A 347,346-nucleotide genomic window follows, 5' to 3' on the forward strand; every position below is an offset into this window, starting at 1 on the left:
CTAAGGAACAGAGAGTGAATCGAGAAGTCCAAAAAATAGTCCAAAAACTTAGTTTTGTTTTTTCTCTATTTGTACTGTTGGCCCTTGCTGTAGGCTTCTTCTTTGGTGAATATATTGGCGCGCTTGAACCTACCGCACAGTTTTGGGTAGTGTTTGGTTATATCATATTTTTTAGCATAGCCTTCGCCATTATTGGTGCTCCAATCAGAAAGTACGATACTTCCCAATATGATTTATACCCTTTACTGATAAGACAACCGATGACGATTATTACTGTTCTAATAAGTATAATTGTTATGTTAATTAACAATAGTTAACAAGACATTGGAAAAACGACGCGAGAAATATGCGCGTTTCAATTTTGCGTTATGTTTAAAAAATCGCTTTCGTGTTTTGATACTCAGAGTCGTGTTATGTTGAACTTACTTGCATAGAATTGATTTTAATTAATAGAAGGTAGATTATTCTGTCTCACAAATTAAGCATGGGATTTTCGAATGATTCAACTTGGTACTATTTTTATTCTTTTATATGCTGGTATAGCTACTATAGCTTGGTTTAAGGCAAAGAAAAGAAATGCGTTATTTTGGACTGATATAAGCGCGCCAATACTTGTTGTAGTTTTTTGGGTGATTATTACATCCTTTGGATATGGTCACCAAAGTTTAAGTCATTTTGTTGAGGTGCCGATTGCGTTGTTGTTTTCTTTGATAGCGCTATTTGTAAGAGTCTTTATCTTGGACAACTATAGCAAGAAATATAGGCGTAACTCGGTTTTGGTACTAGCATTGTCGCTGATGTTTGTATTTGTACTGCGTACATTTATGCCTTATTTGCCCGAATAGCTAAAACTAAAAACATAACCAGAATTAGAAATAGATTCGGCGAAAAAAAAGCCTCACAATTTAAATAAACGTTATGTAATATGGAATAAAACATGATGAGCTTTAAAGAGACTTTAGTTGAATACGTAATTGTTCAGTTACCTACTGAATTAATTTCTGAGGAAGGTTTATTAAATGAAGGTAGATGGGTTCCATCTGGCCACAAAAATTTCATGATGCGAATAGACCCCGAAGATCCATCTATACCATTACAAAGACATGTTCATATCGCGCAAGCAAAACATGTACGCTCTAAAAATATGCAAGCCTCATGGAATGCAGATGGCAGTATTCACGATCGAAAATCATTTAATCGGCAAGTGGCGACTCAAAATACAGTCCAAGATATAGCTCGCCAAGCATTAAACTTAGCTGCTGATTTTCCACTAGAAGAGAGTGCTCCACCACAAGATGGCATGCTAATAGAGTCAGTCGAAAATAATGATGGTATTAGCTATGAGCCTATTTTTTTAAAGGCAGCATAGAAATGGCAACAATCTTCGCTTTTGTAAAGATATTTGAAAATAGAGAATTCGCTGAAGACTTTATTAATGGAAAGTTATTCATGAATACTATTCGTTCATTCAAAGAGTATCGTGATGAATCCGGAGAGTTACGTGGTGATACATTCGAAGGTATTGCGGCACATTATCAACCGGATAAACTTGGAGAAATCAAGATAGGTGATATTACAATTCCTCCGTCTGATTTAGCATCGCCTGTTGTTGTTCACGGCAATGATTTTTTAGATCATAACGTTTTTTGTATATATTCATTAAACAGTAGAGGTCATGATTCAGTATCATCAAAAACGATTGATGATTTCAAAAAAACCTTAGCACTGCACGAGTCATGTTTTGGTCTAGGTAAGTATTGCGTAATAATCATAAATTCTTCCGAATTCATTTCAAGGTGCTCTGATGCAATAAAAGCTCTAAACCTAGATGGAAGAATGGGACTGGTTGATTATTTTGATGAACATACATTTCATGGAAATATGCCTCAAGAGGAATTAGGGTTCCATAAGCGAAGCATTTTTAAAGAACAAAGAGAATATCGAATTAAGATTGATACTCGAAGAGATACCCCTGGGCCATATTTTCTAGAAGTTGGAGACCTGTCAGATATAGCGATATTGACAACACCTCAAGAGTTTAATGAAAAATTGGAGATTAAGTTACCTGATGGTAGTCATGCATAACAAGCAGCAGCAACGGACAATCAAACCTGTCACTCAAAATGCTGCGCAATTACGTTCCAGCTTTGCCAGCCGCTGTGCTGGGCGTAATGTCTCCTTTTGGCCGTTTTGATGCCAGATACAGTTTATAAGTAAACTTCCGCCTTATTGCGGTTGCTGTCAGTTTATACTGCGCATCACTTTGAAGAGAAGTTACAACTATCAGTGTCAGATTTAATCGAGACTTGATTTGAAGTTTGTAAGTTCAAGCCTTAATATTCTCAATTTAGTTGTTAGGCAAACGTAAATTTTTCAGGTTGCCTACTATTGAATAGCTAGTTTTGAGTTAGGTAGTGCATACTCACCAGACGCTCCTTGTCCATCCAGTGCTTTTCACTTTTTAATCCCGCTTTGTCTGCCAGTTCAATAAAAGCCTGGTTTGAATATTTATACGAGTTTTCAGTATGGATCGTTTCTTCTTTATCAAATTCAAATCTTTGTTTTTCAATTTCAATTGTCTGAGCCTTTCTGCTCTTTAAGTGCATTTCTATTCGGCTTTCCTCATGATTGAAAAGAGCCTCATGTTGAAAGCTATCCAGATCTATGTCAGCTTCAAGCTCTCGATTAATTCTTGATAATATATTTTTATTAAATTTTGCAGTTACTCCTTTTTTATCGTTATATGCAGCTTCAATACGATCAACCGATTTTTTTAAATCAAAGCCGACAATAACCGCTCCGTCTACGTCAGCTAATTGTGCAAGATTGCTTAACAGCTTTGAAGCTTGTGTCGGAGAAAAATTGCCTATGGTAGAGCCGGGGAAAAACACTGTCCGGTTACTTTCGGTTGTTCTTTTGTCCCAGTGAACTTTGTCGGTAAAATCAGCTTTTATTGGCTGAACTTCCAGGAGTGGAAATTTTTGATTGATTTTTTCTTTTGAGTAATTGAGAAAGTCCTCGGAGATATCTATCGGTACATATGACTTGGGAGAGTCAAGCGCAGAGAGTAATTTTTGAATTTTTGTACCAGCACCAGCACCAGGCTCAATGATGGTCGCCTGGGAGCCAATCATATTCGCGAGTTCCTGCTTAATTGAATCTAACAAAGAGAGTTCCGTTCGCGTAATGTAGTATTCATCAAGTTCACAAATATCTTCGAAAAGTTGAGAACCTTTAGAATCATAGAAGTATTTGCAAGGTAGTGTTTTTTGTTTCTGAGAAAGCCCTTCTATGACATCTTGAGCGAATTCTTCGGTTTCTTTTTTTATAACTTTTGCTTTGGCTTCCATCACAGTGTCTCCGCAAGTCTAATGCCGGTAAATTGCCAGCTGGCGCCAGGGTAGAAAAAATTTCGATAAGTTGTGCGTATGTGGTCAGCAGGCGTAGCGACGGAACCTCCGCGAAGTACATATTGATTGACCATAAATTTTCCGTTGTACTCACCAATTGCACCCGAAGCTGTTTTGAAGCCGGGATAGGCATTGTAACTACTGCTTGTCCACTGCCATAACTGTTCCATCATGTTAAAGCTATTATTCTGACTTTGAGCTGCAACTTCCCACTCGTATTCACTTGGTAAGCGTTTTCCTTTCCAGCTAGCAAATGCGTTGGCTTCAAAATAGTTGATATGTTTAACCGGAAGCTCTGGAACAATTTCTTTTTCTCCTGAAAATGTATGCTCCAACCATTTATTTTCTTTATTTTGCCAATATAAAGGATGTGTAATACTTTTTTCTTTTATTTTGTACCAGGCTTCAGAAAGCCAATAGGAAGGTTCCTGATATCCGCCATCGTCAATAAATTCGAGGTACTCCCTATTACTGACTAATTGACTATCGATGGCAAAGGCTTCTAAAAACACACGATGTCTGGGACCTTCATTGTCAAAATAGAAGCTATCATCATTTGAACCAATGTTGTAGAGACCTGAAGAAAAACCTATCGAAGCGTTTGATTTTACCGGAAGCAAGTTTGACTCGATTTTTACCCCTTGAGAAAAATATTGATAATCAAAGGGAGTGAAGGAGGTTAGATGTTTAAAATCGGTAAACATTAATTCCTGATGTTGTTGCTCATGATGGATAAGTAATTCTATAAGATTATATAGTTCTCTATCTAAGCCTTCATCGAACAAAGCTTTCATCAATTTGTCGATAGACCGGCGGTAAGTTTCTACTTCGCTACGTGTTGGCCTTATCAATAGTCCTCTATTGGCTCTAGGATATTGAGCGCCAATGGCGTTGTAATAGGAATTAAACAGGAATTCAAAATGTGGGTTAAAGGGCTGATAATTTGGTATTGAAGGCTTAAGGATAAAAGTTTCAAATGCCCACGTCGTGTGAGCCAAATGCCACTTTAATGGGGAAGCATCTGACATCGACTGAGATTGAATGTCTTCGTCGGATAATGTAGAGCAAATTTGCAGCGAGTAATCTCGAGTACGCTGATAATTCTGCCAAAGGGCTTTGATCTTTTCCGTTGCAATTACGTCATAGTGAGATTTCTGGCATTGCTCAGAAACTGCTGTCATTGGATTTGGTCCTTTTGGTAGACTCGATTATTGTATTTATCGGCTTACTCTTTATTTAGAAAAGCCTCTGTTGCAAGAAACCTGACTAATGTCTTACCAATGAGTTCACTATAGTCGAAGGCTAAGGGCATAACAATTGAATTAGACTATCGTTGCTCTACAGACATGAAGTTTGCCAGTATAGAGGATGTCATCATATTGCTTTGCAACAGTGGAACTTATCGGCTTTAGTGTAAGACTGAATCAATGCAGAAATATTACAAGCTTTTTCAAAAAAAATTATTTTGAATAAAAGAGAAGCCTTGAAGCTTAATGGGGAATCAAGGCTTGAATACGCTTAATGCGGTCAGGAGGATTTATAAACAGGTTTTAAACTGATACTAATTTATTAGCGATTTACGGATGCAAATCTGGATTGTAGTGATTGAATATGCTTCGCTTCACTCTCTTCCATATCACGTTTTTGGTTTAAAACGCTTAAAAATTCTTCCATCGATACTTCTTCGACAGAGTAATGAAGTCTATTAGTAAATGGGGTTGCGTCTACTTCTCTAATCACTGGAGCTCTCCAAAATAATAACCTCAGCAGTAATAACTGCTCTGAAGCTATCAAACTTGCCTATTCTCTATTTGCGATATTTTATGGGGTTGCTTGTAATTTTTATAGTCGTGTTATCTTAAATATTTGTGAGATATTGACCATTTGTTGCTACAGCTTTGTGCTTGTTGTTTGGCACGCTCAATAGACCCTGTGCCTGGCTTCAGTGATGGATATTTAAAGAATAAGGTCTAAAATTAATACTATAGAGCTCGTTTAGGGCGAACTTTTCTTCCTTTTTACTCAATGAGTTAAAGTGTTTCGGCAAAATAGGAGGGAAGCTTAGATATTTCGCGGTTTGGGTGTAAATAATGGTCAATAAAGTAGTATTTAGTGCGCTCATCCCTGTTTTCCTGTCTATTTTGTCTTTCGGCTTGAAAGCTACAGGAAAGATTCCTCAATATCAGAATTTACAGCAAATGCGAGAACTGGTTTTTATAGAGCCGATGAACGCAATTCAAAAGCTGGAATCACTTAGAGAGAATCTGGAGCTTTCAAATCGAAAAACGCAGGCTTTGTGGCATTTGCTTTATGTACAGGCACTAAACAATTCCTATCACTTTGATGAATATGAAAAAACATTAAAAAATGCTCTCACCTTGATCAGCGGAGATGTTGATCTGGAAGTCAAGTCGTTGCTGATGACATATCAGGGAATATCTCTCCACAGGAAAGGAGAGTTCCAGGAGTCGATTAATGTACTCAGAGATGCCGCCGCTGTTGGCCAGGAGGCTGGCTCAGATTTTGCGTATGTTCTTGCTCAGGTTGAATTGACCTACGCTTTGTCGTTAGCAGAGCAGCTGGAATTCGCCATGCTCGAAGTGCAAAAAGCCTATATTGTCGCATCAAAATTGAATAATGACTTTCTTTCGGGGTTACTTGAAGAGGTCAATGCAACTTTGATGGGGTATAGAGATGAGTACGATGGAAGTATTGAAAGCTATCTATCCGCCGCTAATTATTATGCAAAAGTCGATTATCCCTACTACCTGGGGGAAAGTGCTTACGGCATAGCATCGACATATCGCTATGCTGGAGAGTTAGAAAAAGCGCACTTTTGGTACGATCGATATCTCAAATATGTCGACTCTTTTAATTCAACTTATACTTACTTCTTTTACAACTATGGCAAAGCGATGACATATGCTGCGCAGGGAAACTGTACTTATGCACTGAATTCAATAACCGCTGCGATATCAGTTGTACAATTTAAAGATTACAAAGCGGAGCTATACAAACAATTGAGTCGTTGTCTTGGAAAGTACAAAGATTTTGTCGGCGCCGAGGCTGCGCTTGATCAGGCTAAGATTATTTATCAGGAAATCCCGGAATTGAATGGAACAAGCTGGTCCGTAGAAGTAGAGATGGTAGAAGCAGAGCTACTGGCCTATAGAGGAGAGTTTGACAAGGCTTATGAGAGAATCCGCTCTTATTATGAGCAACTCAATGAAATTAAAAGAAAAAGCATGACCAAGCGCCTGGATAAGCTAAAGATTGCAATTCAAGCTGAGCGCCAAAATATGGAAATGAATCTGTTTGATAGCAAGGCCAGATTGTATCAAGCAGAAATGGAAAGTCAGCTTAGAAAAAATCAGGTACAGAAAATGTGGTTAATGGCTGCTGTTTTATGCATTCTACTGATGATTGCTTTCGGCCTTTATCAATTGACCATTTCAAAGAAGCTCAAAAGGCTTTCGATTACCGATGAGCTAACCGGTCTAAAAAACAGAAGGTTTATTTTTGATACTATTAAACAAGTACTCGAAGGCCGTCCAGCTCATATTGAAACTCATTCGGTATTACTAATGGATCTGGACTGTTTGAAGCAAATCAATGACAGCTATGGACATCATATTGGAGATACCGCTATTAAGGAAGTCGCCCGGCTGGGGTTGAGTATATTAAGAGAAGGTGATGTTTTTGCCCGAATAGGCGGGGATGAATTTATGATATTACTTTCACGCGTTACCTCCAATAATCAGGCGCCAATGATCGCAGGTAGACTACTTGAGCAAATATCTGATGCTAAGATTAGTACTGACACAGGTAATCAGATAAATCTTTCTGTTAGTATTGGCGTGGCTCATATGACCAGGGATCTGGATTCACCAACCTCAATTTACAGTAGAGCTGACCAAGCACTTTATCAGGCTAAGAGAGACGGAAAAGGTAGAGTTTCCGTTTGGTAATTAATTGAATTTGAAAGAATAAAGTCTGAAGTAGCCCGTTTTTTCTTTAGTTTCTTGCCGCTCTAAACTCTGATCCACATCAAAAACAAACAGTACATACTCCTTATAATTACATCATGGCCAACAATAACAGGATCTGGTTATGATTTTTCATAAGAACAGTTCTCTAAAAACACTCCCTGTTTTAGCCGCCCTGATCTATCTGGTGCTAACTGGGGCTATCGGTCTATTTTGGCAAACTGTGAATGCGGAAGGTCTTGCTGACAGCGAGTCTTCTTCAAACAAGGAATCTATTGAAAATCCTTCTCTCAAGGAAGTTCCTCATCTCTCATCGTTAAGCAAAAAAGATAGAGAGGAGTTAATCTACTTGCTAAAACAAGATTGTGGATCTTGTCATGGATTAACGTTACAGGGCGGACTAGGCCCGCCATTATTGAAAGCCAACTTGAAAGGCAAACCGGAATCCTATATTGCTATTGTAATTGCCGAAGGACGACCTGGCACGCCCATGCCGCCGTGGAAGTCTATCTTGGATGAACAGCAAATCAATTTTCTCGCTCACTATCTTAAATCCGATTTCAATGTGTTGTCTCGCTATCAGGTAGCTACCAACAACAGTGAAAAAAATAATTAAGGAAAAATAAAATGAAAACCTGGTTTAAGCTAGGAGTCTCTCTGTTTCTCTATCTACTTTTAGGTTTCGAAGTTTCCGCGTGCGTAACGGGACGAAGTACGGGGGATATGGGAATTATTATCGAAAGAGCCTCGGGGAGTCTTTTGGTGGTTGAGCATAGCCACAATAAAATATTGTGCCGTGTCGAAGGATTAGGCGACTTGTCGCATGCTTCCGCGGTTTACTCCAGAGATCAGGCTTTCGCCTACATTTTTGCGCGCGATGGCGGTTTAAGCAAAGTTGATCTTCGCGAAGGAAAAGTCGTTAAGAGAATTATTCAGGGTGGTAACTCCATCGGCGGCGCTATTTCCCAAAGCGGCAAATATATTGCTGTGTCAAACTATGAGCCTGGCGGTGTAAAGATCTTTAATAGCGATGATTTAACTTTGGTTGCCGATATTCCTGCTCCTATCGAGGGAAGCGACAAGCGTTCAAAAACTGTGGGGCTGGTTGATATTCCTGGAGAACAATTTGTTTATAGTTCGTTTGAAGGCAACGATATTTTCAAAGTCGATTTGACATCACCTGAAAAACCGCAGGTCACAAGAATTCAAAACGTCGGCCGTCAACCTTATGACGCACTGGTTTCTGATGATGGCCGCTTTTATATTGCCGGACTGTTTGGCGAAGACGGACTGGCTCTCGTCGATCTATGGGAAAAAGAGCTAAAAGCCAAAAGAATATTGAATCATTACGGTAAAGGTGAGAAAAAATTTCCGGTTTACAAAATGCCGCACCTGGAAGGATGGGCGATGAATCGAGACAATGCCTTCTTGCCGGCAATAGGTCAAAGACAGTTGCTGGTTCTAGACTTGCAAAACTGGAAAGAAGAAACAAGAATCGATGTTAAAGCGAACCCAGTATTTGCGATGGCTCAACCGGATGGTAGACAAATATGGGTGAACTTTGCTTTTCCGGATAATCAATGGCTTCAGGTGATCGATGCCGTATCTAAGAAAGTGGTCAAAACAATAGAAGCTGGAAAAGGTGTGCTTCATATGGAGTTTACACCTCGAGGGGAGAGAGTCTGGGTATCTGTAAGAAATAAAAACGAAGTTCAAATTTACGATACCCGAACCTTGGAAAAAGTTTCGACTTTACCTGCTCAAAGTCCTAGTGGGATTTTCTTTACTAATCGTGCTCATAAAATAGGTTTATAGAGAGCGTAATATAGCGGGGACTATAGAGTGGATATTTCAGCGCAAGATATTGAGCTTCTCAACCGGGTACAAAAGAACTTTCCGATTGTTAGTGACCCATTTGCTGAAATCGCCAGTGAATTAGGTCGTGATAAAAGCGAAATGATTAATCGGCTTGCGCTGTTAGAGCAGGCTGGCTTTATTGCCCGTTTTGGAGGTGTCAATAACCATAAAAAAATGGGCGCTAGTACCTTGGCTGCGCTCAATGTGCCGACGGAAAAAATCGATGAGATTTCTACCCTGGTAAATTCATTTCGGGAAGTTAACCACAATTATTTGAGAGAAAATGCATTTAATTTGTGGTTTGTAGTAACGGCCGCGACTGAAGGTAAATTGCAAGAGATCTTGTCCGAAATTCAGCGCCGAAGCGAGTGCGAGTTATTAGACTTGCCAATGGTAAAAAGCTATCACATTGATCTGGCTTTCCAAATATGATCCCGGCCGAAAAACAACAGCTACTGCTTGATAAACTTTCTTCGGGACTTCCGATTTGTGAATTTCCGTTTAGACGGATTGCGGAAGAATTGAGCCTGGATGAGCAGGATGTACTTGAATTTTATCGAACTTCTTTAGCAAACGGAACAACCAAAAGAGTTGGCATGGTATTAAACCATCAGCGTCTTGGTTACCGCTCTAACGCGATGGTGGTTTGGAACGTTCCAGGTGAACTGGTCGATCATGTTGGCGAACTCCTGGGACGCGAAGACAAGGTTACATTGTGCTATCAACGACCACGCAGAGCGCCGCATTGGCCCTATAATTTATTTGCCATGATTCATGGCAAATGTCGGCAGGCCGTTCTAGCGGAGATAGCGCGTATTCGTAAAGAAAACGGACTGGAAAATATCGAGCATGATGTGCTTTTTAGTACGCGCAAGTTTAAGCAAACAGGGGCAAGATATGCATCCTGACTCAGTTGAAAAAAAAATATCGAAACAAAAGTCGCGTTCACACTTGTTACAAGAGCCGGTAAATCTTAACGAGCTGGAAAAGCAGTTGATCAATAGGCTCCAGGGTGATCTGCCGTTAACCGAAAGACCTTTTTTGCAAATTGCCGATGAATTAGGGACAACCGAATCAGAGGTTATTCTGGTATTGAACCGACTGCTGGAAGAAGGCGTCATTACCCGCTTTGGACCTCTATTTGATATTAGCAAAGGAAGCGGTTGTTTCTCTCTGTGCGCGCTTAAAGTTCCGCAAACAGATATTGATAGAATTGCATCGATAGTCAATGAATTTCCGCAAGTCGCGCATAACTATTTACGAGACAATGAGTGGAATATGTGGTTTGTTCTTGCCGCAAAATGTCAGGATGAGTTAACCGCTATTTTCGAACAGATAGTTGAACTGACAGGTTGCCCGGGAATTAACTGTCCCAAAGAAAAAGAGTTTTTTGTCGGTCTTAATCTGCCTGTTTAATAAGAGTGACTGATTCTGCTATGAATACAATAGAAAAAAAGATAATAGAAAAGATGCAGGCCGGCATGCCTATTAGCGAAAAGCCCTATGAAGAAATCGCTGAAGCATTAAATATTAGTCAGACGCAACTGCTTCGAACTCTTGACGGCATGAAAAAAAGTGGTCTGATTCGAAGGATAGGTTTGGTTCCCAATCATTATGCAATCGGTTACACCGTAAATTTAATGACGGTTTGGGATATCAAGGATAGTGATATTGATCAGGTTGGAGTATCTGTTGGTGCGTTAGACTTTGTTAGTCATTGCTATCAGCGGCCAAGACACTTACCAGATTGGCCATATAACTTTTTTGCCATGGTGCACGGGAAAAGTGAAGCGGAAGCCAATGATAAAATGCAGCAGATAAATCTGCTGATTAAAGACAGCTGTCGCCAGTTTACATCTTTAAAGAGTACCAAAATTTTGAAGAAAACAGGGCTTAGAATTTAACCTGTAAGACTGAGCCTCGCAGGGTTGGCGACAAATACTTAAGCGACAAAGAGAATAGTGCCCAGGCCAGCACAAAAGAGGTAGAAAATGTTTAGAGTAACTCAATTTATGCAGGCGGTTGCCGACCCTGAAGCAACCCGTCCTTTAAGACAGCCTCCGGGTCCGGTTGTTATCTGGAATCTAATTCGTCGATGTAATCTTTGCTGTAAACATTGCTACTCGATTAGCGCCGATACTGATTTTCCGGGAGAACTTTCTACCGAGCAGGTTTTTGACACTTTAGACGATCTAAAACAGTTTCGTGTACCCGCTCTCATTCTTTCAGGAGGCGAGCCGCTACTACGTCCCGATATTTACGATATTTCAAAACGTGCAAAAGACCTGGGTTTTTATATCGGACTCTCAACCAATGGTACCCTTATTGATGAAAATAATATTGAGCGACTAGCCGAAACTGGCTTTGATTATCTGGGAATCAGTATCGACGGTATCGGTAAAACCCATGATGAATTTCGCCAGATGGAAGGGGCGTTTGATAAGTCGATGCATGCAATAAAACTTTGTCAGGAACGAGGGATTAAAGTCGGTCTTAGATTTACCTTGACTCAGGATAATGAGAAAGAACTGCCGAGAATTCTTGAACTCGTCGATAAACACAATATCGATAAGTTTTACCTTTCTCACTTGAACTATGCAGGACGAGGTAACAAGAATCGAGGCGACGATGTTGTCCACCAAATGACCAGGCGCGCAATGGATTTTATTTTCAACGAAGCCTGGAGTCGACTGGGTACCGAAAGAGAAATAGAGTTTGTAACAGGCAATAACGATGCTGACGGTGTTTATTTCTTGCAGTGGGTTGAAAAAAACAAACCGGAGCTTAAAGATTTTATTCACGAACGTCTTACCCAATGGGGTGGCAATTCAACCGGTAAGAATGTTGCTAACATTGACAACCTTGGTGAAGTTCATCCGGATACTTTCTGGTGGAACTATAAACTCGGTAATGTCAAAGACAGGAAGTTCTCAGAGATATGGTCTGACTTAAGCGATCCTTTAATGGCCGGGCTAAAACTGGGTGAAAGACCGTTAAAAGGTCGTTGTGGCTTGTGTCCGTTCAAAAATGTTTGCGGCGGTAATACTCGAGTCCGCGCTTATCAATTAACCGGAGACCCCTGGCAAGAAGATCCTGCTTGTTATTTAACTGATGAAGACCTGGGTATTAACAATGCCGCTGAACGAATTCAGGTTGTCCCTTACGCCAAAGGGAAAGGAAGTAAACAGGCCAATCAGAAAATTCAGGAAGAAAATCGGTCAAGTCTCGAAGTTTAACAGGCATCTGTGAATGAACTTAACCAGCACTTGAGGCAGTGGAAATTTTAGAACGAAACATTGAATCGAGCATAAACAAATTGAGAAGAGTAGGGCTATGAATTTAAAGCAAGTTCTTTGGGGAATTAGTGGCTTATTAGCGTTTGCTGGCGGAAGCATTGCTTTGGCTGCAACTGTAGATTCGGATTCCGATAGTAGCGCGAAAAAAGACTATCTGCAGCACTGTGCCAGTTGTCATGGCGAAGCTCGTCTTGGCGGAATTGGACCCGCTTTGCTTCCGGATAATTTGAGTCGAACTCGAAAGAAAGCGGCGATTGATGTTATTAGTAACGGGCGTGCGCTAACACAGATGCCCGGGTTTGGGGCGCTGTTATCTGAAAAGCAAATCAAGGCGGTTGCAGATTATGTTTATCAGCCGCCAAAGTTACTACCTAAGTGGGAAGCCAAAGAAATAGGCGCCAGCAGAGTCGAGCACTTTGATCAGGATAAACTAGGCAATAAGCCCGTTTTTAAAGCAGACCTGCAAAATCTTTTTATTGTGGTCGAAACCGGTGATCATCACGCGACTTTACTTAACGGTGATACTTTCGAACCGATACATCGTTTTAAAACGCGGTTTGCGGTTCATGGTGGTCCCAAGTATTCTCCCGATGGTCGCTATGTCTATTTTGCCAGTCGTGACGGATGGATTTCCAAATTTGATATATACAATTTAAAAACCGTCGCTGAAGTAAGAGCCGGGATTAATACTCGAAATGCGGCTATGTCTTTCGATGGAAAAACAATCGCTGTCGGTAACTACCTGCCGAATAATATGGTTTTGCTCGACGCTCGAGATTTATCTCTGATAAAAATTATCGATGCAAAAAATGATGAGGGAAAAAGTTCCAGAGTGAGTGCTGTTTATACCGCGCCTACTCGAGGCAGTTTTGTCGCAGCGATGAAAGATTTTACTGAGATTTGGGAGATCCCTTATAGCGGAGAAAATAAATTTAAGGCTCGACGAGTTGTGCTGGAAGATTATCTCGATGACTTTTTCTTTAATCAGGACTACTCGCTGGTGATAGGTGCATCTCGACCTGCCAATAGTAAAGGGCATCAGAAAAATTTAACTGGTAAGGTAATCAATCTGGACACAGGTAAACTGGTATCCAATATCGATATTAAAGGAATGCCTCATTTAGGTTCAGGAATCACCTGGGACTATCAGGGAACGGAAGTTCTGGCATCTCCAAATTTGAGCAAAGGCGAAGTCAGTGTTATCGATATGAAAAGCTGGAAGACAGTTAAAACCTTAAAAACTGAAGGTCCCGGATTTTTTATGCGTAGTCATGAAGGAAGTAAATATGCCTGGGCGGATGTTTTCTTCGGACCGAACAAAGACAAGATCCATGTAATAGACAAGTCGACTTTGGAAATAGTAAAAACCCTGCAGCCGGAGCCGGGAAAGACTGCAGCACACATTGAATATACCAAAGACGGAAAGTATGCACTCTTGTCTATCTGGGATATGGATGGGGCGGTAATTGTTTATGATGCCGAAACCCTGAAAGAGGTAAAGCGGCTACCTATGAAAAAACCATCCGGCAAATACAATGTTTACAACAAAACTCACTATGAAAGAGGAACCAGTCACTAAACTGGCTCTTTGCTTCAGCCCAGAATAAGAATGAAACCGGATCGGGTAACGGCAATGATTCAATTGATCGCACAGGTTCGAGATGCGATCCCCTTTGATACGCCTGAATCCAGTTTATGCAGGGGACCCTGCCTCGGCTGTTCAAAAAAGCTTATCGAGTTTCTTGACGATAAATTATGTGACTGGGAATCGCGTCTCGATACTGGTGAAGTGCCAAATCTTGGGGAAATCTCTAAGCTTGCCAGAATGTCGAAAAAAATTTATGACGTTCTGGCAATTAATGGATTTGTTACAAAGTAGCATCTCGGTTGCCTCGGATTTTAAGCGCATACTGGCGGCTTAAAAGGCAGGTAAAACCATAAATAGAGACATTATGTCAATTACGACTCTAAATAGATCCTGTTATATCAAAAAGAAATAAATCTAATAGTTTTCAGTTTTGAAATGGGTTATAGACAAGGATAAGATTAATTTATTGGACTATTATTTTAAAAGTAATTTCCATTTTTACTCGACGACCAGTACTCTGATTCTTGATAATTTATGGCCCTCAAAAATAAATCGAAATCGGCTGAAACGAGACCTGTAATCTATATTATTGATGATGAGCCGACTCAACGAGAATTTTGCTCCTTAGTTCTGGATACTTTGGGGGTGGAAATTATCAAGTCTGAAAGTGTAGAACAATTTCTCAAGGTATTTCAGAATGAAAGCATTGGATGTATTTTATCTGATGTTGTTATGCCTGGTCTAAGCGGTTCTGATTTCCTGGAAATCGCGATAAAACATAATTTCAGACTACCGATTATTTTTTTTACAGCTTATGCCAATGTAGACATGGCAAAGTCAATGCTGAAGAAAGGGGCTTTTGATTTTCTGGAAAAACCAATTAATGCTGAAGAGCTGATATCTTCTGTCAGAAAAGCAATTGCTAAGTCTGTTACTGAGAAAATTCAGTTTGATAGAGAATTGGAAGTAAAGAACAAAGTCGAGCGCCTGACAAAGAGAGAAAAGCAGGTACTTTATTTAATGCTGGATGGTTTGTCATCTTCACAAATTTCAAATGAATTAAGTATTGGCGAAAGAACTGTTGAGACTCATAGGGCGAGCATTCTTAAAAAGTTTGAGAGCAAATCTTTTTCGGAGTTGACATGTAACCTGATTCAGATCTCTGGACTCAATATCTGACCAGTGCTACGACTTCTATATTGCTGATTTGAGATATATGTTTGCTTAAAGGAGGCTGTTGCCGAAGTGCTCCGTATTTATACGGAGTTTGTCCTTTGGTCTTCAGTATTCCTGCGAATATACAACCTTGTTGATAACCGCTATCTTGATCTAGAGTCGCCCGATCAGGTCTACATCATCATGTCAGAGGATATGACTATGGATAGTTTTCGTAAAGCAGAAAAAGATACAATTCGGCTTGGTTTGATGCCGCCGCTTAGCGGTTTGGTATCTCTCTACGGAAAAGAAATCATGTGGGCCGGACAAATAGCTTGCGACGAAGTGAATGAGGCTGGAGGCGTCCTCGGGCAGAAGCTGGAGTTGATTATACGTGATGATGGAAGTATGCCGGAAACGGCGGTTCCTGCAGCGAAAGCTTTAATAGAAAGAGATAAATGTGTCGCAATAATAGGGAATCTTTTATCTAATTCGAGGATTTCGGTCGCCTATCAAGTAGCCAATGTATATAAAGTTCCTTATCTTAATTTTTCTTTTTATGAAGGAAGTATCTATTCAGATTATTTCTTTCATTTTGCGGCTCTACCGAATCAACAAATTGATAAGATGATCCCTTATGTTGTCGAAAATTTTGGTCCTAAAATTTACTTTGCGGGAAGTAACTATGAATGGCCAAGAGGGTCAATTGATGCAGCCAAGCGAGTTCTCAGGAAACACAATGGAACTGTTGTTGGAGAGAGATATATTCCAATGGGAGAGCTTAGAAGACATGTTGACGGATTACTAAGCGAACTTTCCTGCTCCGGGGCGAATGTTTTTGTTCCATATTTTGCTGGCGCCGACCAGCAAGCATTGCTGAATGAATTTTCAGCGAGAGGCCTAAAAGATAGATTCACTGTAGTTATGGGACATTATGACGAAGCTATGGCCGCAACGCTGCTTCCTGAAGTGAGGGAAGGATTTTATTCCAGCAATACTTATTTTATGTCTTTAGATACGCCTGAAAATAAAAACTATCTTGAACGCTTGACAAAAGTAAGAGACGTTACCAGCTTGGCTCCTTCGGGAAATGGAATCCTAACTAATTTTGGAGAAGGAACCTATATCTGTGTTAAGGCTTTTGCCCAGGCGCTAAATGAGGCCGGCTCTACCAATGCTGACAAATTAATCGAAAAGCTGGAAAATATCTGCCTGGTAGGTCCACAAGGTTCGATAACGATGGACTCCAGAACTCATCATGCAACAGTGAATTCCTATATTTCAAAATGTAACCGGGATGGGGTTTTCGAAATTGTTGAAAGTTTTGGGGCTCTCAAGCCTGAAATACCTGAGATATACAAGCCTAAGTTTGCGCTAGAATCTGACAGAACACCACACAGAAGAGCTTTAAGTAGTTCAGGTTCAGGAATTATAGATTTCTTGAGCTCCGAAGTAACCAAAAAAGCTCGACAGTTTTCGACAGCCATTTGCATTCTTGATTTAAATGACAACATTTTGCAGGTTAATGTAACCTTTGAAAAAATATGGGGCGATAAAGAAAGACTATCTAGTTGTAAGGGCCAGGACTTATGGCTGGATAAGAAGCTTTATCAAAATATTATATTACATCTGGATGAATATGGAGAGTGGATAGGCAGTATTGATGCGAATGGCATGGCTGGTTTTATTCCTGATGTACAAACCAGTTTTGAAGCGCTTCATGATAATAGCGGACGGCGAGTCGGTTATAAGTTCACTTGCTTAATACCCGATGAGTTACAACAAAATAGTGATAAAGATTCCTCTACCGCCAAGCAGATTTTTTCTATTGCCGATGTTGCGATTATTGCAACCGACAAAGAGGGAAATATTGTTCAACTTAATAGAAGGGCCTGTGAAACATTTGGCTATAAAGAATCTGAACTTCTGGGGGAGTCTATTCACATGCTTTTGCCTCCTCGCTATAGAGTGACCCATAAAGAATATTTTGAAGGGTTTATTTCGGGAAGCGAAAGTGAAGTAACCATGGGAAAACGCGGAGAGATCTCTGGTTACAAAAAAGACGGCTCGATCTTTCCAGCTGAAGCTTCCATTTCGAAATTCTGTTATGGAGAAGAGCGTTATGGTGTGATTACTTTAAGGGATATTACTCGAAGAAAACAGGAAAAGGAACGTCTTGTTTGGAAAGCAACTCACGACCCTTTGACTAAGCTCCCTAACAGAGCATTAATTTCAGAAAGAATTAATCAGGCTTTAAGTCGTGCAGAATTATCCGAAGGCGTTGTTGCGATTCTATTTATTGATATTGATGAATTTAAATTGATCAATGATTCTCATGGGCATGATATAGGCGACCAGCTATTAAAAGTTATTGGGGAGCGAATTCTAAACTGCGTTGGTCAGGGGGATGTGGTTGCACGCTTTGGTGGAGATGAGTTTGTAATACTGTGTGAATCCGTCGCTGATCCGGAAAAAGTATCATATCTAGCGGAAAATCTGAGCAAGAAAATCAGTATTCCGGTCGTAGTCGATGAGCTGGAGTTGATCGTCTCAAGCAGTATAGGAATTGCTTATAGTGACAACAATAAGCATACGCAGAATGACCTGCTCAGAATGGCTGATGCAGCGATGTATGTTGCCAAGGGCGAAGGGCGAGGTAAATACAAGATTTTTGATGAAAGTATTCATGACAATGCAAAGCTTAATTTGCAAATTAGTAGTGGACTCCACAGCGCAATTGCCAGAAAAGAGTTCGAACTTAGATATCAGCCCATCGTCAATGCAAGTACCCAGTGTATTATTGGTGCGGAAGCTTTATTGCGCTGGTATCCCGCGGGCTGTGAAATCTCTCCCGCTATTTTTATCCCTATTGCCGAGATTACCGGTACCATCAAACCTATTGGACACTGGGTTTTTCAGAAGGCTTGCGAAGATTTGGTAGAACTTGAAAAACAGGTTTCATTGCACGACGACTTTTATTGCTCCATCAATCTTTCTGCTAAACAGTTAAATGAGCCCGATATTGCTCAGCAGTTTAATCAGGTTGCCAGACTTCACCACCTGTCTCCACACAATTTACTGCTGGAAATTACCGAAACTTCGTTGATGTCCGATGTTGAGTCTAATGTTCGAGTCCTACAGCAACTGAATGAACTAGGATTTGGAATGGCTGTTGATGATTTTGGTACCGGTTACTCTTCTCTTGCTCAACTGCTTCGTATGCCTGTCAGCAAGTTGAAAGTCGATAGAGTTTTTGTGAATGGAATGGAAAATAGTAAAGAGTTAAGAACTATTGTTTCGGCAGTTATCAATATGGCTCACACTCTGGGCTATGAAACAGTCGCTGAAGGCGTTGAAAATGAGGCACAGGTTCAAATTTTAAAAGAGTTAAACTGTGAATATATTCAGGGGTTTTATTATTATAAACCTCTGACATTGAAAGAATTTCAATTGGCTCTTAAACAGCAGGAGAAGGCTAATATTGGAGTCGATGGTCGATTACAAAAAAAAAGACCGTTAGAAGTTAAATAACATTTTTGAGCGTCGGACTGGAAAAGGTGAAATTTCACTTTTCGACTACTTAAAATACCGCCAAAGTGCTTAATGCATTTTGGCGGCTACTTTGTTAAAGCTATCCAATAGAATTAGATTTTGAGCTTCCAGCTCACTTTTTCTCCAGCAAAAAAAGGAACAATAGAACTTCCGTTTGGCAATGTAATTTCATCAGGAATCTTCCAGGCTTCTTTTATCAGAGTAACTGTGTCGTTATTTCTCGGAAGACCATAAAAGTCAGGACCGTGAGTACTTGCAAATCCTTCCAGTTTATCAATGATTCCCAGCTCTTCGAAACAATGAGCGTATAACTCAATCGCACTCCAGGCGCTGTAACAACCTGCACACCCACATGCAGACTCTTTACGATGCTTTTCATGAGGAGCAGAGTCTGTGCCGAGGAAAAATTTGCTTGAGCCGGTCACTACCGCATCTTGCAGTGCCTGCTGGTGAATATTTCTTTTAAGTACCGGAAGGCAGAAATTGTGAGGACGAATGCCGCCAACCAGCAAATCATTACGATTTAACAGGAGATGTTGTGGGGTAATTGTTGCTGCAATTTTATCGGATGACTGGGCAACAAACTCAACCGCATCTTTGGTTGTAATATGCTCCAGTACCACGCGAAGCGATGGAAAATCCTGGACTATTTTTTGTAGCTTTTGTTCGATAAATACTTTTTCACGATCAAAAATATCAATATGACTTTCAGTTACTTCGCCATGAACCAGTAAAAGCATATCCTGTTCGGCCATGGCTTCAAAAACCGGATTGAGAGCATCCAGTTGACTGACTGCTGCATCCGAATTAGTCGTCGCTCCAGCTGGATAAAGCTTGGCGGCGATTACGCCTGCTTTTTTGGCGTCAATAATATCCTGTTTGGTCGTTTCGTTGGTCAGGTAAATGGTCATCAACGGGGTAAAGTTTTGTTCGGCCGGAATTGCCGCTTCAATTCGGCTCTTATATTCCATTGCCATTTGTGCGTTAACCACAGGCGGCACCAGGTTGGGCATCACTATCGCTCGTCGAAAGCAGCGAGCAGTCGCCGGAACCGTTTCTTTGAGCATATCGCCATCGCGAAAATGCAGGTGCCAATCGTCGGGTGCAATGATGGTTAGTTCATTCATAGGTAAATTTTTGCTCTTTCAATTTAATGGTTTAATTGTATTGCAGGCTTCCAACTTTAGCGACGTTTTCCGCCAGCCGTGTTAGCGGAGCGACGACTCGCCGAGCCTGTGCGACGATTTCTATTTTTTGAAAAACTTCTCGTTTTTTCGCCGGCTTTGTTGGCAGATGGTTTACCTTTGTGATGGCCTTTAATTATCGGATCATTCACCGGGATAAGCTGGTTAGGACCATCACCAATCAGCTCCTCTCGATTTAACTTTTTTAACGCCTGTCTCAGTAAAGGCCAGCTTCGATGATCATGATAGCGCAAAAATGCTTTTTGAACCCTACGCTGCTCAAGATCTTTGATAGAGTCGACTGATTCGCTTTTGTAAGTCACTTTCTTCAGTGGATTTTTCCCTGAGTGGTACATGGCAGTGGCCAGTGACATCGGAGAGGGATAGAAGGTTTGTACCTGATCCACTCGGAATTTATTTTTCTTCAACCAGAGCGCGAGATTCAACATATCTTCGTCATCGCACCCGGGGTGCGCGGCAATAAAGTAAGGGATCAAATATTGCTCTTTGCCGGCTTCTTTGGAAAATTGGTCAAACATACGCTTGAAATCATCGTAGGTTTTCATTTCCGGTTTCATCATTTTGTCGAGCGTATTTTTCTCGCTGTGTTCCGGCGCTATTTTTAAGTATCCACCTACATGATGAGTCACCAGTTCTCTGACATACTCAGGATCTTCTACCGCCAGATCATATCTGAGCCCTGAAGCAATTGCGACGCGTTTAACTCCCGGGATCGCTCGCGCTTTCCGATAGAGCTCGGTGGTTTGTTTATGATCAGTTATCAGGTTTTTGCAAATCGTTGGAAATACACAGGATAGCTTACGACAGTTTCGTTGTATTTCATCGTCCTTACAGTTCAGGTGATACATGTTGGCAGTGGGGCCGCCCAGATCGGATACGGTGCCGGTAAAGCCGGGGACCTTGTCGCGCATATCTTCAATTTCGTTCAGCACCGACTGTTGCGAGCGACTTTGAATTACCCGGCCTTCGTGTTCGGTAATAGAGCAAAAAGTACAACCTCCAAAACAGCCGCGCATGATATTGACTGAAAACCGAATCATTTCATAGGCAGGAATACGAGCATCGCCGTAAGTTGGATGAGGAACTCTTTCATATTCCAGGTCAAACACACCATCTATCTCGTCAGTATTGAGCGGGATAGGAGGGGTATTGATCCAGACTTCCTTGGTTCCGTGTTTTTGCACCAGAGTATGGGCGTTGTGCGGGTTGGACTCCAGATGCAATATTCTTGATGCATGGGCGTAAAGCGCAGAGTCGCTGCGAATTTTTTCAAAGGAAGGCAGGCGAATCACTGTCCGGGTTCGCTCCAGCCCTTTTTTACCCATTAGCGGCATAGGGACAACTTTTATCGGAATATTTGCCGGGTCGTCAATTTCTGAGCGGACCTGGTCCTGTTTACTCTGGCAGCTAGCAGATTGCGGATCTTCATATTCGTAGGGATTTGCCTCGAATGGGTTGGGAATATCCTTCAGATTGCCGGGCCAATCGATACGGGTGGAGTCAACTACCGTCCATCCTTGTGGTACTTCATCTCTGACGACTGCAGTGCCCGGGACATCCGTAATTTCCGAAATATCGCGACCCATCGATATTTGATGGGCGATCTCCGCCATAGCGCGCTCGGCATTACCGTAAAGCAGAATATCGGCAGCAGAATCGATGAGAATGGAACGGCGAACTTCATCACTCCAGTAATCATACTGAGCTATTCGACGCAGGCTGGCTTCGATACCGCCTATTACCGTAGGAATCCCGGGATAGACCGCCTTAATTTTCTGGGTATAGACGATAACCGAACGGTCTGGACGCTTACCTGCCTCTCCATGAGGTGTGTAGGCATCGTCATTCCTGACTTTCTTATCTGCGGTATACCGATTGATCATTGAGTCCATGTTGCCTGCTGTAATACCGAAAAACAGGTTCGGCTCTCCCAATACTTTGAAAGATTCAGGATTATTCCAGTCTGGCTGAGAAATGATGCCGACTCGAAACCCCTGGGACTCGAGAAAACGACCGATGACGGCCATGCCAAAGCTAGGGTGATCAACGTAAGCATCACCGGTTACAATGATAATATCGCAACTATCCCAGCCCAACTCATCCATTTCCGCTTTACTCATGGGCAGGAATTTGGCGCGGCCATAGCATTCAGCCCAGTATTTTGGGTAGGAAAAGAGGTGTTTATCGGCTTTGATCATCGAAATTTCGGCAAAATACGGCAGTGTTATTACTTCGGGCGCGTATTCTCTCAGAATCTGGCTCAATTTGCACTAGCTGTTCAAAAAATAACCTGTTTCTGAGCTTGCCTTAGCCTGACGAGTAACTTCTACATAATATGCTATCTCTTAACCACAAAGCTTGTATTGGACTCAACCGTCAATTATTTCACTCAAGCATCAATAATAGGTATTGGTGCTATTGTCATCGTTTGTTCGGCAGATACTGAGATGTAGGTATTTCTCTCCATCTTTTTCCAGCAGTCAGGACATGAGGATAGAGGCTCTGATGCGATGATGGTCGGCAGGTTTGACTGATTGGAAGTGGAGTTCTTCGATATGTCTGGTGGTGAAAACCAGGTTCTCTTACTACTGCCAAGTATCTTTCCCTGAAAATAAAAAAGTGAAGCAGGCTTCTCTTTAACCAGACTTGAAAAGCGAGTAACCGTTGTTGTTTTGCCGTTACTAACAGCAAAATTCATCTGTGCGTTACTTTCTATTCCAAGCTTTATTCGGTACCAGCAAATTTTGCTGATGACCTCAAACAGTGCTTGATTCATTTGCTCCTGGCTAGCATCTTGCCTGAACTGGATTTCATCAAGGAAAAGAGCAAATGCATATTCAGAATCGGTATTACCCTGAATGGTCAAATAGGCTTTCTGTGACAGTGCCCCGGCAATTGTTTGCTTCATAAGATAAAAATCTTCGAGCCATCCGTTATGCATCCACATAAAATTTCCCCAACGAAATGGATGACAATTAGTTCGTGTTACCGGTAAGTCCGGTGAAGCATCGCGTACATGAGCAAAAAATAGAGAGGTTTGAATCTTCGAACTGATAGACAACAGGTTTTCATTGTTCCAGGCTGGCTCGATGCTTTTAAACATTCCAGGTTCAGGATCTGAGTGTACGGGATACCAGCCTAATCCAAATCCATCCCCATTAACTGGTTCGGACCTCTGCTGAGCGTGTCTGCTTTGATGAACCAAAGAATACTCGGTTTCAAAAACGAGTCGCTGAGGTAGAATAGGTTGTCCCTGATAACAAACGAAACGGCACACAAAATAACTCCAAAAGGTCCGGTAAATAGTCCCGCCAACTCTAATAGATTTTAGTCCATAAAGTTAGAAGAAAATTAGATTTTCCTTATTTGTTTGCTAAAGACTCATTTTGAATAACTAGAAGCTCAGTCTAAAGCCAATATTTTGATTAAATTCATATTAATATTGGAAAATAGCCTGATGGTGATAAAACGGGAAAAAAAAGACCCCAGGAATGGGGTCTGAAAAATGTAAATGAAAACTAAATTAAATTCAGGCTGTTCTTTCTAGTGCCAAATTTCCATGCGCTTCAGCTAATGGTTGAGACCGGTTCTCCTGAGATAAGGTCTCATGAAGGTTTATTACTTCTCCAACGACAATCAATGCCGGTGAAATGATATTTTTTTGTCGCGAAACTCGCTCAATTGTTTCAAGGTTACCAATCGCAATTTTCTGATTTGTACGAGTAGCATTCTGAATTAAAGCTACCGGGGTCTCCCCTGGAAGCCCGTGTGAGGTAAGTTCTCTCGCTATAGTTTTTAGTCCTGATAAGCCCATGTAAATGACTAGTGTTTGACCTGGTTGAGCAAGTGCTTTCCAGTTTAGATCGCAAGTGTCATTTTTTAAATGTCCAGTAACAAAGGTCACACTGTGGGCGTAATCTCTATGAGTTAGTGGTATGCCGCAGTAAGTTGATGCGCCTGCAGCTGAAGTGATCCCTGGTACAACTTGAAAGGGAATATTTCGCTTTACGAGCTCTTCTGCTTCTTCACCTCCTCGACCAAAGATAAAAGGATCCCCGCCTTTTAATCTAAGTACTCTGTGACCTTTTTCAGCATATTCAAGAAGTAGTTTATTGATATCGCTTTGCGGTACACAATGAAACTTTGACTTTTTACCAACGTAAATTTTTTGAGCATCTCGGCGAGTAAGGTCAAGAATTTCTGGAGTTACCAGACGATCATAGATAACAACATCAGCCTGTTGCATCAAACGAAGTGCTTTAAATGTGAGTAGTTCCGGATCGCCTGGACCGGCACCGACCAAATATACTTCTCCTCTAGTCTCCTGAGCAAAACTCCTGGCTGCCAGTTTTTGCTGGAGTAAAGCTTCAGCTCTCTCAAATTTTCCTTCAAAAATTGTATGAGCAATTTTACCTTCGAATACAGATTCCCAAAAATCTCGGCGCTGATTAGTATTACTGAAAACGGATTTTACTTTTGCACGATACTTTTGTGCCAATTCAGCCAGCTTGCCATATTGAAACGGAATAATAGATTCAATCTTGGCCCTGAGAAGACGACCTAAAACTGGTGCGTTACCATTGCTACAAACAGCTATTGTCATCGGCCCTCTTTCAACAATGGCGGGAAATATAAAAGTACAAAGGTCTGGATTGTCAACAACGTTTACGGGTATCGAGGCGTCTTTTGCACTTTGATATACTTGTTTATTGACGCTTCTATCATTTGTTGCTGCGATTACGAGAACTTTGTTTAGTAGATGAGAAGGATTAAAACATTCTCGAATTAACTCACACTTTTCCTGGTGCTTAAGTTCAAGGACTTCGTCACTGAACTCTGGAGCTGCGATACTGACACACGCTCCCGCTCTTAACAGCGCATTGGCTTTTCGAAAAGCGATTTCTCCACCGCCCACAACCAGGCAGGATTTATTTTTGATATCCATGAACAATGGAAAATAGTCCATCCTGTTATTCTCTCTGTTGCAATTTTTGTGTTAACCAGCTTACTACGCTTACTTAAAGATACATTGATTTGAGTCAACAGATAGGGGGCAACAGGTGTTTTTGCTATACAGAAAATAATTTGCTTGTGAGTTTGATTATAAATCCCCTAAAAAAATTGTGGAAAATCAGCGGTGTATATATTGATTTTGATCAAAGTGATGGTAAGTGGCAGGCGTATGATGAGTCTCGAGTTAATCAAATTAATTTGTTGAACCACTCAATTTTATATTCCAAACAAACGAGGGGATTAGTCATGAAAAAGACAAAGGTAGGTCTCTCTGCACTGGGGATGGCTGCCGGGCTGTTTGCATCAGGTATTAGTATGAATGCATTTGCAGCAGCGCCAACTTTATCTGAGGCAGAATTTGAAAAGGCAAAAACGCTTTATTTCCAGCGCTGTGCTGGTTGTCATGGTGTTTTGCGTAAAGGTGCTACAGGTAAAAATCTTGAACCAAAATCTACACTGAAACTTGGCCAGAAACGCTTAGAAAAAATTATTGCCTACGGCACAGAAGGCGGCATGAACAACTTTGATGACATTTTTACCAAAGATGAAATCAAACTTGTTTCGACTTATATCCAGATGGAACCTCCAGTGCCACCAGAAATGTCTTTAGATATGATGAAAAAGCGCACTAAACAATTTGTTGCTTTGAAGGACTATCCCACAAAGCCATTACACACTCGTAATTGGCAAAATTTCTTCGTTGTTATCGAACGAGATGCGGGTAAAGCTGCGATCATTGATGGTGATACGAAAGAAGTAGTCGCTCATCTTGATACAGGTTATGCGGTCCATGTTATTAAAGGAACAGAGCATCATAAAACTCAGCACGCAAAAGATGTTGGTCGTTTCTGGTATACCATTGGTCGTGATGGACGAGTAAATAAAATAGACCTTTGGCAAACGCCAGACAAAATGTTAGTTGCTGAAACTCAAATGGCATATGATGCACGAGATATTGCGGTATCAGGAGACGGTAAATATGTTATCGCGGGTGGTTACTGGCCTGCGCATTTTGTCATTATGGATGCGGATACGTTAGAGCCTCTTAAAGTTGTTTCAACTCGTGGTTATAACACTAAAGGTGAGTTTATTAACGAAGCGCGTGTTGCAGCAATCTACACAACGCCTAATGAACCAACGTTCCTTGTTGCGGTTAAAGAACTAGGACAAATGTGGCAAGTTGATTATCGTGATTTAGATAATCTGCGTATCGAACAAATTAACTCAGCTGAGTTCTTGCACGATGGGTTCTTCGATCCGACTGGTCGTTATTTCCAAATTGCGGCTAATGCTTCCAATAAAATGGTGATTGTTGATACCAAGGATCGCAAGCTCGAGAAAATGATCGATGTTGACAAGCTTCCACATCCAGGTCCTGGCGCTAACTGGGTTGATGACAAATGCGGTCCTGTTGGTGGTACTACTCACCTGGGCGTAGGTCTGGTTTCTGTTTGGGGCAATGATCCAATGAACCATCCTGACCAAGCTTGGAAACTTTGTTATGAAGTCGAAACTGACGGCGCAGGCGTATTCATCCGCACTCATGAAAATTCTCAATACGTATGGGCTGATCAGTTGAAACATCCTGAGCCTGAAGTTCAACAGTCTGTACAAGTTTTCGATAAGAAAACTCGTAAAATTGTTAAAACCATCCGTGTGACTGAAGAGAAAGGTAAAGCGGCACTTCACATTGAATTCAATAAAGGTGGTAGTGAGGTTTGGGTATCAGTCTGGAACAGAAGTGACAACAAGAATCCAACCGGTGAAATCGTAGTCTACGATTCTAAAACTCTTAAAGAGAAGCATCGTATTAAAGGCTTAACGACTCCAACAGGTAAGTTCAACGTGTTCAATCGCTCTAACCATAAAACTTAATTAATACAACTAGACAAATAAGCGGGTGTGGCATTAGTCACACCTCGCTTTTTAGAATTGAAAGTTAATCGAAAGAAAGACCAATAAAAATAATGTTGCGGTATTAAAGTTAAATAGGCTGCCTCTTGTAAGGAGCATAAAAGATGTCACAAAAAGAATCCAAACTGAAAAAATTAATGAGAAAGAAAATTTTGATGGGAGCTACGGTCGCTGCCGGATTGGTTTTCTTTGTCGGTGGTATCATCTTTTGGGGTGGTTTCAACACCGCAATGGAAGCAACCAATACACTAGAGTTTTGTATCAGTTGCCACGAAATGGAAAACAATGTCTATCAGGAATATAAGCCGACGATTCATTATTCAAATCGTACCGGAGTTAGAGCGGGTTGCCCCGATTGTCACGTTCCGGACCCATGGGTTCACAAAGTTGTTCGAAAAATACAGGCTTCGAATGAACTCTATCATAAAATGGTTGGAACCGTTGATACGCCAGAAAAGTTTGAAGAACATCGACTAACTATGGCAAAACGAGTATGGAAAACAATGAAGGAGACTGACTCAAGAGAGTGTCGTAACTGCCATAATTTTGAGTCTATGGCTCCTCAGTTTCAAAAACCAAGAGCCCGCAAGCAACACCTTAATGCTTTTGAAAATGGGCAAACCTGTATTGATTGCCATAAAGGAATCGCACATAACAATGTTCGACACATGTTGTCTGACGAGGAGCTAGAAGAACTCGAAGCGCCAAATCCTGAATTTGTTCGTGAAGTTCCTCAGATGTATCTGGATGGACTTGAATTGGTCGCCAAACAGGAAGCGGAAGAAAAGGAAAAGGCTGCCGCTGAGAAAGATGCTGCTGAAGCGGCAGAAAAAGCCAGAATCGAAGCTGCAGTCAAAGAGGCTTTGGCGCAATATCAAGGTGATGGAGGAGCTGCCAAGCCCGTGGCGGAACAAGCTACTTCTAACGAAGCTTCCAGTAGTATTGATGTGGACTGGTCAAAGGCTGCAAGTAGAGACATTACGATTTTCTACCCTGGACAGGCTTCTATTGAGTGGGTACTTAATGGTCGAGATCATGGCGGTGCAAGACCCTTCGAGAAAGGTGGCGATCGGTGTGTTACCTGTCATGACAATGAGACCGCTGATATGGGAGTTAAGATTGTTACCGGAGAAAAAGCTGAAGATACGCCTATTTCTGGTAAGCGAGGCAGCATTCCAGTGAAAGTAGAGTCAACTCATGATGGCGAGTACCTGTATTTGAAATTTAGTTGGGAAGATACTGAGCATGTGCCAGTACCGTTTGTTGATGGTGGCAAAATGGACCCTGAAAACAAAGTCAAACTGGCAATTATGCTGGCTACTGACGAGGTTGAGTTTGCTGATAGAGCAGGTTGCTGGGGCACCTGTCACCACGATGCGCGTAACATGCCTCATGCTCCGGATCAGGCAACTCTTGAAGGTAGCGAGTTTAAGGAGCGTATCGATCTTGAGTCCGGTGTTACCAAGTATCTAAAGGAAAGTCGTAGCAATATCGAAGTGAAAGGTCGAAGAGGAAAAATGCGCGGTGGCTGGGATAAACTTGTGGACCAGGCGGCAATAGATGAAGCCAACAGTGCCAACCAATATATGGACCTTATTCGCTATCAAGCCGGAACCAATGTTGTTGAAGATGGCCACATATTGGAACAACGCGTGATGAGCGGTGGAACAGGTGCAGAATTTGTTGCACAACTAAAAGGCGGCAAGTGGGTTGTAGAAATGAAACGAAAGCTGACTGCGAATAAGTCGGGAGACGTCAATATTGAATCGGGTCAACTTTATAACTTTGGATTTGCTATTCATGATGATTACAGCAGTTCTCGTTTCCATCATGTTTCTCTGGGCTATAAATTGGGACTGGACAACGCTGAAGCCGAAGTAAATGTAAAGAAGCAGTAACAGACAGTTTAAAAGTATATTGAAAAGAAAATTAAACAGGGGGGAAGTATATTCCTCCCGGTAACGCTCTCTGTTGCAAGAGAAAGGGCCCGTGGAAGTTGGGCCCGTTGGCCTAACTAAGTCGTAAGGCTTAGTTTTTTTGAGGGAAGTCGTCTTGACTTCCCTTTTTTTATGACTTCATAATGGAGCTGATTTTAGGAGACTAGCGATGAAGTTTACGACTTTATTAATCATTTTAGGGACTTTTTTCTTGGCAAGCTGTATCCAGGCCTATGAGAGTGAGTCTCCCAGCACACAGCAAATTACCACTGTGAATGATGTCGTTGAAGTGTCAATTCTAAAATATCAATTTATTCCGCAAGTCATCGTTATCAAGCCGGGACAGACTGTTCGCTGGACAAATCAGGAAAAGCGACAATACCATAGCGTCTGGTTTGAAAAGTCTGGCGAGCCTGAACCAGACTATTTCTTTCCTGATGAGACCTATGAAAAGGTTTTTAAAGAATCTGGAGAGTTTGACTATCGTTGTGGACCGCATCCGGAAATGATCGGCAAAGTGATAGTCAAACAATAGAAAACAATAAATAGAAGAGCGAGCAGAATATAATAGCGAATAGATCAAGGTGAATAGATATAGATGAATAGTACGGAACCTGAAAAAGAGTCGAGTCCTTATGCTTCCCCACAATCTATTGAGCACGATTATATTAATGATGTTGCGGAAATCGTCCCCGCCGGTAAATGGCTAAGACTCGCAAACTTCATACTGGACTATTTTGGTTTTTTTCTACTAGCCGTTGTTATCGGTATTCTAGCTGGTCTTTTGGGGGGGGATGAGTTGCTAAGTAAAATAGATCAGATGGGACCACTTGAAGAACGATTTTTCGGGTTAGCTTTAATGTTGATCTATTATCTGTTCTTTGAAGGTTTTTTTGGATTCACTCCGGGAAAGTTAGTGACAGGTACCAGAGTCGTCGATCTAAATGGAAGGAAACCGAAAGTTGCTACAATTTTGGGGAGGACATTATGTCGATTTATTCCTTTCGAACCCCTTTCGTTTTTTGGGAGTACCAGACGAGGGTGGCATGATTCTATTTCCAATACTTATGTAATCAAAGTTCACCGCAAGTAAAAGTAGATTTACATCGTAGCCAGTTTCTTTATCAATATAGCGATTCTATTAGCTTTCTTTCATTCAGACCGGTAGAGTTGACGTCATTAAATACACAAGTTAATTAGCCATGACGAAAAGCGTTTATAGTTTTGCCTATGGTTCCAACATGTCACCCAAACGACTAAGCGCGAGGGTGACAGTTATTGAATCCTTAGGAGTTTATCATCTATCGGGTTATCAGCTGAGGTTTCACAAAGCGGGAGACGATGGTTCAGCCAAGTGTGATGCTTACTATACCGGAGACACGCAGGACGTTATCTGGGGAAGTCTGTATAAACTCAGTGCTGACGATAAAGCAACTCTGGATAAAATCGAAGGTGTCGGTAACGGATACGAGGAAAAATTGGTTGAGGTTAGCAATTCTGCAGGAGAAACGGTTAATGCCTGTATTTATGTCGCGACCAGAATCGATGAGAATATGGTTCCTTATGACTGGTATAAGACCCATGTTGTGAGCGGTGCTGAGCACTTTCAGTTGCCCAGGCACTATATTGAAACTATTCACGCGATAGAAGCTCAACCAGACCCTCACAGAGGACGTTATTTACAGGAAACAGCAATCTATTCCAGACATCCTGTTTTGCCACAAGAAGATGACAACTATGGGACTTTGGACGCTTCTTTTAAAGCGGCTGGCGGAGAAGAGGGGGTAAAAAAACTGGTCAATGATTTTTACGACAATATGGAAGCGCTAGCAGAGGCTCGTAATATTTTGAACATGCACCCGAAGGATTTGTCTGCATCAAGAGACAAGCTATTTCGCTTTCTCTGTGGCTGGCTTGGAGGCCCTAGACTATACAGGGAAAAATACGGTCCTATCAGCATTCCAATGGCACATAAACAGTTTAAAGTTACCGAGTCTGATCGAGATGCCTGGATGCTGTGTATGGAGAAGGCTATTGCCGACCAGCCCTATACGCCGAAATTCAAGCGCTATCTTTACGAGCAATTGATGGTTCCGGCTAATCGTGTGCATCAGGTTAATGTGGCGGCTAAATAGGTAGCTAGTTAGTTAGCCGATTTAAGACAAGCTTGTTTAATTCGTTACTTTCACGCTAGGATTGCCTACCAGATGTCTTAATCCGTTAGAAAAGTCTCCTTTTGTCGTGGCTTTTCGAAACCAGAATAAAAATTTAACAATGATACCTTCACACAGCGAATCGAATAATCGATATCATGCTCGAATTAATCGAGTCGTCGATTATATAAAAAATAATATTGAACATGAGCTTTCTCTCGACACTCTGGCGGAAGTCAGCCAGTTTTCCAAATTTTATTTTCACCGTATATTTAAGTCGATTATCGGCGAAAATCTGAATGGATTCATTAACCGAAGCAGAGTTGAAAAAGCGGCTTTTAAACTTTTGAATTCGCCGCAAGAGCCGGTGAGTAATATCGCTTATGACGTTGGCTTTTCAAGTCCTTCGACTTTTTCCCGGGCATTTAAGTCTCACTTTACACTCTCACCGAGTGAATGGCGTGAGAAAAACTTTCAAAATAGCAAGATTTGCAAAGTGCATAGCAATCATGGTCAAACGGTTTGCAAATCCGGACAACTGAGTTGCTCTATTGAGTTGTATATTGATTCTCGCAACAACAAACCAATATGGAGAATCAATATGAAAAAAAATTTGCAACACGACGCTGAAAAAAATTTGTCATTTGAAGTGAAAGTAGAACCCATAGAAGACATTTCGATCGCCTACATTCGGCATCAAGGCGCATATAAGGCCAACGATAAAGTACTGTTTCAACAACTTTTTGGGCGATTAATGAGCTGGGCCATACCGCGAAACCTGTTCGAGCCGCCTAAGAGCAGAGCTTTTACTGTTTATTCCAGCGGCCATCCAGATATTACCGAGCCCGATAAACTTACTGTCGACGTTTGCATTAGTGTTGATCCGGCGACCAAGGTCAGTGGCGAAGTCGGGATGCGAAATCTTCCGGGGGGTAACTATGCCGTGGTTGAACTTGATGAGGCTACGCAGGAAGAATGTGCTCAAGCTTGGGATAGTGTTTTCAACCACTGGTTACCCGAAAGTGGGTATCAGCCTGGAGAAGGGGCCTATTTTTGTGAGCACTTAAACAACCCTGAGCAGCACCCTGAAGGGTTATATAAAGTTGCCATGTATTTGCCGGTCAAGCCTTTATAAAGTTCTGTCAGATAATCCGGGCCAGGTCAGATAATCGGGTCCGGATTTCTCGGAACTCGATTGAAAAATTTCAATTTTACTTAAAATTTGCCCATAACATTTTACTACTTCTCAAGCTAATTGCTCTTCCGAGATTTCCAGGCTCGTGACACAGAAAAACTGATAATTTGTCCCTGAGCCTGCTAACTCCCTAATATTCCTTAAAAAATGCTGAATATTCATGCATATTCATCTAGTATTCTCAGTATGACTTGGTAAGAATAACGCTCATCAACCCTCACACTGGAGAGCAAAATGAAATTTGGTGACTATCTACGCAATTGCCGGGACAAACTGGAGTGGACCCAGCCTGAAGCGGCCTCAAAAATTGAAATTGAGCAGTCTTACCTGTCAAAGTTGGAGACTGGTAAATCCTATCCATCGGAAGAAATCTTCGATAAACTGGTTGAGGTTTATCAGATAAAAATTGAAGAACTTTATGAAAAAATATCCTCTGAAGAGCTGGTCAGGCTGAAAGAACTTAAACAGGTTCGTAGCGCTATCATCAAGAAAGACCATGCAAAGGTAACCACAACCAGAGGCTGGTTGGTTGCCGGGTTTATCATGATGATGCTGGGCGGGACCTTTCTTGGTATTGCTATTATTCCCAATCACGCGTCGATGGAATACCTGTATCGTTCTCAAGGCGTACTTCATCCGGATGAACCGCTTGACCAGTTTTCTTTGATTGAACTTCAATTGGATGACGTGCCGGAAAACAAGAATCAAATCACCAAACAAAAAGAGCTGTTGACCCGCCTCGATCAAATGGATGAAGTTACCGGCCAGGATAAAGGGAGTGCCTTTGTAAAGACTACCCTTAAGGGACGGCGGTTATTTGAGAAAATGAGTCATCGGGAAATCTCAAGCAGACATACCAACCGCTGGCTTTTAGCGCCTGCCTTAATGCTTATTTTTGGCGCTTTCAGTTGCTTCTATATTAGTCGTCGCTGGAACTAAGCCGGGCTCCGGTTACCAATCTATCGAAAAATACTCGGTTGTACTCAATCGTATCAACCGATGAACATTTAATTTCCCATTAAAGGAATTTCATTATGAACAAACTGCTTAATCTGGCGGTTGGGGCTTTCTGTTGTCTGCTGTTTTCTAAAATTGCTGCACAAGACCTTGACTCTGGAATCTTAAAAATTGACAACTTTCTAACTCAGGGAGTCAAAAAAGGATTTTCCGGTTCGGCAATCGTCTTTGATAAGGGACAAACACTTTTAGCCAAAGGTTATGGGTACGCCGATAAAAAATCAAAGCTGCTCAACGGGCTTGATACCGTTTTTGATATTGGCTCGAATACAAAACAATTTACCAGCGCCGCTATCTTAAAATTAGTAGAGCTCGGAAAACTAAAAACCAGCCAGCCCGTCAGTGACTTTTTTGATGGAGTACCGCAAGATAAACGTTCGATCACTATCCATCATTTGCTCTCCCACTCTGCTGGGTTCGTAGAGTCCATCGATCAAGATTTTAATCACATTGCTGAAGCTGAGTTTTTTGATCGTCTCTTTACCACTAAACTCTTGTTTAAACCGGGAGAAAAATACAGTTACTCCAATGTAGGCTACAGTGTGCTTGCCAAAATTATCGAAAAAACTAGCGGTCGAAGCTACGAAGAGTTTTTACAACAGCACTTCTTTAAACCGTTGAAAATTAAGCAAACGGGCTATCTGCTACCGGATTGGAATAAAGCTAATCTCGCCCATGGTTACCCGAGAAATATAATTGACACCGGCGCAATGGTTGAACGCTACCTCGAAGACAATAAAGTGAGCTGGAATATTCTTGGGAATGGCGGCATCAACTCTACTCCGCACGATATGCTGATTTGGATGAGAGCACTTGCCAATAATAAAGTACTTAGCCGCAAGTCCACGGAGCTCCTGTTAGGATTGCATCAAAAAATCAAAGACTATGAAGACGGAAGAAAACTTTTCTATGCATACGGCTGGGGGGTCACTTTAAAAAGTGATGGTCTTCGTCGAGTCAGCCATAATGGGTCGAATGGTCGATTCTGGCACTCGATTATCTGGTACCCCGAGCTAGAACGGATAGTGCTCTTTTCAACCAATGCTGATAGCCCACAACTTGAGCGAGTAGCATCGGAAATTGACAAGATGTTGAATGATGGCAACTATCACCCAAAGCCCATTATTAAAAATTCCTATCTGTTTGCGTTCGAATTTATCGAGGAAAATTCTCCGTCAAATTCAAAGATGCTTTTCAAGCAAATAGAAAATAAATATCCTGACACGCTTAAACAAAGTGCATTTCTCAATCGTGTTGGGTTGATGTTGATGGAACGAGGAAAATTTGAATGGTCAATTGAATTGCTGCGAGAAAATACAGCACGGTTTTCTGACGATGGTAATTTGTATGATAGTTTAGGTGAAGCCTATTTTAATGCTGGAAAAATTGAAGATGCTGCAGCAAGCTTTAAAACGGCACTAAAACTTGGTAAGAACCGCGAATGTCACTGGTGTGAAAACTCTCAATTAAAGCTTGAACAGATTGATGGACTGGATAGTAATAAAGAATAACAAGCGAGTGGCCATTTTAAAAGCGGGGCGTATCCAAAGATATGCCTCCAATATTATAAATAATAGAAAGTCTAATGGTTGTTTTAGTTAATGGTGTGGCAGCTCATTATCTAAAGGAGACCTTTTAACTTTTCATAAAAGTTTCTAAAACCTATTTCGCACCGCGGCGCTTGCGTGCGAGTAACTTTTTGTCAAGAGCAACAAAAAGTCACCAAAAAATGCCCGACACTCAGGCCGCTAGGCCAGCGCCATTGACACCGGATAAGGTCTTGGCAAAAACTAATCGCCCACCTGCAATTTGTACTCACGCCCCACCCTCTAGTAGGACCTCTCTAGGAACCATGAATAATACATTTTGAGTCGGGACTATAGTCGTTGGCAAGAACTACTTTTGGGATTCGGAAAACCAGTACCGATCAAAGCAAGTTAAAGGTATGGATAGGTTTACAGCTTGAGTTTAACTCAATTAGTAACCTCGGCACTAAAGTAACAATGCCTAGCTTTTGGCTGCAATTACACCGTGAGAGCGATAGCAATGATCAGTTTTATCCTGGTTGAAGTTTTAGATGTCATCAACGCGCTCATGTAAGAGTGCCAGCGCAGCGAAAAAGGGCGTTTTTGGGTACTTTTTTCGCTCTTGAAAAAAGTATCTCGCACGCAAGCGCAGCGGTGCGAAATCGCTTTAAAAAAGTTTTGCCAAGCTTTTAAGAAAAGCGAAAGTCCCCTTTAGTAAGAAAGCTACCGTCAGCGTCGACCCGGTTAACCAAAGGCTCCTGATTTCTTCGAAATAGACTGGGAAATTATCCTGGCTCTACGCGTGTTTAAGCTAGTATTCTTTAACCCAGCCTGAATTTTCTGCGTAAGCGAATTCAGTGAGGGCTCCGAAGAATAAAATTAAAAAACCTTGAAAAGGCTTTTCATCGTGCCTCTTACGGTATTTTATCGGCATACAAAAAAGCCACTGAGTAAAACTTTAATCGCTACTCAGCGGCTTAAACATAGTTGCTCAAATCAACTATTTAGTTTTAAGTTTCTCATGAAACAACCCGTCAATCGTTCCCTGAGCCAGCGGGTGATATCCCGGTCTGGCTTTTGCGTAAACTTTTTCGGCAAAGCTATGATACTTGGGCTTTTCCAACAAGGCTTTGTAAAGATTGACAATCAGTCGACGTCGGCCGATCGATATCAGGTGTTGTTCCAGTCGTTGCTCAACTTTATCATAACCTTTGTTAACACTTAGCAGTAACCAGGCGAAAGCCACTTCGTTATTGGTTGTCTGGGTAAAGTGGAAAGTGCTATCAAGTTCCGCCAGTTGCTCTTTACTGATATTTTCCGGCAAGTTATTAATAAAGTAGAGCCACTCATGAATAGTCCAGTTTTTGGTGGGGATATCGGAAAGCGAACCTTTTCCTTTATGCCAGTTGGCAATATGTTTTTTAACATTGTCAAAAGCATTGGAAACAGGCGATGGTGTAGTCACCGGTAAGCCTGCTTGATAAACCCATTCATTGACTTCTTTTTCTGTAACAATACCAGGATATTTCTTGATCAAGTTTTCCATCAAGTATTTAACGAAAGTATTGGTATCAAGACTCTGAAAGGCGTGATCGTCGAAATGTTTACGAACGAAAGGATCAAATTTTTCCCTGCCAAATCGCTGTTCCAGAAACATCAGGAAAAGCTGGCCTTTGACATAAGGGATATCAGAGAAAGCATCATCCGGATCACGACCAGCCAACTCTACATGCAGAATAGTATCATTTTTTGAAAGCTCTTTCATTTCTTCCAGTAGTTCCTGCTTGCCCAGAGCCTGCTCCATGATCGCTCGATCCTGACCGAAAATTTCTTCCATTATTCGGTTTTCTACATAGCTGGTAAAACCTTCGTTTAACCAAAGGTCACGCCAGGTTGCGTTGGTCACCAAGTTACCTGACCAGGAGTGTGCTAATTCATGAGCTATTAAACTGACCAGGCTCTTGTCTCCAGCGATTACTGTAGGAGTGATAAATGAAAGTCTCGGATTTTCCATACCTCCAAAAGGAAAAGATGGAGGAAGAATGAGCAAGTCGTATTGATTCCAGCGATAAGGGCCATAAATTTTTTCTGCGGCTTCAATCATGGCCTGAGTATCTTCGAACTCTTTAGCTGCGGTGTCGAGGTAGGCTTCCTCTGAATAGATTGCGGTTTGTTTTGACATTTTCTTATAGCGAATGTCACCGGCGGCAATAGCAATCAGATAGGGTGGAATTGCCTGCGGCATTGTAAATTGATAAACGCCATCTTTACTTCGTTCTGGAGAGTTATCTGCGCTCATAACGGGGCGAAGATTAGGCGTGGTTGTAATTCTGGCGGAATAGGTAACACGCATTGCCGGAGTATCCTGAATAGGCATCCAGCTTCTCGCATGAATTGCTTGTGACTGACTGAACATGAATGGGTGTTTTTTACCAGCAGTTTGTTCGTTACTTAACCACTGCAAACCTGAAGCTTGCGGATTTGAATTGTAGTAGACCTTTACTTTGCTGGTGTTGGGTTTGATGGCAATGGAGAGTGGAGTTCCTCGTACAGGGTCATATTCGCCTAGCGTAAACTCGGTCTTTTCCCACACCCCGTTTGACTGGATTTCTGCTTTGTGAATCGCTAAATCTCGAGTGTCTAGCACAAGAAAAGAGGGCATTTTTGCTTGAGGTGCAATTTGATGCTCAATGCTACCTTTGAGCTGTTTTTGTTTGAAGTCGACCTCGAGGTCGAGATGAACGTGAGTGCTAATTACCTCCTGATAATTAGACAGGGTATGCCAATCAAGGTTTTCTTGTTGTGCTTGCGCAAAAGCATTGATACTTAAGCAGGTTAAAAGCAAAAGTAGCTTTTTCATTGATACCGTCCCATTTTGCTAAGATTTTACAGTAAATTCAGATAGTTAGGTTTGAATTTTTTTATGTTGATAATCAACTTTGAAAAGAGGGGAGTCTAGCATAGCTTACAAGAGAGGCATAATCCGATGGGTTTTAAGGCATAACCTGATTTTGCTTGTCGTGGCAAACAGCCAAAATTGCATGCAATTGCTGCCAGACTAGTAGATTTTTCACGATATTTAGGTACTTTTGCGCATTTTCTTTAATCTTACATAGAAAATTTATTTTTTCGGTAGATTTTTGCTGAATAACCTTTTAATCTCAGTTTTAAATGGGCAGTACAAAAAACAATCAGAAAATTACCAACAAAGGCGAACAGAAAGACTTTTAGGGAAGAGTATGGAACGCATTAAATATCTCGATGGAATGAGAGGGATCGCTATTCTTTTAGTCTTCTTTTACCACGCATATACAAGATGGATTGAGTTGATGCCCTTTGGAGATCAGTGGGCGGCATTTCCTCTTTTCAAATTTGGTTATCTCGGAGTAGAGCTCTTCTTTCTAATTTCAGGATTTGTAATTCTAATGACACTAGAAAGGTGTAAAGGATTCTCTCACTTTTTATATAAACGCTGGCTTAGACTTTTTCCGGGAATGCTTGTCTGTTCTCTTTTTATTTATTTCTCTGCTAGTTTTTTCTTTGAACGTCCGAGGGGTATACCACCTTCCAAAGATCTAATTCCTGGTCTTTTATTTATTGAACCTTATTTAATTGAAAAGATAACAGGATTTCAATTAAGAAGTATGGAAGGGGCTTTCTGGTCGCTCTATATCGAGTTTAAGTTTTATATCATTGCCGCCTTGCTATATTTTGTATTGGGGTCGAAAAAACTGGTTATTGCTCTTTTTGCATGTTTCCTGTCGTGGGTTCTACTGGGTATATTGTCTGCAAATATATCTTTTAGAGGTATTTCTCTATGTTACTCTGTGGTGGATCTGCTTGGGTTTAAATATTTCGGATGGTTTGCTGCTGGTGCAGCTTATTATAGTTTCGTTAAAACAAAGCAGCGTTGGTGGTTGTTTGCAGGGATCGTTATATCGATGTTAAGTGGGTTGGTTGAAAGCAAAATGAATTATTCTGCAGCAATTGCCTGTAGCCTAATTTCGGTGTTTTTCTTTTTAGCAATTACAAATATTAAAGTACAAGATTTTTTGAGTAGCCGTTTGTTACTACTGCTAGGATTTGTGAGCTACCCATTATATTTGATTCACGAAAACATGATGCTCTCTTTGGTTATTAAATTTAGTCAATATCTCAGCTTTATTCCCGGAGTGCTATTTCCATTTATTGCAATTCTTATCCTGATATCAATCGCGTACGCAATATCCAAATATTGTGAACCATTTTTTAGAACTTGTATTTGTTTTATTTCGAACAAGATTTCAGGTTACTACTCTCCGTACAAAAGGTTTCTAAGAGCTTCTTAGGATTAGCATTCTAAGGACAATAAGTTTAACTCCATCTTTAAAATTGTTTCCAATTAATACTCTTGTTTTAGGACTCTGAGCAAACTGTTTGGGAATCTCCATCAAATAAATCTGGCTTTACCTTGTTAATCTTTGGTGTAGCGATAAATCAAAAATATTCTAACTTGCTATATCGCTAAGTACTTTTTACGTGAAAGGCTATCTCAGACCAATGCAAAAAGTACTGGGACCTTACTTTACACAATGAAAAATAATAATGGAGAAAAACGTTGGACATTAACAATAAACAATCAATTTTTAAAAAAGCGATTATTACATCTCTGGTTTTGGGTGCTTGTAATGCTGGTGCTGCAGACAATCGTTATATCATTAAACTGAAATCGGGGCTCGATGGAATCAATGTTCCGTTCAAATCGATGAGTCTGGCCGACCGAGAATTAAGAGCGCACAATAATATTCAGCAAATTCAGAGAGTGGGAGGCGATGTTAAGCGTTCCTTGATTCATTCGAACTCAGTGGCGGCAGTACTCAACGCAGAACAATTGAAAAAGCTCAAGAAAAGTGGTGTAGCAATTTCTATCGAAGAAGATCCTCGAAGATACCTGATTGAGCCAGTAGAGAAGTCAAGCATTAATCCTATGGCTGAAAGTACTCCTTATGGGATAACTATGGTTCAGGCTCTGGATGTGAGTGATGCCAATAGCGGAAGTCGAAAGGTTTGTATTACCGATACCGGCTACGACGGTAATCATGAAGATTTGAGACCCTATACAGGAAATAATATCAGTGGTGACGACAATAATGGTAGTGGCAGTGATACCGGTGACTGGTGGGAAGATGGCCATGGTCATGGTACTCATGTTGCAGGCACAATTTCTGCGCATGGTAATAATGGTGTTGGCGTGATTGGCGTTAATCGCAGTAATCAAATTGGTCTACATATTGTAAAAGTATTCAACAACTCTGGGCGTTGGGGTTATGGTTCGGATCTTGTTGCGGCAATAAATCAATGTGTTGATGCTGGCGCCAATGTTATCAGTATGAGTCTCGGCGGAAGTGCTTCCAGCAATGCTGAAAGAAATGCTTTTGAAGCTGCATATAATCAAGGCGTATTGAGTATTGCTGCTTCTGGGAATGACGGTAGTTCAAGTGGCAACGACGCCTATTCCTATCCGGCATCTTATGATGTGGTAATGTCTGTTGCTGCTGTAGACAGTAACAAAAATGTTTCTTCGTGGTCGCAAAAAAACTCGCAAGTTGAGATTGCTGCGCCCGGTGTTGGTGTTAATTCGACCTTACCTAACAACTCATACGATGCATGGTCAGGAACCTCAATGGCCACTCCTCATGTTTCTGGAGTAGCTGCTTTGGTATGGAGTAACTATACAGATTGTTCCGCGGCAGAAATAAGAAATGCTCTCAATACTTCGGCTGAAGATCTGGGTGCAAGCGGTAGAGATCAGTCATATGGTCACGGTCTGGTTCAGGCAAAGGCTGCTGCTGACTATCTGTCATCTACCGGATGTGGTGGTGGAATGCCTCCTGTCGCCAGCTTTAGCGAGAGTTGTACTGAACTTAGCTGTAGTTTTGATGCCAGTGCAAGTAGTGATGGAGATGGCTCGATTACTGCTTATAGCTGGGACTTTGGGGATGGTAGTTCGGCAACCGGCGTCGCGCCAACGCATACTTATGGTGCTGACGGCAGTTATACGGTGACCTTAACGGTTACTGACAACGATGGCGCTACCGACACCGAGACTCGCACTGTTAATGTATCGACTGGTGGTGGCAGCGGCGATAGCTTTGAGGATGCAGGGATTTCAGCTGTATTCTGGGGATGGCATCGTAAAACGATAGATATACCTGCGGGTATGTCGAGTTTGACTATTACGACTTCCGGCGGCAGCGGAGATGCTGACTTATACCTTAAGCATGGTTCTGCACCGAGTACTTCAAGCTATGAGTGTCGCTCTAATGGCAGTGGAAATAGTGAAACCTGCACAATCTCCAACCCTCAGGCGGGTACCTGGCATATAGGAGTAAAGTCTAAAGGTTTCTACTTCTTCGGTGTAACCTTAAGCGGTGAGTGGAACTAGTTTTTACTAACAGACCACACAAAAAACGCCAAGGTTAAATAAAACCTTGGCGTTTTTGAGCAACTGACGTCTCAACCTGGTACGCAGTCCTGCTTGCTACCCGATATTTCTATATCTGGAAATGGGCAGTAAAGTGGCGCAACATGGGCGGCTCCCAACTGATTGTTACACCTTTCAAACGGTGCTTGTTTGCGTTGACTTCTTGTAAACATTCAATACAGTAGTCGATGTGACTTTGCGTATAGACTCTTCTTGGAATAGCCATTCGAACGAGGTCCATCTGAGCTGCTTTTTCACTTCCATCCGCTTGTCGGCCAAACATTACGGTGCCGATTTCACAGGTTCTAATTCCACCTAGACGATACATTTCAATCGCTAGCGACTGACCAGGATATTGTAGAGGATCGATATGCGGTAGCATGGCGCGTGCATCAATATAAACAGCATGCCCGCCAATAGGTTTCATTACGGGAATACCCAGCCTGTCCAGCGCGTTGCCCAGGTAAGCAGTTGAAGTAATTCGATAGTTTAAATAGTCTTCTTCCACGACTTCTTCCAGACCAATCGCCATTGCGTCCAGATCGCGACCTGAAAGGCCTCCGTAAGTGGGAAATCCCTCTGTCAGTATCAACATATTTCTGGCGTGCATCGCAAGCTCGTCATCGTTTAGAGCGAGCCATCCGCCCATGTTAACTAGCGCATCTTTTTTGGCGCTCATAGTCATACCGTCTGCGTAACTGAACATTTCCTGAACTATCTCTTTAGGAGACTTTTGGGCGTAACCTTCCTCACGCAGCTTTATAAAGTAGGCATTTTCAGCAAAGCGACAAGCGTCCAGAATCAGAGGTTTTCCGAATTCTTTACATAGTGCTTTGGTTTCACGGATATTCTGCATAGAAACCGGCTGGCCTCCACCAGAGTTGTTGGTGATTGTCAGCATAACTAGCGGGATATCTTCGCTGCGAGTAGATAAGAGCTCACGTAGCCGAACTAAATCAATGTCTCCCTTAAATGGATGTTCCAGCTTTGGATCGAGTCCTTCTTTTTTTACCAGATCAAGAGCTTCCGCGGTAGTTGCTTCAACATTCGCTCTGGTTGTGTCGAAGTGGGTATTGTTTGGAATCACTTTTCCCTTCCCACCTACTATTGAAAAAAGAATCTTTTCAGCTGCGCGTCCCTGGTGAGTCGGAATAATATGTTTGAAAGGAGCTAATTTTTTCAGGGCGCTTTCAAAACGATAAAAAGAAGGCGAACCGGCGTAGCTTTCGTCTCCCATTTGTATTCCAGCCCATTGCTTGGTGCTCATGGCTGATGTGCCCGAGTCCGTTAGCAGGTCGATTAAGACGTCGTCCGACTTCAATGAGAACAAGTTATAATTGGCTTCTTTCAAGTATTGTTCGCGTTCGGTGATTGTCGTCATCCTCAATGGTTCAACCGATTTTATGCGAAAGGGTTCAATGATTGTTTTCATCATTTTTCCTCAGGGTTTAGCGTTGCGTCTCTGAAGCAAGACACAACTTATGTTGTTGCGCAAAATTTTCTCAGAAATGCAAGTTTGAGGCGCTGATAATGGTCAATAAAAGGTCAGTTTCTGACCGCAGGATGAATAATTGGAGCTTTGAATCGTTAATTTCATCGCAGTAAGCTAATATAGCCTCATTATGCACTGAATTCTTAAGGAGAAAGTTATCATGAAAGAAGAAAGAGATATTGAAAAAAGCTATTCAACCAGCGAGTTTGTCGCGAAGTTGCGTAGACTGGCTGATGCGCTGGAATCAGGCGACAAGTTTGAAATACAGATTGCTGGAGAGCGAATCTATGTGCCTGTAAGGGCCGTATACAATATCGAGCATGAAAGAGAAGGAAATGAAGAGGAAATAGAGTTCCAGATCAAATGGAAGAACTAGTCTTTTGGAATAGGGGCTATATGATACAAAGCTAGAGTATTTTGCGGTTTAAGCCGAATGGAAAAGTAGATGGAAATTGCAAGTAACGAAAAAAATCAGGCCAGAGGCTTCTACATACTATCAGCAATATTTGGCTTGATAACCTGTGCGATTTTCTATATCGCTATTCAGCCGGCTTCGAAGAGTGGTGTGTGGTTCGCGGCTTTTCTATTTTTGATATTTGCATTACTGTTTTTATTTTTTGCCAAATTTTATCAAAAGAAATATGAAAAACTGGGAGCAACCCCGCTATTTATTGATGAGCTCCCACCTAATATAGGTGAACTGATGACCGGAAAAATTTCTGTTGCTCGCCCTAATTTTAAAAAAGCCAAAGAGGTAAGTTTGGCTAACATACGCTATCACGGAGGCAATAAGAATAGTCAATATGATGTTCTTTGCAGCACAAAGTCAGAATGTAAACTTCGCTTTGAGAAGTCGGCTACCTGGTTAGACTTCGAGATAGAAATACCTTCACAAGGCCGAGCTTCTGGTAGAGAACGGAACATTAATATCTATTGGGAGCTTTCTATTGCATATACCGAAGATCTGTCACTAGTAAAAAGGTCATGGCGAATAACGGTTAATCCAGCAAAGGAAAAGTTTAATTTTCAAGCCTGATGTTATTCGCCCTTTAGAATTTGATAAACCGGATTTACCAAGTATTATCCTGCGTGTTTTAATTCGCCCAACTTGTGCAAGGACAGCTGGATTCTACCGTCGCAAATTGTTTCAGTAATGTGATACTGGTTAAGTTCCGATTTCAATTCGTTAACCTCAGACTGTAAGAGTTTTATCGCATTTTTTAACGAAGCCACTTCATCAAAAGAAATTGTATTTGAGTCTGTAACTGAGTCCTTCCTGGTATTTCCTTTTTGGGTTAACCAGCGATATAGCGTTCGTTTGGATAAGCTATATTGTTGAGCGACATCACCGATTAATCGACCATCTTCAACTACTGCTTTTAATGCGGCAGCTTTAATTTTTGCTTTCGATTGCATAGCAATGTCCTCTTAAGTTCGAATGTAAAGTATCGTAATGAGAACTGTGTCTATCACTATTGAGATAGATCAAGTTATCTCAAAAGTGGGCTCCGACCAGTTTAAAAGACTTAAGAAAATATCATGCCAAAACTTTGGTTAATTAGTAAAAAAAGAAAAAAATATAGTAAAAACAAATGGATAGCGAACGTTAGGGCAGGTTTGGTGAGTGTTGGAGTTTTTACTTTTAGCGCTGACGCACCAACTTAGTCAGTGGGACAAACTTGAAGCACCAATTCGAGCGGGCAAGCATTGAAAAAAAACTTGCCCGTCAATGAGACTAAGTTCAGGCGACAGTTCCAACCGCTGAAGTTTCCCTTGGCTCGGAAAATTCCTGTCTTGCTCTAAGTCTTTCAGGAGTTTTACCACATGAGTACTTATGGACAAAATTGGAGCGTCTTTTATGATAACTGCTGTCAGGATTGTTAAATATTGCTTTCATCTCTCTAAGCTCTTCAGTACGGTAGCTCAATAGCGGCTTCGCTTTTTCATCTTCCTTGCGTAGCGTAGTTTTAGCTTTCAAAAGCTGTTTGTACTGACTACTAGAAGTTAGTTTTGCGCAGTAATCGAACAAGTGCTGATGATAAGATTCCCAGTCTTCGCAAAAAACTTCGTCAACCAGGTTAATTTCAAGCGCCTGAGTTGCCAAAAGAGGTAAGCACTCTTCGGTCAAAGCATAAGCTTTCTTTTTCCCGACTCTTTTGGGAAGCAGGTAAGTCCAAAACTCTGAGCCTGTAAGTCCCATCGTTTTATAATGTGGATTCAATACTACACCTTCTCGGGCAATAACATAGTCACAGGCTAATGGTAAAATTGCTCCTCCTGCGCCTGCATTACTTCTTAATGCTGCGACGGTAAGCTTGCTTTGGCAGGTAATTATCGCTTCAACCAGATCGTCTATCGCTTCAATATTTCGCATTGATTCTAAAGCTGGATTATCTGCTGCTTCGATACAGTTCAAGTGGATTCCATTACTGAAGAAGTCTTGGCCCCCCATCAAGGTAATCACTTTGATATCTTGTCTACTTTCGAGAAGCTTGAATTCACATAGGAGTTGTTGACATTGTTCAGTACTAAAAGCGCCATTATAGAAATCAAAATACAGATAGGCAGTTTCATTTTTAATTTCCACTCTGATATCGCCTTGAATATCAGAGTCTAAGGGAGATAATTGAGACCCTTTTGCAATTTGCGTATTCAATGCTCTTAAAGCGGGTAATTTAAAATAAGGGTTATCAGGATCTGTTAGTTTATGATCCGGCGAACTTTTGCGTAGCTGTCTAATCCAGACGACACCGCCCTTGCAAGCTCGCGCAATGGCTTCATCTTTATGACCAACAATCATTCCCGGCTCTGCTTCGATATCACTTCTTGCTTCATATCTCGCACCATATAAATAAACAGGTGTGGTGTATATCCGATCCAGTACGCCAGGAAAACTGTCGGCCGCATTGATTTTCTTTGCGATTAATTCGCCAGAGTCACGCTGCCAGTCAATCGCTCTATCAGGTTGTTTCATCAATGGACGCCACTCATGCTCAATACGATTGAGTTCACTTCTAGAGAGGCCATTATATCCATTATCCATATCGAATTTTCTGATTGCGTTTCGGATCATTTGAGCCCCGACCCGAGTAACCTCTCTACGATATGTACTCGATTTACTTGTTTTACGTGTTTCGAAATTTACCGTGTCCCAAATCGCACCAGCATCATATTCATCATTGGCCTGAAGTAATGTTGCTCCCCAATAAGGCTTTTCATTAGTGATCGCCCAGTCGAGAGAGGAAGGTCCCTGATCGCCAGCGACTCCAGGATGCATAACCAGGCAGGGAACTGCGCGCCAGATTGCATCAGGTATTCGATGTTTCAAAAACGGGCAAACAATAATGGAAGGTCTAAATCGACAATAAGATTTAAACATTTGATCATGATCTGCGGACAATTCTATGTCTACAATGTGACCATCCTGCACCAATTCCTTGTGTACTCTTTGACAGATTCCATTATAGGCCGTAGCAAATATCAAAACTTTCATAACATCTCACTTCTTGATAAAAACAAGCTATTGCTTAACAACGCACTTTGGCAAGGTCTTTCTAATATGCAACGCAATCTAGATAGTACTCAAGTTAAAAAGCAAAGAAATTCAATTTTTATTCTACTGAGAGATGCACAAAAATTTTTCTTAACATTGAATTAATTTCCTGGTGAGATTTTATCTCAAAAAGATTAAACATTTTCTTGTGTTTTATTGGCTTTAAAGATAATTTGCTCCAGATTTTTGAGCGCTGCTTCAAATTTACTGTAAATAAAAATAAATAATAGCAACATCTCTCTTATAAATTTTTTATGTGAGATAAATCACGTAAATAAAATGTTTTATTCCAATTTTATAATTACACTTTATTAGTAGGTAATCTTGAAATTGGTTACCTATAATCATTGTTAAAAACTGTGACTGTATAAAAAATAGACGCCGCTATGCTTTACGTTGTTGTTGAAGAACATTCTGGAATTCTACTAAATATCTATCGTTGTTTAACTGGCGATGGATATAAGATTGTCTCAAATCAATTCGGCAAACGTGCCGGAGATAATAAGACATTTGTTAAGTTGGAAATTGAGAATGGAACATTACCATTACCGCCAGAATTAGAAGGAAAGTTACTTAATATTTCTGGATGTGAGGATATCCTTTATCAAGAGCCAACAGCAGAGACAGGCGAAACGGCTAATGCTTCAGGAAGTTCTCATTCAAATGAGCAACTGAAAGAAAAAGTTGCTCAGGTTGCTAAAGAAATAGTCGCTAATTTTTCCAATGTCGGACCTGTGGTTAATAACTTTACACAGAGCTTTCAGGGGACAAATAATTCATCAATCGTTTTCATGCTCGGACATCAGGTTGGGGCAATGATCTATAAGAAGGATTACGCGCTAGGTAAGCCTCTTAAACTTGAAAAAGCTCTGAAACGTATGCTTTCTCAGGCCATTTCAAGTTTTGGAAAAGTATCCTGTAATGATCGCATGATTTCGATCGACAATAGTATATTTTGTAATACGGCTAATCCTAACAGCCGCTGTGATTTTACAAAGGGATTTATGACAGGATTTTTACATCAATCGCCAACAACCAAGGAAGCTAAGGTTGAAAATATTTCGTGCCGATGTCAGGGACAGATGTCTTGCTCTTTTGAATTTCGTTAATTTATAGCTAAGAGGATTTTACCGTGGAAGATTTACAATCTAGCTACAACCTGGGCCTGGTTGCTCTTTCTTTTTTAATGGCAGTTATGGGCTCGTTCACTGCGCTGCAGCTTGCTATCCGTATACCCGTGGCAGAAAAGCATAGATTAGGTTTCTGGGTATTAACTTCAGGCTTGGCATTAGGAGGTGGAGCAATCTGGTCGATGCACTTTATCGCGATGCTAGCGATGAATATGGCTTTCCCAATGCAGTTTGATATGGGCTTAACTATTCTTTCATTGGTTATTGCGGTAGTGTTTGTAAGCATCGGATTGATTGTTGCCGGTCGCGATTTGTTAGGTGACGCGAGCCTAATTCTCGGTGGAGCTATTGCTGGACTAGGTGTAGCAAGTATGCATTACCTCGGGATGTATGCAATGCAGGTCCCTGCGAAGATTAGCTATGACTCAACAATTGTTGCCGTTTCGGTGGTTATCGGAATTGTTGCGTCAGTTGTCGCACTATGGCTAGCATTTAACTTAAGAGGAATGTTCCAGCGTTTTGGTAGTGCCATCATTATGGGAATAGCGGTTTGTGGTATGCACTACACAGGAATGTATGCTGCTACATTTACTCCAGATGCTAGTATTCAAGTAGCAAGTAATGCTGGTTTATCATCTGGCGGATTAGCGGGTACTGTATCTGTAATTACCGTTGCTTTGTTGGCTACTGTTTTGTACCTCTCATATCTTAGAAATAAAAGTGCCAATACAGTTGCTTAGTTCTCCAAGATTCCGATAGACTCAAACGCCGACTTATGTCGGCGTTTTTGTTGTTAGGGGGCAGGAAAATAGAAAGGAGACTTGCGAAGTATTTAATTTTTGTTGTCAGTCTAAAAATTTTTTATAGGTGTTTCTTGCGAAGAATCCATTTATGAAACTCATCTACCAGTATCAAAGAGAGTGCGATTGAAAGTAATTCTGTCCACTGAATGAAGCTGACAGGGGTGATTTCTAGCAGAGAGCCAAGTGTATCAGTATACATAGCTCCGATATGAATGGTTTGTGCAACAAGGATACCGATTAGCAATAGCCGATTACTAAAGAAATTCATTTTAAACAATGACTGAATCTCTGAACGACTATTGAGTGCATGTACATTTTCAAATAAAACCATTAGAAGCAAAGTAATATTTCTTGCTTCTGTTTCAGCCATTCCCGCTTTTAGTGATAGGGCGAACAGGGCGAAAGCCAAAGAGCCCATTACAATGGCATTAATTAGTACTCTCTCAATCATAGTCTTGTTAAATATTGACTCTGATGGTTTTCTTGGAGGCTTTTTCAGCTCGTTACCTTCTGCGGGCTCAAAGGCCAGGGCAACGTCCTGAACTCCATTGGTAACTAGATTTAGCCATAGAAGTTGAATCGGATATAAAGGTAGTGGAAGGCCCGCGATCAAACTCAAAATAAAGAGAAGAATTTCTGCTGCACCAGTCGAAATAAGAAGAAAAACCACTTTTCGAATGTTCGCGTAAACAATACGTCCTTCTTTAATACCATTTACCAGTGAGGAAAAGTTATCATCGGTTAATATTAGGTCTGCACTTTCTCGGGCGACATCTGTTCCTCTTTTGCCCATCGCTATACCTACATGAGCTGATTTTAATGCAGGAGCGTCGTTGACCCCGTCCCCAGTGACTGCAACAAAATGCCCCTGGCTCTCAAGTGACTCTACTATGATCTGCTTTTCTAAGGGTCTCACTCTAGCAAAGGTATGATGATTGATGGTAAGTGAATTCAGTCTTTCTGTCGAAGTTGACTTAGCTTCTGAAATTTCGCATCCAGAAATAACTCTTTCATCGGGGTCGTTGATTCTTAGTTTTTTTGCAATCGCTCTTGCTGTTTCTGGATGGTCTCCTGTAATCATGCCGACTTCAATAGAGGCCTGTCGGCATAAGGCAACTGATTCGGCAGCAGTTTTTCTCAATGGATCGATAATTCCAACCAGGCCAATAAAATTCAGCTGATTAAGACTATCTTCTATTCTTACCGGGACCGATTCGATGACTTTATCGGCCAGGGCCAATACTCGATACCCCTGTTCAGCCAAAGACAGAACTTGCTGGCTGATTAACCGCCTTTGCTCTTCGTTTAAGTTACTCATCTGTACTAGTTTTTCTGCACTACCTTTTACAGATAATCGATATTGTCCATTAATACGATTGAGAGACGCATTGTAGGCATTTTCCGATTCGTACGGAATACGATTAATTTGTCGATATCTGAATTGTAGTTGTTGATGATCTTTACCCAGTTTGTTGTATAACACTAGAAAGGCAATATCGACCTGGTCGCCTTGACCTCGCCATTCACCTTCTTGTAAATACAGCTCTGCTTCATTGGAAAGAACACCGACTTCACATAGCTTTTCGGCTTTAGAATTGTGATTGTTTTTAGCTTCGATTTGTCCATGAATATCGATGCCTTCGCCGGTAACGTCAAATTCACTTCCGTCAATTAAAAGTATTTTTTGAATAGTCATATTATTGACCGTCAGCGTGCCGGTCTTATCCGAGGCTATATAAGTACATGAGCCCAGACTTTCAACTGCAAGCAAAGAGCGGACGATTACATTTTGCTTTGCCATTCGACGCATACCTATCGCAAGAGCTACGGTAATGGCTGCTGGGAGACCTTCGGGTATAGCAGAAACCGCTAGTGCAACACCGAGGAAAAAAACCTGGGATATAGCTTCTCCCCGGATGAGAGAAATAATAAATATTAGCGCTATAATGACAAGCGTTGCTATGGTAACACGCAATGTAAAACGTTCAATCCGTTGCAATAATGGAGGCTTGGTTTTGTCTTCTTTGGTTACTGCCTTTGCTATTTTTCCAATTTCAGTATTAAGACCTGTTGCCCCGACCTTTATTAAGCCTCGCCCTTTGACCACGGTAGTTCCCGCGAAGCAAAGGTTAGTGTCTCGTACAGGGGCGTCCGTTTCAGGTATTACTTTTAACACAGCAATAGATTCACCAGTAAGTAACGATTCGTCCACTGTGAGCTGATTGGTTTCCATGCATTGACCGTCGGCAGGAACTTTGTCTCCCGATGCGAGAAGCACATAGTCTCCGGTAACTATACTGCGAGTATCAATTTGTTGAACATGTCCGTCGCGAACTACATTGGCAAGGTGAGGCACCATTGCGTTTAGTGCTTTGGCAGCTTTCTCAGCAGAGTATTCCTGAAAACTGCCAATAGACGCGTTGAGCAACAATACCGCAAAGATAAATAAACCATTGATATTTTGCCCAAGGAAAAAAGAGACAACTGCGGCAATCAGTAGTACATAGATAAATGGACTCTTGAATTGTTTGGCAAAGACTATTACAAAGCTTTCCGTTTCAGCTTCAGGCAAACGATTTTCGCCTTGTTGCAAAAGGCGGGTTTTTGCTTCGGCTGAAGTTAGTCCTGGATGACTGTTCTTTTTGTTCGCAGAAGATTGATTCAATTGACTCCCTCAAAATGTAGGCAAGTTAGTGTTCCTCAATTGGAGGTCATATTGATTATGGTCGGCATTCGAACGATAGGCAAATTGGTATTTTTAAGCCCATAGTCGACTTCTGCTAAATGACCTCCAAAATGTTTTTACCAAATACTCTGCGAGCTTGTCAGACACACCAGCTGAAGTGATAATAGTCTGAAAATAATTTATGCAACTATTAACCTATGATAGTTACTGAAACTAAAAGACTAATATTAAAACAATTTAGCGAAGAGGATGCCGAAGGGTTCTATTTAATGAACCTGGATAAAGAGGTGCTTCGTTTCACTGGAGACAAACCATTTTCATCAGTAGAGGAGACCAGAGCATTTATCAATGCTTATCAGGAGTATGAGAAAAATGGCTTTGGTCGCTGGTCATTATATCTGAAGGAGAATAATCGTTATATTGGATTCAGCGGACTTCGTCGCTCTAGTGATACGGATTTGGTTGATATCGGATTTCGGATAGTTCGTGACTACTGGAATCAGGGGGTTGCCACTGAGTCGGCCAACGCGTGTTTGGAGCTCGCATTTGACCGATATAAAGTGGATAAGGTTGTCGCTAGAGCCATGATTAACAATAAAGCTTCTTTGGCCGTAATAAAAAAGCTCGGAATGAGGTTTCAAAATGACTTTATTGAAGGTACACAAGTTTGGAAACAGTTTGAATTAACAAGGCAGCTTTGGTCGAAAAGACTGGCTCAGTGAGTATCCACAAATATAATTCGTATGCGGCTGAACAAAAATATAGATGTTATATTTGGTTTATTATTTTTGGCCTGACAGTGTTGGCACTTACGAGCGCTGAATGATGGATACAAGATGTCTATTTCGGGCATTTTTTCAGGTAGTTAATGGTAATAGAGCGCCATTATTTTCAGGCGCTCGGTTTGACGCTATTTAAGAATATATCAATTGTTTTTCTTATCCTCAGAACAGTACTTCTGGCCTTTGTCCAGTACAATAAGCCATTTACCATTTCTGTCTTTTTTCCAGGTAGAAGTATAGTAAGCAAAGATTTCTCCATCTGAATTCCTTACCGGGCCTGTACTCAATGCAAGCTCTCCAGAGGCTATCACCAAAACAGATTCCGGTTCCCAGGAAAACGGAGGAGAGCTCTCTTTATAGTAGCCTTTCCATGCCTCTGACACTGCTGGCTTTCCTCTTAGCGGACCTTTGCTACTCATAAATACAGCATCTGGGTGAATAAAGGATTTGAATGCTTCAAAATCTCGATCAGACATTGTTTTTGCGAATGCTTTTTCTACCGCCGCTACTTCCTTTTCTACGCTAGACATGATTGTAGATTCATTAGCTTCTGTAGGTTCATTCGCTTCAATGAAATTTGAAGCTACGCCGAAAAAAAGCATTAGTATAAAAAGGTTGGTTGTCAATATTCGCATTGGGTTACCTATAGCTTAACAGATATAAATTGGATAAGATGACTGACTATTATCAAATAGAAGTGACATCATTATGCTGGAAATTCGACCTAACTGCGAATGTTGTGATAAAGATCTACAGGCACACTCTACTGAGGCAATGATATGCAGCTATGAATGTACCTTCTGTAAATCCTGTGTTGATAACATTCTAGAAAATGTCTGCCCCAATTGTGGAGGGGGCTTTGTTGCAAGGCCAATAAGACCCGAAAATGACTATCGTGAAGGCGTAAGTCTGAAGTATCAGAAAGCTTCGACTAAACGAGTTCATACGCCATATTCTGAAAAAGAGCTTCGTGACTTTTCCCGACCGCTAAAACATATAAAGCCGGAAGCGAGATGAATTGCTTCCGGTAGCTTTAGCTTGAAATTTATTAGGTTATTAGATAATTACATCTGACAGGATTTCACCTGCTTTATCAGAATCAGAGCAACTGAGAGCTACGATTCGATAGCCATCATGTTGCTCAACCATATTGACTCCTCTAATATCTACGCAATTTTCAGCTAGCTTGCGTGACACTTGCGCGAGTGCACCGGCTTTATCTTTAAGTTTGATTAATAAGCCTGCTTGAGACACAACGTGAAAGCCCGCATCAACCAGTATTTGATAGGCTTTGTCTGCATCGTCAGAAGTAATTTTAATGAGTGCTGTAGTGTCAATTTTTTCAGCATCGATGCTTTCAATGTTAATATTTTCTTTTCCAAGAACTTCGGTAATATCTGCGATTAAGCCGGTATAGTCTTTCGTAACAATAGTGATTCGTCTCATTCTTAAACATCCTTTTCTTTTTGTTCTTTTTCTAGATCGGCAACAAAGGCATCAATGTGATGCTTTTGAATGTTCGGCATGCAAATCAGGTGGGTGATGCCATTCGCTGTTGCCAGTTGATATTTTTCCTTCAGGTCATCTGAAATTTCAGGAAACACCACGGTGATTGAGTTGTGGTTTCTCCAGGCTTCAATGCCTATAGACTTTAACTGTTGCTCGGTATATTCCGCTGTTTCTACACTATGTTTCGCGCGTAGAGCTAACCCTTCCTTCCCCCACTTATTGATAGCGTACCACATGACGAGTGGGGTAAATCCATTGCGAGAGCCGGTAATGGTTGTATCAAGGCATCCAATATAAGCAATAGAGCGGGCAATACGATCAACCTTTTCCTTCCTTGCTAATACTATACCGCAGGGGATAGGGGAGCCAATAAATTTGTGGCCGCTAATCGAGATGCTATCCGCGCCATCTGCAAAGTCATAGTGAGGGCGGGGTTCCAGAAACGGATTGATTGCTCCACAAAGCGCTGCATCAGAGTGAATGTATCGGTTGGCAATTGAAAACTCATCAAGAATTAGACGGATTTTACTAATATCGTCCTTAGCTTCAGTCATAGTTGTTCCGCTGTTGGCAAAAATAATGGCTGGTAAATCTCTATGCAGGCGAATAGTTTCCCGTAAATCTTCATAGTCGATTTCGCCATTATCTTGCGAACGGATCATGATATGTCGCATATTCAGCAAATGCAGGTTTTTAGATACTGAATAATGGGTATCTTGTGAAAAGTAGCAGATACCTTTGGGGTATAGTTCCCGTGCCAGATAAAGACCATAGAGATTGCCTTCGGTGCCGCCATTAGTTACATATCCCCACCAGTTGTTTTTGGGAGCTCGAAGTAATTCAGCAAAAAACTCAATAACTTCTCGCTCAAATTCTCGACTATCAACTTTCCAGGTAGAGTCAATAAAGGGATCTCCCAGATTATTGAGCGGGTACTGTAATAACGGAAGCAATGCTTCATACTCGAAGTCTTTGGAAACCGGGTATCCCATATAGGATTCAGTCTTTTGTCTGATTTCTTGAGTGAACTTCTTCAACCGTTTGGCAAGTTTTGGACTCAGTGCCATATTCGTTACCTTTAAAGGGATATCTTCTATTTTGCTAGGTATAAGCCCTTATTTAATGTTTGATATTCTGCCTACCCCAAAACCTGCATGGTGCTAGTACATATGGCCGAGTTGAAAATGCTGTATTGCTGGACTTTTTAGCCTTAACACAATCATTTTAGCCATAAAAATCAAAACTTACTTTTGGTCCTGTTCACGATTTGTGCCTGCTAGAAATGAAAAGCAGTCACTTATTTATTCGTTAAATCTATCTATTATTCTGTGCTCGTGATGACCGAATAATTTTAACATTATTTCAATATATCTCAATGCGGTATGTTTTTTTGAAGTGGAATAATGGGATGGCGTGGGAATCTGCAGGTTTAGTGACAACCTATGAGGTGAATACAGGCATTGCTTGATGGTCAAACAATGCCGATACCAGAGGTGGTGAAGCTCGCTAGAGCTTAAATTCCAGAGGGGGCAATTCTTTGGGCTTGCTTTCTTCTTCCTGTGCCGCAGGTTTCTCAGACAAAAAGTCTGCCTGGTCGCTCGCAACCCTTTGTACTGTAGCGTCTATTTTACTTTTCTTTGCGGCAAAATCAGCTTTTTCAGATGGCTTTTGAGTTGGTCTCTGTTTCGCTAGTCTTTTTGCCATTTGGCGATATTTTTCGGCCTGATCTGCCAGCTTGGGAATAAAGCCCAGACTTTCTGCCATCATTTCAAACACTTCGGGAAGTAGTTCAAAATCAGGGTAAAGCTTTTTCATACCATTAAATAATTTAACGGCCAGTTGATGCTCGCCGATATCGTGACAAGCCTTGCCTGCTAGAAAGCGACCAAAAGCGGTTTGCGGTACGAAGTCAGGAATGAGTTTTACAATCTGCTTGTATCTCGTTCTTATCTTGTCCGGCTGGTTGGTCCGATCCAAAAATTCAATATATTGAGTTGCAAACTTTTTCAGGGAATCTGCACTTTTAGTCGCTATCAGAAAGTCAAAATACTGATTGTTAAGCGCTTTATCATTGGCAAACTTATCGAGCGTTTTGATAAATAACCTATCTGCTGACGAATAGTTTCCTTCTTTTACTAAAATACCAATTTGGGCGATAGATTTTTCCAGATCATTACGAGGTTGAGTTAGCGCTTCTTCCTCCGCTCGAGCAACAAAACCCAGCTTTCCTTGGTATTGAAATATCATGTACCCCATCATATGAAACATGACAACCATATAATAGTAAGTAATCACTGATTCAATCAAAGCTGAGGCAAAAGAAAAACCATAAGTTAGTTCGCTCAGGACTGTTATCGAACCACTCATAATCATTAAAAATGCAATGATTAGTCCATAGGGAAGTCCTATCGCAGAAATGAGCTTAACCATTTTGATTGGGTCTACCGAGGCCAGTACCTGACGAGTTAAGCCAAAATTAATTAACACTGCCGGTAGTCCCAGCATTACAACGAAGCTCACCAGTCCTGCAACGGCCTCTCCCAGAAAGTTATATGCGCCGATAATCATTGCAACCAGAGAAACCATCATTGCAATCACTTTGACTGCAATCCCCAGTCCGCCGGAATATGCATGAGTGACATCTGGAGGAGTGAGTAAACCCTCCGAAGTTTTTTCCAGGCAGTCAAAGCAATATTTGATCATGCTACCGAAAAGAGCTAGTTGCACGATCAAGGTAATAATCATTGGTATACTTGAAAGAATGGCCTGCATCAGCGAAATCGCAACAATTAGCCCCATAACCGACGCATTAAGCGGATAGCGAAAGCTGTCTTCCAGTCGACGCCAGAATGGTGTTGCCGTATAAGTTGCGCCCAGGCTCTCGACATGAGCGCCACATTTAAAACAACGTTCAGAAGAAGCGAGGCTTCCTTCATCAGTACAATTATCGCAGCTGAAAACCTGGCAGTTTTCACACCAAAAGGTAGCAGGTGAATTCGGGTGGTATTTACAATACTCCATCAAACTATTCCGTTTTTTCTATTTCTTTAAAAATGCCTGGCATACAAGATGTCAGGCCAATGTTTTAGACAGCTGTTGATATCTTTTGGCTTTCTGCATGTCTCCCTGTTTGCTAAAACTGCCTGCCAAGTGTTTGGCAAAGTCGCCGAGAGAGGGCAAGGTTTGATGATGGCGGTAAAGGTCATCGAAGATTGACTCCGCAGCTCCTCCCCCGCGAATGTCGCTAAGACGCCATCCTAATTTTAATTTTTGCTCTGGTTTAATATATCGATGTGCTTTTTCATTTTCCTGCCATATTGTTTCGAGTTTCTCGACACCTCCCGCAGGGAGCTGAGAAACACTTACCAAGGAGCTGATCGTTTGATAAAGCGATTTGCCAGGCGCGAGCTTGAGCAGGTTGTAGCGGAGCATGAGTAAATCAAAATCAGGTCCTTTCTGTTTGATAACTTCATCCAGTAACTTTAATGCAGAACCAAACTGGTATTTTTCTACAAGATCATAGTATTTCGCCAGCTTTTCTCTTTGTGGATCGTCGTCAGGTTCGGCATCCAGATAGTCTTCATTAATGCCGTCGGGATTAATTATCTGGTAAGTGAAAATAATAATTGCTCCGGCAATAAAGCCGCCAGCATGAGCCATAAAGTTAACATTGCTGTCAGGGTTAGCCAAAGAATCTGCGATTTCCTTGGCAATGTAAAAAGGTAGTATAACGAGTGCAGGTAATCTTATATAGCCGATGAAAATGAAGAACCAGTAGAAAAACTCAATTTTTCTTAGCTTAAAAATTGCCAGGTACATGGCCATGACGCCCGAAATTGCGCCAGAGGCACCTATCGAAGGTGTGGAGCTATTGGGTGTCAATAGCAAGTCTGGAAGGCAAGCGGCAAAACCCGATAAAAGATAGAAGCCCAGAAATTGGCGATGCCCGATACTGGCTTCCACGGCAAAACCGCAAAGAACCAGGAAAAACATATTTCCGAGCAGGTGCATGACATCACCATGTAAAAACATGTGAGTTAGTACCTGAATCAATCTGAAATTACTAGGGACTATACCGTACTTGATAAAGCTGACTTCCCCGATAATTTTGTCTATTTCGTTTCTTTTCCGCTTCCAGTCAAAATATTCTCTACTATTGATATATTTGCGCGCGTTGACTTTTAAATATTGATAGAAATTCTGATCGATTAATAAGTTGACCATTAATTCCTGTTGATAGCCGTGACTATGAGCTTCTTCGGCATCGAGTAGTTCGGAGTCTTTACCTTCTTTTTTTAAATAATCAAGGTAGGCAGGCCATTCCTGCTCGAAGTAATTTTCCTCACTATAGCTTTCTACAGCCTGTAAGAATAGTTCGTTGTCGCCTGATTGATAGAAAAAGTATACGAGAACATTTAATAAAACGATAGAAAACAAGGAGATAGGAGTGTGTTTCCAGTCAAATCGTTTTTCGGTTGGGACTATAATCAAAGTTTTGTGCTCCGTCACTGCATACTTACAAGGAATTTTATATCGACACGCGTAAGAAATATACCCGAGGTAAATATTTACCTTTCTTGGCGAAAAGCTCTGACGTCATTAAATGGCTCGTTATGCTGTAAGTAAAGATGGTCTCAGAGATATCTGGAAAGAGGCATAGCTACTGCCAGTTTATATGCTTATTAGTCGATTCACTTGAATTAGTCAGAACTCATGTGCGCTTGCAGAGCAACAGGGTATTTCCGCTTACCACTTGGTAATCTGCCCATCTTTCGCTTTCTTTTGCCAGCGTTTTAACGCTTCTTTTTGCATATCGATTGCTTTGTCTTTTTCATCTACAATTTCGAATCCAAGCATGGTTTCCATAACATCTTCCATAGTAATGATACCTTCAACGCCACCATATTCATTGACAATTAATATCATGTGGACTCTTTGCTCGAGCATTTGATTAAGCGCCAGACTCAAGGGGCTTTCTGGTAAGAGAGCGGGCAGTTTGTGGCAATAATTCTCCAGTGTTTGTGAGCCGTTTCCTCTGGCTTGAGCTAGTAATAAATCGCTTCTAAAGACGTAGCCTGTGATATTTTCGTTGTCCTGGTGGTAAATAGGAATCCTGGTGAAGGTGATTTGGTCATACCGATGAAAGAATTCTTCCACTGTGACTGTGTCGCTGAGAGTGAATACAACGGTTCGTGGGGTCATGGCATCTTTTACTTTTGAGTGATGAAGACGCATCAAGTTTTTGAGGAATACTGACTCTTGTTCAAGCAGCTGGCCATCCTGATTGCTGATTTCAGCCATTACCGCAAATTCTTCACGGCTAAATCCATTGAGAGTTGGCTCGTTATTCAATTTACCGGTAATCAAATCGGATAACTTTACAAAAGGATAGAGCATTATGATCAAGTACTTGAGTGAATACGCTGTTAGCGGGGCCAACTGTCTCCAGAAAGTGGCTCCGAGTGTTTTCGGAATGATTTCTGAAAATATGAGAATCAGCAAGGTCAGTACTGCTGAAATAATGCCTACATAGGCGTTTCCAAAAACGGCAGCTGCTTGCGCTCCGGCACCGGCGGCGCCAATCGTATGGGCAATGGTGTTGAGTGTCAAAATAGCTGCTAACGGTTTAGATATATCTTCCTTCAAAGATTTTAAAATTGTTCCAGAAGGATGACCTTCGTTTTCTTTCATCGCGATAAAGGCGTTGTTGGTAGATAGAATGACCGCTTCAAATATTGAGCAAGCGAAAGAAAAGAGAATGGCAACGAGAATGTAGATTGTCAGTAATATCATTGGATTAGTATAGAGTCGGCTATTTATTCTGTAAATGTGACACGCGGAATCGAACGCTATAAATTTTACCCGTTGCTGGTTTTTTTTCCTAGCTAAATTATCCGCCAGCAGACCTGATTCTACCTTGAATTTTTATCTTGTTGATTGACATGAATATATCTGCAAACATAGTATGATTCAAACTTAATCATTCTCTATTTTAATATGCATGTACCTTCAAAATGGGCAATGCCTTCCTTAACCTATATTCATCAGTTCATCAGGCGTTACGGATTTGCGACTGTAGTTACCGGTAACCTGGATGCTTCTAAGGTTCCGCTTCATCTTGTTGCTGAAGAAGGAGAGTTTGGCACACTTTATGGTCATCTGGCGCGAGCCAATGAGCACTCCAAAGAAATTGAAAATCAGCTAGCTTTAGCCATCTTTGACGGGCCCCATAGCTATATATCTCCGAGTTGGTACCCTTCTGCTCCGGCAGTTCCCACCTGGAATTATGCTTCAGTACATGTGCACGGTGCTGTTTCTCTTACCGATGACGAAGACACACTTAAGATATTAAAGAAGACGATCGAACAATATGAGCCGGAGTTATTGGAAAAGAAAGAAATCATAAATGATGATTATGTTCAGCGGTTATTAAAAGGAATTCTTGGGTTTAAAATCATCATTAGTTCGGTGTCCGGAAAAGAGAAGTTGGGACAGCACAGGTCTTCTTCGGAGCAGCTAGCCGTTTTGAAACACTTGGAGAAAACTGAAAGTATGGAAGAGCTGGCGCTGGCTGAGTACATGAAAAAAAATGCCGTTGGCATTGGTTAATTAATCAGAATTTTGTGGATAAAATACTGTGGATCACTGTAAATCGTCTGTATCTATTTTTGATAAGCGAGCTAAGGATTATGAAGCTAAATTTATGGACTTTCCCCACTATCAGCAAACCTACCGGCCTTTGCTTGATATGTTGCAAGGTAGAAGTATTAGTCTGCTGGATATCGGATGTGGTCCGGGAAATGTGAGTCAATATTTGTTGGCGCATCACTCAGAACTTTCCGTTTATGGTATTGACCTTTCTCCGCAGATGGTTGAACTCGCGCAAACAAACAATCCCGATGCAAGTTTTGAAGTTATGGATAGTCGAAACATTAGCTCTATCAGCAGCAAGTTTGATTGTATCGTATGCGGCTTTTGCATCCCTTATCTTTCCCCAAATGAAACGCTAAAACTTTTTAGAGACATCGAGTCGCTACTTAACGCTGATGGCGTTTTGTATCTAAGTTGCATGGAAGCTAATGCGGAGCAAGAAATGGGGATTCCCAGAGTACAGGCTTCCTCCTCAGGAGAGCAAATGTATACCTACCATTACTCTTTTAACTGGTTGAAAAAAAATCTGTTGATTGCAGGATTGGATTTGTTGAGTTACAAAAAGCTTTTGTATCCATCGGAAGAAGCCGAATCTGTATATGATCTTTTTCTTTACGTCACCAAAAAATAGCAGGCAAATTAACCAGAATTGTTCTGCGAGTATGCTTTGCCTAATAAGTTACTCGTTTTTTGATGGACATGCCGTGGCAACTGTGGTTTCAAGCTAAAATCCTTCCCGTTAACAGCTTCAGGGTTTTACATATCTCTCATGATGATATTTTGCGCGCGCAAGGATTCCGATTGTCCTATCGGTGCTCAATAATTGTACTTTTGGCATGTATATTGAATGTTGTTGCTGGACGACAGTTTTTTGACCATTGATTTACCCAAAAGATTGCTCGGCGTTTGAAGCTATATGCAGAATATAGGTAAGGATAACAGTCTTGGTATGGAGTATCGGCAGATAAATAGACCGGATGAACCATGTAGCATCTGTTATTAATTGAGGAAAAGGAGGCTATTGTGAGCTATTTAAAAGTTTATAAAGATGATCTCAGACGTTTAATGATCTTCAGTGCAGTTTTACCGGTCTTTTGTTTTACTGGTGGATTTTGGTTTGGTACAACTCAATCGACCGGGCTTACGTCGTCGATGAACAGTCAAAAAACTGTCAAGCCCGAGTTCAAATTCTCGACAGCAGTTGTAGAAAAAAACAACAGTGGTCAGATAGTTAAGGAAGAACAAAAATTAGCGCCTTCTGCAGCACCCAAGACTCGAACTGAGCTAGTCGTTACCTCTAATGAAGTCGAGTATTCCCTCTCAGACTCCGTGGAATTAACTGAATCCGAGGCCAGAGCCGTTGCGGAAACAACATCTGACAAAATAGAAGAATCAGACATTGTTTCGGTTGCAGAAAATAATATAGAGGACAGTAAAATCGAAGTTGCCGCTTCTTCTCTGGTTTCTGCCGACAAAACTGAATACTCTTCTATGAAATATTCAACAGCCGCAGAAAAGCTAGCTCCAAAGAATGCTTCGTTGATTACTAATTGGAAAAAAGTGAATGATTTCTATGTGCAGGCAGGCCGATTTTCCAGCCTTCATAATGCAGTTAATTATCAGCGCTTATTGGAAGGAAAGGATATTTCTACTCAAATAGCTATTGATTCTACCGGCAACAATGAAGTTTTTGTCATTATATTGGCTTCTTTCGATTCTCAACTGGAAGCAAAGGAATATAGCTTGTTTGCCGAAGAGCTCTACCAAATTGATCTTTTTGTAAAGAAGCAGGAAGCCATTGATAAGCAGTTTAAGAAACGCTCAGTGGCTTCTCTTTAAACGTTTGCTTGAATTATGTTTTCCTCAATAAGTAAAAAGCGGACCTAGGTCCGCTTATTACTTTAGAAAAAGGTCAATAAATATTTTATTGCTATTGACCCGCTCCAGGAACGAAGCCAACACCATTGCCGGATTTACCTGCAACTTTGTAAATACTCAAATTATAGTCTCCAACCCTGAGCGCTCCGTAACCATTCTCTTCGAGAGGAAAAAGCATTGGAGTGCCATCTGGTTGATAGCCAAAGCTGACAAAGTTAGGTGCTGATACGGCTAATACATAGTCACCTGATTTTTCGACTGGAGCATCAATCAGGAAAGCGTCGAGTCCCTCAAAATTCTGAAAATTTTGCGCTACCAATGTCATTGTACCGTCATCTTCAATATAGAACATTTGGATAGCACCAATAACTGGATCACCGATCGCTATATCATATCCGTTAAATTCAGCACTGATAAACTCGCCTGATTTTGCAGTAAAACGATAAGTGTCAACTTCATTAGCAACGCTAATTTGACCGCGAATAAGTGCTTCACGAATATCTAGCTTGCCATCAGCATTATCTCCTTCGAGCAAAGTGTTAGGAGCAACAACTTTTCTTAAATGAACTTTCTTGTTACCACCGGAAACTGAACTTTCATTCACCAGTCGACCACGTTCTGCTGCTGCTAACTTGATCACTGAACGTTCTGATAGGAATCTGTCTCTTGCTGTACTATCGCTCAGGCCAGAGCCGACACTTGCGCCAGAAGCCATAGTGTGCAGAATTGCTTCATCGCCTTCCTGCAAGCCGTCAAATACCGGGAAGAAACGATCTGCACTTGGTACTCCTGTCGATGGCAATCCGCTACCAGGAGAGCCAAAAGAGTCATGATGACGTAAGCCCAGATTATGACCTAGTTCGTGGGCTCCCGTGTTTGCTGCTTGATTGACAACGGCCTTTGAAAGTGCTGCTTGCACGTCACCATTTTCTATGGCGATTCCTGAATAGCGAGATAACAAATTTCCCGACGGGTCCAGTTGAGCCATTACTTCCCATAATCCTGCATCAACAAAAGCAGAATCGTTTCTGTTGGTATTTTGAATATCAATACCTTGTGCAAGCCCGAATAAAATACCTCCAGAGAAGTTAACGCAAACCCTGCTATTTGTCTGGCACTCAAAATTAAGTGTAGAGAAGTCTCCAGAAGCCGGCTTTTCCTGAGTGAAACTAATGTTAAAGCCTTCGTAGTCCGCAGCAATTCTTGCCTGAATTTCGTCTTTTTCAGATTGTGTGTATTGATGACTGTTAAAGTACCAGGGTGTACTTCCCGATACTATTGCAGGAAAAGTCGCTTCACTTTGTTCAAAATTCAGGTAGACGATCTGAGTATCATTGTTGCCTTGTCCAAGACCTAGGCCTTGACCCTTTTTACTTTTTTCGCCTGAGGAATTGTTAGCTTTGGCCACTGATGATGAGCTTGATTTAGATGAAGCGTCCGCTAATTTTGCTTTAAATGCTTCCAGTGTCAGGGCTCTTCGATCTGCACAGCTTGAAGTTCCGCAATCGTCGGTAATAACGGGTAAAGCTCCGAGATCGGAAAAATCCGAGGCCAGTGCTGTACCAATCGAGGCGCTTAGCGAACCTAGTGCAAAAGTAGAAATTCCCAGTAGTTTGATAGCCTTTCTATGACTCATCGATTTTTTCTCCGTTGTAATCGTTCCGTTTTATGTTTCATTGTGAGATATGAAAGTCGAAGCCATATTAGCTCAATGAGATTGAATTTAGGTGTTTTAGCTTTGGTAATATTTCACAAAAATGACTGAGGAGTGCAACAAAATATTACGAGCTCCAGTGATATGTATATGATAACGCGATCAATAAAAGTGGTGCTTTAATTTGTTTTAATATTTGAAGGCCGGGAAGAGTCGGTGCGACTCATCAAACTATCTAATTTCTAGATGGTGGCTATTTACTCGTTCGAAATTCTTTACAAAGATTCAGATCCAGTTACAAAATTATCTTAAATTCTAACTCCAGAGCAAAAAATTTACTTTCAATTTGCGGAATCACCCGTTAAGTTATTCCCAGTTTTAAATACTAAGTTTTAAATACTATAAATACAACAAAGGGAATATCTATGTTTGATAAAAAGTGGACTGCAGGATTAGTGATCTTTGCAGCACAGGCTGTATCTGCAGCTAAACTCGACGATCCTTATCTCTGGCTTGAAGAGGTTCATGGCGAAAAAGCTATGGAGTGGGTGAAGTCTCAAAATGCGGTGTCTGAGCGTGATCTAAGCGCATCTAAATACTATCAAGCAATCAAATCTGATGCGCTGGATATTCTAAACTCAAAAGACAAAATCAAATATGTATCCATTCGTGGCGATAAGGTTTACAACTTTTGGCGAGATGCGAAGAATGTGCGGGGTTTATATCGAGAAGCTAACCTGAAAGATTATCTGGCGAACAAACCCAAGTGGGAAACCGTACTTGATATTGACCTGTTGGGAAAAAATGAGAAGGAAAATTGGGTCTATAAAGGAATTAATTGCCTCTTTCCAAGATATGAGAGTTGCCTGGTATCTCTTTCTCGAGGTGGGGCTGATGCAACAGTGACTCGGGAATTTAATATCAAATCACGCTCGTTTGTAAAAGATGGTTTCTTTCTGCCAGAAGCCAAATCTGAAGTGTCCTGGAAAGATGAAAATACTATCTATGTGGGAACTAATTTTGGTGAAGGTAGCTTGACTAGCTCTGGGTATCCTCGTATTAGCAAGTTATGGAAAAGAGGAACTCCGCTGTCTGAGGCGAAAACAGTTTACGAAGGAAAAGTGGAATCAGTATCTGCAGGGGCTTACCGCTCTTTTAGCATCCATGGAAATTATGACATAGTGTATGAGGCAACTTCATTTTATACCGGTGAGAGCTTTTTGCTTGAAGGAGACAAAAAAATTAAACTGGTTAAACCTGACAGTGCAGAGCTAGCAGGTTTGTACAACAATAATCTTTTTGTCTCTCTTAAATCTGACTGGACTTATGAAGGAAACAAATTCAAACAGGGGGCTGTTATATATGCTTCCATGGATTCTGTAAAAAAAGGTAAACCTGACTATCGAGTATTTATCGAACCAACGAAGGAAAAAATTATTGATGGTATTCGCTTTTCCGAAAATTACATTTGGGTTTCATGGTTAGACAACGTGAAGTCAGTTGTTGAGCGTATGTCTCTGGACTCGAAAGGACAATGGCAATCCGCCAGGTTACCAATGGATTCGAAAGGCGACATTTCGCTATTCGGTATGCAGGAAGATAGCGATGCTTTTTTCGTTAGCTACTCCAGCTTTTTGCAATCGGACACGCTTTACTACATGGACGGAAAAACTTTTGAACTAACTGAATTGCAGAAACTTCCTTCCTGGTTTGATGCCGATAAATACAAAGTGGAACAAAACTTCGCGACGTCAAAAGACGGCACCAGGATTCCTTATTTTCTTGTAATGAACAAAGGGGCCAAGCTTGATGGTAAGAATCCAACTCTTCTTTATGGTTATGGCGGCTTTGAAGTATCAATGAGACCCTACTATTCGGCGTTAAGAGGGAAGGCCTGGCTGGAGAATGGTGGTGTCTATGTTTTAGCAAATATTCGCGGTGGCGGAGAGTTTGGGCCTGCCTGGCACCATGCAGCCCTAAAGGAAAATCGTCAAAGAGCTTATGAAGATTTTGAAGCCATAGCCAAAGACCTGATTAAAAGAAAAATTACTTCACCAGCTCATCTCGGGGCTATGGGGGGGAGTAATGGCGGTCTCTTAATGGGGAATATGATTACCAGAAGCCCTGAGTTATTTAACGCAATTGTTTGTCAGGTTCCTCTTTTGGATATGAAGCGTTATAACAAGCTTTTGGCCGGTGCTAGCTGGATGGCAGAGTATGGCAACCCGGATGTTGCTGAGGAGTGGGATTACATCAAAGAGTTTTCTCCTTATCACAATTTAAGTAAAGATAAATCTTATCCGAAAGTCTTCTTTACAACTTCGACTCGTGATGATCGGGTACATCCTGCACATGCCAGAAAAATGGTCGCAAAAATGAAAGGATTAGGGCATGACGTTTTCTATTATGAAAACATCGAAGGTGGACATGGAGGTGCGGCCGATAATAATCAGGTTGCTCACCTATATGCCATGGTTTATTCCTATCTATTTGAACAGTTAAATTAGTAAACGGTTGGATATTGGTGCAGACTTGATGATATTAATCAGGTCTGTACCTATGATTTAATACAACGATTTTTTATCAGCTAGCAATTTAGCCTTTTCTTTTTTTCTTCAACCTTTCATCCAAAGAGCGAGCTTTTCAAGCGTTAAAATACAGCAGATATATTTATCCTGTTAATCACCTTTTCTTCTTCTGAGTTATACTCTAAAAATAGAATATTTCTTTACTGCAATTAATTAGTTATGGCAGTATCGATTGAATTCGAGTGATTTGACTTAACCCAAACAGCCGAACTGACCTTGAGGCAATATTTATTATGAATAGTAATCAGGAGCTTGATCGAATTGATATCGCTATTTTGATGCGTTTGCAAAAGGACGGCCGGCTTAAGAATATTGAACTTGCCGAGTTAGTGGGATTATCTCCAAGTCCTTGTTTGCAGCGTGTTAAGCGATTAGAGAAGCTAGGCTTTATATCACGCTATCAAGCCGTAATTGAGATAAATAAAATTGTAGAAACAGTACAAATATTTACCCAAATTACAATTGCTGAACATCGTTTGGAAGATCATCGTTATTTTGAGCGTGAGATAGTTAAGACTCCGGAAGTAATAGAATGCTATCTGGCTAGTGGCGGGTTTGATTATCTTGTTAAGTTTGTTTGTCGTAGCATCATTCACTATCAGGAGACCATTCAGAAACTACTAGATTCTGATTTGGGTATTTGTAAATATCATAGTTATGTAGTCATGAAGGAAGTTGTATCCAAAAGAGAATATCCAATTGAAGAACTGACTAAAAAGTGAATGGTCAAAGCGACTTTTTAATTATTATGCCTGAATAAACACCATCGTATTTGTTGGCCTAATCGAAGCGCAGCACATATTATTCCTTCCAGCATTTTGTGCTGAGCCTCTGTTGAGTTAAAGCAGATTATTGCGTCAAACCTATTAACTTCAAACACTTATTTTTCAATTTCGGCCTATCATAACTGGTACTAACAAGGTTTATTTTGGTACTAAAAATGGCACTACATCTCAACGATTCTGGACTTATTAAAACCCGCGCCTATATTAATGGCGAGTGGATTTCGAGTAGAAACTCAATTAGTGTTCGCAATCCATGTGATAGCTCTTTAATTGCCAGAGTTGCTAAAGCTGGCTGCTTTGAGGCTCAGCATGCAATAGATTCTGCATATCAGGCTTTGCAACCATGGCAAGCGAAAGCAGCTAAAGAAAGAGCTTCTATTTTGCGAAAGTGGTTTAACCTGATAATGGAAAGTCAGGAAGACCTGGCGAAAATTCTTACTGCGGAACAGGGAAAAGTGCTTGCTGAAGCTCGAGCAGAAATTGCTTATGGAGCAAGCTATGTAGAGTGGTTTGCTGAAGAAGCTAAAAGGATCTATGGAGATACTATCCCAGCCCCCTCATCTGATAAAAGAGTTGTTTGTATAAAACAACCGGTTGGTGTCGTCGCTTGTATAACCCCATGGAATTTTCCTAATGCGATGTTAACGAGAAAAATTGCACCGGCGCTGGCAGCAGGGTGTACCGTTGTATGCAAGCCTGCGTCTGAAACTCCGCTTTCAGCTTTGGCAATTGCTGAGCTGGCACATCGCGCAGGGATCCCGAAAGGAGTCATAAATATTGTAGTTGGCAACGCTCATGAAATTGGCAGGGTGTTAACTAAAAGTCCTCTTGTTCGAAAGTTAACCTTTACTGGATCGACAGAAGTCGGCAAGTCTCTGGTTGCTGATTGCAGCACAACTTTGAAGAAGACCAGTATGGAATTGGGAGGAAATGCACCTTTTATTGTTTTTCCCGACGCAGATCTGAAAGCCGCGATTAGTGGATTAATGGCTTCAAAATTTCGAAACAGCGGACAAACTTGTGTCTGTACTAATCGAGTTCTGGTGCATGAAAAAATTTATGAAGAATTTAAACAAAAACTAACTTCAACTATTAAGGAAAATTTGGTCTTAGGGCATGGCGATAGAGAAGGAGTAACTAATGGTCCGTTAATTAGCCAGACTGCTTGCGAAACTGTCGACCGAATTGTTCAAGTTTCATTGGCAAAAGGAGCGAAGCTTGAGTTAGGGGGTAAACCAAGCCGTCTGGGAGTGTGTTTTTATCCGCCAACGGTATTGAGTGACGTGACCAATGATATGCCCGCAGCGAGAGAGGAAGTATTTGGACCTCTTGTTTCTTTAATTCGATTTACTAGTGAAGAGCAGGCAATTGCAATAGCCAATGACACAGATGTCGGATTGGCTGCTTATTTTTATACACGAGATATTGGTCGAGTATGGAGAATGGGAGAAGCTTTGGAGTACGGAATTGTCGGCATTAATGAAGGGATAATTTCGAATGAAATGGCACCCTTTGGAGGAATAAAAGAGTCGGGGCATGGAAGAGAGGGATCAAAATATGGTCTCGATGACTATCTTGAAATCAAATACATGTGTATGGGTGGAATAGACGATTAAGCGGAGAATAAAAATGCGATCAAATAGTCAAATTCAGAACAGAAAAGATAAGTCTATTGCCAGAGGACAGGGAAACCTCGCAGCTGTCTATGTAGAGAAGGCGTGCAATGCAGAAGTGTGGGATGTCGAGGGAAAACGGTATATTGATTTTGGCAGCGGAATTGCCGTATCAAACACCGGTCATAGTCATCCTAAAATAGTAGCCGCGGTTGCAAAACAGCTGGATAAATTTAGCCATACTTGTGTCATGGTAACTCCTTACGAATGCGCGGTTGAATTAGCCGAAAAACTCAACGCGGTAGCTCCAGGCGATAGTGAAAAAAAATGTATCTTTGTTACGACAGGTGCGGAAGCTGTAGAGAATTGCATCAAAATTGCTCGAGCTCACACTGGTCGAAGAGGAGTAATCGCCTTCAATGGAGGTTTCCATGGACGTACCAATTTAACAATGGGACTAACTGGTAAAATCACTCCTTATAAGAATTTGTTTGGACCTTTTCCGGGCGAGATCTATCATGTTCCTTTTCCTGTTAACTATCATGGCGTCAGCGAAGAAGCTAGTCTTAAAGCACTGGAAAACTTATTTAAAGTAGATATTTCTCCACAGGATGTCGCCGCAATAATTATTGAACCAGTGCAAGGAGAGGGAGGATTTTACCCAGCGTCTACAGCATTCCTAAAACGATTGCGACAGTTGTGTGACCAATATGGAATCCTCCTGATCGCAGATGAAATTCAAACAGGATTTGCCCGAACTGGTCAAATGTTCTGCATGCAGCATCACAATGTCGAACCTGACTTGATAACTATGGCCAAAGGTATTGCTGGTGGATACCCTCTCGCTGCGGTGGTTGGCAAAAGTGAAATTATGGATGCGCCATTGCCAGGGGGATTGGGAGGAACCTATGCCGGCTCTCCGATAGCGTGCTCTGCAGCGCTTGCTGTGTTAGATATTATCAAGGATGAAAACCTGATTGAAAGAGCAAACGAAATTGGCGACAGGTTCCAGCAGAGACTAGTCGATTTGAAAAGTGACTTCTCTAACGAAATCGGCGATATAAGAGTCACCGGTGCAATGATAGCGATTGAATTAGTATGTGATGCTACCGCCGACAAGCCTAATGTGGAGTTGACCAGAGCCCTGGTCGAGAAGGCCTGTCACAAAGGTTTGATTCTTTTGAGTTGTGGATTTTATAGTAATGTGATTCGTTTCTTACCACCACTTACTATTTCAGATGAAATCATAGATGAAGGGCTGGATATTTTAACCGAATGTTTTCGTGCTATAGTTTCTTGATATGGACTTACTAATAAACCTTGATCCTGATAGCGAACTGGGTCTTCAGCACCAGATTCGGCAAAAGATTGTAGAAGCAATTCTTTCCGGAATTATTCCTGCTGGACAGAGAATTATGTCTTCACGAAAACTGGCAAAGCAGTTGAACGTAGCGCGCAATACGGTAGTACTTGCCTATAACCAGCTCGTTGATGAAGGATATCTGGAAAGTCGAGAGCGTAGTGGTCTCTATGTAAACCAACAGATTCTTAACGGTAGAGTAAGTTATGCCGCAGAGAAATCTAAGGCTGGTAATATCCAGGAGCGCTGGTCAAGTAAAATAAAAATAATTGGCGTTGGTCATCAAAGACATATATGGCCGGGCGACTGGCAAAATCATCCTTATCCTTTTATTGATGGATATTTTGACGCCTCACTCTATCCGGTGGCTCAATGGCAAGAAGCGAGTCGATTAGCATTCGGTGGGTTGCAAGCAAGACAGCTCCATGCAGAAAGTGATGCTGATGATGCAATGCTGGTCGAAGAAATTCGGACAAAAATTTTGCCACGTCGAGGAATCAATGCCGGTCATCAGGAAATATTAATCACATCCGGAAGCCATCATGCTCTCTACCTGTTGGCCAATTTGCTGACTGATTCTACAACAGTGGTTTCAATGGAAGATCCTGGCGATCCAGCGTTAAGAAGCTGTCTGGCATTAACTCACTGCAAAATTCGCCCACAGCCAATCGATGAGAATGGAATGATAGTTGATGAGCGGCTAGATAAAAGTCAGATTGTCTATGTCACTCCCAGTCATCAAAAGCCTACCGGGGTTACTATGCCTCTTGAAAGGCGAAAACTACTACTGGAAAAAGTTAGTCATCGTGATCAAATTTTGATTGAAGATGACTCGGAAAGCGAGCGCAACTATTTTGGAAACCCCAAACCGGCGATTCAGAGTCTGGATCAGGATGATAGAGTGATTTACATTTCTGCTCTTCCTAAAGCAATTGCACCAGGTTTAGGATTAGGATTCATAGTCGCATCACCGACTTTGATTGCTGAAGCAAGAAGGTTAAGGCGGCTGATGGTAGGAAACCCGCCAAGAAGTAATCAAAGAACAGCAGCCTTTTTTATTTCGCTAGGTCACTATGATGCCTTTATGGTTCGAATCCACAAAGTTTTCAGTCAACGTTGGAACGCTCTAAGAGACGCTCTTAATCACTATTTACCGCAGTCTATATTGACGCTTCCAAATCAGGGAGGGACTGCGTTTTGGGTTAAATGTCCATCTGGAGTTTCAGTAGAAAAACTTGTTCAGAATGCCGGAAAGCATGGAATTTTAATTGAGCCTGTTGGTGATTACTACAGCAGACCTGAAGAGCAAGATCACTGTGATGAACAAGCATGCTTTCGAATGGGGGTGACCAGTATTGATCAGACTGCCATCAGAGACGGAGTAGAAAAGCTTGCTCAACTTATTCGTGAGCTTTCAGGTAATCAGCAGAAGACTCTAGAGCAAATCTCTCAAACTCCACTGAGTGGAGAGCAGATTTTTAATCAACTAGCAGGTGCAACTTTAATTTGTAAAACAGTTTATGGAGCGCCTTGCACGATAGAACTTAGAGCTGATGGTAAGATGCTTGGTCGAGCCGGTCATGCTGATGAAGAGTATGATCAGGGAAGGTGGTGGATCGAAAATGATATCTGGTATCGGCAATGGGAGAGTTGGGCATATGGCGAGCAAGCAGGATATTACATTACCATTGAAAACGAGCAAATCAGCTGGTTTAATCAAAATGGTCGTTTAGTCGATACAGCCATTATTAAGCTGGCACCAAATCATAATTCCAAGCTGGTGTAGATTACCGGTATTCAGAAGAGCTTACCGGTAGGTTCTGCTGTCGACATCTCAAGCAAGTCAGAGTATAAAACTCAGGTATACAGAAAGCTTGGTTTTAGCAAGGCACTCCATTCTTTATCTTCTTTATTTTGTGCTTGATTATCAGACATCCTATCTATCGTTAGTTGAATACTCGAAACTGGCCTAGTCCAACCATCGATTCTGGTTCTATAAGTTCTTTTCCAAGATCTCTAAAGTTGACTTAACAATTAATTAAGCCAAACCAATGAGGTTTCAATGTCGAAGTTTTGTATAGCGGCTCTTCAACTAGCGCTTCCCAACCAAAACAACTTGCTCCTGTTACAGACGGAGATAGAGAGTGCGAAAAAGCGTTTTCCATGGATAGATATGTTCGTCCTGGGTGAATTAAACGCCTACGGTACTGATGTTACCCAGGCGCAAGGAAGTGGTGGTGAATTTGAGCGGACCTTTTCTAATCTGGCCCGCAAGCTAAATTGCTGGATTATTCCTGGTTCATATTTTGAAAAGAGTGATAGTCAAGTATTTAACACTTCTCCAGTGATTAATCCACAAGGAGAAATTATTGCAAGACATCGTAAGATCTTTCCATTTCTTCCCTATGAGCAAGGTGTTGACAGCGGCGAATCCTTTGTCGTTTTCGAGGCTCCGGGTAAGGGCAAGATTGGTTTGTTGATTTGCTACGATCAGTGGTTTCCTGAAGTAAGTCGAACCTTGGCCTGGCTTGGTGCCGAAGTTATTGTATGTCCAACACTGACCAATACAATCGATAGAGAAAATGAGCTGGTTTTAGCTCGAGCAAACGCTACCGTTAATCAGTGTTATTTCTTCAACGTCAACGCGTGTGATCAGCTCGGCTTTGGTCAGTCAATTGTCGTTGGTCCACAAGGCGAAACCATTTACCAGGCCAGTGTTGGACGAGAAATCATTCCTATTGAAGTTGATTTTGAGCAGGTTAGATCGGTAAGGGAAAGAGGACTACACGGGCTTTGCCAGACCCTTAAGAGTTTTCGCGATAATCGGCTTAAGTTTCCCGTTTATCTTGACTCTAAAGACCTTGGAGAGCTTGGGAAGCTAGGCGAATTGAAGCTGCCTGACTCCAATTAAGCATCTTGCAGAAAATAACGGATAAATCTGGTCGCTTGTAGAGCCGTAGTGCTTGTGGGGATCTTAACAGTCAACATGGAATGGGATATTGGTCATAAAACTTTACGCCGGCAAACAGACACTATCGAGGCTGAAGTACTTGGATATTAACATTTTATTATCTGGACTCATGGTGGTATCAAAATTGGTTCTACTGATAGTTTTCAGCCTGGGGTAACTTAAAATCTCAAGTATGAGATAAAAATAACTGGAATTTATAGTCAACATAGGACAACCTTTCGGGTAGGAGTTTAAAATGAAGCAGTGTACAAACCAACGCTCCCAGGCATTTAAAAAATCGGCAGTAGCCAGTGCGATTTCAACTGCCTTGTTGTTGAATACGCATCTGTGGGCGGCAGAGCAAAGCGAAAGCGAAGAACAGTCAGATAGCAAGGTAATAACGGTAACCGCAAATCGTCGAGCCCAGTCAATTCAGTCGGTGCCTTACAATATCTCTGCCGTATCAGGTGAATCCCTAAGTGAAGCACAGATTACCGATGCAGCCGAGTTAATGCGAAATATTCCTGGAATTGCAGTGGTTGACCGCGGGCATCGAAATTCGGGAGTCATTAATGGAATTATGATTCGAGGTATGAATGTTGATGGTGCGGCTCTTGGAGACTACGCTCTTTCAGCTGTACCGACGGTATCAACCTATGTTAATGAAACGCCAATCTACGCCAATTTTATCCTTAAAGATATTGAACGTGTGGAGGTATTGCGAGGGCCACAAGGGACTCTTTACGGTTCAGGCTCGCTGGGAGGGACCGTACGCTACATACTCAACCGTCCAGAAGTCGGTGACTTCTCAGCAAAAGTAACAACTGCTTTGAGCTCAACGGAAGGGGCTGGCGACTTAAGCTGGGATACAGACTTTATTCTGAACTTACCGGTGTCGGAAAATATTGCGATGCGTTTTGTCGGAGGTAAAGTTGATTATTCCGGAATTACCGATTACGTAAATGTTTACCAGTTGGATGAAAACAGAATCCCGGTTGCACCCGACGGTATACTGTCAGATTCACTCGTTTTTGAATCAGTAGAAGATGCAGACTTTGTTGAGATCGAGCATGCTCGTGTGTCAGTATTTTTTGAGCCAACGGATAGTTTTTCAGCCCTTTTAACCTATCAAACTCAGACTGATAGTATAGGCGGAAGGCGTCAACAAACTAAAGGAAGTAATGGTTACGGAGAAGTTTATGGTGAATATGAAAATGGTTCTATCATGCTGGAACCGTCAAATCGAGAAGTCGATTTAACCAGCCTTGAAATGGAAGTAGATCTTGGGTTTGCCACTTTGACCAGCAGCACTTCCCAATACGATCACAAAGGCGACAGCATTAGCGAAAATACAGGATTTTATGCGCAGAATAACTGGCTGGCTGCCTTTTACTATAATTATCCCAGACCAATGGCTGAAGCTACTAGAACATACTCCGATGAAGCTTTGGTTCAGGAACTCAGGCTTGTTTCAAATGGTGACAACAAACTAGATTATGTGGTTGGGGTTTACTATCAGGATCAAGATCTGGGAGCTACTCAGTATAGCTACTTGAGAGGATTTCAAAACTGGACAGATACTGCCTGGGGTGCAGGCTATGTCGTCAGCGACAACGACTTTGCATATGTCAGAAATCAGAACTTCACCGAGTTATCGTTTTTTGGTGAACTGACCTATCACTTTTCCGATGAGCTTCGTTTTACATTCGGTGGCCGTAACTTTCATAACGAGTTCATCAATGAAACAGATATGTCGGTGGGTTTATATACTTCTTTCTCAATTCAGGATTCGGCATATTTTGAAGATGAGGAAAGTGGCTCTCTATTCAAAGCAAATTTCTCTCTCGATTTAGATGAAAACAAAATGCTCTACGGAACCATTTCTGAAGGATACAGAAGAGGTGGAGCCAATGCAGTTCCTTTATCGGGAACTTTCGCAGAAGATGCTGCGTGGCAACTATATGACTCAGATAGCAATATCAACTATGAGTTAGGGCTCAAAGGCAGTCTTAATTCAACTCGCTATAATGTTTCACTCTTTCTGGTTGATTGGGAAGATATTCAATTGAATACTGCAACCAGTAACTGGGGATTCTTTGCTGCACAAAATGGCGGCTCGGCGCAGACGAGTGGAATTGAAGTGGAAATTGATGGCTATTTTGGCGAAAACAACGCCTGGCATTATGGTGTTGGCTACGCTAATGTTAGCGCAGAGCTAACTGAAAACTTTTACGCGCCTACCGATACGACTCAATCTTCGCCAATCAGTCTGGATGGAGCGAAACTTCCGGGGACTCCAGAAAATACCCTGAATGTTTCCCTGAGCCACACAAACACGTTATCTAACGGATGGTATTGGACCAATCGTATGGGGCTCTACTATCAATCTGAAACAGAGAACGCTTTAAGTGACTCAGAAAGATTTAATCAGACCATGGATAGCTTTTCGATCGTTGATTTTTCATCAAGTGTAGCCTCGGATAACTGGGTGGCGACTCTGTGGATAAAGAATCTGACCAACGAAGAGGGTTCCACTGGCGTTTTTAAAGAGGAATATATGGGAACTTCTCCTGCACAAAACTATTATGGCAATGGTTCTAAGGAGTTTTTAGCATTGCCGAGAACCATCGGCTTCAGTCTGTCTTACGAGTTTTAGTCCTTCTAATGTTGATAACAGGGATGTTTTTTAACGACTTAAGTGACTAAAGAACACTGATGGAGAGTAGTTTTTTTAAGTTTACAGATGCCGCGAGATAGGATCGAAAATATTTTGTGGTAAGGTAGAGATGTTGCCATGTTGTCACAAGAAAGCATTTTCAGTAGAAGTTCAGAAATTAGCAGAAGTAAAAGGTTTTTATTGTCCCAGATAGATTTATCGACTCAACTAGAGCAGGCAAAACTACTATTGCAGCGTGGCAAAATCATCGATGCAATCGAATTTTGTCGCAATTGCCTTGCGTTGAAGTCTGAGTTTTTGCCAATGTCTTTGTTGCTCAATCAGGCATATCAGTTAAACTCTCAGTTTGACCTAATGCTGTCACATGCGAAAGAACTAGCTGAAAGCTATTCTGATAACCCGGTGATTCAAATTCGGCTTGTCGAGTGTTTGATATACTCCGGAGAAATTGCTGAAGCTATCAAAAATATTGATCGACTTTTCCAGAGAGCAGGTTCCAACTCTTCTTTCTTATCTAAGTTGGGAGAGTTATACCTACACTGTTGCCAGCATCAAAAAGTATTTGAATGTCATCAGAAGGCTTATAAAATTAATCCTGATGATTGCACTAATATCTATAATCTAGCGGCTGCCCAAATCAATCTGGGACAATTTGACTCTGCCCGCAAGTTGCTTGACAAAGTGATAGAGAAAAATAAAAGCGACTTCGACCCATTCTATAATAGAAGCGCTATTTTAAAAGCAGACAAAGAAAATAATAATATTGAGCAGTTGCTCAGTCAACTTAAATGGAATCGTAACAATCCGTTAGCAACTTGCCCAATCGCCTATGCATTAGGTAAAGAGTACGAGGATATAGGTGAGTTTGAAAAAGCATTTTACTATCTAGATATAGCAGCAAAATCTCGTCGTCGAAGAATGCAGTATCAAGTTGATACTGATGTTGAAGTAATGAACCAGATAAGGAAGACCTATTCTAAAGAAAAGCTGAGTCGTGTTTCAGTTTCAAACTCAAACGATTCTCCGATTTTTATATTTGGGCTACCAAGAAGCGGAACAACATTAGTGGAAAGAATTTTATCTAGCCACTCATCTGTTGAAAGTTTGGGCGAGATAAATAGTCTGGCTTTTTCTATAATGCATAGTGTTGGCCCTAATCTGGGAAAAATAGATTTAGTCAGAAAATCAATCAATATTAATTTCGACTGGCTTGCAAGCCGTTACAAGTCTGCTACAGCTGGATACGGTTTCAACGCCAGATATCTTATCGATAAGACCCCTCTTAACTTCCTTTATCTTGGGATTATTAAACTTGCTTTTCCTAAAGCTAAAGTCATCCATATCTCCAGAGACCCTATGGATAGCTGCTATGCCATGTATAAAACGCTTTTTAGAATGGGATATCCATTCAGTTATGAATTATCGGATCTTGGACACTACTATATTGCCTATTCGGAATTAATGAAGCATTGGGATGATCTCTTTGGAAAACAAATATTTCATATTCAGTATGAAAGGCTGGTAGAAAATCCTGCTGCAGAAATTGAAGCGCTACTGGAGTATTGTCAGTTATCCTGGGAAGACTCGGTACTTTCATTTTATAACAAGAAATCACCAGTAGCTACAGCAAGTGCTATCCAGGTTCGTCAGCCAATATATCGTTCTTCGGTTGGGCGTTGGAAGAAATATGAAGAGCAATTGAAATCATTAAAATGTCAGCTGGAAAATAGTGGGATTTGTTGTGACTAGCATGCTGAAAAGCAATAACCACACAACTAATTTTAATATTAGCTCTAAGGTTTTGCTCGTCCTGGCAGGTTGCTGCTTCTCGTTTTTCTATCGAGGCTCGTTTGTCATTGCGCATAGCTTTGATGGTTTGATACCAATGTCATATTTTTACCCGCCAGACGATAATGTTTTACAAAATACTACGGACAACAAGCTGCTTTTAGACGGTCGACTTCATCTTAAGGCTAATATTGAGAACTTATATTTCAATGTAATCAAAGATCACTACTCAGTTAGTAGAAGAGAAGAGCTCAAAGTATCAATACTACCGTCTATTGAATTTAGCTTTACCGTTCGAGATTTGAAATTTATACCCATTGAGAGAAGCGTACAGCGTAGTTCACATCCTTATTGGGAATGGGTTGTTCAGCCTGGGGATATTCGCCCTGTAGCATCAGGAAGCGGAGTTGTACAGGTAGTATTTCCATTTGCGCTTCAGGAGATTAATGCAAATTGCACTCATAATGGAGTAATTGAAGTCAGGCTTACTCAGAGTGGAGAATTTATTGATGGTGTCTATCAGGTGGCTAGTGAAACTTGCGCTTATTTTCAGTTTGACCTGGTTGGTGGTGTACAAGGTGAGTACTTTCCAAAAAAAATAGCAAATGGACGAACTGAATCAGGTATCCAAAAGGTAAGTGATGATAGGGAAATAACCAACTATACTGCTTCCAATTTTTCGGATGATTATCCTGAGATTGATATAAAAAAGCTAATTGATTTAAATTCTCAAGCTGTAACTCTTAGCGGGATTTTTATTGGAAAAAAGAATTATATTTTGAGTTGTCAAACTCGTGCAGGAGATTTTCCTGATTGTAATGATGTTTCATTACCTTCCTATTCTACTGCAAAAACAATTTATGCTGGAATTGGCTTGATGATTCTGGAAAAGCAATTCCCAAATATCAGACTGACTAAAGTGACAGATGTTCTCCCTGAGTGTAGCGTAAAAAATTGGCAGAATGTAACCCTGAATGACTTGATTAATATGCGAACTGGCAATTATTCAAGTAAACAGCCGAATGCTGATGAGTCTTCGAAAGAAATGGTGGATTTTTTTCTCGCAGAGACTCACGCAGTTAAAGTAAAGCTGGCTTGCGAAATGTTCACAAATAAATCAGCGCCTGGATTAAATTTTGTTTATCACACATCGGATACTTATCTGGCGGGAGTGATGATGCAAAGGCTCTTTAATAAGTTTGTTGAGGAGGGAGACTTTTATCAAAAGGTGTTTGTTCAAGGATTGTGGAAGAAACTATCGCTATCGCCTTTATTGAATGAGAGCAAACGAACTTACGATCAAGTCAATCAAACTTTTACCGGCTGGGGCCTGACTTATAAAGCCAGAGATGTTGTTGAAATTAGTCGCTTTCTTTTCAGGCAGTTAAATTTAGAAAAAGAAAAACAACTTCTTTCTTTCTCTCTTTTACAAAGTTCGTTGCAACCGGGCATTGCCCCGGCTAGCCGAAAAACAGAACAAGATAAATTGGCGTATAACAATGGAGTATGGGCTATTGAAGCCAGTGATTTTCTAGACTGTAAGAAAGAAAGGTGGATTCCTTTCATGTCTGGCTACGGTGGGATAAGCGTTGTGATGATTTCGCCTGAGTTAATTTATTATAACTTTTCCGATAACGGAGAATATCGATGGTTGACTGCCTTGAAGGAATTAAGTCAGTACTTTTCCGTATGTGAGGTTTTGTGAAAAATTTTTCTATAAGAGCTGAAATGGGTATACCAAAAGTCGATGCTGAAGGTATGTTAGTCAGAGTGCTTGTTTCTTTCCTGGCAACGGCAGGCTTATTTTACGTTAATATTATGCCTGCGCTGGTTGATGGTCTGAAGCTGACTTTAAATTTCACCAATCAGCAGGCGGGTTTAATTGGTTCAGCCAATGTTTACGGTGCGGCCTTTGGTGCATTTTGTATTGTTTTCTTTGTACAGAAAATTAACTGGAGAGCATCTTCCTATCTGCTGTTGCTCTCTCTCATTGCAATCGACTTTCTGTCTTTCCTGGTCTCCGAAGCAAACATATTAGCGGCAGTAAGGTTTATTCATGGTTTTGTTGGAGGAAGTTTGGTTGGTATAGGATTTGCTCTGATTTCTAAAACACCGCAAGCCGATCGAACGTTCGGGATGTTACTATTGGTTCAATTTGGATTCGGAGGGTTGGGGATGATGTATATTCCACAGCTCGTAGAGAGCTTTGGCATAATGATTCTATACGGCAGCTTGGTTGCTTTTAGTCTGATAACCCTAGTGATGCTGCCGTTTATTCCAGACTTTTCCAATCTGAAAAGCCGTTCTTTTGAATCCTCTTGTTGGAAGCTACTTACAGAAAGAACTCTTATACTAGTTTTATTATCAATCTTTTTGTTCCAGGCGGCTAACATGGGACTCTATGCTTTTATTGTGGGTTTAGGTAAGAACTCTGGACTCTCCATTGCTTTTATTAGTACTTCTTTAGGCTGGGCTGCATGGATAGGTATAGTCGGTTCCTTGTTAGTTATCTGGCTATCTACCCGTTTTGGTGTTTCTGTTCCCTTGTTGATAGGGATCGGACTAACCGCGCTGGGTACATGGGCTCTGATTTTCAGCGCTAATCCGACTATTTGGATAATGGCTAATTTGGGAGTGGGAATCACTTGGGCATTTGTTATTCCCTATTTATTTGCAATGTGTGCACAGCTTGATAGCAATGGGCAGGTAGCGGCTATGGGGGGCCTTGCTTCTAAGTTGGGACTAGCTTCGGGGCCGGTAATCACCGGAATACTACTTGGAGAAGGACAATATAACAGGGTTATTTTAATTGCTGTTGTCGTGCTACTGATAAGCCTCATTACATCTTTATTTGCTGCGAATTTTTTGAGTCATTACGAGAAGAAGTCTGTTTCACAATCTTAGTTCATTATCTTTATTATCTGGTTCCATTTGCGCTGGTAATTTGGTACTACCAATATTTTTTCCCTTGTTTAGGCTTTAGGCTCAGTAATCTAAAAGGTCAACTGGGGGCTATATGAATAACAACAAAAACTTACCTGTTTTAATCTTATTTTTGGTTGGGAGCTGTCTGTACTTTCCTTTAAATGCAGAAACTATTTTGAGTGATAATTTTGAAGATCAGAATTATAACGGCTGGGAAGTAAACGGAAATGTTGCGACCAGTGGCACAGTAGCCATTGACTCTTACGCTCTGAGACTAAAACGAACCGCTACTGCAACTACACACATTGATACTTCAACTTATCAGAATGTTACTGTAATCATGAATCTTGCTGCTAGCGGGCTGGAAAGCGGTGATGAGTGTTATGCGGAAATCTCTGTAGATTCAGGAAGTTCCTGGCAAACACTGGTTAAGAAAATTGATGGTCAAGACAATAAGCAATTTACTCAAGGAGCGTATAACGAAGCTGGCGCCAGTGGAAACAAAGATCTACAGTTGCGCTTCAGGAGTACGGGCAATTTGCTTGGAGATTATTGCTGGGGAGACAATGTCACTGTTACTGGTAATCGTGCCTCAGGTCCTGAGATTGAAATTAGCGGCAGCGGGGTATTCGGCTCAGTTTTGTTAGGACAAACATCTGTCCACACGGTTGAAATAAATAATCTGGGAAATGAGCCTCTTTCTCTACAAATTAGCAATAGCAACGATTCAGTTTTTAGTTGGACTCATGCTTGCCCACTGAGTCTTATTGCTGGCACAAGTTGTCAAATTGATGTCAGCTTTACTCCGTCAGCTGTAGAAAGCTATACCGCTGCCATCACTGTCAATAGTAACGATAGCGATGAGTCTTCGCTTGATATTGATTTATCTGGTAGCGGCTATGAAACAGGGGGAGGTAGTGGAACGCCTGATGGTTTTTTTGAGCCGCTAACTGGCAATGGTGTAACCAATAGAGTTGAACTAACAGCTGCAACACTAAATGGAAGTTCTTTGGACCGTCTGGATTATTCAGCATATGCTTTGCCTGAAAACGCAGCGGAGCCTGCCAACCGGTTTGAAGGCAGGCTGGTGCTAAATAATGGCCAGAAAAAAGTACTAAACTTTGAAGAACAGGGGACTAGACTCGCAAGAAGTTATGTCGATGAAGAAGAGTTACCAATTTTCGATTTTGAGTTTATACAATCTGGCTCACATATTGTTCCGGTGAATAGGGGATTAATCGTGGCTTCAGAATCTGTTTCATGGGAGTGGATTATTGAACCTGGAAGAGTTTGGGATGAAGTTGGAGATAATGGCTATAGTCGAGCTGCAATTCCTTTTGCTTTGCAAGAAAGTGGTGCGAACTGTACTCATAATGGTGTCATTAGTTTTCTATTTAAAGATGATGGCAGCATAACAAACGCCGCAGTTCAGGTAGGTGGCGAAACTTGTTACTATTTTAAATATGATCTTTGGGGGATGGTAGATGCAACCTACATACCTTCTTCGATTACAAGCGGGACTGCTATTTTTGCCAAGTATGAAAATGAAGTTGCTCGCAGAATGCCGATTAAGTCAATCGAGCAGCTGGATATTGATTTTGCGCAATATGATATTGATCACTCTCAATTTGCAAGTGAACAGGGTGATGATATTGTAACCTTTGGTGTAGCGATCGACGGTGTGCATTATACGGCAAACTGTAAAACTCGTTATGGTAATTATCCGTTTTGCGATGTGATGGATTTACCATCATATTCAACAGCAAAAACAGTTTTTGCTTCATTTGCCCTGGGGCTGCTATCAGAGCAATATGGTTCTAATATGCGAAATTCAATTGTTTCTGAGTATGTTCCTGAGTGTAGTGGCGGTCAGTGGACAGATGTTACTTTTGAAAATCTAATTGATATGGCTACAGGCAACTATAATTTATCAGGCTATGAGTCGGATGAAGGAGGAACTGCAGCTAAAAATGATTTTTTTCTAGTCTATACGCATGATGAAAAAATAAACCATAGTTGTAATGAATACTCCCGTAAAGCAGTGCCAGGAAGTAAAATGGTTTACCACTCTTCAGATAGCTATATTTTAGGAAATGCACTAGATGCATTCGTCGGTGAACAAGATATTTACGACAAGGTAGTTGATGAAATATATAAACCGCTCGGATTAAGTCCCGTTACCTACAAAGCCGTTAGAACATCCGATAGCCAGGCTGATATGTACTACAGTCACGGCATGACCTTTCATAAGGATGACCTGGTTAAGGTGGCAGAGTTTCTGACCAAGTCGCACGGGCAAATTAATGGACAACAGGTGATAGATTCTGAAATAGTCGATGACATGTTATTACAAGGAGACGATTTAGGATTGGCAACTTTTAATGATGAAAATCGCTACCTTAATGGGGTCTGGACCTGGGACATGGGAAGTTCATCTCTCTACTCCTGTCCATCAGGAACCTGGGTAAGCTACATGTCTGGTTATGGTGGTATAGGAATTGTAATGCTTCCAAATGATATGGTGTATTATTTTGTAAGTGATAGCGGAACTTATACATTTAATGCTGCGGCAGTTGAACTGCAGAAGATCAGGAGCTTCTGTCCATAACTTTAAGTTTTGATTTGACAGATAAAAGACCCGAGGAAAAAGCCGAGCGATAGTCTCGGCTTTTTATTAATAATACTTTATGGCGTAGTTTGATAAGCATTTTCTAATAAGGGTTTTAATGGCTCAAACGGCGTTGTTTGCTGATAACCACCCATATCTTCATAAGTAATTGAAATCATATGATCAATTTGCCCATCTGGTAGAGGATAGCTTTCAATATTAATTGCTACAGTCTTAAAGTTGATATCGTTTATGTTATAAGGAGCGGGAATTATAAGCGTTCTGTCTCCGTGTCCTAGCCATCGAGCATCAATAATAAAGCCTTCACCAGATACTGTGGGTAAAGAAACACTATCTGCTCGTTGATGAAGTCTCAAATTCAGATTTTTATCTTCAACTTGTACATTGGCCGAGTCAATTACAGGGTTAGGTGTAACGTTGAATAGTACACCTTCAGTTACTACCAGATCAGGACCAAAACTTTGCTCGGGATTGTTTATGTTGCTTTGTTGCTCAACCACAAATAATCGGATCGATACGTTTTCATTTGTTAAAATTTGAGGGCTGGCATTAATTTCTATGCCGACTTGTCGATAAATCCAGGCGCCATTGATAGTTCCGACATATTTGTTAGCCGATTGGCTATAAGCTAGATTGGAAGTTATTATGTCGGTAGCGTTGGCAAAGTCCAATTTTACACTCTTAATGGTATCTTCTGGAGAAAAGATATTTCTTTCTACAGTCAGATTTACCTTGTTAAGCTGATTCAAATCCAGAGTTGGATAAAATGAGTTTGCAGTAGTGCTAGGGAATGGCATTTCGAAGTTGATAGTTTCAGCGAAAGAAAGGCTGGAACTAGCTGCAAGTAATGCCAAAGTACAGGACTTGATTAAGAATTTCATTTGTTTTTCCTTAGGTAAAATATGTTAAAGCGAGAACCTCATGCTCTCGGTTTTGATTATACTATTTCATATTTTTGATATCTGTTTAATATCGTTAAGGAAAATAAAATTCAATAAATATATATTAAATTGAGATGGGGACTACTTGATTTATTAAATCGGTATGAGTGTCTTGATTGTCAATATATTCTTATTTAATTATTGTTTTAGAAGAACTTCAGAATCAATGTGCGGCTCATGCTACTCAATATCTATTCACTTTTTTCTGCTCTATATGTTATGACATTATCCAGAGATAATCTTCGACTTTATTTGATGGGAAGTCTTTGTCTGCCATATTCTATCTTGTCAATATGGTCTTTGGTTTCAAATCGTTCGAGGGAATTTGCCACTAAATTATTAACCATCATGTCGAATCTATCTCCAACATCCATTCGTCTAATATTTTTAAAATCGTCATAACCAAACGGCCATGGATATTGTTGTCGTTTTAATTCTTTATAGACTGTAGTTGCTTCTTGAGTATTGGTATTCTGACTTTTTTGATTTCTCTGAAACTCGCTCCAAGTATTTTCCACACACTTCAATCCAAAGGGATCAACCCACCCTGTCGGATTAGGCGCATATTGATAATTATTTATTCCACCCAGTAACCCAATGGGATCTTGTGTTATAAACTGACCAACATTCGGGTTATAATATCTATGCCGATTGTAATGCAGTCCACTTTCTTCATCAAAATATTGTCCCTGAAAGCGGAGATTGTTTTCGACATCTTCCACTTCTTTGTAGGCGACATTTCCATAAGTTTTGTAGCGCGCTTTCCAGACAATATTACCTTGCTCATCTGATAGCTCTTGCGGCGTGCCTAAATGGTCGAGGTGGTAATGATAGAGTTTGTCATGTTGAACCATGGCCGCCGGTTTAAAACTTTCAGGTTCAAAAACGTAAGTTTTCTGGATATTATTGTGTTCTTCCTGCACCATCTGATCGCCTGACCACAGGTAAGTGGTGGTACCTAATTCATCGATTTTTTCGCGGCGACGGCCAAGAGAGTCATAGTTATACTCAGTGACTTGTCCTTGCTTTTCCAGCTTGACCAACTGGTTTTGCAAGTTGTACTGATAGCAGGTTTCCAGTTTGCCTTCTTTTCCGCGCTTTTCCAGAATCAGATTGCCACGTTTATCATAGAAAAATTTACGATCACCCTGCATCTTCAGGCGATTACCAGCCGCTTGTCTGGCCTGGTTGCTTTGTTTTTCGCCGAGCAGGTTTCCGGCCGGATCAAAATAGAATTCTTCGAGATGAACCTCGCCATTATGAATCTGTTCGACTTTGTTTAGTCGGGAAAGCAAATCGTAAGCATAGCGAATTTGTACCTGTCCATCGATGATTTTATTTAAGTTGCCAAACTGGTCATAACCAAACTCGCGAGTAATTCGAGATTCTCTAGTTTGACGGTGAAGTGCATGTTGTTTTTGAAGTCGGCCCATCGGGTCGTACTCTGAAAGGGTGGTTAACTCTCCTTGTTTTCTGGCAACTTCTCTTCCAATAGCATCCCTCTCAATTTGGAAAATTGGTGTATCATTGTGCAGAATCACAGCTACTTGAAGAGATTCATCGTAGCCATAATTAATGACCTGACCATCGGGCAAGGTCATTTTCGTTCTAATACCTGGCCAGGTATTCTTATATTTGATGTCCTTGTAACTTGATTGAAGTCGTTCCTTGTTGGCGTTGATGCGGCTATGGTGCTCGTTGATAAGGTTGCCCATCAGGTTGTATTCAAACGCCAGATAGTGACTGTTATTGTAGCTTTCGATCAGCTGCCCCAGGCAGTCGTAGGCGAATCGACTTTTTTCAACGGGACTTTCTGAATTAACTAGCGAGCGACTCAGTTTGGTTACCATTTGACCTAGAGGATCGCGTGTAAACTCTGTTTCAACTTCGTCGCTGTCAATATATTTGATCAGATATCCGGCTGAGTTATAGCAATATTCCTGAACACGCCCGTCGAATCCGATCTCCTTTATCAGACGCTCATTACCGTCATAGAAAAACTGATAACGCTCGCCGTTTTCATTGACTAATGCCGTAAGATTTCTTTCCTTGTCATATTCATAGCTTAAGATATGTCCTTCAGGATTGATTCGTCTGACAACCTGACTGAGCCCGTCGTATTCAAACTGAGTTATTCGGCCGTCGGGATCAATATGCTTAATAAGCTGATCATTCTCGTTGTAAAAATATTCTGTGGACTTTCCGTCGGGACTTTTGACTAGCGTTAACTTGCCGGTTTCGTTATATTCAAAATATGTGGTTCTCACGGGGATATCGCCTTCGAGTTTTAGCTCGCTGCTAACCAGCAGGCCCCATTCGTTATAAACAAACTTTTTAACATGACCTAGAGGGTCTGTGATGCTGTCCAGTTCACCAGACTTTTTCCATTTAAAAAGTTGACGTCTATTACCCGGAGCTGTTATTGATGAGACAAGTCCGCTCGCGGTATAAGTATATTTAGTTGCTTCACCAAAGGGATTGAACGCATTAACCAGTTGGTTTTTGTCGTTGTATTCGTATCTCCATCGGGCTTTGGCTTTATTTTTGTATCCGGTCAGATTATCTTTGAAATAACTATAAACTTCCGAGTGCCCAAGCGCATCTCTCACACCAATCGGATTGCATTCGCTGTCGTAAAGAAACTGGGTTTTATTGCCTTCCGGATCGACGGATTCTACTCTACGACCGTTTTGATAATGAAACCGGTGACTATATCCTTCATTATCGATTTCTTCGATAACCTGACCATATTCGTTATAGCGGTAGGTCGAGGTAAAGCCGCGACCGTCGGTTGCTCGGCTGATTTTATTTTGTGGCTCCCACTCAAATTTATAATCGTAGATCCCATCATCTCCCCAGTTATGAAGACAGCGAGCCGTGTGGTCTTCTCCATCCCATTCATAGTAATAACTGAAGCCGGTAACGAGAGTTCGCTGGGTTAACAAATGGTTTTTAAATTGATACTGCTCACCGACACCCCTGGCATTTCGATGGGCGATAAGATCACCTTCATCATTGTAATCGTACTCGGCAACGGTTTTTCGGCTTTTGGTCAGCTGATTTGATAGTTCGATTTTAGCAATTCGACCCTGTTCATTGCGAGTGAGCAATAATGATTTTCCCCAGGTGCCTTCTAGCCAGCTGAGTTGATCCTGGCTGTTGTAATGCAAGTTAATGGCATATCCTTTAGCTGGGTCTTTATGGCTTTTACTCGGCTGATAATGGCGATGGCGAATTTGGGTCAATCGATAGTAGGGCGAGTTGCCACTGACAGCAGTAAAAACCTTGTCGTTTTGGCCTTTTTTCTTCAGAATAAAGCTAAACTCGTTGTGTCTAATGAGTGATAATGCTTCAGGCAAATAAAGACTTTTTTGACCAACTTGAGGTGTTTTAAACAGAATGCAGCGACCTTCATCATCGTAGTACTCTAATGCCGACTCACTAAAAAATAGGCGCTCACTACCAGCAAAAGTCCATCCGAATCCGAGGCCGATATCCTTGTTGAATCTGCTTCGGTAGGTTCGCTTCCATTGAAAAGGTACAGGACCAGGGAGCTGTGTATCCTCAACAACGAGTAGCTCCTCACCCGAAATCATGCTGATTGGGCAGCCGTTGGTAACGGTGCATTCGGAAGTTTGTGCGCCCTCACTACTACCTGAAACCTGAGCAGGGGACTCATTAATTATCACGCCCTGGAGTTGAGTATAGGTCGAGAGAGGTGATTGAGTCATTTGTTCGTGACCAACCGAAGTGAGTGCCTGTGGGGCAGGAATTGACTGACTATTGCTTTCGCTACCGGTACTACTGGAAGTCAGCTTGGAGTTTGCTGTTGATTTGGGAATTATTCTTAAGCGATCTTCTTTTAACTGCTTGAGAATTTCAGCTTTAACTTTAAATTCATCGATATTGACGTCTTTGTCTTGAGGTGCAAGTTTTTGCCAGAGCGCATCCCAGCTATTAGGACTTTCCAGTGAAATATGCTCAATCAAATTTTCATATTGAAAAGGTTTTAATGCCGTACTTTGAACATTTGCAAAGTTATCTGCCTTGTCGTCGATCAGTTGATAATTATTGCGGTTCTTCGCTTTGACAATAATGCTCATTTAGATACTAATCCTTTAGTTTAAAAGGTGTTACTAAAAGCTGATGGCGATCGTTAAAATCAGTAGCATAAAGCGTAAAATAACTACACTTCACGTAACTACATCTCACGTAACTAGATGTCACAACGCTTGAGTTTTCATTTCTTCTTGAAATGGGCGGTAGAAGAAATACTTTCCAACTGGAAAGAGTATATCATTGCGGTTTTAACCATCATGTTTTTAAAAAAGAGCATGTCTGAAAATATGAAATAGCTCTCAGTTTTTGCCAATTTTATATGAAAATTTCTAACTTGATTTGAGATATGAGAAGAATATCTTGATGTGAGATTTGAGCCGCTTAAATAATTAAACGGCTCAGAAGCAGATGTCTTGAAATACTGTTAAGATTGAGTCTATTACATGTTTCGTCGGTATTGGCCACCAACACGATAGAGTGTTTCTGAAATTTCCCCAAGTGAACAGACTTTTGTTGCATCCATAAGAACTTCAAAAATGTTTTCGTTTTGAAGTGCTGCATTCTGGATGGCTTTTTTCTGTTCAGCTATTTCACTGGCGTAAGCTTTATGCAGTCTTTCCAGCATATCAATCTGATAAACTCTCTCTTCTTTTGTTGAGCGAATAACCTCTCCAGGAATAACTGTCGGAGAGCCTTCTGAAGAAAGGAAAGTATTCACACCTATGATAGGGTATTCGCCGGTGTGTTTAAGCATTTCGTAATGCATTGATTCTTCCTGAATCTTTGAGCGTTGGTACATGGTTTCCATTGCGCCCAATACACCTCCGCGTTCCGAAATTCTTTCAAACTCCATCAATACGGCTTCTTCGACCAGATCGGTCAGCTCTTCAATAATAAATGAACCTTGAAGAGGGTTTTGATTTTTATTCAGCCCAAGTTCGCGATTAATGATGAGCTGGATTGCCATGGCACGACGCACAGAAGCTTCAGTTGGAGTGGTAATTGCTTCATCGTAGGCATTAGTGTGCAGCGAATTACAGTTATCATAAATCGCGTAAAGCGCCTGCAAGGTTGTACGGATATCATTAAAGTCGATTTCTTGTGCATGTAATGAGCGACCAGATGTCTGAATATGATATTTCAGCATTTGCGAACGCGCGTTCGCTTTGTATTTATGTTTCATCGCTTTCGCCCAGATTCGGCGAGCGACGCGGCCGATAACAGCGTACTCAGGATCGACGCCGTTGGAGAAGAAGAAACTGAAATTGGGCGCAAACTTATCGATGTCCATTCCACGAGCGAGATAGTATTCAACGAAAGTGAAACCGTTGGCAAGGGTGAACGCCAGTTGAGAAATAGGGTTAGCACCGGCTTCGGCTATATGGTATCCGGAAATTGAAACCGAGTAGAAGTTGCGTACATTATTATTGATGAAATATTCCTGAACATCTCCCATCAAGCGAAGCGCAAATTCGGTGGAGAATATACAGGTGTTTTGCGCCTGATCTTCTTTTAGAATATCGGCCTGTACAGTACCGCGTACCTTGCTGATGGTATCGATTTTGATGTTTTGATAAACATCAGCAGGCAACACCTGATCACCGGTAACGCCCAACAACATCAACCCTAGTCCATCATTGCCTTCAGGAATTTCTCCCTGATAGGTAGGAACCGGTTGACCTTTTTCCTGATAAATTGCTGCAATTTTTGCCTTAACTTTTTCTTCCAGACCATTTTCTTTAATGTAGATCTCACATTCCTGGTCGATCGCTGCGTTCATAAAGAAGCCGACCAAAATAGGAGCAGGACCATTAATCGTCATAGAAACCGAAGTGGTAGGTGCGGTTAGTCGGAATCCTGAATAGAGTTTTTTCGCATCATCAAGACAGCAGATAGAAACTCCTGAGTTTCCGATCTTGCCGTAAATGTCTGGACGATAGTCGGGATCGTTCCCGTAAAGGGTTACCGAGTCGAATGCTGTTGATAAACGAGCCGCCGGCATGCCTTTAGAAACATAGTGGAACCGACGGTTGGTTCGCTCAGGACCGCCTTCACCAGCGAACATACGCGTAGGATCTTCTCCTTCTCGCTTAAACGGAAAAACCCCCGCTGTGTAAGGGAATTGACCGGGATAATTTTCCTGTAGCTTCCACTTTAAGCGATCACCCCATCCTGTGTACTTAGGAACCGATATTTTCGGTATCATCTGGTGAGAAAGCGATTCAGAGTGTGTTTCGACTTTGATCTCTTTATCGCGAACTTTATAGGTAAAGATTTCGTCCTGATATTGTTTGGCTTCAGCGTCGAAGTTTTCGAGAAGCTTGCTGTTCTCTCTGTCCAGCTTGATCTCGGTAGACTCAAGCAGTGAATTGAGCGAAGATTTTAACGAATCGTCCTCTGCCATTTCGATGGTCGCATTCACGCTTTGAACTTTTTGCGCCACTTCCGCCTGCTCATTGACCCAATCGTCATAGCCTCGATTGTTTTCAGCAATTTCTGCAAGATAACGTGTACGTTTAGGTGGAATAATGTAGTTTTTCTCTGACATCTCCTTGGTAATTTCAAACGAAGTCTCTAGAGCGGCTTCGGTTTTCTCATTAACCAGATTCATCAGGTTGCGATAGAGTTCGTTGGTACCAGGATCATTAAACTGGCTGGCAATGGTACCGTAGACAGGCATTAGTTCAGTGGCTTCATCAAAGCGCTGATGATTGCGTTGAAACTGCTTCTGGACATCGCGTAGGGCATCCAGAGCACCACGCTTGTCAAATTTGTTGATGGCGATGATATTGGCAAAGTCGAGCATGTCGATTTTTTCCAATTGGGTTGCGGCACCATATTCTGGTGTCATAACATACATGGATACATCTGAATGTTCTTCGATCTCGGTGTCGGACTGGCCAATTCCTGAAGTCTCCAGAATAACCAGATCAAAACCTGCTGCTTTCACTATATTGACTGCCTCCTGAACATGTGGAGAAAGTGCCAGATTGGACTGACGCGTAGCCAATGAACGCATATAAACTCGCTCATTGTTAATCGCATTCATTCGAATTCTGTCACCTAATAGAGCTCCACCTGTTTTACGCTTTGAAGGGTCAACAGAGATAATGGCAATTGTTTTATCGTCAAAATCCAGCAAAAATCGACGAACCAGCTCGTCAACCAGTGAAGATTTTCCTGCGCCACCGGTACCGGTAATACCTAGTACTGGAGTTGTAGATTTTTCTGCGGCATCTTTGGCTTTCTTAAGTAATTCCTTATTCTCTTCAGGAAAATTTTCTGCTGCAGATATGAGGCGACCCAGCTCTCGGTGTTCCTGCTTTCCTGGGAGTTTGCCGGAAACTTCATTGCCTGTTGGGAAGTCTGACTTCTGGACCAGATCGTTGATCATGCCTTGTAAACCCATTTCCCGGCCGTCATCTGGTGAATAAACTCGGGCCACTCCATGGGCATGCAGTTCTTCAATTTCATCGGGGAGAATTACACCGCCACCGCCAGCGAATACACGAATATGACCGCAATTTCTTTCATTTAACAAGTCCACCATGTACTTAAGGTATTCTACATGACCTCCTTGGTATGAGGTCATTGCAATCGCTTGAACATCCTCCTGAATTGCACACTCGACAACTTCCTGTACGCTCCGGTTATGTCCCAAATGGATAACTTCACATCCGCTGGACTGGATAATGCGGCGCATAATATTGATAGCTGCATCGTGACCGTCAAAAAGCGACGCGGCAGTAACCACGCGAATCTTGTTTTTCGCCTGATAAACGGCTTGAGTCATTTGAGACTGATTCTTTTGAGACATTGAGTAGGTACCTTTCAAATCAATTGGCATTCATTTGCCGGTTGTTAGCGGCGATCCCTTTTATGGCAACATTCCAGGATATCTGTGCTAGCAAGGGAAACAATCGACTACCTGTGAATTTTTGAGGCGCGGATTATAGCAAAATAAGGCGATCAAGGTGAAATTCGGTGCGAGGATTGACCAGTTTTTAGTGCTGTTTAAGAGTTGTAAAGATGTAATCCTGGCTCTGAAAAGTTTGATGCTGGAATACGCTCTCCTTAATGAGCCTGTGTTCCGTAGCGTAAGCTTAAACCATCAAGTAACGAACAACAAATTCAGTGAGTTGTCGCGAAGGTCTGGTTAGTGGCATAAAAATTTTATAATTTTTTGGTATTTTGCCACCAGGCGGTCTAATGCAGGGATAACAAAACCTGTTTTAAATCAAGTTGTTGGCTGCTATTATGGATAGACTGAATTATTCACAGTTGGCTATTGGAGAGGGTATCATGTCGCCGTTAGAGCAGCAGAATCCTGACAAGACAGGGATAAATGGGGATGAAAATCCAAAAAATATTCCGGCAAAGTCGAGAAATGTTGCCGTTTTAGCCCAGGCTCTTTATCTGGCTAATATCACAGTGTTACCGATATTAGCTTTCATTATACTCATTTTTGTTTATATCCAGCGCGAAAGGTCATTGCATCCAGTTGCCGAGACTCATCTTAAGCAGTCTTTTATTGCCAACATTGTATCCGGGGTTTTGCTTATTCTGGTAAGTTTAATAATACTTGGGTTTGGTTCATTTGACTCTCCTTACACCTGGATGATTTTGCTGGTTTATTTTATCAGTATTCATTCTATGTTGATTCTTTTTGGTGTTTTTGCATTGATAAAAGCGATGGCAGGGGTCGAATACCGCTACCCGCTGATTGGAAAACTATGGCTTTAATTAGCTTAGGGCGTAGAGACTAAATCACTGGTTAACCCCTTGCGCCTCTAGTTATCGCTATGCAAGTGCGGTCAGTTTTCATCTATACTGATCTATTGTGTAAACCTAATATTCAGTACTTAAAATCAAATGTTATTCAAAGGGTAAACAAATAAATGAAAAGAGTCCCTTCACTAAAATGGCTTTTAATACTATTACTAACCGTTCCGCTCTTCACTATAGAGTCGATATTCGCACAGGAAAATATTGAATTTTCAACTGAAGAAAAGATTTTCGTTGTCGGTGATATCCATGGTGCCTATGATGCAATTACCAAGAGCCTTCAGACAATGAAATTAGTCGATGACGGGCTCTCGTGGAGTGGAGGAAAAAATCACTTGGTAAGTCTGGGCGATATGCTCGACAGAGGGCCAGAAAGTAAAAAAGTTATGGACCTTTTTATTCGCCTGCAAAAAGAAGCTGATGCTGTGGGAGGCAAAGTCCACGTAGTATTAGGTAACCATGAAGTGATGAATATGCAGGGAGACCTTCGCTATGTTTCTAAAGAAGAATTTGCTGCTTTTAATTCGGAAAAAGTGAAAGTCGTCAGAGAAGAAAAATATAGTGAGTTCTTAAGTGTCTATCGAGCGCAAGATTCAGAGACGATAAGGGCACAATTTGATAAGGCTTTTCCTCCAGGTTTTTTTGGGTTAATTGAAGGATTTTCTTTAAAGGGAAAATATGGCTCCTGGTTAATGTCTCTTCCTTTTGTTATTAAAATTAATGATCAGGTATTTGCCCATGGTGGACTCTCCAGTGCAGTTAAAGGTCAGTCGTTAGCTGAAATAAATAGAGACTTAAAAGAGCAAGTAGAAAGATATCTATTAGATTGGGAGAAAATTAGAAAAAAATATGAGAATTCAATGTTCTATCCTAGCTATAAACAACGTCCTCAAATTGTTGAGAAACTAAAGGACAATAGACAGAGTCGACGATATCTTCAGCAGCATAGTAACCTGGTTTTTTCTCGATTTTCACCAACATGGTATCGAGGAAATGCACTTTGTCATCCGTTTTATGAAAGTGATGCGTTAAGAGAAATTCTCAGTAATTTAGGCGCCAAGCGCTTATGGGTAGGTCATACAACCAGTGAAATCAGAAAGCCTTTAATAAGGCTTGAAGAACAGCTGATTATTATGGATACAGGAATGTTAAAGTTTTATTATGGCGGAGAACCCTGGATCGCATCCTTTTCTGTAAAAGAGCCCGTGAGCTTAACTCAGGGCTTAACTGGTCAATCCGGAGAAATCCATCTCGCTCCAAACCGTGAGCAAGCTAACCCTTTTAATCTTTCAGACGAAAATACAGAAATTTTTCTTAAAAAAGGTAGAGTTCTAGACAGCAAGATCAAAATAAGTGAGAGTAATGAGCCCATATCGGTTGTTCTAGAAATGGACGGGCATAAGGCCAATGCACGGTTTATCTACTACGATGAACTGCCTGATACTTTAAATTCTGATGAAAATTCATTAAAAAATAATAAATCTCGCTATATTCATGAATTAGCGGCATACAAAATTGACCGTTGGCTGGGTATTGGACTGGTTCCGGTAACAGTTGAAAGGGAAATCAACGGTATTCAAGGGGTGTTGCAGGTTGCTATTCAGGAACCGATTTCAAAAGCGAATCTCGTAGAGTCTTATGGAGATAGTCTCGGATTCTGTAATCTGGATGCACAACAGAATTTAAAAACTGTTTTTGACTATTTAATACAAAATACCAGTTTAAGGCCGAGTGACTATGTTTATTCTCTTTATGATAAACAGATTTGGTTTTCAGACAATCAGAATGCGTTTTCCACATCAACTTCATTTGGTACGTCTTCCAGACCAGAAGAGGCCTATGTTTCACCAAGATTTAAAAAAGCGCTAATGAAATTGGAAAGGGAGCAGTTAGAAAAACTGAAGAATTGGTTACACCCGAAACAGATTGAAGCAATTTGGTTAAGAAGGGAAAGACTCTTATCAGAAGAATAAAGCGAGATAATTCAACTTGAAGCAGAAAGAAAATTCTATTAACGGTAAACATAATTGGTATGAACGTTTACTAAATATCATCGGAATGGTTAAGCCTGGAGAGGGTGAAAGCTGCATTCTTTTTACACTTAATGCTTGTTTGTTGATGACAGCCTATTACTTGTTGAAGGTGATTAGAGAGCCGCTAATTCTTTCATATGGTGGAGCGGAATATAAGAGTTATGCAACTGCATTTCAGGCTATTACTTTGTTGGTCGTGTTACCTTTCTTTTCCTCTTTTTATCATAAGCATGCTGCCAGCAAGGTACGAAGTGTAATTGTTAATAAGGTATTTTTGTTTTTTATATCTCACTTGCTGATCTTTTCGTTCCTGAAATTCTTAAATGTTAATATTGGAATGGCTTTCTATATCTGGCTTGGTATTTTTAGTGTCATGGTTGTTGCGCAATTTTGGGCGTTTGCCGCAGATACTTATAATGTCAAGAGTGGCCAGCGTCTCTTTGTTATTATCGCTATTGGAGCTACTTTAGGTGCATGGATAGGTTCCAGATTAGCGGGAATTGTTTTTCCCTATCTCGGAATTAATGGAATTATGTTGTTATCGGCAGGCGTGCTTTTTTTATCCGTGTTGATTACAGCAAAAATTGAAAAGACAGTTCCAGAATTTTCAATGAACGAAGAGTCTACTCATAAGGAAAATACTTCTAATAGATGGTTAGATGGCTTCTCCACAGTTTTTAAAAATAATTACCTCTTGTTGATTGCATGCTTTGTTACGCTTTTAATATTTATTAATTCAACGGGAGAATATATTTTAGCCAGATTTGTTTCTGAAGAAAGTCAGATTCTTTTAGATTCTGGAAAAATTGCCAATGTTGTTCATTGGCAAAGTTCGTTCTATTCCAGCTACTATTCATGGATTACTATGGGAAGCTTTTTACTGCAAGCATTTCTTGTATCAAGAATATTCAAGTGGGTAGGTATTCGTGGGGCAGTTATGGTACTTCCGGTCATAATGATTATTGGGTATAGTTTTATGCTTTATTTTCCAATATTTGCCTTTGTCAGGTATGCAATGACTTTTGAGAATAGTGCTAACTATTCCGTTCAAAATACGACTCGTCACGCACTTTTCTTGCCTGTGCCAAGGAAACTAAAATATTTAGGGAAAACGACTATTGAAACCTTCTTTTATCGTTTTGGCGATCTTCTTTATGGTGTTTTTGTATATCTTATGACAACACATGCTAATTTTATGATTCATCACTACATAATGATCAACCTTTTCCTGTCGGTTGTTTTGTTCTTTGTGGCCTGGAAAGTCGGTCACAAAAATTTAAAAGAAATGAGAAAATCCAAGCCGGACTCAGTACTTTCGCTAAAGGCTGTAATCCCGCATTTACATATGCCTTCCGGACAAATGTCAAAGTTTAGTGTTAGTGAGTGTACTTTTGTAGATCCTAGTGTTGGTGACGCTTTACATTATCATGCTGAAAGAGAGTCAGGAGACCCTTTGCCTGGCTGGATTGAGTTTGACCCAATGACTAGAACTTTTACTTTTGATTCTCCGAATGATTTTATTGGTAGATTTAATCTAAGAATAATTGCGACCGATTTTGATGGGAATAAAGCGAGCTGCGGAATTAAGCTGACCTTTTATAAAGAGGAACCTGAGGTGCTCCCTGCATAATAGGTTCGAGTTTTTATCAAGAAATAAGATGTGTATGGAACGTTTTAACTGTGGATATGAATATTTATGAAATCGATTAGACTAATATTTTTATTATCTAGCTTCTTTCTGGTTTGTGGTTTAGCTCATTCCTGCGAACAGGAAAATAAAAAAAATATCGAGAATACTAAGTCGGTGGTAGTAGTCAGTAATGTTTTCGGAAAGGTCGAAAAGCTACGCGAGGTGTTAAAGTTTCATTCTTTGATAGATGAAGATGAAAATTGGGTTGGTAATAAAAGGGAGCTGGTTGTTTTAGGTGAGAAGGTTAATTCTGACGCTAGTGCTAAGTCATTATTACTTCTCCAACAGTTAAAAGTATGGCAGCAGCAAGCTGAGAGTTTAGAAAGTTCAGTTTATATTGTTCTGAGTGAAAAAGAGTTGAGATGGTTATTAGGAGATTCTGCTTTTGAGTCTGGAGGAGATGACCACTGGGTTAATATATTGGCTCCGGGAACCGAGCTGGGTGATTGGCTATCTTCACAGAATCTTATTATAAATTTAAATGGACATCTATTTGCTGATGCAGGTGTTGAGCCGCAAATGTCCAGTTATACTGTTACCGATCTAGAGCAACGTTTAAAAAGAAACTTGGATGATTTTCGAAATTTGTGGAGGGAGCTGGTCGAGCAATACCATTCGAACACAGAAGCTGAACCGCTAGATGACGCGTCAATACTAAATCTCCGAAATAACAGGTTAAGCGAAGAATTGAATAAATACTTTAAGGAATTAGTTGATTCGAAAATATCGCCTTCCTATTATCTTGGAAATTCATTTTGTCACCCGTTGTTTGAACAGGATCGCTTCGAACAAGTTCTAAAAAAATGGAATGCAAATTACTTATGGACTGGTCGTTCGATGTATAAAGCAGAATCGATAGAGCAACGATTCGATAGTCAGCTTTATATCCTGGATTCACTACAGTCAGAAAATGTTAACTCCGAGTTGTGGAATGTGGTTCTTGAACAAGATTCAATAAAAATATTCCATGGGACAGAAGAGTATATCCAGCCAATATTGCCGTCACCTGATAGGCATATTTACAGGCCGTATGGCTTGACAGAAAGGCAGATTGTTGAGTTTCTTGAAACAGGAAAAGTAATATCAAGAAACGAAACAAAAGAAGGAAAAACTAAACCGCTCAAGGTTAGGTTGAAGAAAGGAGACAAAGAACTAAAAGCAATTTTTAAGATGGTCAATGAATCTAAAAGAGAACGGAGTAATAATATTCCTCGCAGTGGCGATCGATATGCAAACGAGTTGGCTGCATATCACTTCGCAAAACTTTTAGGTATCGACCTGATCCCTGTGACAACGCAAAGAGTTATTCGTGGAAAACGTGGAGCGATTCAATTGTGGATAGATGGCCTGGTTTCTGCCATTCCTCTAAACCGAAAAACTGAAGTGTATAGTGGAATGTGCGACCCTCTGGCTCAAGAATCAATGATGGATGTTTTTGATTATTTAATTATGAATCATGATCGTAATCAATCGAATATAGTGTTTACAAGGTCTGATTGGCAAATTTGGTTTATCGATCATACAAGGGCTTTTGGAACTGGGACCAGACTTCCTCCTTACTTGAAAGGGGCTAACTTGAAGTTAACCAAAAAATACCGGGAACGTATTAACTCTCTAAGTAAAAGAGATCTGAAATTTCTCACAGAATGGATTTCTGAAAGGCAAGTAGAAGCAATATGGAAGCGTCGTGAAAAACTTTTGAAAGAAGATATATAAAAAACTGCTCTGTAATATGCCCAGCAGTATCACTGATGGGCATATTGTACTTAACCTTAATTACTTAGAATATCTTGCGCAGCGTTGCTTTTCGGGAAAGCTTTTGGTTTCATGGCCTTAATTGGTTGTTGCCGTATTTTTTTCTGGATATATTCAATTGCAGCCTCTAACTGTGCATCTTTGCCGTAGAAAGTTTCATGAGGCAAATTGTCAACTTCTATTGTTGGCTCAACACCGTGACCCTCAACGATCCAGCGACCATCCATTGCATATTGCGGAAATTCAGCTACTCTCGCCATACCTCCGTCAACTAGACTGTTTAGTCCTCGTAACCAGACGCCTGCACCGGCAGTTTGTTTACCTATTACAGGTGCGATATTTAGCGCTTTGATTCCTGCAGTAAAGGTTTCTCCGTCAGAGTAAGTATATTGATCAGCGAGTACAACGAGATGTCCTCTGAAGGTTTGCTGCATGTTAGCGGTTGGTCCGCCTATAGGTGCTTGCCAAAACATCCAGGCTTTACGCAACAGTTTCTCGATTATCCAGCTATCAATATTTCCTCCTCTATTTCGTCTAACATCGATAATAAGGCCATCACTTTTGTAGGCTGCATAGAATTCTCTAGCGAAATCTGCAATATCATTGCTACCCATTGCATATAAGTGAAGGTATCCAATATTCTCTTTGGATTGTTCAACTTTTTTACGATTTTCCGATACCCAGTCGTTGTACCTTAAACGGTTGTCAGTGCGAGTATCTGTTGGAACAATGACTGTTTTATGGTGTTTATTATTTCGCTTTAACTCGATCAGGATTTGTTTCCCTGCTTGATTAAGTAATGCATTATTAACGGCCGCTATTGTTTTAGTTGGCAAGCCATTGATGGACACAATCAGATCGCCTTCCTGAACGTTGACTCCGGGCATCAGAAGGGGAGATGCTTGGGAAGGGATTTCGTTGTCATATTTATAAATATGTTCGATAGTAACGCCTTCTGAGTTCTGATTTAAAGTTGCGCCTAAAAGTGCAGCTTGGGGGGCGTTTGAATCGGCAACAAAATCACCGCCTCTTACCTGTGAGTGAAGCGCATTGAGCTCTCCCATCATTTGTTCAAAAATATCATTCAGTTCATAGCGATCAGTTAATCGCTCCAGAAGTGGAGAATATTTTGTATAGGCTGCCTTCCAGTCGACTCCTCGCATTTGAGGATCAAACAGTGAGTCTCTGTGCATCAACCAGGCATCATGAAACATTTGTTTCCATTCTTGTTTGGGAGATAATCTGAGTTTCCAGTCAGAGGTAACGACTTTGGAATCTTCCGTTTCTTTCGGGAATTTTGCGCCGGCATCAACAATAAACATATTGGCGTTATTATTGCCTTCCTTACGAACAAAAATAAGTTTACCGTCATCTGATAGTTTGAATTCGGCGATATCTTTTGTGAAGGTTTCCAGTTTTGGTGATGGCTTAATTTTGATCGATTTTAGTTCAGGCTTACTATTAGGCTCACTGATTTGGTCACTAACAAAAAGATACTCGCTGTTAACTTGTAAAACTTTGTAGTTGCCCGAATCGACAGGCACTTGCCACAATCGATCGGTCACCCCATTCCAGTCTACTGGCGTTGCTTTTCGTTTGGAATTTTTGTTTTTCTTCTTATCGTCATTCTTATCCTGGCTTTTTTCTTCTGGCATCAACTCATTGGGGCGCTGGAAAGGGAATCTGGCATCAGTTTTTAGTGCGTAAGCGAAGATCTGACTACGCCGATCGAAAGTTACTCCCATATTTCTGTCACCCCATGGAGCCCGTGGTGTTGCATCAAAATGCCTTTCCGAAAGAAAATAAAGCCAATTACCATCTACACTAAATGCAGGAGAATAAGAGTTATATTTATCGGAAGTGAGTACCTGACTCTTTGCCTCATTTATTGAGTACAAAACAATACGGTTGCGTTCATCACTCTGAGCGAGCTGAGTGGCAGCTAATAGATTACTGTCATTAGACCAGGTTAGATTGTTAAATGGATCGAGTCCTGAACCGCCAGAAATAATCTTCCTGTTCTTGCCACTTTTCAGATCGAGCAGCCAGAGATCTCCATTTTGATCGTCATGGGCAATATACCTTCCATCCGGAGAAAGCGATAGTTGCCAGCGAAAAATATAGCCATCTTTGGTTAATTGTTTGTTTTGGTTGGAGCCATCGGCGGCGAACTGCCAGATTTCCATTTCGCCAGAAGCGTCGTTAATCGCATAAACCCACTTACCATCATCGCTTAGAATCGCTGCTCTGGTGCGTGAATCAGCAGGTGTTTTTACTTCAACTAATCGTGATTTGTCGGTGGAAGCAATGGCTACTTTACCACGTGCAGTGATAACGACCTTTTTATGGTCTCCGGCAAGGTTGCTAGAGTTAAGGTATTTAAGTGGTTCGTTGATCCACTTGTCGCGTAACTGGGCAAAGTCGGAGGTTAGCTCGATCGACTGTTTTTGCGATTTTCCGCTGGAGATATCAAAAATGTAGATGTCAGCACCGAGCTGGTAAGCTATTTTGCCTTGATGAAGTCTGGCGGCACGAATCGGCCAGTCTTTATAGAACGTGAGCTGTTTATAATCCGAGCCGTCGGCTTTCATCGACCAGATATTCTCGCTACCACTGGCATCACTGACGAAATATAGTCTGCCGTCGTAAGCCATTGGTTGGCGGGTAGACCCCTGGTGAGTTCCGGTCAGTTTTTGTGCTTCCTGACTGGAGCCCAGTTTATATCGCCATAGCTCGCCTTTGGCGCCACCGCGATAAACTCGAGCATTATCAGTCGATACCTGTAACCCGAACTGGGCGAAATAAACATATTCGCCTTTTGCATCAACGCTGCCCTCGACTGCATCTGCAAGCGGGATAGAAGCAGTTACCAATGTATCAGGATTTACCGTGCGCAGGGTCCAGTTTCCTGTGGGACCTACACGGTTGTTAGTGCTATAGAGGACTTCCCCTTTGGGAGTCCAGCCATGAACCCTGACGCTACTATTTTCAAAGCTCACTCGTTTGGCTACGCCGCCCTCAAGGGGAATAACGTAGGCTTCTGTGGTTCCTTCATAGTTGGCCGCATAAGCAACCCACTTGCCATCGGCAGATATCGCTGCCTGCTTTTCTTCTGCTGGATGGGTCGTTAGCCGGCGGGACTCTGTGCTGCCTATCTGGTTTATCCAGAGGTCACCTTCTGCGGTAAATACCAGCGTATTATTGTGTAGTGAAGGTGAGCGATAGTAACCGACTGAAGCGTCGGCGACACCAGAGAGCCCGGTTAGCAGGGCAACGGCATAGAGTTTGAGCTTCATTATTTCTGTCCCCAATTTGACTGCGAAGCAGCGCAGTATGTTTGACTTTTTATTCGAATAGCCACGCATACTACTATAGTCTGGGGATTCTGTGGAATATCGCCTGGTTCTTTGGGGAATGGAATTGTTTCGAATTGTTTAGATTGACTGTTTTGCTTTGCTTTGCTGAATTGATTAAGTATGCTCCATATAATTCATTGTTTAGTAGTCAACAATTCCGTATGAAAAGGGCTTTAAAAGTTATTTTCACTGTTGTTTATCTTTTCTCCAACGCTGTTTTAGCTTGTAGTGAAGTTAACAAACCTGAACTCCACCTTTTAACTTTCGATCGAGAATTTGAAGGAACTTATATCAGGTTGATAATTCCCGGCGAATTTAATAATGAATTATTTGATTCCGTAATCATGAATCTCGGAGCTGAAGAAGAGTTTATTGCTGCAATTCCAGTCGCAGCAAAAAAGCTATCAGAGGATTCTCATAGAAGTTTAAAGCCTTTTTATGGATCCTATTATTCCACGTTTAACCTGGGCAGAAAAATGGAAAGCGTATTTCAATTGACGCTGAGATATCGAGAAAAACCTCGTAGTGATGGCGGAAGGAGGCTCTGTCTAACGACTTATGATTACTCTTTTAAAGACATCCGCTCTTACTTTAAGACAAACGAGAGCTAAGGTTAATCGCCAATCAACCCTTTAATATGTGCAACCACGCTTCGTCCCAGGGCCCCCAGCGCATATCCACCTTCAAGCATTGAAACCATTTTGCCTGAACAATACTTGTCTGCTGCCAGCTTTATCTGATCAGTTACCCATCGATAATCGTGCTCATAAAGACGCACTTGCGACATATCATCTTCGGCGTGGGCGTCAAAGCCTGCTGAAATTAAAATGAGTTGTGGCTTATATTCTTTAAGCGCGGGTAACCAGTTTTCAGTCACCGCGTTTCTAAATTCTGTACTGCCGGCATTGGCGGGTAGCGGTGTGTTGACAATATGCGTCGGATGATTTCCTGTTCCGCTAAAAGGATAAAAAGGATGCTGGAACGTGGAACAAAAAAGAACGCCTTCTTTGTCGCGCATGATTTCTTCGGTTCCGTTTCCGTGGTGAACATCAAAGTCGAGTATTGCGACGCGATCCAGCTGATATTTTTGTTTGGCGTAGAGTGCTGCAATAGCGATATTATTGAAAATACAAAAACCCATCGCTTTATTTCTTTCAGCGTGATGCCCTGGCGGCCTGGTGGCGCAAAATGCCGCGCCGAAATCACCTTCCATCACTTTATCGACCGCCATAATACCGGCACCGGCTGACAGTAAGGCTGCAGCTAAAGAATAGGGATTCATGGAGGTATCGGGATCTAATGCAAAACAACCGTCATCGGGTGCATTGTCGAATACAAAGTCAATATAGCTTTGCTCATGTGCCAGGGATAGCAGGGATTTCTCAATGGGGGTTGCGTCAAACTGACGCAAGACATAATCGAGTCCACTGGCAATCAGCTGGTCACTAATCGCGCCGAGTCTTGCCGGACACTCTGGGTGAAACTCGCCCATAACGTGTTTGTTACAATCCGGGTGGCTAATGATACATACTGGCATATTGGTCTCGTCTTAGTCGGTTAATCAATTTCTGTTCAACTTCTGCTGTCGCAAAACTCCTGGGCAACATTTCGAAAACTTTTTCAGTTTACTACTAACCTGTTTATCTCGATAGTGCGGCAAAAGATATAATAGCAAAGGCAGCCCAAATGACTGCCTTTAACAACCTAAATCTAATTTTTCGAAAATACCTATAGACTCTTCTAATTTTATAGGGACTCTTTCAATCTTAAAGAGGCTCTTATTAACCGCTAGTGCGACTTAACCTGGCGTCTCGGTTCAATCGTTGGTTTCGGTTAAATCGAGCGCCAGATTGATTTCGCCAAGTTCGTCACTTGGCACGCGCTTAAAACCGTTATGCTCAAAAACGGCGAGCATGGGCACATTGTCCCGTCTGACAGTAGCTACCATCTTATCCAGCTTTCTTAAGCGCGCAATTTTTACCATTTCTTTAAGCAAACGAGTCGCCATTCCTTTTCCGCGCTTACTTTCTTTAATCACAAATGCCGCTTCGCAGGCATTGCTTTGCTCAATATGGTAGTAACGCCCCACAGCCTGAATCATCTCGCCATTGATATTGGTTTCGGTAAAACACAACGCTAAATCTTTACTCTGATCAACACTTACCAGATTACAGGATTTCTCACGAGACATTTGGGTAACGTGATGGTTATAGCGCATTAGTAAAGTTTCTTTGTTATGTGAATAGAAAAATTCCTGAAGCTTTCTTTCATCCGCTGGGCGAAGAGGGCGAAGTACATATTCCAGTTCGTCGAAAGTAAATTTTTTCAACTCGACACTACCTAGTTCCGGTACAGACGTTGGCGTTTTATCCTGATGTTCGGGAACCCAATAATGTTTTCTCACTTCTTTCAGCAACTGATCACGGAATTTAGGATGAGCGACTCTGATTAGTTCCAATGCTCTTTCGCGAATGCTTTTTCCGCGTAAATAGGCAATGCCATATTCGGTGACCACATAGTGAACATCGCCGCGAGAAGTCACCACACCAGAGCCTTCAGTCAGGTGAGGAACTATTTTCGAAGTCTTGCCGTCTTTGGTGGTTGAAGGTAGGGCGATGATGGGTCTGCCACCTTTACTCATTGCCGCACCACGAATGAAATCGACCTGGCCGCCGATACCACTGTAGAAACGATAGCCAATGGAGTCGGAAACAACCTGACCGGTCAGATCAACTTCGATGGCGCTGTTGATGGAAACCATATTGTTGTTACGCGCGATATTTACTGGAGAGTTCACATGTTCGGAAGGGTAAAACTCAACGTGCGGATTTTGATTCACAAAATCGTAAAGCCTTTGTGTGCCCATGCAGAAAGTGGTGATGGTTTTTCCTTTATGAAAGGTTTTCTTGCGGTTATTAATTACTCCGCTTTTCATCAGGTCGATAATTCCATCTGAAATCATTTCACTATGAATGCCGAGGTCTTTGTGATTATTCAGGTAGCGTAAAACAGCATCCGGGATCTTGCCAATACCGAGCTGTAAAGTGGCGCCATTATCGATAAGCAGGGAAACATACTGACCAATTTGTTCGGTGATCTGATCAAGCTCGGGAGGCGGCAATATTGGCAGATCTTCTTCCGCTTCCATCCAGGCACTGATCTGATTGGTATGAATAAAACTATGTCCGTTAGTTCGTGGCAGTTTCGGGTTTATTTGCGCGATTACGTATTTAGCCGATTTTACCGCGGCAGATACAATATCTACCGTTACGCCCAAAGAGCAATAACCATATTCATCCGGCGGCGTTACCATGACCAAAGCAACATCCAACGTCAGAATGTTCTCGCTAAAAAGACGGGGGATTTCGGAGAGAAAGCAGGGGGTGTAATCTGCACGTCCTTCGGCGATAGCTCCGCGTACATTATCGCCGCCAATGAAGAGCGTATTGACTTTAAACAGATCCTTATGCTCCGCCTTGGCCCACTCACTTTCGGAGTGGGTCAAGATATGAATCGCTTCCAGGTCGTGAAGCTCCTGACTGTTTTCGATTAGATTTCGGATCAGCTTATTAGGGACCGCTGCATTAGAGCCGATGAATACACGATTGCCTGATTTAAGGAAATCTTGCCAGCGGACCGGATGATTGGAAGTTGAAGTAAGCATTGACATTCTCTGCTGTTATTTGACTACAGGGGTATTATCCACCTTGCTGGTTAGACCTCTTTGATCGACGTCAATTCTCGATACGGGATATTTTTTATTTCGATGGGCGTAATGAGGTGAATTTTTAGTTAAAGCTAGCGCCCAAATTTGATTTTATTCCAAAAAGTTAGTTGGTTTGTTTGCCTCTATAAGGTATCAATGGAGAGTCCTGAATGATTATTTGAATCTGTACTGATGATTCAAATTGCCGACTCATTCAATACGAGAGACTCTATAAGAGAGGCTCTAGACAAGGACACACAACAGACTAGACGGAGAACACCATGTTAACCAAACTTCGCTCGACGCAAGATACTTTGCGTAATGAGCTGATATCGACTCAGGAGCCGCTGTCATTGCGCTCTCGAGTATTCGCGCAGCAAAGTCAGAAATCACCTTCAGTGCTTAATACATTAAGCTTCAACCTGTCTTTGCAACTATTTGTTTCTTATCTAAAAGCGCCGCTTTTCTCCTATTATTTTTATCATTCTTATCGTCGCCAATTCGCTTATTTCTTCTAGTTTTAGCGAAGTCTAAGTTAATTCAAACTAATTTATTTGATTTGCTCGAGTCATTGTACTTTGAGTGAAATAACGATGAGATTAAAATTATGACTAATTCTGTTCACGCCAATGTAGAGGCGTCAAAATCTATTAAATCAAATTCAAATACCAGCACTACTTCAGCGATTGACCCGCAGGTGCAGGTCAACAATCTTAATATTGTTAACGAAAAAATCTTATTGACACCTGAAAACTTAAAAGACCGATTTCCGTTATCAATCGAGTCAGCCAGATTTGTCGCAGAATCGAGACTGTCTATTAGTAATATTCTTGCGAAAAAGGATCATAGACAGTTGGCGATTGTCGGTCCTTGTTCGATTCATGATATTGGGGCGGCTAAAGAATACGCACTAAAACTCAAGGCCCTGAGTGAAAAAGTATCCGATGAATTGTTTGTGGTGATGCGTGTCTATTTCGAAAAGCCTCGTACAACAGTCGGTTGGAAAGGACTAATCAATGATCCTCATATCAACAACAGCTTTGAAGTCGAAGAGGGTCTTTCAATCGCCAGAGAACTCTTGATCTGGTTGGCCGACCAGCAAATTCCGGTAGCGACTGAAGTGCTCGATCCTATTTCTCCACAATACTTGTCCGAGCTGATTTCCTGGGCCGCTATCGGCGCGCGTACAAGTGAGTCTCAAACTCACCGAGAAATGGCAAGCGGACTTTCTATGCCCATCGGCTATAAAAACGGTACCGATGGAAGCGCTTCTGCCGCGATTAACGCCATGAAAGCGGCTGCTTCCGGTCATAGTTTTATGGGGATCAACCAGCAAGGACAGGTCACTTTGCTGGAAACCCGAGGTAATAAAGATGGTCATGTCATTTTACGAGGTGGCAAAAATCCTAACTATAAGGCCGAAGATGTTGCCCTTTACGAGCAACGACTGAGTAATGCTGGATTACCGAGTAATATTATGATTGATTGTAGTCATGGCAATTCCAATAAAGACCACCGGCTGCAGCCTAAGGTGCTAGAAAATGTAATTCAGCAGGTAGTTGAAGGCAATGATTCAATAATTGGTTTTATGCTCGAAAGCCACCTGAATGAAGGTAACCAGAAAGCTTTAAATGGGAAAGAAGGTTTGAAATACGGGGTCTCCATAACCGATGCCTGTATTGACTGGCAGACCACAGAAAACTGTTTACTCGATGCAGCGGATAGATTGCGCGACGGTGATGCAACCCTGAGCCAGCTAAGGGACGGCATTACTTTTTGAAATTATCTTTCTTACAAATCTTAAACCCCGTATTGAGAGGTTTAGCCAGCGTACAAGTTACGCTGGCCGGTAATTTGTTGCTGGCTAATCGGTTTCAGAGAAAAAGTTTTCTTATAACGGCTTTCAGCCAGATAGGTTACTGGTATCACTGACACAGAATATTCGTGCGTTATTGAATTAATTGGTTTATAACTAGTTGTATATCAACAAAGTGTGCGATTTCGATGAAGGTAATAGCCCATCGTGGCGCTAGTGGTCACGAACCGGAAAATACGCTGCTTGCTATTGAAACAGCGATGAAAATGCATGTAGATGCTATTGAGATTGATGTGCATCTGGCCGGTGGCGAGTTAGTTGTCATTCATGATCGCTGGTTGGAAAAAACCACCAATGGTCAAGGCCGTGTCGGCGATATGACCCTGGAAGAACTTAAAAAACTCGATGCCGGAAAAGGTCAAAAAATACCGACGCTATGGGAAGTATTGGAATTAATTGGTGGGCGTTGCGATTTGAATATAGAACTCAAATCCACGCGAACGGTTGAGCCAACTTTAGAGTTACTTTACTGCGCAATTGATGAACTGGGATTTAACCAACTACAGTTTATAATTTCTTCGTTTAATCACCACTTACTGAAACAGATAAAGAAGATCGATAAGACCTGGCGAACCGGAGCATTGTGTGCATCATTGCCTCTCGACTATGCGCGTTTTGCCAAACGACTACACGCTTATAGCGTGCATATTGATGTCGATTTTGTCGACAAAGCATTTGTCGATGACGCCCACAAGCGAGGGTTGAAAGTCTTTGTTTATACGGTCGATCAAGAAGCGGATATAGACGAGCTGATGGCAATGAGTATCGACGGGATTTTTACCAACTATCCAACTCGTTCCATGGTCAGAATTGCTCATTTACAGACGCGTTTGACTACGATTTAACGTGAACAATTAGCCCTTTTACAGCGCTGAACTTTATGTCTCTTATCGGTTAAGCTGTTTCCTCAATCGCATCATTTAATTTAGCCAGCACCAGCTCAGTGTCTTCCCAGCCGATACAACCATCGGTAATGCTTTGTCCAAATACTGGCGCCTTACCATCAACCAGAGATTGATTACCTTCTTCGAGAAAACTTTCAATCATGACGCCAAAAATATTTTGACTGCCATTTTTGATTTGCTTGCTGACAGACTCACATACGTCAAGTTGTCGCTTAAACTCTTTAAGACTGTTGGCATGGCTGAAATCCACCATGACTTTGGAGTTGAGTTTTGCTTCCCCTAACTGTTCTGAAACAGAATTGATACTCTCTAAGTCGTAATTGGGCTCTTTACCGCCGCGTAAGATGATATGGCAATCTTCATTACCCGCCGTTTCGACAATCGCTGAGTGCCCGTATTTGGTTACCGACAGGAAGTGATGGGGACTGCTTGCCGCCCTGATGGCATCAACGGCAATTTTGATATTGCCATCGGTACCGTTTTTAAACCCGACCGGACAAGACAGGCCGGAAGCTAGTTCGCGGTGAACCTGAGATTCGGTTGTTCTCGCTCCTATCGCTCCCCAGCTCATTAAATCGGCAATATATTGCGGCGTGATCATATCGAGAAACTCTCCGGCCGTCGGCAGTCCGAGTTCGTTGATATCGACCAGCAGTTTACGAGCGAGCCTTAAACCTTCATTGATTTTAAAGCTGTTATTAAGATGAGGATCGTTGATTAAGCCTTTCCAGCCTACCGTCGTTCGCGGTTTCTCAAAATAAACCCGCATTACAATTTCCAGGTTGTTCTGATATTTCTTGCGCACCTCGCTGAGTTTTCTCGCATAGACCAGAGCAGCTTCAGGATCGTGTATTGAGCAAGGGCCGACAATAACCAGCAACTTTTGACTTTCACCGCGCAGAATTTGACTGACAGCATTTCGACCCTCAACGACGGTCTTTTCCGCAGCTGAATTTAAAGGATATTTTTCCATCAAAGCTATTGGCGGTAATAGCTCTTTAATTTTCTCAATTCGTAGGTCGTCTGTAGGATAAATCATAGTATTTGGGCTTTGTTATTTATTGTGAAAACATCAAGTCGTTAAATTATTCGAGTTATAGCATTCTGATGCAAATACTTATTGGGCTAACTAACTGAAAGTTATGGAAAAACTGATTTATTCAAATAGTTAGTTGAGACTTCAAATAATTTCTACCGAAAAGTGCATACTAGGAGAAGTGTTTGGTGAATCTGTCAGTCCGGTTTGAAAAGCTTAATATATAAGCGTGAGATATCTATTGAGTAATTGCAGGCAATATGTACTTTTCAGTGAGAGAAAAAGGAGAGTCGTATAATCCGTTATCATAATTGTGTGCAGTAAAGGCTAACACTAGATCATAGCCAGGTACGACAATAATAAATTGTCCCCCAAATCCGCGAGTTGAATAAAACGGGATGACCTGCTCGTTGACTAAAAACTCGCCTAGCCACCATTGATAACCGTATCCGGAGGTATAACTCCAATCCAGAGTAACGCTTTTCTCTAGCGATCTATCGATCCAGTCTCGTTCTATAATCTGTAGACCATTCCAGACTCCGCCATCTAGAAAGAGTTGTCCAAATTTAGCCATATCACGAGTTTTAAGAAATAGTCCACTTCCGGTATTAGCGAAGCCGTCCGGGGTTTCCAGCCAATGGGCTTCTGAGATTTGTAGCGGCTCAAATAAAAACTGCTCTGCAAAGTCTTCCAATTGATAGCCGGTGGCTCTTTCAATGACAGCTCCCAGTGCGATAGAGGCTATTGTATTATATGCGTAAACCTCACCAGGCTTTGACGTCATAGGGAGATCGAGCATGGCTTTAATATAATCGGAGTGATTGTAGACTATAGCGTGTAGACTGTTTCTGGTATCTTCATAAGGGAAATTCCATTCATCCCACTCAAGGCCCAACTGCATGGTAAGTGTATTTTCAAGAGTAATATCATTTTTTCCAGGATCCCAGTTTTCATATTCTGGATAGTCAAAAAACTGCAGCAAAGGCGTTTGGATATTACCGATAAAACCTTGTTGCTTGGCAATTCCTACCAATGCTGAAACAATGCTTTTACTGGTTGAGTGCATGACATGCAAATTTAAGTCAGTATTGTTAACCCAGGAATCATATTCGCTGAATTCCGTTCTGAAGTTTTCGTGAAGCAACAGAGTATTATTTTTTACAATGGTGAGTGAATCTATACCGGGATGAGTTCCTCTCGAAATACGAGAAACTAAGTCCAATATAGCTTGCTGGTTGATATTAAAGTCTGCCAGATGGCCTACCTGCCAGCCATCTCCGGTGTATTTTGGTGCAGTATATGCGTAGGGTTTAGCTTCAATCTGGGGCGGCGGCGTTCCATCGGTACAAGCAGCAACCAGCATCACCAAACCGATGATAGACGTTACTTTCTTTAACCAGCTAATAGGCATAAACCGATAATCCTGCGCTTTGTTCGATACCTGACAACCTTATCGGTCTTGAGTATTGCTATGCTGAAACAATCCGAGTTTACAGTGAGTATATTTTAAAACTAATACAGCTTGAATCAAATTGTTACTGCTATTAAACAAAAGGGGTAATATTTACCCCAATCCTGAGATGCAATCAACTTTAACCGACCATTTATTCTTTGTAGTTCCTGGTAAGCAAATCTGACAATAGTTCAAGTTTTTTCTGATATAGCTCTTTTTTAGTGCGTCTATGCGCCTTTTCGAGCGCCTTTTCCAGTGCTTTTTCTGCAGATTTCATATTTCCCATCTGAATATCACTTTGCGCAATTCCGGCATAAGCTTCATGCAGATAAGGGGCAAGATCTCTCGCTTTTCGATAATAGCTTTTAGCTAAAGGATAGTTTTTTTCATTGAATGCGTTGTTGGCCAGGCTAATCCAGCGAAACGGATTTTGATTATCATATTGAATAATTTGTGCGTGAATTGTTTTGGCTGTTTCATTTTTGCCCAGCTTTTTCAGTAAGTAATAATAGTTACTGAGCAAATCCAGTTTATCATCATTTTTAGCGATTCCTTCCTGATAAATGGCTTCAGCTTTTTCGAAAAGTCCCTTGTGATAATAGGTCAGGGCAATCAAGTTTAAGCCGTGCGGGTCGGTTGGATAGAGGGAGAGTGTTTTTCGAGCCAGCCAATAGGCTTTGTTGTAGTCTTTCTTAAGAATTGCTTCGGCTCCTTTGTTTCGGTAGTACATACCAAAGAATTCATTTTCGCTAACACTTCTTAATAGATGACTACCTCTTTGTGGAAAGTAGTCGACAATGGTACCGCCGCGAAAAATGATATAACTGTTCGCATCATTTGCCTGCCTGGGAAGTAAGAGCTTTGTTCTTACATGCTGCGAACTGACAATAACATTTCCTTCTTTCTGATAAATGGGATCGGTTTCGACAAGTTGGTACTGAATATCAACTTTATTAAGGTTTGCAAGGGCCTTTGTTATTATTGCCAGGGAAAGACAGTTTCCCTGTTGTTGAATTAAAGAATCTTTTGCCCGAAGTGTATCCGAATAATAGTTGAAATTTACTAAATGCCCTTTCAGATAATTAGCAATGACTTCATTGGGAGGCTCATTGAGTTGCTCAGGCCTTTGTGAAAATTGTTTGAAGTCTTCAAGTTGCTCGGCTGATAGTTTAAAAAGGTCTTGTACTTCAATAATCTCGGGCTCAGGACCAAAAGGGGCTGCATCCAGCCAGACTGGAGGTACATAGGTTTGCCTGGTTACAATATCCTGATGTAAGTCGGGCGCTGAGTTGCAAGCCAATAGCATGCTGCCTATCAAGCATAGAGTGACTAACTTTGTTAATTTACTTAATGAGCGAACTTGCAATCCTAATCCTTTATTTAACGGGTATGTAAACTAGAGACACAAGAATAGCAGAGAAAGTTCGCTCCAGGTGCTTTAAAGTTAGAAGTTTACGCTAAATTGAAGTCCGGTGAAGTGTTCTTTTTCGGCTTCCCAATAGCGGCTGTCAATTTCCCTCAAGCGAGAAAATGCGGTTAATTGAAATTTTCCTAGTCTTATACCTGCGCCTACACCGGCAAATGCGTCAATATCATCATTATGATGGTGATGATCATAATAGTCATCATCATCATATCTAAAGTCATGAAACAATGCTTCAGTTAGGTCGATCCCAACTTCACCGTACACGGAAATATTGGAGAAAAATCCTAATCGAACGATTCCTTCCCACGCAAAATAATCTTCGATATAACCGTCGGTAGCGGTAACTTCGGCTTGATTGAATGTTGTTAGCAGTTGTCCTGCGAATCCGCTTGAGCTGTCAGAAAATAGCGTCAGGCCAGTGCCAATGCCATAGATGTAATCCTCACCATTAGACTCGTAAGAATAAAACAGACCGACCTCTCCCTTAGCAAGATCATCATGTCTATCATGAGACAGGGCCTTTTGAGGTAACAAGAACAGCATAGATAGAGCGATTGGTACGACAAATTTATGTAACATTGAAGGTTTTCCTGTTTAACTGGTCGATAATGGAGCTAGTGTAGTCAGATATTGATGAACATAATCTGAATCGATTTGTGAAGACCTGGTTCTTTCTTCAAACGATGTAAAAGGCTAGAATGAGCGGCTATATTATCAATAGCTGGATAAAATTTATGCAAGGTCCTCTGTCAAAAATGCGTGCGGAGCTCGCAGAACAAGTGAATTACTTCTTGCCGCTAGGGCAGACTGAAGTCCCTCTTAATGAAAAAATAGGCAAAGCTGTTCGCCTGACTTACACTGGAAATATCAATTGTAAACATTGTGGCCGAGCAACCAGGAAAAGCTTCTCTCAAGGTTATTGTTATCCTTGTATGAAGTCTCTTGCACAGTGTGATATGTGTATTATGAAGCCTGAAACCTGCCACTTTCATGAAGGAACCTGCCGGGAGCCTGAGTGGGGAGAGGCAAACTGTTTTGTTCCTCATTATGTCTATTTATCGAATACTTCAGGTCTGAAGGTTGGTATTACACGACACACTCAAATTCCTACTCGATGGATAGATCAGGGAGCAACTCAGGCGACGATAATATTTAAAGTTAGTACTCGGCAACAGTCAGGTTTTGTTGAAACTGTATTTAAAGATTTGATAGCTGACAAAACTAATTGGCGGGCTTTATTAAAGGGCAATGCAGAGCCGCGTGATCTGCTCGCAGATGCAGAGTCACTTCGAGAGCAACTCCGTTTAAAACTTGAGAATATCATTTCCGAGTTTGGAGCCGATTCAATTGAAGCTGTTGAGCAGGATGTAACCGAAATCAACTATCCAGTACTGGAGTTTCCGGAGAAAATAAAATCACATAACTTTGATAAAAATCCTGTTGTAGAAGGCATTCTTAAAGGGATAAAAGGCCAGTATCTTATATTTGATAGCGGAGTAATAAATATTCGCAAATTTACCTCGTATGATGTGATTTTCGAGCAAGTCTGATTTCTCATCAAAGCCTATATAGCTATTTCTACAATTGGAATCAATGTTTGGACAGAGGAATAGAGTTTTTATATTATTGAGTCTAATATTACTTATTCAAACGGGTAGCAGGTTATGAAATTATCTAAATTATTCAAATTATCGCTGATTTTTTTTATTCCGGGTCTAATGGCTTCGTGTGCCGAACTTAAAGAAGCCGGAAGGACAATTGGGCATACCACGCGTGATGTTACCCGGGAGATCGGTCATGGTACTCGTGATGCGGTTAAGACTATTGGTGAAGGTACCAAGAGAGTTGTTAATTCTGCGACCCAAGATAGCAAAGACAATGAGGATAAAGATGAAGATAAGGATGACTAAATTTAGCTATAATTTTGAAACATTAGATAGTTAATATATTAAAAAAGCTCGATGCTGTTATGGCATCGAGCTTTTTTATAGCCATAAGTAAAGTTTTTAACCCATTCTAGCCGGCTTCAGAATTAAAATACTTCGAATCACAAACCAGAGTATGGCCACAGAAGCGCAGAGAAGCATTCCAGCATACAGGGTTGGTTCTGATAGGGCTACTACCGACAAGGGCATGTGATAAATTCCGGGTAGAAAAACAAGTACCAGATAAGCCAGGCCGAGCAGAACGGTACCGGGAATGACAAGTCGAGTTAATACTGCAATTTTTTTCGAACTTGAGTTCGCAAGCGGATGAAATCCCTGACGGTATTTGCGAATAAAGTTACCAGCAAAAAACAAAATGAAGAGCGGCAGCAAAAACATGCTATAAAATAGTATTTTCTCAACCATCGGCGAGTCAATTTCAGCTGGAGGTTTATTCAGAACAATATCACCAATCCCTCTCAATAGTGCTCCAACATTTTTATTACCAAAGCCAGAATGGGCATTCGCCAAAGCCACCATAGCGAATCTTTTTTCGGGCGAAAACAACATAACCGTCTCATAGCCAAATGAGCGTCCCATGTGAAAGATGAGTCGGTGGTCCGACTTTTGGCTAACGTATAACCCCATACCGTAGCCCCATTGCTGGTTATTCGCAGGTAGCGCAAACATTGCTTCTTTGGTGGCGGCAGAGATGAAACTATCGTTGCCTGACATATATTGTTCAAGATAGGTCAGCATGTCTCTGGCAGAAACTTTAAGACGGCCTTGGGCAAGAGTCACACGGCCTTGTTTCACAATGGAAGGTTCTATGTGACCAAAATTAAATTGAAAGCCTTGAGCTACTTTAGTAGTAGAATTTTTTGGTGCCAATACGAAACTGTCAGTCATTGATAAAGGTTTGAAAATGATATCTTCGATCGCATCTTCATAGCGTTTTCCAGTAGCTAGTTCCAGTAAATAACCGAGAATTTCGTAGTTAATATTTGAGTACTGAAATTCGGTTCCGGGTTCAAAGATTAAAGCGATGTTGGTTAGCTGTTGAACGGTATTCCTGTAGGCATCATATGAGTTATCCTGATTTAACAAGGTCAGGTTGCCTTCACGACTGGAAAAGCCGCTGCGATGAGTAAGCAAGTGACGTAATACAATTTTATCGGACATCGATTTGTTTTGAGTTTGAAACCAGGGAATATAATCTATAACCGGTTTGTCGATATCAAATTTTCCTTGCTCCGCAAGTAACATTACGGCTAATGCAGTGAAAGATTTTGAAACCGAACCCAACTCTATACTAGTGTCCTCGGTCATTGGTGCACCCTCGCTATTCCTGATGCCATAACCTTTAAGAAGTTTAGTAGAACCATCCTCGATAATACCAACCGCGAGTCCGGGAAGTTCCAGTTTACTCATAGACTGATTGATGTATTTTTCTATCCGAGTAATTTTTTTCTCTGAGATTTGTTCGTTAGCTAAAGTATTCAGGCTGATAAAGCTCAATAGTAGTGTCAAAATAGTCAAACAAAATAGATGTAGCTTCGCACGGTTGAGATAATTCATCGAAAGAACCTCTTGGTGTTACTAATGTAACAGTCAGGTTACATTTTGTTCTCTGGATTTGTCAAGCTGTGTTGAAGAAATAAATTCAAATCAGTTTTTAGGGCCGGTTGCCATCTAGGTAAGCAGATGGGGATCCAGACTGTTTGAATTTACCGAACAAAAAAACAGAGTTTGTGGTTGTATGCTTGAATGGTTAAATATTAAAGGGAAGTTGATTTGAAAAGAGACTTAACAGCAGGATAGCTAAAGTAGATTGGGCGAGGTTAAAAGCTTAGCAAACCTGGTGCTAGGTTCGGTATCCTATAAAGGCTCCATCATGGTTCGATGTTTTAGTGCCTGTTATGCCCAGACCCCTCTCCCAGTTGAAAGAAGTATTAAAATAACAGCAATAATAAATATTATCAGACCAATAAAATAACCGATAAACTTCTTTTGAATATCCTTTTTAATATCATCATTCTCGTTCATAGAAAGGGCTCGTCAATTAGGGGAGTCAATTTCGCCAGTAAAACAGTAACGACTTGTTAGATAAGACAATAAAGCATACGAGTTTTTTTATATTGCGCTAAGTCAAAAAATTAGTTGTTGGATATAATTCAATCTTCCTCTATTGCTTCTTTAAAAGCCTGCATGGATTGAAAGTTAACCGATAATTCCAATTACATATTATGTTTGCATTTTGCATAACATAAAAAATGCAATGTAACTTATTGATTTCATTAGAGCTTGTTTATGAATACGTATGCATAAGATTGAGTCGTTGGGTAAAACGTGATTATTATTTGCTCGCACAAAAATATTTCTAGTCACAGTGAGCCGGTGTTTCTTTGTTAGAGCGGATTAACGAGTTGACTTAAATTCAAAAACAAAGTGCTGAACTATAAAAAATACAACTAACAACTGACGATTTAACTCCAAGGGGAGGAAGCCCTCAATGAACAAATTTAAGCCCAGCAAGCTGACACTCGCTATATTGTCCAGTGGAATGATTGCGCTCGCTACTCCGGCTCTCGCTTATCAGGAAGCAGAGGAGGAAGAGGTCAAAGCCGAAGAAGTTACACAAGAGAGTCAGGAAGAGCAAGTCCTGACAATTACTGGTATTCGTGGAAGTTTGATTCGGTCTCAAGCCGTTAAGAGAAACTCTTCATCAATCGTTGAAGCGATTTCTGCGGAAGATATTGGCAAACTACCTGACTCTTCAATAGCAGAGTCAATTGCCAGAATGCCGGGTATCGCTGCTCAGCGACTTGACGGCCGAGCAAGTCGTGTTGCTATTCGAGGGTTTGGTGAAAATCACAGTGGTACAACATTAAATGGTCGCGAGCAGGTTTCTATTAGCGATAATCGTGGCGTCGAATTTGATTTATATCCATCTGAAATTATGTCAGGTGTAACTGTTTATAAAACGCCGAATGCGACTCTGGATGCCGAAGGAATTGCTGGCTCAATTGATTTGCAAACCATTCGTCCTCTTTCTGCTTATGGGAAAAATAAATTTCAGATAAATGGTCTTTATGAGCAAACCAGTCTCGATAAATTAAATCCGGACGGTGATGACAGGGGCATGAGCGGTTCATTATTTTATATGGACAAATTTGCGAATGATACTTTAGGGCTTGCTGTAGCCTATGCAAATAAAAATTCTCCTAATCAGGAAAAACGTTGGGCGACCTGGGGTTATCCGACTTTTAATGTTGACGGCACTGACTATTCCGTATTGGGTGGCGCAAAGCCATTTGTTCGTTCATCCATGCTAGAGCGCGAGTCGTTGATGGCAGTAGTTGAGTACGCACCTAATGACGATCTCCACCTGACTGTAGATTTACTTAATGTCGATTTTAAAGATGAAAAAATTCTTCGTGGGATTGAAATTCCATTTGCCTGGGGACAAGGAAGTGTTAGTGGGCTTGCTGTAGATTCTGCGACTGGCTTTGTTACTGAAGCTTTGACTCAAGGGCAAAGGGTTGTCGTCCGTAATGATTACGAAACTCGTGAAGCAGATTTAAACTCTTTCGGTGTAAATCTGGAGTGGGCGGCAAGTAACTCTTTGATGTTAGAGTTTGATGCGAGCTATTCTAAAGTAGAACGTGATGTGTTCAGCTTTGAAAGTTATGCAGGAACAGGCCGCGGCGACTCTAATGGTGTCGCTGACAATATTGGCTATGTTTTCAACGGCGGTAATACGGGTGCGACTTTTTCTCATGGACTGGACTATAGCGATTTCAATTTGATTCAGCTTGGTGGTCCTTTAACCTGGGGTTGGAGTTCTGCGCTCAATGAGCAATATGGCCTTGGCGGAACCGAATGGGAGAATACTGCTCAAGATGGTTTCTTGAATGCGCCTAGCATTGATGACGAACTGACCGCTTTAAAGTTTGCTGCAACCCAGGAATTGAACAACGAACTTTTCTCAAAAGTAACTTATGGCGTGTCTTACCGTGACCGTGAAAAGAACAAATATTCTAGAGGGTATTATCTAACGCTTGCTGATTTCTCATTGGATAATCCAGGTACAGTGGTTGTTCCTGAGCAGTATCGTCTAGGAAGCGCTAATCTAGATTTTATTGGAATGGGCAATATGATTGCCTATAACTCACTCGCATTTCTTAATGATGGTGGATATAACCTTTTAGACGAAGCATTAACCGGAATTCAGCACCTGACTAAGTCTTATCAGGTAGCGGAGGAAGTTACTTCTGCGTTTATTTCTGCACAAATTGATACTGAAGTCGCTGATATGATGTTAACTGGTGATGTTGGTGTGCGGTACGTAAGAACAAAACAAACTTCAAACGGTTATTCTGGTGCAGTTGTTGACGGTATAGTTGAAACAGTTCCTAACTCGGAAGAGCATGACTATACCAATATTCTGCCGAGTTTGAATCTTGCATTGCATTTGGATGAGAGGCAAAAAGTTCGTTTCGGTGCAGCGAAAACAATTTCCCGCCCGCGTATGGATCAGATGAATGCTTCTGTTCAAACGACTTACAACAATACTCCTGATGCTAATGGCAACTACTGGTCTGTTAGTGGTGGCAATACTTCGCTCGAGCCAATAGAGGCAACCGGGTTTGATTTAACCTACGACAACTATTTTACTGATGATAGTTACTTCTCTGCCGCGTACTTTCATAAAAGTCTGGATAGCTGGATCTTCCCTGGAAGTTACGCAATTGATATGACAGGTGTCGCCGACCCTGCAACCGGAGAAGTGCCGCCTTCTTCCAATTCCGCGGGAACTCGTTATGGTGAAGTTAACGGTGGTGATGGAACCTTGAAAGGTCTCGAACTTTCGCTTGCTTTATCGCTTGGGGTTATCGATGACAGTCTTGATGGATTCGGAATTTTAGCTAGTCACACAATCATTGACCTTGACATGGTGGATCAAAATGGCAATGAATTTATGATCCCTGGCTTGTCAGAAAAGATCCAGTCATTCACTGGCTACTATGAAAAAAATGGCTTTTCTTTCCGTGCCAGTATGCGAAAACGTGATGATTTTAGTGGCGACGTTTATGGTCTTGGATTCAACACTGATCAGGTAGCTATTGTTGGTGAAACTATTTGGGATGCTCAAATCGGTTTTGATTTCGGCGAAGCAGGCATTCGATCTTTAGATGGCTTGTCTATATATCTGCAAGGTTTGAATATCAACGATGAACCATTCAAATCTCTCAGCGGTGACAATTCACTGCAAGTTAGAGACTATCAGGAATACGGGAGCACTTACCTGTTAGGCTTTAGCTACAAAATACAATAGAATATTTTCTATCCCATTTAGCCCTTGCAATCACGTATTACAAGGGCTTTTTTTTACCTGAAATTTTAAGTTTTCTTTTGGGGAAAGAATTATTCGAAAACTTTAGATCTTTGGAAATTGAGAGGAACGGTCAATGCGCAGTCAAGCGATTAAAAAAGTGGTCATTGTTGGCGGCGGAACGGCCGGCTGGATAACGGCATCGTTACTCGCCAAAGTTCTGGGTAAAGTCATTGATATCACTCTGATAGAGTCCAGTAAAATAGGAACTATCGGGGTTGGTGAAGCAACTATTCCGCCGATCATTGCCTTTAATAATGCGTTAGGTATCAATGAAAAAGAATTTATCCGTGCGACTCAGGCGACAATTAAACTCGGGATTCAGTTTGAGAATTGGGGACGCATGGGCGATAGCTATATGCACGCTTTTGGCGATATCGGGAAAAATTTTCCTTTTTGTGAGTTTCATCATTTTTGGGTCAAGACTCGACGGATGGGGATGCAATCGGATTTCTGGGATTTTTCTCTGAATTTCCAGGCCGCGAAGCAGAATAAATTTCAGGCGATCGCTGGAATTAAGGGAACCAACCTTCCGGGAATACAGTACGCCTATCATTTTGATGCCTCTCTGTATGCAAAATTTTTAAGCGAATATTCCAGGTCGTCGGGAGTAGAGCTAATCGATGGCATTGTCGAAAAAGTTAATCTTAATTCTGAAGATGGCTTCGTCGATTCGATCCAGGTCGATAGCGGCGAAACGATTGCAGGTGATCTTTTTATCGATTGTACCGGATTAAAATCGCTACTAATTGAACAAACATTGAATACCGGGTTTGATGATTGGTCACACTGGTTGCCATGTAATCGCGCAGTCGCCGTTCAAAGCGAAAATGGTAAATTTCTTAGTCCCTATACTCGTTCTATTGCTCACGAAGCGGGTTGGCAATGGCAAATCCCCTTGCAACACCGTACTGGCAACGGATTGGTTTTTTCGGATATGCATTTAAGTGACGAGCAGGCGATTGAAAAATTGCTCGCTAATATTGAGGGACAAACGCTTACTGATCCCAAAGTGATCCCTTATCGAACCGGAAAGCGACGTAAACAATGGAATCGCAATGTAATCGCTATCGGACTATCGGCCGGATTTTTTGAACCGTTGGAATCGACCAATATTCACTTGATCCAGACCGCTGCGATTCGCTTGTTAAAGCTATTTCCTCATAACGGGATTACAGAGAGTGAAGTAACTGAATATAACCAACAAACGCAGTCTGAATATGAGCGTATTCGTGATTTTGTGATACTCCATTATAAACAAACCGAAAGAAACGATTCCGATTTTTGGCGGCAGTGTCACCGAATGGATGTACCGGAAAGCTTGTCGCAACGGATGGCTTTGTTTAAATCAACCGGCAAGGTATTTCGAACCCAGGACGAACTCTTTACCGAAGTCGCATGGAAGCAGGTGTTAATCGGTCAGGGGGCAATACCGGAAGACTATCATCCCATGGCGGATACATTGAGCGAACAACAACTAAAAGATTTGTTATCAAGCTTGAAAACCCTTATCGGACGTACGGTTGAAGCAATGCCTACGCATGAGAGTTTTCTGGATAGTCTTCAATAATTCTGTTAGCTGCTAATATTAACTTTTGAATACGTATGCATTGCATACCCAAATTTTCAAAAGATGCTTATGATTTAATTCGAGAACGAAAAATAATCAAAATAACAAGCAAAGCTGGATCTAAATGAATCGAAATCAACATTATTTAAAACGCCTGTTCGTAGAAGGCCTTGTTATACCAAATATCTGGCTTTGGGTATTGCTTTTTAGCCTGAGCGCCGCAGCCGAATCGCAATCAAATAATGTCATCAAAGTTGAGCCGCCTTTCTGGTGGTCGGCAATGAAAGCCTCCAACGTGCAATTAATGCTGAGCGGGAAAAATGTCTCCCGATTTAATCCTGAAATACTTTCCAACAGGATTAAGCTGGTTTCGACCGAAAAAACGGACAATCCTGACTATTTTTTTCTCAACCTCGAACTGAAAGATACGCCTCCGGGTCTCTACAAAATAGAGTTGACAGATGGAAGTCAGAAGCAATGGATCGAATACGAACTAAAGGCGCGAAAAGATGAGAGTGAGCGACGTCAGGGATTTAGCGCGCGAGATGTCATTTATCTGGTTACACCGGATCGTTTTGCCAATGGTGATGTAACCAACGATACCATTGATACTATTGATGAAAAGATTGAAAGGAGTAATCCCGGAGCGCGGCACGGCGGTGATATTCTGGGAATCATTCAACATCTTGACTATATCAAAGACATGGGGTTTACCAAGCTTTGGGTAAATCCTGTATTGGAAAACAACCGTGCCGACTATTCATATCACGGATACGGTATTACCGATCTCTATAAAGTCGATCCCCGTTTTGGTTCTATAGACGACTATCTCGCTTTGGCTAAAAAAGCGAAACAAAAAGGAATTGGTTTAATCAAAGATCTGGTACCCAATCATATTGGCTTAAATCATTCCTGGATGAAAAATCTGCCTGCTAATGACTGGGTTAACTACGGCAAGGAATTTAAGCCGACTAATCACAGGCGTGAAGCCTTGCACGATCCCCATGCCGCAATTGAAGATAAAGAAAAGTTTGTCAGAGGCTGGTTTGTTCCGACCATGCCTGATTTGAATCAGGTTAACCCGCTGGTAAGCCGATATCTGATACAAAATGCTATCTGGTGGGTGGAATACGCTGACTTATCAGGATTGAGAATCGATACCTTTCCTTATTCCGATAAGAATTTCCTCAGCGACTTCACTGGTGCGATTTTAAGTGAGTATCCTCATCTTTCAATTGTTGGTGAGGAGTGGAGTTTGAATCCATCACTAATCGCCTACTGGCAAAAGGGTACGCGGCGTCATGACGATTATCAATCGAGTCTTACTTCGGTGATGGACTTTCCACTGCAGGACGCCCTAGTAAAAGCGCTGACTGAAAATGAATCATGGAAAGATGGACTACGTCGCCTCTATGGAAGTCTGGCTTCTGATTTTGTTTATCCTGCACCGATGGACATTATGGTATTTGCCGACAATCACGATATGAGTCGAATACACACTCAATTGGGACACGACGTCGAGCTGACTAAAATGGCGATGACTTTTATTCTGACGACGCGTGGAATACCACAGTTTTTTTACGGTAGCGAAATATTGATGTCGAATCCGGGTACCGATGCCCACGGTGTAATCCGTAGCGATTTTCCCGGTGGATGGGATGGTGACAGTGTTAATGCCTTTAGCGGTGAAAATCTGACCAAAGAGCAGTCAGAGTTTCAGGCATTTATCAAAAATCTTTTGAACTGGCGCAAACAGTCAAAAGCGATCACATTGGGTAAGCTTACCCATTTTGCCCCTGAAAATGGTGTCTATACCTATTTTCGATATTATCAAAACGAGATCGTGATGGTAGTCCTCAATAAAAATGAGCAGCCGATAGAAGTTTATAGTGAAGACTATGCTTCGGTTTTATCAAAAGCACTGTCCAAAATAAATAGCGGTACTAATGTTTTGAGCAAAGTGAAAGTTAAGCTCAATCAACCGATTAAGGTTAAAGCTAAAAGTTCTCTGGTAGTGGAGATTAAATTTTAATGGATAAGGTTTTTCGGTTAGTCGGCCTTTTAGCGACTTTATTGATATTAAGCGCGTGCAGCGGACTCGTCGTTGAAACGCCTGGCGTTAGCTTTGATCAGCAGAGGAATCAGCTCACCTTAAAGCACGCGGGGCAAACGGTTGTTTTTAGCGCACCGGATAGCTACACCATCGAAGTTAATTATCCTGAGCTGGACTTTAAAGGATTCCCTTCTTTTGCTAAAAAAGAGTCGAGTCAAAACGTTCGTGCAAATTATCGGATAGAGCAGGAATCACTGACTTTTAAAACTGAAGAAATCACAGTGAAATACCGATTTGCCGATGGAGTGATTAGTTTTTACCGGGGCGGTGAGCTATTAAGTCAGCAAATGTCTGTGATAAAAGAGCAGGAAAAAATCGGGTTTGAATTTAGTTTGGTTGCAGATGAAAAGTTGATTGGCGGTGGACAGCGTGTACTCGGGCAGAGTGAGCAGGGCATGAACCGTCGAGGATATCGTATACCTCTTTATAATCGCGCCCACTACGGTTATGAAACTCATTCAGAGCAAATGTATTTCAGTCTTCCTGCGATTATTTCCGACAAAAAGTACATGATTACTTTCGACAACGCTGCGTCCGGTTTTCTGGATATGGGGAAAACTAAAAGAGACAGTCTCGTATTTGAAGCCAAAGGTGGACGAGCGGCTTATCTGTTTACATTGGCAAACAGCTATCCAGAGCTAATCAGAAATTATACTCACGTTTCGGGAAGACAACCTATGCCGCCCCGTTGGGCGCTGGGAAATTATGCGTCTCGATTTGGTTATCGGAACCAGAAAGAAGTGCTTGAAACTATCGAACGCTTTATCGCTATGGATATCCCTCTTGATGTATTAATTCTCGATCTTTATTGGTTTGGACCGGATATCAAAGGTCACATGGGAAATCTTGACTGGGATAAAGAAGCGTTCCCTGAGCCGGAAAAAATGATTGCGGAATTAAAGGAAAAAGGCGTCAAAACAATTCCAATTACGGAACCCTTTGTTTTATCCAGCTCAAAACGCTGGCAGGAAGCGGTTGAAAACCAGGTGTTGGCGAAAAACGAAGAAGGTGAACCTTATCGTTTCGATTTTTATTTTGGCAATACCGGGCTAGTTGATGTTTTCGATGGACAATCCCAGCAATGGTTTTGGCAAAAGTATGAAAGTTTATTCAAGCAAGGGATTGCAGGAACATGGGGGGACCTGGGGGAGCCGGAAGTACACCCCGACGATATTCTTCACCATCTTTCCAGGTTAAACATAATTGCAAGAGGCGATGAGCTACACAATGCTTATGGACACCAGTGGGCCAAAATGGTTTTTGAGAATCAGCGCAAACTAGATCCTGAAGTCCGTCCATTTATTATGATGCGTTCGGGATTTGCCGGTTCGCAGCGTTACGGGATGATACCCTGGACAGGTGATGTGAATCGAAGCTGGGGAGGTTTGAAGCCTCAGGTTGAATTGAGTCTACAGATGGGAATGCTTGGAATGGCTTACAATCATTCCGATCTGGGCGGTTTTGCCGGAGGAGAGGCTTTTGATAAAGAGCTTTATATTCGCTGGCTTGAGTATGGCGTTTTTCAACCCGTTTTTCGTCCCCATGCTCAGGAGCATATAGCGCCGGAACCCATTTTTCACGATAAAGAAACTCGGGATATTGTGCGAGATTATATCAAGTTACGTTATCAACTGTTGCCCTATCTCTACACAATGGTTTATGACAATGCGACCTCGGGTTTACCATTGATGCGTCCGCTATCTTTTCTGGATGAAACAAGCGATAACTATTTTAATAACATTTCAAGCTATTTATGGGGTGATGCATTTTTAATCGCCCCGATAGTCAATCCCGGACTGGATAAAAAATCGGTCAATCTGCCGGAAGGTGTCTGGTTTAATTTTTGGAGTGAACAGAAGATCGAAGGTGGACGCAAAGTTGATATTCCTGTTTCCATCGAACAAATTCCGGTTTTGGTTAAGGCCGGGGCTTTTGTTCCTATGGTCGATGCGGTTCAAAGTACCAAAGATTACTCAAGCAAAAGACTTTACCTGCATTATTTTGCCGACAAGTCGGTAAACACAAGTCAGGGAAAAATGTTTGAAGACGATGGCGAAAGCTTTAACTCATTAAAAAACGGCGAATTCGAACTTCTTCATTTTACAGCGTATCATCAGGAGGGAAAGCTGGATTTTTCATTCGAGCGTGAAACCCAGGGCTATCGCGGAATGCCCGAAACTCGAAAGGTAAATCTGGTTGTTCATGGTGTCGAGAAAATGCCTGCCAAAATCATGGTCGATGGCAAAGTTGTCGAACCGGGAATAATCGAGTTCAACAAGAAAAAACGTCAAGTCAGTATCCCTGTAGATTGGAATCATTCGCTAACTTCAATTGTGATCGAAAAATAGGCCGTTTTAATAAAATGAAAATAAATAATAAACATCCGGGCAGTTCGGCTCTGTTAATTCTTTTCTCATTGGGATTATCGTCTTGCGTCGATTTTTCAGAAAGAGCAAACCACACAGAACAAAGAGCGATTCAAAGCTCGGCGGCCAGTTCGCATCAGCAAAACACGGCACACAAGAAAGTTATTTATCAGGTATTTACTCGTTTATTCGGTAATCGAAATACAACCAATAAACCCTGGGGAACGATCGAAGAAAACGGCGTCGGTAAATTCAACGACTTTACCGATGAAGCTCTCAAAGCGATTAAGGGGTATGGGACTACTCATATCTGGTATACCGGCGTACCCCATCATGCCTTGGTTGGAGATTACACTCAGTATGGTATTAGCAACGACGATCCCGATGTGGTGAAAGGGCGTGCAGGCTCTCCTTATGCGGTTAAAGATTATTACAACGTGAATCCCGACCTGGCCGTTGATCCCCGTAATCGTCTTCAGGAGTTTCAATATTTAATCGAAAGAACTCATAATCATGGAATGAAAGTAATTATTGATATTGTACCTAATCATGTAGCTAGAAATTACCACTCGAATAGCAGACCTGAAGGTGTTAATGATTTTGGGGCTAGCGATGATACCAGTGTAGCTTACAAGCGAGATAACAATTTTTACTATATTGTTGGTGAAGATTTTAAAGTACCTGAAGCGATTAATGGCTATCGTCCCCTGAATGGAGAAGCGCACCCTTTGGTCGACGGGATATTTAAGGAGAGTCCGGCTAAATGGACCGGCAATGGTTCAAGAAAATCACAGCCTTCAGCCGATGACTGGTATGAAACTGTTAAAATCAACTATGGTGTTAAGCCGGACGGTAGCTATGATTTTGAACGGTTACCCGACTCACTCAAAAATGCAGGTTTCCAAGCGCATTATCGTTTTTGGTTGAATAAAAATGTACCGGATTCCTGGAAAAAGTTCAGGGATATTGTTCTCTATTGGACTGAAAAGGGTGTAGACGGGTTTCGCTATGACATGGCAGAAATGGTGCCAGTTGAGTTTTGGAGCTACCTGAATTCCTCAATCAAGATGAAAAATTCTCAGGCTTTTCTCCTCGCGGAAGTCTATAACCCTGAAATCTATAGAGACTTTTTACAACTAGGACTAATGGACTCTCTGTATGACAAGGTGGATTTCTATGACACAATGAAATTGGTAATGCAGGGGAGAGCGCCTACTTCCCGACTAACATCGATAGTTGAAAAGTTTCAGGATATTGATTCCGGACTTCTTCATTTTCTAGAGAATCACGATGAACAACGAATCGCCAGTTCTGGTTTTGTTGGTGATGCAAGAATGGGGAAACCTGCTATGGTGGTATCCAGTCTTATTGGGAAGGGAGCAACCTTAATTTATTTTGCTCAAGCACTGGGAGAAGAGGCAAAAAAAGATGCAGGCTTTGGAAAGTCTACCCGAACTACTATTTTTGACTATTGGGGATTGGAAAAATTAAAGCGCTGGGAAAGTGGGGGGAGCTATAGCGGTGAACAACTGAAAGCAAATGAGCGAGAACTGAGTGAATTTTATAAAAAACTGTTGGCTTTCTCCTCGTCGTCTGATGCGATCATGGGGCACTACCAGGATCTGCATAGGTCCAACTTATCGCAAAAAGGCTACAACGAGAAGCTCTTCTCTTTTGCTCGTTGGAGTGAAGGAAGAGCGGTAATTGTGGTAAGCAATTTTTCTTCAGGAACTAGTCAGAACTTTGAGTTAAAAATTCCGGCCTCCTTAATAACTGAGTGGAAATTGCATGAAAAGGAATATTTTTTAACTAACTTATTTGACGGGAACAAGCAAAGGCTAATGATTAAACAGAACGAAGGGGGGATCAGCCTTTCCTTGAAACCATTGGAATCTATGGTCCTGCAACTTTCCCTGTCAGATTCGCTGTGATCCTAATTCAGATTATTCTTTTATAAGGAAAAGTGAAATAGTAGCCTCTTGCTGCTTTTCGTATTAATAGAAATTGAAAGAAATAGCTTTGCAGTATAATCACAGTTTTATTGTTTCGGTTGTAGCGACTGATACAGGGAGATTAACTCTTCACTGCTAAGTGGCGCATAGAATAAGTAACCCTGAACAAAGTCACAGCCCAGGTTTCTAAGATATTCTAGCTGCTCTTTTGTTTCTATGCCTTCTGCAACGACTTCTATCGAGAGTTGATGGGACATAGCTATGATCGATTCAACTATCGTACAGCCATGCCTGTTAAAGGGAAGCTCACTGATAAAACTTCGATCAATTTTGAGAATATCAATAGGCAGCTGTTTAATGTAATTTAAGGAAGAATAACCTGTACCAAAGTCATCCAAAGCAAGAGTGACGCCTAAACCTTTAAGAAGTTCAAGTTGCTTGATTACCTGTTCAAGGTCATCGAGGAAAACACTTTCCGTAACTTCCAGTTCAAGTTGCGACGGATCAACCTTGTAATATTCAAGAGCTGCCTTCACTTCATCAATGATACTTGAGTATTTAAATTGTTTAGGTGAAACGTTAATAGAAATTTTGGCAGAATAACCCTTTTTATTTAATGACTTGATTTCTTTGCAGGCAGTTTCGAGCACCCAGCGTCCAATATCGATAATTATTCCAGACTCTTCGGCAATGGAAATAAAGTCGGCAGGAGTAATTGTTCCATGGTTGGGATGATGCCAACGAATTAAAGCTTCTATTCTGTGCTGCCCCTGTTTTTCCAGACTTATCTGTGGTTGATACAAGAGCTTAAATTCATTGTTCGATAAGGCACTTTTTAAACCTTGTTCTATATGAATCTTTCGTTTTATATGTCGCTTGCTATAAGGGCTTGAAAATTGAAACTGATTTCGACCCATTTCCTTTGCATGATACATAGCATAGTCCGCGTTTTTTACCAATAAGTTAGGCTTTAAGCCATGTTGCGGATAGATAGCAATGCCGATACTGGTACTGACATTTAATGTAAAATCACCAAATGAAATATCTCTATAGATATTCTCTCTGATTCTTTGGGCTATTTTGGACAGACTTTGCTGATCAACAATATTTTTAATTACAACCGCAAACTCATCTCCACCAAGGTGTGCTATAAAATCCTGTTTTTTTAAACATTGCTTAAGACGATTTGCGACCGCATTGAGTAAAAAATCTGCCTGTTCTGGCCCCAAATCATCATTGACCTGTTTGAAATGGTCTAAATCAAGATAAAGCAGGGCCAGGCTCGTACCTGTTTCCTGACTTTTGTCAATTTGTTCTGTCAGGTAGTTCCAGAAACTCCGACGGTTGGGGAGGTGAGTATTTGGATCAATTTGCGTTAACAGTTCAATCTCTTTTGCTGACAATTTTATATTACTAATATCATTGGCCACACAAATATAGTGTTCAAGCTCATTATTTTGGTCGAATACCGGTGCTATCATAAGCCGAACCCACTTCTTCCGATGATTATTGTCAAATGTCTCGAACTCTCCCTCCCAATGCTGACCACTTTGCAGCACACGATGGATTTCTGGATATTGACGTTCGGCTTCTTCACTCCATTTCTTGAGTAGTGACTTTTCGGAAAGTCTGGTTTCTTCTGACATTGCATAGATATCAATCAACGCCTTGTTAAATACTTCAACGCTACCATCATGTCGGCAAATTAGAACCGCCGTCGATTCATTTTCAATGTCATCGTCGACGCCGTCAAATGAGTTGTCTTTTTTATATAGTTTTTCCAGTTGTTGCTGCAGTTGTCTTTGATGAAGCTGTATCGAAGACTCCAGTCTTTCGTTTTTTAACGCTAGATTTCTGGCATTCTGATATACCTTACGTCTGAGTTCAAAATGTGAAGTTTCATTGGCTATTAACAATAGAGAGTGATTACCTATTTTCATTGCAATAGCTTCCAAATTTAGTTCGTAAAGGTCGTCGAGACACTCTGACCATAAGCCCGAACGGAGAGGCTGCTGATTGGAACATTGCCAAATGTTTTTTGCGTCATAGATAAAATTCTCAATGAAGGGAAACGCCTCCGAAAGTAGATACTCTGACGATTTATGTTGATGATCTATGTTCAAAAGGTAGAGTTCATCGAACCAGTTTGGGGGAGTGCTGATTGGTATCAATTTGCCTTCAATATATTCGAATGCTGCAATATCTAGCTGGAGTAGTATCCCTGCCAACAGTTCTTTCTCAGTATTGTCTCCTGGATTGATAGTCATTATTTATCAACTACCTCTGGAGGACATATTAACTCGGTCAAGTGCTGGAATGCCTCTTCCACATTTTCACCGGTTTTTGCACTGGTAAAGAAAATACTGTCTTTATCAATATTTAGAGAGTCAGTCAAAGCCGCGGGCATTGCCCACTCTTGTTCTAAGTCGTGTTTGTTAAAAAGTACGACAATCCGGTAATCTGATATTGTATTCTCGATAAGGGAAATCAGTTCTTTGGCGGTATCCAGAGTTGCAGGGCGAGTCCCATCTATGACAAGGATAATGCCGCTTGCTCCGCGAAGATAGGAAGCATTTAAATCGGTAAATATATCAACCCCTTCAATATCCCAGAGAATAAGCTGTACCGAGTTTTCGTGAAGCTCAACCTGACGTTTATCTATCTTTACTCCGATTGTTGTATGGTACTTCTCGCTAAAGATACTATCAACAAAACGTCTAACCAGACTTGTTTTGCCAACCGCAAATGCGCCAACCATGCATATTTTTTTTGATAGCCTCACAACAACTCCGGTTTGTCGTGGAATAGTACCTGGATATTTACTCTTCGTTGATGTTCTAAAGAAACAGAGGGTAAATCTCTATCGCCCAGAGCCCAGATAACGATAATTTCAGAACGAATGCCATTGGCTTCGAGCATTTCTGCAACCAATGACGCGCGATCTCTGCTAAGCTTTAGGTTTGCTTCATCTGTTCCATTTTTGTCTGCTAGTCCCATAACCGTGATTTGACTAATTGAATATGGTGACAGCTGTTCGAGCTTTTGAAGTTCTTTTAAGTTGCTTGCCAATTCCGAAATCGTTTCGCTGCTTTCTTGGGCAATCTGTTGTGTACCTACATCAAAGTATATTTGAGACTGGTGAACCTTGTTGACTAAGTTTAAAAAATTCTGGCCATAGTCTACTGTGAGAACTTTCTCCTGAGCGACTGTTAGCTGACTTTCATTGATATTGGTGAATATACTCTTAACAATGGGGTCTTCTTCCAGCTGTTGTATTTTTCTTTTTGATAACTCACCTTTGGCGATAAGTTCATAGCCCGACTGTTCTTTACTTGTATCAAAATCAATTCCATACTTCTCGCTAAGAAATGATAGAAAAATATTGGGTTCCAAACGTGGTAAATTTGTTTCTTTAATTGTTAGATTGATTCCTCTAATGTTTTTTATCGACTCAAAGTCTTTCGATGGTTTTGCTTCTGGTGTTTTTAATACATTGATGAATAAGTCGTTGCTTTCTAACTTGTAATTAAGCACCTGATAACCAGGAGCCTTACTAAATTCTTCTATGATTCTTTCGGCTTTTTGATTTGTAACACTTGATTGATAGTAGGACATAACACCGTAAATACTAATAGTCGCTAACAGAGCTATTGCAAACCAGGGGGACGATGAAGTAGATTCTTTCTGTTTCTCTATTAGTGCATCTTCCAGAAAAGGCCTTGCTTCTTCAAGTTCATTTTCGTTACCTGAGAAACTTCTTAATTCTTGATAGAACTGGGAATGAATTTGCTCACATAGTTCCTGAATTCTTTCATTGATATCCTGATGAACACTTCCTCTAATTGCAAAAGCGACTGCAGCATATGGACCAGACTCAATCAATAGATTGAATTCTCCTACCTGGATGGCGTTGAGAGTTTCTGATTGTGACTCTTGTTCAAATGAGTCGCCAATAAAATCTGTAATAGCTGTCAACATGGCTGAGATCAGCTCTGGGTCTTTGACCGGAATATTTTCTGCTGAACAAGACGTAAGGAGTAGTCCGGTTTCTCGATGAATTAGAAAGACCTGCTCGACTCGATATTGAATGTTTTGAATAAATGCATATTGCCCGTAAGGCATTCCAAGACGCCACGCCTTGTAGCGCCAAACTATTGCTTGAGCGGAAAAACCCTGCTTTAACAGGTGGTTCAAAGAATGAACCATCTCGGTCAATGCATTGGCGACTGACTTCCTTACTGCAGGTCCGATGATAGGGTAAATAATGTCAGCAAATTTTGAACGACTGTTTCTAATCGAGAGGTCGATAGATGACTCGATCATAGGTGATAACTTCTCGATCAGAGAGTTATCATTTTGATTTCTTTTCTCGAATGCTTCAGTCAGATTTTCAGCGATTCTGTCAATATCATCCTGTTTTAGTCGCTCTTTTAATATGTTCTCATATTCACTGCCGAGTAATAAGGAACGCAGCTCTTGGTAGCTTCCTGCATTATCTGGTTCAGGAGGCGTATCAGTTTTTACTGCATTGCTTCCAATCATTGTCTATTCCTTACTATCATTCAAATTATTGGCCATACTTTCGAGTAAACATGCCAGGGTCTTACGGTCTGCCTTATTGGAGCTGAGCTCTTTGGATGTCTGGTCGATTTTTTTGGTCAGCTTTTTTACTTCCTTTTCTAAAGAGTTATATATTTGCTTGGCAACTTCATCAAGTTCATGATGGGTCTCTTTTAAATCTTTTTGAGTGTGATTTTTGAATTCTTTAAAGCGACTGTTAAAGTCAATGATTTTTTGCTCCAGCTTATCTTCTTGAGCAAGATGTTCGCTATTGTGAACATTTAAAGACTGGTTGATTTCTTTTGTCGCTGAACGGATCTCTTTTTCTATTTTTTGTGATGTTGACTTTATTAGTTTTTCTAAAGAATTCAAACGGTCATTGAAAAAGTCATAATGTTCTTTTATTTTCGCATCTAGTCTTTCAACTTCTTCGCCAAATAAGAGGTTTCGAATCGATGAAAGCTTTTCTTTTTCGTCTGCGACTCCTTTTACTACATTTACGCTTGTGATTTTTGCCTGTGTTTTAGTGCCCATTTTTCTTCCTTTCCACTCTATCTTGATATGATGCTACTCCAAAAACCTGAGTCATATTTATCGGCGAAAAATTGTCGGCGATTATTTTGGAAGTACTAATGACTCAAGGGATAAATATCTCATTAGATATAGTATAAGAAGGGTTTTGGGGCGGGTTAAATAAAAAACCAATAGGATACTAAAGATATTTAAAAATAGACTTTTTATAATTGTTTGGTTATTAACAGCCTGTATTATCACTATAAACGTGCTAAAGTTTTTATTCCTTTTTTCATGCAGATTAATTTGCAAGCTGCAAAATCTCCATAAGAGATTTTCGGGTCGAATTTTGAATCCGATGTATAAACACCAGGCTACCAACCGTTATCGAAAAAAAGAGGCGCTGCCTAAAAGCCGACGATTGTAGATTACAAACATCGAGCAAATAGGCAACCGTAAGCGGGAAGAGAGATGTCGTTTCCGCTTACTACGCCTGAGGATAAACCATGACCTTCCAGTACCGATAACTGAGGTAATTCTGTTACCTTAACTGACTGGCTTTCCGGAGAAAGGTTTAGCACGACAACCAGCTTACTGTCGTTAAATTGACGATAGTAAGCCAGAACTGGTTCGGGGGTATCAATGAAATTGATGCTCCCCTGAATAAGCTCAGGAAAATCTTTTCTCCATTTAAGAAAGTTCCTGAAGCTATTTAATACAGACTCGGAATTTTGTTCCTGGATATCAACTGCTTTTTCTCTGTGTGACTCTGGAATTGGTAACCAGGGAGTAGCGGCGCTAAATCCAGCGTTAGGTGATTCTTTATGCCATGGCATAGGAGTTCGGCAACCATCCCTTCCTTTAAAGGTCGGCCAGAAAGTAATGCCGTAAGGATCCTGCAACTGATCATATTCTAACTCAACTTCTTCCAAACCTAGTTCTTCACCCTGATAGGTGCAAACGCTACCGCGTAAGGTAAACAATAATGCACTGAATAACTTTGCTTTTTCTGCGATTGCATAATCATTTCCCCAGCGGGAAACAACTCGCTTAACATCATGATTGCTAATTGCCCAGCAAGGCCAGCCTTCGGTCACTTTTGTTTCGAGAGACTCTACGGTTTTTCGAATATAACTAGCGGAGTTATCGTCGGTTAACAATTCGAAACTATAACCCATGTGTAATCGGTTATCGCCTTCAGTGTATTCAGCCATCGTAGCCAGTGAATCTTCAGATGATATCTCTCCGAGTGCAGCCGAGTCCGGATAACGATCAAGCAGCGCTCTTAGCTCTTCAATAAATGCCAGATTTTCCGGGCGAGTATTATTGTAGTAGTGATATTGATAAGCGTAAGGGTTGTCTTCACTAAAGCCTCGCCCTTGTCTTTTCTCTGGTGGTTTAGCCGGGTTGTCGCGTAAGGCCAGGTCGTGAAAGCAGAAATTGATAGCATCCAGTCTAAAACCGTCAACTCCGCGTTTTAACCAGAACTCGATATTGTCTAACGCAGCTTGTTTTACATCTGAATTATGAAAGTTTAAATCAGGTTGACTGGTCAAAAAGTTGTGTAAATAGTATTGTTGACGACGAGGTTCCCATTGCCAGGCACAACCACCAAAAATGGATTGCCAGTTGTTTGGTGCGGATCCATCTTCTTTTGGATCTGCCCAAACATACCAGTCTGCCTTAGGGTTGTGTTTATTTTCGCGACTTTCCAGAAACCATGCGTGCTGGTCTGATGTATGACTGAGAACTTGATCGATAATGACTTTGATACCTAGTTTATGCGCTTTTTCAACCAGTGAGTCAAAGTCGTCAAGGTTTCCAAAAAGCGGATCAATATCGCGATAGTCACTAATATCATAACCAAAATCTTTCATTGGTGATTTGAAGAATGGAGAAATCCAGATAGCATCGACACCAAGACTGGCAATGTAGTCCAGGCGCTGGATAATACCGGGCAAATCTCCGATGCCATCTCCGTTACTATCCATTAAGCTACGAGGATAGATTTGGTAAATAACAGCACCTTGCCACCAATTCTTTTGATCCATTGAAAACCTATTATCGAATGTTGTGTTAATTCATTTATTCTGTATTTTTTCAGCATACTTGAAATTCAAACCCGGGTTCAAACACCTGCATACGTATGCATAGAAAAAAGGTGACAATTCACTCGATTTTGACCAGCTTTTTAGGATAAAAAGGGAGGGTGAGAGAGCGCATCGATATATAAATAATGCTTGTTACTCTATTTGAGTTAATCTAGAGAGATGAAATCAACGCGAAAGAATTTATTGATCATAAAGGTGCCATGCTAATCATTGAGAAGTGATATCAATTATAATGAATACACGTAGGAAATAACGCGATGAAGCAAACTAGTCAACCTCGATTATCTTTTTGGCAAGTATGGAACGTCAGTTTTGGATTTTTAGGAGTCCAATTTGGATTTGCACTACAAAATGCCAATGCCAGCCGTATTCTTTCCGACTTGGGCGCTGATTTGCACTCTTTATCCTACTTCTGGATCGTTGCACCACTTATGGGGCTTATCGTTCAGCCAATTGTGGGCGCTGCTTCAGATCGAACCTGGAATCGTTTTGGGCGCAGAAATCCCTATATTCTGTTTGGCGCAATTGCCGCAGCAGTGGGAATGGGTTTTATGCCTAATGCATCTATTGCTGTGGCAATTATGGCCCCTATGCTATTCGGTGGTCTCATGCTGGCCATTATGGATGGTGCTTTTAACGTTACCATGCAGCCTTTCCGCGCGCTGGTTTCTGATATGGTGCCTGCTGAACAGCGAAATCTTGGCTATTCTATTCAGTCTCTTCTTATTAATATTGGCGCCGTCATGGGATCAATCCTTCCATTTTTATTGACTAACGTAATCGGCCTCGAAAATACCGCTAGAGCTGGAGAAGTTGCTCCATCCGTGATATGGGCTTTCTATCTTGGCGCTTCGGTTTTATTTATTTCGGTTTTGTGGACAGTTTTTCGAACCAAAGAATATTCGCCGAAAGACTACAATGCCTACAAAGGAATTGATGAAAGTTCGCTGCAACAGGAGCAGGCTGAAAACAAGTCGCTGTCACAGAGAATCCATGGCTTTTTCGAGCTACTCAAATCGATGCCTAAAACTATGAAACAATTAGCCGTAGTACAGTTTTTTAGTTGGTTCGCATTATTTATTATGTGGGTTTATACCACGCCTGCGATTACCCAGCACATGTGGGGCGTCGATCCCAAATGGTTTGACCCTCATTATCTGGCTTCAGTCGGAGACATTCCGGAGCATATTGCACTGGCTAAAGGCGCCGCGGGCGATTGGGTTGGAATCATCTTCGCCGCCTACTCTTTGTTTGCCGCAATTTTTTCAATCTTCTTGTCAAAAATCGCAGACCGTATCGGCAGAAAATTAACCTACTCTATTTCGCTGTTGTTAGGCGGTTTAAGTTATATGAGTTTCCTGTTATTTCAGGACTCACAGCTTGTCACTGTCAATCTGCTCATAACCCAGGTCGAAGTGCCAACAGGCGCGCTGGAATTATTGCTGCCTATGGCGGGGATCGGTATTGCCTGGGCGGCGATTCTGGCGATGCCCTATGCGATTTTATCCGAGTCTTTGCCGGCGCAAAAAACGGGCGTTTACATGGGGATTTTCAACTTCACCATTGCAGCACCGCAAATTGTTTCGGCGCTTTTAGCTGGGCCAATGCTCGCCAATTTGTTTGATAACTATGCGATTTATATTATTGTCCTGGCAGGCGTATTTATGGTGCTCGGTTCTATCAGTGTTTACTTTGTTACCGACCATGAAGAAGAAGCGCTAAGCGCGGCTGATCTTGCTAATGCCGGTTAGTCAAATGTTGCGTCCATCTCCAGAAAAAGTCAGCAGATTTGTTTGGGTCAGAGCGGCTAGCATTGCTTGCACGCTAGTATCTATGACCTTGGGTATGACAGCTTGTGTTCATCAAAAAACGTCCAAAGCTGAGCTACCTTCCTATTATGGTACCCTCGAACCCATGGCGAGTGACGCGGTTTATTTTTTGATGACCGATCGCTTTGTCAATGGAGACAAAAGCAATGACTTTGTAGAGCAGGGAGGAAAGTATCCGACCTATCGCCGCGAGTTAAAAGGCCCCAAAGGGCAATCAGCGTTTGTCGGCTACATGGGCGGTGATTTTAAGGGAATTTTGCAGAGCGCTGCATATATTGCTGATATGGGGTTTGGCGCTATCTGGCTGACACCTATTGTTGACCAGCCTGATGAAGCATTTTCCGGCGGTGAACCCATTGATTTTGGCGGCGCTTTTAAAGATGGCGGAAAAACTGGTTATCATGGCTACTGGGGCGTTAACTTTTTTAAGGTTGATGAACATCTGCCTTCGCCTGATTTATCTTTTGCGCAGCTAACCCGGAAACTCAAAAATGAGCATGGTATTAAAACCGTTCTCGATATCGTGCTCAATCATGGCTCTCCTGCGTTTAGCATGCCGGAGCAAAGAGATCGTTTCGGTAAAGTGCTTGATAAAGACGGCAAGCTGGTCGCCGACCACCAAAATATCAAGCCTGAAATGCTTGATGCTAACAATCCGCTGCATCAGTTTTTTAATCAGAAGCCGGACATATTACAGCTTGCCGATTTCAATCCAGAAAGCGAGAGAGTTCTCGACTATTTTGTGGAGGCTTATCTACATTGGATTGAACAGGGAGCCGATGCTTTTCGTATCGATACCATAAAACATATGCCGCATGAATTTTGGAAAAAGTTTACAGATCGAATTAGGGCCGTTCATCCGAAGTTTTTTATGTTCGCTGAAAGTTATTCTTTTGAACCGGAATTTATCGCGCAGCATACATTAGTGGAAAATGGGGCTGTTAGTGTACTGGATTTCCCTGGGCGAAAAGCGCTGTTAAAAGTTTTTGGCAATCTAGAGTCAGATTTCGATATCGCTGCCGCAGGATTTGAGTATTTGCAAGACTATCTGTTTCTCGAAGGTGCGCCTTATCAGAATCCCTATAACTTGATGACTTTTTATGACAACCACGATATGTCGAGAATGGCAGCGAATGAAGATGGGTTTATTGATGCGCATAACTGGTTGTTTACTTCTCGTGGTATTCCTGTGATTTATTATGGTTCAGAAATTGGCTTTATGGCTGGAGCAAAAGAACATGCTGGAAATCGTAATTATTTTGGCAACAAAGGTATTGCGAAGGCTCGATCGAATAGAATTTTCATGAATCTGAAGCGTATTGCCACACTTCGAAAATCATTAGTTGCTTTGCAACGAGGACTACAGGTTAACCTGTTTTTAGAAGGTGAACGAGCCGCGTTTTTAAGAGTTTATCAACATAGTGGTGAAGCACAAACAGCCTTGGTTTTGTTGAATAAATCCGATAGAGCCCAATCGTTTGAAGTTGATTCATTATTAAGTCATGGACTCTGGAAAAGCCTGGTTGACCATTCATTGATTAGTGTGGATTCCGGCGGCTCCATTCAAAGAGATGTCGAAGCACATAGTTTCGATATTCTTGTTTTTGAGCAAGCCGTCAATAATGACTCGCTGAAAAAAATATTGACTCGTCGTATGCTCGAAGGGCAAAACACTGATTAGTTAATGAAATCGTCTGTCAGTGCCGCTTATTGGATCTCTGCCCTCAGCCCTCAATACTCAACCATGGGCAGTAATTTTAGCGATGACATCCTATAACTAATTGTTGTACCTGTTTTTTTGAACTAGTATGCAATTATGGATCGAAGAATTTTACGCCCCTTACAAGCTGGTCTGCTGGCATTCGGAGCTCCTTTGGGTTGGTTGTTTATCCGTCTGGCTCAAGGCGTTAACTTACAAACCGAGATCATGGAAAATCTCGGATTGTACCTCTATATGTTAATAGGAACGCTTGTTGTTTTTATAATGTATGGATTTTATGTTGGTCAGAAAGAGCAGATCATCTCTGACCTTGCTGTCCGTGATGGGCTGACCAAGACCTACAATCACCGCTACTTTGTAGAGCGGCTTGAGCAGAGTGTATCTCAGTCGATCCGCAAGTCCTCTCCTTTATCGTTGGTATATTTTGATCTGGACTACTTTAAGAGAGTGAATGATCTCTACGGTCACCCTAAAGGGGATGAAGTTCTTATTGGTGTAGTTTCCTGTGTTTCCAGCTGTATACGCCAATATGACACCTTTGCTCGCCTGGGCGGAGAAGAGTTCGCGATATTAATGCCTGATGTAGACCTTGAAAAAGCAGCTTCAGTTAGTCAAAGAATATGTCAGCAGGTTGAAAAATTGGTATTTTTAAAGCCAGAGGGAGGGCAATTTAAGATATCAATTTCTGTTGGAGTCGTTCAGCGACAAGAAGGAGAGGGGGCTGCCGGTTTGTATGCCAGGGCCGACCAAATGCTTTATCTGGCAAAAGATAGAGGAAGAAACTGTGTAGTAAGTCAAAATGACTCAAATGAATGATTGAGTTTCAGGTAGACCGAACAATATTACTTCTCGATTAAATCAATTTCTTTTGTTGGAGACCGAACAAATCTCGACTTATAGTGACGTTGATGTAATTTTGTAAAATCTAGCGGAGCGTACCATGGAGTCGTCAGATAGAGTTACCCGAAACAAGCAGAAAGCACATCACTGGAGTGAGTATGATTCCGCTTATCCTGAGGGTAAAAGCAAAGCCGTTCGGCATAGAAAGTCGATGCGTAAGAACAAAAATTATGCAATATAATTAAGTTTACCTTTCGCCTCACCTATTTTAGATGAGGCAGTATTCTTTTGCGGACCGCTCGTTTTTGTCGCGTCTTATATTCTTGATGCGAAGCTCGGCCGCTGCGCGATTCTTCGTAACTGTTACAATCAGTGAGCTGTATTTCAAAAGGAAAGAAAAACGAGTATCTTTCCAACTCATTGGTTTTAATTTTTATTCGCTGACGGCAAGTAAATTGAATGGCGTGATAACTCTCTTCTGAGTAAGGGTTGAGTTCATGTCCATTCTTTTCGATTGGATAAGGCATATCATTTATTTGTTTTTCCAGTGAATCGAACGAAGTACTAAGTTCTGAAAAACTTCTAAGTTTTTCAATGTCTATCAGGCTGTTTTTACTGCGAGACGGTTTGATATTGGCAAACATAATGATGTTTTTTTCGCGAAGAGCTTGTAGTACTCTTAAGATATCAAATCGGTTTTTAGTGACAAAGCGTAAGCCTATCCAGTCGAAAATGTCCGCGGCAACATTTTCACGCTTTTGCAGTAATTTCATGGTGACCGAACGACGTGACTTTGAGCGCCTGAACTCAAGTCTTTCCAAAGGAATTTCTGCAAAAAATACTTGCTCGTTATCATCTGAAATATATGGGGAAAATCGCGCAAAAATCTGTTCCCTGATTTCTTCGCCATATCTTTCATTTAAGTAAGAAAAGCTATGAGAAAGAGTGTGCATTACTCTAAGTAACGCACAAATCCAGCCTCTGTATTCTTCATCTTCACTGAACGAAAGTAAGCACATCAAAGCTGGTAAATTGGTCTCATTTGCTAGAGTTTGAGGAAGTTGTTCATCAGGATTTAGCAGTTCTTCAAGGATAAATGTGATCGCTTCCTTGCGAATAGATTCTATTTCTGCTCTATCTTCAGGTAGGTTCCAGTCAAAACCATAGCATTGCAGAAATTCAATGGCTGCGTTTTCTGTTGGAAAGCTGAGCTGGTCCAGGTCAATAATGGAACGGCCTTCCAAAGCATACTGGATGGAAGTGCGGTTGAGGAGTTCCAATGGATTCATCGCGGGTATTTTTGACCTGTATGCTGTGAGAGGTATAACCTGATATTTATCGAAAAAAGCATTTTCAAGCAACAATATTTTTTAAGGATAGTCGTTTGAAACAACTTAGTCTAATCATGAACAAAATTAGACGGGGTTAATATTTGGATAAAATCGATTCAATTTTTAATACTTCGAAGAGGTCGTTAACTAACCCCCACAAGACTCGCGGACAATCAACTTGGCGGGTAGCATGCGGTTATCCACCGGCTCATCCTTGATACTGGAGATCAATGTTTCAACCAGAACCTCTCCTGCGAGTTTAGTATCCTGCTGCACAGTGGTAAGTGTAGGGCGAATAAACTCGGAAAGAGGAATGTTATCGTAACCGACTACCGCAATTTCTTCAGGAATTTTTTTGCCTCTTTCCCGTAGTGCTTTTACAACGCCTATAGCGATCAAGTCACTGGCACAAAAAATTGCATCAAATGGTTGTTTTAAAGCGAGTAATTGAAGTGCGGCTGCATAACCGGATTGCTCGGTGGTAATGGCGTCGATCTGAAGTTTTGGGTTGACTTTGACACCTCCTTTTTCAAGTGCAGCACATGAACCCTTATAACGATCAAAAAATTCAGGAGAGCGCCTGGAGGCTCCACCGATAAATGCTACGTGGGACTTTCCACTTTTAATCAGGTGTTCAGTGACATCAAAGCCTCCCTGAAAGTTATCACAGCCAATGGAAACGCCCGGTTGACCTTTTTTAACAGCACCCCAGCGCACAAAATGCGTTCCTTGCTGCTCCAGTTGGATCAGTTTCTCTTCGTAGTCGGTATAGTCTCCATAGCCAAGAAGAATAATGCCATCAGCTTTATGACAGTCTTCATAATCAGCATGCCAGTCATCTTCCAGCTGTTGAAAAGATACTAGAAGATCGTATCCTTTTTGGGTACAGGCGCGAGTAATACTGCCCAGCATCGACAGGAAGAAAGGGTTAATTTGCGAGTCGTCACTGGTCGGGTCCTGAAAGAGCAGCAGAGCTATGGTGCCGCTCTGCTGTGAGCGCAGGTTACTGGCGTTTTTATCCACCTTGTAATTCAGCTCTTTGGCGATGGCTTTAATTCGCTCACGAGTTTCCTCGTTGACCAGAGGACTATCTCTGAGCGCACGGGAAACTGTTGACTGGGATACGCCAGCTTGATGCGCTATGTCGAAAGAAGTCGCTTTGCCTTTCAATTCAATACCTTAGTCTTTGTCATTCGAATTAGTTTATCGACTATTTAGCCTACAGGCAGATTAGCCTACGGGCAGAAGTTGCCCCAGCCCGTTAGTCTTGGATAGGAATGCATTGGGGAAAACTGCATTCTCTTACATTTTTTCATTATAAAGCCAATTTACCACTAAATCATCCTTTGACAAAGGATTTATGACACCGGTATCATGTCTCGCAATGATTTAACTTAAGGATTGAACAACTTCATCATGAGCTCAAACCAAACCTGTCAATCAAAGAGCAGTTTATCCCCGGCTGTCCAGTCAGTTGATTGCCTTTCATCTTCGCAGATGAAAGTGGCGAGTGATAATAATGGAGAGCGAGCTTTCATTGTTGCTGACATTGGCGGCACCAATGCTCGTTTTGGTCTGGTTACCGGCTTTGATAAATCCAGCGGCGCTTTTACCGTTGGCAATCAGCAAACATTTCCCAGTGCTGACTTCAAAGGCCTGGAAGAGGCTGTGGCCTGCTATCAGGATACACTGGGCGGGGCCAAGGTTGCCGGAGCCTGTCTAGCTGTTGCAGGGCCTGTTGCCGGGGATGATGTCAAGCTGACCAACCTTAACTGGCAGTTTGCTATCTCCAGCGCTCAGAAGCAGCTGGGGCTGGAGCGTCTGGAAATTATCAATGATTTTGCCGCTTATGCCTATGCCATCCAATATATTGAGCCTACCAATATTCGCACCATCAACCCGGGGCGAGGTCTGGAAAATACACCAATTATCGTAGTAGGGCCGGGAACCGGCTTTGGCGTTGCCGCACTGGTTAAAGGCAACCAACGGACTCATGTAGTAGCCTCGGAAGGGGGTCATATGTCGCTTGCTGCCAATACAGCGCTTCAAGCGGCAATAAAAGAGCAGTTGTCACGTAAGTACTCACTAGTCTCTATAGAGCGTGTATTTAGCGGACCCGGTTTGCGCCACCTGTATCATGCCTACGCGGCGGTGGAGGGATCGCAAGCGCAAGATTACCGTACTTCTGAAATTAGTCAGCATGCTTTGCAGGGGACAGATGAAATGTGTGTAAGAACACTTTCGCTGTTTTGTTCCTGGTTGGGCAGTGTTATCGGCGACCTGACTTTGGCGTTGGGTGCCCGCGGTGGGGTTTACCTAGGCGGAGGTATTTTACCGCGCATCGCTGATTTTCTGGTAGAGAGCGAATTTAGTCAGTCATTTAAAGCGAAAGACCAGATGAGTCATTATCTGGAAAACATTCCGGTGAGTCTGGTTACTGAAGGTAGCTCGGCATTACTGGGAGCCGCTGCCTGGTTTAAGGATTCAGAAAGCTAGTGCATGGTTGCAGTCGATGGTCGTTATGGCTAGATTATTATTATCAAATCATTACAGATTACTGAGTGTTGGAAAAGAAGTTGAGCAAAGTCACTATCAATGTTGTTGCTAAACACGCCGGGGTTTCCAAGAAAACCGTTTCCCGGGTGCTTAACGATGAGCCGAATGTAAGCGCGGCAACCAAGGAAAAGGTAAAGGCGGTATTTAAGGAGTTGGGTTATCGACCCAGTCCCGTTGCCAGGGGGCTGGCAACCAATCGCTCTTTTTTAATAGGTCTGGTTTATGACAATCCGAACAAAGCCTATGTGTCTGATATTCAAAACGGCGCGCTTAGCGTTTGCAATGATAAAGGTTATCACCTCTTGATTAATCCAATCGATCATGAAAGTGATGACTTACTATTGTCAATTGAAAAATTATGGACAGAGTCCAGGCTAGACGGCTTGGTTTTAACCCCGCCGTTTTCCGATATGCAGCCATTGATTGCGATGCTCGATCAATTGAACGCTGATTATGTCCGTGTCGGTGCCACCCTGTTTGGAGAGGATATTCACGCTAAGATTGATGAAGAGCCCGTAAGGGCTAGTCACCTTTCTCCCTGTGTTATCAGCAATGATGAACAGGCTGCTTTTGAGATGACCCGGTATCTGATCTCACTGGGTCACGACAAAATCGGGTTTGTTAAAGGGCATCCGGATCACCCGGTTACCGAGCAGCGTTACGAGGGATATTTGAAAGCCCTCAGAGCCGCGGGTCTGATTGAAAATCCAGATTATATTGTACAGGGTATGTTTGATTTTCGGAGCGGTGAAGATTGCGGCAGGCAGTTATTATCTCTGGATGATCGGCCGACGGCTATTTTTGCCAGTAATGACTACATGGCTGCAGGTATATTGAAAGTTGCCAGTCAGAAAGGAATCGCGGTACCTCATGAGCTTGCGGTAACCGGATTTGATAATGCGCCTATTGCGCGACATTTGTGGCCGTCGTTGACGACTGTAAAACAACCAATAGAAGAAATGGCTGCCGCGGCTATAGAACAGTTACTGGCCAGATCCAGCGATAGACTGCAGATGGATAGTGTGCTGGTCGTTCGCGAATCAACGGCACCATTTCAGTCGGCAAGCTAGGTCAGGGGAGAGCGAATTCATTCTGCATACGAATGTAGTTCGCTTTTTTATGGGATACTGTTGACACCGGTGTCAAGTTGACGCTAGTGTGGCTGGAAAGAATAGGTATAACCAAGCAACCGGGTTTGAAAAAATCCGGCTTTGCTGGCAAACATGCTTTGAAAGATATTTTGATTTAAAAAAGACTATTTAAAAGAAAAGACGATTTGAAAGAATAGAGTAATGACTGTAATTGAGCCCATTGAAAAAGTTACCAGGCGCATAATTGAACGTAGTCGCGTTACCCGCGAAGCCTATGTTTGCAGAATGCAGGCTGCGGCACAGCAAAAACCGGCAAGAAATCTGCTTAGCTGTGGCAATCTGGCACATGGCATGGCGACTTGTTCGCAATCCGATAAGGCCCTGATGGCCGGAGAGTCAGTCCCTAATTTGGGGATAGTCACCTCGTACAACGATATGCTGTCGGCCCACCATCCTTATGAACACTATCCTCAATTGATTAAAGCTGTTGCCAGACGCCATGGTATCACTGCACAGGTGGCGGGCGGCGTTCCGGCTATGTGTGATGGTGTAACCCAGGGACAGGCTGGTATGGAGCTTTCGCTTTTTAGTCGCGACTTGATCGCCATGGCAACCGCAGTTTCGCTTTCTCATGCGATGTTTGACGGCGTTATTTGTCTGGGGGTTTGCGACAAAATCGTACCAGGTCTCTTAATCGGAGCACTCAGTTTTGGCCATTTGCCGACCATTTTCTTACCGGCGGGTCCTATGTCTACCGGACAAAGTAATAGTGAAAAAGCCAAGGTCAGACAACTGTATGCCGAAGGCAAGGTTGGGCGAAAAGAACTGTTAGAGTCGGAGAGTGCTTCTTATCATGGTGCCGGTACCTGTACGTTTTACGGAACAGCCAATAGCAATCAAATGCTGATGGAAATAATGGGGCTGCATCTTCCCGGGAGTTCTTTTGTGCCGCCACAGGGAAAACTTAGAGAGCAACTGACCGTTGCTGGCGTGGAGCGCCTGATACAGCTTTGCGATTCGCGAAATAAAGAAAGTTATAAGCAAATTCCTCTATATCAAATAGTAACTGAGAAAAGTCTGGTCAATGGCATTATCGGTTTACTCGCGACAGGCGGTTCGACCAACCATGCAATTCATCTGGTCGCCATTGCTAAAGCTGCCGGTATTCAAATTGACTGGCAGGACATGGCGGAGCTTTCTGCCTGTGTACCTCTTCTGTGTAGAATTTATCCTAACGGCAGCGCCGATGTTAATCAGTTTCATGCCGCCGGTGGAATGGGCTTTTTAATGCAATCCTTATTGCAAGGCGGTTACTTGCACGAGGATGTGACAACAATCATGGGGGAGGGGCTTGAGTCATATACTTTTGAGCCCAAACTCTCTTGCAATAACCGCCGGGAAATATTCCGGGAAAGTGGTGAAACTCAGCTTTCAGAAAGTCAGATCGACTGGCAAAAAGTGCCGCAGAAAAGTCTTGATGAGTCAATCATCAGAAATGCAACGAATCCTTTTTCCGAGCAGGGTGGATTAAAGCTGCTAACCGGAAATATTGGCAGAGCGGTAATCAAGGTTTCAGCCGTTGCCGAAGAACATCAGGTGATCGAAGCGCCGGCAAAAGTATTTGAGTCTCAGGAAGACTTTCAAACGGCTTTCGAACAGGGCTTACTGAACCAACACTTTATTGCGGTGATCCGCTTTCAAGGGCCAAAAACTAATGGCATGCCTGAACTGCACAAGCTTACGCCCTTGTTGGGTGTCTTGCAGGATAAAGGTTTCAAAGTTGCACTGGTAACCGATGGTCGCATGTCTGGCGCTTCAGGCAAAGTGCCGGCGGCAATCCATTTGACGCCCGAAGCCAGTGACTGTGGTGTTATTGCCAAAATACAGGATGGCGACATGCTATTGCTGGATGCTCAGAACGGCTGTCTATCGGTAGCCGTGAGTGAACAAGAATTACTCGCTCGTCACGCTGTGGTAAAAACAAGTGATAATAATCAGTTTGGCATGGGCCGTGAATTATTCAGTGCTTTTAGAGGCGTAGTTAGCGGCGCGGAATCTGGCGCCACCATATTTTCAAATTAATGCGGTTACAGAAAGAAGCTGTAAAAAACTTCAATTGATTATTGTTTTGCCGGTTCGACCCAAAATGCCGGTAAGCAGGAGTAGAAATGACACACCAATTTGACCTAGTGATTTTTGGCGGGACCGGTGATTTATCGCTGCGCAAATTAATTCCCGCCATGTTTCGCGCCAACTATCAGGGAAGCCTCGGTGATGATGCGCGTATTATTGTTTGTACCCGTAAGGCTGATGAAGCGGAAAATATGCAGTCAATTATTAGCGATGCATTGCAGCGTTTTGTCGAACCTGAAGAGCTGACACAAAGCAGAATCGACAACTTTCTTAGTCTGATTTTTCCACAATTGCTTGATCTGGTTAATCTGGAAAATGGATGGGGTGAATTTTCAGCGCAGTTTTCCGGTCGAGAAGACATTTCCAGAATATTTTATTTAGCTGTGGCGCCCTCAATTTATGGACAGGTTTGCGAAAACCTTTCACAGCAAAACCTGGTTACGCCAAATGCCAGGATCGTGGTTGAGAAGCCGATTGGCTACGACTTGATGTCCGCTGAAAAAATTAACGAAACTATGGCGAAATATTTTCAGGAAGAGCAGATTTACCGAATCGATCATTATCTTGGAAAAGAGACGGTGCAAAATCTTTTGGCACTCCGGTTCAGTAATTTTCTGTTCGAAAATATCTGGGACTCAAAATCAATAGATCATATTCAAATAAGTATTTGTGAGCAGGTCGGCCTAGAGGGTAGAGCCGGATTTTATGACGGCGCGGGTGCGATGCGCGATATGGTACAAAATCATTTGTTGCAACTGCTCTGTCTGATCGCGATGGAAAGTCCGAATAAGTTAGAACCGGAAGATGTTCGTGTCGAAAAAATTAAAGTACTAAAGGCGCTTAAACCGATACTGCCAGATCAAATGAATAAATGCGTCGTTAGAGGACAGTATGTCAGTGGTCAGGTCAATGATGAAAAAGTGGCGGGTTATCTGGATGAGCTTGGTGATTTTGAAAGCAAAACCGAAACCTTTGTCGCCATAAAAACGTTTATCGAAAACTGGCGTTGGGCAGGAGTTCCTTTTTATTTGAGAACAGGTAAACGTCTCAAAAGAAGAAGCGCGGAAATAATTGTTGAATTCAAGAGTGTTACTCACGATATCTATGCGCCATTAGGGCAAAAGTTGAAGCCCAACCGACTGGTCATTCAGTTGCAGCCAGAAGAAAAAATCCAAATGATTTTGATGGCAAAGGCCATCGGAAGCGACGAGACAAATCTAAAACCAATTAAGCTAAACCTGGATTTTATCAGTCAAGAAAATGCTCACAAATCGAGCGCTTACCAACGATTATTACTTGATGCAATTGCAGGTAATCCGACGCTATTTATCCATCGTGATGAAGTAAAAGCCGCTTGGCGTTGGGTTGACCCTATTATCGAAAACTGGAAAGAAAGTAATCGTTCGCCTGAATTGTACAACGCCGGCAGTTGGGGACCATCCCGAGCGGATGATCTATTTGAAGATCGCTCGCAGTACTGGATCGATATTTACGCTGAATAGGTAAAACTGAATAGGTAGAAACTTAACAGGGAATATTTTCTATGAAAGAATTTCATTATAAATCAAGAGATGAGCTTTATAAAAAAGTTGCCGAACGTTGTGCGCAGGGATTGACTCGCGGCGTAGAAAAGCGAGGTAGAGCAAGCTTTGTTGTGCCGGGCGGTTCGACACCTGCGCCGGTGTTTGGTCTGTTATCAGAGATGTCTCTTGACTGGCATAATGTTTTTGTCGCGCCTTCCGATGAAAGATGGGTCGATACCTCTCATGCCCAGAGCAACGAAGGCTTGATCAACAGAACTTTGCTCGTTAATAAAGCTTCTAAAGCGCGTTTAATGCCTCTCAAGAACGAAGCTGCGACTCCCGAGCTGGGAGAGATTGATTCCGAAAAATCAATCAGTTTATTGGAAAGACCATTTGATATTACTTTATTGGGAATGGGGCCTGATGGTCATTTTGCTTCACTTTTCCCTGGTAGCGCACAGTTGAGTGATGCATTGAATCCATCACTTGAAAAACCGTGTATTGGTATTGACGCAACCGGTTGTCCTGTTGCCGGTGAATATACAGAAAGAATGAGTCTTACGCTTTCAGCCATTTTAAATAGCCGCCTGATTATTTTGCTGATAACCGGCGATGAAAAACTATCGGTGATGCGGGAAGCGAAAGAAAATTACGCGCCCGAGTTAACGCCGATATCTGCGTTACTCAATCAATCGGACACACGGCTAGAAATCCATTGGGCCGGTTAACATAAAACAAAAAGTTTGAAACAGATAGTCAAATTTTCGCTGAAGATAATTGAGTGGAGAGAAAAATGAATGATATAGCAATGGTGCTAAATAGAGCGAGCGTGATCCCGGTTATCGTAATCGATAACTTGGAAGATGCTGTTCCTCTGGCTTCTGCATTAGTTGAAGGTGGTCTTGATGTACTTGAAGTTACTCTGCGAACTCCAGTCGCCATAGAAGCGGTTAGTTTGATGAAACAAGCTCTGCCGGATGCCATCATTGGAACTGGAACCGTTACCAATATGACAAATTTGCATGCGTCAATGGAAGCGGGTGCCGATTTTATGGTTAGCCCCGGAGTTACTTCTAGCTTGTTGCGAGATGCCAGAGCCGAAGGCGCTAACTTATTGCCTGGCGCGGCAACTCCAAGTGAAGTAATGCAGCTACTTGAAGAAGGCTTTTGTTTTCAGAAATTTTTTCCTGCCGAAGCTGCAGGCGGAATTCCAATGCTAAAAGCCCTTGCCGGACCACTACCCCAGGCAACTTTTTGCCCGACTGGCGGTATTTCTTTATCAAATGCCAGGGACTATCTCGCGCTTGAAAATGTGGCTTGTGTTGGAGGAACCTGGATGTTGGATAAAAATTTAATTGAGAAAAAAGACTGGCAAGCGATTGCTGAGTTGGCGAAAAGCTGTCATTCACTCGTCTAGTCATTCATTCATCTGGTCATTCGTTCGTCGGTTCATTGTCGAGCGTCAGAGCAAAGGCTAATAATTCGTTGATGAATAATATTGTTGGGAGCATATCATGATTAAAGTTGCAATAAACGGTTACGGTAGAATCGGTCGGAATATTTTGCGAGCCCTGTATGAATCCGGGAAAAACGAGCAAATTCAAATCGTCGCCATCAATGATTTGGGGAGCATTGAAACCAATGCTCACTTAACTCAGTACGATTCAGTACATGGAATTTTTAAAGAAACAGTTGAATTACACAACGATCAGTTAATGATCAATGGCGATGCGATTCAAATGCTTTGTGAGAGAAATCCCGAAAATTTGCCCTGGCAAAAACTGGGTGTAGATATTGTTTATGAGTGCACGGGCGTTTTCAGAACGAAAGAAGATGCGATGAAACACATTAATGCCGGCGCGGGCAAAGTGATAATTTCTGCGCCTGGTGTCGATGTTGACGCGACTATCGTTTATGGGGTCAATGAGCATACTCTTTCTGGTGATGAGACTGTTATATCTAACGCCTCTTGTACAACTAATTGTCTCGCACCTGTTGCTAAAATATTAAATGACGCAATAGGCATCGAACAGGGGAGTATGACAACGGTTCATGCTTTTACCAACGATCAAAATCTGCTTGATGTTGCACATAAAGATATTTATCGAGCACGCGCAGCAACTTCTTCGATGATCCCGACCAAGACTGGTGCCGCCAAAGCGGTTGGTCTGGTATTGCCTGAACTACAAGGCAAACTGGACGGTATGGCTGTGCGAGTACCAACAGCGAATGTATCACTAATCGACCTTAATTTTATTGCTTCAAATGACACCGGTGTCGAAGAGATCAATGAACTGATAAGGCAAGCGGCGGAAGGGCCATTAAAAGGAGTTCTTCATTACAACGATAAGCCACTGGTTTCAGTTGATTTTAACCATAATCCGGCATCTTCGTGCTTTGATGCAAACCAAACTAGCGTTAATGGTCGTCTGGTAAAAATCATGGCCTGGTATGACAACGAGTGGGGCTTCTCCAATCGAATGCTAGATACTACTATGGCCCTAGTGCATGCAACGAAAAAGAATATCCAAGAAAAAGAAAGCGAGCGAGTCGAGGCTGTTGCTTAGAAACGCAAAAAATTAAACATAGGGTCTAAAGAATTTTCTGGAGTAGTTTATGACTTTGCATCCGTCAACAGACGACTGGAATAAATTGCAGCAGCATTACGAGGCGATTAAAAATGTTCATATGCGACAAGAGTTTGCTCAAGACCCGAAACGATTTGAGCGTTTTTCGATCCGTTTTAATGACATATTATTCGACTACTCTAAAAACCGCATCAATCAGGAAACCATCGACTTATTAATCGAGCTGGCAAAAAGCTGTGAATTGCCGGAAATGATTGAAAAAATGTTTTCCGGCGAGAAAATCAATCAGACCGAGAACCGAGCTGTCTTACATACCGCGCTCAGAAGTCGCTCGCGAAAACCCGTCTACGTTGATGGGGTTAATATCATTCCGGATATTGAATTTGAATTGTCACGGGTAAAACGTCTGGCGAAAATGGTTCGGAGCCGGGAATGGCTCGGCGCTACTGGCCAGCCAATTACTGATGTCGTTAATATTGGTATTGGCGGTTCGCATCTGGGACCGCTAATGGTAACTGAAGCATTACGCCCCTATGGATTGCATGATTTGAATGTTCACTTTGTCGCCAATATTGACGAAAACCATATCATCGATACTCTGGAAAACCTGAAGCCTGAGACCACACTTTTTATCATTTCTTCAAAAAGCTTTACCACCCAGGATACCATGGTCAATGCGGAGTCGGCCCGGCAGTGGTTTTTAGGTCGCCAGCCCGATGAACGCCATCTGGCCAGGCACTTTGTTGCGGTAACTAGCAATGCCGAAGCGGCTCAGGAATTTGGTATCGAGCGACAAAATATTTTCAAGATGTGGGATTGGGTCGGAGGTCGCTATTCGTTATGGTCGGCGATAGGACTTTCTATTGTTATTTCAATAGGTCCTGAAAATTTCGACCAACTTCTGGCGGGGGCAAATGAAGTAGATCAACATTTCAAGGAGGCACCGTTCGAACATAATATCCCCGTAATTATGGCTCTGATAGGTATTTGGTATAACAACTTTTTTGGCGCTCAAACGACAGCCGTACTGCCCTATGCGCAACACATGCATCGCTTTCCGGCATATTTGCAACAAGCTGACATGGAAAGTAATGGTAAATTTGTCGATAATCAGGGAAAACAAATTCACTATTCAACCGGTCCGATTTTGTTTGGTGAGATTGGGATCCCAAGTCAGCATGCTTTCTATCAGCTACTTCATCAGGGTACAAAAATGGTGCCCGTCGATATTCTCGCGCCAATTTTTAACTTTAATGGAGTATCGAAACATCATAATGCATTGATGGCCAATGTATTTGCACAAACCGAAGCTTTGATGAAAGGAAGGACCGAGCAGGAAGTTAGCGAAGAAATGGCAGGGCAAAATTATTCTGAATCAGAAGTTGAAAATATACGTCCACACAAAGTATTTCCGGGCAACCGACCAAGCAACACCTTTCTATTTGAGACTTTGGACCCAAAAACTCTGGGAGCCTTAATTGCATTATATGAACACAAGATTTTTGTTCAGGGGGTAATCTGGAATATAAACTCTTTTGACCAATGGGGCGTCGAGTTGGGAAAACATCTAGCTGCGACAATATTGAATGAGATCAATAGTGCAAAGGTGATATTGGGGCATGATAGCTCTACAGATGGCTTGATCAACTATTACAAATCCCGCAAAGGTTAGTCGTTTAATCGGCTTTTAGCGTTTTCAGTCAAAGACATTCGAACTGATATGCTTTTGTGCACGTTAGCGACGTTGTGCGTTATAATTGCAGTTAACCCAAAATCGCAATCCTAGCGCTAAGTTTTTTATGCTCAATTCCCCTGTAACCAATTTGGAAGAAAAAATATCGCAGGTTATATCTGATATTGACTGGCTTTTTAATTCTCCGCAATTAATCAAAGAGGAAGAACTTAGTTTTACCCCTGTGACTACTTCAGGCTGGCTTAGTGAAGTGCAGAAAAACCCTGAAAAACTGATACAGTTTTTATCGACTAAGAACCTGAAAATGTTGGGAACTTATTTTGAATCATTGTGGGAGTTTTGTCTGATGCATTCTCCTGATATGACTCTTGTCGCCCAAAATCTCCAGGTCAGAGATGAAAAATTAACCCTTGGAGAATTTGATTTCATCTATCGGGATAGTCATTTTGCCCGAGACGTTCATCTTGAGGTTGCAGTAAAATATTATCTTGCTGTCGGAGATTTTTTAGTGGACTATGGGGGAAAGAGCAATCTGAATTATCAGACGAAAATGAGCGACTGGGTTGGCCCAAATGTGAATGACCGTCTGGATATCAAGTTTGAAAAACTTGTAAAGAAACAAACCCAACTCAGTGAATTACCTGCCGGTAGGCGCAGGTTGCGTGAATTGGGTATTGAGCAGGTTAAAAAAGAAGCCTGTTTGTTGGGGTATCTTTTTTATCCCGAAGATTATTTTTCTGGAAACTTGAAACTAGATGCTCCCAAAGAAGTTAATCCTCTTCATTTTAAAGGATGTTGGCTCCCTGTTGACAGGCTGGTTAAATATTTAGAACAAGCGCAAGAATGGAGTATTTTGGAAAAACCGTTTTGGTTATCTCCCTTAAGAAAAGCAACAGGTACTTTGTGTAACAGCACAATAAAAAGCCGTGATAGCATTTACTCCGAGGTAGAGAGAATAATTTTTTCGCAAAACAGACCAGTGCTTATCGCTCCTCTAGAAAAATTCAATGATAGTAACGGGGAGACGGCATATCAATCAGGCAGACCAACATTTATCGTTCCGAATGATTGGAGGCAAAAGGCGTGTGACGCACTTGGCTAATAAGCCATTACGTATTCTCATAATAGCCAACCATCGAACCGTTTTTAACCGGGAATAGTCTAGCTATTTTGATGGTTTGACAGAGAAGCCTTTTCTTTGTGATTTTCTATTTGGGATAGTTGTTAAAAATGCCACTTGGCAAGAAAACTCCAGGTATTCTGATCTGTGTCGAAACCAGCAGTATCTTCAATAGCAAATTTATTTGACCAGAAATCATATTCAATTCCCAGATACCACTTGGTGTTACCTCCAAACCACTTTTTCATATCCAGCTTAATCTGCGGATTAAAGTGAAGGTTATCAGCCCCTTCGTCGTTGGCAAAGGTCCAGTCGAAAAAACCATCAATTGTTAAGGGAACTTCACCTATTTGTGTATCAAAGGACCATACCCCTGTAAGTTGATATCCATAATCAGGTACATCTGGGTCATTTCTTTGATATAGCGTTAAATTTGCAAAGTTGAAAAATTCTGAGTTTAAATCGACTCCGAATCCAAACAGATTAGAAGAAACATCAGAGGAGCCTCTTTCTAAAGTTGCTGCAAGGTAAAGCTTGTTAACTAATCCTTGTTTTCCATAGTCGCTAAGGTTATATCGAGGAGAGAATTCGCCATACCGACTATCTCCGCCATCCTTATAGTCTTTAGCGTCGATGAACATAAAAAAGCTGAAGTTATCCCATGCCGCAACATACTCAAAAGTCAGAGTTTGTTGTTCTTCGGGTTCGACGGCGAAATTATCACCGTACAGGTAGGTAATACTGCCATCTCTATAATTCACGGCTTCAGCATTTGAAAGCATAAATAGCAAAATAAAACTAACTAGTCGTAAATTCATTTTTATTACTCCTTCTTAGGACTTTATCCAGGTCTGAGCAACTAACTGGCTTAAATAAGAAATATCCCTGACCAAAGTCACATTCAGCTTTCTTTAGAAATTCAAGTTGCTCTGAGGTTTCTATGCCTTCTGCAACGACTTGGATTTTTAGTTTCTTAGCCATAGCGAGAATTGTTTTAATCAAGGTATTACTCGAGTCGTCTATATTAATCTTGTCTACAAATTCCCGATCAATCTTAATAATATTAACTGGAAACCGGATAAGGTAGCTTAAAGAAGAGTAGCCGGTTCCAAAGTCGTCGATTGCAATCTTGACTCCTTGTTTTTGCAGTTTATTGAGTACCCTGGTAGCTTTATCCGTATCTTCGGTCAGAAGACGCTCGGTTATTTCAACGGTCACCTTTATTTGCTTGGTAACGGTTTTCAGAGCGTCAAGCCATCGGTTTAACGCTTTATCTTTTGTGTGAAAAAGGCGAGGAGATACATTGATTGACAGCTCTACAGGCGTTCTGTCATTACAATATCCAGATAATATCTCTGCTGAAGTTGTCAGCATCTCCAGGTCTATTCTATTAATTAATCCTGACTCTTCAGCTAGAGAAATAAACTCAATCGGAGGCACGAAACTTCCGTCGGTCTTGCGCCAACGAGCAAGGACTTCAAGCTTGGCAACTTTTCCCGAGTTTAGACAAACAATTGGTTGAAAGAATGGTTTTAACTGTTTCTCATCCAATGCTTTGTGAAGCTCATTAAGCAGGTTATGTCTGTATTCTGACTTTATCTGCATTTCTTTGGTATAGAACTGCCAGCTATTTCGACCGCTAGATTTGACTTCATACATCGCTTGATCTGCTTTGCTGATCAACGACTGCGCATCGCGGGCATCATCTGGGAAAAGTGAAATTCCGATGCTTGCACTACAGTGAAGTGATTTGCTATTTAGTACTATTGGTTGTTGAATTTTCTCAAGAATATTTTCCACAAGCTTGACAATATTTTTATAGGTTTTAATGTCGGGTAAAATCACTGCAAACTCATCGCCACTGATTCTCGAGACGGTATCTGAATCACGAACACAATTCTTAATCACTTTAGCAATGTGGACCAGGAGTCGATCACCTGTAGCATGTCCATAGTTGTCATTTATAGGCTTAAACCTATCCAGATCGATAAAGAGAACACCAATTTGGGACTGATGTCGAATAGCATCTTCTATCGCTTTATTTAGGCGATCATTGAAAAGTACTCGATTAGGTAAGTCGGTCAACGCGTCATAAGTTGCTTGTCTTTCGATAATTTTTGCACTCATCACTTTATTGGTGACGTCCTGAAAAGTACCTGTTATCAAAGTTTTTTGATTGTCCTCATGTGATGCTCCAATAATTCTGACCCATACTTGAGATTGTTCTTCGAGTATTAGCTTGAACTCGAACTCGAATTTCTTCGGTTCTTTGAGTGAGCTAATGATTGCTCCTTTCAATAATTCGAAATCATTACTATTGAAGAAATTTCTAATTTCATCGAGTGTACCAGGACTAAAATCTGCGCTTGCCTCTAGAATCAACGATGACTGTTCGCTCCACTGGACAAAATTTAAGTTTTTATCCAGCTTCCAACCGCCAATTTTTGCTACGCGTCCAACTTTTTCCAAAAGAGTTTGACCCTCTTGAATTCGAGATTCCATTTCTTTTTTATCGCGATCAATTTTGAATCGGAAAATTGCAAATACGCATAGTAGCAAACCAGTTAATATAGTAATTGCTCTTGTGATTAATAGTTCTGTATGCAGTGAGTTGTTTGTGGAAAGTGTGTTCGGTCGGCCAGCCAGAATCCAACTGCCATCACCAACTTTTATGGTGAGTTGGATCTTTTCTGGATCGTTAAAAATTTCTGCATTGCCATAAAAGACTTTTTTATGTTGTCCTTTACTGTCGACACTTTTGAGAGCGATATTTATATCGCGGCTATTAATATCTATATTAGCCCTACGATAAAGGGCCAGAGCATCAATTGGAGCGGAAATAATACCCCACGGCTTTATCTTGCCTGCTTCCTCATAGTAGATTGGAGCTCGACCAATAAAGCCAATACCGCCTTGTACAAGGTTTACTGGTCCGGCTACCAGCGTCTTATTCTCCTGGATAACTCTCAATGCCATTTCTCGTTGCGCCGGATGGGTTTTGTAATTTAGGCCCAATACCTCTTCGTTACCTCTAATCGGATAAACCAGATTGACTTGCATATCTTTGGCTGCGGCAATATTTATCAGGAGTGGTTCTTGACGATAGAGCGTTTTCGCATAGCGCTCAAATTCATTTTGAGTAATATCCGGATTTGCAGATATATAATTGGCGAAGCTGGTAATCATCGACAAGTTTATTTGCATCGTAGCTTCCAGTTTTGCACTAATAGATCCTAATAGACGTAGCAGCTTTAGCTTGGAATCCTGAGTTTCTTTTTGCCACAGTATTTTTTCAACTTGAAAGTCAACCAGGCATACAGTCAATGTTAAAACAAGACAGGTCAATACGAGGTTTCTTCGATACCACAAAATAAAGGTGATCGGTATTAATGCAAATAAAGATATTACAATTAGCAAATGTGTCTTGTCGACGTCATACGATGTTTGAGTATCAAAATAAAATTTTGAGTATTGGAGCGGCGAATTAACAAGTCCCAGGGAAATTAACTGCTTATTCATTTCTTGCCATCTTGTTGGGTTGGAAGTACCGAGAGGTACTTCTGGATAGCGTAGCATTGAGTCTATTTCTTTAGCAAAAGAATGGTTGTATTCGAAAATATTCTGATAATGAATTGATTGTCTGGTTAGCTCTTTTGTAATTCTTTCTGCTATTGCTTTTCTGTTTTCAAGTGCATATCTCCATCCCTTTTTACTAGCCGCAACAAATTTTGAAACCAATTCAGGGTTGGTGGTAATCAGTCGTTCAGAAGTAAACAATGTATCGCCGTAAAAGTTTACACCGTAGTTGGCTGGGTAAAAAGGTTTTAGAATTACACTGTTTTCTCTAGCCTGGACTTTTGCAGAAATTTCATAGGTTGCTATCGCATCAGCCTTTCCACTGAGCAATACTTCCACTGTTGGGGATATATCTACAAACTCAATTTTTTCAGGATTAAGTCCATTTTTATTGAATACTGCTCTCACCTCTATTTCACTCGGTGAGCCCATGGCGACAGCAATTCTTTGTTTCGCAAGAGATTTAAGGTTGTTAGCAGGATTATCTGTCAGAGTGAAAATACCGACGGGACTTCGCTGAAAAACTGGCATTAGTGCTTTGAGTGAGTGTCCTTTGTCCTGAGCGATTAATATATCAACAGAACCTATTCCAAATTCTGCATGGTTGCTGCGCACCTGCTCAACTGAAGATAGCAATGAACCATCCGCCTTGACAGCAGAGCGAATATCGACATTCAAGCCTGCTTCGCGATAGTAGCCTTGCCATTTGGCGGCATAATACCCTGCAAATTGAAATTCATGCTCCCACTTTAGTTGAAGCGTTACTGATTCTTCAGCTTGTGCGACAAGAGGCTGAAACAACAGTAGACAGAAAAGCACGCTCAATCTGGACATGAAGCTTTATCAGAGTCCTTATTTATTTTTGATTTTTAAGAAATAGTATCAGACATTCCCACAAGTCTTAATATATAAGACTAGTCAATTCTCTTCACAGGCGCAGAGTTATTTTACAGGGAAAAGCCGTAGATGCTGACATCCAGAATTTCATTGGCACAAGAGATTTATATATACTGCGCTGTTTATATTTGTTTGGTTTATATCATCGAATCGGTTGGGTTTTGAATAGTTATTTGGCTAATATAGCATATACTTAAAGTAGTGAAGTTGGGTTTGAGGTAGCTGGTACTTTATTGATATTAAAAGGGTTTCAGGAGCTTTCGATGCTTTCTAAAGGTTGGCCGCTAAAAAAGCAATCATTATCGAAATCTCGAAGTGAACGCAAAGTCGCTTCGAAAGTCGGGTTGTTGCTATTGGAAAAGGAATTGATTTCAGAGCAGCAACTAGCGACGGCTTTGAAGATTCAGCAAGAAACAGGGAAACGGTTAGGGCAGACGCTGGTAGAAATGGGGGCTATCACAAGCTTTCAGCTCAATAAGGCTCTTTGTCGACAAAAATGGTTGCGTTCTGCTTTTGCTGGTATTGTTATCGCGGCGACGCCGATATGCCCTGTATTAGCTGATGAAAAGGTATCTATCAATGAACCGGGGTTCAATCAAAGCCAATTTGATGATACGCAATCAGGCAATATTGACCGGGAGCTAAAGTTTGCTGGAACGCAAAATAGTTCGGGTTACCTTCTGGGGTTTCGTTATCAGCAAACAGCGTCGACATTTTCTAGCTCTGTTAATACTAATGCCCAGCTTGCGAAGGGAGCGGGGAGTTTCATGGAGCCTGTGGATTTGTTGCCTGGAGAGGCATATCGGATAGGGCTCAGCAAGGCATTTTCCAACAAGCTAGGTATTGAGGTTAGTGTGGGCGCTAAGGCACTGATTGCAAGCGGTGAGCAATATGTTGTCTCACCTCAAATTTCATTTTACACCAGCTCTGATTCAGGCTTTAACAGTGAAGGCCTACAACTTAAAAACAGACAAATCCAGAGGTTTGACCGATATAAAAACACAATCCCGGCCGTGTATAGAATTACTCTGAAAGGTTATGCGCTCTATGAAAGCCGAGACAATCGGGTTGAAACATTGGGATTTAACAAGGTCGATTTTTCGGAAATGCCAAGCTATACATTAATGTTTTCATTTGTTAAAAAGTTCTAACAGGTTATAGCATCAAGTCACTGATGTCTTTCTTGCACAGCCAATTTGTCTTGCGCAGCTAATTTGGCTTTGATGAATGAGGAATGTGGAACAAATAATAAGTCTGCAATTTTACGAATGAAATGTTCTTCATGACTATCAATTTTTCCATCCACGGCAGCTATTTGCCACAGATTCTCGATAATGTTGTAGCGCTCCTCCATATCATAATGCTGATTTATCAAACTGGTAAACTGATAGTAATCTGTTGCGCTTTCAAGCTCTTCCAGAGTCATAGATTTTAGCTGGAGTATTTCAGCTTCCTCAAGTTGCAGTCGATCTTTTAGAAGTTTATCAATAAGCTCAGATTCACTTTTGGTGGTATGGTTATCAATAGCTGCAACTTCCAGCAATATAGCTGCGGTAGCTAGATGCAGTTTGTGTTTGAGTGCTTGCGGCGACTCTTCCTCTTTCGCCAAAGCAGTTTCGAAAAAGTTAAGTATCTTATGTAACATAGCGCTAAAACGTTCGTTGATTTAGTTTACTTAGTGTTGGGCTCTGACCTTTCTTTTCAATTCATCCAGGCTATTTTCTGCGAACTGCAAAATTCTAGGGCTTGGCGACTTAGTGAAAGCGAGTGTTTCCAGATAGAACTCCAGACTGCCAATAATGTCTGCAAGCAGATTTAACTCGCTTTCTCCTACGGACTCCGGACTAGTCATAAGGTAGTTCTGAATAAAGAGTGAACACCCATCTAGAATGGACTCTGCCGGGGTAACCTTTAGCTTGATAAAGTTTTGCGAAACATCATCAATTAGTTCCGGTACCTGCTTGATTTTTGAAGCTTTTCTATCGTGTTTAACAAAATCATTAAGCGCCTTTATCAGCTTTTTAAGGCCTTTGTCAGCTTGTTTCCAGAACTGCTTCTCTGTCTTACTCAAGGTTTCTCGTCTGACACCGCCCTTGCCTGAATGCTTCAAGAGTTCAGACTCGTCAGTAGATTTTCGAATAGTTTCCAAAACGATAAACAGAATATTGAGGTCCTTTTCATCTAAACTTTTTCCTTCGTTTAGCGCCTTATTAACCAGATCTATGGCTACCGTCAGGCGGATCGCTTGTTCGTCAACCTGTAATATTTTGAGTAAATTATTCAGGTTGGTCATTTGCCGCTTTGCTAGCTCCATATCTTCAGCAACTAGTCGTTCATCTCCACCATTGCGGAGGGTTCCTTCGATATTATCAACTTCGGTTAGTATCGCCTCTGCAATAGATTTATAATCCTGATCACTTGGGCCGCGTAACGCCTCAAATTCTTCTCTAAGTAGCTTGTCGGTGACTTCGCTTTCTTCAATATTGAAGTGCTCTTTGATATTTTGAATAAGAGGGTTTGAGGAGTCGCTGATTGAAACCAGATAGAGCATATCCTTGGTTAGAAGACGAACTTCCAGTTTATTGTCTTCGAGCAAGTTTTCCTGTTTGTTTTCAACTTTGCGAATTTGCCGATCTAGCCTTGAGAAAAGTTTAATTCTGGGCTTGGTTAGTGTCAGTGTTTCATCAATATAGGCTTGTAATAGGCCGCTGGCAATCCACCAGAGATTAGGACTATTAGGACGCGGGCACTCATTATCCAGTTTATCAATTGCCTTTTGCATCATCTTCAGTCCACCCGACAGGTTCGTCTGACGGATGACTTCAATAAGACCTATTTGGTACATCTGTCGGAAGTGGCGTGATTTGGCTGCACTTTCTTCACTTGTTACCAGGACCAGTGACTGGTTTTCTCTCGGCTTGGTTCCATCAACCGAGAAAAACACCGACTCGCTAAGCAAAGGCACATTGGCGCTAGCTCTGAGCTCGTTAATACTAACAAGCAAAAGCTGTGGCATATCAAAAGGTTTGTGATTCATATGCTCGCTATACCGCATCAAACGTGCCAAGGCTGTAGTTGCGACACCGAGAAGACGAGCGCGAGTTTCATCCTTTCTTTTAGGCAATGTTTTAAGCAGATTCATACAGTCTAAAACGAGCCGTTGGGCTCCCCGCATGTCGAGCAGGGTAAAAACTCCCTTCAGCTTCTGCAAGTGTGCTAGAGATTTCTTTAATAGTTTGATTTCTTTGCTTTTTTTCGAATATTGCTCAAGTGAGTTTATTGCCAGATTAGTTTCAGCTGATACGTCTTCCAAAATGAGGTCGAGAGATTGAAGCGTGTTAACTTGAGACATTGTTTATTCCATTGATTAAATGCTGCGCCCATATAACAGCATAGTCTACACCAAGCGGGCCTGTGCTTTTAATCCAAATTGACAAAAGTGTGAAACTGTATAATTTTTTGTTTTAACTACGACTCTTGCAGCAATCCTCGAATATTACTCTAGCGCTACTCAGGAAGCTTGGCATGGGAGGCCAACAGGAGCAAATCTGAGAGTTTGTGGGCTGGTTAACAGCGAGTTTTTATCAAAAAGAAGATAATAATGGCGGTTAAGTAAGTCAAAATAGTAGTGAATTTTTTTAATGATTCTCGAGCCAGAAAAAGATTGGGGACGATTCGAGTCAAGTGATGACGTTGTTGAGTTTATCGCCACAGAGCTTAAGCTTTCGGAGAACGATGGTATTTGGCAGTACTATAATTTTGACGAGTGCTCCTCGGTTTGGTGTTCAGCGGAGATAGGTGCAACCAATCAACTCAACTTAAAGTTTGACTCAAATAAACCGGATGCGAAAATTCGAAGAATTGGAATTGAGCTGACAAACAATGCCGGCATCCATTTCAAACAGCTTTTCAGACTAAAGCGAGAATTAAAAAGTCGTTTCGGTATCAGAGAGGCATAGAGTACCTCTACTCAGCGGTTATCCTGCATGAATTTCGCCTTACTTCAATTTAGTCCGCTAGCGTTTACTACTGGCTTGTGTGGTAGATATGCCTGTTTACTCTGATTACTGCCTTGCATCTATAGTCTCTCCAAAATGTGAACCAAACAATGCTATATTTTTGTATATCTTTTGGCTTCCTTTGGAATCAAAAATCTTGTCCTGGCGGGCAAACTCTAATTTTACCTGTTAGTGCATTACTATTGATGACGGTAGATTAAGCAGATATTGCAGTTGTGATTCTGCCTGCTTTTTGAGATATTGAATGGACTAACTGGAATGCTAACAGCGGGATTGGCAAGGACTTCTATGAGAGAATTCGAGGCTTCTCTGGAAAGACGGATCGATATGGACATTCTTTATCGTTCGTTACCCGGTGTCTATATCTATGCGTTTATCTGGCCTGCCATATTTATTCCCACGGGGTTCTATCAGGTTTCTCCATTGATATGTTGGGGAGTTGCGGCTGCGCAACTATTTCTGAGTGTCGCTCGACTGGTTCAAGCTCGATTCACCAAGGTTTGGTACCACGGCAGCGAAAGTCGCTGGTTTTATATTCTTGCTACTCTGTCACTATTTCAAGCCGCTCTCTGGGGGATGCTTTTCTGGTTTGCTTTGGTATTGCCTGAGTTCGAAACCATTCAGAACATGGTAACAATGGCTATTATTGGTATGTCATCAGGTGCAATGATTTCGCTCAGCCCTAAGATTAAATTTGCCAGTTTGAATGTGCTATTTTTGATATTGCCCGGCTTCATGGCGTCGATATTTGTCAACTCGGATATTGCCATGACGATAATTATTGCTGTCTACGGATTTTATCTATTACGTCTGGGATTACGCTCGCATGAAGAGTACATCCGCGCTTTTAGAATTGAATTCCAGCTAGAGTCACAAAAAAGAGAAGCGGAGCACTTAAATAAAATTGATCCTTTGACCATGATTTACAATCGTGGTCATTTCAACGCTTCTTTCGAACTTATCTGGAATAATTGCATTCGAGCCAGAACCCCTGTTTCTTTACTTCTTATTGATGTTGACCATTTTAAACAGGTGAATGATAAACATGGACATCTATTTGGTGATGAGTGTCTGGTATATATCGCCAATACCATTAGTAACAGCGCCAAGAGAGCTACAGACCTGATTGCGCGCTATGGAGGGGAAGAGTTTGCGGTTTTGTTAAACGATACTGAACTAGATGAAGCCTCAATTTTAGCAGAACAGATTAGGTTGGAGGTAGAAAGGGGAGAGTTTGTTTACGACGGGAGACAATTGAAAGTCACTGTAAGTGTGGGGGTTGCCTGCTGTCATCCAAAAAATGGGAGTCACCCCAATGATTTAATAGAAGCAGCAGACGAGTCACTGTATCGTGCTAAGAGTAGCGGCAGGAATTGTATTGTTACAAATAATTCGGATTAGAATTTAAGACAGCCATTGAATAACTCAAATTTACCTCCACTTATTCTAAAAATTTATCTTTATTAAATAATTTATATTAAATAGTTCTAAGGAGATATGCTTGAACGCTCTTAAGGTATTTATCAGGAAGTCGCTATTTGGAGGGATCGTCGTTTTGGCACCCATTATTATCGTAGCTTTTTTGTTGCGTTGGGGCTTTTATTTCATTACTGACATTATTCAGCCAATTACTGATACGCTGATAGTTAATTATGGTCTACCAGAATTATCTGCAGACTTACTGGTAATTTTGATCTTACTGGCGACCTGCTTTTTTGTTGGAACATTCGTAACAACAGGTATTGGCAAATGGTTGCATGGTCACTTTGATACTCACCTGGCTCGGTTTGCACCTGGTTATAGAATTGTTAAGGAAATTATTTCCCAGTTTTTTGGTGATGATAAAGATTCACCTTTCACCAGAGGAGAAGTTGTAAGAGTGCAACTTTTTGGCGCTCATAGTCCGGTTACTGTTACAGGGATCGTTACAGATAAGCATATGGATGGTAGTGTCACATTCTTCATGCCTACTGGACCCAATCCCACTTCAGGAAATATCTATCATGTGCCGGAAGATCTGGTAACTTATCTTCCTGATGCCAAAGTGGAACAAATGATGAAATCAATCATTGCTTGTGGAGCTGGTAGTGCGGATTTATTTGCAACTAATAAAAGCCAAAGTTAGTGAAAGATATAGAACACGGAATATCAATATCCGGTAAGTTGACCTGAGAGCGTATCGACTGTTAAGAAGTAAAAAAATAATTTTAGTCTACACTTGAACTATACATTAAAAAGATGATTTCCCACGCTAAGGTTAGATTTTCAGGACCTGGTGTGGTCTCTTATCATTTTATCTAATGATGGTTAAGGGTGCTAAAACCATTGAACGTCACAGGCAAAACCAGAGATTTTCAGCGTCACTATCAGGGCTCAGCGGCATCTATCAGCAAGATGGTTGTTTCAGTTGTGATTATTTTCATTACTGTGACGATCCTGGTGCTTACCCTGGCCTATTTTCAAGCAGAAATTACCAATGCGGTAAGAGCCTATATTCGCAGTGAAGGTCTTTGGGCTAAATCGCAAAAAGATGCGATAATTGCATTGCAAAGATACGCCAGAACTGGCAACGAAAACCACTTTGCCGTTTTTCAGGATTCAACTCATACAGCTCAGGGAGTACAGGCTGCGCTCGTTGCACTACAAAGTAGTCCGCGGGATGTACAGAAAGCTTATCAGGGATTTATTCAGGGACGAAATTCCAAAGAAGATGCTGAAGCTCTGATATGGCTATTTGTCTGGTTTCATGATTATCAATATATGAGGGAAGCGATATCTGTTTGGCAACAAACGGATAATTTGCTAATTGCGTTAGAAGAGTTGGGAGAAAGTCTTCACAAAGCACAACTCGCCAATGACAAGCAAAAAATTGTTCGTCTGCTAAGTCAACTGAATAAACTCAATGCTGAGTTCGCGAAGCTTGAAGATCAATTTTCTTCGATATTAAGCAAAGGCGGAGTGCAGGTTAAAAAGTCTATTATGTTAGTCAGTTTTATATTGCTGATGGTAATGCTTGGACTTGTGCTTAAGTACAGCCATAAAGTTATTCGACTTATTGAGCAAAAAGAAAAAAAACTTCTGATTAGTGAAAACCGCTTTAAGAGCTTGTTTTACAGCGATATTGTTGCAGTATTCGAATGGCACCTTGATGGCAGAATTTTTGACGCTAATAATGCATTTTTAGATATGATTGGCTATGAACGAGAAGAGTTGGTAAATAGTCGAATAAGCTGGAGAGAGCTAACACCCGATGCTGGAGAAGAAAGAGATAGACAGGCAATAAAAGAAATTCAAGAAAAAGGCTTTTGTATGCCTTTTGAAAAGCAGTACATTCATAAATCCGGGAGAACAGTTTCAATTTTACTTGGGGCGGCACTGCTTGGCGGTGAAACTCAAAAAGGAATTGCTTTTGCCATCGATCTTACCGATAAGAAGAAGGCTGAAGAAAATGTCAGACTTTTGGCATCAGTTTTTAACTCGACAAGTAACGCTGTCATCATTACTGATAAAGATTTTAAGGTAGTATCAGTAAACCAAACCTATCAGCAACAGACTGGCTATTCAGAAGAACAGATAGTCGATCAGCTAGTTCCTTTTCTATCCTCTTCAGTAATAAGCGATAGAAAAAGGGAAGTAATACTCAATCAGCTAAACCTCAATAGCCATTATCAGCACGACATTAGTTACCTTGGTGTAGCTGGAAAAGAAATGGCGAGTATGCTGACAATTAATGAGATAAATGATGACAATGGGGTTGTAACTCATTACGCATTTATACTTACCGATATCAGTGAGCTAAAAGAAATGGAAGAAAAACTCAAGAAGCTTGCTCACTATGATTTACTAACCGGGTTGGCTAACAGAAAACTGTTCAATGACAGAGTAAAGAAGGCTTTACAGCGCGCGAAAAGGAATAAGTCAACCTTGGCGTTGCTATTTCTTGATCTTGATGGTTTTAAACCTGTGAATGATCAGTATGGTCATGACATGGGAGATAAACTCCTGACCCAGGTTGCCAGACGATTGAAGGAAAGTGTCAGAGAGAACGATTCAGTTGCCCGCTTTGGTGGCGATGAGTTCGTCATTTTACTTGAGGGGCTAGACTATGCACAGGCTGCAGGAAATGTTGCTCGTAAACTAATTGAAAATTTAAACAGACCATTCTTTGTTGACAATATTTGTCTGAAACTAGGTTGTAGCATTGGAATCAGTTTGTACCCTGATGATAGTGATGAGCTAGAGGCTTTGATCCGCTTTGGAGATATTGCAATGTACGCAGCCAAGTCTTCAGGAAGAAATCGTTACTACTATTTTAATCCCAAGCTCGATAGTTTCGGAGATAATGGATCAAGTTCTGAGATAAGCGATCCACCTTCTTCTTCGTAGCGACTTCAGATAGGATGACTAAAATTGCTGGAAGAGCTTGGTGCTATCAAGGTGGTTACCTGAGCTCGCATCCTTTATGGTAAGCTGTCCAGAAATCAGGAATCAAAATTGAGAAATGAAAATAGAGAAGTCAAAATAGAGGTATCAAATGATACCTCTATTCACTTGTACGAATCGTTATGGTTAAATAATTTTTTTCATTGCCGTCATGTAAGAGCGTAGCTTTTGTCCAACTTGTTCTACAGGATGAGATCTAATCGCTTCATTGACTGCTACCAGTTCCTGATTATCAACTGACAAAGACTTTAACTCCAGGCCAGCACCAATTTCCTCCAGAGTTAAACTCGGAACCAGTTTTTCTCTAAGAAGCGGTACTGCAGCATTTGCAAAAAGATAGTTCCCATACTCCGCGGTGTCGGAAATAACGACGTTCATTTCGTATAATCGTTTACGAGCAATCGTATTAGCAATAAGCGGTGTTTCATGTAGCGATTCATAGTATGCTGACTCTGGTAACATTCCGGCTTCAACCATGAGTTCGAATGCTTGTTCTACTCCTGCTTTGATCATTGCAACTAGAAAAATTCCCTGATCAAAGTAGGTTTGTTCATCTATCTGGTTTTCACTTTGTGGTGCATTTTCAAAACCCGTTTGCCCTGTTTCTTCTCTCCACTTTAGCAGGTTAGCATCATTATTTGCCCAGTCCTGCATCATTGTCGCGGAGAAATTGCCGGAAATTATGTCATCCATGTGTTTCGCGAAAAGTGGTCGAGTTAATGTTTTGATTTCTTCTGCTAATTTGTGGGCTCTTAGTTTAGCCGGATTGGATAAGCGGTCCATCATGTGAGTTATGCCACCGATCTTTAGTGCTTCGGTTATCGTTTCCAGGCCTTGCTGGATCAGTTTGCCTGCGTAAGCTGCATCAATACCTTCGGCGAGCATTTTGTCGTAACCCAGAATAGCTGCAGTTTGAAGCATACCGCATAAAATGGTTTGCTCACCCATTAAATCGGATTTAACTTCAGCAACAAAAGAAGAGGCAAGAACTCCTGCTCTGTCTCCTCCAGTAGCGCTAGCCAGAGCTTTAGCTATGTCAAATCCTTCACCTTTAGGATCATTTTCTGGATGAACAGCTATAAGAGTCGGGACTCCAAATCCTCGCTTGTATTCTTCCCGAACTTCTGTTCCTGGACATTTGGGAGCACACATAACAACAGTAAGGTCCTTACGAATCTGTTGTCCTTCTTCGACAATGTTAAAGCCGTGAGAGTAGCTCAATGCTGCTCCTTCTTTCATCAGAGGCATAACAGTTTCCACTGCATTTTTGTGCTGCTTATCTGGAGTCAGGTTGTATACCAGGTCGGCCGTAGGAACTAATTCTTCGATTGTACCTACTCTAAAATTTTCACCTGTAGCCTTTTGCCACGAGGCTCTTTTTTCTTCGATTGCTTCTTTGCGCAGGGCATAGGAAACATCCAGGCCAGAGTCCCTCATGTTTAGACCCTGATTAAATCCTTGAGCCCCACAACCTAAAATTACAATCTTCTTTCCTTTTAGAAATTCACATCCACCAGTAAATTCGTCCTTAGACATAAATCGACAAACTGCGAGTTGTGCCAACTGTTCTCTTAAGTTTAGAGAGTTAAAGTAGTTAGCCATTGTTGTTCTCCATATTTTGAGGAAATTTATCGATAGTCTAAAATCATTAGTATATTGCGTAAATTGATATATTTGCGATAATGTGTTGCGATATATGCAATTATGGCCAGGCGGAGAGGTTACGATGAATATTAAAGACTTGCAGGCATTTATACACCTGACCCAAAATCTGAATTTTAATCAGACTGCCAACGAAATTCATACCAGCCCTTCGACATTAAGTCGCATGATTCAGCGCCTTGAATCAGAGTTTGAGCAGGTTTTTTTTGAAAGGGATAATCGGAGGGTCGCGTTGACAAAAGCTGGTGCACGCTTCAGGTTGTTTGCCGAGAAGGTTCTGCTAGAGTGGCGCCAGCTAAAGAGTGAGTTTGACCTGGAACAAAAAGAGCTGCACGGAGAAATTTCAATCTACTGCACAGTGACTGCGGCACATCTATACCTCCCTGGTTTGCTAGAAAAGTTTAGAAAATTTCATCCGAAAGTCGAAATAAAGCTTGAAACGGGAGATGTATCTGCTGCCTATCATAAAGTGGAAGCGGGAGAGGCTGACTTTGCTTTTGCGGTAGCAAACGAAAGTTTAGCAAGTAAATTTGAGTTTCATCATTTACGCCATATCCCTTTTAAAGTCATAGCTCCGAAACAGTCCAATCAAGCTGGCTTTTTGTCAAATATTGGAGATGGAAAAATTAACTGGACCCAACTACCATTTGTAATGCCGGAAGCAGGGCCAGCACAAAAAAGGGTTAAAGAGTGGTTAAAGAAAATGGCACTAAAGCCGGAAATTTATGCCCAGGTTTCGGGACATGAAGCCATTGTCAGCATGGTTTCTCTGGGATGTGGAATCAGTGTTGTCCCCGAGCCGGTACTGGAATTAAGCCCGGCCAGAGAGCGAGTACAGGTTCTACCGGCGCCATTTCTGCCCCGTCCATTTGATCTCGGCATACTTAGCTTAAAGAAAAAAGCCGCACAGCCATTAATAACTGCATTCTGGTCTCTGGTCAGAGAAGAATATTAGGCAGAATAATGTAATCAGGCTAAATTCGCTGGCTGGTCATATAGCCCAGCCTTTCCTGAATACCGAGATATTCGTAAACCCGTTTAGGGTATTCGGTTTGTTTCAAAACTTTTTCAATCTTTAGATCCGGATGTTCTTTCAAGTCGATTATTAGAGCTTGCAAGGGCGGTATTTCAGGATTGTACAGAATGACTTCTGGATTGAGCATATCGTGCGGATCGACGCTGATAACCAAGCCAATACTTTCGTCATTCAAGCATACAACGCTGCCTGGCGGATAGACTCCCAGGGTTGATATAAAAGTTTGCACTAGCTCGTTATCCAGTTTGTCCTTAAACTTTGAGTACATGGTTGCCAGTGCGACTTTAGGAGTCAAGGCCTTCTTGATATCGGGTGGATTACATAGATTGTCGTACATGTTCGCGACTGAAACAATTTTGGCCATCTCCGTTATTTGGTCGCTTTTCAGCCCTTGCGGATAGCCGGTACCGTCATTAAATTCATGGTGTTGCTCGATAATTCTAAGTACGTCCATAGGCATTCCCTGAACGAGTTCGGTAAGTCTTCTACCCAGAACCGGATGTTGCTCAAAAACCTTTTTCTCCGCGTTGTTGAGTGGCGACGCTTTATTGAGTATTGGTCCAGGAATTTCCACTTTGCCGACATCGTGTAACAGTGCTCCCCTTGCCAGTAGCCTCAGTTGTTCATCTCGAATGCCGCGAACATGACCTATATTCATACTCAAAATGGTAACGTTAATGCAATGGTTATACATTGTATGTTGGCCTGAGCCCAGGTTTACAAGATTGGTTAGTATGTCATCCTGATTATCAAAATCTTTTGCCATCACATCGACCAGGGCTGTGGCATTGTGAATTGCGTTTGCGGGTTCCGTTTTAAGCTCATGGGTAAGTTTTCTCACCATGGTTGCCTGTTCTTTGTATTTTTTGGCGACACTATTGCGCTTTTTACGATACTTATCGGCGTTTTCAAGCTTGGCATTTTTTTCAGCCCATTTTTCTTTTGCAATAGTGGCAGCAGGTTTGGGGGTTGCAGCGCTTTTCGATTGCGACTTGTGGGCGACTTCAATATCACTCTGATCTGGATATACCGTTACTTCTTTTAGGCCTAGCTGTTTGATGATCAAGATGTCTGCTTTCGAAGTAATCTTGAATTTGGAGAAAAGAAAAGGATGTTTGGTCCAGGGGAGCTCAAGATCCACCATAAAACCAACAAGTAACTTTTCGACAGGAAGTTTTATTTTTTTAGCGGGCATTTCACTCGAAAAATTGATTGAATAATATTCATTTTAGACCATGGTTGTCTCTGAAAGCGGATATTATTACGCTAAACTGCTTGATTTTATCTAATTGTACAAGTAGTATTTTTGTTGGCCGGCCAATTGGCTGGAATAATTTGAAGCGAATTAATAATTCAAAAGTTCAACGGAGTAAATCCTTATGGCAGTGGTGACCCTTTATATGTCTGATAGAGATCAAAATAAGACCTTTAGCAATAAGAAAGAAGCTGATGAATATGACAAAATGCTCGAGCTTGCTGAAAATGTGAGCATCTGGATGGAAAAAGAAATTGATGGGTTGAGTGAATCTCAAAGTGAAGCCATCGGTATGTTGCTTGCAGAAAATAAGGAGACCTTGCTCAAGGCTTTAAAAGGTAAACCCGAAGTTTTGATTAAGGAAACTGCTGAGGATGAGGATAAGGTCACAAAACTAAGTGCTTAACAAGTAATCCGGATACCATTAATCAAGCTTTGTTAGGCAAGATTATTTCTTCTAGCTAAGCTTGATTCTTACGACTCTCATTACTTCAAATTCGAGTCCGGCCACCTTCTCGATCTCCGGGTAATAGGTCAAATTTATTCTTTGTCCTTTATTTAGTGTTCTGTAAGCTGTCTTGCGCTTAAACTTAAATGGCGCTTCACAGCCCTCTATCATAATGCTATTAATAAACCACTCACCTTTTTCTCTCTGTGTGTGAGAAATAACCTTTCGAAAATCTGACTGGATCAATTTTTGATGTTTCTTTAATAACTTGTCTGGGTCAGAGTGCATTTTTTATTCCTCTGGATTTATGTCTTCAATCTAGTCTACTTGCTTATTGGAGGCAGCTTCATTATCGATATTTATGCAGGAACTAGAAAAGGCGAGAGTACGAAATAAAGTAGTGCTAGAACAAATAATATTACAAGCAGGTTCAGGAGCGGAGATTGGATAAAAGCCTGTAAGTAATTTTGTGAAGTACCATTTTGGCGAGCTACTTCCTGATCTTTTTTCGCTCGCAGATATCTTTCGTGTTGAAAGTTGTTCAGAAGTTCATTAGCCAGTTCAATCGCATCATCCTGTTTTATCCAGATTGCAGCAAACGACAATCCTAATAATCCAGAAGATGTTTCATAGTATTCTATATTATTGTCTTCAAGAAGTTGACGTACGCCTTCCGCCTCGTCTTCAGGGACTCCTGCAAGTTTGAACAATAGCTTTGCCATGAATATGTTATCCGATTCTTTTAGTTGTATTAAATGCTATTAGGAATACATAGTAATGAGGAATATATTCACTAAGTGGTGAAGGGGAGATTGTATCAATGCCAATTGATTACTTAAAGTAGATAATAATTTTTGACTTGGAACCCAGAAAAATCTAATATTTTTCAAACGCTTGCAAAATATTGGCTATAATTTGAACTGAAAGGAAAGGAAAGGAAAGGAAAGGAAAGGAAAGGAAAGGAAAGGAAAGGAAACTCGCTCCGGTTCTAAATGTTGCCAGCAAATTTTGGTGATAAGTTTAATTTCTGGTTTAACGGCCCCTGATGATGTGATGAGTTAATGCCGGTTCAACTAAATATAGAGTCAGTCTTTCAGTGTACCCTGTTCGCTTTAACGCGAGCGATGTTGGTGCTTATATTTTGGTTAGTATCCAGCACAGCACAAGCGTTTGAAACCAGTTTTAAAACCAGTGAAGCGATGTTGCAAGGTTTAGGTGCTTCGGCTAATGTGACGCTGACCAATTCCGGGCAGCGAATAAATCCCTACTACAATCTTTATTATTTTCTGGACGATACGAACCAACTCTCACTAAAAGAAGTTATAAACAAACCCTTCTTGCGAGCAGAGAAAGGTAAAGATACTAACCTGGCATTTGGTTATACGACAGACACTATCTGGATTCGGATTGAACTGTACAACCGTTCTGAGGTAGAGGACTGGTTATTTGAAGTTGGTTATCCTGTATTAGACTTAGTCGAGTTTAATTTGATACAAAATGGCGTTTTAGTTGAAAAACATAACGTTGGTGACTTAATTCCTTACTCACATCGACCTATTGAGCATAGAAACTTTGTGTTTCCTCTGGTTTTGTCCAGGGATCAATCTGTGACTGTTTATTTAAAAGTTCAAAGTTCAAGCTCGGTACGTATTCCGATTAACCTTTGGCAATTAAAGCATTTTATGGAATCTGATCAGCAGAGAATTCTGAGCCAGGGGATTTACTTCGGAATTCTACTAATCATGATGCTATATAATCTTTTTATATACTTTTCAATCAAAGAAAAGGCGTATTTGCATTACGTTTTCTATGTTGCAAGTTACATTGTAGTACAGGCATCAGTTAATGGGTTTATAGGGCAGGTATTAGGTGAAGAGCCATCTTCTCTACTCAACAAGTCGACGACAATGGCCTTGTCTTTAGTAGTGCTTTTCGGTTGTAGTTTCTCTTTAAGCTTTCTCAATCTTAAGCATAATCATTTTTGGGGATACCGGATAATCACTTCGATCGCCTTGCTTGGAGGATTAAACTTTGTTGCCAGTTTTTTTGTGATTTATAGCGTGAGTATTAAGTTTTCACTGTTATTTGCAATTATTGGAACAATATGTATAACCGCATTTGGACTTCTGCTTTGGATAAAATATCGTCTTAGAGAGGCTCGTTTTTTTACTATTGCGTGGATAGGGTTCCTGGTAGGCTCACTAATAATGATGTTAGCCAGACTACATTTAATTCCTGACAATGTTCTGACGGAAAATGCTGCTCAAATGGGGTCGGTATTTGAAGTGACTTTGCTCTCTTTTGCTTTGGCAGACAAGTTTAGTCAGATAAAAGGAGAAAAAATAAAAGTAGAGTCTCAAGCCAAACAATCTCTCTCTCAGGTGAATGCTCTTCTCACCGAAACTCTTGAAAGACTACAGAAAAGTAATCAGATTAAAAATGACTTCCTGGCAACCGTTAGTCATGAATTACGAACTCCGATGAATGGTATTGTTGCTTCAAATCAGTTATTAAGGGAGCTTAACCTTAAAGGTGAGGCTGAGGAATATCTGGAAATAGCTTATTCAAGTTCAGATAAAATGCTTGCCTTGATTGATTCCATGTTGCAATTTGTTGAACTACAGGCAAACCAGTCGAAAGTTAGAAAGCGTGATATCGATATTAATGTTTTATTTAAATCTCTGGAACAAAAAGCCCAATCAAAAATAACGGATTCTGCATTGTTATTTCATAGTCACATTCCACAGGACCTTAATGTGGAGTTTTATAGTGACTTTGATAAGGTTCATACCATTCTGTTGGAGTTTATAGATAATGCGATTAAATTCAGCTTTAGCGGTGAAATTCACCTGGGAGCCAGAATAAGTGATGATGGACGAAAAATTTTATTTTTCGTTTCAGATAATGGAATTGGAATCGAAAGAAAAAATCAACAAAAGATCTTTGATGCTTTTTATATTGTAGATTCAAGTTCAAGACGACGAACTGGCGGGATTGGCATGGGGCTAACTAACGCGAAACTGCTATCTGAGATTTTAGGCGGAGAAATTCGCGTTAGTTCAATTTTTGGTGAAGGCAGTGAGTTTGTTTTTGAAGTTCCTCTTTTCGACAGGGCAATTTGATTATCAATGTTTAAATTGGCTGACCAGTTGTTTTAGTTCTTCCGCGAGTTCCGCCTGCTTACTGGCAGCTAGAGAAGACTGCTTTGAGTTCTCAGTGTTCATGACAGCGCGGTCGCTAATATGAACAATTTTGGCATTGATATCGTCAGCAACTGAATTCTGCTCTTCTGCCGCGCTGGCTATTTGTGTGCTCATATTGTTGATTTGTTCAACTTTCTGAGTGACGACGTCCAATGCCGAGCCTGCAGTTTTCGCTTGCACCACCGTCTCATCCATTTGTGTTTTGCTTTGATCCATTACACTGACTGCTAATTTAGAGTTTGATTGAAGCCGCTCAATAATGTGGTTTATTTCTTCTGTGGACTCCTGTGTTCTCCCAGCCAGGGTTCTGACTTCATCTGCGACTACTGCAAATCCTCGACCCTGCTCTCCTGCTCTAGCGGCTTCAATGGCTGCATTTAGTGCTAAAAGGTTGGTTTGTTCCGCTACTCCTCGAATGACTTCCAGAACTTTGCTGACATCATCTGTATCTCTGTCAAGTTCATCCAAAACGCTCTTAGCCTTTTGCATTTTCTCAACCATTGCATCTACCGACTTTACTGCATCGTTGACTTTTTGCTTGCCCACACTGGTTTCTTGATAGGCATCGTCGGCGCTTTCGGAGGTTTCCAGAATATTCTGTGATACGTTTTGTACAGAAACTGTCATCTGGTTCATTGCTGTCGCTACCTGTTCGATTAGGTTTTGTTGTTCAGATATATTTTCTGCTGAAGTTTTATTGATATGTGAAAGCTCATTTGATGCGGAAGATACTTGTTCCGATGCTTGGTCTATTTTTTCCAGAACTTGACAGAAACTTGTCATCATTTCGTCAAATACCATTGCCAGTTGCGAAATTTCATGGCTGCCTTGCATATTACAGCGTATGCTTAGGTCTTTCGCTTTATTAACCTTCTTCATTGTTGATGTCAGTTTTTGAATGGGATCATTCACACTTCGGAAAATCACGTATATCAATAACATCATAACTGCGATTACTATAAATGTAAGGGCAATGTATAGTTGATTTGCCCAACTGATATACTCCTCTATGTAAGCTTTCAATTGTTTGGAAGTATTATCAAGTAGCGTCTCACTTTGATGAATGTTTTCCCGAAGGCGGCCCAGCTGGCCAGACTTGGAATCCAGACCAATTTCTTTTTGTTTGGCTGCAAAAGTTCTGAATTCTTGAGCGTATTTATCCATAGAGTTTCGAATAGCAGTTAATGAAGAGCCTCCTATGCCTGACGCATTAAGTTCAACATTAAATTGGTTTAAGTCACTTTCAAATTTTTCCAGATATTTTTCATCAAATCTGAGCATAAAATCCTTTTCTCTGCGTCTCAACATGAGTACGTCTGCAAGTAGTTTGCTGTTATTTTGAGATTTTATGTTTTCTTCTGCCTGGTGTACTGCATCTCTTAGTGAACCGTAGAGGCCGCTTGTTGGAGTCAGGCCCAGCTCTACTTTTAGCGACTCCAGTTGTTTAAAGCCATTGAGATACTCTCGAAATATTGGAATCATGTTTTCAATACTTTTAAGGCCTTCAAATTCTATCGCTTCTCCCTTTTCCTTTAACTCGAGAGTTAGCTGAAGCATTTGTTGATGATTTTGCTCAAAGGCTTTTACGTATTTCAAATCATTCCTGGCAAGAAAATCCTTCTCATTTCTTCTTAGCTGAAGCATGCGATTGTTGATTTCCAGATTAGTTGATAAAGCTTGTTGTACTTGTTCAAGTTGAGCGTTAAAAGTGATTTTCAAAATTAGCATCACAATTACCGCTAGCAACGAAACTGCGCACATAGCGATTAGCTTCTGCTTTATCGATACCTTATCCATAATCCCTGACATAGCATTACCCTGGTAAGAATATTAAGAGTTACTTAAGAATAGGTGAAAATCCAAATTATTGCGTAAATTTCATACCCAGGAGCTGGCCAATCAATGGGTATTTAAGTTTCCAGGAGTGTATGAAGAAGACAAAAAAATAGGCAGGTTTTATGGTTCCTGCCTATGGAGAAGCTGGCCCTTCAGAGAGGGGTGAGGACCAGTTAGGAAGCGTGGGGTCGCTTCAACTGGTTACCAGTGTATGAGATATTGGCTGAATTCAAACTGAATGGAAATTTTGCTCAGTATTGATGAGATGCTGAAGGCATATGAAGTAGCACTGCCAGTTGCTCTTTCAGTGAAAGTACCTGCTCTTCCCAATAGCGATTGGTATTAAACCAGGGAAAGTTATGCTGAAAGCTCGGATCCTGCCAGCGACGTGCAAGCCAGGCACTATAGTGGAGCATTCGCATTGCTCGTAAAGGTTCAACTATTTTGAACTGTCGATCATCAAATTCACGAAAATCTTCATAGCCTTCTATTAGCGCGTCCCACTGCCCGCGACTGGAGTTATCGTTGACCAACATCCAGAAATCTTGAATCGATGGACCGGAGCGACAGTCATCAAAATCCACAAAGTGAGGGCCATCGTCAGTCCACATGATATTGGAAGGGTGACAGTCGCCATGTAGCCTGATAGTTTCTAGTTGCCCATAGCAGGAAAAAACCTGGTCACATTTTTCCAGAATATGAGACACTACACTCTGATAGGCTTCTTTGATATGAGTTGGCACAAAGTCGTGTGTCTGGAGATATTCGACGCTTTCAAATCCAAAATCTTGCAGAGTTAGAAGCGGACGGTGATTAAATGACTGAGCTTCTCCTAACAAGTGAATTCTTCCCAGAAAGCGGCCTATCCAGGTCAGGGTATCCTTGTCGTCCATGTTAGGATTTCGCCCACCTTTACTTTCAAATACAGCAAAGCGAAACCCACTATGTTTGAACAGGCTTTGACCTTGATACTCTAGTGGGGCAACTACCGGAACTTCGTTATCAGCCAACTGTTTGCTGAATTCATGCTCTTCTTTAATCTGTTCGTCGCTCCAGCGATTTGGGCGATAGAATTTAACGACGAACCTTTTCTGGTTATAATCCTTAAACTGATAAACTCTGTTTTCATAGCTGTTTAATGGAAGCAATGCGGCTTCCGGTTCAAGTCCCATAGACTCGATAGCATCGAGTACCTGATCGGGAGTGAGCCGGTAGAAATCCTGATTAATGTCTGTTAAATCTTGTTGACTCATTTGCTTCTACTATCCATGAATAACCGTTTCATATTTCGAATAACTTTTAGGACGTCAGGCTTCTTAACGCGGAAATCGGTACCAGTCTAACCTAAGACTTTAAGCTCAACTATCCTAGTTTGATACTTGCCCAGTCTTTCTTGCGCCAAATCGAAGCAAACCAGAATACTTGAAATAGTCGGTACAATCCCTGTGTCAACCAGATGGCGGTTAAACCCATTCCAAGGTACGGGCCAATTATCCAGGCTAGCGGTAAGAATATCAGCCATTGGCAGACAATGCCGACAATCATTGTTATTTTGGTCGCACCAGCTCCTTGTAGGGAAGACATTAATACAAGATTTACAGCATCGATCACAATCGCAATACCGACAAGCTGTAGCGGCAACTTGCCGATTTCAATAACATGTGGCTCGTGTAAGAAGATTGAGAGTAATGTTTCTGGAAACAACAACATCGGAATACTGATAAGAGAGACTGAAAGCATCGCTATTTTTGAGGTATCCCACGCCCAGTGATAAGCATCTTCAACATCTTCCCGTCCCAGCGCCTGGCCAACTAAAGTTGCTGAGCTCATTCCAAAAGCGATCGACGGCAAAATAGCGACCAGTGTTAAGGTCGTCAATACATTAGCGGCTGCCAGTTCGGCGGTGCCTATTTGTCCGACGATCCAGAAAAGAGTAGTGAAGCCCAGAGCAAAAAATAATTGTTGCAGGGAAGAGGGAACAGATATTCTAATTACCTGGACAAGCGTTTCTTTGTGAGGCAAGTGAAGTCCAAAGCCATACTTACTGGTGTAGCGTACAGTTAAAAAGAAATATAAAAGAGTACCTCCAAACATTGAGAGTGAAGTACCTAATCCCGCGCCCTGAGTGCCTAATTCAGGGAAACCCCAGTTGCCAAAAATTAACAAATAATTGAGCAAGATATTAAGGCTATGCATGATAATAAGTGTCTTAAAATAGAACTGAGTCATCTTGATAGCGCTTAAGTAACCGCGAAAACTGAAGTTCATGCCCACGGCCATAATACCTATCAGTCGCGCATCGAGATAGGCAGTGCCGTGTTCTACCACCAATGGATCGTCATTCACCAGCGTGAGGATATCGCGGCTATAATGAGTGAGAATAACGGTTAACGGAATTGCGGCGACAAATATTGTCAGTAACGCGCCATTTAACGGGTTAGCCGCGTCGCTTGTTCGTCCTTCGCCAACCCGCCTGGCTACCATTGCCTGAACACCGGCAGCCATCCCCATAAACATTGCTGCGGCGACAAAATTAATAAAGCTGGCAAGTCCCACAGCCGCAAGTGGTGTTGAACCTAGTTGGCCCACCATTGCTGCATCAACCAGGTTCAGTATATTTTGGGATACCATGCCACCGATTATTGGTAGCGCTATTTGAAATATTTGTGATGAACGGTCACGTGATACCAAAAGCCAACTCCGCAAATACCTACAAATGAACCTGAAACAAGAGCTGCCGGTTTATGCTTTCCACTCAAAGGCAATCTATTCAGTAGGTAACATCGATTAAAATTTTCGAAAGGTCTTCTTGGCGTAGTCAACGGTGGTACGGAAAGAAGCAACGAACAGTGAACGGATTATACCATCCAATCCGCCTATCGAGGTAAGGCTTTAGGTTGAAGGATGTTACAAGAAATTATATCACCTGCTTGCTAAAGTGAATTGATACATACTATAAAAATTGGAGATGGACCCTATTCTTCGAAGGCACGCGCTAAGGACCATAACTCCACTCCTTTGACTCCGGCAGCTTTCAGTGTTCTTGCCAGTTCATTGGCTGTACTTCCGGTAGTGACCACATCATCAATAATGGCACAGTGCATAGGTAGCTCACCTTGAAGTACAAATGCGTTTTTTAGGTTAGATACTCTGGTTTTTGCGTCCAGTTCTGACTGCTGTCTTGTATCTTTGACCCTATGCGCCACCCCTGAATAGACTTTTATATTTAATGAACTGCCTAAATGTTTTGCTATCTCCAACGCCTGATTAAACCCCCTGTGTTTAAGTTTGCTGGGATATAGGGGAACCGGAATCAGGGCGTCGGGCATTAACTCTTCATGCTTTGCACTCTGTTTTATTTTGGAGACCAGTTTGCTGGCAAGCAGGTTGATAAACTGAAGTTTGCCTTGATATTTAAAGTCAGCAATAAAATGGTTAACTGGTGGCTCATAGTGAAAAGCGGCAATGCATCGATCATAATATGGTGAATCTTTAAGACAATGACCGCATATAGCCGAATCAGTTGCAATAGGAAGAGCACAGACCCTACAGCTTGTACCAAGATAAGGCAGCCGCTGGCAACAGTCCTCACATATTAGAGTCATGCTCTTCTTTTTGTTAGTCCACTGAAAAGGTATAGGTGAAAGACATAGAAGACAATCACTCTCAAAAAAAGAAGAGGAGCGGTTGAATTTTGTTCTGATGTTAACTTTTTTGCTTTCCATAGCTTGACTGATAACAATGTTCAATTAAAATGCAGCTTTTTGCCAAATCCCTTTTGAAAAAATAAATATCTTTAATTTTCAATCGCTTAGTTTTTTCGCTTTGAAATTCTTACAGTTTTAAGGCTACTCAGTTTTCAGGGATTGGCTTATGATTTTTCTGATTTATACAAGCCCCAGGAAGCATTATGCCGCAGAGTACTTCTTTATCCAACATGACTGCCGATTCACCTGTTCGCCACGACTGGCTGCTTACCGAAGTGAAAGCGCTGTATGAAATGCCATTTAACGACCTGATTTTTCGCGCACAATCGGTACATCGTCAGAATTTTGAGCCCAATCAGGTACAGACTTCAACTTTGATGAGTATCAAAACTGGGGCTTGTCCGGAAGACTGCAAATACTGCCCGCAAAGCGGGCACTACAATACTGGTCTGAGTAAAGAGCAGTTGGTGGCGGTTGATGAGGTAGTCAGATCGGCGAAAAACGCCAAGCGTAGCGGGGCAACTCGTTTTTGCATGGGGGCTGCCTGGAGAAGTCCTCGCAGTAAAGACTTTCCGGTTGTTCTGGAGATGATCAAGGCTGTTAAAGCCTTGGATATGGAGACCTGTGTAACTTTAGGGATGCTTAATGATGAGCAGGCTAGTCAGTTAAAAGATGCCGGTCTGGATTACTACAACCACAATCTCGATACTTCTGCTGAATATTATAGTGAAATCATTACCACCCGTACCTACCAGGATCGTCTGGATACATTACAAAGTGTACGTGATGCCGGCATTAATGTATGCGCGGGCGGTATTTTAGGAATGGGCGAAACGTTAACGGACCGACTTAATCTGATTAGAGAGTTGGCCAACTTGCCGGAGCACCCTCAGAGCGTACCTATCAACCAGTTAATCGCAGTCAAAGGAACACCGTTGGAAGACGCCAGTGAACTGGATCCTTTCGAGTTTATTCGAATGATTGCGGTTGCCCGTATTGTGATGCCGAAGTCTTACGTTCGCCTGTCTGCGGGAAGAGAAAACATGTCAGATGAAATGCAGGCTATGTGTTTCTTCGCGGGCGCCAATTCGATTTTTTATGGAGAAAAATTGTTGACTACGGATAACCCGGATCAAAATCACGATCTGGAGTTGTTTGAGCGTCTTGGAATAGAGCCGGAAGGTGGTATGCCCGAAAATCGCCCTTGTCCGCGTACTTTGATGGAAGAGCAGGAGAAAATAGCGCAAGCAGCAAAAGTTGCTGGTGAGCCAATTGAGGAACACAAGCCGAAGTTTTATAACGCGGCTTCTTAGCGATTACAAAGAGTTTCGATTGACTTTGTTGTCAGAAACTAAACGATTGATCATGAATGATTTTCTTAATCTGGAATCAAAGCTTCTTGAAATAGAGGGCTCAGGCTTATTGCGCCGGCGTAAAACCCTGTCGGGTTCGCAAGGTACTCGAATAACTATTGATGGAAAGAGCTTTTTAAATTTTGCCAGTAATGACTATCTGGGAATTGCTGAATCAAAAGAAGCGCGAGATGCAGTGACAAAGTCGCTTCATGAATTTGGCTTTGGTTCAGGGGCATCTCACCTGGTTGTTGGTCATCAATCGCCGCATGACAATTTTGAAAAGGCGATGGCAGAGTTTCTTGAGCGCGAATCTACGCTCAGTTTTTCCAGTGGCTATATGGCCAACCTGGGGATATTGCAGTCATTGGCAACCAAGGGGGACGTGATAATAGCGGACAAGCTAAATCATGCTTCTCTAATCGATGGCGTGAAACTGTCAGGCGCCGAATCAAAACGCTACCCTCATTGCGACTTAGATGCATTGGAAAAAAGGCTTGCTGCAAGTGGACAAAACAAGTTTGTTGTGACTGACAGTGTTTTCAGCATGGATGGAGACATAGCGCCTTTGCCCGATATTGTTGGGCTCTGCCAAAAATATGAGGCCATTTTAATTGTCGATGATGCACATGGATTTGGTGTTTTAGGAGAAAATGGTCGTGGTATTTGCGAGCATTTCGAGTTAACTCAAAAACAGTTACCGGTGCTGATGACGACCTTAGGTAAGGCACTGGGAGGTAATGGCGCTGTGGTTAGCGGTGACAAAAAACTGGTTGATTATCTAATCCAGGTTGCTCGTAGTTATATTTATACAACAGCAATGCCTGCGTCGGTAGCCGCTGGAAATCTGGCTAATCTGAAATTGCTGATGGATAACAATGAGCGCGTTGAAAAACTGCGACAAAATATTTCCTATTTTAAAATGGGCTTCGAGGTAAGGGCATTGTCCAAACGAGTACAACTGATGCCTTCGAACACTGCAATTCAGCCTGTTGTTATTGGTGATAATCAAAAGCTGATTGTGCTGAATGAAAAGCTGGAAAGCCGTGGTATTCTGGTGGGGGCGATCAGGCCGCCGACAGTACCTAAAAACTCGGCACGACTCAGAGTCACTATTTCTAGCGGACATAGCCAAACACAGATTAATGAACTGCTCGATATTTTGGCCGAAACTATATAGGTGTTCGGCTATTTTTGTTTTATTTAACGATTCTGAAGAGAAAGAAAGGTCAAAATGAAGTTAAAACCTTTTGTAAATGTTTCTGGGCAGGGGCCTGCTCTGGTTTTACTCCATGGTTGGGGATTGCATGGTGGTATCTGGGAAACAGTACTACCGCAACTGGAAAGTCAGTTTACAGTGCATAACATCGATCTCCCGGGATTTGGATATAGTCCGGTTCATAATGGCGACTACACATTTGATTATCTGGTTGACTCAGTTGCTGCAGTGCTACCAGAAAAGTGTTTTTTACTGGGTTGGTCTTTGGGTGGTATGGTCGCAACTAAGCTAGCGATCGATCTTCCAGATAAAATCGAAAAGCTTATTACTGTCGCATCGAATCCCAGTTTTGTCGCTAACGATGACTGGCACGGTATGCAGGCTCAAGTACTGGAATCATTTATCCAATATCTGGAAGAAGATTATGAGGGGACTTTGATCAAGTTTCTCGGCATCCAGACCATGGGGAGCGCAACGCAAAAAGACGATATCAAGAAGTTAAAGGATACAGTGTTTATTCACGGTCAGCCGTCGAAAAAAGCATTAAGAGGCGGACTACAAATTTTACACGATATTAATCTGGTTCCTGAGTTGGCAAAACTAAATGTTCCTGCTTTACGAATCTACGGTCGACTCGACTCTTTGGTGCCGGCCAAGGTGGCTGCAGATGTTGAAAATCACCTACCGAATAGTCAGGCGATTGTTTACCGACGCTCGGCTCATGCGCCTTTTCTTTCATGTACTGAAGAATTTTGCCGTGATGTGACAGAGTTCCTGGTTGGTAGAAATCAATCTTGTGAAGAGCAAAACGAAAATTCTATTAACGGTGAAATACTACTGCCTCTGATTGAGGGAAATAACTAATGGCGATTGAGAAAAAGCTTATCGCCAAAGCCTTCAGTGACGCGGCAGAACAGTATGATGACTTTGCATTTTTGCAAAAAGAAGTTGCCGACCGAACTTTTGAACGACTTGGCTATATGCGTATTAAACCAAAAGCTATTTTAGATGTTGGTTGTGGAACAGGTTACTGTAGTCGTTACTTGAGAGATAGCTTTAAACGAGCAAAAGTTACCGGAGTAGATATTGCTCCAGGAATGATTGCTAAAGCCAGTCAGCAGCAAAGCCTTTTCAGGAAAATTGATTATCAGGTTGCTGATGTCGATAGTTTGCCTTTTAAAGATAATCAGTTCGATCTGGTTTTTTCAAGCTTGACCATACAGTGGTTGCCCGACCTGAAAAAAACTTTTACTGAACTTCATCGTGTACTCAAGCCTGGCGGTTTGCTGATCTTTTCTACTTTGGGGCCGGACACACTGACCGAGTTAAAGCAAAGCTGGCAACAGGTGGACTCCGATATTCATGTCAACAGTTTTTTAGATATGCACATTGTGGGCGATGAGGTATTTAACGCTTCTTTTGAAAATACGGTGATGGACCGAGATATTATTACCCTGACCTATCAAACGATGAAAGGCTTGATGACGGATCTTAAAGCCATTGGGGCGCATAATATTAATGACAAGCGCTCAAGAGGCTTGATGGGAAAAGGTAAGTTTCAGAAGTTAAGTGATGCTTACGAAAAATTTCGCTGGGAAAGTGGAGAACTACCTGCAACTTACGAAGTCATTTATGGACATGCCTGGAAGAGAGATGGAAAGCCGCAAAAAGACTACCATACCTATGAGGTCAGCCTTCAGCCAGGAAAAACTGACAATTCATAATTACCGTTGTTATGCTTATAATTTAAGCGATAAATAAACTATGACCAAAAGACTGTTTATTACAGGTACCGATACTGAAGTCGGCAAAACCTTTTTTACCTGTGCTTTAATTCATGCTCTTAAAAGAGAAGGGCATTCGGTAATGGCTTTTAAACCTGTCGCTGCAGGATGCGAGCTGGTTAATGGAGAAATGAAAAACGATGATGCGCTAGCGATTATTAGTGCGCTCGGAGGTTCTCCTGATTATTCCTCCATTAACCCGATAGCTTTACAGACTCCGATTGCACCTCATATTGCCGCTCAAAAAGAAGGAATTGAACTGTCTGTTCAGCACCTTACCCAACAGACAAAGCTTGAACAAGCGGATCAGGAATTCGTTTTGGTTGAAGGTGCAGGAGGCTGGCTGGTACCGCTAAATGCTGATGAGACCTTAGCAGATTTCGCCAGGGTAATTAATGCAGAAGTTGTTCTGGTCGTAGGAATGAAGCTTGGTTGTATCAACCATGCATTATTAACCCAGCAGAGCATTTGTGGAATGGGGTTGAAGCTGGCTGGTTGGGTTGCTAATTATATTGATCCTGATATGTTGGCACAGCAAAGTAATCTGGAGTCCCTTAAACAATCTCTTAATTGTCCACTCATTGCGGAAATACCTTACTTATCTGGTGTTGGTGCAGAGGACATGACAAAACTGAGAGCAAAGGCCGCCGATTATGTTAAGATTGCCTCACTAGTTTAATATTAAGGCTGATAACTTGTCCGAGATTATGATATTTCGGGGTGGTTATAGTTTTTTTCGTTGAAAGGCTGTCGAATGGCAAAGCTCGGTCAATTTAATTTTCTAAAAATATCTCGTAAGAGTGCTCGCGGTACTTTTTTTGAAACTCGCGAGTTCGGACAGGTATTTCTTCCGGCAGCATTGACTCCTGGTCATTGTGAAGTAGGTGATAAGATTCGAGTGTTTCTTTATCGAGATACACATGATAACGTGGTTGCAACAACACTGTCTCCCAGAGTTGAGGTGGGCGGGGTTGCCTGCCTGAAAGTTGTCTCCGTTAGTAACGTGGGCGCATTTCTCGACTGGGGGTTACCAAAAGATCTGTTTGTTCCATTTGCGCAGCAAGTGCGTCCTATGAGGGAAGGAGAGTTTCATATTGTCTATTTATATGAGGACAATACTGGACGAATCTGTGGCTCTAGCAAACTGAATCGTGTACTTAAAACTGAATGTCTTGAATTAAAAACTGGTGATGCGGTTAAGCTGATTGTCGGTTCTCAAACCGATTTGGGCTATAAGATGATAGTAAACGAAAAGTACTGGGGAGTGCTGCATAAAGAGGATGTTTTTCGAGAGTTGCGCTTTGGTCAGAGTTTAAAAGGTTTCATTAAAAAACGAAGAGATGATAATCGGCTCGATATCACCTTGAATAAACCCGGGTCGCAAAATGATTCCTTAACTGAAAAAATACTGGCATCGATAGATGAAGGAGAAGGATTTTCTGAATTCAATGATAAAACGGCACCTGAGTTAATATATTCAGCCTTTGGAGTGAGTAAAAAAGTATTCAAGGCAGCATTGGGAACTTTATACAAAGAAAGAAAAATCGTAATCTTAAAAGACGGAATTCGACGAGCAGAATAGCATTAGAATTATCAACGGAGGCCAAGGTAGTGAGAATGAACAGGATTTTTTATTGTTTAGTTTTTTTTCTTGGTTTGTCTTTTTACTCTGATTCAGCCAAAGCCGATATTGTTAGTGACAGTGGTAATGAGTTTTCACTCAAATTTAGCTACGTAATCAATTCTGATATCGATACCTTTGAGAAAAAGTTTTTTGCAATTGACCAATGGTGGGATCCTGCCCACTCTTATTCTGGCAACAAAGAGAATTTGTATCTGGACATTACTCAGGGACAATGTTTTTGTGAAAAGCTTAACAGTGGTGGATTTGTCCGCCATCTCGATATAGCACATTACGAGCCACGTAAAATCATTCGCTTTCTTGGCGGACTGGGACCATTGCAAACTCTACCTGTCAACGGTGTTATGGAGTTTAGTTTTATACAAAATCAATCGCATCAAATTGAGCTTACAGTTACCTATCTGGTTGCTGGAACTGTTCAGCTAAAAGGATGGGCGACCCCTGTTAATCGAGTGATCGAAGAACAACTGATCAGACTAAAAAGTTACGCCGAGAAAAAATAGAAAACTATTTTCTACTTGAACAGTCCGAAATTGCATAATAATCAATATACTAGCCTCCATCGGGACCTACTATGAACAAATTACTTCAATATATTTTTTCCTTTTTTATCATTCTTTGCACGGTTGAACTCAATGCTGCCCCGGCCGATGCTCCGCAACGTCAACGTGGTGAAGGCCCTTTTGAGCGTTTGATTTTGAGAGGCGTTACCTTGATCAACGGCGAAGGTGCTCCGGCAAGAGGCCCTGTTGATATTGTAATTGAAGGTAATGTGATTACTCAGATTCAAAGTGTAGGGAGTCCCGGAGTACCTATTGTAGGTAACAGGCCAAAGGCTGAGGCGGGAGATAAGGTATTGGAGCTCGAAGGGCACTATGTTTTCCCCGGGTTTGTTGATATGCATGGTCACATCGGTAATAGCGCTCAAGTGACTACAGCCGAATATACGTATAAGCTCTGGTTGGCTCATGGAATTACAACTGTGCGCGAACCGGGCAGTTTCAATGGTGCTGATTTTACATTGAATCAGGTACGAAAAAGCCAAAAAAATCAAATAACCGCGCCTCGTATAATTCCTTATTTTGGTTTTGGTCTGGGCGAAACTGCACCGATTAGTGATGCTGAAAAAGCACGTAGTTGGGTCAAGAAAATTGCAAAGAAAGGTGCGCGAGGAATCAAGTTTTTTGGTACGCATCCGGATATATTTAGTGCAGCTGTTGATGAGGCTCGAAAGCGTGGTTTAAGGACCATGATGCATCATGCGCAGCTGGATGTTGCTCATCTGAATGCCATGGATAGCGCTCGAATCGGTTTAACCAGCATGGAACACTGGTATGGATTACCTGAAGCGATGTTTACCGATCAAGTCATACAAAATTATCCCATTGATTATAACTACAACAATGAACAGCACCGTTTTAGTGAAGCTGGTAAGCTTTGGCTCCAGGCGGCACTACCGGGGAGTGTTAAATGGAATACAGTTAGAGATGAGTTAATTGGATTAGATTTTACCATTAACCCTACGCTAACCATTTATGAGGCAAACAGGGATTTGATGCGAGAGAAAAATGCTGACTGGCATGCAGAATACACTTTACCCGGACTATGGGAATTTTTTACTGCTAGTCGCTATACGCATGGTTCCTACCACTTCGATTGGACAACTCAGGAAGAAATAAACTGGAAGAATAATTTTCGACGTTGGATGACTTTTTTAAATGATTATAAGAATCATGGTGGCCGTGTAACGACTGGAAGTGATTCAGGCTATATCTACAAGATTTACGGTTTCGGATTTGTACGTGAATTAGAGTTGTTGCAAGAAGCGGGATTTCACCCCTTAGAGGTTATGCAGTCAGCGACAATTAAAGGGGCGGAAGCACTTGGTATGGATCATCAAATCGGCTCTGTGTCAGTTGGTAAATTAGCTGATCTGGTGATATCCAAAGAAAACCCGTTACAAAATTTCAAGACATTATATGGCACAGGATTTACCCGGTTGAATGATGATAATAATTTAGTCAAGGTTGGTGGGGTAAAATATACAATTAAGGACGGTATTATTTTTGATGCCAGCCAGTTGCTCGCTGATGTTCGAGCGATAGTCAAAAATGAAAAAGATAAACAAATTAAAAAAGGAAAATAGTTTATGGCCAAACCGGGAAAAACAGGAATCGCGCGCGTTATTCATGCAACCGGTTATTCTATTAAAGGTTTAAAGGCCGCATGGAAAAATGAAGCTGCTTTTCGCCAGGAAGTCATACTGGCTATTGTTGGTATTCCTCTTGCGGCCTGGTTAGCCAATAACCGGTTTGAGTTTCTATGGTTAATTCTTCCGTTGTTTCTGGTGGTCGCGGCGGAATTAACTAACTCTGCGTTGGAAGCTGCTGTCGATCGCATTAGTGATGAGCATCATCATTTGTCCGGGCGAGCAAAAGACATTGGCTCTGCGCTAGTTTTTGTCTGTTTAATATTACTGGCAGTGATCTGGGGAGTTGTGCTTTTCGACCGCTTTCCATTGTGACCAGAATTTTTAGTGTACTCAAACGTTAATATTTTCATCAGCGTATTAGTATCTGATTGAAAATATTTTGTAAGGAACTAAAAGTGAATGAGGATAAAAAATATGAACTGTACTAAATGTAAACAGGGGAGCTTATCACCCAGTTTTATTGAGGGATTATTCAGAGCGCATACTTGTACTGATTGTGGTGGAAACTGGATATTAATTGAGGATTACGTAGCCTGGAAAGAGAGAAATCCAGATGTGACTTTTAAAGAGGATGCCGTGTTTGAAGTCGATGACACAAAGACAGCTTTGCTATGTCCGGTATCAGGTACGATTATGCAAAAGTTCAAGGTATCACATGATAGTGAGCATAAGCTGGATTATAGTCCTCAAGTAGGTGGCGTATGGTTGGATAGAGGCGAGTGGGAATTTCTTAAGAGCGCAAATTTAGCTGGCTCTCTTAACAGGATCTTTACTGAGTTCTGGCAGAAAACAATACGCGAAGCGAGCGCCAAAGAGACTTTTACTGAAATTTATAAAGAAAAATTCGGCGAGGCTGATTACTTGAAAGCAAAAGAGATCAGAGAGTGGCTGACGGCTCATCCTTGTAAAGCCGATTTACGCGCCTATATCCTTGCTGAAGATCCCTATTCAGCTGAAAGATAGTCTCTTCAGGGATGGAGCAGGATTATAGCTCTGGCCTGGAGTTATTCACTATCTGAGAAAAAATAGCAAAAAACTTGCTCGATAGCCTAAATTTCGTATTTTTCAAGCCGATAACTAGAGTACAGGTGCGATTAACTTGGTTGATTTGCAACCTGGCTTTCAATGAAAGTGAAATTAATGTATTTAATATCAATTGGTTAGAGGTTTTTATGCGAGTCGATAGTATCCTGAACTCTGGTGTGAAGGGGTTTCAGCAAGCAACCGAAAGGGCAAATCAGGCTGCTCAGGAAATCGCATCTCAGTCGGTGTCTGATGCCAGTAAGGAAGGTATCAACCAAAAAGACTTGGTTGAATCTCTGGTTGATTTGAAGGTCGCAGAACACGATGCCAAGGCAAATGCCAAGGTGATCGAAACCGCTGGAGAGTTAATAGGCTCACTATTGGACGTAAAAGCTTAAGGATGGGGAGATTTGTAAATTCGAAATATGTTGGAACCTTCGGCTTAGGCTGGAATTGAGAAAATCATGCTAATTAGCGCCGCGCCAGTGGCCTTACCTATCAGTACCGCGAACCCTCCCACCGAGCAGGTGGCTAGCGAAGCTGCGCATAGAGCCCCTATCCCCAAACCTCCTGCGACAGCTGATAACCCTTCTACCAAAAACTCTACAGAGTTTGCTGAACAAAACAGAGGGCAAGCAGAAGTTAACCGTGGCGCAGAGCAGCGAGATACTATTGAAGGGAATCGAGAGCAAAGTAATGGACAAAATCAGGAACAGTCGGATAGAGAGTTTGCTGGTAAAAATTCCTCAGGTGACGAAAAAAATGAAGAGGCTCAGGAGAAGCGATTAGAGCGTCAACGCGAGATTCAGGAAAAAGCTGAGATTCAGGAGTTAAAAGCCAGGGATAGAGAAGTTCGTGCTCATGAAACAGCACATGCTGCGGTTGGTGGTCAGCTCGCAGGAGCTCCTAGCCTGGAGTTCAAAACTGGCCCTGATGGTCGTCGCTATGCTGTTAGCGGTGAAGTCTCTATAGATACCAGCAAAGTGGCCAATAATCCTCAAGCGACAGTTGATAAAATGCGGCAGGTACGACAGGCAGCGCTCGCTCCTGCCAATCCCTCACCACAAGACTTGAAAGTTGCCGCAATTGCCAGCCAGCTAGCTAATCAGGCACTGGTAGAGCTTAATCTAGAGCGCAATCAGGAGTCTAACTTTCAAGTTGATCAAGAAAAAGGAAATCCCCTCGAAGGACGTGAAATACGTTTTGTGAACCCGGTAGCGGCACGTCGCTCTTCTCTCAATTTACGCAGTAAATTGCTGGCATCCGGTGCATTTGAAGAAGTAGATAAGGCTCCTCTATTTTCACAAAGAGCTTGATTTCCAAGGCTCTTAGCCAATTTTTTTGATAAAAATATTTCCAATCGATCCTGAATTACGTAAACTTGCGCACTGATGTTTCAAGCTGATAATAAGAACTGACTTAATGCAATCCAAGCGCTCCCGGCCTTTTTTGAAGTGGGCCGGAGGAAAATACCGATTACTTGACAAGCTTTCGCCTCATTTGAAGGGAACTAAGCTCATTGAGCCTTTTGTCGGTTCAGGTGCGGTATTTCTGAATACTGATTTTGAGCGTTATTTACTGGGCGATATCAATCCTGACTTGATTAATCTTTACCAGTGCCTGAAGAAAGAAAAAGGGAAGTTCGTCAACTATGCTAAAAGTTTTTTTACAGAAGAAAACAATAAGCAAATAGCCTACCTTGATTTTCGTGTCGAATTTAACGCCGGAGTAAAAGGTCGTAGGCGTGCTGCTCTCTTTGTCTATTTAAACCGCCATGGCTTTAATGGACTTTGCCGTTACAACAAATCAGGCGGCTTCAATGTCCCTTTTGGTAGATATAAGAAGCCCTACTTTCCAGAAAAGGAAATGTATCATTTTATTCATCATGCCAGAAAAACCAAGTTTGTGTGTGATGATTTTGTCGCGCTGATGAACCGTTCCCGACGTGGAGATGTGGTTTATTGCGACCCGCCCTATGTTCCTCTGTCGCCGACAGCGAGCTTTACCAGCTACGCTGCGCAAGGTTTTTCTTATGACCAACAGGTAGAGTTGGCTTATCGAGCAAAAATTCTTGCTAACCGCGGAGTCAAAGTGATTATTTCAAATCATGATAATGCGATTACGCGTAAAATCTATGAGGATGCGGAAATCGAGTCTTTTCCTGTTCGACGTTTTATCAGTTGTGACGGAAGCAACAGGGCAAACGCCAGCGAGCTTCTTGCAATTTATCAATAACGAAAATAAAGGAAGAGACCGAGGCCAGTTTTGAGTAATGCGAATATCCTCAGTCTGTTAGATAATCCTAGTAATAATATTGCGCGGTCAATTGAATATGATCATCATTGCGGAATAAGTACATAGAGTCAGCGACATCGTCCACTTCAAACATACGTACATCCAGACTTAGTTTAAAGTTGTTGCCAAAGCGACGGCTAGCTTCAACAAGAAGGCTGGTCGATTCGTAGTCTAAATCATAACTCAGTCCCGCCAGCAACTCGGTTGAATCAACATCGTTTAAAGCAAGTCTGGCGCCCAGAAATAAATCATTCTGAAAGTTTGAACCACCATTTTCACCGCGATCATCGTAGCCATATTCTACCAGCCAGCCGAGGTCAGCGTTGGAATCATTAATTCCATAAAAACTGTATTCAAAACCACCTTGCATGGCCCAGTAGTTTTCCAGATTATTTTCGTTGTGGATGACTTCAAGCTTCCAAAGGATGTCTTCAATATTGGCCTGGAGTTCAAACCCCAGTTGACTAATCTGCTGGTAATAGGGCACTAAAACAGGTTGCTCTGGAATGGTAATGAGTTCCGGATGCGGAATAAGAATCGGTTCACGACCGGTTCCATCGAACCAGGATAAGGCAATTTCGTAGTCACCTATACTTTGTGCCCAGCGGATAGCCCAGTCGTTATGATTTTGTTCGTCGTTTGATTCATAAACAACATAATCTGAGTTGATGAATGGTAGGCCGGGACGACCTTCGGCACCTGCGAAAGTTCTTTCTCTAAAATAAGGCATTAGAAATAGATCGACGATTCCCCAGTCTTGTACTAAAGACAAGTTAACCATTGGTTGACCCAGTTTATCCTCGTTATCGACATCTTCAACTGAATCGCTTTGGTTGATGATATCTACCAGATGCTGAAACTCGGTGACTCCCCAAAAAACACGACGAACACCGATTCGGCTTTCCCAGCTATCTCCCACATGGATCCAGCCTAGTTCCCGAATATCCATATGAGTTCTTTCGTCGTCATGTTGATCGACGCGAGCCGAGGGAACAAACTCAAGTGAATCTTTGCCATCGTTCCAACTCCAGAAAAACTCGGGTGCGGCTGCGACTGACAGGTAGCTGTCTTCCTGAGTTGAGAAAAGTGGATCTTCGGTAAAGTATCTTGCTTGAAACTCAATGTTACCGCGAACTTCAAATTCGTTCGCGGTAACCGAGTTAAAAAAGCCTGCCACCAGGCAGGACGCTGCAGACAAAGTAATTAATTTTTTCATTTAAGGTAAATCCCTTGATTTACTTCTATCGGTTTAGTTTGTAAGACCACCCTACGCAGTAGGGTAGTTTATATTTTTTCAGCATCGTTTAGCCCATTAACGGGCTCTTTTTAGAGCATTTTTATTAAAATCAGCTTCATCAAGACCTTCTTGAAAGCGATAATTTTTCCAGGTTAAAAGTGTGCTTTTCCCTGATTGATGATTAATCATCTCAAGCTTTGACGCACGCCAGAACTTATCCAGATATTTTTTGTAATCAGAGAAGGTTAGCGTTTTAAGCAGAGAATCTTTGCGATCATAAAAATCTGTTTTTTGAGTACGCAACTCAGCCTTGTCAATCCAGACAATACGACGTTTGTAACCTGAGTATTTGTCCCTTGGGTATTGCTCTACAACATAACAGTCAAGGTTGTTGAACTCTTCGTCTTTTATATATTTATAATCATATTTTTCTATTTCAAAAGATGTTAGATCTTCAAAAGAAAACTCACTCCCCATAAATGACCCTGATTTGTTTCGAGAAGATATACGCTTCACTCTCTTTAAGGCAGGAAGATATAGCCATTGTTCATCATTGCTTGTAGGATGGGAAAAGCTTAAAAAGGCTGTCCCTTTTACATCATGTGGTGAGTCAAAAATAGTCAGGCTTTTGTCTCCATCATTTTCTTGCTCCATGCTTTTAATTCGCATTTGGCGAACAGAAGTTTCCCCGTGCTGGTTTTTAAGCAACATTTCCATTTCTGCCTGGCTGTCATTCCACCCAAGATCTTTTTGCTTTGCTTCTGTCGATATTCTAAGACCCTTTTCTTCAGCCGACTCCGCATAAGCATAGGTAGAAAAGCTTACAGAAGTCGCGAGCAACAAAAGGCCTAATTTTAATGGTTTCATCTATTTCTCCAATTCTAAAACTATTTTATTCGGTATAAAGTATGTCTATTGCGAAGCCATTTATTCTTGCGTTTGTGGCTGCGCTTCTTTTTGCATTTTTATGTCGAGCTTGGCTTGTTTTTCCGCCTCTTTGTCTTTACGGCTTTTTAAAAGCATTAATAGCGGTGGTAAGAACAGGAAGTCGATTATAAGCGCAATTAAAATAGTTATCGCAGTCAGCAACCCCATTTCTGCATTTACTTTGAAACTGGATGTTGCCATAACGCCGAAACCAGCAACAAGTACCGCTGTCGTGACCGATAAAGCTTTTCCTACGCTAGCGAAGCTATATCGAACGGCGTCTTCCGAGCTAAATCCTTTTTCTCGTCTTGCACGTATGTACTTACTAAGAAAGTGGACAGTATCATCAACAATGATTCCCAGTGTGACTCCCATTACAACTGAGAGTCCCAGGCCAACCTCACCGACAAACATTCCCCATAGTCCAAAGCCAACCGCTGCAGGAGTCAAGTTTGGAAGAAGACTAATCAAACCAAATTTAATTGAACGCAAGGCAACACCAAGCAAAATGGAAATGAGAATTAGCGCAAGCGATGAACCTTTTAACATGCTAACGATGTTGGTTGAGCCTATGTGAGCAAACATTAAAGATGGACTTGCCAAAGTGAGACCGTATTCACTATTTTTTTGTTTAAAATGATTGAGCACGCGTTGTTCCAGTTCCAGTATTTCATTTGATGTAAGATTTCTGAAAGTTGCAATCACTCGTGTTGAAGACTTATCTACATTTAATTGATTGTTTACGTCCAATCCCTGTGGCAAAGACAATTCGTATAGCAATAGATATTGTGCAGCTAGCTCCTGCTCTTCTGGTAATTTGTACCATGCTGGATCGTCGCCGTGCATATTACGATTTAGTCTTTTTAACGTGTCGGTAATGGTATTTACATGGTCGGTCTCAGGTTGTTGTCGCAACCATTCTGAAAACTCTGCAATAAATGCAATAAACTCAGGACTATTAATGCCACTGCTTTGTTTTGAGTCAAACGATAACTCCAACGTTGTCATTCCAGACATATGTTCCTGCATAAAATCGGTTGCCTGACGGAATTCGACTCGTTTATCAAAGTACTTTACAAAATCATCGTTGAGTTCATTTTTGGGAACAAAAGCCGCGAAGCCGATAATTACTACAGTGGATACCGGCAACAACCATTTACGATTGTTGACGACAAAATCTCCTAAACGATCCATGGCGTCTTTTTTGTGTTCAACTGTTCTTTTCGCTCTGACAGGGAGTACCATCAAAATTGCCGGAAAAATAGTAACTGAGAAAATAAAGGCCAGGGAAACGCCGATAGCCACGATATTCCCCAGGTCACCAAATGGTGGTGCATCGGAGAAGTTCATCGTCAGGAAACCGATCGCGGTAGTTAAGCTGGTTAAAAATACTGGCTGCATATTGACGCGCAAACTGTCCTTTAACGCTTCCTGTTTTTCCATTCCATGTCTTAAGTTGTAATAGAATGTTGAAAGAATATGAACACAGTCGGCAATAGCCAGAGTTAAAATTACGGTAGGTGAGCCCGCAGAAGGCCCAGTCATATAGCCGCCGAGCCATCCCCATATTCCAAGAGAAGCAACGATGCTCGTTAACACTACCACCAGAGTACCGATAGTTCCGGTAATTGAGCGAAGTAGTAGACCAACAGTTAAAATAACCACAAGAAGCATTACAGGAATAAGTATGGACGCGTCTGCTTGTGAAGCTTCCGGAAAACTATTGTTCATCATTATCATGCCGGAAAGCATAAATTCTATATTAGGATAACGTTTTTCGAAATCAGCTTTAATCGCTCTGACTGATTTGGCAACTTCAGGAACTTCTGAAGACATGTCCGCACCCGGTAAACGAATAGTGACATTCACAACCGCAACATCGGCTTTTTCAGAAATGAGTTTTTTAACTAGCAAAGGTTCACTCAAAGAAACTTCTTTAGCGCGAGCAATTGAATCTTCATCCAGCATGTCGGCTTCGAGTACAAGGTCTTCGATCATCAAATCGTCACCTTCAGCATAACTATACTGGAAGTTGGTAATCGAATCGACGCGAGAGTTGTAGGTTACCAGCCAGGCTTCATTCGTTAGTTCCCAGATGGCTGTAAGCGTTTCCTTTGTGAATACATTGCCGTCTTTGGGGGCTACAATAAACGCAACATTATCACTTTTACTATAAATTTTTTGCAGTCCAAGGTAGTCATTCAGCTGCTTGTTATCTTTTTGAAAGAATATTTTATAGTCACTTTTGAAAGTTAAGTTCTTTGCGCCACTAGCTGCAAATCCTACAAGGGCCAGCGTAGCAATGATGATTAACCATCGATATTTAATGATCCAGTTTGAAAAAGTTTCCATAGTAGTTTCTCAAGGGTTAGATATAGATAAAAGGGGTACCATTTTTCTCTAGTGCATCGATTTCTGGCTGAAATAGTTCATGAGTAATTCGTTTTATTGTTTCACTGTAATCCCAGTCTTTAGACAACGGGCGCCAGTTGAAACCGTCAAGTACCAGGCGAGCGTTAGTGAAAGATTCTCTTTCTAAAATCATTGGCTCCAGCTTCACCGAGTCTCCTTTGCTCATTATCAATGCCATGGCGCCCCACGAGGCTGACCACATAGCAAATGTAACTTGCTCAAAACACATGTTTTGTGGCAACTCAAAGTCACCGGAATCGATTGCTTTGCCAATTTCTTCATTCATCAGGGACATTAGCTTGTGTTCACATTCGTGGTGAGTCGCATTTCTTTCATCACTACTACAAGCGGCGACACTTGGCGAATGTGCAGATAAAACGGCAAACAGTTGTGATGGGTGTAATTTGGCCCAGATGATATAAGAAACCATAACGGCAATGATTCTTTCGCGGCTATTTCCCTCAAACTGAAGTGCTCTGACAAATAGTGCCTGAATCTCTTCAACACAAGTGTTACAAATGGCTAGCAACAGGTCTTCTTTACTAATGAAATGTTTGTAGATCGTACCTTTGGAATAGGGGGCTGCAGCTACCAGCTTGTCTATTGTCAGGGTGGTTAAGCACTCTTTTTCAACCAGAGAGCGCGCTAGTTCAATCAGTTCCTTCTCGCGCAGGAGAAAGTCACTTTCGCTGATAGTTCTTGGACTCATAGCTTGTCTTCTTTAAAGATACAATCTCGAACAGATATAAGTGACGAATCGTCACGTGACGATTCGTCATTATAAGGATAAGAACTCAGAGATCAAGTCGCTGTCCCGAATTTTTAAGTTTCAATATTGATGATTAAAGTAAAATATAGCGTTGGAAATATGATTTTATATATATATCAATGGCTTGTGGTTGATTGGCATGATGAGGTCAGATTTATTGAATTTTTATTACAGGGTATGGAAACCGGCCGTTGTTCTAGAATAGCTCTACCTCCGAAGCAGGTTTATTGTTTGAGGCCTCTCGGGTTTTGTACCTGACTGCGTCATCCCAGTGAGCGTCATTAAAAGAAAAACTGTCGAGGAAGGATTTAAGTCTGGCGGCAAGCTTCTGCAAGTCTTCGGAAGAAACCTCCTGATGAACCCCGCTTTCGGCCACTTCATGGTTTAACTCAACTATGGCTTTGATTTCCTGTTGAGCGGCATAGGATATATCCTTTTGCCTTGTAGACAGGTCAATGGAATGTGAAGAAAGGTCACTAAAAGAGTTAATGGCTTCTAAAGCAATATTTAATTGCTCGGATGCTTCGCTAGATAGTTCAATGGTCTCTTTCGACTTAATACTGCTTTTCTCAATAGAGTCAGCGACTCGGTTAGTGCCTTCCTGTATTTTGGAAACCATATCTCGTACCTGTTGGGTAGAGGCACCAGTTTTTTCGGCCAGGGTTCTGACTTCATCAGCAACGACTGCAAATCCGCGACCTTGTTCTCCGGCTCGAGCTGCTTCAATCGCGGCATTTAGCGCCAACAAATTGGTTTGGTCCGCAATCGTTGTAATGACGTCAATAATGGCATTTATCTGCCCGCTGTTTACTCTGAGTTCTTCGATTTGCTGTGCTGCTTGCTCCATCTGTCGAGTTAGCTCTTGCACGCTATTTGCTGAGCTGCTGGATGATTGGTGGGCTTCTCTGATAGTTTGACTGGAACGTTTTATTTCTTCGAAGGCTTGATCAAGGTTTTGATGCAGTCCCAATGCCCCTTCATAAACCTGAATAAATGCAGAATTTAACTTATTCCCCAATTCGTCCTGCATTGCAGATTTTTGCTGCATTGTGTGATACGTAGAGTTGAGCTCATTTGCCATGGGGGTCAATCTTGCTGTGGAAGCATATATTTGAGTGAGTAAGTCGTTGTTTCTTTTTTGATGCTCATTGATTGCCTCAAATACCTGACACAACAAACCACAGCCTTGGGCTGGCAAACGAGCTTTTATATCTACTGTTTCTGAATTCTGAAGAGCTAGTGCGTAATCATGCAACTGGACAAGGTTCTGATAAAACTGTCGATTCGTTATAAAAAAGTTAACAGCCAACATTATAACTATAACTGAACTGAGCATTAGTATTTGCTGAGTATTGAAATCTGCATAGAGTGAAACAAGCAAAAGCCCAACTATACAAACAACTATTCCGGGGAGAGCGTTTTTTACAAATATATGCAAAGTAGATGTGTTGGGGGCGTCTACAAGCTTGGGTACATCTTTTTTCATTTTGAAGTTACTCTCAACTAGCCAGGTTGTTTCCTATGTCGCTTTTGTGGTTAATGAAACAGGAAAAGCAAACGACTCTTAAAAGGGGGAAAGATCCTGCTCTCAAGTTAGTCTAATTAGAATTATCTAACTTAAATATAGGCTATATAAGCAAATAAATGAAAAGTAACTGTTACCCGGCCATATTTTAGGGACTTTGAGTTTACTGCAATTGTGAGTGCCAACGACGGGGTCAAGAGGGAAGAGCGGACAAAAAATGGGGAAGCAAAGCTTCCCCGAAGGGTCTACTTACACTGTCACAAGGAGACATTTCTAGTAGATAAGGCTAATTTTTGTAAAATGTATTTAATTTGCCTGTAATCTCAAAGTGATACCGGAGGCTGCACTATAACCGTAGAGATCCAGGTACCAGCGACCGCTTTGAGGGTTCGTGAAATTACAGGACTCATTATTTCCACTCTTGTATGGGCGACAATCGTATTGATACAAGCTTGACTGTGCACCGTGGCGAACGTAAAGGTCTGCATCACCAGAGCCGCCAGAGATTGATACTGTTAAGCTAGAGTATCCTTCTGGAAGGTCATAGTAGTAACGCGTCCACTGCCCGTAAGAAACAGAAACATCGGTTGCCGTTACATCGATAGGATCATTTCCTCCAGGAGGATTAGTATCGCCGTCATAGCTACCGGTTAAAGTCACACCTGAAAAGGTCGAGTAGGCTTTTAAGCGAACATAATAAGTTCCACCTGTTTGCGTACCTGTGCAAGATTCTGAGTTGCCATTTTTATATGGACGGCAGTCATATGAACTATCTGTTGGAGCTGAACCGAATTTCACATAAAGGTCAGCATCGCCTGAGCCACCACTGATAGCGAAGTTGATATTGGTCGCACCTGCAGGAACATCCATGGTGTAAACAATATCTTGTCCCTGAGAAGCTCCAAGTCCTGTTACCGGCGTACCGTTTTGTAGAACATTGTCTCCCGGAGGATTATCGTCGTCAGGAGGAGTGTCGCCGAATAGTGAGTAAGCTAACAAGTTAGCAGTTCCTCTTGGGTCACTAACAGCATTTGGTGTCGCCGCATCTTTAATCGCTTGAGTGACTTGTGAAGGTGTTGCATTTGGATTATCGGCCAGATAAAGCGCAGCAATACCGGCAACATGAGGGCTTGCCATAGAGGTTCCGCTCATGGTTGTTGAACCACCAGATTGAGAGGTAGAAGTAATATCTGAGCCCGGTGCAAATAGGTCAACGCAGTTTCCGTAGTTAGAGAAAGAAGAGCGAGAGTCGCCCTGTGCAGTTGAACCAACGGTGATCGCGCTTGGGGTTCTCGCTGGAGAGTAGTTACAGGCATCGCTGTTGTCATTACCAGCTGCAACAACAGTAACTACGCCAGAATTTACCAGGCTGGTAGTCGCGTCATCGATTGACGAAGATGCACTTCCGCCTAAACTCATGTTGGCAACTGCAGGCTTAGTATGGTTGTTTGCAACCCACTCAATACCATCAATGATGCCTGAGAAAGAGCCTGAGCCTTGACAGTTTAGTACACGCACACCATAGACTTTAGCGCCTTTTGCGACCCCGTAGGTGTTACTGGCAATCGTTCCAGCTACGTGGGTTCCGTGTCCCTGACAATCACTTGAGTTGCTGTCGTTATCGACAAAGTCGTAACCATTGTAAACTCGTCCGCCAAAATCGGAGTTGCTGTTAACGCCAGTATCGATAACGTAAACGTTCACGTTTGAAGCGTTTGTATTGTAAGTGTATTGACTATCCAATGAACCACTTCTTTGGTCGACGCGGTCGATACCCCAGGTAGGGTTATTTTGTGTAGCATGAATGCTGACATATTGATCTGGCTCGATATAATCAACCATAGGATGTTGAGCCATTTTGGCTGCTGCTTCAGGTGTCATATTGAAAACAGCACCTTGAATTGCTTTGGAAAAGCGCTTTGAAGCCTCTACTCTGTGAGATTCCGCAAGCGAATTCACTGTTTTGTTAACTGCTGCTTTCATTCCGCCTGAATTCAAAGACATGCCAGCTTTTTGTAACTCTGCCTTTTTGAAAACAACAATGTATTGGTTTGTGATTGCATTTTCTGGATTAGAAGCGACTTTAAGTTCACCAGCTTGAACAAGCGGCGCACCAATGATGCCAACTGCTAATGCGACTTTCGATAGTTTCATTTTGAGAGTTCCCTCCGTTAAGGAATAACTCACTCACTAATGTGAGAGTTGTTTTGTTTTATAGTGTGAAGCGCATCCTGTGATTCTTGTTATTGTGTTATTTTTTACTGCTATAACTTTCTTTAAATACTGCCTGTTGCAGGCAGAGATAGATTCAGATTGAATGTATCTAAAAAGTATCTCAGATGCGTTTTAGAGATTATTTGAATTCACTCTAAAATGCAACTTCGCTGCGGCTAAAACATCTCTGAAAACTGTGGTAATATTCACAGTAGAGATTTGCTGGAAGCTAACTGTATGATTTTTAAGCATTACTAAACAGCTCTGACCAACTAGCCATAACTCATAGTTATTAAGGAAATTATCTCGATGGCGCTAAATGAAGCTGAAGTAGCTCAAATTCGAAGAGCTGGTGAACATTTTAAGAAAGTCCTAAGGGAAACTTTTGAGTTTTTCCCCCGTTCTGCGCGCTCAATTGCCGGTTTGGCGCGATGGACCAAAGTAAATAAGTCTACCTGCCAGCGAATGGTGCAGGCTCTAACAAAGACCAAAGATGGGATCGACGTTATTATCACGCTTCCGGGAGTTTCAGGTCTTAAGCAGATAGCTGCTGAAATTGAAAAGCGAATTGAAGTTAGTGAGGAAATTGCAGAGTTTAACCAGATGGTCGTGGAGTACGAGGATTTGATCCTGTCCTTCGCGCCGAGTCATTCTGAATTAAAAAGGCAACTGGTAAAATTTTTAAGTAAAAGTTCCAAATCGTTAGATGCCTACAATCGTAAATTAAAGAAAAGTGCCTTCGAGGTTAATTGTGAAATTAGCGGAGAGTCGGTAGATACTTACTTTGGCGTTGCTATATTAAGATTTAATGAGCAGGACCCTGAGTATCTGGATGAGTTTATCATTTCTGCAAAGTTGGGGGTCGAGCTAACCAAATTTGCACGCCCCTATGTTCAAAATTTCGGTGGAAATCTGGATGAAATCCAAATCTCTGATCCCAAGCTTCTGGATAAGAGCAATTACACTAATTTTATATCGGATAAAAATGGAGAATATTTATTAAAAGAGTTCTCTACCAACGGGATTGAAAAAACCTATGCAGGAGTCAGTAATCTGAAAAATGGTTTGATATTCAATCATACCAAAGAACCGATAGAGTGCGGAAAATTTGATATCACGCTAGCACATCTTGATACCAGAACGCTGGTTAATCCAATCAAAAGTGAAATTAAAGTCGTGTGTCAAAGTCTGTTGCAGCGCAGTCCGGCAAAAAAACTGGTTTTAGCGACACTGGTTGACAAAAGGCTTGACCAAAAAAGTACGGTGCAATGTGGATGCTATCCTTCGAGTGTAAAAATACATGAAAAAGAACATACGCCTGAAGACTTGTGGAGTGAGCGTTTTAGTGAGTCATTGGAAATAAAATTATTTAAACCTGAAGAGAAAATACTGTCGGAAAAAGTTAAAATAGAATGTGCTGATGAACTAATTGATCTGGCATTCAGACTACTCAATGAAAAAACTGAAAATTTTGTTGGCTATTTTATTGAAGCGGAATATCCGCTCTGGCTTACAAGCCATCGTTTTTATTATAAGTTCTAATATGCATTGATAAACCGGGTACACAATATTTATAAATACGCGTTAGAAAACCTACAGGTTCACTAAACAGCCATCTCTAAATAAGATTGTGTTGACCTTTGATAATTCTTTCAATAGCATGGGTGAACAACAAGAATAATATTACGGATGCTTATGAAAGCAGAACGACTATTTGGGGCTATTCTCTTAATTTGTCTCGCACAAAGTTTTTTTCTTATATACCTTTCATCTAACGTTAAACAACTCGATAAAAGAGTTGCAGAACTCAGTCAGAAGACTGAAGAAAATGCAAAATTAAGTCAACAAAATTTCAAATCTCAAATTCACTCACTAGCTTACAAAATGAATCATATTAGCAGTGACAATGGAACGCCTGCGTCCCGAAATTTCCCGATTCTCAGAGAAATTATTCGACAGGAATTGAGTGCCCAATCTTCTAAAGAAAAGAAAGGAAATGAAGTCGCTACAGGAGAGGGAGAGTCCGGGAAAATGCAACCGGAACAAGGGCAATTAGTTGCAGCAAATGAGAGATTAAATGCGATTATTTCCTCGGGAGAGGTAAACAATAAAGAGGTTGAATATTTTCAGTCGAGCTTATCTGCTTTGGACACAAAAGAGCAAAAAGCTTTGTTGCAACGATTTGCTCGGGCTATTAATAGTGGTGAAGTAAAATTAAGTCAGTAAGCAATCAGTGGCCGAGTTGTTTTTTAGTAATTTTAATGACTAATCCTAAAAGTTATTTATAGCTAGTAAAAGCGACTTTTGGGATGACGATAAGTGTGTTGATGGGAACCGTATTCGATCGAATACAACTGTTTCGAGCAAATACAACTTTAGTATTGCAAATGCAGGAAAAAACAAGGAGATAGAAAAGCTGAAAAGCTGAAAAGCTGAAAAGCTGAAAAGCTGAAAAGCTGAAAAGCTGAAAAGCCAGAAAGGCCCTTTCGAGCCTTTTGATTATGTACTATTCAGACTTTTGATAAAAGCCAACGAATAGATCTTTCCAGCTTTGGCCTGAGTCTTCAGATATTTCCCAATGCTGTTTAACTCTTCCATCCTTTAAAGATGTCCACGTAATTCTGTCAGTAACACTCTTTCCTTCTTTATCTGTTCTGGCGCCACTTAGAATCATCTGGCCATTCACCAGCTTTCCATTGAGGTTAAGACTACCACCCTCCTCATCTACCCAGGTTTGGTGCCAGTGCTTCTCGTCTTGATTATAAAAATTGTAACTGACACCAGCAGTCCCCTTAACATTCACCCAATTTTCTGAAAGTGCGCAGCCATTTAGAATTGGGTAAATATGATTTTCTCCGACTTTTTCTCCCTTTGCATTCATGACTTCCCAATTTCCAATCCAAAAGTCAAATTGGCGATATTCATGCGTTTTACAAGCTTTTTTTTCATTATCAAATGCCTGTGATGGCCAGGCAAAGGAAATCAGCAGAGCAAGAAATAGTAGCCGACTACTGAGAGAAAATATTTTCATAGTGATACTCCTTGGGAGTTGTTGAATGATTGATGTACTATGGATTAAGGTCAGGGTTTGATACTCTGCTTACGCCTTGTTTTCTTTATATATTAGACGAATGAGCATTTCATTATAGCTGGTTTGTATAATCTCATTTCTGGTTGGAGTTCACGGAGAGCTGGTGCAAAAAGAAGTTACGCCAAATAGACTATTTGATCCGAAAACAGCGGTCGCTGTTGTCGTTGCCAACATGATTGGGACAGGAGTATTCACCAGTCTTGGATTTCAGCTTGTTGATATTCAGTCAGGTTTCGCGTTGCTAATGTTGTGGGTGGTTGGTGGTATTGTTGCTCTGTGTGGAGCCTTAACCTATGCAGAGTTGGGGGCTGCATTGCCTCGAAATGGTGGTGAGTATAATTTTCTTTCGCGTTGCTACCATCCTGGAGCTGGTTTTGTTTCCGGGTGGATTTCTTCAACTATTGGATTTGCTGCTCCGGTGGCTTTGGCGGCTATAACTTTTGGTTCATATTTGTCATCGGTATTTCCAGGACTATCGTCCAATTGGTTAGCGCTTTCTTTAATTTTTGCGCTGATGATGGTTCATGGTAGTAATCATCGTAATAGTGCAGGACTTCAGTGGGTATTTACCTTACTAAAATTGGCGCTAATTATCCTGTTCTGCATTTTGGGATTTGTTCTGGAAGCGACTCCTGAACCATTATCTTTTTTGCCGTCTGCGATGGATGAACATGCTATCTTAAGTGGTGCGTTTGCGGTATCGCTTATTTATGTTAGTTACGCTTACATGGGGTGGAATGCCGCAACCTATTTGAGTAGTGAGTTAGAAGAGCCACAAAAGACATTGCCCAGGATATTATTTGTTGGAACAACCCTGGTTCTATTTTGTTATCTCGGAATTAATTTTATCTTTCTTTATACAACCCCTATAGAAGCTATGGTTGGTAAAGTTGAAATTGGCTATATTGCGGCGAAATCCATATTTGGGCAAGTGGGAGCAGATCTGACAGGCGTCATCATGGCGTTACTGCTTGTATCCACCGTAAGTGCAATGACAATGGCTGGACCAAGAGTGCTGCAGGTCATTGGAGAGGATTTTAAGCTTTTTTCATATCTTGGCCGATTAAATCAAGATGGAATTCCACAGCGAGCGATATATTTTCAATCTTTGCTTGCCATGCTATTTGTCGTGACATCATCTTTCGAGTCTATCCTGATTTTTTCCGGCTTTGCTTTGGCTTTGAATAATTTCTTTGCCGTTCTGGGAATTTTTATCTTGAGATTCAAAGAGCCAAATCTTGAACGACCTTATAAGACCTGGGGGTTTCCATTACCGCCGATATTCTTTTTACTTTTGGTTGGTTGGACTTTATTCTACATTATTAAAGAAAAAACAACTGAAGCTGCTTATAGTCTTTTAGTCATTGTTCTGGGGGGTTGCGGCTACCTTTTGTCAATTGGCTATGAAAAATATCTGAAGAAGAGAAAAAAAATTACCTAAATATACTTTCTAAGTTGCGCGATTTAACGGGAGTAACGCTTGACACAAAAATCTTTAAGAGAAAACAGTGATGTTCAGAGCGAAATTGAACAGACATTGTCTTTTATAATTGAAATAGAAAAGCTAAAAAATGTCTTTCGAAAAACCAAACCGGTTGGACTCGAAAGGTATGAAAATTCAGCGGAGCATAGTTGGCATGTTTGCCTTTCAGCTTTAATGTTGAAAGATTTTGCAGATGAAGATATCGATGTAAATCGCGTAATTAAGATGTTACTAATTCATGACTTAGGAGAAATTGACGCTGGTGATACAATTATTTATCAAAGCGAAACTAAGGAAAATAAGCTGGCAGAAGAAGAAGGCGTGAAAAGAGTTTTATCACTTTTGCCTGGTAATAAACTCGATGAATACCTTGCGCTCTGGTTAGAGTTTGAAGCAGGTGAAACTCCTGATTCCCGCTTTGCCAGAGCGATAGATAGAGTTCCTCCTTTGTTGCATAACTTAAACGGAGATTTTCACAGCTGGCGAAAGCACGATATTAGCAAAGAAAGCGTTTTAGGACTTAATAGTCGTATTGCTGAGGGTAGTGAGGCACTTTGGAAACTGTTAGAAAACAAGATTAGCAATGAGTTTGATCAAGGCAATGTGAGGCGATAATATCTCAATGAAACGTTTTTAACCGGGTTATTGTGTGATACGCTATTTTTTTGCGTTCAAGCTTTAATAATAAGAACAAAAGATAATAATGGAGGAATGAGACAAATGAATAGAAAAATTATGATAATAATTCTGCTCATTATTACGTTTGTTGCCTACTATTTTCATTTGATCGAGAGAGGCGATGAGCATGGACTGAAAACCGCAGAGTTATCAAAGCCATTGAAAGATAAAGCCGAATTCCCCCTGATTAATGAAGATAAAGATAAGCTTTCTGAGAACCTGCTAGAAGGCGTTAAAGACGAACGGTTAGCAAAATACAAAGAATATCAGTCTATCTTTGAAACAAGATCCAAACTTAGAACTCTGGTCAATGAAGCCGAAGGAATGGATGATGCTACTCGAGAAGCAAAGTTAGAGGAAGTTGAAAAAGAGTTAAATTATTTAAAAAAACAGGACAAGATTTCCTACTCTGAAATGCTGATGCTTAAACTTGCTTTATTAAAACTTAATCCAGATCAGGATAAAGCAAAAATGATAGGTGAAGAACTGGTAGCAGAGTACAAAAAAGTTGCTGATGAGCGTAATCAAGCCTTTATAAACAATCCGAATCCTCAATTTAAAGATTATAAGTCAATGGAAAAAAGTATTGTTTCTGAAGTTATGAAAATGGAAACTTTTCCAGATGGACTTTCTCGCGAAGAATATCTGGCTCGCCGATTAGCTGAGGCTAGAAAAAAAGCTTACGGTGGTTAGGTGGAAGTTATTGCAATATATCCTGGTTTGTCTAATGTCAGCAACAAAAGTGCATTAACAATTTTGTTAGCCAAAAAGTAACGGCTATCAATAGCAGGTTGATCGAAGCTCGAAAGAGCCAGGGAAATGAGGGATAAGTGATAGCAAAATATTTTGTCAATATAACGGTAAAGCCCATTAAAGAAAACCAGGGAGTTATCAGGAAAAAAGGAGTTAAATAGACTAATGATACGGCCAAGTCATGTAACGCACCGCAAACACTAAATGTTAATACTATTGCAAGCCAGTGAGGTAATAGCGAATTAATTGGCTTCATTACATATCGTGATAGAAAGTAGCCCCAAATAGGATTCCAATAGCACCAGAAGTAGTGAAAAGAGCTAGCGCCAAGTGAGCGGTAGAACATATTTCTCATTGAATGACTAGCACCCAAAGCGACACCGGTTCGCTTTTTTACATACGCTGATAATGAAACTCTTTTCTGCATGTTAACCCTGGACACTTAGCGCAACTCATAGTATTTGATGAGCACCGTCTATGCGTGGCATTTCTCATGGTTCTGGAATCTTACACGCAGCCTACGAATTCACAAGTAAATAAATGTTGGCGTTATCTTCATGCTATTACTATAAAGAACAAGAGTTGCCAGGCGCTGACTTGCACCTGGCATTGGTAGGTAAATTAATGCGGTAGACTAATATTGTGGATTAAAGTAACTGGTCGAGTAACCAGTAAAGTAAATTAAACCCTTTTTCATAGTCACTTTGTGTATCTGTTTCTGAAGCTTGCATTACCGCTCCGTTACCGTTCATTAAATTATCAATGAAGTCGTCTAACTCGAGCCCCTGCTCCTGGATATCGGAATTAGCAAATTCGATAATGGTTGTGCAGTGGCTTTCGTTGACACCTCTGTAATGAGGAAGGAAGTAACCGAAATTGTCATAGGCTTCCAGTTCGGACTTCAGGTTATTGGTATCCTGATGCCATCGAGTATGAATTTTTTCTTCTCGACTTGCCTGGTCCGGATCATTGTAGATATCTTCATAAAATCGTTCATATGAATAAGAAGAGTAGTTTAGATCTTGCCAGAACTGAGTGTGTCCCATTCGGTCATTAACATATTTTTCCGCCAGTCCGTTATAAAGCGTCCCCATGTTGTTGAGTGAAAATGCGGGGAGCTCATTGGCTATATAGTCGAGCGGGCCGTTGCCGTTAGTGTCCAGTCCCCAAGCATCTCTAATTTTCTCATGAAGTAATATCGATGGATACTGTTCCAAATTACCGTCAACCGGGGCTGGATAAATAGGCCCCGAGTCATTGAGTAAAAAGCCTTTACTGGGTTCCATATCGCGGCGAATGGGGTGATAGTTGGCAAGCGTTCCGGTACTACCGGCACTGCATCCGGCAACCATCATTTGAGCTGGACGTTGAAGATTGTTTTTTAGCCAGGCAACTACTGAGCGGACATTTTTAATGCCGTTGTGGTACCAGACCAGGGGCTCTTTTTCTCCGGATGGATCTTCATACAGTGCAACCTTGTCGCCGGTATAGGTGTCACCGGTACAGTAGGGAACATAGATCATGTTCCAGGCTTGAGTTTTCGCTCCGCTCCAGGGGTGAAGCCTGAAAACCAGTGGACTTACCAGGCTGGCACCGGGATTAAGCAGACTCATATAGTCATCTGGAATACCATCTGGATTGCGAGCGCCGCGAATGCCTGTCTGTCCGGTGCAACTTTCATAATCCCAGCATGCGCCTCCGCCTTCCATGTATATTATGGTATTACTGGTATGGGCCACGCGGTTAACAAAAAACTTAAAGGGAGAGCCATTTCCGCACAGTGCTCCGGTTGACGGATCCAGTTGAACTGTTTGCCAGTTTAAATAGCTGCCGGGACTGAAACCATCAGAAAAACCCTGAGGGTTATTGACTAGCGGATACTGAGCAGCATTGGCTTGCTCGCTGGTAACCGGGTTATCAGCTTTGGGCGGAGAGAAAAGGTTTGATAGTGTTTTCCAGAAACCGTAGTCTCCCAATTCTGCTGAAGCTGTTAGTGAAGTAGTGAGAAGTCCTGCGGCAATTAATGAAGCGAGTGCTTTCTTTTGTTTCATCAGTGGTCCTCCTGAGTCGAAACACATTGTTATCGTTATTTACTAAGCCAAGACCTTCGCATTGTTATTGGTTTAGATGAGGCTCGGCTCTCTTCCTGGCAATTACCGTTAGAGGTAATACGACCTTCAGGAAAACTCAGGTTAGACCTCTGTCCTTAGACCTGCAAATTTATTTTAAGTTATTGAAAGTTATAACAATTCGAGATTTTTGTTTGGGTGATTTTTGAACATAGACATTTATCTTTAAATGGTAAAAATGTACCAGATAACAAATGCTTATGTTTAGTCGAGGTATGAATGAATTCTGGTAGCTGTATTAGCAATCTCCAGTAGTGATTGATGCGACGCACAAGGTGAAGATTGGAATTATTGATTCCTTTAATCAGTAGGCTATTTCCCATTTGGGGATATTGGCTATGGCCAATTAAAGAGTTTTGTTAGACTACTTTTATGCAAATGCCTCTGAACACCGCGAAAACAAAGGAAAAATATAAGTTGGCACGGAGATTGAAATAGGTATCTCGAAATCAATTCAGTTTTAACTTATATTTAGGTCATTAATGGAGACAAAAATGAAATATCTAACAAAAACAGTATTAGCTACGGTATTCGGCGCGTTAGCTTTTGCCAGCTTTTCTGCCATTGCAAGCGAGAAAGAACCTCATCAGGTTCTTATCAATATTAATAAAACGAATAATGAAGATGCTGTCGTCGATTTAAAAGTAGACGGAGAGTCAGATAGTTTTGACTTGCCAGAACTTAATGTGGGTGAATCAAAAACATTCACCACTCAATCAGGTAAGAGTGTGGTAGCTACAAAAACTGAAAATGGTTATAAGATTAATGTTGAGGGTAAAGAGTTGGATATCCCGGTATTTACCGGTAAGCTCGGAGCCAAGCTGCATAAGTCAATGCCATTTCAAGGAATACACGAAGATGTAGTTACTATCACCGGAATTGAGCTTGACGAAAACCAGAAACAAATTATCCGAGATGCGTTTGTAGCTGCAGGAGTCAACAAGAAAGTTAAGTTTAACAATAAACACATTATGGTATTTAGTTCAAACGATGTGAAAATTGATGGTGATCACAAGGCTATAGAGTGGCACTCCAATAACGGTGACTTTGAAGTTATCGTCAATACAGATGGTGAAGAAGAAGTCAGATTACACAAAATAATTACAATTGAAGAGAAAGAAGATTAGTTTTTTCTAGAACCAAAGCGGCGCCTGCAGGGCGCCGTTTTTAATTAACCGGTTTCAATTTATACTGGAACTGAAGCTTTCGAACTCCAGATATTATTAAGCCGGGCAATTTGTCTCATTTCAGCTTTTTAAAACAACTTGGACTTTCCAATTGATAATGTTCTTACTACGCTTCAAAACCTAATTATCTATTTGATTTTAATTGGTATTCTATTTTTGAGATGCGTATTTATCGTCAGCAAATCACGATAATAACAAGGCTTTACTTTATCTTTATCATTTAACTGGCTGTTTTTAATATAAAAAGCACTTTAGGTATCTTAGAGATTTTCGTATTATCGTGATTTAGTGAAGATAATAATCTGTTAGGCACTTTCATATGAAACCATTATTTTATATTGGAATTTCTCTTATTTTGACGGGGATTATCTTAGAGAGTGTATTGCCGGGGAGTTTACCGTCTTCCATTTCTTTATTTATTGGTATTCTAGTTGGTATCGTATTATTGGTAATGCACCTCGTATCAATATTCAGATATGGTAGTGCACATATAGGTTTTAAGTTGTTGCTTGCTTGGTTTTTGGTGGCTTTTTCTATCTTTGCAGGTTATCTGCTTACCATAATTTGTTTAGTAAAGAAAAAGCCTAATATTGTAGAAGTTTTTGAGACTGGCAGAACTAGTGCCTAACAAATGTATCAACTGGACTCCATTTCCGTCGCTTGGTTTTTGTGCTTGAATAGCACAAAAATCCAACCAACTACAATTCGCCAGTTATACAGGCGTTATGTTTCAACAAGGTAAGCAAGTGCGAGATAAGAAACTAAATTGCAGCAAATGTGATGTGTCCTGCTTGAAAAATACATATGAGACAACTGGCGGTTTTTGTATGCCATGCTTCATGGAACTGAATGATGGGCTAAGGCCTGCCGAGTTGAGGTCTCTTAAAGGACGTGGATTATTTGAATACTTTAATAGGTGGAATACATTTGTAAAAAAGGGTGTTCCTAAGATCAAGAGAAATCGGAATATCATTGACAAGTTAAGCCATTATCTTCCTGTTATTAATGCATCTATATCTGGATATCTGCGTTTTGGTAAAGGAATCTTTGACGGTCATAAAAATTCTGAGTTTCTTGTCGAATTAAAGGAATCTAGCGAAGGCGAGCTTCTTGAGTTCTTAGCTGAACTTGAAAGATTTAATAATGAATTAGTCAATGCATCAAAAACATAATAAAACATTGGAAAAACGACACAAGAATATGCGCTGAACTAGCGCCGCTTTAGTGGGTAGTGTATCTGGAAAGTACAATGCAGATTGAAATAACATACGAAAAAGAAGACTGGCGCAAATATTCAGGTTACATCACTTCAATGTTACCTAAGGCAGTGCGCTCTCCACTCGATAAAGGTTGGGTCAATGTATTGATATGGCTCTATATCGGTTTTTTTATTGTGATGATTCTCAAGAATTTAGAAAGTATTCATGCTCCGACAGCGGTATATGAAGCAATATTTCTTTCTTCACTATATTTAATTTTTCGACCCAACAAGAAAAAGCTACTTGAAGCATACGCTCCGATGGAAAATGGAGTTTTCATTGGAGAACATAAATATACATTCACGGATGAAGGCATTGGTCATACTACTGATGGATACAAAGGGTTTCACAGCTGGACCAATGTAATAAAAATAGTTCGGGTTAATGGGATGATTATGCTTTTTGTAGATACTGAGAGTGCTTTTATTTTTCCCGAGGAAAAAATAGAAGACCCAGATGCTCTTTATAATTTTGCATTAGAATGTAACAAAGCGCTGAAAAAAGACGCCGAAAACAACTCCGCTTCTTAACCAAGCGTTAAGAACTTGTTGATATCGCGCTTTGCGACGGAATCATGCTTTTCAAGTTAACGTCCGTTTTGTAGCAAGTCGCGACCAATTAATTCGCGTCATAGTGATGTTCGCCTCAATGGAGAATCCACACATCAGTGCCAGGTTCAATCGGGACAGGGTTTTAAATTTGTAAACTCTAGTCCAGACTCTCTCGCTCATTACTCGCAGTGCAAACTTGGAATAATCAATCACCGCTTGAAAGTTAGCCTATTCGATTTTGGCTTAAACTTTTATTCTCTAGTTAGCGGTACAAAACGAACAGGAAGAAGTCGCTTTTTTTCCAATTTGCCATCAGCAAGTTTGGTGACCAATGTCAGATACTGAGTTTGACTCTGCATGCCAACGGGGATCACCATGCGCCCGCCAGGTTTAAGTTGTTCTATCAATGGCTGAGGAGTATTAACTTGGCTGTCCCGGTAAGTCGTCCCATAGCTTGCCGCGCTTAATGTAGTTCTTAATATCATGTACTTTGTCATCACCTAACTGAGAATCTCTTAGTCTAGAAACCGCGTCATATTCGTACAAGCCTTGATGGGCTTTAGTGGTGGATTTAATATGCCACTGAACCAAAGGCATATCCAAAGCCGCCGCAACTTCTTCGGCAAGTATTGTTTTGCCGGTGCCTGGCTCTCCTTTTATCAAAAGCGGGCGCTCTAGAGTTTTGGCCGCATTCACTGCCATTTGTAGCTCATTAGTAGCTCATTAGTAGCTCATTAGTAGCGATATAGTTGTCTGTGCCGGTAAAGGTCATTAATTCACCAAACTGCTGTAGTATAGAAGTGCTAGTATTTTATCACACTGAAAATGAGAAAAGCCAAAACCCTCTTAAGAGGGCTCTAGCCTTGTGCTATGTTATACCTCACTAGTTCGTAAACGGTGTTTCAATACAAAATAGGCTATCCAGGCAATGACTCCGACGATAAACAGAATCCCACCAACATCGGTCAGTATGTCTGAGAAGTTTTTAAATTCTCTATCACCAAAATCATAAAATGTGTAGTAGACAAGTGGAAAGAATATTCCGAAGTTTGCTACGGCAAAAATAATGGTTCTTAGTTGAATTAAATGTTGAGTATTCTTCAAATTCATTAGCTTTTCCTTTTCAAAGTTGTCTTCTGGCTGAATATCACCACTGCTAATTGATGGAAGCTTCGCTAGTCGACCTTGTTCTTCTCGGACTTTTTTTTCATAATCAGGATTCTGCTTGAAGTAATCCTCTATAATTTCTCGAGAGTCGCTAGATAGCTCTTCATCAAAGTAGAGCGGTAACAAGTCTTCAATAACGTTAATAGTTATTTTCATTTGTTTACTCCTTATTAAATTCATCGCTTAGCTTCTTCCTGCTTCGGTGTAATTTGACTTTTAGCGAGGAAACTGAGATGCCAAGAATTTGAGATATTTCTGGGAAAGATAGTCCTTCAAGAGTTTTCATTAGGACTATAGTACGGTCAATTTCAGGTAATTTTTGTAATTTTCTCATAACCAAACTAAGTTCCGCTTTGGAACTGACTAATTGTTCAGTCGGTGGTGCGGTATCAATGATATCTTCATCAAGAGAAACAGTGGCCTTTTTTCGTTTTCCTTGTAGGTAGAGGTTGCGAGCGATAGTAATTAAGTAACCTTTAACACTTGTTGCTCGGAATGTCTCCCGCGACATCCATAGACGAGTAAAGGTTTCAGCTGCAATATCTTTCGCATCTTCACGGTTTCCACTGAGCCAGTACGCAAATCGAAAAATATCTTGGTAATATTCATCGTAAAGCGTCTGGAAATTGAGTATTGTTGTTTTCATATTGATAAATATCCAGTTAAAGCGGGAAAGGTTACAACTTTTAGTTTTTATTTGTTGCTTGGTTATCTAGTAACCAGTTCGACCGACTTGACTTAATATTACTGATATTTGTGAGGAGGGGGTATTATCAATATTTATCGTAATAATTGTTTTAAAGAATGGGAGTTATTACACGGAGATAGACCCTAGAGAGGGTATTTTCTAAAAGTTTAACCTGTTTAAGGTAATCGGTCGATTTTGTGTTTTTAGCATTACTTTGTTTTAAGTATTACTTTGTTTTAAATGTAATGGGACACCCAGCCAAATTTAAGAAAATATCTCAAATTCGATTTGACTTGGTGTGCTTGTCTGAGTAGTGTTTATTTAAGTGCTTATCGAAAGGGATTTCCAACATGACTCGCGCTCGTGAAAGCATCATTGATTTAGAGGCGACTCCTTATTATCACTGCACCGCTCGGTGCGTCCGCCGCGCTTTTCTTTGCGGAGAAGACAAATATTCCGGTCGAAACTACGAACACCGACGCGATTGGATAGTAGAAAGAATCGCCTATCAAGTGAAATCCTTCGCCATTGAAGTTTGTAGCTACGCGATTATGTCCAACCACTATCATTTAGTGCTTCGAGTGAATGTCGCGCAAGCCAGAGAGTGGAGCGAAGCCAATATTATCAAGCGCTGGAAGCGTCTTTACCAAATCCCCGAAGTCGTTAAACAATATCAAAAAAATCCACAAAGCGAAGGTATTGCTCAAGTTGCCCAAGATATCATCGAAGAATGGCGAAACCGCCTAATGGATATTTCCTGGTTTATGCGTGGATTGAATGAATATCTGGCCAGAGAAGCTAACAAAGAAGATAACTGCAAAGGCAGGTTCTGGGAAGGGCGATTTAAATCTCAACCCCTGCTTGATGAAGGCGCAGTAGTTACCGCTATGAGTTACGTTGACCTAAATCCCATCCGTGCCGAAATGGCCAAGACGGCAGAGCAATCAGACTATACTTCCATCCAGCAACGAATCAAACAGTCGCTGAATTCAAATCATACTTTACCTGTTCCACTTATTGAACTTACTCAATCGGAACAAAGGCATAAAAATGCTATCCATTTTACTGAGGCCGATTACCTGGAGTTGGTTGACTGGCTAGGTAGAGCGATTTTGCCTGGCAAGCGGGGATATATCGACGAAGCGACACCACCCATTTTGAATCGACTCAACTTGCAAAGCGATGAATTTATCAATCTAATGAAAAGAAAAGATGATTTATCCGGGCTAACGGCAATAGGCTCACCCAGCGTTCTAACTCACTATTTCGAAAAGCTTGGTTATCGGCGAGTCAGAGGCAAAGCCATTGCGCAAAAGGTTTTCACTTAATCTAACAAAAATCACTTCTGAAAGTTAATCATCGTTGTTGGTGAGAACCAGCATCGTCCGAAAGCCGATAGATAATAAATCTCCCACTACTTCGTTGTCTAATTTTTACAGCCACTATCTGTAACTCTAAATTCAGGACTCGTCTGCATTGATTGTATTTGTTAGTATGGAGTTGTTATTAACTTGGCTGTCCCGGTAAGTATTGAGTATGGAGTTGTTATTAACTTGGCTGTCCCGGTAAGTATTGGTCCCGGTAAGTATTGTCCCGGTAAGTATTAGTCCCGGTAAGTATTATGATGATGACGGCGATGGCAATGTTATTGAGAATGCTACGTTCGTAGCTCATGTTCCTCAGATAGTTGTAGAGGATGAAATTATTAAAATGTCCTGTTCCGATGGAGAAAGCAAAGGCCTAGATATCTCTAAACTTTTTGAGCAAGGTTTCCTGGGTGCAAATGGTATTGATACAGTCGAGCATCCTGAAGGTGATGGTTATTTTGTGGTGGGTGGTAGCATATAAACCCTTTCCAGGGTAATAGCTGAGGGTACTATTGGGTCGAAAGTTTGGTTTAGAGATATATTTCACATAACAAATTAGTCAAAATGACGCCTGGCGGCGCATTTTACTAAAGCGTTACGTACACTAATATGAAGACACTCGAAGAACTTATAAATAAAGAAGAGCCTGGAATAATTCTTATTAAAGAATTTCTTGAGTCAGCGAAAAATAGCTGGGAATTATTGCCTCCATCAGACCAGAATGAAACTGTGCTAGAAAAAATGCAGATCACAACGCGTTCGCCTATGGGTGCAATGATTTATGATACTGGTGGGCTTTTGATCGATTATGGATGGTTACGTTTCATCGGCTCAGGGCATCCCAAACTATCTAGGAATCTTTCTTCTTGGAATGAAGGAAGGGCAAATGAATTTTGTTTAGTTGCGGATGATGCTGTTGGTGGATTCTTTGCTATTAATGGTGGTGGCTTAGGTGATGACCTAGGGATGATATATTATTGGGCGCCCGATACTGCTGAATGGGAAGCTCTTGAAATTGGGTATACAGATTTTCTTCAGTGGAGTCTTTCCGAGCAATTAGCTGATTTCTACCAAGCCTTAAGATGGGACAATTGGCAGAAAGATACTGCAGATTTGAATGGAGATGATTGCTTCAGTTTTTATCCTTTTCTTTGGACTGACCAAGGGAGTATAGAAGGCAGTACTCGAAAGGTTCTGCCTGTAAAAGAAGAGTTTGATTTAAGACTGGATATTAGTCGTCAATTATTCGAAGCTAATACGTAACAAGTCTTAGAAATTGATTCGGCGGAAAACGCCTCACTATTCAAATAAGCGTTAGGTTTATTCATAGAAAAAATTGGAGGCTAGTTCAGATGGTGTTATTTCTGTATTTTTGTACTGGTATTGTTGCTGCAACTTTTTTGGCAAGTCTTTTTCATGTTGCTGCTTTCGCTTGGCATAGTGTAAGAAATCGCCTTGAGAGTGGCACTTCGGCAAATCTTTCAGGTAAGCTACTCAAAGAGTTGGCATTAGGTTGGTTTGTTCTTAGTTGTTCGATTTTTTCACTCATTTTATTGTCTGGGCATTATCCAGTTTCATAAACCTAACAAGACCATAAAAAAATACGCAAGCAAACAGCGATTGCATCGACTCACAAAAGACGTTCGCGTTTTATGGCGGCGTTAACTGCATATGGACAGGACATCACAACTCGAAGCTCTTAAGCGGGAATTAGAAAAACTATTAAGCGTTCTTCGAGAAGACGAAGGATGTAATTGGCTAAATCACTTTGAACGAAGTCTTGAGAAAACTTGTTGGTTCCTCGAAAACGGATATGAGCAGTCTCAGCTAAATGATCTTTCTTCTAGTATTAGATCGGTTTATGGTGGGATGGGAAGCTTTAATGATTATGTTCCGCCTCAAAGCACATGGGGAACAAATAGATTCTCCAACCGAGTCTGGGAAACCGCATTAGACCTTCAAGTAACAGGAAAACGTTAGAAGTTAACAAGGCAATGAAAATTGAAGCAGCAAAAAACGCTGCTCAACTTACTTAGGCGTTAACCGAATCAAATCTATCAATTAAAAGGCCATCAAAATGAAAATTAAAAGTATGATATTTATAATCGCTAGTTTTATAGCGTCTAGTTACGCCTATGGGGCGAATTCATTTGAAGTAAACATGAAAATATTTCACAAGGATAAGTTAATCGCTCAGCCTCAGGCGAATGTGAAAGAAGGCGAAGAAACCAAAGCTACTATATCGCTTCCCGGTTACAGCGAATATACATACTCCATTCTAATTACTTCTTCAGATGAAGGTAAAGTAGATGTATCAGTTAACTTTGTTTCTGGAGAGCTCACTTTCAAGCCCGAAATGGTGGGGGTAGATGTAGGAAAAGAATCATCGGCTATTTATAATGATTTTAAGCTTAAGTTGCTTGTTGAGTGAACAATGAATAACTAAAGATTGGCGAAGACTAGCAGTTGACTCTTGGGTTGAAACTTTAATTTTTATCAACTTAAAACGTCGAGTGAAGAAACTGTGATTCATGAATAGATCAGAAGGATAACCAGGGTCAAATAATCAGGGGCAGAGTCAATTAAATCGCAGTTATAGCCAGTCGATAAAGTCCGGTTCTGGCCGCTTAGCGACTAAGTAAAATGTTTCAGTAATGACCGCTTTATAGTTGCCTCTTTAAAACTGAGGTTGATTTTGGAATAGATGCAACTCCTGGTGTTAGGTAAAATCAAGACTTGATTCGAGATCTGCAAGCTCAAGTCCTGACGCTAAAAAATTAATTACACCCACCCGATATTGGATTGATTTTAACATTTTTATCATCACAGTCTTCTTTATTCCTTACCCAGTGTGAACCATCAAAATATTCAGTTGTAGGGCAGGCCATGCGACGTATTTTGGGGTTGCCAAACAGATCTCTATCTTTGTCCTGAAAATATTCTATTTTAACACCTTCATCGATCACACCATCGCAGTTATTATCAATACCATCGCAGACTTCACTTGTAGCAGGATTTACATCTGCTCTTGTATCATCACAGTCCAGTCCGGAAATTCTTGTGCCACCTGCATCAAGATTGAAAGCGGTGGCGCTTTCGAATCCGTCTCCATCAAGATCTCGTCCGCCATGAGTCGATGGGTCGCAGTCTTCATCATGTCCTCGTCCGTCAGCGACTTCGACATTGCCAGGATAACGGTTAGGATCATTATCATCACAATCCGAACCTCCACAAGCTATCGAATCGATTCCGTCGCCATCTGCATCGGCGGTGACGCATTGCTCATTTCTAATGGTTGCTATTGAGCTGGTAGCTATCTGGGTGGTGGCCAAAGTCGCCGGAATTTGTTCAATAGGTCTGTTTAAAGTAGCGATAGCATCAATATCTGCGCCCATGGTTTCTGAATCACATCGATTTCCTAAATCTGTTAGCTTTACAAATCGATACGCGGTTCTAGGCTTGGCTTTACCTTTAAGATCAATTTTTTTTCCCGTTTGCTTGAGCCTGCCAAGATTGACCCAGTTTCTTCCATTTTCGGAGATTTCTATCGTAACATCCTCAATTGCCGGACCAACCTCTACAACATAAAGGTCAGCACCAACATCGTCAGCCAAAACGTTATTGGTAAACTCAACAGTGATACTGCCACGACAACCAAGCGATACCATATTTTTGTTATTCTTGCTTTGAAAATCTGGCTTGCCAAGTACCTCTTTTTTATTGCGAAACTTTTTATCAGCTTGGGGGTTGCCCGGATAAAAGTGAGTTACGCGATCAGCGAATGACTTTTTACCTTGCGGGTATTTGACTCCATCTAATACCTGTTCTTTTGCATTTAGCTGTGAAGACGCTACCAGAAAAATAAAAAAAATGCTTTTAATTAACAACAAAACAGACTGAGAATTCTGGCGTGCTTTGACTATGGACATAACCAGCTACCTTTAGCGAATTAAGAATGTAGTCAATTTACCACAATTTATTCGACAAATGTGTTAACTGTTAAGAATCTTTCAGAGGTTAGATAGATAGAAGGTGTTATTCTAGTACTCTTTGTTCTCACTAGTCTTTTTGAGTACTGCGTTAAATTTTTCCATAAAGGATTCATCAAAATTTTTGCGGCTAAACATAAAACTCACTGGTGCGCCAAATGCTTTTATTTTGAGTGAAATGAGTTTATAGGGAATTTCTTTAGTTCTCATCTTATAAGATATAACAAGTGGATCATCGAGTAATCCGTCAATTTCACCTCGATTAAGTTTTTCAATATTTTCCTCTAAATAATAAACTCCCGGCAGCTGGGATGTATATTTAGGATTGTTGATGATATCGCTAATTCTTTTGCCGTAAACATAGTTCTCACCAACTCCAAGTCGGAATCCAGACTCCATTAGTTCGGTCAGTGATTTATTTTTATATTTCTGAATATCTTCCTGACGAACAAAAATGGCAAATTCATCTTTACGGTAGGGCTCGGAAAAAAGTGCAAACTCATTTCGTTCTTCACTGAAAGTTGCATTGGACAAGAAGTCGAGACTTCCATTTTTAATATTTCTGATGTGGCTATCCCAAGGACCGAAAGTAATTTTTAATTCGCATCCAAGAGCTTTTACTACATTTTGGGTTAGCAGGAACTGTGTTCCTGTTGGTTTGCCCTGGGCATTAACATATTGCAAAGGTTTCCATTCAGTAAAACCATAATGAAGTACGCAGTTCTGATCCTTCTTTTCTAAAGACTTATTGGACACGGTGGGCGGCTGTCTTTCACTAGCTAGAGCGATATTTGTAACGGAGAAGACTACCAGGACGAAAATCAATCCGGATAATTTGAAGTCAATTTGCGGCTTTTCCATTATTTTACTACTTCGCTTCTTGAGGGATATTTTCGAACCCAATAAACAGGAACAATCTAATTGGCTACCAAAACTGGTTGCTTTTGAGAGTCCTATTACCATTTATTGATAATAGTAAAAAAAATTGAAAAAACAATGAAATCAATGACTTCAATGAAAGTATTGGCGAAATTATCGCAAGAAGCAGCGAGGGTTGATCCAGGTCAGCGGTATCTACTCACTATTTACATAAAATTCTAAGCTGGTTTTTTGTGTCTGGCTTATTGAGCTGCAGGTATCTGAAAGTTGAAAAGAGTGATTAATATGGCCCAATCCTTTGTTAGTGAAAATCAGGTGTATCAGTTACTTTCCAGGGTTGAGCTTAAAACACCCAAGCATATATTTATCGAAAAAAGTGATTTAATTCAAAATGAGTCCGCGATAAAAAAGGCTGGATTTGCCCTGAATGAGGAGATCCTGCTTAAGGGAATGGCGGATGAACTGTGGCATAAATCGGACAATGGCGCACTAAAATTTACTTCATATGAGCCAGAAAAGTGCCAAAACATTATTGATGAAATGAATAGTGAGGTTTCGAAAAAGTTTGACTGGCGTGGCATCCTGATGACAGAAAAAGTAGCTTTCAGAAAAGCTTCTAATGCGCCGAGCGAAATTTTTGTCAGTTTACAGAGAGACAAATGTTGCGGCGCTGTTATAAGTTTAGGCTTCGGAGGCTTACTGACTGAAGCCTGGGCCAGAGAGTTAAAGCAGTCTTTACTGGTGTGGCCAACATCAGTCTATTCGCCGTTAGAAGCTCTGGAAGAACTTGAAGAACATTGGTTAGGCAAGATCCTGTTAGGAAAGGTCAGACAAGAAGTCGCCTTAACTAGCAGAGCACAGTTATTGGAGTTTTTAAATAAATTGTGGCGCCTGGATCTGGTGATGGCCGACGAGGATATCTCTCTGATTGAAATCAATCCCTTTGTGGTTGATGGAGAAGGCGAGTTTATTGCACTCGACGGGGTAGGCCAAAAAAGCAGTGAACCTCACATTGAGCCGTGTCCTGTCCCAATGCAGGATGATAGCTTTCTTAATCCGAGAAAAATTGCAATAGCAGGGGTTTCCGCAAAACCCGGGAATGTTGGCGGATTAATTCTGGAAAATGTTCGCCAATCGAAACTATCTGATGATGATCTGGTAATCATTAAGCCAGGAGTGGATTCTTTGGCCGGAATACGCTGTATTGCCGATATCACAGCGCTCAAACAAGATCCGGTCGATATCCTCATCCTGGCACTACCTGCCGCCAGCTCGGTTGATATGATTGAATCACTTTGTGAGCAGGGAGGTGGCGCAGAGGTTGTCTATATCGTAGCTGGTGGAATTGGCGATGGTGCCGATCAAAATCGGTACGGTGAAAGACTGGAAACCCTGCTCAATTCTCGTCGCAAAGAGAAGCGATGGTGTCCGGCTATCGTTGGTCCCAATGGACTGGGAATGCTTTTAGCTCCGCTCAGGCTCAACAGCCTGTTTATTCCACAGCGAAAGCTTAATGTCAATTTTGATCCCGAATCTCAGGTGGCGCTTATTAGTCAAAGCGGCGCGTTTCTTATTACGCGGTTGTCGCGTCATTCTAATTTGAGCCTCAAATATGGTTTTTCGATCGGCAATCAGCTCGATATGAAGTTGTCAGACTTTATGGCACTAATGGCAAGAGATCGCAGCATCAAGGTTTTGGGTATCTATGTTGAAGGCTTTGTTGAGGGGGATGTGTGTGCTTTGGCGAAACTGGTGAAACAGTTCAGAAGTGAAAATCGTCATGTTGTGATTTACAAAGGTGGCCGCTCGGCCTTGGGTCAGGCAGCAGCTGCCGGACACACAGGTGCGATGACTGGCGATTACCATGTTCAAAAACGATTATTACAAAAAGCTGGGGCGGTGTTGGTTGAGTCTTTTAATCAATTCAATGCAGTGTTCAAATGGATGGCAGCATACCCTGAATTACATACTCTTGGTAAGCTCGCAATAGTGACCAATGCAGGATATGAGACTGTAGGTAGCGTCGATATTTTGGGAGATAACGATTCCGGACGACTCTACGAGTTAAACCAGAATAACCAGAACCAACTTCGTAAAGTGCTTGCCAGGCATAATCTGGATGGGCTGGCTGCTCCTGCCAACCCGTTGGACTTGACGCCAATGGCCGATGAGGCAGCCTACTTTGATTGCGTGCAATCGATGATAGAGTTTGGGGCCGGTATCGTCATGTTGGGTCTAGTCCCATTATCCGAACAGCTTGATACTCATCAACTTAATCAGGCCGAAGAGTTTGCTAGCAAGTTGAAAAAGCTGGCGGAATACAGTGGCCGTTTAATTGGTGTCGTTATCGATGCCGGCGTTCCATATCAGGCTTATAAAGCTGTCTTCGAAAAACAGGGGTTTCCTGTATTTGATGGTATGGATATGGGGGTTTTGGGTATCAACGTGTTAAAACGAAGTCGCTGACACATCAATTGAGTCGCGTTTTACCATGTATTCTGATGTCTGTACATTCAGGTTGTTGTTCTAGTCGGTTATATGTCACTATGAAAGTATGCTTTCGGATATAAGATATTTTCAAACAAGGTAAGCCGATGAACGATCCCGTTCTAGAAGCCTATGAGAGCGCACATTACTTTATTGAGGATAGCGAAATCAGTCTTCGTTTCGAGATTGGTAAGCTTTGCCCCGAACTGGATTTATGGTTAGAAAAAAATGGATTCAACACGGCTGTTTTCATAACAGCGCATAACCCGCATAGTCAAATTTTAACGCCATTGGATAATTGCCAACGCCAATCCAAACTAGTCCGCGAATTACTATCGCAGGGGTATTGCTACCTGAAAGGCTACTCGACAGATGCAGAGCATATCTGGCCTGAAGAAGAGAGTCTGTTGGTGCCCAACATGGATTTGTCACATGCCTTGTGTCTGGCAAGAAAATATCAGCAAAAAGCGGTAGTCTGGATTGAATATCAGGCAGAGCCTGAACTGAGGGTAGCCGTGGTCGAAACAATCAATAATCAATAATCATACTAATAGTCTGGACGATTGAAAGATTTTCGAATAATTAGAGCCGCCGCGGTACAATAACACTCAACTTGCGCTATATTAGTATCTCAATTCTTGAATAATAATTATTGCGGCACTTGAGCCAATAGTTCCATACTCATTGTTGTGATCTTTACGCTGAATTAGGGAAAGTGAAGGCGAGGCGTTGAATGAATCAATCTAAGGTCAAGTTACAAGACGAGCAATTTAAGCGCTTGGGGGGAGAAGCCCTTAAAAGTGTACTCAACGCACTCCCTGAACTGGCATTTTTAATTACCCGTGACGGCAAGTATCTGGAAGTCTTTGGCGCGCCGGAAAACCTGATGGTTCGTCGCTCCAAGGAGTTGATCGGGAACTATGTTTCCAATGTGATGCCTGAAGATAAGTCGGAATTTGTATTGGCAACTATTACCGAATGCCTCAAAAAAAAATGCAATGTAAACGTCGTATACCAGCTGGAAGTACCCAGCGGTCTCTGCACTTTTGAAGCCGGTGTAATCCCTTTTGAACACCCCGATCATATCGATGAAGCCGTTCTCTGGTTTGCCCGAGATATCACCGAGCAGGTCAAAAAAGAAGAAAACCTGCGACGGATGGCATTTTACGATCCACTAACTAATTTACCTAATCGCAGAGTATTGGATGAACGGCTAGAGGAAGAAAATGCTCGCTGTCGTCGCCACAATCAAAAGAGTGCGGTCTTTTTCATCGACCTAGATGATTTCAAAGCGATAAATGACAAGTACAGTCACGGGTTCGGCGACGATGTTTTGGTGGAAGTCGCTAAAAGACTAAAGTTGAATGTACGAATAGATGATTTTGTCTGTCGGCTTGCCGGAGATGAGTTTGTGGTAGTGCTATCGATGATCAATGGCGATGAAAATAGCGTCATTCAACACTGTACAGATGCTGCCAGAGTATTGCTGGATAAATTGTCTGAGCCCATTATCATTGATAACATTCGGGTAGAGTGCGAGGCGAGTATAGGCGTCCGTTTATTACCATGCAAACATCAAAAAGCTAAGCGAATTCTACGAGATGCAGATGATGCGATGTATCGTTCAAAAGAGAAAGGCTCTGGCCATATCTCTTTCTACTAGATCATCTTAAGGTCTCTTAACAGGGTCTGCGCATCGAAATGTAGAACGCTAACTAGCGACTTCTAAGAGAAGCTGCATGCCGTTTTCCTGTGCGCGCTAAAGGTCTATAGCCAACGGAAATGACTCGGGCTTCAGAAATATCAATAAAGTCTCGAGTATGCATTTTCACCAATAAGGAATGGCTTCCAGCGTTAAATGTAATAAATTCTTTGTTAGCAAGTTCTTTGGCCAGAAAAACATTCATATTGTAGAGTTTACCAAACGGCGGCATAGCTCCTATTTCACATTCAGGAAAACGATCAGCGAATAGGTGTTCTGGGACTATCGTTAAGTCCGGTGATTTAAGCAGTCTGGCCAGATCGGTTTGCAATAATAGATAGTTGGCCGGCACTACCACCATACTCATTTTCTGACCACTGCCAACAATAATAACTTTACTTAATTGTTCTCCTTTTATATGGGCTTTTTCTGCTGTCTCTTGTGCTGTAAACGCACTTTTATGAGGGATCAGATTATAGTCAATCAATAGTGAATCCAGATATTCGAGAGGACTAAGTGTGTACATAACGATTTCCTGCTTGAGTAGCGGCACAATTAAGATGTATTGCCGCAAGTTGATTTACAAGCCTTTGTTAGAACACATTACAGCTTGGGTGAACAAGGCTCCCTTTAATTATGCTCTGATATTTTTCTTTTCAGCGCAACATAAATACACTGCTGATAACCAGTTGTTTTTAGTGCGTATTTGATTAGTGCACAAGGTAATGTAAAAGCTGTCGATATGAGAGATTTAGCTGAAGTTCAGGTAACAATCGTTGCCAGGAAAGTGACATCTAGAGAAGTTTGAGAAGCTTACCTCCGGTTCGAAAAAACTCACTACGTACTTGATGGTGTAAAGCTGATCGTCATTGCAAACAGGGAAACTTCCGTCCTTCACAAATAATCTTTACCTTTAGGATTAAAAACATTTAATTGGTGCGCTCAACCTGATTCGTTATAGTTGTTAGTATCTTCTCCGTCTGGTAACTATTTCTTGAAGAATCAAACTTTGTTTTGGGAGTCTGAGCCGTTTAAGCTTTCGGTCGCAGAATACTTAACCCGAAGTGCCTTTAAATCAACCCCAATAGTACTAGAGATTCCTGATACAGACTCCATTGAATCGCTTTACGACAAAGGTTGTGCTCAAGAAATATGGAGATTTTCAAGATATCCTAAAACATCTTCATCGGTATTTCGACAGTACTTTGATCGCGCTTTGGCAAGACGGGATAGTTTGAGCTTTGTCATTCGAGAACAAAAAGAAGGCAAAATAGCGGGTTTTACCAGACTAAAATCTATCGGGAAAATGAGAGGCGCTGAAACAGGAACCTGGTTTCTTCCGCAGTATCAAAATAAGCATCTTAACTTTTTTGCCAAAAAAATTTTACTTGGGATCGCTTTTGATTTGCTAGAATTAAGTAATGTCTACTGTTATGTAAGTCAGGAGAATATTCCTTCTATCAAAAGCCTTAAAAATATGGGGTTTGTGAGCCAGGAAGGATATTCAAGAGAAAAGCGGTGTGCAGATGGAAGAGCTCAGGCTCAGGAATTTCTTTTGTTTGATAGTGCAAACTATCTATCTGTTTTTGGATGAGTCTTGCAAACAAGCCGCTGATCATATTTTTGTTGAGCTGGTTTATTTTTACTAAATGATGGATAGTTACTCTGTTGAAGAAAAGCAATATCTGGTTGAAATATCTAATCAACTGAGTGAAATTGCAAATGACCTCAATATACTAACGCGGCTAGCCTGGCCAGAAAGCGTAAAGGAAGAGTTTTTCAATTCAGGTTGTCAGCGTTTGCCTCTTGTTGAATATGAAGCATACTCTTCAGATGAGAAACTGAGAGCCCTTGAAGAATGTCGGAACTTACTTAATGGCTCCCGATTTGACCCCTGGATAATTGATAACATTGAGTCAGTTGAAAATAGCGTGAGAATGCTGGCTTGTCTGGGAACGGAGTCTTTTTCTTACTACTCGCGAAAAGTTTATGGTTATCCAATGCAAAAACTTCGCGATGAGAAGTCGACTTCTTTTGCTCTGGCTTCACAAATGCTGCAGCTAATTCAACCAATGGAAGGACTTTTTCTTGGCGAACCTCCTCCTGCCTGTGTGTTGGCATCTACTGTTGCAGAAAAAATGCAGGAAGCGGTTAAAAAGTTTGGCGACAAGGCGCCAGAAATAGTTATTGTTGATAGCCTTTCCGCGAATGCCCTCGCTGGTTCTGAGCGCGTAAGAATCAGGCGGAATGCATGCTTTACGGATAATGATGTTTTGCAGTTAGTTGAACATGAAATCAATATACATGTTGCCACACTGCTTAACGGCAAGCATCCTGATAATCTTGGAATTCTGGGTAGTGTATTGCCGAGAACAACAAAAACTCAAGAAGGGTTAGCAGTATTCGCTGAATTTATAACTGGCAATATGGATATTGATCGATTCGCCAGACTCGCGCATCGTGTGATTGCTATCCAGATGGCACTGGATGATGCAACTTTTATAGATGTTTACCGTTACTTTTTAGAGCATACCGATAATCCCGAGCAATCTTTTGAGAATGCTCGTCGGGTTTTTCGTGGGGGTGTCGTTTCTGGTGGAGCGCCATTTACAAAAGATATTGTTTACCTGGACGGTTTGTTGAGAGTCCATAATTTTCTAAGAGCTGCGGTAATGAATAAAAAAAGTCAGTTTATACCCTTGCTCTTTTCCGGACGCATGTGTCTTGATGATATTGTCGTAGTTAATAAGCTTAAACAGATAGGCCTATGTGCCGAACCAATGTACCTGCCAGACTGGGCGGGTGATCTCCGGTTTTTGTTAAGTTATCTTTCTTATTCATCATTCCTAAATTCAGTCGATATGACTAACGTTAATGAGCATTACGGGGCATTGTTATCTGAGCTCGTATAATATTCATTAAATACGTCAGGCGACTTGAGTACTTTTGTCGTACTCATTTAAGTGAAACTCTGCCCAGAGTCTTTTGCTTAAGCTTTCTAATGATTCTTTTTTGCGACTGACAAGCCATTTCGCCAACTCTAAGGCGACGTCTGGATATTTTTTTGGATTGGGTTGAGCTTTTTGCAACCATAGCTTTAGTTCCTCATGATTGAATTGATTGACGACCATCGCTCGATCAATTTGAGCGAGAGCCAGAGCATTGGACTGTTGCTCCATTTGACCAGCAAGCGGGAGTACCATTAGTTTGTGTCCCATCTGAATTGCTTCGCTTGGAAGCTCGAATCCTGCGCCAGTGATGATCGAACCACATTCCTGTTGTTTTCTTTGAAAGTGATGACGCGAAAAATGATGCAAGTGAATATTGGAGTAATCGCTCGATCGATTGGTTCCATGAAAAATATGAAATTCAATGTTTTCAAACGGAGCGAACCAGTTTATCAATTTGTTTACATCGCAAAACGGGAAATAGACTAAAACCTTGTTAAGGTTACGACTAGCTACTCCTGCTCGATTATCGATAATTGGTGGTAGCATTGACTGATTAAAGTCACTCCAGTGTAAACCTATGGGCATATCGACAGGAGCAAAATTTTTTAATATTTTTTCTGCCAACCAGTTTCGACCGGCTACCGGGATCGTCTTATGAAAAGCCATCTGGTGCGATAAGCCAATGGTTTTTATTCCTTGTCGTTTTGCTGCCCAGGCGGTTACCGGCTCAAAGTCGTTGATAACAAGGTCGTAGCCATCAAAACTAAAATCGAGTATGTCGCGAATAAACCGAAAAATATTATTGTTAACAGCAGTTGCAACATAAGCAATGCGGCCCTGACGAATATTAAAGGTAAGTCCTTGAAAACATCTGAAGTCACCAAATGGCTCCATATCAAAAAGTTCATCTTTTGCTCGACCAGTAAAAACCCAGTCAACAGTGAGCCCGAGCTTTTTAAATACTTCGGCCATTAGTCTGGCGCGAGTGATGTGTCCATTTCCTGTTGCTTGAACTGCATAAAGAATCTTTTTCAAAAGTACTTTTTATCCTGTGACAATTTACACGGCAAGGCCGTAAGCAATAAAACCGCATAGCGTTCCCACCAGAGCGCCGGCTAGTATGTCTCCTGGAAAATGGACGCCAAGCGCAATGCGAGAGATGCCAATTGCGCAAGCCCAAATGGACGCTAACAAAGCAAATGAAGGACAGAATATGCCAATTTGTACCAGCATTACGAAGGCTGCTGCGGTGTGACCTGACGGAAAACTGAATTTGTCGGATGGCTTTATTTTCGCGATAAATCCCTGGAGTGTATCTGCGGGTCGATTTCTTTTGAACTTGTTTTTCAAAAATATATAAATCGGTACTTCAAGCGAAAAGCCGAATAAGCAAGCCATAAAAAACTCAAACCCGATAGCACTGTTAGTTGTCAGCATGCCACAAGCAATTACCGCATACAGCCATCCATCGCCACTGGCGGAAACTGCTCTGACAATTGGATAGAAGCTTCTTCTGCAAAACTTCTTCTGACACCAAATAAACAACTCAGTATCGACTTGTTGAACTCTTGTTTTTAGTAAGTTCATAGCTAATCAGCCTATAACCGTTACTTTTTAACTTAGCCTTCATTCGATATAGAGTTTGCTGGAAAAAAATGACCAAAAAATGACCAAAAAATGACCAAAAAATGACCGCATAGTGATACTGGTGTGACAAAAGAGCAAATGTGTTAGACGGTGGAGTCTGGAAGCGATATAAATGATTTCCGTAAAATCAACAAGTTAACTTCTTTTCTTTGATTTGCTTGGCACTTGTTGCGAATTTTGCGGCATAATAGCCGGCCGCAAAAATGAAACTTTATTAGAAGGCGTAGCGAGCCCATGTGGTTTAAGAATTTACATTTATACCGATTAACAAGCCAATTTGAACTATCTCCTGAGGAACTTGCAGACAAGCTGGACGAAAAGCGCTTCCAGTCTTGTGGCAAAATGGCTGAGGAGAGTGTGGGGTGGGTTTCTCCCATTCATCGTAGTAAAGATTATCTGGTCCATGCCGCCGCAGGCTGCATATTGATTTGTATGCGTCGGGAACAAAAAGTGATACCCCCAAGCGCGGTGAAAGAAGCGCTAGAAGAAAAAGTGGCAATTATCGAAGAGGATACAGGCCGAAAAGTATTTTCTAAGGAAAAACAATCGCTTAAGGAAGAAATTGTTGCTCAAATGCTACCCCGAGCGTTAACTCGCTCAACGCATATCTATGCTTATATTGATACCAAAAACGGCTATCTGGTTCTCAATGCCGGCAGCGATAAAGTCGCAGATTTAATCTATGAGCTCATGGTTGAGTCCATAGGATCCTTTGGTGCAGTTAAGCTTATTCCTGAAGATAGTCCAGGTATGATCCTTAATCAATGGTTAACAGATGGTTTGCCTGAAGGCTGGGAGCTTACCGGTGACTATGAATTGAAAGATCCGAAAGATGAGCGCGTGGCGAAGTTTAAGGATAACGAGTCAGAAAACATCGTTATCAATGATTTGATGGAAGATGGTTATCAAGTTAACAAACTGGGAGTGAGATACAAAGGATTGATGCGTGCAGTGTTGCAGCAAGATCTGGTGATCAAGCAACTGAAGTTTACTGATGAATTGTTGGCTGAGAACGAAGATGTAGACGGAGAAGATGAACTGGTAAAGTTTGACGCAGATTTTGCTTTGATGACTCGTACGCTTAAAGACTTCATCGGAGAGGTTATCTCTCTTTTCTCGGTGCAAACAGCGGCTTGATTTATTGAGTCGATGCGTCTTCCGGTGCGGCCTGGAGACAGATAAAGAATTACGCAAATTGCAGTTTCAGCAGCTACAATATTCAAAGGGGAGCCCTGTTTTTCAGGGCCTGTTGCAAAATCGTGATATGCGGAGATATTTGAATGGTTGAAGAGAGAAGGCAACACACCCGTTTGCCTAAACAAGAGCACGTAAAAGTTGATGTAGTAACCGATGGACACCCAACATCGGCAGAGGTCTTTGATTGCAGTTCACGAGATTTTTCGCTTAGAGGTGTGCGTCTACATGGGGACCACCCAATTGACCTTGGTAGTGAGGTCGAGATGACCGTTCACATGAAGGCTAACAAAACTGACTATAACCTGAGCGGCAAAGTTAAGTGGGTGACAGTAACTACAGAAAATGAGCATCTTGCCGGTATCGAACTTTCAGATGACTCGAAAGACATGGTTGAGTGGCAAGGATTGTTTGGCTAATGAATGGGGCTTGACGCATTTGCTTAAAATAATGCGTACTACCTTAAGCGGCACAAATACGATTTCTGCCTGATTTCTTAGCCTGGTAGACTGCTTTATCCGCTCGGGCTAAAAGCTGGTTGAGGGTTTCGCCTAGAGGCTTGAGTTGTGAAACTCCGATGCTGATGGTTGTATCAATATTAGCAGGCTTCAAAGTCTCAACATCTTTTCTTAATTGCTCGGCTTTTTCACATGCTTTATTTAAGTCGCAGTGATCAAGGATGATGACAAATTCTTCTCCTCCAATTCGGGTAACTATGTCTTCCGAGCGACTATTCTTACTTAGCAGTTGTGCAACCTGCTTGAGTACTACATCACCAGTCAGGTGTCCGTAGGTATCATTGACTTTCTTAAAATGATCGATATCCAGTAGCATAAGAGAAAGTGCCGATTGATGACGTACCGATTCAGAAAATTTTTGACAGACCACTTCATCAAGGTAGTAACGATTGTACAATCCAGTTAAAGGATCGTGCATTGCTTTGCCTTCAAATTCAGCATTTTTTCTCTTTAGAAAAATTACAGCAACGAGAAAAAAAATAGTCAGTAAAAGCAATAGAGTAAACAATCCATAAAGCACAAAATAACGTTTGTATTTTTCATATAGAGATTCGGGCCGGTTAAGAACAATACTATTTTCGGGAATCTTTTCCATAGAAATTTCAAATTTCTGTAGAACCCTATAGTCAAAGATATTAACCAGCGGGCTTCCTTTTACTGCGATCTGCTCAATGGCTTTTCCATTAATAATTTGGAGACCGATTTTTGCCGCCATTTCCCCCTGAAAATTGGGACTGGTAATTTTTCCTCCAACAACGCCCTGACCAACGACATCCCAGATACAGTATGTTGGAAATCGACTGTGGTTGCTTACCAGGCGAACACTTTCTTTACTGCTTAAGGTCGTACCTGAATGCATGCGTAAATAAATCGCCCAAAGGACCAAAGAGTTTTCCGGCAAAGTTTCTAGTTTTTTGACTAGTTCTAGTTCTGGCAGATCGTGTAGATACTCGATCTGGACGTTGGCCGAGAAAGATTTTTCTGCGTCCTCGATTAGTGATTTGAATATGTTTCCTGAGCGAGTATTGTCTGTAATAGCCCAAATCTTTTCTGTTTGCGGATGAAGACTCCTCATTAACTCCAGCGTACCGAGTACGTCATAAGACTCATAAATACCAGTAAAGTTATTTTGCGAATTCAATCGGCCGGGGTAGTAATCATTCAGGCCAGAGAATACGACAGGAGTATCTGGAAATAACTCATCTCTATACTTGAGAAGGAAGTCGAGCGCATGATCGTCGGAAGAAATGATAAGGTCAAATTTGAACAGCTGGTACTTCTGGAAATATAGTTTTTTCAGCAGCCTAAAATACTCTGTATCAGAACGTCTTTTGGTGTCCATGTAATTAACAAATAGCTCAATGTTATCCTGCTCAGTTAAAACTTCGTTAATACCAGCCATTATTCGATCAGTCCAGTGAAAGCCCTGATGATAAGAATGCAGCACCAGAACACGTTTTTTGTCCGGCGATGCTTGAGTTGGCAGGGCGAAAAGCGTGCCAAAGAGTAAGACGAATAAAATCCGGGCGATAGTAGGTACTTGATTCACAGATAGATCACTTATTTTATGTATTGCCTATGCAGTTGAATATTGATACCTGTAAAGTATAGATTAATATTATTTAATGAGATATTTGTGATTGGTTATGGGATTAAATTAAGTTTTTTTATAAGAAAATGAATTAAATAGGAGAATAGGAGCTGGTTTAAGTGGAATGCCCTAAGAAAACTCCGAGCTGAACAAGGAATAATTGATAGTTCCGCGTGTGTCTTTTTTTTGCTATGTTTTCTTGTATGTCTTAAGAAAGCGAAGCCTCCGCCGCATTCGGGGAGGCTTCGCTTGCAGACTTTAGTTGTTCTGGATTTTACTATATTTGCTTTAACTTGATTCGACCATTAACGTTATTCATTTCAATTCTTAAGTCGCCATTACCAGTTTTACCGCGCATTTCGCTACCCACGTATTTATGCTTGATGACTTCTATACCGAACTCATTACTTAAGGTTCCGCTAACGGTTTCCGCCTCAACATCAATACTGGCATCGGCTGGTAGTGAGACTTCGATATCGCCGTTAACTGACTCCAGTTCAATATTTTCAGCATTGGATATATCGTTAAAACTTAGGTTTATGTCACCGTTAACCATATCGATGTTGGTGGAGGCGGTCATACCGTCACTTTTGATGCTGCCATTAACTAATTCTGCGTGTAGTTCTCCAGTAACACCATTAATGGTCAGGTCGCCATTAACCAGTTCGATGTCTTTAAGCTTTACATTGTCAGGGACCGATAAAGTGTAGTGAACTTCGGAACTTTGATTGTTCCAGGAACTGCCGCGGTTTTCTTTATACTTGGTTTTTACTTTTAAAAGATTTTTAGAAGCACTGATATCGATGGTGATGCGATCACGCATTTCCTGGCTAGATGCCTTGATATTTGCATTTAAAGTCACCTGATCGCAGCCACATGCCTTGATAGTAACATCGCCATTCACATTCTCAAGATGAATACGACCATTACTATCAAAATTATAGGTTTTACTAATGGTGTCAGTTACTTCTGCTTGAACTGCGTAGGAGGCCGCTAGTAACAAGCTAGAAGCGATAACCGCTTTTCCTTTTAGAGAACCCGATTTATTTAGTTGAGAATTGTTGTTTGCTGAAGCCATTATTAAAATCTCCTGTTATTGGAATTTTCTGGTGTTTGCAATCATTGACGAAGGAATCAGCAAAGAGGTTTAAAATGGCTTAAAAAATCGATGTAACAAAATATGAACAAATATGAACAATATACCTTCAATTGTTTGTCAGTTGCTCAATAACCCACTGTTGTAGCTGGGGTAGGGGCAGTGCCCCGGATAGGCGGCCGATTTCACGTCCTCCTCTAAATAACGCCAGAGTCGGAATCGAGCGAATGTTAAAATCTACTGAAACTTGCTGATTTTGCTGAGTGTCTACTTTGAGCAACCGAAGCTGATTACCAACCAGTGAGGCAAATTTTTCATAAGCTGGTGCAAACTGGATACAGGGGCCGCACCAGGGCGCCCAAAAATCCACCAGCACCGGGAGCCCAGAATGCCTTAAATGGCGAGCAAGACCTTCTGCGTTGACGTTAATTGGTACTCCTTGAAATAGTTTTTCTTTGCACTGTGCGCAAATAGGAGTCTCATCGAGGCGGCTCGCCGGAAATTGATTTACTGTATTACATTGACCGCAAACCAGTCGTATTTTGTCGTCTATATTTTTCACAGATTTTTGTCTTTTGAGTGTTAAAATCAATAGTCTAGAGGAGCAGGCTTTGTTCTCTTCAGAACTTCAAGTCTTAAGTTGTGGCCGATTATAAGCCTTCACAATTGGTTAATCATAGAGTCAATAAGCTACAGGGTTCAAGCGTTATTCTTATAGCGCTTGTTTGCCATTGAAAATCCCGATAGGATAGTGCGGTTTACACGCCCCAAAAATAGTAGAAAAGAAGGAGTTCTATGGCTGGCTCAAGTTTACTTGCATTAATTGATGATATCGCGACTGTGCTGGATGATGTTGCTATTCTCAGCAAAGTTGCCGCGAAGAAAACTGCGGGGGTACTGGGAGATGATCTGGCGCTTAACGCAGAGCAGGTTTCCGGGGTAAGAGCTGAACGCGAAATTCCTGTTGTCTGGGCTGTGGCCAAAGGGTCTTTTAAGAATAAGCTGATTTTGGTTCCTGCTGCATTAGCTATTAGCGCGGTTATTCCCTGGCTCATTCTCCCTTTATTGATGTTGGGAGGCGCTTATTTATGTTTTGAAGGGTTTGAAAAAGTTGCCCACCACTTTCTGCATAAAGATGAGGATAACGCCCAGAAAGAAGCCATTATGGATGCGCTAAAAGACCCCAACCTTGATATGGTGGAGTTTGAAAAAAACAAAATAAAAGGAGCGATTCGAACTGATTTTATCTTGTCCGCTGAAATTATTGTTATTGCTCTGGGAACTGTAAAAGATGCTGCCTTTGGGATGCAGGTTGCAGTGGTGTCCGGGATAGCTGCAGTGATGACGGTAGGGGTTTATGGGCTGGTTGCTGGAATTGTTAAACTGGATGATGCTGGTTTTTATTTGATTAAGGAAAAGACCGATGGCTTCGTTGGTAAATTCAAGCGCATGTTGGGCAGGGGATTGCTGTCTTTTGCTCCTTTACTCATGAAGTTATTATCCGTTGCCGGAACTATTGCAATGTTCCTGGTTGGTGGAAGTATTCTAATTCATGGAATTGCACCTGTTGAAGAATTAATCCATCATCTGGAAGAATGGGTTAACCAATTGACTATTGGCGGTGCATTTTTGGCTGTTGTTTCAGCTATGATCGCAGAAGCTTTATTTGGCATAGTTGCCGGAGGAGTGGTTCTGTTGCTTGTGAATAGTATACAAAAAATATTGCCTAAAAAGCAGAAAATCTCAAAGGCCGACTAAATCATTTTACATAACTGATTTGCCCAGTTAATTGCGTGCTCATGAGCCGAGAAAAGTTCGATATTGTCTTCATCGGACATTTTCTGGCTCATTTCCCAGTTACCCATTTCCAGAGCCATAACATACTTAAGCACTTCGCCTTTTTTTCCTTCTTCTTTCAATATGGCCCGATTAATATCCTCCGCTAAATCCAGCTTTTCGATCAGCCACTTTTTGTCAGCCATCATAACTGCATCAATCGCAGAGAATAAACCTACCGTAAAAAAACTGTCCGGGTTTTCATAGCCTTTATTTTCTGCAAAGATTTCACATGCACGAGCACGGGTTAATAATATTCTGAAGAGTTCGGTTGATGACCCTGAATTACCGGCAAGAACCATTGCCATAGACCATTTTTTTATTTGATTCAGACCGAGAAAAACAACCGCTTCCTTAAGACTATTCACTTTTCTGGGTAACCGACAAAGGGGACTATTGATTATTTTAAGTATCTGATAGCTTAAATTGGTGTCGCGAGAGATAGAGTGGCTAAGAGCGTCAATGGTTATCTCTGGATCTTGTAATTGGGCAACAATTTGAAGTGCTATTTCGGAACTGTTGGATATCTTTTTTCCGTAAACCAATTGCGGCTTTTCCAGAAAGTAACCTTGAAAAAGTTCAAATCCAATGTCTCTGCAGAATTCATGAATAGCTTGTGTTTCAACTTTTTCGGCAAGAAATGAAGGTCGTTGTTCCAGGTTTACCAATACATCATGCTCCAATCGTTGCATTTGGGATTTTAGCTCATCCTTGTCGGTAATCATCAAGTCAATTTTAATATAATCTAGCAGAGGTAAAAGTTCGTCAAAGCTATTGTCGAATGCGTAGTCATCAAGAGCAAACTGAAATCCTTTCTGTCTGAGTTGCTTAATCCTGTCGAGCAAAAGCTTATCTATAAATGTGTCTTCAACGATTTCGACCACCAGCCGACTGGGATGAACCGGTAGGAAAAAGTCTGAAAGAAGCAGTCGTCGTGTAAGATTGATGAAGACCTTAACATAAGGAGCTTCTTCATCATTCAGGATGCCTCCACAGTAGTTGATTAATAGTTCACTGGAGGCCTTGTTTCCATCTTCGAATATGGCAGCATCCGGATGCAGGTTTCTGTAAAGCAGTTCGTAGCCATATAGCTTGTTATTGCCATCAAAAATAGGTTGTCTTGCAAAAAGAATATCAGTGCAATTTGATTCCATAGGCATTTGATTCTAGTAGGTTATGTTTTTGTTAGCGACAAAAGGTTTATCGTCAATTTGTGAGAAAGCTTGAGCGATAAGTTGAAGAGCTATCAATAAATATGAGTTTAGTTTAAATTTGTCAGTTTTCCGAGCTATGTCGAAAATCTGCCATAAGTTCATCTTGTCTAATAGTGTTTTTTATTTGTCCAGGTTGGAAAGTCTCAATATCTGAAAATGGGGCTAACCTTTTCTTCAACGAATGAAGTGATTGAATTTAATGTTGTTTGTGGCATTATGATTGGCCTCCAAGTCATGCTTGATACCTATGCTGGGCCGAGTGCCCAAATGATTGAACAATGCATAGTTACTTTATTAATGGGATATCATATGAAACTTTCAATTATCTTGAAGAGAATACTGTTTTCTATATCGCTCTTATTAGGAGTCGCAATCCTTGCAAGTTGTGGCGGTCCTAAAGAAGATCCTGCGATAGAGGCGGCGAAGGAGTTTATTGCCAAACAACAAGTCGATAAGTCCTATGTTAGCTGGAAGTTTAATCTTCCTATGCCACCTAAGCTCAGATTTAGTCAGGATAAAGACTACTTTTGGATTTTGCGTACCAGTCAGGGCAATATGAGAATTCGGTTTATGCCTGAAGTCGCGCCTATGCACGTATCCAGCACCATTTATTTATCGATGCTCGGATTTTATGATGACCTTCGATTCCATCGAGTAATTAGCGGCTTTATGGCTCAGGGAGGAGATCCGAACGGGGACGGAACTGGCGGCCCGGGATATAAATATAACGGTGAATTCCATGTCGATGCAAAGCATGATAAGGCGGGTATATTAAGCATGGCAAATGCCGGCCCCGGGACTGATGGCAGTCAGTTTTTTATCACTTTTAAACCGACTCCACACCTGAACGGCCGTCATACTGTATTTGGTGAGCTAGTGGAAGGTAAAGACACGCTCCAAAAAATTGAGCAGTTGGGAAGTCCTATGGGCCGAACAAAAGCACCGGTTAAAATTATCAGTGCTATTATTCAGGTGGAAGATAAAAAGAGCTAGAAGCGGGCTACTATTGCGGATTATCTACAATCAGCCTGCTTTTATAGTGGTAAGGCTGAGTAGAATGAAGAAGGGCGCCGTTGGCGCCCTTCTTTTTGCTTTACAAGGATAAACCCTCGTTTGAAATGTGCTATTTACTTTGAGTTTCTTTCATCATGGCATCTCGTGCAGTCTTGAACTCGGTACCTTCATACCAGTTTGGCCAATCACTACTGTTCGCCAGCAAGTAACCTATTTCAAAATACATTTGCAAATCTGCGATCATCCCCTGCCAACCCCAATCTTCGCTGTAGACATCACAAACCTGGTGATAGCAACTACTGATTTTCCTGGCAACTTTCTGAGCCAGTGCAGCCTGATCTTCATTTAACGGTTTGGTTCCTCCACCCGCGCTTAGTCCGGGAACGCCTTTTTTGGCAAGGCTAAAGTGGTCAGAACGATAGTAGTAGCCACGCTCAGGAGTAGTTTCCGGTGTTAGATCGCGGTTTTGTCGTTTAGCTGCTTTTGCCAAAACTTCCTCAAGTTCTGACTTGCCAAAACCAACAACCCTGACATCGCTTTTTAAACCGGTGATATTTAGGCTATCCATATTAACCAGACCGACGATCTTGTTAAGAGGAAAAACAGGATGGTTGGCAAAATAGCGTGAACCGAGACGTCCCTGTTCTTCCGCGGTAACGGCAATCAAGGTGATAGAGCGTCTGGGTTGCTCTTTCAATTTGGTAAAAGCTCGTGCGATTTCCAGTAGTCCGGCAGTACCTGAGGCATTATCGTGAGCGCCGTTATAGATTCGGGTTTCACCGTCAATCTCAACCGTTCCCAGATGATCCCAGTGGGCCATATAAATAATATGTTCATCAGGGTTTTCACTGCCTTTGAGTGTCGCTATAACATTGTTAGAACGGGTTTGCTCTACTCTATTTTTTAAAGTGATACTGGCAGTTTGCTTAAGCGGTATAGCTTTAAAGCCTTTCTTTTTGGCCATTGATTTAGCTTTTTCAAATGGAAGTCCGGCTTTGGCAAAGAGCGCTTCGGCTTTATCCAGACTGATCCACATTTCGACATCGATCGCGGGCTCATTCACCTCACTTGCAGGCAAGTGGTATTGCGCTCCGGACCATCCGGTTTCAATCACATTCCAGCCATAGCTGGCTGGTTTGGTTTCATGAACAATAATAGCTCCCGCGGCTCCCTGGCGAGCTGCTTCCTCATACTTGTATATCCAGCGACCATAGTAAGTCATGGTATTTCCGTTGAAGAGTTTGGGATCCTGAGTGGCATAACCGGGGTCATTGACCAGCACCACTACAGTTTTTCCTTTTACATCAACTCCCTCATAATCATTCCAGTCATATTCAGGCGCATTGATGCCATATCCCACGAATACCAGCTCAGAATCTTTAAGACCGATGGTTGTTTCGGGTTTTCTGGAGGTTGCAACATAATTTTTCAGGTAGTCAAACTGGATGTCCCCTATCTGCAGACCTTGGGACGGTTCGCTGGTAATTGACATTAGTGGTACCGGTTGAAGATAAGAACCACCGTTGCCGGGAGTTAGTCCGAGTTGTTTAAAGCCATTAACCAGCAGTTCAGTGGTCATTTTTCCGCCAGGGGTACCAGGTGCACGCCCGGCAAACTTGTCGGAAGACAGGGTCTTTATATTTTGTTTTAGTGTGTTTAAGTCAAACGAATCATAAGCTTTATCAAAGCTTCCATCATTAGAAGCGTTGACAGATGCACACAAGCTAATAAATGCGAGTGCGCCAGCCATTTTATTACGGATATTGATCAAATCTATGCTCCTTTCGGGCGACTGAACTGAGAATTTTCTGGATAAAAGCAAAGCCTTTGGCGACTTTGCTTTTATATTGAAGTAGTTATTTTGCCGCTGGTTTGGCAAATTTCAGGGTCATGCGGTCACTTTCACCAATTGCCGCGTACTTTGCTTTGTCTTTTTCACCAAGACTATATACTGGCGGCAGAGTCCACACTCCTTTTTCATAGTTTCGCTGATCCTTCGGGTTGGCATTAATATCTGATTTAGCAACTAATTTAAAACCAACACTTTCAGCAAGTTTGATAACGTCAGACTCTTTCAAATAACCAAACTTTCCACTAGTATCTTCGGGATATTTATGACCAGCTCTATGCTGTACCAGGCCGAGCACTCCACCAGGTTTAAGCGCTTTAAATATTGCTTTAAATACTGCTTCGGAATGACCTCTGGAGTGCCAGTTATGAGTATTTCTGAAGGTCAGAACCATATCAGCCGAAGCAGGCTTCGCAAAATCGAGGTGGTCAGGAGCCTGCATGATGGAAAGCTTTGTTTTTCCGTATATAGCCGGGTTGTCAGCAAGTTTTTTCGCATACTTTTTAGCGTTATTCGCAAAATATTCCATGTCCGATTTCGGATCATAACCTGCGGCAATGTATAGCCCATTTTCCTTGAGGTATGGAGCGAGGATTTCACTGTACCAACCGCCGCCAGGCGATATTTCTACAACAGTCATATCGTCTCTAATGCCAAAAAACTCCAGTGTTTCCTGAGGGTGGCGGTATTTATCTCTGGCTGCGTAACTTTCTGTTCTATGCTCTCCAGCAATGACTTGCTTGAGTTTCGTATCAGCAAACGCATTTGCATTCATGGTTGCAAAAGATATAGAAAGGAAGGCAGCAGTTTTAAGTGCCATGCTAAAGTGTCTTTTTATCATCATTTTGTTCGCTCTTTTGGCCTTGAAAAGCAACATTAAACCGTGATTTTTCAATGCTCGCAAGTCAAGTTCGCGAGGGAATCGTTTTAACCTGTTGACTTCTGCTTGTATCAGTCGGTTCTTGAAGTTGTGAATATTGGTGGTTACTGCTTCTTGCACCCTCTACTGGCCGGAGGTAGTATTTGCTCATGTGCAGGCGAGAATTACAAAAAAATGAGCGATCTAGACCAAACAGATAGAAAAATACTAAAAATATTACAGGGCAATGCTCGTATTACCAATAAAGAGCTGTCTTCCCAGTTAGGCTTGTCACCACCTCCGACGTTAGAGCGAGTCAAGAAGCTGGAAAATGCCGGATATATAAAAGGGTATGTAGCCTTGCTTGACCCTGAGAAAATTGACCTTGGGGCGGTAATGATGGTCTCGGTTACCTTGCATCAGCACTCGCAGGAGTCGATTGAAGAGTTCCACAATGCAGTCGCCAGCCTGGAAGAAGTTATGGAGTGCTATCATGTAACAGGCGAAGATGACTTTCTTTTAAAGGTTGTATGTAAAGATATTAAAGAGTATGAAACTTTTGTACGTACCAAGTTGGCCAAGCTAAACAGTCTGGGCAAAATAAAGTCATCAGTAGTTTTGTCTACTGTCAAAATGCAAAGAGAGTATCCAATTAACGGTGTATAACGGCAAGTTGTGTCTTTGATAATATTCTAGAGGCGAACTGATTGAATCGTCAAAATCTCTGGCGCTGATTTGTATCCAGGCAATTTAATAGGGAAGTAGGTGAAAGCATTTCGTTCAATTTTTCTGGTTGCGCTCGTATTTATATCTTTTTCAGCAACAGCCTTTGAAGTGGTATTTATTTCTTTTAAGTTTCCTGGTGAGAATCGAGAAGAGTTTCGAGTTCCTTCGTCTCGACTGGTTTTTGAGGAATATTATGGCAGTAATGAAGCTGTTTCTCTGGATATATCTGTTGATAGTTCGGGAAATATAGAGTTCGACCAAGAACTGCTGGAGAATATTAAATACGATAGTTTAAATGATTTGATAACTGAAGAACTCAGTCGACGTAAATTATTCAAACATACCAGGAAGAAAGGAATAGCCACTTTTAGTTATCGTTTTATCAAACAGAATAAAATTCAGAATGCATTTGATAAAGCTACTACGCTTTATAATCAGGAACAGTTCTCTGAAGCATTGGCGACTTTAAACAGTATTCCCGGGCAGGCCGAAAAAATTGCCGGCGTTCATGTGTTGAAGGCCAGAATCTATTCAAGTCAGAATGATTATCAGAGTGCCATCAGACATTTCTCAAAAGCAATCGAACTGTCTCCTGACAATGAACTTTTCTACTATTCTCGTGCTTATCGATATTACAAAATAGGTAACTTTGAGCAAGCGCTTGAAGACTTGGAGCGTTCAGTTTCAATCTATGATAATTATTGGGAGAATTACTTCCTGTACAACGCCATCTATCGGGAATTAGAGGATTATGATCGCGCTGTCGATTTTGCCAAGCGCGGGCTAAAATTTCGTGAAGATGATTATTTTCATAATCGACTTGGTTGGACCTACATCGAAGCACAAATGCCTATCGAGGCTGAAGCTGCTTTTTTAGCCGCTCTTGGTGTCGATAGCAGCAACTCAGATAGTCATAGTGGTCTGGCCAAAGCCTATTATGAGCAGGGAAAGTATAAACTTGCTATAGAAAGTCTGGAAAAGTCGAAGTCACTGGGTGATGACTCCAGTTATAACTATTTTTTGGGTGGTATGATTTATGATGAAGTTGGCGAGTTTGATAAAGCAATTACAGAATATCAGGTTGTACTCGAACGAGACCCTGATTATTCTTGGGCGAGAAATAATCTCGGATGGACTTATCTAAAAGATTCTCAGCTTGAAAAGGCCATTAGTTTATTTAAACAAGCGATAGAAAGTGGCAGAGAATCTTTACACCTATTTAATAATTTGGGGTTGGCCTACTATCTTATTGGCGATTATGAAAAGTCGATTGCAAGCTTGACTAGAGCTGTAGAGCTGGACGACGAAAATCCAGCAATTAGTCAGGCGTATATTGGAAGGAATTTAGTGGCCCTGGGGAGGTTGGAGCAAGCATTTGAATACTTGAAACTGGCGGTGGATTCTGAGCCGAATTATTATGATGCTTACTATATTTATCGTCATGAAAGAGGGAATTCACTAACGGTTATTTTGAACGAACTCTATGAGAAGGCAATTTTAGCAGAGCAAAAAATATTGGTTGAGAAAGTTGAAGATTTACTTGAAGTAGGAGAAAAAGCAGCGCAAGAAATGGCTTTAAAGGCTAAAGGTGGCTCGAACAATAATCAATTTAATAGCCTGGGTTTTGAATATTTTCACCAAGTTAAAAAACATCTACTGAATAATCCTGATTTTAATTTGTCAGTTTCTGACGGCTGGTTGATTGCGGTGAAAAAGTGGCAGGGAGCATATGCCGAAAGCCAAATCGTGAACAAGTCGACCAAAGAAGTCTGGATGTTGGCCGAAAAAGACAATGCATTTTTACATTCTGTAGCCCAAATTAAACAGCAAGTCCAAGGTGATGGAAACATCGAAGTGAAATATCTATGTCGTCAAACCATAACTGCATGTCAGCAGTTTATTAGTTCAATTAAAAAAGTTCATACCAGAGTTCTAAATCTGGCTCAGCCTGTTTCAGAAAATTAAGATACAAAAAAATAAATTTGCGGACCAATCGAGTAATGAATATTACTATTTTGGGCGATGGTGTTGGTGGACTGAGTAGTGTTATTGCTTTTTTTAGTGAGGTAAGCTTTGTATCAACTTTATTACTACCCGAATAATGCCAGTTTGGCACCTCATTTTTTGCTTCATCATATGGAACTGGAATATGAGCTTTTACTGGTGGATAAAAAATCCAACAGTCAGAAATCTGAGGAATATTTGAAGTTAAACCCTGCAGGGCGTATTCCCACGCTAGTTGTGAACAAAAAACCGATTTTTGAAAGTTCTGCAATTTGTATTCATCTCTGTGAATCGCATTCAGAATTTGGGCTTATTCCATTATTGGGGGACCCATTGCGACCACTGTTCTTTCAATGGTTGGCTTTTTTAAACAATACATTACAGGCCGAATTAATGGTCTACTATTACCCCCATCGACATATCAACGATGAGAAATGTATTGCCAAGGTAGTCGCTGCGCAAGAAGATAGAATTGCAGATGCTTTGGCGATTATCGATAGTCAGTTGGAAAAGAATTCATATCTACTCGGTGATAAATTATCAGCCTGTGATTATTTCCTTTTCATGCTGTCAGAGTGGTCGCTTCCTGTTAAGTCTTCGCCGTTAACTTTCAAAAATCTACAGCCTTATCTGCAGCGATTAAGCGAGCTGCCGTCAATTAAGGCCGTGTGTGCAATAGAAGCAATTGACCTGACGCCATTTCGTTAAACTCAGGCGCAGAGTTAAATAAGTTGATCGTGCAGCTTTTGTGCGATCTTCAGGCAGTCTTTACTATCCACCATCAAAAATGTGAGATCGTTTTCGACCAATTTAAGACGAGATTGCTCTGAAACTTCCTGCGGAACTTTATCCGGATGTCCTATCAGACTTATTAATCCGATACTTGAATCAACCGAGAGAGAGTTATTAAACTCTTCAACAACGTCTTGTAGCCTTTCTTTAAGACTTTGGTCATTCATTTTAGGTTGATCGCTGTTGGCGTAAATCCAGATAGAGTAAAGAGTATCTTGTTGCTGACTATTAAGCAGTGGGTCGTAACCGAGTGCATTTAGAATGGAAGATAGTCTGGAAACTGTTTGCTCTTTACTGTTGTTTTCCAGTTTTTTTTCTGAGTCATCTGATTTCGATAAAACTTTAATCAAGGTTGTTTCAGGCTCATAAACAATCGCGGTGAGCGCTTGCTCATTCAATAACTCATTTGAAATCAAGGTCCCTGGGTGGTCTGGCTCACTGGTACATTTTACCCTTAATGGAATGTTATTTTTTTGCGCCGGTGTTACCGCTCGCGGATGTAATACCTTAGCGCCAAGCCGGGCCATCTGATTGGCTTGTTCATAGCTCAGACTTTGAATTGCTTGCGTATTGTTGATTTCGCGAGGGTTACTGCTAAAAATGCCGGTAACGTCTGTCCATATCTGTACTTCTGCAGCATTTAAGATAGCGCCAAAATAAGAAGCGCTGGTATCTGAGCCTTCTCGGCCGAGAAGAACTGTATCACCACATTCATCGCTGGCAATGAAGCCCTGTGTAATCAGCGGACCATCTTGACCTAGGAGTTTTTGTCTAACTTGCTCATTCGCTGTGTAGTTGCATTGGGCTGAAGTATAGTGATGCCACTCATCTGAGTGATTGGTGGCTTTGAGTATTTCTCGTGCATCAAACCATAAAGGGTTCAGACCAGCTTTTGTAAGATAGGCTTCACCGATTAGTGTGGATAATAGTTCGCCACAGCTGACAATTGCTGCATGCCTTTTGGGCGAGATTTCCTGACTCGAATAAATTGCTTCGCACTCTATTTCAATACGCTCGAATACCGGAGTGAGCTTATCCAGAATAGCCAACGATAATTTGGCGGCAAATCCCAGGTGAAGCTCCTTTAAGTGGGTGATAGCATTAGGGTGTACACCGGCCAGAGCTTGATGAAGTAAGGCTTCGAGTAGGTTGGAAACATTTTTTAGCGCAGAAAGCACAAGAACCGGTTTATTTCCTTGTTCAAGATGGTATTGAGCCTGACTCGCGATTGTATCCCAGTGATTGACTTCCGCGACGCTACTGCCGCCAAACTTAAGGACGATAAAGTTAGTTTCCTCAGAGAAAATCGTTGTCAAATCAGTCATGCCGGTGTGGTTCTGGGTTGCGCTCTTAATTGGAGGAATTCTATCGTCTTTAATCAAAAGAAGCTATGATAGATGAAGTAAAGGGGGATCCGATTCATACTCAGGTCAGGACACATTTAAATCAGGCACATTTAAATCAGACATACTCAAATATAGTCATAGGTAAAAAATGAACCAAGAACTATTGCTGGATTATATTAATCAAAATGATGGTGTTACTCAGGAGTATCCGTTACTGCGCCATCTTGAAGAATCGCATCCTGAATTTTTTGCTCCCTTGGGAATTGAGCCCAGTCTGTTTAAGCGACACTTCTATCTGTTTCACCAACTTTATAAGCTTAACAACCGATTACTGGAAAAGCGTTTGCGACTGATTATTTCACCACTTGAAATTCGACTTTGTTCCATCGCCGAAGCAGGTCAATCAATTGCTGAAACCGACGCGCTGGCGGAATTTTATCTTGATAGAAAGAATCTTGAACTGTCGGCAAGTGAAGTTGCTGAAATGCAGAAGAAATTTTGGGAAAAGTATCTGGCAATTGATAAGAAAGCCGTAGCGATTCGAACCCTGGGTTTGACCAAATACGAAGAGCTTGATCGAAAACTCGTCAAGCGTCAATATTCGAAATTGGCACAAAGCTATCATCCTGATAAAGGGGGCGATGAGGCTGAGTTTCAAAAAATCAAAGAGGCTTATGAAACACTAATGATATTGTTCAAATAACAATTGATGCAGATAAATTTTTGAAATCAAATAACTTATTGAGGAAATGATTGAGGGTATCAACATTATGAGACAAAAGCTAAAAGCACTAAAATATTCCTCACAACGAGTTCAGGACTTTCTAAAAGCCAGAGGTAAAGCACTAAATGTCTGTCAGCTACCCAGTTCAACACGAACCGCAAAAGAAGCGGCCGAAACAATAGGTTGTTCGGTTGCGCAGATTGCCAAGTCACTGATATTCAGGGATAAACATAGTGAGCAGCATGTACTGGTCGTAGCTTCCGGCACGAATAGAGTTTGCAATAAAAAAATAGAAGCTGCGACGGGTATTCACTTGGACAAAGCCGATGCAGAGTACGTCAGAGATAGAACCGGATTTGCTATCGGTGGTGTACCACCAGTTGCTCACACAAGTGAGCCTGTTACCATACTGGATCCTGACCTAAAGAAGTTCGACACTATCTGGGCCGCGGCGGGAACGCCTAATTCAGTTTTCCAACTGACTGTAGATGATTTAGACGAACTCACCAACGGGCGTTGGATTGATCTGGCAGAATAGTAAGACCTGGTTCACTTCTCATCTGATTCGCAATTGATATCTAGCCATGAGCTGGTAGTATTTGTATTTCAATTGAACGCCATTTCTGGGCGATCAAAAAAGTAGTAAAAAAGTAGTATTCAATTAATAAGATCTTTCAGCGGTAAATAGTCATGGCACTTACCAAAAAAATATCCCAGATCCTGTTTCTTTCACACCTAAAACGTTTTGATGATGCCACATTGTTTTTAATGCGATTACTCATTGGTGTTTTCCTTATCTGGGGAGTAGCTGACCACCTGTTTAATTCGGGAAAAATGACAGAGTTTGAAGGCTTTTTACGCCAATTTGAGTTTTATCAGCCTTCATTTATCAGCAGGGTGTCGATCTGGCTCCAGTTTTTTGTTGGTCTATCATTTGTTCTTGGATTATTTACGCGGTGGGCAGGTGTTCTTTGTACATTAAACTTTATGATAGCACTAATAATGGTTAATGGTGCTCATGGTATCCGAGCTGTTTTTCCTGCAATCATACTTGTTTTGATTGGACTTTATCTGGCAACTAAAGGCGGGGGTAGATATAGTCTCGATAAAGTGATTTTTAATCAATGAAGATGAATTTATCGCGCTATCCAAAGTCATTAGAGGTAATGGTCCGGTATATCTTCTACAGATAGCGATTTAAAACTTGTTAATTATTACATCGGGATGATTTATTATTGTACTTAGTAGTATGAGCATTCATACTCACCTAAATTGTCGGTCGTTTTTCTCATCCCGACATAACCTAATATTGTGATAGAACCCAAATTGTGACAGAACCCAAGAATATCAGTGAGCAGGATCCTCCGGCGCTTTACAACAAGGTGCACCGCCTGGCACTGGAGATTATTGAATCCTCCGAAACTAATGACTTGCAATCTATGTGGCAAGCTTATAACAGGTTAAAGGAGCTGTGTGAGGAAAATCAATATACGAGTGTTGACCACCCGTTTCAATGGGAGGTACTGGCAGATTTTACCAACGATCCAAAGGCTGCAATTCGAATTTATCACAATGCACTTAAATTGGCGCTAAAAGCTGATTTCCGAGAGTATGTCGCTTCTATCCTGATTGCACTGGCCGAAAATTATCTTCATATAGGAGAGCGTGTGTTTGCCTGGAAAGAAGCTTTGGCAGCAGATCGGCTCGCTCGGGAAACTAACAACCTGAGACTAAGACAGGAAATCAGTGAATTTTTGCTTAATATGAGTGCCAGTTCGGACGGCAAATCGGATTAAATTTTAATTGATAACGACCTGGTCCGGTTAATTCTAGTCTCTGCAAATCCACTTATTTGAAAACCAAGGAGTCAAGAAACCCTCCGCCACGATGTACGCCTGTTTCCAGCTGCGTTGAAGGTTTGCTGCGTACAAGGTAGCCTCCAAAGTTATGCTGATTTCCGAGCATGAAGATCCCCAGTTCAGAAGTCACATTGGTAATATTATCCACGGTGTCTTCTTTTAATACATTGGCGAGCTTTCTTGGCTGAGTGTGAATTTTTTGCATCAAAAAGTAACTATTCAAATTGATTTTTTGCGCTTGAGGCTGTTCTAGTGAATCTAGCAGAGTACCGCCACCTTCTAGCTGCGATTTTAGTATCCAGTCTCCATTTTTAAGAAGAGATTGTACCTGTTCATTGCTTTCAATTTTTTTATGTTGAGTTGCCAGTGCTGTACGGGCGAATTCAGAGTCTAGCCTGTTGAGTCCAAACTGAGTTGAAAGCTGTTGGGCGTTCATTTCACTCAGATTAAGCTGAATCCATTTTGAGGATGCCATTTGGTGGGCGATACTCGGGCATACTGCTAAATGGTGTTGTTCTATCCAATTGCGGGCTTCGATGAGCACGCCGGATTGTTCATTGTCGATGTTATAGTCAGCCAGGTTGTAGCCCGTCCGAAAATAAATGAGGTCAATTCCAGTACCTTCTTTTAAGTAGAGTCTTCCATCTGACGATATACTTTTATTCGCAATTGACTTAAGCGTACGGTAATAAACGTTAGCACCAAGGGCCTTAAGGGCGTTGCTCAAATAAGCCTGATCGAAACGATTGTCTTCATTTGCTTCAACAACGAACACTATATTCGGATTAGCGTCCCTGGAATATTTTTTTGCTTCCTGAAAGAGCAATCTGCTCTGGGTGCAGATTGCATTATTTTTGATGATTTTTCTGGCTCCAATATGGCCGCTCGCAACCAAAAGGTCAGATAGTTTTTCACTAAATGGCCCCATACCAGCAGCAATAGTGTTCGACTCTACCAGTCGCCATTGATTGTTGTTGTCGAGCAGAAAATCAAAGCGACTCAGGTTTACTCCTGTGGCAACGGTTTCTGTCACATCGACTTTACTATGCATTTTTTTAAATGCAAAAAGCAAGCTGGATGTATCATTAAAATCAGACAGAGTCCGAGAAAGAAAAAGCGAATTTTGACTGATTTTCTCGAGTAGTCGACTTAACGCCTGTGCGGTGTTTTTCGCTCGTTCAAATGCTCTCTCAGAAAGTTCCCAGGGAGTCAGGCTTAATGCACAAGGCGTAAAGTGCTGGTTGTTCTTGGCCAATCCCAGACGATAATTGTACCTGAGTTTAGCCAGCGAATTAAATGCGCAGCAGTTTGTTAATCTTTGCATGCTTGTTACTGGCAAATTAGAGTTGCAGCATTGAGTTGTATCTAACATGGTGAGCTCTTTGCAATTATTTTTGGATCGATATGTTTGGATCGATATGCCTGGACTAATATACTCAGATTAAATTGACGGCAAAGCCGGTTACGCATGCCGTGGTTATCACAAGAACTGCAAACGCAACCACTAATGGCCAGTGGAACATGCGCTTCATCATTATCATTTCGGGAAGACTGGCACCTGCGCCGGCGATTGTCAGCGACATAACAGCGCCCATACTCATGCCTTTAGCAACAAGAGAACCTGCGATCGGGACAATGGTGGAGGCTCGGATGTATAAAAATATACCAATAAGCGCGGTGAGCGGAATTAGCCACCAGTCAGCACCGGAGGCCAGTTCGCCAAAAAATTCAGCTGGCACATAGCCATGGAGGATAGCACCGATGGTAACGCCGATAGCCATGTAAGGCGCAAAGGAAATAAACTGCTTGATGGCGGCGGTTAATAATTTTTTGCCTTTGACTGGTACTTCCTCTGTTTGAACAGAACAATTTGAGTCGTTGGCAGAATCACACGAATTTTTACTGACTTCCGTATTAACATTGCAACCCGAAGGCAAAATGTCCTGCCGGATAAAGCGATCAAACTTGAGCTTTTCAAGTATAAATCCACTGCCGATAGCCAATATCGTGACAAATGCAGCGTAAAGCAAAGTAATTTTTGCACCGAAAGTGACCCAGAAAAGTGTGATGATAAAAGGATTGAGTAAAGGGCTTGTAAAGAGAAACGCCATAATTGGTCCGAATGCCGCCCTGGCCTGAATCAGTCCGATTGTCATTGGCAAAGTTGAGCAACTACAAAATGGTGTTATCGCTCCCAAGCCCACGGCGACACTGTAGCCGCGGTTACCGCTCAATAATGTTTTAATCTTGTGAGCCGGTAGCTTGTGGTTAATCCAGGCGACAAAGAAACTAATTAAAATAAAGAGCACTGCGAGTTCGCTGAATACGAATAGAAAAAAATTGACTGCTTCGTTGAGTGATTGTGACATTTAGGGTCTCCCGATTGAGGGTCATCAGTATAAATAAAATCTATATTTCCAGAATTGTCGAAATATTATATTTCCAGTATTATCGAAATGTCAAATATCAAGTATTGATCACCGAAACTATCGAAACTATTTCCTGATTGGTTGGAGTTGTATGAAAGCGCTAAATTCACCTGAAGTAACTCAAGTTGAGTCCATTGCTGCGCGGATCGCTGAGTTGGGTCATCCCACCCGGCTTTTAATTTTTAAACATTTGGTTAAGGCCGGTGAAAGTGGCGCACCGGTTGGTGAGATTCAACAGGAACTTGGTATTCCGGCATCAACTTTGTCCCATCATATTGCCAAGCTGGTTAAAGTGGACCTAATCAAACAGGTAAGAGAGAGCAGAACGCTTTATTGTCTTCCTCGTTTTGACTCACTTTTAGCTGTAATTAATTTTCTACAGGAAGAGTGCTGTATTAATGAAAAGTGTGGTGGTAAAAGGTCTTAATATCCTTTGAGTACAAAGCAGTTAAAATAACCAGCTAAAATACCAAATCCTGATCATTTTTACTGATTTGCCTAGCGGAAAGAGCAGTAAACGACCAATTTTCGAAATTAACAATTAAGTCGTTATTAATCAAATAGATATTGGGTTTTTAGGGAATAAATATCGCCTGCAAAACTGACTTTTATCTGGCTTTCGAGTTATTTTTCTTGATATTTGTTGAAAATAGCGTATAAAGCACCTTCCAAAATTTGTTGGCTGCTTAAAAAATAACCTTTTTAAGCGGTCCGGCTGTGCGTTCAGAGGTCTTTTTAAGGTTTCCACCCTGAGCTGAGTTTAATCCTTGATTATGGGAGAATAAGAAGTGTTAGAGAGCTTCGACTATAATTCTGAGATTGATCCGACAGTCGCAACAGAAGCTCATTGGCCAGAGTATAACAATGTCAATGAGAACGATGAGCGAAACGATCATTTTGTCAGACGCGACGGTAAAACATTTGCCGGTACACATATCATTATCGACCTTTGGGGCGCGTCTAATTTGGACAACCTTCAAGTAATGGAGCAGGCTTTCCGTGATTCTGTAAAAGAATGCGGTGCGACCCTGTTACATATCCATATGCATCATTTTACCCCTAATGGCGGTATTTCCGGTGTAGCGGTACTTGCTGAATCTCATATTAGTGTTCATACGTGGCCTGAGGCCGACTATGCCGCTTTTGACGTATTCATGTGCGGCGACGCTGAACCTCATAAAGCAACCGAGATTTTACGCAAAGCCTTCTTGCCATCACGTGTTGATGTGCGTGAAATTCTTCGTGGCGAGAATATTAAGCTAAAATAATTGCACCTTTGATTAATTGGTCCGGGTATCTTATTGTTAGGCTATCAGCCTGACCAGGGATTTCCGGACTTTTGCTGTTTGCAATTCGAACCTGTCATCAGATTAAGAAAATTACGGACTAGAACTATGGCCAAACGATTTACCGAGACGCTTTATTCTACTTATGGGCAAAGCTATGTTATTGATGAGGTGTTATTTGAAAATCGCACCGAACATCAACATTTGATTATTTTCAAGAATGAACAGTTCGGTAACGTCATGGCACTTGATGGTGTGGTTCAGACAACAGAGAAAGATGAATTCATTTATCATGAAATGTTAACTCATGTGCCCATGTTTGCTCATGGGGATGCCAAGCGTGTACTGATCATCGGTGGTGGAGATGGTGGCATCTTGCGTGAAGTTTTGCGCCATCCTGGAGTTGAGCACGTTACTATGGTTGAAATTGATGCTGCGGTAGTGGATATGTGCAAACAATATTTTCCTGGGCACTCAGATGGCGCATTTGATGATCCGAGAGTCAACCTGGTAATTGCTGACGGTGTCGATTTTGTCGTGAATAATCAAGACAAGTTTGACGTTATCATTTCTGATTCTACGGATCCTGAAGGGCCCGGAGAAGTTTTGTTTACCTCTCGTTTTTATCAGGGTTGTAAGGATGCATTAAATCAAGGTGGTATTCTGGCAACACAAAATGGTGTCTGTTTTATGCAGCTCGATGAGGTGATTACTACCTTTAATCGTTTCAACGGTATTTTCACTGATCGTTGGTTCTATGCAGCACCAGTTCCTACCTACGTTGGTGGTATTATGACCCTTTCCTGGGGAACCGATAATCCTGAGTTAAGAAGAGCCCCTGTGGAAGTTATTCAACAGCGTTTTGATGCGGCAGGATTTAAAACTCGGTATTATAATCCGGCACTACACGTTGCAGCTTTTGCACTACCTCAATACGTCGTTGAAGCGCTCGAAAGTTAAAGCCTTTTTGACGTGGGCTACTTGCGAACTAAGTGGCCCTGCAAAGTTGGCTCAAACGTGTAGTTACTTTTCTTACTTGAAAAATATTTGCACTTATTTTGCTAAATTCGGAGAGCTGACTTGCTAAATCCATCTCGAGATTTTTCCTCCAACCCGTCAGATTTTAGTGACTGGTCGGTCGATAGCGCTCGCGCGCATTATAACCTGCCTTATTGGAGCGGTGGCTTTTTTGACCTGGATGAGGATGGTCAACTGGTTGTTCGTCCTGATCCGCTTAAAGGAGAGAAAACCTTTGCCTTATCAACAATTTGTCAGCAGTTAAAAGGCAAAGGATTATCAACGCCTACATTATTGCGTTTCGTTGATATACTGGCATGTCGAGTTACTGCCCTTTGCGAATCCTTTAATCAGTCGATCGAAGAGCTCGAGTACCAGGGGACTTATACCGTGTGTTACCCCATTAAGGTTAATCAGCAGCGTAGGGTGGTTGAAGGTCTGGTTAATGCCAATCGGTCTTTGGAACAGAAACAGGTAGGATTAGAAGCGGGTAGTAAGCCCGAACTTATGGCGGTCCTTGCGCTGTCCGAAAATACCAACTCGACCATTGTTTGTAATGGCTATAAAGATAAAGAGTATGTTCGTGCTGCGTTGATAGCAGAGCGGTTAGGGCATAAAGTTTATATCGTTGTTGAAAAGCTGTCTGAGCTGGAATTGGTTCTTGCAGAATCGAGCGCTATGGGTATTGAGGCGAGAATCGGTGTCCGCGCGCGTCTCGCTACCAAAGGTGAGAGTAAGTGGCAGGACTCTGGTGGTGATCATTCTAAATTTGGTCTCTCCGCCAGCCAGATGCTACGGGTGGTAGAAAGACTTAGTGCGGTGAAAAAGCTCAATATATTTCAGCTGCTTCACTTTCACCTGGGATCTCAAATTACTTCAATCGCTGATATTCAAAACGGGTTAAGAGAGTGTTCACGTTTCTATGCGGAACTGCGTAGCCTGGGAGTTCCTATTTCCATTTTGGATATTGGTGGAGGACTCGGGGTCGATTATGAAGGGACGCAGAGTCGCAGTCACTGCTCGGTAAATTATACTTTAGCTGAATACGCTTCTAATGTTGTTGGTGCTTTTAAACAGGTTTGTGAAGAAAATGATTTGCCGCATCCTTCGATCATTACTGAATCGGGACGAGCGCTAACTGCCCATCATGCAGTGCTGATTGCAAATGTTATCGGGGTAGAAAAAGCTAGAGAAATTCAGCTGGACGAATCCAGTGAAGCAGATCATCCTTTGATTAGTTCTTTATGGCAAATATTGAAGCGTATTGAGTCGACTCCTTATGAAACGACATCAGGCGATCTTTCTTCACCAATGGATGACTCACTCGGACGACAGTTGACAGCGGATTTTCATAGTGCAGAACACTACCTGAAACAGGCACAAGAGATGTTTAGTCACGGCGTTGTCGGATTAAGAGAAAGAGCTCTGGCTGAACGTTTGTACCGCAATATCCTGTTTGCAGTCAAATCCCGGTTACATGAAACCGAGCCAGGACATGCAGAAACTATAGCGCAACTAGAGAGCAAGCTAGCCAGTAAATTTTTTGTGAACTTTTCTGTTTTTCAGTCATTGCCTGATGCATGGGCTATTGATCAAATTTTTCCAATTATGCCGCTTGGAGGACTTGATAAAGCACCAAGTGAAGTTGCTTTGTTGCAAGATATTACTTGTGACAGTGACGGTATGATTAAGCAATATGTCAATCGTAAAGGAATTACCCCAACCATCGATTTACCGGAATATATTGAAGGCGAAGACTACTTGCTAGGCCTTTTTCTGGTTGGCGCATACCAGGAAATTCTGGGCGATATGCATAACCTTTTTGGAGACACTCATACTGTCGATCTCAAACTTGATGAGGAAGGAGAGCTTCGTATCATTGCCACAGAATCGGGTGATAGTGTTGAAGAGTTGCTTGACTATGTTGACTTTGGTGCGAAATCGTTACTGGAGTCTTATAAGCGTCAGTTAAAAGAAAGTGATATAGAACAGTCGATACAACGTCAGTACCTTGCTGAACTTCGACAAGGGATCTATGGTTATTGTTATCTGGAAGAGTAGTTAAAGAGCTTTGCTATCATGACTGAATCTACTAAAAAAACACGCTGGCCTGCAGAATGGGAAGTTCACGCTGCAACCTGGATGGCTTTTCCTTGTCGAGAGGAGATCTGGTCAAACGGGGTGGATGTTGCTCAAATAAAGTTTGCAGAAGTAGCTAACACTATCAGTGAGTTTGAACCGGTAAAAATGCTAGTGAGCACTAAACATCAGGCATTTGCTCGGCGAAAATTATCTTCTGCAATTGAAATAATCCCGACTGAACTGGATGACAGTTGGACACGAGATACTGCTCCAATCTGGGTAAAGGAAAGTGGGCTATATAAAGCATTAGATTTTACATTTAATGCCTGGGGCAACAAGTTTTCGCCTTACAGCAACGATGCATTAATTGCGAAAAACGTGGCCCGGCTTTGCAATTCTGAGCGTGAAAAAGTTGAAATGGTATTGGAGGGAGGTTCGATACATTCTAACGGCAAAGGACGTTTGCTAACGACAAAGGAATGTCTGCTCAACCCCAACAGAAATCCACAGATGTCTCAACAGGCAATAGAAAAGCAGCTAGCCGATTCTTTGGGGGTGGAAGAGGTTATCTGGTTGGAAAAAGGTATTACCGGTGATTGGGATACTGATGGACATATTGATAATATTGCCTGTTTCGTTAGTGATAAAACTATTCTGACGCAAAAGTGTTCTCGAGAAAGTGAAAACTATTCTATCTACCAGGATAATCAGAGAATTATTTTAGATCATGGCTGTGAGCTGGTTGAAATTACTGAACCGCAAGCCCGCTATATTGATGGTGAAAGAGTTCCCCTGAGTTATATTAACTTCTACATTGCGAATGATTTGGTTTTGATTCCTCGTTTTGGTGTGAAACAGGATGACGAAGCATATAATGTAATTGCTGAACTTTTTCCTGAAAGGAAAACCATTAGCATTGATGCTAATGATATTCTTGTTGGTGGTGGCGGAATTCATTGCATTACTATGCAACAACCGGGATAACTTTTTTTAAGTTTAAATTTTTTTGATGCGTAATTTGAAAAATATATTTGGAATAGAGTGATAGCTCATGCGAAACGTTACTTTAGCTGCAACTCAGTTTGCAGTAACCGAAAACATTGAAGAAAATATCGACCTGGCGAGTTCTCTGGTTAAGCGAGCCGCAGAACAGGGAGCACAGGTTATTCTGTTGCAAGAGCTCTTTGCCGGTTTTTACTGGTGCAAAGACCAGGATCCCAGATACTTTTCCTGGGCCGAGCCTTTTTCATCGTCAAAAATTTTGCAACATTTTTGTGGTCTGGCCAAGTCTCTCGATGTTGTTCTACCTGTTAGCTATTTTGAGAAAGCTGAAAATACTTTCTTTAACTCTCTCGCCATGATCGATGCTGACGGTACTCTCTTGGAGAATTACCGCAAATCACATATTCCTGATGGACCGGGTTACCAGGAGAAGTTTTATTTTTCTCCAGGAGATACTGGTTTCAAAGTCTGGCAAACCCGTTATGGTCGTTTCGGTGCCGCTATATGTTGGGATCAATGGTTTCCTGAAGCTGCTAGAATAATGGCATTAAATGGAGCAGAAGCCATTTTTTATCCTACCGCAATTGGTAGTGAGCCACAGGATCCTGATTGGGATTCCAGCGGGCATTGGCAAAGAGTGATGCAAGGACATAGTGGTGCCAATATGCTACCTGTTGTAGCCTCAAACCGCATTGGAGTGGAGAAAGGTGATAGCTGTGAGATAACCTTCTATGGTAGCTCTTTTATTACCAATGAAATGGGCGCTAAGGTCGTGGAAGCTGATCGCGAAAACGAGAGCGTTATCTGCCATACTTTTGATCTGGATAGTCTGGCAGAACGACGAGCTTCCTGGGGACTCTTTCGCGATAGACGACCTGAGCTATACCAGCGTCTAAACTCTCTTTAATTATTGGTTATTAGAGAACATGTTTCCGGGTATCTGACTTTTCAGGTACCTGATTTTCGAAGCTTGTATTTGAACTATCTCTAGAGAAAACGGCTGCTCAGTTGTTTTTTACTTTCTGTCGCTAAAAATAACGATAAAGTTTTTGTGAATTCCGTCGCACTTCTGTAGAATCTCGTGCCGAGATTGTGGTGGATGTCCAGATTTTGTACGCAGATTTTGTATCGTTCGGAAATCTTCACCTGCCTGAATATTGTAGTAGTAAGGTTGAAGGAACAACCTGTTTGCCCAAAACTAAGGGGAATAGGTTTGCCCGGTCACTCTATCCAGTTTGAACATACGCTTGAAGAAGAACTACTTTCGGTAATACGTGAGCAGGAGAGATTATCCATGCAGGATAACAACTGCCAGCTGTCCTCACGGTATTATTTTCAACTAGCCGATTTTTATCACTGTGCGAAAGACTATGACAAAGAAGCGGCTATTTTGTCTCGCTATGCAAGGTTAGATTCCATTGCGGGGGATGAGTTAATCCAGGTTTATGATCGAATTGAGCGCGCATTAAAGCTCTATGATATCAAGGTATCCGGTAGGTTGGAGTCATCTCACCTGACACTGGTTAGTGAAGACGAGCCTGTAGGAAAATTTACTATCGGCTCAGGTAGTAAAACACATTTTCGAGTAAACCCCTCTTTGACCCCCTTCTCACAAAAAAATCACAGGGTTTTGACGGTATGCTCAGCTTATACCGGAAGAAGTGACGACGACGAAATAGCGCAAATTGCTTTGGTCCTGTTTGAGTTTAATTCGGAGAGTTCTGAAGCTAGTAGGGTACTCGATACCTATGTGGCTAACCGTACGACAAGAAAGTCGATCCCCACCAAGACAGCAATGCAGTTTGCTCTGGTTGATAAGTCCACGAAGCGAAGTGTGCTGGATTCAGCAAAAATATTGTCTTTGTTTGAGTTGGCTGATTTTGTTGTTAGTCACAATGATGCTGAAATTGAAAGAAAACTTATTAGTTTGCATTTTCCTCAGGTGGCCGACAAACCCTGGTATTCCAGCCAGAAAGATATTCCGTGGGGTGCTCTGGGTTATGAAAACAAAAGCCTTTCTACACTCGCCAGAGCTCATGGTGAAAAGGCTGCCAGAACTTGCCTCGAGAGGGCGAGTGCAATTTGTAAGTTGGTTCAGAAATTTGAGCCTTCAGCGGAACGAACCTATCTGGAACGTCTCTATCATATGACTCCAATGCGTCCGATGGTGTGGACGCCAGAATTGTTGAAGCGAAGTAAAAATCTGACAACAAATTCTAGTTTTACTATTGCCCGGATACTCGCCTTACTCATAGGGGGTAGCGCTATTGTGACTTGTGGTTGCTATTTCATCACCTGGCCGATATAAATATTTCAGTCAATAGCCTTCAATACTCGCTTACTGATACAATTTATCATACCAGATGAATAATGCGTTCCAGGTTTAACGCTTCTTGCTCTCCGTTATGGACCAAAAACAAAGAATTGAATCGAGACTGGAAAAACTTGATTTGCCCATTTCCAGGCACTTAGCGGCAATTTGTGCTCAGGTTTGCACTCATTCTAGTTTGATATTGCAGGCCGAGCCCGGCGCCGGCAAGACCACCCTGGTGCCCTTGGCGTTGCTCCCTCTACTTGAACCTGACAAACGAATATTGGTACTTGAACCACGTCGTCTGGCTGCGAGAACGGCAGCCGTCCGAATGGCTGAAATACTCGGAGAAACGGTTGGAGAGACTGTTGGTTATCGAATTCGGCATGAAGTCAAAATCGGGAAGAGCACTCGAGTCGAAGTGATTACTGAAGGCATTTTAACCAGAATGCTACAAACAGATCCTGAGCTACCTGACGTCGGCATCATTATTTTTGATGAGTTTCATGAACGAAGTGTTGATGCGGATTTAGGGCTAGCATTTGCTCTAGAAGTCCAATCCGGTTTACGAGATAACTTAAAGTTGCTTGTTATGTCTGCAACCTTACAGGCCGATAATTTAAAAAGGCTAATGCCCGATGCTCCGGTTATTCAATGTGAAGGAAAATGTTTTCCCGTCGAGGTTGAATATATATCCCCCGGAAACTCATTTGATTGGCGAAGCGTGCTTGTGGATGGCGTTGCAAAAGCTCTAATCAAATCGAGCAAAGATATTCTGGTATTTCTTCCTGGACAAAGTGAAATTGAACAGGCCAAAAATATTATTGAAAATGCAGAGTTTTTTCACGAAGGTTTAGTTATTCATACTCTTTTTGGAAATCTTCCATTTGAAAAACAACAACGGGCTTTGTTGCCAGAACGAAAAAGAAGAAAAATTATTTTATCCACTAATATTGCAGAAACCAGCCTGACGATAGAGGGCGTGGATTGTGTGATCGATTGTGGTTTGTTCAGACAAAATGTATTCGACCCCAATAGTGGTTTTAACCGACTGGAAACAACCAGGGTATCCTTGGCATCAGCTACTCAACGTCAGGGAAGAGCTGGCAGGTTATCGGCGGGATTGTGTATTCGATTGTGGACAAAATCCGATACTTTACGGGCACAGGGCGTCCCTGAAATTTTACGAGTTGATCTGGCTGGTTTTATGTTGGAAGCTGCGCTTTGGGGAGTGACCGACGTATCGGAGCTGGCGCTTCTTGATCTGCCAAACAGGGGAATGATGTCTCAGGCGCAGTCATTACTTCAATCGATTAATGCGCTGGACTCTTCAAATAGAGTTACGGCTTATGGAAAACAAATTTCCCAACTAGGTGTTCATCCTCGACTAGCTCATTTGCTCTTTCAATCAATTCAACTAGGTGCCGCTGAAATAGGCTGCTTGCTAGCTTCTATGCTGGAAGAAAAAGACATTTTTATCGGGGAGCAGAGTAAACAGATAGATATTCTGGCTAGAATCGAATTTTTACTTCACTCTAATAATCAGAACCGAAGAAGTTCAAATATCTTACGACAAAAGTCAGTCCTGTATAACCGAATAAAACCTTATCTGCGTGACTCAAAAGTTAATCAAAAAAGCGCTCCTGAAAGTCTATCCGATGCCTCTCAATTACTAGCGCTGGCTTTTCCTGACCGAGTCGCAAAGCGCAGGGGGAGCGGCTATTTATTAGCTAGTGGCAGAGGAGCGCAGATTGAGCCTTGTTACGATACTGGCGCTGAATATATAGTTGCGTGTCAGCTCGGAGGAAGAGACAGAAAAGCAAAAATTTTTCTAGCAATAGACATTGATGTTTCGACAATTGAAAGTACATTCGCTTCTCAAATAACGGATAGCAAAAAAGTTTGTTGGGATAAAGCCCGTCAATCAGTGATTGCAGAGAATCAAAGACTATTCGGAAAGTTGGTTTTGACGTCAACACCTTGCAGCGAGGTTACAGATGGCGAGGTGGCTTCTGGTTTGATCGATGGCATACAGCTTTTGGGAGTAGATTCGCTTCCCTGGAGTGACAAACTCAGACAGTGGCAACATAGAATATTGAAACTCAGGTCACTGTCTGATTTTGCAGAACTATTTCCTGACGTGTCCGATGAAGCTCTGCTAATTTCGGCAGAAAGCTGGTTGATGCCATTTTTGAGCGGATTATCAAAAATTTCTCAGGTAACCGAAAAGATATTTGGTGATGCGTTAATGAGTATACTTGATTGGGACAGCCAACAGATACTGAATAAACTTATGCCTGAAAAAATTCAGGTGGCCAGTGGTAGCTGGGTAAAGTTGGATTATGTTTCTGCACAACAACCAGTGCTGGCTGTCAAGCTACAGGAAATGTTTGGTGAAAAAGATTCACCTGAAATAGCTAATGGACAGATTAAAGTGATCGTGCATCTATTATCGCCTGCCAGACGTCCGCTGCAGGTAACAAGTGATTTGGCCAGCTTCTGGACAAACGGGTACGAAGCGGTGAAAAAAGAAATGAAAGGACGCTATCCAAAGCATCCATGGCCGGATGATCCGCTCACCGCTGTGGCTACCAATCTAACCAAAAGACGGCTAAACCAATCCTGATTCGCTACCTCTGAGACAAATCAGAGGAGTCTATTCGCGAACAAGTTCACATTTTTATTTAGCCGAAGGCACATTATTCAAAAGATTTATGACATTATTTTGTTCAAACGTCATAAAAATGCCATAATCGACGCCCTTTATAACGATGATAAATATCTCCCGCTCAAGGATGGCCTTTAAAAAGGGGAAGGTTTGGCGTCCTATGAATCAAACTAATTTATTTAGTACGCGAAGTATTTTTCTTCTGCTTACTTTATACAGTATTTCATTTTTAGTTATCTATTTGGCGTTGACTACAGAGTACTCGCCAAACGATGACCTTGCCGGTGTTCGACTGACTATTTTTGCGTTGTTGGCGCCGATAATTTTCAAGTACTTTGTCCAGCTGTTGTCCCTGCCTTTTTATTCTCCGTTAGAAAAGATAAGGAGAAGGAAGGCGATCAGGCAAGGAATGATGAACTTTTCCCCAAAAGTTTCAGTACTCATTCCTGCCTGGAATGAGGAAGTTGGAATATTGAAGACTATTCAGTCAGTGGTTAACACTGCGTATAAGAATCTTGAAATTATTGTGGTAAATGATGGGTCAACCGATTCCACTCACAGGCTGGTAACTGGTTACATTGCCGAATTTAAAAAGAATAGTCAGTCGGCAACTGAAATTAAGTATTTGCAACTAACTAATGGTGGCAAAGCTAGAGCTTTGAACCAGGGAGTTCGTTTGGCCTCAGGAGAGATTATCGTAACTGTTGATGCTGATAGTGTCATGGATGAAGCCGCGATTGAAAAGCTGGTTCCGTACTTTAATGATCCGAAAGTTGGCGCTGTTGCCGGTAATGTCATCGTGGGGAACCGTTCCAGGCCAATCGAGTGGTTGCAACAGATAGAATATCTATACGGGTTCTTTTTCAAACGTGCTGATTCAGTCTTTAATTCTGTGTACATTATTGGAGGGGCGGCAGCGGCTTACAGAAAAGAGGTTCTGGAAGATGTCGGTGGCTTTGACCATGAAATTATCACCGAAGATATAGAAATGTCGACCCGAATACTAAGTGAAGGCTATAAAACAAGATACGCCACGGATGTAGTGGTTTTTACTGAAGGGCCTGCTGATTGGAAAGGACTTTGTAATCAACGTTTACGCTGGAAATTTGGACGACTACTGACCTTTATGAAGCACAAATCGCTTTTTTTTAGTACTAATAAAAAGCATAACTCTTACCTGACTTTCTTACTGCTTCCAATGGCTGTTTATGCCGAGTTAACCTTAATGTTTGAAGCATTATTGCTTGCCATATTTTATGGCTACACTATTTTGACTAACGACTATGTACCTTTGGCATTTGTCATTGTGTTTATGACCACTCTTGTTGTGATTCAAATTCTGTGTGACAGCAAGAGGCGCTTTCACCAAAACCTCTTATTACTCGCCCCAATAGCCTGGATGCTGTTCTACATTATTGACCTTGTCGAGTGGCAGGCCCTGTGCAGAAGTTTAAAGAGGTTAATCACAAGGCAGGAGTTACAGTGGCAGAAGTGGGTAAGAGTTGGTCTTGCTCAGCATACCAGTCAAAATGAAGCTTTAACTGAAGCGGACTAACTTTTCATTTATTAACTCCACAATCATTAAACTCTCATCTGAAATCAGCACAGTCCAGTGCTGATTTTCCAACGTGTTCTTAAAAATTTTCTGGTTGAACAGGTAATTTCGTTTAATCTGTGCTAGATTTCTATTGCCAACTACTATAAAAACATCAGTTTATAATCTCTAAAAGCAATAATTATAAGGGGGCTGTCAATGGAGCTATTTAGCAAGCTTGCCTCAAGCCGTTTCACTCACTTCCTGCTTTTATCTATTCTGATCTCTGCCTGTGACTCAGGTTCTGAGCAAAGTACTGAAGAAGACACTGGTCAAATGCTCGTTGAACAAGGTTGGGAGCAAACCTTGTCAGAAGAATTTCAGCATACCTCTTTTGGTTCGAAGCTAATTCCTCTGGTTTGGTATCAACATCTGAGAACGCCCTCGGGGAGCAATATTTTTTCTTCTGATGTGACTGCTGAAATAGGATTAATTGAAGGTAAATTATCGACAAACAATAAGTTGGGACTACCTGTAGGCGTTACCATCGACAATGATGATAACGGACAGAGCTGGATTGGACTTGGCTGTGCTGCTTGTCACACCGGAGAGGTGAAGTATAACAATCAGTCTATTCTCCTGAATGGAGGACAAGGCATGGTTAACTTTACACGGCTGGAAGAAACTATTATACAGGCGCTTGAGTTTACCCTGAACAATGAGCAGGAGTTTGTTCACTTTGTCGAATTAAGCGGGAGTAGTGGATATTCAGATAAGGGCGATAAGTTGAAAGCTCAAATGCGCGAACGTCTTCAATATTTAAAGTATCGTCATCAAATCAACTCCAGTGAAACTGAATATGGTTATGGCCGACTTGACGCATTTGGTCAGATTTTCAATACGGTTGGTGTTGAGCTTTTAGGAATCGAAAAAAATCGCATTTCTCCCGATGCTCCAGTCAGTTACCCTGTGCTTTGGGATGCATCACACTTTGATTTAGTTCAATGGAATGCGTCTGCACCTAACGCCAATCCGGGCCCATTGGTTCAGAACATTACCACTGCAATTGCTGTTTATGGTCAGATGGAAGTTTTAAAAGACCATAAAATTCTTGGCTATAAAAGCAGTGTCAACATCGAGAATCTTAAAAAGATCGAAAACTGGCTTTATCAGCTTAAAGCACCTAAATGGCCGCAGCAGTTACTAGGTAAACTGGATGAAAAGTTATTGCTTCAGGGAAAAAAGGTTTATCAATCTGAATGCATTCAATGTCATGCTCAGGTTGCTGAAGATAAAAGTAAATACAAAATAAAGGTAACCACGACTCCAGTTGATCAAGTTGGAACGGATCCACGAATGGCACATAATTTTCTAAACACTCAGATGTGGAGCGGAGTATTTGAAGGGAAAAGACTTTTATGGCTAGCTGGTCATAAAATAGAAAAGAAAGATAAAGCGATCAACCTTGTCGCTCACGCTGCTGTTGGGGCTGCACTTCATCACCCTCTACAAACTGTAGACGCTGCATTAGAAGATTATCATTCGGTTTATAAAAGCTCGATTGATAAGGCTCCTTATTATTATAAAGCGAGGCCATTGACTGGAATCTGGTCTTCAGCACCTTATTTGCATAATGGCTCAGTTTTAACTCTGACTGAATTATTAAGCCCGGTAGAAGAAAGAAGAAAGGACTTTTATGTTGGTGATAGAACACTGGATCTTGAAAGGATTGGGTTGATTTCTTCTAAGGGAAAAAATCGGAGTTATTTTGATACAAGATTGCCGGGAAATAGCAATCAAGGACACCTGTACGGTGTGCATTTGTCAAAGCAGGAAAAGCAAGCACTTTTAGAGTACCTCAAAAGCCTCTAGTTAAAATAATTTCAATGATATCGGCTGGTAATTTCAATATAAGGCCAAACCAAGCTTCCGAATGATAGAGGGGGATTTATGTCGGAGAGTCATTTCATCAATAAGTTGAACCAGATTACATTAGCAAAGTTCATTCGCTGGAGCATCAGGTTATTGATCTTTCTATTTATTATTCTATTTATCCTTTTTGCCTGGTTCATCCTATGGCCAGTTTCTTCAATTCCTGATGCTGAACCCGTCGATAAGTACGTTTATCTTGAACAAGGCTGGGGCGGAGAGGCTGAAAGTGAAGGTCGCAATATCTATTACTATACCCCTCAAGGTACAACGATGGCGCAGGGAACTCAACATGCTGCAGTTCGCTACAATTGGTTCGTCAATTTGGAATTACCTTTTAGTGAAGAAAAGTTTTCGTCTCCGGAACATATGAGGAAGTACAGGTTCATTGTGGAGCCAGAACCTACCGCGAAAAATCCACATCAGTTACCTGTTGGATTTACTAAGCACTTTAACTCGTCCATAGGACAGGATGTTCTTGATATTACTTGCGCTGCTTGTCATAGCGGAGAAATACATTATACCCGGGAAGGCACTAAATTTGCGATTCGAATCGATGGCGGACAAGCTATGCATGCGTTTACCGATCCTCAGCGCGGAAATTTTGCGCCGGTACTACTTGCCTCCATGCTTTATACACGTTTAAACCCCTGGAAATTTGATCGATTTGCTCAAGGCGTTTTGGGGGACAGCTACCCAAGTGGAAAAGATAAATTAAAGGCTGAGCTCTGGACTTCTATTAAAGGCTTTCTGGACGCAGGTCAGAATAATCCATTTCGTCATCTTTACCCTGTACAGGAAGGCTTTGGCAGAACTGACGCTTTGGGAAGGATTGGTAATACCGTATTTGGCGATCACTTGACTTCCGACAATTATCAGGATGGGGCTGCGCCAGTGAGTTACCCCTATGTCTGGAATATCTGGAAGTTTGACTGGGTTCAGTACAATGGCTCAGTAGCCCAGCCTTTGGCGAGAAATATCGGAGAAGCATTAGGAGTTGGCGCTGTTATTCCTCTGTTGGATGATAACGGAAATCCTTTACCGGCCGAGCAAAGGTTTATCAGTTCAGTGAGAGTGGAAGATTTAACCAAGATAGAGCATAACTTACAAAAGTTAACTCCACCTCCCTGGCCGGAATCCATTTTAGGTAAAGTTGATCAACAAAAAGCGGTAAAGGGGAAGGCATTATTTAACCAGTATTGTCAGCAATGTCATGGACCTCATCCTGCTACTCTGGCGAAACAACAAGCTTCGGCTCCTCTGAAGTTATCTCCATTAGACGAATGGTTAATTGAAGTTGTTCCGACAGACCACATTGGTACAGATCCTACCGCAGCTGACGGCTTCATGGATCGACGTTATGATATTTCATCCACCGGAATAACTAACGAAGATGTAATTAAAACCCTAAACCCTCTGCTTTTGAGGCAGTTAAACAGAAACGTAGAATATCGTTTAAAAGAGGTAATAAGACTGAGGGAAGAGCTGCACCTGGACGCAGAAGAATTAAAGCAGGCGCTGACTAATTTCCCTTCACCAAATAGTGAAGAGACACCAACTTATCCCAAGGCTGCCTATCAAAATATATTATCAGTACTTTCAAGCATTTCTGATTTGGAACCAGGAGTCGACCAGGTTACCACACAACCTGACACATCTTATTCCTGTCGAGTTAAATGCCAGACTGAAAATTTAATCTGGTTGTTGAAATCCGGGTACGAAACTTATATGAGCATTCCGAAATCCTGGGATGTAACCAGTCTGACGGAAGGCGAGGGACTGAGTATAATCGGTTTGCTAATTAAAAATAAATACTACCAGGACAAGAAGCTGGATTATGCACAAATTATGCAATTACAAGGTTTTGGAACAATCGATCTACCACAGCAAATACGCGGGTATAAGCCCAGACCTTTAGCAGGTGTTTGGGCCACACCGCCATTTTTACATAACGGTTCTGTTCCATCTGTTTATGAAATGTTGTTGCCACCTGAACAGCGCACAAAAAGTTTTTACATGGGCTCTCGAGAGTATGATCCTCAAAACCTCGGGTTTGTCGTAAAGACAGAAGAAAATTCGGATGGTAAGGGATTTTTATTCGATACCAGTGTTAAAGGAAACTGGAATATTGGCCATGCATTTGTAGCAGATTCAGTCTTGTGGACAAAGCATCAAACTGACTATAAAAATAATCCGCTTCCAAAGGGCGTAATCGGGCCGCTTCTTACAGATGAAGAAAGGTACGCTATTATCGAATATCTTAAAATAAAAAAAGATGAGTACGCATGCTATCAGACAGATGAAAGAGGCAATTGTACTCAAGGTGAGTGGAACTAATAATGAACAACAATAAGTCCGCATTTACTAAATCCTTTGAAGATGTCCAAGCACAAGAAGATATCTGGGTGGAAAAACGCCGCGAAGTTCTAGGCCAGGATAAAGAAGCTCCGCTTGTGGGGTTGGCTTTGTCAGGCGGTGGAATTCGATCCGCAACATTTAATTTGGGATTACTTCAAGCGTTATCAAGAACCAAGCTGCTAAGACAGGTTGACCTTTTGAGTTCAGTTTCAGGTGGGGGTTATATCGCCTCCTGTTTTAACTGGATTCGAAATCATGTTTCAGCGGCAGAAGCTTCAGATTTTACTGATACGCCTGTCAACAAAGATACGGGCAATGGAGGAAAAGAAACTGTTCTGGATTGGCTACGCGGGCATGGAAACTATCTAATTGCTGGTAAAGGGTTTTCCTATTGGCAATTAATTGCTTCTATTATTGCCGGTACTTTACTGAATCTGATTGTATTGGTGCCACTTTTTGTCTGGGTCATTTCAATACTCTCTGCAGACTGGAGTGCCAGCCTCGGTTGGCCTGTTTTTTTGATCGAGTCCAATCACCAATTGAAAGATACCCATGATGGATTCTTAGTGATTATGGGATTGGGACATCTTAGTTTATTGTTATACCTGGTTTGTGTTGTCGCCTTTGCATTAACTGGTTTGATTCCGTCTTTTCGACGACTTACCCAAAGCTACTTTTTTCGACGTAATATGGGACGCCTGTTGAGTTACGGGTTCATTGCAACTCTTATCGGTTTAATTCCTGTTGTCGCAGGGCTTGAGCATTGGGTCCGAGCTAATTTTGAGGAAGAGTCTGCCGCAGAGTTTTCAAAACATTTGACTTATTTATTGCCAATTCTGACCGGACTTTTCTCTTTATTTCAAGCACGACCTTCAAAGCAGGCTACTGGAAGCAGTGGCGCTTTTGCGTCCCTGGGATTATTTCTTTTGATGTATGGTTTTTTTGTGCTCATTTATCACTGGATAAACAGTGATGGTTTAATTGAGCAGAACTGGTTCTGGTACTGGTCAGGACTTTCGGTTTTGCTTGCGCTAACCAGTGATGTTAATGCGATATCCATGCATAGTTATTATAGGAGTCGATTAGCATTGGCTTACATGCCAGAAATTGAATCAAATAAGGGTGGAAAAACGGACCCGGTTTCAGCAATGGATTTCAAATTGGCCTCGATGTCTCCTGATTTTGGTGGCCCATTACCGATCGTTAACACGACTATCAACACATCCAGTTCAAAAAAACAGAAGCTGCGCAGTAGGGAAGGGGCTAATTTCATTCTGACGCCACTCTATTGCGGAGCTTCGAATACCGGTTTTCGAGCAACCGAAGATTTTGTTAATGGTGATATGGCTCTGTCTACTGCGTTTTCTGTTTCCGGAGCCGCAGTTGATCCAAATACCTATGCAACTAACTCAAGGCCGGTTGCTTTTCTTATGGCGCTATTGAATTTCAGGTTAGGTTATTGGACTGATAATCCTGATCCTGAAAAAAGTCCCAGAAAAGGTCGGGCAGCTTCCTGGTATCGCTTAATGTTGCGCGAAATGTTTGCCGTTGGTCTGAATGAACATAGTCCTCAGATTCATTTGTCTGACGGAGGACATTTCGAAAATCTTGGTCTTTATGAGTTATTAAGACGCCGCTGTCGATACATTATAGCAAGCGATGCAGGAGCAGACTTGAATAATACGCTTGCAGATTTGGGAAAAGCTATTCAAAGAGCAAGGGCTGATTTTGATGTGGAAATAGATATAGATGTATCGACAATCGAAGATGAACAGAATATTTGCGGATGTGCCTGCAGAATAGGAAATATTTATTATGCTGATGGTAGTCGAGGCCAGTTACTTTACGTAAAGTCCCAATTGCAAAAAGCCTTGTCTGCAGATGTTTATGCCTATTGGCGAAACAATCCAACCTTTCCGGATCAGTCAACAGCAGATCAATTTTTTGACGAATGGCAATTTGATAGCTATCGTCAATTAGGTAAGCAAATTGGTTTGTCGGTATTTCAAGAGCATCAGACTATTGCCGATGTGTTTGCCCATATGGACAGTAAAAAAACATAGCTGGTCAAGCAACATAAGAGACAGTTTTACATGAAACTCTTTGATTCATTGAGTCGTTTTCCTCGCCACAAGCTGGCGATTCAAATTATAGCAGTTATCGTTATATTAGCTGTATTTACGCCTATAATTATTGACTCAATGAATCATACAAATAATACCCAGACAGCATTGGTGGGTAATCTTGAAGACAACTCTGAAGACTCTCAAGAGCACAATGTCAACTCGATACCGTCGGTTGATATTAGCAAGGTCGATTCGACGATTCGGCTGACCTCATTAATCGAAATATTTGAAGATACTACCGCTTCACTTGGTGTTGATGAGCTGGTGTTCTCAAATATTGAGCAATCCTTCGTTCGTTCAGCTGAAGAACACAATTATGGATTTTCAAAATCTGCATACTGGGTGCGTCTATCCATTGTTAATAGTGCTTCTGAAGCCCGAAAAGTTGTTTTAAGACAAGACTATCCTTTAATTGATTTTTTAGATTATTGGCAGATAACTGACAATGAAATTGTAAAACATATCGACACTGGTGATAAACGACCATTTGGCAGCAGAGAAATTGAACATAAAGATTTTCTTTTTTCGGTGATATTACCTGCCAAAAGCCAACAAACTATTTATCTCCGATATGAGTCCAGTGGTTCAATTAATATTGGATTGTCACTCAGTTCTATGGAACATTTGATGACTCAGTTTGCCAATGAACAACTAGCCTTTGGTGCTTATTATGGTGGTGTGCTTGTGCTGGCGGTGTATAACATGTTTCTTTTTTTTGCTGCCAAAGTGAGAGCATTTACTCATTACCTTTGGTATCTGATAAGTTACGGTCTTTACATGTCCACCCATAACGGTTTTGCTTTTCAATTTTTGTGGCCGGATAATCCATGGCTTGCGAATCAAAGTTTACTTTTTTCTTTGGCTTTGTCTTTGTATTGGGGGATAAGGTTTGCCAGAGAAATACTGGCTAGTAATATTTATGCGGCAAGACTCGACAAACTCGGGAATGGTATACAAGTTGTCGCCATTTTTCTATTTGCAGGTTGTTTCGTTCTTCCCTATCCGGTAATGGTAAAACTTTTATCATTACTGACTATAGTTGTCTGTGTCGTGATTATGCTTATGGGATTTGTTTCATTGTTTGCAAATTATAAGCCTGCTATATTTTTCATGATTGCCTGGAGCACCTTTTTAATTGCCGTACTGGTTTATATGCTGAAAACTTTTGGTGTTCTTCCCCATAATGGCTTTACTCAAAACGCATTTCAGATTGCAGCGCTTATTGAAATGACACTACTATCAATCGCTCTATCTCATCATTTTAGCGAACTTAAGAAGAAATCTTATACAGATTCGCTAACTTTTCTATATAACAGACGACACTTCGATGACAAGTTTGAAAAGGAGTTTTCTCTTGCTTGTTATCATGGAAGTGAGCTTTCATTGCTGATGATGGATATCGACCACTTTAAAAAATTTAATGATACCTATGGTCATTCTGAGGGAGACAGAGTCATCAAATTTGTTGCCCGGTCACTGAAAAATAATGTCCGTCAGCCTTTGATTCCATGCCGATACGGTGGCGAAGAATTTGCCGTCATTCTACCCAGAACAGATAAGAAATCTGCAGCGGTATTAGCAGAGAGAATTAGAAAAGTTATTGAAGAAAATTCGCTCAAAAGCAAGCCGATTACAGTCAGTATTGGTGTCGCAAGTATTCACGATGAACTTTCATCGGGAGAAGTGCTTGGCTCCCCCAAACATTTGTTTACTTGTGCGGACAAGGCATTGTATCAAGCTAAAGAACAGGGGCGAAACAGGGTTGTGAGTTGGAGCCAAAAGAGTTGAAATTTTTAGCCAACTATATCTGCACTGATAAGACGGTGTGATGAATTTAAAACTGCTCATCTATCTCCAGCGGTAGAGTAGGCCCAGGTAAACTGAACGCGGGTCACCCGATGGAAGCCTTTCAGACTCCCAGTTACCTTGCCAGATAGAATAGGAATACTCGGTATTAAAAAGGTTATGAGCTTGTAGATAAAGCTGAATTTTCTGGGTGAGTTGATATTGTGAATAAACATTAATTAAGTGATAAGCTCCTTCACCATTCCACTCTCCATTATAAATAGAGTTAATGTTTAAACTGAATTGATCGTTGAATTGCATCGAAATTCCGGAAGCATGAATGCTTCTGATTGTTTCTCCTTGAATGTCTGCGCCTGTTTCTCTATCTGTCACTTTAAACAGTTCCGAGCCACGAATATAGAATTGGGTATTCCCGGAAATAATATAGGAAAAGTCATATTCCAGCCCTTGCGTTCGTTTACCTTCGACATTGGTATAAGTTGGAACTTCAAATCCAACTTCTGGATCAATTATGGGACGAGTTGTTATTTCGTTGTCAGTTTCATTCCAGAAATAGCTTACGTTGAGTGCATATCGGTCGCCTTTGTATACTAATGCAACATCGAGTCCTTGTAGCGTTTCGAAGTCGAGTTGTGCATTTCCTTTGATGACTGGAGTTGCGCTAACATTATATTCATTTAAGTTAGCTGAACGATAAGCCGTCCCCCAAAGTATCTTTAAAGTTGTAGAACTATTCAAAGCCGCAATGCTACCTATTCTGTAGTCAAAATGACTTCCCGACTGTTCATTGTCTGTATATCTTAAACCCAAAACACCATTGGTATTTTGATTAAACTGGTATTTTGTATTGGCGTAAAGTGCGCTATCGCTATTATCAGTATCTGTGGGAATTAATTCGAAATTTGCATTTATGCCCGTTATTTCTGGTGCAAACCAGTAGCTGGATGTTTCTCCTGTTTCGAAGCTCACCCGATCACCATGGTATTGATCATGCATTATTCCTGCGATTAGTTCCCAGTATTGATCGTGGTAATCAAATATTGCTTCAACTCCAAATTTCTTGCCACGCCATGATCCTGTTGCTTCCCTGCTACTATCCGCTAGTCCGACGTCGAGTTCCTGATAATTACCAACGGTATAGTCATACCTGTAACTATCATAGCGAGCAACAAAACGAAGTTTCGAGTTTTCATTTAGTAGATAGTTATATCGAAAGTCGAGTGCGGCTATGTCAATTTCAAAAGGAGAGCCGCGAAAATACAAAGAGGGTGATATTCCCTGTTTTTGTTCCCTGTCTTGAGCGAATAAACTTAAGTCAACGGTGAAGTTCCCATTATTCAACTGAGCAAACAAACTGGTATGTTCTTCTCCCAGGCTAATATCGCCACCATTACCCGAATAAACTTCTTCATTTTCTTTAAAGCTGAAAAAGCTGTCATCTTCATCAGCTAATATTTTCTGAGCATAGCCATCGGTAGACTTTGCTTCAAATGCGAAGAACAAGCTATTATTTTCTGAGTTTAGCTGACTATCCAATTTGACGATAGTTGTGCCATGGCTTCCTCGCTCGAGTGCTGCATGAGTGCGAGAATCTTTTTCCGTTTTGGTAATGATATTAATAACGCCTGTTAGAGCATTGGTTCCATAGAGAACTGATACGGGACCGCGCACAACTTCCAGTCTCTCTACTGCGTCAAGCGGGATCATGTCACTGAAAAATGTTGTATTCAAGGTATGGTATGAGGGATGACCGTTAATTAGAAACAATATTTTGGTGTTATAGTCTTCGGCCAGATTACCCCTAATCGAAAATTGGTCTGTCAGATTAAAGTAATTGTTGAAAGTGAAAAGTCCGGGAATAGTTTTCAATACGTCAGTAATATTTTTAGCGCCAAGCTTACGAATTTGTCTTTGACTGATAACCGTGGCTATCCCCGGTGCAAAGTCCAGGCTTTCCTTTTTTCTGGATACGCCTGAAACTTCGGCTTTTAAGAGTTCCTCCAGAGAAAGATTGAGAAGGGTTTCGACAATGTCTTCTTTTTCCGCTGCATTGCACTGAAAGACAGCGCTGAAAATTACTGCCGAAATAGTTATTGATTTTATTATTGGTAGACGCATAGATAGTACTTAACATGGCGATATAGACCATAAGACTAGTATAGCCTATATCTTTAAGACTCGTTGCCAAAGCGCAAATTAACTTTCGCTGAGCATAGCTTTGCCATGTGCCAGATAGTAATTTAATAACTTTTCTACCTTCGTTATCTGCTCGTCAAAGTCTGCTTGAGTGATTGATTTAACCAGCACATTTCCCTGTTCGTTTAGTGCGGTGATTTGTTGACTCCAAAGTATTTCTGTGAACCCATCATTTGACTGTATGTTGAGATCGTATTTAATACTACGAAACTCATTAATTCTTATGAATTGAATTTTTCTATTGGGTAAGAACTCGCTAATTACCCAGGTATCAAGCGCATGATCTTTTTCAAATTCAGTAGTAAAGACACAACCTAGCTCCGCAATGCCTGATTGAGAGTAGATTAGTCGGCAATCCCAATGAGGAATCCAGTCAAACTCTCTGGCAGGACAAAGCAATGGAAAAACCTGTTCAACTGGAAAATCACTTCGACTTGTGGCAGCCAGCTCTATTCGGATAGCCTTAAATTTGGATGTGCCGGTCATTATTTAAATCCTCATCTATTTATGACTGATACCAGCTAATGATTACGGATAGCAATAGCTGGACTTACTAATATTGCGACTCAAACGATTTCAGTGGAACAAAGCCTAAACTATAAACTAGTAGACAGGTAAAGCATCTGTTTTGATAATTCTATTGAATTATCCGAGAACATCCTTAAGTGCAGAATTTAGTTCGGGATAGTGAAATTCAAATCCGTAATTGAGTAGCTTTTGTGGGATCACCCTCTGGCCTTTGGTTAACAGGCGAGACATTTCTCCCAAAGTTACCGTCAATAATCGTTCCGGAGCTCTAAACAGACAGGGGCGGCCAAGAGTCTGGGCCAGTGAGTGGGAAAACTCGAGATTTGTCACCGGATTGGGGGCTGTCAGGTTGAAAATACCCTCAGGTTGAAGGTTGCTATTCTCAGAAAGGAGAAATATGAGAGCATTAACCATGTCATCGATGTGAATCCAGGACATATATTGTTTGCCGCTGGCGATACTGGCACCCAGGCCAAGTTTGAAAGGTAGTTTTAGTTTTTTTAAGAAACCTCCATCAGGACTAAGCACCAGACCGGTTCGGCTAATACAGACTCTTACTCCCATACCGACGGCTTTTAATGCAGAACGTTCCCAGGCGTCACAGAGGTGATGGGTGTATTCAGGTTGAGGCTTACTGTCTTCGTCCAGTTCTCGATCCTCTCCATCGCCATACCAACCCACTGCAGAGCCACTAATCAAGGTTTTGGGTCGGTGTTTTCTCTCAGAAATCCAGCGCACCAGGCTGTTGGTTAAATCAATCCGACTTTGCCAGAGTTCCAGCTTCCTCGATGCAGACCAGGGTTTATCAGCTATAGGAGCTCCTGCCAGGTTTACTACGTATTCGCACGCCTCCTCTTCGGGAAATTGGTTTAACCTCTCTATGTATCTAACTGAGCCAGCCCATGTGGGAGATATTTTGGACCCGTTACGCGTTAGCACAGTAATTCGACTGGAAGAGGCTAGCAGCTTTTCGATCAAAGCTCTGCCAATAAGACCGGTTCCGCCTGTTACTAAATAGCTAGCCATAAGTGTTAAATTGATGTTGATTGCATGTATTTAAAGAACTTTCTCAAACCTGAATCGAATATACTGAATATAGCTCAACTGAGTGAAACGACCCGGTAAAATAGATAGAAAGTAACGGCTTTAGTCTTTGAAAAGTTCTAGAATTTATACCTAAAATACCAAATATCTAAAAATATTGTCATTTTTAACGTTGCCATAAACCTTAAATCATTTCCTTACAGGCTGAATCCGGCGGAAATTGTACGCTTATTGAGTAATGCCTGGCTTAGCAAGCAATTAATTATTGTGGGCTTTCCTCGCGATATTCTGGCGCAAAATAGAGCTAAAGAAACTAACAATTATTAGTAAATTCGCCCTTATACTGAAAAAGGCTATAAAAATCCCAGTTTGTGGTGATCTTTACTAGCTTTTTGGGGTGGATTTTTATATGATGCGGCCCGAATTTTAAGCAGTGACGGAGAAACAATTGGAAAGAGATGATTTTGAGCTTCAACTGAAAGTCTGGAAAGACCTGGCTATCAGCAAGCAAGTTTTAATGCAAACAGCAGCAAAGTCCCTGGGATTAGCGGCCGAATGTACCACTGAAGAGCTGGAGTCGGCATTAAATACGACTATTCAACAGGTTAAAGGGCTAGAGCAAGAGCTTAATGAAGTTAGAGAGCGCTCAGCTGCAGAGATCGAACGTCTGAAAAATGATGTAGAACAGCGTGATAAAGATATCAAGAAACTTACCGCTGAAAAAGAAGAAGCGTTGTCTGGTAAAGAAGCGGCAGAAAACCGTGCTGAGGTTGGTCGTGCGACAAATGCTGAAGAATTGAAGAAGATGAAAGCTCAGGTTGCTGAAAAAGACCGAGAGCTGAAAAAGATTACTAAAACTTTGGCTGACACACCTGAAAATGTGGTTAAGAAGCTAAAAGCGCTTAAGAAAGAAAAAATGGACGAAGCTAACTTGCGCAAGAAGGCAGAAGAAAATGCCAGAAAACAGCGTAAGGAGAAGCAGGACAAAGAGCAAGAGTTGAAAGATACTGCTGCTCTTATCGAAGAAGCTGGCAAATATGCCGCTGAAATTCGAGAGCTTCATAAATTGGCCAATGAGCAGTTTGACCAGTTAGCTGAAGGTGCTGAGGACAAGAAGTCTCTAACTCAGGTGCCAGCGCTTAACGAACAATTGCTTGAAGCCTTGGAAGCAAAAGTTGAAGGTGCTGAAAAAGCCGACGACAAAGCGGACAAGAAAAAAAGTAAGAAGAAATAATCTTCTAAAAAACTGCTAAATTCTAAAAAAGCCGATAAGTGAAATCTTATCGGCTTTTTTATAGTTAAAACATGGGGCTGATAGACGAAAGAGATTGCTCATATTCTGAACTCAGGCTTGAACAGAAAAAATTAATTTCTTTCCCATAGTTAGTAAATAGTAGTAAGCCCAAAAAACTTATTTGTTAGTACTCATTTTCCCAGCACCTACTAGCATGGCAAATAGTCGGATCCCTACCGAAATAAGAATTAGCATACTGGTTGCCGAAACGTCTGGCATAGTTTTTAATTGGCTGATATCCTTCTGCACAATAGTTGTCTGGTGAGAGCTTGAAAGCTGTTTTGACAGACGAGAAAAGTTCTGCTTAAGCAACTTATCAAATGATTCAATCTCTCCTGAAAGCATATCCAGAAGCTCTACCTCATTTTTTCCTTCCGTTGGAAGCTTTCTCATATCAGCATTAATTGCATCAACTATTTTCCTCCACTCTTTGGCAAGAAAGGTTTCTAGTGAAGAAAGTGTACCTAACTTGCTATTAATCGATTGATTCACTCGAAAGGCATTATGGCCGTGAGTACCTGTAGCCATCGCTTTGCCGAAGTGCTGAACGTTTTGTTTAGCAGTATTTAAGTTACGGCTGATTAAGGTAAGTTGATCGGAAGTGCTTGCCAGAATTTGATTCCAGTTTGGATTTTTGTCTTTGTTTTTAATCGCCATCACTGCAGAGTTGACGAGCCGGGTCACTTGTTGTTTGGTAGCAGTTTCGTTGATTGACATATCCTTTGTACTCCATTCATTGGTTTAGACCGCCATTTTATCCTCCATATACAGCACGAATGTGAACTGCATTAAATTTTATCATTTTAGTAAAGTTTAATTGCTAGAATATCTCATTAGCAAAAGCCATCAGAGGTCACTCAAAGATGAAAGGTTTAATAATTTGATATTTCTACTGCATGAGATTTTTCCAGGATAAACTGTGTCAGGAGTAAACTTCTTTTCGCGATAGCCAGAGAGTTGAAACAAAAAGCAATATTCCTGATACCGACAGCGATAAAATAAGAGCTGTAGTTTGTGCATCGGGGTCCCCTCCCATATTCGCCATTGTGATATAGCTCCATGGATAATATATCCAGTGCTCAGACTGACCTATTTTTAGTATGCCCATGGTTGCAATAACCCCCACCGCAAGGGGGGCAACAATATTTTGTACTCGCCAACTAAGCGCATGTTGAAAAAACAAAATAGGCAAACAGGATATTGCACTTTTTGATAGTTGCTTGATGATAGGATAGTCAAAAGCTGAAGAGAAATTTTCTGCAGGATTTGTGACTCCCAACAACATAAATAATAAGATTAAAATCGCAGTCCAAACAAAAAGAAAAATGTTGGCTCCGACAATGTAAAACCAGGCAAGCAGGGCTTTGGTAAGATATAGTTGGTATTGCTTAATTGGAAGCGTCATCATTACTCGCCAAGTTTGATTTTTGTGTTCATTGCCGTTGAGTAATGCAGAAACAAGTGCAACATAAAGTGGGAGCATAAAATAGCACCAAAGAGAATCCCCCATCATCCACAGCATTTTCCAGCCACTTTTTTCGATCATTGCACCGCCGTCTTTATTAAGCATTAGTAGTGCTTGTAAAGATACAACTGCAAAAGGACAAGCTATCATCATTAAAAACGAAAGTGACCGTTTGGTCTTAAGTAGCTCAGACTTCAACAAAGCAATCCACATAAATAAATTCCTGAATAATCTTATATTAACTTCTGGTTTTGCTAGTTGCAGTCAAAAACCAGTCTTCCAAAGAGGGTTTTGAATAGATCGATTGCAATAATTCAATTCCTGACTCGATGATGTATCGGTTAATCTGTGCGATATCCTGACTTTCGATGTCTTTTATAATTATCTGATTCTCAGATTGGATGTAAGCTTCGATAGAGCGACTTTTCAATATACCTTGCGCGTTGGATGAATTACTAACTTCTAGCCTAAGTTGACCAGTTTGCTGGTTGACTATGTTGCTCAGTTCCGCTTGTTGCAAAACATTTCCTCCCTCCAAAACAGCAACATGAGTTGCCATTTTTTCTACTTCGTCAAGTAAATGACTTGAGACAAAGACAGAACAACCGAGCTTTTGTGGTAATGAGCAGATCAACTCTCTAATTTCCTGCATTCCAGAGGGATCGAGTCCATTAGTAGGCTCATCGAGTATTAATAGCCGCGGTTTTCCCAGCAAAGCCATAGCCAGTGCAAGCCTTTGCTTCATTCCTAACGAGTAATGCTCTATTTTATTGAAGCGTGCGTTTGCCAAGTCGACAATATCAAGCACGTGGTCAATTTCTCTCATACCTAATTTTTTCAGGTAGCAGCCAATTCTCAAAAATTCTTCTCCGTTAAGCTGTGGATAGAGCGCGGGTGAATCGACAATGCAACCCAATTGCCTGCGAATCTCTATACTTTGTTCTGGGAGTCTTTTCCCGAGTACATAAACTGATCCTGAGTCGGCCTTTATTAGCCCAGTCAATATACGAATAGTTGTTGATTTCCCTTCACCATTGTTCCCTAGAAAAGCAAAGACACTCTTATCAGGAACTTTAAGATTCAGATTTTTGAGAATCTTTATTCCCCCCAGCGCTTTTGTCACCGAATCGAGCTCGATTACATTGGAAGCTGTATTCATGCATAACTCCGTCATTCTCAGTTTCCCGGTTAAGATCCATCCAAAATAATATAAGTCTCTCCCTGAAAGCCAAAATAGGCTAATGTAAAATTCCTTTGATAAATGTAACAAGACTCTTTACTTCTACTAGCTTACTTTATTTTTTTTGTGTGTTTTCCGCCCAATTTGAAAAGCTATTTTTGTAAAAGCTGCTTACAATTTGCAGACTGATTTTTCGCTAGAGGTCAATTATTATTGATTCGTCTGGTAATTCGCGATTGCTGAAACAGTCTGATTCATAGGGATATTAATGAAAAACTGGAAAGAGCTGACTAATTTCCAAAAGCTGGTAATCACTTTGGCAATAGTTATTTTGGCACTGCTCGCTCCCGAGTTTATGATGCTATTGGATCTGGGAGGGATTGAGGCAGCTTTTACATGTCTTCTTCTGTATTACAAACCTTTGTTTCAATGGCTCAGGATTAAAAAAGAAAAGCTTATTAATGAACTAAAAATAATTAAGCTCTATCTTCAGGGTTGTGCTCTTTCTGAAACTCGAGTGCTGATTAGTAGCGTATTTTACGGTTCTCTCTTTATTTTGATTACCGGTTCAGGCTTTATTGCATTGAGCTTTTTCTTGCCCTCGTTATTTATTGGCGTCGCTTGAACTTAGCATTTCATTAGATGAACAGATTTAAAATAGTATTTTTAGCTTTCTTTGGATCGCAAAGAGCATGTTGCTACCTGATTCATCTGTATCGCGGATTCCAGATTAGTCAAACCTTCTAGTGATTTTAATAACTGTATATAGATAGCGCGATTTCGACCTTCCTTTTTTGCTTTGTATAGAGCTTGATCAGCTAGCTCCAGTGTTTCAGTAATTTGAATGGAGTGGCGTGATTTTTGGAGTTGAATGCAACCTATCGAGGTGGTTACTGAAATCAACTCGGAATTGATTTCAAAAATTTTGTCAGCAATAGTCTTAAGTATTTTTCGTGCGATTACTTTATCCTGTTCTACACCCATACTTTCGGTAATCAGTAAAAACTCCTCACCACCCATACGTACTAGGGTATCGCTTTCTCTAATAATGCTATTTATTCGATTGGAAAACTCCACCAGTATCATATCGCCGACCGAATGCCCCCAGGTATCATTAATCGATTTAAAATGGTCAATATCAAGAATGAAAATGCAATAGTCGAGATTTGAATTTTGTTTGATTTTTTCTGTCACTCTCTGGTCGAAAAATCTTCTGTTGTAAATTTGGGTTAGCGGATCGATATAGCGTTGTCTATCCAGCTCCTTGTTTTCATAAACAAGCTTTCTACTATAGGCTCTTGCTTTTCTGTACATGAAAATAAACAGTGAAAGTAGTAGCAAAACGATAATTGAGCTTAGCCACCAGATTTTTTCTTGCAGTTGCTGGTTTTTGATTTCTATTTCGTTTCTTCGATTTCTTTCTGCCAGAGCTTCAATTTCCCGGTCTTTTTCGGAGAGTTTATACAAAGTTTTTAAGCGAAGCATTTTGCCTTCACGCTCTGAGTTAAATATCTTGTCAGACAGCTTTTTATATTCGACATGGGCGAGGTATGCTCTCTTATAGTCACCTATCTGAGCCATTGCTTCAGCCCAGCTATCAAAGTTGTCCGATAAAGCATCGAGTTTATTATGTTCATGAAAATAGTGATTGGCTGAGGAAAAATATTCTTCAGCGGTTTCAAGGTTGTTTTTATAAGCGAGGCTAACAGCAATTAACGAGCGAGCATATGCGGCTAGTTCCTGAAAATTATTCTGATTGGCATAATTTAATGTTTCTACTGCATAAGCTACCGCTTTTTCATAATTTTGTTTACGATGCTCTATTGCAGACAAGTTAGTATAAATACTATGAATCGCATATTGGTTTTTAATCGTTTGTGCAAGCAGTATTGCTTTTTGGTAGATATTCGAAGCTTGCTCAATTTTGTCCGCGCCAATCAAGATATAGCCGCGATTCTGATACAGTTCGAGTACCTGTGATTTGTTATCGGTGCTCAGATGATAATCTATTGCGCGCTGGTTCAGTTGAAGAGCATCTTCGGTATAACCAAGAGCCGCTTCAGACAAAGCTAGTACTTTAAAAGCGGTGGCCATGCGAAATTGGTCATTATTATTTTGAGCGATAGAAAGCGCATTCTGCATAGCCTCAATTGATTCGGAATGACGAGAGCTACTTTGTGCAATCGAAGAGAATGTCGTGCTGATCCAGTAGTTAAGTATTGCTGAAGAAGAGCCAATTATCTGGTTGTAGGACTTTTCAATTAATAGCTCATATTTGGGCTGGTCTCCCTTTTGGTATGCCTGCCACGCCCGGCAAAATGATATCGAAGCAACTAGCGCCGTCTTATCAGGTTGAGTAAGTGCAAAGTTTTCCATGAACTCAATGCTTTTGATAATGCCATCAAATTGATTTGAAAATGCGTGCAGATAGCAGCGATAACCAAAATAGTAAGCAATATCATTGACGTTTGAGTCCAGAATCGATGTTTCTATTTTGGCCAGCTCTTCTAAAATAGTCTGGCGACTGCCTTCGTTTATCTGAGCGATTGATTCTATGAGCTTTTCATTCTTTGAGTAGTAGATGCTATCAGACGGTGCTTCAGAGGGTTGTAGTGAAGCGCTATAAAGAAAAAAAGATAATAAAACATTAAGAATAAAGAATAACTTTACTCTCTGGCTGAGCCCGGTCGTAATTTCGAATTTAGCTATTGAAGATTGATTTTGGGATTTAGACACATTTTTAGAGCGTTAACGATAAAACAGCTAATATATAGAATAGCCTATCTTCGAAGATTTCGCTGAGAGCTCATTGGTGATTTAGCTTGCACTGCCCCGTGATTCGGGGCAGAGATTTAAGCTATTTGTCGCTTGTACAATAGCGGAGTAGAAGATAGCCGGAAAGTCCGGAAATGAAAGAGGATAAAATTATCGCAAGCTTTTCACCTGACTGAAAAGCGTTGGTGTCACCAAAAGCGAGACTGTTTACAAATAAACTCATTGTAAAGCCTATTCCCGTCAAAATGCTCACTGCATATAGCATCGGCCAGTTCGACCTTTCCGGCAATTTTGCCAATTTTAACTTGATCGCAAGCCAGCTGAATCCAAAAACACCAAGTTGTTTACCAACAAATAATCCAAGAAAAACGCCAAGCGGAACCTCTTTTAACATTGCATCAACCGATAACCCTTTTAAGTCTACACCTGCATTCACAAATGCAAACAGGGGAAGGATTAAATAGGCAACCCAGCTATGTAACTGGTGCTCGGTATGTTTAAGCATAGAGAATTCATTACCGACACTATCTTTGCTTGTTAACGGAATGGTAAATGCTAGAGCAACACCTGCGAGGGTCGCATGAACACCAGACTTTAATACGCTAACCCAGAGGATAATCCCGATGGCAATATACAAGCTTCTCCTGGCAACGTTTAAATAATTTAACACAACTAGTGCTGCTAACGACGCAAGCGAAACAGAAAGAGATACTGTAGAAAGATCTTCTGTATAGAATAGCGCAATGATGACGATGGCACCCAGATCATCGATAATTGCCAACGCCATTAGAAACATTTTTAGAGAAATTGGTACTCTATTGCCAAGCAGGCTCAATATTCCCAGAGCAAAGGCAATGTCAGTTGCTGTTGGTATCGCCCAGCCTCTCATCGCAAACTCATCGCCCTGATTAAAAAAGGTATAGACCAGAGCCGGGACCAGCATTCCTCCTATAGCAGCAAAACCCGGCAGGGTAATCTGAGCCATCGATGAAAGCTCCCCTTCCATTATTTCTCGCTTCACTTCAAGACCTATGAGGAAAAAGAATATTGCCATCAGGCCATCGTTTATCCATAGAATCAGGGGCTTATCAATTTGTAGTTCGCTAATTCTTATTTCAACAGGTAAATGCAGAAATGCTTCATACTCATCGATTAAGTTTGAGTTTTTTAGGACAAGTGCGAGCAATGTGGCAATCATCAGGAGGATACCGCCTGATGATTCCTTCTGGAAAAATGACTCAAGCGAGCGCAAAGGTTGCTGGATAACCGGCGAATTTAACAAGTTTTCCGGGGATAGGTCTTGTTTGGTCATAGTTTTTTAATTCATTACCTCTTTGTCTGGAACTTAAGATGGGGTAGGTTATAAGCATAGTCTAACGAGCGTGATTACATAATATTCCCGTTTTCAAAAAATAAATTGATTTTATGACAGCTTACTGAAAAGGAGAGGCAAGGTCCTGTCTGTTGACAAAAGTTATACTCCCTCTTTCAAATAAAACTGAGAGGGAGCAAGTAAGTTATAGCAGATAAAGTGTTGTCTGTCTCCGAATGGAGAAGGTGCTGGTCATGCTTCTGGCTACACACTTAGACCCAGAATATGTGACTTCAGTTGTTCAAAGTTAGCTTGCAATTGCACTGAAAGGTCTTCCTTGGTCGCACAGCTTTCCAGAGCTTCTGGTAAGGGAAGTGCTATTTCCAGTGTTTCCTCGACTGTCGATTTGAATTTCGCCGGATGGGCTGTACCAAGGAAAATGCCGATTTCGTCGTCGACCAGAGAGTCTGCTAACGCCTTAAAAGCAACAGCAGCATGAGGCTCGCTAATATAACCTGATTGATAAAGACTCCTTAAACTATCACGCGTATCTTCTTCAGAAACGGCTGTACCTGTCAGATCTTTACGATCAAACTGGTCTGATTGCATTAAGTACTCTATTCGAGGCCAGTTATTTGGTCGACTAACGTCCATTGCATTGGATATTGTTGCTATTGTCTCATTGGGAGACCATTCTCCGCTTTGTAGATAACGTGGTACTGTATCGTTCAAGTTTGTTGAAGCAATAAAGCGTTTAATCGGTAATCCCAGGGTTTTAGCAATGATACCTGCGCATAGATTACCAAAGTTGCCGCTTGGTACGCTGACAACAACTGAATTCCTTTTATCTTCCGGCAGTTGAGTAAACGCGTCGAAGTAATAGCAAACCTGAGCTAACAATCGGCTAATATTAATGGAATTTGCTGAGTTCAAGCCAATTTGTTCAACGAAAGATGCATCGTCGAAGCTTTGTTTTACTAACTGCTGGCAATCATCAAAGTCTCCTTCTACCGCTACCGTATGAATATTATCACCCAAAGTAGTAAACATTTTTTGTTGGAGTTCTGAAATCTTCCCTTTTGGAAAAAGGACCACTACCCGGATATCTTTCAGTCCGTGAAATGCATGGGCAACTGCGGCACCAGTATCTCCCGAGGTTGCAGTGAGAATTGTGATAGGCTGTTCACTAGCAAATTCTTGCAGACAATTAGCCATAAAGTTCGCACCAAAATCTTTAAACGCTAAAGTTGGACCATGAAAAAGTTCCAAACAGTAGTTTTGAGTACTGACTTTTTCCAGTTTGGCTGGAAAACGAAAGGTCTTATCGATGACCATTTTTAACGTACTATCGTCCATATTTTCCGAAACAAAATTCTTCAGTATTTCAAAGTATCTCTGGTGTGGCGAGAGTTTTAGAATTTGTTCGATGTTCGTCAGTTGCGGAATTTTCTTTGGAAAAAAAAGTCCCTGATTTCTTCCTAAACCTGTCCGAACAGCGGTTTTAAAATCGACAATTTGAGAGTTGTCCTTAAGATTATAGAGTTTCACTTGTTTGCCTATGCTGTATTAAATAATTTACATCATCTTTTGACTATTTACTCTGCTCGCTATTTTTAGTGAGAGGCAATAGCATTTTGTTTAGCACTTTCTTGCACCTTGATGGTCAACCTGGCAGATATGAACAAATCCTGCCTCCGATTGTAAATAGTTTTCAGTCAACCAGTCTTTTGCTTTTGTGGCGGACTCGCGATCGTCGAAAACGGTAAAAAGTGTAGGACCAGATCCTGAAATTCCGGACGCCAGGCTTCCCAGCTGCTTTAGTTCCAAAATACTTTTTTCAAAATTAGGAAGTAAACTTTTACGGTAAGGTTCGGCGACAACATCTTTGAGCAATGAAAATGCCTGCTCCTTGTCCTGACGATAGCAGGCGTCAACAAAACCTGCCAGGTTTTGGCCGAACTCAATAAGTGTTTTACGTTCGTATTGAGCTGGAAGTATTTCTCGAGCAGCTTTGGTGCTTACTTCGACATCTGGATAGGCGATTACCCAGAAACAATCATCGAACGTAGGCAGTTTCTGGGTGATTTTATTTTCGTCGTTCAACATTAGTTGCAAGCCACCGAGAAAGCAGGGAGCTACATTGTCATAGTGCAGACTACCACTGATCTGAGCTTCAAGTTCGCCCATCATTTTTAGTAACTTAATTTCGCTAAAAGGGAGTTGGTAGAACTGATTGAGAGCGACAAAGGCGGCGACTACCGAGCAAGCGCTAGACCCCAGACCGCTGCTAACAGGGATATTTTTTTCCAGCGTTACTTTGATTAACAGAGGTTCTCTTCCAAGTTGAGCAAGAGCGGTATTAAATGCCACAATACACTTCCAGACAATGTTTTCTTTTGTGTCCTGAGGCAATTTATCTGCGTGAGTTCCGGTCAGAATAAACTGATCGGAATTAGCATCAGTTTTCAACAATTTCTCAACTCGAACAATGTCACCAACTAGTTGACCATCAACCGGTGATAAACATAGGCCGAGTGTATCAAATCCGACACTAACATTTCCGATCGAGATAGGTGCAAAGACTGAAACAGACATCAATTTTTCCTGGTTGTTATATTCAAATCAATTTCGCTACACATAGATATAAAAGTGACCAATTTCTTATTAGTGCTCCAGATCCCAAGAAAGAGTTCTAAGCATGTCGCCAAACAAACCTGCGGCGGTAACGGCAGCACCTGCACCATAGCCTCTAATAACATAGGGTTTAGGCTGGTAATACAATGTATGCAGCGCTAATGCATTTTCTCCCTCGGCAACACTATATAGTGGATGGCTTGTATCGACAGCTTGTATGCTTACCTTGCAACAATCGTTCTCGATACAAGCAATATAACGCAGGACCTTATTATCTTTTTCCGCCTGGTCAATCCTTTGCTGGAATGCTTCATCAAATTCTGGCAAGCGAGCGACAAACTCTTCTCCGTCAGTTAAAGCTGCAAGTTCTTCGGGTACTACGGGTTCTAATTCTATATCCGAGAGCTCCAATTCTAGCCCCGCTTCCCGCGCAATTACCAGCACCTTACGAGCTACATCCAGACCGCTCAGGTCTTCTGCCGGATTAGGCTCAGTATAACCGAGTTCTTTGGCCTTGAGTGTGGCTTCGGATAAAGACAGGCCTTTGTGTAGTTCTCCAAAGATATAAGATAATGAGCCTGAAAGTATTCCTTCAAACTGTTTCAGCTTGTCTCCGGCCCTCAGCAGTCCCTGGAGGTTGTCAATGACCGGTAATCCAGCCCCCACATTGGTTTCGTAAAGAAACCTTCTTTGTTTCTGTTCGGCTATTTCACGTAGCTCTCGATAATAGGAAATTTCTGCTGTGTTGGCTTTCTTATTTGCTGTAACAACATGGTATCCGCTTTCCAGGTAATCTTTGTATTGCTTGGCAATATCATCATTGCTAGTGCAGTCGATAATGACCGGGTTATTTAGGTTAGCGTCAGAAACAAACTGGTTGATAGCGTCAAGGCTAAATGACTGAGATGCACTTTCCAGAGCTGTCTCCCAGGTTTGCAGGTCAATGCCGTTTTTCTCAAGAAGAAGCTTTCTACTATTTGCAAGGCCAACCAGGTTCAAAGCAATATTTTCATCCACCAGTCTTGGTTGCTGCTTTTTTATCTGATTCAATAACTCTTTTCCTACAGTACCACAGCCAATAAGTATGGCGTCGATACTTGGTCTTTTAATAAAGAGATTTTGATGGCAAGTTCTAACCGCATCATCTGTTCTTTCATCTCGAATCACGGCAGATATACTACGTTCAGATGAATCCTGAGCAATAGCGATGATATTGACTTTTGCCTGTGATAGCGCCTTAAAAAATTTCGCGGCAATGCCTTTTTGTTGTTGCATGCGATCTCCAACTAACGTCACTATGGCAAGGTTTTTCCTCACCGATATTGGTTCTAAAAGTTCATTTTTGATTTCTAGTTCAAAAGCCTGATTTAAGCAATCTAACGCGGCATCAGCTTCGTTTCCTGGAACACAAAAACTAATGCAGTACTCGGCTGATGATTGACTGATCATAATGACTGAAATATCAGCTTGACTGATGGTAGAAAAGACTCTTGCAGCCATTCCTACCATACCTTTCATTCCTGGTCCGGAAACATTAATCATGGCCACATCCGACAGATTGGAAATGGCTTTGACTGACTCTGCTCCATTTGAGCTGTTTGAGATTAGCGTACCAGCGGCTTGAGGAGAGTGAGTGTTTTTGATCCAACAAGGTATATCTGACTGAGCTAACGGAGAAATTGTTTTTGGATGAAGTACCTTGGCACCAAAATAGGAAAGCTCCATTGCTTCATGATATGACATCTGTTCAATCAATTGAACTTGATTGACCAGCCTTGGATCTGCATTGTAAACACCATCGACATCGGTCCAAATTTCGCAGGCTTGTGCATCCAGACATACCGCAAGGACTGCTGCCGAATAATCGGACCCATTTCTGCCCAGCGTTGTCGTTTCTCCATTAGGCTTGACGCCAAAAAAGCCCGGCATAATAGCCAGGCTTTGAAGACCAGAATAATGTGCCTTAAAAAGACGTTTAGATTGTTTAAGATCGGCAACAGGTTCTGCGGAGCGAGCGTCAGTTGTCAAAAACTTTTCAGGGTCTATTAAAGAAACACTTTCAGCTTTGGCTGATAAAAAGCCATTGAGCATCGCAACGCTGAATTTTTCACCAGTACTTAATATTTGCGCGCTAGTTGACTCCGGGCAGTGAGAAAGTAATTGGGCTCCTTTGGTCAATTGATTCAAGCGAACAATCAGGTTTTCTAGCTCTGCACAAAGAGAGTTCTTATCCAATGCTTTGTTTCGCGCGATTATATTGGCGAGAATATCTGACAATTTTCTTTCGATTGTTCGTAGTGTGCTTTCTACGTCAGAAGTCTCTGCGAGGTCACAATCCTTGCTATTTTGTATTAAGGAACTATTAAGGTGCTGTGTTAAAGCTACCAGATCATTAGTAATCCCTTGCGGAGCAGATACTACTGTCGCTATTGAAGCGGCCTCAGCGTTAGTTAAGATAATTTCAGATACGCGTTCAAAACATGCTGCGTTCGCAAGAGATGACCCGCCAAACTTTAATACTTTCATTATGTGTCTCTTCTTATTGCCCCATATTGACCAAATTTTTACTCTATAAACAAAAAAGCCCGTGAGTCTTGTCGAGTCACGGGCTTTTGCTTTTTACTATTCAGCGCATTAGCCAGTGACGGTTCGACCAATAGTCGTTCCGGTAATCATGGTGGTGCCGGTAATAGTTGCCGCAATCGAAGAGTTTAAATCTTCGAACGAATTATTCTCCGGTTTTGCAGCAAACCGCCAGCTAATGATGGAAGGCGAATTGCCATCAAAAGCGACACTTTTCGAAGATATTTGCTGCAAAAACTTAACCATTGATTTTACCTGATCTTAAGGTCGTTTCTTGACTTTAAGATAATGCTCTGTGAAATATTGCTAAATACTTAATTTAATTATAATAATTTTTTGATTATCATTTATTATAGTAATCTAATTCCTAAATTTGGAAACTATTCTGGCATTAATTACTTATTTGTTCACTTTTAGTTCAATCGTTCAACTAAACAACTAAGTGGTCAATTAAGACTTATATCCAGTAAGACTTATATCCAGGTACGATTTTTAATCCTGTACTACCTGACTCCAGTACTAACTTGATTCGAGCACTGCTGAGTTTTCAATACCATTAAGAATTGAATATCACTAAGATATCAGTTCGAACAGAGTGCCAATATAACTAAAAGTAGCAAATAGATGTTTAGCCGTCTAAATGATTCAGGCAGGTTATAGGACTTCAATCATATTGCCAAATAGCTTGTAGTTATAATGTGGAGCAATTTGGATAAATTGGATATCTGGATGACTAATGTAATGAAAAGGCGATATCAATGAACTACTGGCTACTAAAGACAGAGCCTGAAGAATTTTCTATTGACGATCTTCAAAATAAAGCTGGAGCCGAGATTTGGGAGGGTATTAGAAACTATCAGGCGCGCAATATTATCAGAGATCAAATAGAGCTGAATGATAGAGTGCTTATTTATCACTCCAGCTGCAAAAATGTTGGTGTTGCTGGCGTGGGTGAGATTTCAAAAGCAGGGTATCCCTGTCCTTATCAGTTTGAAAAATCGCATAAATATTTTGATCCTAAAGCTGAGAGCGGAAGTCCCCGTTGGTACGTTATGGATGTAAAGTTTGTCGAAAAGTTTTCCAGCTTGGTTAGTCTTAAACAAATTAAACAGGAATCAATATTAAAAGATATGGTTCTGGTCAAACAAGGAAGGCTTTCTGTTCAACCAGTAACAAAAGATGAGTTCGAGAAGATATGTTCGCTTGGAAGAAGCGACTAATCTGCTACTTTTGCTGACAAAACCTTGTTGACGAGTGGTAGTTTATTGAGCTTTCCCATAGCGATTAAGTTACCCAGAAGAATTAACAACAGTCCAATAATTCCTTCGCTCGTCCAGTGATAGCTTTCGAAAAAGGTAGAGAGCACCATTGCTATAACGGGAAAGACGAGTGTGACATAACCAGCTTTGTCCGGACCAATTCTACCTAATAATGTCAGAAATGCGCCAAATGCCAGTACAGAACCAAATAGTGCCAGGTACACCAGTGAACCTATATACGAAAAGGAAGTATCAAAGTTGAACTCAGCTCCGGTGATAAATGCGATTAGAGCAATCAACATGGCCGCATAGCCCATGCTCAAAGCGTTGGTTTGAATTACCGGAATTTTTCGACGTTGCGCTTTAGCGGACACAATATTTCCTAGTGACGCAAACAAACTTCCGATAAGAAGCAAACTGATTCCCTTCCAGGTATCCTGGATTGCTTGCTCACTTTGGCCTTCATTTAACTGTATTTCGGGCATAAATATGAGAATAATTCCCACAACTCCCAGAGTTGCTCCGAATAGAACCTCTTTCTTAATAGGGTCGCCCAGAAAAATTCTTGAGAAAACTACATTGAAATAGACAATGCTGGTGCTAAGGATTGCAGCTAGTGCGCTGGTTATATTTTCAATTGCCAGGTAAGTAAACCAGTAATTGAAGCCGAAAAGCAAAAGCCCTTGCATCAATATCAGCAGTTGATCGCTTTTCTTGTAATTAAACTTTCTTTTGGTGAAAAAACAGAACACCAACAAAATCAGGCTAGCAAGTCCGAATCGGTAAGCGACGGAGACGATAGGTGCAACTTTACCTAGCTGGAATGTAATCATTAGCCAGGTGGAGCCCCAGATCAGTGAAGAAACTGCGAATAATAAAATATTTTGCATAATCGTTGTCGTATTGTTAAGAGCTTACTGTGTCGCTATGTCGCCGAATAAGTCGGGAATTATTCTGGTGCCAGATCGAAATCGTGTTAAATGCAAAGGTAGCTGAAAATACTAAAAAAATCGATTTGAAATTCTATAATAGAATAAAGTTGCTCAGGCGAGAAGTATTATCCGCAAAAATTAGCTGGCTTGTGGTTCACAGGCAGAGGTGATATTTTGGAGAAGCAAATCAGTTAGATTTTGTTTTTATTATTTCATGGGACAAAAGCTTATTTATAAGGTAGGTTGTTTTAGTGGAGAACATGACCAGTATACTTGATTCGGTTAATGCAGCCTATCGTGGACGACTTCCGAGTCGAGCAGATGGAAAAGCTCGTCGACGCAAGATTTTGGACGCTGCTCATCAGATTATTATTCGACAGGGCGTACAAGGAGTAAAACACAGAGCTGTTGCTGAAGAAGCCGATGTTCCACTTGCTGCCACTACATACTATTTCCCGGATATACACGCTCTTTTACATGATGCCTTTCTCGATTTTTACGAGAGAAATATTTATCAGTTGCAAGCACTAGAGAGTCAGGGGAATCAGTTTATCAGTTCTTTGAGAGAAGAGTCACCAGTTAAAACTGGCAAACTCGATGTTAGCCAAGTATTAACAGATTTAATTTTCCAGCATATTCAAGCGCAGGTTGCCAATCGCGATGACAGGATCATTGAAAGAGCCTTCCGTAATGAGTCAATCAGAAATGAACAGATGGCGAATCTGGTTAACTCTATGGAACTACAGCAGCTCAAAGCAATAGAAGAGTTTTTCCGAGCTTTAAAGTCAGAAAATCCCGAGTCTGATAGCCGGGAGCTGATGGGATTGATCCTGTTTCTTGAGCACAGTTTACTAGCCAGATACGTTTGCGAAAAAGAAGCCAAGATTACAATAGCCCGTTTTTTTAAGAGAATCCTTTAACCTCAAAATAATCTAACCTTATGATATTAATTGAAAAACAATAATAGATCAGGACGAATCGTCGATTTCCTTTGAACAACATTTGACAAGAATATCTCTAACAGGTACTTTCGTACCAGATCATGGTGGTTGTACCACAAGCATTGACTAGCGCTGGAGCCAGCGCACACTATGCCGGTAAATAGGGAATCCTTCTGGCCAACTAACAATAATTACATTCAAGGGGGAGTTCATGACTCATCTCACGCCTTTCAATTTCAAGGAATCAAGACGTCTGTTTTCACCGAGCAGGGTTGCGATTGCCGTATCAACCTTGCTGTTTTCCAGTATTAGCCTTGCACAGGATGAAGCCGATGACGAGGCAAGCGAAACTAAAGAACATAAAATAGTGGTAACCGCACAGCACCGGGAACAAAATCCGCAGGAAGTACCGATTGCTTTGAGCCTGTTTCAGGAAGAAGAGCTAAAAAACATGGCGGCATTAAATCTTAGTGACCTAGGAGAGATGACCCCTGGATTTGAGTCTAATAATGTTAGCTTTACTCAACCCACCTATAATATTCGCGGAATTGCTTCCAATGACTTCGGGGTTGGTTCTGATCCGGCAGTAGCCGTTTATGTTGACGGTGTCTATGTGGGTCGAGGTGGTGCTTCTCAGGCCAACTTCAATGATGTTGAAAGGGTAGAGGTGCTAAAGGGACCACAAGGAACTTTATTCGGTCGTAATGCCGCTGCTGGTGCTTTACATGTAATCACCAAGAAGCCCGAAAAGGGGACCAGTGGAGAGCTGGGGCTAACCGCAGGTAACTATAATCTGGTCCAGGTTAACGGAGTCTACAATGCTGAAGTTGCCGAGGACTGGTATTTTAGAACCAGTATCAGTTCAGTTACTCGGGATGGTTTTATCCCGGTGGCTGATGGTCGAGATGATTTACGTAATATCGATAACCAATCTGTCAGAGCTGCTCTACTCTGGGATTACAGTGATGATACCGAAGTGTTATTCCGACTGGATTTCGATACAACTGCGCAAGATGCTCCTATTACAGCAACAATTAATCCAGCCATTGCGCCGCTTCCTGTTGATCCTTTTGGCCCTGTAGCTACCGACATTGATTCGTTGGAAGAACGTGATATGTGGGGGGCATCAGTAGAGATAATTTCTGATTACAAAGATTACGTGCTGACTTACATGGGAGCTTATCGGACTTTTGATTCCGCGAGTCTGGAAGAAGAAGATGGTAGTGCTAGTGATCGCTTCATGTTTCACACCAAAAATAACGAAGAGCAGGAGCAGGTCAGCCACGAGTTAAGGCTATCTTCAACCACCGACGAGCCTCTCCATTGGACGGTAGGTGCGACATACTCCTGGGAAAGGGCAAAGCAGGCGCATGAAGTTTTTGTTAATACCAATACTCTGGATACTTTTTTCTATCTTGCTGGTGGTGCACCGGCGGAAATAATTCCTTCCTTACCTCTCGGTGGCGGTTTAACTGGCTTTTTTGGAAGTCAGTTTTCTGACCAGCTGGAGCTACTCTCCATCCTCAGTGGTATTCCGTCACAAACGATATTAGATATGACGGTTGCGGCTAACTTAAATCGAGACTGGTTGGAAACAACCTTTGATGACGGAACTTACACAAGTGTCGCTTTTTATGGTGATTTCACCTACGAAGTGACAGACAAATTTAATTTAACTTTTGGGCTCAGATATACCCATGACAAGAAAAATTTCGCGGTAACAACAAGCTGGGATAACTCATTTATCATTCCTGTTCCTGGTGTTGATTCTGTTCCTTTTGGTCTGGTTTTTTTCGATGAGTTTAAAGGAGAACAACAGCAAGCTTCCTGGGATGCATGGACTCCACGATTTGTGATGGATTACAACTTTTCTGACAATGTGATGGTCTACCTGAGTAGTGCTAAAGGATTTAAATCGGGTGGTTTTAATAGTCTTGGTGTTGACCCAGCATTTGATGCTGAAAATGTACTTAACAATGAAATTGGTTTTAAGTCCAGCTGGTTAGATAATAATTTGATTTTTAATGTCGCAGTGTTTGATTATTCCTACGACGATCTACAGATCCTAAAGCTCACTGGCCCAGATGGTACAATTCCAACATACAATATTGGTAATGCTGATGCAGAAGGCAATGGCTACGATATTGATTTTCGCTGGCAAGCGACAGACAATTTTGCAATCACAGCTAATTATGGTCACGTAGAAACAGAATACACTCGCTATGACTATGCACAGTTTCCTGGTGAAACAGCAGCTGATGATGTTACTGGGGAGCCCTTATCTTCTATTCCAGAAAATAAATGGAACATGATTCTGGATTACAATCTGGATATGGGGAGTTCTGGAACTCTGGCATTTAGATACCACCAAAATTTTACCGATGACCGAGTTGATCACACAGGGGCTGATATAAGCCGTCATATTGAAGATTATAGTCTTCAAAATGCGCGTATTAGTTACTATCCAAATGACGCCAGCTGGGAGATTTCTATCTGGGGTAAAAACCTTGGAGATGAAGAATATCTGTATGATATCGGTGGTCAGGGGGAAGCAATTGGTTCACCTACTGCTTCACGCGCAGAACCAATGACAGCAGGTATTGACTTTAAAATGTATTTTTAGATTGATTCAAAATTTGAACAGGACGTTCAAATTACAGTAATAATCTTGGTTAACTTGCATTTTGAAAGCCCCGATAATTGGGGCTTTCTAATTCATACGTGTGGGCTTGGAAAATTGAACACTTTAAAAAGCTATACAATCCCAAATTGCTTTAACGGTAATCTCCGATATCTTTTACCGGTTGCTGCAAAAATCGCATTACAAAGCGCTGGCGCAAATGGCGGAACACCCGGTTCACCAATGCCTGTTGGTAATTCGCTACTTTTCACAATGTGAGTTTGAATTTCCGGAATATCAGTCATTCTTGCCAAAGGATAGTCATGAAAGTTGCTCTGTTGTATTTGTCCGTTTTCAGCCGTTATTTCTCCATATAACGCCAAAGATGCCGCAAAAATTGCTGCTCCCTCCATTTGCGAACGAACGCGATCGGGATTGAGAACTTTACCTACATCTACAGCGCTGTGAATTGCTTCAATTTTAATTCGTCCTTTATTTACTGAAACTTCTACAACAGTCGCAACATAACTCAAAAAGCTGCGATGCGCTGCTATTCCCATAGCTCGCCCTTCAGGCAGTTTTTTACCCCAACCTGACTTTTCCGCAACCAGGTTGATAACATTTTTAAGACGCGCAGTACTGGCTGGGTACTGATTAATGTCTTCGCCATAATTTCCATATTTGTAATCATCCTTACTGAAATCAACGGCTTGATCTTTTCCTATGAGTTCGAGCAAGAAGTCTTTTGGATCTTTACCCGCTTCATGTGCGAGTTCATCAGCAAAGGAGCCGGCTGCAAAAGCATTATTGATATTGGTGACAGAGCGTACCCAGCCAATACGATAGAAAGTTTCAGTATCTCCAAGATCTACCAGAATATTCGGGATATCAAACATCATGTCGCCCTGGCCAAGGTCCGCACTTCCAGCGGTTTTCGCTGCCGGATTAAAAGTGGAGCCTATTGGGTGATTGACCATGCTGTGATGCCAGCCAGTCACTTTTTTATTTTGATCAAAAGTTGCCGCCAATTTTTGGTAACTTGGAGAGTGATAGTAGCCGTGTTGAAGTTCATCTTCTCGAGTCCACAATACTTTTATCGGCATTTTGCTTTCGTCGGCCAGATACGCCGCTTCTGCGACATAGTCAGGCTTTGATTTTCGGCCAAAGCCTCCGCCAAGCAAGGTAACGTTTACTTCTATATTGCCAATCTTTTCTTGCGGAAAGTTAAGCGTTCGCATGACATTGGCCTGAGCTGATTGTGGGGTTTGGGTGCAAGCCCACACTTCGACCTTCTCATCTTTTATTCTGGCGGTTGCTGCTGGAGGCTCCATAGTTGCGTGAGCAAGTCCGGGGACATAGTAATCAGCTTCAAAGGTTTTGCTTGCAGATTTTTCTGCTGAAGAATAGTCTCCTCGTTTTCGGACTACTGTTGAAGGCTTTTTTAACGCTTCCCTAAACACTTGTTCGTGGGCTTGAGTCTGATGATTCTGGTTAGTTCCATGCTCCCACTCGATTTTCAGTTTTTCTCTTCCCTTGATTGCCGCATAAGTATGTTCGGCGATTACCGCAATACCGCCGAGCATTTTAAAGGCTGCGGGTGGAGTGAGTGCAGGCAACTCAACGACCTTAATTACACCGGGAACTTTCATGGTTTCGCTGGCATCGAATGATTTTACTTTACCGAATACCACCGGTGGTCTTGCGATAACCGCAACTTTTAATCCTTCAAAGTCAACATCAAACCCGAAAGTCGTCTGTCCTTGTGTGATCAGTTCTCCATCTAACAGTTTAATATCTTCTTTTCCAATATAGACTTGTTCATTTTCATTTTTAAGCTGGAGCTGGTCTCTTGCCGGAACCTGTAGCGTTGCAGCGACTTTTACCAGTTGGCCAAAATCAAGAGCTTGGTTGCTGCCTTTTAACAGAGCTTTATGCTGCTTTATCTCTACACTGGTGGGCTTCACTTTCCAGGCTATAGCTGCCGCCTGGGTTAGCATTGTTTTTGCAATCGCCCCGGCTTGTTTAAGCTTCAAATAGTTTTTTCTGACACTTCGCGAGCCATCGGTATTTTGACTACCATATTTTTGATCGCCGATTGCTTGTTCTACCGTCACTCGTGACCAGTCGGCATCCATTTCATCAGCCACTAGCAGCGGCAAAGTGCTGCGCACGCCTTGCCCCATTTCACTTCGGTGACAAATTATTTTTACTTGTCCATCCGGTTCAATGGAAACAAAAACATCAGGAGAGAAGTTGTCTGATGTTTTTACTTCATCTGTTTGGTTTTCAACGGAAGCAATTGCCGGTGATAGTTGGACACCCAGTACAAAACTTCCGCTGGCGATCCCTGCATTACTCAAAAAACGACGGCGACTGACATTTTCAATTTCGAGTGGCTGGATAAGTTCAGGAGACTGGGTATCTTTCATGTTATTTCACCTCTTTAGCGAGTTTGGCTGCATGGTGGATAGCTTTTCGAATGCGAGGGTAGGTACCACAGCGACAAAGATTCCCTGCCATAGCGGTGTCTATATCTTCATCACTCGGGGCCGGATTATTGGCCAGTAATGCACTAGCCGACATAATCTGTCCTGATTGGCAATAGCCACACTGGGGAACATTATGTTCTATCCAGGCTTGTTGTACCGGATGATCTCCATTTTCAGATAAGCCTTCAATTGTTGTTATCGTTTTACCCAGCGCTGCACTAACCGGAGTAACACAGGAACGTATAGGTTGCCCATCGATGTGGACGGTACAAGCGCCACAAAGGCCTTTACCGCATCCATATTTGCTGCCGGTTAACTTTGCGAAGTCTCTGAGAGCCCACAGCAGTGGCATCTCTGGGTCCAGGTCCAGTTTTTGAGTCTGGCCGTTAATTTTTAGTTCTACCATCTTCTCTCTCCGTTAACTAAAGATTTCCATTTTTTATGAATTAATTGATTGTTGAAATTGTCTCAGGTCTTCTGGCGTGTCCAGATCAAATTGTGCGTTGTCAATTGGCACTGGTATAACATCTGGATTGTTTTTTAGCAATTCCCGTGCTCCCTTGCTGGTTAATTCCAGTAGCCTTGGGAAATAGCTCCTGGGGAAAATAGCCGGAGCTCCCTCGACTATTTCGTTAAGTCGCTTTTCAAAATATTGACTGGCAACTATATTATCCGGATGGTTTTTCCAGTTGTGTACCAGTCTTTTTATGTCATGCGATGAAAGTGCCCATTGATCGCTTAAACAAATTAGTATGGCATCGGCGTTTAGTGTTTGACTTACGCCAAAAGCTATCGAGCTGCCCATTCCAGTTTGCCAATCCTGATGAATGACAAATTTGATCTTTGCGTTTGTTGTTTGCTTTAGTCCGTCCAAGATCGTTTTTGCTCTATAGCCTAGCACACAAATGCAACTTTCGACTTCGCATTTGGCCAGGCGTAAGACCTTGTCCAGAAAGGTTTCGCCCGCTAACTCCAGCAGCTGTTTTGGCTCTCCCAGGCGAGACGAATTGCCAGCGGCGATAACCACCGCTGCCAGCTGACGAGATTTTTCCGGGGTAACCTGGTTCACCGTGTGATGTCCTGATAGCAAAATCTGGCATTCTTGTTAGCTAATACAGCCTGAATTTCAGCCAGTATGGCAAGTGCAATGGTTTGTGGAGTTCCTGCCCCAATATCTAGTCCTACTGGACCAAATACTCTGCCTTCCTGATGGTCGAAATCGGTATTGCATTCTTTGAGTAATTTGTCTCTTCTTTTACGCGGCCCAAGCAAACCAATGTAGCGAATATCACTCGCAAGTAGTCGGGTTAAATAGTCCTGGTCTCTCTCAAACTGATGGCTCATCACAACTGCAGCATCAAATTCAGTCAGCGAAAAGCTCTCCCATTCGCTTCTTTTAATATGATTAACCTGATTGGCCTGCGGAAACTGTTTCTCAGTCGCCAGTGCTTTTCTATGATCTATGACCCAGGTTTTCCATCCAAGGCTTTTGGCTATTTCAGTGACAGGAACTACGTCTGGAGAAGCTCCGCAAAGCAGGAGCTTGAGAGGCGCCTTTAGATTAATAACTAGCTCATTATTATCGCTGTCCCATTTTGAATCTCTCAAAGGTGAGCAGGCCTGGTTTTCGGGTGCTCTTGATGCCGGTTGAATATGAAGAGCATTATTCGCATCTAGCTGGAGCGTTAGTTTATGGTCTTGTCCACGGTCCAATTCCTTTAAGGCGCTAAAAAAGCCCAGATGGTTATCACTGGCCGGCAAGTATTTAACTAAAACATCAATTGCCCCTTCACAACCCAGCCCCAGACCCCATAACAGGTCTTCATCGCCTCTCATATCATAACTGAGTTTCAAGTCCTTTTTATCACCAAATACCTGCTTGCTATTCTCGACAACGTCGCCTTCCAGACAGCCCCCGCTCAACAATCCCCAGTAAGCACCGTTAGGCTCTATCAGCATCAGCGTGCCTGCTTTTCGGTATGTTGAGCCCTCAGTTTTAGTAATAATTGCTAATGCATAGTCATTATTGACTTCAAAATTTTCCAGAGCATCCAGTAAGTTAAGCATTAGACTTCTCCATTTCGGACCGGAGCGATTTCCTGATGGCTTGTGCCAGTGTTTGCCAAGGCAGAAGAGCACAATTTATGCGCGATCTATGGCGTGAAACTTGTCCGAGGCAATATAGATTTTCAAACGGAATATCATGTCCTAGTCGAATAGCCTCACTCAAGACTTCGATATCAATAAGTAACTGTTGCGCATGTTTGTTTAGGCTGTGCTCACACATGAGTGAAGCCGATGCTTTACAGATTGCGCAGGCATCGGCGGTGAAACCAATGGGGGAAATTTCTCCCTGAGCATCAATACAAAGTGATAAAGTCAGCTCATCTCCGCAACTTGGGTTATAACCTTCTTCCTCAATAGTTGCAACGAAATCAGGTGCATAACCCACAGGGTTATCGTTATGAAGCTTTATTGTTTGTTGGTAAAGCTGAGAGATCGACATAATTGGCATCGAATCGCCGAGTTTGCGGCAGAGTTCCTTTTACTTGTTGTTTATTTGTACAGCTAAGCCGGACTATCCAGCTGGAATGCTTTAGTTTAACCTGCTTTAAAGCTAAAGACATTATGTCCGAAATGGTATTCGTCCCGCCAACCACTCCTAGTATCTCATATTAAAGCCTGATTATCCTGTTTCACAGTTTCTAATCAGGGAAATTCATTAAGCAATATAGCGAATAAAAGTAGTATTAGTAATATAGGTAGTAGAGGCTGAGTATCGTGAGTAGCCACACTTTACTTTATGGCACAAATGCTGGAAAAGGATAAATCCTGATACCTATTTAGTTAAAAATCACTTAAATATTTCTTTTTGTGTTAAGAATGCGGTGAAGCAACGACAACATATTGCAAGTAGCTAATATCGTTTCCAATCAATCCCAAAGTAAATAGCTTCATTAATTTAGGACGTATTGATTTGCTCGCATTGATTGGTGTAAGTGAATTAATATCATAGTCAGACTCTTCAAATAATCGCATTATACTTTTGCGAGTGAAAAAGCGCAGATGAGTTTCGTCCATTATGCCTGCTTGTTCGTATTTAAAATCTTTATCTCTTAGCAACATCAAAAGAACGCTAAAGTGACGTACGTTTGGGATAGAGGCTATCACTACTCCATTTGGCACTAATTTTTTTCTAATGTCTTTTAATAATCTTGCTGGATTGGGCAGGTGTTCAAGGACATCGTTAAAGTAAATTACGTCAAAATAGTTGTCGGGGATAACGTCCATATTTTCAGTTAGATCAACACACAGTATCTTGTCCAGATGGTGAGCAGCTGAATCACTGGCAGGCTGATTGATATCTACCCCCCAGACTTCACAGTTTTTTTGCGTTTTTAGGGTAACCGCGAAATTACCTTCACCACAACCGACGTCAAGCACTTTATTACAGTGTGCGGGAGCAAAGGTTAACATTTCAGGTCTGGAATTGGCGTAAGTAGTCGTTTTTTTCTGATAGAGTTCTTTTAATTCTTCGCTAGCCATAAATTCTCAACGCTTTTAAGTCAGAGTTATCTTGAAAAATATTTGATTAGGTATTTGATTGTATCAACAATTCGTCCTGCCTTAAGTGACTTTTGTGCACATTTCCGATAGATTTTTTTGATTGCGATTCTTTTCAGATCGGGCTCCGGAATATTCTTGTTATAAATTCTGATTAACTCGTCATAATAAAATGAAAGTGCATTTTTATTATCACTAAGGTTGTCCCCATGCCAGCGATAATAAGTGTGCGCTTTGTTGATAAAACCCACTTTATGGTTGCGAGACAGGCGTAACCAGAAATCTGTGTCTTCAAAGCGGAAGTTCGGATCATAGTAGCCGACTTCCTCATAGATACTTGTGCGATAAAGATGCGATGGCGTATTGATTCCACCAGTTCTATTTATTAGCGCTTCATATACAGAGCCGCTATTAATTTTATCGCTATAATCAATAGGCTTTAATACTTTGCCTTGGGCATCAACCTTTAGAGAGTTTGAGTGAACCAAAGTACAGTCTTCATTGTTTTCCAGAAATTCTACTTGTTCGCTGATTTTATCTTGCATCCAGAAATCATCAGAGCCGATAAATGATATGTATTTCCCTTTCGCTTTATGAGCTATTTCATTCAAGGTTTCACACATACCCTTATTGGGGCGGGTGACAATGGAATAATTGTCAAGAAATGACTGTTCTTCCAGATAGCTTTTGGCTACGTTATAAGAGTTGTCTTTCGAACCATCGTCGACAACGATTAATTCAATATTCGAATAATTTTGGGTAACTATGGACTTCAGGCATTCTACAATGTAATCCTGATGATTATAAAGTGCTACTCCAACGGTAACTAGAGGGAATTCCATAAATCGCTCTATTGGTATTTCAATGAAAGCGGCATCATACTACAACCGTAGTGATAACGAAACTTAGCTGCCAACGTCTGAACGGATTGAATGCGAAGAGCATTTAATAATGAGATACTAATAAATGCAGGGTCTAGCTCAACCAACGAACAAGCAGATTGTCGAGTGTCGAGCGGGCAATCGGTTTTGTGACAACCTCATTCATTCCTGATGATATGCATTTTTCCCTATCCATATTAGTGGCGCCAGCGGTTACCGCAATAATCGGAGTCTTGATATTCATTTTATCTCGAATGCATCTTGCGGCCGCGTAGCCATCCAATACTGGCATATGTGCATCCATTAAAATAAGGTCGAAAGATTGTGACGCCAGAATATCCAGAGCTTCCTGTCCATGGTTGGCTAACGTCACCTGCTGATTTTTTAACTCCAGCTGACGTTTCAGAACCATCTGGTTGATTTCATTGTCTTCTACCAGCAGAATCCTCGCTGATTTAATTGGACGAGGTTGTTTTTCGAATTGGCGTTTAATATTTGAATCAACTTTCGACTGAGCATCGCTGGTGGTAACTGATACCGAACTTCCTGGAACTTTCTGCAGCAGGCTAAAGCGAAAAGTAGTGCCTTTTCCCAGCTCGCTGGAAACATCGATATCTCCTTGCATCGACTCAATCAGCTGTCGACAGATTGCTAATCCGAGACCAGATCCGGAATATTGACGAGTTGAAGAGTCATCGACCTGATAAAAAGCATCAAACAAGTGTTCAATTTCATTGGCCGGAATGCCAATTCCTGTGTCGCTCACTTTGATGATAAGTTTGACCAGTTGATTGTTAACTTTTTCACTACAGATATAAAGATAGACTTCACCGTGGTGAGTAAATTTAAGAGCATTTCCCAGAAAATTAATTAATAGCTGATCGATTCTGCGACTGTCTCCGACCAGTATTTCAGGTGTTTTCTCGTCGATTTCATAATCCAGAGATAGTCCTTTTTGCTGAGCTATTGGTTGCAAACTCGATATTACATTTTTGACATTATCTTTAAACCGATAAGGCGTTTTGTTCAGCCGAGAATCCATTGACTGGGCTTCACTTAAATCCAGTATGTCATTCACTATGCCGAGTAAGTGATGACTTGAAAAATCCAGTGTTTGTAAATGTTGCTTTCGTTTGTCGCTGTCATCGCCTTCATGCTTCAATAGCTCTACGATCCCTAGAATGCCATTCAGAGGAGTGCGTAATTCGTGACTTACATTGGATATTAGTTGATTCTTTGTCTGATTGATTTCTCTCTCTTTATTCAGTGCTGTCCTTGACAATCCATAATAGGCCAGGCCGATCGCCAGAATGACTGGGGCTACAAAAATAATGGAAAGAAACTGAAAGGTTTGATGAGTTTCTTGTGAGGATTCACTATAGATGACCGCGCCATTAAGTTCGAGTAGTTTGAAAGTGATAAGTAAAGCGAGACACAGTGATAAGACAATGATACTGGGTCTAAGACCCATTGAATTGAGCGAGAGTAAAGGAAGAATCAGTATCCACAAAAGTCCGCCAAACTGGGTACCGTTATTAATTAACATTAAAGCAGCGAACATGGAAAACAATGAGGCAATAAATATTACCGCTGAACGTAGTATATTCGCCGTAAACTTTAAAACCAGTACACTGGTCATAGAACCGAAAAAACCAACCAGAATAATGAGAGCGGTAATGGGCGAGTCAAAATAAAAGGTTAGCAGACTCATCCCTGGACCCCAGATGATTGTTGTGCCTGCATTGACCGCCAGATACTTGGCTTTAATCTGATCGTCGACCGTCAGCTGTTTTAAATTATCGGGTAAGAACCACTTTTGAAATCTGAACATGAATAAGGTTATATCCTGTTATTTTGGAGTCATCGACACTGACTACCGGTAATTCCATTTATTCTTCTTATTCTATAATTATTTCGATGAATTAACTTTCTATTAAAATAGATGATTTTATACCAATGGTAAATTAAAAAACTCAAAGTTGAGAAGCTGGTTGGTTTTTTTAGGGATATCTTTGACTGTCTGGGAGGAAAAGAGTGCTTCTTTTATAAGGAAGCACTCAAATGGGCAGGTGTAGTCTGAACGTTTTTATTCAATTTAGTTTAATCAGGCTATTCGGTTATCGACTCTGTTACTCGCTGTTACCGGGGTTAAACTCCAACATGAATTTTGCTGCTGCTAGTTTGACCTCATCCGACAAATAGTCTTGTGGTGGCATTTCTGGATAATCATCGCGCTTTTTGATCGGATTGGAAATGTATTCAGCGATCCCTTGTGGATTATCCATGTATAGTGCTTGTATTACCTGAGTCGGTGGTCCTATCATCTTTACGTTGTAGGCATGGCAACCCGCGCAAATGCCGTAATAGGCAAGCTTGCCTCTCTCCTTAACGGTGATTTCTCGCGGCGCCACAGGCTTTTCAAGCAAGTAGGTTTTGGTGCCGTAGGTGGTATCGAATGCACAGGTACCAAATTCGTCGATACCAAAAGTTAAATATTTCTCCCGGTTGAGAATACAGCTTTCCTTGCTTTCACCGACGCGAATAATATCCGGACCGCGCTTGGAGAATTTCGTCATCATTAATGCTTTAACTTCGTCAATCGGTTCATTACCATTGTTATACATAACATTGTCGAGTATTGCGATCTTGTCCGAGTTAGGTTCGGCCCCCGGATCGAGGGTCAGATTGGCCGCATGCCCGTGATCGGTGATGATTATTCCGGCGTTGTTATTTCCGGTGATCACATTATTTTCCAGAGTGACTTCGTCGCCGGCCATAATCAATATTCCGGTTCCCGGCGGAATACCTGCGACAATCGAACCCGGTGCACCGAAATTTTCATGATTATTATCCACTACAAAATTGTCACGTACGATGACATCATAAGTGGTTTTAATTGGGAGTCCGGGAGTAATAAAAACTAAAATCCCTCCAGTGTTATTGTGAGCAAAATTATTTTCAACTATTGCATGTCTGGAATTTTCTATCTCAATCCCGGCAACGTTGGCAAAGACTTCATTATGGGCAACATGAATATTGTCACACATACCTACATAGATAGCGGCATCTTCTATTCCTGTAAGCACGTTATATTCTATTATTCCATTTTTACCAAACTCAGGGAAAATACCATAAACGCCGGTATCAATAATCATGTTGTTGCGGATAATAAAATTATTACCCGCTTGTCCCATTACGCCGTTGCCTTTGTAATGAGTAATCAGAAAATTTTCTACTGTGAAATTGTTACCGGAATAGAGTACCGCGTCGTTAAGTTTACCTTCACCTTCCAGCACCGGCCAGTCGCCTTCAACAATCACGCCGCTCAAGGTGATATCATCTTTATCGATATAAACAGTTTCCTTATAGGTTCCAGGATAAACCAGAATTTTGTCGCCGGGGTTCGAGTTATCAACCGCCGCTTGAATTGACTCTCCGTCCCTCACCTCATGGATCTGACCGATAAAAGGCGGGCGCTCAATTTCGGAAACCTGACCAAAGGTTTTCTTTTCTGAAGGACTATTCTGTTGGTATCTATCAGTGTCGCCGACAATTATTCCCGAGTTGTCGATATTCATCTGACCAATAAAATAGCCGATAACAAGGGTAATTGCCGCGAAGATGTATCCAGTCCACTTGCGAGGGCTACTCATTATTTTTCTCCTGCTGCTGTATTAATATTTTTTTCATTATTGTTTGAAATCAATTTTGAATTCTTGTGAGGATGGTTCACTACTGACAGACCGGAAGGTACTCTCTCCGGTACTTGTGGTTTAAACGCCTCATCAGTCAGGGTATGCAAAAAATCAACCAGGCGATCCAGTTCTTCATCGGAAAGCTTCGGCTCCCATATGTGCCAATGTAAAAGCAATTTCTCGCCTTTTGGAACTGCATGACCTCGTCCCTTTGTGTAAAACTCTACTGTTTCTCTTAACGTCTCAAATTTACCAGAATGCATGTAGGGTGCCGTTTTTGCAATGTTACGTAAAGAAGGTACTTTAAAGCCTGCTCGTAGTTCGGGGTTATTGAAAGTTTGTTCGGCCCCAATGTCGAGAGGTCTTCCATCAGGCTCAGGGGTTCCTAGCACGGCGATTTGCTGGTTAGTAAATAGCGGCGGGGTATGACATTCTGCGCATCGAGCTACGAAAGAGCGGAAAATGTTAAGACCTTGTATTTCCTGTTTGTTCAAAGCACCATGAAATCCGTGTGCGTATTGATCGTAGCGACTGTTCAAACTAATAAGTGATGACTCGAAAGCTGCAATTGCCGTATAAATTTGCGGCAGAGTAATCTGCTCGGAGAAATCAGGAAATGCCTGTGCAAATAGATTTCGATAAACTTCATTTTTATTGAGGTCTCTAAGTAGCTGCTCTGGAGTATTCGCCATTTCTTTTTCGGCATACAACGGCCCCTGCATTTGTTCTTCCAGCGTATGTGCGCGTGAGTCCCAGAATAGATTTTTTAAAAAGGCAACATTCCACAACGTTGGAGAGGCGCGTCCAACATCAACCTGTTTGTGCCCGATGGCGCGAGGCTTGTCATCGCTAAAGCCTTTATCGGGATGATGGCAGGAAGCACACGACTGAGTGTGATCGCCGGATAAAACTGGATCGAAAAATAGATATCTTCCCAGATCGATTTGTTCTGCTCGAAAACCATCTCTAACTTCGGGCAGCGATGTTTTAAGTCCACCTACACCTTTACCATAGAGAGAATCGTACTGTTGATAGAGTGAACGCAAATGGCAACGACTACTGACTTTTTCAAAACCGGGCGGGCAATGGTTGCGAAGCTTAAAAGTAGATTCTTTGTTTAACTCTTCTCCTATGGTTTCCTGGACCGAAAATTCACCGGCCGGTAGCTCATTGGTAAAAGTACCTGCTACGGCTTTGATATTTAATTCACAGGAAAAAAAAGCAATCGAAGCAATGGAAAGCAATTGCATTTTAATAGATGATTTACTTTGCATCATCGCCTCTACAGAGTCTTGATATAGGCAACAACATCCCTGATTGCTTGCTCGTCTGGCAGCGTCTTTGCCATCATTGCCATCTGCCGACCAAACTTGTCGTTGGCATCACTACCGCGAATTCCCTGACGAAAGTGTTCCAGCTGTCTTATCAAATAAGATTCTGACTGGACGAGTAATGAAGGGCTGTTCAATGCCTGATTGCCTGCTGCATTGTTGGAATGGCAAGCGGCACAATTAGAAAGATAGTATTTCTTGCCCGCTTCACTATCGCCGGATTCAGCTGGTTTAGCTTTACTCGGGTTAAGCTGGGAGAGTGAAAGGGTGAGGGTCTTTATTTGTTCAGTCGATAAAGAGGCGCTGATCGCCTTCATTTGTGCACCAAAACTATCTTTCGCATGGCTACCGCGAGTGCCTTCCTTAAAAGCGATGAGTTGTCGCTCTAAATACCAGTCTGCCAATCCGGCCAGCGCCGGCGCGCCAAGCGCTTCATTTCCCTGAGCTTTATCACCATGACAGGCGACGCAAGTCTGGTAGTCTGGGCCTAAAGAGTCAGCGATAAGGCTACTGGGAATTATTAGGTAACTCATTGTTATTAATAAAATTATCTTTTTAAATTGCATAAGAAAGCGATCATTTTTGTTACTAACTGGTACTAATGTGCCATATATTGTCGGTTAATTGACCAGTTTGCAAGTACAAATTGATTCGCCTCAAGATATCAAGGCTCGCAAACGCTGCAGTTGAAAGAATGTCGTTCTCAATCGGGTCTTATTGGTGTCGAAATAATTAGAAGCAAAGGCATAAAATGAAAATTAAACACATAAATAAGACAATAGCCAACTGTTGGCTGATTCTCTTGCTTTACTCCGGTCTTTCTCTACCCGCGCTGGCCGGCAATGTTACGCTAAAAAATAAGCAGCTGGTTTCCGAGTTTTATCAAAAGTTTTTTGTGGAGCGTGATCTGAGTAATGCGCCGAATCAGTATTTAAGTGAAAACTATATTCAGCATAATCCCTATCTTGCCAGCGGAAGAACACCTCTGGTTGATTTTTTTCAGGAATATTTTAAGAAGTTTCCTTTATTGTCGGTTGATGTCAAGCGAGTGATAGCTGACGGTGACTTGGTTGTAGTACACAGTCATTGGCAAAAAAGTAAGGATGAAAACGGAAGTGCGGTGATGGATATTTTCCGGATTCAAGATGGTACTATTGTCGAACATTGGGATGTGGTGCAGGCGGTAACAATGTCAAAATTTAATACCAACGGTATTTTTTAATAAGTTTGTACGGGGAGTCCAGGTGAAAATTTGGCACTACCATCATGAAATAATTGAATCGCGAATGTGATTTTTCATCTAATACGAAAGTTCGACAGATAGGAAAACGTAACATGGCAGTTAATGGTTTATTCCAATCAAAATCAAGGCGACTTGCTTCAATACTGATAGGTTTTCTAATGGTAGCTGCAGGGCTAGTTCTTGCGAGATACTCTTTGACTGCAGATGCGAATAGTTTTGAACCTGTTGCCAAGTCAGAGTCGCCTAAGTTGGATCATCAAGTTGGCAGTGTTCAGCAAAAAAAAATGAAAAGTAACTTAGTAGATAAAGATAAACTCAGTTCTGACTGGACGCTAAAAAGCCTGGATGGGGAATCGATTCAGCTATCCAGCTATCGAGGACAGCCTGTCTTACTGGTATTTTGGGCGACCTGGTGTCCTTACTGCAAGAAGTTATTGCCAGGCATTCAAAAGTTACATGAAAATTATTCTGATAAGGGACTAAAAATAATTGCCGTGAATATCAGAGAAGACTGGAAGCCTGATGTATACTGGCGCAATCATGAATATACTTTTGATGCTGTATTGGATGGTGATCAAGTTGCAAAAATATACGGAGTCAGAGGAACTCCCGGAGTTGTTTTTGTAGCGCCTACAGGTGAAGTTCTAGCAGTAAAATCTTTTTCTGATCCTGAACATCCTTCACTCACTCAGTTTGCAGAGTATTTTACCCAACAAAAGATAGAGCTGGAGTGACAAATATCTTATTATTTTGAGCATATATATTTTTTTATACATATATCTATGCTCAATTTTGATGCATTCATTACACTTGCTTGCACCCAGCAGTTAATGAATTTTACCAAATCACGAAAACACAAACCGCTAGCTAGTAACTTCAGCGCTTTATTTAATATTTAACTATCATTATTATCTTGATGTTCGACCTTTTCGATATCACCAGTCACCTTCTTCGACAACTCAGCCTCATCTAACTTCCCATAGGTTTCAGACAACATTTCATTGATCTCAATTAATAACTCAAGACGGTGCACAAAACCTTTTGTAAAATGAGGGAATTCATCGTCTTCCAGGTCGCCAATTTGCATAATCATCTCGATCAGTTTTTGCTGGTGTTCAACATAAAGCTCCTGAAACTTGTAAACCTTTGAAAAATTTCTAACCTCGTCAAATGTCATAAATTGAGCCGATTGGGTCATTCTTGCCGTATCCCAGGCTGCAGAGGTTATGATGGCCATTGAGAAGCTAAAATCGAAGTTGGCATCGGTATTACCCGTTTTCTTAAAGTATTCGAGTTTTTCATTGAGCAGCTTTAACATATCCTGATGAACAGGCAACTTGCTGTCCAGCTGCTTCTTATTGTCCTTTATTTCTTCAATGATTGCGTGCTTAGCACTATCTGCCAGCTCCATTTTTTCCTTATCTTCTCGCCACTCGTCAAGTGCCAGTGCACCTAAAAGCGCGATAACGATAAAAAACGACTCGAGTAAAATATCGGGAAGTTTTTTGGACAGTTTCATCGATAGCTCCTTGCTAAAGGGATTCTTATTGTAGTTGTAAAGTGCTTCTAATTGCTTGAGATGTACATAATAACGATTTTAAAGCCTCTTTGCATTGATGATCGCAGGAAGGGAGTGAGAATTAAAAGGAATTATTTAAGGTCACTAAAACAGCTAATCCAGAAACAATTGGTTTTCCTCAACGACTTTAGTCACGACTCAAAATGTATTATTCATGGTTCATAGATAGGTCCTACTAGAGGGTGGGGCGTGAGCACAAATAGGTGTTGGGCGATTAGATGATTTTAACATGCTATCAAGAGCTAATAGCGCTGGCCCAGCGGCCTGAGCGCAGGGTATTTTTTGGTGACTTTCGCCTACAAGGATGTAGGTGAGGGGCGTTAGCCTTTGTTGCTCTTGACAAAAAGTTACTTACGTCCAAGGATGGACTGTATGCAGTTTTTGCAGGAGCAAAAAACAGTCGCACGAAAGCCCAGTGGAGCGAAAACCGTTTAGGTTTTGATTTTCCAATCCACAACCTAAAGAGATTTTAATAAAATAGAAAGTTAAGTACGAAGGATTAAATGAAGTCGACAAACTAAAAACTAAACCCCAAGGTCACCAATTATTTTACGCAAATAATCGATATTTTCCTGATAACGCCTAATATCTTTCGTACATTTGGAGTTGCTTTGAATACCCTGAAAGGCACTTACCAGAAAGCGCGCGGTTTTTACCGGCTCAATATCATTCTTTATGTGACCCAGATCGATCCCCTTTTGAATGACTTGAGCAAGCTGTTCAGTCCAGGACTCAAAAACATTATTAATTCTTTCCCTGAAGCCTTCGTCTTCATAAGCCATTTCCTGACCGAGATTGGTTAAAGGACAACCGACTTCGAGATTGGCGAGACAAACCTCTCCTCTGGGATCATCAAAGGAGGCTTTGAGCGTTTCCAATGGGGGCAGGTTTTGTTCCACCAGATCTTGCCAATGTTGCATAAACATGCCATGCAGCAATTCATCAACCACCGCGTAGCCTAACGCCTGTTTATTGGGAAAATGGTGATAAATAGCACCTTTGGTGAGTCCGGTTTTCTCAACCACTTCATCGACACGCAATCCCTTATAGCCGTGCTTGTGCAGTAGCTCTGCGGTGACTTCCAGAATTTGTTGTCTGGTCTGTTGGGGGTTCTTTTTGCGTACCATAATCACTTCTCAAGTATTTCAGGCCTTGTGTACAACTATTTTCGTGGCCCTATATAAACATTGTATGGGATATACCTCTCTTTGGGAATACTCCCTTTCGACTCCGGGTTAGTGGAGCATAACTGTCGAAAGGGAGCCTCCAAGCTTGTTTAACAGTTAATCGAATTACGGTTAACGTGCCCGTTTCAGGCTGTTTTTATTAAAGTCAGCGTCATTCAAGCCTACTTTAAACTGATAGTTAGACCACAGCAGCTGGGTTTCCTTTTCCGATTGATGATTGGTCATCACCATTTTATGGGCGCGCCAGTACTGACCCAGGTACTGCTGGTAGTCACTATAAGTCAGAGTTTTCAGCAGCGCACTTTTACGGTCATAGAACTCAGTTTTAAGGACTCTGAATTCCTTTTGATCGATCCAGGAAATCATCTTGCTGTAGCCCGAGTGTTTGTAGGTCGGATAGTACTCAACTTTAAATACGTCCTGGTCCTGAATCTTCTCATTCCCCAGAAACTTGTAAGTGTACTTGCCAACTTCAAAAGAGCTCAAGTCCTCAAAAGCAAACTCGCTTCCCATAAAGGGACCCGACTTGTTGCTGGATGAAATTCTTTTCACCCTCTTTAGCGCTGGCAAATACAACCACTGCTCATCGGGCGACACAATATGCGAAAAGGACAGGAAGGCTGTGCCTTTGACATCTTTAGGGCTGTCAAAAATGGTCAGGCTTTTGTCGCCACTGTCGTCGCCGCCAACTTCTCTGGATTTGATACGAATTTGTCTTTCGCTTCTTTCTCCTTGCTTATTGGTTAAAATCATTTGCATATCGGCAGTAGAGTCGAGCCAACCGAGATCCCGTCGATCCGCTTCCTGAGCAATCGCAAGGCCTTTGATTTCAGGCGTTGCCGCTTGCTCTATTTTGGCAATATGCGTGGCTTTGAGCGCTTGCCCATTCTTCATCAAATCAGTATTGGCTTCGGCCAATAGTCCACTAGCTGGCAGAGCCAGAAGTAAGCTCAACAGGGGCTTGTACATTTTTTCTCTCCTTTTCAAAAGTTAATAGCAGTGCAGGGAGTAATAAGAAATCGACAATCAGGGCGATGGTAATCGTTAAAGCCGTCATAATGCCCATGTCGGAGTTAAGGCTGAAGCTGGAAAAGGTCATCACACTAAACCCGGCACCTAGTACCAAAGTTGTGGTTACCAGAGCTTTACCGACATTATTAAAGGCGTACACAATCGCATCTTCTGGAGAAAGTCCTTTTTCTTTTCGAGCTCGAAGGTACTTACTTAAAAAGTGCACGGTATCGTCTACCACTATTCCAAGCGTCATACCTGCGACCATAGCCAGAGACATACCTATCTGGCCAACAAAAATTCCCCAGACGCCAAATGCAATAACTGCGGGGACCAGATTGGGAACAAGTGAAATAGCACCCATTCGATAAGAACGCAGGGCAAACATCAGGATCCCGGAAATAAGAACTAACGCGATAGCCGTTCCGCCCAGCATGCTGACTATGTTTCTCTCGCCGATATGGGCGAACATAAGTGAAGGACTGGCGGCTTCAAATTCATAGCCCTCACCATTCAGTACCAGCCAGGCGCCCAGTCGGTTTTCCAAATCAATCGTTTCTTTAGTTGATAAATTTTTCGCTGTCACAATAACGCGGGTCGAAGATTTTTTAACATTGATCTGGTTGTTCAGATCCAGTCCGTAAGGCAACGACATTTCGTATAGCAACAGATATTGTGCAGCAAGCTCACGGTCCTGCGGCAGTTTGTAATACTCATTGTTGTCACCATGCATGTTCCTATTCAGACGTGACATGGTATCGGTGAAAGTATTTACATGAATGACTTCATCCTGTTGCTCAGCATAGTCGGCAAAAGCTTCAACCATTTTCAGGAATTTTGGAGCGGAAACGCCGCCTTCTTCACCGGTTTTCATCGAGAATTCCAGAGTGTAAAGTCCGGTCAGATTTTCCAGAACAAAGTCGGTATCGGTTCTAAATTGAACGGATTTATCGAAGTACTGTACCCACTCGTCATTCAATTCGTTACGCGGTAAAAATGCGACAGCAATTAAAGTTGCCAGACTCATTCCCCACAATAGATTTTTGCGGTTTGAAATAACAAAGTTGGCCAAACGGTTCATGCCATCGTTTTGGTCTTGTGCAACAGTTTTAACTTTTAAAGGTAAAGCGAGAACCAGTGCTGGCAACAGGGTTACCGAGAAAACAAAAGCTGCGGCCACACCCATGGCGACGATATTGCCCAGATCGTGGAAGGGAGGTACTTCGCTAAAGTTCATAGTAAGGAAACCAATAACAGTCGTGATACTGGTCAAAAACACCGGCTGGAAATTTACCCGCAAGCTCTCTTCCATCGCTCTTAATTTGTCAGAGCCCTGGCGCATATTTTGCAAAAAGGTCACCAGAATATGTACCGCATCGGCAACGGCCATGGTCATGATGATGGTTGGTGCCGAACTGGAAGGTGGAGTGAGTTTAATGCCAAGCCAGCCGGTTAGTCCCATCGCTGTAACGATAGAAGCAATGATCATCACCAGTGTTGAAAAAGTGGCGTTAAAGCTGCGTAGCAAGAATCCAAGCACCAGCAAAACGACCAGGAACATAATCGGAACTATAGTAGCCATATCGTTTTGTGAAGAAACCTGGAAGGCTTCGTTCAGCATAACAAAGCCGGTCATATAGACTTCAATGTCAGGATATTTCTGCTGCAGTTGCTGTTTTAAGTCGGCTGAAAAAGTGGCCACCTGATTGTTTTCATCCATCGCTTTTCCGGGCAACTTCACGGTGACATTGACTGCGCCAACATGACCGGAAGCAGATACCAGACGATGAACGAGTAAAGGCTCATTGAGCGCGATCTGCTTGATGTAATTCAGGTTTTCATTGGTAAGCTCAATCTCTTCGCCCGCCAAATCATAAACCAGAAGATCGTCTTCTTCGGCGACCGTGTGCTGATAATTGCTGATGGAATCAACCCGGGTTGAGTAGGGCGTTTGCCAGGCTTCATCGGTAAGCCATTGAATGGCTTCGATGGTTTGCTTGTTAAAGATGTCTTTTTGCTTGGGTTTTAAAACAAAAAGTACGTTATCTGATTTTTCGTAGGTATTTTGCAGGCTCTCGTATGCTTCCAGCTGTTCATTACCTTCGTCAAAAAAGACGCGATAATCCGTGGTAAATCCCAGTTTTGAGCCGCCATATCCTGCGGCACCGATAGCTCCTATTGCGAGCACTAAAAGAAGCCAGCGAAAGCGAATGACCAGGTTCGCTAATATTGCAGACATGAGTTTTTCCTCTTGGTATTAGTTTTAGAAACTACCAATGCTGGTAATCCCTTTTTTGTTAAATACTTTAGTTAGGCGCTGATCGTTTAATCAATAAACCGACCAGTTGGTATGAATATACATACCAACTGGTATGTATGCAAGTTCAAATTTTGATCTAAAGTGATAAAAGGGCCGATTAGACGAGTAAAAATTAATATATCTATTTGATATTTATGAATAAATTTTCATTGAGATTATTTTGTTATCGATATAGAGAATTTTAAGTCAAGAGTAAAATATAGAGCTGGAAAGCGGAAAAACATCCCCTATCAACTGATATGATGATTAGTTCGAGTAGTTAATAATCGACAGTAATCCTGTAGCCTTGATGAGGCTTGCTGAATCAAGGAATTTGTACAAAATCACTCATTCACTAACCAGGGAGGGTGTTGAAATGACGTATTTCAAGAATCTGAGTCAGATCGTCGAGCAGCTGGAAGCCGATGAATCGACCAAAAATGACCCAATAAAAAGAGCTTTTGTTTTCGACGGGAAACACATAACCGCCAATATTGGTATAGTTCGAGACAGTGGGAATGCTCTTCATACGCAGAAATACCATGATGAGCTACTCGTAATCATCGAAGGTAATGTGGAGTTTAGAGTCGGTGATGAAATCAAGAAAGTGAGTCAGGGAGATCTGGTCTTCATTCCAAAAAATACACTTCATGGTCCAATTTTAGAAGAAGGACAAAGTTTCGCCGCGCTTTCCGTTTTTGCGCCATATTTTGACCGAGCCAAGGATAATATTACCTGGGATAAGGATTTGAATTAGTTTCAGTGGTAGCCTGAATATCCTGGAATATAGCCTTGATGGAGCTCGCGGAATCAAGGAGCATGTATACAAATTGACCGACTTAATTATGGTCGCGCATCGCCGAAGCAAGCGATGCTCTTTGATTATAAACGTCAGAATATCAAGCCCGAAAACAGGGAAGCAAGTAGAGTTATATTGAGTGGAATTTGGAGAAGTTGTACCATTGTTAATAAGTTTTCCCTTGATTACGCAAGCTTCATCAAGGCTACTTTTCTGCGATGCAGAGGCTTGTGTTAATCTACGCAATAAATAATATAAGTATCTAGCCAGGAAGTTTAAATGGAATTACAAATAGAGGGGGGACAGTCAAAATTATCCAGAGCGGGCAATATGGGATGATAAATTTAAACGATGCGAAGTTTCGGATAGGGTAAGAGGTTCAGGTATTGAGCGTTAATGTAGTACCAATAGTTGTTTATTCCGGTATGATGGGCGTAACCATTTTTGCCCTTTTGGACGCAACGTTTAAACCAAGACAAAGACAGACAACTTTTCTGATCGGACTGCTTGTATTGTTATTGATTCACATCCTGGGGGAACTTTATATTTATACTGGTGCATATCAGTATATGCCCGCATTAGCTGGCGTACAATTGCCAATCAGGGTGTTACTTGGACCGGCGCTCTATTTTTATGCTTGTGCGACCATGTCTGCAAACGGAACGCAATCCAAACGAGCTTATTTAACAGCTTTGCTCGGTCCTTTGTTGGTCACTTTTTCAATGGTCCCTTTCGCGTTCGGGTTAAGTTCTGAGGAAAAACTCGCATTAGCCGATCCCCTTACCCGAGATCCCGAAAACTTTAAACTCGCATTGGCCGCCTGCACCATTTCAATGTTGGTATTTATCGTTTTCACTGGTATTTATCTCTTTGCTGCACTTAAGTTACACCGACGACATCGAGCACAACTAATGGATCGTTTCGCAACTATTGAGCGGCGGTCTCTAGATTGGTTTAGAGTAGTCCTTATACTTTGGGGCTGCATTTGGTTAATGTACGCCATAGAATATATCACGGCATTTATGAATTGGCGCTGGATTGGTTCCGGCGTGGTGTTGCCGATACTCGAAGCGTCAGTTTTAGTGGCGTTTACTTATTTGGCTTTAAATCAAACCGTGTTAAATGAGTCGGATAAAGTACCTTCGAAAACGAGCAACAATAGGGTCGCCGCACTCAGTATTGAAAAAATGGAATTGATTGCAGATAAGCTGAATAAGGTGATGGCCGAAAAAAAGCTGTTCATGGAAGAGGAACTGTCTCTTAACCGGCTTTCTGTTGCCTTATCTGTCAGTGAAAACCATATTTCAGAAACCCTTTCTCAATATTTGAAGACTAATTTTTTTCACTTTGTGAATGGTTTTCGTATTGAGGAGGCTAAAAAGCTTTTGCAAAGTACAGACCGCTTAGTTTCAACTATTGCCTTTGAGGTAGGCTTTAATTCAAAGTCTACCTTCAATACGGCGTTTAAAAAATCCTCAGGTCTCACGCCAACTGCCTTCAGAAAGCAATTGCAAATGGCAAAAGCAGAAAAAGGGTAAAATAAAGCGTTCAAACAGGCCCATTATGGCGACTAGATACGGCAATTTCTTGATTTTTTATCCCCATAGTGAACAGCCAAATACCCACGCCCAGTTCAAAAAGCGCACCGGGAAAAAGTACATACATGGCTTCACGGGGCAAGTCAGGTTTCAATAGTTTTACCAAAGGGTACACAATCAAACTTAAATAGGTGAGGATTCCCCATACTGACCAAACTCTTGGTATATAGCGAGATTTAAAAAACAAATAAAAAGTAATGACTCCTGCAAATCCCATTGATATCCAGCTGTATTCATATGCCGGGACTCTAAAGCTTGAGGCGATAACAACTATTGTACGCAATTGCTCCGGATCAAAGGTTTCCAGTAAAGATACTTTGCTTGAAAGTGCCAGCATTGCCATGCTGACTACAACCGCAATACCCCCAATAATGATCTCCACTAATCTCAGGCATAAAGTGGTTTGCGCCAGTTGCTTACTCACAGGTTTAAGCACAATATAAAATGACACTGAAGCCATAATAACCCCAAGAAACATAACGGTTTCTGCCAAAATACCCAAACGGAAGTGTATTTCGTTTGCAAACATACCGTTCGTCTGGATAGTGCCAATATCAGATAGCCTGGTATTTAATATAAAAACTTTAACCCATCCCGCGACGGTAAAAATAATATAAGAAAGACCTGCTATTCTTGCGTACAAATATTGAAGACTTTTTTCTGATTGACTACTCATTATAGATTTCTCTTGATTCTAAAATTACAAGTATGAAAAATGCCTTAAATTAGTCGTATTGTCGTATTAATGGGCCTATTCGGACATATTTTCTCCCTTATTGATTAAAAATTGCGTTTTTTGCAGTGATTTTAAGATTTTGTTTTCAGGTTACTGCTGGATGGAAAACTTAATGAGTTTTCTAATTTTGATGCTACTTGCGGATTTGAGGAATAAGTATGCTCATAGGTCAACTTCGTTATGGTTGCGTATCACCGAATCAAGTGATGCTCTTTGGCTATAAAAGGCAGAGTATTAATCCCGCAAACAGGGGAAGCAAGTAGGGTTTTATTGTTGGGAATTTAGAGACGTTGTACCATTGTCAATAAGTATTCCCTTGATTAGGCAAACTTCATCAAAGCTAAGATTCTAATGCACAACAAATAGAAAAAATAACTAATGGATATCATAATCTCACGGGAAATTTCCCTTCATAAATTTAATACTCGTCAAAACCCATTGGAATTAAAGTGCTTGATTCATCCTGATTTTCGAGAAATCGGCCGATCAGGGAAAATATTCGATTTTGATAGTATTGTCGAAATGATGAAAGCCGAGGAACCATCTGACTATAAAGTTCACTCCCAGGGTTTTAAGGGGATACAACTCGAAGCATCCAGTTATCTGCTTACCTACCAATCGGCGAGAGTCGACAAGAACGGTGAGGTCAGCAATTATGCTATGCGTTCATCTATCTGGCTCGAGATTGACGAAAATTGGCAGTTAATATTTCATCAAGGCACGCCGTGTGAAGCGTTTGAGTTAGAATAAACCAATCTTATAGATATAATGAAAATTAAACTTGTAGAAAGCACGCCTGATGATGCAGAAATCCTTATTTGTATGATCAACAAACTGGCTGAAATTGATGGTGTTGGAAGTGTGCCTGTTGGGAAAGAACAACTGTTTGCTAATATTTACTCTGACTCTCCTGTAGCTTTTGCCAAATTGATTATCTACGATGAAAAGGTTGCAGGCTTTATCATTCACAGCTGGAAATTTGCGACTTTTTTAGGGACTCGTGACATGTACATGCAGGCGACTTACATCGAGCCAGAGTTTCGTCGCCGCGGTGTAGCCACCAAAGTATTGGGGAAGCTTGCCAAACTCGCACTGGATTCTGGTTGCAGTAGAATGGAATGGTACGCAATAGAAGGAAATAATATGAGTGGTGGTTTCTACGACGCTTTGGGAGCCTGTACTTTATCTGATGCCAGAGTACGACGTTTTTCGACCGAAGTATTAGTCAAGCTCTCGGAAATCGACTAAGCTCCACTAATGCAAGATATGCAATTCAAAAAGTATTATGGCCAAAAATAAAATCATTCGCTGCTCGTTGCAGGATTACTTTGAAAGCGCTTGTGTTCAACAGGCAAAGATTAAGCTTTTACTAAAAGATGGGACAGAACTAAGTGGAGTAGCAAAAGACTTAAATACTCGAAATAAATGCGAATGGCTTATGCTTCAGGTCGCTGAAGATAATCGGGAAATTGATTTAATGGATATCGAACAATTAGAGTTTTTAAGAACGGGAGAAAAAATCAAGCTCGCTTAACTAGAATTTGATGTGTCGACGCGGTTAAAAAACAAAATTAGATAGCCAACAATTGCTGAAGCGATAGAGCCTAACAAAATAGCCAGTCGGTCAATTCTGGCCTCACCTGCACCACCATGCTCAAATGCGAGAGACGCGATAAAGAGACTCATAGTAAAACCTATGCCACAAAGCACCGAGGTGCCGTAAAGTTGTAACCAGCTTGCGCGCTCGGGTAAGCAAGACAGTTTTAATTTGATTGCAGCAAAGCTAAAGGCAAATACACCAAGCTGTTTTCCGACAAACAAGCCAAGAAAAATACCAACCGGAATATCGGTAAATGCATTGTTAAATTTCACCTGACTTAAATCGACACCCGCATTGGCAAAAGCAAATATCGGTAATACACCAAGCGCTATATAGGGATGAAGGTTATGCAGAAGGTGGTCTAATGGGGAATTTTCATCATGTTGCTCCGAGTCGCTATAAATTGGAATAAAGAAGGCATTGATGACACCTGCAATTGTTGCGTGGACGCCTGACTTTAAAAAACAAACCCAGATGAAAATTCCAAATAGAAGATAAGGTGCTATCCGTTTAACATTTAATCGATTAAGGATAAATAGACCCACAAAACCCAAAGTTGAAGCCATTAATGCCGAAAAAGATATTTCGTTGGAGTAGAAAAAAGCAATAATCAAAATTCCTGCGACGTCATCGATAATTGCCAGAGTCATAAGAAAAAGCTTCAAGCTGGTCGGCACTCGACTCCCCAGAAGAGCTAATACGCCGAGAGCAAAAGCTATATCTGTTGCAGTTGGAATTGCCCAGCCATGTGCGGATAAATTGTTATCGATATTGAATGCCAGGTATATTAGTGCTGGAAATACTATACCTCCAAGGGCTGCGATAGCTGGTAGTAGTAGCGTTTTTCGATCTTTAAGTTTTCCAACCAATAACTCTCTTTTTAATTCCAGACCAACCACAAAAAAGAAAATGGCCATAATACCATCATTTATCCATAGTAATAAGGGCTTGTTAATTGAGAATGCATCGGCACGAATCTCGACAGTCATCATCAAAAAATTTTGGTAAAGAGCAGATAAGTCTGAGTTTTTTACAATCATTGCTATAGCGGCAAAGACAATTAGTAGTATGCCTGCGAGACTTTCCGTCTGTAAAAATTTCTTCAGGTTTGACACTAGAACCACCGGAAAATTCGAAGCAGAATTATTTGAAAAATACAGATAACAATGGAAATAATAACCACATAGCTAAATCCCATGTCAGAGTCGGTTCCAGGTATTCCACCAACATTAATTCCGAGTAAACCAGTGATAAAAGAGAGTGGGAGAAATATTACAGAAATAATTGAAATAACATAGAGGTTGCGGTTTACCTTATTGTTGATCTTACTATTGAGTTCGTTATTGAGTATTTCACTTCGCTCTTTCAAAAGTGCGATTTCTTCATTGAGGTAACTCATCTGATTTACCGTATCTTCAAGTTCTTGTTGAACGCTGGTGTTTTTCCAGTCAAGTTGAGCCGCGGATAGTTTTTTCAGAGAATCTACCTGAGGCGATGTAAAACGACTGAGGCGAGAAATAGTGCGTCTAAGGTCATGAATTTGCTCACTCGATATATCTGAATTTTTATCCTCAAGCTCTTCCAGTGCTTCCATTTTTTCAATGAGCTTCTTTACCTGTTTATTGATTTTAAAAATTACATTTTTAATTAGATGCATAAGAATATCGCATGCTGATTGAATATTGCCAGAGTCCGATTCTGTGAGCCCCCTGACTTCCCTGACAGCCTGAATTGGTCGATTCATGACGGTAATGATTCGTTTACCATCACAAAGAATACGAAGCGAAACCATATCCTCCGGATCGCTGTTTGGGTTTAGATTGACGGCCTTTAGAAAAAGTAGAAACTCGTTATTGTCGATAGCCAGGAAATAAGGCCGAGTTATTTCAGAGAACAAGGCGTCATATTCGCCTGGTGTGACACCCATATCTGAAGCTGTATCAAATTTATCATCGCGGGTTGTATGAAACCAATAGTCTGTACCTGAGGAAGTGTCAGGTATATCTGATGGAACGAACTGGTTGTTTTCATTTTTGGTGATGAGAAACGATTTAGAGGCTGGCATAGCGTACTTTCTAAACTGTTGATGACTATCTTAGAATATATAACATCTTGACAGATGTAGCTTTAAATTTTTATTTTGCATTGCATCAATGTCGAGCTATGGTCGTCCGCTGAAAAAGTGGGCTTTTGATTAAGTGATCTTGTATTTCAGTGATCTTGTATTTCAGTGATCCATTATCTAAGTGATTCAGCATTCATTTTCTTTCGATGTTTATTTGTTATCTTGTATTGGTTCGTATTATTGTTTAGGCTTCGTGAATAGAATGGAATTTTTCAGTTAGGGAAACGTAACTGTTCTAGATACATAAATAATAAAAGCAAGGAAGTTCAATGAACATAACCTCGTCTGCGATTTCTGAAAATTTAACTCAGAAGCAGCCATCTCCACTTTATTTCTTGCTCGACCTGACAATTTATATTGCTTTAATGTTTTTGATCCGTGAAATATATTTTTCCGAGTTCCACTTTATTGCAAACGGCTTGTTCTGGTCCAGTACGACTTTGATTGCTGCCATGCTCTTTATGCGAATCAGGAATGTTTCCTGGAAAGAAATCGGTCTGCGAAATCCTGATAATTATAAACAGGCGATAACTGCAACTATTTTCATATTAATATTCACCATCGTTTCAATGGTGATACTGAATATTTTAAAGGACAATTTTGGTTTGCAGCTGGCTGCTGATGAATCTGATCAACAAGCTGCTAGCAAGTTTGGTGAATTGGCAGGAAACTGGTTACTTTTTTTGAGTATTATCCCGTTTGTTTGGGTTCAATCGGCATTTGAAGAGTTATTAGATAGAGGATTTCTCATTAATTGGGTAGAGCGTGTGTTTTCCAGTACTTGGTTTGCAACTATTATCGCTGTGCTATTTCAAGCAATGCTATTTGGATTTCGGCATTCATACGATCTTTCTGAACGGTCGGTTACAGTAGGTTTAATTGGTCTTGCTATGGGGGTTGGTTATGTGGCTTTTGGCCGAAACCTTTGGCCTCTAATTATCGCGCATTGCGTTCTTAATACAATGTCATTGTTGGGTAGAGTATAGGTTTTCAAGGACAGGATAGAGAAAGGCACTTTACAGTGCCTTTCTAACATGTGATAAAACTTAGCAATACTCAGAATAAGGGTTTTCTGTATCAAAGTTTAATTGATTCTTGAATTTGTCTAAAGAAATGCCTTCGCTGGTAATCTTCAAATCTTCACCCTGCATGACTTCGGTGCCAAAATGATAGATGACATTGATATCGCCTTTGGTAATGGCTTCATCATAAGCTTTTGCAGTAGCTTTCACGGATTCATTTTTTGCTCGATAATCTGCGAGACGTTCTGCACCATATTTCTTCTCAAGCATTTCGAAAGCAACATGTGGTGACAGGACTAGACCGGAAGCATTGTTACCACCGAAACCTTTTGAGTTAAGGACGACGCCTTTCATTTGCTCACCCTTATCACCGACAAACTTATGATCCAGACAAATTTCCAGATTGGAGTCGTAAATGTCTTCTGCCAGTTTTTCAGTCGTTTTAATGCCAGGAATATAGCCATATTCCCAGACGCCCAAAGCCGCAGCCAATTGATCGCCACCTGCTGGTCCAAGGGAGTGTCCAAGATAAGCCTTCACACCACAGACCGGCCATTTTTCAATGCTAAAAGCTTTGGCTACTTCATTTAGAATATGAGATTCAGTCACTCGATTTTGTGGTGTACTGGTGCCGTGAGCGGACGCATAAGTTTGCTTGACGCCTTCTTCTCCCAAAATATTTTTCGCCAGCGCCATACACTTGGCAACGGTCAAATAGTTACCAACACCGGGTGAAGAGATTGATTTCTTGTTCGCATCTGCGTTGACATAAACATCGGGAACTGCGCCGTAAATAGTCGCACCCAGCTCCAGAGCTAACTCGTCATCCATCAGGATAAAGAACTGGGCAGCTTCTCCAATGGTGAAACCGGCGTTTTCTGCAAATGGTCGGCTAGCCCTGCGGTTATCACACTCTTCGGTCCCATCAATGGCTGCAATTTGTGCGTCTTCCGCCAAAGCGCCCATGGCTTTAAATCCTTCGATCACTTCCGGTTCAATAGGCGCTTCAGCTCCACCGACAATAGCAACACGAGCGCGACCGGCCTGGATATCACCAATTCCTTGGCGCAGGTTATAAAGGAAAGTCGCACAGGCACCGATATTCGCGCCAGTTGAGCCAACGCTGTTTATCATATAGCTATTAACAAAGTCTGCAGGCATTTGAGTCAACATCAGTGGCATTTGTTTAGAGGTTACGCGGCCGCCTTTCAGTCCGGCCTGAGCCAGTCCGCGACCGCCGAAATCGTCGAGCTGACCAATCGCTGATGCCGCGTAAACTGAAACTTCATCAGGTTCGATGTGCTCAAGCACCGTGTCCCAGTCCAGTCCCATAGAGTGAAGTGCATCAGAAGCACCAAATACTGCCAGTTGCAAACCTTTCGGCTGGTTACGTGAAGAATAGAATTCTGCAGGGTCAAAGCCTGTAGGTAATTGTGCTCCACTGGTGACCGCAATTTTATAGCTATCCTGGGTTAGTACTTCCATTTCACCTTCGACGGTAACACTAACCTTACCACCACCAAGATCTTCAACTTTCCAGTTTTCAGGGAGTGTTTCCGGTAGTTGACGTTTTCGGGTTTCAAATTTAATTGCCTCACCTTCAGCTTTCATGCTGGTTTTACGGTGAGTCTTGACGTTGTTGATATCAAAAGTTTGAGACTCTATCTTGCGGATCAAAGTGTGATCCAGCATATACTGCCTGTCATTGGCATCTTCCAGCTTCATCAGCTTGGAAAGGCCTTCGAACATAGGCGCCAGCTCTTCTTCCTTCATTACTTCATGAACCAGGCGGCGATAAGCATGGTGGAATGAGCTTCTTCCCGCGGCGTTGATGCCGCCAAATCCAACTATTACAGGTAACTTTTGCATAACCTTCACTTCTTTAATGGCTAGAGTATCTAATTCAGGCGGAATATTTTATTTGACGTATTAGAAAGGCAGTAGGATAATTTTGCCAATAAATTGTATATTATGGCCATTTTCTGTCAATAGCTTTATGACACTTTCATTATTTATCTGTTATCCCAGGGCTTTATCAACCAGTCTTAGCCTACCTATGGAAATGATTTCCGCAGCAAACTCGGTTGCCAGAATTAATCGTGTCAAAAGGGAAAACTGGCAGTGCAAGGTGGTCTCAGCCCTTTCTCAAGCCAATACTCCAATAGATTTTGCCAGGGGATTAAGAGTTTTACCTGAGTTAGACCTTGCAACTGCACCTAAGGCAGACAGTATTTTTTTGCCGCCGATATGGGGAAAACCTGATTTTGTTATCGATAGAAATCCCGAGTTGATTCAGTGGATCAGGCAGCGTTATGAGGAGGGCACTCAGCTTATTGCAACTGGTACAGGTGTGGGCTTGTTGGCGCGCGCAGGTTTACTCGATAACAAAGTGGCTACGACACATTGGTACTACTTTGATACTTTTGAGCGTAAATATCCACGAGTTAATCTCCAACGACATCACTTTATCACACAGGCAGGAAGCCTATACTGTTGCGGAAGCATTAATGCTCTGGTGGATTTAACAACCTATTTCATAGAAACCTACTTTGGAAAAGAAGTGACTCAGGTGATTGAGCAGCATTTTAGTCATGAAATTAATCGAACCTATGATAAGCCCTGGTATAGCACTGGAGAAGCCCGTCATCCAGATGAAGGGATCATCGAAGTTCAACAGTGGATGCAATCGCACTACTCACAAAATTTCAATCTAAATGCCCTGGCAGAATTAGCTAATATGAGCGTGAGAAATTTCTCGCGGCGATTTAAAGCCGCGGTTGGTAAATCTGCTCTTGCTTACGGGCTGGATCTAAAAATGGAAGCTGCAAGAGAACTACTAAAAGAAACTAATTTAAGTCATCAGGATATTGCTGATAGAGTCGGCTTTAAGGATGCTGCATATTTTTCTCGCCAGTTTAAATTAAAAAATAAACTGACTCCTAGAGAATACAGAGAAATGGTCAGAGGGAAGCTGTTTAACATTTCTTCGACACAGGATTAATCTAAATTTGATAGCGTGGGTAGCTGAACTGGACGCTCGGGCAAATGAAACTTGGCTAGCGAGAGTGTTCTGATGATCTATACTTAGGGGGATTTAGTCTGGCTTGAGGCGTCAACAAGAACGACACTATATTGAACAAGTCCATTGCAATAACTTTTTCAACTTTTTTGCTAAGCTCGATTTCTTTTCGCGTCATTGGGGATAGCTTTATTGATTTGGAACTAACCCTATCTAGCAATGATAATATTTCTAATGCCAGCGACAATGAAATTTCCGATAATCTTTATCAATTGGAGCTGACCTACGGTCAATATCATTATCTGGATGACGGACTATTCTTCAATTGGTTTGCTAGCCTCGATTATACTCAATATAGTAGTTGGTCTACATTTGATCATGTCGTATTGAACACTGGAATTGAACTTGAAAAGAAAATAGGTATGGGAGCTTATGTTCCCGTTGTTGGAGTCGACGTTTCATTTTCGAATAAAAATTACAATGTTGACATTCGAGATGGAATTGATACTGCAATTCGCGTTTTCTGGAAAAAAAGACTGAATGAGCGCTGGGATACCAGTGTTGCATTGGGGTTTAGTCAATATCATACAAAGCATAATATTGAGGGGGATATTCAAGCGCCCACTACGCCAATGAACACTCTGAGTTTTGATGCTTTCGCGGTATCACAAAAACATCTCTCTGCTAATACGCAGGTTTCATTAAACGAGAAAAACTCGATTTCAATGGGCGTAGAGTATTCTGATGGAGACATTACATCAACAGTGATGTCATCTTCCTGGATGCCTGAATTGGTTACCGCCAGAGTGCCCGATACCGCTATCGGGGAGGGATACTATGCCTATCGTCTGGATGGAAAAATGTTATCACTAAATCTTGAATGGGATTATATCCTTTCGGACGAGTATACCTTTAGAGCTAGTTATCAATCATCAAATATCAATTCGGATTTAGGAAGTTATGAATACAAAAGAAAGAAAATTTCACTAACAATTATAAAATATTTCTGATGATGTGGAGAAAGATGAATATCCGGCTATCCAAATTGATTCTATTGTCTATTTTTCTTCAAGTAGGAACTACTAGCGCGGCAGAACTTCGAATAAAACTGACAAAAAATGGTGAGTTACCACTTGCTAATGCTGTTGTGAAATTGGAGCCCAGGAATCATAAGGTAAAAATTGTTCCGCAAAATAAAGTCATTGATCAGATCAACAAGGAGTTTGTACCCAGAATAGTTATTGTTATACAAGGAGGGGATATCAATTTTCCCAACAAGGATAATATAAAGCATCACGTCTACTCGTTTTCTGATGCAAAGCAGTTTGAACTCCCTCTATATGAAGGAGTACTTGCTGAATCCGTTAATTTTGAGAAACCGGGAGTAGTTGTGCTTGGCTGTAACATTCATGACTGGATGCGCGGCTATATTTATGTGACAGATTCACCCTATACGATGCTTACCAATCGAGAAGGAACAGTAAGTTTCGAAAGTTTGCCTGAAGATACCTACAAGCTTAGTATTTGGCATCCTGGGCTCAATGAGGATCTGAAAAATATGAGCTACACACTGCGTGGAGAAGATTCACTTGAAATCAACAGGGATGTAGTCATTAAGCCTGTTGTGAAAATTCGTCGAAACCAGAATCGTCGACGTAATCGCTACGATTAGAACTATGCTGTTTCGTTTCCGGAAGTTTCAGACCCGTTTGTTATCTTTCATTCTCTTGACCGTATTCTTCATCCAGGCGGCAATCTATTTTAGTGTGAGAAAAGCTAACATTGAAAACGCCAAGACTGAAATTAGTCGTAGTCTACAACTTGGTGCAGAGGTATTTACACGCATCATTCATGAAAGAACCCAAAATCTTTTTCAGTATGCCAGGTTACTATCCGCGGACTATGCCTTTAAGCCAGCATTTTACTCTGGCGATCACATGACAATATTATCTGCAATGGAAAACCATCTGGCCAGGTTGGTCGAAGCCGAAATAATGCTTCTGGTAGATCTTGAATCAAATATCATTGCAAGTTCTATGAACTCCAGCGAAGTTGGAGTTCCCTTTAAATGGCCTCTACTAATTCAAAAAGCGGAGAAAGATGAATATGCTGAAGCGACCGGTATTGTAATGATCCAGAATAGACCCTATCAACTGATTGTTGTACCTTATTTTGCTCCTGATATTAGTGCATGGGTTGTGCTCGGTTTTGCTTTTGACCAAGGTGTAGCTGAGGATATTCAAACTTTGGTTCAAAGTGAGATTTCCTTTGTGGGCCAGGCTGAACCGGGAAAATGGCGAGTCACAGCAGGAACAATTCAAGGAGACAATTTAAAGCTCATAGAAATGATTGATCAGATAACTAAAAATGAGTTACCAAAGTCAAAAATCCAGACTATCTCGCTAAATCAGAATTTATTTGTCAGTCTTGCGCAGCCGGTCGATGAAAATCGTCAACTATTTGCAGTATTACAAAGGTCTCTTGACGAGTCACTAAAACCCTATTTGAGACTGGAAAGTACCTTGCTTAATATCTTTTTAATAACAGTGGTTATTTCTTTCCTTATTAGCTTGATGTTGGCTAAGAAAGTAACACATCCAGTAAAAATATTAACCGAGTCGGCTAGCAAGATAAAACTCGGCAACTACACAGAAAGGATCGAGATTAATCTTAAAGATGAAATTGGCCAATTAGCCGATTCGTTTAATAGTATGGCCAGAGGATTGGAAGAGAAAGAAAAAGTTAGAAATCTACTGGGGAAAGTTGTCTCAACTGAAATAGCTGAGGAATTATTGAGCAGGGATATTGAGCTTGGCGGAGAAGAAAAAGATGTTTCAATTCTTTTTTCCGATATTCGTAATTTTACCAGTATTTGTGAAGGCTATTCTGCGAAACAAATATTGAATATGTTAAATATATACCTTACAGCTATGAGTGAAGCAATAGAAGAAAGTCAGGGGCTTATTGACAAATATATTGGTGACGCCGTTATGGCGCTGTTTGGTGCACCAAATGATGATCCTGAAAGCGCTAGTCATGCCATTGCTGCGGCCAGATTAATGAGTGACAAGCTAAAAAAATTAAATGCTCAAAATGTATTCGGTGATTTAACTATAAATATTGGGATTGGAATTAGTAGCGGAAGAGTTGTTGCCGGAAATATGGGATCTCCGTCACGTTTAAATTATACTGTTATTGGTGACACAGTTAACTTGTCTTCCAGGCTAGAGGGGCTTACAAAGTTCTACGGCGTTGACGTAATTGTCAGTGAAATAACTCAAAAACGCGCAGAAGATTGGGTATTTCAGGAGCTGGATTGGGTTAAAGTTAAAGGAAAGTCCGAGCCGATTAAAATCTATCGACCGCTTTGCTTAGAAAATAACCTTTCTAGTCATTGTCGTCGAGTAGTCGATGTTACAAATGATTTTATTCATCTTTATCGTAAGCAATGTTGGAATGAAGCACTAGCAACACTAGAAACGCTAAAGTCAATTGATAGCTCAAATCTACCATCAATATATCGTCAGAGAATCGAAGCCCTCCAGTTGCGCCCGCCTGGTCAATCCTGGGATTTTACATACGAGTTTGACTTTAAATAGAACGATATTAAATTGTAGGCAGGATTAAGTGACCTAGTATTTGGTTTTAACTATTTCTTCGTTATTCATATTTTCTGTTTAATTTCTTTTCATATTCTATAGAAAACACTGATTATGTTAATAACTAGTTTTGTTCATGTGATGTGAAATTCGTTATCTGTGTTCTGTAATAAAAGCATCATAAAGCGATAATCTAAAAGTTGGGTCATGCACAACATCTTAATTTATCTTGCCTGAGTGTCGATTGATAAGAAAAACTAATGAGTAGTCTCAAATATTTTCAATTGTTCATATTCCATATGCGCGAATAATTAGGTCGAACCTTAGTTCAAAAACATGGAAAAATTGGAGAAGAAAATGAATGCTTTGAAAAAGACTTTAGTCGCAGGAAGTTTAATATGTTCAGGAGTTGTCGCGCAGGCGAGTGAATATTTACCTATGTCCGTAAATGACCATAAGGTTTTTAAAGTGAACGAACGAGAAATAGTCGTTGAAGTAACGGATTTTTCAGGAGATAACTGGAAAAAGTATTCTAATTATATGGGGCGTAGTGAACAATGGATTTGGAGTTCAAAGGATAGCCAGAAAATATTTTGGTATAATAATGAAGGAGGAGCTCAATTGCTGGTCGACTTTAATCATGCGGTTGGTACTGAGTATCTGGTTGATATTGACGGCTGTACAAACTCTGCGAGAATCGAAGATAAGCAATATCAAGCGGTCACCGAGGCGGGTACATTTGATAATTCGATATTACTGGTGTTTAACGGTGATTGTTATGACGCGGGGTTGGCTTCTGCTGCTTTTGCACCTGGAATTGGACTGGTCGCTTACGCCCAACAATCAATCATTGGCCCTGTGACAACCGAGATGGTGCGAGCGCAGGTTGACGGTATCAGTTATCCGCTATTTGATGGAATTGAAGTTTCTAGTCAGTTTCCATCTGGACGAACACTATCTAATGTTCAGGAATACGTTAGTGCATATCTGACGATTACAAACTATTCAAAAGAAAAAGAAGTTTTTAATTTTAACACTTCTCAACAGTTTGATATTGAAATACATGATATCAATGGAGAGGTGGTGAACAAGTGGTCAGCTGATAGACGTTTTATGACGGCCTTAACGAGTGTAGAAATTTTACCTGGAGCAAGCCATAAGTTTGGTGGTCAGATTAAACTGGTGGATGTGAATGGCAAAGCCTTGCAAGTTGGCAGCTATACAATAAGAGTTGAGCTAAAGGGAAGTAACCAACCAGTTTCCAGTGCTTTTGAAGCCATACCTTTCGCTGCTGAATCTCCTTTATATATCGATCAAAAAGTATCGGCTTTTAATTAGTTGAAATTACTTTAAATCGGAGCCCCTATGAGGGCTCCCTTTGTGATGCTTTTAGATTTTTATTTTTTACTGACCTGCTACTGATGATGACTACTTTTTTAATAGTTTATCAAGTATTGCTTTCTCCCACAAATGAGTAATATAGGCTTGTTTTATTGCGTTCAGAGTGACTTGAGGCCATCTATCAAAGGATAGATCCAGTTATTTCTTTTCAGGGATAGTGACAAATATTTCTGCTGTACCAAGAGTTGTAAAGCAAAACCAGCAGAATATTGTCGGAAGAAAAAAAGTTCTTATATTCGTAAAATGTCCATAATGGTCTCCAGGAACCAAAATTGCGTCAGGTCTCCGTTAATTAAAAAAACTGAAAGCTTAAACAAAAGCAGGAAACCTCAAGTTAATGACTACTTGAGGCTAAGTTAATGAAGAGATTTGATCAGAATCGTATAAAGTTAGCGGGGTTAACCGCTTTACTGTTCTGGTGGACTTCCAGGTGCAAATGTGGACCGGTTGCTTTACCTGTTGCGCCAACACGACCGATGACTTCGCCTTGTTTGACTGTTTCGCCCTCCCTGACATTAAGTTTGCTGAGATGGGAGTAGATTGTCTGCAAACCATTGCCATGGTCAAGTATTATGATTGTGCCGTAATTTGTCTTACCTTTCAGTTTTTCGGTTGAAATAATCACCTTTCCAGAAGCTGCTGCCAGTATTGGGGTTCCAGTTTCGGCAGCAAGGTCCATTCCATTGTGAAATTTATGAAACTTATTTCTTTCTCCGTACGGTGAAGTCAGCTTGGCTTCTGGCAATGGATTGATTAGTATCTGTTCACCGGTTACCTCAGTGGTTGGCTGCGCAGCAATGGTGGCAAGGGAAAAAGCTGCACTTGCAGAAAAGAGAGTCAATCGACTCAAAAAAGACTTGAAGCCTTTCGCTGAAGGATCCATTATATGGTTTATTCTCATTGTAATACTCCTATTTGATTGTGATGAGAAGGCTGCAACCGGTTGGTGAGAAAGGTCGGTTGCAGATCGGCGGAGGATCTTTAGCATTGCGAGTGCGTAGGTCCTCCGCAAATTCGTTTTATTATTCAATACTTTTTCATCGCAACTTGCTTCAATTGCCCAGTTAGATAGTCTAACTAGCGAGCGGCAAAAAGGATTAAACCAGTTAAAGCACAATAATATCTGGAATAGCCATTGTAATCGTCCATCATTACTCTTTTTATGGTGCCATTCATGACGAACTACCAGACGAAGTTGCAGGTTGTTTAATTCATTGAGCGTTGAATAAGGAATCACTAATGTTGTTCTATAAGTTTGCGATATAAACGGAGTCGTAACTTGATTATTTAGTCTAACTTCTAATTTACACTGTCTCTGAAGTTTACTTAGAAAATCATAATTTCTTTTAGACAGTCTATCCGCTCCCTGTTGAAGACTTTCTGATTGCCGCAAAAGCTGGTTCATTCGATAGCAACGTCCAACAAACTGTACAAGATGGTAAATAAGACCCAGACAATAAATTGCAAATAAGCCAATAATGAGGTTGCGAGTTTGAATTGGCGAGCTAACGGATGCAATCAATTCAGTAACTTCTATCAGATTTACACTCGCTGTTTGTTCCATTGACTGGAGTGATGAAAGATCAAAAACAGGCCAATAGGAAGCTGGTCTGGGAAAAAATGAAATAATGAAAGGAAGATGAGCAAAGCCGGTCAATGCTAACCATAGCGCTTTCCAGCTAGCCAGCTGAGGTTTTATCTTCAGCAGAATTTTACCCGTAACAAAGGCTAGAGTAGCCACGATAATGGAATAAAAAGCGGCTACCACTAGCTGTTCAGAAAGCATGCTAACTTGATCAGTCATCGCTTTCTTCCTTTTCATTCAGTAGCATTTCCAGCTCTTTCAGCTCTCCATCGTCAAGTAGTTTACTATCGGCGAACATCGATACGGGCAGTTCTTTATCGACTTCCAGAACCTGGAATGCCAGTTCTTTTACAAAGGACGCAAGAGTTTTGACCTTGCTGACTGCCGGACTAAATACTTTTACACCATGCAGCTCTTCCTGAGTCAGCATCCCTTTTTGGAGCATTCGCTCCAGCGTTTTTCGTGTCGATGAAAATGACCACTTCAAGCTGCCTGTTGTTTCGTGAACTTCTCGAGCGCTCATCGGAGACTGACGCCAAAGCGATTTGAGAATCGCAAGCTCGTTAGTAGAAGGCTTTGCTGATTTTGAATTTGTAGGTGCCATTTTATCGTACACTTTCCAGTTTTGATTGCTGTCGACTGACCAAGGTCGCCAGTATGCGACAAGTGTCGCACACTGTCAATAGTGTCAATAGCCTCAATAGTCTCAATAGTCTCAATAGTCTCAATAGTCTCAATAATTTTATGTGCTATTGAGGATAGGCCTCTTTAATTAGTGCTTCGATAGTAAAGATTCTGAATACTGATAGTCTTTCCTGTCATAATTTTGATTAATGAACAATCGACAATTAGCGTAACAAGTGCTAACAATAGTAGGGAATTACATTGTTACTTTTTGAGGCTTTACTCTTTTATTGGCCTGTCTAAAATGGAGTGTTGCAGTGACACAAATATGATTCTAATTTTAAGGAAAATAATTTATGAAAAATAGATTCAGAATGCTCTCATCCTTGGCGGGAGTATTTTTGGTTTCAAGCCTTAATTTAAGCGCCAATACTTTTAATAGTGAAAAACTGGATAAATATCTCGAATCACTAGAAAAAAACAACAAAGCAATGTTGAGTGTTAATTTAAGGGTTGATGGTAAAGAAATTTACCAAAATGAAATCGGATTTCGAGATGTCAGGAATAACTTGTCGATTGAAAAAAATACCAAGTTTCGGGTAGGGTCGATTAGCAAGATTTTTACTGCAACTATTGCAATGAAAATGATTGAGCAAGGAAAGTTATCTCTCGACAACAAGCTTGCCGAGTTTTATCCGCAAATCGCCAATGCAGATAAAATCACTATTGCTCATCTACTTTCACACCGTTCTGGAATTTTTAATTTTACTAACGAATCGGATTACACCTCTTATATGACCAACCCTAAGAGCGAAGCCGAGTTAATTAAGAAGTTTGAAAGCTATGAACCTGAATTTAGTCCTGGTGAAAAGTTTGACTATTCCAATACAAACTATGTTTTGTTAGGGTTTATTCTCGAGAAGGTGAGCAAGAAGGAATATTCTGAGCTTCTTCAGCAATACGTAGTTAAACCTCTTGGTCTTAAAAACACATATTACGGAGACAAAATTTCATCCAAAAATAACGAAGCATACTCTTATCAATTTGAGTCTGATAAATGGCTCGAGTCAAGTGAAACGAATATGAGTATTCCGCATGGTGCTGGTGCAGTTGTGTCTACGCCGGAAGATTTAACAATATTTTTATCGTCATTACTTGAAAATAAATTACTCACCGAAAAGTCTGTCGAGTCGATGAAAAAAATTGAGCAGGGTTATGGTAAAGGGTTAACAGTGTTTCCGTTTGGTGAAAAGCGGGCCTTTGGTCATGGCGGTGGTATTGATGGTTTTGTTTCGAACGCAGCCTATCTGCCTGAAGATAAATTGGCGATTTCGGTTACAGCGAATGGCGTTAACTATAATTTTAATAATGTTCTGATCGGTGTGCTGAGTATTTATTACGGTTTACCATTCGAATTACCGAATTTTGATGCCAAACCAATCGATGTTTCGCAAGATAAGTTATCGGCATTAGTTGGCGAATATGAGACAGAAGCACTTCCGCTGGATATTTCAGTATTTATTCAGGATGGAAAGCTTTTCGCTCAAGCAACGGGACAGGGGGCATTTCCTCTAACGGCTACTGCTGAAAATGTCTTTCAATTTGAAGCCGCGGGTATTGTGATGCGCTTTAACAATGAAAAGCAGGGTGTTTCTTTCGTATTAGAACAGGGGGGAGGAAAGTATCCCTATTCTTTAAAAGTGTCAAAATAGACGAAATAAACCTCAAAAAAAGTCCCCGACAGCCTACTGGAGATCCTCTGGCTGCGGGGAAGGGGATAGGGGCAAATTAAATCAAGACATGACTTCCCCGAAATTGGTTTTATTAACTCAATTGTTTAGCACGAGAAATTTCTAGCAATTCTTCCGAGGTTAATTCTTTGTTTTTCGAGTACCATTCAAATTGTTCCAACGTTTTGAGTAACTTCTCTTTTGGTACTAGCACCAGTAAGTTTCCGCATGCGACCAATACGAAGCCGCTTACGGTGTAGTAGGTCCATTCAAAGCCTTCAAATAGTGTGCTTAAAATTACCGCGACAACGGGGAATAGCACTATGCTGTAGCTGGCTTTTTCAGGACCTATGTTCTTCAGTAAAACAAAATAACTATAAAATGCGACAATCGTTCCAAATATTGTGAGATAGCTGAAAGAAATCCAATAGTCAGGGTCGTTTGACAGCTTGAATTCTGCGCCATTAATCCATGCAAATATTAGTAGAAACAGAGTGCCGTATAGCATGCCCCAACCACTAGACTGAAGAACAGGGTATTCATGATTCGAGTTCCTTACACTCACCATATTGCCGAAAGATGCCGATAAAGAACCTGTTAATACCAAGATTAATCCAAGCAGAGTGTTATCTCCAGGGTTGTAGTTTATTACTTCTGGCCAGAAGAGTACGACAATACCCGAGATGCCAATTAGCGCGCCCAGATAGGTTTTTATCGGAATATGTTTACCAAAAAACAAACGAGTGTTGGCAATATTCATTAATAGAAGAATACTAAACACAATTGAGGTGATTGCTGAGCTCAGATGTTTTTGCGCTTCATACAATGTGACATAGTTTAAGCAAAAATTGAACAATCCCAACGCAGCCAGATAAACATGCTGTTTCGAACTAAACTTGATTGAGTGGCCTGCCAATTTACTAAGCGCTAGTACCAGTATTCCCGCGAGTCCAAATCGATAGATCAGCGATATTTCAACCGCGATTTCTCCTAGCTGATACTCTATGGCTAACCAGGTAGAACCCCAGATTAATACTGTAATAATGTAGAGAAATGTGTTTTTCATCCAGATTACTCCTCTTACGGTTAAGGCATGTAACCGTAAACTTGACTTTCAATAATGATATACGTTAAAACTGTATACCTAACATATACAGAAAAAATGAAAAGTGACCTGTACAGATTGAGTGGGGATGAAACGCATATGTTGTAAGCAATGTAACTCCCTGTTTCTAAAGGCCTGCTAAATAGTTTTCTGTAGTGAATATCAAATTGTTTAATAGCGATAAGTTATGTCTGTTCTAATTGATAAGCAAAGCGATAGCTTTCTCTACCAACAAGTGATCGAGCTAGTCGATGCCATGCAAACTTCTGGTACCTTGAGGCCTGGAGATAAATTGCCTTCGTTGCGCAAACTAAGTAGGCAGTTAAATGTCAGCGTACCTACGGTCAAGCAGGCCTATATTGAGCTTGAGCGGCTTAACAAAGTGGAAGCGCGAGCCAAATCTGGCTTTTTTCTCAAAGCTGCTCAGCTAGATATAAACGCTCCCAAAAGAGCTAGTTTTACTAGAAGACCGGTTGCTGTGAGATGCCAGACTTTAATTGAAGAGTCTTATGAAGCTGTTCATTCACCTAATGTATTGCCTTTGGGGGTTTCGCATCCGGTTATGGCACATTCTCCAGATAAGATGTTATCCAGAATTATGCGCAGAATACTCTCGCAAGCAGGACCTAAGGCTATGGCTTATGGTCCCATGGATGGTTTTCCTCCTCTTAAAAGACAAATAACTCAGCGCTATTTGGAGCAGGGAGTGGAAGTTGAACAAAGTGATATTGTGATAACCAACGGTGCACAGGAAGCCTTAGCCATAGCGCTGCAATGTGTTGCCGGACCTGGCGATGTTATAGCGGTGGAGTCACCAACCTATTTTGGAATTTTAGAGCTGATTGAAAACTTTGGAATGATGGCTCTTGAAATACCCTCTTGTTCGGAATCTGGTGTATGTCTTGACGATTTGCAGGATTCATTAGCAAAACATAACGTTAAAGCCTGTATCTTCTCTTCACTAATAAACAATCCGACAGGGTCCTGCATGCCGGAAGAAAAGCGTAGAAAGTTGGTGGAAATTGTGGAAAAACGAAAGATTCCATTAATTGAAGATGATGTTTATGGAGAGCTAGCCTTTTCTGAAGATCAAATTCTGCCTCTGCAAGCTTACTCGAAAAAGGGATTGGTTATCACCTGTAGTTCTTTTTCAAAAACTGCTGCACCCAGTTATCGAATCGGCTGGCTCGTCACTCATCGCTTTGAGCAAAAAGCGAAGGGATTAAAAAGAGCGCTTTCCTGTTCTTCATCGTTATTGAATCAAATGGTTTTGACCGAATATTTGCGGAGTGGTGATTTTGATAGAAATTTAGTACGTTTGAGGCAAGTTCTTAAACAAAATAAGGAAAGAATGTTAAGTTTGATTGCTGCACACTTCCCGCACGGGTGTTGTGTTTCCAAACCACAAGGAGGGGGAGTGGTCTGGGTTGAGTTACCGCCTGGGCATGATGCTATCGAATGGTTTAGAAAGTGTGTGGAAATTGGTATCAGTATTACACCCGGGCAACTTTTCTCAGCTTCTGGAAAATATAAACGATGTGCAAGGATAAGTTATGGCCTTCCCTGGACTGAAAAAGTAGAGCAAGCAATCATAGACATTGGTCAAATCGCCTGCTCACTCAGAAAGCATTGAAGACTGAACTCTTAAGATGGACAAAAGTTCAGAAAGTAGGCTTTAAATTTCAATTCAAGTAAGCAAACAAAAGTGCCGTTCGACTCGAACAGATGTTGTTATGATTTGAACATCGATTACGAGCCAGACGGTAGGTCATCTGGTTTTGAATGAGCGACTGGAAGCTCAAACATTACCAATGCGCAAATATCAACTGCTCGTTGATAAAACGACCTAAGTACAACAATCGTATGACTGGTAGGTTAACTAGCGGCAGAAGTTACAAGATAACTTCTGCCTTAAACTAACTATTTGCCGCTAATCACTATTATCTGCGGTTTGTTGCTAGCAACCTTTGGAAATGCTTTATCGACGCTTGTAATATCCTGACGAACTGTAACTGTGCGGTGAAGATACTTAGCAAGAGCTTTGGTTGTATCATTTGCGTCATACATTTGAGCAAACTTTACAATGTTTACATCATTACAATTCTGGTTTTTCGCAATAACAGATAGTTTTTTGCTTTCAAACTTGGTGATTATTGGAACTTTGCTTATCTTATCTTTTAATTTGCTGACATTGTTTTCAGCTGCTGCAACGCAGATCTGGGTACCAACTGAGTCATCAGCTGGTACAAAAACATAGTTGCCGGCCATGGTTGAAGCGGAAAGTAGGCTAGCTACAGCGAGTAGTGAAATCTTTTGGAATTTCATGATAATCTCCATTACGTTTTGAGTTTGATTAATCCTGATCCCAATAGAAGTTTTGAAAAAGCGACTGGAAAACTTTTTATTGGATGACCCCGCGAAAAGAATTATATCACTGTGAGATTGTAGGCTGCAGCTGGATTTATCAGTAAAGTCTAAAATATGCTATAGGCGGAATCGGGATATGAAAAAAAGGTTTACTCCGTTTACTTGGTGTAACAATTGATAAGATTTTGAAGAACAATTATGTCTATTTGTAAGCAGACTGTTGGCATGCGATATGCGGATGCAGAAGTTAAGTAAACGCTCTTTGAGCAAACAAATATCATATTGACGATAAAAGAGAAGATGACAGGAAGTCCACAGTCGGCTTCCTGTCATATCAGGACTATTTTAATGCTGCAATTCGTTTTTCCAGAGGAGGGTGGCTCATAAATAATTCTGCCATGGAACGCTTACCGGCAATACCGAACGCTGTTAGCGTGCCGTCAAGTTGGCTCTCTTTATTACCTCTTAGTCTTTCAAGGGCGGCTATCATTGATTGATTACCTTCTATTTTTGCTGCGCCAGCATCAGCACGGTATTCTCTTTGTCGAGAAAACCACATTACAATAATGCTGGCGAGGATACCAAATACCATTTCTAGCACTATTACGATACCGTAATAGGCAAATCCTCCTGCTCCACCCCCCTGATTATTGTTTCCACGTAATGCATTATTGATGATGCCTGCTACAACCCGAGCCAGAAAAATGACAAAGGTATTGACCACCCCCTGTATCAGAGTGAGGGTAACCATGTCGCCATTAGCAATATGAGAAACCTCATGCGCGAGTACTGCTTCTGCCTCACGCTGACTCATTTGTTGAAGCAAACCGGTACTAACCGCTACCAGCGAGTTATTTTTACTGGCGCCTGTAGCGAAAGCATTCATTTCAGGCGATTGATAAACGGCAACCTCCGGCATACCGATGCCCGCCGCTTTGGCTTGTCTGGCAACCGTATCCAAAAGCCAGGATTCAGTGGTGTTTCTTGGCTGGGTAATCACCTGAGCGCCTACAGAATGTTTGGCAATCGTTTTCGATAGCAGGAGGGAAATAAAGGCTCCGCCAAAACCAAAAACAGCGGCAAAAAGGAGTAGACCTCCATAGCTTCCTTGCTCAACGCCTAGCGCCGGGCCAAGGATACTTAGTACAACACTGAGAACGGCAATAATTGCCAGGTTTGTCGCTAGAAATAGAAAGACTCGTTTCATCGTTTTTGTCTTGGTACCTCAAATAAGTGATAGTCTTGAAAGATAATTAATCCTACTTAAAGATGGGGGAGGGTTTTACAAAAACAAGATTTCTCTCTTCTTGAATTTGTAACAATTCTTGTTAAATCGCTGGGTTATAACCTTCTGGATGTATTTTTGTGCAAATGTTAATTAAATCAAAATAATTAAATTCGACAGAATGTCTGTTTCAAGTATGATAGTTTTCAAAATATCAACCCGAGTGGTTAGTGGAAGAAAATATGTTCAAAGAAGCTTTTGGGAAAGAATGGCCTATACCTTCCTTACAAGGCGAAAACCTGCTTTTGCGCCCCTGTTGCATATCTGATTTTGATGCGATTAAAGCATATCGACAGGATGAAGCTAGCTGTCAGTATATCAGGCCACCTGAAAGTGACGAACAGATCCGGACATTAGTTGAACAACACTGTTCGCCATGGGAGTTGTCAGAGGGCAGGTGGAACGGACTGGTTGTGACTGAAGTTGAAAATGACAAAGCGCTTGGAGAAATCGTCTTTCGAATCGAAGATGAAGTAAACTTGCGCGCCGAAATTGGTTATCGTATTGCCCCGCAAGCTGGAGGAAAAGGACTGGCGACAAAAGGGTGTCGATTATTGATTGATTATTTGTTTGCTGAACTGGGGCTGTTTAAGGTTGTTGCTAAATGCGATCCAAGAAATACAGCGTCTTACAGGGTGATGGAAAAATTAGGGATGGTCAGAGAAGCGCATTTTAAAAAGCACTTTAAAATTGGTGAGCGATGGACTGATCAGTATGATTATGGCCTGTTAAAAGAAGACTGGAAATCCAGGTAGTTAGTTCAAGGTAGAAATATAGAGCAGATTTTATGAAGGAACTCTTTGACCGATGGTGTGAACTTTTTACAAATTCCGATTCAAAAGTTGTGCGAGATGAATTCGATAACTTAATAAAGCATTATTCGCAACCATCAAGGCACTATCATAATATTGAGCATATTAAGGCCTGTCTCAGGCATCTTGACGAGGTTGAACAGACAATAAAAAGAAGGGAAATCGAAATTGCATTTTGGTTTCACGATGTGATTTACAATCCTTATGCTTCAGATAATGAAGAAAAAAGCGCCGAATATGCTGAGAAAGCCTTGTCGCGACTCGGTGAATTGGAAGTTGTCGACTCAGTTAAACGGCTAATATTGATCACCAGGCATCCATCAAAACCTGAGAGTCTTGATGAACAATATATGATTGATATTGATCTGAGTATCCTTGGTGCCGACGCCGAACTATATTCTAATTATGAAAGCTGGATTCGAGAAGAGTATCGCTCTGTTCCAGGTTTTCTATTTCAACGAGGCAGGAAAAAATTACTTCGCTCCTTTCTTGAGATGAGTAATATTTATTCAACTCCTTTCTTTCAGAAGAAATTAGAAACGGCTGCTCGAAAAAACTTAAAAAACGCACTGGATAACTTGTAGTGTATTTTTAGACGAGTTGAAAAAGAATGAATGGTTAAACTATATATTTACTGGAATGATTTATGAGTGAAAAAGCTATCAATTTTAAAGATAAGTTCTCAAAATTTAGCGAACACTGGACACCAAAAGTCATCGCCGAGATGAATGACTACCAGTTTAAGCTGGTTAAGGTGGAAGGTGAGTTTGTCTGGCATGACCATCCTGATACTGACGAGGTTTTTATTGTTATTGAAGGTGAGCTGATTATTGAGTTTCGTGATGGACAGGTGACTATTAAGGCCGGTGAAATGTATGTAGTACCTAAAGGAAAAGAACATAAACCGGTTGCCAATCAGGAATGTGAGATTCTAATCGTAGAACCCAAAGGGGTTGTCAATACCGGTGATAGTGGTGGCGATTTGACCGCGCAGAATGATGTCTGGATTTAAACCTATGGCTAGCAAATTATCTCTTTTAATTTTATTGTCAGGATTTATTTTAACAACAGAAATTAGAGCGGAGTCTACCGAGTCAGTTAAATCGTCAAACGAAGCGTTACCTGCGATGGAAATAAAACCACTCGCGAAAAATGTCTTCTTGCATGAATCATTTAGCAAGGTTGAAGGATGGGGTGTGGTAGGTTCTAATGGTTTGATAATATTCGAAGACGATAAGGCTTTTCTAATTGATACCCCGTGGTCCTCGACAGATACCGCTCGTCTGGTTGAATGGATAGAGAAAATAGGGGCCAAGCTGGTCGGTAGTTTATCTACTCATTCTCATGAAGACACAACTGCTGGAATTGAGTGGCTCAATGATCACTCAATTCCTACTTATGCATCAGCTTTAACAAATTCAATATTGAAAAAGAAAGGTAAGGTTGTCGCATCCAATTCAATTGATGAAAATTCAAGCTCTTTGTTTGAGGGCGGACTTGAGGTGTTTTATCCCGGTGGTGGACATAGCATTGATAATCTTGTGGTTTGGCATGCTGACAGTAAAACGCTTTTTGGTGGATGCTTTGTGCGTAGTCTTAAGGCTACAACTTTGGGCAATACCAAAGAGGCGGTAATTGAATCCTGGCCTGCATCTGTTTCAAAAGTGATTGATAAGTACCAAGATGTCGAAATTGTTGTGCCGGGGCATGGGGGGGTTGGCGATCTAAGGCTATTGAAACATACAAAAGAATTAGTTAAAAATAGCAAATAGTACAAATTGTTTAGTGTAAAGCGCGTATGGTTTGAGTTTTATTTTAGCTAATCCCGTGTCATTGTGTGGAAAATTATGGTCGATAGAAATAAGGAAAGTTAAAATATTTGCGTTGGTTTTAATTCTGAAAAAGCGTGGGCAGTATTTAAACTAGTGTTTAACACTGGTACGAAAAAGCAACTGTTCACCCGTTAGAAAAAGCGCTTCTCAGTAAGTTAAAAAAATGAACTTGGATTTAAGCAAGTCTTGTAGCGAAAAATATGATGAAACGAAAATGTCCCAAGTGTAAAAAGAAAGGTTTGTATATCTCAAAACTTGCGTTAATGTTACGTCCTCGTTGTATCTGCTGTGGTGAAACAATTGGCTTTCACTGGGGGTTTGCTGGAGTTTATGCTTGTTTTGAAACCCTGGTAATAGGTTTGTTAGCGATACATCTTATGTCGTTTCTTAGTATCACAATGAGCTTATTAGTGTTGACAACTGTATTTGTTCCTCTTTCACTAATCTCCGCTTATCTGGGGCCGCTAGAAGTGAAATATAAGTGGTGGCAATCTTAATTTTTACATGCCAATGGGACGAAGCATCACAGCAATTGCCACAAAGTCTCAAACGAAATATTAAGTGCCTGGCTAATGGCTTCTGATTCAATAACTACCGCACTCGGATAGTTACCTTCCTGCAAAGAAATCATCGCACATTTCGGCGGGTAAATTGCTACATAACTGGCGTTGGCACCGGAATTTTTATCGTCTATCCACTTTCTTTCTGATAACGGCGCTTCTTCACCACCAGGGCCTATCGCTATCGCCTTTACTCGAATGTTTCTTTTTACTCGCTGCATGGTGTAGTTGGGAAAGGGGCGATAAAGGTATTTACGAATAGCTCGGGAAGAGTAGACGTTATAGCTTTTGGCCGGACTGTTTTCCGCCGTTTTGAGGATGTCTTTCAAGACCCGCTCAATACCATCATCCCCTTCAAAGTAGCTGACTTTAGCTGCATCGGTTCCGTGTTTTAACCGGTTCAGATCCGGAATCACCTGATTGGCCAGTTGAATGGATGCATGACGCAAGCTTTCCTGCTTTTCAGAAGCCAGTGACAATAATTTTTCCGGATCTTCTGCCCGGTAATGTCGACGCTTGCCTTTGGGGGCGTAACTAACAACGCCACGCTTGACCATGGCTTTCAAGAGCTCATGGGTTGTTCCCCGGTTAACCTGAGCTTTGTCAGCGATCTCTCTGATTGAGGCCATTCCCAGTGAAAGCAGCGCACAATAAATGTCGACTTCCCGTGCCTCAAAATCCAGTTGTTCCAGTACCTGTTTAATCACTTGAGTTTCACCTGATTCATACTCAATCTAAAATCGATATTTTGTCAATAATTTGCTGACAAACACTCTGGGGCTAACGATAACACTTGGGTAAGATTGCGCAACTTAAATTTTCTACTGATTTTAAAGTAAAAAAACTAGTGTTACTGTTTGCTTTTCAAACAGTAGAGGCAATCAATGTCAATGAGGATATGACAATATGTGTGGAGTATTTGCGGCCATAGGGCAAAACAGGCGTTTTCAGGGAAGTGGTGTACTGAGTGATGTCGTTGAAGGACTGAAACGACTGGAGTATCGGGGGTATGACTCCTGGGGACTGGCCTTTCCTAACGATAATCGGCTGGAAACTTTCAAGTCTCTGGATTCTTTGCAGACCGCTGAAGCCGAACAGTTTGATTTACCGGTAGATATCGCGCTTGGACATACTCGCTGGGCGACTCACGGCAAGGTAAACACGCAAAATTGTCACCCGCATGTTTCAACCTGTGGTCGCTTTGCACTGGTCCACAACGGAATCGTCGAAAATTTTCAGCAACTAAAAAGCGAGCTGCTTAGTTGTGGCAGTCATTTTCAATCAGAAACTGATACCGAAGTTGTGCTCAAACTCATTGAGCAAGAGATCGCACAATATCAGTCAACTCAAGTCAGTGATATTCCCTCGGTCGATGCCTTTCAAAAATCGCTGGCCAAAGTTTTTAATCGGTTAAGCGGTCATAATACTCTGGTTTTAATGGTAGCGGAGCTTCGTCTGGTGATAGGTCTAAGGAATGGCTCGCCATTGGTAGCTGCGAGAAGAGAACGGCAAGACGGCCTCACTGATATTTATCTGGCATCGGATTGTAATGCTTTTCCATCCGGCACGAGTGAATGCTTGTTGCTGGATGACAGGCAGATGATCACCTGTCAGATGAGCACTTGTCAGGTGAGCGAAAGGCATTCCACCAGCGTTGAGCTTTTTAACCTGGTTACAGAAAATATCATCGACAGTCATTGGGAAAGGCTTACGGGTGAAAACTATTCCTTTGACAAAGAAAACTATGCCCACTTTATGCTTAAGGAAATCACTGAGCAGTGGCGAACACTAGTCGCGGCCTCACACGTCAGTCAAACAGAGTTAATCAATCTTAAGTCGGCTATTGAGGACTGTGGTAAGTTATACATTACCGGAGCTGGCGCGGCCTATTTTATTGGCGAGCAAATTGCCTGGATGTTACGCCAGGTTTCTGATGTTGCGGTAACCTGTATTCCTGCGTATGAAGGGAGTGAGTATCTTGAGCAGATAAAAAGTGGCGATGTTTTGCTGGCGATCAGTCAGAGTGGTGAAACTGCTGACACCTTGCGCTTTTTACAAAAAGCCAGAGACAAAGGCGTGAGGATCGCCAGCGTGGTTAATATGCTGGGAACCATGATGAGCCGGATGTCGGAGTTTGCTTTTTATAGTCACTGCGGACCGGAAGTTTGTGTACTTTCTACTAAATCAGGAACCGCTCAGCTGGTTTTCGGTTATTTACTGTCTGCAGTCTTCAGCAATGAGTTTGAACAAGCACAGGATAGCGTTTCTGTTGCCGCAAGCCGGTTAAGCCAATATTTTAGCGAGGACAATCTGCAAGTGTTTGTAGAAATTGCGGAGGCGATTAATAGTGAGCATCTTTACTTGTTAGGGCAAGGCTGCTTTCTAGCCGCGGCAAAAGTGGGTGCGCTTAATATCAAAGAAGCTTCTTACATTCATGCAGAAGCCTTTAGTGCCGGAGAGCTTAAACATGGAGTCATTGCCCTGATTGATTCAGGTACGCCGGTAATCTGTTTTGTCGATAAGAATAACGAAGAATATATGGTTGCCATTGCATCTGAAGTTAGGGCTCGCGGCGGTCGGATAATTGCCATTTGTGAAAACCCTAACCCGATTTTCGACGAGGTGATTCAGTTGCCACCAGTCTTCGATAGAGCGGCGGTGATTACCAGTATCGTTCCCTGTCAGCTACTGGCTTACTATCTCGCCGTGGGTAAGTCGCTGAATCCTGACAGGCCAAGAAATCTGGCCAAAAGTGTCACTGTGATTTAAAGTTTGTTTCAAGTTTTTTAACGACAAAGTCGCTCCCCGCTTTTTCAATAAAAGAGGGGAATAAAAAGTTCACATTAAGCAACTTCGTCTCTAAGGAATATCCAATCATCTTCAGTGGATGATTTTTTATCAAAGTAATAACCCTCCAGATTGAAGTCTTTGATTCCTTCTGGATGGTCAATCTGATTCTGAATAATAAATCTGCTCATCAGCCCGCGCGCTTTTTTGGCAAAAAAGCTAATCATTTTGTATTGACCATTTTTGTAATCTTTAAAATTAGGAGTAACGATTCTGTAAGGTAGAGTCTTGGCTTTTACCGCTTTAAAATATTCGTTGGAAGCCAGGTTAACCAGTACCGGATTTTCTTGAGCCTTTAATTCTTTTTGCAGCGATTCATTTAGTCTGTTTCCCCAAAATTCATAGAGATTTTTTCCGCCATTGTTAGCAAACTTGGTTCCCATTTCCAGACGGTAGGGTTGCATTAAATCCAACGGGCGTAAAATGCCGTAGAGACCGGAAAGAATTCGTAAATGCTTCTGAGCATACTTAAAGTCATCTGCGGAAAATGTTGCGGCTTCTAGCCCGACATAAACATCGCCTTTAAAAGCTAGCAGAGCCTGACGAGCATTTTCTGGAGTGAAGGGGGTCGAAAATTCCTGAAAACGGTCATAGTTTAAAACTGCCAGCTTATCGCTGAGCTTCATCAAACTGGCAATATCTTGAGGTGCCAATTCTTGCAGCTGATCAATTAGCTCCTGTGACTGTTCCAAAAAACGTGGCTGTGATTTTTGCTTGGTCGCTAGTGGCGACTCGTAATCCAGGCTTTTCGCCGGTGAAATAACCGTAATCATAGAAAGTGATTTACCTTTTAGGGGGTTTATTGCTAGAAAAATCTAGCCGAAGAATAACAAGTCATGGGAGAGAATACCAAGTCTGTATTAACCAATTATTGAAATGATAGGAAAAATCTATGTTGTTTAGATAAGTCGGAAAGTCTAAAGTAGTTGAAACAGACCAATCATGACTCTTAACAATGGGAAGGTAAAGCTTTGTCATTACTAACCGGAATCAAAGTACTAGATCTAAGCCGAATTCTGGCTGGCCCTTGGGCGACACAATTGCTTGCTGATTATGGTGCTGAAGTCTGCAAAATTGAACGTCCCGGAGTGGGAGATGATACCCGTCATTGGGGACCTCCCTTTGTCGAGTTTAATGGAGAAAATGTGGCTGCCTATTTTTTAGCCGCCAATCGTGGCAAGAAATCTCTGGCAATCGACATCAGTTCAGAGGAGGGGCAGGAAGCCATTCGTCAACTGGCAAAAGAAGCCGACATATTGGTGGAAAATTTTAAAGTGGGCGGTTTAAAAGGATACGGTCTGGATTACGATAGTCTTGCAAAAATTAATCCTAAACTTATCTATTGTTCAATTACCGGCTTCGGCCAAACCGGTCCTTTGGCCGGGCAGCCTGGATACGATGCCATGATTCAAGCCGCCGGCGGTATCATGAGTATTACCGGCCAGCCGGAGTCATTGGGGGGCGAACCGACTAAGGTGGGCGTTGCTACCACCGATTTGATGACCGGTATGTACGCGGCGACAGCAATACTGGCAGCGCTGCACTATCGGGAGCGAAGCGGTAAGGGGCAACACATCGATCTTGCCTTGTTTGATTGTCAGTTAGCGATGTTGGCCAACCAGGGAATGAACTATCTGGTTAGCGGCGAAAACCCAAAGCGATTAGGAAATGCTCACCCGAATATTGTTCCTTATCAAACTTTTGCCTGTGCTGATGAATACATCATGTTGGCGGTTGGCAATGATGGGCAGTTTGCCAGGCTTTGTGAGTTAATAGGAAAGCCTGAGTGGAGTGACGCGGAAGCTTATGCGACTAATCGACAAAGGGTTGAAAAGCGTGAACTTCTATTGCCGCTAATTAGTGAGGAATTTAAAAAGCGAAGCAGAGACGAATGGGTTCAATTGCTTGAGCAAGCCTCTATTCCACACTCGCCAGTCAACTCTATTGAAGAAGCGTTAAATCATCCGCAAGCTAAAGCGCGAGAAATGGTTAAAGCATTTGAGGTTAATGGAAAAAAGGTGCCTTATATAGCTAATCCGGTGAAGTTTTCAGAAGGAGAATTGGAGGAGGTTTTACCTCCGCCTGAGTTAGGTAAGTAGAATTTGAGTTTAATTGGTATCTCCGATGTTAGCTTGCCAATTCAATCAAGTCGGCCGGACTTGTTACGCCCATTGCACCTTGATTAATAACATGGGTATAGATTTCAGTAGTCGTTACGTCAGCGTGCCCCATCAATTTTTGTATTGTTCTAATATCGTAGCCGTTCATTAACAGCTCTGTTGCGAAAGAGTGGCGGAAAGTATAGCAACTGGCATGTTTGTGAACTTTGTTATTAAATCTAATATAAAAAAGTAACCAGTAAATGTAAGTCTTCTCAGTCTCGTAGGAGAGATTTCTTTCCCTGATAAATAACCGTAGTTGGTCAAGAAACTTAGGCCTTTAGCGGTCACTATTAGCGCGTATGTCGTCCATAACTTATTTCCTCCTAGAGTAAAGCCTGTATAGAAAACTATTCATGCTAGCAGTCAAAGTCAAGAAGGACTGTTTTTCACACACCAGAAGATCTTATTTCTTGTAGAAAGTATCTAGAAGTTATATGTATCTACCTGATTTTTATGAATTTTAGTGTAATATATAATCAAAAGTGTAGTCGAAATATGACGCCAATACTTGAACACACGGGCGTCATTTGTCCAATGCCTGGAACAAGAGTAAATGTATTGAATGCGCGGGTTAGATGGCATATGCTTGCTGTTTTTAGGCAGAAATATGGCGCTAGGTGATAAGATCTTCTGGCGCTTGAATTCGCTGTTAGGTAAATGAAACCGTGAAGATATTTTCATATCTAATGATTTTCTTAATGACTGGCTGTAGCTCGGTTAGGCTCTATGAAGAAATAGTAGAGGGTGCGCTGGAAGACTATCAATCAGACAGTATTTCTCACCATTTTAATTCCTGGGTACCAATTAATGCTCCGGTAGATTTTGAACCGAGCGATGAAATTGAATTGCAATCAAATAAAGACAAGGAGTCATGTCTTGATAGTAATCGGGGAATTGAATTCAAGGATGGAGCGTTTGCAGTAGTATTATTCATGCAATGTATGAACGAGAAAGGCTGGCGTTTGCGAACTGAAGACGTGTTTGTTGTCGGCCATTGATAGGCTCGGTGAGTAGTTACCTAACAAGGGTTAGAAAATGGATTCGGCTAAAAAATAGCCTCACAATTTAAATAAGCGTTAGGTGAAAGATGAACTCACAAGAATTTACAGAGACACTGAAAGCTGAGTTAGAGAAGCATTCGGCGAGTGTTATAGACAAATGGAAAAAAGTTTTGTCTATTCTCCCGAAAGAGACAAAAGCTGTGTCAGTAATTATTTCACCGACTCAAGATGGAGACGGGGTATTTGATATATTCGTGAGTCTGGATGGTCCTGATCTCCACGTACTTAATAAAAAAATACGTGAGCATTATCAGCTGTTCTCACCGGTACACACAGAAAATGGTATTGAGCCCTATATTCCAGATGTTGATCCTTTTGATGTTGAGTTCGAGGTTAACGACACTGTAGTGGATATTGTTCTTCCTTGGCTTGAGCGTCTGTGGGCCGAGGTTAAAGATGAAAAGCTAACTCTTCCGGTTGGCATATACGGAGATGAAGGCTATGGTTCCAAGTCTTCTGTACAATTAAATTGAGGCAAAATCATCTAACAAGGCCAAGCAGCATCGCCCCTTTGGGGCTGAACCTCGCTACGCTCGGCCGCTGTTGGCGGCGTTAAACACACATGGAGTATTGATGAAGCGGATTTCACTTAGGGGATTTGGATTATTAGGAATATTCTTATTTTTACCACTCTTTCTTTTAACATTCGCAGATCCTCAACTTATAGAAATATCAGCAAAATCGTTTGTAGAATGGAAGTTGAACGCAGAGACCAACAAAAAAATCGACTCAGTTCAATTACCTCAAGAAAATAGATTCGAAAAGTTACTTGGTAATAAAGCTAAAGAACTAAGGAATGAAGCGGAGACTAAACTAGCTAGGTTAAAACGACAGCTCAAAGACGATGCTCCCGGTATTCTCGCATCCGAAATTGCGAAAATGCTGAATCTTGATTGTGAGTGTCGTAAGACATGGAAAAATAAAATACGAGAATCAATGGAGTTGAATATTGCATCTCTTGAAAAAGCTAAATCAAAATTAGTTGACTTTGGCCAAGTGAAATATATGCAAATAGTCGAGAAATTGACTTTAGATGTTCGAATCTTCTTGGGAACAAATTCCGTGATCTTTGTTTTTCTGCTACTAGTTTCGTTCTTTAAGCCTAAGGCTATTCATCATTTATTTCTACCAGGTATTTTGATGATGATATCAACCATTATTTGTTCGTATTTTTATATATTTGAACAAAATTGGTTTTACACTATCATCTACAACGATTACACCGGTTTAGGTTACTTAGCCTATTTAATGCTCGTATTTGCCATACTCAGCGATATAGCATTCAATAAAGCCCGAGTAACTACCGAAATACTAAACACTGTTTTTAATGCAATCGGTCAAGCTGCGAGCCTTGCGCCATGCTAAAGCCGTGTTTAACCAAAACAAGCAGCCGACCAAAAACAGGACACTTCGTTTTCTGTTTAGGTCGGCTGTTGTAGGCGTTAAGTTAATCAAAGGGCTTCTGAACTTGATGAAAATTATTTCTATATTTTTGCTGATGGCATTCTCCTTTCATGCCGATGCAACGTCATTGGTATCAATGAAAGACGTAGATGAAATTGGCTTTTCTTCAAAGGAAATCCATAAATCGATAAATATCGGGCCAGACGTTATTTTAGAATACTCATTTGGTATAACTTCTAAAGGCAATGGTGGACTTGTAGCCATAAATAAATTTATCCGAATATATGATACTCATAGTGACGGCATTACCTTCAAAAACGGACTGCTTAACAGCGAGTTAATTGATGTGGATGGCGACGGCTATCTAGACATAAAACTATGGGGAGTAGCCGTCTTAACTGATGAAAAAGAAAAATCCTTGGGCGAAAAAGATGTTTCTGCGCTTTTAATCTATTCGAAGAAATTAAAGGGCTTTGATATCAAAGAAAAAAGTGACGAAATTGATATCTGGCAAAAATTAAAAGAAAAAAATGGTGTCAGAGTTAATTAATTCTCTGAAAAATAAAAAAGCGAGGTCAATGTCGATAACTTTGATTTTGAGATAAATTTACACTGACCCTAAATTTTAAGAATAAGAGGCTAGTGATGTCTTTAAAGCAAATCGAAGAACTTATTGGTAGAGAACTGCCGGAAGAACTGAAAACATATTTTAGTGTAGATTATGAAAAAAATGTTGGGTTCAGTTACTCTTTTCCTATTAAAGAGCCTTCTCCTTTTGGTGAAGCTGTCGTCGATGAACTATTTGTTCCTTCGGCTGAATACTTGGCAAGTGATGAGTTTCTTGAGTCAGGTATGTTATGTATTGGAAACAATATTTTTGGCAATGGTGTTTTCCTGTCAATTAAAGATGACGATTTTGGGTTTGTATACTACTGGGATCACGAGCATCGATGTTTCTGGGAAGATGAAATGTTTTATAATATGTTTCCAAATCTGGATGAAAATATTATCCGATACCTCGAGTCACGCAAGAAAGGAAAATTACCAGATAAAGTGGCGGGTTACGAAAGTTTTTATCTTGCTGGAGAGTCGATTACAGAATTTTTGAGCTCTCTTTCGTCTATTGAATACTAAAAAACAAAAATGAAACTAGCGATTTCCCGAGTGCTATCAGGTGCAGGTTGCTTCTGAGAAAATTGATGAAATTTAAAATAAACATTATTGATGCATTTACAGACTCTAGATTCAAAGGAAATTCTGCGGCAGTCATTATTACCTAAGAGTGGCTTTCAGATGATTTGATGCAGTCTATTGCAACTGAAAATAATTTATCTGAAACAGCTTTCCTGAAAAGAGTTGACGACTTTTCTTATGAAATTCGTTGGTTTTCTCCAATGACTGAAATTGACTTCTGCGGTCATGCAACATTGGCTTCTGCATATGTTATTTTTTCGAGGTTTTCGGATGTTAAGAGAAAAAAATTAAAAGAA

At 41.4% G+C, this 347,346-nt stretch carries 285 protein-coding genes and 2 pseudogenes; 172 read left to right on the top strand and 115 right to left on the bottom strand.

What is annotated here, in order from left to right; translation table 11 throughout:
- The 4 genes from IYN84_RS15430 to IYN84_RS15445 all read left to right on the top strand — a co-directional run.
- Positions 1 to 317 (top strand): hypothetical protein (locus IYN84_RS15430; RefSeq protein ID WP_210330576.1); only part of this gene is annotated, 317 nt, incomplete at its 5' end.
- A 180-nt stretch (positions 318 to 497) separates the two neighbouring features.
- The gene (locus tag IYN84_RS15435) at positions 498 to 845 is read left to right on the top strand and encodes a hypothetical protein (protein ID WP_196140156.1); all 348 of its coding nucleotides are present in this window, start codon (positions 498 to 500) and stop codon (positions 843 to 845) included.
- 92 nt (positions 846 to 937) lie between these two features.
- Positions 938 to 1,369 (top strand): DUF6367 family protein, encoded by a 432-nt coding sequence (locus IYN84_RS15440; RefSeq protein ID WP_196140157.1) that lies wholly within the window; start codon positions 938 to 940, stop codon positions 1,367 to 1,369.
- A gap of 2 nt (positions 1,370 to 1,371) precedes the next feature.
- Entirely contained in the window at positions 1,372 to 2,085 is a 714-nt protein-coding gene (locus tag IYN84_RS15445) for a hypothetical protein (protein ID WP_196140158.1), read from the top strand.
- 311 nt (positions 2,086 to 2,396) lie between these two features.
- On the opposite strand, the gene egtD is transcribed toward IYN84_RS15445, so the two are convergent.
- The 3 genes from egtD to IYN84_RS15460 all read right to left on the bottom strand — a co-directional run bounded on the left by egtD (position 2,397) and on the right by IYN84_RS15460 (position 5,150).
- Positions 2,397 to 3,350 carry an L-histidine N(alpha)-methyltransferase gene (gene egtD, locus IYN84_RS15450; protein ID WP_196140159.1) on the bottom strand — a complete coding sequence of 318 codons (954 nt, stop codon included), beginning with the start codon at positions 3,348 to 3,350 and terminating at the stop codon, positions 2,397 to 2,399.
- Complete coding sequence (gene egtB / locus IYN84_RS15455) at positions 3,350 to 4,591, bottom strand: ergothioneine biosynthesis protein EgtB (protein WP_196140160.1); 1,242 nt, start codon at positions 4,589 to 4,591, stop codon at positions 3,350 to 3,352. Before egtB ends, egtD begins: the two co-directional genes overlap by 1 nt.
- Before the next feature lie 388 nt (positions 4,592 to 4,979).
- Positions 4,980 to 5,150: a hypothetical protein gene (locus tag IYN84_RS15460; RefSeq protein ID WP_196140161.1), complete on the bottom strand. Its 171-nt coding sequence runs from the start codon at positions 5,148 to 5,150 to the stop codon at positions 4,980 to 4,982.
- Positions 5,151 to 5,500: 350 nt separating this feature from the next.
- Between IYN84_RS15460 and IYN84_RS15465 the strand changes: the two genes are divergently transcribed.
- The 12 genes from IYN84_RS15465 to IYN84_RS15520 all read left to right on the top strand — a co-directional run bounded on the left by IYN84_RS15465 (position 5,501) and on the right by IYN84_RS15520 (position 18,823).
- Positions 5,501 to 7,378 carry a GGDEF domain-containing protein gene (locus IYN84_RS15465; protein ID WP_196140162.1) on the top strand — a complete coding sequence of 626 codons (1,878 nt, stop codon included), beginning with the start codon at positions 5,501 to 5,503 and terminating at the stop codon, positions 7,376 to 7,378.
- Positions 7,379 to 7,520: 142 nt separating this feature from the next.
- The gene (locus IYN84_RS15470) at positions 7,521 to 8,012 is read left to right on the top strand and encodes a cytochrome c (protein ID WP_196140163.1); all 492 of its coding nucleotides are present in this window, start codon (positions 7,521 to 7,523) and stop codon (positions 8,010 to 8,012) included.
- A gap of 11 nt (positions 8,013 to 8,023) precedes the next feature.
- On the top strand, positions 8,024 to 9,211 hold the full coding sequence (locus IYN84_RS15475) for a cytochrome D1 domain-containing protein (protein ID WP_196140164.1): 1,188 nt from the start codon (positions 8,024 to 8,026) through the stop codon (positions 9,209 to 9,211).
- Between the two features lie 27 nt (positions 9,212 to 9,238).
- The gene (locus tag IYN84_RS21730) at positions 9,239 to 9,685 is read left to right on the top strand and encodes an Lrp/AsnC family transcriptional regulator (protein WP_196140165.1); all 447 of its coding nucleotides are present in this window, start codon (positions 9,239 to 9,241) and stop codon (positions 9,683 to 9,685) included.
- A complete protein-coding gene (locus IYN84_RS15485; protein WP_196140166.1) occupies positions 9,682 to 10,161 on the top strand; it encodes an AsnC family protein in 480 nt (159 codons plus the stop codon). Before IYN84_RS21730 ends, IYN84_RS15485 begins: the two co-directional genes overlap by 4 nt.
- Complete coding sequence (locus IYN84_RS15490) at positions 10,151 to 10,669, top strand: Lrp/AsnC family transcriptional regulator (RefSeq protein WP_196140167.1); 519 nt, start codon at positions 10,151 to 10,153, stop codon at positions 10,667 to 10,669. The genes IYN84_RS15485 and IYN84_RS15490 overlap by 11 nt, the downstream gene beginning before the upstream one ends.
- 20 nt (positions 10,670 to 10,689) lie before the next feature.
- Positions 10,690 to 11,157, top strand: a complete 468-nt coding sequence (locus tag IYN84_RS15495; protein WP_196140168.1) for an Lrp/AsnC family transcriptional regulator — start codon at positions 10,690 to 10,692, stop codon at positions 11,155 to 11,157.
- An 87-nt stretch (positions 11,158 to 11,244) separates the two neighbouring features.
- Entirely contained in the window at positions 11,245 to 12,489 is a 1,245-nt protein-coding gene (gene nirJ / locus IYN84_RS15500; protein WP_196140169.1) for a heme d1 biosynthesis radical SAM protein NirJ, read from the top strand.
- Between the two features lie 97 nt (positions 12,490 to 12,586).
- On the top strand, positions 12,587 to 14,128 hold the full coding sequence (locus IYN84_RS15505) for a nitrite reductase (RefSeq protein ID WP_196140170.1): 1,542 nt from the start codon (positions 12,587 to 12,589) through the stop codon (positions 14,126 to 14,128).
- A gap of 54 nt (positions 14,129 to 14,182) precedes the next feature.
- A complete protein-coding gene (locus IYN84_RS15510; RefSeq protein ID WP_246722989.1) occupies positions 14,183 to 14,428 on the top strand; it encodes a hypothetical protein in 246 nt (81 codons plus the stop codon).
- 243 nt (positions 14,429 to 14,671) lie between these two features.
- On the top strand, positions 14,672 to 15,316 hold the full coding sequence (locus IYN84_RS15515) for a response regulator transcription factor (RefSeq protein ID WP_196140172.1): 645 nt from the start codon (positions 14,672 to 14,674) through the stop codon (positions 15,314 to 15,316).
- 66 nt (positions 15,317 to 15,382) lie between these two features.
- Positions 15,383 to 18,823, top strand: coding sequence for an EAL domain-containing protein (locus tag IYN84_RS15520; protein ID WP_196140173.1), 3,441 nt, complete (start codon positions 15,383 to 15,385; stop codon positions 18,821 to 18,823).
- 113 nt (positions 18,824 to 18,936) lie between these two features.
- Here IYN84_RS15520 and pyrC read toward each other — a convergent pair whose 3' ends face one another.
- The 4 genes from pyrC to cysG all read right to left on the bottom strand — a co-directional run bounded on the left by pyrC (position 18,937) and on the right by cysG (position 25,015).
- Positions 18,937 to 19,971 (bottom strand): dihydroorotase, encoded by a 1,035-nt coding sequence (pyrC, locus tag IYN84_RS15525; protein ID WP_196140174.1) that lies wholly within the window; start codon positions 19,969 to 19,971, stop codon positions 18,937 to 18,939.
- Between the two features lie 56 nt (positions 19,972 to 20,027).
- Positions 20,028 to 22,247 carry a YgiQ family radical SAM protein gene (locus IYN84_RS15530; RefSeq protein WP_196140417.1) on the bottom strand — a complete coding sequence of 740 codons (2,220 nt, stop codon included), beginning with the start codon at positions 22,245 to 22,247 and terminating at the stop codon, positions 20,028 to 20,030.
- A 191-nt stretch (positions 22,248 to 22,438) separates the two neighbouring features.
- Positions 22,439 to 23,326: a class II glutamine amidotransferase gene (locus tag IYN84_RS15535; protein WP_196140175.1), complete on the bottom strand. Its 888-nt coding sequence runs from the start codon at positions 23,324 to 23,326 to the stop codon at positions 22,439 to 22,441.
- A gap of 252 nt (positions 23,327 to 23,578) precedes the next feature.
- The gene (gene cysG / locus IYN84_RS15540; RefSeq protein ID WP_196140176.1) at positions 23,579 to 25,015 is read right to left on the bottom strand and encodes a siroheme synthase CysG; all 1,437 of its coding nucleotides are present in this window, start codon (positions 25,013 to 25,015) and stop codon (positions 23,579 to 23,581) included.
- A 68-nt stretch (positions 25,016 to 25,083) separates the two neighbouring features.
- Here cysG and IYN84_RS15545 point away from each other — a divergent pair, with 68 nt between their 5' ends.
- The 8 genes from IYN84_RS15545 to IYN84_RS15580 all read left to right on the top strand — a co-directional run bounded on the left by IYN84_RS15545 (position 25,084) and on the right by IYN84_RS15580 (position 34,789).
- The gene (locus tag IYN84_RS15545) at positions 25,084 to 26,937 is read left to right on the top strand and encodes a cytochrome D1 domain-containing protein (protein WP_210330581.1); all 1,854 of its coding nucleotides are present in this window, start codon (positions 25,084 to 25,086) and stop codon (positions 26,935 to 26,937) included.
- A 143-nt stretch (positions 26,938 to 27,080) separates the two neighbouring features.
- Positions 27,081 to 28,874, top strand: coding sequence for a NapC/NirT family cytochrome c (locus tag IYN84_RS15550; protein ID WP_196140177.1), 1,794 nt, complete (start codon positions 27,081 to 27,083; stop codon positions 28,872 to 28,874).
- 208 nt (positions 28,875 to 29,082) lie between these two features.
- The gene (locus IYN84_RS15555) at positions 29,083 to 29,448 is read left to right on the top strand and encodes a plastocyanin/azurin family copper-binding protein (RefSeq protein WP_196140178.1); all 366 of its coding nucleotides are present in this window, start codon (positions 29,083 to 29,085) and stop codon (positions 29,446 to 29,448) included.
- Between the two features lie 63 nt (positions 29,449 to 29,511).
- The gene (locus IYN84_RS15560) at positions 29,512 to 30,006 is read left to right on the top strand and encodes an RDD family protein (RefSeq protein WP_196140179.1); all 495 of its coding nucleotides are present in this window, start codon (positions 29,512 to 29,514) and stop codon (positions 30,004 to 30,006) included.
- Between the two features lie 109 nt (positions 30,007 to 30,115).
- Positions 30,116 to 31,048, top strand: coding sequence for a gamma-glutamylcyclotransferase (locus IYN84_RS21735; RefSeq protein WP_196140180.1), 933 nt, complete (start codon positions 30,116 to 30,118; stop codon positions 31,046 to 31,048).
- Positions 31,049 to 31,187: 139 nt separating this feature from the next.
- A complete protein-coding gene (locus tag IYN84_RS15570) occupies positions 31,188 to 32,201 on the top strand; it encodes a GyrI-like domain-containing protein (protein WP_196140181.1) in 1,014 nt (337 codons plus the stop codon).
- 294 nt (positions 32,202 to 32,495) lie between these two features.
- The gene (locus IYN84_RS15575) at positions 32,496 to 33,200 is read left to right on the top strand and encodes a helix-turn-helix domain-containing protein (protein WP_196140182.1); all 705 of its coding nucleotides are present in this window, start codon (positions 32,496 to 32,498) and stop codon (positions 33,198 to 33,200) included.
- Positions 33,201 to 33,295: 95 nt separating this feature from the next.
- A complete protein-coding gene (locus IYN84_RS15580) occupies positions 33,296 to 34,789 on the top strand; it encodes a serine hydrolase (RefSeq protein ID WP_196140183.1) in 1,494 nt (497 codons plus the stop codon).
- A gap of 1,015 nt (positions 34,790 to 35,804) precedes the next feature.
- Here the strand turns inward: IYN84_RS15580 and IYN84_RS15585 are convergent.
- Positions 35,805 to 37,664, bottom strand: coding sequence for a M1 family metallopeptidase (locus IYN84_RS15585; RefSeq protein WP_196140184.1), 1,860 nt, complete (start codon positions 37,662 to 37,664; stop codon positions 35,805 to 35,807).
- 379 nt (positions 37,665 to 38,043) lie between these two features.
- On the opposite strand from IYN84_RS15585, the gene IYN84_RS15590 reads away from it, so the two are divergent.
- Both IYN84_RS15590 and IYN84_RS15595 read left to right on the top strand, forming a co-directional pair.
- On the top strand, positions 38,044 to 39,132 hold the full coding sequence (locus IYN84_RS15590) for an acyltransferase (RefSeq protein WP_196140185.1): 1,089 nt from the start codon (positions 38,044 to 38,046) through the stop codon (positions 39,130 to 39,132).
- A gap of 269 nt (positions 39,133 to 39,401) precedes the next feature.
- Complete coding sequence (locus IYN84_RS15595) at positions 39,402 to 41,228, top strand: S8 family serine peptidase (protein WP_210330585.1); 1,827 nt, start codon at positions 39,402 to 39,404, stop codon at positions 41,226 to 41,228.
- Positions 41,229 to 41,337: 109 nt separating this feature from the next.
- Here IYN84_RS15595 and IYN84_RS15605 read toward each other — a convergent pair whose 3' ends face one another.
- Positions 41,338 to 42,699 (bottom strand): tryptophanase, encoded by a 1,362-nt coding sequence (locus IYN84_RS15605; protein ID WP_196140186.1) that lies wholly within the window; start codon positions 42,697 to 42,699, stop codon positions 41,338 to 41,340.
- A gap of 220 nt (positions 42,700 to 42,919) precedes the next feature.
- On the opposite strand from IYN84_RS15605, the gene IYN84_RS15610 reads away from it, so the two are divergent.
- Positions 42,920 to 43,135 (top strand): amphi-Trp domain-containing protein, encoded by a 216-nt coding sequence (locus tag IYN84_RS15610; RefSeq protein WP_196140187.1) that lies wholly within the window; start codon positions 42,920 to 42,922, stop codon positions 43,133 to 43,135.
- A 69-nt stretch (positions 43,136 to 43,204) separates the two neighbouring features.
- Complete coding sequence (locus tag IYN84_RS15615; protein WP_196140188.1) at positions 43,205 to 43,795, top strand: hypothetical protein; 591 nt, start codon at positions 43,205 to 43,207, stop codon at positions 43,793 to 43,795.
- A 44-nt stretch (positions 43,796 to 43,839) separates the two neighbouring features.
- On the opposite strand, the gene IYN84_RS15620 is transcribed toward IYN84_RS15615, so the two are convergent.
- Both IYN84_RS15620 and IYN84_RS15625 read right to left on the bottom strand, forming a co-directional pair.
- A complete protein-coding gene (locus IYN84_RS15620) occupies positions 43,840 to 44,175 on the bottom strand; it encodes a transposase (RefSeq protein WP_196140189.1) in 336 nt (111 codons plus the stop codon).
- Positions 44,176 to 44,500: 325 nt separating this feature from the next.
- Positions 44,501 to 46,252 carry an enoyl-CoA hydratase-related protein gene (locus tag IYN84_RS15625; RefSeq protein WP_196140190.1) on the bottom strand — a complete coding sequence of 584 codons (1,752 nt, stop codon included), beginning with the start codon at positions 46,250 to 46,252 and terminating at the stop codon, positions 44,501 to 44,503.
- Between the two features lie 446 nt (positions 46,253 to 46,698).
- Here IYN84_RS15625 and IYN84_RS15630 point away from each other — a divergent pair, with 446 nt between their 5' ends.
- Complete coding sequence (locus IYN84_RS15630) at positions 46,699 to 47,421, top strand: hypothetical protein (protein ID WP_196140191.1); 723 nt, start codon at positions 46,699 to 46,701, stop codon at positions 47,419 to 47,421.
- A 23-nt stretch (positions 47,422 to 47,444) separates the two neighbouring features.
- Complete coding sequence (locus tag IYN84_RS15635; protein WP_196140192.1) at positions 47,445 to 48,182, top strand: MHYT domain-containing protein; 738 nt, start codon at positions 47,445 to 47,447, stop codon at positions 48,180 to 48,182.
- A gap of 121 nt (positions 48,183 to 48,303) precedes the next feature.
- Here the strand turns inward: IYN84_RS15635 and IYN84_RS15640 are convergent, their stop codons facing one another.
- Positions 48,304 to 50,910 carry an HAD-IC family P-type ATPase gene (locus tag IYN84_RS15640; RefSeq protein WP_196140193.1) on the bottom strand — a complete coding sequence of 869 codons (2,607 nt, stop codon included), beginning with the start codon at positions 50,908 to 50,910 and terminating at the stop codon, positions 48,304 to 48,306.
- A 218-nt stretch (positions 50,911 to 51,128) separates the two neighbouring features.
- Here IYN84_RS15640 and IYN84_RS15645 point away from each other — a divergent pair, with 218 nt between their 5' ends.
- A complete protein-coding gene (locus tag IYN84_RS15645; protein WP_196140194.1) occupies positions 51,129 to 51,653 on the top strand; it encodes a GNAT family N-acetyltransferase in 525 nt (174 codons plus the stop codon).
- A 203-nt stretch (positions 51,654 to 51,856) separates the two neighbouring features.
- On the opposite strand, the gene IYN84_RS15650 is transcribed toward IYN84_RS15645, so the two are convergent.
- Positions 51,857 to 52,348, bottom strand: a complete 492-nt coding sequence (locus tag IYN84_RS15650; protein WP_196140195.1) for a DUF4440 domain-containing protein — start codon at positions 52,346 to 52,348, stop codon at positions 51,857 to 51,859.
- A gap of 73 nt (positions 52,349 to 52,421) precedes the next feature.
- Between IYN84_RS15650 and IYN84_RS15655 the strand changes: the two genes are divergently transcribed.
- Complete coding sequence (locus tag IYN84_RS15655; protein ID WP_196140196.1) at positions 52,422 to 52,730, top strand: DUF1272 domain-containing protein; 309 nt, start codon at positions 52,422 to 52,424, stop codon at positions 52,728 to 52,730.
- A 39-nt stretch (positions 52,731 to 52,769) separates the two neighbouring features.
- Here IYN84_RS15655 and IYN84_RS15660 read toward each other — a convergent pair whose 3' ends face one another.
- The 5 genes from IYN84_RS15660 to IYN84_RS15680 all read right to left on the bottom strand — a co-directional run bounded on the left by IYN84_RS15660 (position 52,770) and on the right by IYN84_RS15680 (position 59,015).
- A complete protein-coding gene (locus IYN84_RS15660; protein WP_196140197.1) occupies positions 52,770 to 53,159 on the bottom strand; it encodes an ACT domain-containing protein in 390 nt (129 codons plus the stop codon).
- A 2-nt stretch (positions 53,160 to 53,161) separates the two neighbouring features.
- Positions 53,162 to 54,289, bottom strand: coding sequence for a histidine decarboxylase (locus IYN84_RS15665; RefSeq protein ID WP_196140198.1), 1,128 nt, complete (start codon positions 54,287 to 54,289; stop codon positions 53,162 to 53,164).
- A gap of 439 nt (positions 54,290 to 54,728) precedes the next feature.
- Entirely contained in the window at positions 54,729 to 56,243 is a 1,515-nt protein-coding gene (locus IYN84_RS15670; RefSeq protein WP_196140199.1) for a B-box zinc finger protein, read from the bottom strand.
- A gap of 51 nt (positions 56,244 to 56,294) precedes the next feature.
- A complete protein-coding gene (locus tag IYN84_RS15675) occupies positions 56,295 to 57,713 on the bottom strand; it encodes a rhomboid family intramembrane serine protease (protein ID WP_196140200.1) in 1,419 nt (472 codons plus the stop codon).
- 255 nt (positions 57,714 to 57,968) lie between these two features.
- On the bottom strand, positions 57,969 to 59,015 hold the full coding sequence (locus IYN84_RS15680) for a CNNM domain-containing protein (RefSeq protein WP_196140201.1): 1,047 nt from the start codon (positions 59,013 to 59,015) through the stop codon (positions 57,969 to 57,971).
- 204 nt (positions 59,016 to 59,219) lie between these two features.
- Between IYN84_RS15680 and IYN84_RS15685 the strand changes: the two genes are divergently transcribed.
- The 3 genes from IYN84_RS15685 (at position 59,220) to IYN84_RS21740 (ending at position 61,712) form a co-directional block, all read left to right on the top strand.
- Positions 59,220 to 59,831: an FMN-binding negative transcriptional regulator gene (locus IYN84_RS15685; protein WP_196140202.1), complete on the top strand. Its 612-nt coding sequence runs from the start codon at positions 59,220 to 59,222 to the stop codon at positions 59,829 to 59,831.
- Positions 59,832 to 59,859: 28 nt separating this feature from the next.
- Positions 59,860 to 60,504: a class I SAM-dependent methyltransferase gene (locus IYN84_RS15690; protein WP_196140203.1), complete on the top strand. Its 645-nt coding sequence runs from the start codon at positions 59,860 to 59,862 to the stop codon at positions 60,502 to 60,504.
- A gap of 392 nt (positions 60,505 to 60,896) precedes the next feature.
- Positions 60,897 to 61,712 carry an SPOR domain-containing protein gene (locus IYN84_RS21740; protein ID WP_196140204.1) on the top strand — a complete coding sequence of 272 codons (816 nt, stop codon included), beginning with the start codon at positions 60,897 to 60,899 and terminating at the stop codon, positions 61,710 to 61,712.
- Positions 61,713 to 61,803: 91 nt separating this feature from the next.
- Here IYN84_RS21740 and IYN84_RS15700 read toward each other — a convergent pair whose 3' ends face one another.
- Positions 61,804 to 63,387 carry a hypothetical protein gene (locus tag IYN84_RS15700; protein WP_196140205.1) on the bottom strand — a complete coding sequence of 528 codons (1,584 nt, stop codon included), beginning with the start codon at positions 63,385 to 63,387 and terminating at the stop codon, positions 61,804 to 61,806.
- A gap of 443 nt (positions 63,388 to 63,830) precedes the next feature.
- On the opposite strand from IYN84_RS15700, the gene IYN84_RS15705 reads away from it, so the two are divergent.
- From IYN84_RS15705 to IYN84_RS15755, 11 genes are all read left to right on the top strand, one after another.
- A complete protein-coding gene (locus IYN84_RS15705; protein ID WP_196140206.1) occupies positions 63,831 to 65,912 on the top strand; it encodes a prolyl oligopeptidase family protein in 2,082 nt (693 codons plus the stop codon).
- Between the two features lie 314 nt (positions 65,913 to 66,226).
- Positions 66,227 to 66,715, top strand: coding sequence for an Lrp/AsnC family transcriptional regulator (locus IYN84_RS15710; RefSeq protein WP_196140207.1), 489 nt, complete (start codon positions 66,227 to 66,229; stop codon positions 66,713 to 66,715).
- 218 nt (positions 66,716 to 66,933) lie between these two features.
- Positions 66,934 to 68,394, top strand: coding sequence for an NAD-dependent succinate-semialdehyde dehydrogenase (locus IYN84_RS15715; RefSeq protein ID WP_196140208.1), 1,461 nt, complete (start codon positions 66,934 to 66,936; stop codon positions 68,392 to 68,394).
- Positions 68,395 to 68,407: 13 nt separating this feature from the next.
- Positions 68,408 to 69,691, top strand: a complete 1,284-nt coding sequence (gabT, locus tag IYN84_RS15720; protein WP_196140209.1) for a 4-aminobutyrate--2-oxoglutarate transaminase — start codon at positions 68,408 to 68,410, stop codon at positions 69,689 to 69,691.
- 1 nt (position 69,692) lies between these two features.
- On the top strand, positions 69,693 to 71,537 hold the full coding sequence (locus tag IYN84_RS15725; RefSeq protein WP_196140210.1) for a PLP-dependent aminotransferase family protein: 1,845 nt from the start codon (positions 69,693 to 69,695) through the stop codon (positions 71,535 to 71,537).
- Between the two features lie 276 nt (positions 71,538 to 71,813).
- Positions 71,814 to 72,662 (top strand): carbon-nitrogen hydrolase family protein, encoded by an 849-nt coding sequence (locus IYN84_RS15730; protein ID WP_196140211.1) that lies wholly within the window; start codon positions 71,814 to 71,816, stop codon positions 72,660 to 72,662.
- 295 nt (positions 72,663 to 72,957) lie between these two features.
- A complete protein-coding gene (locus IYN84_RS15735) occupies positions 72,958 to 75,357 on the top strand; it encodes a TonB-dependent receptor (protein ID WP_196140212.1) in 2,400 nt (799 codons plus the stop codon).
- Between the two features lie 201 nt (positions 75,358 to 75,558).
- Entirely contained in the window at positions 75,559 to 77,127 is a 1,569-nt protein-coding gene (locus IYN84_RS15740; RefSeq protein WP_210330587.1) for a sulfotransferase, read from the top strand.
- A 136-nt stretch (positions 77,128 to 77,263) separates the two neighbouring features.
- Complete coding sequence (locus IYN84_RS15745) at positions 77,264 to 78,871, top strand: hypothetical protein (RefSeq protein ID WP_196140214.1); 1,608 nt, start codon at positions 77,264 to 77,266, stop codon at positions 78,869 to 78,871.
- A gap of 23 nt (positions 78,872 to 78,894) precedes the next feature.
- On the top strand, positions 78,895 to 80,070 hold the full coding sequence (locus tag IYN84_RS15750) for an MFS transporter (protein ID WP_196140215.1): 1,176 nt from the start codon (positions 78,895 to 78,897) through the stop codon (positions 80,068 to 80,070).
- A 112-nt stretch (positions 80,071 to 80,182) separates the two neighbouring features.
- Positions 80,183 to 82,699, top strand: a complete 2,517-nt coding sequence (locus tag IYN84_RS15755; protein ID WP_196140216.1) for a choice-of-anchor D domain-containing protein — start codon at positions 80,183 to 80,185, stop codon at positions 82,697 to 82,699.
- Positions 82,700 to 82,776: 77 nt separating this feature from the next.
- Here the strand turns inward: IYN84_RS15755 and IYN84_RS15760 are convergent, their stop codons facing one another.
- Complete coding sequence (locus tag IYN84_RS15760; protein WP_196140217.1) at positions 82,777 to 83,601, bottom strand: hypothetical protein; 825 nt, start codon at positions 83,599 to 83,601, stop codon at positions 82,777 to 82,779.
- A gap of 308 nt (positions 83,602 to 83,909) precedes the next feature.
- Positions 83,910 to 87,764 carry an RHS repeat-associated core domain-containing protein gene (locus IYN84_RS15765; RefSeq protein ID WP_196140218.1) on the bottom strand — a complete coding sequence of 1,285 codons (3,855 nt, stop codon included), beginning with the start codon at positions 87,762 to 87,764 and terminating at the stop codon, positions 83,910 to 83,912.
- A 117-nt stretch (positions 87,765 to 87,881) separates the two neighbouring features.
- Between IYN84_RS15765 and IYN84_RS21505 the strand changes: the two genes are divergently transcribed.
- Positions 87,882 to 88,016, top strand: a complete 135-nt coding sequence (locus IYN84_RS21505; RefSeq protein WP_256435637.1) for a hypothetical protein — start codon at positions 87,882 to 87,884, stop codon at positions 88,014 to 88,016.
- A 143-nt stretch (positions 88,017 to 88,159) separates the two neighbouring features.
- On the opposite strand, the gene IYN84_RS15770 is transcribed toward IYN84_RS21505, so the two are convergent.
- Entirely contained in the window at positions 88,160 to 91,537 is a 3,378-nt protein-coding gene (locus tag IYN84_RS15770) for a methylmalonyl-CoA mutase family protein (RefSeq protein WP_246722990.1), read from the bottom strand.
- Positions 91,538 to 91,977: 440 nt separating this feature from the next.
- Here IYN84_RS15770 and IYN84_RS15775 point away from each other — a divergent pair, with 440 nt between their 5' ends.
- From IYN84_RS15775 to IYN84_RS15790, 4 genes are all read left to right on the top strand, one after another.
- The gene (locus tag IYN84_RS15775; protein ID WP_196140219.1) at positions 91,978 to 92,463 is read left to right on the top strand and encodes a hypothetical protein; all 486 of its coding nucleotides are present in this window, start codon (positions 91,978 to 91,980) and stop codon (positions 92,461 to 92,463) included.
- Positions 92,464 to 92,618: 155 nt separating this feature from the next.
- Positions 92,619 to 94,478: a metallophosphoesterase gene (locus tag IYN84_RS15780; RefSeq protein ID WP_196140220.1), complete on the top strand. Its 1,860-nt coding sequence runs from the start codon at positions 92,619 to 92,621 to the stop codon at positions 94,476 to 94,478.
- 16 nt (positions 94,479 to 94,494) lie between these two features.
- Complete coding sequence (locus tag IYN84_RS15785; RefSeq protein WP_196140221.1) at positions 94,495 to 96,168, top strand: ATP translocase; 1,674 nt, start codon at positions 94,495 to 94,497, stop codon at positions 96,166 to 96,168.
- Positions 96,169 to 96,234: 66 nt separating this feature from the next.
- Complete coding sequence (locus IYN84_RS15790) at positions 96,235 to 97,944, top strand: hypothetical protein (RefSeq protein WP_196140222.1); 1,710 nt, start codon at positions 96,235 to 96,237, stop codon at positions 97,942 to 97,944.
- A gap of 56 nt (positions 97,945 to 98,000) precedes the next feature.
- Here IYN84_RS15790 and IYN84_RS15795 read toward each other — a convergent pair whose 3' ends face one another.
- Positions 98,001 to 101,279: a S41 family peptidase gene (locus tag IYN84_RS15795; RefSeq protein ID WP_196140223.1), complete on the bottom strand. Its 3,279-nt coding sequence runs from the start codon at positions 101,277 to 101,279 to the stop codon at positions 98,001 to 98,003.
- Positions 101,280 to 101,500: 221 nt separating this feature from the next.
- Between IYN84_RS15795 and IYN84_RS15800 the strand changes: the two genes are divergently transcribed.
- Complete coding sequence (locus IYN84_RS15800) at positions 101,501 to 101,950, top strand: hypothetical protein (RefSeq protein ID WP_196140224.1); 450 nt, start codon at positions 101,501 to 101,503, stop codon at positions 101,948 to 101,950.
- A 2-nt stretch (positions 101,951 to 101,952) separates the two neighbouring features.
- Here the strand turns inward: IYN84_RS15800 and IYN84_RS15805 are convergent, their stop codons facing one another.
- On the bottom strand, positions 101,953 to 102,876 hold the full coding sequence (locus tag IYN84_RS15805) for a histone deacetylase family protein (RefSeq protein ID WP_196140225.1): 924 nt from the start codon (positions 102,874 to 102,876) through the stop codon (positions 101,953 to 101,955).
- A 279-nt stretch (positions 102,877 to 103,155) separates the two neighbouring features.
- On the bottom strand, positions 103,156 to 105,003 hold the full coding sequence (locus tag IYN84_RS15810) for a GNAT family N-acetyltransferase (protein WP_196140226.1): 1,848 nt from the start codon (positions 105,001 to 105,003) through the stop codon (positions 103,156 to 103,158).
- Positions 105,004 to 105,326: 323 nt separating this feature from the next.
- Between IYN84_RS15810 and IYN84_RS15815 the strand changes: the two genes are divergently transcribed.
- From IYN84_RS15815 to IYN84_RS15825, 3 genes are all read left to right on the top strand, one after another.
- Positions 105,327 to 105,563, top strand: coding sequence for a hypothetical protein (locus IYN84_RS15815; protein WP_196140227.1), 237 nt, complete (start codon positions 105,327 to 105,329; stop codon positions 105,561 to 105,563).
- 89 nt (positions 105,564 to 105,652) lie between these two features.
- The gene (locus IYN84_RS15820; RefSeq protein WP_196140228.1) at positions 105,653 to 106,825 is read left to right on the top strand and encodes a 3-deoxy-7-phosphoheptulonate synthase; all 1,173 of its coding nucleotides are present in this window, start codon (positions 105,653 to 105,655) and stop codon (positions 106,823 to 106,825) included.
- Positions 106,826 to 107,049: 224 nt separating this feature from the next.
- Entirely contained in the window at positions 107,050 to 107,766 is a 717-nt protein-coding gene (locus tag IYN84_RS15825; RefSeq protein ID WP_196140229.1) for a glycerophosphodiester phosphodiesterase family protein, read from the top strand.
- A gap of 49 nt (positions 107,767 to 107,815) precedes the next feature.
- Here the strand turns inward: IYN84_RS15825 and aroG are convergent, their stop codons facing one another.
- The 4 genes from aroG to IYN84_RS15845 form a co-directional block, all read right to left on the bottom strand.
- Positions 107,816 to 108,865 carry a 3-deoxy-7-phosphoheptulonate synthase AroG gene (aroG, locus tag IYN84_RS15830; protein ID WP_196140230.1) on the bottom strand — a complete coding sequence of 350 codons (1,050 nt, stop codon included), beginning with the start codon at positions 108,863 to 108,865 and terminating at the stop codon, positions 107,816 to 107,818.
- Positions 108,866 to 109,100: 235 nt separating this feature from the next.
- On the bottom strand, positions 109,101 to 110,273 hold the full coding sequence (locus IYN84_RS15835) for a serine hydrolase (RefSeq protein WP_196140231.1): 1,173 nt from the start codon (positions 110,271 to 110,273) through the stop codon (positions 109,101 to 109,103).
- Between the two features lie 193 nt (positions 110,274 to 110,466).
- A complete protein-coding gene (locus IYN84_RS15840) occupies positions 110,467 to 111,681 on the bottom strand; it encodes a tetratricopeptide repeat protein (RefSeq protein WP_196140232.1) in 1,215 nt (404 codons plus the stop codon).
- A 78-nt stretch (positions 111,682 to 111,759) separates the two neighbouring features.
- Entirely contained in the window at positions 111,760 to 112,320 is a 561-nt protein-coding gene (locus IYN84_RS15845) for a hypothetical protein (protein ID WP_196140233.1), read from the bottom strand.
- 119 nt (positions 112,321 to 112,439) lie between these two features.
- On the opposite strand from IYN84_RS15845, the gene IYN84_RS15850 reads away from it, so the two are divergent.
- Together IYN84_RS15850 and IYN84_RS15855 are read left to right on the top strand one after the other, a co-directional pair.
- On the top strand, positions 112,440 to 113,291 hold the full coding sequence (locus tag IYN84_RS15850) for a DUF2797 domain-containing protein (protein ID WP_246722991.1): 852 nt from the start codon (positions 112,440 to 112,442) through the stop codon (positions 113,289 to 113,291).
- 114 nt (positions 113,292 to 113,405) lie between these two features.
- Entirely contained in the window at positions 113,406 to 113,651 is a 246-nt protein-coding gene (locus tag IYN84_RS15855; RefSeq protein ID WP_196140234.1) for a hypothetical protein, read from the top strand.
- A gap of 96 nt (positions 113,652 to 113,747) precedes the next feature.
- Here the strand turns inward: IYN84_RS15855 and IYN84_RS15860 are convergent, their stop codons facing one another.
- Entirely contained in the window at positions 113,748 to 115,244 is a 1,497-nt protein-coding gene (locus IYN84_RS15860) for a serine hydrolase (RefSeq protein WP_196140235.1), read from the bottom strand.
- A gap of 934 nt (positions 115,245 to 116,178) precedes the next feature.
- Between IYN84_RS15860 and IYN84_RS15865 the strand changes: the two genes are divergently transcribed.
- The 5 genes from IYN84_RS15865 (at position 116,179) to IYN84_RS15885 (ending at position 127,041) form a co-directional block, all read left to right on the top strand.
- On the top strand, positions 116,179 to 119,004 hold the full coding sequence (locus IYN84_RS15865; protein WP_196140236.1) for a TonB-dependent receptor: 2,826 nt from the start codon (positions 116,179 to 116,181) through the stop codon (positions 119,002 to 119,004).
- A 133-nt stretch (positions 119,005 to 119,137) separates the two neighbouring features.
- Positions 119,138 to 120,631 (top strand): tryptophan halogenase family protein, encoded by a 1,494-nt coding sequence (locus IYN84_RS15870; protein ID WP_196140237.1) that lies wholly within the window; start codon positions 119,138 to 119,140, stop codon positions 120,629 to 120,631.
- 124 nt (positions 120,632 to 120,755) lie between these two features.
- A complete protein-coding gene (locus tag IYN84_RS15875) occupies positions 120,756 to 122,663 on the top strand; it encodes a glycoside hydrolase family 13 protein (RefSeq protein ID WP_196140238.1) in 1,908 nt (635 codons plus the stop codon).
- Complete coding sequence (locus IYN84_RS15880) at positions 122,663 to 125,092, top strand: TIM-barrel domain-containing protein (protein ID WP_196140239.1); 2,430 nt, start codon at positions 122,663 to 122,665, stop codon at positions 125,090 to 125,092. Before IYN84_RS15875 ends, IYN84_RS15880 begins: the two co-directional genes overlap by 1 nt.
- 14 nt (positions 125,093 to 125,106) lie before the next feature.
- Entirely contained in the window at positions 125,107 to 127,041 is a 1,935-nt protein-coding gene (locus tag IYN84_RS15885; protein ID WP_196140240.1) for an alpha-amylase family protein, read from the top strand.
- Between the two features lie 107 nt (positions 127,042 to 127,148).
- Here the strand turns inward: IYN84_RS15885 and IYN84_RS15890 are convergent, their stop codons facing one another.
- The 5 genes from IYN84_RS15890 to IYN84_RS15910 all read right to left on the bottom strand — a co-directional run bounded on the left by IYN84_RS15890 (position 127,149) and on the right by IYN84_RS15910 (position 134,186).
- On the bottom strand, positions 127,149 to 129,329 hold the full coding sequence (locus IYN84_RS15890; RefSeq protein ID WP_196140241.1) for a bifunctional diguanylate cyclase/phosphodiesterase: 2,181 nt from the start codon (positions 129,327 to 129,329) through the stop codon (positions 127,149 to 127,151).
- The gene (locus tag IYN84_RS15895; protein WP_371734936.1) at positions 129,329 to 129,844 is read right to left on the bottom strand and encodes a Rab family GTPase; all 516 of its coding nucleotides are present in this window, start codon (positions 129,842 to 129,844) and stop codon (positions 129,329 to 129,331) included. The genes IYN84_RS15890 and IYN84_RS15895 overlap by 1 nt, the downstream gene beginning before the upstream one ends.
- On the bottom strand, positions 129,841 to 131,604 hold the full coding sequence (locus IYN84_RS15900) for an OmpA family protein (protein WP_196140242.1): 1,764 nt from the start codon (positions 131,602 to 131,604) through the stop codon (positions 129,841 to 129,843). The genes IYN84_RS15895 and IYN84_RS15900 overlap by 4 nt, the downstream gene beginning before the upstream one ends.
- Positions 131,605 to 131,607: 3 nt before the next feature.
- Positions 131,608 to 132,156: a hypothetical protein gene (locus IYN84_RS15905; RefSeq protein ID WP_196140243.1), complete on the bottom strand. Its 549-nt coding sequence runs from the start codon at positions 132,154 to 132,156 to the stop codon at positions 131,608 to 131,610.
- 407 nt (positions 132,157 to 132,563) lie between these two features.
- Entirely contained in the window at positions 132,564 to 134,186 is a 1,623-nt protein-coding gene (locus IYN84_RS15910) for an alpha-glucosidase (RefSeq protein ID WP_196140244.1), read from the bottom strand.
- 317 nt (positions 134,187 to 134,503) lie between these two features.
- Between IYN84_RS15910 and IYN84_RS15915 the strand changes: the two genes are divergently transcribed.
- From IYN84_RS15915 to IYN84_RS15930, 4 genes are all read left to right on the top strand, one after another.
- Complete coding sequence (locus IYN84_RS15915; RefSeq protein WP_196140245.1) at positions 134,504 to 135,997, top strand: MFS transporter; 1,494 nt, start codon at positions 134,504 to 134,506, stop codon at positions 135,995 to 135,997.
- Positions 135,987 to 137,756: an alpha-amylase family glycosyl hydrolase gene (locus IYN84_RS15920; RefSeq protein WP_210330589.1), complete on the top strand. Its 1,770-nt coding sequence runs from the start codon at positions 135,987 to 135,989 to the stop codon at positions 137,754 to 137,756. Before IYN84_RS15915 ends, IYN84_RS15920 begins: the two co-directional genes overlap by 11 nt.
- Before the next feature lie 135 nt (positions 137,757 to 137,891).
- Complete coding sequence (locus IYN84_RS15925; RefSeq protein ID WP_196140246.1) at positions 137,892 to 138,611, top strand: GGDEF domain-containing protein; 720 nt, start codon at positions 137,892 to 137,894, stop codon at positions 138,609 to 138,611.
- Positions 138,612 to 138,735: 124 nt separating this feature from the next.
- Entirely contained in the window at positions 138,736 to 138,876 is a 141-nt protein-coding gene (locus tag IYN84_RS15930; RefSeq protein ID WP_196140247.1) for a hypothetical protein, read from the top strand.
- A gap of 22 nt (positions 138,877 to 138,898) precedes the next feature.
- On the opposite strand, the gene IYN84_RS15935 is transcribed toward IYN84_RS15930, so the two are convergent.
- The gene (locus tag IYN84_RS15935) at positions 138,899 to 139,924 is read right to left on the bottom strand and encodes a TIGR04552 family protein (protein ID WP_196140248.1); all 1,026 of its coding nucleotides are present in this window, start codon (positions 139,922 to 139,924) and stop codon (positions 138,899 to 138,901) included.
- 189 nt (positions 139,925 to 140,113) lie between these two features.
- On the bottom strand, positions 140,114 to 141,136 hold the full coding sequence (locus tag IYN84_RS15940) for a LacI family DNA-binding transcriptional regulator (protein ID WP_196140249.1): 1,023 nt from the start codon (positions 141,134 to 141,136) through the stop codon (positions 140,114 to 140,116).
- 246 nt (positions 141,137 to 141,382) lie between these two features.
- On the opposite strand from IYN84_RS15940, the gene glk reads away from it, so the two are divergent.
- From glk to IYN84_RS15985, 9 genes are all read left to right on the top strand, one after another.
- Positions 141,383 to 142,462: a glucokinase gene (gene glk, locus IYN84_RS15945; RefSeq protein ID WP_210330591.1), complete on the top strand. Its 1,080-nt coding sequence runs from the start codon at positions 141,383 to 141,385 to the stop codon at positions 142,460 to 142,462.
- Between the two features lie 80 nt (positions 142,463 to 142,542).
- On the top strand, positions 142,543 to 143,592 hold the full coding sequence (locus IYN84_RS15950; RefSeq protein ID WP_196140250.1) for a LacI family DNA-binding transcriptional regulator: 1,050 nt from the start codon (positions 142,543 to 142,545) through the stop codon (positions 143,590 to 143,592).
- 222 nt (positions 143,593 to 143,814) lie between these two features.
- On the top strand, positions 143,815 to 145,695 hold the full coding sequence (edd, locus tag IYN84_RS15955; RefSeq protein ID WP_196140251.1) for a phosphogluconate dehydratase: 1,881 nt from the start codon (positions 143,815 to 143,817) through the stop codon (positions 145,693 to 145,695).
- A gap of 86 nt (positions 145,696 to 145,781) precedes the next feature.
- Positions 145,782 to 147,248 carry a glucose-6-phosphate dehydrogenase gene (gene zwf, locus IYN84_RS15960; RefSeq protein ID WP_196140252.1) on the top strand — a complete coding sequence of 489 codons (1,467 nt, stop codon included), beginning with the start codon at positions 145,782 to 145,784 and terminating at the stop codon, positions 147,246 to 147,248.
- A gap of 41 nt (positions 147,249 to 147,289) precedes the next feature.
- Positions 147,290 to 147,997, top strand: a complete 708-nt coding sequence (pgl, locus tag IYN84_RS15965; protein WP_196140253.1) for a 6-phosphogluconolactonase — start codon at positions 147,290 to 147,292, stop codon at positions 147,995 to 147,997.
- Between the two features lie 65 nt (positions 147,998 to 148,062).
- The gene (locus IYN84_RS15970; protein WP_196140254.1) at positions 148,063 to 148,686 is read left to right on the top strand and encodes a bifunctional 4-hydroxy-2-oxoglutarate aldolase/2-dehydro-3-deoxy-phosphogluconate aldolase; all 624 of its coding nucleotides are present in this window, start codon (positions 148,063 to 148,065) and stop codon (positions 148,684 to 148,686) included.
- Positions 148,687 to 148,780: 94 nt separating this feature from the next.
- Positions 148,781 to 149,836: a type I glyceraldehyde-3-phosphate dehydrogenase gene (gene gap / locus IYN84_RS15975; protein ID WP_371734974.1), complete on the top strand. Its 1,056-nt coding sequence runs from the start codon at positions 148,781 to 148,783 to the stop codon at positions 149,834 to 149,836.
- A 49-nt stretch (positions 149,837 to 149,885) separates the two neighbouring features.
- A complete protein-coding gene (gene pgi, locus IYN84_RS15980) occupies positions 149,886 to 151,529 on the top strand; it encodes a glucose-6-phosphate isomerase (RefSeq protein ID WP_196140256.1) in 1,644 nt (547 codons plus the stop codon).
- A 127-nt stretch (positions 151,530 to 151,656) separates the two neighbouring features.
- Entirely contained in the window at positions 151,657 to 152,652 is a 996-nt protein-coding gene (locus IYN84_RS15985) for a DUF1853 family protein (RefSeq protein WP_196140257.1), read from the top strand.
- A 122-nt stretch (positions 152,653 to 152,774) separates the two neighbouring features.
- On the opposite strand, the gene IYN84_RS15990 is transcribed toward IYN84_RS15985, so the two are convergent.
- Together IYN84_RS15990 and IYN84_RS15995 are read right to left on the bottom strand one after the other, a co-directional pair.
- Positions 152,775 to 153,488, bottom strand: a complete 714-nt coding sequence (locus IYN84_RS15990) for a hypothetical protein (RefSeq protein ID WP_196140258.1) — start codon at positions 153,486 to 153,488, stop codon at positions 152,775 to 152,777.
- Positions 153,469 to 157,080: an EAL domain-containing protein gene (locus IYN84_RS15995; protein WP_196140259.1), complete on the bottom strand. Its 3,612-nt coding sequence runs from the start codon at positions 157,078 to 157,080 to the stop codon at positions 153,469 to 153,471. Before IYN84_RS15995 ends, IYN84_RS15990 begins: the two co-directional genes overlap by 20 nt.
- A gap of 326 nt (positions 157,081 to 157,406) precedes the next feature.
- Here IYN84_RS15995 and IYN84_RS16000 point away from each other — a divergent pair, with 326 nt between their 5' ends.
- Positions 157,407 to 158,294 carry a hypothetical protein gene (locus IYN84_RS16000; RefSeq protein WP_196140260.1) on the top strand — a complete coding sequence of 296 codons (888 nt, stop codon included), beginning with the start codon at positions 157,407 to 157,409 and terminating at the stop codon, positions 158,292 to 158,294.
- Between the two features lie 17 nt (positions 158,295 to 158,311).
- Here IYN84_RS16000 and IYN84_RS16005 read toward each other — a convergent pair whose 3' ends face one another.
- Together IYN84_RS16005 and IYN84_RS16010 are read right to left on the bottom strand one after the other, a co-directional pair.
- Positions 158,312 to 158,788, bottom strand: a complete 477-nt coding sequence (locus IYN84_RS16005) for a TerB family tellurite resistance protein (RefSeq protein WP_196140261.1) — start codon at positions 158,786 to 158,788, stop codon at positions 158,312 to 158,314.
- A gap of 30 nt (positions 158,789 to 158,818) precedes the next feature.
- The gene (locus IYN84_RS16010) at positions 158,819 to 160,495 is read right to left on the bottom strand and encodes a hypothetical protein (protein WP_196140262.1); all 1,677 of its coding nucleotides are present in this window, start codon (positions 160,493 to 160,495) and stop codon (positions 158,819 to 158,821) included.
- A 289-nt stretch (positions 160,496 to 160,784) separates the two neighbouring features.
- On the opposite strand from IYN84_RS16010, the gene IYN84_RS16015 reads away from it, so the two are divergent.
- From IYN84_RS16015 to IYN84_RS16030, 4 genes are all read left to right on the top strand, one after another.
- On the top strand, positions 160,785 to 161,102 hold the full coding sequence (locus IYN84_RS16015; RefSeq protein WP_196140263.1) for a hypothetical protein: 318 nt from the start codon (positions 160,785 to 160,787) through the stop codon (positions 161,100 to 161,102).
- A 348-nt stretch (positions 161,103 to 161,450) separates the two neighbouring features.
- A complete protein-coding gene (locus IYN84_RS16020) occupies positions 161,451 to 162,563 on the top strand; it encodes a GGDEF domain-containing protein (protein WP_196140264.1) in 1,113 nt (370 codons plus the stop codon).
- Between the two features lie 100 nt (positions 162,564 to 162,663).
- Positions 162,664 to 163,287 carry a DUF502 domain-containing protein gene (locus IYN84_RS16025; RefSeq protein WP_196140265.1) on the top strand — a complete coding sequence of 208 codons (624 nt, stop codon included), beginning with the start codon at positions 162,664 to 162,666 and terminating at the stop codon, positions 163,285 to 163,287.
- A 188-nt stretch (positions 163,288 to 163,475) separates the two neighbouring features.
- Entirely contained in the window at positions 163,476 to 165,548 is a 2,073-nt protein-coding gene (locus IYN84_RS16030) for a diguanylate cyclase domain-containing protein (RefSeq protein ID WP_196140266.1), read from the top strand.
- A 183-nt stretch (positions 165,549 to 165,731) separates the two neighbouring features.
- On the opposite strand, the gene ilvC is transcribed toward IYN84_RS16030, so the two are convergent.
- Entirely contained in the window at positions 165,732 to 167,207 is a 1,476-nt protein-coding gene (gene ilvC / locus IYN84_RS16035; RefSeq protein WP_196140267.1) for a ketol-acid reductoisomerase, read from the bottom strand.
- A gap of 124 nt (positions 167,208 to 167,331) precedes the next feature.
- Between ilvC and ilvY the strand changes: the two genes are divergently transcribed.
- The gene (gene ilvY, locus IYN84_RS16040; RefSeq protein WP_196140268.1) at positions 167,332 to 168,222 is read left to right on the top strand and encodes an HTH-type transcriptional activator IlvY; all 891 of its coding nucleotides are present in this window, start codon (positions 167,332 to 167,334) and stop codon (positions 168,220 to 168,222) included.
- 19 nt (positions 168,223 to 168,241) lie between these two features.
- Here the strand turns inward: ilvY and IYN84_RS16045 are convergent, their stop codons facing one another.
- On the bottom strand, positions 168,242 to 169,498 hold the full coding sequence (locus tag IYN84_RS16045) for a DUF3391 domain-containing protein (protein WP_196140269.1): 1,257 nt from the start codon (positions 169,496 to 169,498) through the stop codon (positions 168,242 to 168,244).
- Positions 169,499 to 169,682: 184 nt separating this feature from the next.
- On the opposite strand from IYN84_RS16045, the gene IYN84_RS16050 reads away from it, so the two are divergent.
- Complete coding sequence (locus IYN84_RS16050; protein ID WP_196140270.1) at positions 169,683 to 169,964, top strand: YebG family protein; 282 nt, start codon at positions 169,683 to 169,685, stop codon at positions 169,962 to 169,964.
- Positions 169,965 to 170,015: 51 nt separating this feature from the next.
- Here the strand turns inward: IYN84_RS16050 and IYN84_RS16055 are convergent, their stop codons facing one another.
- Both IYN84_RS16055 and IYN84_RS16060 read right to left on the bottom strand, forming a co-directional pair.
- Positions 170,016 to 170,294, bottom strand: a complete 279-nt coding sequence (locus tag IYN84_RS16055) for a hypothetical protein (RefSeq protein WP_196140271.1) — start codon at positions 170,292 to 170,294, stop codon at positions 170,016 to 170,018.
- Between the two features lie 71 nt (positions 170,295 to 170,365).
- Positions 170,366 to 170,728 carry a DUF6164 family protein gene (locus IYN84_RS16060; RefSeq protein WP_196140272.1) on the bottom strand — a complete coding sequence of 121 codons (363 nt, stop codon included), beginning with the start codon at positions 170,726 to 170,728 and terminating at the stop codon, positions 170,366 to 170,368.
- A gap of 339 nt (positions 170,729 to 171,067) precedes the next feature.
- On the opposite strand from IYN84_RS16060, the gene IYN84_RS16065 reads away from it, so the two are divergent.
- Entirely contained in the window at positions 171,068 to 173,128 is a 2,061-nt protein-coding gene (locus IYN84_RS16065; RefSeq protein ID WP_196140273.1) for a hybrid sensor histidine kinase/response regulator, read from the top strand.
- Positions 173,129 to 173,131: 3 nt separating this feature from the next.
- Here IYN84_RS16065 and IYN84_RS16070 read toward each other — a convergent pair whose 3' ends face one another.
- The 4 genes from IYN84_RS16070 to IYN84_RS16085 form a co-directional block, all read right to left on the bottom strand.
- On the bottom strand, positions 173,132 to 175,018 hold the full coding sequence (locus IYN84_RS16070; RefSeq protein ID WP_196140274.1) for a methyl-accepting chemotaxis protein: 1,887 nt from the start codon (positions 175,016 to 175,018) through the stop codon (positions 173,132 to 173,134).
- A 278-nt stretch (positions 175,019 to 175,296) separates the two neighbouring features.
- The gene (locus IYN84_RS16075) at positions 175,297 to 176,298 is read right to left on the bottom strand and encodes a serine/threonine protein kinase (RefSeq protein WP_196140275.1); all 1,002 of its coding nucleotides are present in this window, start codon (positions 176,296 to 176,298) and stop codon (positions 175,297 to 175,299) included.
- 109 nt (positions 176,299 to 176,407) lie between these two features.
- A complete protein-coding gene (locus IYN84_RS16080; RefSeq protein WP_196140276.1) occupies positions 176,408 to 177,736 on the bottom strand; it encodes an MATE family efflux transporter in 1,329 nt (442 codons plus the stop codon).
- A 284-nt stretch (positions 177,737 to 178,020) separates the two neighbouring features.
- Positions 178,021 to 178,650 carry a ComF family protein gene (locus IYN84_RS16085; protein WP_196140277.1) on the bottom strand — a complete coding sequence of 210 codons (630 nt, stop codon included), beginning with the start codon at positions 178,648 to 178,650 and terminating at the stop codon, positions 178,021 to 178,023.
- A gap of 305 nt (positions 178,651 to 178,955) precedes the next feature.
- On the opposite strand from IYN84_RS16085, the gene bioB reads away from it, so the two are divergent.
- The 13 genes from bioB to IYN84_RS16150 all read left to right on the top strand — a co-directional run bounded on the left by bioB (position 178,956) and on the right by IYN84_RS16150 (position 190,219).
- Positions 178,956 to 180,065, top strand: coding sequence for a biotin synthase BioB (gene bioB / locus IYN84_RS16090; RefSeq protein ID WP_210330599.1), 1,110 nt, complete (start codon positions 178,956 to 178,958; stop codon positions 180,063 to 180,065).
- A 52-nt stretch (positions 180,066 to 180,117) separates the two neighbouring features.
- Positions 180,118 to 181,284, top strand: a complete 1,167-nt coding sequence (gene bioF, locus IYN84_RS16095) for an 8-amino-7-oxononanoate synthase (RefSeq protein WP_196140426.1) — start codon at positions 180,118 to 180,120, stop codon at positions 181,282 to 181,284.
- A 54-nt stretch (positions 181,285 to 181,338) separates the two neighbouring features.
- On the top strand, positions 181,339 to 182,187 hold the full coding sequence (gene bioH, locus IYN84_RS16100; protein WP_196140278.1) for a pimeloyl-ACP methyl ester esterase BioH: 849 nt from the start codon (positions 181,339 to 181,341) through the stop codon (positions 182,185 to 182,187).
- Positions 182,187 to 183,047, top strand: a complete 861-nt coding sequence (gene bioC / locus IYN84_RS16105) for a malonyl-ACP O-methyltransferase BioC (protein ID WP_196140279.1) — start codon at positions 182,187 to 182,189, stop codon at positions 183,045 to 183,047. Before bioH ends, bioC begins: the two co-directional genes overlap by 1 nt.
- Positions 183,048 to 183,087: 40 nt before the next feature.
- Entirely contained in the window at positions 183,088 to 183,786 is a 699-nt protein-coding gene (gene bioD, locus IYN84_RS16110) for a dethiobiotin synthase (protein ID WP_196140280.1), read from the top strand.
- 75 nt (positions 183,787 to 183,861) lie between these two features.
- Positions 183,862 to 184,689 (top strand): S1 RNA-binding domain-containing protein, encoded by an 828-nt coding sequence (locus IYN84_RS16115; RefSeq protein ID WP_196140281.1) that lies wholly within the window; start codon positions 183,862 to 183,864, stop codon positions 184,687 to 184,689.
- A 35-nt stretch (positions 184,690 to 184,724) separates the two neighbouring features.
- Positions 184,725 to 185,252 carry a hypothetical protein gene (locus IYN84_RS16120; RefSeq protein ID WP_196140282.1) on the top strand — a complete coding sequence of 176 codons (528 nt, stop codon included), beginning with the start codon at positions 184,725 to 184,727 and terminating at the stop codon, positions 185,250 to 185,252.
- 71 nt (positions 185,253 to 185,323) lie between these two features.
- A complete protein-coding gene (locus tag IYN84_RS16125) occupies positions 185,324 to 186,895 on the top strand; it encodes an amidohydrolase family protein (protein ID WP_196140283.1) in 1,572 nt (523 codons plus the stop codon).
- 3 nt (positions 186,896 to 186,898) lie between these two features.
- Positions 186,899 to 187,273 (top strand): diacylglycerol kinase, encoded by a 375-nt coding sequence (locus IYN84_RS16130; protein WP_196140284.1) that lies wholly within the window; start codon positions 186,899 to 186,901, stop codon positions 187,271 to 187,273.
- Between the two features lie 102 nt (positions 187,274 to 187,375).
- A complete protein-coding gene (locus IYN84_RS16135; protein ID WP_196140285.1) occupies positions 187,376 to 187,924 on the top strand; it encodes a zf-TFIIB domain-containing protein in 549 nt (182 codons plus the stop codon).
- 125 nt (positions 187,925 to 188,049) lie between these two features.
- Positions 188,050 to 188,382: a flagellar biosynthesis protein FlgE gene (locus tag IYN84_RS16140; RefSeq protein WP_246722992.1), complete on the top strand. Its 333-nt coding sequence runs from the start codon at positions 188,050 to 188,052 to the stop codon at positions 188,380 to 188,382.
- A gap of 66 nt (positions 188,383 to 188,448) precedes the next feature.
- Positions 188,449 to 189,300 carry a putative metalloprotease CJM1_0395 family protein gene (locus IYN84_RS16145; protein WP_196140286.1) on the top strand — a complete coding sequence of 284 codons (852 nt, stop codon included), beginning with the start codon at positions 188,449 to 188,451 and terminating at the stop codon, positions 189,298 to 189,300.
- 106 nt (positions 189,301 to 189,406) lie between these two features.
- Complete coding sequence (locus IYN84_RS16150; protein WP_196140287.1) at positions 189,407 to 190,219, top strand: Dam family site-specific DNA-(adenine-N6)-methyltransferase; 813 nt, start codon at positions 189,407 to 189,409, stop codon at positions 190,217 to 190,219.
- 67 nt (positions 190,220 to 190,286) lie between these two features.
- Here the strand turns inward: IYN84_RS16150 and IYN84_RS16155 are convergent, their stop codons facing one another.
- From IYN84_RS16155 to IYN84_RS16180, 6 genes are all read right to left on the bottom strand, one after another.
- On the bottom strand, positions 190,287 to 191,495 hold the full coding sequence (locus IYN84_RS16155) for a hypothetical protein (RefSeq protein WP_196140288.1): 1,209 nt from the start codon (positions 191,493 to 191,495) through the stop codon (positions 190,287 to 190,289).
- Between the two features lie 96 nt (positions 191,496 to 191,591).
- Positions 191,592 to 192,383 (bottom strand): outer membrane lipoprotein-sorting protein, encoded by a 792-nt coding sequence (locus IYN84_RS16160; RefSeq protein WP_196140289.1) that lies wholly within the window; start codon positions 192,381 to 192,383, stop codon positions 191,592 to 191,594.
- Positions 192,384 to 192,443: 60 nt separating this feature from the next.
- Positions 192,444 to 194,795: an RND family transporter gene (locus IYN84_RS16165; RefSeq protein ID WP_196140290.1), complete on the bottom strand. Its 2,352-nt coding sequence runs from the start codon at positions 194,793 to 194,795 to the stop codon at positions 192,444 to 192,446.
- Between the two features lie 16 nt (positions 194,796 to 194,811).
- Positions 194,812 to 195,564 carry a TetR/AcrR family transcriptional regulator gene (locus tag IYN84_RS16170; RefSeq protein ID WP_196140291.1) on the bottom strand — a complete coding sequence of 251 codons (753 nt, stop codon included), beginning with the start codon at positions 195,562 to 195,564 and terminating at the stop codon, positions 194,812 to 194,814.
- A 256-nt stretch (positions 195,565 to 195,820) separates the two neighbouring features.
- Positions 195,821 to 197,110: a methyl-accepting chemotaxis protein gene (locus tag IYN84_RS16175; RefSeq protein WP_196140292.1), complete on the bottom strand. Its 1,290-nt coding sequence runs from the start codon at positions 197,108 to 197,110 to the stop codon at positions 195,821 to 195,823.
- A 345-nt stretch (positions 197,111 to 197,455) separates the two neighbouring features.
- Positions 197,456 to 199,303 carry a S8 family serine peptidase gene (locus IYN84_RS16180; RefSeq protein ID WP_196140293.1) on the bottom strand — a complete coding sequence of 616 codons (1,848 nt, stop codon included), beginning with the start codon at positions 199,301 to 199,303 and terminating at the stop codon, positions 197,456 to 197,458.
- A gap of 369 nt (positions 199,304 to 199,672) precedes the next feature.
- On the opposite strand from IYN84_RS16180, the gene IYN84_RS16185 reads away from it, so the two are divergent.
- Positions 199,673 to 200,905: a hypothetical protein gene (locus IYN84_RS16185; RefSeq protein WP_196140294.1), complete on the top strand. Its 1,233-nt coding sequence runs from the start codon at positions 199,673 to 199,675 to the stop codon at positions 200,903 to 200,905.
- A 153-nt stretch (positions 200,906 to 201,058) separates the two neighbouring features.
- On the top strand, positions 201,059 to 201,589 hold the full coding sequence (locus IYN84_RS16190; protein WP_196140295.1) for a hypothetical protein: 531 nt from the start codon (positions 201,059 to 201,061) through the stop codon (positions 201,587 to 201,589).
- 280 nt (positions 201,590 to 201,869) lie between these two features.
- Here IYN84_RS16190 and IYN84_RS16195 read toward each other — a convergent pair whose 3' ends face one another.
- Positions 201,870 to 202,394, bottom strand: coding sequence for a hypothetical protein (locus IYN84_RS16195; protein ID WP_196140296.1), 525 nt, complete (start codon positions 202,392 to 202,394; stop codon positions 201,870 to 201,872).
- A 163-nt stretch (positions 202,395 to 202,557) separates the two neighbouring features.
- On the opposite strand from IYN84_RS16195, the gene IYN84_RS16200 reads away from it, so the two are divergent.
- The 3 genes from IYN84_RS16200 (at position 202,558) to IYN84_RS16210 (ending at position 205,308) form a co-directional block, all read left to right on the top strand.
- The gene (locus tag IYN84_RS16200) at positions 202,558 to 203,895 is read left to right on the top strand and encodes an amino acid permease (protein WP_210330601.1); all 1,338 of its coding nucleotides are present in this window, start codon (positions 202,558 to 202,560) and stop codon (positions 203,893 to 203,895) included.
- A 39-nt stretch (positions 203,896 to 203,934) separates the two neighbouring features.
- Positions 203,935 to 204,552 (top strand): HD domain-containing protein, encoded by a 618-nt coding sequence (locus IYN84_RS16205; RefSeq protein WP_210330611.1) that lies wholly within the window; start codon positions 203,935 to 203,937, stop codon positions 204,550 to 204,552.
- A 105-nt stretch (positions 204,553 to 204,657) separates the two neighbouring features.
- Positions 204,658 to 205,308, top strand: a complete 651-nt coding sequence (locus IYN84_RS16210; RefSeq protein ID WP_196140297.1) for a hypothetical protein — start codon at positions 204,658 to 204,660, stop codon at positions 205,306 to 205,308.
- Positions 205,309 to 206,015: 707 nt separating this feature from the next.
- On the opposite strand, the gene IYN84_RS16215 is transcribed toward IYN84_RS16210, so the two are convergent.
- On the bottom strand, positions 206,016 to 207,419 hold the full coding sequence (locus tag IYN84_RS16215) for a pectin acetylesterase-family hydrolase (RefSeq protein ID WP_196140298.1): 1,404 nt from the start codon (positions 207,417 to 207,419) through the stop codon (positions 206,016 to 206,018).
- A 572-nt stretch (positions 207,420 to 207,991) separates the two neighbouring features.
- Here IYN84_RS16215 and IYN84_RS16220 point away from each other — a divergent pair.
- The 4 genes from IYN84_RS16220 to IYN84_RS16235 all read left to right on the top strand — a co-directional run bounded on the left by IYN84_RS16220 (position 207,992) and on the right by IYN84_RS16235 (position 210,473).
- Complete coding sequence (locus IYN84_RS16220) at positions 207,992 to 208,624, top strand: hypothetical protein (protein WP_196140299.1); 633 nt, start codon at positions 207,992 to 207,994, stop codon at positions 208,622 to 208,624.
- Between the two features lie 379 nt (positions 208,625 to 209,003).
- Positions 209,004 to 209,312 (top strand): hypothetical protein, encoded by a 309-nt coding sequence (locus tag IYN84_RS16225; protein WP_196140300.1) that lies wholly within the window; start codon positions 209,004 to 209,006, stop codon positions 209,310 to 209,312.
- A 97-nt stretch (positions 209,313 to 209,409) separates the two neighbouring features.
- Positions 209,410 to 209,856 carry a hypothetical protein gene (locus IYN84_RS16230; protein WP_196140301.1) on the top strand — a complete coding sequence of 149 codons (447 nt, stop codon included), beginning with the start codon at positions 209,410 to 209,412 and terminating at the stop codon, positions 209,854 to 209,856.
- Between the two features lie 77 nt (positions 209,857 to 209,933).
- On the top strand, positions 209,934 to 210,473 hold the full coding sequence (locus IYN84_RS16235) for a YcxB family protein (RefSeq protein WP_196140302.1): 540 nt from the start codon (positions 209,934 to 209,936) through the stop codon (positions 210,471 to 210,473).
- Between the two features lie 272 nt (positions 210,474 to 210,745).
- Here IYN84_RS16235 and IYN84_RS21510 read toward each other — a convergent pair whose 3' ends face one another.
- The 4 genes and pseudogenes from IYN84_RS21510 to IYN84_RS16255 all read right to left on the bottom strand — a co-directional run bounded on the left by IYN84_RS21510 (position 210,746) and on the right by IYN84_RS16255 (position 212,307).
- Positions 210,746 to 210,991, bottom strand: coding sequence for a hypothetical protein (locus IYN84_RS21510; protein WP_196140303.1), 246 nt, complete (start codon positions 210,989 to 210,991; stop codon positions 210,746 to 210,748).
- A pseudogene (locus IYN84_RS16245) lies at positions 210,939 to 211,196 on the bottom strand (AAA family ATPase); the annotation flags it as partial. The gene IYN84_RS21510 and the pseudogene IYN84_RS16245, both read right to left, overlap by 53 nt.
- A 171-nt stretch (positions 211,197 to 211,367) precedes the next feature.
- Positions 211,368 to 211,817 carry a hypothetical protein gene (locus IYN84_RS16250; RefSeq protein WP_196140304.1) on the bottom strand — a complete coding sequence of 150 codons (450 nt, stop codon included), beginning with the start codon at positions 211,815 to 211,817 and terminating at the stop codon, positions 211,368 to 211,370.
- A 4-nt stretch (positions 211,818 to 211,821) separates the two neighbouring features.
- Positions 211,822 to 212,307: an RNA polymerase sigma factor gene (locus IYN84_RS16255; RefSeq protein ID WP_196140305.1), complete on the bottom strand. Its 486-nt coding sequence runs from the start codon at positions 212,305 to 212,307 to the stop codon at positions 211,822 to 211,824.
- Positions 212,308 to 212,699: 392 nt separating this feature from the next.
- Between IYN84_RS16255 and IYN84_RS16260 the strand changes: the two genes are divergently transcribed.
- The 5 genes from IYN84_RS16260 to IYN84_RS16280 all read left to right on the top strand — a co-directional run bounded on the left by IYN84_RS16260 (position 212,700) and on the right by IYN84_RS16280 (position 216,147).
- The gene (locus tag IYN84_RS16260; protein WP_196140306.1) at positions 212,700 to 213,677 is read left to right on the top strand and encodes a transcription factor IIS helical bundle-like domain-containing protein; all 978 of its coding nucleotides are present in this window, start codon (positions 212,700 to 212,702) and stop codon (positions 213,675 to 213,677) included.
- Positions 213,678 to 213,921: 244 nt separating this feature from the next.
- On the top strand, positions 213,922 to 214,197 hold the full coding sequence (locus IYN84_RS16265; RefSeq protein WP_196140307.1) for a hypothetical protein: 276 nt from the start codon (positions 213,922 to 213,924) through the stop codon (positions 214,195 to 214,197).
- A gap of 128 nt (positions 214,198 to 214,325) precedes the next feature.
- Complete coding sequence (locus IYN84_RS16270; RefSeq protein ID WP_196140308.1) at positions 214,326 to 214,979, top strand: DUF2625 family protein; 654 nt, start codon at positions 214,326 to 214,328, stop codon at positions 214,977 to 214,979.
- Positions 214,980 to 215,387: 408 nt separating this feature from the next.
- On the top strand, positions 215,388 to 215,696 hold the full coding sequence (locus tag IYN84_RS16275; RefSeq protein ID WP_196140309.1) for a hypothetical protein: 309 nt from the start codon (positions 215,388 to 215,390) through the stop codon (positions 215,694 to 215,696).
- A gap of 97 nt (positions 215,697 to 215,793) precedes the next feature.
- Positions 215,794 to 216,147 carry a hypothetical protein gene (locus IYN84_RS16280; RefSeq protein WP_196140310.1) on the top strand — a complete coding sequence of 118 codons (354 nt, stop codon included), beginning with the start codon at positions 215,794 to 215,796 and terminating at the stop codon, positions 216,145 to 216,147.
- Positions 216,148 to 216,493: 346 nt separating this feature from the next.
- On the opposite strand, the gene IYN84_RS16285 is transcribed toward IYN84_RS16280, so the two are convergent.
- Both IYN84_RS16285 and IYN84_RS16290 read right to left on the bottom strand, forming a co-directional pair.
- Positions 216,494 to 217,645, bottom strand: coding sequence for a putative metal-binding motif-containing protein (locus tag IYN84_RS16285; RefSeq protein ID WP_196140311.1), 1,152 nt, complete (start codon positions 217,643 to 217,645; stop codon positions 216,494 to 216,496).
- 111 nt (positions 217,646 to 217,756) lie between these two features.
- On the bottom strand, positions 217,757 to 218,566 hold the full coding sequence (locus tag IYN84_RS16290; RefSeq protein WP_196140312.1) for an ABC transporter substrate-binding protein: 810 nt from the start codon (positions 218,564 to 218,566) through the stop codon (positions 217,757 to 217,759).
- A 303-nt stretch (positions 218,567 to 218,869) separates the two neighbouring features.
- Between IYN84_RS16290 and IYN84_RS16295 the strand changes: the two genes are divergently transcribed.
- The 3 genes from IYN84_RS16295 to IYN84_RS16305 all read left to right on the top strand — a co-directional run bounded on the left by IYN84_RS16295 (position 218,870) and on the right by IYN84_RS16305 (position 222,734).
- The gene (locus IYN84_RS16295; RefSeq protein ID WP_196140313.1) at positions 218,870 to 221,050 is read left to right on the top strand and encodes an acetate--CoA ligase family protein; all 2,181 of its coding nucleotides are present in this window, start codon (positions 218,870 to 218,872) and stop codon (positions 221,048 to 221,050) included.
- 128 nt (positions 221,051 to 221,178) lie between these two features.
- The gene (locus tag IYN84_RS16300) at positions 221,179 to 221,613 is read left to right on the top strand and encodes a DUF3293 domain-containing protein (protein WP_196140314.1); all 435 of its coding nucleotides are present in this window, start codon (positions 221,179 to 221,181) and stop codon (positions 221,611 to 221,613) included.
- A gap of 191 nt (positions 221,614 to 221,804) precedes the next feature.
- A complete protein-coding gene (locus tag IYN84_RS16305; protein WP_196140315.1) occupies positions 221,805 to 222,734 on the top strand; it encodes a sensor domain-containing diguanylate cyclase in 930 nt (309 codons plus the stop codon).
- A 52-nt stretch (positions 222,735 to 222,786) separates the two neighbouring features.
- Here the strand turns inward: IYN84_RS16305 and IYN84_RS16310 are convergent, their stop codons facing one another.
- Positions 222,787 to 223,299, bottom strand: a complete 513-nt coding sequence (locus IYN84_RS16310; protein ID WP_196140316.1) for an aminoacyl-tRNA deacylase — start codon at positions 223,297 to 223,299, stop codon at positions 222,787 to 222,789.
- 468 nt (positions 223,300 to 223,767) lie between these two features.
- Here IYN84_RS16310 and IYN84_RS16315 point away from each other — a divergent pair, with 468 nt between their 5' ends.
- Both IYN84_RS16315 and IYN84_RS16320 read left to right on the top strand, forming a co-directional pair.
- Complete coding sequence (locus tag IYN84_RS16315; protein ID WP_196140317.1) at positions 223,768 to 224,367, top strand: GNAT family N-acetyltransferase; 600 nt, start codon at positions 223,768 to 223,770, stop codon at positions 224,365 to 224,367.
- Positions 224,368 to 224,422: 55 nt separating this feature from the next.
- A complete protein-coding gene (locus IYN84_RS16320) occupies positions 224,423 to 225,685 on the top strand; it encodes a flavohemoglobin expression-modulating QEGLA motif protein (RefSeq protein WP_196140318.1) in 1,263 nt (420 codons plus the stop codon).
- Between the two features lie 15 nt (positions 225,686 to 225,700).
- Here the strand turns inward: IYN84_RS16320 and IYN84_RS16325 are convergent, their stop codons facing one another.
- Together IYN84_RS16325 and IYN84_RS16330 are read right to left on the bottom strand one after the other, a co-directional pair.
- A complete protein-coding gene (locus tag IYN84_RS16325) occupies positions 225,701 to 226,759 on the bottom strand; it encodes a glycosyltransferase family protein (RefSeq protein WP_196140319.1) in 1,059 nt (352 codons plus the stop codon).
- A gap of 24 nt (positions 226,760 to 226,783) precedes the next feature.
- A complete protein-coding gene (locus IYN84_RS16330) occupies positions 226,784 to 227,311 on the bottom strand; it encodes a phosphatase PAP2 family protein (protein WP_196140320.1) in 528 nt (175 codons plus the stop codon).
- Positions 227,312 to 227,605: 294 nt separating this feature from the next.
- On the opposite strand from IYN84_RS16330, the gene IYN84_RS16335 reads away from it, so the two are divergent.
- Complete coding sequence (locus IYN84_RS16335; RefSeq protein WP_196140321.1) at positions 227,606 to 228,508, top strand: recombination-associated protein RdgC; 903 nt, start codon at positions 227,606 to 227,608, stop codon at positions 228,506 to 228,508.
- Between the two features lie 143 nt (positions 228,509 to 228,651).
- On the top strand, positions 228,652 to 228,984 hold the full coding sequence (locus IYN84_RS16340) for a PilZ domain-containing protein (protein ID WP_196140322.1): 333 nt from the start codon (positions 228,652 to 228,654) through the stop codon (positions 228,982 to 228,984).
- Positions 228,985 to 229,027: 43 nt separating this feature from the next.
- On the opposite strand, the gene IYN84_RS21745 is transcribed toward IYN84_RS16340, so the two are convergent.
- The 3 genes from IYN84_RS21745 to trxC all read right to left on the bottom strand — a co-directional run bounded on the left by IYN84_RS21745 (position 229,028) and on the right by trxC (position 232,332).
- Positions 229,028 to 230,632: a GGDEF domain-containing protein gene (locus IYN84_RS21745; protein WP_196140323.1), complete on the bottom strand. Its 1,605-nt coding sequence runs from the start codon at positions 230,630 to 230,632 to the stop codon at positions 229,028 to 229,030.
- 319 nt (positions 230,633 to 230,951) lie between these two features.
- Positions 230,952 to 231,752 carry a DUF4097 family beta strand repeat-containing protein gene (locus IYN84_RS16350; RefSeq protein ID WP_196140324.1) on the bottom strand — a complete coding sequence of 267 codons (801 nt, stop codon included), beginning with the start codon at positions 231,750 to 231,752 and terminating at the stop codon, positions 230,952 to 230,954.
- 127 nt (positions 231,753 to 231,879) lie between these two features.
- Positions 231,880 to 232,332: a thioredoxin TrxC gene (gene trxC / locus IYN84_RS16355; protein WP_210330615.1), complete on the bottom strand. Its 453-nt coding sequence runs from the start codon at positions 232,330 to 232,332 to the stop codon at positions 231,880 to 231,882.
- Positions 232,333 to 232,565: 233 nt separating this feature from the next.
- On the opposite strand from trxC, the gene IYN84_RS16360 reads away from it, so the two are divergent.
- A complete protein-coding gene (locus IYN84_RS16360) occupies positions 232,566 to 233,528 on the top strand; it encodes a DUF808 domain-containing protein (RefSeq protein WP_196140325.1) in 963 nt (320 codons plus the stop codon).
- Here IYN84_RS16360 and IYN84_RS16365 read toward each other — a convergent pair.
- The gene (locus IYN84_RS16365; protein WP_196140326.1) at positions 233,525 to 234,760 is read right to left on the bottom strand and encodes an EAL and HDOD domain-containing protein; all 1,236 of its coding nucleotides are present in this window, start codon (positions 234,758 to 234,760) and stop codon (positions 233,525 to 233,527) included. The two genes, IYN84_RS16360 and IYN84_RS16365, sit on opposite strands and share 4 nt — an antisense overlap.
- Positions 234,761 to 234,976: 216 nt before the next feature.
- Here IYN84_RS16365 and IYN84_RS21590 point away from each other — a divergent pair, with 216 nt between their 5' ends.
- The gene (locus IYN84_RS21590) at positions 234,977 to 235,813 is read left to right on the top strand and encodes a peptidylprolyl isomerase (RefSeq protein ID WP_305852101.1); all 837 of its coding nucleotides are present in this window, start codon (positions 234,977 to 234,979) and stop codon (positions 235,811 to 235,813) included.
- A gap of 130 nt (positions 235,814 to 235,943) precedes the next feature.
- Here IYN84_RS21590 and IYN84_RS16375 read toward each other — a convergent pair whose 3' ends face one another.
- Together IYN84_RS16375 and IYN84_RS21750 are read right to left on the bottom strand one after the other, a co-directional pair.
- Complete coding sequence (locus IYN84_RS16375; protein ID WP_210330617.1) at positions 235,944 to 237,605, bottom strand: M28 family metallopeptidase; 1,662 nt, start codon at positions 237,603 to 237,605, stop codon at positions 235,944 to 235,946.
- Between the two features lie 85 nt (positions 237,606 to 237,690).
- A complete protein-coding gene (locus IYN84_RS21750; protein ID WP_210330619.1) occupies positions 237,691 to 238,683 on the bottom strand; it encodes a methyltransferase domain-containing protein in 993 nt (330 codons plus the stop codon).
- 54 nt (positions 238,684 to 238,737) lie between these two features.
- Between IYN84_RS21750 and IYN84_RS16385 the strand changes: the two genes are divergently transcribed.
- The 3 genes from IYN84_RS16385 to IYN84_RS16395 all read left to right on the top strand — a co-directional run bounded on the left by IYN84_RS16385 (position 238,738) and on the right by IYN84_RS16395 (position 241,980).
- Entirely contained in the window at positions 238,738 to 239,208 is a 471-nt protein-coding gene (locus tag IYN84_RS16385; RefSeq protein WP_196140328.1) for an Lrp/AsnC family transcriptional regulator, read from the top strand.
- Between the two features lie 99 nt (positions 239,209 to 239,307).
- Positions 239,308 to 241,233 carry a tetratricopeptide repeat protein gene (locus tag IYN84_RS16390; RefSeq protein WP_196140329.1) on the top strand — a complete coding sequence of 642 codons (1,926 nt, stop codon included), beginning with the start codon at positions 239,308 to 239,310 and terminating at the stop codon, positions 241,231 to 241,233.
- 108 nt (positions 241,234 to 241,341) lie between these two features.
- Positions 241,342 to 241,980, top strand: a complete 639-nt coding sequence (locus IYN84_RS16395) for a glutathione S-transferase family protein (protein WP_196140330.1) — start codon at positions 241,342 to 241,344, stop codon at positions 241,978 to 241,980.
- A 14-nt stretch (positions 241,981 to 241,994) separates the two neighbouring features.
- Here IYN84_RS16395 and IYN84_RS16400 read toward each other — a convergent pair whose 3' ends face one another.
- Positions 241,995 to 243,389 (bottom strand): aspartate kinase, encoded by a 1,395-nt coding sequence (locus IYN84_RS16400; RefSeq protein WP_196140331.1) that lies wholly within the window; start codon positions 243,387 to 243,389, stop codon positions 241,995 to 241,997.
- A 169-nt stretch (positions 243,390 to 243,558) separates the two neighbouring features.
- Here IYN84_RS16400 and IYN84_RS16405 point away from each other — a divergent pair, with 169 nt between their 5' ends.
- The 4 genes from IYN84_RS16405 (at position 243,559) to IYN84_RS16420 (ending at position 245,930) form a co-directional block, all read left to right on the top strand.
- Positions 243,559 to 244,113 (top strand): DNA-J related domain-containing protein, encoded by a 555-nt coding sequence (locus IYN84_RS16405; protein WP_196140332.1) that lies wholly within the window; start codon positions 243,559 to 243,561, stop codon positions 244,111 to 244,113.
- 67 nt (positions 244,114 to 244,180) lie between these two features.
- A complete protein-coding gene (locus tag IYN84_RS16410; protein ID WP_196140333.1) occupies positions 244,181 to 244,672 on the top strand; it encodes a YbaK/EbsC family protein in 492 nt (163 codons plus the stop codon).
- A gap of 152 nt (positions 244,673 to 244,824) precedes the next feature.
- A complete protein-coding gene (locus tag IYN84_RS16415) occupies positions 244,825 to 245,262 on the top strand; it encodes a DoxX family protein (protein ID WP_196140334.1) in 438 nt (145 codons plus the stop codon).
- Between the two features lie 200 nt (positions 245,263 to 245,462).
- Complete coding sequence (locus IYN84_RS16420; protein ID WP_196140335.1) at positions 245,463 to 245,930, top strand: hypothetical protein; 468 nt, start codon at positions 245,463 to 245,465, stop codon at positions 245,928 to 245,930.
- A 52-nt stretch (positions 245,931 to 245,982) separates the two neighbouring features.
- Here IYN84_RS16420 and IYN84_RS16425 read toward each other — a convergent pair whose 3' ends face one another.
- Both IYN84_RS16425 and IYN84_RS16430 read right to left on the bottom strand, forming a co-directional pair.
- Positions 245,983 to 247,317: a hypothetical protein gene (locus tag IYN84_RS16425; protein ID WP_196140336.1), complete on the bottom strand. Its 1,335-nt coding sequence runs from the start codon at positions 247,315 to 247,317 to the stop codon at positions 245,983 to 245,985.
- 112 nt (positions 247,318 to 247,429) lie between these two features.
- Positions 247,430 to 248,362, bottom strand: coding sequence for a permease (locus tag IYN84_RS16430; protein ID WP_196140337.1), 933 nt, complete (start codon positions 248,360 to 248,362; stop codon positions 247,430 to 247,432).
- Between the two features lie 151 nt (positions 248,363 to 248,513).
- On the opposite strand from IYN84_RS16430, the gene IYN84_RS16435 reads away from it, so the two are divergent.
- The 13 genes from IYN84_RS16435 (at position 248,514) to IYN84_RS16495 (ending at position 268,523) form a co-directional block, all read left to right on the top strand.
- Positions 248,514 to 248,849 (top strand): helix-turn-helix transcriptional regulator, encoded by a 336-nt coding sequence (locus IYN84_RS16435; RefSeq protein WP_196140338.1) that lies wholly within the window; start codon positions 248,514 to 248,516, stop codon positions 248,847 to 248,849.
- A 361-nt stretch (positions 248,850 to 249,210) separates the two neighbouring features.
- Positions 249,211 to 249,690: an adenosylmethionine decarboxylase gene (gene speD, locus IYN84_RS21335; RefSeq protein ID WP_196140339.1), complete on the top strand. Its 480-nt coding sequence runs from the start codon at positions 249,211 to 249,213 to the stop codon at positions 249,688 to 249,690.
- Positions 249,691 to 249,816: 126 nt separating this feature from the next.
- A complete protein-coding gene (gene speE / locus IYN84_RS16445; RefSeq protein ID WP_196140340.1) occupies positions 249,817 to 250,668 on the top strand; it encodes a polyamine aminopropyltransferase in 852 nt (283 codons plus the stop codon).
- A gap of 120 nt (positions 250,669 to 250,788) precedes the next feature.
- Positions 250,789 to 252,786, top strand: coding sequence for a biosynthetic arginine decarboxylase (gene speA / locus IYN84_RS16450; protein WP_196140341.1), 1,998 nt, complete (start codon positions 250,789 to 250,791; stop codon positions 252,784 to 252,786).
- Between the two features lie 18 nt (positions 252,787 to 252,804).
- Positions 252,805 to 253,791 carry an agmatine deiminase family protein gene (locus tag IYN84_RS16455; RefSeq protein WP_196140342.1) on the top strand — a complete coding sequence of 329 codons (987 nt, stop codon included), beginning with the start codon at positions 252,805 to 252,807 and terminating at the stop codon, positions 253,789 to 253,791.
- A gap of 67 nt (positions 253,792 to 253,858) precedes the next feature.
- Entirely contained in the window at positions 253,859 to 254,716 is an 858-nt protein-coding gene (gene aguB / locus IYN84_RS16460) for an N-carbamoylputrescine amidase (protein WP_196140343.1), read from the top strand.
- A gap of 192 nt (positions 254,717 to 254,908) precedes the next feature.
- Positions 254,909 to 256,117, top strand: a complete 1,209-nt coding sequence (locus IYN84_RS16465; RefSeq protein WP_196140344.1) for a hypothetical protein — start codon at positions 254,909 to 254,911, stop codon at positions 256,115 to 256,117.
- Positions 256,118 to 256,214: 97 nt separating this feature from the next.
- The gene (gene hrpB, locus IYN84_RS16470; RefSeq protein WP_196140345.1) at positions 256,215 to 258,746 is read left to right on the top strand and encodes an ATP-dependent helicase HrpB; all 2,532 of its coding nucleotides are present in this window, start codon (positions 256,215 to 256,217) and stop codon (positions 258,744 to 258,746) included.
- Between the two features lie 202 nt (positions 258,747 to 258,948).
- Positions 258,949 to 260,343, top strand: a complete 1,395-nt coding sequence (locus IYN84_RS16475) for a glycosyltransferase family 2 protein (protein ID WP_196140346.1) — start codon at positions 258,949 to 258,951, stop codon at positions 260,341 to 260,343.
- A gap of 198 nt (positions 260,344 to 260,541) precedes the next feature.
- Positions 260,542 to 262,194, top strand: coding sequence for a di-heme-cytochrome C peroxidase (locus IYN84_RS16480; protein WP_196140347.1), 1,653 nt, complete (start codon positions 260,542 to 260,544; stop codon positions 262,192 to 262,194).
- A 78-nt stretch (positions 262,195 to 262,272) separates the two neighbouring features.
- Positions 262,273 to 264,588, top strand: coding sequence for a di-heme-cytochrome C peroxidase (locus tag IYN84_RS16485; RefSeq protein ID WP_196140348.1), 2,316 nt, complete (start codon positions 262,273 to 262,275; stop codon positions 264,586 to 264,588).
- Positions 264,589 to 264,590: 2 nt separating this feature from the next.
- Positions 264,591 to 266,672, top strand: a complete 2,082-nt coding sequence (locus IYN84_RS16490) for a hypothetical protein (RefSeq protein WP_196140349.1) — start codon at positions 264,591 to 264,593, stop codon at positions 266,670 to 266,672.
- 30 nt (positions 266,673 to 266,702) lie between these two features.
- Complete coding sequence (locus IYN84_RS16495) at positions 266,703 to 268,523, top strand: diguanylate cyclase (RefSeq protein WP_196140350.1); 1,821 nt, start codon at positions 266,703 to 266,705, stop codon at positions 268,521 to 268,523.
- A 60-nt stretch (positions 268,524 to 268,583) separates the two neighbouring features.
- Here the strand turns inward: IYN84_RS16495 and IYN84_RS16500 are convergent, their stop codons facing one another.
- The 3 genes from IYN84_RS16500 to IYN84_RS16510 all read right to left on the bottom strand — a co-directional run bounded on the left by IYN84_RS16500 (position 268,584) and on the right by IYN84_RS16510 (position 272,291).
- Positions 268,584 to 270,659, bottom strand: a complete 2,076-nt coding sequence (locus IYN84_RS16500) for a TonB-dependent receptor (protein WP_196140351.1) — start codon at positions 270,657 to 270,659, stop codon at positions 268,584 to 268,586.
- A gap of 78 nt (positions 270,660 to 270,737) precedes the next feature.
- Positions 270,738 to 271,223: a hypothetical protein gene (locus tag IYN84_RS16505; protein ID WP_196140352.1), complete on the bottom strand. Its 486-nt coding sequence runs from the start codon at positions 271,221 to 271,223 to the stop codon at positions 270,738 to 270,740.
- Between the two features lie 159 nt (positions 271,224 to 271,382).
- Positions 271,383 to 272,291, bottom strand: a complete 909-nt coding sequence (locus IYN84_RS16510) for a TIGR01777 family oxidoreductase (RefSeq protein WP_196140353.1) — start codon at positions 272,289 to 272,291, stop codon at positions 271,383 to 271,385.
- A 466-nt stretch (positions 272,292 to 272,757) separates the two neighbouring features.
- Here IYN84_RS16510 and IYN84_RS16515 point away from each other — a divergent pair, with 466 nt between their 5' ends.
- Positions 272,758 to 273,543: a hypothetical protein gene (locus IYN84_RS16515; protein WP_196140354.1), complete on the top strand. Its 786-nt coding sequence runs from the start codon at positions 272,758 to 272,760 to the stop codon at positions 273,541 to 273,543.
- Between the two features lie 177 nt (positions 273,544 to 273,720).
- On the opposite strand, the gene IYN84_RS16520 is transcribed toward IYN84_RS16515, so the two are convergent.
- The 3 genes from IYN84_RS16520 to IYN84_RS16530 form a co-directional block, all read right to left on the bottom strand.
- Positions 273,721 to 274,320 (bottom strand): hypothetical protein, encoded by a 600-nt coding sequence (locus IYN84_RS16520; protein WP_196140355.1) that lies wholly within the window; start codon positions 274,318 to 274,320, stop codon positions 273,721 to 273,723.
- Between the two features lie 205 nt (positions 274,321 to 274,525).
- Positions 274,526 to 275,281, bottom strand: a complete 756-nt coding sequence (locus IYN84_RS16525; protein WP_196140356.1) for an ABC transporter permease — start codon at positions 275,279 to 275,281, stop codon at positions 274,526 to 274,528.
- Positions 275,282 to 275,306: 25 nt separating this feature from the next.
- Positions 275,307 to 276,227, bottom strand: a complete 921-nt coding sequence (locus IYN84_RS16530; RefSeq protein WP_196140357.1) for an ABC transporter ATP-binding protein — start codon at positions 276,225 to 276,227, stop codon at positions 275,307 to 275,309.
- A gap of 289 nt (positions 276,228 to 276,516) precedes the next feature.
- Here IYN84_RS16530 and IYN84_RS16535 point away from each other — a divergent pair, with 289 nt between their 5' ends.
- Positions 276,517 to 276,873 (top strand): hypothetical protein, encoded by a 357-nt coding sequence (locus IYN84_RS16535; protein ID WP_196140358.1) that lies wholly within the window; start codon positions 276,517 to 276,519, stop codon positions 276,871 to 276,873.
- Between the two features lie 41 nt (positions 276,874 to 276,914).
- On the opposite strand, the gene IYN84_RS16540 is transcribed toward IYN84_RS16535, so the two are convergent.
- The 6 genes from IYN84_RS16540 to IYN84_RS16565 all read right to left on the bottom strand — a co-directional run bounded on the left by IYN84_RS16540 (position 276,915) and on the right by IYN84_RS16565 (position 285,798).
- Positions 276,915 to 278,984, bottom strand: a complete 2,070-nt coding sequence (locus IYN84_RS16540; RefSeq protein ID WP_196140359.1) for a diguanylate cyclase — start codon at positions 278,982 to 278,984, stop codon at positions 276,915 to 276,917.
- 121 nt (positions 278,985 to 279,105) lie between these two features.
- The gene (gene nhaA / locus IYN84_RS16545) at positions 279,106 to 280,335 is read right to left on the bottom strand and encodes a Na+/H+ antiporter NhaA (RefSeq protein WP_210330627.1); all 1,230 of its coding nucleotides are present in this window, start codon (positions 280,333 to 280,335) and stop codon (positions 279,106 to 279,108) included.
- Positions 280,336 to 280,599: 264 nt separating this feature from the next.
- The gene (gene thrC / locus IYN84_RS16550) at positions 280,600 to 281,883 is read right to left on the bottom strand and encodes a threonine synthase (protein WP_196140360.1); all 1,284 of its coding nucleotides are present in this window, start codon (positions 281,881 to 281,883) and stop codon (positions 280,600 to 280,602) included.
- Positions 281,884 to 281,973: 90 nt separating this feature from the next.
- Positions 281,974 to 282,930, bottom strand: a complete 957-nt coding sequence (gene thrB, locus IYN84_RS16555; protein ID WP_196140361.1) for a homoserine kinase — start codon at positions 282,928 to 282,930, stop codon at positions 281,974 to 281,976.
- Between the two features lie 69 nt (positions 282,931 to 282,999).
- Positions 283,000 to 285,495 carry a bifunctional aspartate kinase/homoserine dehydrogenase I gene (thrA, locus tag IYN84_RS16560; protein ID WP_196140362.1) on the bottom strand — a complete coding sequence of 832 codons (2,496 nt, stop codon included), beginning with the start codon at positions 285,493 to 285,495 and terminating at the stop codon, positions 283,000 to 283,002.
- A 108-nt stretch (positions 285,496 to 285,603) separates the two neighbouring features.
- Entirely contained in the window at positions 285,604 to 285,798 is a 195-nt protein-coding gene (locus IYN84_RS16565) for a hypothetical protein (protein WP_196140363.1), read from the bottom strand.
- 512 nt (positions 285,799 to 286,310) lie between these two features.
- On the opposite strand from IYN84_RS16565, the gene IYN84_RS16570 reads away from it, so the two are divergent.
- On the top strand, positions 286,311 to 286,772 hold the full coding sequence (locus tag IYN84_RS16570) for an EVE domain-containing protein (protein WP_196140364.1): 462 nt from the start codon (positions 286,311 to 286,313) through the stop codon (positions 286,770 to 286,772).
- Here the strand turns inward: IYN84_RS16570 and IYN84_RS16575 are convergent.
- Positions 286,769 to 287,701 (bottom strand): DMT family transporter, encoded by a 933-nt coding sequence (locus IYN84_RS16575; protein ID WP_196140365.1) that lies wholly within the window; start codon positions 287,699 to 287,701, stop codon positions 286,769 to 286,771. The genes IYN84_RS16570 and IYN84_RS16575 overlap by 4 nt on opposite strands.
- 302 nt (positions 287,702 to 288,003) lie before the next feature.
- On the opposite strand from IYN84_RS16575, the gene IYN84_RS16580 reads away from it, so the two are divergent.
- A complete protein-coding gene (locus IYN84_RS16580) occupies positions 288,004 to 288,663 on the top strand; it encodes a TetR/AcrR family transcriptional regulator (RefSeq protein ID WP_196140366.1) in 660 nt (219 codons plus the stop codon).
- A 232-nt stretch (positions 288,664 to 288,895) separates the two neighbouring features.
- Positions 288,896 to 291,307, top strand: a complete 2,412-nt coding sequence (locus IYN84_RS16585) for a TonB-dependent receptor (RefSeq protein ID WP_196140367.1) — start codon at positions 288,896 to 288,898, stop codon at positions 291,305 to 291,307.
- 131 nt (positions 291,308 to 291,438) lie between these two features.
- Here IYN84_RS16585 and IYN84_RS16590 read toward each other — a convergent pair whose 3' ends face one another.
- The 11 genes from IYN84_RS16590 to IYN84_RS16640 all read right to left on the bottom strand — a co-directional run bounded on the left by IYN84_RS16590 (position 291,439) and on the right by IYN84_RS16640 (position 303,797).
- Complete coding sequence (locus IYN84_RS16590; RefSeq protein WP_196140368.1) at positions 291,439 to 293,733, bottom strand: xanthine dehydrogenase family protein molybdopterin-binding subunit; 2,295 nt, start codon at positions 293,731 to 293,733, stop codon at positions 291,439 to 291,441.
- Position 293,734: 1 nt separating this feature from the next.
- On the bottom strand, positions 293,735 to 294,199 hold the full coding sequence (locus tag IYN84_RS16595; RefSeq protein ID WP_196140369.1) for a (2Fe-2S)-binding protein: 465 nt from the start codon (positions 294,197 to 294,199) through the stop codon (positions 293,735 to 293,737).
- Between the two features lie 33 nt (positions 294,200 to 294,232).
- Complete coding sequence (locus IYN84_RS16600; RefSeq protein WP_196140370.1) at positions 294,233 to 294,862, bottom strand: nucleotidyltransferase family protein; 630 nt, start codon at positions 294,860 to 294,862, stop codon at positions 294,233 to 294,235.
- Positions 294,859 to 295,860: an XdhC family protein gene (locus IYN84_RS16605; protein WP_196140371.1), complete on the bottom strand. Its 1,002-nt coding sequence runs from the start codon at positions 295,858 to 295,860 to the stop codon at positions 294,859 to 294,861. Before IYN84_RS16605 ends, IYN84_RS16600 begins: the two co-directional genes overlap by 4 nt.
- Positions 295,853 to 296,308, bottom strand: coding sequence for an iron-sulfur cluster assembly scaffold protein (locus tag IYN84_RS16610; RefSeq protein WP_196140372.1), 456 nt, complete (start codon positions 296,306 to 296,308; stop codon positions 295,853 to 295,855). Before IYN84_RS16610 ends, IYN84_RS16605 begins: the two co-directional genes overlap by 8 nt.
- A gap of 362 nt (positions 296,309 to 296,670) precedes the next feature.
- Entirely contained in the window at positions 296,671 to 297,339 is a 669-nt protein-coding gene (locus IYN84_RS16615; RefSeq protein ID WP_196140373.1) for a bifunctional 2-polyprenyl-6-hydroxyphenol methylase/3-demethylubiquinol 3-O-methyltransferase UbiG, read from the bottom strand.
- Between the two features lie 26 nt (positions 297,340 to 297,365).
- Positions 297,366 to 298,199 (bottom strand): glycosyltransferase, encoded by an 834-nt coding sequence (locus tag IYN84_RS16620; RefSeq protein WP_196140374.1) that lies wholly within the window; start codon positions 298,197 to 298,199, stop codon positions 297,366 to 297,368.
- A 133-nt stretch (positions 298,200 to 298,332) separates the two neighbouring features.
- On the bottom strand, positions 298,333 to 300,069 hold the full coding sequence (locus IYN84_RS16625) for an ATP-binding protein (RefSeq protein ID WP_196140375.1): 1,737 nt from the start codon (positions 300,067 to 300,069) through the stop codon (positions 298,333 to 298,335).
- A gap of 298 nt (positions 300,070 to 300,367) precedes the next feature.
- On the bottom strand, positions 300,368 to 301,891 hold the full coding sequence (locus IYN84_RS16630) for a parallel beta-helix domain-containing protein (protein WP_246722998.1): 1,524 nt from the start codon (positions 301,889 to 301,891) through the stop codon (positions 300,368 to 300,370).
- Positions 301,891 to 303,210: a cytochrome-c peroxidase gene (locus IYN84_RS16635; protein ID WP_246723000.1), complete on the bottom strand. Its 1,320-nt coding sequence runs from the start codon at positions 303,208 to 303,210 to the stop codon at positions 301,891 to 301,893. Before IYN84_RS16635 ends, IYN84_RS16630 begins: the two co-directional genes overlap by 1 nt.
- 5 nt (positions 303,211 to 303,215) lie before the next feature.
- The gene (locus IYN84_RS16640; RefSeq protein WP_196140376.1) at positions 303,216 to 303,797 is read right to left on the bottom strand and encodes a c-type cytochrome; all 582 of its coding nucleotides are present in this window, start codon (positions 303,795 to 303,797) and stop codon (positions 303,216 to 303,218) included.
- 218 nt (positions 303,798 to 304,015) lie between these two features.
- Between IYN84_RS16640 and IYN84_RS16645 the strand changes: the two genes are divergently transcribed.
- Together IYN84_RS16645 and IYN84_RS16650 are read left to right on the top strand one after the other, a co-directional pair.
- Positions 304,016 to 304,486: an ester cyclase gene (locus IYN84_RS16645; RefSeq protein WP_196140377.1), complete on the top strand. Its 471-nt coding sequence runs from the start codon at positions 304,016 to 304,018 to the stop codon at positions 304,484 to 304,486.
- A gap of 113 nt (positions 304,487 to 304,599) precedes the next feature.
- Positions 304,600 to 305,241 carry a TlpA disulfide reductase family protein gene (locus IYN84_RS16650; protein ID WP_196140378.1) on the top strand — a complete coding sequence of 214 codons (642 nt, stop codon included), beginning with the start codon at positions 304,600 to 304,602 and terminating at the stop codon, positions 305,239 to 305,241.
- A gap of 161 nt (positions 305,242 to 305,402) precedes the next feature.
- Here the strand turns inward: IYN84_RS16650 and IYN84_RS16655 are convergent, their stop codons facing one another.
- The 4 genes from IYN84_RS16655 to IYN84_RS16670 form a co-directional block, all read right to left on the bottom strand.
- Complete coding sequence (locus tag IYN84_RS16655; protein ID WP_196140379.1) at positions 305,403 to 306,026, bottom strand: hypothetical protein; 624 nt, start codon at positions 306,024 to 306,026, stop codon at positions 305,403 to 305,405.
- Between the two features lie 584 nt (positions 306,027 to 306,610).
- The gene (locus IYN84_RS16660) at positions 306,611 to 307,213 is read right to left on the bottom strand and encodes a TetR/AcrR family transcriptional regulator (RefSeq protein ID WP_196140380.1); all 603 of its coding nucleotides are present in this window, start codon (positions 307,211 to 307,213) and stop codon (positions 306,611 to 306,613) included.
- A 171-nt stretch (positions 307,214 to 307,384) separates the two neighbouring features.
- Positions 307,385 to 308,242, bottom strand: coding sequence for an outer membrane lipoprotein-sorting protein (locus IYN84_RS16665; protein ID WP_210330629.1), 858 nt, complete (start codon positions 308,240 to 308,242; stop codon positions 307,385 to 307,387).
- Positions 308,199 to 310,523 (bottom strand): RND family transporter, encoded by a 2,325-nt coding sequence (locus tag IYN84_RS16670; RefSeq protein ID WP_196140381.1) that lies wholly within the window; start codon positions 310,521 to 310,523, stop codon positions 308,199 to 308,201. Before IYN84_RS16670 ends, IYN84_RS16665 begins: the two co-directional genes overlap by 44 nt.
- 436 nt (positions 310,524 to 310,959) lie before the next feature.
- Between IYN84_RS16670 and IYN84_RS16675 the strand changes: the two genes are divergently transcribed.
- Positions 310,960 to 311,340: a cupin domain-containing protein gene (locus IYN84_RS16675; RefSeq protein ID WP_196140382.1), complete on the top strand. Its 381-nt coding sequence runs from the start codon at positions 310,960 to 310,962 to the stop codon at positions 311,338 to 311,340.
- A gap of 428 nt (positions 311,341 to 311,768) precedes the next feature.
- A complete protein-coding gene (locus tag IYN84_RS16680; protein ID WP_210330631.1) occupies positions 311,769 to 312,920 on the top strand; it encodes an AraC family transcriptional regulator in 1,152 nt (383 codons plus the stop codon).
- A gap of 10 nt (positions 312,921 to 312,930) precedes the next feature.
- Here the strand turns inward: IYN84_RS16680 and IYN84_RS16685 are convergent, their stop codons facing one another.
- A complete protein-coding gene (locus IYN84_RS16685) occupies positions 312,931 to 313,656 on the bottom strand; it encodes a DUF4386 domain-containing protein (protein ID WP_196140383.1) in 726 nt (241 codons plus the stop codon).
- 438 nt (positions 313,657 to 314,094) lie between these two features.
- Here IYN84_RS16685 and IYN84_RS16690 point away from each other — a divergent pair, with 438 nt between their 5' ends.
- Genes IYN84_RS16690 through IYN84_RS16700 form a run of 3 tightly spaced genes read left to right on the top strand, consistent with a single transcriptional unit; the run spans position 314,095 to position 315,250 of the window.
- Complete coding sequence (locus tag IYN84_RS16690) at positions 314,095 to 314,466, top strand: DUF4440 domain-containing protein (protein ID WP_196140384.1); 372 nt, start codon at positions 314,095 to 314,097, stop codon at positions 314,464 to 314,466.
- A gap of 18 nt (positions 314,467 to 314,484) precedes the next feature.
- Positions 314,485 to 314,964, top strand: a complete 480-nt coding sequence (locus tag IYN84_RS16695) for a GNAT family N-acetyltransferase (RefSeq protein ID WP_196140385.1) — start codon at positions 314,485 to 314,487, stop codon at positions 314,962 to 314,964.
- Between the two features lie 37 nt (positions 314,965 to 315,001).
- The gene (locus IYN84_RS16700; protein WP_196140386.1) at positions 315,002 to 315,250 is read left to right on the top strand and encodes a Rho-binding antiterminator; all 249 of its coding nucleotides are present in this window, start codon (positions 315,002 to 315,004) and stop codon (positions 315,248 to 315,250) included.
- On the opposite strand, the gene nhaA (IYN84_RS16705) is transcribed toward IYN84_RS16700, so the two are convergent.
- Positions 315,247 to 316,431: a Na+/H+ antiporter NhaA gene (gene nhaA, locus IYN84_RS16705; protein WP_196140387.1), complete on the bottom strand. Its 1,185-nt coding sequence runs from the start codon at positions 316,429 to 316,431 to the stop codon at positions 315,247 to 315,249. The two genes, IYN84_RS16700 and nhaA (IYN84_RS16705), sit on opposite strands and share 4 nt — an antisense overlap.
- Positions 316,431 to 317,381 (bottom strand): CorA family divalent cation transporter, encoded by a 951-nt coding sequence (locus tag IYN84_RS16710; protein ID WP_196140388.1) that lies wholly within the window; start codon positions 317,379 to 317,381, stop codon positions 316,431 to 316,433. Before IYN84_RS16710 ends, nhaA (IYN84_RS16705) begins: the two co-directional genes overlap by 1 nt.
- Positions 317,382 to 317,710: 329 nt before the next feature.
- Between IYN84_RS16710 and IYN84_RS16715 the strand changes: the two genes are divergently transcribed.
- Positions 317,711 to 318,427, top strand: coding sequence for a CPBP family intramembrane glutamic endopeptidase (locus tag IYN84_RS16715; protein ID WP_196140389.1), 717 nt, complete (start codon positions 317,711 to 317,713; stop codon positions 318,425 to 318,427).
- Between the two features lie 60 nt (positions 318,428 to 318,487).
- On the opposite strand, the gene IYN84_RS16720 is transcribed toward IYN84_RS16715, so the two are convergent.
- A complete protein-coding gene (locus IYN84_RS16720; protein WP_196140390.1) occupies positions 318,488 to 320,332 on the bottom strand; it encodes a beta-ketoacyl synthase in 1,845 nt (614 codons plus the stop codon).
- Between the two features lie 127 nt (positions 320,333 to 320,459).
- Between IYN84_RS16720 and IYN84_RS16725 the strand changes: the two genes are divergently transcribed.
- From IYN84_RS16725 to IYN84_RS16745, 5 genes are all read left to right on the top strand, one after another.
- The gene (locus IYN84_RS16725; RefSeq protein WP_196140391.1) at positions 320,460 to 321,464 is read left to right on the top strand and encodes a GlxA family transcriptional regulator; all 1,005 of its coding nucleotides are present in this window, start codon (positions 320,460 to 320,462) and stop codon (positions 321,462 to 321,464) included.
- 131 nt (positions 321,465 to 321,595) lie between these two features.
- Positions 321,596 to 322,492, top strand: coding sequence for a hypothetical protein (locus IYN84_RS16730; protein ID WP_210330633.1), 897 nt, complete (start codon positions 321,596 to 321,598; stop codon positions 322,490 to 322,492).
- Between the two features lie 14 nt (positions 322,493 to 322,506).
- Positions 322,507 to 323,154, top strand: coding sequence for a methylamine utilization protein (locus IYN84_RS16735; protein ID WP_196140393.1), 648 nt, complete (start codon positions 322,507 to 322,509; stop codon positions 323,152 to 323,154).
- A gap of 4 nt (positions 323,155 to 323,158) precedes the next feature.
- A complete protein-coding gene (locus IYN84_RS16740; RefSeq protein WP_210330635.1) occupies positions 323,159 to 325,081 on the top strand; it encodes an adenylate/guanylate cyclase domain-containing protein in 1,923 nt (640 codons plus the stop codon).
- A gap of 357 nt (positions 325,082 to 325,438) precedes the next feature.
- Positions 325,439 to 326,419, top strand: coding sequence for a BsuPI-related putative proteinase inhibitor (locus tag IYN84_RS16745; RefSeq protein ID WP_196140395.1), 981 nt, complete (start codon positions 325,439 to 325,441; stop codon positions 326,417 to 326,419).
- A 436-nt stretch (positions 326,420 to 326,855) separates the two neighbouring features.
- On the opposite strand, the gene IYN84_RS16750 is transcribed toward IYN84_RS16745, so the two are convergent.
- Positions 326,856 to 328,286, bottom strand: coding sequence for a M23/M56 family metallopeptidase (locus IYN84_RS16750; RefSeq protein ID WP_196140396.1), 1,431 nt, complete (start codon positions 328,284 to 328,286; stop codon positions 326,856 to 326,858).
- Positions 328,279 to 328,671 (bottom strand): BlaI/MecI/CopY family transcriptional regulator, encoded by a 393-nt coding sequence (locus tag IYN84_RS16755; RefSeq protein ID WP_196140397.1) that lies wholly within the window; start codon positions 328,669 to 328,671, stop codon positions 328,279 to 328,281. Before IYN84_RS16755 ends, IYN84_RS16750 begins: the two co-directional genes overlap by 8 nt.
- Before the next feature lie 376 nt (positions 328,672 to 329,047).
- Here IYN84_RS16755 and IYN84_RS16760 point away from each other — a divergent pair, with 376 nt between their 5' ends.
- Positions 329,048 to 330,403 (top strand): serine hydrolase, encoded by a 1,356-nt coding sequence (locus tag IYN84_RS16760; RefSeq protein WP_196140398.1) that lies wholly within the window; start codon positions 329,048 to 329,050, stop codon positions 330,401 to 330,403.
- Positions 330,404 to 330,515: 112 nt separating this feature from the next.
- On the opposite strand, the gene IYN84_RS16765 is transcribed toward IYN84_RS16760, so the two are convergent.
- The gene (locus IYN84_RS16765; RefSeq protein WP_196140399.1) at positions 330,516 to 331,487 is read right to left on the bottom strand and encodes a DMT family transporter; all 972 of its coding nucleotides are present in this window, start codon (positions 331,485 to 331,487) and stop codon (positions 330,516 to 330,518) included.
- Between the two features lie 226 nt (positions 331,488 to 331,713).
- Here IYN84_RS16765 and IYN84_RS16770 point away from each other — a divergent pair, with 226 nt between their 5' ends.
- Complete coding sequence (locus IYN84_RS16770; protein WP_196140400.1) at positions 331,714 to 333,159, top strand: PLP-dependent aminotransferase family protein; 1,446 nt, start codon at positions 331,714 to 331,716, stop codon at positions 333,157 to 333,159.
- A 287-nt stretch (positions 333,160 to 333,446) separates the two neighbouring features.
- Here IYN84_RS16770 and IYN84_RS16775 read toward each other — a convergent pair whose 3' ends face one another.
- Positions 333,447 to 333,851 (bottom strand): DUF3718 domain-containing protein, encoded by a 405-nt coding sequence (locus IYN84_RS16775; RefSeq protein WP_196140401.1) that lies wholly within the window; start codon positions 333,849 to 333,851, stop codon positions 333,447 to 333,449.
- Positions 333,852 to 334,233: 382 nt separating this feature from the next.
- Positions 334,234 to 335,100, bottom strand: coding sequence for a protease HtpX (gene htpX / locus IYN84_RS16780; protein WP_196140402.1), 867 nt, complete (start codon positions 335,098 to 335,100; stop codon positions 334,234 to 334,236).
- Between the two features lie 260 nt (positions 335,101 to 335,360).
- Here htpX and IYN84_RS16785 point away from each other — a divergent pair, with 260 nt between their 5' ends.
- The 5 genes from IYN84_RS16785 (at position 335,361) to IYN84_RS16805 (ending at position 338,319) form a co-directional block, all read left to right on the top strand.
- Entirely contained in the window at positions 335,361 to 335,933 is a 573-nt protein-coding gene (locus IYN84_RS16785; RefSeq protein WP_196140403.1) for a GNAT family N-acetyltransferase, read from the top strand.
- Positions 335,934 to 335,965: 32 nt separating this feature from the next.
- The gene (locus IYN84_RS16790) at positions 335,966 to 336,574 is read left to right on the top strand and encodes a hypothetical protein (RefSeq protein WP_196140404.1); all 609 of its coding nucleotides are present in this window, start codon (positions 335,966 to 335,968) and stop codon (positions 336,572 to 336,574) included.
- A 62-nt stretch (positions 336,575 to 336,636) separates the two neighbouring features.
- The gene (locus IYN84_RS16795) at positions 336,637 to 337,002 is read left to right on the top strand and encodes a cupin domain-containing protein (protein ID WP_196140405.1); all 366 of its coding nucleotides are present in this window, start codon (positions 336,637 to 336,639) and stop codon (positions 337,000 to 337,002) included.
- 4 nt (positions 337,003 to 337,006) lie between these two features.
- Positions 337,007 to 337,762 (top strand): subclass B1 metallo-beta-lactamase, encoded by a 756-nt coding sequence (bla, locus tag IYN84_RS16800; RefSeq protein ID WP_196140406.1) that lies wholly within the window; start codon positions 337,007 to 337,009, stop codon positions 337,760 to 337,762.
- A 260-nt stretch (positions 337,763 to 338,022) separates the two neighbouring features.
- Entirely contained in the window at positions 338,023 to 338,319 is a 297-nt protein-coding gene (locus IYN84_RS16805) for a hypothetical protein (RefSeq protein ID WP_196140407.1), read from the top strand.
- Between the two features lie 26 nt (positions 338,320 to 338,345).
- On the opposite strand, the gene IYN84_RS16810 is transcribed toward IYN84_RS16805, so the two are convergent.
- Positions 338,346 to 339,089, bottom strand: coding sequence for a helix-turn-helix domain-containing protein (locus tag IYN84_RS16810; RefSeq protein WP_196140408.1), 744 nt, complete (start codon positions 339,087 to 339,089; stop codon positions 338,346 to 338,348).
- 199 nt (positions 339,090 to 339,288) lie between these two features.
- Between IYN84_RS16810 and glmS the strand changes: the two genes are divergently transcribed.
- The gene (gene glmS, locus IYN84_RS16815; RefSeq protein WP_196140409.1) at positions 339,289 to 341,151 is read left to right on the top strand and encodes a glutamine--fructose-6-phosphate transaminase (isomerizing); all 1,863 of its coding nucleotides are present in this window, start codon (positions 339,289 to 339,291) and stop codon (positions 341,149 to 341,151) included.
- Between the two features lie 74 nt (positions 341,152 to 341,225).
- Here the strand turns inward: glmS and yaaA are convergent, their stop codons facing one another.
- A complete protein-coding gene (gene yaaA, locus IYN84_RS16820; RefSeq protein ID WP_196140410.1) occupies positions 341,226 to 342,002 on the bottom strand; it encodes a peroxide stress protein YaaA in 777 nt (258 codons plus the stop codon).
- A 198-nt stretch (positions 342,003 to 342,200) separates the two neighbouring features.
- On the opposite strand from yaaA, the gene IYN84_RS16825 reads away from it, so the two are divergent.
- Positions 342,201 to 343,328: a CaiB/BaiF CoA-transferase family protein gene (locus IYN84_RS16825; protein ID WP_196140411.1), complete on the top strand. Its 1,128-nt coding sequence runs from the start codon at positions 342,201 to 342,203 to the stop codon at positions 343,326 to 343,328.
- A gap of 28 nt (positions 343,329 to 343,356) precedes the next feature.
- Here IYN84_RS16825 and IYN84_RS16830 read toward each other — a convergent pair.
- Positions 343,357 to 343,548 (bottom strand): annotated as a pseudogene (locus tag IYN84_RS16830) (tyrosine-type recombinase/integrase); the annotation flags it as partial.
- Between the two features lie 541 nt (positions 343,549 to 344,089).
- On the opposite strand from IYN84_RS16830, the gene IYN84_RS16835 reads away from it, so the two are divergent.
- The 6 genes from IYN84_RS16835 to IYN84_RS21355 form a co-directional block, all read left to right on the top strand.
- Complete coding sequence (locus IYN84_RS16835; RefSeq protein WP_196140412.1) at positions 344,090 to 344,389, top strand: hypothetical protein; 300 nt, start codon at positions 344,090 to 344,092, stop codon at positions 344,387 to 344,389.
- A gap of 89 nt (positions 344,390 to 344,478) precedes the next feature.
- Positions 344,479 to 344,925, top strand: coding sequence for a DUF6389 family protein (locus IYN84_RS16840; RefSeq protein ID WP_196140413.1), 447 nt, complete (start codon positions 344,479 to 344,481; stop codon positions 344,923 to 344,925).
- A 100-nt stretch (positions 344,926 to 345,025) separates the two neighbouring features.
- Positions 345,026 to 345,817 (top strand): hypothetical protein, encoded by a 792-nt coding sequence (locus tag IYN84_RS16845; RefSeq protein ID WP_196140414.1) that lies wholly within the window; start codon positions 345,026 to 345,028, stop codon positions 345,815 to 345,817.
- A gap of 106 nt (positions 345,818 to 345,923) precedes the next feature.
- Positions 345,924 to 346,406, top strand: a complete 483-nt coding sequence (locus IYN84_RS16850) for a hypothetical protein (protein ID WP_196140415.1) — start codon at positions 345,924 to 345,926, stop codon at positions 346,404 to 346,406.
- A gap of 95 nt (positions 346,407 to 346,501) precedes the next feature.
- Positions 346,502 to 346,990: an SMI1/KNR4 family protein gene (locus tag IYN84_RS16855; RefSeq protein WP_196140416.1), complete on the top strand. Its 489-nt coding sequence runs from the start codon at positions 346,502 to 346,504 to the stop codon at positions 346,988 to 346,990.
- Between the two features lie 164 nt (positions 346,991 to 347,154).
- On the top strand, positions 347,155 to 347,346 hold a 192-nt coding region (locus IYN84_RS21355), incomplete at its 3' end, for a PhzF family phenazine biosynthesis protein (RefSeq protein ID WP_256435639.1).

The sequence above is a fragment of the Aliikangiella sp. G2MR2-5 genome (genome assembly GCF_015687155.1).
GTDB lineage: Bacteria > Pseudomonadota > Gammaproteobacteria > Enterobacterales > Kangiellaceae > Aliikangiella.

Coding starts and splice junctions, on each gene's coding strand:
- IYN84_RS16530 (WP_196140357.1), bottom strand. CDS start 276,227: ATGAATACAGCTTCCAATGTAATCGAGCTCGATTCGGTGACAAAAGCG.
- IYN84_RS15745 (WP_196140214.1), top strand. CDS start 77,264: ATGTCATATTTTTACCCGCCAGACGATAATGTTTTACAAAATACTACG.
- IYN84_RS15650 (WP_196140195.1), bottom strand. CDS start 52,348: ATGCGAATATTGACAACCAACCTTTTTATACTAATGCTTTTTTTCGGC.
- IYN84_RS16665 (WP_210330629.1), bottom strand. CDS start 308,242: ATGTACAAGCCCCTGTTGAGCTTACTTCTGGCTCTGCCAGCTAGTGGA.
- IYN84_RS16350 (WP_196140324.1), bottom strand. CDS start 231,752: ATGGCTTCAGCAAACAACAATTCTCAACTAAATAAATCGGGTTCTCTA.
- IYN84_RS15925 (WP_196140246.1), top strand. CDS start 137,892: ATGGATCGAAGAATTTTACGCCCCTTACAAGCTGGTCTGCTGGCATTC.
- IYN84_RS16525 (WP_196140356.1), bottom strand. CDS start 275,281: ATGTGGATTGCTTTGTTGAAGTCTGAGCTACTTAAGACCAAACGGTCA.
- IYN84_RS16220 (WP_196140299.1), top strand. CDS start 207,992: ATGAAATATCTAACAAAAACAGTATTAGCTACGGTATTCGGCGCGTTA.
- IYN84_RS15620 (WP_196140189.1), bottom strand. CDS start 44,175: ATGCAATCGAAAGCAAAAATTAAAGCTGCCGCATTAAAAGCAGTAGTT.
- IYN84_RS16755 (WP_196140397.1), bottom strand. CDS start 328,671: ATGGCACCTACAAATTCAAAATCAGCAAAGCCTTCTACTAACGAGCTT.
- IYN84_RS15810 (WP_196140226.1), bottom strand. CDS start 105,003: ATGCTTACTTCAACTTCCAATCATCCGGTCCGCTGGCAAGATTTCCTT.
- IYN84_RS21590 (WP_305852101.1), top strand. CDS start 234,977: ATGGGGCTAACCTTTTCTTCAACGAATGAAGTGATTGAATTTAATGTT.
- IYN84_RS16070 (WP_196140274.1), bottom strand. CDS start 175,018: ATGTCAGGGATTATGGATAAGGTATCGATAAAGCAGAAGCTAATCGCT.
- IYN84_RS16045 (WP_196140269.1), bottom strand. CDS start 169,498: ATGCCCGCTAAAAAAATAAAACTTCCTGTCGAAAAGTTACTTGTTGGT.
- nirJ (WP_196140169.1), top strand. CDS start 11,245: ATGTTTAGAGTAACTCAATTTATGCAGGCGGTTGCCGACCCTGAAGCA.
- IYN84_RS16360 (WP_196140325.1), top strand. CDS start 232,566: ATGGCTGGCTCAAGTTTACTTGCATTAATTGATGATATCGCGACTGTG.
- IYN84_RS16655 (WP_196140379.1), bottom strand. CDS start 306,026: ATGAAACTGTCCAAAAAACTTCCCGATATTTTACTCGAGTCGTTTTTT.
- IYN84_RS16085 (WP_196140277.1), bottom strand. CDS start 178,650: ATGACTCTAATATGTGAGGACTGTTGCCAGCGGCTGCCTTATCTTGGT.
- IYN84_RS16185 (WP_196140294.1), top strand. CDS start 199,673: ATGGCGCTAAATGAAGCTGAAGTAGCTCAAATTCGAAGAGCTGGTGAA.
- IYN84_RS16250 (WP_196140304.1), bottom strand. CDS start 211,817: ATGAAAATAACTATTAACGTTATTGAAGACTTGTTACCGCTCTACTTT.
- IYN84_RS15700 (WP_196140205.1), bottom strand. CDS start 63,387: ATGAGTCATAGAAAGGCTATCAAACTACTGGGAATTTCTACTTTTGCA.
- IYN84_RS16790 (WP_196140404.1), top strand. CDS start 335,966: ATGAAGGAACTCTTTGACCGATGGTGTGAACTTTTTACAAATTCCGAT.
- IYN84_RS16735 (WP_196140393.1), top strand. CDS start 322,507: ATGAATATCCGGCTATCCAAATTGATTCTATTGTCTATTTTTCTTCAA.
- IYN84_RS16610 (WP_196140372.1), bottom strand. CDS start 296,308: ATGCCAATTATGTCGATCTCTCAGCTTTACCAACAAACAATAAAGCTT.
- IYN84_RS15870 (WP_196140237.1), top strand. CDS start 119,138: ATGCGCAGTCAAGCGATTAAAAAAGTGGTCATTGTTGGCGGCGGAACG.
- IYN84_RS16625 (WP_196140375.1), bottom strand. CDS start 300,069: ATGTTCAGATTTCAAAAGTGGTTCTTACCCGATAATTTAAAACAGCTG.
- IYN84_RS16125 (WP_196140283.1), top strand. CDS start 185,324: ATGAACAAATTACTTCAATATATTTTTTCCTTTTTTATCATTCTTTGC.
- IYN84_RS15860 (WP_196140235.1), bottom strand. CDS start 115,244: ATGAATTATCTCAACCGTGCGAAGCTACATCTATTTTGTTTGACTATT.
- IYN84_RS16690 (WP_196140384.1), top strand. CDS start 314,095: ATGGATATCATAATCTCACGGGAAATTTCCCTTCATAAATTTAATACT.
- hrpB (WP_196140345.1), top strand. CDS start 256,215: ATGGACCAAAAACAAAGAATTGAATCGAGACTGGAAAAACTTGATTTG.
- egtD (WP_196140159.1), bottom strand. CDS start 3,350: ATGGAAGCCAAAGCAAAAGTTATAAAAAAAGAAACCGAAGAATTCGCT.
- IYN84_RS15825 (WP_196140229.1), top strand. CDS start 107,050: ATGAAGGTAATAGCCCATCGTGGCGCTAGTGGTCACGAACCGGAAAAT.
- IYN84_RS15815 (WP_196140227.1), top strand. CDS start 105,327: ATGTTAACCAAACTTCGCTCGACGCAAGATACTTTGCGTAATGAGCTG.
- IYN84_RS15875 (WP_196140238.1), top strand. CDS start 120,756: ATGAATCGAAATCAACATTATTTAAAACGCCTGTTCGTAGAAGGCCTT.
- zwf (WP_196140252.1), top strand. CDS start 145,782: ATGACACACCAATTTGACCTAGTGATTTTTGGCGGGACCGGTGATTTA.
- IYN84_RS15730 (WP_196140211.1), top strand. CDS start 71,814: ATGTCGAAGTTTTGTATAGCGGCTCTTCAACTAGCGCTTCCCAACCAA.
- IYN84_RS16055 (WP_196140271.1), bottom strand. CDS start 170,294: ATGCACTCTGACCCAGACAAGTTATTAAAGAAACATCAAAAATTGATC.
- IYN84_RS16510 (WP_196140353.1), bottom strand. CDS start 272,291: ATGGCTAGCTATTTAGTAACAGGCGGAACCGGTCTTATTGGCAGAGCT.
- IYN84_RS16415 (WP_196140334.1), top strand. CDS start 244,825: ATGGCACTTACCAAAAAAATATCCCAGATCCTGTTTCTTTCACACCTA.
- IYN84_RS16330 (WP_196140320.1), bottom strand. CDS start 227,311: ATGAACTTACTAAAAACAAGAGTTCAACAAGTCGATACTGAGTTGTTT.
- IYN84_RS16465 (WP_196140344.1), top strand. CDS start 254,909: ATGTCCAGATTTTGTACGCAGATTTTGTATCGTTCGGAAATCTTCACC.
- IYN84_RS16635 (WP_246723000.1), bottom strand. CDS start 303,210: ATGATGCAAAGTAAATCATCTATTAAAATGCAATTGCTTTCCATTGCT.
- IYN84_RS16455 (WP_196140342.1), top strand. CDS start 252,805: ATGACTGAATCTACTAAAAAAACACGCTGGCCTGCAGAATGGGAAGTT.
- bioB (WP_210330599.1), top strand. CDS start 178,956: ATGCCGCAGAGTACTTCTTTATCCAACATGACTGCCGATTCACCTGTT.
- IYN84_RS16710 (WP_196140388.1), bottom strand. CDS start 317,381: ATGCCAGCCTCTAAATCGTTTCTCATCACCAAAAATGAAAACAACCAG.
- IYN84_RS16130 (WP_196140284.1), top strand. CDS start 186,899: ATGGCCAAACCGGGAAAAACAGGAATCGCGCGCGTTATTCATGCAACC.
- IYN84_RS21510 (WP_196140303.1), bottom strand. CDS start 210,991: ATGACAAAGTACATGATATTAAGAACTACATTAAGCGCGGCAAGCTAT.
- IYN84_RS16660 (WP_196140380.1), bottom strand. CDS start 307,213: ATGGTACGCAAAAAGAACCCCCAACAGACCAGACAACAAATTCTGGAA.
- IYN84_RS15735 (WP_196140212.1), top strand. CDS start 72,958: ATGAAGCAGTGTACAAACCAACGCTCCCAGGCATTTAAAAAATCGGCA.
- IYN84_RS16120 (WP_196140282.1), top strand. CDS start 184,725: ATGAACAGGATTTTTTATTGTTTAGTTTTTTTTCTTGGTTTGTCTTTT.
- IYN84_RS15930 (WP_196140247.1), top strand. CDS start 138,736: ATGGAGTCGTCAGATAGAGTTACCCGAAACAAGCAGAAAGCACATCAC.
- egtB (WP_196140160.1), bottom strand. CDS start 4,591: ATGACAGCAGTTTCTGAGCAATGCCAGAAATCTCACTATGACGTAATT.
- edd (WP_196140251.1), top strand. CDS start 143,815: ATGACTGTAATTGAGCCCATTGAAAAAGTTACCAGGCGCATAATTGAA.
- IYN84_RS16615 (WP_196140373.1), bottom strand. CDS start 297,339: ATGGCTAGCGAAGAATTAAAAGAACTCTATCAGAAAAAAACGACTACT.
- IYN84_RS15560 (WP_196140179.1), top strand. CDS start 29,512: ATGAATAGTACGGAACCTGAAAAAGAGTCGAGTCCTTATGCTTCCCCA.
- IYN84_RS16135 (WP_196140285.1), top strand. CDS start 187,376: ATGAACTGTACTAAATGTAAACAGGGGAGCTTATCACCCAGTTTTATT.
- IYN84_RS16565 (WP_196140363.1), bottom strand. CDS start 285,798: ATGGTTAAGTTTTTGCAGCAAATATCTTCGAAAAGTGTCGCTTTTGAT.
- IYN84_RS15710 (WP_196140207.1), top strand. CDS start 66,227: ATGAATAGTAATCAGGAGCTTGATCGAATTGATATCGCTATTTTGATG.
- IYN84_RS16320 (WP_196140318.1), top strand. CDS start 224,423: ATGATGGATAGTTACTCTGTTGAAGAAAAGCAATATCTGGTTGAAATA.
- IYN84_RS16695 (WP_196140385.1), top strand. CDS start 314,485: ATGAAAATTAAACTTGTAGAAAGCACGCCTGATGATGCAGAAATCCTT.
- IYN84_RS16775 (WP_196140401.1), bottom strand. CDS start 333,851: ATGAAATTCCAAAAGATTTCACTACTCGCTGTAGCTAGCCTACTTTCC.
- IYN84_RS16770 (WP_196140400.1), top strand. CDS start 331,714: ATGTCTGTTCTAATTGATAAGCAAAGCGATAGCTTTCTCTACCAACAA.
- IYN84_RS15505 (WP_196140170.1), top strand. CDS start 12,587: ATGAATTTAAAGCAAGTTCTTTGGGGAATTAGTGGCTTATTAGCGTTT.
- IYN84_RS15550 (WP_196140177.1), top strand. CDS start 27,081: ATGTCACAAAAAGAATCCAAACTGAAAAAATTAATGAGAAAGAAAATT.
- IYN84_RS15530 (WP_196140417.1), bottom strand. CDS start 22,247: ATGATCAAAGCCGATAAACACCTCTTTTCCTACCCAAAATACTGGGCT.
- IYN84_RS15660 (WP_196140197.1), bottom strand. CDS start 53,159: ATGAGACGAATCACTATTGTTACGAAAGACTATACCGGCTTAATCGCA.
- IYN84_RS16235 (WP_196140302.1), top strand. CDS start 209,934: ATGCAGATTGAAATAACATACGAAAAAGAAGACTGGCGCAAATATTCA.
- bioC (WP_196140279.1), top strand. CDS start 182,187: ATGGCGATTGAGAAAAAGCTTATCGCCAAAGCCTTCAGTGACGCGGCA.
- IYN84_RS16255 (WP_196140305.1), bottom strand. CDS start 212,307: ATGAAAACAACAATACTCAATTTCCAGACGCTTTACGATGAATATTAC.
- IYN84_RS16075 (WP_196140275.1), bottom strand. CDS start 176,298: ATGAGTCAACAAGATTTAACAGACATTAATCAGGATTTCTACCGGCTC.
- IYN84_RS16050 (WP_196140270.1), top strand. CDS start 169,683: ATGGCAGTGGTGACCCTTTATATGTCTGATAGAGATCAAAATAAGACC.
- cysG (WP_196140176.1), bottom strand. CDS start 25,015: ATGGACTATTTTCCATTGTTCATGGATATCAAAAATAAATCCTGCCTG.
- IYN84_RS15715 (WP_196140208.1), top strand. CDS start 66,934: ATGGCACTACATCTCAACGATTCTGGACTTATTAAAACCCGCGCCTAT.
- IYN84_RS16805 (WP_196140407.1), top strand. CDS start 338,023: ATGATGAAACGAAAATGTCCCAAGTGTAAAAAGAAAGGTTTGTATATC.
- pgi (WP_196140256.1), top strand. CDS start 149,886: ATGACTTTGCATCCGTCAACAGACGACTGGAATAAATTGCAGCAGCAT.
- IYN84_RS15760 (WP_196140217.1), bottom strand. CDS start 83,601: ATGAAATTCTTAATCAAGTCCTGTACTTTGGCATTACTTGCAGCTAGT.
- IYN84_RS15615 (WP_196140188.1), top strand. CDS start 43,205: ATGGAAATTGCAAGTAACGAAAAAAATCAGGCCAGAGGCTTCTACATA.
- IYN84_RS15835 (WP_196140231.1), bottom strand. CDS start 110,273: ATGCCTATTAGCTGGTTAAAGAAAGTAACGTCTATCATCGGTTTGGTG.
- IYN84_RS16005 (WP_196140261.1), bottom strand. CDS start 158,788: ATGTTACATAAGATACTTAACTTTTTCGAAACTGCTTTGGCGAAAGAG.
- IYN84_RS16505 (WP_196140352.1), bottom strand. CDS start 271,223: ATGACCGGCACATCCAAATTTAAGGCTATCCGAATAGAGCTGGCTGCC.
- IYN84_RS16645 (WP_196140377.1), top strand. CDS start 304,016: ATGAAAATTAAACACATAAATAAGACAATAGCCAACTGTTGGCTGATT.
- IYN84_RS15445 (WP_196140158.1), top strand. CDS start 1,372: ATGGCAACAATCTTCGCTTTTGTAAAGATATTTGAAAATAGAGAATTC.
- IYN84_RS15680 (WP_196140201.1), bottom strand. CDS start 59,015: ATGATATTACTGACAATCTACATTCTCGTTGCCATTCTCTTTTCTTTC.
- IYN84_RS16760 (WP_196140398.1), top strand. CDS start 329,048: ATGAAAAATAGATTCAGAATGCTCTCATCCTTGGCGGGAGTATTTTTG.
- IYN84_RS16410 (WP_196140333.1), top strand. CDS start 244,181: ATGAGACAAAAGCTAAAAGCACTAAAATATTCCTCACAACGAGTTCAG.
- IYN84_RS15795 (WP_196140223.1), bottom strand. CDS start 101,279: ATGAAGCTCAAACTCTATGCCGTTGCCCTGCTAACCGGGCTCTCTGGT.
- IYN84_RS15770 (WP_246722990.1), bottom strand. CDS start 91,537: ATGTCTCAAAAGAATCAGTCTCAAATGACTCAAGCCGTTTATCAGGCG.
- IYN84_RS16700 (WP_196140386.1), top strand. CDS start 315,002: ATGGCCAAAAATAAAATCATTCGCTGCTCGTTGCAGGATTACTTTGAA.
- IYN84_RS16435 (WP_196140338.1), top strand. CDS start 248,514: ATGAAAGCGCTAAATTCACCTGAAGTAACTCAAGTTGAGTCCATTGCT.
- IYN84_RS16275 (WP_196140309.1), top strand. CDS start 215,388: ATGGACAGGACATCACAACTCGAAGCTCTTAAGCGGGAATTAGAAAAA.
- pyrC (WP_196140174.1), bottom strand. CDS start 19,971: ATGAATGAACTAACCATCATTGCACCCGACGATTGGCACCTGCATTTT.
- IYN84_RS15645 (WP_196140194.1), top strand. CDS start 51,129: ATGATAGTTACTGAAACTAAAAGACTAATATTAAAACAATTTAGCGAA.
- IYN84_RS16475 (WP_196140346.1), top strand. CDS start 258,949: ATGAATCAAACTAATTTATTTAGTACGCGAAGTATTTTTCTTCTGCTT.
- IYN84_RS16300 (WP_196140314.1), top strand. CDS start 221,179: ATGAACGATCCCGTTCTAGAAGCCTATGAGAGCGCACATTACTTTATT.
- IYN84_RS15790 (WP_196140222.1), top strand. CDS start 96,235: ATGAAATCGATTAGACTAATATTTTTATTATCTAGCTTCTTTCTGGTT.
- IYN84_RS15470 (WP_196140163.1), top strand. CDS start 7,521: ATGATTTTTCATAAGAACAGTTCTCTAAAAACACTCCCTGTTTTAGCC.
- IYN84_RS16670 (WP_196140381.1), bottom strand. CDS start 310,523: ATGTCTGCAATATTAGCGAACCTGGTCATTCGCTTTCGCTGGCTTCTT.
- IYN84_RS16490 (WP_196140349.1), top strand. CDS start 264,591: ATGAACAACAATAAGTCCGCATTTACTAAATCCTTTGAAGATGTCCAA.
- IYN84_RS16765 (WP_196140399.1), bottom strand. CDS start 331,487: ATGAAAAACACATTTCTCTACATTATTACAGTATTAATCTGGGGTTCT.
- ilvC (WP_196140267.1), bottom strand. CDS start 167,207: ATGGCTAACTACTTTAACTCTCTAAACTTAAGAGAACAGTTGGCACAA.
- IYN84_RS16335 (WP_196140321.1), top strand. CDS start 227,606: ATGTGGTTTAAGAATTTACATTTATACCGATTAACAAGCCAATTTGAA.
- IYN84_RS16855 (WP_196140416.1), top strand. CDS start 346,502: ATGTCTTTAAAGCAAATCGAAGAACTTATTGGTAGAGAACTGCCGGAA.
- IYN84_RS15625 (WP_196140190.1), bottom strand. CDS start 46,252: ATGAAAGTTTTGATATTTGCTACGGCCTATAATGGAATCTGTCAAAGA.
- IYN84_RS15900 (WP_196140242.1), bottom strand. CDS start 131,604: ATGATTGGAAGCAATGCAGTAAAAACTGATACGCCTCCTGAACCAGAT.
- IYN84_RS16675 (WP_196140382.1), top strand. CDS start 310,960: ATGACGTATTTCAAGAATCTGAGTCAGATCGTCGAGCAGCTGGAAGCC.
- IYN84_RS15515 (WP_196140172.1), top strand. CDS start 14,672: ATGGCCCTCAAAAATAAATCGAAATCGGCTGAAACGAGACCTGTAATC.
- aroG (WP_196140230.1), bottom strand. CDS start 108,865: ATGATTTATCCTACAGACGACCTACGAATTGAGAAAATTAAAGAGCTA.
- IYN84_RS16785 (WP_196140403.1), top strand. CDS start 335,361: ATGTTCAAAGAAGCTTTTGGGAAAGAATGGCCTATACCTTCCTTACAA.
- IYN84_RS16650 (WP_196140378.1), top strand. CDS start 304,600: ATGGCAGTTAATGGTTTATTCCAATCAAAATCAAGGCGACTTGCTTCA.
- IYN84_RS16595 (WP_196140369.1), bottom strand. CDS start 294,199: ATGGTAGAACTAAAAATTAACGGCCAGACTCAAAAACTGGACCTGGAC.
- IYN84_RS16060 (WP_196140272.1), bottom strand. CDS start 170,728: ATGGCAAAGCTATTGTTCAAACTTGCAGGAGTCCCTGAAGACGAGGCG.
- thrB (WP_196140361.1), bottom strand. CDS start 282,930: ATGTCTGTTTCAGTCTTTGCACCTATCTCGATCGGAAATGTTAGTGTC.
- IYN84_RS16365 (WP_196140326.1), bottom strand. CDS start 234,760: ATGGAATCAAATTGCACTGATATTCTTTTTGCAAGACAACCTATTTTT.
- IYN84_RS15670 (WP_196140199.1), bottom strand. CDS start 56,243: ATGGAGTATTGTAAATACCACCCGAATTCACCTGCTACCTTTTGGTGT.
- IYN84_RS15580 (WP_196140183.1), top strand. CDS start 33,296: ATGAACAAACTGCTTAATCTGGCGGTTGGGGCTTTCTGTTGTCTGCTG.
- IYN84_RS15725 (WP_196140210.1), top strand. CDS start 69,693: ATGGACTTACTAATAAACCTTGATCCTGATAGCGAACTGGGTCTTCAG.
- IYN84_RS15630 (WP_196140191.1), top strand. CDS start 46,699: ATGCTTTACGTTGTTGTTGAAGAACATTCTGGAATTCTACTAAATATC.
- IYN84_RS15585 (WP_196140184.1), bottom strand. CDS start 37,664: ATGAAAAAGCTACTTTTGCTTTTAACCTGCTTAAGTATCAATGCTTTT.
- IYN84_RS16310 (WP_196140316.1), bottom strand. CDS start 223,299: ATGTACACACTTAGTCCTCTCGAATATCTGGATTCACTATTGATTGAC.
- IYN84_RS15685 (WP_196140202.1), top strand. CDS start 59,220: ATGCATGTACCTTCAAAATGGGCAATGCCTTCCTTAACCTATATTCAT.
- IYN84_RS16430 (WP_196140337.1), bottom strand. CDS start 248,362: ATGTCACAATCACTCAACGAAGCAGTCAATTTTTTTCTATTCGTATTC.
- IYN84_RS16215 (WP_196140298.1), bottom strand. CDS start 207,419: ATGAAACAAAAGAAAGCACTCGCTTCATTAATTGCCGCAGGACTTCTC.
- IYN84_RS16385 (WP_196140328.1), top strand. CDS start 238,738: ATGAGCGATCTAGACCAAACAGATAGAAAAATACTAAAAATATTACAG.
- IYN84_RS15970 (WP_196140254.1), top strand. CDS start 148,063: ATGAATGATATAGCAATGGTGCTAAATAGAGCGAGCGTGATCCCGGTT.
- IYN84_RS16630 (WP_246722998.1), bottom strand. CDS start 301,891: ATGAGTAGCCCTCGCAAGTGGACTGGATACATCTTCGCGGCAATTACC.
- IYN84_RS15555 (WP_196140178.1), top strand. CDS start 29,083: ATGAAGTTTACGACTTTATTAATCATTTTAGGGACTTTTTTCTTGGCA.
- IYN84_RS16180 (WP_196140293.1), bottom strand. CDS start 199,303: ATGAAACTATCGAAAGTCGCATTAGCAGTTGGCATCATTGGTGCGCCG.
- IYN84_RS15985 (WP_196140257.1), top strand. CDS start 151,657: ATGCTCAATTCCCCTGTAACCAATTTGGAAGAAAAAATATCGCAGGTT.
- IYN84_RS15990 (WP_196140258.1), bottom strand. CDS start 153,488: ATGAATTTACGACTAGTTAGTTTTATTTTGCTATTTATGCTTTCAAAT.
- IYN84_RS16720 (WP_196140390.1), bottom strand. CDS start 320,332: ATGCAAAAGTTACCTGTAATAGTTGGATTTGGCGGCATCAACGCCGCG.
- IYN84_RS15880 (WP_196140239.1), top strand. CDS start 122,663: ATGGATAAGGTTTTTCGGTTAGTCGGCCTTTTAGCGACTTTATTGATA.
- IYN84_RS15495 (WP_196140168.1), top strand. CDS start 10,690: ATGAATACAATAGAAAAAAAGATAATAGAAAAGATGCAGGCCGGCATG.
- IYN84_RS16850 (WP_196140415.1), top strand. CDS start 345,924: ATGAAAATTATTTCTATATTTTTGCTGATGGCATTCTCCTTTCATGCC.
- IYN84_RS16165 (WP_196140290.1), bottom strand. CDS start 194,795: ATGGAAACTTTTTCAAACTGGATCATTAAATATCGATGGTTAATCATC.
- IYN84_RS15440 (WP_196140157.1), top strand. CDS start 938: ATGATGAGCTTTAAAGAGACTTTAGTTGAATACGTAATTGTTCAGTTA.
- IYN84_RS16225 (WP_196140300.1), top strand. CDS start 209,004: ATGAAACCATTATTTTATATTGGAATTTCTCTTATTTTGACGGGGATT.
- bioH (WP_196140278.1), top strand. CDS start 181,339: ATGAAGTTAAAACCTTTTGTAAATGTTTCTGGGCAGGGGCCTGCTCTG.
- thrA (WP_196140362.1), bottom strand. CDS start 285,495: ATGAAAGTATTAAAGTTTGGCGGGTCATCTCTTGCGAACGCAGCATGT.
- bioD (WP_196140280.1), top strand. CDS start 183,088: ATGACCAAAAGACTGTTTATTACAGGTACCGATACTGAAGTCGGCAAA.
- IYN84_RS16590 (WP_196140368.1), bottom strand. CDS start 293,733: ATGAAAGATACCCAGTCTCCTGAACTTATCCAGCCACTCGAAATTGAA.
- IYN84_RS16495 (WP_196140350.1), top strand. CDS start 266,703: ATGAAACTCTTTGATTCATTGAGTCGTTTTCCTCGCCACAAGCTGGCG.
- IYN84_RS15890 (WP_196140241.1), bottom strand. CDS start 129,329: ATGACTATCAATCCAGGAGACAATACTGAGAAAGAACTGTTGGCAGGG.
- IYN84_RS21735 (WP_196140180.1), top strand. CDS start 30,116: ATGACGAAAAGCGTTTATAGTTTTGCCTATGGTTCCAACATGTCACCC.
- IYN84_RS15575 (WP_196140182.1), top strand. CDS start 32,496: ATGAAATTTGGTGACTATCTACGCAATTGCCGGGACAAACTGGAGTGG.
- IYN84_RS15905 (WP_196140243.1), bottom strand. CDS start 132,156: ATGGGCACTAAAACACAGGCAAAAATCACAAGCGTAAATGTAGTAAAA.
- IYN84_RS16605 (WP_196140371.1), bottom strand. CDS start 295,860: ATGCTTAACTTACTGGATGCTCTGGAAAATTTTGAAGTCAATAATGAC.
- htpX (WP_196140402.1), bottom strand. CDS start 335,100: ATGAAACGAGTCTTTCTATTTCTAGCGACAAACCTGGCAATTATTGCC.
- IYN84_RS15855 (WP_196140234.1), top strand. CDS start 113,406: ATGAAATTATCTAAATTATTCAAATTATCGCTGATTTTTTTTATTCCG.
- IYN84_RS16020 (WP_196140264.1), top strand. CDS start 161,451: ATGAGAGAATTCGAGGCTTCTCTGGAAAGACGGATCGATATGGACATT.
- IYN84_RS16340 (WP_196140322.1), top strand. CDS start 228,652: ATGGTTGAAGAGAGAAGGCAACACACCCGTTTGCCTAAACAAGAGCAC.
- IYN84_RS16845 (WP_196140414.1), top strand. CDS start 345,026: ATGAAGCGGATTTCACTTAGGGGATTTGGATTATTAGGAATATTCTTA.
- IYN84_RS15920 (WP_210330589.1), top strand. CDS start 135,987: ATGCCGGTTAGTCAAATGTTGCGTCCATCTCCAGAAAAAGTCAGCAGA.
- IYN84_RS16840 (WP_196140413.1), top strand. CDS start 344,479: ATGAACTCACAAGAATTTACAGAGACACTGAAAGCTGAGTTAGAGAAG.
- IYN84_RS16285 (WP_196140311.1), bottom strand. CDS start 217,645: ATGTCCATAGTCAAAGCACGCCAGAATTCTCAGTCTGTTTTGTTGTTA.
- IYN84_RS16270 (WP_196140308.1), top strand. CDS start 214,326: ATGAAGACACTCGAAGAACTTATAAATAAAGAAGAGCCTGGAATAATT.
- pgl (WP_196140253.1), top strand. CDS start 147,290: ATGAAAGAATTTCATTATAAATCAAGAGATGAGCTTTATAAAAAAGTT.
- nhaA (WP_210330627.1), bottom strand. CDS start 280,335: ATGACCAAACAAGACCTATCCCCGGAAAACTTGTTAAATTCGCCGGTT.
- bla (WP_196140406.1), top strand. CDS start 337,007: ATGGCTAGCAAATTATCTCTTTTAATTTTATTGTCAGGATTTATTTTA.
- IYN84_RS16715 (WP_196140389.1), top strand. CDS start 317,711: ATGAACATAACCTCGTCTGCGATTTCTGAAAATTTAACTCAGAAGCAG.
- IYN84_RS16740 (WP_210330635.1), top strand. CDS start 323,159: ATGCTGTTTCGTTTCCGGAAGTTTCAGACCCGTTTGTTATCTTTCATT.
- IYN84_RS16400 (WP_196140331.1), bottom strand. CDS start 243,389: ATGACTGATTTGACAACGATTTTCTCTGAGGAAACTAACTTTATCGTC.
- IYN84_RS21505 (WP_256435637.1), top strand. CDS start 87,882: ATGTCACAACGCTTGAGTTTTCATTTCTTCTTGAAATGGGCGGTAGAA.
- IYN84_RS15885 (WP_196140240.1), top strand. CDS start 125,107: ATGAAAATAAATAATAAACATCCGGGCAGTTCGGCTCTGTTAATTCTT.
- IYN84_RS16500 (WP_196140351.1), bottom strand. CDS start 270,659: ATGCGTCTACCAATAATAAAATCAATAACTATTTCGGCAGTAATTTTC.
- IYN84_RS16685 (WP_196140383.1), bottom strand. CDS start 313,656: ATGAGTAGTCAATCAGAAAAAAGTCTTCAATATTTGTACGCAAGAATA.
- IYN84_RS16145 (WP_196140286.1), top strand. CDS start 188,449: ATGCTAATTAGCGCCGCGCCAGTGGCCTTACCTATCAGTACCGCGAAC.
- IYN84_RS15465 (WP_196140162.1), top strand. CDS start 5,501: ATGGTCAATAAAGTAGTATTTAGTGCGCTCATCCCTGTTTTCCTGTCT.
- IYN84_RS16570 (WP_196140364.1), top strand. CDS start 286,311: ATGAACTACTGGCTACTAAAGACAGAGCCTGAAGAATTTTCTATTGAC.
- IYN84_RS15800 (WP_196140224.1), top strand. CDS start 101,501: ATGAAAAGGGCTTTAAAAGTTATTTTCACTGTTGTTTATCTTTTCTCC.
- IYN84_RS16115 (WP_196140281.1), top strand. CDS start 183,862: ATGGCAAAGCTCGGTCAATTTAATTTTCTAAAAATATCTCGTAAGAGT.
- IYN84_RS16835 (WP_196140412.1), top strand. CDS start 344,090: ATGACTGGCTGTAGCTCGGTTAGGCTCTATGAAGAAATAGTAGAGGGT.
- speE (WP_196140340.1), top strand. CDS start 249,817: ATGGCCAAACGATTTACCGAGACGCTTTATTCTACTTATGGGCAAAGC.
- IYN84_RS16795 (WP_196140405.1), top strand. CDS start 336,637: ATGAGTGAAAAAGCTATCAATTTTAAAGATAAGTTCTCAAAATTTAGC.
- ilvY (WP_196140268.1), top strand. CDS start 167,332: ATGAATATTAAAGACTTGCAGGCATTTATACACCTGACCCAAAATCTG.
- IYN84_RS15915 (WP_196140245.1), top strand. CDS start 134,504: ATGAAGCAAACTAGTCAACCTCGATTATCTTTTTGGCAAGTATGGAAC.
- IYN84_RS16725 (WP_196140391.1), top strand. CDS start 320,460: ATGACACTTTCATTATTTATCTGTTATCCCAGGGCTTTATCAACCAGT.
- IYN84_RS15910 (WP_196140244.1), bottom strand. CDS start 134,186: ATGGATCAAAAGAATTGGTGGCAAGGTGCTGTTATTTACCAAATCTAT.
- IYN84_RS16305 (WP_196140315.1), top strand. CDS start 221,805: ATGAATCAATCTAAGGTCAAGTTACAAGACGAGCAATTTAAGCGCTTG.
- IYN84_RS15705 (WP_196140206.1), top strand. CDS start 63,831: ATGTTTGATAAAAAGTGGACTGCAGGATTAGTGATCTTTGCAGCACAG.
- IYN84_RS15865 (WP_196140236.1), top strand. CDS start 116,179: ATGAACAAATTTAAGCCCAGCAAGCTGACACTCGCTATATTGTCCAGT.
- IYN84_RS16405 (WP_196140332.1), top strand. CDS start 243,559: ATGAACCAAGAACTATTGCTGGATTATATTAATCAAAATGATGGTGTT.
- IYN84_RS15510 (WP_246722989.1), top strand. CDS start 14,183: ATGATTCAATTGATCGCACAGGTTCGAGATGCGATCCCCTTTGATACG.
- IYN84_RS15655 (WP_196140196.1), top strand. CDS start 52,422: ATGCTGGAAATTCGACCTAACTGCGAATGTTGTGATAAAGATCTACAG.
- IYN84_RS15845 (WP_196140233.1), bottom strand. CDS start 112,320: ATGTTACATAAATTTGTCGTACCAATCGCTCTATCTATGCTGTTCTTG.
- IYN84_RS15820 (WP_196140228.1), top strand. CDS start 105,653: ATGACTAATTCTGTTCACGCCAATGTAGAGGCGTCAAAATCTATTAAA.
- IYN84_RS16170 (WP_196140291.1), bottom strand. CDS start 195,564: ATGAGTCCAAGAACTATCAGCGAAAGTGACTTTCTCCTGCGCGAGAAG.
- aguB (WP_196140343.1), top strand. CDS start 253,859: ATGCGAAACGTTACTTTAGCTGCAACTCAGTTTGCAGTAACCGAAAAC.
- gabT (WP_196140209.1), top strand. CDS start 68,408: ATGCGATCAAATAGTCAAATTCAGAACAGAAAAGATAAGTCTATTGCC.
- IYN84_RS16580 (WP_196140366.1), top strand. CDS start 288,004: ATGACCAGTATACTTGATTCGGTTAATGCAGCCTATCGTGGACGACTT.
- IYN84_RS16640 (WP_196140376.1), bottom strand. CDS start 303,797: ATGAGTTACCTAATAATTCCCAGTAGCCTTATCGCTGACTCTTTAGGC.
- IYN84_RS16175 (WP_196140292.1), bottom strand. CDS start 197,110: ATGAAAAAAGATGTACCCAAGCTTGTAGACGCCCCCAACACATCTACT.
- IYN84_RS16000 (WP_196140260.1), top strand. CDS start 157,407: ATGCTTTCTAAAGGTTGGCCGCTAAAAAAGCAATCATTATCGAAATCT.
- IYN84_RS16585 (WP_196140367.1), top strand. CDS start 288,896: ATGACTCATCTCACGCCTTTCAATTTCAAGGAATCAAGACGTCTGTTT.
- IYN84_RS16210 (WP_196140297.1), top strand. CDS start 204,658: ATGAATAGAAAAATTATGATAATAATTCTGCTCATTATTACGTTTGTT.
- IYN84_RS15995 (WP_196140259.1), bottom strand. CDS start 157,080: ATGTCCAGATTGAGCGTGCTTTTCTGTCTACTGTTGTTTCAGCCTCTT.
- IYN84_RS16620 (WP_196140374.1), bottom strand. CDS start 298,199: ATGGAATTCCCTCTAGTTACCGTTGGAGTAGCACTTTATAATCATCAG.
- IYN84_RS16155 (WP_196140288.1), bottom strand. CDS start 191,495: ATGAAAAAATTAATTACTTTGTCTGCAGCGTCCTGCCTGGTGGCAGGC.
- IYN84_RS15850 (WP_246722991.1), top strand. CDS start 112,440: ATGAGCGGCTATATTATCAATAGCTGGATAAAATTTATGCAAGGTCCT.
- IYN84_RS15935 (WP_196140248.1), bottom strand. CDS start 139,924: ATGAATCCATTGGAACTCCTCAACCGCACTTCCATCCAGTATGCTTTG.
- glk (WP_210330591.1), top strand. CDS start 141,383: ATGAGCTCAAACCAAACCTGTCAATCAAAGAGCAGTTTATCCCCGGCT.
- IYN84_RS15610 (WP_196140187.1), top strand. CDS start 42,920: ATGAAAGAAGAAAGAGATATTGAAAAAAGCTATTCAACCAGCGAGTTT.
- IYN84_RS16750 (WP_196140396.1), bottom strand. CDS start 328,286: ATGACTGATCAAGTTAGCATGCTTTCTGAACAGCTAGTGGTAGCCGCT.
- IYN84_RS16520 (WP_196140355.1), bottom strand. CDS start 274,320: ATGTCAATCAACGAAACTGCTACCAAACAACAAGTGACCCGGCTCGTC.
- IYN84_RS15765 (WP_196140218.1), bottom strand. CDS start 87,764: ATGAGCATTATTGTCAAAGCGAAGAACCGCAATAATTATCAACTGATC.
- IYN84_RS15435 (WP_196140156.1), top strand. CDS start 498: ATGATTCAACTTGGTACTATTTTTATTCTTTTATATGCTGGTATAGCT.
- IYN84_RS16015 (WP_196140263.1), top strand. CDS start 160,785: ATGATTCTCGAGCCAGAAAAAGATTGGGGACGATTCGAGTCAAGTGAT.
- IYN84_RS15750 (WP_196140215.1), top strand. CDS start 78,895: ATGGGTATACCAAAAGTCGATGCTGAAGGTATGTTAGTCAGAGTGCTT.
- IYN84_RS15780 (WP_196140220.1), top strand. CDS start 92,619: ATGAAAAGAGTCCCTTCACTAAAATGGCTTTTAATACTATTACTAACC.
- yaaA (WP_196140410.1), bottom strand. CDS start 342,002: ATGATTACGGTTATTTCACCGGCGAAAAGCCTGGATTACGAGTCGCCA.
- IYN84_RS16295 (WP_196140313.1), top strand. CDS start 218,870: ATGGCCCAATCCTTTGTTAGTGAAAATCAGGTGTATCAGTTACTTTCC.
- IYN84_RS15805 (WP_196140225.1), bottom strand. CDS start 102,876: ATGCCAGTATGTATCATTAGCCACCCGGATTGTAACAAACACGTTATG.
- IYN84_RS16425 (WP_196140336.1), bottom strand. CDS start 247,317: ATGCAAAGATTAACAAACTGCTGCGCATTTAATTCGCTGGCTAAACTC.
- IYN84_RS16150 (WP_196140287.1), top strand. CDS start 189,407: ATGCAATCCAAGCGCTCCCGGCCTTTTTTGAAGTGGGCCGGAGGAAAA.
- IYN84_RS16290 (WP_196140312.1), bottom strand. CDS start 218,566: ATGGAAAAGCCGCAAATTGACTTCAAATTATCCGGATTGATTTTCGTC.
- IYN84_RS15570 (WP_196140181.1), top strand. CDS start 31,188: ATGATACCTTCACACAGCGAATCGAATAATCGATATCATGCTCGAATT.
- IYN84_RS16535 (WP_196140358.1), top strand. CDS start 276,517: ATGAAAAACTGGAAAGAGCTGACTAATTTCCAAAAGCTGGTAATCACT.
- IYN84_RS16575 (WP_196140365.1), bottom strand. CDS start 287,701: ATGCAAAATATTTTATTATTCGCAGTTTCTTCACTGATCTGGGGCTCC.
- IYN84_RS15485 (WP_196140166.1), top strand. CDS start 9,682: ATGATCCCGGCCGAAAAACAACAGCTACTGCTTGATAAACTTTCTTCG.
- IYN84_RS16190 (WP_196140295.1), top strand. CDS start 201,059: ATGAAAGCAGAACGACTATTTGGGGCTATTCTCTTAATTTGTCTCGCA.
- IYN84_RS16230 (WP_196140301.1), top strand. CDS start 209,410: ATGTTTCAACAAGGTAAGCAAGTGCGAGATAAGAAACTAAATTGCAGC.
- IYN84_RS15590 (WP_196140185.1), top strand. CDS start 38,044: ATGGAACGCATTAAATATCTCGATGGAATGAGAGGGATCGCTATTCTT.
- IYN84_RS16065 (WP_196140273.1), top strand. CDS start 171,068: ATGCCGGTTCAACTAAATATAGAGTCAGTCTTTCAGTGTACCCTGTTC.
- IYN84_RS15475 (WP_196140164.1), top strand. CDS start 8,024: ATGAAAACCTGGTTTAAGCTAGGAGTCTCTCTGTTTCTCTATCTACTT.
- IYN84_RS16160 (WP_196140289.1), bottom strand. CDS start 192,383: ATGAAACCATTAAAATTAGGCCTTTTGTTGCTCGCGACTTCTGTAAGC.
- IYN84_RS16010 (WP_196140262.1), bottom strand. CDS start 160,495: ATGTCTCAAGTTAACACGCTTCAATCTCTCGACCTCATTTTGGAAGAC.
- IYN84_RS15775 (WP_196140219.1), top strand. CDS start 91,978: ATGGATAGACTGAATTATTCACAGTTGGCTATTGGAGAGGGTATCATG.
- IYN84_RS15665 (WP_196140198.1), bottom strand. CDS start 54,289: ATGGCACTGAGTCCAAAACTTGCCAAACGGTTGAAGAAGTTCACTCAA.
- bioF (WP_196140426.1), top strand. CDS start 180,118: ATGAATGATTTTCTTAATCTGGAATCAAAGCTTCTTGAAATAGAGGGC.
- IYN84_RS16260 (WP_196140306.1), top strand. CDS start 212,700: ATGACTCGCGCTCGTGAAAGCATCATTGATTTAGAGGCGACTCCTTAT.
- IYN84_RS15605 (WP_196140186.1), bottom strand. CDS start 42,699: ATGAAAACAATCATTGAACCCTTTCGCATAAAATCGGTTGAACCATTG.
- IYN84_RS15755 (WP_196140216.1), top strand. CDS start 80,183: ATGAATAACAACAAAAACTTACCTGTTTTAATCTTATTTTTGGTTGGG.
- IYN84_RS16480 (WP_196140347.1), top strand. CDS start 260,542: ATGGAGCTATTTAGCAAGCTTGCCTCAAGCCGTTTCACTCACTTCCTG.
- IYN84_RS15490 (WP_196140167.1), top strand. CDS start 10,151: ATGCATCCTGACTCAGTTGAAAAAAAAATATCGAAACAAAAGTCGCGT.
- IYN84_RS16745 (WP_196140395.1), top strand. CDS start 325,439: ATGAATGCTTTGAAAAAGACTTTAGTCGCAGGAAGTTTAATATGTTCA.
- glmS (WP_196140409.1), top strand. CDS start 339,289: ATGTGTGGAGTATTTGCGGCCATAGGGCAAAACAGGCGTTTTCAGGGA.
- IYN84_RS16195 (WP_196140296.1), bottom strand. CDS start 202,394: ATGAAAATATTTTCTCTCAGTAGTCGGCTACTATTTCTTGCTCTGCTG.
- IYN84_RS16485 (WP_196140348.1), top strand. CDS start 262,273: ATGTCGGAGAGTCATTTCATCAATAAGTTGAACCAGATTACATTAGCA.
- IYN84_RS16280 (WP_196140310.1), top strand. CDS start 215,794: ATGAAAATTAAAAGTATGATATTTATAATCGCTAGTTTTATAGCGTCT.